The organism is Halomonas sp. M4R1S46 (assembly GCF_025725685.1).
Classification (GTDB): domain Bacteria; phylum Pseudomonadota; class Gammaproteobacteria; order Pseudomonadales; family Halomonadaceae; genus Halomonas.
Genome location: NZ_CP107008.1, coordinates 899,900 through 1,349,218, shown reverse-complemented (window position 1 = coordinate 1,349,218; position 449,319 = coordinate 899,900). Strand labels below are relative to the sequence as shown.

Below are 449,319 nucleotides of genomic sequence, written 5' to 3'. Positions count from 1 at the left end.
GGCCGGCCTCGGCGGGGGCATGGCGCGAGTCAACGGCTTCGGCGCCCGGCTGCGCATGAACCGGGTGATCAGTCAGTTGGAATACGAGAGCTTCGATGATCCGATGCTCTCGCACCTCAACCTGATCACCGCCTCCGTCCATCTGCCCTTCTGAGCGATAAGCTGGAAGCTGGAAGCTGGAAGCTGGAAGCTGGAAGCTGGAGGGCAGCTTGAATGCAACCGCCTCCGTGGCAAGGCCACGGAGGCGGTTTTTCTTCCAGCTTCAAGCTCCCGGGCGAGGCCCGGGCCTAGCCGGTGTTGCGCAGGCCGGCGGCGATCCCCGCCATGGTCACCATCAGGGCCCGGGAGAGATCGGCGCTGATCGCCCCGTCGGCGTCCCGGTTACGCTGCAGGAGCTCGGCCTGGAGGCCGTGCAGGGGATCGATGTAGGGGTTGCGTACCTCCACCGCCTGGCGGATCAGCGGCGTGCTCTCGAGAAGCTCCCCCTGGTCGAGGATCTGCAGCACCCCCTCATGGAGTCGAGCGAAGCGCTCCCTCAGCCGGGCCCCCAGGGCCTCGAGGGCCGGCTCGTCCACCAGGCGGTTCTCGTAGTAGGTGGCGATGCCCACGTCGGCCTTGGCCAGCAGCATCTCCAGCATGTCCAGGTAGGTGCCGAAGAAGGGCCAGTGGTTGCGCATCTCGCGCAGCACCTCGAGACCGCCCTCCTCTTCCAGCCGCGTGGCGAAGGCCTCGCCACTGCCCAGCCAGGCCGGCAGCATCAGGCGGGTCTGGGTCCAGGCGAAGATCCAGGGGATGGCGCGCAGGGTCTCCACGCCACCGTCCTGGCGCCGCTTGGCCGGCCGCGACCCCAGGGGCAACCGCCCCAGGGCGCCTTCCGGGGTCACCGAGCGGAAATAGGGCACGAAATCGGGATCCTCGCGCACCACCCCGACATAGGCCCGATGGGCGATCTCGGCCAGCCGATCCATCTCCTCGCGCCAGGCCGGCTCGGGAGTCGGCGGCGGCAGCAGCGAGGCCTCGAGTACCGCACAGGTATAGATCTCCATGGAGCGCAGGGCGATGTCGGGCTGACCGAACTTGAAGCGGATCATCTCCCCCTGCTCGGTCACCCGCAGGCTGCCGTTCACCGAGCCCGGCGGCTGGGAGAGGATGGCCGCGTGGGCGGGCCCCCCGCCACGGCCCACGGTGCCCCCGCGGCCGTGGAAGAGCGTCAGGTCGGCGCCATGCTGGCGGCACACCTCGACCAGCGCCTCCTGGGCCCGGTACTGGGCCCAGGCCGCGGCCAGCTGGCCGGCGTCCTTGGCGGAGTCCGAGTAGCCGATCATCACCTCCTGGCGGTCGCCGGCCAGGGCGCGATAGCCGGGCAGGGCCAGCAGGCGGTCGATGACGTCGCCGGCACGGTTGAGGTCGTCGAGGGTCTCGAACAGCGGTGCGATGGGCAGGGTGACGTTGCCGCCGACCTCCTTCATCAGCAGCGCCACGGCCAGCACGTCGGAGGGCTGGGCGGCCATCGAGATGATGTAGGTGCCGAGCGCCTCGGCGTGCTCGGAGGCGATGACCCGGAAGGTATCCAGGACCTCGCGGGTCTCCGCCGAGCACTCCCAGCGACGCGGGATCAGGGGACGCCGCGAGTCCAGTTCGGCGAGCAGGAAGGCCTGGCGCTGCTCCTCGCTCCAGTCGCGATAGTGGCCGAGGCCGAGACTCTCGGTGAGCTCCTCCAGGGCCTGCTCGTGACGGCTGGCCTCCTGGCGCAGGTCGAGCTTGGTCAGGGTGACGCCGAACACCGCCACCCGACGCAGGGTGTCGAGCAGCACCCCATTGGCGATGGTGTCGAGGCCCACGTCGCACAGCGAGCGGTAGCAGGCCAGCAGCGGGGCATAGAGCTGGTCGCGGGTCTCGATGATCGGACCGCCATCGTGGTTCCTGCCGTCGAGCTGGGCCTTGGCCCAGTCCCGGGTGGCCTCGACCTTGGCGAGCAGCCGCTTGAGCAGCTCCCGGTAGGGCTCGGCGACATCCCCGACCTCGGCCTTCAGGGCGCTGTTGGCCTTCCACATCGACAGTTCGATCTTGAGCTGCTCGAGATCCCGCTGGTAGAGATCCGCCGCCATCCAGCGGCCCAGCAGCAGCACTTCCCGGGTCACCTTGGCGGTGACATTGGGGTTGCCGTCACGGTCCCCGCCCATCCAGGAGGCGAAGCGCAGCGGGGCGGCATCCAGCGGCAGCCGCTCGCCGGCCGTCTCCAGCAGCAGGTTGTCCAGGTCGCGGTGGAAGTCGGGCACCGCCTGCCACAGGGAGTTCTCGATCACCGCGAAGCCCCACTTGGCCTCGTCCACCGGGGTCGGGCGCTCGTGGCGGATCTCGTCGGTGTGCCAGGCCTGGCTGATCAGTTCCTCGAGGCGCCCCTGGGCGCGGGCGCCGCGCTCGGGGTAGTCGGTGGAAGACTCGATGGCGGTCAGGCAGTCATCGATGGCGTCGTACTTCTGGATCAGGGTGCGGCGGATGACCTCGGTGGGATGCGCGGTCAGCACCAGCTCGACCCGCATGTTGGCCAGGGTCTCGACCAGCTTGCGCGGCGAATGGCCCTCGCCCTGGGCGCGCGTCAGCAACTCCCCGAGCACCGGCTGGGCCCCGGGCTTGTAGTCCTCGACCCGGCGGAAGCGAGCCCGGTAGTGCTGCTCGGCGATATTGGCCAAGTTGAGGAACTGGTTGAAGGCCCGGGTCACCGGCAGCAGGTCGCTGTCGGGCAGACCGCGCAGGTAGTCGATCAGCTGGCGGCGACTGTCGGCCTCGCCCTGGCGACCCTGCTTGGCCAGCCCGCGGATGGTCTCGATGCGGTCGACGAAGCCCTCGCCCAGGTCATCGGCGATGGTGCGCCCCAGGCTGTCGCCCAGAATGCGGACGTTGTCGCGTAGCGACTCGTGCAGGTCGTGACTCATTTCCGGGATTCTCCTTCCGAGCGTGTAGTGGACGTGGCTTCCCGACGCTTGGCCGCCTGCCAGTGCTGCTCCATGCGCGCGAGTCCGGCCTCGGCGAGGGACGTGCCCTCCCCGGCCAGGGCGGCTTCCACCTGCCGGAAGCGACGTTCGAACTTGCCGTTGGTGGCGCGCAGGCAGCGCTCGGGATCGGCCTCGAGGGTGCGGGCCAGGTTGACGGTGGCGAACAACAGGTCACCGACCTCCTCCGCGGCATGCTCCCGCTCCCCCGCGGCCAGCGCCGCCTCGACCTCGTCGAGTTCCTCGCGCAGCTTGGCGATGACGCCGCGGGTGTCCGGCCAGTCGAAGCCCTCCCGGGCGGCCCGCTTGGACAGCTTGGCGGCGCGGGACAGGGCCGGCAGGGTGCGCGGGACATCATCCAGTACCGAGGCGGCATCGCTGGCTCGGGCGTCGCGCTCCTCGGCCTTGAGCGCCTCCCAACGGGAATGGACCTGGCGGGTTTCCACCTCGGCGGCGCTCACCCCCTCGCGTCGCGAGGCCAGGGTGCCGTCGGGAAAGACATGGGGATGGCGGTGCAGCATCTTGGCGGTGAGGGTGTGCACCACGTCATGGAAGTCGAAGCGCTGCTCCTCGGCGGCGAACTGGCTGTAGTAGACCACCTGGAAGAGCAGGTCGCCGAGCTCGCCGGGCAGCTCCTCGAAGGCCCGCCGCTCGATGGCATCCGCCACCTCGTAGGCCTCCTCAAGGGTGTGGGGAACGATGGTGTCCCAGTCCTGCCTGACGTCCCAGGGACACCCCCGCTCGGGGTCGCGCAGCACCGCCATCAGGGTCAGCAGGTCGTCGAGGCCATAGCGTCGCTCACTCATGCACGCTTGCTCCCGCGTTTCTTCTTGCCCTTGGCGCCGGCCCGCAGGCGACGCACCTCGATGACGTTGGGGAGCTGCTGGATGCGCGAGAACAGGCGCCCCAGGGTTTCCAGGCCATCCACTTCCAGGGTGATCGCCATGCGGGCGATGCCGTCGTCGGTGTCGGTCAGGGTGTTCACCGACAGCACGTTGACCTTCTCGTGGCTGAGCACGCCGGTGACATCGCGCAGCAGGCCCGAGCGGTCCCAGGCCTGGATCTCGATATCCACCGGGTACTGGGTGCGGGCCCGCTCCCCCCACTCCACCTCGATCACCCGCTGGGGCTCGTCGAGGCGCAGCTGCAGGATGTTGGGGCAGTCCTCGCGATGCACGGTGACCCCGCGGCCCTGGGTGATGAAGCCGACGATGGCCTCGCCGGGCACCGGGTGGCAACAGTTGGCCATGCTGGTCTTGAGGTTGCCGACCCCGAGCACGGTGATGTCACCGCTGCGGCCCTTGTCGGCGGACTTGCGCGGCTTGGCCAGCAGCTTGTCGAGCTGCTCCTGGTCGTCGGATTCGCCGAACAGCTGCTGGGCCTGGTGCAGCACCTGGCCGATGCGCAGGTCGCCGGCCCCGAGCGCCGCGTACATGTCGTCGGGGCCGGTGTAGTTGACCTTGTTGGCGAGCCGGGTGAGATCCATGTCCTCGACGTCGAGGCGCTTCATCTCGCGCTCGAACAGGGCCCGCCCCTCCTCGAGGTTGCGGTCCCGGGCCTGGTGCTTGAACCAGGCCTGGATCTTGGCCCGGGCTCGCGAGGTGCAGACGTAGCCGAGGTTCGGGTTGAGCCAGTCGCGGCTCGGCCCGCCCTTGCTGGCGGTGAGGATCTCCACCTGCTGCCCGGTCTTGAGCCGATAGGTCAGCGGCACGATGCGCCCGTTGACCTTGGCACCCCGGCAGCGGTGGCCCACCTCGGTGTGCACCCGGTAGGCGAAGTCGATGGGCGTGGCCACCCGCGGCAGGTCGATGACGTGACCGTCCGGGGTGAACACGTAGATGCGGTCGGGGGCCACGTCGCTGGACAGCCCCTCGCGGATGTTGCCGAAGTCGCCGACCTCTTCCTGCCATTCCAGTACCTGACGCAGCCAGGCGATCTTCTCCTCGTAGCTGGCGCTGCGAGCACTGGTGTCGTGGCCCTTGTAGCGCCAGTGGGCGCAGACCCCGAGCTCGGCCTCCTCGTGCATGGCGAAGGTGCGGATCTGGATCTCCAGCACCTTGCTCTCCGGGCCGAAGACCGCGGTGTGCAGCGACTGGTAGCCGTTCTTCTTGGGGTTGGCGATGTAGTCGTCGAACTCGTTGGGCACGTGATGCCAGCGCGAGTGCACGATGCCGAGCACCGTGTAGCAGTCGCTGACCTCGGGGACCAGGATCCGCACCGCCCGGATGTCGTGGACCTGGGAGAAGTCGATGCGCTTGCGCTTCATCTTCCGCCAGATCGAGTAGATATGCTTGGCCCGGCCGTCCACCTGGTAGCGACGGATGCCCTGGGCGTCCATCAGTGACTTCAGGGTCTCCACCACGTCGTGGATGTAGCGGTCGCGGTCGAGGCGCTTCTCGGCCAGCTGGCGGGCGATGGCCTTGTAGTCGTCCTCGTGGAGATAGCGGAAGGACAGGTCCTCCAGCTCCCACTTGAGATGGCCGATGCCCAGCCGGTGGGCCAGCGGGGCGTAGATGTCGAACACCTCGCGGGCCACCTGGAGGCGCTTCTCGCGGGGGGCGTCGCGGACCTGGCGCAGCGCGCAGGTCCGCTCGGCGATCTTGATCAGGGCCACCCGCACGTCGTCGATCATGTTGACCAGCATCTTGCGCAGGTTGTCCTGCTGGTCGTGCTGGATCAGGCCCTGACTCGGCGTCTGGGAGGTGCTGATGGCGGCCATCTGCAGCACCCCGTCGATCAGGCCGGCGACCTCGGCGCCGAAGCGTTTGCCGACCTCCTCCAGGTCGATCAGCCCCTCGCGCACCGCGCGATACAGCACGGCGGCCTCGAGGGCCGGCTGGTCGAGGCGCAGCTCGCCGAGAATGTCCGCCATCTCCAGGCCCATGCGAAAGCTCGAGCCGTCCTTGAGCCAGGCCTTGTGGGGCCGTTCGGATTCCCGTTCCAGGCGCTGGGCCAGCTCGCAGGCGGTGCGCATCTCGTCCGCGGCGGGCAGCTTGACGTCTTCCTGCAGGCGCTCGACCCACTGCGCGATATCGACCCGGCCATCCTCGGCCAACGGCTGGTCTTCCCGCACTTTAACCATCGGTTGACGCTCCTTGGCGCGGCTGCCCGGCATGGGGACTCTCGAGCAGCAGCATGGATTCCAGGTGGGCGGTATGGGCGAACATGTCGGCCACCGCCCACCGGCTGACGACATAGCCGGCCCGCACGAGATGCGCCGCATCCCGGGCCAGGGTGGCCGGATCGCAGGAGACGTAGAGCACCCGAGGCGCCGGATGCCGTGCCAGCAGGCGGCAGGCCATCTCGGCCCCGTCCCGGGGCGGATCGAGGACGACCGTGCCGGGCGCCGGATCCTCCAGCAACGGCAGGCAGGCGGCGGCATCGTTGAGGTCCGCCTGGCGCGCCTCCACCGCGAGGCCGTTGCGCCGGGCGTTGTCGGCCAGGCGCTCGACCATGGCCGGGCTGCCTTCCACGGCCCGCACCCGCGCCCCCTGCGCGGCCAGCGGCAGGCTGAAGTTGCCCACCCCGGCGAACAGGTCCAGCACCCGCTCCCCGGCGGCGAGGGGCGCCAGCCAGGCCAGGGCGGCGGCCACCATGCGCTGGTTGACGGCCTCGTTGGCCTGCAGGAAGTCCCCCGGTGAGAACGACAGGGTGACCTCTTGCGAGGCGACCCGCAAGCGACTGGCGAGCGTCGGGCGCGGGGTCAGCCACTCGAAGACCGGCGCCTCGCGCCCGACCCAGCGCGCCAGGTGCAGGCCGCGCGCCTCGGCGAAGGCTCGCCAGCGGGCGGTATCGGCGGCGTGGTCGCGCAGCTGGCGCACCACCAGGGTCACGCCGGCATCGCTGGCCGACAGCTCCAGGTGCCCCACCTGGCGCGGGGCCTCCAGTCCCTCGACGAGCCGGCGAAGCGGTCCCGGCAGGACCGACAGCGACGGCACCAGCACCGGGCAGCTCTCGACATCCACCAGCCGATGGCTGTGCCGGGCCCGGAAGCCCAGATGCACGCCGCCGTCGGCATCGACCTTGACGCCGAGACGGGCGCGACGCCGATAGCCCTCCCCGGCCCCGGCCAGCAGCTCGGGCTCCCCCGCCGGGGTGATGCCCTGCCGCGCCAGCAGCTCGCGCAGCACCGCCTGCTTGTGGCGCCGCTGGCCGTCGATGCTCAGGTGCTGGAGGTCACAGCCGCCGCATCGGGCGAAATGGGCGCAGGGCGGCGTGACCCGCTCCGGCGAGGCCTCGACCAGGGTCCGCACATGGGCCTCGTCGTAGCGCTGGCGGGTGCGGTGCACCGCGACCTCGACCCGCTCGCCGGGCAGTGCGCCCTCGACGAAGACGGTCTTGCCGGCCGCGTTCCGCGCCACGCCGCGGCCGTCATGGGCGAGGCCCTGGATGGTCAGGACCGTCTCCTCGTCGCTCGCCGGGGGGGACGCGGGGGCCTCGCGGCGCCGTTCCTGGAGGCCGGACACGCCGGAGCGTGGCCGCGGGGGCCGTCGCTTGCCGAGAGCCGCCACCTCAGGACTCCGGGGCGAACAGGCCGGTGGACAGGTAACGGTCACCCCGGTCGCAGACGATGAAGACGATCACCGCGTTCTCGACCTCCTCGGCCACGCGCAGGGCGCCCGCCAGGGCACCGCCGGACGAGACCCCGGCGAGGATGCCCTCCTCCCGGGCCAGGCGCCGCATGTGGCCCTCGGCCTCCTCCTGGCCGATATCCAGCACCCGGTCGACCCGGGCCGGCTCGAAGATACGCGGCAGGTAGGCCTCGGGCCAGCGGCGGATCCCGGCGATACTGGCACCGTCCTCGGGCTGCAGGCCGATGATCTGCACCGCGGGATCGCGCTCCTTGAGGTAACGGGAGACCCCCATGATGGTCCCGGTGGTGCCCATCGAGCTGATGAAGTGGGTGATGGTGCCGCCCGTCTGCTCCCACAGCTCGGGCCCCGTGCCCCGGTAATGGGCCAGGGGGTTGTCGGGGTTGGCGAACTGGTCGAGCGGCTTGCCCTCGCCGCGCGCGATCATGGTCTCGGCCAGGTCCCGCGCCGCCTCCATGCCGCCCTCCTTGCTGACGCCGATGAGCTCCGCACCATAGGCGGCCATGGCCTGCTTGCGTTCGTCGGAGGCGCTCTCGGGCATGATCAGCACCAGGCGATAGCCCTTGATGGCGGCCGCCATGGCCAGGGCGATGCCGGTGTTGCCGGACGTGGCCTCGATGAGGGTGTCGCCCGGGGCGATGGTACCGCGGCGCTCGGCCTCCTGGAGCATGGACAGCGCCGGGCGGTCCTTCACCGAGCCGGCCGGGTTGTGGCCTTCGAGCTTGGCCAGCAGGGTGTTGTTGCGCCCGGCGGAGATGCGCTTGAGGCGAACCAGCGGCGTATGGCCGATGGTTTCCTCCAGGGTGGGGAAATGCATGCAACCTTCCTAGTGGAAACGTCTTTTCGCCATTATATCCTTGGCCGACCGCACTGGACAGGCATGCCCCCCGGCTGTGGCATACTGGCCCCGACGCCGCCACCCGACGAGCTTCGCCGATGTCACTGAAGACCCGCCTGATGCTGGCCACCCTCGCCCTGCCGCTGATCCTGCTGACCCTGGCGGCGGCCGTGGTGACGGAGCTGGAGGACCGCCGCCATCGCCAGTTGATGCGCGATCACCTGACCCGGGCGGCGGAGCTGCTGGCTCCGACCCTGGGCGAGGCCCTGGCCGACGGTGATCGACAGGCCCTCGCGGCCACGGCCGGCCGGCTGCTCGACCTCGAGGAGGTGCGCGCCCTCGGCGTGCAGGGCACCGACGGGGCACTGCGCCTGGAACTCGGGCGTCTGCGCCTCCTCGACGCCGCGCCAGGGGCCACGGAGGGTCCCCGACTGGCCACCCGGGGGCGACAGTGGCTGCTGGCCGTTCCGCTGCCGGGAACGCCCGGGGCCCGGCTGCTGCTGGACATCGACGCCTCCGCCCTCCCGCTGGCCTACTATCGCCAGCTCGCGACCGGCGGCCTGGTGCTGCTGATGGCCGGCCTGCTGCTGTTCCTGGTCGCCCATTCCACCACCCGCCGGGTGACCCAGCCCCTCGACGAGGCCAGCCAGACCCTCGAGCAGTTGATGGCCGGCCACGCCCCGCCCCCCCTGTCGGCCCCGTCCGACGCCGAGATGGCCCGGCTGGCCCGACGCCTCAACGAGCTCAACGCGCACCTGGCCTCGGCCCGGGACGACCTCCAGATCCAGATCGAACAGGCCACCGGCGAGTTGCAGGAATCCATGGAGACCATCGAGGTCCAGAACATCGAGCTGGACCTGGCCCACCGCGAAGCCCTGGAGGCCAACCGCGCCAAGTCGGAGTTCCTGGCCAACATGAGCCACGAGATCCGCACGCCCCTCAACGGCATCATCGGCTTCTGCCGCCTGTTGCACCGCACGGAGCTGGCGCCTCGCCAGCGCGAGTGGCTCGACCATGTCCAGCGGGCCTGCGACAACCTGCTGATGCTGGTCAACGACGTGCTCGACTTCTCGAAGATCGAGGCCGGCTGCCTCGAGCTCGAGCACACGGCCCTGGACATGGTGGCCCTGGTCGACGAGGTCCTCGTCCTGCAGGCGCCCCAGGCCCAGCAGAAGGGCCTCCAATTGCTCGGCCTGGTCTACGATGACGTCCCCGAGGCCCTCAGCGGCGACCCCCTGCGCATCCGCCAGGTGCTGACCAACCTGGTGAGCAATGCCGTCAAGTTCACCGACGCGGGCGAGGTCATCGTCCGGGTGATGGTGGAGCAGCAGGCGCCCGGTCACACCCTGCTGCGCGTGCTGGTCACCGACACCGGCATCGGCCTGTCCGAGGAGGCCCAGCATCGACTGTTCCGGGCCTTCCACCAGGCCGACGCCAGCCATCAGCGGGAGTTCGGCGGCACCGGACTGGGCCTGACCATCAGCCGCCAGCTGGTCGAGCAGATGGGTGGCGAGATCAGCGTCGACAGCACGCCCGGGGAAGGCTCGACCTTCGCCTTCACCCTGCCCCTGACCTGCCAGGCCGAGACGGAGCGTCCCCCGGAGCTGCACCTCGACGATACCCTGATCGTCCTCGATGAGCCCCACCTGCCCACCCGGCGCGCCCTGCAGCACCTGATGACCCGCTGGGGCGCCCGGGTCAGCGGCCTGACGGGACGCCCCGCGGCTGGCCCGGCGCTGGCCGTGATCGGCCTGGCCGCCGCAGACCTCGCCCCCGCGGGCCTGGCGGGCTGGCAGCAACGGCTCGACGCCCTGGGCTGCCCGGCCCTGCTGCTGGTCAATGCCAGCCCGCCCGACCTGCCCGACCTGCCGCTTCCCCATGGCGGGGAGGTCCTCAGCAAGCCGTTGTCGCGCAAGGGGCTGGCCGCCACGGTGAGACGCACCCTCGGCAGCGCCCGGCGAGAAGGCGCCGCCCTTCGCCCCGCCCGACCGCCGAGCCCCCTGCGCCAGCTGCTGGTGGTCGACGACACCGAGTCCAACCGGCTGCTGCTCAAGGAGCTCGTCCAGGGCCCGACCCTCGAGGTGACCCTCGCCGCCAGCGGCGAGGAGGCCCTCGCCATGGCCCAGAAGACGCCCTTCGATGTGGTGCTGATGGACATCCGCATGCAGGGCATGGATGGGGTCGAGACCACCCGGGCCCTGCGTGCCCTGGGTGGCCGCTGGCGGGGGCTGCCGATCATCGCCGTCACGGCCCATATCCAGAACGATCAGCGCCGCCAGCTGCTCGAGAGCGGACTGGACGGTGTCCTGGAGAAACCCCTGGACGTCACCGAACTGTCGGGCCTGCTGCGCCACCATCTGGGCATGGGGCTGGCCATGGAGGGGGCGCCACCCGCCGACGAGCCGATTGGCAATGACGCGGAACTGGCGGAGGTGGACCTGGCCCTCGGCACCCGGCTGGCCGGTGGACGCGAGGCGCAGGCGCGCCAGTTGCTGGACCAGCTGATCGCCTCCCTGGACGACAGCGAGGCCGCCATCCGCCGGGCCAGCGGGCGGGGCGACGGGGAAGCGCTGCTCGATGCCCTGCATGCGCTCAACGGTGCCTGCCGCTATTGCGGAGTCCCCCGCCTGGGGCTGCTGGCGGAGACCCTGGAGACCCGCCTGCGTTCCCGGGGCCTCGACGCGGTCACCGCGCTACTGCCGGATCTGTACGCCGCCATGGCGGGCCTGAGAACCTGGCAGGCGGCTCAGCCCTCCAGCACCACGAAGGCCACGGCGAACGCTTCCTCGTCCGACAGCGAGAGATGAAGGGCCTTGACGCCGGCCGCTTCGGCCAGGTCATGGGCCTGGCCGGACAGCAGCAGGGAGGGACGCCCCATGGCATCGTTGACCACCTGGATCTCGGTCCAGCGCATGCCCCGTCGCAGGCCGGTACCCAGCGCCTTGACGAAGGCCTCCTTGGCGGCGAACCGCTTGGCCAGGTAGGCCACCGGCCGACCCCGCGCCTGGAACAGGGTCAGCTCGTCGTCGCCGAGCAAGCGCTGGGCGAAGCGCTCGCCATGGCGCACCACGGCACGCTCGAAGCGTGCCACCCTGGCGATGTCGGTCCCCACCCCGATGATCATCGGCAGCAATCACCCTCGTCGTCGTGTGCGTGATCATGCTCGTCGAGCGCCGCCAGCAGGCCCGCCTCCTGGCCGGCGATCGCCAGGCGCTTCATCTCGGCCACGGCCTCCTTGAGGCCGACGAACAGCGCCCTGGCGATGATCGCGTGGCCGATGTTGAGCTCGTGCAGCCCGGGAATCGCGGCGATGGCCTCGACATTATGATAGTGCAGGCCATGGCCCGCATTGACGGTCAGGCCCAGCTCTCCGGCCATCTCCGCGGCGGCCACCAGGCGCGCATGCTCCCGGGCGGCCTGCCGTCCGCTCGCCTCGGCATAGGCCCCGGTATGCAGCTCGATCACCGGCGCACCGGCCCGGGCCGCCGCCTCGACCTGGGCAGGCTCGGGGTCGATGAACAGCGAGACCTCACAGCCCGCCTCGGCCAGCCGGCGGCAAGCCGAGGCCACGGCCTCGAAGCCACCGGCCACGTCCAGGCCTCCCTCGGTGGTCAGCTCCTCGCGTTTCTCGGGCACCAGGCACACATGGGCCGGGCGAAGCTCCTCGGCGAGCGCCAGCATCGCCTCGGTGACCGCCATCTCGAGGTTCATGCGGGTGTTCAGCACCTCGGCCAGCAGGCGCACGTCGCGTTCCTGGATATGCCGACGGTCCTCGCGCAGGTGCACGGTGATGCCGTCGGCGCCGGCCTCCTCGGCCAGCAGGGCGGCCTGGACGGGATCGGGATAGCGGGTGCCGCGGGCCTGGCGCAGGGTGGCGATATGGTCGATGTTGACGCCGAGCAGGATGCGGGGGGGATGCATGGGTTCTCCTTAAGCTGGAAGCTGGAAGCTGGAAGCTGGAAGCTGGAAGCTGGAAGCTGGAAGCTGGAAGCTGGAAGCTGGAAGCTGGAAGCTGGAAAACAGCATGTTACCACCCACCTGTGCCGCAAGCCTTTCTTCAAGCTTCCAGGCGCGACGCGCCGCTCTTCAAGCTTGGGGGGCCCGCCGCCGCGCGGCAAGTTGGTGCATCCATTCGCGCGAACGCAGGGGGCGGCTGCCCAGCAGCGGCGCCATGGCCGCCCGGGTGACGGCCTTGGCCGGACCGGCGAGGCCCGGGGTCCGCCAATCCCCCGCGGCGAGCAGCTTGAGGGTGCGGCCGTCGATGCCGCGCTCGCCGGGTACGAAGGCCCGGGAGGCCGGCTCGAAGACATAGCGACCCTGGGGATCCAGGGCCTGCCCCTCGGGGCCGCAGAAGCGCGGCTCGGCATCCAGCGCCTCGAGCAGCGAAAGCTCCAGGCGACGCAGCACACCGGCCCGGGCCGCGGGGCGTGGCAGGGCCTCGAGGGTCGCGGTATAGAAGGCGAAGACCTCGGTCACCGGCAGCTCCACCGGCAACAGCCGAGTGAGCAGCTCGTTGGCGTAGAGGCCGCAGAGCAGGCCCTCGCCGGCCAGCATCTCCGCCGGACCACGGGATTCGATCAGGCTCAGGCGCTTGAGCTCGCCGCTCCCGCTCCAGGTGACATGCAGGGGGGCGAAGGGCTGCAGCGCGGCCCGCGCCCGGCTCCTGGGACGCTGCACGCCACGCGCCACGGCCCTCACCCGGCCGTGATCCAGGGTCAGCAGCTCGACCAGGGCACTGGTCTCGCGGTAGGGCCGCTTGTGCAGCAGATAGGCCGGCTGGGGCGTCATGGGATGAAGCTCGAGGTGCGAGGTGCGAGGACATCAAGAGTGGGGGTAAGGTGTGAGGGCCTCCTTCACGCCTCACTCCAGGCGCCTCACTCCTCGCCTCCATCAATCCAGGTCGTAGCCCAGGCTCTTGAGGGCCCGCTCGTCGTCGGACCAGCCGCGCTTGACCTTGACCCAGAGGTTGAGCATGACCTTGGCGCCGAGCGCCCGCTCCATGTCGAGCCGCGCCTCGCGGCCGATCTTCTTGATCCGCTCGCCGCTGTCGCCGATCAGGATCTTCTTCTGGCCCTGGCGCTCGACCATGATCAGGGCGCTGATGTGGATCACCCGGCCCTCGTCGCGAAACTCCTCGATCTCGACGGTCATCTGGTAGGGCAGCTCGTCGCCGAGCTGGCGCATGACCTTCTCGCGCACCAGCTCGGCGGCCAGGAAGCGCTGGCTCTTGTCGGTGACCTGGTCCTCGGGAAAGTAGTGAACACTCTCCGGCAGGTGCTTGGCGACCTCGGCCTCGAGCTCCGGCACGTTGGTACCGTGCTTGGCGGCGATCGGCACGATGGCGGCGAAGTCACGCCGGGCGCCCAGCGACTCCAGCCAGGGCAGCAGTTCCGCCTTGTCCTGGAGGCGATCGACCTTGTTGACCGCCAGGATCACCGGCGCCTCGACGTTGGCCAGTCGCTCCAGCACCACCTGGTCCTCGGGGGTCCAGCGGGTACGGTCGATGATGAAGACCGCGCAGTCCACGTCACGCAGCGCCTGGGTGGCGGCCTGGTTCATGAAGCGATTGATGGCCTTGTTGCGGTCCTTCTCGAGGATGTGGATCCCCGGGGTATCGACATAGATGAACTGGCTGTCGCCCTCGGTCTTGATGCCCATCACCTGGTGGCGCGTGGTCTGCGGCCGCCGGGAGGTGATGGAGATCTTCTGGCCGAGGATACGGTTCATCAGCGTCGACTTGCCGACGTTGGGGCGACCGACGATGGCCACGAAGCCACAGGTCTGGGTCATGAGCGGGCTCCCTGGGATTCGAGCCGCGCCAGCGCCTGCTGGGCGGCCTGCTGCTCGGCATGTCGGCGACTGGCGCCGATGCCGAGGGTATGCTCCTCGAGCATCTCGACATGGCACTCGACGGTGAAGGTCTGGGCATGGGCCTCCCCCTCCACCGAGACCACCTCGTAGCGCGGCAGTGCCACCTGGCGCGACTGCAGGAACTCCTGCAGGCGCGTCTTGGGGTCCTTCTGGGTATCCTGCAGGTTGATGGCCTCCAGGCGCTCGGCGTACCAGGCCAGCACTCGGGACCGGGCGGTATCCATGCCGGCGTCCAGGTAGATGGCGCCGATCACCGCCTCGACCGCATCGGCGAGGATCGAGTCGCGGCGATGGCCGCCGCTCTTCATCTCGCCCGAGCCCAGGCGCAGGCACTCGCCGAAGGCCATCTCCCGGGCCAGCTCGGCCAGGGTCTGCCCCTTGACCAGGCGGGCGCGCAGGCGCGACAGCTGGCCCTCCCGGGCCTGGGGGAAACGCTGGAAGAGGTCCTCGGCGATGACGAAGTTGACGATGGAGTCACCGAGGAACTCGAGGCGCTCGTTGTTGCGGCCGCCGTAACTGCGGTGGGTCATGGCCAGCTCGAGCAGCTCGGGCTGCGCGAAGTCATGGCCGATGCGGCGGCTGAATAGTGTCAGGGAATTGCTCACGAAGCTCCTGCTATGTCATGACAGACACTGCCGTTCCTGGCAGTCATTGGATACGACGCACGCTGGTGAAGCTCGGCAGTCCACCATCCCAGTGCATCCAGACGGCGAAGGCCTTGCCCACGATGTTCTCCTCCGGCACGAAGCCCCAGTAGCGGCTGTCGTTGGAGTGGTCGCGGTTGTCGCCCATGGTGAAGTAATGCCCCTCGGGCACCACCAGCTCCCGCATCTGCGGGCCGGGGTCGCGAGGGTTAGTGTAGATAGCGTGGGCGACCTCGCCCAGTTGCTCTTCCAGCAGCAGTTCGTCGGGCTCGGCCGACGGGCCCGCCTCGACCAGGCGCTTGGGTACCGGCTCGCCGTTGACATAGAGCTGCTTGTCCGCGTAGCGGATACGGTCACCGGGCAGCCCGATCACCCGCTTGATGAAGTTCACCGACGGCTCGCTGGGGAAGCGGAACACCATCACGTCGCCACGCTCGGGCTCACCCAGCTCGACGACCTTGTGGTTGACCACCGGCAGGCGCAGCCCGTAGGCGAACTTGTTGACCAGGATGAAGTCGCCCACTTGCAGGGTCGGACGCATCGAGCCGGAGGGAATCTGGAAGGGCTCCACCACGAAGCTGCGCAGCACCAGCACCACCAGCAGCACCGGGAAGAAGGAGCGCGCATAGTCCACCGGCCAGGGGTCCTTGAGGGCCTTCTCCCGGGCCACCGGATCGAGCCCCTCGGTGGTGCCCACCTCGGTGTTGGCCAGCAGCCGGGCCCGCCGGGCGGGGCGCCACCAGACGAGATCCAGCAGCCAGACCGCCCCGGTGACGCCGACCGCCACCACCAAGAGGAGTGCAAAATCCATTGTCGTCGTCCTTCCCTAATCGTTCACCTTGAGCACGGCGAGGAAGGCATCCTGGGGAATCTCCACCCGGCCGACCTGCTTCATGCGCTTCTTGCCCGCCTTCTGCTTCTCCAGCAGCTTCTTCTTGCGGGTCATGTCACCGCCGTAACACTTGGCGGTGACGTTCTTGCGCAGCGCCTTGACGGTGGAACGGGCCACCACCTGGCCGCCGATCGCCGCCTGGATGGCCACGTCGAACATCTGCCGCGGGATCAGCTCCTTCATCTTCTCGACCAGCAAGCGGCCGCGGGAGTGGGCATGGTCGCGGTGGATGATCACGGCCAGGGCATCGACCCGGTCGCCGTTGATCAGCACGTCGAGCCGGACCAGCCTGGCCGCCTCGAAGCGCTCGAAGTTGTATTCCAGGGAGGCATAGCCCTTGGAGATCGACTTCAGGCGGTCGAAGAAGTCCATCACCACCTCGCTCATGGGCAGCTCGTAGGTGAGCTGGATCTGGCTGCCCAGGAACAGCATGTCGAGCTGGGTCCCGCGGCGCTGCTCGCACTCGGCGATGACGTTGCCGACGAAGTCCTGGGGCACCAGGATGCTGGCGCGCACCACCGGCTCGCGCATCTCCTCCACATCGGCCATGTCCGGCAGCTTGGAGGGATTGGAGACGTAGCGCAGCTCGCCATCCTTCATCAGCAGCTCGTAGACCACCGTGGGGGCCGTGGTCAGCAGGTCCAGGTCGTACTCGCGCTCGAGGCGTTCCTGGACGATCTCCATGTGCAGGGTGCCGAGGAAACCGACCCGGAAGCCGAAGCCCAGGGCGTCGGAGTTCTCGGGCTCGTAGTCCAGGGAGGCGTCGTTGAGCGCCAGCTTCTCGAGGGCGTCGCGGAAATCCTCGTAGTCGTCGGCGCTGACCGGGAACATGCCCGCGTAGACCTGGGGCTTGACCTTCTGGAAGCCCGGCAGCCGCTTGACGTCCGGGGTCTTGGCATGGGTGATGGTGTCGCCCACCGGCGCGCCGTGGATGTCCTTGATGCCGGCCACCACGAAGCCCACCTCGCCGGCGCGCAGGATATCGGTCTGGCGGCGCTGCGGGGTGAAGATGCCCACCTCGTTGGCCTGCCAGTCGCGGCCGGTGGAGGTGATGCGAATCTTGTCGCCCTTCTTGAGGGTGCCGTCGAAGATCCGCACCAGCGAGACCACGCCCAGGTAGTTGTCGAACCAGGAGTCGATGATCAGCGCCTGGAGCGGCGCCTCGCGGTCGCCCTTGGGCGGCGGGATGTCGCGCACCAGGCGCTCGAGCAGCGCATCGATGCCCAGGCCGCTCTTGGCCGAGACCTGGCAGGCATCGGTGGCGTCCAGGCCGATGATCTCCTCGACCTCGTGGGCCACCTTGTCGGGGTCCGCCTGGGGCAGGTCCATCTTGTTGAGCACCGGCAGCACCTCGAGGCCCTGCTCGATGGCGGTGTAGCAGTTGGCCACCGACTGGGCCTCGACGCCCTGAGCGGCGTCCACCACCAGCAGGGCCCCCTCGCAGGCATACAGCGAGCGGGAGACCTCGTAGGAGAAGTCGACGTGCCCCGGGGTGTCGATGAAGTTGAGCTGATAGACGTTGCCGTCCTGCGCGTGGTAATCCAGCGTCACCGACTGGGCCTTGATGGTGATGCCGCGCTCGCGCTCGAGGTCCATGGAGTCGAGGACCTGCTCCTTCAGTTCGCGCTCGGTGAGGCCGCCACAGGTCTGGATCAGGCGATCGGCCAGGGTCGACTTGCCGTGATCGATGTGGGCGATGATCGAGAAGTTCCGTATCCCGTTGATTACTTTACGGTTGTCGCTTTCTGCCATGCGGGGTAATCCGTTTCATGATCGCGCCGGAGACCCGTGATCGATGGACTGTCCGGACCGGGGCGTCGTGTGAGATGGCGGCATTGTAGCGAGATGCGCCGGCCAGATACAGCGACCCGACGGCCGGAACCGTCGGGTCGCGGATCACGGCGCTTCCGACGAGGGCCTCAGTCGGAGGCGAGCCGCAGCGCCACATAGTAGGAGCGGCCATCGCGATAGAGCCGTACCGGCACCACGCTGCCCTCCGGGAACTCGGCGACCAGCTCGCCGAGCTGGGCCGGGCTCTCCACCGCCCGCTGGCCGATGCTGACCAGGATATCGCCGGGGCGGATCCCCGCGGAGGCGGCGATGCCGTCGGGGGCGAGCTCGGTGACCCGCACGCCGTGCTCGAGCCCCAGCTTGCGACGCTCGTCCTCCTCCAGCGACTGGACGACGACCCCCAGCCGCGCCGGCGCGGCATTGTCGCCGTTGCCGCCGGCCAGGGCGGGCGTATCGGGCCAGGCCCCCACGTCCAGGCGGATCGTCCGGCGCTCGCCGTCGCGCAGCACGCCGAGCTCCACCTCGCCACCCGGCGGCACGTGGCCGATCAGCCGCGGCAGGGTACTGGAGCGATCCACGTCCTCACCGTTGACCGCGAGGATGATGTCGCCGGCCTGCAGGCCGCCCTCGGCCGCCGGCCCCTCGGGATCGAGATCGGCGATCAGCGCCCCGCGGGGGTTGTCCATGCCGAAGGATTCCGCCAGTTCCCGGGACACCGGCTGGATCATCACGCCGAGCCAGCCGCGGCTGACCGAGCCGTCGGCACGCAGCTGGTCCGCGACGTCCATGGCCACGTTGATGGGAATCGCGAACGACAGCCCCATGAAGCCGCCGCTGCGGGTGAAGATCTGGGAATTGATGCCGACCACCTCACCATCCAGGTTGAACAGCGGACCGCCGGAGTTGCCCGGGTTGATGGCCACGTCGGTCTGGATGAAGGGCACGTAGACATCCCGCGGCAGAGTGCGGTTGATGGCGCTGACGATGCCGGCGGTCACCGAGTGGTCGAAGCCGAAGGGCGAGCCGATGGCCGCCACCCATTCGCCGACCTCGAGCCGGTCGGAATCCCCCAGGGCCAGGGTCGGCAGGTCGTCGGCATCGACCTTGAGCACCGCCACGTCGGTCTTCTCGTCGGCTCCCACCAGCTCGGCCTCGAGCTCGCGACGGTCGTTGAGGCGCACCAGGATCTGGTCGGCTCCGTCGACCACATGGGCGTTGGTCATGATGTAGCCGTCCTCGTCGATGATGAAGCCCGAGCCCAGCGACTGGCGCTCCTCGCTGCGCCCCCCGCCTCCCGGGGGCATCGGCATGCGATCACCGAAGAAGTGGCGGAAGATCTCGGGGATCTCCTGGCCACCGAACTCGCCGAAGGGCGAGCCGGGCCGCTCGACCACCCGGGACGTGGAGATGTTGACCACCCCGGGCGCCGCGTCCTTGACCAGCCCGGTGAAGTCCGGCAGTTCGCGGGCCAGGGCGGACTGGCTGGCGAGGACCGCCAGGGTCAGGAGCATCCACAGGGAAAACTGTCGCGTCATGCGTGTCATGAAAGACTCCTGTGACTTGGGAATGATGAGAGGTGATGCTTTCTTGTTATCGCGCTAACGGTCAAGGGTTCAGCCCGAGGATCGACTGACCGCGAGCAGTCGCGGCCGGTAGCGTCGGGCATGATGCTGAAGGTGCCGGCGAAGCAGGCCGCCGCCGGCGACCAGCCCGCCGGCGAAGGCGAGCGCCACCAGGGGTTCGGACAGGGCCAGGTGGTCGGCGAGCAGGGCGCCGGCGAGCGCCAGGCCGAGCGGCAGGCCGTAGGTCCAGAGGCTGGCCCGGGCCACGGCATGGGCCGGCAGTCCGAGGGACACGACATCGCCGACGGCCAGCGGCTGCCCCGCCTGGATGGCCACCCGCAAGGGACGCGACGCCTGCCAGCGGGCCATGGCACGGGTACCGCACCCCTGGCGGGCCTGGCAGGCGCCACAGGCCGACTGGCGACTGACCTCGACCCAGGCGCCCCCCGCGAAGGGCTCGACGACGCGGCCCTGCTCGACGAGCAGCGCGGCATGGTCGGCGGCGGAGGCGATCATTGGGCCTCCGCCGTGGCCGAGACGCCCTCGACGGCGTCGGCCCGCCATTCCACGGCCTCGACCACCCGGCGCAGCACTCGCGGCGGCAGCTCGCCCATGGCCACCACCTGGCGGGGCTGCCCGCCCAGCTCGCGATGCAGCACCGCCGCATGGGAAACGCCCAGGCGATGCACGCCGGGGATCAGCAGGTCCTGGCCCTCGAGGGGCTCGACGAAGACACTGAGCGTGGCCAGGCCGTCACCATAGACACGATGACTGACCCCCGGGGGTCGCGTGCCGTGGGTCTTCACCGGCTGAGCCACGAAGCCTTCCGGCAGCCAGCCCGGGCGCCAGCGCTCCTCGCCAGGCGCCTGCCCGGGCGCGAGGCCGACCCGGCCGTCGTGGAGCCGGGGGTCGCGAAGCTCGGTGACCTGGAAGGTTTCCACCACCCGCCCCTGCTCGTCGAGCAGCATCTGCTTGAGCGGAAGGGCGGTGCGGGCATCCAGCCAGAGGCGATGGCCATAGCGCATCTCGTCCAGCGGCTCGATCTCGAGGCGCAGGGTCCGGCGACCGGCGATGCGATCCTCCCCGGAGAGCTGCAGGCGATAGAGGCCGTCGAGATGTCGGGCGATGGCGGCCGGCGAGGCCAGGGACGGGCCGGCGGCCATGCCATGCAGCCGGGCGATGCGCCCCTGCCGCTCGAAGACCACCGGCGGCCCGTCGAGGAAGCGGGCGACCTCGCGCTCGACGCCGTCGCGAATCTCGTGGGACAGCGCCAGGGTGCGCACGCCATCCACCCCGATGCGTACCGCACGGGCCTGGAAGACATAGCAATGGCCGGCCCACAGGCTGCGTTCGAACCAGGCCCTGGCCGACTCGGGATCGGGCTCGTCGGCCAGGGTGGTGCAATCGAACTGCTCGTCGCTCGGCGCCAGCGAGGCGTCATCGGCCGCGGCGACCGATGTCACCACGGCGCCGGCCAGCACCAGCGCCATCAGGTGGCGAGACCGTCTCCGCCAGACCCCCATCAACGCTGACCCAGCGGCTCGCTTCCGGAGGCCCGCAGCAACGGCATCCAGACATCCCCGCCACTGGCGGCGGCGCCTTCGGCGTGGCGGTCGAGATAGGACTGCAGCAACAGCGCCTGCTGGCGGTCCATGCGCAGGGACTGGCGCTGGGTCGGCGACATGAACATCGGTGTCCCGTTCCCGGCGCCCACGGTCATCAGGCCCTGCTGACTGCCGGCGGGCTGGGCGGGCTGAGACTGGAACATCGGCAGGTCGACCAGCGACGGCGCCTGGACGCTCGAGCCGGTCGCCTGGCCGGCACCGTCAGCGGTGGTCGCCACGGGCGCGGTGCCGGTTGGCGTCCCCAGCGGCGAGGCGCCGTTGTAGAACTGCACCCCGGTGATCACCATCAGCGAGACCGCCGCGGCGATACCGGCGCTGCGCATCAGCGGCAGGGAACGGCGGGTCGCGGGTGCCTCCCCTGCGGCCATCGGGGCCGGCTCGTCCTGCAGCCGGGCCATCACGCCCGCGGACAGGTCGGTGGCCACATCGACCTCCGTCTCGCGACGCAGCAGGGATCTCATCAGATGGTAGCGACGCCAGGCTTCCGCCGCATCGGGCTCGTCGTCCAGCGACTTCAGCAGGCGTCGCAACTCGAGCTCGTCACCTTCGTTGTCCATTAGCGCAGAAAGCGATTCCCGTGCGTTCTGACTCATTCTTCACACCCTCACACTCGTCAAGACTCGTCCGCCTTGCATCCATTGGAAGCCCGGTATCCCGACCTCGATGCCCACCCTCTCGGCGACGTCGGCACGCTGTCGGCTCGCGACTGGCGAGCCGGTCACCGCATATGACGTCAGCGGCGTCCGACAGTTCAGCCAATCGACAAAAACGATGAAAATTCGGTTCATTCGGTCAGCGCTTCCTGGTTGCGCGACGTGGTCACCAGGGGGCGAATATGCTGATCCACCGCCTCCCGGGCGCGGAAGATGCGCGAGCGCACCGTGCCCACCGGGCAGTCCATGATGTTGGCGATGTCCTCGTAGGAGAGCCCATCGAGTTCGCGCAGGGTGATGGCCGTCCGCAGGTCGTCGGGAAGGGCCTCGATGGCCGCGAAGACGGCCTCCTGCAGCTGGTCGCGGGCGATGGCGGCCTCGGGGGACTCGATGTCGGCCAGCCGGCCGCTGTGGTCGACGATCTCGGCATCGACGATATCCAGGTCGCTGCCCGGCGGGCGGCGCCCCTTGGACACCAGGTGGTTCTTGGCGGTGTTGATGGCGATGCGGTACATCCAGGTATAGAAGGCGCTCTCGGCGCGGAACTTGCCCAGCGCCCGATAGGCCTTGATGAACGCCTCCTGGGCCACGTCCTGCACCTCGGCGTGATCGTGCACGTAGCGGCCGATCAGGCCGATGATCTTGTGCTGGTACTTCTTGACCAGCAGGTCGAAGGCGCGGGTATCCCCTTGCTGGGCGCGCTCGACGAGTTGCTGGTCGGTCTCCCGAGTGCCCATTCAACGCCTCCCCGCGGCGCGAGCTGGACGCGACGCCCCGGTGGAACGTCGCGATGAGACTGGTGTCGCTTCCATATGTATCAACCTAGACCCTGGGGTGAGCGTGCGCCGATGTCGGCAGGTGCCCAAGTGTTCCTGTTTCTCGGGCAGGCATCAAGCGGCTGGATGGCCTGGGCGCGCCCTCACAGGCGTGCCTCGGGCACACGCCGTCAACGCCGGCGCTGTGACAAGCGTGACCGCCCGGGGGTTCCGTCTGCGATTGAATTTGCCAGGCACGCGGGCGATAGTAGACGTCTCACGCCGACTCAGCGCTGACACGACACAGGTAGCAAAGCAAAATGTCCGAGCATCAGGTCAACAACCTCAACGTCCTCTCCGAGGACGTCCTCGTCACCCCGGCGGCCCTCAAGCGGGAGATTCCCCTCTCCGACGAGGCCGAGCGGACGGTGATCGAGGGGCGCAACACCATCCAGGCCATTCTCGACGGTCGCGACCCCCGCCTGCTGATGGTGGTCGGCCCCTGCTCGATCCACGACGTGGACGCCGCCCTGGACTATGCCCGCAAGCTGCGGCGCCTGGCGGATGAGGTGAAGGATAGCCTGTATATCGTGATGCGGGTCTATTTCGAGAAGCCGCGCACCACGGTGGGCTGGAAGGGCCTGATCAACGATCCCCACCTGAACGGCTCCTTCGAGATCGAGGAAGGCCTGCACATCGCTCGCCACCTGCTCGTCGAGCTGACCGAGATGGGCCTGCCGCTCGCCACCGAGGCGCTGGACCCGATCTCGCCGCAATACCTGCAGGACTGCATCAGCTGGTCGGCCATCGGCGCCCGGACCACCGAGTCCCAGACCCACCGCGAGATGGCCTCCGGCCTGTCCTGCCCGGTGGGCTTCAAGAACGGCACCGACGGCAGCCTCGACGTGGCCGTCAACGCCCTACAGTCGGTGGCCCATCCGCACAACTTCCTGGGCATCGACCAGGCCGGCAAGGTGGCGATCATCCGCACCCGCGGCAACGCCTATGGCCACGTGGTGCTGCGCGGCGGCAACGGCAAGCCGAACTACGACAGCGTCAGCGTGGCGCTCGCCGAGCAGGAGCTGAACAAGGCCGGCGTCACCCCGAACATCATGATCGACTGCTCGCATGCCAACTCCAACAAGGACCCCGGCCTGCAGCCGCTGGTGCTGGAGAACGTCAGCAACCAGATCCTCGAGGGCAACCACTCGATCATCGGGCTGATGGTCGAGTCCAACCTCGGCTGGGGCAACCAGAAGATCCCCGAGGATCACAGCCAGCTGGTCTACGGCGTCTCCGTCACCGACGCCTGCATCGACTGGGACACCACCGAGACCGCCTTCAAGGCCATGAACGAGAAGCTCGCCCCGGTGCTGGCCAAGCGCCGCCAGGCCGCCTGAGCCCCACCTCGATTCATGACGCGACACGGGCCCGCCGATCGGCGGGCCCGTTGCGTTTGGCAGCCAGGGCGGGTGCCCCTTGCCGAGGCCAGCCTGCCGGGTCAGCGATCGGCCCCGCGAATCAGCTCGCCGGCCCAGGCCGACGCCTCGGGATAGGCCTCGCCGTCCAGCACGAATTCCTGCCCGCGGGCGACGGCCTGCAGCTCGACGCGGTCGGCATGCCGCCGCCAGCGCCGCGGGTCGGCGTGATAGGAGAGCGGCGGGCGCCCCTCCCCCGGATGGAACCAGCGCGGCAGCTCCCAGGCGGAGACCCTGTCGGCAGCCGCCGCCGTCAGCCGCCGCGCCGCGGCATACCGGGGAAAGACACCCGCCCCCGGCAGCGAATCGGCCGGCCCGTGCAGCTGCAGGTGGCGACGGGCGAGGTAGAGGACGTTGTTCGGCGCGTCGGGCCGCTGGCAGTGGGGATGATCGCGTGCCCACTCGACGCCCTCGGGCCCGGCATCGCCCAGCGTCAGCCTCCCGGCCACCTGCATCCAGCCCCACAGCACATGGCAGGGCCGCGACTCGCGCACGAAGCGCCATCCCGCCGTCACTCGCTCGACACGGCGAAAGAGCCCGAAGAACAGGAACAGGTCCCCCGCCCCGACGCCCCGGTTGCGCAGGTGGCTCTGCGCCTGGCCCATCTGCCCGAACACCGGCCGCCAGCCCGGTCGGCGCGGCAGGCTATCGCCCAGCAGGTCGGGATCGAGGTGCGCCCCGGTGTCCGGGGCGATCCTGCCCCGAGTGAGATCGGCCACCAGGGGCCCCAGGGGCTCGCCCCGATGGCGGATCGCCTCGAAGGGAATCACCGAGCGCGCGTCGGGAATCGGCAGCACCACCAGCCGGCCATCGGGCAGGATCGGGCTGGGCACGCCCCCGGCGGAGGTATCGAAGCCCTTGCGGCTGAGGATCAGTTTCATGTCGATTCCTGCCATCCACGGGGCGCGATTGCCGGGCCGCGCCCCCCATGACTCACTCGCCCTGCACCACCCCGTCGATCTCGCGGGCGAAGGGCGGCAAGGCGTCGAGCAGCGCGCGACCATAGCGGCGCGTCAGCACCCGGCGATCGAGCAGGGTGATGCGACCCCGGTCGGCCTCCTTGCGGATCAGCCGCCCGCAGGCCTGCACCAGCTTGATGGAGGCATCGGGAACGCTGATGCGCATGAAGGGGTTGCCGCCCTGGCTCTCGATCCACTCGGCCAGCGTCGCCCCCACCGGGTCGTCGGGCACGGCGAAGGGCAGCCGGGTGATCACCACATGGGTCAGGTAGTCGCCGGGCAGGTCGATGCCCTCGGCGAAGCTCGCCAGGCCGAACAGGATGCTGCCCTCGCCCTGATCGACCCGGGCGCGGTGACGCTCCACCAGCTCGCGCTTGGGGAGCCGATCCTGGGCCAGCACCCGCTCGCGCCGCGCCGGCGAGAGCCCCTTCTCCACGGCACGCAGCTGGGCGCGCGAGGAGAACAGCATCAGCACCGCCTCGTCATCGCCCAGGGCCTCGACGAAGTCGACGATGGCCCGCTCGTGGCCCTCGCGGTCGGCGGGGTCCACCGCCTCCCGGGGCACGCTGAGCACCGCCCGGGAATAGTCGAAGGGACTCGGCAGGCGCTGGTAGCGATAACGGTTGGCCAGCCCGGCGCGCTCCTGCAGGCGCTCGAAGCGGCCCAGGGCCGTCAGGGTCGCCGAGGTCACCACCGCCCCGAAGCAGCGCCCCCACAGCGACCTGGCCAGGGTATGGGCGGCGGAGACCGGGCTCGCCGAGAAACTCAGCTCCGGCTCGCCGCCGAAGCGCTCGAGGGTCAGCCAGCGGGCCCGGGGCGGCTCGCCCTGGGGGTCGGGCTCGGCGAAGGCCTGCCAGAGGGCGTGGGCCTCCAGGGCGCGGCCGTGGAGCAGCGCCACCAGCGGCAGCCAGGGCTCGGCCTGCTCCCGGGGCAGCCCGGTGGACTTCTCGGGGTCGAGACTCTCGCGCAGGATATCGCCCATCGCCTCCAGGGTGCGCGACAGCTCGGCGAACGGCGTCACCAGGCCGTCGGCCTGCTCGCGCAGGGCCCCCGGCACCCGCCCCATCTCGAAGCGATGCTGGGCGCCCTCCTCGCCATCGCCCAGCCCCTCGGGTCGCCCGGCGAGCTGGTGGCCGAGGGCGAAGGCCTCGCCGAGGCGCGGCTCCAGCGCCTCGATCGCCTGGGGCAACCCGGCCAGCAGCCGGGCCAGGGTCGGCTGCACGGCCAGGGCCTGGTTCAGCTCGGTGAGCGACTTCTTCAGGGAGCGCAGCCAGCGCAGGGCGCCGCCCACGGCGAAGCGGTGGGTGAAATGGTTGAGGGCCTTGTCGGGCAGGTGGTGCCCCTCGTCGAAGATGTACAGGCAATCGGCCGGGTCCGGCAGCACCACCCCGCCCCCCAGGGCCAGGTCGGCCAGCACCAGGTCGTGGTTGGCGACGATGACGTCGGCGCTGTCGAGATCGCGACGGGCACGGAAGAAGGCACAGGCCCCGAAGTGGCCGCAGCGACGATTGGTGCACTGGCGGTGGTCGACGGTGAGGCGGCGCCAGTGGGGATCACTGATGGCCTCCGGCCAGCTGTCGCGATCGCCGGCCCAGCGGCCGTTGCCGTAGGCCTCGCCGAGGGACTGGACCAGGGTCTGGAAGTCGTCGCCGCCGCTGTCCAGCGCCTGCTCGAACAGCGACAGGGTGGGGTTGTCCTCACCGCCGTCCATGGCCTGGTCGAGGCGCGCCACGCACACGTAGCGGCCGCGCCCCTTGGCCAGGGCATAGTCGAAGGCCAGCCCGCTGTGGGCCTTGAGGGCCGGCAGGTCCTGGTGCAGCACCTGCTCCTGCAGGGCCACGGTGGCGGTGGCCACCACCAGGCGCTTGCCGCGGGCCTTGGCCACCGGCAGCGCGGCCAGCAGGTAGGCCAGGGTCTTGCCGGTCCCGGTGCCGGCCTCGAGCACGCAGACGTGCTCGTCGCCGACGCGGCGACCGGCGTCGTCGACCTCGATGCCCGCCAGGGTACGGGCGATCTCGGCGATCATCAGCCGCTGGCCGTAGCGCGGCGTCAGCTCGAGCCCGTCGAGCACCCGCCGATAGGCGTTCTGGATCTCGCCCTTCAGGGCCTCGTCAAGCATGGTCTGCCCTGCATCTTTTGGAGGAAACCGCGGCTTTCCCGGCGACAGGCCGATGCGGAGGCGCTGCGACCCCTTCCCCGGGCGCCACCCCTGCCCTCCATGGCAGAGGACCTCCGCTATGGCCTGTCCCCGGCGCCGCGCACTCGGGTGGTGCTCGGGCACAGCCCAAGCGGCCTTTCGTCAAGCGGCGCCGCCGCGTCTTCCCGCTTCCAGGCGCAAGACGCCGCTCTTGTAGCTTACAGCAGGCCCTCGGGCGGATGCTCGCAGGGCAGCTTGTCGTTGATGAAGCGCTCGATCTCCGGCAGGGAGAAGGCGTCCTCCTCGCCGACGAAGCTGATCGACACGCCCTTGGCGCCGGCGCGGCCGGTGCGGCCGATCCGGTGGACGTAGTCCTCGGGATCTTCCGGCAGGGTATAGTTGATCACGTGGCTGACATCCTCGATATGGATGCCGCGGCCGGCCACGTCGGTGGCTACCAGCACCTGGATCTCGCCCTCGCGGAACTGCTCGAGGGTGCGGATCCGCTGGTTCTGGGGCACGTCGCCGGAGAGCATGGCGGCGTTGATGCCGGCCTGCTCGAGCAGCTCATCGAGCTTGCGCACCAGGTCGCGGCGGTTGCCGAAGACCATCACCCGGTCGAAGCTCTCCTGCTGCAGCAGCTTGACCAGCAGGCGCTGCTTGTCCTCGTCGCCGACCAGGTAGACCCGCTGGTCGATGTCGGCGGCATTGTCGACGGTGACCGCGATCTCCACGTGGGTCGGCTCATGGGTCCACTGGCTGGCCAGGTTGAGGATGTCCTCGGTGAAGGTCGCCGAGAACAGGAAGGTCTGGCGCTCTTCCTTCTTCGGCGTATGGCGGATGATGCGCTTGACGTCGGGGATGAAACCCATGGACAGCATGCGGTCCGCCTCGTCGAGCACCAGCACCTCGACCTGGGTCAGGTCGACGTCGCGCTTCTGGTGGAAGTCCAGCAGCCGTCCCGGGGTGGCGACCAGGATATCCAGCCGCTTGCCCAGCCCCTCCAGCTGCTTCTGATAATCCATGCCCCCCACCACGCTGGCGACATTGAGATGGGTGAAGCGCGCCAGCGCCTTGGCGTCCTTCTCGATCTGCAGCGCCAGCTCGCGGGTCGGCGCCACGATCAGCGCCCGGGGGGCGCCGGGCTTCTGGCCGTCCGGCGCCTCCTCCTCGAGGAAGTAGGCGAGGATCGAGATCAGGAAGGCGGCGGTCTTGCCGGTCCCGGTCTGGGCCTTGCCGACCACGTCGCCGCCGAGCAGCGTGTGGCGCAGCGCCTCGGCCTGGATCGGCGTGCAGTACTCGAAGCCCTGGGCATGGATGGCGCGCATCAGCGGCAGCGGCAGATCGAAGTCATGGAAGCGCCACTTGCCCGCGACGGCGGGAACCTGGAACTGGCGCAGGTCCCAGTTCGACTGGCGGCGGCGCGGCTTGCGACGGCGACGCTTGGGCTTGCGGTTCTCGGTCTTGGCCGGTGCTGTGGTCTGTTCCGACTCGCTCATAGGCTGTGCTGTCTCGTCCATGTAGTGGATGAAAGCGTCTCGGGAGGTTGCGTGACGCAAACGGCCATTGTACCAGCCTCCGGCGGCGAGGGCCCGCCCGCTGTCGAAGCGGTGGCTGCGACTGGTAGAATGGCGGCCAGTATCCAAGGAGCATGCGTCATGACACGCAGAAAGAAGACCCGATCGCTGGCCGACAAGGTGACGATTCGCACCGGCCGGCGCAAGGACTACAAGCAGTGGCGCCACGAGAACCCCGACGAGATCACCTCGTCGCGCCGCTTCACCCAGAAGAAGCGTCAGCAGCGCAAGCTGCAGGCGGCGCGCAAGCTGGCCCGTCAGGAAGAGGGCCAGTCCATCGAGATCCACCCCGACACGCCCGAGAACAAGGACGACTGACCGATGCGCCTGGTGTCATTCAACATCAATGGCATTCGTGCCCGCCTCCACCAGCTCGAGGCGCTGATCGAGGCGCACCGCCCGGCGGTGATCGGCCTGCAGGAAACCAAGGTCCAGGACAGCGAGTTCCCGGTGGCCGCCGTCGAGGCCATGGGATACCACGTCTATTTCCACGGCCAGAAGGGCCACTACGGGGTGGCCCTGCTGTGCCGGGACGAGCCCGAGGCGGTCTACCGGGGCTTCCCCGACGACGGCGAGGATGCCCAGCGCCGACTGATCGGCGCGCGCCTGCGCGGCGAGGACGGGGAACCGCTGACCGTCTGGAACGGCTACTTCCCCCAGGGCGAGAACGTCGACCATCCGGTGAAGTTTCCCCACAAGCGCGCCTTCTACGCCCAGCTGAGCCGCCTGCTCGCCGAACGGCACTCCCCCGAGGAGCGCCTGGCGATCATGGGCGACTTCAATATCTCGCCCGAGGACATCGACATCGGCATCGGCGAGGCCAACCGCAAGCGCTGGCTGCGCGAGGGCAAGACCAGCTTCCAGCCGGTGGAGCGGGAGTGGCTCGAGGGGATCAAGGCCTGGGGGCTCACCGACAGCTACCGGCTCTGCCACCCCGGGGTGGACGACCGCTTCAGCTGGTTCGACTACCGCTCCAGGGGCTTCGACCGCGACCCCAAGCGCGGCCTGCGCATCGACTACATCCTGGTGACCGAACCGCTGGCCGGGAAGGTCCAGGAGGCCGGGATCGACTACGCGCTGCGGGGCATGGAGAAGCCCTCGGATCACGCTCCGGTGTGGGCCGAGCTGGGCTGCTGAGACGCGGCGGCGGCCCCGTCGCCGTCCCCCCGCCCTTCCGGCAGGCTGGCTAGCCAGGCCTCGGCCTCCTGCTCGCCGAGGGACAGGGCCCGCTCCAGGGCCCGTTCCGCGAGCGACCACTCGCCCCAACCATGGGCCAGACGCCCCAGTTGCAGCCAATCTCCGCCGGCCTCGCTACGCTCGGCGAGCGCCTCCCAGGCGGCCAGGGCCCGGTCGCGGTCCCGTGCCGCCTGCCAGGCCCGGGCCAGCAGGCGACGGTTGGCGAGATCGTCGGCCAGATCCCCTTCCACCAGACTCTCGGCGAGCAGCTCGGCGGCCCGGGCCGGGGTGCCGCCGGCCAGGTGCAGGCGGATGCGCTGAAGGAGGTCCTCGCGGCCGGCCAGCACGCCGCGTCGCCAGCCCGCCTCCCAGAGTGCCGCCGCCCGGCCGGGGTCGCCCAGCCGCTGGGCCAGGGCCACCGCCCGGCGCCAGGCCTCGGGGTTGCCCTCGGCGCCTTCCAGCCGGCGCTCCAGCACGGCGAGGGCGGCAGCGTCATCGCCGGCGCGCTGCAGCACGCTGGCGGCCAGCGTCGCCCGCGCCCCGGCCGGCTCCCCGCCGCTTTCCAGGGCCCGCCTGACCCAGCGCGCCGCGGCCTCCCAGTTCGCCTCGGCGGCCAGCAACCGGGCCATCCGCCAGTGGTCGTCGACCGTCCCGCCATGGCGGGACAGCCAGTCGGCGAGCAGCACCCGGGCCCGCCCGGCCTGGTCGGCCTCGAGGCGCAACCCGACCTCCTGGCGCAGCCAGCGGTCGGCCTGCGCCGCCTCGACGCCCTCGATGGCGCGGGCGCTGGCCAGGTGATCGGCGGCGGCCCGGGCGTTGCCGAGGCGTGCCTCCGCGCCGGCGGCGAGCTGCAGGTAGAGCGCCCTCGCCCAGCGGTCCGCGGCATTGCCTCCGGCCAGGCGCTCGGCCTGGGCCAGGGCCCGCCCGCGCACCTCGCCGGCGGCGTCGGCCTGGAGGCGCTGCTCCAGGCCATGCAGGTCGCGGATGATACCGCCCGGCAACGACGGGGCGGCCAGCACGGGAGTCACCAGTCCCAGCCAGGCGCCCGCCAGCAGGCCGGCCAGGGAAAGCGTTCGCGTCATGTGCTCACCTCAACTGGAATTCCAGGCGCTGGCGCGCCCGACGCCGCCCCTCGGCCTCGGCGAAGCGCCAGTCGGCGATGGCCCGGCGGGCGGCACGCTCGAAGGCCCGCGCCGGCTCGGCCTCCAGCACCTCGATGCTGCCGGCCTCGACGCGACCATCGGGACGAATGATGAACTGCACCACCACATGGCCCTCGAGGCCCCGGCGCTGGGCTCGGGACGGATACTCCGGCGGCACCCGGTGGGTCGCCCGGGCCGAGGTGCCCACATCCACCGGCTCGCGAGACGCGGGCTCGGCGGCCGCCGGCGTCGCGGGAGCGGATGTCGCCGGCGCGGGACTCGGCGCCGGGTCGGTTTGCGGCGCCGGCTCGGGGCTGGGTTCGGGGACCGGCTGCGGGTCGGGTTCCGGCCGTGGCTCGGGCTGCGGTGGCGTCTCGGTGAGCTCCGGCAGCGACTCGTCCAGTGGCTCCGCCGGCGTCTCCAGGGGCGGCAGTTCCGGTTCGGGCAGGGCGATGGCGCTGTCCACCTGCGGCGCCGGGGCCGGCTCGGGCGGCGGCGTCGGCGCGCTGGGCGGCGGGGGCGGCGGAGGCGACGCCGCCGTGGTTGCCGGCTCGGGCATCGGCTCGGCGGTGACCTCGGCCATCGACAGCGTCATCGCCTCCCGGGGCTCCGGCTCGGCCTGGGGCGGCACCACCAGCAGCGCCAGCAGGGCGAACAGCGCCAGGGTCAGGGCGGCCCCGGCGAGCAGCGAGACCGGCACGCGCATCACTGGCCGCTCCGCTGCGCGGCCACCGCGACCTGGTCCACATCGGCCTCGCGCAGGCGGTCCATGACCTCGATCAGCACGCCGGTGGTGGCCTGGCGGTCGGCCTGGATGACCACCGAGCCGTCATCGCTGACCAGGCCCGCCACCCGGGGACCGACCCGGTGCAGGTCCACCGGCTCGCCGTCGACCCAGACGGCCCCCTCGGGGGTGATGGCCACCAGCACCTGGACATCCGGACGCGGCGTCGCCGCCTTGGCCTCGGGACGCTCGATCTCCACCCCGCTCTCCTTGATGAAGCTGGTGGTGACGATGAAGAAGATCAACATGATGAAGACCACGTCCAGCATCGGGGTCAGGTTGACCTCGCTGGCCTCCTCTCCCCGGTCGGCGAGTCGACGTCTACGCATGGGCGTCCTCCGCGGCGCGGGCCAGGCGGTCGTGAAGTCGCTGGTCCTCGCGCCGGATGATGTGTTCGAGGCGGGCAATGAACAGCAGGCCCACCACCGAGACCGCCATGCCGCTCAGGGTGGGCAGGGTGGCCCGGGCCACGCCGTCGGCCATGGCCCGGGCCTGGTTGACCTCGCTGACGGCCAGGCTGTCGAAGACCGTGATCATGCCGGTCACGGTGCCCAGCAGGCCCAGCAGCGGACAGATGACCACCAGCAGCTTCAACCAGGGCAAGGGGCCGCGCAGCCGGGCAACCAGTTCCCGGGCCCAGACCTCGCGCAGGGTCAGGGCACTCCAGCTGACCCGGTCGTGGCGCGCCACCCAGCGCGCCACCAGGGCGTGGCGCGCCGGGCGATAGTGGAAGCGGAAGTACCACCAGCGCTCGAGGGCCAGCGAGAACAGCAGCACCGCCACCGCCACGATGACCACCAGCACGGGGCCGCCGGCCTCGACCAGCCGGGCCAGGGGCTCAAGCCAGGGCATCGGCATGGCGCGGCGCGGCGGTCCGGGGGGCGCGGCGGCCCGCCTCGAGGGTATCGGCCAGCACCGCGCTGGCCCGGCCTTCCAGGGTACCGATCAGCGAGCGGCTGCGACTGGACAGGGCGGTGTGGGCGAACAGCAACGGCACCGCGGTGATCAGGCCCAGCACGGTCGTGACCAGCGCCTGGCTGATGCCGCCGGCCATGAGCTGGGGGTCGCCGGTACCGAACACGGTGATCGACTGGAAGGTCACGATCATGCCGGTCACGGTGCCCAGCAGGCCCAGTAGCGGCGCCACGGCGGCGAGCATCTTGACCAGGGCCTGGCCGCGCTCGAGCCGCGGCTGTTCGGCGAGCAGGGCCTCGTCCAGGCGCGCCTCCAGGGCCTCGGGGGCGTGGCCCGCGCCGAAGGCGTGGAAGCGGGCGAGGACGCGGCCCAGGGGATTGTCGCTGCGCAGCCGCTCGAGGTCGCCCAGCTGGCGGCGCAGGGTAACGGTGACCCGCATCAGGTAGAGGTACTGGCCGAGGGCCACCAGCAGGCCGCCGATGCCCAGGGCGACCACCACGTAGCCCACGGCCCCGCCCTGCCGGAAGCGCTCCCAGAGCGTCGGCTGCTGGCCGAGGGCCTCGAGGACGCGCCCCTCGGCGGGATCCACCGGGACCACCTCCCCGTCGCCGGCCTGGAAGGCCCGCAGGCGCTCGGCGACCCGGTGCGGGGTCTGGCCGAGCTCGGCCAGGCGACCCGCCTCGTCGCCGCGCTCGAGGAGGTGCCCCTGGCTGGCGGCCAGCAGGTCGCCGAGACGCACCACGGGGCGCTCGGCCACCTGGCCGTCGGCCCCGGCCACCGGCGCCTCGAGGGCGACGATCCGGGCGGTTTCCCGGGTCAGCCCCATCAGGCTGTCGGCCAGGGTCGCGAGCTGGCCGGTGGCCAGGATGGCATCCGGATCGAGGCGCGGCGGCAGGGCCGTCTCGGCGCCCAGGGTCAGCCAGCTGCCGGCCAGATCGTCGCGCAACTCGCCGCTGACGCCGGCCACCGCGTCGAACACCGCCTCGAGGTCGCCGCCCTGTTCCCGGCGCCGGACATTCAGGGCCTCGAGCTCGTCGCGCCGGGCCTGCTGTCGGGTCTCCAGCGCCTCGCGCCGTTCCCTTGCCTCGGCGAGGTCGGCACGGGCCCGCTCCAGGGCCGCGTCGAGGGCCTGCTCGTCGTCGACCAGTTCGGCGAGCCGTGCCCGGTCCCGGGCCTCGGCGGCCTCGCGCTCGGCGCGCAGGGTCTCGAGCGGCGAGTCGCTCGCCGAGGGCGTATCCTGGGCCAGCACCGGCGTGCCGGCCACCGGGGTGCCGACCAGCAGCATCACGCCGAGCGCGCGCCGCAGTCGTGGGATCGTGATCATGAGGCATTCTCCACCGCTCGGGAGACGGGCAGGTCGAGCAACTCGGGGGCGCGCTGCTCGCGGACGATGCGCAGGCCCTTGCGGACCTCGCCGAGGGCGTCTTCGCCGAGGGGGCGCCAGTCGCCGGTGGCCGCCTGCCAGACCCCGCCCCGACGCCCGTCCGGGGTCAGGTAGTACCAGCCCACCCGGCCCAGGCGCAGGAAGTCCACCTCCCGCGGGGTGTCACCGGGCAGCTCGCCCCGCCAGGCGTCGAGCCCGCGGCCATAGTCGAGCTCGGCACGCCAGGCGGCCAGCACCCGCTCCAGTTTCTCGGCGGTATCGAGCCCGGGGTCGGCCAGCAGGGTCTCGAGGCTGTCCACCCGGGCCAGGCGCTCGTCGCGCAGGAAGGGCATGTCGCCTTCCACCCAGGTGCGCAGGCGGTCGACCATGCCGCGCATCAGCCCCGGAAGGGCCTCGCGGGTCCGGGACAGGGTGTCGAGGGCCTCGCGGCGTTCGGCCAGGGTCGCGGCCTGGCGCTCGACCAGGGGCGCCAGCTCGGCGTTGTAGCGGCTCAGTCGCCGGCTCTCCTCGCGAGCCTGGCGCAGGGCCTGGAGCTTGTCGCGCACCGCCTCGTCGGCGCCGTCGATGCGCGCCTGCAGCTCGGCCTGGGTGCGCTGGGCCGCGATCGCCTCCTCACGCAACTCCGTGGCGGAGGCACTCGCGGCCGCCGTCAAGGCGAGGCCGGCCAGGCTCCAGCGAATCCATGATGCTCTGTTCTGCACTCTCGTCTCCCGGAAGGTGCGCGGAATGCCAGGCACGCTACCTCAAACAAGAATTGTTATCAATATACGTGGGGCCTGGCGTCATTTGACGGGAGGAGCCGCAAACAACAATAATGAGAATTCTTATCATTCCCTGCAGGGCGTCTCATGGCTATCGACCGATCCCGGCTGTACTACACCTGCATCTTCCTTCACGTCTCCTTCCGGGCCATCCGGCAGTCCGTCGACGAGGGCCCGGGCGGCGACGCCCCGCCGTGCTGGCTGGACACGGGATCGATCAGGATGTTGCTGGGCGAGATGCATCGCTGCCGGGTCGAGGCCACCTCCCAGGCGGACCTCTGCCGTGCCCTGGACGGCGCCATTTCCCACGTCGGCCTGCTGCTGCTCCAGTGCCCGGGCGGGCTCGACCGAGGACATTGCCGCCGGCACCTCGACGCCATCATCACCCCCTTGGGGCACGCCTCCCGTCTGGCCATGCCGCGGCCGGCCACCCGCAGCCACTGGCAAGGCCCGGCGCGTCGCCTGTTCCGCCGCCTGGGGCTCGGCTGACGGCCCGCCAACGGCACGAAGGGCCGGCCTCCCCTTGCGGGAGACCGGCCCTTCGACGTCGGCCGCACGCGATAGCGCGTTACCGCTGGCGTTCCCGTTCCGGCAGGATCTCGCACCGGTCGTCGACGAGACCGGCACTCCTGGAGAGCGCCACCGGGAAGATCCCGATCTTCCCTCGGCCTTAGAGCTTCTGCTCGAGCTCGGGCAACGCCTCGAAGAGATCGGCGACCAGGCCACCGACCGTCGAGAGCGCCACCGGGAAGATCCCGATCTTCCCCTCGGCCTTAGAGCTTCTTCTCGAGCTCGGGCAATGCCTCGAAGAGATCGGCGACCAGGCCACCGACCGTCGAGAGCGCGACCGGGAAGATCCCGATCTTCCTCTCGGCCTTAGAGCTTCTGCTCGGGCTCGGGCAACGCCTCGAAGAGATCGGCGACCAGGCCACCGACCGTCGAGAGCGCGACCGGGAAGATCCCGATCTTCCCTCGGCCTTAGAGCTTCTTCTCGAGCTCGGGCAACACTTCGAAGAGATCGGCGACCAGGCCACCGACCGTCGAGAGCGCGACCGGGAAGATCCCGATCTTCCCTCGGCCTTAGAGCTTCTTCTCGAGCTCGGGCAACACTTCGAACAGGTCGCCGACCAGGCCACCGACCGTCGAGAGCGCGACCGGGAAGATCCCGATCTTCCCTCGGCCTTAGAGCTTCTGCTCGAGCTCGGGCAACACTTCGAACAGATCGCCGACCAGGCCACCGACCGTCGAGAGCGCGACCGGGAAGATCCCGATCTTCCCTCGGCCTTAGAGCTTCTTCTCGAGCTCGGGCAACACTTCGAACAGATCGCCGACCAGGCCATAATCCGCGACCTGGAAGATCGGCGCCTCCTCGTCCTTGTTGATCGCCACGATCACCTTGGAGTCCTTCATGCCCGCCAGGTGCTGGATGGCGCCGCTGATGCCCACGGCGATGTAGAGCTCCGGGGCGACGATCTTGCCGGTCTGGCCGACCTGCATGTCGTTGGGCACGAAGCCCGCGTCCACCGCGGCCCGCGAGGCGCCGATGGCCGCGCCCAGCTTGTCGGCGATGCCGTCGAGCAGCTTGAAGTTGTCGCCGCTGCCCATGCCGCGGCCGCCGGAGATCACCACCTTGGCCGCGCCCAGCTCGGGACGGTCGCTCGCGGCCAGCTCCTCGCCGACGAAGGACGACAAGGCATTGTCGACCACGGTATCCACCGCCTCGACAGTGGCGGAGCCCGTCTCGGCGACGGCATCGAAGGCGGTGGCGCGCACGGTGATCACCTTCAGGGCATCGTCGCTCTGCACGGTGGCGATGGCGTTGCCGGCATAGATCGGGCGCTTGAAGGTGTCGGCGCTCTCGACCGCGATGATCTCGGAGAGCTGGGCGACGTCCTTCAGCGCCGCCAGCCGCGGCATGACGTTCTTGCCGGTGGTGGAGGCTGCGGCCAGCACGTGGCCGTAGTCGTCGGCCAGCGCCACCAGCAGCTCGCCCATCGGCTCGGCCAGCTGGTGCGCGTAGACGGCGGCGTCGGCGACGCGCACCCGGCTCACGCCGTCGAGCCTGGCGGCCGCCTCGGTGATGGCGCCGACGTTCTCGCCCGCCACCAGGACATCGATGTCGCCGCCACTCGCCTTGACAATCTGCTGCGCCGCGGCGACCACGTGGGCGGTGGCGCCGGCCAGTTGGCCGTCGTGATGTTCGGCAAGGACCAGAATGCTCATGAGATCACCTTCGCTTCGTTCTTCAGCTTGTCGACCAGCTCGTCCACGGAGCCCACCTTGACGCCGCCCTGGCGCTCGGCCGGCGGCTCGACCTTGACCAACTTGAGCCGTGAGGCCACCTCGACGCCCAGCTCCTCCGGGGTCTTGACGTCCAGCGGCTTCTTCTTGGCCTTCATGATGTCGGGCAGCTTGGCGTAGCGCGGCTCGTTGAGGCGCAGGTCGGTGGTGACGATGGCCGGCAGCGCCAGCGACAGGGTCTGCAGGCCGCCGTCGATCTCGCGGGTCACCTTGAGGGTGTCGCCCTCGCCCTCGACCTCGACCGCGGAAGCGAAGGTGCCCTGGGGGCGGCCGGTCAGCGCGGCGAGCATCTGGCCGGTCTGGTTGTTGTCGCTGTCGATGGCCTGCTTGCCGAGGATCACCAGGCCCGGCTGCTCTTCCTCGACCACCTTGGCCAGCGCCTTGGCGGCGCCCAGGGACTCGACGCGCTCGTCGGTCTGGACATGGATGGCCCGGTCGGCACCCAGCGCCAGGGCGGTGCGCAGCTGCTCCTGGGCGGCCTTGGGGCCCACGGTGACCGCGACCACCTCGGTCGCCACGCCCTTCTCCTTGAGGCGCACCGCTTCCTCCACGGCGATCTCGCAGAAGGGGTTCATGGCCATCTTGACGTTGGTGAGGTCGACGTCGGAGTTGTCCGGCTTGACCCGGATCTTGACGTTGTAGTCGATGACGCGTTTGACCGCGACGAGTACCTTCATGTTGTCCTCGCTTGGTTCAGTTTCGGAACCTTGGGTAACGGGAGCGGACATCGCGACACCGCCTCGCGATGTCCGGCCCTCTTAGAACCGACCGGCATGCCCTTATAATAAGTTTCATGCAAGCGTTCGATAGGCGCCGCAGGAAAAAACCCTCCTAATGTGCCACAGCCCGGGCGACCACAACAATCCTCGCCATGCCGGGGAACGGCACTCGCGGCGCCTCCCCCATCGTAAGGGGTGCCCCTTTGACGGTATTATGCCTATCATGGGTCAGACCTAGAAGCAAACGACCGTTTTAAAACCTATCGACGTTAGTGGTACCCCCGGGACCCGGGCGTCGTCGCCGTGGGAGGAGACACATCCGATGACTGAACAAGTAGAGCGCGACTCCATGGACTTCGACGTGGTCATCGTCGGCGCCGGCCCCTCCGGCCTGGCCGCGGCCTGCCGGCTGATGCAGCAGGCCAATGAGGCGGAGCGGGAGCTGACCGTGTGCGTGGTCGAGAAGGGCTCCGAGGTGGGCGCCCATATCCTCTCCGGGGCGATCTTCGAGCCCCGCGCCCTCCAGGAGCTGTTCCCCGACTGGGAGACGCGCGGGGCGCCCCTGACCACCCCGGCGGTGCGCGACGAGCTCTACCTGCTCAAGGATGCCGAGAAGGCCCAGAAGCTGCCCAATGCCCTGGTGCCCAGGACCATGCATAACACCGGCGGCGACCTCACGAGTGGCGACTCCCGCCGCTACGTGATCAGCGCCGGCAACCTGTGCCGCTGGCTGGCCGAGAAGGCCGAGGAGCTCGGCGTCGAGGTCTTCCCCGGCTTCGCCGCCCAGGAAGCGATCGTCGAGGACGAGGTGGTCAAGGGCATCCTGGTCGGCGATATGGGCGTGGGCGCCGATGGCCAGCCCAAGGACGGCTATATGCCGGGCATGGAGCTGCGCGCCAGGTACACCCTGTTCGCCGAGGGCGCCCGCGGCCACATCGGCAAGCGGCTGATCGAGCGCTTCCGGCTCGATGAGGGCAAGGACCCGCAGCACTACGGCATCGGCCTCAAGGAGCTGTGGGACATCCCCGCCGACAAGCACGAACCCGGCCTGGTGCTGCACGGCGCCGGCTGGCCCCTGGACAAGCACACCCACGGCGGCTGGTTCCTGTATCACGCCGAGAATGCCCAGGTGGTGGTCGGCCTGATCATGGACCTGTCCTACCGGAACCCTTACCTGTCGCCCTTCGACGAGTTCCAGCGCATGAAGCACCACCCGGTGCTGGCCCGGCACCTGGAGGGCGGCTCGCGGGTCGCCTACGGCGCCCGGGCCATCGCCAAGGGCGGCCTCAACTGCCTGCCGAAGATGACCTTCCCCGGCGGGCTGTTGATCGGCTGCGACGCCGGCACCCTCAACTTCGCCAAGATCAAGGGCCTGCACACCGCCATGAAGTCCGGCATGGTGGCCGCCGAGGCGGTCTTCGAGGCCCTCGCCGCCGGCGACGAGGGCGGCGCGGAGCTCACCGCCTTCGAGGGCAAGTGGCAGGCCAGCTGGGCCTACCAGGAACTCGACGAGAGCCGCAGCTTCGGCCCGGCGATCCACAAGTACGGCACCCTGGGCGGCGGCGCCTACAACTTCCTCGACCAACTGCTCGGCGGCAAGCTGCCGACCCTGCACGATACCGTGCCGGATCACGCCACCCTCAAGAAGGCGGCCGAGAGCGAGAAGATCGACTACCCCAAGCCGGACGGCAAGCTGTCCTTCGACAAGCCCTCCTCGGTGTTCCTCTCCAACACCAACCACGAGGAGGACCAGCCCTGCCACCTCAAGCTCAGCGACCCGGAGCTGCCGATCCGTGACAACCTGCCCGAGTATGCCGAGCCGGCCCAGCGCTACTGCCCGGTGGGCGTCTACGAGGTGGTCGAGGACGAGGCGGGCCAGCCCAGGTTCCAGATCAACTTCCAGAACTGCATCCACTGCAAGACCTGCGACATCAAGGACCCGGCCCAGAACATCACCTGGGTGGCGCCGGAGGGCGGCGGCGGGCCGAACTATCCCAATATGTAAACGCCCCGGCTGCGCCGGGAGCTGGAAGCTGGAAGGCTTCATGATGTTGCCCTCTGAAGCCGGGTCAAAGGTTTTCTTCCAGCTTCAAGCTTCCAGGCGCGAAGCGCCGCTCTTCAAACTCCAGGCGAAGCCTGGCGCAGCGCCTCCACCACCCGCTCCTGCTGCGCGGCCTCCAGGTAGGGATGCATAGGCAGGCTGAGGATGCGCTGGCATACCGCCTCACAGGCCGGCAGCCGAGACCGGGGGTCGGCCAGCGCCGGCTGTCGATACAGCGGAATCGGGTAGTGGATGGCGGTGGGAATGCCCGCCTCGTCCATGCGCGCCTGAACCCGGTCCCGCTCGGCTACCTGGATGCCGTACTGGGCATGGACACTGACGTTGCCGGGCGCGACCACCGGGCGTCCGACCGGCAGCTCGGCGAGCAGACGGTCGTAGCGTGCGGCCACTCGCCGGCGACGGCGTAGTTCCTCGTCGAACGCGTCGAGCTTCACCAGCAGGATCGCCGCCTGGAGGGTATCCAGGCGGCTGTTCATCCCCAGTCGCACATGGTGGTAGCGGCCCGCCTCGCCATGGCGGGCGATGCTGCGCAGGGTCTCGGCCAGGTCGGCATCGTCGGTGAACAGGGCCCCGCCGTCGCCGTAGGCGCCCAGCGGCTTGCTGGGAAAGAAGCTGGTGGCCGCGACCCGGCTCAGGCCGCAGGAGGAACGGCCATACCGGCTGGCCCCGAAGCTCTGGGCGGCGTCCTCGAGCACCGCCAGCCCGTGGCGCCGGGCGACGACCGCCAATGCCGCCATGTCGGCGCACTGGCCGAACAGCGAGACCGGCATGATGGCCCTGGTACGCGGGGTGATCGCCGCCTCCAGATAGGCCGGGTCGAGCAGATAGGTGTGCGGATCGATGTCCACGTAGACCGGCCGGGCGCCGACCAGGGCCACGCTCTCCGCCGTGGCGACGAAACTGAACCCGGGCACGATCACCTCGTCACCGGCGCCGACACCGAGCCCCCGCAGGGCGATCTGCAGGGCGTCGGTGCCGCTGGCGCAGGTGATGCAGTGGGCGACCCCGACCCGCCGGGCCAGGCGCCGCTCCAGTACCTCCACCTCCGGGCCGAGCACGTAGCGGCCATGGGCCAGGACCGCCCGGATGGCGGCCTCGAGCCGCAACCCGAGGCGCGCCTGCTGGGCCCCCAGATCGACGAACGGCATCATGATCCTACGCCCGGGTTGTTGCACGCCAGGGCCAGGAGCCGGGGATGTCCCTCACCCTTCCGGGGGGCCTCGGGGTGCGTCCCGCGGATGGCATGGACGGTCTGCAGGCAGTGACGCACGGCGTCGATGCCGAAGCCGCGCCCGGCCAGCACTTCCCGGTAGCTGACCGTATGCAGGTCCTCGAAGCCGCTGGAGAACTCGAAGGCCTCGCCGTCGCAGAGGATGGCGCGATGGGTGGATCGATACCCGCGCACCTCCTCCGGCAGGTCCTCGGCATCGATGGAGAGGAACCAGCGCACCCTGGCCTGCTCGTACTCCAGGTAGCCGGCGGCCTTGCGATCGTCGCTATAGTGCAGCACCAGGCGCTCCAGCTCGCCGAACACCAGATGCAGCATGTCGAAGAAGTGCACGCCGATATCGGCCACCACGCCGAACGACTTGCGCGGGTCGCCCTTCCAGCTCGCCAGGTACCAGGGCCCCCGGGAGGTGATGTAGGTGAGCTCCACCTCGTGCTTGGCGCCACTCGCCTCCGCGACCACCTTGTCGCGCAGCGCATGGATCGCGGGATGGTGGCGCAACTGCATGATGCTATAGACGCGTCGTCCGGTCTCCGTCTCTCCGCAGCGCAGCTCGTCGAGCTGGTCCGGGGTGGGCACCAGGGGCTTCTCGCAGATCACGTCGCACCCCAGCTGCAGGCCGGCCATCACATGGGCACCGTGGAGATGATTGGGGGAACAGACGACGACGTAGTCCAGGGCGCCCTCCCCCCGGCGCCTGAGACGCCAGGCATGCTCGAGGAAGGACTCGAATTCGGTGAAGAAGGCGCAGTCGGGGGACACCGAGTCGATGATGCCCACCGAGTCGTTGATGTCGTAGGCCGCCACCAGGGCGTTGCCGGTGGCCTTGATGGCCTGCATATGACGCGGCGCGATATAGCCGGCGGCGCCAATCAACGCAAAGTTCTTGCTCGCCACGTTATCGCCACTCCCTCCGCTGCCCATCTCCGCACGCTGCGGGAAGCACCGAGGTCAGGGTAGACGCTGGCCAGCGGCGGCTCAACGCGTCTCATCGCGGCGACACTAGCGATCTCCGCGGGCGATGGGGCGCCTGGGGTCGCGGATCCATTCGCTCCAGGAGCCGGCGTAGAGGCGCGGCAGTGGCCGGCCGGCGACGGCATAGGCGAGGATGTCGTGACAGGCGGTGACGCCGGAGCCGCAATAGGCGATGACCGTCTCGCCTTCGGGGAGCTCCGCGTCCAGCACCTCGGGGACCTTGAAGCGGCCGCTCTCGTCGAGGTTCTCGGCACTCGGCCGGCACACCGCCCCGGGGATGTGCCCCGCCACCGGGTCCACGGGCTCGGCCTCACCGCGGAAGCGCTCCCGGGTGCGGGCGTCCACCTTGAGGGCGCGACCGGAGAACACCTCGTCGGCGCCGACCCGGGCGTCGTCGCGATAGCGCGGGGTCCAGTCGCTGGGCTCGGGGGCGGACTCGCGGCCCAGCGGCAGCTCGCCGCCGGCGTCCTGCCAGGCCCGCAGGCCGCCATCGAGCGCGCGCACCTCGGGATGGCCCGCCCAGCAGGCCAGCATCCACCAGGCGCGGGCCGCGGCCAGCTGGCCACCCTGGTCGTCGTAGACCACCACCGGTCGCCCGGGGGTGATGCCCAGCCGCTGGATCACCGCGGTGAAGGCCGCCGGCGCGGGCAACGGATGGCGCCCGCCCGCGCCGGCGGGCGCGGCCAGGTCCCGGTCGAGATCCAGGTGCTGGCTGCCGGGCACATGGCCCTCGCGCCACAGCCGGTCGCCGGCCTCGGGGTCGCCCAGCCGCGCCCGGCAGTCCAGCACCAGCGGCGGGGTCTCCCCCTCGAGGGCCCGGGCCAGCTCGCCGGCCTCGATCAACACCCTGCTCATGCACGTTCTCCTTCCAGCAGTTCGATGGGCGCCCGGCGGGCGATCAACCGGCGTCGGCCGGCCTGGCGGAAGCGCACCTCGATCACGGGGTTGTCCGGATCCCCTTCCACCACGCTGATCTCGCCCTCGCCGAACACGGCATGGGTGAGGCGCTGGCCGACCCGGAAATCGCCGGCGGCCGGGGGCATCCCCGTCGGCACGGCGGCTGCCTCGATGGACAGCGAACGGCCCAGCGCCCCGACGTAGCGGCGTACCAGGCCCGGATGCGCGACCGCCAGCGGGGCCTCGCCCTCGCCTTCCCCTGCTAGGTGCTCGGCGACTCGCAGACCATCCTGCCAGGCGGTCTCGTCCAGGAAGCGACTGGGCCGGTGGTCGCCGCCGTCATGCAACATGACCAGCTGCTCCCGGGCCCGGGTGATGGCCACGTAGAACAGCCGACGCTCTTCCTCGAGGCGCGAGGGGGTCAAGGGGTTGTCCCGGGTGTAGTGGGGGAAGTCCTCCTCGTTGAGGCCCGCCAGCACCACCAGCGGCCACTCCAGGCCCTTGGCGCCGTGCACCGTGGTGATCAGCACCCCGTCATCGCGATTCTGCACCGGCCGGCGCAGCAACTCGATGAAGGCCGCCAGGTCCGACGCCTCGCCGGCCTGCTCGACCAGCACATCGAGCAGCCGCACGTCCTCCTCGCCCTTGTCGCGCCGCGCGGCGGCGCGCTTGAGCACCTTCTCCGCCTCCACGCTCTCGATCACGTGCTCGAGCAAGCGGGCCGGCGTCCAGCCGGCATGCCGGGGCAGCTCGCAGAGCAGCGCCCAGCGACGCTTCAGGGTCCGCCGCTGGTGGGGCCTGAGGCCGGTCAGGAGGGGGTCGTGACGCTCCGGCCAGCGCTGGGTCTCGGCCAGGCGGGTGGCCAGCGCCGTCAGGCGTTCCCGGGCGACGAAGGGAGTGGGCTGGGCGAGCAGGGTCAGCAGGTGGCCAGGATCCTGCAGCAGGCCGGCATCCTGCGTCAGCATCAAATAGCCGGCCAGGGCCTCCACCAGGGGCAGGCGAAACACGAAGCGATCCTCCCGGGACAGCCGGAAGGGCACTCCCTCGCGCAGCAGGGCCAGCTGCAGGGGCACCGACAGGGCCCAGCTGCGCACCAGCAGGCAGGCCTCGCCGAGCGCCCGGCTCCGGCGCTGCCAGCCGGCAAGCTCGGCGAGCAGCCCCTGGGTCCCCTGCCCCACCGCCAGTCGGGTGGCCGGGGTGCCGGGCGCGGCCAGGCAGAGCTGGTCGGGGCGGCGCCGGTTGGCGGCGATGGCGTGATTGGCGGCCAGCGCCAGGGCATGACCGTGGCGGAAGGTGGTGGACAGCGGGTAGTCCTGCGCCTCGCCGAAGGTGGCGGTGAAGTTCTCGAGCATGGTGTCGGGGTGCGCCCCGCGCCACTCGTAGATGCACTGGTTGGCGTCGCCCACCGCCATCACCGCCGCCTGGTGGCCGGCCAGCACGGCCAGCAGGCGCTGCTGGGCCTGGTTGATGTCCTGGTACTCGTCGATGATGACGTGATCCAGGAAGCCCTGGACCCGGCCGCACAGGGCCGGGTCAGCCTCCAGCGCCCGCAGGGGGCGGTACAGCAGATCCGAATAGGTCATCAGGCCCTGCTCGGCCAGCAGGGTCTCGGCGTGCTCGAAGGCGGCGACGAAGTGCTCGCTGTCCTCGCCGACGTCGAGCCGGGCATAGAGCTCGGCGGGACTCGCCATCTCCGCCTTCACCAAGCCGCAGAAGTGGGCCAGGGCCTCGAGCTTCTCGGCCTCCAGTGCCGCCTCGCCGGGCTCGGGCAGCTCCTGCAGGGCCTGCTGGGTGGCATGGCGCAGCAGCCGCTCCAGTTGCCAGTCGGCGGTGAGCAGCTGCCGGGGGGCGAGCGCGCCCCAGCGGGTCAGGCTCCGGGAGAGGCGATGCCCGAGGGAATGGAAGGTGCGCACGTCGGGCAGCGGCTGGCCGGCCGGCGCCATGGCCGCCAGCCGAGCCTGGAAGTCCTCCCGGGCCGAGCGGTTGAACATCAGCACCAGGATCCGCCCCGGCGCCACGCCCCGTTCGAGCAGGTGCAGGACCCGGGCCACCATGGTGGTGGTCTTGCCCGCCCCGGCCACGGCCGCCACCCGGGCGTGGCCGCCCGGATGGCCGACCACGGCCCGCTGCTCCGGCGTCAGCCTCATGGTGCCTCGTCGTCCAGCCGCCCCAGCGGCTGCCAGATGCCGCCGCTGGTCAGGCCGAGCGTCTCGCCGCGCCGTTCGGCGAGCTCCGCCAGGCGGTAGAAGACGTTGCGTCCCAGGCGTGCGGCGAGGCCGAAGCGGACCGGCACCTCGGGCACCGCCTCGCCCCGCGGCGTGGTCGTGACGACCAGGCGATGGGCGTCGTCGAGGCGCAGCCGGTCGCCGACATTGGTGGTGAGCCACCAGTCGCCGGCCGCATCCGGCTCGGCATCGACGATGACGAAGGGACGGTCCTCGACCCGGATGCGCTGCTTCTCCACGGGGGTCACCAGGTAGTAGTCACCATCGGTCTCGCGACGCAGGATGGTGGACAGCAGGCGTACCAGCCGCGGCCGGGAGATCACGCCGCCCTCGTGGATCCAGCGGCCGTCGGCGGCGATGGTGAGGTCCATCTCGCCGACCCGCTCCGGCGCCCAGCGCTCCAGCGGGGGAATCTCGCCCTCCGGCTCGATGCCGACCAGCAGGGTCTCCAGGTTCATGCTGCCCTCCTCGCTTGCAGCGCCGGCCGCTAGCCCACCAGGCCGGCCTGGGCCAGGGTCTCGCGAATCTCGGCCGGCGCCTCGGGGACGGCCGCCCGGAACAGGCGATAGAAGTTGGCGGTGGTCTGCATGGCCACCTCCTCGACGCTGATGCCCCGTTCGGCGGCGATGCACTCGGCCACCTCCACGACCCAGGCCGGCTCGTTGGGCTTGCCACGATGGGGCACCGGGGCCAGGTAGGGGCTGTCGGTCTCGATCAGCAGGCGGTCCAGCGGCAGGCGCCGGGCCAGCTCGCGGATCGCATGGGCGTTGCGGAAGGTGACGATGCCCGACAGCGAGATGTAGAAGCCGTTGGCGACCGCCTCCCGGGCCATGTCCAGGTCCTCGGTGAAGCAGTGCAGCACGCCCCCCACCCGGGGGTCCACGTGTTCGCGGATCAGCGCCAGGGTGTCTTCCCGGGCCTCCCGGGTGTGGATGATCACCGGCAGTTCGAGCTCGGTGGCCGCGACCAGGTGGCGACGGAAGCGCTCGTGCTGGACCTCGCGGGGCACGCCCTCGTAGTGGTAGTCGAGGCCGGTCTCGCCGATGGCCACCGCCTCGAAGCGCTCGGCGCAGTCCTTGATGGCGGCCACGCTGGGCTCCTCGGGCACCTGGTGGAGGGGGTGGACCCCGGCGGAGATCACCACGTCGTCATGCGCCCGGGCCAGGGCGGCGATCCCCGGCACCTCCTCCAGGGTGACGGCGATGGCCAGGAACTGGCGCACGTCGCGGGCCCGGGCGGCGTCCAGGGCCGCGGCGACATCGCCGTCGTGGCTGCGGGGATCGAGGCGGTCGAGATGGCAGTGGGAATCGATGAACATGCGGTAATTTCGGCTAGCTGTTAAATGGGTGCTTCAGCGAAGCTCGAAGCTCGAAGCTCGAAGCTCGAAGCTCGAAGCTCGAAGCTCGAAGCTCGAAGCTCGAAGCTCGAAGCTCGAAGCTCGTCAGAGCGTGTAGGTCGGGGCGCCCTTGTCCAGCTGGCCGGCCAGCAGGTTCTCGATATGGTCGCGCACCCCCTGGTCCTCGGCGCTGAAGTGGATGCCGATGCCCGGCACCCGGCGCCCGGAGACGCCCTCCGGGGAGACCCACACGACCCGACCGGTCACCGGCACCCGTTCGGTCTCGTCGGGCAGGGTCAGCAGCAGGAAGACCTCCTGGCCGAGCTCGTAGCGCTCCCGGGTGGGCACGAAGATGCCGCCTCGCTCCAACGCCGGCATGTAGGCCGAGAGCAGGGTCGGGATATCCTGGATGGTCAGGGACAGGGCTTTTTGTGCGGCCATCGAGCGAGCCTCCTCGGGCAGTCTATCGTCAAGAGCGCAGCAGCGCGGACCAGCGGACCAGCCAGGCCTCGAGCACCAGCTGAGGGTTGGGATTGCCGCCCTCGGCCAGCAGGCGCCGTTGTTCGCGAGCATAGTCCAGGAGGCGGAACCAGTCGCGGACCCGGCCATTCTTGACCGCCTGGCGATACAGCGGCAGCAGGTCGGGATTGCGCAACGCCGCGGTGGCCCCGGACAGGCCCAGGCGAATCAGGTCCTCGAGCCAGGCGATACCGTACCACAGGATGGCGTCGATGGACTGGCGATCCAGGCGGGCGGCCTCGGCCACCGGCTCGGCGCCCCGCACCAGGGCGTCGAAGGTCTCGTGCAGCTGCTGGCGCAGCCCCCGGGCGTCCGGCTCGGCGAGCTCCAGGGCGCGCAGCGGCAGGCCGCCGGCGGCCTGCCACCAGAAACGGGCCTCCTCCTCGCCGCCGAGGCGCTCGGCGAGCCAGGCCAGGCAGTCGGCCTCGGCCGGGGGGGCCAGGCTCCAGTGCTGGCAGCGGGAGCGGATGGTCGGCAGCAGGTGCGAGGGAATGTCCGAGAGCAGCAGGAAGAGGGTCCGCCCGCCGGGCTCCTCCAGGCTCTTGAGCAGGGCGTTGGAGGCGGCCACGTTCATGGCCTCCGCGGGGCTGATGACGATCACCCGATAGCCGCCCTGCTGGGCGGTCTGGGCGACGAAGCCGTTGACCTCGCGGATCGGGGCGATGCGGATCTGGCGCTTGCCCTCCTCCGGCGCGACGCGCAGCAGGTCGGGGTGGTAGCCGGCGGCCAGCATCTGGCAGGCATGGCAGCGTCCACAGGCAAACTCGCCGGGAGCGGCACACAGGGTGCGGGCGATCAACGCCTCGGCCAGGGAGGGCTTGCCGACCCCATGGGGGCCGGAGAACAGCAGGGCATGGGGCAGACGGCCGCTGTCGGCGAGGCGCACGAGCTCGCGCCAGCGCGACGCCAGCCAGGGCAGCGGACGCACGGGAGCGACGTCGCTCATCGCCAGGCCTCCAGGCGGCGGTCGAGGACCGCGCCCAGGTCGGCCTGGACCGCCGCCAGGGACCGGTCGGCATCGACCACCACCATGCGTTCCGGGGCGGCGGCGGCCCGCGCCAGGTAGGCCTGGCGGACCGCCTCGAAGAACGCGGCCCGTTCGCGCTCGAAGCGGTCCCGCTCGCCGCCGTCGCGGTCGAGCCGGCCCTCCAGGCGACGCTGGGCGGCGTCCATGGGCATGTCCAGCAGCAGGGTCAGGTCCGGCTGCAGGCCCTGCTGGACGAAGGCCTCGAGCTCGGCGATGCGCTCGGCCGCGATGCCGCGACCGCCCCCCTGGTAGGCGAAGGTGGCGTCGGTGAAGCGGTCGCAGACCACCCAGGCGCCGCGCGCCAGGGCCGGGCGCACCAGCCGGGCCAGGTGCTGGGCGCGCGCGGCGAAGACCAGCAGCAGCTCGGCGTCGTCGTCCAGGGGCTCGTCCGTGGCCGGGTCCAGCAACAGGCCGCGGATGGCCTCGGCGCGGGGCGTGCCGCCGGGCTCCCGGGTGCGCACCACCTCGAGGCCCCGGGCCTCGAGGTGCTCGGCGACCCAGGCCAGGTTGGTGGACTTGCCCACCCCCTCGCCGCCTTCCAGGGTGATGAAACGTCCGCGACTCGACATAGGGCCTTCCCGGTTGGGGTGAATGGATCAGCGGTTGCGGATATACCGGTTGACGGCATTGTTGTGCTCGCGCAGCGACCGCGAGAAGTGATGGGAACCGTCGCCCCGGGCCACGAAATAGAGCGCCTCGCCCTCGGCCGGCGACACCGCCGCCTCCAGGGCGGCCCGCCCCGGCAGGGCGATGGGCGTGGGCGGCAGCCCATCGATCACGTAGGTGTTGTAGGGCGTGGCCGCGCGCAGGTCGGCCCGGGTGATGTTGCCGTCGTAGTCGTCCCCCATGCCGTAGATCACGGTGGGGTCGGTCTGCAGCCGCATGCCCCGCTCGAGGCGCCGCACGAAGACCCCGGCGATGCGCCGGCGCTCCTCGGGCACCCCGGTCTCGCGCTCCACCAGGGACGCCAGGATCAACGCCTCGTAGGGAGTCTCGACGGGCAACCCCTCGTCGCGACCGGCCCAGGCCTCCTCGAGCACGGCGTCCATGCGCGTCATCGCCTGGCGCAGGATCTCGAGGTCGCTGACGCCCTTGTGGTAGCGGTAGGTATCCGGGAAGAAGCGCCCCTCGGGATGCTTGCCCTCGCGACCCAGCATCGCCATCAGCTCGGCGTCGCTGCGCCCGCGGGTGCGGTGCTCGAGCTTCTCCGCCTCGTCGAGTGCCGCGCGCATCTGGGCGAAGGTCCAGCCCTCGGGGACGGTCAGCGGGTAGGTGACCACCTCGTGGCGGTCCAGCAGCCCGAGCATCTCCCGGCCGGTCATCTCCGGGGTCAGGCGATACTCGCCCGGGCGCAGGTCGGGCACCGCCTCGGGCTCGAGCCGCGTCAACAGGCGATAGGCCCAGGCGTCGGCGATGACGCCCTGTTCGGCGAGCTCGGCGACCACCCGGTGGAAGCCCGCCCCGGCCGGCACCTCGTAGAGGGTCGGCGAGGCGATATCCAGCGGTGCCTCGAGCCGGGCCTGCCAGTAGCGGTACCCCCCGCCCAGGGCCAGGGCCAGCAGGATCACCAGCAGCGGCAGGAGCTTGATCACACGGGGCATGCGTTGTCCTCGTTCACTCGGTTGAATCGCCCGGACGGCGCGGGTAGCCCAGCAGCCCGTGGGCCTCGGCCTGGAGGGCCCGGTGGCGGACGCCCGGCGACCAGCGGGCCAGCGGGCGCCCCTCGGCATCGTCGAGGCGGATCAGCGGCCAGACGCCCTGTACGGAGTTGCCCAGGCACACGGCCTCGCTGCTCGCCAGCACCTCGGGGAAGGCGTCCACCTCGCGGAGGTCCAGGCGGGCCAGCAGTGCCTCGCGCAGGGTGCCGGCCACGCCACAGCGGTGCAGGCGGGGGGTCTCCCAGCGCCCCTCGCGCCACCAGAACAGGTTCATGCAGGTGGCCTCCACCAGCCGCCCCTCGGCGTCGCTGAGCAGGCCCTCGGCGATCTCGGGATCGGACCACTCGGCCCGGGCCAGCACGTTCTCCAGCCGGTTGAGGTGCTTGAGGCCGGCGAGGCGCGGCTGGATCGCCAGGGCGAGATGGCAGTGGCGGACCCGCACGCCTCCCCAGCGCGACGGCGAGGGCGAAAACGGCGCGGCCTGCCAGCGCAGGCGAGGCGTCGGGACGTCGGGGGGCAGATAGCCGCGCCCGCCACTGCCGCGGGTCAGCACCAGCTTGAGCACCCGCAGGCCCTCGCCGACGCGGGCCGGGAGGGCGTCGAGGGTCGCCCGGGCCGGCAACGCGATGCCCAGCGCCTCGCCGCCCCGGGCCAGCCGCGCCAGGTGCTGCTCCCACAGCAGCGGCACGCCATCGCGCACCAGCACGGTCTCGAAGAGGCCGTCGCCATAGGCCAGCCCCCGGTCGTCGAGGGGGACGCCCTCGCCGGGAACGGGCTGTACCGGCATCCCGCTCACACCCTGGAGAAGACCAGGGTGCCGTTGGTGCCACCGAAGCCGAAGGAGTTCGACAGGCTGACGTCGATCTGCATCTCCCGGGCGGCATGGGGTACGTAGTCCAGCACGCAGCCTTCCTGGGGGTTGTCGAGATTGATGGTCGGCGGCGCCACCTGGTCGCGGATGGCCAGCACGCTGAAGACCGCCTCGACGGCCCCGGCGGCCCCGAGCAGGTGGCCGATCATCGACTTGGTGGAACTCACCGCCACGTCCCGGGCCGCATCGCCCAGGACCCGCTCGACCGCCCGGCTCTCGGCCAGGTCACCGGCCGGCGTGGAGGTGCCATGGGCATTGATGTAGTCCACGGCCGCCGGATCGAGGCCGGCATCGCGGATGGCATTGCTCATGGACATGGCGGCACCCCGGCCATCTTCCGGCGGCGCGGTCATGTGATAGGCGTCGTCGCTCATGCCGAAGCCGGTGAGCTCGGCGTAGATGGTCGCGCCCCGGGCCTGGGCATGCTCGAGTTCCTCGAGCACCATGACGCCGGCACCGTCGGAGAGCACGAAGCCGTCGCGGTCTCGATCCCAGGGGCGGCTGGCCGCCGCGGGATCGTCGTTGCGCGTGGACAGCGCCCGCGCCGCGGAGAAGCCGCCCAGCCCCAGCGGCGTGGTGGCCATCTCGGCGCCACCGCAGACCATCACGTCGGCGTCACCGTAGGCGATGGTGCGGGCACTGTAGCCGATGTTGTGGGTACCCGTGGTGCAGGCCGTGGTGATGGCGATGTTGGGCCCGCAAAAGCCGTGCTGGATGGCCAGGTTGCCCGAGATCATGTTGATGATCGAGCCCGGCACGAAGAACGGCGAGATGCGCCGCGCGCCGCCCCTCTGCAGGGCGCTGTGGTTGTGCTCGATCATCGGCAGGCCGCCGATGCCGGAGCCGATGGCCACGCCGATGCGGTGGGCGTTGTCCTCGGTGCACTCGATGCCGGCATCGCTGATCGCCTGGGCACCGGCGGCCACCCCGTACTGGATGAACAGGTCCATCTTCCTGGCATCCTTGGGGTTCAGGTAGGGGCTGATGTCGAAATCCTTCACCGAGCCACCGAAACGGGTATTGAAGCCACTGGCATCGAAGTGCTCGATGGGGGCGATACCGCTCTTGCCGGCCAGAATGTTGCTCCAGCTCTCATCGACGGTGTTCCCCACTGGCGTGACCAGGCCCAGCCCGGTCACTACAACCCTTCTACGAGCCATCAGCTTTCCTCCAGACATCCGTAGTGACACGACCCTCGACGGGCCTTCGTTGCGCGCATTATACCCGAGTCCACCCTCGCTGTGACCGACGAAGGACAGCCCCATAGCACGAGAGCCGCCCTGCGCGGCAGGACGGCTCTCACCGGGGCTCGCTGCCCCGGATACACCTCAGCAAGCGGTGTCGAGCACCCTTACTGGTGGGTGTTGACGTAATCGATGGCTTCCTGAACGGTGGTGATCTTCTCGGCTTCCTCGTCGGGGATTTCGGTGTCGAATTCCTCTTCGAGCGCCATCACCAGCTCGACGGTATCCAGGGAATCGGCGCCGAGGTCTTCGGTGAATGAAGAAGAGTTCTGGATGTCTTCTTCCTTGACGTTCAGGCGCTCGGCCACAACCTTCTTCACGCGCTCTTCGATGGTGCTCATTATGACGTACTCCAGTCGTTCACGTTAGCCGTTCTGATCCAGCCGTTTCAAATCCGCGAGCCATAAGCTGCGGGGTAGTTTATAGACCGCTCTGGGTCGACGCAACCGCCGCATGACGCGGCATTACCGCATGTTCATGCCGCCATTGACGTGCAATGTTTCGCCGGTGATGTAGCCGGCCGCCTCGCTCGTCAGGAAGCCCACCGCGGCGGCGATCTCCTCGGGCTGGCCGAGACGCGACAGCGGGATCTGGCCGAGCAGGGCCTGGCGCTGCTCCTCCGGCAGGGACTCGGTCATGTCGGTGGCGATGAACCCCGGGGCCACGGCATTGACGGTGATGGCGCGGGATGCCACCTCGCGGGCCAGGGCCCGGCTGAAGCCTTCCATACCGGCCTTGGCCGCCGCATAATTGGCCTGGCCCAGGTTGCCCATGGTCGCCACCACCGAGCTGATCGACACGATACGGCCGAAACGGGCCCGGGTCATGCCGCGCAGGCAGGCCTTGCTGACCCGGTAGACCGATTTCAGGTTGGCATCCATGACCGCGTCCCACTCGTCTTCCTTCATGCGCATGAGCAGGTTGTCGCGGGTGATGCCGGCGTTGTTGACCAGGATGGTCGGCGCGCCGAACTCCTCGCCGACGGCCTTGACCAGGGCATCCACGCTGGCCTGGTCGGTGACGTCCAGGCGGCGCCCCGCCCCCTCGAAGCCCTGGGCCTTGAGGTCGGCATCGATACGCTCGGCCCCGGCATCGCTGGTGGCGGTGCCGATCACGATGCGTCCCTGGCGACCCAGTTCATGGGCGATGGCGCGGCCGATGCCGCGACTGGCCCCGGTGATCAGGGCGACTCTACGCTCGGTTGTCATGCTCTCTTCCGTTCCGTTCTCGTCCAGGAGATGGGTCAGCCGTTGGCCGACGGTGACAGGCCGGCCGCTTCATGGGCCAGCTCCAGAGCCGCCAAGAGGCTGTCGGGATCGTTGACCGACAGCCCCCGGCTGCCCCGGGCGATACGCTTGTTGAGCCCGGTGAGCACCTTGCCCGGCCCGCACTCGATGAACACCTCGGCGCCCTGGGCGGACATTGCCTCGATGCACGAGGTCCAGCGCACCGGCTGGTAGAGCTGCTCGATCAGGCGCGTGCGCAGCGTCTCGACGTCGGCATGGGCCTCGGCGTCGACATTCTGGACCACGGTATAGCGCGGCGGCCGCAGCTCGATGCGGTCCATGGCCTCGGCCAGACGCTCGGCGGCCGGCCGCATCAGGTCGCAATGCGACGGCACCGACACCGGCAGGGGCATGGCGCGCTTGGCCCCGGCCGCCTGGCAGGCGGCGATGGCGCGCTCCACGGCGGCCTTGCTGCCGGCGATGACCACCTGCCCGGGGGCATTGTAGTTGACCGCCGCCACCACGTCGCCTTCGGCGGCCTGGGCACAGGCCTGCTCCACGGCGGCGTCGTCGAGGCCGAGGATGGCGGCCATGGCGCCCTCGCCCATGGGCACGGCCGCCTGCATCGCCTCGCCACGCAGCTTGACCAGCCGCACCCCGTCGGCGAAGGGCAAGGCACCGGCGCAGACCATGGCGCTGTATTCGCCCAGGCTGTGCCCGGCCATGGCCCCGGGGCGCGGCCCCTCGAGCTCCTGCCAGACGCGCCAGATCGCCACGCTGGCCGTCAGCAGCGCCGGCTGGGTACAGGCCGTGGCATTGAGCGCCTCGGCGGGGCCTTCCTGGACCACCTGCCAGAGGTCATAGCCCAGCGCATCGGCGGCCTCCTCGAAGGTCGCGCCCACCACGCTGTAGCGTTCCGCCAGCTCGCGCAGCATGCCGATCTGCTGGGAGCCCTGCCCGGGGAAGATGAGGGCAAGGGGTTGTGTCATGTCGATCACCTTTGCTCTTGTTGGCTTGCATCGTCCCCGGCCGCGTCCGTGACGCTCGGGGCAATGATCCTGGATCCGCTGTCGACTCGACCGTCGACGACGGCCGAGTCGACGGCGGACCGCCGGTGGTCGAGCTCCATGGCGAGCCGGCCCGGCAGGCCATGGCGAACCTCCTGCACCGCCCGCGCCACCGCGAAGTGGAACCCCGCGGCATCGGCGCTGCCGTGACTCTTGACGACGATGCCCGCCAGCCCCAGCAGGCTGGCGCCGTTATAGCGCACCGGGTCCAGCTCCCGGCGCAGGCGAGCCAGGGCAGGCCTGGCCAGCAGGCCGACCAGCCGGCTGGACCAGTGGGCCTCGAAGGTCGCCTGCACCCGGCGCACCAGCATCCGCGCCAGGCCCTCGCTGGCCTTGAGCACGGCATTGCCGACGAAGCCGTCGCAGACCACGACATCGACCTCGCCGGAGAAGATGCCGTCGCCCTCGATGAAGCCGAGATAGTTCAGCCCCTCGAGCCGCCGCAAGGCCTCGTCCGCGCGCTGCACGCTGGCGGTCCCCTTGGTGCCCTCCACCCCGATGTTGAGCAGGGCGACGCGCGGATGCGCGAGACCGTCGACATGGCGCGCCATGACTTCGCCCATCAGGGCGAAGTCGACCAGGCGGGCCGCCTCGACATCGACGTTGGCGCCGAGGTCGAGCAGGTAGCAGCGCCCCTCCTCGCGGGTCGGGATGGCCGTGCTGATCGCCGGACGCGGCACGCCGCCGACCGTCCCCAGCGCCCGCCGGGCCAGGGCCATGAGGGCACCGGTGTTGCCGGCACTGACACCGGCCTCTGCCCCGCCCGCGGCGAGGCAGTCGAGCATGGCGGCCATGCTGGTGTCGCGGCCGTGGCGCAGGACCTGGGCGGGACGCTGGTCCTCGCGCACCACGGCCGGCGCGTCCTCGACCCACAGATGCGACGACGCCGCGGCCAGTGGCCGCGGCAGCCGGGAGATCTCCTCGTCCAACTGACGGGCAGGGCCGAACAGCCGGATCTCGAGATCGGGGTCGGCCATGACGGCACTGGCGGCGCCTACCACGGTGGCGCGGGGACCCAGATCCCCGCCCATGGCATCCACGGCTATCCGCATGTCAGCGGCCAGGCGTCACGGCAAAGGGGTCGTCGTCGCCTCAGGCGTCGACGACCTTGCGACCGCGATAGAAGCCGTCCGGGGAGACATGGTGACGCAGGTGAGTGGTACCGGTCTCCTTGTCCTGGGACAGCGCCTGGCCGGTCAGGGCGTCGTGGCTGCGACGCATGCCGCGCTTGGAACGGGTCTTGCGGTTCTGTTGAACTGCCATGAGATATCACTCCAGGTGAATCGATGAGTATCAGGTTTTGCCCTTGAGGTGCTTGAGCACATCGAAGGGACTCTTGGAGGGCGCGCCCGACGCGTCGGAGCCCGCCCCGCTGCTCAGCTGGTCGCGCGAGACCGCGCAATCGGCCTCGTCGTGGTAAACCACCTGGGGCAGGCTGAGGATGAGCTCATCCTCGACCACTCCCAGCAGGTTCAGCTGTTCGTTCTCCACCAGCACCGGCTCGTGGGTGCTCGGCAGGTCGGCCGCCAAGGCGTCGCTGGTGACCATGCCCAGCAGGAAGTCGCTGGCGACGTCCTGGGCCATGGGCGACAGGCAGCGGCGACAGGGCAGCTGCAGCTCGGCCTCGAGATGACCGCTGATCACTCGACGCCCCTGGGCATCGATGGTGAAGTCCAGCCACACCCGGGCGTCACCCTGCTGCGCCCCGACTTCCTCGGCAAGCCGCGGCAGGTCGGCCAGCGCAATCAGGCCTTCGAGATGTTCGGCATGCGCGGCGAGCTTGTAAGGCTCGACCCTGCCTGGGAGTCGTGAGGTCAACATAGGCGCGCAATGATAGGCACTCCCCCTGCCCCTGTCAAAGCCACCGTGATTCGCGGTTACAATGCCCGCGGGGCGCAGGGTTGCGCCCTCGCCACAGCGGCGTTCGACCACCTTTGGAGGACCTCCCATGCCACGCCTGGTGCTCGCCTCGGGCTCCCGCTTCCGCCGCCAACTGCTCGACCGGCTGGAGATTCCCTACGCCTGGGACAGTCCCGCCATCGACGAGGCGCCCCGCCCCGGGGAATCCCCCCGGGCGCTGGTGCACCGCCTGTCCCTGGCCAAGGCCGAACGGCTGGCCGCCGACTGGCCGGACCACCTGATCATCGGCTCCGACCAGGTCGCGGTCTTCGACGGCGAGGCGCTGGGCAAGCCTGCCGACGAGGCCGCCGCCCGCGCCCAGCTGGCCCGCTTCTCGGGGCGCCGGGTCAGCTTTTTGACCGGACTGGCGCTGATCGACACGCGCCACGCCAGCCACCGGGTCTGCCACGAGCGCTACGACGTGATCTTCCGACCGCTGAGCGAGGCCGAGATTGCCCGCTACGTGGCCCGGGAGCGCCCCCTGGACGCCGCCGGCAGCTTCCATATGGAAGGGCTCGGCATCAGCCTGTTCGAGCGCCTCGAGGGCGACGACCCCAACACCCTGATCGGCCTGCCGCTGATCCGGCTGTGCCAGCTGCTGCGCGAGGCCGGGCTGGACCCGCTCGGACCACGCTGAGCTGCGGGCCGCGGGCCAACCATCAACTGCCCGACGCTCGTGGCCCGTGGCCCGTGGCCCGTGGCCCGTGGCTAATAGAGCTGATAGCGCAGCGGCGAGTCGGCCCGCGGCACGCCGACCCATTCGGCGACGACGCGCCCGAAGCGCCGTGTCAGCCGCTCGAAGGGATCGAGCCGCGGTGTGTAGTCCTTGACCCGCGGCGTCTCGAGGCGCGCCCGGGCGATACCGTCGAGGCTGTCGAGGTCATCCACCAGCCCCAGCGCACGGGCCTGTTCACCGGTCCAGATCAGGCCACTGAACAGCCGCTCGTCATCGACCAGCCGCTGGCCCCGGCCGGCCTTGACGTCCTCGATGAACTGGCGATGGGTGGTAGCCAGCACCTCCTGCCAGAACGCCCGCTGATCGGCCGAGATGTCCGAGAAGGGGTCGAGGAAGGCCTTGTTGTCGCCGGCCGTGAAGACCCGTCGCTCCACGCCGAGCCGGTCGATGGCCTCCTCGAGGCCGAAACCGGCGTGGATCACCCCGATGGAACCGACCAGGCTGGCCGGGGCGGCGACGATCTCGTCCGCCGCCGCGGCGATATAGTAGGCACCACTGGCACCGATATCCTCGATCACCGCGATGATCGGCTTGTCGCCCTGCTCGCGCAGGCGCATCAGCTCGTCATGGATGCGCTGGGACTGGACCGGACTGCCGCCGGGACTGTCGATATGCAGCACCACCGCCTCGGCCCCGGGCGCCTTCCAGGCCCGCTCGACCCCGTCGAGGATCCGCTCGGCGTTGGCCGGGGATTCGCGGTCGATGACGCCCTCCACGCGCACCACCCCCAGGTGCGGCCCCTCCGCCGCCACCGGCCCCGGCACCAGGAAGAGCCCATAGAGGGTGGTGGCCAGCGAGGCCAGGATCAGCAGGATGAAGAAGAAGCGGAAGAACAGCTTCCAGCGCCGCGAGCGCCGCTGCTCGGTGAGCACCCCGTCGATCCAGCGGTCGAGCATCGCCTGCTGGGCGAGGCGCCGGCGCTCGCGCAGCGTCTCGGCATCCTCCGCCGCCCCGTCCGGCGCCGGCTGACCGCCCCTTGCCTGGCGCGCCTGCTCGGCGGTGAGCTCGGGGCCCCGGGTCCACTTGTCGTCGTGTCGATCGTCGGCCATGAAATGCTTGCCTCCCTGCCGCCGCTCAGGCGTGCAGCCAGTCGATGAGTTCGGGAAAGGCCTCGGCGGTGAACACCGGTCGGCTCGCCGCCAGGCGCTTCGGGACATGCACGCCGTAGGTCACGGCCACGCGATCCATCCCCAGGGCCCGGGCCATCTCCAGGTCGTATTCGGTGTCGCCGATCATCACCGCCTCCTCCACCGCCACGCCGAGCTCCTCCAGCAGCTCCTGCAGCATCTGGGGGTGGGGCTTGGAGCGGGTCTCGTCGGCGGTGCGGCTGGCATGGAACCAGTGGCCACAACTGCGTTCATGAAAGACTCGGTCGAGCCCCCGCCGGCTCTTGCCGGTGGCCACCGCCAGGCGGGTCGTATCATGGGCACGCAGCCGATCCAGACCTTCGGCGACCCCGGGATAGAAGGGCATCGGGGTGACGTCCCCCTCGACGAAGTGGTAGGCGTAGCGGCCTCGCAGCGCCTCGGCACGCTCGGGGTCGATACCCGGGCAGAGCCGCGCGATGGCCTCGGGCAGGCCCAGGCCGATGATATCTCGCACCTCGTCCTCGCCGAACTCCCCCCAGCCGATGTCGCGCCCCGCGGCCTGCATGCAGGCGACGATGCGGGCCACGGAATCCATCAGGGTGCCGTCCCAGTCGAAGATCATCAAACGATAGCGCATGGGCATCCCCTCAGCGGTCCTGGCGGGCACGGCCGAGCACCGCGTCGAGTTCCTCGCCCAAGGGGGCGCGGATTTTCACGGGCCTGCCGCTGGTCGGCTCGGGAAAGGTCAGCGCGGCGGCATGCAGGAAGAGCCGCGACAGCCGCAGCCGGGCGGCGAGACGCCCGCCCTCCCGGGTGCCGTACTTGTCGTCGCCGAGCAGCGGATGGCCGGCATGGGCGGCATGCACGCGGATCTGGTGGGTACGGCCGGTGATCGGCTCCGCCTCGACCAGGGTCGCGCCGGCGAAGGCCTCGCGCACCGCGAAGCGGGTCCGGGCCACCTTGCCGGCCGGATCCACCCGCACCCGCCGCTCGCCGTTGCCGGCGTCGAAGCGATCCAGCCGCGCGCTGACGAAGTCGCGCCGCGCCGGCCAGCGTCCGGCCACCAGCGCCAGGTACTGCTTGGTCATCTCGTGACGCTTGAGGGCATTGTTCAGGGTCAGCAGGGCGGAACGCGACTTCGCCAGCAGCAGGCAGCCCGAGGTATCACGATCGAGACGATGCACCAGCTCGAGGAAGTCCAGATCCTCGCGAACCTGGCGCAGGGCCTCGATCAGGCCGATCTTGACCCCGCTGCCGCCGTGCACGGCGAGCCCCGAGGGCTTGTTGATCACCAGCCAGTCGCGGCCTTCCAGCAGCACGCTGCCGGCCAGCAGGTTGCGCAGGTTGTCGCTGACCTCGCGCACCGCCTCCCGGGGAGCCAGCCGCAGCGGCGGGATACGCACCACATCCCCCAGCGCCAGCCGGGTGTCGGCCTTGACGCGTTTCTTGTTCACGCGCACCTCGCCCTTGCGCACGATGCGGTAGATCAGCGCCCGGGGCGCTCCCTTCATGCGCGTCATCAGGAAGTTGTCGACCCGCTGACCCACCTGGCCCTCGGTCACTTCCACCCACTGTACTTCGCGGCCCTCGGCCATGCCGACACTCCACTGGCAACCTGCGGAAAAGCCGCATTCTATCGCAGTGCGCGCCATCCTGCCGCCCAATTGCCGGTCACCCCCTTTACTGTTATATTGCCAACTCGCTCCAGTGGGTCGACTCTGGCCCGTTAGAGCGCCTGCACGACAGACACGCAGGCCGGAGCGAAAAGATCAGGCCGCGACGACACTCGCCGATTCGAGGTCCCGCCGCCGACAAGCAAGCGATACAACGCCACGCCCGCCCCGCCCCGATGAACGGGCGGCGATCACGGGATACGTACAACATCGTGCCGGAGGCCGGCGTTGGCGAATCGATGAATGCCAGGTGTTGGCGGTGACCGCAGGGCCGGATGGGCGAAGACCCGCCGAGACATGTCCTGCCTCCGCCCCGTACTCAACATGATCATGCCGTGCCGGGCGGCCTCCACCGGAGCCCCGACACGGCCGGGCGCAGTTCCGCATCCGCGACATGCGCTGAGCACAAGCACGCAGCACCCAGCGGTTCGCCTTCGCCGACGCACGGAAGCCTCTCGGGCTTGACCGATCGCCGTGAGAGGCCTGGATTTCGAGACAAGTTTGGCGATCCCGGAGACGAATAGCACGCTATTGAACAGCCGGAATCGCACGACATTGGCCGGAAACCGGGCCTCGCCACCGGTCGGCATCAGGTGAGAGAGGCTCCCTGGGCGCCCACCGGCGCGTCCATTTTGCGAGACGACATGAAACGGATGCTCATCAACGCGACCCAGCCCGAAGAGCTGCGCGTCGCCCTGGTCGATGGACAACGCCTCTACGACCTGGACATCGAATCCGGTGCCCGGGAGCAGAAGAAAGCCAACATCTATCGCGGCAAGATCACCCGCGTGGAACCCTCCCTCGAAGCCGCCTTCGTCGACTTCGGCGCCGACCGCCACGGCTTCCTCCCCCTCAAGGAAATCTCCCGCGAGTACTTCGTCAAGGAGCCCTCGGGCCGCCCCAGCATCAAGGAAGTGCTCAAGGAAGGCCAGGAAGTCATCGTCCAGGTCGACAAGGAGGAGCGTGGCAACAAGGGCGCGGCCCTGACCACCTTCATCAGCCTGGCCGGCCGTTTCCTGGTGCTGATGCCGAACAACGCCCGCGCCGGCGGCATCTCCCGGCGCATCGAGGGCGAGGAACGCAGCCAGCTCAAGGAAGCCATGAGCCAGCTGACCGTGCCCGACAAGATGGGCCTGATCGTGCGCACCGCCGGCATCGGCCGCTCCACCGAGGAACTGCAGTGGGACCTCGACTACCTGGTGCAGGTCTGGGAGTCGATCACCGAGGAGGCCGGCAAGCACCCCGCTCCCTTCCTGATCTACCGGGAATCCAACGTCATCATCCGCGCCATGCGCGACTACCTGCGCCAGGACATCGGCGAGGTACTGATCGACAGCGAGCAGGTGCATCAGGAGGCCCTGGCCTTCATCCGCCAGGTGATGCCCTCCTACCAGCAGAAGATCAAGCGCTACGCCGATGAGGTGCCGCTGTTTTCGCGCTTCCAGATCGAATCCCAGATCGAGACCGCCTACGAGCGCGAGGTCAAGCTGCCGTCCGGCGGGTCCATCGTCATCGACCACACCGAGGCGCTGGTCTCCATCGACATCAACTCGGCCCGGGCCACCCGCGGCAGCGATATCGAGGAGACCGCGCTGCAGACCAACAGCGAGGCCGCCGACGAGATCGCCCGCCAACTGCGCCTGCGCGATATCGGCGGCCTGGTGGTCATCGACTTCATCGACATGAGCCCGGCGCGCAACCAGCGCGAGGTCGAGAACCGCATGCGCGATGCCCTCAAGCTCGATCGCGCCCGGGTGCAGATCGGCCGCATCTCGCGCTTCGGCCTGATGGAGATGTCCCGCCAGCGTCTGCGCCCCTCCCTGGGCGAGACCAGCGGCGTGGTCTGCCCGCGCTGCGACGGCCAGGGCACCATCCGCGACGTGCGCTCCCTCTCACTGTCGGTCATGCGCCTCCTCGAGGAGGAGGCCATGAAGGAGCGCAGCGCCCAGATCCGCGCCATCCTGCCGGTGCCGGTGGCCACCTACCTGCTCAACGAGAAGCGCAGCGTGCTGGCCGAGATCGAGCGCCGTCAGGGCGTGCGGGTGGTGCTGTTGCCCAACCCGGACATGGACACCCCCCACTACGACGTGCAGCGCCTGCGTGACGACCATGTCGACGAGGAAGGCACGGCCAGCCTGTCCAGCTTCGAGCTGCCCACCGAGACCGAGATCGGCAAGGAGCCCGAGGCGGCCTTCGGCAAGCCGGTCAAGCGGGACGAGGCGGCGGTCAAGACCGTGGTCCACCACGAGCCGGCGCCCGCCTCGCTGCAGCAGGAGGCCCCCGCCAAGGTGGCCGACGAGACACCCGCCGCGGCCGTGAAACCGGCCCCGGCGGCGCCCCCCGCCCCGGCCACCCGGGAAGGCGTGCTGGGTCGCCTGGTGAAGGGCTTCACCCGCCTGCTCGGCGGCGAGGAAGCCAGCGGACCGTCGGCGGCCCAGCCGACCACGCCGCGCCAGAGCGAGGAGCGCACGGCTCGCGATTCCCGCCCGTCCGGCGCTGCCCGGGAGCGTGACGACAAGGCCTCCGGCGGCAACGGCCGCCAGCGGCAGCGTCGTGGCCAGCGCGGCGAGGGTGGCCGCGACGACAGCCGGGCACCCAAGGGGCGTCAGGCCACCGAGGACCGGCCGGACCAGGCGGAGAGCCAGGGCCGCGGCAACCGCGGTGGCCGCGGCCGTCGCCAGGATGACGGCCGCAAGCCCCAGGAGGCTCGCAAGGGTCAGGATGGTCGCGGCAAGTCCCAGGATACCCGCAAGCCCCAGGACACCGCCGGGGAGCGCGGCAAGGCCGACACCGCGGCCACCTCGACGTCCCAGAAGACCGAGGCACCGGTAGAGGCCTCCGCCGCGGATGCCAAGCCCAAGCGCACGCGTAACAACCCGCGTCAGCGCAGCCGCCAGCATGCGCTGAACCCCCAGGCCGAGGCCGAGCAACAGCGCCTGCAGGCCGAGGCTGCCCAGGCCGCGACCGGCGAGGCCGAGGCCCAGGCCGAAGCTCAGGCCAAGTCACAGCCCCAGGCGGACGCCAAGGCCGAGCCCAAGGCAGAGGCCCAGCCGGAAGCTCAGGCCAAGGCGCAGCCCCAGGCGGACGTCAAGGCCGAGCCCGAGGCAGGGGCCCAGCCGGAGGCTCAGGCCAAGCCGCAGCCCCAGGCGGACGCCAAGGCCGAGCCCAAGGCAGGGGCCCAGCCGGAGGCTCAGGCCAAGCCGCAGCCCCGGACGGACGCCAAGGCCGAGAAGCCCAAGGCAGGGGCCCAGCCGGAGACTCAGGCCAAGGCGCAGCCCCAGGCGGACGCCAAGGCCGAGCCCAAGGCAGGGGCCCAGCCGGAGGCTCAGGCCAAGCCGCAGCCCCGGACGGACGCCGAAGGCGAGACCAAGCCCAAGGCAGAAGCCCAGCCGGAGGCTCAGGCCAAGCCGCAGCCCAGGACGGACGCCAAGGCCGAGAAGCCCAAGGCAGAGGCCCAGCCGGAGACTCAGGCCAAGCCGCAGCCCCGGACGGAAGCCGAAGGCGAGACCAAGCCCAAGGCAGAAGCCCAGCCGGAGGCTCAGGCCAAGCCGCAGCCCCAGGCGGACGCCGAAGGCGAGACCAAGCCCAAGGCAGAGGCCCAACCGGAGGCTCAGGCCAAGCCGCAGCCCCAGGCGGACGCCAAAGGCGAGACCAAGCCCAAGGCAGAGGCCCAGCCGGAGGCTCAGGCCAAGCCGCAGCCCCGGACGGACGCCAAAGGCGAGACCAAGCCCAAGGCAGAAGCCCAGCCGGAGGCTCAGGCCAAGCCGCAGCCCCAGGCGGACGCCAAGGCCGAGAAGCCCGAGCCCAAGACAGAGGCCAAGGCGCAGCCCCGGACGGACGCCAAAGGCGAGCCCAAGGCAGAGGCCCAACCGGAAGCCCAGACCGAGTCAAAGGCCAGGCAAGAGCCCAAGCCGGAAGCCAAGCCCGAGCCCAAGGCAGAAGCCAAGGCCGAGAAACCCGAGCCCCAGGCCGAGTCCCAGCCGAAACCTCAGGCCGAGGCCAAGAGCGAGGAAACGCCGACCACGCGTCGCCGCCGTCGCCGCGCCCATAACGACCCGCGGGAGATCCGCCGGCGCGAGCAGGAGGCGAAACGCCAGGAGGGCAACAAGGGCTGAGCGCGGCCCTGTCCGACGATGAAAACGCCCGTGGCCAAGGCCACGGGCGTTTGTCGTTCCAGGGCGGCGTTGTCGCCTCGCGTCGTCGACGCGGCCGCCGTGGCTAGCCGGCGAGAGCCTCGGCCCGGCGCGGCTCGCGCTCGAGCGCGATACCGAAGCGCCCCTGCACCTCGGCGGCCACGGCGCCGGCAAAGCGCAGCAGTTCCTCGGCACTGCCCCCGCCGTGATGCACCAGGACCAGTGCCTGACGGTCGTGGACCCCGAAGTGTCCCCGGCGCCAGCCCTTGAGGCCGCAGCGGTCGATCAGCCAGCCGGCGGCGAGCTTGACCCCGCCCCCCGGCTGGGGAAAGTGCGGCAGGTCGGGGTGGGCCTGCAGCAGGCGCTCGGCCGCGGCCGGCGACACCACCGGGTTCTTGAAGAAGCTGCCGGCATTGCCCAGCGTGGCGGGATCGGGCAGTTTCTCGCGACGCACGGCGCAGACCGCCTCGGCCACGCCGAGGGGCGTCGGCGCGGCACCGACCCGGCTCGCCAGATCGCCGTATGCCAGGCGGGGAGCCGCTCGACGCGACAGGCGCATGACCAGCCGGGTGATCACTACCCGCCCCGCCAGGGCCCCCTTGAAGACGCTGTCACGATAGCCGAACGCACAGTCCTCGGGGGCCAGGACGGCCTCGCCGCCCTCGTCGAGATGGACCAGGTGCACGGCCTCGAGCACGTCGCAGAGCTCCACGCCATAGGCGCCGATGTTCTGGATCGGTGCCGCGCCGCAATGCCCCGGGATCAGCGCCAGGTTCTCCAGGCCCCAGAGGCCGCGTCGGGCCAGGGCCATGACCAGCTCGTGCCAGACCACGCCGGCCTCGGCATGCACCCTGACCTCGTCGCCGCCGTCGTCCTCGAGCCACCACTCGGCCATGGCGGGACGCAGCACCAGGCCGGGGAGGCGTGCGGGAAGGATCAGGTTACTGCCGCCGCCGAGCAGCAGGGTCGGCCAGGCGCGGGCCCGGGCCGTGCCCAGCGCCTCGCGCAGTTGGGGCAGGGTCCGCGGCGCCGCGACACGCTCGGCGACACAGGGCAGCCCCAGGGTATTGGCCCCGGCGAGATCGACCTCGTGCTGCAGCACGAGGCTCAAGAGTCGCCCTCCAGGCGCCGGCGCAGCGCCGCCACCAGTCCCAGGGATGCCGCCTCCACCAGGTCCAGCACCTCCTCGAAGCCCTGGTCACCGCCATAGTAGGGGTCGGGGACCGCACGGTCCCGAAGGCCGGCGAAGTCCAGGAAAAGCCCCACATGGGCCTCGCTTTCGGCGGGTCGTTGCGCCTTCAGGGCCGCGAGGTTGTCCTGGTCCATGGCCAGCAGATAGTCGAAGCGTGCGAAGTCGTCCGCCGCCAGCTGGCGGGCTCGCAGGGCGGAGAGGTCGAGGCCGCGTTCGGCGGCCGCCAGCTGGGCGCGGGGATCCGGTGCCTTGCCCACGTGCCAGGGACCGATGCCGCAGGAATCGACCTCGACGCGCGCAGAGAGGCCCGCCTCGTCGAGGTGGCGCCGGAACATGCCCTCGGCGGTGGGCGACCGACAGATGTTGCCGAGACAGACGAAGAGCACGCGCATCACCGACCTCCCCCGGCGGTCCGTACCGCCTCGCGAACCCGCTCCAGGTCCTCGGCGGTATCGACGCCGGCCGGATGCGGCTGGCTCGCCAGGGCGACCTGGATGGCATGGCCATGGTGCAGGGCACGCAGCTGCTCGAGCTGCTCGAGCCGCTCGAGAGGGGATGGCGACCAGTCCCGGTACTCGGCGAGGAAGCCGACGCGATAGGCGTAGAGGCCGATATGGCGCAGCCAGGCATCGGTCTCGAGCCACTCGGGCCGGGAGGCGAAGGCGTCGCGGTCCCAGGGGATGGGCGCCCGGGAGAAGTACAGCGCGCGTCCCGACAGGGCCCGGACCACCTTCACCGCATTGGCGTTGAAGAGCGTCTCGACGTCGCCGATGGGCTCCGCCAGGGTGGCGATCGAGGCACCGGGATCGGCGAACAGGCGACTCGCCACCTGGTCGATCAACGCCGGCGGCAGCAGCGGCTCGTCGCCCTGCACGTTGACCACCACCGCCTCGTCCGCCAGGCCCAGCCGCTCGGCCACCTCGGCCAGGCGGTCGGTGCCCGAGGGGTGGTCGTCGCGCGTCATCACCACCTCGGCACCATAGCCGGCCATCGCCCCGCGGATGCGCTCGTCGTCGGTGGCCACCACCACCCGGCCGGCGGCACTGGCCAGCGCCTGACGCCAGACATGGGCAACCATCGGCTCACCGGCGATCTCGAGCAGCGGCTTGCCCGGCAGCCGCGTGGAGGCGAAGCGTGCCGGGATCACGGCGATGAAATCCTGCATGGGTCCTCCTCAGGCCTCGCCGTCGCGACCGGCCGACGGCGGCAGTTTCTCGTCCACGTCCAGCGCCCGGGCCTCTTCCGGCAGCATCACCGGGATGCCGTCGCGCACCGGGTAGGCCAGGCCGTCGAAGCGACAGATCAGCTCCTGGGCCTCGCGGTCGTACTTCAACTTGCCCTTGCACAGCGGGCAGACCAGCATCGCCAGCAGTTCCTTGTCCATGTGTCACGCCTCCGTGATCAGAGTCGGCGCCGCCGGTACGGCGGGCGCCCGGATGTTCATAGCGCCGCCAGGCGCGTGTCGAGCCAGTCGACGAAGCCCGGCTCGGGGGCCGCCTCGACCTCGAGGACCCAGGTGTCGGGACCGGCCAGGTCGCGGCACTTGACCGCATCCTTGGCGGTCATCACCACCGGCAGGTCATCGCCGAACGCCAGGTCCGCGGCCGTGAAGCGGTGGTGGTCGCCGAAGGGATGGGGACGCACCGCGAGTCCCAGCCCGCGCAGGGTGGCGAAGAAGCGCGCCGGTCGGCCGATGCCCGCCACGGCATGCACCTCGCCGGCGAAGGGCGGCGGCGCGACCGGTCGCCGCTCGCCGCCGGCCAGCGGCCGCCAGGCGGTCGGCGCCAGGCGCATGCCATGGTGCTCGATGGACAGGGCGCGGCGTGGCTCGCCGTTGACCACCACCGCATCCACCGAGGCGAGTCGCCCCGCCGGCTCGCGGAGCGGCCCGGCCGGCAGGCAGCGCCCGTTGCCGAGCCCCCAATGGCCGTCCACCACCAGGATCTCCAGGTCGCGCCCCAGCCCGAGATGCTGCAGGCCATCGTCGCTGAGCAGGATATCGCAGCCCTCCTCCAGCAGTCGCCGCGCCCCCCGGGGGCGATCCGGATCCACCACCACCGGCACGCCGGTCTGGTCGGCCAGCATGCGCGGCTCGTCGCCACAGGCCGCGGCCGGGGTCTCGTCGGCCAGGCACAGTGGATAGTGCGCCGAGTGACCGCCATAGCCGCGCGACAGGATGCCGGGCGACCAGCCCCGCTCCTGCAGGTGACGGGCCAGCCAGGCCACCAGCGGCGACTTGCCGGTGCCGCCGAGGGTGATGTTGCCGACCACCACTACCGGCACCGGGGCCCGCCAGACGTCCCGCCGCCCCTCGGCATAGGCCCGGGCCCGACGCTCGACGACCAGGCGATAGAGCGCCTCCAGCGGTCGCAGGGCCCGAAGCCAGGGCGAGCCGGCATAGGCCGCCTGGAGCCAGCGCCCGCCGAACCCCGCGCTCATGCCGGCTGGGGATCCTGGAACTGCAGGCGATGCAGGGCCGCATAGGCGCCGTCACGGGCCAGCAGCTCGGCATGGGGGCCCTGCTCGACGATCTCGCCCTGCTCCATCACCAGGATGCGGTCGGCCCGCTCGATGGTGGAGAGCCGGTGCGCGATGACGAAGGTGGTGCGGTCCCGGCAGACTTCCTCCAGGGCCGCCTGGATATGCCGCTCGGACTCGGTGTCCAGGGCCGAGGTGGCCTCGTCGAGGACCAGCAGGGGCGCATCCTTGAAGATCGCCCGGGCGATGGCCAGTCGCTGGCGCTGGCCGCCGGAGAGCATCACGCCGTTCTCCCCCACCACGGTGTCGTAGCCCCCGGACAGCCGTTCGATGAACTCGTGGGCGTGGGCGGCCCGCGCCGCGGCCTCGATGGCTTCCGGCGAGGCGTCATCCACCCCGTAGGCGATGTTGGCGGCGATGCTGGCGTTGAACAGGGTCACCTGCTGGGACACCAGGGCGATCCGCCGGCGCAGCGGATGCAGGCGATAGTCCTCGAGGGGCACGCCATCGACCAGGATCCGGCCGGCGGTCGGCCGATAGAACCGCGGCAGCAGGCCCATCAGGGTCGACTTGCCGCTGCCCGAGCGACCGACGATGGCGACCATCTCGCCGGGCGCCACCTCCAGGTCGATGCCCTTGAGCACCTCCGGCTGGTCCTCGCCGTAGGCGAAGCGCACGCCCTCGAAGCGCACCCGGCCCTCGAGACGCCCCGGCTCCACGGTGCCCCGATCCTCCTCGGGCGGCTGCTCCAGCAGCCCGAACAGCTCGCCGGCGGCGGCGATGCCCTTCTGGATGGTGGCGTTGATCTCGGTGAGCTGGCGGACCGGCTTGGCCATCAGCGCTGCGGCGGTGATGAAGGCGACGAACTCCCCGGGGGTCATGTCCGCCATCAGCGCCGGCGACATGGCCAGCCACACCAGGACCGCCAGCGACAACGCCACCAGCAGCTGGATCACCGGCGTGCTGGTGGCCTTGGTCAGGGCCTCCTTCATGCTCTGGCGCCGGTTGATCTCGCTGGCCCGGGCGAAGCGGGCCTTCTCGAAGGCCTCGGCGCCGTGGGTACGCACCACCCGATAGCCGGACAGCGCTTCGGAGGCCACATGGGTGACCTCGCCCATGGAGCGCTGGATGCGCCGCGAGATGCGCCGGAAGCGCTTGCTGGCGTAGCTGACCACGCCGCCGATCAGCGGGGTCACGGTCAGGAACAGCAGGGTCAGCATCCAATTGGTCCACAGCAGGTAGGCGACCAGGCCGACCACGAAGAGCCCCTCCCGCAGGAGAATGGTGATGGCCTTGGTGGCGGCGCCGGTGACCTGCTCCACGTGGTAGGTGACCCGGGAGATCAAATGGCCCGAGGAGTGCGCGTCGAAGAAGCGCCCCGGCAGGTGCAGCATGTGGTTGAAGACGTCGCAGCGCAGGGCGTGGACCAGGTTGCGGGCCACGTTGCTCATGAAGTAGGTGCCGAGGAAGGTGCCGAGGCCCCGGGCGGCGAACATGCCCACCACGAACAGCGGCAGCATCATCCGGAAGCTCGCGTCGGGGTTCTGGATGCCGTCGATCAGGCGCTTCATCATCTCGGCCAGGGCCGTGCTCGAGGCGGCGTAGATGACGTAGCCGAGGATGGCCAGGGCGAACGCCTTCCAGTGGGGCCTGACATAGCCCATCAGACGCTTGTAGAGGGTCCAGCCGGAGTGTTCGATCACGGTGTCTCCGCTTCAGTGGGTGTCGCCTCGGCGGTGGCGATGCGGACCTGCCGGATGCCCAGGGCACCGGCCCGGTCGAGGACGCGCACCACCGCGGCATGGGCGGCACGGCCATCGGCTTCCACCACCAGGCCCTGCTCCCGGGCGCGTTCGGCCTCGGCGCCCAGCGCCGAGGCCAGCTCGCCAGGCGCCAGGTCACGCTCGCCCAGCCGGTAGTCGCCGCGGGCGGTGACCACCACGGTGACCGGCGAGACCTCCGCGGCCACCCCGGTCGCGCTCTCGGGCAGCTCGAGCTCCAGCGCCTGGCGGGTCTCGAAGGTGGTCGAGACCATGAAGAAGATCAGCAGCAGGAAGACCACGTCGATCAGCGGGGTGAGGTTCACCTCCACCGGCTCGCGTCGCGTGCGGGGCACCCTCATGAGGGCTTCACCCGCGGCGCACGGCGCCCGTCGGCTTCCTGGCGCTCGTCCTCCTGGGGCTCATGGCGCTCCGCCAGGGTCAGGTCCCCCGGGTAATGCGCCAGGAACTCCACCACCTGCCCGGCCTGCTCCTCGAGGCGCACGGTGATGTCCTCCACGCGGCGCTGGAAGTAGCGATGGAACATCAGGGCGGGAATCGCCACGGTCAGGCCGGCGGCGGTGGTCACCAGGGCCCGGGAGATACCGCCGGCCAGGTCGGCGGTGCGCTCGACGCCGTCGCTGGCGACGATCACCGCGAACACCTCGATCATGCCCACCACCGTGCCCAGCAGGCCGATCAGCGGAGTGATCGAGGCGATGGTGCCGAGCGGGCTCAGGAAGCGCTCCATGTCGTGCACCACCGCGGTGGCCGCCTCCTGGAAGCGCGCCCTCACCTGCTCGTGGCCCAGGCGGGCATTGCGCAGGCCGGCCGCCAGCACCCCACCCAGGGGCGAATGGCTCTCCAGCCAGTAGAGGTTGACCTGGCCCCGGTCCACCAACGCGCAGACTTCCTGGCCGAGCCCCTGCGGGGCGATCCGCGACGCCCTCAGGGTCCACAGGCGCTCGATGACGATCACCACCGCCACGACCGAACACCCCAGCAACGGCACCATCAGCCAGCCCCCGGCGATCAGGGCCTCCATCATGTTCATATGGCGGTCACCTCCCTCGAGCCCTCACCGGTGAATATCCGGCATCGATGGGGGCGATTCTACCGCAAGGCAGCCGCCTCCGACACCGCCGCGGCGCCCGGCGGGCGGCCTTTCGGCCTCCACCACCAGGCCCTCCCGGCGACCCAGGCGCAGGGTCACCGCTCCGTCCCGGGCCGTGTTCCACAGGCAGCTGCCCGCTCCCCGGAAACGGCGGACCACCACCGGGTCGGGGTGGCCGAAGGGGTTGTCCCGGGCGGCACTGAAGATCACCTGGCGCGGCGACACCCGGCGCACGAAGCCGGCCCCGGAGCTGGTGCGGCTGCCATGGTGGCCGGCCACCAGCACCGTCACGGGGCCGTCCAGGGCGGGCAGCAGGCTGCGCTCCACCCGTCGCCCGGCATCGCCGGTGATCAGCAGGCGGTGGGGGCCGGCCGTGACCAGCAGCACGCAGGACCGGTCATTGTCCGACAGGCCCGCGACCGCCTCGGGGGGCCAGAGCACCCGGAACTCCACGCCGTCGCGTCGCCAGCGGCGCCCCGCGGAGCAAGGGGCCGTGGCGACCGGATGGGAATCCCCGACCGGCGCCAGGTAGCGGTCGACCCGGTGGTCGGCGACCAGGCCGGGGAGGCCGCCGGCATGATCCCGGTCGGCATGGCCGATGATGACGTCGTCGAAGTGCTGGCCCGGCGGCCACAGCGAGGACAGCGGCATGAAGCCGGAGCCGAAGCGCGGCCCGGTGTCGACCAGCGCGCGATAGCCGGCGGTGCGCAGGCTCACCAACTGCCCCTGGCCGACATCGTGGATGCGCACCCACAGCGTGCCGGGCGCCGGAAGCGGCGTCGCCAGCCACAGCGGCAGGGTCGCCAGCAGGCCGCTGCCGACCAGGCGCAGGCGCCGGTCCAGCCCGGGCAGGGCCCACAACAGGCTGAGCAGCCCCAGGCCGAGGGCCAGGGGCAGGATCCAGGCGGCCGGCGGATGCCACAGGGGCAGGAGCTCGACGGCCCATGACAGGGCCATGGCCAGGCCCGCCGCCAGCCTCGCGAACAGCCACCAGCAGGCGTCGCCCAGAAGCGGCACCCAGGCCAGCAGCCAGCCGGCGAGCCCCAGCGGCACCATCAGGCTGCCGACCAGCGGCACGGCGAACAGGTTGACCAGGGGGCCGGCCGGGGCGAGACGACCGAAGGCCAGCAGCACCGCCGCCGCCATCAGCGGCGCCAGCAGCAGCTGGGTGCGTCCCAGCGCCCACAGCCAGCCCCGCCAGCCGCGGGGACGCGCTCGCCCCTGCCAGACCAGGATCAGCAGTGCCACCGCGACGAACGACAGCCAGAGCCCGGGCCGCCAGATCGACAGCGGATCGACCACCACCACCAGGCCGAGCGCCAGCCACCAGGCCTGCCAGGGTCCCGGCGCATGGCGACCGCTGGCCACCCAGAGCCCCAGCAGGGTCATGATCATGGCCCGCAGCGCGGGGGGCTCGAGACCGGCGAGCCCGGCGTAGCCCACCGCCATGGCCGCGGCGAGCCACCAGGGCCATACGGCCATGCGCCAGCCCGCCGGTGCCAGGCACCAGGCCAGGGCGCGGCCCAGCCACAGCGTGAAGCCGGCCACGAGTCCCACGTGGAGCCCCGAGATCACCATCAGGTGGGTGGTGCCGCTGGCATTGAGCAGGTCCCAGTCCGCCGCCTCCAGGCGCTGGCTGGCGCCCAGCGTCAGGGCCGCCAGCCAGCGGGCCGGGCGCGGTGGCAGGTCGCGGTCGTCGAGCCATGCCAGGGCCCGCTGCCGCCAGGAGGGGGACGCCGGTACGAGTCGTCGGGGCGGCGGGGCCTGGCGCACATAGCCGGTGGCCTGGATGCCTTCCCGCCACAGCCAGGCCCGGTAGTCGAAGGCGCCCGGGTTGGCGAAGCCGCTCGGCGGTCGCAGGCGCACGACCAGCCGCCAGGTTGCGCCCGCCCGGAATGCACTGCCCGGTGGCAGGGTCCCCGCGAAGGCGCTGAGCCGGACCCGCGACAGTCCGCTGCAGGCCGGCAAGCCGGTCGCCAGGGGACGGCAGTCGCTGACCGCCATGTCCAGGCGCCACTGGCGGCCCTCCCGGGAGGCGGCCAGCAGCCGCCCCTCGAGCCGCAGGTCCTGACGGCTCAGCCCCGGGGCCAACTCACCGCCACGCACCACCAGGAGCTGGGCGGCCACCGCCAGCATGACCAGCACCAGCAGCGCCTCCCGGACGCGCCGGCCGGCCGCCAGGCCCAGCAACGCCAGGCCCAGCGCCTGGAGCAGCGCCGTCGAGGCAAGGTGGCCCGTGAGGCCGCCCCCCAGGGCGGCGAAGGCCAGGGGCATGGCCAGTCCGCAGCGCATCACATCGTCCCTGATCGGCACCATGGCACGTCCTCGTTGACGCACGGCATGGCGAGGCAGTCGGCTTGTATGGATAATAGCCCGGGTATCGAAGTCGCGAGCCCGACCCCATGCCGCGCCGAGTCCTGCAGCGCTACCTGCCCCACCCCGAGACCCTCAGGCGCCAGCGCTCCCTGCGCTTCCTGCGGCACCTGATCGGCAACCCGTCGCTATGGATGCTGTCCCGGCGCAGCGTGGCCAATGCCTTCTTCGTGGGCCTGTTCAGCGCCCTGCTGCCGATCCCCTTCCAGATGGCGGTGGCCGCCCTGGGCGCCTGGGGCCTGCGCTGCAACCTGCCGCTGTCGGTGGGCCTGGTGTGGATCACCAACCCCCTGACCATGCCACTGATCTTCTACGGCAATTACCGCCTCGGCGCCTGGGTGCTGGACCTCCCCGTCCGCGAGGTCCCCGACCGCCTGTCCACCCACTGGATCGCCGATCAGATGCTCGACATCCTCCCGGCCCTGGCGCTGGGATCGCTGATGGCCGCGGTGCTGGCGGGGCTGACGGGAAGCCTGGTGATCCGGCTGATCTGGCGCTGGCAGGTGGCGCGCAGCTGGAAGCGCCGCGCCATGCGCCGCCGTCGCTGCCAGGCCGACGAACGCGCCTGAGCGCCGGGCCCGCCGACAGCGGGCCCGGCCTGGATCAGCCCGGGTCGGACTGGGGGGAGAGGCGACCGCCGTCCAGGCGCATCACGCGGTCCTGGTGGGCGGCCAGGGCGGGGTCGTGGGTGACGATGACGAAGGCACAGGCGGCGCTGTCGGCCAGTTCGTCCATCAGCGCCAGGATGCTGGCGGCGGTGGCCTGGTCGAGGTTGCCGGTGGGCTCGTCCATCAGCACCAGGCTGGGGTCGGTGACCAGCGCCCGGGCGATGGCCACCCGCTGGCGCTCGCCGCCGGAGAGCTCGCCGGGCTTGTGATCGGCCCGGCCTTCCATGCCCACCCGGGCCAGCAGTTCCAGGGCCCGGGCCTCGGCGACCTTCTTGCGCTGCCCGCGCACGATCAGTGGCAGGGCCGCATTCTCCAGGGCAGTGAACTCCGCCAGCAGGTGGTGGAACTGGTAGACGAAGCCGATATGGCGGTTGCGGAAGCGCCCCAGCTCGGCATCGCCCATGGCCAGCAGCGACTGGTCGGCGATGCGCACCTCACCATGGGTGGGCCGGTCGAGACCGCCCAGCAGGTTGAGCAGGGTGGTCTTGCCGGAACCGGAGCTGCCGACCACGGCCACGCGCTCGCCGGCCCGTACCTGCAGCTCGAGCTCGTCGAGCACGGTGAGATCCTGGGGCCCTTCCCGGTAGATGCGGGTCAGGCCGCGACACTCCAGCATCACCTCGCCCTGCACCGGCTGCCGGTCGAGGGTCCGGGTCATGGCGGTATCATTCATAGCGCAGCACCTCGGCAGGCTGGACCCGGGCCGCACGCCAGGCCGGATAGAGGGTCGACAGGAAGGTCAGCACGAAGGCCGCGGCGATGATGTTGCCCACATCCGACCACAGCAGCTGGGAAGGCAGCTCGCTGATGAAGTAGACCCCGGCATCGAGGAAGCTGATGCCCAGCGTCGACTCGAGGAAGCCGATGAGGTCGGCGACGGTCAGTGCCAGCAGCACACCGAGGCCCACGCCCATCAGGATGCCGATCACGCCGATGGCCAATCCCTGGACCATGAAGATCCCCATGATCGAGCGGGGCGTGGCACCGATGGTGCGCAGGATGGCGATGTCGGCGTGCTTGTCGGTGACCACCATCACCAGGGTCGAGACGATGTTGAAGGCCGCCACGGCGATGATCACGGTGAGCAGCAGCGCGATCATGCGCTTCTCCATCTGGATGGCCTGGAAGAGGTTACCCCGGGTGTAGGTCCAGTCCAGGCCCCGGTACCCCGGGCCCAGGTCGTCGATGATCGCCCGGGTCACGCCACCGGCCTGGAAGAGATCGTCCAACTCCAGGCGCAGGCCACCCACGGCGTCGCCCATGCGCGCCAGGGTCTGCATGTCCTCGATGTTGGCGTAGGCCAGGCTGGCATCCAGGTCCGCACCGACGCTGAAGATGCCACTCACGGTGAAGCGCTTGAGACGGGGAAAGACGCCGGCGGGGGTGATCGAGGCCTCGGGCACCAGCAGGGTCACGCGGTCGCCCACGCCGACCCCGAGCTGGCGCGCCAGCAGCGAGCCGAGCACGATGTTCCACTCGCCCGGCGCCAAGTCCTCGAGGCTGCCCCGGCGCATGTGCTCGTCGACGATCGACACCCGGCTCTCCCACTCGGGCTCGATGCCGTTGACCAGGGCCCCCTGGTTGCGACCGCCCACCGAGAACATGCCCTGCTGCTGGATGTAGGGAGCGGCGCCGATGACATGCTCGCGCTGCGTCAGCCGCTCGGCCAGGGGTTGCCAGTCGGTCAGCCCGGACGGCACCTCGATGCGGGTGTGGGGGACCATGCCCAGCACCCGGGTGCGCAGCTCGCGGTCGAAGCCGTTCATCACGGACAGCACCAGGATCAGCACGGCCACGCCCAGGGTCAGCCCCAGCATGGAGGTCAGGGAGATGAAGGAGATGAAGTGGTTGCGACGCTTGGCGCGCACGTAGCGCAACCCGATCAGGAAAGGCAGACGGTCCAGCATATGAGCGTTCCTTGTCGGCGGGCGCTCATGGTACGGTTTTTTGCCAGGCACTGCATCGCCGTCGGGGCAGATTTGCGCGATCCTTGCATCATCCGCCCCGCCGGCCTAAATTCGCGCCTTTCATGACACGCGACGAGACCCCGCCGATGGCCAATCGCCTGCTGCCCGAATGGGCCCCCCAGGATGCCGTGCAACTCACCTGGCCCGGCCCCGCCAGCGACTGGGCGCCCCTGATGGAGCGTATCGAGGCCACCCTCGAGAGCCTGGTGATGGCCATCGGCCGCTACCAGACGGTACTGATCGCCGTGCCCGACGCGGCGACCCGCGCGCGGCTGGGCGAGGGGTTCGCCCGACGCGGCCTGCCCGCCGGGCGCCTGCGGCTGGTGGTCGCCGAGGCCGACGACACCTGGGCCCGGGACCATGGCCCGATCACCGTGATGCGGGACGGCGCCCCCCGGCTGCTGGACTATGTCTTCACCGGCTGGGGCGGCAAGTTCGCCGCCGGACGCGACGACAGCCTGACCCGCCGCCTGGCCGAGGCCGGTGCCTTCGCCTGCCCCCGGGTCTCCCGCGACCTGGTGCTGGAAGGCGGGGCCATCGACACCGACGGCGAGGGCACCCTGCTCACCACCGAGGCCTGCCTGCTCAACGACAACCGCAACCCCGGCCTCGACCGTGCCGCCATCGAGGCCCGGCTCGCGGCGGACCTCGGCGTCTCCCGAGTGCTGTGGCTCGCCCACGGCCACCTGGAGGGCGACGACACCGACAGCCATGTGGATACCCTGGCCCGCTTCTGCGACCCGACCACCATCGCCTACGTGCGCTGCGACGACCCCACCGACCCCCACTACCCGGCGCTGGCCGCCATGGAGGCCGAGCTGCAGTCCCTGCGCCGCGCGGACGGCACGCCCTACCGGCTGGTGCCGCTGCCCTGGCCACGCCCCTGCCGCGATCCCGAGGATGGCCACCGGCTGCCGGCCACCTACGCCAACTTCCTGATCATCAACGGGGCCGTGCTGGTGCCGGTCTACGGCGACCCCGCCGACCACCGGGCCCTCGAGGCCCTGGCCGGCGCCTTCCCGGACCGCGACGTCGTGCCCATCGACTGCACGACCGTCATCCGCCAGCACGGCAGCCTGCACTGCCTGACCATGCAGCTGCCCCGGGGCACCCTGGCCCCGGCCCCCGTTCCCGCCGAAGGAGAGAGCCCATGACCCGCACCCTCAAGGTCGGACTGGTCCAGCAGTCGGCCTGGCCCGACAAGGCCCGGAGCCTGGCCGAGAGCGAAGCCGGCATCCGCGAGCTCGCCGCCGCCGGCGCCGAGCTGGTGGTGCTGCAGGAGTTGCACGCCACCCACTACTTCTGCCAGCACGAGGCCGTCGAGGTCTTCGACCTGGCCGAGCCCCTGGACGGCCCCACCGGCCGCCACCTGGCAGGCCTGGCGGCGGAACTCGGCATCGTGCTGATGGGCTCGCTGTTCGAGCGACGCGCCGCCGGTGTCTATCACAACACCGCCGTGGTCTACGATCGCGAGCGGGCCCGGGTCGGCCACTACCGCAAGATGCACATCCCCGACGACCCGGGCTTCTTCGAAAAGTTCTACTTCACGCCCGGCGACCACGACGACGCCCGCGGCCAGGGCTTCCAGCCCATCGACACCTCGGTGGGACGGCTCGGCGTGCTGGTGTGCTGGGACCAGTGGTACCCGGAGGCCGCGCGGCTGATGGCCATGGCCGGCGCGGAACTGCTGCTCTACCCTACCGCCATCGGCTGGCATCCGCCCGACGACGACGACGAGAAGGCCCGCCAGAAGGAGGCCTGGACGCTGATCCAGCGCAGCCACGCGGTGGCCAACGGCCTGCCGGTGGTGGTGGCCAACCGGGTCGGCCATGAGCCCGACCCTTCCGGGGTCAGCCCCGGCATCGACTTCTGGGGCGGCAGCTTCATCTGCGGCCCGCAGGGCGAGCTGCTGGCCCATGCCGGCGGCGAGGCCGAGCGCCTGCTGGTGACCCTGGACCTGGACCGTGGCGAGGACGTGCGGCGCATCTGGCCCTACCTCAGGGATCGTCGCATCGATGCCTATGGCGACCTGACCCGGCGCTATCGCGACTGAGCACACTCGAAGCTCGAAGCTCGAAGCTCGAAGCTCGAAGCTCGAAGTCAGGATAATGACCACATGAAAACCAAGACCCCCACGGGCTCGGCCCGCGGGGGTCTTACTTCCAGCCTCCAGCCGCGAAGCGGCGCTCTTCCAGACTAAAGCTTCATTTCCAGAAGTCGCGGATCGAGGCGATCCCCTGGGCCCCCACGGCCCGGGCATGGTTGGCGTCGAAGCGGGTCATGCCGCCCAGCGCGAAGACCGGCATCCCGGCATGCTCGACCAGTTGCTGGAAGTCGTGCCAGCCGATCGGCGCCACTTCCGGGTGCGAGGGCGTGGTGCGCAGCGGCGAGAGGGTGACGAAGTCACAGCCGATGCGATGGGCCTGGACCAGCTGGGCGCGGTCATGGGTGGAGGCGGACAGCCACTTGCCCTCGGGCACGGGACGCCGATCGAGGCTCATCAGCCGCTCACTGGTCAGGTGGATGCCGTCGGCGTCCAGGCCATCCAGCAGCTCCGGCTCGCCGTTCAGCACCAGCCGCGCCTCGTGGCGGCGGCACAGCGCCAGGGCCTGTTCGGCACGGGCCAGGTAGTCGCCCCGCGACAGCCCCTTGGCACGCAGTTGCACCAGGCGGACGCCATCCTCGGTCAGGGCCCGCTCCAGGCGCCCCTGGAAGCCGGCCTCATCGCCCTCCTCCCCGGTAATCAGGTACTCGGTGGGGAGCATCACCGCCCGCAGGATCGGCAGGTTGGCCGCCGGGAACGGGTAGTTGACCAGCTCGTCCATGGGCACCCAGCGCACCGCCTGCCCCTCGCGGCCGAAGGGCTCGCCGGCGAAGTCATGCACCTGCCAGACATCGAGCAGGATGTGCTTGTCGGAGTACTCGTGATGGATGCGGATGAGCGGCTGGGCGCGCCGGATCTCCACGCCCAGCTCCTCGTGGAGTTCGCGCTTCAGGGCCTCGAGCCCCGTCTCGTAGGGTGCCAGCTTGCCGCCGGGGAATTCCCACAGGCCGCCGTGATCCACGCTGGACGGACGCCGGGCGAGCAGCACCTCACGACCGTCGGCACTGATGATGGCGGCAGCCGCCACGTGCACCCTTCTCTTCACCATTGCGTTCATTCACCTTTCCAACTTGTCCACGCACTCGGCGGTGCGGGGGATTGCTCTACTGACTCCGACCGGCCTGGCGCCACCCCTCGGTGGGGTCAGCTGCGATAGTCGGCATTGATGGCGACGTATTCCCGGGTCAGGTCCGTGGTCCACACGGTGGCGTGCTCCTCGCCGCGCCCCAGGCCGATGCGAATGGCGATCTCGTCCCGGGCCATCACCGTGCTGCCGGCCTCCTCCGTGTAGCCGGCGGCTCGCCCACCCTGCTCGACCAGGCGCACGTCACCGAGATCGATGGTCACCCGGGACACGTCGAAGCCTTCCAGCGGGGCGCGGCCGACGGCGGCGAGAATGCGTCCCCAGTTGGCATCGCTGGCGGCCAGGGCGGTCTTGACCAGCGGCGAATGCGCCACGGTGAAGGCCACATCCAGGGCCTCCCGCCGGGTCACCGCCCCGTCCACCTGCAGGCTGACGAACTTGGTGGCGCCCTCGCCGTCGCGGACGATGGCCTGGGCCAGCTCGGTCATCACCCGCTGCAGGGCGTCGCGGAACACCGCCAGGCGTTCCTCGTCGGCCACCGCGGCCCCGCGCCCGGTGCTGATCAGCATGCAGGCATCATTGGTGGAGGTGTCGCCATCCACCGTGATGCAATTGAAGGAGCGCGCCACGCTCTCCTGCAGCAGGGTCTCCAGCACCCTCGGCTCGATGGCCGCATCGGTGGCCACGAAGGCCAGCATGGTGGCCATGTTGGGCTTGATCATGCCCGAGCCCTTGCTGATGCCGTTGATGGTCACCGTCTCGTCGCCCAGCGGCACGGTCACGCTGGCCCCCTTGGGGCGGGTATCAGTGGTGAGGATGCCTTCACCGGCCGCGGCCCAGCCGGCAGCCCCCTCGTCCAGGGACCTCAGCGCCTCGGGCAACCCGCCGAGCAGCCGTGCCATGGGCAGGGTCTCCCCGATCACCCCGGTGGAGAACGGCAGCACCGCATTCTCGGGCACGCCGGCGAGACGCGCCAGTTCGGTGCAGGTGGCCCGGGCATCGCGCAGGCCGGTCTCGCCGGTGCCGGCATTGGCATTGCCGGTGTTGATCACCAGGTAGCGGGGAGCCTGGCCACGGGTGGTGCAGGCGTCCAGGTGCTCGCGCGCCACCGTCACCGGGGCCGCACAGAAGGCGTTGCGGGTGAAGCTGCCCGCCACGGCGGCCCCCTCGGGCACCTCGATCACCACCAGGTCCCGGCGATCGGCGGTCTTGATGCCGGCACGGGCCGTGCCCAGGCGCAGCCCCTCGATCCTCGGCATGTCCGGAAAGCTTGCTTGACCCACTGCCATCGTCTGTCTCCTGTCTGAAATCGGTTCGAGCTTCGAGCTTCGAGCTTCGAGCGTCGAGCGTCGAGCGTCGAGCGTCGAGCAGCAGGGTGTCCTGCTACTCACGGCTCGCAACATCTGACCCGTCGCCCGTAGTCCGTCGTCAGCTGAGCTTGCCGCAGCACTGCTTGAACTTCTTGCCCGAGCCGCAGGGGCAGGGATCGTTGCGTCCCACCTTGGGTCCCTCACGGCGCAGGGGCCGACCATCGCTGCCCGGCGCCGGGGCGGCTGCCGCGGGTTGCCCCTCCTCCTCGGCGGCGGCCGCCGGCGCGTCGTGACGGCTGGCGGCCGCCGCCTTCTCGCGCTCCAGCGACTCGCGGCGCTGCCGCTCCAGGGCCTCGACCTCCTCGGGGCGACGGACCTTCACGTGGCTGAGGATGCGGGTCACGTCGGCCTTGATATTGGTGAGCAGCATCTGGAACAGCTCGAAGGACTCGCGCTTGTACTCCTGCTTGGGGTTCTTCTGGGCATAGCCGCGCAGGTGGATGCCCCGGCGCAGGTGATCCATGGACTGCAGGTGCTCCTTCCAGCGGGTATCCAGCACCTGCAGCATGACCTGCTTCTCGAAGCGGCGCATCAGCTCGGGACCGGCGACCTCGGCCTTCTCCTCGTAGACTCGGCGATGCATCTCCTGCAGGCGCTCGCGCAGCTGCTCCTCATGGAAGCGCTCATCCTGCTCGGACCATTCCACCACCGGCGCCTCGAGGTTGAACTCGGCCTTGAGGTGGGCCTCCAGGCCGGCCAGGTCCCACTGCTCCGGCAGGCTCTGGGGCGGCACGAACTCGCTGATCGCCTCGTCCAGGACCTCCTCGCGGATGCCGGCGACGTTCTCGGAGACATCGTCGGCGGCAAGGATATCGTTGCGCTGCTCGTAGATGACCCGGCGCTGGTCGTTGGCCACGTCATCGTACTCGAGCAGCTGCTTGCGGATATCGAAGTTGCGGCCCTCGACCTTCTTCTGGGCCCGCTCCACGGCGTTGGAGACCATCTTGTGCTCGATGGCCTCGCCACGCTCCAGCCCCAGCGCCTGCATCAGGCGCTGCACCCGGTCGGAGCCGAACAGGCGCATCAGGTTGTCTTCCAGCGACAGGAAGAAGCGGGTCGAGCCCGGGTCGCCCTGGCGGCCGGCCCGGCCACGCAGCTGGTTGTCGATGCGCCGGGACTCGTGGCGCTCGGAGCCGACCACATGGAGGCCGCCGGCCTCGAGCACGGCATCGTGACGCTGCTGCCACTCGGCCTTGAGCCGCGCGACCTGGGTCTCGTCGGGGGCCTCGAGCTTGGCGGCCTCGGCCTCCCAGTTGCCGCCCAGCACGATATCGGTACCCCGGCCGGCCATGTTGGTGGCGATGGTGATGGCCCCGGGCCGCCCGGCCTGGGCAATGATCTCGGCCTCGCTCTGGTGCTGCTTGGCATTGAGCACGTTGAAGGCCAGGCCGGCGCCCTTCATCAGGTTGGCCAGGTACTCCGAGGTCTCGATGGAGGCCGTGCCCACCAGCACGGGACGCCCGGCCTCGGTCTGTGCCTTGACGTCCTCGATGATGGCCTCGAACTTCTCCTCGGCGGTGAGGTAGACGAGGTCGTTGAGGTCGGCACGGATCAGCGGCTTGTTGGTGGGGATCACCACCACGTCGAGCCCGTAGATCTGGCGGAACTCGAAGGCCTCGGTATCGGCCGTGCCGGTCATCCCGGACAGCTTCTCGTAGAGGCGGAAGTAGTTCTGGAAGGTCGTGGACGCCAGCGTCTGGCTCTCGCGCTGGACGGTCACGCCTTCCTTGGCCTCCACCGCCTGGTGCAACCCCTCGGACCAGCGGCGGCCCGGCATGGTACGGCCGGTATGCTCGTCGACGATCACCACCTGGCCATCGCTGACGATGTAGTCCACGTCGCGATGGTAGAGGTGCCGGGCACGCAGTGCCGAGTGCATGTGCTGCAGCAGGTTGAGGTTCTGGGCCGCGTACAGGGAGTCCTCCTCGCCCAGCTGGCCCTCGGCGCGCAGCAGCTCCTCGACCCGGTGGTGGCCGCCCTCGGTGAGTTCCACCTGCTTCTGCTTCTCGTCGAGGGTGAAGTCGCCGCTCTCCGGGTCCTCCTCGTCGGTGCACTGGGTCAGGTGCACCGCCAGGCGGTCGATGATCCGGTAGAGCTCGGTGTTCTCGTCCACCGCCCCGGAGATGACCAGCGGCGTGCGCGCCTCGTCGATGAGGATGGAGTCCACCTCGTCGACGATGGCGAAGTGCAGCCCGCGCTGGACCTTCTCCTCCAGCGAGAAGGCCATGTTGTCGCGCAGGTAGTCGAAACCGAACTCGTTGTTGGTCCCGTAGGTGATGTCGCAGCCGTAGGCCGCGCGCTTCTCCTCGGGCGTCTGGCCGGCATAGATGGTGCCGACCGAGAGGCCGAGGAACTCGTAGAGGGGGCGCATCCACTCGGCGTCACGGCAGGCCAGGTAATCGTTGACCGTGACCACGTGCACCCCCTTGCCCGGCAGGGCATTGAGGTAGACCGCCAGGGTCGCCACGAGGGTCTTGCCCTCGCCGGTCTTCATCTCGGCGATGCGGCCGTCGTGAAGGGTGATGCCGCCGATCATCTGCACATCGAAATGGCGCATGCCCATGACCCGCCTGCCGGCCTCGCGGACCGTGGCGAAGGCCTCCGGCAGCAGGGCATCGAGGGGCTCGCCGCCGTCGAGACGCTCGCGGAAGGCCGCGGTGCGGGCCTTGAGGGTGGCATCGTCGAGGCTCTCGAGCTCGCCTTCCAGGGCGGTGATACGGCCCACGGAGCGGCCCATGCGTTTGACTTCGCGGTCGTTCTTGGAGCCGACGACCTTGCGCAACAGATTATTGATCATGAAGGGTCCCGAAGTTGCGGGTGGCATCCTGCCGGGGATTCCCCGGCCTCTCGTCGTTCAACCTCGACGAGCGGATGGCGGACCACGCCGTGACAGGACATCGTGGGCGGCCACGGCCCGTCGCGGCACGCAGCGGCCGAGGACGGGCCGCCCCGGGCGTGCCGCCATCACGGGCAGGCGAGGCCCGGGCCAGCGGCGATGCGCCCGACGCCGGGCCTGCAGACGGGAGCTGGCTCGGATCAGCGCGGGGGCCAGGATGCAGATCTGGATGACACGCTCGACGGGGCGCGACGACTCCAGCTGGGCGAGCCCCGCCGGCAACAGGCAGCCCACCAGCAGGCCCGCCAACCACCAGCGGGTCGGGCGGCGCTCCATCGGGCGACGCGCCGTGGCGCGAATGTCCGCGGTGAGGGTGGCCATGCTGTCGAGGGACTCCCTTGCGTGTGCTAGGCTCTTGCGTTCAGGGGCCGCGGGCGCGAGCGGCCGACGGCCAACGTCAGGGGTTCGCCCCCGAGAATCAAGCTGATGAGTATAAAGGTTAAGCGGTTCCGAGCACAGCCCATGTCCCGGCTACTGGAAGGCCGTGGGGAGCTGGGGACCCTGATGCGCATGGCCCGACTCATCGAGCGGGCCCAGCAGCACCTGCGCGACCACCTTCCCGCCGAGCTCGCTGAGCACCTCTTCGTGGGGGGCTTTCACGACGGGCGCCTGACGGTGATCACCGACCGGGCGGTGTGGCTGACCCGCTTGCGCTACGAGCAGGCACAGCTGCTGTCGCGGCTCCACGAGCTGCCCGGCTTCGAGGCCGTGAGCGGTTTCGACTTCAAGGTCCGGCCGGTCCGCCCCCCCAAGGCGCCGGTGCGCCAGACTCGACGCCTGCCCGCTCGGGCCGCCGACGAGCTCTCCAGCTGCGCCGCCGACGTGGACGACCCCCGGCTCAGGCGAGCCCTCGAACGCCTCGCCTCCCACGCCGAGCAAGAGCCGTAAGCTCGAAGCTCGAAGCTCGAAGCTCGAAGCTCGAAGCTCGAAGCTCGAAGCTCGAAGCTCGAAGCTCGAAGCTCGAAGCTCGAAGCTCGAAGCTCGAAGCTCGAAGCTCGAAGCTCGAAGCTCGAAGCTCGAAGCTCGAAGCCAGCATGCCCCCGACCAGATAGCAAACAACCCCGCCGGTAGCCCGGGCGGGGTTGTTGTTTCTTCCAGCTTCAAGCTCGAGGCTTACAACTCCCGGCGAAGCCGGGCGGGCAACGCCGGGATCAGGCCATGGCCGGGGCCGCGTAGGAAATGGGCGCCTTCTGGGTGTCGTCCTCGAAGGTGACAATCTCCCAGCACTCCGGCTGTTCCAACAGCGCACGACACAGCTGGTTGTTGAGGGCATGGCCGGACTTCACGCCACGGAACTCGCCGATCAGACTGTGGCCCAGCTGATAGAGGTCGCCGATGGCGTCCAGCACCTTGTGCTTGACGAACTCGTCGTCGTAGCGCAGTCCGCCCTCGTTCACGATGCGATAGTCATCGACCACGATGGCGTTGTCGAGGCTGCCGCCGAGCGCCAGGTTGTTCGAGCGCAGGTGCTCGAGATCGCGCATGAAGCCGAAGGTCCGGGCCCGGGACACCTCCTTGACGAAGGAGGTGGTGGAGAAGTCGACCACCGCGGTCTGCTTCTGGTCCTCGAACACGGGGTGGTCGAAGTCGATGGCGAAGGACACCTTGAAGCCCTGATGGGGCAGGAAGATGGCTTCCTTGTCATCCTCGCGCACCACCACCTCCCGCTTGATGCGGATGAACTTCTTGGCGGCACTCTGCTCGGCGATGCCCGCGGACTGGATCAGGAACACGAAGGGCCCGGCGCTGCCATCCATGATCGGCACCTCGGGGGCGCTCACGTCGACGTAGGCGTTGTCGATGCCCAGGCCGGCCAGGGCCGACATCAGGTGCTCGACGGTGGCCACCTTGACGCCATCCTGGGAGAGGGCCGTGCACAGGGTGGTGTCGGCGACATTGTCGGCGCGGGCCGGGATCTGCACCTCGGGATCCAGGTCGGTGCGCACGAAGATGATACCGGTGTCGACCGGGGCCGGCCGCAGGGTCAGGTAGACCTTCTTGCCGGAATGCAGGCCGACGCCGGTGGCGCGAATGACGTTCTTGAGGGTGCGTTGTCTGATCATGGGCAGTCGCCAGGCAGTCGTTGATTATCAAACACCGTTCACTATAACACCGAACGAGTGTTTCAACAAAACTTCCATCTCCTCGGGCTGCCTAACCTCTCGATAGCGCCACTCAATCGGCCTGACGCCGCAGAAAGGCCGGAATATCCAGGTAGTCGTCCAGTTCCTGGGACTTGCGCGGCTCCGCCTGAGGACGCGGAGCGTCCTGGGACTCCGCCTTGGGCGCGGCCGCCGCGGCGCGATTGGCCGAGGCCTGAGGCCGGCCGGCAGCGGCGGACTGACGCTGGCGATAGTCCCCGCCGGCATCGGCACGACGCGTGGTCTGGCTTGCCGCCTTGGCCTGACGCTGCCCCTCGAGGCCGGCAGCCACCACGGTGACCCGCAGCTCGTCGGTCATTTCCATGTCGATGGAGGTCCCGACGACGATGGTGGCGTCCTGGGAGGCGAACTCCTGGACCGTGGCGCCCACGTCGTTGAACTCCCCGATGGACAGGTCGGGGCCGGCCGTGATGTTGACCAGGATGCCGCGCGCACCGTGCAGGTCGATATCCTCGAGCAACGGACTCCTGATCGCCTTCTCGGCGGCCTCGCGGGCGCGATTCTCGCCGGTGGCGCCGCCGGTGCCCATCATCGCCATGCCCATCTCGGACATCACGGTGCGTACGTCGGCGAAGTCGACGTTGATGATGCCGGGGCTGGTGATCAGCTCGGCGATCCCCTGGACGGCGCCCAGCAGCACGTCGTTGGCGGCGCTGAAGGCCGTCAGCAGGCTGGCGCTCTTGCCCAGCACCGACAACAGCTTCTCGTTGGGGATGGTGATCAGGGAGTCGACATGCTCGGAGAGCTCCTTCATGCCCTCTTCGGCGGCCCGCATCCGCTTGGGTCCCTCGAAGGGGAAGGGACGCGTGACCACCGCCACGGTCAGGATGCCGAGTTCCTTGGCGACCTGGGCGACCACCGGGGCACCCCCGGTGCCGGTTCCCCCGCCCATCCCGGCGGTGATGAATACCATGTCGGCACCGCCGAGCAGTTCGGCGATGCGCTCGCGGTCCTCCATGGCCGCCTGGCGCCCCACGTCGGGGTTGGCACCGGCGCCGAGCCCCTTGGTGATCTCGCTACCGAGCTGGAGAACGGTCTTGGCCGCCACCCGCTTCAGCGCCTGGGCATCGGTGTTGGCGCAGATGAATTCCACGCCCTCGATGCTGCTCTCGACCATGTGATTGACGGCATTCCCGCCACCACCACCGACACCGATGACCTTGATGACCGCACTGCTAGAGGGTGCGCTATCTACAAGTTCGAACATTAGCCCCGTCTCCTGGACCGCGTGCGCGGCCCTGTCAGAAATTTCCTTTGAACCAGCCTTTAAGCCTTACCAGCGCCGGAATCCCTTCCTCTGGTCTGCGCCGGGAGACGTCACCACGCCTCGGTTGCGCCGAGATGCTGCTACCCTGCCCCTGTGTGCCCTGATGGCCATGCCCCTGACGGGCCTCCCGTAGAGCGTAATGTAGCAAACCGACTCCCGTCGAATAAATCGGGTTGCGCACCACATCGGCGAGCCCCCGCACGTTCTGTGGACAAGCGATGCGCACCGGCATGTGAAAGATCTCTTCGGCCAGCTCGACGACGCCTTCCATGCGTGCCGTGCCACCGGTCAGCACTACGCCGGCCGCCACCAGATCCTCGTAGCCGCTGCGCCGCAGTTCGTCACGCACCAGGGTAAAAAGTTCCTCGTAGCGTGGCTCGACCACCTCGGCCAGCGACTGGCGGGACAGGTCCCGGGCCGGCCGGTCACCGACGCTCGGCACCTTGATCATCTCGTCGCTGGAAGCCAGCTGGGTCAGCGCACAGGCGTACTTGACCTTGATCTCCTCGGCATGCTGCGTGGGCGTGCGCAGCGCCATGGCGATGTCGTTGGTGACCTGGTCACCGGCGATGGGAATCACCGCGGTGTGGCGAATGGCGCCCTCGGTGAAGACCGCAATATCGGTGGTACCGCCGCCGATGTCGACCATGCACACGCCGAGCTCGCGCTCGTCCTCGGTGAGCACGGCATGACTGGAGGCCAGCTGCTCGAGGATGATGGCATCCACCTCGAGACCACAGCGCCGCACGCACTTCTCGATGTTCTGCACCGCATTGAGGGCGGCCGTCACCAGGTGGACCCTGGCCTCCAGGCGCACCCCGGACATGCCCAGCGGCTCGCGGATGCCGCCCTGGGTGTCGATGGCAAACTCCTGGGGCAGCACGTGCAGGACCCGCTGTCCCTCGGAAATGGCCCGCGCACGGGCGGAATCGATGACTCGGTCGATATCGGAGGGAGCGACCTCGCGCTCCTTGATGGCGACTACGCCATCGGAATTCATCGAGCTGATATGGCTGCCGGCGATGCCCACATAGACGGAGTGGATATCGCAGCCCGCCATGAGTTCCGCTTCCTCCACGGCACGCTGGATCGATTGCACCGTGGACTCGATGTTGATCACCACCCCTTTCTTCATCCCGCGGGAGGGATGGGAGCCGATACCGGCAATTTCAATGCCGCCATCGTCGGTGGGTTGCCCCACGATCGCCACGACCTTGGATGTTCCGATATCCAGCCCGACTACCATATTGGACGCATTGGATGGACCTGACATGAGCCGGGAAATCTCCTCGAGCCTGACCCGCTAGGGGAAATGCATGTTTGAAACGAATAAAACCTGGGCCAATTATAGGAACAACTCACCGTGATCCACCAGCCCATGGGAAGAAACCCCCGTCACGATACGGCGATTTTCTTCCGAAAGGAACACCCCGGTGCCCCGGGAACCGGGCAATTCACCATGCGGTGCCGTTCAGCCTTGATCGGTGGTGGCATCGTCCACGGGTTCGGTTTGTCCATGCCAGGCCACGGCCACGCCATTGGGATAACGCAGATCGATGTAACGGATATGCGACGCCGTGTCGGCGAGTTCCCGTTCCCAGGCCGCCAGGAAACGCGCCAGCCGCTCCTCCCGGTGATTGCGGCCGAGCATCACCCAGAGCCCGCCCTCCAGCTGGAACCGCCAGGCGCCGCGGGCCTCGAGGCGCACCTGGCGCAGGGCCAGCCCCTGGGGCGCGAACCGCGCCGCCAGGGTGTCGTGATAGGCCAGCACCTCGGCGCCGCTGTCCGCCGGCCCGGAGAGCTCGGGCAACCCGTCGGGCACCTCGAGGGGCGCGTAGTCGAAGGGCTCACCGGCGGGGTTGAGCAGCCGGTCGTCGTTCCAGCGCGCCACGGGCACCTGCTCGACCAGTTCGAAGACCAGCGCATCGGGCCATTCGCGGCGGATGCGGACCTCGCTCAGCCAGCCGATGTCCCGCGCCCGCTCGCGCAGCTCGCCCAGGTCCACCGACAGCCAGGTTCGGCCCTGGACGAGGGGCGCGAGCCGGCTGCGCAGGTAGTCGGCCCCGGCATGGTGCAGCTCGCCGCGGATCGACACCCGCTCGATGGGGCGATCCAGCCACAGCCACAGGGCCCGGCCACCGGCACCGATCAGCAGCGCCAGCAGCAGCACACCGAGCAGGGTTCCGCGACGCGCCATGGACTAGTCCCGCCCGGCGGTGTCGAGGATACGCATCACCAGCGCATCGAAATCGAGGCCGGCGTGGGCCGCCGCCTGGGGCACCAGGCTATGGTCGGTCATGCCGGGCACGGTGTTGACCTCGAGCAGCCAGAAACGCCCCTGGGCGTCGCGCATGACATCGACCCGCCCCCAGCCGCTGCAGCCGATGGCCTCGAAGGCCTCCCGGCACAGCGATGCCAGGCGATGCTCCTCCTCCTCGGCCAGCCCGCAGGGCAGGTGGTAGAGGGTCTCGTCGGAGAGGTACTTGGCCTCGTAGTCATAGAAGCCGCCGGGCACTTCCACGCGAATCGCCGGCAGCACCCCATCGCCGAGCAGCGACACCGTGTATTCCTCGCCGCGAATGAAGCGCTCGGCCATCACCCGGGCATCGAAGCGCACGGCGTCGCGGTAGGCGGCCGCCAGGGCCTCGGGACTGTCGACGATGGTGATGCCGAGCGTCGAGCCCTCGTGGACCGGCTTGACGATCAACGGCAGGCCGAGGCGTTCGGCCACCGCCGCCCAGTCGGCATCGGGGCCGAGCATCACGCTCTCCGGGGTGGGCAGGCCCAGGGCCTGCCAGACCAGCTTGGTGCGCTGCTTGTCCATGCCCAGCGCCGAGGCCAGCACGCCGCTGCCGGTATAGGGGATGCCCAGCAGTTCCAGCGCCCCCTGGAGGGTACCGTCCTCGCCGCCCCGGCCATGCAGGGCGATGAAGACCCTGTCCGGCTTGAGGGCTTCCAGGCCGGCCAGACCGCCCTGCTCGGCCGGGTCGAAGCCGATCGGGGCCACCCCGGCACGCTCCAGGGCGGCGAGGACCGCGGCCCCGCTCTTCAGGGAGACCTCCCGCTCGGCGGACTCGCCGCCGTAGAGCACCACCACCCGGCCCTGGCCGATCCTGTCCGCCGTCATAGCGCCACCTCGTCGAGATCCAGTCGGGCATCGGCCAGTCGCTGGGCGATGCCCCCCACATCGCCGGCCCCCTGGGTGATCAGGATATCACCGGGGCGCAGCACCTTGGCCAGCAGCCCCGGCAACTCGGCCTTGTCCTGGACGAAGATCGGGTCGACCTCGCCGCGCTGGCGGATCGAGCCGGCCAGGGTCCGGCCGTCGGCCCCGGGCACCGGCGCCTCGCCGGCGCTATAGACATCCAGCAGCAGCAGGGTGTCGACCCCCGCCAGCACCCGCACGAAGTCCTCGTAGAGGTCTCGGGTGCGCGAGTAGCGATGGGGCTGGTAGACCATCACCAGGCGTCGGTCGGGCCAGCCGTCGCGGACGGCCTTGATCACCATCTCGACTTCCCGGGGATGGTGGCCGTAGTCGTCGACCAGCATGACCTCGCCCGCCTCGGCCGGGGCCGGGAAGCGGCCATGCACCTGGAAGCGGCGACCGACCCCGGCGAAGCCGGCCAGGCCGCGCAGGATGGCCTGGTCGTCGACACCGGCGTCGCTGGCCACGGCGATGGCGGCCAGGGCATTGAGGGCGTTGTGGCGCCCCGGCATCGCCAGGCGCACCGCGAGCGGCGCCAGGCCATCGGGACGCCGGACGGTGAAGCGCACCTCACCGGCCTGCTGGACGAAGTCCTCGAGCCGGTAGTCGGCATCGGCGCTGAAGCCGTAGGTGACGAACTGGCGGTTGACCCGCTCGATCAGCCCGCGGACATTGGCGTCATCGATGCACAGCACCGCCAGACCATAGAACGGCAGGTTGTGCAGGAACTCGATGAAGGTGCCCTTCAGGCGTTCGAAGTCGCCGCCATAGGTGGCCATGTGATCGGCATCGATGTTGGTGACGATGGCCACCATCGGCTGCAGGTGCAGGAAGGAGGCATCCGACTCGTCGGCCTCGGCCACCAGGTAGTCCCCCTCCCCCAGGCGGGCGTTGGTGCCGGCGCTGGTCAGCCGGCCACCGATCACGAAGGTAGGATCCAGCCCGCCCTCGCCGAGCAACGTGGCGGTCAGGCTGGTGGTGGTGGTCTTGCCATGGGTGCCGGCCACGGCGATGCCGTGGCGGAAGCGCATCAACTCGGCGAGCATCTCGGCGCGACGCACCACCGGCACGCGATGCTCGTGGGCCCAGCGGATCTCGGGGTTGGTCTCGTCCACGGCGGTGGAGACCACCACCACATCGGCGTCGCGGGCATTCTCCGCCGCATGACCGATGGCCACGCCGATGCCGCACCGCTCCAGCCGGGCCACCACCGGCGAGGCCTTCAGGTCGCTGCCGCTGACGGTGTAGCCCTGGTTGGCCAGCACCTCGGCGATGCCGCACATGCCGGCGCCGCCGATGCCGACGAAGTGGATGCGCCGGATGCGGCGCATGCCCAGCCCGAGGCCGGGACGCGGGGGCGTGGCTTGGCCGGGAACCGGCCCGAGGGTCTCGTCACTCAAAAGCTGTCTCCATGCAACCGGCCACCAGGCGCTCGACGGCGTCGAGATGCGCACAGCGTCGTGCCTGCGCCGCCATGGTGGCAAGGGCTTCGGGGTCGAGCAGCGTCGCCAGGCGATCGGCCAGCGCCGCTGCGCTCATCTCGTTCTGCGGCATCAGGGCGGCGGCGCCCTCCGCCACCAGGGCCGCGGCATTGGCGGTCTGGTGGTCATCCACCGCATGGGGGAAGGGCACGAAGAGCGCCGGCTTGGCCGCCGCCGCCAGCTCGGCCACGGTCAGCGCCCCGGCGCGGCATACCACCAGGTCGGCCCAGTCGTAGGCCGCCGCCATGTCGTCGATGAAGGCCGTGACGTCCGCTTCGACGCCGTGTCGCTCATAGGCCTCGCGGGTCGCCGCGTCCTTGTCGCGGCCGGCCTGGTGGTGCACCTCGGGACGGCTCGGCGCCGGCAGTCGCGCCAACGCCTCGGGCAGCCGCTGGTTCAGGGCCAGGGCGCCGAGGGAGCCCCCCACCACCAGCAGGCGCAGGGGGCGCCCGCGCATGGCATCGGCCGGGCGCGGCGCCTCGCCCAGGGCGGCGATCTCGCCGCGCACCGGGTTGCCGACCACCTCGGCCCGGCCCGGGAAGGCCTGGGGGAAGGCCGCATAGACGCGACGCGCCAGGCGTGCCAGGGCGCGGTTGGTCAGGCCGGCCACGGCGTTCTGCTCGTGGATCACCAGCGGTCGCCGCGCGAGCCAGGCGGCCAGGCCGCCAGGGCCGCTGGCGAAGCCGCCCAGCCCCACCACCAGTTGCGGGTCGACGTCGCGGATCACTTGGGCGGCCTGCCCCACGGCCCGGGCCAGCCGCCAGGGCGCCAGCAGCCAGCCGACCAGGCCGTTGCCGCGCAGGCCGCTCACCGCGATATGGTGCAGGGGGATGCCGGCGGCCGGCACCAGGCGATTCTCGATGCCCCGGGGGCTGCCCAGCCACGCCACCTCGACCCCGGCCGCCGTCAGCGAACGGGCCAGCGACAGGGCGGGGATGACGTGGCCGCCGGTGCCGCCGGCCATGATCAGGGCACGGCGTCCCTCGCGTCGACTCATGATCCGCTTCCTTGTGTCTTGCCGGGCGGTGCCGCCCGGTCGGCCGTGGGCCGAGCACGACGCACCGCCTGGCGGGCCTCGATATCCGCCCGCAGCAGGATCGCCATCATCACGCAGCTGACCACCAGGCTCGAGCCGCCGTAACTGAGCAGCGGCAGGGTCAGCCCCTTGGTGGGCAGCATGCCGGTGCTGACCGCGATATTGATGAAGGCCTGGGCGCCGATCACCAGGGCGATGCCGTAGCTGACATAGGCGGCAAACGGCAGCTTGGCCAGCTCGGCCCGCCGCCCCACCGCCATGGCCCGCCACACCAGCAGCGCGAACAGCCCCACCACGGCGACGGCGCCGACCAGGCCCAACTCCTCGGCGAGCACGGCGAACACGAAGTCGGTGTGGGCCTCGGGCAGGTAGAACAGCTTCTGCACGCTGTTGCCGAGCCCCATCCCCAGCCAGTGCCCCCGGCCGAAGGCGATCAGGGCCTGGGTGAGCTGATAGCCGCTGGCGAACTGGTCGGCCCAGGGGTCGGCGAAGCTGGTCAGGCGCGCCATGCGATAGGGCTCGGCAATGGCGGCGATGGCGCCGAGGGCCGCCACCAGCAGCATCAGCAGCAGGAAGCGCCCCCAGGGCGCCCCCGCCATCAGCAGCATGCCCATCACGCAGCCGGTCATCACCACCACCGCCCCGTAGTCCGGCTCCAGGATCAGCAACCCGCCCATCACCGCCATCACCGCCAGCGGCCGGAGGAAGGCGCCCCACTCCCGGCGCACCTGCGGGAGGAAGCGCTCGAGGTAGCCGGCCAGGTAGGTGATCAGGCACAGCTTGGCGACTTCCGAGGCCTGCAGGTTGAAGGGCACGCCGGGCAGCGACAGCCAACGGCGGCTGCCGTTGACCTCGCGGCCGACCACCAGCACCAGCGCCAGCAGCAGCATGCCCACCAGCAGCAACAGGGGCCCGTTGGCCCTCCACCAACCCAGGGGCACCCGCAGCGCCAGGGCCGCCACGACCAGCGACACCAGCAGGAAGGCGCCGTGGCGCAGGCTGAAGTACCAGGCGTTGCCGGTGAGGCTGGAGGCCACCTCGGTGGAGGCCGAGGTGACCATCACCCAGCCGATCAGCAGCAGCGCCAGCGCCGCGAGCACCAGCCAGCCGTCGAAGGGCTGCTCGGCGGTGGACAGGCGTTGCCTCAGGCGAGATAGCCGGCTCATGAGGCCACCTCCCGGCGGCGCTGCTCGACGGCCTGGCGGAAGGCCTCGCCACGCGCCTGATAGTCGCGGAACTGGTCGAGACTGGCACAGGCCGGCGAGAGCAGCACGCAATCCCCCGGCGCGGCGATCTCGGCGGCCCGGGCCATGGCCGCCGCCAGGTCGTCGACCCGGCTCAGCGGCACCGACCCGTCGAGCGCGGTCGCCAGGCGCTCGGCATCCTGGCCGAAGAGGATCGCCTCGCGGCCATAGCGGGCCAGCGGCGCGGCCAAGGGGGTGAAGTCCGCGCCCTTGCCGACCCCGCCGGCGAGCAGGATCAGGCGGCCCGCCAGGGTCGGCCCCAGGCCGGCGATGGCGGCGAGGGTGGCCCCCACGTTGGTGCCCTTGGAGTCGTTGATCCAGCGCACCCCGCGGATCTCGGCCACCAGCTCGCCGCGATGGGGCAGGCCCGGAAAGCGTTCCAGCACCCGGCGCATGGCGGCTAGCCCAAGCCCCAGGCGATGCCCCATGGCCAGGGCCGCCAGGGCATTGGCCTGGTTGTGCCGACCGGGCAGGCGCACCGCCTCGGCAGGCATCAGGGGCATGACGCCATGCATCAGCCAGGGCCCGGGCCCCGCGCCGTCGTCATGCTCGCCGATGCCCCACTCCCCCGCCTCGGGCGGGCGGGTGGTGAAGCGGTCCAGCGCCGGCAGCGGCGCGACCGGCCAGGTGTCGGGCTCCTCGGCGTTGACCACGCCATGGCGAGCCCCCCGGAAGATCCCGAGCTTGGCCTCCCGGTAGCCGGCCAGGTCGCCGTGGCGATCGAGGTGGTCCTCGGAGAGATTGAGGAAGGCGGCGGTCTCGGCGCCGAGACAGGGCGTGGTCTCGAGCTGGAAGCTCGACAGCTCGAGCACGTACAACTCGGCGTCGGGCCGCTCGGCGAGCAGGTCCAGCGCCGGGGTGCCGAGGTTGCCGCCCACCGCCACCCGACGGCCGGCCTCGACCGCCATCTCGCCGAGCAGGGTGGTCACCGTGGACTTGGCGTTGGCCCCGGTGATGGCGGCGATGGGGGCCCGGCAGGCCCGCACAAACAGCGCCATCTCCCCCACCACCAGGGGCTCGCCCTGCGGCCCGCGGCGGCCGGCCAGGTCGGCGAGGCCCGGCGAGCGGGGATCGACGCCGGGACTCACCACCACCTCCCGGGCCGCGCCCATGTCGAGGTCGGTGAGCGACCCGCAGTGCACCTCGACCGCCGGATGGGCGTCGCGGAAGGCCTCGAGGCCGGGCGGCTCGGCCCGGGTGTCGACGACCATGAAGGGACGCCCCAGGCGTTGCAGGTGGCGACAGATGGCCCGGCCGGACACGCCGAGCCCGACCACCAGCGTCATTCCCTTGGGCACCTTGACCATCAGCGGCTCCTCGCGTGGACGGCGAATGTCGGGCTCCTCGGGAGCGTCAACGGATCTTGAGGGTGGCGAGTCCCAGCAGCACCAGTACCACGGTGATGATCCAGAAGCGCACGATGACCCGCGGTTCCGGCCAGCCCTTGAGCTCGTAGTGGTGATGCAGCGGGGCCATGCGGAAGATGCGCCGCCCGGTGAGCTTGTAGGAACCCACCTGGAGGATCACCGAGACGGTCTCCATGACGAAGATGCCGCCCATGATGAACAGCACGATCTCCTGGCGCACGATCACCGCCACCACGCCGAGGGCGGCGCCCAGCGCCAGCGCCCCCACGTCGCCCATGAAGACCTGGGCCGGATAGGTGTTGAACCACAGGAAGCCGAGCCCGGCCCCGGCGATCGTCGCGCAGAACACGGCCAGCTCGCCGGCACCCGGGATCATCGGGATCTGCAGGTAGTCGGCGAAGACCGCGTTGCCGCTCGCGTAGGCGAACACCGCCAGGCCCATGGCCACCAGCACGGTGGGCATGATCGCCAGGCCGTCGAGGCCGTCGGTGAGGTTCACGGCGTTGGAGCTGCCGACGATCACCAGGTAGGTGAGCACGATGTAGAACACCCCGAGCGGCAGCACGAACTCCTTGAACAGCGGCACGATCAGGCTGGTCTCCACCGGCGAGGCGGCGGTGACGTAGAGGATGACCGCGGCGACCAGGCCGATCACCGACTGCCAGAAGTACTTCCAGCGGGCCGGCAGCCCCCGGGGATTCTTCTCCACCACCTTGCGGTAGTCGTCGACCCAGCCGATGGCGCCGAAGCCCAGGGTCACGGCCAGCACCACCCAGACGTAATGGTTGCGCAGATCCCCCCACAACAGGGTGCTGACGGCGATGGCCATCAGGATCATGGCGCCGCCCATGGTCGGGGTGCCGGCCTTGGAGAGGTGCGATTGGGGACCGTCGTCGCGCACCGCCTGGCCGATCTGGCGTTCCACCAGCCGGCGGATCACCACCGGGCCGAGCCACAGGCACAGCACCAGGGCCGTCAGGGTACCCAGGATCATGCGCAGGGTCAGATAGTTGAAGACGTTGAAGGCGCTCTGGAATTGCGCCAGCAGTTCAGCCAGAAAAAGCAGCATGTAGTGCGTTACCTTGATGCATCCGGACACAGCGCCGACACCACGGCTTCCATGCCGGCACTGCGCGACCCCTTGACCAGCACGCTGGCCCCCGGCGGCAGATGATGGAGGACGTGGCGCGTCAGCGCCTCCCGATCGTCGAAATGGCAACCCGCCTCGCCGAAGGCGCGGCTGGCCGGCCGCGCCGCCTCGCCGAGGGTGCCGAGAAAGTCGATTCCCTGTTCTCTTGCATACCGCCCGACCTCGCCATGCAGCCGGTCGGAGGCCTCGCCCAGCTCGCCCATGGCCCCCAGCAGGCACCAGCGCGGTCCCGGCAGCGTCACCAGCAGGTCGAGGGCGGCCTTCACCGCCCCGGGGTTGGCGTTATAGGTATCGTCCAGCAGCCTCGAAGACTTGATGCCGGCCACCACGCTGAGCCGCCCCGGCATCGGCGTGACGGCCTCGAGGCCGGCCAGCACGTCCGCCTCGTCCAGGCCCATGGCCAGCGCCGCGCCGGCGGCGGCCAGGGCGTTGGCGACGTTGTGACGACCGAGCAGGGCCAGCTGGACCCGGCCGAGCTCACGGCCATCGAAAGACAGCGTGAAAGCATAGCGTCCGAGGGCATCACAGACCAGTGTCTCGGCACGCAGACGCGCCGGCCCCTCCACCGAGAAGTCCAGCACCTCCCGCGGAGCGGCGAGACTCGCCCAGCTGGCGAAGTAGCGGTCGTCGCGGTTGAGCACCGCCACCCCGTCGCCGGGCAGCGATACCAGGATCTCCGCCTTGGCCTGGGCGATCAGGCCGGGGCTTCCGAACTCACCGACATGGGCGCCGGTGACGTTGGTGATGACCGCCACCCGGGGCTCGGCCAGGCTCGCCGTCCAGGCGATCTCGCCCAGATGGTTGGCGCCGAGCTCGACCACCGCCTGACGATGCTCGCGAGACAGCTCGAGCAGCGTCAGGGGCGCACCGATATCGTTGTTGAGGTTGCCGCGGGTGGCCAGGGTCTCGCCGCGACGGGCGAGCAGCGTGGCCAGCATCTGCTTCACCGTGGTCTTGCCACTGTTGCCGGTGACGGCCACCAGGGGACCGCCCCAGGCACGGCGTCGTGCGCGCCCCAGCAGGCCCAGCGCCAGCCGGGTGTCGGCCACCTCGAGCTGCGGCAGGGGATCGTCGACGCGCCGCTCGACCAGCGCCGCCACGGCGCCGGCCTCGCGCGCCTGGGCGAGGAAGTCATGGGCGTCGAAGCGCTCGCCGGCGAGTGCCACGAACAGCGCCCCCGGGGCCAGGCGGCGGGTATCGGTGACGATCCCGGTCAGCGGGATGTCCTCGGCGGGCGGCGCCAGGCCGAGGGCCCGCGCAACCTCGGCCAGCGAGGCCGGACCGACGCCGCTCATGGGGTGCTCCCCGTGATCCGCGCCGCCAGGGCGGCCTCGGCCTCGGCGAGGTCCGAGAAGGCATGGCGCACCCCGGCGACCTCCTGGTAGGTCTCGTGCCCCTTGCCGGCGATCAGGATGACGTCCTCGTCGGAGGCCTCGCGGATCGCCTCGCGAATCGCCGCCGCGCGCCCGTCGCGCACCCAGGCGGCAGCGCGCGCCCCGACCGAGAGGCCGTCGAGGATCTCTCCGCGAATCGCCGCCGGCGACTCGCCGCGGGGATTGTCGTCGGTGACCACCAGGCGGTCGGCATGGCGCTCGGCGGCGGCGGCCATCAGCGGCCGCTTGCCACGGTCGCGATCCCCGCCGCAGCCGAACAGGCACCACAGGCGTCCGCTGTCGGGCAGGTGGGCGCGCAGCGCCACCAGGGCATTCTCCAGGGCGTCGGGGGTGTGGGCATAGTCGAGGACCACCCTGGGCCCCACCCCGGCGCCCAGCGCCTGCATGCGACCGGGCACCGGCCCGAGCTCGGCGGCGGCGGCGAACAGGGCCTCGAGATCGGCGCCGAGGCCGTAGAGGGTGGCCATGGCCAGCAGCACATTGGTGAGGGTGAAGCGCCCCATCAAGGGCAGCGTCAGCACCCGTTCGCCCTCGGGGGTGGCAATCAATGCGCGCTGGCCTTCGGCATGCGGGATCCAGTCCATCACTCTCAGGGTGACGGCTTCATCCTCGCCCACCGCCAGCACGCGCACGTCCTCGGGCAGGCCGGCCAGCATCAGCCGTGCCAGGGGGTCATCGGCGTTGACCACCGCCAGGGCCAGCTCCGGGCGGCGGAAGAGCCGCGCCTTGGCCGCCGCATAGGCGGCCATGCTGCCGTGGTAGTCGAGATGGTCGCGGGTCAGGTTGGTGAAGACGGCGGCCTGGAGTCGGCAGCCGTCGAGACGCCCCTGCTCCAGGGCATGGGACGAGACCTCCATGGCCACCCGGGTGATGCCTTCGCCGGCCAGCTCGCCGAGGGCGGCCTGCAGCGCCAGGGAGCCCGGCGTGGTCAGCGCCCCCGGATGCAGTGCCCCCGGGCGACCGTGCCCGAGGGTGCCGATCATGCCGGCATCGCGGCCCAGGGCCCGGCTGAGGGCGGCGATATAGTGGGTCACCGAGCTCTTGCCGTTGGTGCCGGTGACGCCGATCAGCTCCAGGGCCTCGGGGACGGCGAAGAGGGCGCCGCCGAGCTCGCCGAGCCGCTGACGCAGGTGCGGAAGCCACAGCACCCGGGGATCGTCGGTCGCCGTGCCGGCGTCGGTCCCATCGTCATGAGCCAGCACCAGGGCGGCCCCCGCCGCCAGGGCGGCGGGCACGAAGTCACGCCCATCGGCCGCCACGCCGGGCACCGCCAGGAAGACATCGCCCGGGGCCAGGGCCCGGCTATCCAGGCACAGCGACAGCCGCGCGGGCAGCTCGAGGTCGGCCAGGACCGCCCGATGGTCCGGCCACAATCGGGTCAGCTCGGCGATCAGGCGGGAGGCAGTCAGGTCCATGGGCGTCTCTCGTCACGGGGGGAATGGCAGGGGTCAAGTCGCATCGTCGGCCGACTCCCGGTCGCCCGCCACCCGGTCGGGCGGCACGTCGAGGATCCGCAGGGCGTTGCCGGCCACCCGGGAGAACACCGGCGCCGCCACGGCCCCGCCGTAATAGGAATCGCCCCGGGGGTGATCGATCATCACCACGGCGATCAGACGCGGGTCGGACACCGGCGCGATGCCCACGAACAGCGAGCGGTAGGCATCTTCCTCGTAGCCCGTGCCGCCGGTCTTGCGCACCGTCCCGGTCTTGCCGGCCACGCTGTAGCCGGGCACCAGGCCGCGCCGGGCGCCGGTCCCCGGCGCCACCACCTGGTCCATCATGCCCAGCACGCGGTCGGCGACCGCCGGCTCGATCACCGGCTGCCCGGCCGGCGGCTCGTCGAGCCGCAGCAGCGACGGTGGCAGGCGCTCGCCATGGTTGGCGATGGCGGTATAGGCACTGGCCAGCTGCAGCGCCGAGACCGACAGGCCATAGCCGTAGGACAGCGCCGCCCACTGGCTGCTTGACCAGACCCGCGGCGACGGCACGCTGCCACTGGCCTCGCCCGGGAAGCCGGTGCCCGGCGCACTGGCGAGGCCCAGCGCCCGGTAGCGCTCGGGCACCACCGGGTCGTCGAGCTGCAGGGTCAGCTTGGACATGCCGAGGTTGGACGAGTGCTCGAGGATCCCGGCCAGGCTCAGCTCGCCGTAGTTGCGGATATCCTTGATGGTGTAGCGGTCGATGACCATCCAGCCCGGCGAGGTGTCCACCACGGTGTCGGGCGGGAACTTGCCGGTCTCCAGCAGCGCCGACATGGCCAGCGGCTTGATCACCGACCCGGGCTCGTAGACATCCACGATGGCGCGGTTGCGCAGGCCCTTGGGGTCGAGGCCGGCGCGGTTGTTGGGGTTATAGGACGGCTGGTTGGCCATGGCCAGCACCTCACCGGTGTGGGCATCGAGCATCACCAGCACCCCGCCGTCGGCGTCGTGCTCGCCCACCGCCGCCTTGAGCTCGCGGTAGGCCATGTACTGCAGGCGCTGATCGATGGACAGCGTCAGGTCGCCGCCGGGTTCGGCCTCGCGCAGCACCTCGAGGTCCCGGACCAGCCGCCCCCGGCGGTCCTTGATCACGCGCCGCCGGCCGGGCACCCCGGCCAGGTAGGGCTGATAGGCCAGCTCGAGGCCCTCCTGGCCCTGGTCGTCGATGTTGGTCACCCCGATCAACTGGGCGATCACCTCGCCGGCCGGGTAGTAGCGCTTGTACTCGGCGCGCTTGTGCACGCCGGGGACGCGCAGGTCGAGCACCCGCTGGGCGGCCTCGGGGGTCATGCGACGGCGCAGGTACATGAATTCGCGATCGGCATAGCGTTCGATGCGTGCGTTCAGGGCGTCAAGGTCCTGGCCCAGGGCGCGGGCCAGCTGCAGGCGCTGGATGCCGTCCTCGGGCAGGTCCTGCGGATTCGCCCAGAGGGTCACCACCGGCGTGGAAATCGCCAGCGGCTCGCCGTGACGGTCGGTGATCATGCCGCGGTGGGCGGGGATCGCATCGACGCGAAGGGTGCGGGCATCGCCCTGCCCCTGCAGGAAGGAGCGGTCGAAGACCTGCAGGTCGACGATGCGCCCGGCCAGCAGCGCCAGGCCGACCAGCACCAGGGTCATCATCACCCGGTAGCGGGCCTTGCCCATGGGCGCCATGGGCGGCGGCTTGCGCGGGGACACGGCCGGGCGCGGGGACTGGCTCATGGCCGGATCACCTCCACTTCGTCGATCTCCGGCAGACGCATCTCCAGGCGCTGGGTGGCCAGGCGCTCGATGCGGGCCGGCGATGACCAGGCCCCCTCCTCGAGCAGCAGCTGGCCCCATTCGGTCTGCAGTTGCTGGTGCTCGCGTTCGAGTTGCTGCAGGCGAGCATACTGGTCGCGGGTGAGATGGCTGGTGGCGATCACCGCCAGCGCCGAGCCCAGGCACAGCACCAGCAGCACGCCGTTGCCGATCAGCGCGAGGCTGGGTCGCAGGCGCACCGGCCAGGCGAAGGCGGAGGTGGAGGCGTGTCGTCCCTGAGCCATGTCGAGCCTCAGTAGCGTTTGCGCGCCGCGCGCATCACCGCGCTGCGGGCGCGGGGGTTGGCCTCGACCTCCGCCGCGCCGGGCCGGCGCGCCTTGCCCAGGGCCTCGAGGCGGCGCTGGATCTGGTCGTCGCGCAGCGGCACGCCGCGTGGCAGGTGGGTATCGCCGCGCACGTGGTCGCGGATGAAGCGCTTGACGCGACGATCCTCCAGGGAATGGAAGCTGATCACCACCAGGTGGCCGCCCGGGGACAGGGCCTCCAGGGCCGCCGCCAGGGCGGCGTCGAGCTGCTCCAGCTCGCCGTTGACCTGGATGCGCAGCGCCTGGAAGGCCCGGGTCGCCGGGTGCTTGCCCTTCTCCCAGGCGGGATGGGCGGCCTTGATCACTTCGGCGAGATCCGCGGTGCGGGTGAAGGGCCGCTCGCCGCGGCGCGCGACGATGGCTCGCGCCAGTCGGCGGGCGAAGCGCTCCTCGCCATAGGCCTTGAAGACCCGGGCGATCTCGCCCTCGTCGGCCCGGGCGAGCCAGGCCGCGGCGCTCTCGCCCCGGGTCGGGTCCATGCGCATGTCGAGCGGGCCATCGCGCAGGAAGCTGAACCCGCGCTCCGGATCATCCAACTGAGGCGAGGAGACCCCGACATCGAGCAGCACCCCGGCGAGCCGGCCGTGAAGCTCGTGATGGCGGGCAAAGTCCCCCAGGCGAGCGAAGTCGCCCCGCTCGATGGCGAAGCGGGGATCGCTGATGGCCGCCGCCTCGGCGATGGCCTGGGGATCGCGATCGATGGCCAGCAGGCGTCCCTCGGGCGCCAGGCGTTCGAGGATCGCCCGGGAGTGGCCACCGCGGCCGAAGGTGCCATCGAGATAGGCACCGGCCGGATCATGGATCAAGGCGTCGACCGCGCCATCGAGCAGCACGCTGGCATGGCGAAAACCGCGGACGGGTTGTTCGGGAGCGGATGACGACATGCACTTCTCGTTGGCGGCTGGTAGGGACCGTGCGCGACGGCGAAACAGGCAGAAGATGGGGGAGTCGGCCGATAAGCCGGGTTCTGTCGAGGACAGTCATTCCTCTAGGGACGACGTCACCGTCGTCCTCAAGCAACCTACCCGAACCCAACGCGGGCCACGCCATGGGGTTCCTATTTGGTCTTGCTCCGAGTGGGGTTTACCGTGCCACGCACTGTTGCCAGGCGCGCGGTGCGCTCTTACCGCACCCTTTCACCCTTACCGGCCTCCCGGGGGAGACGTAGGCGGTCTGCTCTCTGCTGCACTTTCCGTCGGCTCGCGCCGCCCAGGCGTTACCTGGCACTCTGCCCTGTGGAGCCCGGACTTTCCTCCCCTGCCCCGATCCGAGAATCGGGTGCAGCGGCGACTGCCTGGCCAACTCCCGCGGCAAGCATACCAGCGCCCCGCCCCCCTCTCAATCCCCGTCCTTGAGCGCCTGGGCCCTGGCGTACCAGGCCTTCTTGGCGCCGCCCAGGGTGCGGGCCGCCACCGCGGCGGCCTGCTTGACCCCGACGCCCTCGGCCAGCAGGGCCGCGAGCAGTGCGTCGGCCTCGATGGCCGCGGCCTCGCCGGCCTGGCGCGGCGCGGCCCCGGCCACCATGACCACGAACTCGCCGCGGGCCTGGTCCGGGTCCTCCGCGAGGCGCTCCAGCAGCGCCTGGGCGCTGCCCTCCAGAAAGGTCTCGAAGGTCTTGGTCAGTTCCCGGGCCAGCACCACCCGACGTGCCCCGAGGGTGGCGGCCAGATCGGCCAGGGTGTCGCGGATGCGGTGCGGGGACTCGTAGAACACCAGGGTCTCGTCGCGCTCGGCCAGGGCCTCGAGGCGCGCCCGTCGCGCGCCGCCCCTGGCGGGCAGGAAGCCGCTGAACAGGAAGCGGTCGGTGGGCAGCCCGGCCGCGGACAGCGCCGCCACCAGGGCGCAGGCCCCGGGCACCGGCACGACGCGTCGCCCCCGGGCCCTCAGCTCGCGCACCAGCACGAAGCCGGGGTCGCTGATCAGCGGGGTGCCGGCGTCACTGACCAGGGCCACGGCCTCGCCGGCGACCAGCCGGGCATCGAGCCGGTCGACCCGGGCGGCCTCATTGTGCTCATGCAGCGAGAGCATGGCCGGCGCGATGCCCAGGTGACGCAGCAGGCGGGCCGTATGACGAGTGTCCTCGGCAGCCACCAAGGCAACCTCGCCGAGCACCCGGGCGGCCCGGGGGCTCAGGTCATCCAGATTCCCAATCGGCGTGGCGACCACGTACAATACCCCTTCATCGGCGTCTGACATTTCGGCTCCCTGGGATGCATTCCGGACATGAGGACAAGGAAGGATTCATGAAGATCTCGTCTCGCGGCCCCCTGGCCGCCGCACTCCTGGCGCTGCTTGTCGCCGGCTGCACCCTGCAGCCCGGCATCACCCAGCGCGCGCCCGCCGGCGATCCGGACCAGCTGCTTCAGCAGGCCGAGCAGCAGGCCCCCGAGCAGGCCGCCCTGTCCCGGCTCGAGGCGGCGGACATCCTAGCACGCCAGGGACGCCGCCCCCAGGCGCTGGAGGTCGCCAAGGACCTCGACGACGCGCGCCTGCCGGCCGAGGCCCGCCGCCGCTGGGCCCTGCTGCTTTCCGACCTCGGCGAGACCGAGGGCGACCCCTGGGCGGTGATCCAGGCCGCCCAGCTCCTCGACGAGGCCGAGCTGCCCCGGGAGGCGGCCAACCTGCTGCGCGAGCGCCAGGGCCGCGCCCTCGGCCAGGTCGACGAGCCCCAGGCCGCGGCGCGGGTGCTGATGCGCCTGCAGGCGGCCACCGACCGCCGGGACCTCAACGACCCGATCTGGGAGCAACTCTCGCGGCTCTCCCCCGGCGACGTCGCCGAGCTGCGCGAAGGTGCCGACGAGGCGACCCTCGCCTGGCTGGAGCTGGCCGACCTGGTGCGCAGCAGCAGCGGCGACATCGAGCGCCTCTTCACCCGCCTCGACGACTGGCGGGGCCGCTACCCCGAGCACCCGGCCGCGCGCCGCCTGCCCGCGGACATCCTCGCCCTGCGTGAGCTGCGCGGGCGCGACGTCAGCCATATCGCGGTCTTCCTGCCCGAGTCCGGCCCCCTGGCCGGCGTCGCCGACGCCATCGAGGAGGGCCTGCGCGCCCACCACCTGAGTGCCGTGAACGGCGGCGCCAGCGGCACCCGGCTGACGTTCTTCGACTCCGCCCGGGGGGACCTCGACGCCCTCTACCGGGAGGCCCGGAACCGCGGCGCCCAGGTGGTGGTGGGACCGCTGGACAAGGATGCCGTCAGCGCCCTCGAGCGCCGCGACCGGGTGCCCATGCCGACGCTCGCGCTCAACTACGGCGAGGCCGAACGCAATGGCGCCGAGGGGCTCTTCCAGTACGGCCTCTCCGCCGAGGACGAGGCCCGCCAGGTGGCCGCCCGCGCCCGTCTCGACGGGCACCGCACGGCCTCGCTGCTGGTGCCGGACAATGCCTGGGGCCGGCGGGTCGGCGAAGCCTTCGCGACGGCCTGGCAGGACCGCGACGGCGACATCGCCAACGCCGTGCGCTACAACCCCGGCATGCCGGCCACCGAGAGCACGCGCCGCGCCCTGGGCGCGAACCGGGCCGACCTGCTCTTCCTGCTCGCCCTGCCCGACTACGCCCGCCAGGTACCGCCGACCATCGACTACTACGCCTATGAGCAGGGCCTGCCGGTGTACGCCACCTCGCACCTCTACGAGGGACGCCCGCAGCCGCGTCTGGACCAGGACCTCAATGGCGTGATGTTCGTCGACATCCCCTGGCAGATCCCGGACGCCGCCGCGGGCGGGGAAGACGCCCTGCCCTTCCTGGCGAGCTACCGCCAGCTGCGCGAGGAATCGGATCCGACGATGTTCCGGCTGATGGCCATGGGCGTGGACGCCTACGAGCTGGCCCGACGCCTGCCGCAGTTCCAGGCCATCCCGGGCAGCGAGCTGTTCGGCGCCACCGGCACCCTGAGCGCCGCGGACGACGGCCGCATCCACCGCAGCCTGCCCTGGGCCCGCTTCGTCGATGGCGTCCCCCAGCCGGTGCTCGGCTCACGACTGCTGGACGATGACCGGCCCCGCTGACGCCCGCGCCCGCGGGGCGCAGGTCGAGCGTCTCGCTGCCGACTGGCTGATGGCCCGCGGCCTCACCCTCGAGGCCAGCAACCAGCACGCCAAGGGCGGAGAACTCGACCTGGTGATGCGCGACGGCGAGACCCTGGTCTTCGTCGAGGTCCGCCACCGCGCCGACTGCCGCCATGGCCATCCCCTCGAGACCATCACGACGACCAAGCAGCGCCGCCTGATCCGGGCGGCGCGTTTTTATCTCCAGCGCAACCGGCTATCATGTGCCTGCCGCTTCGATGTGCTGGCCGTCACCGGCACGCCGCCCCGCCTCGAGTTCGACTGGGTGGCGGGCGCCTTCGAAGCGTTCTGACCGCCCAAGGACCAGGAAGCCAAGATGGATTTCCAGACCCGCATTCTCGGACACTTCAACGCCAGCATCGATACCAAGACCTACGCCAGCGAGGTGCTGCCGCCCTTCATCGAGGTGGCCAGCCAGATGATGGTGCAGAGCCTGGTCAACGAGGGGAAGATCCTGGCCTGCGGCAACGGCGGCAGCGCCGGCGACAGCCAGCACTTCTCGTCCGAGCTGCTCAATCGCTTCGAACGCGAACGCCCCAGTCTGCCGGCCCTGGCGCTGACCACCGATACCTCGACGCTGACCTCGATCGCCAACGACTACAGCTACAACGAGGTCTATTCGAAGCAGGTGCGCGCCCTGGGCCAGCCCGGTGACGTCCTGCTGGCGATCTCCACCAGCGGCAATTCCGGCAACGTCATCCAGGCCATCCAGGCCGCCCATGACCGCGAAATGACGGTGGTCGCCCTGACCGGCCGCGACGGCGGCAACATGGCCTCGCTACTGGGCCAGGATGACTGCGAGATCCGCGTGCCGGCGACCTCCACCGCCCGCATCCAGGAGGTGCACCTGCTGGTGATCCACTGCCTGTGCGACCTGATCGACGAACAACTCTTCGGCGCAAGCGAGTGATGTCATGTCCTACAAGTCCCTGTTGTTTACCCTGTCCCTCGGCCTGATGCTGGCCGTATCCGGCTGCACCTCCATGACCGCGGCCACGACCCCCGGCACCATTGAGGAGAACTATGGCGAGCGCACCCTGGGCACCCGGGTCGAGGACCAGAGCATCGAGACCAAGATCGGTCACAACCTCGGCCGCACCGATGCCCGGCTGAGCGACGCCCGCATCAACGTCGACAGCTTCAATGGCGTGGTGCTGCTGACCGGCCAGGTCCCCAGCCAGGAGCTCAAGAGCATGGCCGAACAGGTGGCGGGCCAGGTGCGCAACGTGCGCCGGGTCCACAACGAGCTGACCGTCGCCGCCAACCTGCCCGCCAGCCAGCGGCTCAGCGACACCTGGATCACCACCAAGATCCGCACCACGCTGGCCGCCAACGAGGCCATCGACGCCAGCCGGCTGCACATCGTGACGGAGAACGCCAGCGTCTACCTGATGGGGATCGTCAGCCGCGCGGAGGCCGACCGCATCGTCTCGGCGGTGTCCAACGCCGGCGGCATGCAGCGCATCGTCAAGGTCTTCGACTACCTGGACTGAGCCATGGCGACCGCGGTCGCCGACGCAAAGCAAACGGCAGGCCGGATGGCCTGCCGTTTCTCCTGGTACGAGGTGCGAGGCAGCGGACGCCGCGGGCGCCCGGCCTCGAGGCCTTCAAGAAGAAGGTCGGCAACCCGGCGAGGGCGGACGCCGCGGGCGCCCGGCCTCGAGGGTCACTTGACGACGCGCAGCGAGGGACGCCCCTTCCTGGCGGCCTCGCTGCGCTCGCCCTCCTCGGCATCACCGCCGGCCCCCTCGACGCCGGACAGCGCCGGACCGGTTTCCGCCTCGGGCGCGTCGGGCTCGGCCGCGGCCGGCATGACCGGCTCGTGACCGAAGACCATGCCCACACCGTTCTCGCGGGCATAGATCGCGATCAGCGCCTCCATGGGCACCATCACCTGCATCGGCTGCCCGCCGAAACGGGCGGAGAAGACGATGGCATCGTTCTCCAGGGACAGGTCGCGTACCGCGGTCACGCCGAGGTTGAGCACGATCTGGCCGTTCTGCACGAACTGCCGCGGCACCTCGACGCCCTCCTGCTCGGCGTCGACCACGATGTAGGGCGTCAGCTCGTTGTCCAGCAACCACTGGTACAGGGCCCGAGCGATATAGGGACGGCTCGACTGCATCGATTGACCCTCCTGGGTTGGGGCCCCGACGACGCCGGGGCTTGGCATTAAGGGATGATCAGGGGCGCATCTCGCGCTCGCCCTCGCTCAGCGCGGCCTTGAAGCCCTCGCGATCGAAGACCCGCTCCATGTAGCCCATCAGCGGCTTGACCTGCTTTTCCGGCAACTCGATGCCCAGCACCGGCATGCGCCAGAGGATCGGCGCCAGGCAGCAGTCGACCAGGGTGAACTCCTCGCTCATGAAGAACGGCATGTCCTCGAAGATCGGCGAGATGCCGATCAGGCTCTCGCGGAGCTCCTTGCGCGCCTTGTCGGCTTCCTTCTTGGGCCCCTGCTGGATCTGCTCGACCAGCGGGCACCACTCGCGCTCGATGCGATGCATCCACAGCCGGCTCTGGGCACGGGCCACGGGATACACCGGCAACAGCGGGGGATGCGGGAACCGCTCGTCCAGGTATTCCATCATCACCTTGGACTCGTAGAGCACCAGGTCGCGATCCAGCAGCGTGGGCACGCTGTTGTAGGGGTTGAGATCGGCGAGCTCCTCGGGGTGGCTCTCCTCGGTGACCTCGACGATGTCTACGGCCACGCCCTTCTCGGCGAGCACGATACGCACCCGATGACTGTAATGATCATCGCCCCCGGAGTAGAAGATCATCGACGACCGCTTGGCCACTACACCCATGAAACAATCCTCGCATCAATTCGTGCCGAGATGATAACACGACACCCCCCTCCCGGGGGCGCCGCGACCTTGCCCGTGACCGGGCACAGACCACAGGGGGCGCATGGCTCGCACCATGCGCCCCCGCACTCTCCGTCGAGGACGGATCAGTGGATATCGCGCCAGTACTCGCGCTTGAGCAGGTAGGCGATGACCCCGAAGATGAAGATGAAGATCAGCACCTTGGGACCCAGCGCCTGGGCCTGTAACTTGGAGGGTTCACCGACATAGGCGAGGAAGTTGGTCAGGTCGTAGACCGCCTCCTCGAACTCCTCGGGCTCCATCTGCCCCGGCTGGGTGACCTGCAGGGTCTCGCAGGACTGGTACTTGCCGGTCAGCGGGTCGAGTTCGGCGCCCTCGATCGGCTGATCGGAAGCCGCGCAGACCTTCTCCTGCACGCCCTGCAGCGGCTCCAGCACGTTGGGCATGGCCACCAGCGGGAAGACCTGGTTGTTCACGCCGGTGGGGCGCGACGGGTCCCGGTAGAAGCTGAGCAGGTAGGAGTAGACCCAGTCGGTCCCGCGCAGGCGGGCCTCGAGGGTCAGGTCGGGCGGCGGTGCGCCGAACCAGTTCTCGCCATCCTCGCTGCGCATGGCGTTGTGCATCTGGTCGTTGAAGCCGAGCTCTTCGGCGAAGATCAGGTTGTCCTCGACCAGGTCCTGGGGCATGCCCAGGTCCTCGGCGGCCCGCGAGAAGCGCTGATGCTCGAGGGAATGACAGCCCATGCAGTAGTTGACGAAGAGCTTCATGCCGTTCTGCAGCGACGCCTTGTCATGGAGATCCGGGTTCATCTCCTGCAGGTGCACGCCACCGCCGCCGGCGGCAAACCCGGCCATCGGCACCAGCGCGAAGAGCAGTGCGAACAGTTGCTTTTTCATTAGCCAGTCACCCTTTCCGGAACGGGTTTGGTCTTCTCCAGCCGGGTATAGAACGGCATCAGCAGGAAGAAGGCGAAATAGATGACGGTACACACCTGGGACAGCAGCGTGCGACCCTCGGTGACCGGCAGCACGCCCAGCACGCCGAGGATGACGAAGCTCACGGCGAACAGGGCCAGCATCACCCTGGAGAACCAGCCCTTGTAGCGCATGGAGCGCACCGGGCTGCGATCGAGCCAGGGCAGCACGAAGAGCACCGCGATGGCCGCGCCCATGCACACCACGCCGAGGAACTTGGCGTCGAGGCCGAACAGCGAGAAGGTGATCGCCCGGAGGATGGCGTAGAAGGGCGTGAAGTACCACACCGGCGCGATGTGATCCGGCGTCTTCAGCGGGTTGGCCGGCTCGAAGTTGGGCTTCTCGATGAAGTAGCCGCCGCCCTCGGGGAAGTAGAAGATCACCACGCTGAACACGAACAGGAAGACGGCGACGCCGAACAGATCCTTGACCGAGTAGTAGGGATGGAAGGGAATGCCGTCCAGCGGCTTGCCGGTCTCGTCCTTCTTCTTCTTGATGTCGATGCCGTCGGGGTTGTTGGAGCCGACCTCGTGCAGGGCGATGATGTGCAGCACCACCAGCGCCAGGATCACGATGGGCAGCGCCACCACGTGCAGGGCGAAGAAGCGGTTCAGGGTGATGCCGGAGATCAGGAAGTCGCCGCGCACCCATTGGGCCAGGTCCGGGCCGATGGCCGGGATGGCGGAGAACAGCGAGATGATCACCTGGGCGCCCCAGTAGGACATCTGGCCCCAGGGCAGCAGGTAGCCCATGAAGGCCTCGGCCATCAGCGCCAGGTAGATGGCCATGCCGAAGATCCACACCAGCTCGCGGGGCGCCTTGTAGGAGCCGTAGAGCAGGCCGCGGAACATGTGCAGGTACACCACCACGAAGAAGGCCGACGCGCCGGTGGTGTGCATGTAGCGGATCAGCCAGCCCCACTCCACGTCGCGCATGATGTACTCGACCGAGGCGAAGGCACCTTCCGCGGAGGGGTTGAAGCTCATGGTCAGCCAGACGCCGGTGAGGATCTGGTTGACCAGCACCAGCAGGGCCAGCGATCCGAAGAAGTACCAGAAGTTGAAGTTCTTCGGGGCGTAGTACTTGGACAGGTGCTCCTGCCACATCTGGGTGGCGGGGAAACGGTCGTCGACCCAGCGCATGAAGCCGCGCTCCGCCTTGGCCTTGTTCGGATTACCCATCAGGCAGTCTCCTCATCTTCGCCGACGACGATGACGCCATCGCTCTCGAAGCGATAGGGCGGCACCTCGAGGTTGATCGGGGCGGGCACGTTGCGGAACACCCGGCCCGCCAGGTCGAACCGCGACCCGTGGCAAGGGCAGAAGAAGCCGCCCGGCCAGTCGTCGACCCCGACACCCTCGGCATTGGGTTCCGGCTTGAACAGCGGCGAGCAGCCAAGATGGGTACAGATGCCGATGATCACGCCGATCTCGGGCTTGATGGAACGCAGGGGGCCGTCGGCGTAGCTCGGCTGCTGCGGCTCGGTGGACTCGGGATCGGCCAGCCGGTCGGCGCCGAGGGCCTCGGTGCGCTCGATCATCTCCGGCGTACGATTGAGGATCCAGATGGGTCGCCCGCGCCACTCGACGGTCATGCGCTGCCCGGGTTCGAGCTTGGACACGTCCGCCTTGACGGGGGCACCCGCCGCCCTTGCCCTGGCACTGGGCTGCCAGGAAGCCACAAAGGGGACCGCTACCCCGACAGCGCCCGCCGCACCTACGACGGTGGTCGCGCCCACGAGGAAACGGCGCCGCCCTTTGTTCACGCCGTTATCTGCCATCTTCAGGTTTCTCCCATCAGCTTACCCGCTGTTCCATCACGAGCTCCGGATGACCCGCGACCACGGATTTTGAAATGCGTTATATGGTAAAAAAACGGATCGTCCCGCACAAGGACAAGCCCCGGGCCCGGGGGCGAAACTTGGCGGCAAATACTTGACCCAGAACAAAAAAACGCCCAGGTCTGGGACCCGGGCGTTTTTTCGTCGTATAGACGTCCGTCTTAACGCTTGGAGAACTGCGGACGGCGACGTGCCTTGCGCAGGCCGATCTTCTTGCGCTCGACCTCACGGGCATCACGGGTGACGTACCCGGCTTCACGCAGCGGCTTGCGGAAGTCCTCGTTGTACTCCATCAGGGCACGGGTGATGCCGTGACGGATGGCGCCGGCCTGGGCACTGCCGCCGCCGCCCTTGACGGTGACGTAGACGTCGAACTGGCCGAGGGTCTCTGTCAGCTCGAGAGGCTGACGGACCACCATGCGACCGGTGACGCGACCGAAATACTCGTTGAGATCACGGCTGTTGACGGTGATCTTGCCGGTGCCCGGCTTCAGAAAGACGCGCGCGGTAGAGGTCTTGCGGCGCCCGGTTCCGTAATACTGCTGTGTCATGGCGAAGACTCCCTCAGATGTTCAGTTCTTGCGGCTGCTGGGCGGCGTGCGGATGCTCGGTGCCGGCGTAGACCTTGAGCTTGGAGTACATGGCACGACCCAGCGGGCCCTTCGGGAGCATGCCCTTGACCGCGGACTCGATGACGCGCTCGGGGGCGTGAGCGATCATCTTCTCGAAGTTCATGGAACGCAGGCCACCCGGATAGCCGGTGTGGCGATAGTAGTTCTTGGCGCTGGCCTTGTTGCCGGTGACCTTCACCTTCTCGGCATTGATCACGACGATGTAGTCGCCGGTATCGACATGCGGGGTGTATTCCGGCTTGTGCTTGCCACGCAGGCGGCGAGCGATCTCGGTGGCCAGACGGCCGAGCGTCTTGTCCGCAGCGTCGACGACGTACCAGTCGCGCTGGACGGACTGCGGTTTGGCAGTGAACGTCTTCATGGGTGAATCACCAAATCGATGTGTTGGGTCCTGCCGCCGGCGAGGACCATCCCTATTCTTCTTGGTTGCCGCCACGCGGGCGACAACGGTCGAGCGAGCGCGCATTCTACACGACCCGCCACCGGCAAGGCAATGCCGGCACGCGCAAGCTGGAAGCTGGAAGCTGGAAGCTGGAAGCTGGAAGCTGGAAGCTGGAAGCTGGAAGCTGGAAGCTGGAAGCTGGAAGGCAGGCTGAATCCGCCACCAAAGGCATCAAGGGTTTTCTTCCAGCTTAAAGCTTACGGCTTACAGCTCCCGGACGCAGTCCGGGTCAGGGCTTGTGCGGCAGCGCCAGATACTCGCGGGACTGCATCTCCTGCAGCCGCGACAGGGTGCGCTCGAATTCGAACCCCAGCCGCCCGTCCCGGTACAGCGACTCGGCCGGCGTCTCGGCGGACATCAGCAGCTTGACGCCGCGATCGTAGAACTCGTCGACCATGTTGATGAAGCGTCGCGCCTGGTCGTCGGTGGCCCCCCCCATGCGGGTGACGTTGGACACCAGCACGCTGTGATACTCCCGGGCCAGCTCGATGTAGTCGTTCTGGCTGCGCGGCCCATCGCAGAGCTCGGTGAACTCGAACCACACCACGTCGTCGTGGAGCCGGCGGGTATGCAGCACCCGGTGGTTGATCTCGATGGGCGCCCCCTCCTCGCCCTCGCTGCCGGCGATCTCGCGGAAGCTGCGCGCCAGTTCGGCCTCGGCCTCGGCGTCCAGGGGCGAATGGAAGATCTCGGCTCGCTCCAGGGCGCGCAGCCGGTAGTCGATGCCCGAATCCACGTTGACCACCTCGCAGTGACGCTCGAGCAGGTCGATGGCCGGCAGGAAACGCGCCCGCTGCAGGCCGTCCCTGTAGAGCTCGCCGGGCACGATGTTGGAGGTCGCCACCAGCACCACGCCGCGGGCGAAGAGCGCCTCGAGGAGGTTGGCCAGGATCATCGCGTCGGTGATGTCCTTGACGAAGAACTCGTCGAAGCAGATCACCCGGGCCTCGTCGGCGAACTTGTCGGCGACCAGCGTCAGGGGATTGCGCTCGCCCTTGTAGTGCTCGAGCTCGTTGTGCACCCGCTGCATGAAGCGGTGGAAGTGGGTGCGCATCTTCTCGGAAAAGGGCAGGGCCTCGAAGAAGGTGTCGACCAGGTAGGTCTTGCCGCGGCCGACCCCGCCCCAGAAGTAGAGCCCGGCCACTGGCGGCAGCGCCGGCTCGGCCGGGATCTCGCGCCGGCCGAACAGCCCGGCCACCCGCGACTTCAGCCCCCTGCCCTGGCTCGCGGCCCGCGGCCGCTCGCGGGGCATGGCCACCAGCTCGTCGAAGAGCCGCTGGAGATGCTCCACGGCCCGCTCCTGGGCCGGGTCATACTGGAAGTCGTCGCGCTCGAGGTCGGCGCGGTAGCGCGCCAGCGGCGAGGCCGGCCGGCGTTCATCGGGGGCATTCGGCGTCCTGTGGCGTTCGGTCTTCGGCATACCTGGCGACCTGTCCTCGGGTGGCATCGAAACCGGCATTATACGCGCCGCGAGGCCGCTTGGCATCGCCGGCCGGCCGTTGACCGCGCCGACGGCCTCGGCCCTATAATGGGCCGCCGGCCTCGCCCGGCCACCGGCACCGGACCGACGGCCGGGCCGTCCGACAGCTCAGGGAGACAGACGTGGAAGAAAGCAATATCAACTGGGTGCTGGCCATCGCCTGCCTGCTGGCCGGCGTGGGCATCGGCGCCCTGGGCTATCGCCTGCTCGACGCCGGCGCCGGCAATGTCCAGCGGCTCCGCCAGCGCCTCGCCGAACGCGACCGCCAGCTCGCCGAGCTGCGTGATGGCCTCGGCGAGCACCTCGAGCGCGTCGGCGCGCTCACCGAGGCGCTGAACCGTGACGGCCAGGCGCTGCACCGCGAGATGGCGGAAGCCAGCGCGACCCTGGGCGCGACCCCGCCACGCAAGCCGGACCTCACGCCGAGCGCCCCCCCGGACACGGGGGACGGCGAGGACAGCCCGGCGGCCCCCCGCGACTATGCCGATGGCAATCGCGGCACCCTCTCCGAAGACTTCGGCCTGAAACCCGGGGAGGCCAGCACGCCCCAGCCGCCCCGCTACTGAACGCCGACGGCGCCCCGGGGCGCCGTCTTGCGCGTCGCCCTCAGGCCGGGTTGTCGATATCCACGAAGCGATGCTCGACGGCGAAGGTCTCGGCCAGCCAGGCGCCCAGCGCCTGGACCCCGTAGCGTTCGGTGGCATGATGTCCCGCGGCGAGGTAATGAATCCCCATCTCGCGCGCCAGGTGGGTGGTCCGCTCGGAGATCTCGCCGGAGATGAAGGCGTCGGCGCCGGCCTCGGCGGCCTGCAGGATCATGTCCTGGGCGCCGCCGGTGCACCAGGCGACGCGACGCACCGCGCCGCCACCGGGGGCCTCCACCAGCAGCGGCGCCCGCGCCAGGCGCGCGCCGACATGGGCGGCCAGCTCGCCGGCGCTCATCGGTGCCGGCGGCGCGCCCCGCCAGAGCAGCCCCTCGCCCAGCTCGCCATCGACGCAGCCCTCGACCTCGAAGTCCAGCCGGCGCGCCAGGGCGGCATTGTTGCCCAGGGTCGCGTGGGCATCCAGCGGCAGATGATAGGCCAGCAGGCCGATGTCATGGGTCAGCAGGGTGGCTAGCCGGCGCCGCTTCATGCCGGTGATGTTGACCGGTTCGTTCTTCCAGAAATAGCCGTGGTGGACCAGCAGCAGGTCCGCCTGCCAGGCCACCGCCTCGTCGAGCAGGGCCTGGCAGGCCGTGACGCCGGTCATCACCCGACCGATGCGCTCGCGACCGCCAACCTGGAGGCCGTTGGCGGTGTAATCCTTGAAGCGTTCGGGGACCAGCAGCCGGTCACAGGCCGCCAGCAGTTCGTCGCAAGTCGTCATGTCGCCTCCGGGCGTGCTCGGGGATGCAATGTTACAATTCGCTCATTCTACCCGGCACCCTCCCGCCCTGCGACAACGCACCACCGAGAAGGAACCCCGCCGCATGCGACGCGCCCTCCCCTACCTCTGGCCCGCTCTGATCGGCCTGCTGGTGGCCATCGTGCTGCTTAATGCCTTTCCGCAGCTGCTGGGGCGCCGGGCCGTCCAGCCGAGCCCGCCCACCCCGGTCCCCGAGCAGCAGCCCCAAACCCCGGCACCGGAGCCGGTATCGCGGCCCTCCCCCGAGTTGCGCGAGGCCGCCCCGATGTCCCGCGACCAGGGACCGGTGAGCTATGCCGAGGCGGTGGAGCGGGCCGCCCCGGCGGTGGTCAACATCTACTCGTCGCGGGTCGTCGAGCAGGAGGGCCATCCGCTGATGTCGGACCCCTTCTTCCGCCAGTTCTATGGCGACGACATGCCCCGCCGGCAGCGGATGCTGTCGAGCCTCGGCTCCGGGGTCATCGTCAGCGATGACGGCTATGTCCTGACCAACCATCACGTGATCAGCGGCGCCGACCAGATCCGGGTGGCCCTGCGTGACGGGCGCGAGACCCTCGCCGAGGTGATCGGCACCGACCCGGAGAGCGACCTGGCGGTGCTGCGTATCGACCTCGACGACCTGCCGATCATCGAACTCACCGACTCCACCCGGGTGGCGGTGGGCGATGTCTCCCTGGCCATCGGCAATCCCTTCGGCGTGGGGCAGACCGTGACCATGGGCATCATCAGCGCCACCGGGCGCAGCCACCTGGGACTCAACGCCTACGAGGACTTCATCCAGACCGATGCGGCCATCAACCCGGGCAACTCCGGCGGCGCCCTGATCAACCCCGAGGGCGCCCTGGTCGGCATCAACACCGCCATCTTTTCCCGCTCCGGCGGCTCCCAGGGCATCGGCTTCGCCATCCCTACCAACCTGGCCCGCAACATCCTCGAGGAGATCGTCACCCAGGGGCGGGTGATCCGCGGCTGGCTGGGCATCGAGGCCCAGGAGCTCAATCCCGAGCTCGCCGCCTCCTTCGGCCTCGAGGCCCCCACCGGAGTGATCATCGCCGGGGTGGTGCCGAAGGGCCCCGCCGACCAGGCCGGCCTGCAGGCCGGAGACGTGCTGCTCGAGGTCAACGGCCAGCCCATCCTCGACCCCCGCCAGACCATGAGCGAGATCGCCGCGGTGACACCGGGCAGCCAGCTGCCGGTGACGGTGGTGCGCGGCGGCGAGACCATGCGGGTGACCCTGGAGGTCGCCGAGCGCCCCACCCCGCGGCGACCCGCCACCACCGACACGCCCTGAGCCCCACCCCGTCCACAACGACCCCGGCCCCGTCACTGACGGGGCCGGGGGCATGGCGTTGCGGTCCGGTGCTCAGTCGCGGATACGGTACTCGGCGCTGCGCGCATGGGCGGTCAACGACTCGCCCCGGGCCAGCACCGAAGCGGTGGCCCCCAGAGTGGAGGCGCCCTCGGCCGAGCACTGGATCAGCGAGGAGCGCTTCTGGAAGTCGTAGACGCCGAGCGGCGAGGAGAAGCGGGCCGTGCCGGAGGTCGGCAGCACATGGTTGGGGCCGGCACAGTAGTCGCCCAGGGCCTCGGCGGTATAGCGGCCCATGAAGACGGCCCCGGCATGGCGCACCTCGGGCAGCCAGGCCTCGGGATCGGCCACCGAGAGCTCCAGGTGCTCCGGGGCGATGCGGTTGAGCAGCTCGACCGCCTCGCCACGGTCGCGGCAGTGGATCAGCGCGCCCCGGGCGGCCAGGGAGGCGCGAATCATGCCCTCGCGCTCCATGGTCGGCAACTGGCAGGCCATCGCCTCGGCGACCGCCTCCAGGTGCTCGGCGTCCCAGCTCACCAGGATCGCCTGGGCGTCCTCGTCATGCTCGGCCTGGGAGAACAGGTCCATGGCCAGCCAGTCCGGATCGGTGCCGCCGTCGGAGATGACCAGGATCTCCGAGGGACCAGCGATCATGTCGATCCCCACCTGGCCGAACACCGCCCGCTTGGCGGTGGCCACATAGATATTGCCGGGCCCGACGATCTTGTCGACCCGCGGCACCGTCTCGGTGCCGTAGGCCAGGGCGGCCACCGCCTGGGCCCCGCCGATGGTGAAGACATGATCGACGCCGGCCAGGTGGGCGGCGGCCAGCACCAGCTCATTGAGCACGCCATCGGGGGTCGGCACCACCATGACGATCTCGCGCACCCCGGCCACGTGGGCCGGCAGGGCGTTCATCAGCACCGAGGACGGATAGGCGGCCTTGCCGCCGGGCACATAGATACCGGCCCGGTCCAGCGGGGTAACCTGCTGGCCGAGCACGGTGCCGTCGGCCTCGGTGTACTGCCAGGATGCGGGCTTCTGGTGTTCGTGGTAGCGGCGCACCCGCTCGGCGGCGGTGGACAATGCCTGGCGCTGGGCCTCGGGCAGGCCCTCGAAGGCCTCGCGCAGGCGCGCCGGCCCCAGGGTCAACTCCGCCATGCTCGACGCCGAGAGGCGGTCGAAGCGGTTGCTGTATTCGATCAGGGCGGCATCGCCGCGGGCCTTCACCGCGGTCAGGATCTCGTCGACGCGACCCTGGACCTCGCCGCTGGAGACGCCCTCCCAGGCTAGCAGGGCATCGAGGCGAGCGACGAAGTCATCATCCGCGGTGGAGAGCCTGGCGAGCTCGAGGCCGGCGGCGGAAGAGTCAGTCATGGCCATAGGATCCTCTCGCAAGGAATGGAATCGGGGCGGGCCCGCCCGCCACTAGGCGGTGGCCTCGCTGCGGCGGCCTTCCACGGCCTCGCGCAGGCGATGGATAAGGGGCTTCAGCCGCGCGTGCTTCATGGTCATCGCGGCCTTGTTGACCACCAGCCGGGTGCTGATCGGAGCAATCAGCTCGCGGGGCTCCATGCCGTTGGCCCGCAGGGTGTTGCCGGTGTCGACGATATCGACGATCTCGTCGGCTAGGTTCATCAACGGGGCCAGCTCCATGGCGCCGTAAAGCTTGATCACCTCGGCCTGGATGCCCTGCTCGGCATAGTAGCGCTTGGCCACGTTGACGAACTTGGTGGCCACCCGGCGCCGCGCCCGGGCCGGCTCGGCGCCGGTGATGCCCGCGGTCATCAGCTTGCAGCGGGCGATCTCCAGGTCCAGCGGCTCGTAGAGCCCCTCCGCGCCGTGCTCCAGCAGCACGTCCTTGCCGGCCACGCCCACGTCGGCGGCGCCGAGCTGGACATAGGTGGGCACATCCGTGGCGCGGATGACCACCAGCTTGACGTCCGGCAGGTTGGTGTCGAACAGCAGCTTGCGGCTGGCGCCCAGGTCCTCGGCGGGGGCGATCCCCGCCTCGGCCAGCAGCGGCAGGGTCTCGTCGAGAATACGGCCCTTGGAGAGGGCCAGAATCAGTTGCTTGCTCATGATCTCGCCTGTTGTCGGCTCAGCCCGGAATACGCCGTATCCTGGCGCCCAGCAGCTGCAGCTTTTCCTCGATGCACTCGTAGCCACGGTCGATGTGGTAGATGCGGTCGACCAGCGTCTCGCCCTCGGCCATCATCGCCGCGATCACCAGCGAGGCCGAGGCCCGCAGGTCGGTGGCCATCACCGGGGCACCGGAGAGGCTCTCGACCCCGGTGACGACGGCGGTATTGCCTTCCAGGGCGATACTCGCCCCCATGCGGTTGAGCTCCTGGACATGCATGAAGCGGTTCTCGAAGATCGTCTCGACCACCCGGGCGGTCCCCTCGGCGACCGCGTTCAGCGCCACGAACTGGGCCTGCATGTCGGTGGGAAAGGCCGGATAGGGGGCGGTGCGCACGTTGACCGCCTTGGGCCGCCGGCCCTGCATGTCCAGGGCGATCCAGCCGTCGCCGGTGGTCACGGTGGCCCCGGCCTCCTCCAGCTTGGCCAGCACCGCCTCGAGGATGTCGGCCCGGGTGTTGCGCACCCGGACCCGGCCCCGGGACAGGGCCGCGGCCACCAGGAAGGTGCCGGTCTCGATGCGGTCGGGCATGACGTCGTGCTCGGCGCCGTGCAGCCGCTCGACGCCCTCGACGACGATGGTGTCGCTGCCATGCCCGCGGATCCTGGCGCCCATCTTGATCAGGCACTCGGCCAGGTCGACCACCTCCGGCTCCCGGGCGGCGTTCTCGAGCACCGTGGTGCCCTCGGCCAGAGCCGCGGCCATCAGCAGGTTCTCGGTGCCGGTGACGGTGACGGTGTCGAAGAAGATGGTGGCGCCCTTGAGCCGCCCGTCGACCCGGGCGCGGATGTAGCCGCCCTCGACGCGGATCTCCGCCCCCATGGTCTCGAGGCCGCGGATATGCAGATCGACCGGGCGCGAGCCGATGGCACAACCGCCGGGCAGGGACACATCGGCATGGCCGAAATGCGCCAGCAGCGGGCCCAGCACCAGGATGGAGGCACGCATCTTCTTGACCAGCTCGTAGGGCGCGTGACAGTCGCTCACCTGGGAGCCGTCGAGCTGGATGCTCATGCGCTCGCCCATCACCGGCTGCACGCCCATGTGGCCGAGCAGCTCGAGGGTGGTGGTGATGTCCTGCAGGTGCGGCAGGTTCCCGATGGTCACCGGCTCGTCGGCCAGCAGGGTGGCGCAGAGAATGGGCAGGGCGGCATTCTTGGCGCCGCTGGCCCAGACCTCGCCGTCGACGGGGCCGTTGCCGGTTATGATCAGCTTGTCCATGATCGCTCGAGCCTCAGGCCCCCTTGTTCTCGGCGGCGGACTGCCACTGCTCGGGGGTGTAGGTGCGGATGGTCACGGCATGCAGGGCGCCGGAGGCGATCTCCTCGGACAGCGCCCCGTAGATCAGCTGCTGGCGCTTGACCCGGGACAGTCCCTCGAACACCTCGCCCACGGCGACCACCTGGAAGTCGCAGCCCTCGCCCTGGATATGAAATTCGCAGCCGTCGAGTCGGCTCTCGAGCAGCGCCTTGACCTCACTGGGATGCATCGAACCCTCGCTTGTGTGTTGGATCGGTGGATACGCCAGCGGCGGCAGGCGCCGCCCGGCGGGATAACGGGAGACGTCATGGTAAAGAAAAGCGGCGCGCTTGGCGACGGGCGCGTGGGAGAGGAGCAAGGGGTAAGGGGCGAGGAACCCCTCGAACCTCGTCCCTCAGGCCTCCACCGCGTCGGCGGGGACCTCCACGGGCAGCAGGGTGTCCAGCCCCGCCACCTGGGTGAGTCGGGCCAGGGGCCGTGACAGGCGCACCACCTCGAGCTCGAGCCCCCGGGCGCGGACCTGGCGGGTCCATTCCAGCAGCACGCTGATCGCCGCGCTGCTGACCCGGTCGACACCGCACAGGTCGAAGGTCACCGGGGTGCCCCCGGGCCGCTCGGCGAGCCAGGCGCGACCGGCCGCGGCCAGGGCCGCCGCCCCGTCGAAGTCCACCTCACCGGTCACCGCCAGGGTGGCCGCGTTCGCCTCGAGACGGTTGTCGCCATTCTCGAGCAGCAGGCTCATCCCTGGCCGCCCTGCTCCAGCTCCTCGACCTCCAGCTCCGGGGCCCAGCCCTGGATCACCGCATCGTAGTCGCGGTTCTGCGCGCGCATGGCCTCGTCGAACTGGTTGCGGAAGGTCAGGCCGAGGTTGATGCCGTTGACGATCACGTTGACCACCTGCCACCGGTCGTCGTCCAGGCGCAGGGTGTAGCTGACGGGATAGACGGTGCCATCCTTGGCGACGACCTCCATGGCCACGCTGGCCTGGTCCTCGTAGCGGCTGGCGTCCTGGTTGTCGAGGACCCGCACCTCGCGGTAGTCGAAGGTCACCAGGCCCTTGGCGTAGGTGTCGATGAGCGTCTGGCGGAAGGTCTCGGCGAAGCGCGAGCGCTGCTCGGGGGTGGCATTGCGGAAGTAGCGCCCCATGACGCTGGCCCCGATATAGCGGAAGTCGGCGATGCCGGCGAGGCTGTCGTCGACGATGGTCTCGAGCTCCTCGGTGTGCTCGGCGAAATAGCTCTCGCGCCCCTCGATGCGCGACATCAACTCGTCGACGCTGTCACGGATCAACTGCTCCGGCGAGGTCGCCCCCTGGGCCAGCGCCGGAAGCGCGGCCAGCATCAGCACCAGGACGAGAAGCCCGGTACGGCACCGGGCGAACGGGGAAGGCAGGGGCATCGTCATCACTCCTCGATCATGTTGGACACGAACTGCTGGATGAGTTCTTCCAGCACCAGGGCCGACTGGGTATCGCGGATGCGGTCCCCGTCGCCCAGCGTTTCGGGGGCCCCGCCGACGGAGAGGCCCACGTACTGCTCGCCGAGCAGCCCCGACGTCAGGATCGCCGCCGTGCTGTCCTCGGGAAGCGCGCCCTCGAGCTCGGCGTCGAGTTTCATGACCACCCGGGCGTCATACCACTCGGTATCGAGCTCGATGGTCTCGACCCGGCCCACGGTGACGCCGGCCATGGTCACCCGGGCCCGCGGCTTGAGGCCGCCGACATTGGCGAAATTGGCCTCCAGCCGGAAGCTGTCACCGGGCGCTTCCAGGCTCAGGCCGCTGACGCGCAGGCCGAGGAATATCAGGCCGAGGATCCCGGCCAGCATGAACAGGCCGACCCCCAGCTCCATCGTCTTGCTGCGTTTCATTCCATGTCTCCAAAAAGTCGCAACGCACCCGACGCCCCCGCCCCGCCGGAGGGACGCGTCGGGGTGGCCTGCCTCGGGCCCTGCCGGCAGGCCGCCATCAGGACAGTTCCCCGAACATCAGCGCGGTCAGCAGGAAATCCAGCCCCAGCACCGCCAGGGAGGCGTAGACCACCGTGCGGGTGGTGGCCCGCGAGATGCCTTCCGAGGTAGGGATCAGCGCATACCCCTGATACACCGCGATCCAGGTCACCACCAGGGCGAACACCAGGCTCTTGATCAGGCCGTTGGCCACGTCATCGAGGAAGTCGACGCTGGCCTGCATGTTGCCCCAGTAGGAGCCCTCGAACACCCCCAGCCACTGCACCCCGACGAGCTGACCGCCCCAGATGCCGATCACGCTGAAGCCGATGGTCAGCAGCGGCAGGGCCACGAAGCCGGCCCACAGCCGGGGCGCCACGACACGCCGCAGGGGGTCGACGCCGATCATCTCCATGCTGGTGAGCTGCTCGGTGGCCTTCATCAGGCCGATCTCGGCGGTCAGGGCCGACCCCGCCCGCCCGGCGAACAGCAGCGCGGCGACCACCGGCGCGAGCTCACGCAACAGCGACAGGGCGACCATCTGGCCCAGGGCATCCTCGGCCCCGAAGTCCACCAGGATGGTGTAACCCTGCAGGGCCAGCACCATGCCGATGAACAGTCCCGAGACCAGGATGATGGCCAGCGACATCACCCCGACGAAGTGCATCTGGCGCAGCCACAGCCGGAGGCCCTCGGCCGAGGGCAGGCCGACGACCGACAGGCCCAGGAAGATCGCGGCCCGGCCGAGGCCCTCGAGCACCTCGCAGCCCAGCCGGCCGAGATGGCGGATGCGCTCGATCATCGCGGCCCTCCCGTGCCCAGCAGGTCGGCATGGAAGTCCACGGCCGGGTAGTGGAAGGGCACCGGACCGTCGGGCTCACCGTGAATGAACTGGCTGACCCGCGGGTCGCGGTTCACGTCGAGGCTCTCCGGGGTGCCATGGGCCATGACCTGGCCGTCGGAGATCACATACACATAGTCGGCGATGGACAGGGTCTCCTTGATGTCGTGGGAAACCACCACCGCGGTCAGCCCCAGGGCGTCGTTGAGGCGCCGGATCAGTTGGACCAGCACGCCCATGGAGATGGGGTCCTGGCCGACGAAGGGCTCGTCGTAGAGGATCAGCTCGGGATCCAGGGCGATGGCACGGGCCAGCGCCACGCGCCGCGCCATCCCCCCGGACAGCTCCGCGGGCATCAGCTCCCGGGCGCCGCGCAGCCCGACCGCCTGGAGCTTCATCAGCACCAGGTCACGGATCATCGCCTCGGGCAGGTCGGTATGCACGCGCAGGGGGAAGGCCACGTTCTCGAAGACATCGAGATCCGAGAACAGGGCCCCGCTCTGGAACAGCATGCCCATGCGCCGACGCAGCCGGAACAGCGCCTTGCGCGACAGGGCGTGCACCTCCTGGCCATCGATGTGCACCCGCCCGGCATCGGGCGTCAACTGGCCGCCGATCAGCTTGAGCAGGGTGGTCTTGCCGGTGCCGCTGGGGCCCATGATCGCCGTGATCTTGCCCTTGGGCACGGCCATGTCGATGCCACGGAAGATCTCCGTCTCTCCGCGGGAGAAGTGCAGGCCCTCCACTTCGACGAGAGGGGAATCGGTCATCCACTAGCCTTCCCTGTAAAATTATCGAACATCGTATCCTAACGGGGTCCCGGGGCGCCAGCGCCGGGGTGTCGCGGCTTGCGCCGGCGGGACGCAACAGGTTCAATGGGCGCCCTTTCAGCCACCGGACGCCCGCCCTCGCCATGCTGGTTCCCTCGCTCACCGTACTCCTCGGCTTCATCGGCCGGCTGTGGAGCCCCGACCGCTTCGTCGGCGCCGCTGCCTGACCACTTGAGACAATCCCCGCAACGGGCAACAATCACCGCCATGACTGACGACACTTCGACTCCCGCCGCCGGCCTTCTCGACAGCGCCGTGCGCACCCTGACCCTGGAACAGCAGGCCATCGCCGCCCTCATCGAGCGGCTGGATGGCGACTTCGAACGGGCGTGCGAGCTGATCCTGGCCTGTCGCGGCCGTGTCGTGGTCACCGGCATGGGCAAGTCCGGACACATCGCCGGCAAGATCGCCGCCACCCTGGCCAGCACCGGTACGCCGGCCTTCTTCGTGCATCCCGGCGAGGCCAGCCATGGCGACCTGGGCATGATCACCCCCGGCGACGTGGTCCTGGCGCTGTCCAATTCCGGCGAGACCGCCGAGGTCACCGCCCTGCTGCCCCTGCTCAAGCGCCTCGGCACGCCCCTGATCAGCATGACCGGCCGCCCCGGCTCGACCCTCGCCCGCCATGCCGACGCCCACCTGGACGCCGGCGTCGAGCGCGAGGCCTGCCCGCTGGACCTGGCGCCCACCTCCTCGACCACCGCCTCCCTGGCGCTGGGCGACGCCCTGGCCGTGGCGCTGCTCGAGTGCCGGGGCTTCACGGCCGAGGACTTCGCCCTCTCCCACCCGGGCGGCAGCCTCGGCAAGCGGCTGCTGCTCAGGGTCGCGGACCTGATGCACCAGGGCAGCCGCCTGCCCCGGGTGGCACTCGGCAGCCCGCTGCGCGATGCGCTGCTGGAGATCACCCGCCAGGGCCTGGGCTTCACCTGCGTGGTCGACGACGACGGCCGGCTGGCCGGCGTCTACACCGACGGCGACCTGCGCCGCACCCTCGACCAGCACAGCGACCTCACCGGGCTTCGGGTGGATGCGGTGATGACCGTGCCCGGCAAGCGGGTGGCCCCCGACATGCTGGCCGCCGAGGCGGTACGCATCATGGATGACAACCGCATCACGGCCCTGGCCGTGGTGGACAACGAGGGACGCCCGGTCGGCGCCCTGCACATGCACGACCTGCTCGCCAGTGGCGTGATCTGACCCCAAGGAGCTCCCATGACCCTCGATGCCCCCCTGATGGACCCCGGTCTCGTCGACCGCCTGCGTCGTATCCGCCTGCTGGCCATGGACGTGGACGGCGTGCTGACCGATGGCCGCCTCTACTTCCAGTCCGACGGCGGCGAGACCAAGGCCTTCCATACCTTGGACGGCCATGGGATCAAGCTGCTGCACCGCGCCGGCATCGAGGTGGCCCTGATCACCGGGCGTGACTCGCCCATGGTCAGCCGCCGCGCCGCCGCCCTGGGCATCCAGCACCTCTACCAGGGCATCGAGAAGAAGCTGCCGACGCTGCGCCAGCTGTGCACCCGACTGGGCATCGGCCTCGAGCAGGTGGCCTACTGCGGCGACGACATGCCCGACGTGGCCGCCATCCGCCAGGCCGGCGTCGGCATCAGCGTGCCCGGCGCGCCGAGCTATATCCGCCAGCACGCCGACTGGGTGACCGAGCGCGAGGGCGGCCACGGCGCGGTGCGCGAGATCTGCGACACCCTGCTGCAGGCCCAGGGACACTGGGACGCCGTACTCGACACCTACCTGCACGGCAAGGCCTGACGCCATGCGCCTGCCGCGCCCCGGGTTCCGGACCTGGCTGTTGCTGGTGCTGCTCGCCCTGGGCGGCGGCCTGGCGCTGCTCGACCAGCGCGAGGCCTCGCGCCCGGGCGCGGTGCCCCGGGATGCCGCCGGCGAGCCGGACTACTTCCTCGAGGACGCGCGCCTGACCCGCTTCGATGCCCAGGGCCGTCCCCACCAGCGCCTCGAGACCCCGCGCCTGGTGCACACCCCCGACGATGACGTCACCCGCCTCGAGACGCCCGACGTCCGACTGCGCGACGACAGCGGGCGACGCTGGCTGGCCACCGCCGCCCGCGGGCGCCTGGGCGCCGGCGGCAACCCCCTGCTGCTGGAGGGGGACGCCCGGCTCACGGCCCCCCGGGAGCGCTGGCACCTGGAAACCGAGGCCCTTCACTACGACGCCGATACCGGGCATGCCTGGAGCGAGACACCGGCCCTGCTCCGCCAGCCCCCGCAGCGGATGCGGGGCGAGCGGTTCGATGCCTGGATCCATGACAATCGTGCCCGGCTGGCCGACAATGTGCGCGGCCATCACCCGCCGACCACCCCAGAGGACCCCGAGCCATGATGCGACCGCCCCCCGCGACCCTGCTGGCCCTGAGCCTCGCCGCCCTGTCCCTGGCCGCCGGCCCGGCGCTGGCGCTGGAGGGCGATGCCAGCGCCCCCATCCAGGTCGAGGCCGATCGTCTCGACCTGGACGATCGCGCCGGCACGGCCGTCTATCGCGGCGACGTGACGATCACCCAGGGCAGCATGCAACTGACCGGCGAGCGCGTCGAGATCCAGCGCAATGCGGCCGGTCGGCTGACCCGGGCCACCGCCACCGGGGAGCGGGCCTACCTCGAGCAGAAGCCCGCCCCCGACGAGCCGCTGGTGCGCGGCTGGGGACGTACCGTGGTCTACCATGTGGCCGAGCGCCGCATCGAGCTGATCGACCAGGCCGAGCTGCACCAGGGGGGTGACACCTTCGACGGGGGCTACCTGGAGTACTTCCTCGACCGCCGCGTGGTCCAGGCCCGTTCCGCGGCCGAGGGGGTCGACGAGCGCCAGCGGGTCCGCATGACCCTGGAGCCGGAGCAGCAGGACGCCCCATGAAGACCCTCAGCGCCCGCCACCTCGCCAAGAGCTACAAGCGTCGCCGTGTCGTGCACGACATCAGCCTGGAGATCGAGCAGGGACGCATCGTCGGCCTGCTCGGCCCCAACGGCGCCGGCAAGACCACCTCCTTCTACATGATCGTCGGCCTGGTGCGGGCCGATGCGGGCTCGGTGGCCATCGACGACCGGGACCTCTCCGGCACCGCCATGCACGAGCGCGCCCGGGCCGGCATCGGCTACCTGCCCCAGGAGGCCTCGATCTTCCGCAAGCTCTCCGTGGCCGACAACATCATGGCCATCCTCGAGACCCGCCGGGACCTCGACCGCGCCGGCCGCCAGGCCCGCCTGGAGCAGCTGCTGGAGGACTTCCACGTCACCCATATCCGCGACAACCCGGGCATGAGCCTGTCCGGCGGCGAGCGTCGGCGAGTCGAGATCGCCCGCGCCCTGGCCACCGAACCTGACTTCATCCTGCTCGACGAGCCCTTCGCCGGGGTCGACCCGATCTCGGTGGGCGAGATCAAGGGCATCATTCGCCAGCTCAAGGCCCGCGAGATCGGCGTGCTGATCACCGATCACAACGTGCGCGAGACCCTCGACATCTGCGACGGGGCCTACATCGTCGGCGACGGCCAGATCATCGCCGAGGGCGATGCCGAGGCAATCCTCGCCAACCAGAAGGTCCGCGACGTCTATCTGGGCCAGGACTTCCGCCTGTGAGCCGACCCTTATTGGTAAGTTACTGATATAATGTCGCCAAGCGACGACAGGCACGCTGTTTGCCATTGGCACGCTAATTGCTAGCCTCGGGGCTTGCATGCCTCCCTCCGGCGCACTAGGGTGGTGGCTTCATCGCCAGTCGAATGGATCCCCCCATGGCCATGAAGGCTTCCCTGCAACTCCGCGTCGGCACCCAGCTGACCATGACCCCCCAGCTGCAGCAGGCCATCGCCCTGCTGCAGCTCTCCACCCTGGACCTGCGCCAGGAGATCCAGCAGGCCCTGGAGGCCAACCCGATGCTGGAAATGGAGGATGAGTTCGGCGAACAGGCCGTCAGCGAGGCCGCGGACGACGACTGGGCCAGCGAGATCCCCGACGAGCTGGCCGTGGACAGCGACTGGGCCGACACCTTCCAGGACGCCGGCCTGGGCAGTGGCGGCGAGGCCCCGGACTTCGAACGCCAGGCCGCCGGCCAGAGCCTGCAGGGCCACCTGACCTGGCAGCTGGCCATGAGCGGCCTGGGCGAGCGGGAGACGCACATCGCCGAGAGCCTGATCGACGCCGTGAACGGCGATGGCTACCTGGAGCAGTCCCTCGACGAGCTGCGCGAGGGGCTGCGCCCCCAGGGCCTGGAGGGGCTCGCCACCCGCGAGGTCGAGGGCGTGCTGCTGCGCCTTCAGCAGTTCGAGCCCACCGGGGTCTTCGCCCGGGACCTGCGCGAGTGCCTGCTGCTGCAGCTCGCCGCCCTGCCCCAGGACACCCCCCTGCTCCCCCAGGCCCGGCGGCTGGTCCGCCAGTTCCTCGAGGCCCTGGCCGGCAACGACCGGCGCCTGCTCAAGCGCCGGCTGGGGCTGGAAGATGCCGTGCTCGACGAGGTGATCGCGCTGATACGCGGCCTCGATCCGCGCCCGGGCAGTGCCTTCGCCGCCGGCGACAGCGACTACGTGATCCCCGACCTGATCGCCCGCCCCAGCGAGCAGGGCTGGCGGATCGAGCTCAACCCGGAGGCGCTGCCGCGGCTGCGTATCCAGCCCGACTATGCGGCACTGATCAAGCGTGCCGACAAGAGCCAGGACAACCAGTTCCTCAAGGACCACCTCCAGGAGGCGCGCTGGCTGCTCAAGAGCCTGACCAGCCGCAACGACACCCTGCTGCGCGTCGGTCGCGAGGTCATGGCCCGCCAGCTGGACTTCCTGGAACGCGGCGAGGAGGCCATGAGGCCGCTGATCCTCGCCGATATCGCCCAGGCCGTGGAGATGCACGAGTCGACCATCTCCCGGGTCACCACCCAGAAGTTCATCCACACCCCGCGGGGCGTGTTCGAGCTCAAGTACTTCTTCTCCAGCCAGGTGGGCGGTGGTGACGAGGCCCATTCCAGCACCGCGATCCGCGCCCGCATCCGCAAGCTGATCCAGGAGGAGCCGCCGCGCAAGCCGCTGTCGGACAGCAAGCTCGTCGACCTGCTCGCCGAGGAAGGCATCGAGGTGGCCAGGCGCACCGTGGCCAAGTACCGCGAGGCCATGCACATCCCCTCGTCGAGCCAGCGCAAGCGCCTCGCCTGATGCCGTCCGGCGGCGCCGTCGACAGCGTGGAAGGGCCCCTGGCACGGGGGGTTTGCACGGCACCAAAAAGGGTTACAATCGAGGCACCACCCAAGGAGCAAGGAGCGTGTCATGCAAGTCAATCTCACCGGCCACCACGTGGAACTGACCGACCCCCTGCGTGACTATGTGCAGGAAAAGCTCACGCGCCTGGAACGCCACTACGACAACATCACGACCGTGCAGGTCACGCTCTCCGTCGAGAAGGAACGCCAGCAGGCCGCTTGCACCCTGCATGCCGCCGGTGCCGATCTTCATGCCGAAGCCATGGACGGTGACATGTACGCCGCCATCGATGCCCTCGCCGACAAGCTGGATCGCCAGCTGGTCAAGCACAAGGAAAAGACCCAGGCTCGCGCTCAGGGCGCCGCCGGCGTCCGTTGAGCCGCCCCATGTCACTGGAAACCATCCTGCCCCCCGAGCGCACGCTCTTCGCGGTGCCGGGGGGAAGCAAGAAGCGGGTCCTGGAATTCTTCAGCACCTTCATCGCCCAGAACACCCCGAGCCTCGACAGCCAGGAGGTCTTCAGCCGGCTGATCGGCCGCGAGCGCCTCGGCAGCACCGGCATCGGCCACGGGGTGGCCATCCCGCATGCCCGCAACCCCCACTGCAAGGCACCCATCGCCGGCTTCCTCCGGCTCGCCGAGCCGGTGGACTTCGACGCCGTGGACGGTGATCCCGTCGACCTGGTGTTCGTGCTGCTGGTGCCCGAGGAGGCGGACGATGCCCACCTCGCCCTGCTCGGCCAGGTGGCCGGGGTGATGAACGACGCCGAAACCCGCAGCGCCCTGCGCCACGCCGAGAGCCAGCAGGAGCTCCACGACCGCCTCACCGAGGCCATCCGACGACAGACACCGGCCGACGGCAACGGCTAGCCGGCCCGGGCCGGCCGGCCCCGACCAGGAGATCCCCCATGCAGCTCGTGATCATCAGCGGCCGCTCCGGCTCGGGCAAGTCGATCGCACTGCAGGCCCTGGAGGACCTCGGCTACTACGCCATCGACAATCTTCCGGCCATGCTGCTCGGCCCCCTGGTGGACGAGCTGCGCAGCGGCCAGTCGCTGCGCAGCTCCATCGCCGTGAGCATCGATGCCCGCAACCTGCCCCACGCCCTGGAACGCTTCCCTGCCCTGCTCGAGGACGTGCGGGCCCGCAACATCCACTGCCAGGTGGTCTACCTGACCACCGATGCCCGTATCCTGCTGGAGCGCTACTCGGCGACCCGTCGCCGCCACCCCCTGACCCGGGACAGCCAGATGACCCTGGCGGAGGCGATCGACTGCGAGGAGGCCGCCCTGGCGGAGATCCGCGACCTCGCCGACCTGGTGATCGACACCTCGCGTCTCTCGGTGCACGACCTCCGGGGCCGCATCACCGACCAGGTGGCCGGTCATCGCCGCGAGGGGCTGACCCTCACCGTGGAGTCCTTCGGCTTCAAGCGGGGCGTGCCCCTGGATGCCGATATCGTCTTCGATGCCCGCTGCCTGCCGAACCCCTACTGGGATCCCCAGCTGCGTGACGCCACCGGCCGCGATGACAGCGTGATCGCCTTCCTCGACAGCTACCCGATGGTCGCCGAGATGGCCGCCGATATCCTGGCCTGGGTCGAGCGCTGGCTGCCCCGTTACCAGGCCAGCCAGCGTAGCTATCTCACCGTCGCCATCGGCTGCACCGGCGGCCAGCACCGCTCGGTGTACCTCGCCGAAGGGCTGGCCCATCGCCTGGCCGCGGCCTCCCCCGGGGTCCGACTCCGCCATCGAGAGCTCGGCCTGCAGCGCAACCTGCCCGCCCCCGATACCGACGAGGACCGCTGAGACGTGCCAAGACGCAAGCTCACCCTGACCAACAAGCGCGGCCTGCACGCCCGCGCGGCCACCCGCCTGGTACAGTGCTGCCAGCCCTATGCCTCGCGGGTCACCGTCTACCATGGGGAGCAGCAGGCCGACGCGGCCAATATCATGGCACTGTTGATGCTGGCCGCGCCCTGCGGCACCGAGCTCACCCTGGAAGCCGAGGGCGAGGATGGCGAGGCGGTCCTGGATGCCCTCGAGGCGCTCTTCCACGCCCGCTTCGACGAGGACGTTTGAAAGCTGGAAGCTGGAAGCTGGAAGCTGGAAGCTGGAAGCTGGAAGCTGGAAGCTGGAAGCTGGAAGCTGGAAGCTGGAAGCTGGAAGCTGGAAGCTGGAAGCTGGAAGCTGGAAGGCAGCCTGAATTCGCCACCCGAGGCGTCAAGCGTTTTCTTCCAGCTTCAAGCTTATGGCTTATCGCTCCGGGCGAAGCCCGGTTTAGCCGCCGGCCACCGTCATCTCGTCGATCAGCCAGCTGCCGGAGTGGATGCTGCCGCGGGTGTCGATGTCGTCACCGACGCCGACCAGCCCCTTGAACATCGCCTCCAGGTTGCCGGCGATGGTGAACTCCTCCACCGGGTGCTGGATCTCGCCGTCCTCGACCCAGAAGCCCGCCGCCCCCCGCGAATAGTCGCCGGTGACGCCGTTGACCCCCTGGCCCATCAGCTCGGTGACCAGTACCCCACGCCCCATGCGCGCGAGCAGGGCGTCCCGGGAGGCGAGCGGCGCGTCGAGGCGCAGGTTGCGGGCCCCGCCGGCATTGCCGGTGGTCGCCATGCCCAGGCGCCGGGCGCTGTAGGCGGAGAGCATGTAGCTGGCCAGCCGGCCACGCTCGATGAAGACGTTGTCGCGGGTCTGGACGCCGTCGTTGTCGAAGGGGCTGCTGGCCATGGCGCCGACCTCCATGGGTCGCTCGTACAGCGAGAACCAGTCCGGGAAGAGGGTCTCGCCGAGCCGCTCGCAGAGGAAGGAGGACTGGCGGTACAGGGCCCCGCCGGCGATCGCCCCCATCAGGTGGCCGACCAGGCCCGCGGCCAGGGTCGGATCGAAGAGCACCGGCAGGCGACCGGTGGCCGGGCGCCGCGCCCCCAGCCGCCGCAGGGTCCGCCGCGCCGCACTCTCGCCCACCGCCTCCGGGGCGAGCAGGTCGCGGGGGTCACGCGCGCTGGTGTAGTCGTAGTCGCGCTGCATGCCCCCCTCGTCCTCGGCGATCAGCATGCAGGACAGCGAATGACGACTGCCGCGCTGGCTGCCCAGGAAGCCGTGGCTGTTGGCGTAGACCCGCACGCCCTCGCCGCTGGAGAGCCCGGCGCCGTCGGAACTCTTGATCCCCGCCATGCCGCGACCGGCGCCCTCGCAGGCCAGGGCCAGGTCGATGGCCTGCTCGGTGGTCAGCGGCCAGGGATGGTGGACGTCGAGGTCCGGCAGGTGGCGGGCCATCAGCGCCGCATCGGCCAGCCCCGCGGCCGGATCCTCGCCGGTGTGGCGGGCGATGGCCAGGGCCTTCTCCACCACGTCGCGGATCGAGGCCTCACCGGCATCCGTGGACGAGGCACTGCCCTTGCGTTGCCCCACATAGACGGTCACCGCGATGCCCTGGTCCCGGGACAGCTCGACGGTCTCCACCTCGCCCTCGCGCACGTTGACGCCGACCCCCTGGTCGACGCTGGCCCCCACCTCGCAGGCGTCGGCGCCCAGCCGGCGTGCCAGCGCCAGGGCCGCCTCGGCGCGGGTTTCCAGCAGCGACTGCTGGGCGGCGGCATCGAAAGCCTGTGTCATGGTCTCTCTCCTTAACTCGACCGGCCCGCGGGCCGATGCTCCAGAATATGGCATTCGTCCAGCCCGCCGCGACGGGCTGGTATACTGGACCGATGCCCCACGCCCCGAATCTTCACGACCCAGGACGCCGCATGACCCAGGATGATCTCTCTCCGGCCGACGAACGGCCCAGCAAGTCCCAGCTCAAGCGCGAGATGCACGCGCTGCAGTCCCTCGGCGAACGGCTGATCGCCATGAGCGCGGCCGAGCGGGCCCGCTTTCCCCTCTCCGACGACCTGCTCGCGGCCATCGAGGAGACCGGGCGGATTCGCGCCCGGGAAGCCCGCCGACGCCATATGCAGTACGTCGGCAAGCTGATGCGCCGCGAGGACCTCACCGGCATCCAGGCGGTGTTCGACGAGATCGACCAGGAGCAGCTGCGCCGCGACCATGCCTTCCACCGCCTGGAGAAGTGGCGCGACCGGCTGGTCGACGAGGGCGACGACGCCGTCGAGGCCTTCATCGCCGAGTTCCCCGACGTCGACCGCCAGGCGCTGCGCCAGCTGATCCGCAACGCCCGCCGCGAGCGCGACCAGGGCAAGCCGCCCACCAACGCCCGCCGGCTGTTCCGGCTGATCCGCGACACCGCCAGTCTCTGAACCTCGTCTCCTGTCTTCCCATGGCTCGAGAAGCCAGCGAGCGAAGACGAGGCCAGGCGGCGGCGAACGAGCCAGCGGAGTTTAGTCACTTCTAAATGAGCATGGCGAGTTCGCCGCCAACGCCGCCTCGTCGAGCGCAGCGGCTTCCCCTCAGGATTGCGTTCCGCCCACGGTCAGCTCGTCCAGCTTCAGGGTGGGCTGGCCCACGCCCACCGGCACGCCCTGGCCTTCCTTGCCGCACACGCCGATCCCGGTATCCAGTTCCAGGTCGTGGCCGATCATCGAGACCCGCCCCATGGCCTCGGGACCGTTGCCGATCAGGGTCGCGCCCTTCACCGGCGCGGTGATCCGGCCGTCCTCGATCAGGTAGGCCTCGCTCGCCGAGAACACGAACTTGCCCGAGGTGATATCCACCTGGCCGCCGCCGAAGCTGACCGCATAGAGCCCCCGCGAGACGCTCTTGATGATGTCGGCGGGGTCGTCCTGGCCGGCTCGCATGTAGGTGTTGGTCATGCGCGGCATGGGCAGGTGGGCGAAGGACTCGCGACGGGCGTTGCCGGTGGGCGCCATGCCCATCAGCCGGGCGTTGAGCTTGTCCTGCATGTAGCCGGTGAGGATGCCGTCCTCGATCAGGGTCGTGCTCTGCCCCGGCGTGCCCTCGTCGTCGACGGTCATCGAGCCGCGTCGGTCGGCCAGGGTCGCGTCGTCGACCACGGTGACACCGGGAGCGGCCACGCGCTGGCCCATGCGGCCGGCGAAGGCCGAACTGCCTTTGCGGTTGAAGTCCCCTTCCAGGCCGTGGCCGACGGCCTCGTGGAGCAGGATGCCCGGCCAGCCGGCGCCCAGCACCACCGGCATCTGGCCGGCCGGGGCGTCCACGGCATCGAGGTTGACCAGGGCCTGGCGCACCGCCTCCCGGGCATAGCGCTCGGCGACGTTCTCGTCGCGCAGGCGCGCCATGGGATAGCGGCCGCCGCCACCGGCGCTGCCGCGTTCCCGGCGGCCGTCGCGCACCGCGATGACGCTGACATTGAGGCGCACCAGCGGGCGGATGTCCGCGGCCAGGGTGCCGTCACTGGCGCGTACCAGCACCACCTCGTGGACCCCGGTGAGAGAGGCGCTGACCTGGCTCACCGCCGGGTCCGCCGAACGGGCCACCCGATCGGCCAGCTTGAGCATGGCGATCTTGTCGTCGGCGGACAGCCCCGACAGCGGGTCGATGCCGGCATAGCGGCCCGCCGGCGCGGCCAGCACCCGGGGGGCCGCCGCCAGCCGGGCGCCGCTCCTGACGATACCGGCGGCGGTGCGCCCGGTCTCGGCCAGCGCATCGGCGGTGATCTGGTTGGAATAGGCGAAGCCGGTCTTCTCGCCGGCCATGGCCCGCACCCCGACGCCGCCGTCGATGTTGTAGCTGGCCTCCTTGACCTCGCCGTCCTCCAGCACCCAGCCCTCGTGCCAGCTGCGCTGGAAGTAGAGATCGGCGTAGTCGATGCCGGGCCCCAGGGCATGGCCGAGGCCGGCCTCCATGGCCGCGAGGTCGAGCCCACCGGGGGCGAGCAGCACCTCGGCGGCCGGGTCGAGCAGGGAGTGGGTCTGTGATGTCATTCGGCACTTTCCAGAGAGATGCGCGGCGAGGTCCAGGGCCCCCGCACGCGATAGTGAATTCGGGTCACGCGGTCGATGGCCTCGCCGAAGATCTTGTCGGCGATGAACAGCGCGCCGCCCACCACGGGGGCGCCGGCGATCACCGCCGCCAGTGGCAGGTTGTTGCTCACCGGGACTGTGACGCCGAGCCGCTGGTCGAGTTCCCGACGGGCCAGGTCGACACTGCCCTCCAGGGTGAAGGTGGTCGCCGGCCCGTCGATGGTCACCGGGCCACGGGTCTCCAGCACGCCACCATACAGGGTCGCCGCGCCGCTGACACGATCGAAGGCCGTGCCCCGGCCGGAGATGTCGGAAAAGTCCAGGGTCAGCCGGCGCAGCAGGTTGTCGACGTTGAGCAGGCCGACCACCCGGGCGGAGGGTGACTCGAGGTTGACGAAGCGGCCGTCGCGCAGCTCGACCTCGAGGCTGCCCCGCGACCGGGCCAGGGCGAACTGCCAGGGGGCGCCGGGCCAGGCCAGCTGGCTGTCGACCCGGGTCTCCTCGCTGCGCACCGCCACCGGCTGGCCCAGCACCTCCAGGGCCGAGCCCAGGTCGCGGCCGTCCAGCGACAGCCGTGCCCGGGTCAGGCTGGCCGCGGGGCCGGTGGCCTCCCAGGTCAGGTTGCCGTGGGCCGCGATCTCCCCCAGGGTCAGGCCCACCGGGTCCACCACCAGTTGCTCGGGGGTGGCCCGCCAGTAGGCGGTAACGGGGCCGAGGCGCCGGGCCCGCCAGTGGATGTCGGCCACCCGCAGGCGCCCCGACGGCAGCTCCCCGAGCCACGCCGGCATGGGCGCCGGCTCCGTCGCCGCCTCCAGCTCGTCGAAGAGTTCGCCGCTGCCCCCGGCCTCGCCGGGCAGCCAGCCGTCCAGCGACAGGCTGCTCAACGACACGTCCAGCGGCATGGCCTGGCCCTTGCGATAGGCGACCCGGCCGGCCAGCAGGGTGCCGTCGAGGGCCAGGTCCCAGCCCCCGGACACGGGCCGGCCATCGATGATCAGCGAGCCGAGACAGCGCTCCCGGACGCTCAGGCAGTCGGTGTCCAGGGTCACCCGCGACAGCCCCTGGCCGCCGCCCGGCGCCCCGAGGTCACCGGCCAGGGGCGAGAGCCGCCGCGCCCAGTCGCCGGGCGCCAGCCGCGGCAGGTAGGCCTGCACCGACCAGCCGGGCTCGGCCGGCCAGGTCGAGGGCCCGCCCCCGCCCAGCCACACCTGGCCCTGGCCGCCGCCCTGGTCCCGCCAGCGCAGTCCGAGTTGTGCGCCAAGACGGCCGGACACGCGCAGCGTCTCGGCCAGCTCCACGGACAGCCGCAGCGGCCGGATCTCGTCGGCCGCCTTGCCGAGGGGGGCCGGCAGGTCGATGGCGGTGCCCTGAAGGGTACTCTCCAGGGCCAGGCCGGGCGGCCCCTCGCCGATCGACAGGCGTCCCTGCCAGGGCAGCCGCCCCGAGACGATCTGCTTCGCCCCGGCCGGCGCGCCCAGGTCGAGCAGCGCCTCGACGGCGGCGGTCCCGGACATCGCGACGCCCTCCCCGCCGGTGTCGATATCGGCCTCCAGGGGCCCGCCCAGCAGGCGCCCGGCGAGCCGTCCCTCCAGGGTCCCGGTCTCGCCCCGCTGGTGCCAGGCCAGGGGGCCCGCCAGGGACTCGATGACCAGGCCGGTGGGCGCATGCACCAGCCGCGGCAGCGTCGCCTCGCCGCTGATATCCAGCGACAGGGCCTCGGGGTCGGCCAGCGGCAGGGTCAGGTCGAGGCGTCCGGCCACCCGGCCGTCGCCCTGCCAGTCGGCGGCCAGCGCGGTGCCATCGACGGGCATGGTGGCGAGATAGCGGGTCAATGCCGGGACGTCGGCGGTCAGGGGGGCGTCGACCTCGAGGGTCTCGTCGGCCATCCGCACCACGGCGTCCCGGGCCTCGACCCCGAGGCTCTCGGCGCGCGCCACCCGGGCGGTGAGTCGCTGCCCCTCGAGCTCGAGGCGACCCTCGACGCCGTCCACGGCCGGCCAGCCGGGGGCGAAGGGCAGGTGTCCGTCGCGGACCTCGAGCGCCAGGCGCAGCGTCGGGTCGATCGGCGCGGCCTCGCTGCGGGACTCGCGGGACACGGGCACATGCAGGCGCAGTGCGCCCGCCGGCACCCGGCCGGCCAGGCCCCCGGCGAGCCAGTCGGCGAGGTCGGCGTCGACCCGCTCGCGCAGCAGCGCCATGGGCAGCCAGTCGGTCAGGGACCGCGACACGGCGTCCACGTCCCGGAAGTCCAGCTGCAGGCCGAAGCCGCCGCGTCCGGGAGCGCCGATGGATAGGCCGAAGCCCCCCTCGACCTCGGCGCCCTGCCAGCCGACCGCCAGCTGGCGGCCGCTGACGAAGCTGCGGGGCCCGTCATACACCCAGTCGACCCGGCCGCTGGCGTGGTCGAGGGCCAGCGGCGCGGTGAAGATCTCGGGGAACACCAGCTCGGCATCGCCGCTGTCGACGAAGCGCACCCGCCCGCGGCTGCCGTCGGCCTCGAGCCAGATATCCAGGGGCCCGCCCCCCGGGGCCTGCTGCCAGGGGGCGACGGCGACGTCGGTGGCGCTGACCCGGGCCCGCCACTGGTCGTCGCGCCAGCCGAGGCCCAGCGCCGAGATCCGCCCCCGGGGGGCCAGGCTGGCGATGACCCGCGACAGCCCCTCGGGCAATGGCAGCCGCTCCCGCCAGGCGGCCAGCGCCCCCAGGTCGAAGGCGCTGGCATTGAGCCACCAGCCGTCCGGCCGGCTCTGCAAGTGCCAGTAGCGAGGCACGGGGGGGCCGGCCGCCGGGTCGACGCCGACGGTGGCATTGCGGGCGTCGCCCTCGAACCAGGCCTGCCAGCCCTCGCCGGCCTCGTCACGCAGCCACTGGCCCTTGAGCATCGCCTCCTCGAGCACGATCCCGCTCTCGGGGGCGCCGTCGGGCGGCGGCGTCTGCTGGTTGAGGGCCAGCCGCGAGGCCTCGATATCCAGGCGGACATCGGCGAGGCGACCGCGGGTCCAGCGCCCCCAGAGCCGCGCCTCGCCCTCCGCCGCGTCGACACTCAGCAGGTCCTCGTAGCCCAGCCGCTCGGACAGCCCGATCAGGCTCGCAAGCGGCATGTCGGCCTGCAGGGCGGCGCCGAAGTCGTCCAGCCCCCGCTCTCCCGGCACCACCTCCATCACCACCTGGAAGGCCTGACCCGGCCGGTCGCGGCGGTGCACCTCGCCTTCCAGGTGGGCGCTGCGCGCGTCGCCGACCATCAGCAGGCGCGGCGCCTCGAATACCGCCTCGCCCTTGCGGCCGTGCAGCACCACCCGGACCTCCTCGGCCCAGGCACGCTGGCGCAGCAGCACGCCGACCCAGAAGTCCAGGCGCGACAGGTTGAACTCGGTCTCGGGAATCAGTTCGGGGGGCAGTTCGGCGGGGGCCGGCCACTGCCAGCTCCGGTCCGCGGCCTGGTAGAGGTGCAGGGTGAGCCCGGTGAGCCGCGCATCCGCCACCACCGGCATGCCCTGGCGCAGGCTCGCCGCGGTGTCCAGGCGCAGGCGCGCGGTGTCTATCTCCAGCAGCGGCACGTCGCCCAGCCCCGGCCGGGCCGTGATCTCCAGGTCGGCCATCTCGAGCCGGGGATCGAGGCCGGCCATGCCGCCCTCGATGCCGCCCAGGGAGACCGCCGCCTCGAAGCGGCTGGCGAGCAGCGCCTCGAGACGCGGCGTCAGCCGATCGGCCTGGCCGAGCAGCAGCTGCACCAGGATCACCAGCATCGCCGCCAGCGTCAGTAGCAGGGCCAGCAGCGTCAGTGACCAGCGGATGACCAGACGGGTCGGCGACATGGCTCACATCAGCACGATGTCGTACTGCTCCTGGGAATAGTGGGACTCCACCTGGAAGCGGATGGTCTTGCCGATGAATTCCTCCAGGTCCGCCACGGCCGCCGATTCCTCGTCGAGCAGCCGGTCGACCACCGACTGCGAGGCCAGCACCGTATAGGTCTCGGCGCTGTAGGCCCGTTCCTCGCGCAGGATCTCGCGGAAGATCTCGTAGCACACCGACTCGGGGGTCTTGAGCGTGCCGCGGCCATGGCAGGAGGGACAGGCCTCGCAGAGCGTCTGCTCCAGGCTCTCCCGGGTGCGCTTGCGGGTCACCTGGACCAGGCCGAGCTCGGTGACGCCGGTGCACTTGGTCTTGGCGTGGTCGCGCTCCAGCGACTTCTCCAGCACCCGCAGCACCTGGCGCTGGTGCTCCGGGTCCTCCATGTCGATGAAGTCGATGATGATGATGCCGCCCAGATTGCGCAGCCGCAGCTGACGGGCGATGGCGGTGGCGGCCTCGAGGTTGGTCTTGAAGATCGTCTCCTCGAGGTTGCGGTGTCCCACATAGCCGCCGGTGTTGACGTCGATGGTGGTCATCGCCTCGGTGGGATCGATGACCAGGTAGCCCCCCGACTTGAGCTGCACCTTGCGGCCCAGCGCCTTCTGGATCTCGTCCTCGACGCTGAACAGGTCGAAGATCGGGCGCTCGCCGGCGTAGTGCTCGATGCGCTCCACCGCCGCGGGCATGAACTCCTCGGCGAACTCCAGCAGCTTGACGTGGTTCTCCCGGGAGTCGATGCGCACCTTCTCGATATCGTCGCGCATCACGTCGCGCAGGGTGCGCATGAACAGCGGCAGGTCATCGTAGATGGCGCTGGGGGCCGAGGCGGTGACCTTGCGCTCGCTGACCTTGCGCCACAGCCGCAGCAGGAAGTGCATGTCGCCGGCGAGCTCCTCGAGGCTGACCCCCTCGGCGGCGGTCCGCACGATGAAGCCCCCGGTGACCTCGAGGCTCTGTTCCCCGGTGGCCGCCTCGACCAGCGCCCGCAGCCGCTCTCGCTCGCCGTCGTCCTCGATGCGCTGGGAAACGCCATGGTGGGGCGAGTCGGGCATGTAGACCAGGTAACGGGACGGCACCGAGAGGTGGGTGGTCAGCCGGGCGCCCTTGGAGCCGATGGGGTCCTTGGTGACCTGGACCACCAGGGCCTGACCCTCGTGGAGCAGCTGAGCGATGGAGACCTGCTCGTCGGCGGGGGTGCCCGGCGGCATCACCTCATGGGCATGGATGAAGGCGGCGCGGTCGAGGCCGATATCGACGAAGGCAGCCTGCATGCCCGGCAGGACGCGCACGACCCGGCCCTTGTAGATGTTGCCGACGATGCCCCGGCGGCGAGCGCGCTCGATGAAGGCCTCCTGCAGCACGCCGTTCTCCACCACGGCGACGCGGGTCTCCATCGGCGTCAGGTTGATGAGTACTTCACCGCTCATGCGGAAATCCTTGTCCAGAGGAAACTCGGGCCATTATGACATAGCCGGCGCCGGCCGCGACCGGTTCCACAGGGGCACGCCCTGGCGCGACAGCAGCGCGGCCGTCTCGAACAGCGGCAGCCCCACCACCGCCGAGTGACTGCCCTCCAGGCGCGCGACGAACACCGCGCCCCGCCCCTGGATGGCATAGCCGCCGGCCTTGTCGGCGGGCTCGCCGGTGGCCCAGTAGGCGGCGATCTCCTCCTCGGCGATCTCACGCATCGTCACCCGCGTGACCACGCGGGTCGAGAGCAGCCCTGCCGGGCCGGTCACCGCCACGGCGGTCAGCACCTCGTGGCTACGGCCCGACAGCGCGCGCAGCATGGCGGCGGCGTGCTCATGGTCCCGGGGCTTGCCGAGGATCGTCTCGTCGCACACCACGGCGGTGTCGGCGCCCAGGGTCGGCAAGGCACCCAGGGCGGCGCCCGCCCGGGCCTTCTCCTCGGCCAGGCGCAGCACGTAGGCCTCGGCGGCCTCGCCGGGCCGCGGCCTCTCGTCGATGTCCACCGGGCGCACCTCGACGGGCACGTCGATGGATGCCAGCAGCTCGCGTCGCCTCGGCGAGGCCGAGGCCAGACAGATCAGCGGGGAAGCGGCGGGCATGGCGTCTCCGGGGTCAATCGCCGGCGGGACGGCGACGGAAGGCCCGGAACAGCGTGGTCAGCCAGGGCCAAAGCACCGCCCCGATCAGCGAGGGCAAGAGGAAGGAAAGGTGGATCGAGAAGGGCCCGAGCAGGGTCCGCAGCCATTGCTCGACGAGCTGTACCGTGCCCAGCAGCACCAGGATCAGCACCGCCTGCTGGAGCAGGGAATAGGCCCGGAAGCGGGGATAGACCAGGGCACAGAGGAAGGCCAGCAGGGACAGCAGCAAGGCGTTCTGGCCGAGCGGCGCCCCTTCGATCAGGTCGAGCAGGATCCCCAGCACGAAGCCATGGAAGACCCCCACCCGCTGCGGCGCCTTCATGCACCAGTAGATCAGCATCAGCCCCAGCCAGTCGGGCCGCCAGATCTGCCAGCCGTCGGCCAGGGGCATCACCTGCAGGCACAGCGCCAACAGTAGCGTCAACCAGATCCACGGCAGGCTGGCGGAAGACGGGGCGGCCATCAGGGCTCCTCCTCGAGGGGACCGGCGGCCTCCAGCGCGGCGCGGATGGCGACGGGATCGAGCCGTACGGTCCAGCCGCCCCGCCCGGGGGCCTCGGGGGGCTCCGGGGGAAACAGCAGCAGGAAGTGGCGCGAGCGCTGCAGCTGGGCCACGGGGCGTGCGTCGACCCGGGCGAAGGGCTCGCCGGGATCGTGTACTACCTGGGTGACCCGGGCGACCGGGTAGCCGGGCGGGAAACGCCCCGCCAGCCCCGAGGTCACCAGCAGGTCCCCCTCGCGGATATCGGCGGTGTCGGGGACATGCAGCACGCTCAGGGCCTCGTACCGGCCGGTACCCTGGATGATGAAGCGCAGGCCGTTGCGATTGACCTGGATCGGCAGCGCATGGCTGGCATCGGCCACCAGCAGCACCCGGCTGGAATAGGCCGACACGGCCGTGACCTGCCCCACCAGCCCCGCGGCATCCATGACCGGCTGACCGACGAAGACGCCGTCGCGGCGACCGCGATCGATCACCATGCGATGGCTGAAGGGGTCAGGGTCCAGCGACAGCAGCTCGGCGGTGAAGAAGGGGATATCATCCTCCCGGGTGGCGTCCAGCAGCTCGCGCAGGCGGACGTTCTCGGCGGTGAGGCTGGCCATGCGCTGCACCCGGTGGGACAGGGTCAGGATCTGCTCCCGCAGGCGCCGATTCTCCTCCACCAGCGCCCGCTGGTCGGACAGCGCCAGGGCGGCCCAGTTGAGCACGTCGCTGGGCAGGCTGACGGCCCACTGGATCGGCGCCACCAGGGTGGAGAGCTGGGCCCGCACGGGCTCCATGCGAGAGAAGCGCAGATCGACGAACATCAGTGCAGCGGCGAGGATCGCACACAGCAGCATGCGATAGCCCGGCACCGATCCGTGCGAGAACAGCGGCTTGATAGCGTTCTCCCCCTATCTCGTTCCGGCGCTCGAGGCCTGGCCGAGACGCCTGACAGCACAGCACCTCACGGGGCACCGCCCGCAATCACAGAGTTCCGAGTTCTCCAGGGGAGCGCTGATTCATGTCGCGAGCGACGAGAGACGGGGACGCCTGGTCTGGTCGCCGCCGGAGCGCAGCGCCCGCCGTGTCGCCTGCTACATGAGGCGGCGACCGGGCCGGCGCTCCGGCACCGCCGGCGGCCAGGATGGCCAGGTTCGTTCGCGACGAACCTGCGCACTTCCTTATTCCCTATGGGTCGTCGAGCGCAGCCATGAATCAGGATTTCCCTAGTCGCTGGAGAGCAGCTCGAAGGTATGCTGATCGATCATCTCGAGCGCCTTGCCGCCGCCGCGAGCCACGCAGGTCAGCGGGTCCTCGGCGACCACCACGGGCAGGCCGGTCTCCTCGGCGATCAGCTTGTCCAGGTCGCGCAGCAGGGCCCCGCCGCCGGTCAGCACCAGGCCGCGCTCGGCGATGTCGGAGGCCAGCTCGGGCGGCGACTGCTCCAGGGCACTCTTCACCGCGGCGACGATGGAGCCCAGGGTCTCCTGCAGGGCATCGAGGATCTCGTGGGAATTCAGGGTGAAACTGCGCGGGATGCCCTCGGCGAGGTTGCGGCCACGCACGTCGATCTCGCGCAGCTCGCCGCCGGGGTAGGCACAGCCGATCTCTTCCTTGATGCGCTCGGCGGTGGACTCGCCGATCAGGCTGCCGTAATGGCGGCGCACGTAGGCGATGATGGCCTCGTCGAAGCGGTCGCCGCCGACGCGGATGGACTCCGAGTAGACCACGCCGTTGAGCGAAATGATGGCGATCTCGCTGGTACCGCCGCCGATGTCGACGACCATGGACCCCTGGGCCTCCTCGACCGGCAGCCCGGCACCGATGGCCGCCGCCATGGGCTCCTCGATCAGGAAGACTTCGCGGGCGCCGGCGCCCTCGGCCGACTCCTTGATGGCCCGTCGCTCCACCTGGGTCGACATGCAGGGTACGCACACCAGGACCCGCGGGCTCGGCGTCAGGAAGGTGCTCTGATGGACCTTGCGGATGAAGTACTGGAGCATCTGCTCGGTAACGGTGAAGTCGGCGATGACGCCGTCCTTCATCGGCCGGATGGCGGTGATGTTGCCGGGCGTGCGTCCCAGCATGCGCTTGGCGTCGACGCCCACGGCAGCCACGCTACGCATGTTGCCGGACTGGCGGATCGCCACGACCGACGGCTCGTCGAGCACGATGCCGCGCCCGCGGACGTAGATCAGCGTATTGGCGGTCCCCAGGTCGATCGACAGATCGCTGGAGAACAGCCCCCTCAAACGTTTGAACATGAAGTCGTTACCTAGTGCAGACCGGGAACCCTGTGCGGGGGCAAACGGTATCACTGCACCCCCCGAGCGGCAAGCGAAACGCCCCGCGGCCGGATGCGACGGACCTGCCAGCGCGGGCGCGAATGTGGTACCTTTTGCGGTCTTTTCCCCACCCCTTCGAGGACACCCGATCATGGCGCTTGAACACGCAGACGTTCTCAGGGCCGCCCACCTGGCCCGACTCGGCCTGGACGAGAGTGAGGCCGCCCACTACCTCGACGACCTGGGGCGCATCCTGGAGATGGTCGACCAGTTGCAGGGGCTCGACACCGAGGGCGTCGCCCCGCTGGCCCACCCGCTCGACGCCACCCAGCGCCTGCGCGCCGACGAGGTCACCGAGACCGACCAGCGCGAGACCTTCCAGCGCTGCGCGCCGGCGGTGGAAAACGGTCTCTACCTGGTGCCACGGGTCGTCGAATGACCCCCTCGTCCCCCAACGTCAACGGCAAGTCTTCACGGAGCCACGGGCCCATGCACGACAAGACACTGACCGAGCTCGCCGCCGGCCTGGCCGCCGGCGAGTTCTCCAGCCGCGAGCTCACCCGGAGCCTGCTGGCACGCATCGAGCGCCTCGACGGATCGCTCAACAGCTTTATCACCGTGACGCCTGATGCCGCCCTCGAGGCCGCCGACCGGGCCGATGCCGCCCGCGCCAACGGCGAGGCCGGCCCGCTCACCGGCCTGCCGCTGGCCCTGAAGGACATCTTCTGCACCCGCGGGGTGAAGACCAGCTGCGGCTCGCGGATGCTCGACACCTTCACCGCCCCCTATGACGCTACCGTGGTCGAAAAACTCGCGGCCGCCGGCACCGTCAGCCTCGGCAAGACCAACATGGACGAGTTCGCCATGGGCTCGTCCAACGAGAACAGCTTCTATGGCCCGGTAAAGAACCCCTGGGACCTCGCGGCGGTCCCCGGCGGCTCCTCCGGCGGCAGCGCCGCCGCGGTCGCCGCGGGCCTGGTGCCGGCGGCCATGGGCACCGACACCGGTGGCTCGATCCGCCAGCCCGCCGCCTTCTGCGGCATCACCGGCCTCAAGCCCACCTATGGCCGGGTCTCCCGCTACGGCATGATCGCCTACGCCTCGAGCCTCGACCAGGCGGGGCCCATGGCGCGCTCGGCCGCGGACTGCGCCCACCTGCTCGGTGCCATCGCCGGCCACGACCTGCGCGACTCCACCTCGGTGGCCCGCGGCGTCCCGGACTACACCGAGGACCTCGACGCGCCGCTGTCCGGCCTCACGATCGGCCTGCCCCGGGAATACTTCGGCGACGGCCTGTCCCCCGAGGTGGAGGGCGCGGTGCGCGAGGCGGTCAAGGTCTACGAGTCGCTGGGCGCCACGGTCCGCGAGGTGAGCCTGCCGCACACCCACTACGCGATTCCGGCCTACTACGTGATCGCCCCGGCCGAGGCCTCCTCCAACCTGTCGCGCTATGACGGCGTGCGCTTCGGCCATCGCTGCGAGGCGCCCGAGGACCTGATCGACCTCTACAAGCGCTCCCGCGCCGAGGGCTTCGGCGAGGAAGTCAAGCGACGCATCCTGATCGGCACCCACACCCTCTCCGAGGGCTTCTTCGATGCCTACTACAAGCAGGCACAAAAGGTCCGCCGGCTGATCCGCCAGGACTTCCTCGACGCCTTCGACGAGGTCGACGTGCTGATGGGCCCGGCCTCGCCGACCCCGGCCTTCGACCTGGGCGCCAACAAGGACCCGGTATCGATGTACCTGCAGGACATCTACACCATCGCCGTGAACCTGGCCGGCATCCCCGGCATCAGCGTGCCGGCCGGCTTCGCGAACGGCCGCCCGGTGGGCCTGCAGATCCTCGGCACCCACTTCGCCGAGGCCCGGCTGCTCAACGTCGCCCACCAGTTCCAGCAGGCCACCGACTGGCACCTGCGCCGTCCCGCCCTCGCCGAGGAGACCGCCTGATGCAATGGGAAACCGTGATCGGCCTGGAAGTCCACGTCCAGCTCGCCACCCGTTCCAAGATCTTCTCCGGCGCCTCCACGGCCTTCGGCGCCGAGCCCAACACCCAGGCCTGCGCCGTGGACCTGGGGCTGCCCGGGGTGCTGCCGGTGCTCAACGAGGCCGCGGTGGCCATGGCCGTGCAGTTCGGCCTGGGCATCCACGCCCAGATCCCCGAGGTCTCGGTGTTCGACCGCAAGAACTACTTCTACCCGGACCTGCCCAAGGGCTACCAGACCAGTCAGATGTACCAGCCCATCGTCGGGCCCGGCGAGGTGGAAATCACCCTGGAGGACGGCAGCACCAAGCGCATCCGCGTGCACCACGCCCACCTGGAGGAGGACGCCGGCAAGTCGCTCCACGAGGACTTCCACGGCATGACCGGCATCGACCTCAACCGCGCCGGCACGCCGCTGCTGGAGATCGTCTCCGAGCCGGACATGCGCAGCGCCAAGGAGGCGGCGGCCTACCTCAAGGCGATCCATTCGATTGTCACTTATCTGGGGATTTCCGACGGCAATATGGCCGAGGGCTCGATGCGCTGCGACGTCAACGTCTCGGTGCGCCCCGCCGGCCAGGACACCTTCGGCACCCGCGCCGAGATCAAGAACGTCAACTCCTTCCGCTTCGTCGAGCGCGCCATCGCCTTCGAGGTCGAGCGCCAGATCGAGCTGATCGAGGATGGCGGCGAGGTGGTCCAGGAGACCCGCCTCTATGACCCCGAGGCCGACGAGACCCGCAGCATGCGGACCAAGGAGGAGGCCAACGACTACCGCTACTTCCCTTGTCCCGACCTGCTGCCGGTGGTGCTCGACCAGGCCTACGTCGATCACCTGCGCGACAACCTGCCGGAGCTGCCCGCCGAGAAGCGCGCCCGCTTCGAGGGCCAGCTGGGGCTCTCCGCCTACGACGCCGGCGTGCTCTCGGCGAACCGCGCCATGGCCGAGTACTTCGAGGGGGTCAAGGACGTCTGCGGCGATGCCAAGCTGGCCGCCAACTGGGTCCAGGGCGAGCTCTCCGGCGCCCTCAACCGGGAGGGCCTGGCCATCGACGACAGCCCCGTCTCGGCCACCCAACTGGGCGAGCTGGTCGCCCGGGTGAAGGACGAAACCATCAACGGCAAGGCCGCCAAGCAGGTCTTCCAGGCCCTGTGGCATCACGAAGGCGACTCCGCCGACGCCATCATCGAGGCCAAGGGCCTCAAGCAGGTCACCGACAGCGGCGCCATCGAGGCGATGATCGACCAGGTCATTGCCGACAGCCCCGCCCAGGTGGCCCAGTATCGCGATGCCGAACCCGACAAGCGCGGCAAGATGATCGGCTACTTCGTCGGCCAGGTGATGAAGGCCTCGCGGGGCACCGCCAACCCCCAGCAGGTCAACAAGCTACTCAAGGAAAAGCTCGACGCCCTGTGCTGAGCACCGGGAGCGGGCCTTGCCGGCCCGCCCCGTGGATTTCAGAGGACGACCCATGGCAGACGATGTCGGCGCGCGCCTGCGCGCCCTGCGTAACCTGAGGGGTATCTCCCAGCGCGAGCTGGCCAAGCGCTGCGGGGTGACCCACTCCAGCCTGTCGCTGATCGAGCAGGGCAAGGTCTCCCCGTCCGTCAGCTCGCTGAAGAAGATCCTCGATGCCATCCCCATGAGCGTCGGGGACTTCTTCACCATGGACCTGGAGAGCCGCGACCAGGTGTTCTACTCGGCCGATGAGCTGGCCGACGTGGGGACCGGTGACGTCATCTACAAGCTGGTCGGCGGCAACCGCGGCGACCGCGCCCTGAACTTCATGATCGAGACCTATCCCGCCGGCGCCGACACCGGCCGCGAGATGATCGCCCACCAGGGCGAGGAAGCCGGCGTGGTGCTGGAGGGCGAGATCGAGATCACCATCGGCGCCGAGACCCGGGTGCTCGGTGCCGGCGAGGCTTACTACTTCGACACCAACGTGCCCCACCGCTTCCGCAACGTCGGCAACGTCTCCTGCCGGCTGGTCAGCTGCGCCACCCCCGCCCGCAGCTTCTGAGCCATCCCTCCGAAGGGGGGCGGCTTCTCGAAACACCGCGTCATGCCCGGCGTCGTCGCCGGGCGACACTTTGTCAACGCTTCGTATTTGCACCAAGATGATGGCCACGGCACCAGGACAATTGCATCAGACCGGATGCAACTCCGATCATCCGAGCCCCGAGGAGACTGCCATGATCACGCGACTGATCCCCCTCGCCCTGGCTTCGAGCCTGTTGGCCCTGCCGGCCTTCGCCCAGGAGGGCGACACCGATGCGACGGAGCCCACCGTCGAGGCAAGCCAGGCCGTCGAGGCCGAAGCCGAAGCCGACATCGTGGCGGACACCGAGACCGACACCGGCGAGGACTCGATCGTCGTGGAGGAAAGCGAGGCCTCCACGACCCTGGAAGGCCTCCAGGAGGACGAGACCATGCCGGACGCTGCCCAGCCCGGGCTCGGCACCGCCTACGACGCGGTCACCACCGGCGGCGTCGGCGCCGATGGCCAGACCGTCAGCGCCGATGCCAGTGAAGGTCGCAGCCTCGAGACCGGCACGACCGCCGGCGAGCGCGGCGCCGCGGCCAGCGCGACGGGCGCCGGCAATGCCGGCGGCGGCGCCGGTGGTGCCGGTGGTAGTGCCGGTGGCGGCGCTGGCGGTGCCGGTGGCGGACGCCCCTGAGCCTCCCCTCTCGAAGGCCGGCGCTCGCCGGCCTTCCTGCGTCCGCCCCTTTGACAGCGCCCTCACCCGATGCAACTATATGGAAACTTTTTCCATTAAATGGAGTGACTCATGCCGATCGTCAACATCCAGCTGATCGAGGGGCGCAGCGACGCCCAGAAGGAAGCCCTGATCGAGAAGGTGACCGCCGCCTGCGTGGAGGCCGTGGACTGCACCCCGGAGAGCGTGCGGGTCGTGCTGGCCGACATTGCTCCCCAGGACTTCGGCGTCGCCGGTACCTCGGTCAGGAAGCGCCGCGAGACGACCAGCTGATCCCTCACCCCGCCCCCTCGCCGGGGCCTGCCGCGTCCCGGCTCCCTCATCGCCCGGCCCAGCGTCCCCTGGCGGGCCCCTCGCCCCGCCGCCCGGCCGGGCGCGCCGTCATCACACCCGCATCGCTACTTTTCCCCTAGGGAATTTGAGTCGCTGTGCCGGCCGCCGCCATCCAGACTGAGCAGGAGAGGCATCGCAACGACCCAGCGGGATCCCGCCGGGGCCGCGCCACTCCGGTGGTCCCCATGCAGATGAGGGAAAGCACCATGACAGCGCCCACCTATCGCACCCTGGACGGCGACCAGGCCACCCTGCCGGCCGAGGCCGTCGACGACTTCGCCGCCCGCCTGAGGGGGCACCTGATCCTCCCGACCGACGCGGATTACGCGCCGCTGCGACGCGTCTGGAACGGCATGGTCGACCGCCAACCGGCATTGATCGCCGGCTGCCAGGGCAATCAGGACATCGTGCAGGCCATCGACTTCGCCCGCTCCCGGCGCATGTGCCTGAGCGTGCGGGGCGGCGGCCACCATATCGCCGGCAACGCCATCGCCGAGGGCGGCCTGGTGATCGACCTCTCGGCCATGCGCTCGGTGCACGTGGATCCCCGGCAAGCCGCCGCCCGGGTGGCGCCGGGCGCCCTGCTCGGCGACGTCGATGCCGAGACCCAGGCCTTCGGCCTGGCCACCCCCCTGGGCATCAACTCCACCACCGGCGTGGCCGGCCTCACCCTGGGCGGCGGCTTCGGCTGGCTGACCCGCAAGTTCGGCATGACCGCCGACAACCTGCTCTCGGCCGATGTGATCACCGCCGACGGCCAGCGACACCGCGTCTCGGCCGAGCAGGAACCCGAGCTGTTCTGGGCCCTGCGCGGCGGCGGCGGCAACTTCGGGGTGGTGACCTCCTTCGAGTTCCGCCTTCACCCGGTGGGCCCGGAGATCCATGCCGGGCTGGTGGTCTACCCCTTTGAGCAGGCCCGCCAGGTGTTGCAGGCCTGGCGCGACTTCACCCGCCAGGCGCCGGAGGAGCTCAGCGTCTGGGCGATCCTGCGCGACGCCCCGCCCCTGCCCTTCCTTCCCGAGGCCGTTCATGGGCAGCGCGTGGTGGTCTTCGCCCTGTTGCATTGCGGCGATCCGGCCAGCGCCGAGCGCGACGTGGCCCCGGTGCTGGCGTTCGGCGACCCGGTCGGTCAGATGCTAGGCACCCAGCCGTATGCCGGCTTCCAGGCGGCCTTCGACCCCCTGCTCGCCCCGGGGGCCCGCAACTACTGGAAATCCCATGACTTCGCCGACCTCGCCGACGAGGCCCTGGAGCAGGCCATCACGGCGGCCGAGGCACTGCCGGGTCCGGAGTGCGAGATCTTCCTGGCCCAGCTGGGGGGCGCCATGTCGCGGGTCGAGCCGACCGCCACCGCCTATGCCGGCCGCGACGCCTACTACGTGATGAACGTGCATGCCCGCTGGCAGGAGCCCGCCGAGGATGACCGCTGCCGCGACTGGGCACGCGACGTCTTCCATGCGCTCGCCCCCTTCGCCACGGGCGGCGGCTATGTCAACTTCCTGACCGAGGACGAGGGCGATCGCGTCGCCAGCGCCTATGGCGTCAACTACGAACGCCTGCAGGCGGTGAAACGCCGCCATGATCCGGACAACCTGTTCCGGGTGAACCTCAACATCCCGCCCGCCGCCGCCGAGGACGCCGCCTGACGCGTCCACGAACGACGCCCGGCGCCCCTCGTGGGGGCGCCGGGCGTCAGGCCGGGGGACCGCATGGCGTGGCCCCGCGCGTGGCGAGGCTCAGGGCGCCAGCGTCATCCACACGCTCTTGAGGTCGGAGTACTCCTCCAGGGAGTGATGCGACTTGTCGCGGCCGTTGCCCGACTGCTTGACCCCGCCGAAGGGCACCGTCTGGTCCATGTCCGCCCAGTTGTTGACGAACACCTGGCCCGAGCGCAGCCGGCGCGTGACGCGCATGATGCGGTCGATGTCCTGGCTCCACAGCCCCGCCGCCAGGCCGTAGTCGCTGTCGTTGGCGAGCCGGATCGCCTCCTCCTCGCGATCGAAGCCGAACACCGACAGCACCGGGCCGAAGATCTCCTCGCGGCCGATGGCCATGGCCTCGGTGACGCCGTCGAACACCGTGGGTGGGATAAAGAGCCCCGGCCCGTCCAGGGCCTGCCCGCCGGCGCGCAGGGTCGCGCCCTCCTCCACGCCGCGGCGGATATAGTCCAGGATTCGGGCATGCTGGGTTTCATCCACGATCGCGCCCATAAAGCTCGCCGGGTCCAGCGGGTCGCCGGGCTGCATGGCCTCGGCGGCGGCCAGCACCTTCTCCACGAAAGGCTCGCGGATCGTGTTCTCGACCAGCAGCCGCGAGCCGGCGATGCACACCTCGCCCTGGTTGTGGAAGATCGCCGCGGCGGCGTGCTCGGCCACCCGGTCCAGGTCCCGGCAGTCGGCGAAGACGATATTCGGGCTCTTGCCGCCGCACTCCAGGAAGACCTTCTTGAGGTTCGACTGGCCGGCGTACTGCATCAGCTGCTTGCCGACCGCGGTGGAGCCGGTGAAGGCCAGGCAGTCGACGCCCATCGACAGCGCCAGCGCCTTGCCCACGCTGTGGCCGAAGCCCGGCAGCACCTGGAAGACCCCGCGCGGCAGGCCGGCCTCGCGGGCCAGGCTCGCCAGGCGCAGCGCCGAGAGCGGCGACTTCTCCGAGGGCTTCAGGATGACGCTGTTGCCGGCGGCCAGCGCCGGGGCGATCTTCCAGGCGGTCATCATCAGCGGGAAGTTCCACGGCACGATGGAGGCCACCACCCCCAGCGGCTCGCGCAGCACCAGGCCCAGGGCGTCATCGCCGGTGGGCGCGACCTCGCCGTAGAGCTTGTCGATGGACTCGGCGTGATGGCGAAGACAGCCGATGGCGCCGGCCATGTCGCCCAGCGAACTCGACACCGGCTTGCCCATGTCCAGGGTATCGAGCAGCGCCAGCTCGTACCGGTGCGCTTCCATCAAGTCGGCCAGGCGCAGCAGCACGGCCTTGCGGCTTCCCGGGGCCAGGTGCGACCAGGCGCCGCCGTCGAAGGCGCGCCGCGCGGCCGCCACCGCGGCCTCGGCATCGGCGGCGTCGCAGCTCGCCACCTCGGCGAGCACCTCGCCGGTGGCCGGGTTGATCGTGGTCAGGGTCGCGCCGCCCTGGGCGTCGACGAAGGCGTCGTCGATGTAGGCGCGGGTCTCGAGGGTCAGCGAGGCGGCCAGCGCCTGCCAGTCGTCGCGGGTCGTCGGATGGCGTGCGAGGCTCATGCGCGAATCTCCTCGGGTTGGGGAGCGGGGGACGCAGCCGGCGGGCGTTGCTCGGCCAGGCGGCGCGCGGTCTCGTCCAGGGCCTGGCGCGCCAGGCGCACCAGTTCGTCGATCTCGTCGCGGGTGATCACCAGCGGTGGGGCGATGATCATGGTATCGCCCACCGAGCGCATCACCAATCCGACGGAGAAGCAGATGTCCCGGCACAGGTTGCCGGCCGACAGGGCCTTGTCGAAGCGCTCACCGGTGGCCTTGTCGGCGACCAGTTCCAGCGCGCCCATCAGGCCCAGCGAGCGCGCCTCGCCGACGATGGGATGCTCGGCCAGCTCGGCCCAGCGGCGGGCCAGGTAGGGCCCCAGGTCGTCGCGGACTCGCTCGACGATGCCCTCGGCCTCGAGCAGCTCCAGGTTCCTGAGCGCCACGGCCGCACAGGTCGGATGCCCCGAGTAGGTGAAGCCGTGGAAGAACTCGCCGCCCTCCTCGATCAGCGTCTCGGCCACCCGGTCGCCGACCAGCACGCCGCCGATGGGCAGGTAGCCCGAGGACAAGCCCTTGGCGATCGGCATCAGGTCCGGTTCGAGGCCGTAATGCTGGCTGCCGAACCACTCGCCGAGGCGGCCGAAGCCACAGATCACCTCGTCGGCCACCAGCAGGATGTCGTACTTGGCCAGCACCGCCTTGACCGCCGGCCAGTAGCTCGCCGGCGGCATGATGGCGCCGCCGGCGCCCTGCACGGGTTCGGCGATGAAGGCGGCGACGTTCTCTTCGCCCAGTTCCAGGATCCTCTCCTCCAGGGCCGCGGCACACTCGCGCCCGAAGGCCTCCGGCGACCGGTCGCGGCCCTCGCCGAGCCGCCCTTCACCGAACCAGTAGGGCTGGCGCACATGGGTGATGCCCGGCACGCAGGGGCCGCCCTGGTCGTGCATGGGCGCCATGCCGCCCAGGCTCATGCCGGCCACGGTGGAGCCGTGGTAGCCGTTCTCGCGGCCGATGATCCACTGCTTCTCGGGCTTGCCCTCGAGGGACCAGTAGCGGCGCACCATGCGCAGCACGGTGTCGTTGGCCTCGGACCCGGAGCCGGTGAAGAACACATGGTTGATGTGCGCCGGCGCCAGGTCGCAGAGCTTCTCGGCCAGGCGGGCCACGGGCGGGTGGGTCGTCTTGAAGAAGGTGTTGTAGTAGGGCAGCTCGGCGAGCTGGGTGCTGGCCGCCTCGACCAGCTCGTGGCGCCCGTAGCCGAGGTTCACGCACCACAGCCCGGCCATGCCGTCGAGGATGCGGTGGCCGTCACTGTCATGGATATAGACGCCACGGGCATGGGTGATGACGCGACTGCCCTCCTCGCCCAGTGCCTTGAAGTCGGTGAAGGGGTGCAGGTGATGGGCCCGGTCCAGGGCCTGGCACTCTTGGGTCTGCATGATGGGTCTCCGTTGTCATGGGCCCTCAGGCCGGCAGGGACGAGGGGCTGGCCTGATGCTGGGCGCAGGCCTGGGCGAAGGCGGTGAACAGGGCGTCGTACAGCGGATGCTCCCGGGGGCGCCACTCGGGGTGCCACTGCACCGCCAGGGTGAAGGCCGGCGCATCGGTGACCGAGAGGGCCTCGATCAGGCCGTCGGGCGCCACTGCCTCGGCGGTGAGGCCCTCGCCGAGCCGCTCGATGCCCTGCTGGTGCAGGGAGTTCACCCGGGCCTGACGCTCGGGGTAGAGCCCCGCCAGCCGCCCGCCCCGCAGGATCTCCAGGTCATGGCTGGGCGCGTACTGGGCCTCCCGGTTGCCGGCCGGCTCCCGGTGGTCGAGCTTGCCCGGCTGGTTCTGCACCGCCTGGTAGAGGCTGCCGCCGAAGGCCACATTGAGTTCCTGGAAGCCCCGGCAGATGCCCAGCAGCGGCACCCCCAGGTCCAGGGCCACCGGCACCCAGGCCATGGCCGCGGCATCGCGGTCCCGGTCGTCCCGGGTGTTCTCGGGGGCGCGCTCGGCCCCGTAGCGCTGTGGCGCCACATTGGTGTAGCTGCCGGTCAGCACCAGGCCGTCCAGGCGGGCCAGCAGGGGCTTGATGGCCGCCTCCTCGACAGGCTCCCAGACCGGCAGCACCACCGGTTCGAGGCCATACTCCCGCAGGGCGCTCAGGTACTTGTCGGTGACCATATGGGCGGGATGGCCCTCCACCTCTCGGCGGCAGGCGATCACCCCCACCAGGGGTCGGGTCTGCATGGCAGCCTCCTCGATAAAGCGTGACAGCGTGGTTGTTATGCTTTGCTCAACATAGCGCGGTTGATTAATCTTGCCAACCCGGACAGCGTCATCAACGGGCCATTCGACTTCATATAGCTGTTTTTAAAAGATCTTTTAAAAAGAATGCCCGACAGTCACCGCCAAAGCCCTCGCCAATAACGTAAAGTATTTGACAACAAGCACCGCTTTCACCAAAGATGACCACAACGCCAATGTCCCAAGGAAACAGGTGTCATCATGCCGCCCCTCCCCGTCGACGAAGCTCGTGACTTCCTGGAACGTCACCCCGAAATTGCCAGCATCGACCTGCTGATCAGCGACCTCAACGGCGTGCTGCGCGGCAAGCGCATCCCCCGCGAGAACCTGGAGAAGGCCTACCGCGACGGCGTCAACCTGCCGGCCTCGGTGTTCGCCCTGGACATCCTCGGCAACACCGTCGAGGAGACCGGGCTGGGACTGTCGAGCGGCGACGGCGACCGGGTCTGCCGCCCCGTGCCGGGCACGCTGATGCCGAGCCCCTGGCTGCGCAATGGCCGCCAGGCCCAGCTGTTGATGACCATGCACGATGTCGACGAGACCCCCTACTTCGCCGACCCGCGCCAGGTGCTGTCCCGGGTCCTCGAGCGCTTCCGCCTGGCGGGCCTGACGCCGGTGGTCGCCGTGGAGATGGAGTTCTACCTGGTCGACCGCCAGCGTGACGCCCTGGGCATGATCCAGCCGCCCTGCTCGCCGGCCAGTGGCGAGCGCGCCAGTCACAGCCAGCTCTACTCGATCAGCGAGCTCGACGAGTACGCCGATTTCCTCGAGGACATCCATGCGGCGGCGCGCACCCAGGGCCTGCCGCTGGACACCGCCCTCAAGGAGTGCGCCCCCGGCCAGTTCGAGATCAACCTGATCCACTGCGACGATGCGCTGGCGGCCTGCGACAGCGCCGTGCTGCTCAAGCGGCTGATCAAGGGCGTGGCGCTCCAGCACGGCTTCGAGGCCACCTTCATGGCCAAGCCCTACGGCGACGAGGCCGGCAACGGCACCCATGTGCATATCAGCCTGCTCGACGAGGCGAGTCGCAATGTCTTCGCGGCCGAGGACGGCGCCCCCCTGGGCACGCCCCGGCTCCAGCAGGCCGTGGCCGGGCTGCTGGAGCTGATGCCGGCCTCCATGGCGCTGTTCGCGCCCAACCTCAATTCGTTCCGCCGCTTCCAGCCGGGACTCTACGTGCCCATGGCTCCGACCTGGGGCTACGACAACCGCTCGGTGGCGGTGCGCATCCCCTCGGGGCCCAATGAGGCCCGGCGCATCGAGCACCGGGTCGCCGGCGCCGACGCCAACCCCTACCTGCTGATGGCGGCGCTGCTGGCGGCCATCGACCACGGCCTGCAGCGCCGCCCCACGCCGCCCCCCGCGATCACCGGCAATGCCTACGACCAGGTGGCGCCCAGCCTGACCAACAGCTGGCGCCAGTCACTTGACCTGCTGGAAGACAGTGAGGCCCTCTGCGAGGCCCTCGGCCGGGACTTCATCGGCGTCTTCCTGGCCAACCGCCGCGCCGAGCGCGACCAGGCCATGCAGGCGGTCAGCAAGCTGGAATACGACTGGTACCTGCGCCACGTCTGAGCCGCCGACGACGCCGGGTCGGCCGGCATCCCACCCGCGTCCCCGATGCCCCGGCCCGCCTCGCCGGCGGTGGTGCGGGCCGCCCCGTGCCGGCCCGGTCACCCCGTTCATCCATCCGCCACCAAGGGAGCCACGAAATGACAACCACAATCCCCCTTGCCCCGGCTCTTGCCGCCCGACCCACGACAGTGCACAACGGAGGTCGCCCATGAGCCAGTCCACCCATCCCTTCGCCCCCTCCCTGCCGGCCCGACGCGGCACGGGCCGCACCCTGCTGCTGGTGCTGGCCGTGCTGGGCTCGGTCGTCGGGCTGACGCTGGCCCATCGCCCGGGCACGGACTACGGCTGGATCAGCCTGGTGCCGTCGCTGATCGTGCTGGTGGTGGCCATCGCCACCCACCGCACCCTCGAGGCCCTGGCGGTCGGGGTGCTCGCCGGGCTGATCCTGCTCCAGCCCGACGACTTCGTCGGTGAACTCGCCGATATCTCGCTGTCGGTGATGATGAACGAGACCATCGCCTGGCTGATCCTGGTCTGCGGCCTGATGGGCGGCTTCATCGCCATGCTCGAGAAGTCGGGCTGCACCCTGAGCTTCAGCCACTTCATGACGCGGATGGTGAAGACCCGCCGCCAGTCGCTGCTCAGCACCGCCGCGCTGGGCGTGCTGATCTTCATCGACGACTACCTCAATGCCCTGGCCACCTCGGCGGCCATGAAGCGACTCACCGACCGCTTCGGCGTCTCCCGGGAGAAGCTGGCCTACATCGTCGACTCCACCGCGGCGCCGATCTGCATCCTGGTGCCCCTGTCCACCTGGGCGGTGTACTTCGCCGAACTGCTGGAGACCAACGCGGCCACCGACGGCCCCGGCATGTGGCTATACATCCAGTCGATCCCCTTCATGCTCTACGGCTGGGTGGCCATGGGCCTGGTGCTGCTGGTCGCCATCGGCAAGCTGCCCGACCTGGGGCCGATGAAGGCCGCCGAAGCCCGCGCCCGCGCCGGCCAGCCGATCCCCGACGGCGCCCCGGACCAGCCCCTCGGCGACGACGACGCCCCGGCCATGCGCCCCTGGCTCGGCGTGGTCAACTTCCTGGCCCCCATGGCCGTGCTGATCGGCGCCAGCGCCTGGTTCGAGATCGACCTGCTCAAGGGCGTGATCGTCGCCACCCTGTTCACCCTGGTGCTCTACCTGATCCAGCGCCTGGCCACCTTCAACACCCTGATGGACGCCATCATGGACGGCTTTCGCACCATGATGCTGCCACTGGCCATCGTCGCCGTGGGCTTCGTGCTGCGCGAGGTCAACGACCAGCTGGGCATGACCGCCTTCATGATCGACGCCCTCTCGCCCTACCTGACGGTGGCCCTGCTGCCGGCCCTGGTATTCGTCTCCATGGCCGTGGTGGTGTTCGCCACCGGCTCGTCCTGGGGCGTGTTCGTGATCTCGATTCCCATCGTGGTGCCCATGGCCCAGCACATGGGCGCGCCGATGCCGCTGGTGGTGGGGGCGCTGCTCTCCGCGTCGAGCTTCGGCAGCCACGCCTGCTTCTTCTCCGATTCCTCGGTGCTCTCCTCCCAAGGCAGCGGCTGCCTGCCGATGCAGCACGGCCTGACCCAGTTCCCCTATGCGCTGCTCGGGGCCCTGCTGACCGCCAGCGGCTTCGTGGTGCTGGGCTATGCGATGACCTGACCCACCCTCTGCTCTCTCTCGCCCCCCGCTTCGCGGCGCCCTCGGGCGCCGTTTTTTTCGACCGGCTTCCCCTACCCCTGCAGCAGTGACTCGATGCTCTCTACCGTGCCGCAACCGTCCGGTGAATACCCCGGCAACGCCGCCACCGCGTCCTGGAAGGCCCGGCCGGCGAGGACCTCGCGCAGCGCCGACAGCTTCGACTCGGCCAGGGTGCGGCGATGACAGACCAGCAGGTAGTCCTCCAGCGCCAGCGGCACGAAATCGAGGCCGAAACGCCGCGCCGCCGCCTCCACCCCGAAGCCCACGTCCGCCATGCCGGCGGCGACATAGGCCGCCACCGCCGAGTGGGTGTATTCCTCGAGCTCGTAGCCGGGAATCTGCCGCGACGCCACGCCCGCCTCGGCCAGCAGGCCGTCCAGTAGCGCCCGGGTACCCGAAGCCGCCTGGCGATTGATAAAGCGGGTCTCACCCATGGCCAGATCGGCGAGCCCCTCGATGCCTCGCGGATTGCCCGACGCCACCATCAGGCCCTGGCAGCGGCTGATGAAGCGCAGGACGCGATGACTCCTGGGCTTGAGCAGGTCGCGATAGTCGCGGCTCACCCTGGCACCGAGCGCCCCCCGGGGCAGGTGGAAACCGGCCAGGTCACAGGCGCCACGCCGGAGCGCGGCCAGCGCCTCCCGGGGGCTGCAGTACTGCAGGTCGAGGCGCAGGTCGTGGAGATACTCCGGCAGCAGCTCGACGGCATAGCCATGGCTGGCATGCAGGCGCAGCACCGGCTTCACCCCTTCCAGGGTCTGCTGGATGGCCAGGTTGAGCTCCGAGCCCAGGCTCTCGAGCTGGGGCCCCAGGCGGGCGATCACCCGCTGTTCGGCCCACAGCAGCTTCTCGCCCAGGGCCGACAGCCGGGCCCCCCGCCCCCGCTCGAGCTCGACCAGCACGATACCGAAGAACTCCCCCCACTTGTTGAGCAGGTTCCAGGCATGGCGGTAGGAGATACCGACCGTCTCGGCGGCCCGGGTGAGCTTGCCGTGCCGATGCACCGCCTCGAGCAGGGCAAACAGCTTGGGATCGAGTTGATTGCCGGTCTCGTCGCTGAAGTACCAGGCGGGGGTGATCCGGATTCGCCTCATGTGAACAAAGCTTCATATTTTGCAATGGAGACACCAATGCTAGCTTTGTCGCGACCGTGGTGCATGCCAAATTCTTAAATATGTACTGTCATGCATATCTAAACGACAAGAGCCAGGTGGCCCCGATGAGCGATTCCCGTGAGTGGACGCCGCAGTCGATCCAGGCCGAGATCGACGCCCTCAAGCACAAACCCGGCGCGCTGCTGCCGATCCTCCATGCCCTCCAGGACCGCTTCGGCTTCGTCCCCGAGGGGGCGGTCCCCCTCATCGCCGAATCGCTGGGCCAGACCCGCGCCGAAGTGCATGGAGTGATCAGCTTCTACCACCACTTCCGCACCACGCCCCCCGGCACCCACGTGGTCCAGATCTGCCGCGCCGAGGCCTGCCAGGCGGTAGGCGCCCGGCGGCTCGAGGCCCACGCCAGGGCCCGCCTGGGCGTCGACTACCACCAGACCACGCCCGATCGGGAGATCACCCTCGAGGCGGTCTACTGCCTGGGCAACTGCGCCTGCGGCCCCTCGCTGCGCGTCGACGACCGGGTGCTGGGCCGTGTCACCGCCGACCGCTTCGACGCCCTGGTCGACGAGCTGCGCACCCAGTTGCTGGAGGTAGTCTGATGTCTGTACGCGTCTTCGTGCCCCGTGACACCACGTCGCTGTCCCTCGACGCCGACGCCGTCGCCGACCGCCTCCAGCGCGAGGCCAGCGTCCGTGGCCTCGCCCTCACCCTGGTGCGCAACGGCTCCCGGGGACTGGCCTGGCTCGAACCCCTGGTGGAGGTCGAGACCGCCACCGGCCGGGTCGCCTACGGCCCGGTGGCGCCCGGCGACGTGCCGGCGCTGCTCGACACCGGCCTGCTCGAGGGCCGCGACACCCACCCGCTGGCCCTGGGACCGACCGAGGCGATTCCCTACCTGGAACGTCAGCAGCGTCTGACCTTCGCCCGCATCGGCGTCACCGACCCGCTGTCGATCGCCGACTACCTGGCCCTCGACGGTTTCCGCGGCCTCGAGACGGCGCTCACCCGCGAGCCCCAGGACATCGTCGAGGAGGTCAAGGCCTCCGGCCTGCGCGGCCGCGGCGGCGCGGCCTTCCCCACCGGCATCAAGTGGCAGACGGTGCTCGATACCCCGGCGGACCAGAAGTACATCGTCTGCAACGCCGACGAGGGCGACTCCGGCACCTTCGCCGATCGCCTGGTGATGGAATGCGATCCCTACATGCTGATCGAGGGCATGGCCATCGCCGGGCTCGCCGTGGGCGCCACCCAGGGCTACATCTACCTGCGCTCGGAATACCCGCTGGCCAAGGAGATCCTCGACGCCGCCATCGCCCGGGCCGAGGCCGCCGGCTACCTGGGCGAGGATATCCGCGACAGCGGCCGCGCCTTCCACCTGGAGGTGCGCCTGGGCGCCGGCGCCTACATCTGTGGCGAGGAGACCTCGCTGCTGGAGAGCCTCGAGGGCAAGCGCGGCCTGGTCCGCTTCAAGCCGCCGCTGCCGGCCATCGAGGGGCTGTTCGGCCGGCCCACCGTGGTCAACAACGTGCTGTCGCTGGCCGCCGTGCCCTTCATCCTCGCCGAGGGCGCGCTGGCCTACGCCGATCACGGCATGGGCCGCTCCCGCGGCACCCTGGCGCTGCAGCTGGCCGGCAACGTCAAGCGCGGCGGCCTGGTGGAGCTGGCCTTCGGCACCACCCTGCGCACGCTGATGGAAGACTTCGGCGGCGGCACCGCCAGCGGTCGTCCGCTGCGCGCCGTCCAGGTCGGCGGACCGCTGTGTGCCTACCTGCCCGAGAGCCAGTGGGACATGCCACTGGACTACGAAACCTTCGCCGAAGTCGGTGCGGGGGTCGGTCACGGCGGCGTGGTGATGTTCGACGACAGCGTGGACATGGCCGCCCAGGCCCGCTTCTCGATGGAATTCTGCAAGGTCGAATCCTGCGGCAAGTGCACCCCCTGCCGCATCGGCTCGACCCGCGGCGTGGAGGTGATCGAGCGAGTCCTCGCCGGCGACAACCGCGACGCCAACCTCGAGCTCCTCGGCGAGCTCTGCGACACCATGGAAGACGGTTCGCTGTGCGCCATGGGTGGCATGACGCCCTTCCCGGTGCGCAGCGCCCTGACCCACTTCCCCGACGACTTTCGGCGAGCGCCGGAAGGAGACCGCTCATGATTCAGCATTTCGACCCCCGCCAGCACGACAGGGATCTCGGCACGCCGGCGCCCGCCGCCGACGCGGCCCCGGTGCGCCTCGAGGTCGACGGCGTGGCGATCAGCGTGCCCGAGGGCACCTCGGTGCTGCGCGCCGCGGCGCTCGCCGATATCAACATTCCCAAGCTGTGCGCCACCGACAGCCTGGAGGCCTTCGGCTCCTGCCGGCTGTGCGCCGTCCAGGTGGAGGGCAAGCGCGGCACCCCGGCGGCCTGCACCACCCCGGTCGCCGAGGGCATGAGGGTCACCACCCAGAACGACCGCCTGGCCCGGCTGCGCCGCAACATCATGGAGCTCTACATCTCCGACCACCCGCTGGACTGCCTGACCTGCCCGGCCAACGGCGACTGCGAGCTGCAGGACATGGCCGGTGCCGTGGGCCTGCGCGAGGTGCGCTACGGCTTCGAGGGCGAGAACCACCTGGCCGCCGAGCAGGATCACTCCAACCCCTACTTCAGCTTCGACCCCAGCAAGTGCATCGTCTGCTCGCGCTGCGTGCGGGCCTGCGAGGAGGTCCAGGGGACCTTCGCGCTGACCATCGACGGCCGCGGCTTCGACTCGAAGGTCGCCGCGGGGCAGGCCGAGGCGTTCATGGACTCCGAGTGCGTGTCCTGCGGCGCCTGCGTCCAGGCCTGCCCGACCTCGACGCTGATGGAGAAGAGCGTCATCGACGCCGGCCAGCCCGAGCACAGCGTGATCACCACCTGTGCCTACTGCGGCGTGGGCTGCTCCTTCGAGGCGCAGATGAAGGGCGACCAGCTGGTACGCATGGTCCCCTACAAGGGCGGCGACGCGAACCACGGCCACTCCTGCGTCAAGGGTCGCTTCGCCTTCGGCTATGCCACCCACCCGGACCGCATCACCACGCCGATGGTCCGCGCGTCCCTCGACCAGCCCTGGCGCCAGGTCGGCTGGGAGGAGGCCATCGCCTTCGCCGCCGAGCGCCTCCAGGCGATCCAGGCCGAGCACGGCCGCGAGAGCATCGGTGGCATCACCTCCTCGCGCTGCACCAACGAGGAGACCTACCTGGTGCAGAAGCTGATCCGCGCGGCCTTCGGCAACAACAACACCGACACCTGCGCACGGGTCTGCCACTCGCCCACCGGCTACGGGCTCAAGACCACCCTGGGCGAGTCCGCCGGCACCCAGACCTTCGACTCGGTGATGGAGGCCGACGCCATCATCGTCATCGGCGCCAACCCCACCGACGCCCACCCGGTGTTCGGTTCGCTGATGCGCAAGCGGCTGCGCCAGGGCGCCTCGCTGATCGTCGCCGACCCGCGGCGCATCGACCTGCTCAAGACGCCCCACCTCGAGGACGCCCAGCACCTGCCGCTGCGCCCGGGCACCAACGTGGCACTGGTCAACGCCCTGGCCCATGTGGTGGTCGCGGAAGGCCTGGAGGACCACGACTTCATCGCCGAGCGCTGCGACACCGAGGCGTATCGTGCCTGGCGCGAGTTCATCCGTGACGAGCGCCACGCCCCCGAGGCCAGCGAGGCGATCACCGGCGTGCCCGCCGAGGCCGTGCGCCGCGCCGCGCGCACCTACGCCACCGCCGGCAACGGTGCCATCTACTACGGCCTGGGCGTCACCGAGCACAGCCAGGGCTCGACCATGGTGATGGGCATCGCCAACCTGGCACTCGCCACCGGCAACATCGGCCGCGAGGGCGTGGGCGTGAACCCGCTGCGCGGCCAGAACAACGTGCAGGGCTCCTGCGACATGGGCTCCTTCCCCCATGAATTGCCGGGCTACCAGCATGTCGCCGATGCCGAGGCCCGCGGGCGGTTCGAGGCGGCCTGGGGCGTCGAGCTCGACGACGAGCCGGGGCTGCGCATCCCCAACATGTTCGACGCCGCCATCGAGGGCAGCTTCAAGGCGCTCTACGTCCAGGGCGAGGACATCGCCCAGTCCGACCCCGACACCCAGCACGTGGAGGCGGCGCTGTCCTCGCTGGAGTGCCTGATCGTCCAGGACATCTTCCTCAACGAGACCGCCAAGTACGCCCATGTGCTGCTGCCGGGCTCGAGCTTCCTGGAGAAGGATGGCACCTTCACCAACGCCGAGCGGCGCATCAACCGCGTCCGCAAGGTGATGCCGCCGCTGGCCGGCAAGGCCGACTGGGAGGTCACCCTCGAGCTGGCCCGGGCCCTGGGTTACCCCATGGACTACGCCCACCCGTCCGAGATCATGGACGAGATCGCCCGGCTCACCCCGACCTTCGCCGGGGTCAGCTACGCCCGGCTCGAGACGCAGGGCAGCCTGCAGTGGCCCTGCAACGCCGAGCATCCGCTGGGCACCCCGACCATGCACGAGGTTGACTTCCCGATCGGCAAGGCCCGCTTCGCGATCACCGAGTACGTGGCCACCGAGGAGCGCGCCAGCCGCCGCTTCCCGCTGCTGCTGACCACCGGGCGGATCCTCTCCCAGTACAATGTCGGCGCCCAGACCCGGCGCACCGACAACCAGGTGTGGCACGACGAGGACGTGCTCGAGCTGCATCCGTCCGACGCCGAGGTGCGCGGCATCCGCGACGGCGACTGGCTGGGCATCACCAGCCGCGCCGGCCAGACGGTGCTGCGGGCACGGCTCAGCGAGCGCATGCAACCCGGGGTGGTCTACACCACCTTCCACCACCCGGGCAGCGGCGCCAACGTGATCACCACCGACAGCTCCGACTGGGCCACCAACTGTCCCGAGTACAAGGTCACCGCGGTCCAGGTGGAGAAGGTCAGCCGGCCCTCCGCCTGGCAGCGCCGCTTCGACGACTTCGACCGGGTGCAGCGCGAGTACCTGGACACGGCCCGGGATACCACGGCGCCCCACCCGGAAGCGACGCCATGACCGCGAACGCGGAGGCAAGGGGGCGTGTGGCCGGCGAGCCAGGAGCGGACGCGGCCTCCGCGGTGGCGCGCCACCCCGTGGAGGTCCACCGTGGCCCCACGGGCTGGTACGCCGAGGCGCTCGAGGATGCCCTGGCCCGGGAGGTGCCGGTGGCGCTGGTCTACAACGGCATCTCCCACGCGGTGATGATGGCCACGCCCGAGGACCTCGAGGACTTCGCCCTGGGCTTCAGCCTCTCCGAGGGGCTCCTGGCGCACCCTCACGAGTGCTATGACCTGACGGTCCGCGAGGAAACGCGGGGACTGGCCGTGCACCTGACGATCGCCAGCCAGCGACTGGCGGAACTCAAGGCCCGCCGGCGCAACCTGGCCGGGCGCACCGGCTGCGGCCTGTGCGGCACCGAGGCGCTGGAGCAGGCGATCCGGCCCATTCCGGTGGTGCAGGCGCCGGCACTGGCCGACGCGGCCATCCAGCGTGCCCTGGCCGGACTGGCCGATCACCAGGCACTGCAGGCGGCCACCGGTGCCACGCACGGCGCGGCCTGGTGCGACGGGCTCGGGCGCATCCGGCTGGTCCGCGAGGACGTGGGCCGCCACAACGCCCTGGACAAGCTGATCGGCGCCCTGTCGCGGCAGGGAGGCCCCGACGCCGACGGCTTCGCCCTGGTCTCGAGCCGCGCCAGCTACGAGATGGTCCACAAGAGCGCCAGCGCCGGCATCGGCGCCCTGGTGGCCGTCTCGGCGGCCACCGCCCTGGCGGTGGAGCAGGCCCGGGCGGCCGACCTGCTGCTGGTCGGCTTCGCCCGCCCCGGCCGCCACCTGGTCTATCATCGCCCCGCCGCCGCACCTCCGGCGGCCCGGGCCCATGGCTGAGGAGTCGAGGATGTCACGAGATCACGTCACCACCCTGGTACAGATGGTCAACCAGATCGCCATCAACCTGGGCGCCGGTCGCGAAGCGACACAGGCCGCCCAGGCGGTCTGCACCCACCTGGAAACCTTCTGGGCCCGTCCCATGAAGCAGCGCCTGATCGCCTGCCTGGGCGAGGCCGACCACGGCCTGTCCCCCCTGGCCCGGGAGGCCGTGGCGCGACTGGCCGACCGCCAGTCCGCCAAGGCCGGCTGATACCAGGCACACCGATGCACGCAGAAGGGCCGACCCGCCGGGGTCGGCCCTTCTCGTTGTCGAGGACGCGTCGTTGGCTCGACGGGCCTAGGCCTGGGGCTCCCGCCACTGCGGCTCACCGTTGACCACCCGGACCCGCTCGCCCTCGGGGCGCCGATCCAGCTGGGTGGTGTGTTGCTGGCCGTCGTAGTGCCAGCTGACCTCGTAGCCCACCGTTTCCTGGTGGGAATCGGTCACCGTCTGGCACTGGCGCTGGGTGGTGGCGACCGTCTGGCCGGACTCGATGCGCTTCTGCACCTCGCGACCGGCCAGGCCGCCGCCGACGGCCCCCGCCACGGTGGCGATCTTCTTGCCGCTGCCACCGCCGACCTGGTTGCCCAGCAGGCCGCCGACGATGGCGCCGGCGGCGGTGCCGACCACGCTATGCGGGTCGCGGGTCGGCGCCTGCTGCTGGACCACCACGTCCTCGCAGACTTCCCGCGGCGTCTCCACGGTGCGGGTCAGGGGCTCCACGCCGGTGATATCGGCGAACTGCGGCTGACGGCTTTCCTGGATCTGCCAGGCACCGAAGGCCATGCCCCCCAGCCCCAGCACGGCCAGGGTGCTCCCCACCACGATCGACTTGCTCATCTGTTGTCACCTCCTCCAATGGCTCGACCTCGGCTCCGCGAGAGGCGTGATGCTGGCGAGCGACGAGAGCGGGACGACGCCTCCTGCGCCGCCCGTGTAACGACAGCATAATGCCTCGACGCGCCGGCGATGGCATGCTGATCGATGTTCCATAATTGCTGACCGGGCGTCGGCGGAAAGCGACAGTCCTGCTCGCCCCGCGATGTCGCGCCTCTGGCGACATCGAGGCACGCCACCTGTCGCCAAGGCGCATGCCGGGGTCGCCGTCGAGCAGCCCAGGGCGACGAGGTGCATTACGTTGACAGAGGAGCCACACTTTCCGGGCGGGTGAGCGAAGGAGAACGACCATGGCGACACTCCCCAAGCAGGCGGATGCGGTGATCATCGGCCAGGGCGGCATCGTCGGAGCTTCCGTGGCCCACCATCTGATCGAGCTGGGCTGGGACAACCTGGTGGGGCTCGACAAGTCCGCCATCCCCTCGGACATCGGCTCCACGGCTCACGCCTCGGACTTCTGCTACATGACCGCCCACGACAAGATGTCGTGCTACACCACCACCTACAGCCAGCGGTTCTACGAGAACCTGGGCCACTATGCGCGGATCGGCGGCCTGGAGGTGGCCCGGGTCGGCGACGACGCGCGCATGGCGGAACTCGCCCGCAAGGTCGACTCGGGCAAGGCCTTCGGCACCCGGGCGCGCCTGATCGGCCCGGACGAGGCCGCCGAACGCTTCCCTCTGCTGGACAAGACGCTCATCCAGGGGGCCCTCTGGGACCCGGACGCCGGCCTGGTGGTGCCGCGCTCCCAGCAGGTCGCCGGCGAGCTGATCGAACGGGCGAAGGCCTCCGGCAGGCTCACCACCTTCACCGACACCCCGGCGCTGGACATCGACGTCCGCGACGGCCGGGTCTGCGGGGTCGAGACCCCCAAGGGCTACATCGCCACCTCGGTGGTCATCGTCACCTCCGGCATCTGGGGCCCGATTCCGGCGGCGCTGGGTGGCGCCGCCCTGCCGCTGATGCCCGTCGAGCACCCACTGCTGTTCTTCGGCCCCTTCGACACCTTCGCCGGCACCGGCAAGGAGATCGGCTACCCGCTGCTGCGCGATCAGGGCACCTCGGCCTACCTGCGCGACACGGGCGACCCCGTCACCACCGAGGGCGGGCAGATCGAGTGGGGCTACTACGAGACCACCAGCCCCAGGCTGGTCCGCCCCCACGAGATCCTGGAGCGCCACCAGGCGCGGCTCTCGCCCTCCATGCGCGACCTGGAGCTCGACCAGGTCGTGACCGCCTTCGAGCGGGCGATCGAGCTCACCCCCGTGCTCGGCGACCTGGGCTGGGACGAGAAGCACTCCTTCAACGGCCTGCTCTCGGTCACCGTCGATGGCGGGGCGCTGGTCGGCGAGTCCCCCGAGACCCGCGGCCTGTGGCTCTGCGAGGCGGTGTGGGTCAAGGACGGCCCGGGAATGGGCAAGGTACTGGCCGACTGGCTGACCACCGGGCGACCGGCGCTCGACCCCCACGGCATCGACATCGCCCGCTTCTACCCGGTGCAGACGACGCCGGACTATGTCTATGGCCGCTGCGAGGAGATCGCCCGCAAGATCTACGACCCGGCGGTGCATCCCCGCGAGCCCTTCGCATCCGGCCGCAACCTGCGCCGCGGCCCCTTCTGGCCTCGCGAGGTGGAACTCGGCGGGCACTTCATGGAGACGGCGGGCTGGGAGCGCGCCCACGGCTATGCCGCCAACGACCACCTGCTGGAGCGCTATGGCGATCGGGTGCCGGAGCGCCCGGCCGAGTGGGACGCGCGCCACTTCTGGCGGGTCTCCAACGCCGAACACCTGGCGATGAGCGACGACGTGGGCATGATCAACCTGTCCCACTTCGCCATCTACGACCTGATCGGGCCCGATGCCGAGGCCCTGCTGGAGTACCTGTCGGTGGCCCGGGTGGGCGGGGCGACGCCCGCCGGCAAGGGCGTCTACACCCATTTCCTCGACGAGGCCGGCGGCGTGCACTCCGACCTGACCATCGTGCGCCTGGCCGCCGACGCCTTCCGGGTGATCTGCGGCGGCGACACCGGTCCCCGCGATCGGGTGTGGATCACCCGCCTGGCCGAGGCCCGCGACCTGACCCGCTGGCGCCTGGAGGATCGCACCGACGGTCTGGCCACCCTGGGGGTCTGGGGGCCTAATGCGCGCCGCACCCTGCAACGGGTGGCCGATGACCCCGGCGCGCTCGACGAGGAGGCCTTCCCCTTCGCCACGGCCCGGGAGATCCGGCTGCGCGGCCTGCCGGTGTGGGCCTTCCGCATCTCCTACGTGGGCGAGCAGGGCTGGGAGCTCTACGTGCCGTTCAGCTACGGCCTGGCCCTGTGGGACCTGCTGTTCGCGCAGGGCGTCACCCCGGTGGGGATCGAGACCTACGCCAACAGCCGGCGCCTGGAGAAGAGCCTGCGGCTGCAGAACGCCGACCTGCTGACCGAGTACAACCTCTATGAGGCCGGACTCGCCCGGCCCAAGGTCAAGCCCGAGGACTTCCACGGCAAGGCGGCCTACCTGGAGCAGCGCGGCCGCGAGCGCCAGCCGGCCTACCTCTGCACCCTGACCCTGGAGGACCATCACGACGCCAGGGGTGTACCCCGCTATCCGGTGGGCCATGCGCCGCTCCTCGACCCCGGGAGCGGCGAGGTGCTGGTGGATGCCCTGGGCCGGCGGTCCTACGTGACCAGCTTCGCCTTCGGCCCTTCGCTGGGCAAGACCATCGCCCTGGGCTACCTGCCGGCGGAGGTCGCCCGGGAAGGCGACACCCTGCTGATGGAGTACTTCGGCGAACGCTACCCGCTGCACATCGAGGCGGTGGGCTACCAGCCGCTGTACGATCCCGAGAACCGGCGACCCAAGAGCTGAAAGGCCTTTCGGAGATCATCTTGACGTCAGGCGAGATGAGCGTCGGGGACAAGCCGGCGCGAGGGTCTTTTGACCAGGGACGGCAAAAGTAGCGCCCATGGATGGGTCTACAGCGCCCTCGCGATGGTCCGGCACTCCGGGGCTTGGCGCCGAAACAGCTCATCTTTTTATCCAGGGTGAGGAAGGATTATTCAGATCCCCAGGCGGTCGCGGGTCTCGTAGTACCAGGCGCCCATGGCCGAGAGCGGCACCCGCAGCATCCGCCCGCCCGGGAACGGCAGGTGCGGCAGATCGGCAAAGGCGTCGAAACGCTCCTCGCGGCCGGTCATGGCCTCGGCGATCAGACGGCCGGCCAGGTGGGTACAGGTCACGCCGTGACCGGAATAGCCCTGGGCGTAGTAGACGTTGTCGTTGAGCACCCCGAACTGCGGCAGCCGGTTGAGCGTCATCAGGAAGGTGCCGCTCCAGGCGTAGTCGACCCGCACGTCCGCGAGGCCCGGGAAGGTCTTCTCCATCTTGGGCCGGATGACCGCCTCGATGTCGGCGGGATCCTGGCCGCCGTAGTTGACGCCGCCGCCATAGATCAGGCGGTTGTCGGCGGTCAGCCGGAAGTAGTCCAGCAGGTAGTTGCAGTCCTCGACGGCGAGGTTGTTGGGCAGCAGCGCCCGGGCCCGGGCCTCGCCCAACGGCTCGGTGGTGATGATCTGGGTGCCGCAGGGCATGGACTTGCCCTCCAGCGCCGGCATGATGCCCTGGTGGTAGGCGTTGCCGGCCATCACCACCCGCTCGGCCCGCACCTCGCCACGCGGCGTGGCGAGGCGCACCGGCTGGCCGTGCTCGACGGCCGTCACCGGCGTGCGTTCATGGATCACGCCCCCCAGGGACTCGACCGCTGCGGCCTGGCCCAGCACCAGGTTGAGTGGATGGAGGTGGCCGCCGGAATGGTCCACCAGGGCCCCCACGTAGCGCTCGGAGGTCACCTCGCGCTTGACCGCCTCCCCCTCCAGCAGTTCGAGCTCGCGGTGGCCGTAGCGCTCCCAGAGCGCCTTGTGCTCGACCAGCCCCTGCATCTGCCTGGCGTTGCAGGCGGCGAAGAGGTTGCCGTCGCGCAGGTCACAGTCGATGCCATAGCGGGCGATGCGCTCGCGGATGATACGGTTGCCCTCGAAGGCCATGTCGCCCAGCGCCCGGGCCGTGTCGGCGCCGTACTTGGCCTCGATGACATCCATGTCGCGGCTGTAGCTGTTGACGATCTGGCCGCCGTTGCGCCCGGAGGCCCCGAAGCCCACCCGGGCGGCCTCCAGGACCACCACCCTGTGGCCCTGCTCGGCGAGGTGAAGGGCCGCGGAGAGGCCGGTGAAGCCGGCCCCCACCACGCAGACGTCGCAGCTCACCTCGCCTTCCAGGGCGGGCCGCTCGGGGGACGCCTTGGCGGTGGCGGCGTACCAGGATGCGACGTGTTCGGTATCGTTCGAGACGCTCATGAGGCCTCCTTGATGGTTATTTTATTCAACACATGACGCCCCATGATACGGCGCACACCCCGAAAAAACCAAGCCTATAGACATGCTTTTCTTTCCACCCGATTGACACCCCATACGCAACGGGGCGCCGGCATGGCCGGCGCCCCGTATCCCTGTCAGCGGAGAGCTGGGTGTCCTATACCCGGAGCAGCAGGTGCTCGCGCTCCCAGGAGCTGATCACCTGGAAGTACTCGCGGTGCTCCGCCCGCTTCACCGCCAGGTAGCTGTTGGTGAAGCGCTCGCCGAGAATGTCGGCCAGCGGCTTGCACTCGTGCAGCAGGTCCAGGGCCGGGCCGATGTCGTCGGGCAGCTTGCTGCCGCTGGACCAGGCCGAGCCGACCATCGGCGGGCGCGGCTCGAGCTGGCCGAGCATGCCCAGGTAGCCGCAGGCGAGCGATGCCGCCATGACCAGGTAGGGGTTGGCGTCGGCGCCGGCCAGGCGGTTCTCGACCCGGGTCGCCTCGGCGGACGAGACCGGCACCCGCAGGCCCACGGTGCGGTTGTCGGTGCCCCACTCGACGTTGATCGGCGCCGAGCCGCTGGTCTCGGTGCGCATCAGGCGCCGATAGGAGTTGACGTTGGGCGCCAGCAGCGGCATGGCGGCCGGCAGGTAGCGCTGCAGGCCACCGATGAAGTGGTGGAAGAGCTTGCTGGGCGTGCCGTCCTCGCCGGCGAAGACGTTGCGGCCGCTCTCCACGTCCACCAGGCTCTGGTGGATATGCATCGAGCTGCCCGGCTCGCCCGCCATGGGCTTGGCCATGAAGGTGGCGTACATGCCGTGGCGCAGCGCCGTCTCGCGCAGGGTGCGCTTGAACATCACCACCTGGTCGGCCAGCTGCAGCGGATCGCCATGCTGGAAGTTGACCTCCATCTGGCCGGCGCCTTCCTCGTGGATCAGGGTGTCCAGGTCCAGGTTCATGGCCTCGCAGTAGTCGTACATCTCCTCGAACAGCGGATCGAACTCGTTGACCGCGTCGATGGAGAACGACTGTCGGCTGCTCTCCTGACGGCCGGTGCGGCCGATCGGTGGCTCCAGGGGATAGTCCGAGTCGGTGTTGGTCTTGACCAGGAAGAACTCGACCTCGGGGGCCACCACCGGCTTCCAGCCGCGCGCCTCGTAGAGCGCCAGCACTCGCTTGAGCACGTAGCGCGGGGCCAGCTCGACCGGCTCGCCGGTCAGGTAGTGGCAGTCGTGGATGATCTGGGCGGTGGGATCCTCCGCCCAGGGCACCAGGTAGATGGCCCCCGGGTCCGGCACCAGTTCCATGTCGCGCTCGGCGGGGTTCCAGAAGTGGATGTCCTCGTCGTCGGGATAGCCACCGGTGACGGTCTGGATGAAGATCGAGTCCGGCAGCCGGGGACGCCCGCCGCCGAGGTACTTGCTCGCGGGCATGATCTTGCCCTTGAGGATGCCGGTGAGATCGGTGACCAGGCACTCGACCTCGGTGATGCCGCGTGTCTGGAACCAGTCGTTGAAGAGCGGCTGCTCCTGGCGGTTACTCATGAAATATTCCTTCGCTCTGGGGATGGGGCCCCGGCACGGACCGGGGCCCGTCGTCTCACCGCGCCTGGACCTCGGCCCACAGCTGCTGGAAGGTCTGCAGCTGCTGGCCTTCCAGGCTGGGCGTGAAGCGCAGTCGCTCCATGTCGGCATCACTGGGCTGCACCGGCGGTTGGGTCAGCACCTCGTCGAGATGCGGCACGGCCGCGGCATTGGGACTGGCGTAGTAGTTGTAGTTGGAGAGCTGGGCGCCGATCTCGGCATCCAGGATGAAGTCGATGAACTTGTGGGCCAGGTCGGGATTGGGCGCCTCGGCGGGGATCATCATGGCATCCACCCACTTCTCGGCCCCCTCGTCGGGAATCATGAACGCCAGGTTGGCGAAGGAATCCGGGTTCTCCTCCTTGAAGTAGAGGAAGTCGCCGTTGTAGGACAGGCCGGCATGGGTCACGCCGCGGGCCAGTTGCTGCAGCGCCGGGGTGCCGTCGGAGAAGCCGCTGAAGGTGTCGCGGTTCTTGGTCTCGATCAACAGCCGGGCGGCCTCCTTCCAGGCGTCCATGCCGGTGCAGTCGTAGCCGTGGCCGAGGAAGGCGCAGGCCCCGCCCATGGTCACCTGGCCATCGCCCATCAGCGCGAAGGGATGCTGCGGGTTGACCTCGGGGTCGAACAGCAGGGACCAGCTCTTGGGCGCGTCGGGGAAGGTCTCGGCATTGTAGATGATGCCCGTGGTACCCCACTGGTAGGGCGCACTGTACTGGCCGCCGGGGTCGTAGCTCGGGTCCTGGAACTGCTCCATGACGTTGCCGAGGTTGTCGAGCCTGGACTTGTCGAGGGGCTGGACCAGGCCGGTCTCGATCAGCCGCGGGATGTAGTAGTTGGACGGCACGATGATGTCGTACTGGGAGACGCCCCCGGCGTTGAGCTTGGCGAACATCTCGGGCAGCGAATTGAAGTAGTTCTGCACCACCTCGACGTCGTACTCCGCCTCGAAGGCCTCGATGATGGCGGGGTCCATGTACTCGGTCCAGTTGAACAGGTAGAGCTTGCCCTCCTGGGCCTGGGCCTGGCCGGCCAGGGCCAGCCCGCCCAGCGACAGGGCCAGTGCGATCTTGTTGATTTTCATGGTGCTCTCCTCGTTTCCCTTGGGGATGATGATGCCGGTCAGGCCTGCCGGCGACGACTGAAGGTGAGACTCAGGATGGCGGCGACGGCCACGGCGCCGATCATCAGCGCGGCGATGGCGTTGATCTCCGGGGAGACCCCCTTCTTGATGGCGCCCCAGATATAGATCGGCAGGGTCGCGCTCTCCGGTCCCGAGGTGAAGAAGCTGATGACGAAGTCATCCACCGACAGGGTAAAGGAGAGGAAGAACGCCGAAATCAACGCGGGCTTGATGGTCGGCAGCATGAAGTGCACCACCCGCTTGACCGGCGTCGCATATAGGTCCTTGGCGGCCTCGAACAGCGTCGGGTCCAGGCCCACGAAGCGCGAGTAGACGATCAGCGCCACGAAGGGGATCTGGAAAGTCACGTGGGCGATGATCATGGTGCCGAGCCCCGGCTGCAGCAGACCGGTCCAGTCGTGGATCTGCACGAAGAAGGCCATCTCGGAGATGCCGAAGACGATGTCGGGCAGCACGATCGGCAGGTAGATCAACACGATCAGCCAGCCGAGCTTGCGATGCCGGTGCCGGTACATGCCATAGCCGATCAGGCAGCCGATGGCCAGTGCGATCACCGAGGAGGTGATGGCCAGCACCATGCTGTTGGCGAAGGCCGAGAGGATCTCCTCGTTGCCCATCAGCCGCCGGTACCAGCGGAAGGAGAGGCCGGAGAAACTGGCCGCGCTGTTGGAGGCGTTGAAGGAGAACAGCACCACCACCGCCAGCGGCAGGTAGAGGAAGGCGACGGTCAGCCACCAGAAGCCGGTCAGGCCGCGTTGCAGGGTCCGCTTTCTCATATCACCACCTCCTCGCCGCCACCCAGGCGCTTGCCGATGCGACGCATGGCGAACAGCCCCACGAAGGTGGCGATCAGCATCAGGATCGCGCCGGCCGCGCCCAGCGGCCAGTTGGCGCCGCCGGAAAACTGCGTGGCCACCAGGTTGCCGAGCATCATGCCCTTGCCGCCGCCGAGCAGTTCCGGGATCACGTACATGCCGAAGGCCGGAATGGCCACCAGCACGATGCCCGCCAGCAGGCCCGGCAGGGTCTGGGGAAAGACCGCGTGCCAGAAGGCCCGGACCGGCGAGGCATAGAGGTCCTGGGCGGCCTCCACCTGGGCGGTGTCGAGCTTCTCGAAGGCCGCATACAGCGGCAGCACCATGAACGGCAGGAAGTTGTAGACCAGCCCCAGGGTGACCGCGAAGTTGGAGGGATAGAGGCCCATGTTGGGGGCGATCAGCCCGAGGCTCTCGGCAAGGCCGGACAGCGGCGTGCCCGGGGCCAGCAGGTTCATCCAGCCGAAGGTGCGGATGACCTGGTTGGTCCAGGACGGCACCACCACCAGCAGCAGCATGATCGGCCGCCACCTCTCGCGGCAGGTGGTGATGTAGTAGGCGATCGGATAGGCCACCAGCACCACCAGCCCGGTGGAGACCAGGGTCTGCCACAGCGAGCGGATCAGGGTATAGAGGTTGCCCGGGCTCCAGCCCAGGAAGCCGAAGCCGGCCAGGCGCTTGAAGGACTCCAGCGACAGCGGCATCTCCGGCAGCCCGTAGGGCCCGTTGCTCATGAAGGCCACGCCCATCAGGTAGGCGCTGGGCAGCACCAGGAAGACCACGATCCAGGTGGCGCCGGGAGCCACGGTGAACAGCAGGTGCCGGGCCTCGCGGACCATGGCACGACTGCGCGCGGTAGGCGTTACGCCGGTATAGGACATGTCCGCCTCCTCACTCGCTCAGGGTGACCAGGTCTTCCGGCGCCACCACCACCGTGACCCGGTCGCCCATGTCGGGCAGGTGCCGGCCGCGGTTGTTCACCGTGGCCTGCAGGGTGGTCTCGCCGATCTCCAGGCGGAACTCGGCGTGGCTGCCGCGATAGAGCCGCTCGGCCACCCGGGCCTGCAGGTGATTGCGTCCCTCGACCTCGCCCGGCAGCACATCCAGGGTCTCCGGGCGGATCAACAGCAGCTCGCCGTCGCCGGCGTCCTCGGCGGTCAGCTCGCCCAGCGCGGTGGTCAGGCGATCGCCCTGGCGGGCGTTGATCGCATAGAGGTTGTCGTGCCCCATGAAGCGCGCCACGAAGGCGTTGACCGGTCGCTCGTAGACCTCCCGCGGCGCCCCGACCTGCTGGATGTTGCCGCCGTTGAGCACGGCGATGCGGTCGGACATGACCATGGCTTCCTGCTGGTCGTGGGTGACGAAGACGAAGGTCATGCCGAGGCGCTTCTGCACCCGCAGCAGCTCCACCTGCAGCTGGCTGCGCAGGCCGGCATCCAGCGCCGAGAGCGGCTCGTCGAGCAGCAGCACGTCGGGCTCGCAGACCAGCGCCCGGGCCAGGGCGATGCGCTGGCGCTGGCCGCCGGAGAGCTGGTCGACGCGGCGCTCGACCAGGTCGCCGAGCTTGATGAAGCCGGCGATCTCGTCGACCTTGGCGTTGCGTTCCGCGGCCGGCACCCCGCGCATCTTCAGGCCGAAGGCCAGGTTCTCGCGCACCGAGAGGTGCGGGAAGAGCGCGTAGGACTGGAAGACGGTGTTGACGCTACGCCGGTGCGGCGGCACCTCGGTGACGTTCTTGCCGCCCACCACCAGGGAGCCGGCATCCGGCTCCTCGAGGCCGGCGAGGATGCGCAACAGGGTGGTCTTGCCGCAGCCGGACGGCCCCAGCAGGGTGAAGAACTCGCCGGCCCGGATGTCCAGGTCGACGCCGTCGAGCGCCACGGTATCGCGGCCGAAGCGCTTGTGCAGTCCCTGCATCTCGATGGAGGACGCCTTGCGGCGTGCCGCCTCCTGCGGCGTCTCCTCGGCGGCCGGGATCGTACCCGGCTGGTCGGCAATATCCGCCGTGATGGTCTCGCTCATGGGGGTGCCTCTTCGGTTATCCGCGGCCTCTCTCAGAGCCGGTCGCGCAGTTTGTAGAAATGGGTGGCCAGGACCAGCAGCGGCTTGCGCAGGGCGCGGCCGCCGGGGAACTGGCGATGCGGCATGGCGGCGAAGACATCGAAACGCTCGCTCTGCCCGGCGATGGCCTCGGCCAGCAGCTTGCCGGCGAGCCCCGCCAGGGCCATGCCATGGCCGGAATAGCCCTGGGCATAGAAGAGGTTGTCGCCCAGGCGGCCGAAGTCGGGGGCCCGATTCAGGGTGATCGCCACGTCACCGCCCCAGCGGTAGTCGATGGGCACACCCGCGAGCACCGGGAAGAGCCGGGCGATCTTGGCGTCCATGCGTTCCTGGAGCCGCGGCGGCTCTCGTCCATCGTAGCTGACCTCGCCCCCGTAGATGAGGCGGCGATCCGCCGAAAGGCGGTAGTAGTCGAGCACGAAGTTGGCGTCGGACAGGGCATCGTTCCGGGGCAGTACCCGGGCCGCCTGCGCCGGGGAGAGCGGCGCGGTGGCGATCATGTAGTTGGCGGCGCGCATCACCCGACCCGACAGCTCCGGCACCAGGCCGCCGTGATAGGCGTTGGTCGCCAGCACCAGGAAGTCGGCGGTCACCCGACCGCCGTCGGTGGTCACGGTGGCCGGCGTGCCGCGCTGGATGTCCCGGGCGGCGCTGCGGGAGTGCAGCCGCACCCCGGCGCGCTGGGCGGCCCGGGCCAGGCCCAGGGTATAGTTGAGGGGATGCAGGTGGCCGCCTTCGCGGTCGTAGAGCGCGGCCGGGTAGGCATCGGTGGCCACGTGTTCGCGCAGGGCGTCGCCCTCCAGCCACTCCAGGGCCGGGTAGTCGTAGTCCCGCGCCAGCTGTTCGCGGAAGGCCTCGAGCTCTCGGACATGGCGCGGCTTCACGGCGGCGTGGAGGTAGCCCCAGGCCAGTTCGCAGGGAATGGCGTGGCGCTCGATCAGCTCGGCGGTGAGGCGTACCGCCTCGCGGCTCATCTCCCAGATCTCCCGGGCGCGAGATCGGCCCAGGGCCTGCTCGACGGTGGTGATATCGGTGCCCAGACCCGGCAGGATCTGGCCCCCGCTGCGACCCGAGGCACCATGGCCAACCTCGCCGGCTTCCAGCAGGATCACCGAGTAACCGCGCTCGGCGAGATGCAGGGCCGCCGAGCAGCCGGTGACCCCGCCGCCGATCACGCAGACATCGGCGTGCTCCTCCCCTTCGAGGGGGGCACAGGGCTCGAGGTCGACGGCGATGGAGGCGCGGTACCAGGAAGCCGGCTGGTCCGTGGCGGAACTGACCATAGGTCGCGTCCTGTTATTGTTGTTGAATACTTTGACCGCAAATCGTCTGCACGGGGAGCCGCTTCCGGCAACGATCCGCTCCCCCCTAGTCTGACACCACCTGCCGGCTTGATGTCAAGTATTCAACACCTATCCGAGCATAGAAAAGATATAATCTTTTATTATCAGATATTTGTTAATCTTAGAAAGAACATGTCGTCAAGAAAAAGCTGTCGCGGCGTCGCCTGAGAAGCGCTCATCCAGCGCCCGGGGAAGGCACTACCACGGCTCGGCAATTCCGTTGAATATACGATAACCCATCACGACTTGACCCGGACCGACCGCGACCGGGAAGACGCAGGCAGTTGATTATATTCGCTGAATCGCGACAGGCCGATTCGCGTGGCAGGCGAGACAGCACCAGCGAGGCGGGAGGAGAGGAGTCGCCGGGGAAGAGAAAACCCGGCGCCACGCCGGGCCCGGCGTGGCACGATCAGGAGGGGCGCCGGACCGTCGGCGCCCCGAGGGGGGAGCATCGCGATCCCCCGCTAGACCGCATGGCTTGCACTGCAAGCCATGCGGTCTAGGCGTTGCCAGCCAGTCCCAGGCGTTCCTTGACACGGCCGAAGGCTGCCAGGGCCGCCTCCAGGTCCTCGCGGGTCAGGGCCGCCGAGACCTGGGTGCGGATGCGAGCCTTGCCCTTGGGCACCACCGGGTAGGAGAAGGCGATCACGTAGACGCCCTCCGCCAGCATTGCCTCGGCGAAGCGTGCCGCCAGGGCGGCGTCGTGGAGCATCACCGGCACGATGGGGTGCTCGCCGGGCAGCAGCTCGAAGCCCAGATCCTCGAGTCCCTGGCGGAAGAAGGCAGTGTTCGCCTTCAGTCGGTCGCGCAGTTCGCTGGACTCGCCGGCCAACTCGAGGGCCTTGAGGGCACCGGCGACCACCGGCGGCGCCACGGTGTTGGAGAACAGGTAGGGTCGCGAGCGCTGGCGCAACAGCTCGACGATTTCCTTGCGGGCACTGGTGTACCCCCCGCTGGCACCGCCCAGGGCCTTGCCCAGGGTGCCGGTGAGGATATCCACCCGATCCAGGCAGCCCCGGTACTCGTGGGTGCCGCGCCCCCCCTCCCCCATGAAGCCGGTGGCGTGGCAGTCGTCGACGTGCACCAGGGCCTGGTAGCGCTCGGCCAGATCACAGATCTCGTCCAGCCTGGCGATATAGCCGTCCATCGAGAAGACGCCATCGGTGGTGATCAGCTTGAAGCGCGCGCCCGCGGCGTCGGCGGCCTGCAACTGGGCCTCCAGGTCGGCCATGTCACTGTTGCGATAGCGGTAGCGGCTTGCCTTGCACAGCCGCACCCCGTCGATGATGCTCGCGTGATTGAGCTCGTCGGAGATCACCGCGTCCTCGGGCCCCAGCAGGGTCTCGAACAGGCCGCCGTTGGCGTCGAAGCAGGACGGGTAGAGGATGGTGTCCTCGCTGCCGAGGAACTCGCTCAGCCTGGCCTCGAGGGTCTTGTGCAGGGTCTGGGTGCCGCAGATGAAGCGCACCGAGGCCAGCCCGTAGCCCCACTCCTCCAGGCCGGCCATGGCGGCCGCCTTGACCTCGGGGTGCTGGGCGAGCCCCAGGTAGTTGTTGGCGCAGAGGTTGAGCACCTCGCCGTCGCGCGCCACGCCCACATGGGCCCCCTGGGGGGTGGCCAGTTCGCGCTCGCGCTTGGTGAGGCCGGCCTCGTCGATGGCCGCGAGCTCGTCGCGCAGGTGCCGTTGAAAGTCGCCGTACATGGTGTCGTATCCTTCTCGTTCCGTTGTCCTGTCCAGTCTTGAGGCTTCGCTGACATCCCGAAAACGCGCGGTTCCGGCGTCAAGCTCCGGCGTGCCGGACCATCGCGAGGCCGCTGTGAACCCATCCCTGGGCGCTTCTGACGCCCTGCGACGCTCTCGCATCCTGCTCCGCTTGCAAGTCCGGTGCTGGCCATCCATGGCCAGCCCGTTCGGAGGAATCCTCCTCACCCATGGAGCAGGACCCTCGCGACACCTTGCCCTCGGCACTCCTCGCTTCCGGGCGCTACGCGGATACCGATCAATCCCAGTTCAGAATCACCTTGCTGGCCTCCCCGGCCAGCATGGCCTGGAAGCCCTGCTCGAAGTCGGTGTAGGGCAGGCGGTGGGTGATCACCGGCGAGATATCCATTCCCGACTCCACCAGCACCGACATCTTGTACCAGGTCTCGTACATCTCCCGGCCATACACGCCCTTGATGGTCAGCATGTTGAAGATCACGGTGTTCCAGTTGATGGCCAGTTCCTCGGTGGGAATGCCGAGCATCGCCACCCTGCCGCCGTGACACATGTTGGCGAGCATGTCCTGGAAGGCCGCGGGACTGCCGGACATCTCCAGGCCCACGTCGAAGCCCTCGACCATGCCCAGCGAGCGCTGCACCTCGGCCAGACTCTCCTCGGCGACATTGACGGTGCGCGTCGCCCCCAGGGTCTCGGCCAGGGCCAGGCGCCGGGGATTGAGATCGGTGATCACCACGTGACGCGCCCCGGCGTGTCGGCACACGGCCGCGGCCATGGCACCGATGGGGCCGGCCCCGGTGATCAACACGTCCTCGCCGAGCACGTCGAACTGCAGGGCGGTGTGCACGGCGTTCCCCAGGGGGTCGAACAGCGCCGCCACGTCCAGGTCGATGCCGGGGCGGTGCTCCCAGACGTTGGACATGGGCAGGACCACGTACTCGGCGAAGGCGCCTGGCCGGTTGACGCCGATCCCCCGGGTATGGGCGCACAGGTGGCGGCGACCCGCCAGGCAGTTGCGGCAGCGCCCGCAGACCACATGCCCCTCTCCCGAGACGATCTGGCCGGGATGGAAGTCGTTGACGTTGGCCCCCACCTCGACGATCTCGCCGACGAACTCGTGGCCCACGACCATGGGCACCGGGATGGTCTGCTCCGCCCAGTGATCCCAGTTGTAGATATGCAGGTCGGTGCCGCAGATGGCCGTGCGCTTGACCCGTACCAGCACGTCGTTGATGCCGGCCCCCGGGGCGGGCACGTCCTCGAGCCACAGCCCCGGCGCCGCCTCTCGCTTGACCAGTGCCTTCATGTCGCCTCCTCGACGCTGGGAATGAGTCTCCTCCCTGGCAATCCTTGCCCGAATGCTTACCATGAAGGAATCAATTCCAGCATAGTGGATAAAATCCACTATGCAAGAATTTATTCCTCGATAGTGGATGGCGGGAGGGCCGACGAACCCATGAAGGAACCGACAACGCCTGACGACGGCGGCCAGCTGCTCGGCGACCGCGTCAGCGAGCTGCGCAAGAAGCGCGGCCTGACCCTGGACCAGCTGGCCTCCGCCTGCGGGGTCAGCCGCTCGATGCTCAGCCAGATCGAGCGCGGCCGCGCCAACCCGACCCTGGCGGTGACCCTGCGCATCGCCCAGGCCTTCGGCCTGAGCATCGGCGACCTGGTCGACCAGCCCTGGACGGCCTCCCGCATCGAGGTGGTGCGCGGCGACGACGCCACCCACCTGTTTCGCGACGACCGCGAATGCCGCATCCGCACCCTGTCGCCGCTGCACCTCGAGAAGCATGTCGAGTTCTACGAGCTGCGCATCGCCCCCCGTGCCTGCCTGCGCAGCACCTCCCACTTCGAGGGGACACGGGAATTATTGACCATTACCCGGGGCAGCGCCCGGGTGATCGCCGGGGACAACGAGTGCCGACTCGCCACGGGGGATTCGGCGCACTACCAGGCCGATCAGGAACACGTCATCGAGAACGTCAGCGACGAGGAGCTGCTGGCCTTCCTGGTGGTGACCTACGAGTAGGGCACTTCGGCCGCGAGGCCCCGCAGCGAGGGGGCGAGGAGACGATGACGCGGCCCGGGCGCCGCGCCGGGCGCGACCGGGGAGCTCAGCCGCCGCACACCGGGCAGGCCGGGTCCCGCGGCACGCGGAAATGCCGCCACTGGCCGGTGAGGCCGTCGAAGGTGGAAAGGCCCTGATGCACCCGACCGGCGCCGCTGACCAGCTTGAGCGCCTCGAGCGCCTGGAAGCAGCCGACCAGCCCGACCAGCGGTGCCACCACGCCGTTCTCGGCGCAGCGCAGCTCCTCGTCACCGCCCTCCCCCGGGGGGTACAGGCAGGCATAGCAGGGCCCGTCCGGGTCACGCGGGTCGAAGACCGCCAGCTGGCCGGAGAAGCGGATGGCCGCCCCCGAGACCAGCGGCACGCCGGCCTCGCGGCAGGCGGCGTTGATGGCATAGCGGCTCTCGAAGCGGTCGGTGCAGTCGAGGACCACGTCGGCCTCGGCGACCGCGGCCGCCAGGGCCTCGGCCGCGAGGCGCTCGGTCACGGCCCTGACGTCGCAGTCCGGGTTGACCGCCAGGGCCGCCTCCCGGGCCGACTCCGCCTTGGGACGGCCGAGGTCGGCCGTGCCGTGGGCGATCTGGCGCTGCAGGTTGGACAGCTCCACCGCATCGTCGTCGGCCAGGGTCAACCGGCCGAGGCCCGCCGCGGCGAGATACAGGGCCACCGGCGAGCCGAGCCCGCCGGCGCCCACCACCAGGGCATGGCCGGCCAGCAGGCGTTCCTGGCCGTCGATGTCGATCTGCTCGAGCATGATCTGACGGCTGTAGCGCAACAGCGCCTCATCGTTCATGGGGCTCACTTCTCGTCGAACTCCTCGATGTCCGGGACATGCAGCGTGAAGTCCTCCTTGACCTCCTCCATGACCACATAGCTCTTCGACTCCTTGACCCCGGGAAGGGTCAGGACCACGTCGCCGAGCAGCTGGCGATAGGCCGACATCTCGGGGATGCGGCACTTGAGGATATAGTCGAACTGCCCCGACACCAGGTGGCACTCCTGGATCTGGGGCAGCTTGGCCACCGCGCGACGGAACTCGTCGAACACCGCCGGGGACTGGGTCTCCAGGCTGATCTCGACGAACACCAGCAGGTTGGCCCGGAGGGCGCGGGGGTCGAGCAGCGCCTTGTAGCCGCGGATCACCCCGGAGCGCTCCAGGCGCTTGACGCGCTCCAGGCAAGGCGTGGTGGAGAGCCCCACCTGGGAGGCGAGGTCCACATAGGAAATGCGGGCATTCTCCTGCAGGCAACGCAGGATCTTGAGGTCGATACGGTCGAGCGAGCGGGTCTTGGTTTTCATTGTCATCCTGGCTGGCGCGCCGGAAAGCAGTGAGTATCCGGCCGCCGCGGCGGAGTCATCGCCTGAAAATCACCGTGAAACGGATGATTGATGGTATTCACTCACGAAAAGGCGGCGGCCAATGGCGTTTTTTACTGTTATCAGGTGTAACACAGCCACCGGTCCGGCTCCAGCCCCGCCTCAACGACGTCCCAGGCTGACCCGCTCGTGGCCGGCGAGGTCGGTTCGGCTGGTCACGGCCGCATAGCCGGCGGCGCACAGCGCCTCGCGCACCGCCGGGCCCTGGGTCGCGCCATGCTCCAGCAGCAGCCAGCCCCCGGGGGCGAGGTGCGCGCGGGCCGCCTCGACCAGGTGATACAGGTCGGCCAAGCCCTCGTCGGCCGCCACCAGGGCGCTGCGCGGCTCGAAGCGCACATCGCCCTGCTCCAGGTGGGGGTCGTCATCGGCCAGGTAGGGCGGGTTGGCGACGATCAGCGCGAAGTGCTCACCGGCCAGGGCCGCGAACCAGTCGCTGGCCCGGAAATCGGCGTTGCCGATACCCAGTCGCGTGGCGTTGTGCCGGGCCAGGGCCACCGCCTCGGGGCGCAGGTCGACGCCGGTCACCGCCCAGGACGGGCGCTCGGAGGCGAAGGCCAGGGCCACCGCGCCGGTGCCGGTGCCCAGGTCGAGCAGCCGGCCCGGGGCCTCGGCCGCCAGGCCCAGCGCGGCCGCCACCAGGGTCTCGGTATCCGGACGGGGGATCAGCGTGCTCGGCGAGGTGGCCAGGGCCAGCCCCCAGAACTCCCGCTCCCCGGTGAGATGCGCCACCGGCCGCCCGTCCTCCCGCGCCGCGACCAGGGCCTCGAAGCGCGCCACGGCGTCGGGCTCGGCGTCGCGGTCCCCCCAGGTATACAGCCAGGTCCGGTCGACTCCCAGCACGTGGCACAGCAGCACCTCGGCGTCGAGCCGGGCACTGGGCGAGCCGGCGGCCGCGAACCGGCGGCTGGCGTCCCGCAGGAGGTCGTCCAGGCGCATCAGGCCTCCTGCTGGAGAGCGGCCAGCTGCTCGGCCTGGTACTCGTGGATGAGCGGCTCGATGACCTCGTCGAGCTGCTCGCCGCCGATCACCTCGCCCAGCTTGTAGAGGGTCAGGTTGATGCGGTGGTCGGTGACCCGGCCCTGGGGAAAGTTGTAGGTGCGGATGCGCTCGCTGCGATCGCCGGAGCCGACCAGCGAGCGCCGCTCGTCGGCCTGCTGCCGGCGCTGGCTGTCCTGGGCCGCCTGCTTGAGGCGGGCGGCGAGCAGCGACATGGCCTTGGCGCGGTTCTTGTGCTGGCTGCGCTCCTCCTGGCACTCCACCACCACCCCGGTGGGCAGGTGGGTGATGCGGATGGCCGAGTCGGTGGTGTTGACGTGCTGGCCGCCGGCCCCGCTGGACCGGTAGGTGTCGACGCGCAGGTCGCCGGCGTCGATGTCGACCTCGCCGACCTCGGCGGCCTCGGGCATCACCGCCACGGTGCAGGCCGAGGTATGGATGCGCCCCTGGGACTCGGTGGCCGGAACCCGCTGCACCCGGTGGGCCCCCGATTCGAACTTGAGTCGGGCGTAGACGCCCTCGCCCTTGACCCGCGAGATGATCTCCTTGTAGCCGCCCTGGTCGCCGTGGCTGGCACTGATGACCTCGACCTTCCAGCCGTGCTGCTCGGCGTAGCGCGAATACATGCGGAAGAGGTCGCCGGCGAACAGGGCCGCCTCGTCGCCGCCGGTGCCGGCACGGATCTCCAGGAAGACGTTGCCGGCATCGTCCGGGTCGCGGGGCACCAGCAGCTGCTTGAGCCGCCCCTCCAGCGCCTCGAGGCGCTCGCGGCCCTCGTCGCGCTCCATCTCGGCCAGCTCGCGCATCTCGGCATCCGCATCGTCGGCCAGGGCCTCGGCGGCCTCGATGTCGCCCTCCACGCGCCGATACTCGCGCCAGGCCTCCACCAGGGCGTCGAGCTCGGCGTACTCGCGGGAATAGTCGCGAAAGCGAGACTGGTCGGTGATCACCTCGGGATCGGCCAGCAGGGCGGCGAGCTCCTCGAAGCGCTCGGCGAAGGCGTCGAGACGCTGACGCAGGGATGCTTTCATCAACGGAGTCCTATCGGAAAGTGTCGGAATCGAAAGACGCGCCCGGCGGGAGCACGGGAGCACCGGGCACGGGCGTCGCGACGCTGACGCAGGGCAGCCTTCATCGTCGGGGGCCCTAGTGGGAAGCCCTGGCGGCGTCGTCCAGCAGCAGCTCGGTGGCGGCGTCCAGCAACTCCTGACGCTCGTCGCTGGCGGCCTCCCGCAGCGCCACCGTGGGCCGGTGCAGCAGCCGGTTGGTCAGCTGGTGGGCCAGGCGCTCCACCACCGCCGCGGGATCCTCGCCCCGGGCCAGGCGTGCCAGCGCCTGGTCACGGGCCTGGTCGCGCAGCGCCTCGCCCCGGGCGCGGACGTCGCGGATCAGCTCGCCGCCACTGCGCAGGCGGCGCTCGTACAGCCAGCGGCCGACGCCATGCTCGATCAGCGACTCGGCGTGGTCCGCGGCGACCTGACGGTGACGGCGGTTTTCCTCGATGACCTCCTCGAGGTCATCGACGGTATAGAGGAAGACGTCGGAGAGCTCACCCACCTCGGGCTCGATGTCCCGGGGGACGGCGATATCGACCATGAACACCGGCCGATGGCGCCGGCGCTTGAGGGCCCGCTCCACCATCCCCTTGCCGAGGATCGGCAGCGGCGCCGCCGTGGAGGCGATCACGATGTCGGCCCGGACCAGCGCCTCGGGAATCTCGTCCAGGGTGATGGCCTCGCCGCCCAGGGGGCCGGCCAGCTGCTTGGCGCGCTCCCGGGTGCGGTTGGCCACCGTCAGTTGCTTCACCCGGGCCTCGTGGAGATGCCGCGCGACCAGTTCGATGGTCTCGCCGGCGCCGATCAGCAGCGCCCGGGAGCGCGAGAAGTCGTCGAAGATCCGGCTGGCCAGGCTGACCGCGGCATAGGCCACCGAAACGGGGTTGCGCCCGATGCCGGTCTCGGTGCGGACCTGCTTGGCCACGGCGAAGGTCTGCTGGAAGAGGCACTCCAGCTCGCCGCCCATCCCCTTGGCGCGCCGCGCCACCTGGTAGGCCTCCTTGAGCTGGCCAAGGATCTGCGGTTCGCCCAGCACCATGGAATCCAGGCCCACGGCCACCCGCATCAGGTGGCGGGCGGCATCGTTGTCCAGGAAGTGGTAGGCACAGGACGTCAGGGCCTCGACCTCGAGACCGTGGAAGCGGCCCAGCCACTCGAGGATCGCCCGCTCGCCGGCCTCTCCGGTGACGCAATACAGCTCGGTGCGGTTGCAGGTGGAGAGCACGGCGGCCTCCTGCACCCCGGGGAGGATGCGCAGTTCGGCCAGCGCCGACTCCAGCTGCGTCGGCGTGAAGGCGACCTGTTCGCGCACCTCGACGGTCGCGGTCCGATGGTTGATTCCCAGGGCAAGCAGCGTCATGCGTGTCGGCGTCTTCGGGTAGTGGTCCGGCATCTTCGGGATAGAGGTGGAGAATTCCCGGGCGGACATCCGCCTCGTCTCCACGGCGCAACATTCTACCATAGGCCGACCCCGCGAGGCGCCCCGCCGAGGGCGTTGTCCTTTGCCCAACGGAACCAAGCCGTTATGCTGGCGGCTCGGCCTTCACCTCGAGACTCGCATGCCCCGCCGATCCCCCATGACACTCGCTCGCCGTCCGCTCGTCGCCCTCGGCCTGACCCTGTTGCTCGGCGGCTGCCAGAGCCTGGCGCCCCAGCCGGTGACCGCGGACCCCATGGCCGGGGCACCGCCCATCACCCAGGGCCTGGATGCCGAGGGCCTCTCCTCGCTGCTGGTGGCGGAACTCGCCGGGCAGCGTGGCGACTATCGACGCGCCACCCGCGGCTACCTCGAGACCGCCGAACGCTACGGGGACGCCTCCCTGGCCGAGCGCGCCGCCCTGGCCGCCCGCTTCGACGAGGACCCGCAACTGCTCGAGGAAGCGGCCCGCCGCTGGCAGGCCCTGGCACCCGAGAGCGACGCCCCGGCCCGGCTGCTGGCCAGCCTCGCCCTGCAGCGTGGCGACTGGTCCACGGCGCTGGACCAACGGCTCGCCGTGATCGACCGCGGCGGCGAGGGCGAGCTGCTGGACTTCGTCGAGGGGGCCCTCGAGACCGGCGCCGACCCGCTTCCGCTGCTGGCCCGCCTGCGACGCCACCTGGCCGATACCGCCACCGCCCCGCCGGATGCCGAGCTCGCCACCGCCCTGCTCGAGGCCGCGGCGGGCGAGTATCGGGCGGCGCGCCAGCGACTGGAGCGGCTGGCGGCTCGCGCCCCGGAGCTGCCGGCGCTGTGGCGCATCCGTGCCGTGGTGGCCCTGGACAGCGAGTCCCCGCAGCGCGCCAAGGCGGCGGCCCGGCGCGGACTCACGCTGGCCCCCGGCGACCCGCGGCTGATGCTGCTGACGGCCCAGGCGGAGATCCGGCTCGGCAACCTCGCCGCCGCCGAGGCCAATACCGACGCCCTGCTCGAGGACCATGGCGACACCCCCGAGCTGCGCCTGGCCCTGGCCCGGCTCTACCTGGAGGAGGGGCACCCGCGACCGGCGCGCCGCCTGCTGCTGCCGCTGATCGGCGACGGCGACACGCCGCCCCTGGCCTTCCTGCTGCTGGGCAGCATCGCCGAGGAGGAAGGCGAAGTGGACAACGCCCTCCTCTATTATCGCCAGGTCCCGGAGGGCGAACGCTTCCTGATCTCCCGGATCCGGGCGGCCCGCATGCTGGTGGAGCACGACCGCCTGCTCGACGCCCGGACCTTCCTGCGCATCGAGCGGCTGCGCCATGAGGAAGCCGCCCCCGAGCTGGTGTCCCTGGAGGTGGAGCTGCTCGACGAGGCCGGCGCCCGCGCCCAGGCCGATGCCCTGCTCGTGCGCAGCATCGACCAGTACCCGGACGCCACCCGGCTGCGCTACCAGCGCGCCATGCGCGCCTACGAGGGCGGCGACCTGGCCGCCATGGAGACCCACCTGCGCGCCATCATCGAACGGGAGCCCGACAACGCCAATGCCCTCAACGCCCTGGGCTATACCCTGGCCGACGAGAACCTGGCCGGCCGGCTGGACGAGGCCCAGCGCCTGATCGAGCGCGCCCACCGACTGGCGCCGGACAACCCGGCCATCCTCGACAGCCTCGGCTGGGTGTATTATCGCCAGGGGGAACCCGAGACCGCCCTGCCCTGGCTGGAGCGGGCCTGGGCCGCCATGCCCGACCAGGAAGTGGCCGCCCACCTGATCGAGGTCCTCTGGCAGCTGGGCGAGCGCGAGCGCGCCCGGGCGCTGCTCGAGACGGCGCAAGAGCGCTTCGCCCCCCGCCCGGCCATCGAGGCACTGCGCGACCGCCTCCCCGAGCTCACCCCCTGAACCACCCGCGAAGGGAATCGACCATGCGACGCCATCGACCGAGACACCTGTTATGGCTGGCCCTGGGCCTGGCCCTGCTGGCCGGCTGCGCCACCCGCCCCCCCACGGGGGAGATGGAGCGCAGCGCCGGCCAGTGGGAGGCCCAGCGCGAACGACTGGCGGCGCTCCAGGCCTGGGAGCTGACCGGCAAGGCCGGGCTGCGTACGCCCGAGGACTCGACCAGCGCCAACCTGGACTGGCGCCAGACCCCCTATCATTACCGCATCCTGCTCAGCGGCCCTTTCGGCAGCGGGCGCAGCGTGCTCGAGGGACGCCAGGGGCGGGTGTCGCTGACCACCGGGGAAGGCCGCTTCGAGGCCGACAACCCCGAGGCGCTGATGCAACAGCAACTGGGCTGGTCACTGCCGGTCTCGGCACTGACCGACTGGATCCGCGGCCTCCCCGCCGCGGAACGCCCCCACCGCCTGGAACGCGACGCCCGCGGCTTTCCCCAGGCGCTCCATCAGGACGGCTGGCGCATCGACTACCGGGCCTGGACCCGAGCCGCGGACCTGTGGCTGCCGCGCCGGATGACCATGACCTACGACGAGCTCCGGGTCACCCTGGTGGTGACCCGCTGGCAGCCGGAGCCCGGCGATGCCTGAGTCGCGCCTGGTGCTGCCGGCCCCGGCCAAGCTCAATCGGCTGCTGCATATCACCGGACGCCGCGCCGACGGCTACCACGAGCTGCAGACGCTGTTCCAGTTCCTCGATCACGGCGATACCCTGACGCTTGGCCGCCGCGACGACGATACCCTGCGCCTGCGCCCGGCGCTGGCCGGCGTCGCCGCCGACGACAACCTGATCCTGCGGGCGGCCCGGCTGCTGCGGGAGGCCACGGGCACCCGCCAGGGCGCCGACCTGCACCTGGACAAGCGCCTGCCGCTGGGCGGCGGGCTGGGCGGAGGCAGCAGCGATGCCGCCACCACCCTGCTGGGGCTGGACCGCCTCTGGGGGCTCGGCCTGTCCCTCGACGCCCTGGCCGAGCTGGGCCTGACCCTCGGCGCCGACGTGCCGGTCTTCGTCCGCGGCCACGCCGCCTGGGCCGAAGGGGTCGGCGAACGGCTGACCCCCGTGACGCTGGACACCCCCTGGTTCGTGGTCGTCCATCCCGGCGTCACGGTCTCCACCCCGGCGGTGTTCCAGGCCCCGGAATTGACACGGGATACCCCCCCGATTACCATGGCGCGCGCACTGCAGGGGGGAGCGGCGAGCTGGCGCAACGACTGCGAGCCCACGGTCCGGACACTGTATCCCGAGGTCGCCCGCGTTCTCGACTGGCTGCGTGACCGGGCACCGTCGATGTTGACGGGCACCGGGGCCTGTGTCTTTGCCAGCCTGGATCGCGAGGTCGACGCCGATGCGCTGCTGGCCGAGATGCCGGCGGGCTGGCACGCCTTCGAGGCGCGCGGCCTGAACCGTTCTCCTCTTCATGATGCCCTGGATCGATGACCGCCCCCTCCCCCTGGGCACGGCGGCACATGGGTCGATCCGGCACGGTTAAGGTTGCTGGGGTATAGCCAAGCGGTAAGGCAGCGGTTTTTGGTATCGCCATGCGCAGGTTCGAATCCTGCTACCCCAGCCATTTCCACCCCGGAACGGCACCGATCCGACTCCTGAAGACCCAACACTGCAAAGGTGGCTGCGCGTGTCAAAATTGATGGTTTTCGCCGGGAACGCCAATCCCGAACTCGCCCAGAAAGTGGCCGAGAGCCTGGACAACCGGTTGGGCAACGCCACGGTCGGCCAGTTCAGTGACGGCGAAGTCGCGGTCGAGATCAACGAGAACGTGCGCGGCAAGGATGTATTCATCCTGCAACCCACCTGTGCACCGACCAACGACAACCTGATGGAAATGATCCTGATGGTGGACGCCCTGCGCCGGGCCTCCGCCAGCCGGGTCACGGCGGTGGTCCCCTACTTCGGCTACGCCCGTCAGGACCGTCGCGTCCGCTCCGCCCGAGTGCCGATCTCCGCCAAGATCGTTGCCGACATGATGGTCAAGGCCGGCGTCGACCGGGTGATGACCATGGATCTGCACGCCGACCAGATCCAGGGCTTCTTCGACGTGCCGGTGGACAACGTCTACGGCTCGCCGATCCTGCTCGACGACATCGAACGCCAGAACTACGACGACCTGGTCGTGGTCTCGCCGGACGTCGGCGGCGTGGTGCGGGCCCGAGCCATCGCCAAGCAGCTCAACGCCGACCTGGCGATCATCGACAAGCGCCGCCCCCAGGCCAACCAGGCCCAGGTGATGCACATCATCGGCGAGATCCAGGACCGTACCTGCGTGGTGGTGGACGACATGATCGATACCGCCGGCACTCTGTGCAAGGCCGGCGAGGCGCTCAAGGAGCACGGCGCCCGCCGCGTGGTGGCCTATGCCACCCACCCGATCCTGTCCGGCCCCGCCGTCGACAACATCACCGGCTCGGTGCTGGACGAGGTGGTCGTCACCGATACCATCCCGCTTTCCGACACCGCCCGTCGCAGCGGGCGTATCCGTCAGCTCAGCGTGGCCGGCCTGATCGCCGAGGCGATCCGGCGGGTCAGCAACGAGGAATCCGTCAGCGCCATGTTCCACTGAGGCCGACTCAGCGGGACGGGGCGCCGGAACGTGCCCTTCGGGGCGTCCGGAAACGTCGAGAGACTGTTCAAGATTTCGCGAGCCAGGGGCAGACAAGGCGAAATCGGGTGAAGAAGCGCAGTTTACGTGTTGTAAATGAGCATTCTGAACACGATTTCAACGCCGTATGCCCGACGCGCAGCAGATCTTGGGCAGGCTCGAAGGGCCTGGTCGCGGACCCCGATGTCTTCCTTACTTCTAGCAAGAGGCAATACCATGTCCGATTTCAACCTCAACGCCAGCGTTCGCAACGACCTGGGGAAAGGTGCGAGCCGCCGCCTGCGTCGTGCGAACGAGCAAGTGCCGGCCATCATCTATGGTGGTGAGCAGGCCCCCCAGGCCATCGCCGTCGACAAGACCGCCTTCTACAAGGCGATCGAGGACGAGGCCTTCTTCTCGTCCGTGATCAACCTGACGGTGGACGGCAAGGCCCAGCAGGTGGTGGTGCGTGACCTGCAGCGTCACCCCTACAAGGCGCTGCTGACCCACGCCGACTTCATGCGCGTCGATGCCACTCACGAACTGACCCTGAGCGTGCCGCTGCACGTGATCGGCGAAGACAGCAGCAAGGCCATCAAGGATCAGGACGGCGAGCTGCACATCCTGGCCTCCGAGGTCGAGATCAGCTGCCTGCCGAAGGATCTGCCGGAGTACCTGGAAGTCGACATCAGCAACATCGAGCTGGGCACCACCCTGCACCTGTCCGACCTCACGGTACCGGCCGGCGTGACCCTGGTCGCGCTGACCCACGGTGAAGACCACGACAACGCCCTGGTGAGCGTCACCAAGGCCAAGGTCCGCGCCGAGGCAGCGGAAGAAGGCGAAGAGGCCGCCGGTGAGGAAGCCAAGGGCGAAGAGCCCAAGGGCGAAGGCGACACCGAGTAATCGGCCGTTGCCGGCGGGCATGCCGATCCCTCGGCATGCCCGCCCCGTCTCCACGGATCAAGCGCCTCGGCGCTTGATTTTTTTTGGCCATCACGCCGCACGCGAGGACACCGGCATGAGCCAGTTGAAAGCGATCATCGGCCTGGGCAACCCCGGCGCCGAGTACGACGCCACCCGCCACAACGCCGGCGCCTGGCTGCTCCACGCCCTGGCCCGGGACGCCGGCGGCGAGTTGCGCCCGGACAGGAAGTTCCTGGGACGCCATGCCCGCGTCCGTGTCGCCGACAGGGACCTGCACCTGCTCGAACCCACCACCTTCATGAACCGCAGCGGCGGCGCCGTGGCCGCGCTGGTGCAGTTCTACAAGCTCGCTCCCGACGAGTTGCTGGTGGCCCACGACGAGCTGGACATGCCCCCCGGCACGGCCCGCTACAAGCAGGGCGGCGGGCATGGCGGACACAACGGCCTGCGCGACATCATTCGCGCGCTGGGCAACGACAAGTCCTTTCACCGCCTGCGCATCGGCATCGGCCACCCCGGCGAGGCCCGCCAGGTGACCAACTATGTACTGGGCCGCCCGGGCAAGGCCGAGCGCGCCGCCATCGACGCCGCCATCGACGAGTGCCTGGCCACCCTGCCCCTGGCCATCGCCGGCGACTGGCCGCGCGCCATGCAGCGGCTGCACAGCTTTTCCGCCTGAGGCGGAAAAGCTGGCGGTAAGCGTGCAGCCATAAGCGGTACGTCACCCCTTACTGGCCGGGACGGGCTTTCTTACGGCTTACCGCTTAAGGCTGACGGCTCGGTCGAGTAGAATACCGGCCAATCGCCACCATCGAACTCTCTTTCCAGGAAGATCCCATGGGTTTCAACTGCGGTATCGTCGGCCTGCCCAACGTCGGCAAGTCCACCCTCTTCAATGCCCTGACCAAGTCGGGCATCGACGCCGAGAACTTCCCCTTCTGCACCATCGAGCCCAACGTCGGCATCGTGCCGATGCCGGACCCGCGCCTCGACCGGCTGGCCGAGATCGTCAAGCCGCAGAAGGTGCTGCCCACCACCATGGAGTTCGTCGACATCGCCGGCCTGGTGGCCGGCGCCTCCAAGGGCGAGGGACTCGGCAACCAGTTCCTGGCCAACATCCGCGAGACCCAGGCCATCGCCCACGTGGTGCGCTGCTTCGACAACGACAACGTCATCCACGTGGCCAACGAGATCGATCCGCGCACCGACATCGAGACCATCAACCTCGAACTGGCGCTGGCCGACCTCGATACCGTCGATCGCGCCATCCAGCGCCTGACCCGGGTGGTCAAGGGCGGCGACAAGGAGGCCATCGCCACCAAGGCGATCCTCGACCGCATCCAGCCCCACCTGGCCGAGGGCCAGCCGCTGAGAAGCTTCGGCCTCGACGACGACGAGAAGCGCCAGCTCAAGAGCTTCGGCTTCCTGACCCTCAAGCCGACCATGTACATCGCCAACGTCAACGAGGACGGCTTCGAGAACAATCCCTACCTCGAGGTGGTCAGGGAGATCGCCGCCGCCGAGGAGGCCGTGGTGGTGCCGGTGTGCAACCAGATCGAGGCCGAGATTGCCGAACTCGACGACGAGGAACGCGCCATGTTCCTCGACGAGATGGGCATGGCGGAGCCGGGGCTGGACCGGGTGATCCGCGCCGGCTATGCCCTGCTCGGCCTGCAGACCTACTTCACCGCCGGGGTGAAGGAGGTCCGCGCCTGGACCGTCAGGGTCGGCGCCACCGCGCCGGAGGCCGCCGGGGTGATCCATACCGACTTCCAGAAGGGCTTCATCCGCGCCGAGGTCGTGGCCTACGACGATTTCGTGGCGCTGGGCGGCGAGCAGGGTGCCAAGGATGCCGGCAAGTGGCGCCTGGAAGGCAAGGACTACGTCGTCCAGGATGGCGACGTCATCCACTTCCGCTTTAACGTCTAAGGACGCGACGCTTGACGCAACGGGGTCGCCCGGGTAGTATTCGCCCCCGTTGCACGGCTACGTAGCTCAGCTGGTTAGAGCACATCACTCATAATGATGGGGTCCCCTGTTCGAATCAGGGCGTAGCCACCAGATACCGAAAAGCCCGCCCGGTTCGCCAGGCGGGCTTTCTTGATTCCGAGGGTCGAGGGTCGAGGGTCGAGGGTCGAGGGTCGAGGGTCGAGGGTCGAGGGTCGAGGGTCGAGGGTCGAGGGTCGAGGGTCGAGGGTCGAGGGTCGGGCAGCATGATGACTCACACCCAACGCCTCACACCCCCCTATCTCACCTCATTCGCATCCTGCACCATCCTCCTCGCGCTTTTACCCCTCACCCCTTACTCCTCGCGCCTTTCGCCTCGCACCTCAAAGCCCAGCGTCAGGGCAGCTCGGCGCGGTCGAAGAAGGCGGTGAGCACCCGGGTCAGGTGGGCCACGTCCCGGCTGCCCGCCGTCTCGCGGATCGAGTGCATGGCCCACTGAGGCACCCCCACATCGAGGGTCGGCACCCCGAGTTCGGTGGCGGTGATCGGCCCGATGGTACTGCCGCAGCCCATGTCGGCCCGGGTGACGAAGGTCTGCACCGGCACCTCGGCCTCGCGACACAGCTCCCGGAACAGCGCCGCGGTGGCACTGTTGGTGGCATAGCGCTGGCTGGCGTTGACCTTGATCACCGGCCCGGCGTTGAGCGCCGGCCCGTGGGCGGCGTCGTGCTTGTCCCGGAAGTTGGGATGCTGGGCATGGGCGTTGTCGCAGGAGATCATCCTCGAGGCCTGGATCAGGCGGATCAGGCCCTCCTCGTCGCCCTCCCCCAGTTGGGCGTTCACCCGCCGCAGCACGTCACCCAGGAAGGGGCCCTGGGCGCCGCAGGCACTGGCGCTGCCGACCTCCTCGTGATCGTTGGCCACCAGCAGCGCGCCTTGCGTCCCATCGGACGCCAGGAGGGCTTCGAGGCCGATAAAGCAGGACAGCAGGTTGTCGAGCCGGGCGCCGGCGATCAGCTCGCCCTCGACGCCCACCCGGGCCGGCGGCTGCATGTCGTAGAGGGCCAGCTCGAAGTCGAGCACCTCGTGCCCCTCGACACCGTGCTGCTCGGCCAGCCAGTCGCGCAGCAGCCGCTCGAAGTCGGCGTGCCCGCCGCCCTGCAGCAGCACGGGCAGCATCTCGGTCTGGGCGTTCATGGCGCGGCCGTCGTTGGCCTCGCGGTCGAGGTGGATCGCCAGGCTGGGGATGATCGCCACCGGACGGTCGACATCCAGCAGGAAGCCTTCCAGGCGGCCATCGCGATGACGCACATGGAGACGTCCCGCCAGTCCCAGGTCGCGATCGAACCAGGGCGCCAGCAGGGCGGCGCCGTAGACCTCGACGCCGAGCTGCAGCCAGCCGGCGGCGGTCTGGGCGGCATTGGGCTTGAGGCGCAGGCCCGGGCTGTCGGTGTGGGCACCGATCATGCGCAGGGCCACCAGGGGCGAGGTGGGCAGCTGCAGGGCGATGATCGAGGAGTCGTTGCGGGTCACGTAGACCTTGTCGCCCGGCGAGAGGCGCCAGGCCTCGGTCTCCTCGAGGCGCCGATAGCCGGCCTCCTCGAGACGCTCGGCCATGTTGGCAGTGGCGTGCCAGGGAGTGGGTGAGCGGCGCAGGAAATCGAGCAGCCGCTCGAGTCGGGCTTCCTGGGGCATGGGATTCCTCTGTATCGCGGGACGTTCGGGGGTCATGGGATCTCGACCGAGCTGCTACAATGGCCGCTCGGTCCATGCAACTCGCGAGCCGAATCGCAGTCTGGACTGGAGAGTGTACATGAATCCGGGAGTGCTTCATCGATGAGCCTGTTTGTCACCCTGGGGCGCGCGGCGGCCCTGGCCCTGCTGGTGGTCGCCGGTCCCGCCCTGGCGGAGCTCGTCCCCAGCGATGCCCAACGCCAGGCGGCCGTGGAAGTGGCCGAATCCCTCCGCTACGGCCACTATGCGGATGTCAGCCTCGACGACGAGTGGTCGCGCCAGGCCTTCGATCGCTACCTGGACATCCTCGACGGCCAGCGCGCCTACCTGCTGCGCCGCGACGTCGAGGCCTTCGACGACCTGGCCACCACCCTGGACGACGCCGTCCTGGACGGTGACCTGTCGCGGCCCTTCGCCCTCTACCGCCGCTATCACGAACGCGCCGAGGCCCGCCTGACCTGGCTGCTGGCGCGCCTCGACGAGGGCCTGGACTTCGGTTTCGACGGCGACCAGCGCATGCTCCTGGACCGCGAGGACACGCCCTGGCTCGGCAATGAGGCGGCCCTCGACGCGCTGTGGACCAAGCGCCTCCAGAACGCCGCCCTGACCCTGTCGATCAGCGACCAGTCCCCCGAGCAGGTGGAAGACACCCTGCGCCAGCGTTACGAGGGCCAACTGACCCGCCTGCGGCAGACCAACGAGGAGGACGTCTTCGGGCTCTTCATGGCCGCGGTCACCGGCAGCATCGATCCCCACAGCGAGTACCTGTCGCCGCGCCAGAGCGAGTCCTTCGACATCCAGATGCGGCTGTCCCTGGAAGGCATCGGCGCCCTGCTCCAGGCCGACGGCGAGTACGTCAAGGTGGCCAGCCTGGTGCCCGGCGGCCCGGCGGAGCGCGCCGGGGTGCTCCAGCCCGCCGACCGCATCGTCGGCGTCGGCCAGGAGGGCGAGGAGATCGTCAACGTGGTGGGCATGCGCCTGGACGACGTGGTCGACATGATCCGTGGCCCCAAGGGCTCGGTGGTGCGCCTCGACGTGGTGCCCGCCCAGGCCGTGGACATGACCCGCTCCAAGGTGGTCGAGATCACCCGCGACACCGTCAACCTCGAGGACCAGGCCGCCCGGAGCGAGGTCATCGAGGTGGAACGCAACGGCGAGGTACACCGGCTGGGCATGATCGAGGTGCCGACCTTCTACGTCGACTTCGATGCCTGGCAGGCCGGCGAGGAGGACTACCGCAGCACCACCCGGGACGTGGCCAAGGAGATCGAGCGCCTCAAGGCCGAGGGGGTCGAGGGCATCGTGCTCGACCTGCGCGACAACGGCGGCGGCGCCCTGCAGGAAGCCAACTCGCTGATCGGCCTGTTCATCGACCGCGGCCCCACCGTCCAGGTGCGCGACGCCCGGGGACGCATCAGCCTGTATGGCGACACCGACAGCGGCACCCTCTATGACGGTCCCCTGGTAGTGCTGGTCAACCGGCTCTCGGCCTCGGCCTCGGAGATCTTCGCCGGCGCCGTCCAGGACTACGGCCGCGGCCTGGTAGTGGGCAGCGACACCTTCGGCAAGGGCACGGTGCAGACCCTCGACGAGCTGAGCCATGGCCAGATCAAGCTGACCCGCGCCAAGTTCTACCGCATCTCCGGCGACAGCACCCAGCACCGTGGCGTGACCCCGGACATCCAGTTCCCGAGCCTGATCGACCCCGAGCTCATCGGCGAGAGCAGCCTCGACAACGCCCTGGCCTGGGACACCGTGCGCCAGGTCCAGTACCGCCAATACGGCGAGCCGCAGCGCTACCTCGAGACGCTGCGCGAGCGTCACCGCCGGCGGGCCGACGACCATCCCAACTTCCACTACCTGGAGCGCCAGGCCAAGCTGGCCGAGCGCCTGCGCGAGCAGCACACCAGTGTCAGTCTCAACCGCGAGCAGCGCCGCCGGGAAGTGGAGGCCCAGGAGGCCGAGCAGCTGGCGCTGGAGAACCAACGCCGCGAGGCGCTGGGCCTGGAACCCCTCGAGGAGTGGATCGACGCCCGCGGCACGCCCCAGGGCGAGGGTGAGGTCGGTGGCGAGACCGACACCTTGGCCGGCGCCGAGACCCGAGCGGAGCCGGTCGACCGCGCCCAGGTGGTGGAGGCCGCCGAGATCCTGCTCGACTTCGCCCGCCTCGACAGCGGCCTGCGCCTCGCCGAGTACGACTGACCCCTCCCCTTCGCCACCCCATGACGCCGGGCCCCAGTGGCCCGGCGTTGTGTTTGGGGCGTTGTCACGCCGGCGGCCCGACCCCGCCGCGGCTCATCGCCGACCGTTCGCAGTCGGCCGGCCCGCGGAAGTCGCAGATCGTGCAGTGGTATCGCCGGCCGCGTGCCGCCTTGATTCCCACACCGCCGCGAAATTCCTCGAGGTGATGCCTCTCGTCCGCCACTTTCTCCTGTTCCCGGCATACCGGGCATGTGAGGACGATGACGCCGTCCACCCGCTCGATGTGGAACATGTCGTCTCCTGATAGAAACCACCTGACATGCCAGCATAGACGCTGTTGCCGGCGTCGTGGCAGGTTCGCCGCTCCCCGCTGCTCGAGGGGGACAGGGGCGATGAGACCGTCGGCGGGACATCGGGGAGCCACGAGTACGACGGCCGGCCACGCGGCACCGGACGACTAACTGCCAGCCGTCTCCTCTTGCTTCAGGCCCGGGAGGGCATCCTCGCCCGACGGGAGGTCCTCCCGAGCAAGCCCCGCCTCCAAGCCACTGGTCCGTCACTACCTTCATATCCGACCGCCTCGCCGACAGAGGGCTGATAAGGCGTCGGCCCCTCGAGACCAATCAGCGGCTCGCCGGCCGGCTCGGCCTGCCGTAGCAGGCATCTGGGATCGCGCCAGAAGGCCTGGCTCGTCTGCCTCAAGGCCAGCCGCCGCCGGCCCAGCCTTCCCACCGCATCCTTGCCCTGCCGCCCGACTCCATCGACGACGGCCAGCCGATCTTCACTGCTAGCTGGGGCTCCTCGCCGGGATGGTCCGCTCCGGGTAGCGCTTCAGGCGGGGGGACGCGATGCACGAGCCGGTGACACCAACGACGAGCGGCTCGCGCCCCGGGACTTGGCGGGTGCTGTCCAGGCACCGATCGGACCCGCTTCCGCGGCATGCCGGGCCACGGCCATCATTCGGTTGAAACCGGCTAGTGGCATGGGGTGGCTGTGACGCTTGCTCCGGGCAGGGTTCTTCGACATGTCCCGGGGCGGACAACACGCGAAGCGAGCAACACCACATCACGAGACACTTGACCATGTAACAAAAGAAACCTAACGTTACAAATATTAACATTATGAGCGACGGCTAAGCCGAATGGCGTATCGGATCCGCCCTTTGGCGCTAGATGACAACGAAGCATGCATGAGACATGCATTACCACCGCCTCGAATGCCTCCACAGCAGAGGACGTCGCCTCGGGGCTCATCGCGACACACTCGAGACCGATCGGAAACAAGAAAACCGGGATACCATGGAGTGCCAAGCGTGCTGAATACACACACCTCTCAACGAAAGAATGCCCCGGGCCTGCGCTGGGGGCTGGCCATCACCCTCTCGGGGCTCCTGCTGGCCGTCACTCCGTTGGCAACCGCCAGTACCTCTCCCCACGCGGGAGACGAGGAAGACACGCAGCGGGCGTCATTGATGCACAACGTCGAGGCTTTCGTGATCCCCGACCAGGTGGGGCCTGAGGATGCCTGGCTGCATATCGACCTGGTCAGTCGGCAGCTGGTGTTGTTGCGGGGAGCACGCCGCTTGACGACGATCCCGTACGTGGCCTACGGCTCACAAGGCTATCGGCGGGTTCGCGTACAGGGCAGCAGACAGACACCCGTCGGCCAGTTCACCATCCAGCGCATCAATCCTCACAGCAAGTTCCGCACCTTCATGGAGTTCGACTACCCCACGCCGAGTACCGCCTGGGACGCACGGGCGACGGGGCTGCTGAGTGATGCCGAGTACCGGTATTACCGCTACTATCGATCGGAGCATGGCATGTCTCCCCCGAACACGCGTCTGGGAGGCCATATTGGTCTCCATGGCCTCGGCAGTTCCGATGAGTGGATCCATAAGCGTCGAGACTGGACGCAAGGCTGTATCGCCGTGACCAATGAGGAAATCGACCAGATCACGGGCTGGATCGACATCGGCTCCAGGGTGGTGATCCGGGGATGAGCCGGTTGCCACCTCGGCTCGCCATCTCCTGCCCCCGAGGCGCTGCCCCCGGCACCACTCGCGAGGCGTCTCGACCAGCGACGACCGGTCAGTACGGTCAGGCCTTTCTCATCGACGTCCATCTCGTTCACGCGACCGAAGATAGTCACACCTTTGTCCTTGCGCTGCGCCTCGCCGAGTACGACTGCCCCCTCCCCTTCGCCACCCCATGACGCCGGACCCCAGTGGCCCGGCGTTGTGGTTGGGGCGTTGTCACGCCGGCGGCCCGGCCCCGCTCTCCGGAGCACCAGCAGCACGCCAGAGTACCGCAACAGGCGGCAGGACCGAGACCGATGCACGGACACACAGGCAACCCGAGGCGACACGGGCCAGCAGGAACGAAAGAATCAGGACGGTGAAGGAATCATCACATCAGCGGCACTGGCTCCCCGAGCAGGACTCGAACCTGCGACCCAGTGATTAACAGTCACTTGCTCTACCAACTGAGCTATCGGGGAATGGCGTGCTGGCCCGGAACGGGCAAGAAACATCTGGCAGGAAAGGTGGCTCCCCGAGCAGGACTCGAACCTGCGACCCAATGATTAACAGTCATTTGCTCTACCAACTGAGCTATCGGGGAATGACCTGGTTACCTCTGTGCTCGATACTCTGGGACGAAGCTGGCTCCCCGAGCAGGACTCGAACCTGCGACCCAATGATTAACAGTCATTTGCTCTACCAACTGAGCTATCGGGGAATGGCCTCGAGCACGGGGCGTAGTATACGGATCGGCTTGTAAACGTCAAGTCTCCCCGCCTTCCGCCTTGACCCGTCCCACAACGCGAGACGCCCACTCGACCAAGGGCCAAGCGGGCGTCTCGTGCTGTCCTGGTGGCTACGCCCTGATTCGAACAGGGGACCCCATCATTATGAGTGATGTGCTCTAACCAGCTGAGCTACGTAGCCATTTTCGCCTCACGGGACTCGGCCCGAGCGACGGGTGGGGATTATGCACGGCGGCCCGCCCCTTGGCAAGCCCACCGTGCCCGGACCTCATCCGTCGATGGACAGCGCCTCCTTGACGGCCGGCAGACCCGGCTCGCCGTCCCGGGTGGTGACACCCTCGAGCCAGCCCTCGAGCACCTGCGGATGGGCCTGGAGATAGTCGCGGGCGGCGTCGCGGGGATCGGCGCCCTGATCCATAATCTCTCCCATCAGCTGGTTTTCCATTTCCAGGGTGAAGGAGAGGTTGCCCAGCAGCTCACCGACATTGGCGCACTCCTCGGCGAAGCCGGCGCGGGTATTGGTATAGACGGTGGCCCCGCCGAGGTCGGGGCCGAAGTAGTCGTCGGCGCCCTCGAGGTAGGCGATGTCGAAGTTGGTGTTCATGGGGTGCGGCTCCCAGCCGAGGAACACCATCCACGTCTCGTCCGGCGTGCGGGCGCGCAGTTCGGCGAGCATGCCGGCCTCGCTGGAGTCGACCAGCCGCCAGTCGCCGAGGCCGAAGGCGTCGTCGTCGATCATGTCCTGGATCAGCTGGTTGCCGTCGTTGCCGGCCTCGATGCCGTGCAGCGTGGCATCGAACTTCTCGGCATGCTCGTCCAGGTCGGCCACCGAGGTCACCCCGGCATCATAGACGTACTGCGGCACCGCCAGGGTGTACTTGGCCCCCTCCAGGTTGGCCCCCAGGCGATCCACCTGGCCCTGATCCACGTAGGGATCGCTGATCGAGGCCATGGACGGCATCCAGTTGCCGAGGAAGACATCGAAGTCGCAGTTCTTCATGCCCGAATAGGCGATCGGCACCGAGACGGTATCGATCCGGGTCTCGTAGCCCAGCGCCTCGAGTACCTCGGTGGTCAGGGCGGTGGTCGCGGTGATGTCCGTCCAGCCGACCTCGGCGAAGTGCACGCTCTGGCAGCTCTGGTCCTCGGCGGCCATCAACAGCGGCGAAGCGGTCAGCGAAAGCGCGGCGGTTGCCAGGCCCATGGTCATCTTGTGCATCGACATGTCTCCCTTGGGTTGGACGTTGAGTATAGGCAGGGGGAGGGCCCTGCCGGCTGCCGATTATCTTTATTGATTGAACGTTCAATAAAAAAATGGCAAGCTGTAGCTATGGTAACCATGCTTCCGGGCATGGAAGCAAGACGAACGCCGAGAGAGGAGTCCGCAAGGTGCCCAAGGTCGGAATGGAACCCATCCGTCGCCAGCAGCTGATCAAAGCCACCATGGCGGCCATCGACGAGGTCGGCCTGGCCGATGCCACCGTGATGCGCATCGCCCGTCATGCCGGCGTCTCCGCCGGCATCATCAGCCACTACTTCGGCGGCAAGGATGGCCTGCTGGAGGCCACGATGCGCCAGATCCTCAGCGACCTGGGCGAGGCCGTCACCGCACGCCGCCGGGCCCTGGCGACAAACGCCCCCGAGGCGCACCTGGCGGCGATCATCGATGGCAACTTCGATCGCTCCCAGGTCACCGGCCCGGTAGCCAAGACCTGGCTGGCCTTCTGGGCCAGCAGCATGCACCAGCCGCAGCTGCAGCGCCTGCAGCAGGTCAACGACCGGCGCCTCTACGCCAATCTTTGCCACCAGTTGCGTCGCCTGCTGCCCCAGGAGGAGGCCCGGGATGCCGCCCGGGCACTGGCCGCGATGATCGACGGCCTGTGGTTGCGCGGCGCCCTCACCCCCGAAGGGCTGGACACCGACCGTGCCCGGCGCCTGGCCCGGGAATACCTCGACCAGCTGCTCCACGCCCACGGCGTGGCCGCGGCAGCGACAACGCCCCACCCCGTTTCCACCGAGTCCTGATTGGAGGTCCCATGACCCACCACGCTACCGAAACCCTCTACATCGACGGCCGTCGGGTGGACGCCACCTCCGGCGAGACCTTCCCGGTCGTCAACCCCTATGACGGCAGCACCCTGGCCGAGGTCCAGCAGGCCAGCGAGGCGGACGTGGACGCCGCCGTCGACGCGGCGCGCCGTGGCCAGCAGGCCTGGGCGGCCATGACCGGCATGGAGCGCGGGCGCATCCTGCAGCGCGCCGTGGCACTGCTCCGGGAGCGCAACGATGCCATCGCCGAGCTGGAGAGCCGCAACACCGGCAAGCCGATCAGCGAGACCGCCGCGGTGGACATCGTCACCGGCGCCGACGTGCTCGAGTACTACGCCGGCCTGGCCGCGGCCATCGAAGGCAGCCAGATCCCGCTGCGCGAGTCCTCCTTCGTCTACACCCGCCGCGAGCCGCTGGGCGTGATCGGCGCCATCGGCGCCTGGAACTACCCGATCCAGATCGCCTGCTGGAAGTCGGCCCCGGCGCTGGCCGCCGGCAACGCCGTGGTCTTCAAGCCCAGCGAGGTCACCCCGCTGACCGTGATGGCGCTGGCCGAGATCTTCACCGAGGCCGGGCTGCCCGATGGCGTCTTCAACGTGGTGCACGGCGACGGCCGCGTCGGCCAGTTGCTCACCGGCCACGGCGGCATCGACAAGGTGACCTTCACCGGCGAGGTGGGCACCGGCAAGAAGGTGATGTCCGCCTCCGCGGCCTCCTCCCTGAAGGACGTGACCATGGAACTCGGCGGCAAGTCGCCGTTGATCGTCTTCGACGATGCCGACCTGGACCGTGCCGCGGACGCCGCCATGATGGCCAACTTCTACTCCAGCGGGCAGATCTGCACCAACGGCACCCGGGTCTTCGTGGCCCGCGGCATCAAGGAGGCCTTCGAGGCCAGGATCGCCGAGCGGGTGGCCCGCATCAAGGCCGGCGACCCGCTGGATCCGGCGGTCAACTTCGGCCCCCTGGTCAGCTTCGAGCACCAGGAGAAGGTGCTGTCCTACATCGCCGTGGGCAAGCAGGAAGGCGCCCGGGTGCTGGCCGGCGGCGAGGCCTGGGACCAGGGCGACTACGCCGCCGGGGCCTGGGCCGCGCCCACGGTCTTCACCGACTGCAGCGACGAGATGCGCATCGTGCGCGAGGAGATCTTCGGCCCGGTGATGTCGATCCTCACCTTCGACGACGAGGAGGAGGTGATCCGTCGCGCCAACGACACCGTCTACGGCCTGGCCGCCGGCGTCTTCACCGAGGGGCTCAACCGCGCCCACCGGGTCATCCAGCGCCTGGAGGCCGGCATCTGCTGGATCAACACCTGGGGCGAGTCCCCCGCCGAGATGCCGGTGGGCGGCTACAAGCAGTCCGGGGTGGGCCGCGAGAACGGCGTCGAGACCCTGGCCCACTACACCCAGACCAAGTCGGTGCAGGTCGAGATGGGGCCCTTCGAATCCGTGTTCTGACCGCTCGAGGACAACATCCGCCTGATGAGCGCCGGGGACAAGCCATAGCGAGGGTCTTTTGCCAGGGATGGCAAAAGTAGCGCCCATGGAGGGGTTCACAGCGCCCTCGCGAGGCTTGTCGCCGGGAAAGCTCATCGCTCCGGATGGTGAACGAAGCGCCTGATGCCCTTCCACGACCACCACCCGGACGCGGAGACCGTCCTCCGCGCCCCCATCGGCGAGCGCCCCGTCAGGTGTCTCGCCTTCGAGACCCTTTTGACTCTTTCAGGGAGGCTCCATGTCGCAGTCCCGTGAATTCGATTACATCATCATCGGCGCCGGCTCCGCCGGCAACGTCCTGGCCACCCGCCTCACCGAGGACCCGGACGTCAGCGTGCTGCTGCTCGAGGCCGGCGGCCCGGACCATCGCTTCGACTTCCGCACCCAGATGCCGGCGGCCCTGGCCTATCCGCTGCAGGGCAAGCGCTACAACTGGGCCTTCGAGACCGACCCGGAGCCGCACATGGACGGCCGTCGCATGGAGTGCGGCCGCGGCAAGGGCCTGGGCGGCTCCTCGCTGATCAACGGCATGTGCTACATCCGCGGCAACGCCCTGGACTACGACGGCTGGGCCAAGCGAGCCGGCCTCGAGGACTGGACCTACACCGACTGCCTGCCCTACTTCCGCAAGGCCGAGACCCGCGACATTGGCCCCAACGCCTACCACGGCGGCGACGGCCCGGTCAGCGTGACCACGCCGAAGGAGGGCAACAACCCGCTCTACCATGCCTTCATCGAGGCGGGGCAGCAGGCCGGCTACCCGGCCACCGAGGACGTCAACGGCTACCAGCAGGAAGGCTTCGGCCCCATGGACCGCTTCGTCACCCCGAACGGGCGGCGCGCCTCCACGGCCCGCGGTTACCTCGACCAGGCCAAGGGGCGGCCGAACCTGACCATCGAGACCCGCGCCACCACCGATGTCATCACCTTCGCGGGCAAGCGGGCCACCGGCGTGCGCTACGCGCGTCGCGGCGAGCCCCGGCAAGTCCACGCCCGCCGCGAGGTGCTGCTGTGCGCCGGCGCCATCGCCTCGCCGCAGATCCTGCAGCGCTCCGGCGTCGGCCCGAAGGACGTGCTCGACGAGCTCGGCATCGAGGCCGTGCAGGTCAACGAGAATGTCGGCGCCCACCTCCAGGATCACCTGGAAATGTACATCCAGTACGAGTGCAAGCAGCCGATCTCGCTGTATCCGGCACTGAAGTGGTACAACCAGCCTAAGATCGGCGCCGAGTGGCTGTTCCTGGGCAGCGGCGTGGGGGCCAGCAACCAGTTCGAGGCCGCGGGCTTCATCCGCTCGAGCGACGACGAGGAATGGCCCAACCTGCAGTACCACTTCCTGCCCATCGCCATCAGCTACAATGGCAAGAGCGCGGTGCAGGCCCACGGCTTCCAGGCCCACGTCGGCTCCATGCGCTCCGAGAGCGAGGGCCGGGTGCGCCTGACCTCCCGGGACCCCAAGGCCGCACCTTCGATCCTGTTCAACTACATGTCCACCGAGAAGGACTGGCAGGAGTTCCGCGACGCCATCCGCCTGACCCGAGAGATCATCGCCCAGCCGGCCTTCGACGAGTACCGCGGCCGGGAGATCTCGCCGGGGCCGGACGTGCAGTCCGACGCCGAGCTCGACGCCTTCGTCCGCGAGCACGCCGAGACCGCCTATCACCCCTGCGGCAGTTGCCGCATGGGCGAGGGGGACGACGCTGTGGTCGACGGCGCCGGCCGGGTCCATGGTGTGGAGGCCGTGCGGGTGGTCGATGCCTCGCTGTTTCCGGTCATCCCCACCGGCAACCTCAATGCGCCGACGATCATGCTGGCGGAGAAGATGGCCGACAAGATCCGCGGCCGGGAGCCGCTGCCGAGAAGCGACGCCCCCTACTACGTGGCGGGTGACGCCCCCGCCCAGCGCGAGCCGATGCGCCGCCTGAGCTGATCCACCCGGCTCCCTCCCTACGCCCCGCCTCGCGCGGGGCGTTTTCGTTGGCGGCATCCCAGGCTTCGATGGTGGCCAGGCGGCGTTTCTTGCGCTAGGCTGAAGACATTCAAACAAGTGTTCGAATCCGACGGAGCCCTCCATGCTGACCCTGATCCTGCTCGCGCTGGCCGTCACCGGCCTGCTCATCGTGACGCGCCGAGAGGCGGGCGCCCTGCCCGCGCTGGCCGTGACCGCGGGGCTCGGCCTCGTCGGCCTGGTCGCCGGCGCGCCGATCCTCGGCGCGCTGCTGCTGATCGCCGCCGTGGCCATCGCCGCCTGCGGCCTGCCCGCCCTGCGCCGACGGTGGCTGAGCCCCCGGTTGTTCGCGCTGTTCAAGCGGGTCGCTCCGAAGGTCTCGGATACCGAACGCACCGCGCTGGAGGCCGGCAGCGTGGCCTGGGACCGCGAGCTGTTCACCGGCCGGCCCGACTGGGATCGCCTGCTGGCGTTCGGCGACGACGGCCTCACCGACGAGGAGCGCGCCTTCGTCGTTCACCAGTGCGGCGTGGCCGCGGGCATGTGCAACGCCTGGGACATCGCCCGGGAGCGCGCCGACCTGCCCCAGGAGCTGTGGGATTACCTCAAGCGGGAACGCTTCTTCGGGATGATCATCCCCAGGGAATACGGCGGCCTGGGCTTCTCGGCCAAGGCCCAGTCCACGGTGCTGCAGAAGCTGTCAATCAGCGAGATGCTGATGGTCACCGTGGGCGTGCCCAACTCCCTGGGACCGGGGGAGCTGCTGCTCAAGTACGGCACCCAGGCACAGAAGGACCACTACCTGCCGCGCCTGGCCGACGGCCGCGAGATCCCCTGCTTCGGCCTGACCGGCCCCCGGGCCGGGTCCGACGCCACCGCCCTGCCGGACACCGGCGTGGTGTGCAAGCAGGTCGTCGACGGCGAGGAGGTGCTCGGGCTCAAGCTGAACTTCGAGAAGCGCTGGATCACCCTGGCGCCCATCGCCACCGTGGTGGGCCTGGCCTTCCGGCTGTTCGACCCGGAGCACCTGCTCGGCGACGAGGCCGACCGCGGCATCACCCTGGCGCTGATCCCCCGGGACACCACGGGCATGGAGATTGGCCGCCGTCACCATCCCATCGGCAGTCCCTTCCTCAACGGCCCGATCAAGGGCCGGGACGTCTTCGTGCCGCTGTCCACCATCATCGGCGGCCAGGAGATGATCGGCCAGGGCTGGCGGATGCTGGTGGAGTGCCTGTCCATCGGCCGCTGCATCACCCTGCCCTCCGGCGCCACCGGCACCGCCCGCTACGCCCTGGGCTGGACCGGCGGCTTCGCCCGGATCCGCCGCCAGTTCAACGTGCCGGTAGCCGAGATGGAGGGCGTCCAGGAGCCCCTGGCACGGATGACCGCCCTGACCTATATCGCCCAGGCCGCCGTCTACCAGACCGCCAACACCATCGACCATGGCGAGAAGCCGGCAGTGCCCTCGGCGATCCTCAAGAGCCAGCTCACCGAGTTCCAGCGGGTGATCCTGGCCGACGCCATGGACATCCACGGCGGCAAGGCGGTCACCCTGGGGCCGCGCAACTACCTCGGCATCGGCTACAGCGCCACCCCGGTGGCGATCACCGTCGAGGGTGCCAACATCATGACCCGCAACCTGATGATCTTCGGCCAGGGGGCCATCCGCTGCCATCCCTATGTGCTGGAGGAGCTGGCCGCCAAGGATAGCGACGACCTCGCGGCCTTCGACGCCGCCGTCTTCGGCCATGCCGGGTTGATCTTCGGCAACGCCGCCCGGGCCCTGACCCAGGGACTGGGCCTCGGCCGGCCGAACGTGCCCTTCGACGACGTCGCCGCCCCCTACGCCCGCGAGATCGCCCGGCTCTCCGCCGGCTTCGGACTCGCCGCCGACGCCGCCATGGCGAGCCTGGGCTCGCAGCTCAAGCAGCGCGAGATGCTCTCGGCACGGCTCGGCGACGTGCTCTCCAACCTCTACCTGGCCAGCATGCTGCTCAAGCAGTGGCAGGAAGGCGACCAGGTCGAGGGCGAGGCCGCCGTGCTGGACTATGCCGCCTGCTTCCTGCTGCAGCGCACCGAGCAGGCCTTCGACGAGCTCTTCGACAACCTGCCGAACCGCGCCCTGGGCCGGGGACTGCGCTTGCTGGTGATGCCGCGCGGCCGCCGCTGGTCGCGCCCCCACGATGACCTGACCCGCCGCATTGCCCAGGCCATGTCCCGGGACACCGCCCTGCGCCACAAGCTGCTGGCCAACACCTGGGACGTCGACGACGGGCCCCAGGACAATCCGCTGGCCCGCTACAACGCCCTGCTGGCCACCCAGGACCGCGCCGAGGTCCTCTACCGCACGGTCAACAAGGCCTATGCCAGGGGCGAGCTGCCGCCGGAGGCCCTGCACCCCGAGCAGCGCGTGGAGGCGGCCCTGGAGGCGGGCGTGATCGACGAGGACGACGCCACCTTCATGCGCCAGCGGGAGTCCGAGGTGCTGGACATGCTGACCGTGGACGACTTCGAGTATGACGCCTTCGTCATCGACAAGGCCAAGGTGCTGCGCCACCATCCAGCATAGGGAGTAAGGGGTGAGGCGTTATGGGTGAGGAGTGAAGGCTGGCTGGAATCACGCCGGACTCCTCACTCCTTACACCTTGCCCCTCACACCTACAACGGCCAGACGATCAGGATCATCGGTACCGCCACCGCCATCACCACCAGGGACAGCGGCAACCCCAGCTTCCAGAAATCGCCGAAGCGGTAGCCCCCGGGGCCCATCACCAGGGTGTTGGACTGGTGGCCGATGGGGGTGAGGAAGGCGCAGGAGGCGCTGATCGCCACCACCATCAGGAAGGGGTCCAGGGAGGCCCCGAAGCCTTCGGCGAGGCTCGCCGCGATGGGCGCCATCAGCAGCGCCGCCGCGGCGTTGTTGACCACGTTGGAGAGCACCATGCAGATCAGGAACAGCCCCACCAGGGTGGCCACTATCGGCCACTCACTGCCCAGGGCCAGCAGCGCCTCGGCGATCAAGCCGGCCCCGCCACTGGTCTCCAGCGCCTGGCCCACCGGGATCATGGCCCCCAGCAGGACAATCACCGGGCCATCGATGGCCTGGTAGGCCTCGCGCAGCGACACCACGCCCACCATCATCGACACCAGGGCGGCTCCGGTAAGGGCCACCGCCGAGGGCAGCAGGTCCAGCACCATGGCGATGACCGCCACGGCGAAGATGGCCACCGAGACCATCAGCATCCGGGGCTGGCCCAGGGTCAGGTTGCGGCTGGCCAGCGGCAGGCAGCCCAGGGTAGCGAGGCTCTCGCCGATCTCACCCTCGCCGCCCTGCAGCAGCAGGACATCCCCGGCCCGGAAACGGATATCGCGCAGGCGCTGGTTGAGGCGACCGCCGTCCCGGGCCACCGCCACCAGATGCAGGCCGAACTGGTTGTGCAGGCGAAGCTGGGTGACGGTGCGATGGATCATCATGGAATCGTTGCGCACCACCGCCTCCACCAGTTGCAGGCCCTCGGTGTCCACCGGCGGGGGCCGGTCCGCGTCCGCGGTGCCGCCCTGCCCCGCCTCGGCCTCGCGAGGCGACGCCGCTTCCTCGCTCGCCTCCGCCTCGTCGTCCGGCGGCGGTTCGGGGCCGACCACCAGCCCCGCCTTGTCCTCGATCAGCTTCATCTCCTCGGGCCCGGCTTCCACCAGCAGGATATCGTCCTCGCGCAGCGTGCCGTGGAAGGCATGGCCGGCCTGGCGCTTGTCGCCGCGCACCACCGCCAGCACCGGGATGGTCTCCTCCAGGGCCTGGTGCAGGTCACGCAGCGACCAGCCCACCGCCTTGCCGTCCTCGGGGACCCGCAGCTCCACCAGGTAGTGGGCGGTGTCGAACATCGCATCGAGGGAGGCCTTGCCGGCCCGCTGGGGCACCAGGCGCCAGCCCACCAGCACGATGAACACCAGGCCGGCCACGGCCACCGTGGCCCCCACCGGGAAGAACGAGAACATGCCGAAGGACTCGCCACCGACGCTGCCGCGATAGCTGGAGATGATGATATTGGGCGGGGTGCCGATCAGGGTCGTCAGCCCGCCGAGCAGCGACCCGAAGGCCAGCGGCATCAGCAGCAGCGAGGGCGGGCTATCGTGCTCCCGGGCCATGCGGATCGCCACCGGCAACATCAGCGCCAGGGCACCGACGTTGTTCATCACCCCGGACAGCACCAGCACGGTGCCGGCGAGCACCAGCACCTGCAGGATCAGCCGGTCGCCGACCTTGAGGGCCTGCTCGGCGATCAGGTCGACGAGCCCCGAGCGCTCGAAGCCGCGGCTGAGCACCAGCACCGCGGCCACGGTGATCACGGCGGGATGACCGAAGCCGAGGAAGGCCTCGTCGGTGGGGACCAGGCCCAGCAGCACCGAGGTCAGCAGCGCGGCCAGCGCCACCAGGTCGTAGCGGAAGCGCCCCCAGACGAAGGCCGCGAGCGTCGCTCCGAGAACCAGGAACAACTGGGTGCTGTCGGCCATGTGGCGCACTCCCTGTACCGGCACGATGCCTCCAGCACACCAGCCGCGGGCCGGAAAATCCAGTCCTTTCCTGCCCTCCGGACACGCGACACCCGGCGCATGGCCGGGTGTCGCGGAGTGATCCTACCCGAGGACTCACTTCTTCGCCATCTTCTCCAGCATGGCGTTGACGGCATCCAGGTGCTCCGGCTCGTTGTGGCACATGCCCTGGAAGATCGCGCAGAGGTCGAGGAAGTCGCGCAGTTCCATGCGGTCGCCCATCTTCATCAGCCGCTTGGTCAGGCGGGTCGCCTTGGGCGGCTGGGCGGCGATATGCCCGGCCAGCTCGCCGACGCGCACCATCAGGGCCTCGGGCTCGGTCACCTCGAGCACGATGCCGTACTCGCGGGCCTGCTCGGCGTCGATCACCCGCCCGGAGAGCGTCAGCTCGAAGGCACGCTGGTAGCCGATCAGGCGCTGCAGGAACCAGGCGCCGCCGTCCCCGGGGATGATCCCCAGGTTGAGGAAGGTCTCGCCGAACTTCGCCTTGCGCGAGGCAATGCGGATGTCCGCCATGTTGGCCAGGTCGAAGCCGGCGCCGATGGCAGGCCCGTTGACCGCGGCGATGATCGGCACCTCCACGCCCTGCAGGGCCAGCGGGATGCGCTGGATGCCACGGCGGTAGCGGCCGGCCACCTCGGCGACGTCACCGGCGAAGTCGCCGCCGCGCTGGGCCATGTCCTTGACGTTGCCGCCGGCGGAGAAGGCCGAGCCCTCGCCGGTGATCACCAGCACCGAGACCTCGTCACAGGCATTCACCCAGTCGGCCACGGCGACGATGTCGTCGACCAGGGCGGTCCCGGTCAGGGCATTGCGGACGTCATGGCGGTCCAGGGTCAGGGTCGCCACCCGCCCCTCCAGCGAGAGACGCGCATCGGTCAGTTGCGGTTGGGTCACGCTCATCGGTGGGCTTCCTTGTCGGACGGATCGGTATCGCGGTCGACAATGACACGGGCATCGACCACCGCATAGCCGTCGGCATTGACGATCACCGGGTTGAGGTCCAGCTCGGCGAGTTCCGGATAGGCCTCCACCAGTTCCGAGACCCTGAGCAGCAACTTCACCAGGGCCGCCTTGTTGACGGCCTTCTCGCCGCGCACCCCGCCGAGAATCCGGCGGGCCTTGATCTGCTCGACCATGGACTCGGCGTCGTGGCGGGAGAGCGGGATGGCACGGAAGGCCACGTCCTCGAGGATCTCGACGAAGACCCCGCCCAGGCCGAACATCAGCACCGGCCCGAAGATGGGGTCGCGGATCACCCCGACGATCACCTCCACGCCCTTGCTGGCCATGGGCGTGACCAGCACCCCCTCGATCTCGGCCTGCGGGTCATAGGCCCGGCAGGAGGCGAGGATCGCCTCACGCGCCTGGTGCAGCGTCGCTTCGCCGGCCAGGTTCAGCTTGACGCCGCCGGCGTCGGACTTGTGCAGGATATCCTTCGACACCACCTTCATGGCCAGCGGCGCCTCGCCGAAGGCCGCGGCGGCTGCCTCGAGCTCCGCCTCGTCGCGCACCAGCCGCTCCTCGGGCACCTCGACGCCGTGGGCGCGCAGCAGCGCCTTGGCCTCCGGCTCCAGCAGATCGCGCCCCTGGGCGCGGGCCCGATCGAAACACTCGAGCTGCTCGGGTCGAGGCTCGACGACCGGCGGCGCTTCCCTCGCCTCGCGGCACTGCGCCAGGTACTGGCCGCGCTCGCCCAGGGCGGCGAGCAGGCGCACCGCATGCTCGATGGAGGCGTAGATGGGTAGCCCCGCCTCGTGCAGACGGCGCAGCGCCGGTGGCTTGATCGGCGTATACAGGCTGTAGATCACCAGTGGCTTCTCGGTGGCGTTGGACAGGTCCACCATCGCCTCGGCGCCGCGCATCTCGTCACCCAGCAGCGACTCGGCGAAGCGGATGCTGTAGCCGCCGAACATGCCCACCAGGAAGACGCTGTCGACAGCGTCGTCGGCGGCGACGATCTCCATGCAGGTGGCGAGCAGCGAAGGGTTGGCGTCGGTGGAGCCGGCCACGTCCACCGGATTGACGGTGGAGGCCTGGGGGAGGAGCACGTCACGCAGCTTCGCCCGGGTCTCCTCGGCAAGTTCGGCCAGTTCCAGTCCCGCCTCGGCCAGGCGGTCGGCGGCGATGGTGGCCTGACCGCCGCCATCGGAGATCACCGCCACCCGCTTGCCGCGAGCCTTCTGCAGCAGGCCCAGCCCCTCGGCCACCGGCAGGATCTCGTCGGAGTACTGCACCACGCTGACCCCGGCCTGGCGCAGCAGGTCCACGGTCATGGCATAGCTGCCGGCCAGGGCGCCGGTGTGGGAGCTGGCCGACTTCTGGCCGGCCTCGGTGGCACCGGACTTGTAGACCACCACCGGCTTCATGGCGGTGACCTCCCGGGCCACGTCGAGAAAGCGGCGCCCGTCGCGAAAGCCCTCCACGTAGAGGGTGGCCACCCGGGTGTGCTGGTCCTCGCCCAGGTAGCGCAGGTAGTCGTCGAAGCCGATGTCACTCTGGTTGCCCGGCCCCACGTAGGTGGAGAAGCCCACATGGCCGTTGTGCTGGGCCTCCAGCGCCAGCGACAGCAGCATGTTGCCCGACTGGGAGATGATGCCCACGCCCCCCGGCCTGACGTTGTCCAGGGCCAGGAGATTGACCCGGTGGTGCAGGTTGAACACCCCCGAGGTGTTGGGGCCGATGATGCGCACCCCATGGGCCTCGGCCTTGGCCATCATCTCACGCTCGAGCGCGGCTCCCGCGCCGCCGACCTCGGCGAAGCCGCTGGCCAGGATCACCGCCCCCTTGATGCCGCGCCGGCCGCACTCGGCGACCAGCCCCGGCACCGTGGCCGCCGGGGTGCAGATCAGCGCCAGCTGCGGGTTGCCGGGGATCGCCGTGACCGAGGGCCAGGCCTTGACCCCGAGGATCATGTCGGCCTTGGGGTTCACGGGGTAGATGTCGCCGCGGTAGCCGTCCTTGATCAGGCCGACCATCGCCTTGTAGCCGCGCTTGGTGGGGTCCGAGGAGGCGCCGATCACGGCGATGCCGGTGGGGGCCAGGATGTCATGCAGCGGGCTGCGAATGGGCAGGTGTCCTTCGATGGGGTTCATGGAGCTGACCTTGACCTCTGGGTGGTCGTTGACGGGGACAATCCGGAACGGGAGGGACTCAGTGGCCCTGGAACTGCGGCGCGCGCTTCTCGGCGAAGGCGTCGACGCCCTCCTGCCAATCGGCGGTGGTGGAGCAGGTGAAGACGGCATCCAGCTCTTGCTGCAGCTGGCTGTCCAGGCCGGTGTCGCTGCCCTGGTTGACCAGCCGCTTGAGCATGGCGATCGACACCGGCGCCTGCTTGGCCAGCTGCTCGGCCAGGCAATGCGCCTCGCCGAGCAGGGCGTCGTCGGTCCAGTGGGAGGTCGCCAGGCCGATGCGGGTGGCCTCCTCGCCGTCGATGCGCCGGCCGGTGAACAGCAGCTGGCGGGCCATGTTGAGACCGACCAACTGGGGCAGGAGCTTGGAGACGCCGCCCCCCACGCAGGTGCCGATGCTGGTCTCGGGGAAGCCGATCTGAGCGTCCTGGGCCATCAGGATGAAGTCGCAGGAGACCGCCATCTCGGCCCCGGCGCCCAGGGCATAGCCGTTGACCGCGGCGATCACCGGCAGCGGGAGGCGAAGGATCGCCTCGCAGACGTCATTGCCCAGCTGCAGGTACTGGCGGCGCTGGTAGAGGGAGCGCTTGGCGCCGCCATGCTCCTTCATGTCGGCCCCGACGCAGAAGGCCCGGCCCTCGCCGGTGAGGATGACGGCCCTCACGCCCTCGTCGGCCTCGGCCTCGGACAACGCCTGGAGCAGCTCGGTGTAGAGCGCCTCGACCACGGCATTGAGCCGGTGGGGACGGTTGAAGCGAATCTCCATCAGCTGGCCGTGGCGTTCGGTGATCAGGGTCTCGTAGCGGGGGGGCTTGGCGGCGTGGCTCATGGAGTCGAGGGTTCCTGGCGGGAGGGTGGACGAAGCTATCGCAACAAACGTGTCGACCAACCAATCATATGACACGTATGTATTGTTGGCGCCATGCTAGGGGACAGCCTGGCCGGCCGTCAACACGATCGTGCCGCATATTTTGCAATAAGGACACGTTCGTTTCACCCTCGACGGCCGAGCCTGGGGTACAATGCGCCCGTCGTTCACGGGGAACCCGATAAGGAGAACAGCGTGCCGGAGCAGGACACTCTGAACCCGGCGGGCGCACAGCCGGCGCCCGAGGGCCTGGATGCAGTGAACCAGCAACTGGCGGCGATCTATCCGGAGCTGAGTCCCCAGCTGAAGGTGGCCGCCGGCTATGTGCTGGAACACTCGGTGGAGATCGCCCTGCAGTCGATCCGCAAGACCGCCGCCGCCGCCGAGGTGACGCCGTCCACGCTGATGCGGCTGGCCAAGCGCCTGGGCTTCGAGAGCTACGAGCAGTTCCGCGAGGTGTTCCAGGCCGCCGTCCAGGCCGGGCCGGTGGAGCTCTCCGGGCGGGCCAGCCAGCTGCGCACCCTGGCCAGCCAGACCGACGACCAGGTGTTCCTCGATGTCGGCGATGCCGCCTTCGACAACATCGGCCGGCTGTTCACCGCCGACAACCAGGCCCGGGTGCGGGATGCCGCCCGGCGCATCCTGGCCGCCGAGAAGGTCGCGGTGGTGGGCTTTCGCGACACCTTCGCCTGCGCCTACCACTTCGCCTATGTGGGCCGCATCGCCATGCCCAATGTCCACCTGGTGCGCGGGCTGGAAGGCGGCCTGCTCACCGAGCTGGCGCCCTTCGGCGAGGGCGACGCGGTGGTGGTCTTCGGCTTCGAGCCCTACTGTGCGGAGACCATGCGGGCCCTGGAGATCACCCGGGCCGCCGGAGTCTCGCCCATCGTCATCACCGACACCATGCGCTCGCCCCTGGTGCCCGGCGCGGACATCACCTTCACCGTGGCCAATGCCACGCCGCACTTCTTCCCCTCGATCCTCTCGGCGATCACCCTGATCGAGGCCATCCTCGCGGAGTGCGTGGCCTTCGGCCCCGACGACCTGGTCGACAACGTCGCCCGCTTCGAGTCGCGCATGCGCAAGATGGGCGCCTATGTCGATATCGACTGAGAGGTGAGACGGAAGAACAGCAACGGGCCACGGGCATCGAGCCACGAGCGCCCGTAGCCCGTAGCCCGTAGCCCGTAGCCCGTAGCCCGTCGCTAGGGTATCAGGATGGTCGACCCGGTAGTCCGACGCCCTGCCAGGGCCTCCTGGGCCTTGCCGGCCTCGGCCAGCGGGTAGCGTTGGGCGATGTCGATGGTGATCTGGCCGCTCTGGAGCATGTCGAAGAGGTCGATGGCCATCGACTCGAGCCGCTCGCGGGTGTCGGCGTAGCCATTGAGGCTCGGCCGGGTGACATAGAGCGAGCCCTTCTGGTTGAGGATGCCGATGTTGACCCCCTCCACCGGTCCCGAGGCATTGCCGAAGCTGACCATCAGGCCGCGCTTCTTGAGGCAGTCCAGGGACAGCTCCCAGGTGTCCTTGCCCACCGAGTCGTAGACCACGTCGCACATCTCGCCGCCGGTCAGCTCGCGGACCCGCTCGACCACGTCATCGCGGGTGTAGTCGATGGTCGCCCAGGCGCCGTTCTTCTCGGCCAGGGCCGCCTTGTCGGGCGAGCTCACGGTCCCGATCAGCCTGACGCCCAGCGCCCTGGCCCACTGGCAGGCGATGGAGCCGACGCCGCCGGCGGCGGCGTGGAAGAGGATGGTCTCGCCGCCCTGCAGGGGGTAGGTCTGGCGCAGCAGGTACTGGACCGTCAGGCCCTTGAGCATCGCGGCCGCCGCGGTCTCGCAGTCGACGTCGTCGGGCAGGGTCACCACCTTCTCCGCCGGCAGGGTGTGCAGCTCGGCATAGGCCCCCAGGGGGCCCTGGGCGTAGGCGACGCGATCGCCCACCGCCAGGTGCTCGACGCCCTCGCCCACGGCCTCGACGGTCCCCGCCGCCTCGGTACCGAGCCCGGAGGGCAGGCCTGGCGCCGGGTAGAGGCCGGTGCGGAAGTAGATGTCGATGAAGTTCAGGCCCACCGCCTGGTTCTTCACCGTTACCTCGCCGGGCCCGGGCTCGGCGGGCGCGGCCTCGATGAACTCGAGGACCTCGGGCCCGCCGGTACGGGCGAACTGGATACGCTTGGCCATGCTTGCCTTCCTTATGCCGCTGACGGAGTGGATGCCCAGTCAAGCGCCGCCAGGCCGACGGGTCAAGTCACGCCCCCTCACAGGGTGGCAGGGAAGCTCTCGAGGCCACGCACGAAGCGCTGCTTGTAGTCGTCGAACTGGGCCCGGTCCTGCTTGAAGGACTGCACGATGGAGCCCTCGTCCACCGTCAGGGTCCGCGGCAGGTCGTCGAGGCCGGTGGCCGGGTGCTTGGCCGAGAGGCCGATCCGCACGCCCTGCCTGCCCTGGAACCAGCGCGTGATGCCCGCCCGGCGGAAGCGGGCCTCCTGGGTCTCGCTGACCGCGTCGACCCGCAGCGGGGCGCGCAGGGCGAGCTCGCCGACCAGGCGCTGGGCCGGAGCCTCCACGGTGTCGCTGGCAAGCTCGGCCAGCTGCATGACGGTCATGCCCACGCCCGCCTCGTCCAGCACCAGCAGCGCCAGGGCGACCGGCCGTGACTGGCCATCGACCAGCGCCACCATCCGCGCCGCCTCCTGCTGGACCAGCACCCCCAGCACCCCGGCGAAGGTCGCCAGCGGCGCGATGCCGGCCTGGTGACCATAGACCTCGGCGCACAGCCGCGCCAGGCAGGCCTCGCGCTGTGCCTCGTTCTTGATATTCACGACTCGCATCGACGGATCCTCTGTAGCGCCTGACTCCCGGCCCACGGCACCGGGAACGAAATCGCGCAGCCTAGCATATTCACTCGCCGGACTCCCGAGGATGGCCGGTGTTCGACACGCCGCCATGGCGCTAGGCTATGCCGATGGCGCCAAGCCTTTCCCGGCCATGACGACAAGGACGCCCATGCCTCATCCCGACCTCGCCCTGCCCCGCCTGATCGCCCACCGCGGGCTCTCCGCGCGGGCCCCGGAGAACACCCTGGCCGCGGTGCGCGCGGCCCATGACGCCGGCATCGCCTGGGTGGAACTGGACGTCCAGCTGCTCGGCGACGATACCCCGGTGATCTGGCATGACCGGGACCTCAAGCGCTGCAGCGACGGCCGCGGCCGGCTGGCCGACCTGACCCTCGCTCAGGTCCAGCACCTCGATGCCGGCGGCTGGTTCGACCCGGCCTTCGCCGGCGAGCCCATGGCCACCCTGGAGGAGATGCTGGTGCTGCTGGCCTCGCTCGGCATGGGCGCCAACCTCGAGCTCAAGGTGAACCGGGGCCATGCCCCCCAGGCCCTGGCCGAGGTGGTGGTGCCGCGGGTCCTGGACGCCCTGCCCCCGGAACGGCGCCTGCTGTCCTCCTTCGACGCCGCGGCCCTCGCCCACAGCCGTCGCCTCGCCCCGGCCGAGGCGCTGGCCCTGGGCCTGCTGTTCGACCGGGTGCCCCGGGACTGGGAGCGCCGCTGCCGGGCCATCGAGGCGCTCAGCGTCCACGCCAAGTGGCAGCGCCTGAGCGCGGCCCACGCCCGGGCCATCAAGGGGGCGGGCCTCGCGCTGGTCTGCTATACGGCCAACGACCCGGCGAGCTTCGCCCCGCGCTGGGACTGGGGCGTGGACGCGGTGATCAGCGACGACCCGCGGGCCTTCGACGGGGCCGGTGTCGGCCCCTGACCCGCGCCTCGACGGTGCCGGAGGGCTGCACGATCATCACATCACGGCACCTGGCGCAACATCCGGGCTGACTAGGTGTGATCTCTCGGTAGGTTGTTCATCCGGAACCTACCCGGACAATTGGAGGTGCGACCCAAACCAACCTCCAGGAGGCCCGGATGAACACCCATAAGAATGCCCGTCTCACACCGCATGGTCGAGCCCTGCTGGTCCGCCGAGTCGTTGACGAAGGGCTCCGGCCCGAGGAGGTCGCCCAGGCTCAGGGCGTCAGTGTGAGGACGGTCTACAAGTGGGTGCGCCGCTACCGGCAAGAGGGTGAGGCCGGGCTGCAGAACCGCTCTTCTCGTCCCCGTCGCTGCCCTCATGCGGTCCCTGCCGAGGTTCGCGAGCAGGTCCTCGAGCGTCGCCAGCAGCGCCAGACCTACCGTCAGATCGCCGAGCGGTTAGGGATCGGACACAGCACGGTCGCACGGCTCCTCGAACGCGAGGGGCTGAATCGTCTCTCGGCCTTGACACCTGCCCGTCCCGTGAATCGTTACGAGCATGACGCGCCGGGAGATCTACTGCACCTGGACATCAAGAAACTCGGCCGCTTCGAACGCCCAGGGCATCGTGTCACCGGCGATCGCCAGCAGAACACGCGGGGCGCCGGCTGGGAGTATGTTCACATCGCCATCGACGATCACTCGCGGGTCGCTTTCGGCACCCGCTATCCTGATGAAACCGGTTGGAGTGCGTGCTATGCCCTATTGGAGGCCGTGCGTTACTACAGGAACCTGGGAATTCGCTTCACGCGCGTGCTGACCGACAATGGTGGATGCTACAAATCCAAGCCGTTCCGCCGCCTGTGCCGGCGTCTGGGACTGAAGCGCAAACGCACTCGACCCTATACGCCCCGCACCAATGGCAAGGCAGAGCGGTTCATTCAGACCGCGCTGCGGGAATGGGCCTACGCCCGGTCATACATCAGCTCGGAGGAGCGAGGCAGGCATCTGCCTGCCTGGCTTCATCAGTACAACTGGCATCGGCCACATGCCAGTCTGGATTATCGGCCTCCGGTTAGCCGGCTGAGGCTTTCCGTGAACAACCTGGTGGGTTTACACAACTAGGGGCGCCTCGTGCCGTGATAACGCCGCTCGCGCGACCATGCCTTGCCGCTCCTGGTGTCAAGAAGGTGCTTCAACTCGGCGAAGTCGGCGCTGTCCAGGTTCTCCCCGGCGATCTGCCGCTGCTCCTCGATGAGCTCGCGCAGCACCTGGTCGGTGGTCAGGGGATTGGCCAGCACGACCCGGAAGACCGTGATGGCCTGACCAGCGTAGTGCCCCGGCGTCAGTCGGGTTCGCGACACGAAAGCCTTGCCCCGCTCACGCTGGATCTTCTGGATGGACTGCGTCATGCGGTTCAGGAGGTCGTTGATACGCTGGCGCAGCGCGTCGTCGGCTTCGCCCAGCAGCGCCTGAACGTCGGCGGGAGCCCAGCGATAGGTGAGGATATTGAGTTCCGGTTCGCTAATCAGCTCGAAGTCATCGAGCGTCGCGATCCGGTCGGCGAAGCGTCGCGCCAGCTGGATGCCATTGTCGATCAGCATCGCATAGCCCTGACGACCGATGATCTTCAGCGCCGACTGCACCAGCATCGCCATGCCGGGACGAGAGCCTTCCAGGGTGGTGCTACCCAGATCCTTCGACCCCTGCCGAATGATGTACTGGGCATGATGCTCGATGCTGCCGAGCGCGGACGGCTCGCGGAACAGCACCATTCCCGCCCCCATCGGCACATAGAGCTGCTTGTGCGCGTCGATGGTGACGGAGTCGGCCCGCTCGATGCCGGCGAGACGCGGGCGGTAGCGTTCGGAAAACAGCGTCGGACCGCCCCAGGCGGCATCCACGTGGAAATGAATCCCCCGCTCCGCGGCGATGTCGGCCAGGCAGTCCAGCGGGTCGATGTTGCCGGTCTCGGTCGTGCCGGCGATACCGACCAGCGCGAAGGGCCGTATCCTCTGCCGCTCGAGCCGTTTCAGCGTGGCGACCAGGGCATCGGGCCGGACACGGTTATGACCGTCCGTCTCGACGGCGATCATCTGATCGCGTCCGATCCCCAGCACATCGGCCGCCTTGGATAGCGAGTAGTGGCCGCGCTCGGAGACCAACACCGCGGCGCCGTCACAGTCATAGTGACGCATGGCGCTGAACACGCCGCTGCGGCCGATGCCCGGAAACTCGCCGTCGGGACCGAAGGCCCGGTTTCGGGCGGCCCAGAGCGCGGTGATATTGGCGACGGTACCGCCGGAGCAGAAGGCGCCGAGGCGCTTGTCACTGTGGTGCAGCCAACTGTCGTAAAAATCACCGGGCTGCTCGTAGATCTGGCGATGCAGCATGCCCAGCACCTGACGCTCCAGCGGCGTGAAGGCCTTGGAGGTTTCGGTCTTCACCAGGTTCTGGTTCAGCGCGATCATGATCTTCGACAGCGGGATCATGAAGTATGGCAGCGCCGATGTCATGTGGCCGACGAAGCTGGGCGACGCGGTATGCACCGATTGCGCGACCACCTTGTCGAGCAGGAACCGGGTCTGTTCGGAGACGAATACGGGCGCCTCGGGGATCTCGGTATCGTCGAAGTCTCGCTCGATCCTGACCAGATCGTGCTCTTCCGCGACGATGTGGTCCTGCAGGAAGCCGGCAAGATTCGCCGAAATATCGCTGTCCAGACGGTTCAGCGTCGACCCTGGTGCCTCAGGGACGGTGAAGATCCTCAGCAGATTTTCCCAGCTGCTTTCGGCGACCTTTGATTGCTTACCCATGGAACCCTGTTGCCTCTGGAGGACGAAAGCGCGGAGCACCGAAGGGCTGCAAAACCGTCCGGTACATCGCCGAGCACGCCATGTTATCCAACGACCATGCCCACCTCCAGCGCATTGCTCCAAACATAGACGGCCGTGGTGGTGATCATGCATCAGGGGCAGGGGTAGCCACAATCCCAGCGGCCTCTCCACGCCCCCACTATGACCGCCACTCGGGACCTCCTTGACCGGGCAGCGAGGCCCCGGGGCGATTCCCCGTTTCCCGATCCTTTCGCCCAAGACCGCCGGGACGCCGGCATCAGCCTTCCAGCAGGCGCCGGATGGCGACCATGTCCAGGCTCGTCTCCAGGCCATCGGCCAGGCGGTCGAGCTCGCGCTCGCGGTGGGCGGCATGGTCCACGGCGGCGTCATCGTCCGCGAGCCCGAGCCGGGCGAGCAGCGCCGAGCAGGCCCCCGCCTCGTCGAAGAGGCCATGCAGATAGGTACCCATCACCTGGCCGTCCTCGCTGACCGCCCCATCGGGCCGACCGGCGAGGTTCATCAGCGGTCGGTCCAGCGCCGGGCCCTCGCTGACCCCGTTATGGATCTCGTAGCCGCTCACGGGCGTGCCCCCCGGACGCAGGGTGCCGCTCACGTTGCGCAGTTGCTTGCCCGGCACCAGCCGGGTGCGCAGGGGCAACAGCCCCAGCCCCGCGGTGGTGCCGGCCGCCCCCTCCAGGCCGTCCGGGTCGTCGATGGCCTCGCCGAGCATCTGGAAGCCGCCGCAGATCCCGAGCACCTTTCCGCCGTAGCGCAGGTGCCGGCGGATCGCCGACTCCCAGCCCTGGCGGCGCAACCAGCCCAGGTCGCTGGCCGTCGCCTTGCTGCCGGGCAGCAGGATGACATCGGCCGGCGGAATGGGGCGGTCCGGTCCCACCAGGGTCAGCGAGACACGAGGATGCAGGCGCAGCGGGTCCAGGTCGGTGTGATTGCTGATGCGCGGCAGGGCCGGCACCACGATGCGCAGCGCCGGCTCGCCCACCTGATGGCCGGCGAGCCCCAGGCCATCCTCGGCGTCCAGCAGCAGGCCCTGGAGATAGGGCAGCACCCCCAGCACCGACTTGCCGGTGTGCGACGCCAGCCAGTCGAGCCCCGGCTCGAGCAGGCCGATGTCGCCGCGGAAGCGGTTGATGACAACGCCCCGGGTACGCGAGCGTTCGCTCTCGCTGAGCAGCGCCAGGGTACCCACCAGCTGGGCGAAGACGCCGCCGCGGTCGATGTCGCCGACCAGCAGCACCGGGCAGTCGATGGCCTCGGCGAAGCCCATATTGGCGATATCGTTGGCCCTGAGATTGATCTCGGCGGGGCTGCCCGCCCCCTCGGCGAGGATCACGTCGAAGCGACGCGATAGCCGCTCCCAGGCCGCCAGCACCGTCTCGCGCGCCTGGCGCTTGAAGGCGTGGTAGTCCAGTGCCCCCATGCGGCCATACACCTGGCCGTCGAGGATCACCTGGGCGCCCTGGTCGGTCTCGGGCTTGAGCAGCACCGGGTTCATGTCGGTGTGCGGGGCGATCCCTGCGGCCCGTGCCTGCAGGGCCGTGGAGCGGCCGATCTCGCCGCCCTCCGGGGTCACGGCGCTGTTGAGCGCCATGTTCTGGGGCTTGAAGGGCGCCACCGACACCCCGCGCCGGGCCAGCGCCCGGCACAGCCCCGCCACCACCGTGCTCTTGCCCGCATCCGAGGTGGTGCCCTGGATCATCAGTGTCGCCATGCCATACGCCTCGCCCTAGCCGGTTCGCCCTTCGAGATGGCGAGACTCTACCTAGCCGCCCCACGAGCCGCAATCAGTCGCCGCCGAGTGTCCCTATGGAGAGTCAGCCAAGACATGCCATCATTCGTCAGTCGCTATTCATTGGAAATGACATGGAACCCGTCATCCAGGAAGAACTATCGGGTTGCGGAATCGCCGCGAGTGCTGCCCTCGCGGGCGTGTCCTACCCGGAAGCCAAGCGAGTGGCCAACAGCCTGGGGATTCATGCCGAGGACAAGACGTTGTGGTCTGATACTCGGCATGTCCGAACCCTTCTCTCGGCCTTCCAGATACCTACATCGCCCGCGGAGACGCCATTCGAGTCCTGGGAAGCACTGCCGGACAAGGCCCTGCTTTCCATCAAGTGGCATCTGGAAGGCGACAGGCCATTCTGGCATTGGGTGGTTTTTGCCAGGAGAGGCGAACATTGCTTCGTGCTGGATTCCAAGCAGAATCTGAGGTCGCATGTCCGACGGGATTTCTGGCGAATGAAACCCAAGTGGTATATCGAGGTGCATGATGACTACGGCACAGCATAGGGATGGGCCTGCCATACAGATCAACCTTCTCGTCCTGCGCTGCAAGGAGCTGGAAGCAAGCAAGCGGTTCTATGAGCTCCTGGGCTTTCGCTTCGTGAAGGAGCGGCATGGAGACGGACCGATCCATTACGCCTCGCAGGAGGCAGGGATGGTGTTCGAGCTATATCCGTTGCTCGAGGATGATGCCACGGACCATACACGGCTTGGCTTTAGCGTACCGAACCTCGAGAAGATCGTGCCGCACCTTGAGACGGCGAACCGGCATACCATCGCCGACAGGGAGGTCCACATTGCCCAGGATCCCGACGGCAGAAAAATCGAGCTGATGGAGCGGACGACCTGACTCCGCTTCGCGGCGAGCGGCTTCAGCGGGTTTGAGGCGGTTCAGGTGTCGGACGCAAGTCCTGATCATTCATTCGAGGTGAGCATGCAAGGAAGCTGCCTGTGTGGTGTCGTCACCTATGAGGTCGATCGGCTCGATATGCCGATCGGGCACTGCCATTGTCGGACCTGCCGGAAGGCGCATGCCGCGGCCTTTGCGACCACCGCCGGTGTCGAGCGCCGGCACTTTCGCTGGATAGCGGGTGAACGACATCTCTCTCACTACGAATCGTCACCGGGGAAGCGACGCTGGTTCTGTTCGGTATGCGCTACTCACCTGATGGCGGAGCGGGCGGGACAGCACCACGTCGTGCTTCGGGTTCCGACACTGGACGACGACCCAGGAATGCGCCCGACCGCTCATATCTGGCGATCACATGACGTGCCCTGGTTGGCGCATGATGACGGGCTTCCGTCATATGATGAATGGCCGCCAGGACGCTAAGCTTTGTCTGAAAAGTCGGCGAGCGATGGCCAGGGCTAGGCCCGCTCCCGGCGGGCCAACGCATTTCCCACATCCATGTGGGTCACAAGGCAAAAATCGGCGATATGACGGACCGGGCTCGCGTGCGAGTTTACGCAGTGTAAATGAGTACTTTGACCGGGCTCGCGCACGAGCCGATTTTTAACGCCGGATGGGCGAGCGCAGGCAGTTTTCAGACAAAGCGTAGACACCGGGCCGGGCGCACCTCCCAGGCCGCCTGCTTGCGCCCCGTGCCGCCTTCGTCCTGGTGACCAACCACGCCCCTGCCAAGCCCCTGCGCTTGCCGGTCCGAGGTGGTGCCCTGGATCATCAGGGGCTCATCGGCGTGACTCCAGTGTCTCGAGCGCCGCACTCAGGGTCGGCGAGTCCAGGCTCTGCCCCCAGCCATTGCCATGCACCCGCTCGGCCAGCGGCAGGCGCTGGCGCCAGCCGGCTCGGGCCAGCTCGGGCCGGTCGAGGAAGTCGTCGACATAGCCCAGGCACAGATAGGCGAGCGGGTAGACGTCCTGCGGCAGGCCCAGCACCTCGGCCAGCTCGTCCGGGTCGAGGATGCTGACCCAGCCCACGCCGATGCCCTCGGCGCGGGCCGCCAGCCACAGGTTCTGGACCGCCAGGCAGGTGCTGAACAGGTCCGTCTCGACGATGCTGTGGCGCCCCAGCACGTGCTCGCCGCCGCGGCTGCGGTCGCAGGTGATGCACAGGTTGAGCGGGCTCTCGAGGATGCCTTCCAGCTTGAGGCGGCGATAGAGCGCGCCGCGCTCGCCGGTGTGGCATTCGGCCGCCCGGGCGTTCTCGCGCGCGAAGATGCCGTGCACCCGCTCGCGCACCTCGCGGCCGTCGATCACCAGGAAGTCCCAGGGCTGCATGAAGCCCACCGAGGGCGCGTGGTGGGCGGCCTGGAGCAGGCGCGCCAGCACCTCGGACGGAATCGGGTCCGGGCGGAACTGGGCGCGCACGTCGCGGCGCTCGAAGATGGCCCGGTAGAGGCCCTCGCGCTGCGCCTCGGGGAAGGCGTGGTCGGGTCGCCCGTTCGGATCTGCCATGCGGCGGTCTCCTGGAAACCTTGATGGTGGAGTGGCGCTGACCTAGCGTGATGATGAGCTTTTCCGGCGCCAAGCTGTCGCGAGGGCGCTGTGACCCCTTCCATGGGCGCTACCGACGCCCTGCGGCGCTCTCGCGTCCCGCTCCGCTTGCAGGTCCGGTGCTGGCCATCCATGGCCAGCCCGTTCAGAGCCGTGCACCTCACCCCTGGCGTAGGACCCTCGCGCCGTCTTGTCCCCGGTGCTCATCTCGCAGCTTCAGCATCAGGCCTACTAGAGTTCCACCCCTTTTTGCGCCTTGATGCCCTGCTCCTTGAAGGCATGCTTGACCACCTTCATCTCGGTCACGGTGTCGGCCAGCTCGATCAGCGCCTCGGGCGCGTGGCGGCCGGTGACCACCGCGTGCTGCATGGGCGGACGGGCCTGGAGGTCGTCGAGCACCCGGTCGAGTTCCAGGTAGCCGTGCCGAAGGGCGATGTTGAGCTCGTCGAACAGCACCAGCGCATAGTCCGGGTCGGCCAGCATGCGACTGGCCTCGGCCCAGGCCGCTTCGGCGGCGCGCACGTCACGCTCGCGGTCCTGAGTGTCCCAGGTGTAGCCCTCGCCCATGACGTGGTAGTCCACGCCCGGCAGGTCGCGGAAGAAGGCCTCTTCCCCGGTCTGGAACTTGCCCTTGATGAACTGCACCACGCCGACCTTCATGCCGTGGCCCATTGCCCGGGCGACCATGCCGAAACCGGAGCTGCTCTTGCCCTTGCCGGGGCCGGTGAGCACCAGCAGCACGCCCCGTTCCTTGTCGGCGGCCTTGATGCGCTCGTTCATGATGCTCTGCTTGTGGGCCATGCGCGCCGCATGGCGCTCGGGGTCGACGTGCTTCATCGGGGGTCTCCATCGATTGAGAGAATAGCGTTGTGGCTCAGCGGCACTCGCCGGACGATGCGCGCGACAGCAGCGGCGTCCGCGACAAGAGATAGACGTCCATGATCCAGCCGTGCCGCTCGCGCAGCGCGGCGCGGCGCTCGACGATGGCCGGGCCCACCTCGGCCAGCGGGCCGTCGATCAGGCACTGCTTGTCCATGCCCAGATAGGCGCCCCACCAGATATGCAGCCCCTCCGGGGCCAGGGCCTGGAAGGCGCCGCCGGCGTCGAGCATCACGGCGACGCTCGAGGCGTCCTCGGGCCAGCCGCGCTCGCGCAGGCGCCGCCCGGTGGTGATCTGCACCGGCTCGGCCAGGGCGTTCAAGGGGATGCGGTGCTCGGCGGTCAGCACCTGCAGGCTGGTGATGCCCGGCACGACCTCGACCGCCAGCGCCATGGCATCGTCCTGCCCCACCCCCTTCAGGCGCTCGGCGATGCGCAGGCTGCTGTCGTAGAGCGAGGGATCGCCCCAGATCAACATGGCGACCCGCCCGCCCTGGGGCAGGTGGCGCGTCATCCGTTCGCGCCACACCTCGGCGATCGCCGCGTGCCAGTCGTCCACCGCGCCCAGGTAGTCGTCGCGGCCGTCGCGGCGCGGCAGGTCGAACTCCACGACCCGCGAGCGCGCGGCCTCGTCCAGCAGGTTGCGGCACAGCAGCCGGCGCAGATCGACCAGGTCCGAGCGGGCCTCGCCCTTGCGCGGCAGCAGGATCAGCTCCGCCGCCCGGAGCGCGCGCACGCCCGCCAGGGTGACGTGGTCGGGATTGCCGGTGCCGATCCCGATCAGTGAAAGGTGGATCATGCGTTGCCCTCTTGTGCCGAAGCCCCGCCCTCGGCGAAGGGCGAGTCCGCCGACTGCGGCCGGAAGCGGCGGTCATAGCCGATGGCGTAGAGGCGGCTGTCGTCGAAGTCCTCGCTGGAAAGCGCCGGGCCGACCAGGATCAGCGCGGTGCGGTTCATGGCCGGATCGAGCCGCGCGGCGATGGTGTCCAGCCGCCCGCGGATCACCTGCTGGTCGGGCCAGCTGGCCCGCCAGACGATGGCCACCGGGCAGTCCTCGCCATAGCAGGGCGCGAGCTCCGCCACCACGTGCTCGAGGTTGTGGATGGACAGGTGGATCGCCAGGGTCGCGCCGGTGCGCGCGAAGTTGGTAAGCGTCTCGCCGTCCGGCATGGCGCTGGCCCGCCCCGGCGTGCGCGTCAACACCACGGACTGCGCCACGCCCGGCAGCGTCAGCTCCTGGCCGAGGGTGGCGGCCGCCGCGGCGAAGGCGGGCACCCCGGGCGTGATGGCGTAGGGAATGCCCCGCTCGCGCAGCCGGCGCAGCTGCTCGCCCATGGCCGACCACACCGACAGATCCCCGGAGTGCAGCCGGGCCACGTCCTGGCCCGCCGCGTGGGCCGCCGCCATCTCGTCGACGATCTCGTCGAGGGACAGCGGCGCGGTGTTGACGATCCGGGCGCCCGCCGGGCAGTGCGCGAGGATCGCCTCCGGCACCAGCGACCCCGCGTAGAGGCACACCGGGCAGGACGCGATCAGGTCTCGCCCCCGCAGCGTCAAGAGGTCCGGCGCGCCGGGGCCGGCGCCGATAAAGTGGATGGTCATGTCGTGTCTCCTGTTGCCACCGCGGCGGTCGCGCGTCGATCCGTGGACATCAGTCGGGGGCCGAGCAGCGTTGCACCCGGACCCGCCGCCAGCAGCGCCACGGCCTCGGCGACGCTGCCCGTGCCGCGGGCCTCCCGGCTGTGCCGGGACTGCGTCAGGGTGTCGGCCTTGGCCAGCGAGGCGTCGGGCACGCCCAGGGTCGCGAGCCCCCGCGCGTCGCCCAGCGCCTGCACCAGCGGCCGCATGCTCTCGACCGCCGCCAGCCGGTCGACCGGGCCGTGTCGCGTCTCGATCCGCTCCAGCGCCTCGGCAAGCGTGGCGAGCGTCGCCGAGCGGCGAAAGCCGAACCCCACGACTCTCATCGCGCCACCCGCCACTGCACGATGGGATAGGCGGCCTTCCAGCCGCGCCGGGTGCCGAGGGCGGCGGCCGACGACAGCTCCAGGCGCACCAGCTCGCCACCGGCCTGGCGCTGCCAGTGGGCCAGCAGCGCCTCGGACTCCAGGGTGACGGCGTTGGCCACCAGGCGCGTGCCCGTAGGCAGGCGCCGCCACAGCGCGACCAGCAGCGCCTCCGAGAGCCCGCCGCCGATAAAGACCGCATCGGGCGGCGGCGTCTCTCTCGGCCCCTTCTCTGCCAAAGCACCCTCTTCGAGCAGCGCCACGGCATCACCCTCTACCACCTCGAGCCAGTCGACGCCGAGCTCGCGGGCGTTGCGGCGTGCCCGGTCCGCCCGCTCGGCATCGCGCTCGACGCCCAGGGCACGGTTGTCCGGGTGGGCCAGCAGCCACTCGATGGCGACCGAGCCCGAGCCGGTGCCGATGTCCCACAGCCGCTCGCCCGGTGCCGGCGCCAGGGCGGAAAGCGTCGCGGCGCGCACCGCCTGCCTGGTGATCTGGCCGTCGTGGTCGAACCAGGCGTCCGGCCGCCCGGGGGTCAGCGGCAGCGCCGGCCCGTCGCCGTCGACCTCGAGCCCCACCGCCACCGGATGGGCGATGTCGTCGGGCGGCTCGGCGTCGGCGCGCACGCGGCGCACGCGCTCCTCGATGCCGCCCAGCGCCTCCAGTACGTGAAGCCGGCTGGCGCCGAAGCCGACGCGGACAAGCCAGCCGGCCAGCTCCGTTACCGTGGCGCCGTCGCGCAGCAGCACCAGCAGGCGACGCCCGCGGTGCAGATGCGGGCGCAGGCGCGTCAGCGGCCGGGCATGCAGGCCCAGGCAGGTCACGCCCTCCAGCGACCAGCCGAGCCGTGAGGCCGCCAGGCTGAAGGTCGAGGGCGACGGCAGCGCCCGCCACTCGTGAGCCGGCAGATGTCGCGCCAGGGTCGCGCCGGCGCCGAACCAGAAAGGATCGCCGGAGGCCAGCATCACCACGCGGCGGCCGCGTTCGGCCAACAGTTGGGGGACGCCGTCGGCGAAGGGCACCGGCCACTCGCGCACCTCGGCGGAGAGCGCCGGCAGCAGGCGCAGGTGGCGCCGGGCGCCGAACACCACCTCGGCGGCCTCCAGCGCCTCGCGGCTTGCCGGCGTGAGCCCCGCCGTGCCACTCTCGCCCCAGCCCAACACCGTCAGCCAGGGAGCGTCGTCCGCGTCACTCATCATGTGGGTCCTGGTAAAGCGTCTCGATAAGAGATTCTTTCGCAACTCAATGAAAGAACTGAGCTTTTCCGGCGCCAAGACGCCGCGAGGGCGCTGTGAACCCATCCTTGGACGCTACCGACGCCCTGCGGCGCTCTCGCATCCTGCGCCGCTTGCAGGGCCGGTGCTGGCCATCCATGGCCAGCCCGTTCGGAGGAATCCTCCTCACCCCCGGCGTAGGACCCTCGCTTCGCCTTGTCCCCGTCGCTCATCTCGCCAATTGTTTGAAGGAGCTCAAAGCGCCCCGATGAAAGTCCTGATTCTGGGAGGCACCACCGAGGCCAGCGCCCTGGCCCGCACCCTGGCCGAGCGCGAGATTCCCGCGCTGTTCAGCTACGCCGGTCGCGTCACCGCGCCGAAGCCGCAGCCGCTGCCCACCCGCGTCGGCGGCTTCGGCGGCGTGGCGGGCCTGGCCAATTTCCTGGCGGAAGAGCGCATCACCCATCTGGTCGACGCCACCCATCCCTTCGCCGAGCGCATGAGCCGCAACGCCGTGGCCGCGGCCGAGCGGCTCGGCACTGAACTGCTCGCCCTGACCCGGCCGCCCTGGGCGCCGGAGCATGGCGACCGCTGGCAGCGGGTCGATGGCATCGCGGCGGCGGTGGACGCCCTCGCCGGCCCGCCCCAGCGGGTGCTGCTGGCGATCGGCCGCATGCACCTGGCCACCTTCTCGGCCCAACCGCAACATCATTACGTGCTGCGGCTGGTCGACCATCCCGACGCGCCGCCGCCGCTGCCGCTGCCGCGTCACACCGTGATCGTCGACCGCGGCCCCTTCACCCGGGAGGGCGACCTGGCCCTGCTGCGCGAGCACGGCGTCGAGCTCCTGGTGTGCAAGAACGCCGGCGGCGCGGGGGCGGCGGCCAAGCTGGTCGCCGCCCGCGAGCTGGGGCTGCCGGTGGTGATGATCGACCGCCCGGCGCTGCCACCCCGCCGCGAGGCGCACAGCATCGACGAGGTCCTGGCCTGGCTGGCTCATTGATCAACACCCTCTAATGACACCGACCTCGGCGTATAGACCCACTCGCGCTGTGCCCCCGCGATGCGCCGCGTCAGGCTCGAGCCCACCATCACCAGGGTGCGCATGTCGGCCATCGCAGGCTCAGCCTCGCCCAGGGAGGTGACGCGAAGGCACTCCTCCGGCGTGGAGACCGCGCGCGCGAACATGATCGGGCGCGCGTCGCCGCAGGCCTCGCGCAGCACCGTCAGGGCGCGGGCGAAGCCTTCCGGTCGCGAACGGGAGCGCGGGTTGTAGAGGGCCATGGCGAAGTCGGCCTCGGCGGCCAGGCGCAGGCGCTTCTCGATCAGCGCCCAGGGCTTGAGGTTGTCCGAGAGGTTGAGGCAGCAGAAGTCGTGACCCAGCGGCGCGCCGAGCCGCGCGCTGGCGGCCAGCATCGCGGAGACCCCCGGCAGCACCTGAATATCCAGCGCCCGCCAGGCCGGCTCGCCCGCCTCCAGCGCCTCGAACACCGCCGCGCCCATGGCGAACACGCCGGGGTCGCCCGAGGAGACGACCACCACCCGACGGCCCTCGGCGGCCATCTCGAGCGCCTGCTCGGCGCGGCGGATCTCCTCGCGGTTGTCCGAGCCGTGGCGGGTCAGCCCCGGCCGCGGCGCCACCCGCTCGACATAAGGCACGTAGCCTACGGCGTCGGTGGCCTCGCCCAGCGCGGCCGACGCCTCCGGAGTGATCAGCGAATCGCTGCCCGGCCCTAGCCCAACGATCCTGACCCAGCCCCCTTGTCTCTCTTCGCTCATGGCCGCCTCCCGTTGCCGTGGATCACCAGGATCGAGAAATAGGGCACGCGCTCGCCGACCTCGGCCAGCGGCACCACCCGCTGCTGGGCCATGGAGGCGTACTCGATCAGCCAGGCCTCGTCCTCGCGGCCGGCGCTGGCCAGCGCACGGCGCAGCTTGTCGAGGTGGCGGCCGATCTTCATCACCACCAGGGCGTCGGTGCGCGCGATGCGCTTGGCCAGCCTTTCCTCCGGCTGCGTCGCCGTCAGCACGGTCAGCACGTCGTCGCCCCAGGTGATGGGCTTACCCGTCGCCGTCCAGGCGGCGGACATGCCGGTGATGCCGGGCACCACTTCAACGGCCACCCTTCCCTGCAATCGGGTATAGAGATGCATAAAGGAGCCGTAGAAGAAGGGATCGCCCTCGCAGAGCACCGCCACGTCGTGACCGGCCCCGGCGACCTCGGCGAGCTGGGCCACCTGGCGCTCGTAGAAGGCCGCCAGCCAGGCGTTGTAGCGCGGATCGTCGAAGGGGATCTCGGTGGTGACCGGATACTCCATGGGCAGCTCGACGACGTCACGCGCCAGCATGCCCTCGACGATGGTGCGGGCGTGCCCGGTGCGCCCCTTCTTGCGGAAATAGGCAACGTGAGAGGCGCCGCGGATCAGCCGGTCGGCGCGCACGCTCATCAGGTCCTGGCTGCCGGGGCCGAGGCCGACGCCGACAATGGTGCCCCGGCTCATTCGCTGCGATCCGCCATGGCGTTGACGGCGGCCACGGTCACGGCGCTGCCGCCGAGGCGGCCCTCGACGATGGCGCAGGGCGCCGCGGCGCTCTCCCACAGCGCCTGCTTGGATTCGGCCGCGCCCACGAAGCCCACCGGGCAGCCGATGATCGCCGCCGGGCGCGGGCAGTCCGGGGCCTCCAGCATGTTCAGCAGGTGGAACAGCGCGGTCGGCGCGTTGCCGATCGCCACCACCGCGCCGTCCAGGTGGGGCCGCCACAGCTCCAGCGCCGCCGCCGAGCGGGTGTTGGCCATCTCCCGGGCCAGGCCGGGCACCCGCTCGTCGTGCAGGGTGCAGAGTATGGCGTTGTCCGCCGGCAGACGCTTGCGGGTGATGCCCTCGGCGACCATGCGCGCGTCGCACAGGATCGGCGCACCGGCCTCCAGCGCCCGGCGCGCCCGGTTCACCGCGTCATCGCGGAAATGAATGTACGGCGCCAGCGCCACCAGGCCGGCGGCATGGATCATGCGCACGGCCACCGGCTCCTCCTCCGGCGAGAAACGTGCCAGCTCGGCCTCGCGCCGTATGATGGCGAAGGACTCCCGGTAGATCGCCGGTCCGTCGGTTTCATAGACGTAAGGCATTTGTTTCCTCTCAATAAATCCTTCCCGGCAACAAGGCGTCGCGAGGGCGCTATGAACCCTTCCCTGGGCGCTACCGACGCCCTGCGGCGCTCTCGCGTCCCGCTCCGCTTGCAGGGCCGGTGCTGGCCATCCCTGGCCAGCCCGTTCGGAGCCGTGCTCCTCACCCCTGGCGTAGGACCCTCGCTCTGCCTTGTCCCCGGGGCTCGTCCTTTCTGACGCCAGGGTCGTGAGTGCAATAGCGTCGGATTCGCCAAGGCCGGTCACGACCGGCGTGTCGTCGGCGCGCCCGTCCAGGATCAGGTCGAAGCGGCCGTCGCGCCCCGTCAGGCAGACCTCGGCCGGCCGGCCGCGGGCGCAGCCCTTGGCACAGCCGGACACGTGCACCCGGCCCACGACCCGGCCGCTCTGCCGCTCGGCGAGCGCCTGCGCCAGGCCCAGGGTCGCCACGCTGGCTTGTGCGCAGTGGGGCGCGCCCGGGCAGGCGTCCATGGCCAGCCGCGGGTCGCGCTCGTCGTGCACAAGGCCCGCGATCGGTTCGCCGCCATTTCCTGGCCCTTCCACCAGCAGGCGCCGCCAGGGCGTCACTCCCACGGCGGTGATGTCCTCGGACGCGAGCGCGTCGCGCAGCGCCGAAGCCGGCGCGCGGCCGAAGGGCAGCCCGACCAGCCGGCCCCGGGGATGGTCGCCCAGGGCGAGGGGCACGCCGGGCCCGGCGGGCGCCGTGGTGGCCGGCGCCCAGGCGGGCAGCGGCGCCTCGAAGCGACGCATGCGCCCGGCCTCCGCGCCGCCGCTGTCGACGAACCAGTGCGCCAGGCGCGCCAGCAGCGCGACGGCGTCCTCGACCGAGCCCACCGGGGTGCCCCGCTCGCGGCCGTCGGCGCGCACCAGCAGCCCGCCCTCGGCGGAACGCTCGAGGCGAAGGTCCGCGGGGGCCTCGCCGAGCAGCGGCGCCGGGCCGGCGTCGACGGCCAGGCCCCACTTGGCCGGCAGCGTCGGCCACGCGTCACTCTGTCCCTCGAGACGCCCTTCGTGGCTGGCCAGCAGGCGACGGGCCGCCTCATGGGTGGCATCGCCCTCCTCCCAGCCCGGGGCCACCAGCAGTGCCGGGCGGCGCTCGGCCTGAGGGTCCGGGGCCACCAGTTCATGCTCCACGAGGCGCTCCATCAGCGCGGGCCAGCCGGCATCGGTCACGCCACGCAGCTGCAGGTTGGCGCGGCGGGTGAGCTCGATCAGCCCGCTGCCGAAGGTCTCGGCGGCGTCGCACAGCGTCAACATCTGCCCTCGCGTGAGCCGCCCCAGCGGAGGACGCACGCGCACCAGCAGGCCATCGCCGGTGGCCATCGGCCGCCAGGCCCCGGGGCACCAGCCCTTGACGCGGGGCACAGCCGGCCTAGCCCCCATGGGGCGCGGCCTCCCGGCGTTCGTCGAACTCGAGCAGCAGGTCCCGCAGGGCCTCGCCCCGCTCGCCGGCGTCCTCCCACAGGCCGCGCTGGACCGCCTCCAGCAACCGCTCGGCCATCTCCTCCAGCGCCGCGCCGTTGTGCTCGCGCAGGAAGCGCTGGTTGGCCTCGTCCAGCACCAGGGCATCGGTCACCTGGGCGTACTGGTAGTCGGCCACCAGGTCGGTGGTGGCATCGTAGGCGAACAGGTAGTCCACGGTGGCGGCCATCTCGAAGGCACCCTTGTAGCCGTGCTCGCGCATGGCCTCGATCCACTTGGGATTGAGCACCCGGGAGCGTACCACCCGGGCCAGCTCCTCCTTCAAGGTGCGGATGCGCGGGCGGGCCGGGTTGGCGTGGTCGGCGTGATAGATCGCCGGCGCCTCGCCGCCCAGGGCGCGGCCGGCGTTGGCCATGCCGCCCTGGAAGGCGTAGTAGGTGCTGGAGTCGAGGATGTCGTGCTCGCGGTTGTCCTGGTTGTGCATCACCGCCTGCAGGCCCTGGAGCTGGCGCTCGAAGGCGCGGCGCGCCCCGGCGCCGGACTCCGGGAACTGGCCGTAGGCGTAGGCGCCGGCGGCGAGGTAGGCCTCGGCCAGGTCGTCGGCGTCGTCCCAGGCGCGGCCGTCGATCCGCCGCTCCAGGCCGGTGCCGTACTCGCCGGGCTTGCTGCCGAACACCCGGTAGCCGGCCTCCTGATCGGCCGCCTCGGGCGAGAGCCCGGCGGCCTCGAGCTCGTCGCGGCGCGCCTCGACCGCCGCGCGGATGGTGTTGCCGTTACCCGGCTCGTGGTAGTCGGCCACCGCCCGCACCGCGGCGTCGAACAGCCGGATGACGTGGGGGAAGGCATCGCGGAAGAAGCCGGAGACCCGCAGGGTGACGTCCACCCGGGGCCGGCCCAGCAGCATGCTGGGAATCACCTCCACGTCGACCACCCGCTGCGAGCCGAGCGACCAGATCGGCCGCACACCCATCAGCGCCAGGGCCTGGGCGATGTCGTCGCCGCCGGTGCGCATGGTGGCGGTGCCCCAGATCGACAGTCCCAGCCGGCGCGGGTAGTCGCCGTGGTCCTGCAGGTAGCGCGCGACGAACGCCTGGGCCGAGGCCTCGCCCAGCGACCAGGCGGCGGGCGAGGGAATCGCGCGGTTGTCGACGCTGAAGAAGTTGCGCCCGGTGGGCAGCACGTCGAGCCGCCCGCGGCTGGGCGCCCCACTCGGCCCCGGCGGCACGAAACGGCCGTCGAGCCCGTCGAGCAGCGCGCCGATCTCCCGCTCGGCGCCGTGGCGCATGGCGGCCCAGAGGCCGTCGCGGGCGTGGCGGCAGAGCGCCGCGGTGGCCGGATAGTCCCGGGCCAGCCCCTCGAGGTCGCCGGATGCCAGCACATGGTCTTCGACCAGCCGCTCGGCGAGCCACTCGAGACGCTCGCGGGTGTCGGCGCCGCTGCGCCAGGGGGCGTCGCTCAGCGCTCTCAGCGCCGCCGGCCGCGGGCCCTGCCAGCGCTCGGCGCCGGCCGCCAGCGGATCGAAGTGCCGGTCGGGATCCTCCGGATCACGCAGCCCCAGGTCGTCGGCCAGGGCGTGCAGCAGGCCTTGGCGCTCGGGGCCCTCGCCCCTCGGCAGGCGCAGGATGGCGACCAGGGTCGCCGCCCGCTTGTCCGCCGGCGGCAGGGTGCCGAGCACATGCAGGCCGTGGCGGATCTGGGCTTCCTTGATGTCGCAGAGAAAGGTGTCGAGCTCGTTGAGCAGGCGCTCGTCGTCGCTTCGGCAGGCGTCTTCCGGATTGCTCGCGGCCTGGGTGAGCTCGGCGTCGATGCCGGTGCGCTTCAGATGGTCGAGGATGCGCTCACGCAGCAGGGCCTCGCGGCGCGGGTCCATGCCCAACGCCTGGTAGTACTCATCGGTCAGCGCCTCCAGCTCGGCCATGTCGCCGTAGAGCTCGGCCCGGGCCAGCGGCGGCATCAGGTGGTCGATGATCACCGCCTGGCTGCGGCGCTTGGCCTGGGCGCCCTCGCCCGGATCGTTGACGATGAAGGGGTAGAAGTGTGGCAGCGGCCCCAGGGCGACGTCCGGCCAGCACTCGGCGGAGAGCGCCGTGCTCTTGCCGGGCAGCCACTCCAGGTTGCCGTGCTTGCCGACGTGAATCACCGCGTCCACGCAGTAGTGCTCGCGCAGCCAGAGGTAGAACGCCAGGTAGCCGTGGGGTGGGACCAGCTCGGTGTCGTGGTAGCTCTTGGTCGGGTCGGCGTCCGGGCCGTCGTCGATGTCCCGCGCCGGCTGGATGCCGACGAAGGTCTCGCCGAGGCGGATGCCGGCGATCAGCAGACGGCCCTGGCGGTGCTTGGGATCGTCCTCGGGGGCACCCCAGCGCCGCCAGACCGCCTCCTGCAGCGCGGCCGGCAGGGTGCGGAACCAGGCCAGATAGTCGTCGACGCCGAGGCTCTGCCAGCTGCCGCGCCAGGCCAGCGACTGCGGGTCGTTGGTCACGCTGCCCTGCAGCCGGCGGATCAGGTCGTCGCCGTCCTCGGGCCGGTCCGCCAGCGGATAGCCGGCTTCCCCCAGCGCGCGCAGCAGGTGGACCGTCGAGGCCGGGGTGTCGAGGCCGACGCCGTTGCCGATGCGGCCGTCACGGGCCGGATAGTTGGCCAGCACCAGCGCCAGGCGCTTGTCGGCGTTGGCCGTGTGGCGCAGCCGCGCGTAGCGTCGGGCCAGCTCGGCGACGAAGGCGGCGCGCTCGGGATGCAGCCGATGGCGGGTCACCGACAGCTGGCAGCGCTCGCTGTAGTGGGACTCGGCCTTGAAGCCCACCGCCCGGGCGATGACGCGTCCGTCCATCTCCGGCAGCACCACCTGCATGGCCAGGTCGCGGCTGTGCAGGCCGGCGGCCTTGTCGCGCCAGTCCTCCTCCGGGCTGCTGGCGAGGATCGCCTGCAGCACCACCGGTCGGCCGGCGAACAGGCTTTCCGTCTCGCCACCGAGCGCGCCGCCGGCGACCTCGCCCTCGTCGGGCTCGCGATTGACCGAGAAGCCGGTGGTGTTGACCACCAGGCCGGCGCCGGTCTGCTCGATCAGGTGATCGACGAAGGCGACGCAGGCCGCCTCCTTCAGCGAGGCCACCGCCACCGCCAGGGGCGCGAGCCCCTGAGCCTCGAGCGCCGCGATCAGGCCGTCCAGCACCGCGGTGTTCGCGCCCTGCAGGTGGCTGCGATAGAACAGCAGCAGGCAGACGGGACGTGAGGGATCCCTCTTCTCCTGCCAATCCGCCAGGGTTGCTTCCTGGCCGTCCTTTGGCGCGGCGTCGGGCGCCTGAAAAAGCGCCGCATCCGGCGCGTAGAGCAGCGCCGCGGGAATCGCCCGGGGCTCGCGCCAGTCGAGCGGCGTCGCCAGGCACTCGGCGGCGACGAAGCGCAGCAGCTGCTCGGCGTTGTCGGCGCCGCCCTCGCGCAGGTAGCGCCACACCCGGCGGGCGGCGTCGAACGACACGCTGGAGGCCTCCAGCAGGGCGTCGTCCGGGGCGTCGCAGCCCGGCACCAGGATCAGCTGCCGTTTCGGGTCCGCCGCCGCCCAGGCCAGCAGGCGCTCGTGCCCGTACTGCCAGTAGGCACTGCCGCCGAGCAGCGAGACGATCACCAGGCGCGCCTGCTCCAGCACCCGGTCCTCGTAGAGGTCGTAGGCGGCGGGCTTGACCAGGTTCATCCAGTTGGCGAGGCGCACCGAGGGATAGTCGTCCCCCAGCCGCTCGACCGCCTGGGCCAGTGCCGACAGGCTGCTGTCGGCGGCCGACAGGATCACGACCTCGGCGGGCGCCTGCTGCAGGTCGACGATGCCTTCGTCGTCGACGAAGCCTCCGGGCTTGGCGGCGAACAGGTGCATCAGGCGGGCGTCGCGCTCTCGGCGTCGGCCAGGGCGGCCTGCAGCGCCTCGCAGTCGAGCCCCCGGCCGATGACGACCAGCTCGGTATGGCGCGGCTCGTCCTGGGCCCACAGCCGGTCGTAGTAGCCGTCCAGCCGCTCGCCGACCGCCTGGATCACCCGGCGCATGGGCTTGCCGGGAATCGCCGCGAAGCCCTTGGCGCGATAGATCTCGTGGGCCTTCAGCAGCTCGCCCAGGCGCGCCTCCAGCGCCTCGGCGTCGACCTCGCCCAGGCGGATCACCACGCCGTCGAAGTGATCGTGGGCGTGATCGTGATGGGCGCCCTCGGCGTGGTGCCGATCATGGTGGTTGTCGATGCGGTCGATGCCCTCCTCGCTGGCCGCGCCGATGCCCATCAGCGCCTCCAGGCGGGCCGAATCGTCGGCCAGGCCCGGATCGATAAAGAGCGTGCGGACCGCTTCCGGCACCCGCGCCTCGATCAGCGCCTCGACCCGCTGCCGCTCGTCCGCCGAGAGCAGGTCGCTCTTGCTGACCAGCACCAGGTCGGCGGCGCTCAACTGGTCGTCCAGCAGCTCGCGCAGGCTGGGATCGTGGTCGAGGCTATCGTCGGCGCGGCGCTGGGCCTCCACCTGCTCGACGTCGCTGGCGTAGCGGCCGGCGGCCACCGCGGGGCCGTCGACCACGGTGATGATGGCGTCGACGGTGCAGTGCTGGCGCACCTCCGGCCAGTTGAAGGCCTGCACCAGCGGCTTGGGCAGCGCCAGGCCGCTGGTCTCGATCAGGATATGGTCGATGTCGTCGCGGCGGGCCACCAGCTTCTTCATCACCGGCAGGAATTCCTCTTCGACCGTGCAGCAGATGCAGCCGTTGGCCAGCTCGAAGATGCCGCCGTCCTCGTCGAGGGCGCGCGCGCCCTCCTCTTCACAGCCGATGGCGCAGCCGCGCAGCAGGCTGGAGTCGATGTCCTGCTCGCCGAACTCGTTGACGATGACGGCGATGCGCTTGCCGGTGATCCGGCGCAGGATGCCGGCCAGCAGGGTGGTCTTGCCGCTGCCCAGAAAACCGGTCACCACCGTGGCGGGAATCTTGTTCAGTTGCATGCTTGGCATTCCTTTGTCGAGTCGGCCCGGGAGGCCTCGGCCGTGTCCGCGCCGAACAGGCGGGCCACGGCGGCGGGGTTGTCGGGGAAGAACAGGTGCAGGTAGGACGCCGTCAGACGCCGCGAGCGGTAGATCGCCTCGCCCGGCGCGGGATGGCGCTGGCGGCGGCCATGGGCGACAGGCTCGGGCGTGCCGCTGGCCTGGGAACGGTGATGGGCGTGGCCGCGCACCGGCCCCTCGGGCAGTTCGGCGGTCTGCATGCCCTGGCAACCGCGCCGCCCGCGCATGGCGCCCTGGCCCGGCAGCAGGCCCAGCATGGCGTGGGTATGCTCGTCGGCGTCCGTCAGGCTCTCCAGGCAATAGAGCAGGCCGCCGCACTCAGCCAGGATCGGCAGGTCCGCGGCGAAGGCAAGGCGGATGTCGTCGCGCAGGGCGGCGTTGGCCGCCAGGCCGGCGGCGTGAAGCTCGGGGTAGCCCCCCGGCAGCCAGAGGGCGTCGCACGCCGGCAGGGCGCGATCCGCGAGCGGCGAGAAGAAACGCAGGCTCGCCCCCATGCGCTCGAGCAGGTCCAGGTTGGCCTGATAGACGAAGCTGAAGGCGGCGTCCCGGGCCACGGCGATGGTGCGGCCGGCCAGCCACGGCGGCGCCGCGGCCGCCTCGGTGGGCGCCGCGGAGAAGGCCACCGGCGGCAGGTCCAGCAGGGCCTCGGCCAGGCCCTCGGCGGCGAGCGCCTCGGCGCCGGCCTCGAAGCGCGCTTCCAGGTCGTCGCGGATCTCCTCGGCCTGGACCAACCCCAGGTGGCGCTCGGGCAGGGCCAGGGCCGCGTCGCGGGGCACCGCGGCCAGCAGCGGCACGCGCGCCGGCAGCGCCGCCTCGATCAGCTCACGATGGCGCGCCGAGCCGCAGGCGTTGGCGATCAGCCCGACGATGCGGATGTCATCGCGGAAGCCTGCCAGGCCGGCCACCAGCGCCGCCGCGGTCTGGGCCATGCCCTTGACGTCCATGACGACGACCATCGGCAGGCCGAAGCGCGCCGCCAGATCGGCGCTGGAGGGCTCGCCATCGAACAGCCCCATGGCTCCCTCCACCAGGATGAGATCGGCCTCCCGGGCGGCCTCGAACAGTCGCTGACGACAGTAGGCCTCGCCGGCCATCCACAGGTCGAGCGGGTCGACCGGCTGGCCGGAGGCCTGGGCCAGCACCCGGGGGTCGAGGTAATCCGGGCCGGTCTTGAAGACCCGCACCACCCTGCCCCGGTTGCGCAGCATCCGCGCCAGGGCGGCGGTCACCGTGGTCTTGCCCTGCCCCGAGGCCGGCGCGGCGATAAAGACCGCCGGGCATCTGGCCATCATGTCACCTTCGCTCATCAGGCCTCCAGGCCGGCCAGCGGCCGGTAACGTGCGCCCAGTTGGCGGGCGAGGTCGCGGCCCCGCCCGCGCTTCACGGCGGCGCGCTCGGTATCCACCACCACGCAGTCGCCGAGCGATGGCAGCCCGCTCAGCGGCTGGCGGGTGCGGCCGTCGGTGATCAGGTAGGTGCGCACCTGCAGGCCGGCGTCCTGGCGCCGCCACTGGCGGATCAGGCGCGCCGCCCGCTGCACGGCTTCGCGCAGCGGCGTGCCGCCGCCGCCGGGCGCGGCGTCGAGCCGCTCGAGCAGGTCCTTGGGCGCGCGGCGGCGGGGCTGGATCGGCGTGATACCGTCGTTGCCGAAGCCCAGCACCGCGATCTGCTCCCGGGCGGCATAGGCCTGGCGGGCCAGGCGGTCGACCACGCCCTTGGCCCGGCCCAGCAGGCGTTGGCCGAGGGTGGAGGCGGAAGTATCCAGCAACACCAGATGCAGCACCGGCTGCCCGCTGCGAGGGCGGCGATAGCACAGGCGTCGCCAGGGCCACTGTCCGCGGTTCTCGACCAGAGTAGCGAACCAGTCCGGGCGCGCCTCGTCGCGGGCATCGCAGCGGTCACGGCGCGTGCGGCGCTGGCCCGCCTGGCGGCCGGGGCGGCGACGTGAAGCGGCCGTCGGGGAGGCACCGGCCACGGGGGCCACTGCATCGATCACCGGCAGGTCCGGCGGCGGCGTGGCGATGCTCGGCTGCGCCACCGGCGGCATGGCGCCCCACTGCCCCTGGGCCGTGTCGCCGGCATCCTGCCCCGGGGCCGCGGACCCGGCGGCGTCCGCCCCGCGCCATTTCCCACCCCGGGCCTCGCCGCCCGGCCCGTCGCCGGGCGGCGGCGTACCGTCCCGGTCGGGCGGCGGCGTACCGTCCCGGTCGGGCGGCGTCTCGGGGGCGACGGTGCGGCGGTGGGCCAGCACCCAGGGCTCGACGGCGTCCAGGTCCTCCCGGCTCACCCGGTCCTCGCCCCGCCAGGCGGCGTGGGCCCGGGCGGCGCGGTGCCAGGTCACGTCCGCGCGCATCCCCTCGACGCCGGCGGCCTCGCTGCGCATGGCGATATGCTCGTAGACCCAGGGCTCGACCATGATCTCGCCGCGCCGCTCACGGGCCTCGGCCAGGCGCCGGGTCAGTGCCGCCTGCTCGGCCCGATGCTCGGCGACGAAGGCGTGCGGGTCATGATCGAAGGCCTCGCGCTGGCGCATGATCGCCACCCGCTCCGCCACGCCGGGCGTGGCCGGCTGCTCGACGCACAGGCCGAAGCGGTCCAGCAGTTGGGGGCGCAGCTCGCCCTCGTCGGGATTCATGGTGCCGATCAGGCCGAAGCGCGCGGGGTGGGAATGGCTGATGCCGTCGCGCTCGACGCGGTTGACGCCGCTGGCCGCCACGTCGAGCAGCAGGTCCACCAGCGAATCCGCCAGCAGGTTGACCTCGTCGACGTACAGCAGGCCGCCGTGGGCCCTGGCCAGCAGGCCCTCCTGGAAGCTCGCCTCGCGCTCGGCGAGCACCCGCTGCAGGTCCAGGCTACCGGTCAGGCGCTCCTCGCTGGCGCCCAACGGCAGGGAGACCAGCGGCGGGCGCCGGCCCTCGGCGTCGTCCGGCAGGATCGCCGCCAGCGCCCTGGCCAGGGTCGACTTGGCGCTGCCCCTGGGGCCGCTGATCAGCACGCCACCGATGCGGGGATCGATGACGTTGAGCAGCAGCGCGGTCTTGAGCGTCTGCTGGCCGACGACGGCGACGAAGGGAAACTCGGGCACGACGGTCATGGCGTCACGACCGGCCGGTGGCGGGCAGACGCGAAGCGTGCACGGCGGCGGACACTCCGCCAGGAGGGGGAATCGGAAATCGCAGGCATGCTGATCCTCTCGGTGCCCACCGCACCGCACTGGGATGACACGAAACGACAGGCCGGTCTCCGGGCTCGAAGGCGACATGTGCCGAGGCCTCATGCCGTGACCTGCACCTTCCCGGCGGGACGCCAGTGGTCGTCGCAGATCGCGCTTCATTACCGTTGCGGGGGCAGCGATGGAATCGGCCGAGGCCTCACCATACTTCCCGATTATCCCCTGACCATCAGGGGCACCCGTCTTCGAACGGGTATCGTAAGGTACCGGCCGTGCCCCGCGCAATCGGCGCGGCAAGTGCCTCGGCGACCTTGTCAGCTAAATTGGATATGTTATAACATAACATAAATATCGTGCCGAAAGCCTCGCGACTACCTGGTGGAAATCGAGGAACAGGGAGTGGAAAATGCATCGAAACTCGTGGCAACCTCCAGACCCCGGTCGGCCACCTCACCTCCCCCACCTGGACACAGGCGCATGACTCTCGCTCGCAAGGTACTGGCTATGCTCTCGCTTATCCCGGCCTCATCCGCCGTGGCCGATGCGACCCATTATCCGCTGACGGTGATGAATTGCGGCCGGGAAATTCACCTCTCTTCGGCGCCGGATCGCACCGTCACCGTCGGCCAGTCGGCGACCGAAATCCTCTATGCTCTCGGGCTGGAAGATCGGGTCGTGGGCACCTCGGTCTGGTTCAATCCGGTGCTGCCGAAGTTCCGCGATATCAATGCCGATATCGAGCGCATCGCCGACAATGACCCGAGCTTCGAGGGCGTAGTGAATCGCAAGCCGGACCTCGTCGCCGCCCAGTACGAGTGGCACGTTGGCCCCACCGGCAGCGTGGCGACCCGCGACCAGTTCCATGACCTGGGCATCGCCACCTACATCATGCCCGCCGACTGCGATAGCAAGGACAATGCCACCGGCGGCGACGGCACCCGTACCGCCGCCTTTTCGACCGATTCGATCTACAAGGGCATCCACGAGCTGGCCACGATCTTCGACATTCAAGAGGCCGGCGACGCCCTGTCAGCCGACCTGGAAGCCCGGGAGGAATACGCCATTGCCAAGGCCAGGGACCTGGATCTTCCGGACGATCTATCGGCGGTCTTCTGGTTCTCTTCCCCCGACGGATCGGCGGATCCCTATGTCGCCGGAAGGCTCGGCGCGCCAGGCTACATGATGGACAAGCTCGGCCTCCACAACGTTGTCCAGTCCGACGAGGAATGGCCGACCGTCGGCTGGGAATCGATCGCCCGCTCCGATCCCGATATCATCGTGGTGGCCCGCATGGATCGCCGCCGCTACGCGGCGGACAGCGTCGAAGCCAAGCTCGATTTCCTGCAACATGATCCCGTGGCGCGCCAGATGTCAGCGGTGAAGAACGGCCACATCATCGAGATGGATGCCCACGCCATGAGCGCCACGATGCGCACGATCTTCGGCCTCGAGACGCTGGTCGATGCCCTGTCGACCCAGTCCTTCGATCGATGACCGGCGCCCTTCGATCCATGACCCCGACCACGGCAGCCGCTGCCCCGACGCGCTCGACTCGCTCGGCTCACTCTGCCCGCTCGGCGTGGCACTGGTGCTGGCTGACGCCGCTGCTGCTGTTCCTCGCGGTGATGGCGGGCACCGCGATCGGCGAGACCTCGATTCCGCTGGACACCATCCTCAAGGTGCTGGCCAACCGGCTGTGGGGAGCGGAGTATGCCGTCGATCGAATCGATGCCGGCATCATCTGGAGCTACCGGCTCAGTCGGGCCATCCTGGCGGCCTGCTGCGGCGCCGGGCTGGCCCTGGCCGGCGTCGTGCTCCAGGCGCTGCTGCGCAATCCCCTGGCCGATCCCTTCCTGATGGGCATCTCCGCCGGCGCCTCGACCGGCGCCGTGTCGGTCGCCATCCTCGGGCTCGGCGCCGGCACCCTGACGCTGTCGCTCGGCGCCTTCGCCGGGGCGGGCCTGGCCTTCGGCCTGGTGGTGGTGCTCGCCCACGCCGCCGGCAGCGGCACCGGGGGCGGCCGCGCGACCCAGGCCGCGGGCGCCATCATCCTCGCCGGCATCGCCGGCTCGCAGCTGTTCAACGCTCTCACCGCGCTGATCATCGCCAAGTCGGCGAGCGCCGAGCAGGCCCGCGGCATCATGTTCTGGCTGATGGGCAACCTCTCCGGGGGGCGCTGGGACGACGTTGCCCTGGGGTTGCCCGCCGCCCTGGCCGGCCTGGCGATCTGCCTGTGGTATCGGCGCGCGCTGGATGCCTTCACCTTCGGCGCCGACAGCGCCGCCTCGCTGGGCATCCCGGTGCGTCGCGTGCGGGGCGTGCTGATCGCCGGCGTGGCGCTGGTGACCGCCGCCATGGTCTCCATGGTCGGCGCCATCGGCTTCGTGGGGCTGGTGATTCCCCATGCCATGCGCTTTCTCGTCGGCAGCCGCCACACCCGCCTGGTGCCGGCCTCGGCGCTGGCCGGCGCCGTCTTCCTGATCGGCGCGGACGTCCTCTCGCGCATCCTGGTGCCGGGCCAGGTGCTGCCGATCGGGGTGGTCACGGCGCTGATCGGGGCGCCGGCCTTCGCCCTGATCCTGATACGCGGCGCGAGGACGCGATGAGACTGGCCGCCGAGCATGTCGACTGGCGAGTCCACGGACACAGGCTGCTGGACGACGTCAGCCTGACGGTGATGCCCGGCGAGACCTTCGGCCTGGTCGGCCCCAACGGCTCGGGCAAGACCACCCTGCTGCGCGTGCTGGCCGGGCTGCGCCGGCCGAAGACAGGGCGCGTGCTGGCGGACGGACGGCCGATGCGCGACATGCGGCGCCACGAGATCGCCCGCGCCATCGCCTTCGTCGAGCAGCAGGCGGACACCCTCGACCGTCTCGTGGTGCGCCAGGCGGTGGCGCTGGGGCGGACGCCCTTCCTGTCGCCGCTGCGCCCCTGGTCGGAGCGGGACGACGCCATCGTCAGCCGCGCCCTTGCCGACGTCGGCCTGCAGCCCCTGGCGGATCGCCTCTGGCATACGCTCTCCGGCGGCGAGCGCCAGCGCGTGCACATCGCCCGCGCCCTGGCCCAGCAGCCGAGCGCCCTGCTGCTCGACGAGCCCACCAACCACCTGGACATTCGCCACCAGCTGTCGATCCTGAGGCTGGTCAGGCGGCTGCCGGTGACGGTGATCATCGCCCTGCACGACCTCGACCAGGCCATGGACTGCGACCGCATCGGCGTGATGGACGGCGGACGCCTGGTCGACATCGGCCCGCCTCGGGAAGTGCTGACCCTCGAGCGGCTGCGGCGTACCTTCGGCGTGCACGCCGACCTCCTCGACGACCCCGAGGATGGCCGCCCTATCCTGCGCTTTCGCCACGCCCTGTAGCGCCAGGCACGCGACTTCCTCATCACGAGGCAACCTACCAGAGACGAGAACGCCTCATGCTCGACAAGACAGCACGCAGCCGGATGGAACGCCGCCTGACGAGAGCCCTGACCGATGCCTGCGAGGCGGCCAAGCCGGTACTGCCCGGGTTCTGCTGGCTGACCCATCTGGTGGACTACCGGCGCTTCCCCGACAGCCTGAGGGTGATCTGGGTGTTCGACACCCAGGACGACCTGGCCCGGGCCCTCAAGGACGACGGCCGCCGGCGCATGCTCGACCTCACCGCCAACGCCTTCGTCGACATCGGCCTCGAGGTCACGGATATCGGTCGTCATGTGGACGTCGACAGCGAAGCGGAATGCCGCCGCGTGCACGGCGGCGACTGGCAGCGACGGCTGGCCGCGGCGGCGGCGCGCCACTGAATGGCCAAGCGCATCGAAAGCTCCTGCGTCTCGATCTGCCGGCGGGAGGGCGGGCTGTGGATCGGCTGCGGCCGCACCACCGAGGAGATCACCCGCTGGCGCTCGATGAAGCGGCCGGAGCGCATGGCGACGAACCGACGCGCAAGACAGCGACTCAAGAAGCGCGGCGACTGAGGCCGCGACGCGTCAGCGGGTCGGCACGAAGACGGGGGCGCCGTCCACCTCGACGCGGGTCAGCGGCTGATCGTAGAGCCGCTCCAGGGCGGCGAGGGTCAGCATTGCCTCGGCCGGGCCCCAGCAGGCCTGGCCATCGGGGTAGAGCAGCAGCAGGTGGCTGCACCAGCGGGCCGCCAGGTTGAGGTCATGCAGGCACATCATCACGCCCCTGCCCTGGTCGGCCTGCTCGGCGAGCAGTGCCATGGCCGCCACCTGATGGTGGAGATCGAGGTGATTGGTGGGCTCGTCGGCGAGCCAGAAGCACGGCGCCTGGGTCAGCACCGTGGCCAGGCTGACCCGCTGGCGCTCGCCGCCGGAGAGGGTCGACAGCTCCCGCTCGGCGAGATGGCCCAAATCGAGCCGGGCCAGCGCCGCGTCCGCGCGGGCGAGATCCTCGGGGCCCTCCTGCCGCCAGGGCGAGAGGAAGGGGTGGCGGCCGATCAGCGCCGTCTCGCGCACCGTGGCCGGAAAGTCGTCGTGGCGCTCCTGGAAGACCACCCCCAGCCGCCGGGCCAGCTCGCGACGGCGCCAGCGCGCCAGCGCTCGCCCGTCGAGACGCACCTCCCCCGCCCGCGGCGGCCGTAACCCGGCCAGGGTATGCAACAGCGTGGTCTTGCCCGCGCCATTGGGTCCCAGCACCCCCCAGCGCTGCCCGGGGGCGAGACACAGGTCCAGCGGCCGCCCGTCCGGGCGGCCCGGCACGTCGATGACCAGCCCCTGCGCCGCCAGGCCACTCATCGCTGGCTCCGCTGCAGCAGGTAGAGGAAGGTCGGCACCCCGAGCAGCGCCGTGATCACGCCTACCGGCAGCTGCTGCGGCGCGATCAGGGTGCGCGCCAGGGTATCGGCCAGGGTCAGCAGGGTGCCGCCGGCCAGCAGGCTGGCCGGCAGGATCCGTCGCTGGTCGTTGCCCAGCCGCAGGCGCAGCATGTGGGGCACCATCAGGCCGACGAAGCCGACGCTGCCGGCGGTGGTCACCGCCACCGCGGTGACCAGGCTGGCCAGCAGGTAGAGGGTCCATTCCAGCGGCCGGACCGCCACGCCAAGGGCGGCGGCCTGCAGCCCGCCCCGGGCCAGCACGTTGAGCGTGCGCCCCAGCGGCAGCACGACGGCCAGGCCGAGCGCGGCTACCGTCAGCACCGGCCAGGGGCTGCCCGAGTAGGCCAGGTCGCCCATCAGCCAGTAGAGCATGCCGGGCAGCCGTTCCACCGGGCTCACCGCCAGCAGGAAGGTGATCAGGGCTCCCCACCCCGCCGCCATCACCACCCCGGTGAGCAGCAGCCGGGTCGGCGTCCAGCTGCCGCCGCCATGGGCCAGGCCGAAGACGATCAGCGTCGAGGCCAGCGCCCCGGCGAAGGCCGCCCCGGAGACCAGCGCCATCCCCCAGCCGGCGAGCATGGCGGCCAGCGCCGCCACCGAGGCGCCGCCGGAGAGCCCCAGCACATAGGGGTCGGCCAGGGGGTTCCTGAGCAACACCTGCATCAGCGCGCCCGCCAGGGCCAGCAGGGCGCCGGTGCCGAAGGCCGCGAGCGCCCTCGGCAGGCGCAGTTCCAGCAGCAGGGTGCGGTGCAGGGCCTCGCCGTCGCCGGCCAGCACCGCGGCCAGCTCGCCGGGGCTCAGGGAGACGCTGCCGAGCGCCAGGGCGACCAACTGCGCCAGCAGCGCCGCCAGCGCCAGCCAGGCCAGCGGTCCCGGGCGCCGCCCCCGGAGGGAACGAGACGCCCTAGCGCCGTTCACGGGCCGTCTCCAGATGGGCGCAGAGCGCCCGGGTGCCCTGCACCAGCCGCGGCGTGGCCCGCTGGACCAGGTCCGGGTCGACGAAGAAGAGGTTGTCTCGGCGCACCGCGGTCAGCTCCGGAAACTCGCGCCAGGCCATCAGCCAGGTGGAGTCGGCCTTGCCCATGCCGCCGGTGACGATGACCTCGGGGTCCCGGGCCAGCACCGCCTCGACGCCGATCCGCGGTACCAGCGGCGCCTCCCCGGCGAACAGGTTCTCGCCGCCGCACAGCGCCAACGCCCGGCTGATCCAGTGTTCACCGTTGACCGTCATCAGCGGCCGCTCCCAGACCTGGTAGAAGACCGGTACCGGGGCGGCATCGGCGTAGCGTGCGCGCAACTCGGCCACTTGCCCACGCAGCCGCGTCGCCGCGGCCCGTCCCGCCGCCTCGCTGCCGGCCAGGGCGCCGAGGCGCTCCAGGCTGGCGGCGATGGCGGCGAAGTCGCCGGCGTCGGAGAAGAATACCGGCAGGCCGAGCGCCGACAGCCGGTCGACCTGCTCGCGGGGATTGCCGCCGGCCCAGGCCACCACCAGGTCGGGCGCCAGGGCCAGCAGGGCCTCGAGGTCGAGGCGATCGTAGCTGCCCACCCGGGGCAGCGCCCGGGCCGCGGGCGGATAGTCGCTGAAGCTGACCGCCCCCACCAGCCGCTCGCCGGCGCCGGCGGCGAACAGCAACTCGGTGACGCCGGGCGAGAGCGCGACGATGCGCCGCGCCGGGGCGTCCAGGCAGACCTCGCGGGCGGCGGCGTCGCTGACGCAGACCTCGGCCCTGACCGCACCGGACAGGGCGGCCCCGAGCCACAGGGCCAGGGCCGCCATCCAGAGGCAGCGACAGCGCCGGCTCATCACTCGCCGAAGCGCACGCTGAGGAAGGCCGCGCGGCCGGCATTCAGGTAGTCGCGCCCGCTGAAGTCACGGGCGGTGACCACGTCCCGATCGAAGACGTTCTCCAGGGTCAGGCGCGTCGACCACAGCGGTGCGAACTGCCAGCCGGCCCGCAGGTTGACGATACCGAAGCCGGGCAACCGCTCGTCGTTGGCGGCGTCGTTGTAGCGGTGGCCCTGGGCGATCAGGGAGCCGCCGAGGGTCCAGTCGCCCAGCGCTCGGTCGGCGTCCAGCCGCAGGCTGCGGGAGGCCCGGCGCACCAGGCGGTTGCCGGTCTCGCGGTCCTCCGGGTCGACATAGGTCAGCGCCGCGCGCAGGGTCCAGTCCAGCACCTCGGCGCCGGTGGCGAGCTCCACCCCGCGGATGCGGGCCTCATCGACATTGAAGGGGGCGAAGCGGCCGTCGACCAGGGTATTGGCGATCAGGTCGTCCACCTCGGTGCGGTAGACCGCCAGGTCCCAGAACCCCTTGCCGAACTGGCCACGCAGGCCCAGCTCGACGGTCCCGGAACGCTCGGGGTCGAGGTCGGGGTTGCCGAAGCCGGGCCAGTAGAGCTCGTTGAAGGTGGGCGCCCGGAAGGCCGTGCCATAGCTGGCCCGCAGGGTGTGATGGGCGTCGAGATCGTAGCCCAGCGCCAGGCTGCCGGTGACTTCCTCGCCGAAGGCCTCGTTGTCGTCGTGGCGCAGGCCGGCCTGCACGGAGAGCGGCGAGAAATCCATCAGCGCCTGGGCGAAGCCGGCGACGTTGTCGCGGCTGTCCTCGGTGAAGGCGGTGGTCCCGGAAACCTCGTCGCGGCTGGCCTCGACGCCGGCCACCAGTTCGTGGGGGCCGACCTCGAGGCTGTTCTCCCAGCGGGCGGTGTGGGTGAGCGTATCGATCACGGAGTCGCCGAAGGCATCGGTGTTGTCGCTCTCGTCGCGGGCCTCGCTGAGCGTCAGGCGGCTGGTCCAGGCCTCGGTCACCGGCAGCTCGCCGTAGACGCCGGCCACCTGCTGGACGAAATCGGTGTCGCCGCCGACGAACTCGGTGTTGCCCCGGGCGCGCAGCGCGAGCACGCCGACCTCGCCACCGCCCGCGAAGGTGTGCGAGAGCCGCGCGAAGCCGGTGGTGTTGTCATAGCCCTTGTCGCCCTCTCCCTCGACGACCTCGGTGCCCTCGGTGTCGAAGTGGCTCGCCGAGAAGGCGTAGCGGGTGCCCCCCTCGGCGCCGGAGAGGCTGGCCCCGAGGTGCCGGGTGTCGAAGGAGCCGCCGCCCAGGGTGATGCTCGGCGAGGGCCCGTCCTCGCCCTCGGGGGTGAACAGCTGCACCACCCCGCCCACGGCGTCGGCGCCGTAGAGGCTGCCCCGGGGGCCGCGCACCACCTCGATGCGCTCGAACATGCGCGGGTCGAGGAACTGCCAGGCCGGGCCGCCGGTGGTGGCGGAGCGCAGCCGAATGCCGTCGATCATCAGCAGCGTCGACTCGCTGCCGGTGCCGCGCAGGAAGACGCTGCTGGTCTTGCCGAAGCTGCCGTTGGTCGTGACATCCACCCCGGGCTGGGCACGCAGGATGTCGGTGATGGCCTTGGGGTCCTGGCGGCGCAGCGCCGCCTCGTCGAGGACGGTGACCGAGGCCAGCGACTCGCTGGTGGTCCGCGGGGAAAGGGTCGCCGAGACCACCAGCGGGTCGAGGCGCAGCGCGGTCTCGCTGACGCTGTCGTCGGTCTCGGCGGCGCCGGCCAGCGGCGCCACGCCCAGGCACAGGACGGCCAGCGCCCGGCGGCGGAAGAACGGTGTGATCATGATCGTTTTCCCAGGGCCGCACGCACCCGCGCGGCATGAACCCTCGAAGGCCAGGCGGGAAGGGGCTCCGGGGCGGGATCCGCGGCGTGTCGCCCTGCCCTCGGATCGCCCTCCGCGTCCCGGCATGCGCTCACAGGCCGGTCTCCGGGCTGACGAGGGAGGCGCTGGCGCCTCGGGACCGCCGCCTTCCCGTGTCGAAGCACAGTGGCGAATAGCGGTCCGTGACTCGATCACCGTTGCGGGGGCAGCGTCGGGCTGGCGTTGCCGCGTCACCGACTTCCCGTTTCAACCTGGCCCGTCTGCGCGGGCCTGGAGCCTGTCGGGCATGACCGATCGTCGCGAGAAGTCGATCAGTGTCGTGTCCGGCAGGCTCCCTGGTCACCTGAGAGTGGGCGTAAGCTAGCAACCGGCCGGGGGGGCGTCAACGCACATCCGCCACCGGCTTGACCTGGCTCAGCCGCCGCACCAGCCCGTGACGCACGTACCAGACCGCCTCGGCCCGGGCCGCGGCGTCCTGGGCCAGCCAGCCGGCCAGGTCGCGCAGGCGACGATCCTCCGGCGCCAGGGGCACGATCCCGCGGCCCATCTCCGGCAGGATCAGCACGACCTCGCCGCCCGTCTGCCGCTCGGCCTCGCCCATCGCCGCCAGCTCGTCGACCAGCCACCCTCGCAGCCGGTCGTCGTCGGGCTCGCCGCTCAGGGCCCCGACGAGCCAGTCGCCCCAGCCGGTGATCACCAGGGCGCGTCCCGAGGCGAGCCGGTCGCGCCAACCGGAAAGCGCGCCGCCTTCCCCCGCCCTCAGCCAGACGGCCGCGGGGAAACGCGCCGCTACGGTGTCGCGCTTGCCGGCACAGGCACCGCCGATGAACAGCTGCATTGCCAGTCGCTCCCCTGTCGAACGAAGACGAAACGGCGGCCCTGGGCCTGGCCGACCACCCCGTCCCAGAAATCCACCGCCTCCAGGCGCCGTCGCAGCTCGCGGATGGCGCCCCCATGACTCACCGCCAGCACGCGGCGGTGCCGAGACTCGCGGGCCTCGGCCAGCACGCCCTCCAGCCAGGCCGAGAGCCGGGCCCAGAGATCCTCCGCCGACTCGCCGCCCGGCGTGGCCCGCCTGCCGTGGCTATCCACCCAGGCCCGATAGCCCGGGTCGTCCTTCAACGCCTCCCAGGTGCGGCCCTCGTAGTCGCCGAAGTCCAGCTCGCGTAGCCGGGCATCGAAGCGCGGCGTCGCCCCGCGCCCCTCCAGCAGATGGGCCAGCGTCTGGCGACAGCGGATCAGGTCGCTGCAGTGGATGGCGTCGAAGGCGACGTCCGCCAGCGCGTCGCGCAGCCGGTCCATGTCCGCCAGCGCCTCGGGCAGCAGCAGCGGGATGTCGCGCTGTCCCTGGTAGCGACGCTCGCGGTTCCAGGCCGTGAGGCCATGGCGCACCACGACCAGCTCGAGTCGGGCAATATCGCTCATGAGTGATCCTCGCCCTGCCATGGGCCAGCCCTCAGGCCGGGGCGAACGACCACCAGCTCCAGGCGATCAGCAGCAAGCATAGTTCTCCTCCCTCGATGGCGGCCCCGACGATATCGCCGTTGATGCCGCCGAAGGCCCGGCGCACCGCCAGGCCGTAGATGATGATGAAGGCCGCCAGGCCCAGGGCCAGCCAGGCCGCACCGGGCACGACGACGAGCCCGGCCAGCGGCAGCAGCGCCGCCAGGGCGAGATCCCGGGCGCCGAGGCTCTGCTGCCAGGCGTGGGCCAGGCCCTCCCGCCGCGCCGCCGACACGCCCACCAGCAGGCCGAGGCCGCCGAGCCGCGCCAGGGTGGCGATCGGTACCAGCCACCAGGGGCTCGCGCCGGCCTCGAGCAGGGCCCACAGCAGGGCGGCCTTCCACGCCAGGTGGAAGACCAGCGCCAGCACGGCGAAGCTGCCCACCTGGGCATCCTTCATGATCGCCCAGCGGCGGTCCAGCGGGGCGTTGCTGCCCAGGGCATCGGCCAGGTCCATCAGGCCATCCAGGTGCAGGCCGCCGGAGAGCGCCACCCACAGACTGAGCAGCAGCAGGGCCAGCAGCGGCGTGGGCAACAGCGGCTGCAGCAGCGTGCCGACGCCCCCCGCCAGGGCCCCGAGCAGCGCGCCCACCAGCGGATAGGCCCGCGCCGCCCAGCGTCGGGTGGCCGGGGTCCAGGGACAGGCCACCGGCACCGGCAACCGGGTCAGGAACTGGATCGCCAGCAGCGTGCCGAAGGCGGCGTCCTTCATGGGCTCTCTCCCTTCCAGTCGATGGGCTGGCCGGCCACCACCTCGATTACCCGATCCGCCCGCCGGGCCAGCTCGCGGTGCAGGCCCTGCAGGAAGGCCAGGTAGCGCCAGACCAGGGGGTCCCGGGGGGGCAGGTCCTCGTTGAGATCATTGGAGACCACCACCAGGGCGATGTCGCGACGACGGGCCGTCGCGACCAGTTGCTGGAGCCTCGCCGCCCCCTCCGCCTCCGCCAGGCGGGCCTCGAACAGCGCCTGGCTGGCCCACAGGGTCAGGCAGTCCAGCAGCACGCTGCTGCCCGCCTCGACTCCAACCAGGGCACCGGCCAGATCCAGGGGCGCCTCGAGGGTCACCCAGTCCTCGCCGCGCTCGCGTCGGTGGCGGGCGACCCTTGCTGCCATCTCGTCGTCGGCGACCCGGGCCGTGGCCAGGTAGACGAGGCCGCCGGGGCGCGGCGATCGCCACGCCCGGGCCAGGGCCTCGGCCACCGCGCTCTTGCCCGAGCGCGCCCCGCCGGAGACGAAGGCGATCATGGGCGCCGCCACTCGGCCAGGGCCGCCAGCAGGCGCGCGTTGTCCGGGCCGTCGCGCAGGGCCAGGCGCAGCCAGCGGCCATCGAGGCCGGGAAAGGAGTGGGTATGCCGGGCCAGCAGGCCCCGGCGCAGCAAGAAGGCGAAGAGCGCCTCCGCCTCCTGCGCCTGCCACCTTCCGCCCAGCAGGAAGTAGTTGGCCTGGGTGGGCGGCACGTCGTAGCCCAGCTCGCGAACCGCCTCGGGCATGGCCGGACGCTGCCCGGCCAGCCAGTCCCGGGTGCGCGCCAGGTAGTCGGCGTCGGCCAGCAGCGGGGCCACCAGCCCCAGCGCCAGGGCATTGACGCTCCAGGGCATCTGCCGGGCGCGGGCCCCTCGCACCAGCGCGGGGGCGCCGAGCAGGTAGCCGAGGCGCAGGCCCGGCAGGTCGAAGAGCTTGGTCAAGGAGCGCAGCAGCAGCAGGTTCGGCGCCCCCGCCAGCAGCGGGGTGAGGCGCTCGTCGCCGTCGGTGAAGTCGACGAAGGCCTCGTCCACCACCAGGGTCGTGCCGGTCTCGCGCCCCCGGGCGAGCAGGCGCTCGATGGCCTGCCGGGGCACCAGGGTGCCGGTGGGATTGTTGGGCCGGCACAGGAAGGCGACGTCCACCTCGGCCAGGGCCCGCTCGGTGGCGGCGACGTCGAGCCGGAAGGCCTCGCCGCACAGCGCCAGCGACGCCACCGCCAGGCCATAATGGTCACAGGCCCGACGGTACTCGCCGAAGGTCGGCTCGATTACCAGTGCCCGACCGCCGGCGTGCAGGGCCGCCGCCAGGTAAATCGCCTCGGCGCCGCCGTTGGTGGGCAGCACCTGCTCGGGGGTCAGCCCTTCGCGGGCGGCGATGGCCCGGCGGGCCCGGTCGTCGTCCGGGTCCGGGTAGTCGGCGAGCCGACCCGCGGCCTCGCCCAGCCAGTCGCCCAGCCAGGCCGGGGGGCCCAGCGGATTGAGGTTGGCGCTGAAGTCGATCAGCGGATGGTCCTGCGGTAGGCCGAAGCGCGCCAGCAGGGGCGCACGGCGGCCCCCATGGCGGGGCCAGTCGGGTGGGGAGAGGCGATTCATGTCAGCCACTCCTGCACCAGCACCAGGGGCGTGGCCAGCAGCAGGAAGGCCAGCCAGCCGCCATGCATGTGACGGATGGCACGCTCGATATGGCCGGCGGTGAGGACCTCATGGGGCGTGCCCAGGGTGGCACGCGGCGAGGGGCGCCCGGCGTAGTGGTTGAGGCCGCCGAGCCGGACCCCCATCAGGTTGGCCACCATGGCCTCCGGCCAGCCGGCATTGGGGCTGGGATGGCGGGACGCCTCGCGGCGCGTGGCCGCCAGTGCCCCGGCGCGGCGACTGCCGGGGATGGCCCGGGCGGCCAGCCACAGCGACAGGGCGGTCAGGCGGGCCGGCAGCCAGTTGACGGCATCGTCGAGCCGCGCCGAGGCGCGGCCGAAGTCCATGAAGCGCGGGCTGCGGTAGCCGACCATGGAGTCCAGGGTATTGGCCGCCTTGTAGGCCAGCGCCAGGGGCGCGCCGCCGAGCAGTGCCCAGAACAGGGGCGCGGTGATGCCGTCCACGGTGTTCTCGGCCACGGTTTCCACCGCCCCCCGGGCCAGTTCGGCCTCGTCGAGGTCGGCGGTGTCACGGCCGACGATCCGGGCAAGCTGCTGCCGGGCCTCGGGCAAGGCCCCACGGATCAGGGGCTCGGCCACCGCCCGGGCGGCCTCGGCGAGCCCCCGGGCGGCCAGGGCCGTGGCCAGCAGGCCGAGCTCCGCGGCCACCGCCAGCCAGGGGCTGAGCCAGGCGAGGCATGCCAGCAGGCCCCAACTGAGCGCCCAGGTCCCGCCCACCACCAGCACCGCCAGCCATATGCCGCGCCGCCGGCGGGCGGCGGCCGGTCCCTGGTTCCAGGCGCGCTCCAGCCGGGCGATCACCCGGCCGATGCCCACCACGGGATGCGGCAGCCAGGGCGGGTCGCCCAGCAGCAGGTCGATGGCGAGGGCCGCGCCGATCAGCGCCAGTAGCTCCCAGGACAGCGGGGCCAGCGTCATGACACGACCTCCCCCGCGGCCAGGGAGGCCCGGATGGCCCGGAACACGGCGCCCCCGAAGGCCAGGCATCGCACGGGCGGGCGCCGCGAGACCGCCACCGGCTCAGCGCGCCCGGCGGTCATCGACACCGGCATCGCCGAAGGTCGCCATCTCCGCCAGCATGGCCGTGGCCGCCTCGAGCAGCGGGAAGGCCAGGGCGGCGCCGCTGCCCTCGCCCAGACGCAACGCCATGGCCAGCAGCGGCTCGCCGTCGAGCGCCGCCAGGGCCCGGCCGTGGCCGGGCTCATCGGAGCGATGGCCGAAGATCAGGTAGGGACGCAGGGCCGGGTCGAGGCGGCAGGCGGTGAGCGCGGCCACGGTGGCGATGAAGCCATCGACGAGGATCGGCAAGCGGCGGGCGGCCGCGCCCAGGTAGGCGCCCACCATGGCGGCGATCTCCAGGCCGCCCAGCCGGGCGAGCACCTCCAGGGGATCGGCGGGGTCCGGCGCCCGGGCGACGAGGGCCGCCTCGATGACCGCTCGCTTGTGGGCCAGGGCGTCACCGGCCACCCCGGTGCCCGGGCCCACCAGCTCGGCCACCGGCGCCCCGGTCAGGACCGCCAGCATGGCGCTGCTGGCGGTGGTGTTGGCGATGCCCATCTCGCCGACGATCAGGCAGCGACAGCCGGCCGCGGCGGCGCGCTCGGCGGCGCGTCGGCCAACCTCGATGGCCGAGCCGGCCTCGTCGCGGGACATGGCATCCTGCCGGGCCAGGTTGGCGGTGCCGGGGCGTACCCTGTCGTGCACGACCCCGCTCGCCGGCAACTCGCCGGCCACCCCCACGTCGACCACTTCCAGCCGCGCGTCGAGGCGCCGCGAGAAGACATTGATGGCCGCCCCGCCGGCGACGAAGTTGGCCACCATCTGGGCCGTCACCGCCTGGGGGAAGGCCGAGACGCCCTCCTCGGCCACCCCGTGGTCGGCGGCGAAGACGACCACGCCGGGCGGCGTGACGCGCGGGAAGTCCTCGCCGGTGATGCCGGCCAGGGTCACCGCCAGCGCCTCCAGGCGACCCAGGCTGCCGGGGGGCTTGGTGAGGGTATCGAGATAGCGACGGACCCGCTCGGCGCAGGCCGCGTCCGGCGCGGCGATGGGTGGCAGAAGATCGTTCACGGGGCGTCTCCGGGCATCCTTGTCGAGCCGGACATCCTACCAGAGGGGAGCCGGCGAGGCCTGCCTGCGGATCGTCGATCCGCTGCTAAGCTGATTCAGGCAACACCATCACAACGATGCCCCGGCGGGAGACACGCCAGCCGCCCAGCCGGGCGAGCCAGGAGTCAGCACCATGACCCAGACACCGCCACGCACCCGCGGGCTTCATGAGCTCTACGCCGAGGACCCCGAGGCCGCCGACAAGCTGCTGTGGGATCGTGAAGTGGACCCGGTGACCCGCCGCGGCTTCCTCAAGCGCTCCAGCCTGCTGGCCATGGCCGCGGCGGTGGGGGGCAGCATTCCCTTCGCCCACCAGATGCCCGGCGGCCTGATCCCCGCCGCCCTGGCCCAGAGCGAGGAACCCTTCCGCCTGACCGGCAAGGAAGGCCTGACCGTCCTCAACGACCGTCCCATCAATGCCGAGACGCCCCCCCACCTGCTCGACGACGACGTGACACCCGGCCGGTTCATGTTCGTGCGCAACAACGGCATCCCGCCGGCGGTGGAGGCCATCGACGTCGATGCCTGGCAACTCGAGATCGCCGGGGAGTCCTGCGTGAATCCGCAGACCTTCTCCATCGCCGAGCTCAAGCAGCAGTTCGAACACCATACCTACCAGCTGCAGGTGGAATGCGGCGGCAACGGACGCAGCGAGTACGTGCCCTCGGCGAGCGGCAACCAGTGGACCACCGGGGCGGTGGCCTGTCCCTCCTTCACCGGGGCGCGGCTGCGCGACGTGCTGGAGGCCTGCGGCATCGCCGAGGACGCCGTCTATATCGGCTACTACGGCGCCGACAGCCATGTCAGCGGCGACCCCGAGCGGGAGCCCATTTCCCGGGGGGTGCCCATGGCGAAGGCGCTGGAGGACGAGTCGCTGATCGCCTGGGCGATGAACGGCGAGGATATCCCCTACCTCAACGGCCACCCGCTGCGCGTGGTCTGTGGCGGCTGGCCGGGGTCGGTATCGGGCAAGTGGCTGAACCGCATCGTGATCCGCAACCAGAAGCACGACGGCACCAAGATGGGGGCGCCCTCCTACAGCGTGCCCAAGCATCCGGTCGCGCCCGGCACCGAGGTGCCGCTGGAGGACTTCGAGACCATCCACTCCATGCCGGTGAAGTCGCTGGTGACCTTTCCGAAATCGGGCGTCACGCATGCCCTGGACGAACCGCTGGCGGTGCGCGGCCATGCCTGGGCCGGGGATCTCGCGGTCGAGGCCGTGCATGTCTCCATCGATTTCGGCGCCACCTGGCAGCAGACCGAGCTCAAGGCGGCGCCCAACCGGCTCGCCTGGCAGCGCTGGACGAGCGCGGTGGAATTTCCCGAACCCGGTTACTACGAGGTCTGGGCCAGGGCCACCGACAGTCAGGGACGCGCCCAGCCGATGGTGGTACCGGGCTGGAATCCCAAGGGCTATCTCAACAACGCCTGCCACCGCATCGCCGTCCAGGTGGCATAGGGGGTCCCATGACGATCACGCTACCCGTGCGGCCGTTGCTGCTGGCCCTGACCTTGCTCGTCCCCCCGGGCGCGGCCGCCCAGGAGACCGACCCCGAGACCGGCCTGGTCAAGGCCGAGGGATGGCAGGTGGTCAAGGCCAACTGCACGGTCTGCCATTCCGCCAAGCTGGTCACCCAGAACAGTGGCTCGCGCAACCATTGGGAGCACCTGATCCGCTGGATGCAGGATACCCAGGGACTCTGGCAGTTCCGCCCCGAGATGGAGGCCACCATCCTCGACTACCTGGCCGAGCACTACGGGCCCAAGGCCGGCGCCCGCCGTGCTCCCCTGCCCCGTCAACTGATGCCGGACACCCCCTACGCGTCAGGCGATGATGCCGGCTGATCCAGCCGGCGTGCCGCCGGCCGCTCGGCCGATGGATCCCTGGGCGACGGATCCGGAACCTCAGCGCACTAGCGTCTGTCGCTGACGTCGCCTGTCACGGAACCGGCCAGCCGGCGGTAGCGCTCTGGGAGATGTTTATCCCCAGAGCCATGTCGGATCGTCGGCGGCGGGTAACCATGGTGCCACGATCCCAGGGACGACAACGATGAATCGACGCGACTTCCTGAAGGCCAGCACCATCCTCGGCGGCGCCTTCCTGCCCCTCTCGCCTCTGCTCGCCGCTCCCTCACGGCGAATCCCCACCACCGGTCCCCGCGAGCCCTTCGATCATGCCTGGCTCAAGGGCCTGGCCCGTCACCTCGCCGAGCAGCCTCCACGGGAGGCCCCTCCCGAGTTGCCGGCGACACTCGAGGACCTGAGCTGGGACCAGTACCAGGCCATCAGCTTTCGTCCCGATCACGCCCTCTGGGCCCAGGACGAGGTCCCCTTTCGGGCCCAGCTCTTTCACCTGGGCCGAAATTTCAGGCGGCCGGTCAGGATCTACACCCTTCGCGACGGCCAGGCTCAGGAGGTCGCCTACGATCCGGCGATGTTCGACTTCGGCGCCTCCGGCGTCGAGGGCGAGACCCTCGACGAGCACCTGGGCTTCGCCGGCTTCCGTCTCCACCACCGGGACGACTGGCAACGGGATATCGCCGCCTTCCTCGGAGCCAGCTACTTCCGCGCGGTCAGTGACTCCCTGCAATACGGCCTGTCGGCGCGCGGCCTGGCCATCGACACCGCCATGAACCGCCCCGAGGAATTTCCCGACTTCACCCGCTTCTGGCTGGAGCGACCCGGCGACGGAGAGGCCGTCAATGTCTATGCCCTGCTCGAGTCGCCCAGCGTCACCGGCGCCTATCGGTTCCGGATCAGCACCCCGGAAGACGGCGTGGTCATGGACGTGGACGCCACCCTCTACCCGCGCCAGGGCATCGAGCGCCTGGGCATCGCCCCGCTGACCAGCATGTACCTGGTCGGCGAGAACGACCGCGACGCCGGCTGGGACTGGCGTCCCGAGATCCACGACTCCGACGGCCTGGCGATGCACACCGGCGATGGCGAATGGCTGTGGCGCCCGCTCACCAACCCGCGCCAGTTGCGCTTCAATGCCTACGCCGACACCAACCCCCGCGGCTTCGGCCTGGTCCAGCGTGACCATGACTTCGACCACTACCAGGACGACGGCGTCTTCTACGACCGCCGGCCCAGCCTGTGGGTCGAGCCCAAGGGCGACTGGGGCGCCGGCTCGGTGCAGTTGACCGAGATCCCGACCCTCGACGAGACCTTCGACAACATCGTCGCCTTCTGGCACCCCGAGGCCCCCATCGAACCCGGCCAGGAGATGCGGTTCGGCTACCGCCTGTACTGGCACGCCTACCCGCCACATCAGCCGCCCCGAGCGCGCTGCGTCGCCACCCGCACCGGCCTGGGCGGGGTCGTCGGCCAGCCTCGTGAGTACTTCAGCCGGCGCTTCGTGGTCGACTTCCAGGGCGGCCCTTTCCCCCTCGATGACCAGGCAGACTTCGAGGTCAAGCCGGTCATCGTGACCTCGGCGGGCCGCGTCGAGATCACCTCGGCCCGCGCCCTGGAGGCGATCCAGGGCTATCGGGCGATGTTCGATGTCGTTCCCCCGGACGATGGCACCGAGCCGATCAATCTGCGCCTCTATCTGGAGGGCGACGGCCAACCGCTGACCGAGACCTGGATCTACCAGTGGACGCCGCCGCCCGCCGAGGAGCGGAAGCTTCACAACCCCGCCCACCTGTGAGCGCCACGCTTGCCCGACCGGCCTCTGCGGGGGACTCGTGACCGGGCACTGGGCGCTGGCCGTTGGCCCCGGCCGGGCCTTCGGCTTGCAGACGGAAGCGCCGCTTTTATACTGTATATAAACACACGTACCGAGCGACGCCGCCATGACCCTTCGTCATCCCTCGCTGCCGCACAAGGGGCGCGGCGCCACCTTCGACCCGCCCAATCGATTCGCGCCGTCTCACAGCGAGGCGATCGACGACGGCTGGTGGCAGGAGGCCGTGCCCGAACGCCTGGCCACCGAGGTGGTGGAGGAACGCGCGCGCAGCGCCCTGGCGTGGAACACCTCGCCGGACCTGCCCTTCGACCGTTCGCTGAATCCGTACCGGGGCTGCGAACACGGCTGCATCTACTGTTACGCCCGGCCGAGCCACGCCTACTGGGATCTCTCCCCCGGGCTGGACTTCGAGACCCGCCTGATCGCCCGCACCGGCCTGGTCGAACGGCTCGAGGAGGAACTGGCCCGGCCGGGCTACGTCTGCCGGTCGATCAACCTCGCCGGCAACACCGATGCCTACCAGCCGCTGGAGGCCGAGCGTGGTACCACCCGCCGGGTGCTGGCCTTCCTGCTGGAGTGCCGCCACCCGGTCACCCTGGTCACCAAGAGCGCGCTGATCCTGCGTGACCTCGATCTGTTGTCGGCGCTCGCCGAGCGCCGGCTGGTGCGGGTGATGGTCAGCCTGACCAGCCTCGATCGCGACCTCAAACGCGCCCTGGAGCCGCGGGCGGCGGCGCCCGAGGCGCGCCTCAAGGTCATCTCGCGGCTGGCCGGCGCCGGCGTGCCGGTGGGGACCCTGGTCGCCCCGGTGATTCCGGGGCTCACCGACCATGAGCTGGAGCGGCTGATGACGGCCGCCCGGGAGGCCGGCGCCGTCAGCGCCGGCTGGATGCTGCTGCGCCTGCCCCGGGAGGTCGCCCCGCTGTTCGAGGCCTGGCTGGCCGAGCATTATCCCGAGCGGGCGACCAAGGTGATGAGCCTGATCCGCCAGTGCCGGGGCGGACAGGCCTACGACGGACGCTTCGGGCACCGCCTGCGCGGCCAGGGCGTGTTCGCCGAGTTGCTCGAGCAGCGCTTTCGCAAGACCTACCGTCGGCTCGGCTTCCCCGGCGATGTGCCACTGGATACCACGGCCTTCCGGCCGCCGCGGCGGCAGGCGGATCTCTTCGACTAGGCCGGCGCCGTCAGGGCACCAGCACCGCGGCGCCGGAGAAGCGGCCGGCGCGCAGGTCGTCCAGCGCCCGGCTGGCCTCCTCCAGCGGATAGGCACGCGTCTCGGTACGAATCGGCACCTGCGGGGCCAGGGCGAGGAACTCCTCGCCGTCACGCCGGGTGAGGTTGGCCACCGAGGTCAGGTGGCGTTCCTTCCACAGCAGGCGGTAGGGAAAGGACGGGATATCGGACATGTGGATGCCGCCGGAGACCACCCTGCCCCCGGGACGCACCTGGGCCAGGGCGGCGGGCACGAGATCGCCCACCGGCGCGAACAGCAGGGCGGCATCCAGCGGTGCCGGCGGCGCCTCGTCGCTGCCCCCGGCCCAGGCCGCGCCGAGGCGCCGGGCGAAGGCCTGGGCCTCGCTGTCGCCGGGCCGGGTGAAGGCATAGACGGTCTGGCCGCGGGCCCGGGCGAGCTGGACGAGGATATGGGCCGCAGCGCCGAAGCCGTAGATGCCCAGCCGTCGCGGCGTGTCGCCGCCAGCGAGTCGCCAGGTGCGATAGCCGATCAGCCCGGCACATAGCAGGGGCGCGGCGGCCTGGGCCTCCTCGGCCGGCAGGGGGAAGCAGTAGCGGGCGTCGGCGACGCAGTACTCGGCATAGCCGCCGTCCCGGGTGTAGCCCGTGAACTCGGCCCGCTCGCAGAGGTTCTCGCGCCCGGCCCGGCAGGCATCGCATTCGCCGCAGGTCCAGCCCAGCCAGGGCACGCCGACCCGCTCGCCGGCCACCAGCCTCGAGACGCCGTCGCCCAGGGCGTCGACCTCGCCGACGATCTCGTGACCGGGAATCAACGGCAAGCGGGGCCGGTCGAGCTCGCCGTCCACCACGTGGAGGTCGGTACGGCAGACGCCGCAGGCCAGCACCCGGACCCGCACCTCGCCGGGGCCCGGCTCGGGGATAGGAATATGCTCGAAACGTAGCGGCTGGTTCGGGGCGTGCAGTCGCATGGCACGCATCTCGCTCATGGGACGCTCTTCCTCTGGAGGATCACGTCCCGAGCATAGCGCACTCTCTCACCCCTCGACCGCCACCTCATAGCCGGTAAACTTGCGCAGGTTGATCACGCCGCTGTCGAGGATCAGGTACTGGCCCTTGATGCCCAGCAGGGTGCCGGCCACCTCGGGCTGCTTGTCGAAGTTGTGGGAGACCACCTTGCGGGGGTACTCGAGCACCGGGTATTCGAAGGTGCGCGGACTGGCGTCGAGCGGGCGGATGGCATCATCGCCGAAGCGCTCGCGCAGGTTGGCGAGGCCACCGGCCAGGGCGTCGAGCAGGCGGTCGCGCTCGGCGGCCAGGTCCAGCGCCTCGGCCTCGCCCTTGAGCATGGCCCGCCAGTTGGTGCGATCCGAGACCTGCTCCTTGAACAGCACCTCGACGAAGCCTGACTGCTGGCGGGAGTCCACCTCGAGGATGGGCAGCGCCTGCACCGCACCCTGGTCGAGCCAGCGGGTCGGCACCTGGGTACCGCGGGTGATGCCGACCTTCAGCCCCGAGGCATTGGCCAGGTAGACCACATGGGGCTGGAAGCAGTGCCGCTCCCCCCAGTCGGGCTCGCGACAGGTGCCCTGGTAGAAGTGGCAGAGTTCCGGCTTCATGATGCAGGTATCGCACTGGGCCAGCTTCTTGAAACAGGGATAGCAGTGCCCCTGGCCGAAGCTCTTGCGGGTCGCCCGGCCACAGTGGGTACAGGCGATGGCGCCGGTCCAGGTCAGGCGCAGGGGCTGACCGAGGCGGGCATTGAGGTCCAGGCGGGCCTCGCCGGCTCGCAGGGTGTAACGGGCCGGCGAGCCCGGCGCCACGGCCATCTTGGTCAGGCAGCCCTGCAGCGTGGTCGCCTCAATCACGGCTGGCATCCCGGGCCAGGCCGGCCAGCGCCGGCGAGACGTTGGCGCCGCGGCTGTCCGCGCCGCAGGTGCGGCGTTCGAGATAGCCGATCCGGGCCGGCTCGGGCACGCCGTTCTCCACCTCGTAGCGCATCACCGCCTCGAGGCACAGCTCGGTCTGCTCGGCCGTCAGGAAGCGGCCGTCCGGCCACTTGCGCAGCGACACCGCCTGCTTGAGGCGCTCGTAGATGGCGGGGGTCATCTGCTGGATCATGCGCTCGAAGGTCATATCGCTCATGGCGGACTCCGGGGATTCGGGCTCAACGGGGGGAACGGACACGGCGGGAATGATACCAGCCCAGGACGAGCCCCACGACCAGCCCCCCCACATGGGCCTCGTTGGCCACGTTGCCGAAGCCGACCACGGCGGCCACGTCTGTCATGGTGAAGACCATCCAGCCGAGCATGAACACCACCAGCATCTGCGGCACGAAGAAGCCGTCGGCGGGACGGCGGCGCGACATCAACCAGACATAGCCGAGCAGCGCGAAGTCGACGCCGGACATGCCGCCGAACAGCACGGTGCCGGTGGCGTACTGGGCCAGGTTGCCGCCGATGCCGGCCGCCAGCAGCAGGGTGAGCATGCGCCCGCGGCCATGCAGCGCCTCCACCTGGCGACCGAAGAACCACAGCCATAGCATGTTGAAGATCAGGTGCATCCAGCCGAAGTGCAGGAAGGCCGGTGACAGCAGCCGCCAGACCTGGCCCGAGGCCAGGGTCTCCGCCAGGCTGCCGAAGGCCAGCTGGCCCTTGACCACGCCCACGGGCACGATGGTCAGGGCGGCGATCACCAGGTCCCCGAGCACGCCCATCACGGCGAACACGGCGAGGCACAGCGCCAGGGCCGTGGCGGTCACCGGCGCCTGGCGAAAGGGGATCCGCCACGCCGGCAGGGACCGGCGGGTCCCATCCCGCGCCTCGGGCATCAGGGACTCGCCGCGCTGCCAGCGCTCCACCAGGCGCTGCATGGCCGCCTGCTGGGCGGGGTCGATCAGCCATAGCACCTGGCCCTCGGCCTCCTCGGTGAACAGGTGGCCGATGCGGTGGGCCCAGAGGGCCTGGCGCAGGTCATGGATATCGACGTCATGGGGCAGCAGGATCACCCGGTACATGGTCTCTCCAGCGGTGGACGAAGCGGCTGCGCCGGGCACAAAGAAAAAGTCCGGCGGAGGGGGCCGCCGGACAGAGCAAGGGATCATTCAAGGGAACACCTACTCAGATACGGACGACGGCGGGAAGTTCTGGCCCTGGCGCGATATTTTCGTAAAGAAATGTATCAATCGAAATCGATCTCCCAGGGCTGGGGGCGGGCCTGCTCCTCCCGCGGCACGCGGATCCACACGAAGTGGTTGGCGTCGAGGCGCGACTCGCCGCTCCAGCGATAGGCCACCAGGCGGCCGAACTTCACCGCACTGTAGTCCAGGCAGGCGATATTGGGCGCCGGCAGGGCCGGGATGCCCTCGCACCAGTAGTGGCCGATGAACAGCGGCGGCTCGTCCGGCCCGTAGAAGCTCAGCCGGGCGCGCTCGGCCTCGGTCAGCTCGCGCCTTTCCAGCTCCCCGGGCAGGTTGTCCGGCTGGAACACCACATCCCCCCAGGTCCGGGGGGTGCGCGCCCAGAAATGCGCCCGGAAGCTGCGCCGCGTGAAGCCGTCGCCGGACTGGATCTGGATGCCCTCGGGCAGCGGGATATGGCTGCCCCGCGTCAGCCGGTCGAGGATGCGGAACGCCCGGGTGCCCGGCTGCACGGCGGCGGTCAGGAAGTCGATGTCGATCCGGGCATCGGGGCGCTCGCGGCGCAACTCGTCGATCAGCGCCTGATCCCAGCAGGCATGCACCACCCGCAACCCGTCATGCTCCAGGCACAGTGGGATGTCCATGAACCAGTCCAGGGCGTCCTCCCACTCCTGGGGATGGTCGCGGTACTGATCGAGGGTCTCCTGGATGATGCGATTGTGGCGCGGCGTATGCTCGCGCAGCCATTCCCGGCCGAGGTCCGGCGGAGCCCGGTGGCTGTAGGCCAGGGCATTGACCTCGTGGTTGCCCATGACGATCAGCGCCTCGCCCTCCTCCACCATGCGCCGGGCGATGGTGACCGCCAGTCGGATCCGCGGCCCGCGGTCGATCAGGTCACCGAGGAAGATCACCTTGCGCCGGGGGTGGCGATAGACGCCGCCACGCTGGTGATAGCCAAGGCGCTCGAGCAGCGACGCCAGGGTCGCGCCACAGCCGTGGACGTCGCCGATCAGATCATAGCCTTCGGGGGCGGCTTTGCTCACCTCAGTCTCCCAGGCGGTTGCTCCAGCCCAGCTTGCTGCGCAGGACCTCGTAGAAATTGTGCCCCAGCGGATGCACCAGTTGCACGCGCTGGGGCTTGCGACGGATGACCAGCACATCGTCGGGCTTGGCCACGGCCCGGGTCTGGCCGTCGCAGCTGATATGGGGGTAGGTCTGGTTGGTCTCGCCGATATGGATACGGATCTCGCTGGCCGCATCGATGGCGATGGGCCGGCTCGAAAGGGTATGCGGGAACATCGGCACCAGGGTGATCACCTCGAGCCTGGGGTGCATGATCGGCCCGCCGCCGGAGAGCGCATAGGCCGTGGAGCCGGTCGGCGTGGCGATGATCAGGCCGTCGCTGCGCTGGCTGTGGACGAACTGGCCGTCGATGAACAGCTCGAACTCGATCATGCGCACGGCCTTGCCCGGGTGCAGCACCACCTCGTTGAGGGCGTCGCCGTTGCCCACCAGGGTATCGTCCCGGTAGAGTTCGGCGTCGAGCAGGAACCGTTCCTCGAGTTCGAAGCGCCCCTTGAGCACCTCCCCGACCCGTTCCTCGAGCTCGTCGGGGGAAATGTCGGTGAGAAACCCCAGTCGTCCGCGATTCACCCCAAGCACCAGGGTGCCGCTGTGGCAGAGGGTGCGGGCGGCGCCCAGCAGGCTGCCATCGCCGCCGACCACGATCACCAGGTCACATAGCTCGCCGATCAGGCGTCGACTGGCCTCGGGATGGCCATGGCCCAGCAGCACGGTGGCCGTGCGGTCCTCGATGATCACGTGGTAGCCGGCGCCATCGAGGAAGCGGCAGAGCCGCTTGAGGGTCTCGACCACCTTGGCACTGCCCAGGCGGCCGATCAGGCCGATGTTCTTGAAGGGTTGCATGTGCGGGTCCTTCGCTTCACGACGGCTCATTATGGCGATACGCCGTGAGCCGGGCAAACCGCCCTCAGGCGGCCAGCGGCGCCCGGCGCCGTTGCCACCACTCGTTGAGCGCCAGTGACCCGAGGATGATCGCCCCGCCCAGGGCCAGGCGCGGCAGGTCGGCGTCGCGGTTCCAGATCAGCAGGTTGACCAGCAGGCCGGCCGGCACCAGGGCATTGTTCATGATGGCCAGCGCACCGGCATCGACCCGGGTCGCGCCCAGGTTCCACAGGAAGTAGCCGAGGCCCGAGGCCACCAGGCCGAGCCAGGCCAGCACTCCCCACTGCACGCCGCCGGTGGGCAGGGCCGCGGCGTTGCCCAGCAGCAGGAAGGCCGGGGCGGCCACCGCCAGGGCGCCGAGATAGAACCAGCCGAAGATCGCGAGCCGCGGCAGCGCTGCGGGCAGGCCGGCGGAGAGGCGCCGGTAGCCGACCTGGCCCAGGGCGAAGCACAGGTTCGCCCCCTGCACCACCAGGAAACCCAGCCAGTAGCCGTCGTCGAGCCCGCGGTAGCGGATCACCGCGGCCCCGAGCACCGCCAGCGCGGCGGTGACGAGGTGGAAGGGGGTGAAGCGCCGGAACAGGGCGTCGTCGAGCAGGGTGATATAGAGGGGCGTCAGGATGGTGAAGAGCAGCACCTCCGGCACCGACAGCAGCAGGAAGGACTGGTAGAAGAAGATGTACATCAGGCCGAGCTGCACGGCGCCCAGCCCCAGCAGTGCCAGCCGCTGGCGCCCCCGCAGCAGCGCCGGCCGCAGGAAGGGCAGGAAGACCAGCGCCGCCAGGGCGATGCGGGTCATCACGGCGAAGTAGCTGTCTACCTGGCCGGCCAGGTAGACGCCGATCAGCGAGAACGAGAAGGCCCAGAGGACGGTGATGCCGACGAGGTAGCCCAAGGTCAACTCCAGAGAAAATAAGGGGTTGACGGCGATTATACCCGTGACGTTCGCCCTGCCAAGGATCAGGCCCGGCGCAACCAGTGGATCACGTAGACGACGCCGGGCACCCACCCGAGCAGGGTCAGGCCCAGCGCGATGGCCAGGCGACGGGGCCCGCCACCGGCCAGGCCCATGGCCAGCGGCGGCAACAGGACCGCCAGGGCGAGCAGGGCCGCGTAGGGCTCGGGCCGCGCCGGGGCCTCGGCGGACGGTGCGGCCTCGCTCGGCGCTTTGGACTCGGCGGGTGTGATGCGGTCCCGGTCGCCCGCCCGGGGGGTGAAGTGCTCCACGCCGCCCTCGTGCTCCAGGGCTCGGCGGTGGGCCTCCTGGTCGATCTTCTGCTCCAGACTCTCGGCGCCTTCGGCGAGGACATCGTGGTAGCGCTCCCAGTCTTCCCAGTCATGGGGCGTGCCGGCCCGTGGCCGGTGATCGCTGGCCTCGCGGGCACGGGACCAGGCCTTCTCCTCCAGGGTATTGGGGCGCTCCCGGTCGCGCTCTCCGTCCAGCCCCTTGCGGGCCAGGTATTCGCGGGCATCCATGAGGCGTCTCCATCGTTCGGGGATGCGGCATTGTGGCATATTGGAGTGGCCCGTCCGGCGCGGGTTCCTGGCTGTAGCACCGTTGGCAGGCAGGCGAGGGTCATGGAGATGGCAACGCTGCCGGTCGGCTATGCTGAACATGAGACACGTCCGGTCCGGCCCCGCGTCGCGCGCCACCGGGACCACGCGTCACGAGGCGACGGGCAACGGGCGAGTCAGGTACCAGCGTTGGCACAAGGAGAACCGCCATGCCCAGCAAGGCCCCCACCATCGTGCGCGAGATCATGTCCCGCGACTGCTACCGGGTCACCGGCAAGACCTCGGTATCCACCCTGGCCAAAGGCCTGGCGCTGCACCGCCTGCCCGGCGCCCCGGTGGTCGACGAACACGACAGGCTGATCGGGTTCATCTCCGAGCAGGACGTGCTCGGCAAGGTGCTGGAAAGCTCCTATCTCAACGAGGAGCCTCCGCTGGTGCGGGAGCTGATGCGCAACGAAGTGCTCGCCGTCTCCCCCACCAAGAGCATCACCGACCTCGCCCAGGAGATGCTGGGCGCCAAGCCCAAGGTCTACCCGGTCACCGAACAGGGCCACCTGGTCGGCATCGTGACCCGCCGCGATGTGCTCAGCGCCATCCTGCGCATGCGCCATTCCTGATCGCTCGTCCCGTTTTCAACGCTGACCCGCCCCCGGCCCCCGGCCCTCGCCGGGGGCGGTGTCGGTCATGCACGGGAGTCACGCAAAGAAAAGAAAAGCCGCCTCAGCGGGGCTGAGGCGGCAAAGGATCGAATATGCAAGCCAGAACAACAGTGTTAGCGACTGCCATCGCGCTGTTGCCTGCACCTGTTCTGACAGTGTCGGCGGGGAAAGTTCGTCATGCCGAGGAAATTTTTTCACGTTGTACGTCCGATGCCCCGGCACGATCGGGGTTGTAATCATTAACCCACTGGATATACTGGGAAACCTCGCGGGTGTAGCTCAATGGTAGAGCAGAAGCTTCCCAAGCTTAAGACGAGGGTTCGATTCCCTTCACCCGCTCCAGCTCTCCCCTCGCCCTCGGCGTATCCGGCCAGCCCACCGCCCCACTCCCGAGCGCTCCATGGCCCTGTTCCTGACCGTCTTTCTCGTCTGCCTGATCATCTTCGGCGGCATGGTCGCCATCCTGATGCTCTCGCGCACGCCCCGCTACCGCACCGAGCCGGAGCACCTCCTCGAGGTGTTCGACAAGGCCCTGGACAGCCGGGTCGGCGAGACCGAGTGGAACACCATCGTCGGCTACCCGGTGCGCCACGACGACTACCTGGAGGGCATACGGCGACGTGCCCAGCGGCTGATGGACGAACACGGCCGGCACGGCCGGGTCGCCCGCGGCAAGCCGCTGCTGGATGCCGAGGGCCGGGCCGAGCTGGCCGCGCTGCGCGATCACCTGGCGGCCCGCACCCGACTCAGGCGCCGACAAGCCGACCAGTGAGCGATGACGCCGTTTCCGGTAGAATGCGGCGTCACGACCCGCCACTGCATGCCGGAGGCCGATAATGACCAGCGCCATCCGCCAGATCCCCCTCGACACCGCCATCCACCACCATGCCCACGATTTCCACCAGATCGTGATCGGCCTGCGTGGTCAGGCCGAGTTCGAGATCGAGGGGCTGGGTGGCTCCATCTCGGCGCTCTCCGGCTGCATCGTGCCGGCCAACCACATGCACTACTATGCCGGCACCGGCGACAACCGCCAGCTGATCCTCGACCTGCCCCACGACGCCCTGTCGCTCACCGGCCACCACCATGAGCTGGCGCGGCTGTTCGACGCGCCGCGCTTCTTCGCCCTGGACGATCCCCTGGAGCGCTACCTGGACTTCCTGCTCCACGAGCTGCGCCTGATGTCGCAGCAGGGTCCCCTCCCCGTCATCCAGCAGGAGCGACTGGCCTCGACCCTGCTGGGCTCGCTGCATGCCCGGCTGGCCGGGGAGCCGCCCTGCCGGGGACGGAGTCTCGACCTGGCGGCGCTGGACCGGTTCATCGATCACCACCTCGGCGGCCAGCTGCGGGTCGCCGACCTGGCCGCGGAGGCCTGCCTGAGCGAGGCGCACTTCACCGAGCGCTTCCGCGCCCAGACCGGCCTGCCGCCCTGGCAGTACGTGATGCGGCGTCGCCTCGAGGCCTCGCGTCGCCTGCTGCACGAGAGCCACCTGCCGCTCTCCGAGATCGCGGCCCTGACCGGCTTCACCAACCAGAGTGCCCTGTCCCGTGCCTTCCGCCGCGCCTTCGGCCAGCCGCCCAGCCAGGTGCGGCGACGCGGCAGCCAGCGGCTCGCCTCTCCCGCCTCCCGCCACTAGACCAAGGTCGCAGAAAGGTTCCCCCGCAGGGCCAAGATCCGCGAAATCGACAAATCCCTCCGGGAAATCGACAAGCAGAACCTAATGATCGGCCCTAACCTCATAGGATGCCCTCGGTCCGCGGGCGGCCATGCGCCAGCGGCCGGGACTTTACCCTGTGACGACGGGCTTTTAGCGGGGATTTTCATGCTCAACGCCAACAACATGCTGGATGACGCCACCTGGCGTCAGGATCTCGACACCCTCTTCGCACGGATCAGCGATCACTATGCCATCGACGAGAACGCCTTCGTCGAGGAACTGATCAAGAGCCTCGATGCCGATCGGCAGGACTTCACGCGGATCGCCGACAAGACCGCCGAGCTGGTACGCGAGATCCGCGAGATGGACACGGCGGTGGACACCATCGACGAGCTCCTCCAGCAGTACAGCCTGGATACCCATGAGGGCCTGATGCTGATGTGCCTGGCCGAGGCCATGCTGCGCATCCCCGACAAGGCCACCGCCGACGCCCTGATCGAGGACAAGCTGGGCCCGGCCGACTGGCAGGCCCACGTCGGCCGGAGCGAGTCCTGGATGGTCAACGCCTCCACCTGGGGCCTGCTGATGACCGGCCGCGTGGTGACCCTCGACAAGCCCCGGGAGGGCAGGCCCTCGAGCTTCATCAACAAGATGGTCAATCGCATGGGCGAGCCGGTGATCCGCCGCGCCATGGTCGAGGCCATGAAGGTCATGGGCAAGCAGTTCGTGCTGGGCCGTGACATCGACGAGGCCCTCAAGCGCTCCAGGCCCCTGTTCGACAAGGGCTACACCTATTCCTACGACATGCTCGGCGAGGCGGCGCGCACCCGCACCGACGCCCAGCGCTATTTCGACGCCTATGCTCGCGCCATCGAGCGGGTCGGCAAGACCAGCCGCTCGCTGTCCGACAGGACGCCCGCCCCGTCGATCTCCATCAAGCTCTCCGCGCTGCACCCGCGCTACGAGTTCGGCCGCCGCGAGCAAGTCCTCGAGGAGCTGGTCGGCAGTGTGCGCGAGCTGGCCGGCCTGGCGCGCCGGCTGGGCGTCGCGGTGACCATCGACGCCGAGGAGGTCGACCGCCTGGAGCTGTCGCTGGAGGTGTTCCGCGCCGTCTACGAGAGCGACACCTGCCGCGGCTGGGGCCAGTTCGGCCTGGTGGTCCAGGCCTATGCCAAGCGTGCCCTGCCGGTGCTGCACTACCTCAACCGCCTGGCCGAGCGCCAGGGCGACGTGATCCCGATGCGCCTGGTCAAGGGGGCCTACTGGGATACCGAGATCAAGGAGTCGCAGCAGCTCGGCGTCGACGGCTATCCGGTGTATACCCGCAAGGCCTCCACCGACGTGGCCTACCTGGTCTGCGCGCGCTTTCTGCTGTCCGAGGCCACCCGCGGACGGATCTTCCCGCAGTTCGCCACCCACAACGCCCACACCATCAGCACCATCCTGGAGCAGGCCAACGCGGTCCAGCGCCCGTTCGAGTTCCAGCGCCTGCACGGCATGGGCGAAGCCCTCTATGACGCGGCCCTGAAGCGCGCCCCCGAGGGCACCTACTGCCGCATCTATGCCCCGGTTGGCGCCCACAAGGACCTGCTGCCCTACCTGGTCCGCCGGCTGCTGGAGAACGGCGCCAACTCCTCCTTCGTCCACCAGCTGGTGGATCCCAAGGTGCCGGTGGAATCGCTTTGCGTGCATCCGGTGGAGACGCTGCGCCAGTACGCGACCCTGGCCAACAACCGGATCCCCCTGCCGCGGGACATCTTCGGGCCGAAGCGCAAGAACTCCCGGGGCGTGAACCTGAACATCCGCAGCCAGTACCAGCCGCTGATGGACGCCATGGCCCAGCACATGGGCAAGCGGTACGAGGCCCGGCCGCTACTGGCCTTCGACGTGGCCACCGACCCGGCCCTGATCCACGACGTCACCAGCCCCTACGACCGGCGCCAGTCGGTCGGCACGGTGCGGTGGACCAGCAAGGAGCAGGCCGAGAAGGCCGTGGACGCCGCCTGGGCGGCCTTCCCGCGCTGGGATGCCACCCCCGTGGTCGAGCGCGCCGCCATCCTGCGCCGCTTCGGCGACCTGATGGAAGAGCACATGGCGGAACTGATGACACTGTGCTCCCGCGAGGGCGGCAAGCTGCTCACCGACGGCGTCGACGAGATCAAGGAGGCGGTGGACTTCTGCCGCTACTACGCGATGCGCGCCGAGGAGCTGTTCGCCGAGTCGACCCGCCTGCCCGGGCCCACCGGCGAGTCCAACGAGCTGATGCTGGGCGGCAAGGGCGTGTTTGCCGCGATCAGCCCCTGGAACTTCCCGGTGGCGATCTTCTGCGGCCAGATGGTGGCCACCGCGGTGGCCGGCAACACCGTGTTGGCCAAGCCGGCCGAGCAGACCTCGATCGTCGCGCACCGCGTCGTCGAGCTGCTCCATGAGGCCGGCATGCCGCGGGACGTGGTCCAGCTGCTGCCCGGCGACGGCCCCACCGTGGGCAGCGTGCTGACCAGCGACCCGCGCATCACCGGCGTGGTCTTCACCGGGGGCACCGATACCGCCCAGATCATCAACCGCGCCCTGGCCGGCCGCGAGAATGCGCCCCTGCCGACCCTGGTGGCCGAGACCGGCGGCATGAACGCCATGATCGTCGACTCCACCGCCCTGCCCGAGCAGGTGGTGGCCGACGTCATCCAGTCGGCCTTCCAGAGTGCCGGCCAGCGCTGCTCGGCGCTGCGCGTGCTCTACCTCCAGGACGACGTGGCCGACCGGGTCATCGAGATCCTCGAGGGCGCCATGGCCGAGCTGCACGTCGGCGATCCTCGCGACCTGGGCACCGACGTGGGTCCGGTCATCGACGAGGATGCCCGCAAGAACCTCCAGGCACATATCGACAGGCTCAAGGGCGAGGGCCGCCTGCTGGCCGAGACCAAGCTCGACCCGGCCCATACCGGCAACGGCACCTTCATCGCCCCGACGGCGTTCCAGATCGAGGGCATCGATGCCCTGGAGCGGGAGCAGTTCGGCCCGATCCTGCATATCGTGCGCTACCAGGCCAGCGAGATCGACAAGGTGATCGCATCGATCAACGGCCGCGGCTACGGGCTGACCTTCGGCGTGCACAGCCGCAACGAATCCTTCGCCGATGAAATAGCGAAGAAAGTCCGGGTTGGTAACGTCTACGTGAACCGCAATATCATCGGGGCAGTCGTCGGGGTCCAGCCGTTCGGGGGGCAGGGCCTCTCCGGCACAGGTCCCAAGGCGGGTGGTCCACACTACCTGCTGCGGTTTGCCACGGAAAAGACGGTGACCGTCAACACCGCCGCCCTGGGTGGCAACGCGTCACTGCTCGCGCTGGGAGACGAGTGAGCATCAATCATCAACACAACAACACCGGAGGCCCCTATGGTTAATAACAATACCACCATCAGCTTCAAGCTCTCGCTCGACCTGATGGTGATGCTCGCCATCGGCGTTCTGGCCTGCATGGCGTACTAACAACCTGTCGGAGCTTCGTCCGGACTAATAAACTGGAGATGTTTTCATGGCTATTGGGGTTTGGATCAGTCTTTTTGCTTACTTTGCGCTCATGATCGCCATCGGCTTTTATGCCATGCGCAAATCCACGTCTACGTCTGAAGATTACATGCTGGGTGGCCGGGCCCTCAGTCCACAAGTGGCGGCCCTGTCGGCCGGTGCTTCGGACATGAGCGGCTGGTTGCTGCTGGGTTTGCCCGGGGCAATGTTCGTATCTGGCTTGGGTTCGGCCTGGATCGGTATCGGTCTGCTCGTGGGTGCGTTCTTCAACTGGACTCTGGTCGCACCACGCCTTCGCGAACAGACGGTTCACTATGGTAATGCGATAACCATTCCAGAATTCCTGGCAAACCGGTTCCCGACTCGGGCAATGTCGCTGAGAACGGTATCCGCAATCGTCATCGTGGTCTTTTTCGCGGTTTACACGGCGTCAGGCCTGGTGGCGGGCGGCAAGTTGTTCGAGAGCGCGTTTTCCGGAGTTATCAACATCGGTGGCCTGAGCGACTACGCTGCGGGCGTCGTCATCACACTGGGCGTGGTACTTGCCTATACGGTTGTCGGCGGCTTCCTGGCCGTGAGCATGACGGACTTCGTGCAAGGCTGCATCATGATGCTGGCACTGGTGATCATGCCGGCGGTTGTGCTCTTTGGCGAAGGTGGCGGCGGTTTCGCCCAGGCGTCACAGACCCTGAATGAAGTCGATCCCACGCTACTATCGTGGACGGAGGGACTGACCTTTATCGGCTGGCTGTCTGCGGTGACCTGGGGACTGGGTTATTTCGGGCAGCCGCACATCATCGTACGCTTCATGGCCATCCGGACTCTGAAGGATGTTCCTGTTGCCCGTAACATCGGCATGAGCTGGATGCTCATCTCCCTGATCGGTGCGATCTCTCTGGGGGTGTTCGGCCGGGCCTATGCGGTCCGCAATGGTATGGATGTCCAGGATCCGGAAACGATCTTTATCATCCTGGCGGATCTGCTGTTCCATCCGCTGATCACCGGTTTCCTCTATGCGGCACTGCTGGCTGCGATCATGAGCACCATTTCCAGCCAGCTTCTGGTGTCATCTTCATCACTGACCGAGGACTTCTACCGCCTGTTCCTGCGTAAAGAGGCTACGGAAAAGGAAACCGTCGGCGTAGGCCGGATCAGTGTCGTACTGGTTGGCCTGGTTGCAGCCGTCATTGCGTCTGATCCGGACTCTCAGGTTCTGGGGCTGGTCAGTAACGCCTGGGCAGGCTTTGGTTCGGCGTTCGGCCCGCTCATCATCCTGTCACTGATGTGGTCGCGCACGAACGGCGCTGGCGCCATCGCGGGCATGGTGGTGGGGGCCGCCACCGTCATGATCTGGATTTTACTGGGCTGGAACGGAGAGTTCATGGGAGGACCCGGTGTGTACGAGATCATTCCTGGCTTCATCGCTTCCTTCATTGCCATCCTGGTGGTGAGCAGCGTTACTGCCGATGCTGGCGAATATCAGCAAATCCAGCGCTGAAAGCGCGCGCATGACGCACTCAACGTAGTGAAAGGGCTCCTGCGGGAGCCCTTTTTGATGTTTGCTGATACACGGACAACCGAACCAGTATGGCCCCACCCGAACCAGCGTACTGCCCACGCCAGTCACACTCCGCAGCGTGATCGCCACCCGGCTTGTGCCGTTGGCAACTTGTGAGTCGGCTGGGTACCGTCCAGGTTGGAAGCCCCAAGCAAGCCTGATCATCCGCAGACCGGATCTCGACGAGAAAAGCCGCCTTCGGGCGGCTTTTCTGTGTCCGGCCTCAGCCCCGGACGCCGAGCCCCGCCACCACCAGCGCGAATCCCCACAGGGCCAGGCGGCTCCAGCGTGCCCCGGCCTGCCGCCACAGCCAGCCCTCACCGGTCTCGAGCGTCAGCGGGCGCACGAAGGCCGCCCCCAAGGCCCAGGCCCCGACGCCGACCAGCGGCCAGCGCCAGGCCAGCGGCAGGGCCTGGAGGGTCTCGGGCCGCAACAGCAGCCACACCGCCACCCCTGCCGCCAGCAGCAGTTGGGTCAGGGGGCGTTCCAGCAGGCCGGGACGCGGCCCGGCGAAGAGAGTCCTGCCACTCATGAGAGGCTCCGCTCGCGTCGTTATCCCTAAGTGAAGCCGAAACCCGGCCAGCCGGCGAGGATCGTGCAGGAAATGTGAAAGAATTATACAATTCTTGTAATTCCTGTCTGGACTGCCGGCACATCCTCATGAACCATGCGCATCCTACCCTATCTCGGCCATAGAAAAATTCTACAAGACGTTTAGAAACACTGTTCGTTATACTTCCTGTCACTGGTGCGGCGACGCCGAATGACTCGGCGTCGGCACCCTGGATGACACAGGGAGGATTCCCATGAAAACGACGCGAATCATCACCGCTGCCGCCCTCGCCACGGCCGGCATCATCGCCACCCAGTCCGCCATGGCCTACCAGGCCGGCGACCTCTATGTGCGCGGCGGCGTCGCCAAGAGCGAGGTCAAGGGTGACAATGGCCAGGCCGCCGGTGGCGACCTGGACATCTCCGACGAGCGCGGCTTCACGTACGGGCTGGGCTACCAGTTCCACGACCAGCTGGGCGTCGAGCTCAACGGCTCCCAGGACATCGAGCACGACCTCACCGTGAGCGGTATGGACGCCGGCTCGGTCGACCGTCGCCCGGTCAACCTGATGCTCAACTACTACCCGCTGGGTGGCACCAACTCCCGGGTACAGCCCTACGCCGGGGCCGGGCTGAACTATACCTACTTCAACGACGAGACCGCCTCGGGTCTCGATATCGAGGAGTCCTACGGTGCCGCCGCCCAGGTGGGCCTGGACTTCGCGGTCACCGACTATCTGCTGGTCGGTGCCTTCGCCAACTACGCCGACGTTGACGCCGACGTGGAGGTCAACGGCAACGATGCCGGCGAGGCCGAGATCGATCCGGTGACCGTGGGCGGTGGCGTGACCTTCCGCTTCTGAGCGAACGCCAGCCCTCGTCAGACAGAAGGCCCGCCGATCGGCGGGCCTTCCGTCGTGAGGGGCATGCCTAACGAGGCGTGTGGCGGGACAGCCCCAGCGCGGCCAGGGTGGCGTCATCCAGGCCGTGCACCGCCTCCATCTCGGCCAGGCGGGCATGGTAGGCCGAACTCAGGAAGGCCTCGCCGGCCAGCAGGTGCTCGAGGTATTCCCGGGCCGGCCTGAGCGCCTCGGCCGTGGTGCCCGGGGCGGCGATGTAGACCCAGGCCTCGATGGCCCCGTGCTCGGTATGGATCGGCAGGCGATGCCGGTCGTAGTCGTGAGGGTAGCCCTCGAAGGGATCCATCAGGTGGATCTGCTCAGGCGCGACCAGCTCGAAGAGCGCGCCTTCCACCCGGCCGCCGGGAGCGGGCACCACATTGGCATGGCTGATGCCCGCCACCCGGGAGGCCTTGTCGAAGCGCAGCCCGTGATCGGCCAGCATCCCGGGCAGCGCGCGACGGGTCGTGCCGATCCGCGCCTCCACCCGGGCCGGGTTCATGTTGCTGCCGTAGGCGAAATAATAGGGCATCGGCGCCTCAATTCTCGGTGACCAACTGGTCGATGCGCTCGACCACCTTGCACATCAGCACGCGCTCGCTGGTCCGGGCGCCTTCCTGGATCAGGTAGGCGTCCACCGCAGGGGCCACGTCGCAGGTCGACGGCAGCGGTGCGCGAGCCTCCACCAGCGCCTCCAGCCGGGCGATGAACACGAAACGCAGCCACTGAGGCAGCGCCATGGTGTCGATGCAGAACGGCTGGAGGCTGTCGAAGGCCTCGGGCTCGGGACGCTCCATGCGCCACATGTCGGCCGCCTTCATGGTGGATTCGAGTTCGCGCAGGGCCTGGTCGAGTTCCTCGTGTACGCTCATGGGATGTCGCTCCGGTCGGTCTGTATTCCCATTATCCCGCCTCGACGCGCCGAGGGCCAACCCCGGTTCAGGAGGGCTGGATGGCGGGCTGGGCAGCCAGGACCTTGCGCAGGAAGTCACGGGTGCGTGGATCCCGGGGCGCATTGAACAGCTGCGAGGGCGGCCCCTGCTCGACGATGCGGCCGCCCTCCATGAACACCACCCGGTCGGCCACATCCCGGGCGAAGCCCATCTCGTGGGTCACCACCAGCATGGTCTGACGCTCTCGCGCCAGCTGCTTCATCAGCGCCAGCACCTCCTCGACCCACTCCGGGTCCAGCGACGACGTCGGCTCGTCGAACAGGATCACCTCGGCCTGAGCCGCCATGGCGCGGCCGATCCCGACCCGCTGCTGCTGGCCGCCGGACAGCGAGGCCGGATAGGCATCGGCCTTGTCGGCCAGGCCGATGCGCTGAAGGATCTCCCGGGCCCGGGCATGCGCCTTGGCCTTGGGCCAGCGGTTGACCACGATCAGCCCCTCGGCGATGTTCTCCAGCGCCGTCTTGTTGGCGAACAGCGCATAGTTCTGGAACACGAAGGCCGTGCGCCGCCGGGCCGCGAGGATGTCGGCACGGGTCGCGCGGGTGACATCGACGTCCAGGTCACCGAGGATCAGGTGCCCGGCATCCGGTCGCTCGAGGAAGTTCAGGCAGCGCAGCAGGGTCGACTTGCCCGTTCCCGAGGGCCCGATCACCACGATGATCTCGCCCTGGTCGATGGCCAGATCGATGCCATCGAGGACGGTGGCGTCGCCGAAGCGCTTGACGAGATTGGCTACCTGGATCATCTGCGATACGCCTCGTTGAGCCGGGTCTCCAGCCGGCGCTGACACCAGGCCAGCAGCTCGACGATGACCCAGTAGAACACCGCCACCGTGATGAAGGCCTCGAAGTACAGGAAGCTGCCGGCCGCCTCCTTCTGGGTCGCCCCCATCAGTTCGGTCACGCCCAGCGTGAAGGCCAGGGAGGTGGCCTTGATCATGTCGATGAAGTAGTTCATCAGGGTGGGCACGGCCACCCGGGTGGCCTGGGGCAGCACGATGCGCCGCATCAGCTGGCCGTTGGTCATGCCGATCGACAGCGCCGCCTCGGTCTGGCTGCGATCCACGCCGACGATGGCGGCGCGGATCGATTCCGCCATGTAGGCGGCGAAGTGCAGGGTCAGTCCCATGATGGTGGCGGTGATGCCGTCGATCTGGGTGAGGAAGGCCAGGACCTGGGGCAACCCGTAGTAGAAGAGGAACAGCTGGACCAGCAACGGCGTGCCGCGGAAGAAGGAGATGAACAGCAGGGTCACGCCGTTCAGCCCCGGGATTCCCAGCACCCGGATCACCGCCAGGCCGCAGGCCAGTACCAGGGCCAGCGCCATCCCCGCCGCGGCCATGGCCAGCGTCAGCGGCAGATAGCGCAGCAGGATGGGCACCAGCCCCACCATGTAGTCGAAGTCGAGAACGCTCATGTCGGCCGTGGCAGCGGATCAGGGACGGGTGATGTCGTTGCCGAACCAGCGCTCGGAGATCTCGCTCAGGGTACCCTCCTCGCGCAGCGCGGTGAGGGCCGCATCGACCCGGTCACGCAGGGCCCGGTCCGCTTCGGTGTCGCGGAACGGCAGGGCGTTGCGGATCTCGGAGAACGGCTGGCCGGCAAGCGCCAGGGGTAGCGGCTTCTCCTGGATGACCTGGCTGGCGCTGACCCGGTCCATGACGAAGGCATCGACGCGACCCAGCGCGGTGTCCTGCTCGATGTTGCTCTCGTAGGTGCGGATATCGATCTCGTCGGCATAGGGCAGCTCGCGCAGCAACTGCTCGTAGTTGGAGCCCAGGTTCACCGCCACGGTCTTGCCGCGCAGGTCCTCGACCCCCGTGATGCCCTCATTGCCTTCCTTGACCACCACCTGGGCGCCGTCGTAGACGTAGGGCTGGGTGAAGACGTATTTCGCCTGGCGCTCCTCGGTGATGGTGATCTGGTTGGCGATGGTATCGATGCGACCGGACTCGAGCATGCCGAACAGGCCGGAGAAGTTGGCGGTCACGAACTCGACCTCGGCGTCCATTTCCTCGGCCACCGCCTCCATGACGTCGACCTCGAAGCCCTTGAGGGTGTCCTGCTCGACGAAGGTGAACGGGAAGTAGCCGCCGGACATGCCGACCTTGAGGGTCTCTTCCTGGGCCTGGGCGCCGCCGGCGATGGCGATGACGCCGGCGGACAGCACGGTCAGGGCAAGGGAACGTAACATGAGGGTACCTCCAGCGATAGTAAGAGTCGGATGGAATAAGTAATCGATTTCATATTCCATTTTGACACGTAAGGTAGGAAAAATCCCGGCCCACGGCCAATAGGCATCGATTATGCCTGCTATAGCCGGAGCCCGCAGGACGTTCATTCACAGATACACTGAACGTCCCTGTGGATAAGCCCTGGAAAGATACCCCATCCGCCGTCGCCACGGGCCCCGCCGGGGACTGGTCAGGAATTGACCAGTCCCCGGCGGACGCCGCCCTCCCGCGGGCTGACAGGACGCGGGTGCCGCGGTAGAGTGCACGGTCCGAGAGTGGGGAGACAGCATGCAGCCGATCGACAGCCTTCACGACTTCTTCGTTCGCACCGGTGCCGAGGTGAGGCTCTATCACCTGGGCCGGCGCGTCGAACCCTGCCCCCTCGAGGACCTGGCGGCCCTCGAGGCCGGCCAGCGGCCCTGGCCGCAACCCTGGCAGGGCAAGGCCCGCCTGGCCATGGTGTTTCGCATCGGCGAGCTCGAGGACCCGCTGATCTGGTTCCTGGCCCTGCCGCTGGACGAACAGGGCCAGCTCGACCCGGCCCCGCGGGACGCCTTCCTGCAGCGGCTGCTCGAGACCCTGGGGCGCAACGTCCGGGGCCTGGGCCGCGGGGACGGCGAACAGATCGACAATCTGATGAAGGCCAACCCCCTGGCCTTCACGCCCTCGATGCCCTTCCAGGCCCTGCTGCACGCCCGGGCGAGCCTCGACCTGGGCCGCCCGGCGAGCCAGCACCTGGAGCCGGCAGAGGCCTACCTGGAGGGGCAGCAGGCGCTGGACTGGCGCGCCCTGGGGCTGCAGGGCCTGGCCGACTTCGCGGTGCGCATGGACGCCGACCAGGCCAGCCGCCTGGCGGCACGCCTGCCGACCCTGCCCGACGAGGTCCTCACCTCGCTATGCTACTGTCTGGAACATGTGGCGATCCCCGAAGGCCTGGCCGCGGCCCTGCGCGCTCGGGGCGAGGCGGCCGCCGAAGCCGGCGATGTCGAGGCCTTCTGCGCCTGCGTGCGGGCCATCGCCGGTGCCGAGACCCGCGTGGCCGGCGCCTGGTTCGACGCCCTGCTCGACGACGCCGAGGCCTGCGGTCCCGACCTGCTGGCCGCCATGGCGGGACGCGGCTGGCGCCACCTGGAGGACGGCGAGCGGCTGCCGCGCTTCCTGACCCGGCTCGCCGAGGCGCCCCAGGCGGACTTCACCACCGTGGCCCGGGACCTGGCGCTGATCCCGCGCCTGCGCCTGCCGGTGCTGATGACGCTGCGCGAGGCCGCGCCGGATTCCTCCATCGGCCGCCGCCTGGCCGGCCTGTCCCGTTGAGTCGGCGCCACGAGGAGTGATGCCATGAAGGAACTGCCCTACCAGGCCAAGGCGGTGATCGGCCGCCGCGAGATGGTCACCCTGCCGGAACTGCACCTGACGCTGTGCGCCAAGGCCGATACCGGCGCCCGCACCTCGTCGCTGCATGCCGAGGACATCGAGTCCTACGAACAGGACGGCCACCTCTGGGTCAGCTTCACCACCCGGGGCGGCGGCCCCGGCAGCCCGGCCCACGTCCATCATATGCACCTGCATGACCGCCGCCGGGTGACCAGCTCCAACGGCCAGGCCGAGTGGCGCTACGTGATCCGCACGCTCATGCAGCTCGGCGAACTGGAGTTCCCGGTCGAGCTGACGCTGACCGACCGACGCAACATGCGCCACCCCATGCTGCTGGGACGCCGCGCCCTGCGCCGCCTGCTGGTGGCCCCGGGTGCCGGCTTCCTGCACGGCGAGCCCTGACGGCGAGCCCGGCTCCCTTTCCCTTTTCAGCCCACGCCACCGGAGACCCCGCCATGCACTTCGCGCTGCTGTCTCGCAATCGCAACCTCTATTCCACGCGTCGGCTGATCGAGGCCGCCGAGGCCCGGGGGCATACCGCACGGGTGGTCGACACCCTGCGCTGCTACATGAGCATCGCCTCGCACCATCCCTCGATGCACTACAAGGGCGAGGAGCTCGAGCACTTCGACGCGGTGATCCCGCGCATCGGCGCCTCCATCACCTTCTATGGCTGTGCGGTGCTGCGTCAGTTCGAGATGATGGGCACCTACGTGCTCAACGACAACGTCTCCATCACCCGCTCGCGGGACAAGCTGCGCTCCCTGCAGCTGCTCTCCCGCAAGGGCATCGGCCTGCCGGTGACGGGCTTCGCCCATTCCCCCGACGATATCCCCGACCTGATCACCATGGTCCGCGGGGCCCCGCTGGTGATCAAGCTGCTGGAGGGCACCCAGGGCATCGGCGTGGTGCTGGCCGAGACCAACCAGGCCGCCGAGTCGGTGATCCAGGCCTTCATGGGCATGAAGGCCAACATCATGGTCCAGGAGTACATCAAGGAAGCCAGGGGCGCCGACATCCGCTGCCTGGTGATCGGCGACAAGGTGGTGGCCTCGATGAAGCGCCAGGCCGCCGAGGGCGAGTTCCGCTCCAACCTGCATCGCGGCGGCAGCGCCAGCGTGATCCGCATCACCCCGGAGGAGCGCTCCACGGCGATCCGCGCCGCCAAGGCCATGGGACTGCGGGTCGCGGGGGTCGACCTGCTGCGTTCGAACCATGGCCCGGTGATCATGGAGGTCAACTCCTCGCCGGGCCTGCAGGGCATCGAGACGGCCACCGGCAAGGACATCGCCGGGCTGATCATCGAGCACCTGGAAAAGAACGCCGTGCCGCGTCGCAAGACGCCGCCCAAGCCTAAAGGCTAAGCAAATAATTCCCCGGCGGGGGTGGCAAAAGGCCGTCGACACCCCCACAATCTGCGTCACCGGAGGAGGTGACCGCCCATGTTTCTCGACAATCGCCAGGTGGCGATGGACAGCGTCCTCGAGGCGCTGGCCGACAGCATCGACTATTTTCAGGACAACCACGAGCGCCTGAAGCCGACCCTGCGCAAGGCCCTGACCCCCTACTTCGAGGCCAGGGACGAGTCGATGCGCGAGTTGCAGGAACTGGCCCGCAAGCACCTCGACCTCCTCCCGCGCGACGCCGATGTGGAGCGCGACGACTACATGTGGCTGTGGAGCCGCCTGAAGAGCTTCGTCGGCGACGACAGCCAGGTGCTGATCAACGAGCTGCTGGAACAGGAACGGGTGCTGATGCAGGCCCTCTCGACCCTGCTCACCCACCCGCTGCCCGAGCCCATCGAGGCGGTCATCGAGGACTGCTGGAAGAACTGTCGCTCGCTGATTCGCGAACTGTATCGGCAACAGAAGCCGCGCCAGCGGCGCTGACCCCCTCCCCCGGCACGACGTCCCGCGCCTCCTCCCCGGGCACGATGTCCAACGGTTCCCGGGGCCCCAGGAAGTGCGGCTCGCGTCCCCAGAGATAGAGATCCCCCAGGGTCGCCACCCGCGCGACCCATTCCCGTGCCCGCAACTGCAGGGTGCCGTCCGACGGACGCTCCGGGGCCGCGCAGCCGCGTGCCTCGAGCCCCAGGGCCCGGGCGATGAACAGGGCCCGCGGCAGGTGCCATGACTGGGTGATGAGCAGCGCCCGGCGCACGCCGAAGACGTCCCGGGCCCGGGACAGGGTGTCGAAGGTGCTGAAGCCGGCGTAATCCAGGGTCATGGCCGTATTCGGCACCTGGCGGCCGCGCAGGTCCCGCCACATGGTCACCGGCTCGTTGTAGTAGCGGGTGCTGTTGTCTCCCGAGAGCAGCAGGTGGGTGACCCGGCCGTCCTCGACCAGCCGCGAGGCGGCGAGCATGCGTCCCTCGAAGTGGGGATTGCGGGCGCCGCTGCGCGTCCAGTGGGAGGTGCCGAAGACGATGCCCACCCGCTCGGGCCGGCACTGGGCCAGCGTCGGGTCGATGGCACCGCGAGTCTCGGCGAGTACCCACAGGTTGGCGCCCACGAACAGCAATGTCGCCAGGAGCGTGAGGGCCCCCAGCGACATCAGCAATCCCCTGAAGCTTTTCCACGGCGTCGTGGACATCGACCTCCCCGGTCAGAACATCCCCAGTTCCAGCTTGGCCTCGTCGCTCATCATCTCACGACTCCACGGCGGGTCGAAGACGATCTCGGTGTGCACCTGGCGGATCTGGGGCGCGCCGAGGATCTTGTTGCGGGCATCCGCGGCGATGACGTCGCCCATGCCGCAGCCGGGGGCGGTCAGCGTCATGCGGATGGTGACGATACGCTCGCCGGTGATCAGCCGCTCGATGCGGCAGCCGTAGACCAGGCCCAGATCGACGATATTGACCGGGATCTCGGGATCGAAGCAGGTGCGCAGCTGATCCCAGACGAACTGCTCGATCTGCGCCTCGGAGGCGTCCTCGGCCAGCGTCGGCCGCGGCAGGGCCTCGAGGCCCAGTGCATCCAGGTTGCTGCCCTCGATGAGGTACAGCCGTCCCTCGTGGCCCACGCTGACCGAGCTGCCCTTGGCCTGCATCACGCTGACCTCACTGTCCTCGGCGAGCGTCACGGTCTTGCCGAAGGGGATGGAGATCGCCTCGACGTCGCGTTGCAGCGGCAGGAGCTGGCCCTTGTACAGGCTGGCCAACGGGTCGAAATCGCTCATGTGACTCCTTGGTTTCCCTCAGCGCAGCATGCCCACGACCCGCTCGAGGCCCTCGACGAAGATATCGACCTCCTCGGGGGTGTTGTAGGCGGCGAAGGAGGCGCGGCAGGTGGCGTCGACGCCGAACCAGGACAGCAGCGGCTGGGCACAGTGGTGGCCGGTGCGGATGGCCACGCCGAGCTGGTCGATCAGCAGGCCGATGTCCTGGGAATGGGCGCCGTCGACCACGAAGGACAGCACGCCGGCCTTGTCCGGGGCGGTGCCCAGGATGCGCAGGCCGTCGATGCCGGCCACGCCCTCGGTGGCATGGGCCAGCAGCCGGGCCTCCCAGGCGGTGATCAGCTCGAGCCCGATCTCGCCGACCCACTCCAGCGCCCGCCCCAGCGCGATGACCTCGGCGATGGCCGGCGTCCCCGCCTCGAACTTGTGGGGGATGTCGGCGAAGGTGGTGGGCGTCTCGAAGGATACCGTCTTGATCATCTCGCCGCCGCCCTGCCAGGGCGGCATGGCCTCGAGCAACTCGGCCTTGCCGTACAGCACCCCGACGCCGGTGGGCCCGTAGACCTTGTGGCCGGAGAAGGCATAGAAGTCGGCATCGATCTCGCGGACATCGAGGGTCTGGTGCGGCGCGGCCTGGGCCCCGTCGACGAGGATCAGGGCGCCATGCTCATGGGCCACACGCGCCATCTCGGCCACCGGGTTGATGGTCCCGAAGGCGTTGGACACGTGGTTGACCGCCACCAGCCTGGTGCGCTCGCCGATCAGGTCGCGATAGGCCACCTGGTCGAGCACGCCCCGCTCGTCCACCGGGATCACCTTGATCACGAGCCCCAATTCGCTCGCCAGCAGCTGCCAGGGGACGATATTGGAGTGGTGCTCGAGGCGCGATATCAGCACCTCGTCGCCGGGCCCCAGGTTGGCCCGTCCCCAGCTACCCGCCACCAGGTTGATGGCCTCGGTGGTGCCGCGGGTGAAGACGATCTCGCGGCTGTCGGCGGCGCCCAGGAAGGCGCGCACCGTCTCACGGGTGCCTTCGTAGGCCGCAGTAGCCTCGTCGGCCAGGGTGTGCAGCCCACGGTGGATGTTGGCGTTGTAGCGCCGGTAGTAGTCATCGAGGGTCTCGATCACCTGCCGCGGGGTCTGGCTGGTGGCCGCGTTGTCGAGATAGACCAGTGGCTTGCCATGGACCTCCCGATCGAGGATCGGGAAGTCCCGGCGGACCCGCACCACGTCCAGCAGCAGATCGCTGAAGTCGGCCATGGACTTATTCCTCGTTCAGGGCCGCGGCGGTCTCCACCAGCCCGGCCAGGTTGAAGCGCTCCGGCAGCTTGCCGGCCACCGTCAGTTCGACCCGCTCGGCGACGGCGTCGAGGTCGACCCGTTCCATGACCTCGCCGGCGAAGGCCAGGGTCAGCAGGCCCCGGGCGGTCTGGGCATCGATGCCGCGGGTACGCAGGGCATAGATGGCCTCCTCGTCGAGTTGGCCGGTGGTCGCGCCGTGGGCGCACTTGACGTCGTCGGCGTAGATCTCGAGCTCGGGCTTGGTGTCGATCTCGGCGCGATCGGAGAGCAGCAGGTTGGCGTTGCTCTGCTCGGCCTCGATCTTCTGGCTATCGCGCTTGACGATCACCTTGCCGTTGAACACGCCATGGGCCCGGTCGTCGAGGATGCCCTTGTAGTTCTCCCGCGAGGTGGTGTGGGGCGCGTTGTGGTTGACCAGGGTGTGGTTGTCCACGTGCTGGCGGCCCTGGCCATAGAAGAGCCCCCGGAAGGCGGCCTCCGCCCCCTGGCCGTTGAGGTCGCTGACCAGGTCGTTGCGCACCAGGCCGCCACCGAGGTTCAGGTTGAACGAGGTGTAGCGGCTATCGCGGGCCTGCTCCACCTGGATGCTGGCCACGTGGCGGTCCTGGATCGGCGCCTCCTGGAGCTTGTAGTGGGTCAGCATCGCCCCGCGCTCGAGGATGATCTCCTCCACCAGGTTGGTGAAGTTGGCGGCGCCCTCCTCGCCCACGTGGTGTTCGACGACGGTGGCCTGGCTGCGCCCTCCCGCCTCGATGAGGATACGCGGGTGGCTCATCACCGCCTGCTCCCCGGCCCGGGACAGGAACTGCAGCACGATGGGCTTGTTCACCACGGTACGCGGCGCCAGACGGACCACGGCGCCCTCCTCCATGAAGGCGGTGTTGAGGGCGGCGAAGGGCGAGAACTCGACCCCGGTCAGCCGGCCCAGCGGTCCGCCGACGGCCTCGTGGTTGTCCTCCAGCGCCTGCGAGAGCGGCATCAGCTGGACGCCGTCGGGCAGATCGCCGAGATCCGACAGGGCCGGGGCGAAGACGCCATCGACGAAGGTCAGGCGGTGGCCGTCGAGCGGCAGGGTCAGGGCCGCCGCCGCGGCCGGCGAGAAGTCGGCATCGCTGGCCAGCGCGAAGTCGTGGCGGGCGATCGCGCGAACGTCGGTGTACTTCCAGTTCTCGATGCGGCGATGCGGAAAGCCCAGGGCCTCGAAGCGAGCCGCGCCGGCCTGGCGGCGGGCGGCGATCCAGGTCGGTTCGGGGCCGCGGGTGGCATTGCGCTCGGTCAGGCGATCGAGGAAGCGCTGCACATCTTCATTCATGCGGCGGAGCCCTCCAGCAGCCAGTCGTAGCCACGGTCCTCGAGTTCGCGGGCCAGATCGGCGTCACCGCTCTTGACGATGCGCCCGTCGACCAGCACATGGACCCGGTCCGGCACGATGTAGTCGAGCAACCGCTGATAGTGGGTCACCAGCAGGATGCCGCGGTCCTCGGCGCGCAGCGAGTTGACGCCCTTGGCCACCACCTTCATGGCGTCGATGTCGAGGCCGGAGTCGATCTCGTCGAGCATCGCCAGGCGCGGCTGGAGCACCAGCATCTGCAGGATCTCGTTGCGTTTCTTCTCGCCACCGGAGAAGCCCTCGTTGACGGCGCGCTGCAGGAAGCTGGCGTCCATCTGCATGAAGGCGATCTTCTCCTTGATCAGCTTCATGAACTCCGGCGCCGGGATCTCGCCCAGCCCCTCGGCCTCGCGCTTGGCGTTGAGGGCCGCCTTGAGCAGGTAGATGTTCTTCACCCCGGGGATCTCCACGGGGTACTGGAAGCCGAGCAACAGGCCGGCCCGGGCCCGCTCCTCGATCTCCATCTCGAGCACGTCGCGGCCCTCGTAGGTGATCGTGCCCTGGGTGACCTCATAGCCGTCCTTGCCGGCGATGACCGCCGAGAGGGTCGACTTGCCGGCCCCGTTGGGGCCCATGATGGCGTGGACTTCGCCGGCACCGATGGTCAGGTTGAGGCCCTTGAGGATCTCGGAACCCTCGACCGTGACGTGCAGATCCTTGACTTCGAGCATGTTGACTACCCTTGATTCGTAATGAGCCGCCGGCGCGACTCCTTGAATGTTTTGACCTTTTCGCGAATCCGGAGAAACGCGCGAGCGGCACCTGAACCAGGCGGAAGCAGGTGAGAGAAGCGGAGTTTACGACCGTAAATGAGCATTCTCGATCCTGCTTCCAACGCCGTACAGGCGTCGCGCAGCCGTTTCCTCAACCAACAGCGCCTTCGAGGGTGACGTTAAGCAGCGCCTCGGCCTCCACGGCGAATTCCATCGGCAACTCCTTGAAGACGTCCTTGCAGAAGCCGTTGACGATCATGTTCACCGCATCCTCCTCGGCGATGCCGCGGCTCTGGCAGTAGAACAGCTGGTCCTCGCCGATCTTGGAGGTGGTCGCCTCGTGCTCCACCGTGGCGGTGCTGTTGCCGATCTCCTGGTAGGGGAAGGTGTGGGCCCCGCAGGTGTCGCCGATCAGCAGCGAGTCGCACTGGGTGTAGTTGCGCGCGCCCTTGGCCCGCGGGCCCACCTTGACCAGGCCGCGATAGGACTGGTCGGAGCGACCCGCGGAGATGCCCTTGGAGACGATGGTGGAGCGGGTGCCCTCGCCGATATGGATCATCTTGGTGCCGGTATCGGCCTGCTGGCGACCATTGGTCACCGCCACGGAGTAGAACTCGCCGATGCTGTCGCGGCCGCGCAGCACGCAGGACGGGTACTTCCAGGTGATGGCCGAGCCGGTCTCCACCTGGGTCCAGCTGATGTGGGAGCGGTCCCCGCGGCAGTCGCCGCGCTTGGTGACGAAGTTGTAGATGCCGCCCTTGCCGTCCTCGTCACCCGGGTACCAGTTCTGCACCGTGGAGTACTTGATCGAGGCGTCTTCCAGGGCCACCAGCTCGACCACCGCCGCGTGCAGCTGGTTCTCGTCGCGCTGGGGGGCCGTGCAGCCCTCCAGGTAGGAGACCTGAGCCCGGCTCTCGCAGACGATCAGGGTCCGCTCGAACTGCCCGGTGTTGGCGGCATTGATGCGGAAGTAGGTGGACAGCTCCATGGGGCAGGTCACGCCCTCCGGCACGAACACGAAGGAGCCGTCGGTGAAGACCGCCGAGTTGAGCGCCGCGAAGTAGTTGTCGCCCTGGGGCACCACGCTGCCCAGGTACTGCTTGACCAGCTCCGGGTAGTCGCGGATCGCCTCGGAGATGGAACAGAAGATCACCCCGGCCTCGTGGAGCTTCTCCTTGAAGGTGGTGGTCACCGACACCGAGTCGAAGACCGCGTCCACCGCCACGCCGGCCAGCGCTGCCCGCTCGTGCAGCGGGATGCCCAGCTTCTCGTAGGTCTCGAGCAGCTTGGGATCGACCTCGTCGAGGCTCTGGGGACGGTCCTCGGGGCGCTTGGGCGCGCTGTAGTAGGAGATCGCCTGGTAGTCGATCGGCGGATAGTCGAGGTGCGCCCAGGAGGGCGGCGTCATCTTCAGCCACTGGTGATAGGCCTTGAGACGCCACTCCAGCATCCACTCCGGCTCGCCCTTCTTGTTGGAGATGAAGGCGATGGTGTTCTCGTCCAGACCCGGCGGTACCGTATCGCTCTCGATGTCCGTCACGAAGCCTTCCTTGTATTCGCGACGGACAAGCTGTTCCATTTCCTGACTTGCCATGATGTGTCCCCTCCCGGGCGGTTGGGTCGGCGAGCGGGGCTCGCCTCGGGTGGTGATTCCGATGGTGATCAGGCCTCGACGGCCAGGCTCACGCTCTGTATGGGCAGCTGCACCGGCAGCTTGATCGGGGTGGTATCGGCCAGGTGGGCCAGGGTCACGCTGTCGAGCAGGGTACGCACCGCCAGCGAGACGCGCTGCCAGTTGTCGGACACCCCACAGGTCGCGACCAGCTCACAGTCGCCCTCGGCCTGGCTGCACTCGGTCATCGCCACGGGCCCCTCGATGGCCGAGATGATGTCGCTGGCGGTGATCCGTGAAGCCGGCCGGGCCAGGGAGTAGCCCCCCTGAGCACCACGGCGCGACTCCAGCAGGCCCGCCTTGACCAGCATCTTCAGGGTCTTGCTGACCGTGGGATGCGGCAGCTGCACCGCCTCGGCGAGCTCTGCCGCGGCATGCGGCTGCTCGGGATGGCGGGCGATCTGCGCCATCACCACGGCCGCGTAGTCGGTCAGTCGGGACAACTTGAGCAATGCCTGACTCCCCGGGGACAGCCCCCTCAAGATCGATTGCGGACCATTTTAGTCCTGTATGATTTCGATGTGAAGCCTTCTGGCCCTTTCCCGCCCGGTCCCCGGGGGTTCGCGACACGTTCAGCGCCGATGCCATCAATAACGCTAATCGTTCTCATCCATCACCCTGTTCGGGATCATGATCCCGGTGCTCTCGCTGATGGACAGGGTATCGGCTACCTGCCGGCGGTAATCGCGGTGCTGCTCTACTCACTGCTGCCGATCGTCCGCAACACCTACCCCGCCATCCACAACGTCGATCCCGCCCTGCGCGAGGCGGCCCGCGACATCGTCAGCGACGACTCCTCCAACGAGCCGAACTGGCTGCCGAGCGTACGCTGCTACGCCATGACCTACGGTCCCCGGTGATCATGGCCAACCGCTACGGCTCCGAGGGCGACAGCCATTTCTGGGGCGGCTCGCGAATCCGCGATGCCGTTACCCCCCTGGTGCGCGAGCTGATGGCCGGCTACCGCTGAGCGACGACGCCTGCCCATGCGGCAGGCGTGGCTTTTCGCCCAGGAGCCTCTCTCCCTTTGCTGGAAAAATGCTAGAATCACTGGCACCCAATGGACGCCAAAATAAAGAAGATTCTCGCATGAACACCGACGCAAAAAGCATTCTCGTCATGGGGGTTTCCGGATCGGGAAAGTCTCATATAGGACGCCAGGTTGCCGCGACCATCGACGCCACCTTCATCGACGGGGATGACCATCACAGCGCCGCCAGCATCGCCAAGATGGCCCGGGGCGAACCCCTCACCGACGACGACCGTGCCGCCTGGCTACAGACCCTGGCCGACCTCTACCGGCGCTACCGCACCGAGGGCAAGTCGCTGGTCATCGGTTGCTCGGCCCTCAAGCGCCGCTACCGGGACCGCCTTCGCCAGGGCGCTCCCGACCTGAAGATCCTCTATCTTCACGGCAGCCGCGAGCTGCTGCTGACGCGGCTCGATGCCCGGGACGATCACTTCTTCGCCGGCGCGCACATGCTCGACAGCCAGCTCGCGACCCTCGAGGTCCCCGACGAGACGGAGGCCTTTCGCTGCAACATCCGCTCGACACCCCGGGACATCGTCGATGCCTTCACGACACGACTCCGCTCCACCTGAGCCGATTGACCGGCCATGAAAAGACAGAAAGCGGCGCCAAGGCGCCGCTTTCTTTATGGCTACTTCATGGCCATTTTGACCATGGCCTATCGTGAAAAATTCCTCCCGCCATCACGATGGATTCACCGCCGAATAGCGATCATGGAGCCTCCTTGATCCTGTCAGCATTCCCTCGGCATCGTGCGATGCTCGCGGGCTCGCCGTCCAGGGGAATGGCCGCGCTCCCGGCAGGGCCACGCCCCGGCCGCAGCCGGCGCGAGATCACACCAGCCACATGGCCAGGTTGGGCCAGAACAGCAGCGCGAACAGCACGCAGAGCTGCAGGGCGATGAACGGCAGCAGCGAGACGAAGATGTCCTTGAGGCTGACCTCGGGCGGCGCCACGCCCTTGAGGTAGAAGGCCGCCGGGCCGAAGGGTGGCGACAGGAAGGACACCTGCATGTTCACGGCGAACAGGATGCCGAACCAGATCGGGCTGTAGCCCAGCTGCTCGACGATCGGCACGAAGATCGGCAGGGTCAGCATGGCCACGCCGATCCAGTCGAGGAACATGCCCAGCACCAGCAGGATCGCCATCATCACCAGGATGATCATGATCGGCGCCACGTCCAGGCCCATGATCATGCCCGAGATGAAGCGGTTGCCGCCCATCAGGTTGTAGACCCCGACCAGCGCCGCGGCGCCGATGCCGATCCAGATGATCATGCCGCAGGTGATCAGCGTCTGGCCCAGGCTCTCGTGCATGGTCTTCAGCGAGAACTCGCCGCGGGCGACCACCGCCAGCAGCACGCCGAACACGCCCATGGCCGCCGCCTCGGTCACCGAGGCCACGCCGCCGTAGATCGAGCCCAGCACCAGCACCGCGATCAGCCCCGGGACGACGATCGCCTTGAGGGCCTGCCAACGGTTGGCGAAGCCTTCCTCGCGGTCGGCATCGCTCATCGGCGGGCCCATGGCGGGATTCTTCAGGCAGCGCACCAGCACGTAGCCGATGTAGGAGAGCATCAGGATCACCGCCGGGGTGATCGCCGCGGTGAACAGGTCGGCGATCGACTCCGAGGCGATCAGGCCGTAGATGATCAGCACGATGGACGGCGGCATCATGGTGCCCAGCGCCCCGCCGGCGCAGACCACGCCGATGGACAGGTGCTTGTCGTAGCCCAGGCGCAGCATCTGCGGCAGGGCCAGGATGCCGAGCAGCACGATCTCGCCGCCGATGATCCCCGACAGCGCGGCCAGGAAGAAGGCCACCACGATGGTCTGCACCGCCACGCCACCGGGCAGGCGGCCGGCGAACACGCGCATGGCGTTGAACAGGTCCTTGGCGATCCCCGAGCGGTCGAGCAGCGAGGCCATCAGCACGAACATCGGCACTGCCACCAGCGAGTACTCGGTGACGAAGCCGTAGACCCGGCTGGTGACCAGCGGCAGGGCATCGGGGCCGAACCAGCCGAAGGTGAAGGCGAGCGCCACCAGGCCGGTGATGAAGGCCAGCGGCAGGCCGGTGACCAGCAGCGCGAAGATCAGGCCTACCAGCAGGAGGGTTCCGTTGGCGATATCCATCAGGCGGTGCCCTCCATGTCATCGGGGTCGGGGGCCGGCTTGCCGCGCAGCGACTGCCCCAGGTGCAGCAGCGCCTGCACGCACATGATCGCCAGGGCCAGCAGGATCATGCCCTTCACCAGGGCCGGGATGGGCGGGTTCCAGGCGGTGCCGGAGCGCTCCAGCTGCCACTCGCCCAGCGGATTGTGAGAGGCGTTCCAGAACATCACCGTGGCCGCGTAGGTCATGCCCAGGCAGAACAGGAAGGTCACCAGGTCATTGAAGCGGTCGAGCCACAGCTTGGCCTTGGGCCCGACGCTGTCGTAGAGCACCCGCACCCGGATATGCCGATTGCAGGCCAGGGCCGCGGGGCCGCCGAGGGCGAAGCTCACCCCCACCAGCATGACCACGCTTTCATGCACCCAGGAGGTCGGCGAGCCGAAGGCGTAGCGCATGACGACCTCGAAGACACTGATGACCATGGCGACGAACACCAGCCAGGCCGCCAGGCGGCCACAGGCCATGACGCCGCGATCGAAGACGTTGCGCACCGGGTCGACAGGGACAACCTCGTCAGAGGCCGAGCCGCCCTCCGGGCGACGAGACTCTCGAGTCATGAGACTTCCTCAACGAAAGGGGCGGGCCATCCGCGCGGATGGCCCGGGACGTGACAGCCGGCCGGCGGCGTCCGCCGGCCGGAAGGCTTACAGCAGGTTGTGGTTTTCCAGGTAGGCCACCACCGACTCGTAGAACTCGCCGGTGATCTCGTTCTTCTCGGCCCAGGTCGCCCACTCTTCCTTGGCGATGTTGCGGAACTTGGTGCGCTCCTCCGCCGGCAGGTCGATGATCTCGATGTCCGGGTTCTGGCGCGCCTCACGCACGGCTTCCAGGTCGCGGGTCTTGAGCTCGGCGACCATCTCGTAGGCCAGGTCGTCCACGGAGGTCTCGAGGATCGCCTTGAGGTCCGCCGGCAGGCTGTCCCAGATCTCCTTGTTCAGCGACACCGAAACCATCGGCAGGGAGTGGAAGCCGGGATACAGCGGATAGGGCGCGAACTCGTGCAGACCCTGGGACTGGTTGGTGGCGAACACCGTATAGTCGGCGGCGTCGATCACCCCCTTCTCCAGGCCGGTGTAGACCTCGGAGCCCGGCAGGTTGACCGGGGTGGCGCCGGCGGCCTCGAAGATGTTGTAGACCATGCCTTCCGGGGCGCGCAACTTGAGGCCCTGCATGTCCTCGACCGAACGGATCGGCTTGGTGGACGGCAGCGACTCCAGGCCGGTGGCGGCGGCGCCGATCAGGTGCAGGCCATAGGGCTCGACCAGCTTGTTGTAGAGCTCCTCGCCCCCGGCGTTGTTCATGTAGTCGAGGAAGTCGTAGGGGTCGCTCCAGGCGCCGACCAGGTTGCCGATCATGCCGAAGGCCGGATCGCGCCCGGTGAAGTAGCTGGGATCGGTCATGTGGCCCTGCAGGATGCCGGACTCGACGGCCTGCAGGGTCTGGTTGGCCTGGACCACGGCGCCCACCGGCAGGATCTCGATGGCAATGCGGCCGTCGGACATCTGCTCGACGTTGTCCGCCCAGGCCTTCTTCATCTCGAACTGCGGCTCCCCCGCGGTCTCGGAGGTCTGGAAGGTCCACTCGTACTCGGCGGCCTGGGCATTGAAGGCCATGGCGCCGAGGACGGCGACGGTCAGGGTCTTGAGAGGCGTGTTGAACATCATGAGGCTTCCTTTTCGCTTCTTGTTGGGACTTCGAGGGTGGCAAGAGAGGGCATCAGGCCTTCCAGGCCCAGATCCCGGCCGGTACGTTCCAGCACCGTGAGTGCCGCCGCGGCGGCCTGCTCCGGCTGACGCAGGCGAATCGCCTCCATCACCCGGCGATGGCGTTCCATGCTGTCGTTGAGCTCGTCGGCACTGTGGTTGGAGCGCTCCACCAGCAGCGCGATGGCGGGCTTGAGCACATGGCTGATCTGTGCCCAGACCAGGTTGTGCGACGCCGCGAAGATGGCCTCGTGGAAGGCCACGTCGTGCTCGTCGTGGGACAGGCCCTGCCAGCGCAGGTCATCCTGCTCCAGGGCCCGGATCATGCCGTCGTAGGCCGACTCGATGGCCAGCAGATCCGCCGCGGTGGCGTGCTCGGCCGCCAGGCGGGCGACGAAGGGCTCCACGGCGACCCGGAAGGCGAAGATCTCCCGCTGGATCCGCGGATTGGGCTGGGCGAAGCGCGCCATCCAGGCACTGACCCGCGGATCGAGCAGGTGCCACTCCTGCAAGGGGCGAACCCGCGTGCCCTGCCCCGAGATCCGGGTCAGCAGCCCCGCCGCCACCAGGGTCTGCAGGGCGCTGCGTACCGTGCTGCGGCTGACGCCGAAGCGCTCGCAGAGATCCAGTTCCTTGGGCACGAACTCACCCGGTGCGTATTCCCCGCTGAAGATGGCCTCGGCGAGGAAGTCGGCAATATCGGGTCGCGTCGAGCGACGGGAACTGTCGGGAGCTTGGGACATGGGGTGCCTTTCGTGGATCGCGGCCCTTGTCGGACCCTATGCTTTCTATGTCGGACATAGGGTCGAACAAATTCGGACTTAGTGCCTTTAGACTTTGGTCCCCCTCTCGCGCCTTTCGCTAGACGGCCATGGCCTGCTCCGCCCCGGCATCGAGGCGATGCATCGCCCGGAGAGAGCGGCGGGTTCGGAATCCACCAGGCACTCGCGCCAGGGTCGCAGGGGCCGGCGACACGTCCGCCCCGCTGCCCGAGGAGGGACAGGACAACCGTCCTGACCCTCCGACTGGGCTATGATCTTCTTGAGAGCATGAGAAATCTCATGACACTCGGTGCTGGTCTCAGCATAGAAAAGGAGTCGGCTCGTGGCAGGGACAACGCGGCAGGACGGCCGCCTGGTGCTGGATGCCAAGTGTCTCAAGCAGTTGCGCAAGCGCCTGGGGTTGAGCCAGGAAGCCCTTGCCCAGCGTTGTTTCGAGCAGCGGCTGTGCGTGTCCATCGCCTCGATCAAGCGTGCCGAGAGCGGCAAGCCGGTGCTTTACCGCACCGCCCGGCACCTCGCGACCGTCCACGGCACCGAGGTCGAACGACTCGCCGCCTGCACGGTCGCTTCCCCAACGACACCCTCCAGCGACGTGGCGACGTTGCCGGACGACGACGAGAGCCGTACGGTCATCCGCCTGAGCGTCTGGGCGGAGGCGTTTCCCGACGGGGTCGCGACGACGATCGCCAACCTCATCGACCAGTTCGGGGGCACCCCCCAGCCCGGGGATGGCAGGTGCCTGGAGGCCAGCTTCGGGTTGCCGCGCGCCTACCGCAGTGACGCCCTGCGCTGCCTGCAATGCGCCATCGCCGTGGCCCAGCGGGTCGCCGCCGCCGGGATCCGAAGGGGACGCCTGTGCTGCGACACTCGACAGTGGCCGGCGTCCCGGGCGTCCGCAACCGACGGCGATGCCCTGCCCCCCGCGACCGACACCGAGCTGCCGTCGATCTGGGTCGAGCGGGGGCTGGCGGTGCAGCTTGGCGAGCGCTTCGCCTTCAGCGATGCGGCCTCGCGAGACTGGTGGCGCTTCCTCTATCCCCGGGACGCTCAGCAGGTCAGTCACTTCGATCTGATCGGCCGCCACCTCGAAATCAGCCAACTCAAGGCGGTACTCGAGACCACGCGGGACTACCAGGTGGGGCACGTGCTCTACGTACGCGGCGTGGCGGGCATCGGCAAGACCCGGCTGGTCGACGAATTCACCGACATGGCGCAGCAGCTGGACGCCGACCGGCACGGAGCCGCCGTGCTCGACTTCGGCAGCCGCAGCAACGAGGGCCCCCTCGCCCAACTGGTGCGCTCGCTGCTCGCACTGCCCGATGCCCCCGATGCCGCGGAACGCCAGCTCCAGGAACAGCTGCGCCGGCTGCGGCTGGCCGGCGATCACGCCATGCTCTTTCGCCCCCTGCTGGGACTATCGCAGCCCACGGCGGACGAGCGGCTCTTCGCGGCCATGACCCACGAAACACGCCTGTCGCGGCAGGGCGAGGCGTTACGTAAGCTGATCCGCCGCCGCTCCATCGAGCGGCTCCAGGTCCTGGTGATCGAGGATCTGCACTGGGCCGACGATACGCTCTTCGCCCTCCTCGCCACGCTGCTGCAGGAGGTCCGCGACGCCCCGGTGATCTGGATGCTGACGTCACGCCTCGAGCAGGATCCCCTGGACACCCGACTACGGCCACGCCTGGCCGACCTGCCCCTGACCCTGATCGACCTCGCCCCCTTGCGCCAGCCCGAGACCGAAGCGCTGGCCGCATGTGTCAGCAACGCCGATCCCGCCTTCGTCGCGCAGTGCGTGACGCGAGCCCAGGGCAATCCGCTGTTCCTGACCCAGCTGCTGCTGTTCCGCAAGGGGGGCGACCTGCCCGCCAGCCTCAAGCACCTGGTGCAGACCAAACTCGACCAGTTGGCCACGGTGGACCGCCAGGCGCTGCGGGCGGCCGCCACCATCGGCCAGCGGTTCGGCCTCGAGGAGCTGCAGGCGCTGCTGCCGTCGCGGGACTATCGTCCCAGCCTGCCACAGCGCCACTACCTGGTGCGCGAACTGCCCGACGGCAGCTACCTGTTCGTGCATGACCTGATCATGCAGGGCATCTACGAGGCCATCCCCAGGGAGCAGCGCGACCGGATGCACCTGCGCCTGGCCCAGCACTACGCCGGCCGCGACCCCACCCTGCGGGCCCGTCACCTGCACAAGGCCCGGGCCCTGGCGGCCCCGGGGGCCTTCCTCGAGGCCATCGAGTCACAGCTTCGCCAGCACCTTCACGCCCCGGCGCTGGGGCTGGTGCAACAATGTCAGGCCATCGACTATGCACCGCGCGACGACTATCGCCTGGCGATGCTGCAGGCCCGGATCAGCAGCGCCATGGGGCTCACCCAGGAGGCCCACACCCATTTCGTGCGTGCCCAGGAGCTGGCCGCCGACGACGACGCCTGGGTCGATGCCAGCATCGGCCTGGCGCGGACCCTCAACCTGCTGGACGAACTGGATGCCGAGGCGCACCTGCTCGACCGGGTACTGGCGGTGGCCGAGCCCCGCGAGGCCCATGCCGCCCTCGCCGACATCCATTACCTCAGGGGCAACATCCATTTTCCGCGTGGCGACTTCGCTGGCTGCCGGGCCTGCCAGGAGCTCGCGCTGGCCGAGGCACGAACCTGCGGCCTGGCGACGACCGAGATACAGGCCCTCAGCGGCCTGGGAGACACCCATTACGCCCAGGGGCATATGCTCAGCGCACACCGGGTGTTCGAGCGCTGCGTGCGTCTCTGCCGCGAACATGGTCACGCCGACCTGGAAGCCTCGAACCTGTTCATGCTGGGCACGGCACGCATCTACACCAACGCGACCCAGGCCGCCCTGGAGGACACCCTGGCGGCCACCGAGCTGGGCGAGCGGGTCGGCAATCGCCGCGCCGAGATCGTCGCCCGCCTGACGGCGAGCTGGATCCTGCTGTCACAAGGCAACCCGCAGCCGGCATTGGCGCATGTCGAGACCGGCCTGGCCCTGGCCAGGGGCATGGGAGCGGGGCGCTTCGAGGCCTTCCTGCTCGAGAGCGAGGCTCGACTCAGGCTCGTCGGCGGGGAGCCTGAGCTGGCGCGCAACCTGATTCGCACCGCCTGGCGGATGGTCGAACGCCATCGCCTGGAACACTTCATCGGCCCCTGGGTACTGGGCACCCTGGCACTGCTCGAGGAAGACGGCGAGGCACGACGCGGCGCCCTCGACAAGGGGATGGCGCTGCTCGAGCGTGGCTGTGTCGGACACAACGCCTACCGCTTCCTGGTCGCCGCGGCCGAGACCTGCCTGCTGCATGGCGAGGCCGCGGCCGCTCGACGCTATGCCGGACAACTGCGCGCCTTCGTCGCCGACGAGCCCTGTGCCTGGGCAGGGCATCATATCGAGCTGATCGAGCGCCATGCCGCCTGGCTGGACGACGGCTCGGAGGCCGCCCATTGCCGCCTGCTCGAGCACTGGCGACGAGGCGTCGACCAGGGACTGACCCTGGTGATGCCGCGCCTGGCGCTGCGCGACTACCCGGGCGCGAGCCCCGGCTGACCGCGGCGTCTCATTCGCTCCCCAGCAGCCAGCCGACCAGCCGCCCGGACTGTTCCAGGCACTGCTCCTGCAGGCCGGCGCCACGCGTCCACCCCCCCGCGAACAGCAGCGGACAGGACGCCTGCCCCCTCCGCCAGGCCTTTGCCGTCTCGGCGTTGTAGGCGTCGATGTCACGCTGCGCCTGGAGGCAGGCGGCATCGAGCACATTGTGCTTGAAATAGGTCCAGGCCTTGCGCTGCAGCGCCTCGTCGGGCGTCGGCAACTCGTGCTTGTAGCCCGAGTCGTGGAGGCCCTCCGCCATCTGCGTGCGGGTCGCGTCGGGCAGCCGCACCTGCATCGCCTCGGGGATGCATTCGGGATCCAGCACCTTGTCGAGCATCTCCTGGCGCGGGATACGGTTGAGGTCGTCGACCAGCGACACGAAGTACTGGGGCAGCCCGGCCTCGTCATAGTCCGGATTGGCGGGATCGTTCTGGTGGAGATTGGTCAGGTAGTCGATGCGGTAGGGAAAGCGCGTGTCGCCGGGATCGCGGATCTCGATGTTGTAGGTGCGCCAGACGTTCTTGTTGGGCGGCAGGCGATCGGAGGCGGTGTGGCAGACGGCATAGCTGCGCGTGTAGCGCACCGACCCGAGGATGGCGTCGAGCCGCTCGCGGGTCGGCGCCAGCCGGTCGCTGAGCGACACCAGGCGACGCGCATCGTCGGCGTGGGTGGCGACGATGGCCAGGTCGAAGGCCTCCGACCAGCCATGATCGTCATGCACCACCGCCCGCTCGGGCTCGAGGCGTACGCCGACCTCGGCATGGCGGCGGATGGTGACTCGCGGCCCCGACCTCTCCGGCGCCACCAAGTACGCCGCCAGGGCATCGAGCCAGCGTTGGGCCCCATAGTCGAAATAGCGCCGCCGGGGCTCCCCGCCCCCCTCCTGTACCCGGTAGTACTCGAAGGGCGCGGCCAGCGGCATCTCGCCCGGGCCCCGATCGTCGGTGAAATACATCGCCGCGATCCGCGGATAGTAGATCAGCGTGCGGACCGAGGCGACCCGGCGCGGCAGATCGGGATCCTGCCAGTCGATGTCGATGTCCAGCTCATGGGCCGCCGTCTGGAGCATCTCGCGTGGGCGGGCTTCGCAGTCGTCGAAATAGGCGGCGACGGTATAGGCGGGCGTGATGCTGTCGAGCAGATCCAGGGCCGCACGATGCACGACGCGGATCAGGGGAGCCAGGCGGCCGTGGTCGGCGGCATCCAGCGCGAAGGCCGGATCGGAGACCCCGCGGCTGAGGTAGGTGTCATCGGTCAGCGAGAGGCGTCCATCGCGGGTGAAATAGCTCTCGGTGTCCTGCAATGGCTTGAGGTGGTCGAGGTAGTCGATCTCGCCCATGATCGCCTCGAGCCGCTTGTAGGTCGCCAGGTTGACGTCATTGACCCCCAGGTCCGCCCAGCGCAGGTAGCGCCGGTCTTCCCCCGATGCGAATCGCCGGGTCCCCAGGTCGACGACCACGGTCTCGGCATTGCCCCCCAGTGACGCCTTGCGCTCGAACAGCGTGATATCCAGTGCCGCTCCCGGTTCCGAGGCCTGCGCGACCTGGCGCTGCAGGTAATAGGCCAGCGACAGCCCCGAGACGCCGCCACCGATGATGGCGAGTTTCACGATCGCATTGCTCATGGTCATTCTCCTTGTGATTGAGACGTCATACACAAGGATGAGCGTTTGCCAATGCTACCCGCCCCGCAAGGAATGGCCGACAACTGATCCCGAACTGATCCTGATCTCACCGAGCGTGCCTGCATTCCGTCGCCGAAGCGCGCCCCCGCGGCATCGGAGGGGGCCTGGACGGCGTGGTGCCACCCGATCTGATACGGCAAGGGACGGGGTCAGCTGATCCTCGCATGATGCGGAAGTCCTGGGTGACTGATGCTGAAGTATGAATGCCGGACGGAAAATCCGACGGCGAATCTCAACCGCTCCCGAGGGGGCGACCGATCAGGAGACGTTCATCATGGCCACGCAATACCAAGTCAGCATTTCCATGGACAGCGACACCATCGAGAAGCTCAAGAACGGCGGCTTCGCCCTCTACGGCTTCAAGGCGGTCAAGACCGCGAACCAGGGCGGGGCCCCGCTGGTGTGGTTCCAGTCCACGTCCTTTCTCGACAACACCGTGATCACTTGGGACGAGCAGTACCAGGCCTACATCTCGACCGACGAGATCATCGCCAACGGCAAGATCCATGCAAGCTCCAGCGCCGATATCGACCTGGAACAGACCATGATGGTCAGCCAGCAAGGCACCGTCGAGGTGATGCAGGAGGGGACACCGAGCGCCATCTCGATCAGCAACCTGGGCACCAGCCAGTGGACCTGCGGGATCTCCCAGCAGACCGGTGGCAGCACCAAGCCGATGTGTGCCTTCCCGCTATACGGCAAGAACCTGGACGTAATCGCACCGATCGAGAAGGTGCTGCTGATGTTCGCCAGCAACACCGTCAACACCGGCACGGTGATCTACAAGGCCTACAGCTCCGGGGTACTACTCGACCTGACCTCAGAGCAGACACGCTCGGTGTCCTACGACATCAACCAAGGCTGGGACTGGGGCGGCCAGTCCTGGGGCCAGTCCGTGAAAGCCCAGGAATCCCTGGTACCGCTGCTGATCACCTCATAGGCCATCCACGCCGGATCGGCACTGCCGACCGACCCATCACAGAGGAGGACACTTGATGTCGGAAATTCGCATCGCCCCGGGAGCGCAGCACGTCTTCCCCGAGGGCCAGCTGGCCGAGAGCCTGGAGCTCGAGAATCGCCACAACGTCGGCGGGCCGGTGCGCTACCAGATCGCCGCCCGCCCCCGGGTGAGCATCGACATGACGCCCGACCAGGCATATCGGGTCGAGGGCATCAACGGCCAGCAGCTGACCGTCACCAACGGCCTGCCCAACAGCCTCTACTGCCGCTGGGGCTGAACCTGGCAGACGCCTCGCCACCACGGGCGCCCTCCGGGGCGCCCGCCGCATCGCCGGGAGCCCCCCATGTCGGAGACCTGCCTGGAAATCCAGCTGTCGAACGCGACTCTCGAATCCCTCAGGACCGGGGACTATGCGCTGTTCGCCCTGTTGCCGGTCGTGAGTTCCAACCGTAGCGGCGTGCCCCTGGTCTGGCAGTGCCGCGAGGATTACCTGGCCAATATCCGGGTGGTGATTCCCGAGACGGATCTCGGCTATATCGCCACCACGTCCATTGCCCCCGACCGGACCATCGCCATCGGCAGCCAGACGCCGGTCGCCTGCCACCAGCGGGTCGACGTCAGTGCCTCGGGGACGCTCTCGACCACCTCCAGCGAGTTGCCGGGCATCTACTTCAACAGCCCCTCGGGGGCCCCGCGCTATACCTGCGGGCTGGCCAGGCGGGGCGAGGGGGAGCCGGCCCCCTACTGCGCCTTCGACCTCTCCCCCACCCTCACGGTCGCGCTCGCCCCTTCCCCGGCCATTCTCGTCTTCTTCGCCACCTCCCGCTACCGCCCGGGCACCTACCTCGAGGCGTCACTCGGTGCGGGGATCTACCTGCCCCTTCCATCGGGGACCACCAGGCGAGTCGGCTACGACACCGACGACGGCTGGCAGGCCGACGCCGTGGCCAAGGCGACCCCGGTGCCAAGCGGCACGCCCCTGGCGGAACGGCTGATCGAGCGCCCTCCCCCCGACGTCCCGCTGTTCCGAGCCCGCCGAGGCGAGTGACCCCGCGCACTTTCTGGCCGCTACTCGAGCCAGGGCATCAGCGCCTTGCCACACGCCAGCCGGCGATGCAGGTACTGCCGGGTATCGTGCTGGCCGGGCGTGTCATCCCGGGCCCAGTGGCGCAGGGTCGCGAGGAACAGCGCGGTCAGGGCAAGTTCCTCGAGCCGCGCGCGGCGACTGCCGTAGGGCGCCGCCAGATGGGCGGCCTGGCGCCACCACTGGATGGTCCGCGACAGGTCGAAGACCATCGGCACCCAGGTGTGGGGATGCGGCAGATGCGCCTTGGTGCGCAGCATCTGGATCGTGACCCGACGGTGCTCGGCCAGGGCATCGAGCCAGGCCAGCAGGCAGTGCTCGAGACGCTCGCGGGGCGGCCAGTCGGCGAAGCCGCCGGGCGTGTCGGCGAGCATCGCCCGCCAGCCCCGCAGGAACCAGGCATTGGCCACGTCATCCAGGTCGCGGTAGTGATCGAGGACGCGGGCGGCGGGAATCCCCAGCCGGGCGGCCACCTCGGTCAGGGTCACGGCCGGCCAGCCCACCTCCTCGGCGACCTGCAACGCGGTGTACAGCAGGCTGTCGGCCAGCTGGCGGTCCGGGGCATCGTCCCGCCGGGCATGCACGGGTGTCATGGTCATGGCCATCCCTCCGCTGGCGCATTCGGACTTGTCTGGTTACTACCATAGGCGCTAATCGCCGAGGGCGGCGACGGGAGGCCCGTCGCCCAGGCGTGCCGGTGGGCAGGGCCACCGACACGGGGTATCCTCGGGGACGTTTCGCCAGGTGTCGGCGACCGCATGGCGACGCCCGGCGTGGCGACGCTCGACCCAACCACGTCCAGTCCGGCGGGAGATCTTCATGCCCGACAAGCCGATCACGGTGTTCGGTGGCACCGGCTTTCTCGGCGCCACCCTGGTGCGCGAGCTGGTGGAGCTCGGCCGGCCGGTGCGCCTGGTCGCCCGGCGACCGGTGAGGCCGGACGGGGTCGAGCCCGGCGACCCCCTGGAGATCGTCGCCGCCGATATCCGTGACGACGTGGAGGTGGCCGCGGCGGTGGCGGGCGCCGGCGCGGTGGTCAATGCGGTCAGCCTCTACGTCGAGACCCGCCGGCTGCGCTTCGAGACCATCCATGTGGAGGGGGCCGGGCGCCTGGCGCGACTGGCTCGGGAGGCCGGCGTGGCCCGGCTGGTGCAGCTCTCGGGCATCGGCGCCGACAGCCGCTCGCCCTCGGCCTATGTGCGGGCCCGGGCACGGGGTGAGGCCGCGGTGCTCGACGCCATGCCCAAGGCCATCATCCTGCGGCCCAGCGTGCTGTATGGCCCCGAGGACGCCTTCCTCGCCACCCTGGCCCGGCTCACGCGACTGCCGGCGATTCCGCTGTTCGGCCGTGGCGAGACGCGCCTGCAACCGGTGCACGTGGTGGACGCGGCACGGGCCATCGCCCACCTGACCGGCGCCGACGCGCCGCGGCGGCGGCTGTTCGAACTGGGCGGGGCCGATGTGCTGAGCTACCGCGAGATCCTGGCACTGGTGATGAGCCACCTGCATCGGGAGCGGCCGCTGGTCCCGGTGCCCTTCCTGGCCTGGCGGGCGCTGGCGATGCTGGCCTCGCCGCTGCCGAGCCCACCGCTGACCCGCGACCAGGTCCTGCTCATGCAGCGCGACAACGTGGTCGGCGACGGCGTGGGCACCTTCGCCGACCTGGGCCTCGACGCCCGGTCCCTGCGCGAGGCCCTGCCGGCCTGCCTGCCGACGGACTGAGTCTCAGGCCTTCTTGACGAACGCCGACTTCAGCTTCATGGCACCGATGCCATCGATCCTGCAATCGATATCATGGTCACCGTCGACCAGCCGGATGTTCTTGACCTTGGTGCCGACCTTCACCACCGAGGAGGAACCCTTGATCTTGAGGTCCTTGATGACGGTGACGGTGTCACCGTCATCAAGGACATTGCCGTTGGCGTCGCGGATCGTCGCCTCGTCCTCCGCCAACGCCTGGGCGACATCCTGGGACCACTCGTGGCCGCATTCCGGGCACACGTACTGGAGGCCGTCGTCGTAGGTGAAGCTGGAGGCACAGGCGGGGCACTGGGGCATCTCGCTCATCGGGCGGGTCCTGTGGGAGCTGAGGAAAGCCGGCAAGCCTACACCCTGGAACGCGACGGCACCACCGCCGGCCCGGGCAAGCCGACGGTCGCCCGCACGGCTACGCCAGGCTATGCTCCAAGGCCGGACGCCCAACAGCAGCAGAGAGGATGCCGATGAGATTCGCAATCATGGGAAGCGGCGGCGTGGGGGGCTACTTCGGTGCCCGCTTGGCCGAGGCCGGCGAGGATGTCACCTTCATCGCCCGCGGCGAGCACCTGGCGGCGATCCGCCGTGACGGCCTGCGGGTCGTCAGCATCAAGGGGGATGTCGCCATCGCCCCGGCCAGCGCCACCGACGACCCGGCCGAGATCGGCGTGGTCGACGTGGTGCTCCTGGCGGTCAAGGCCTGGCAGGTGCCGACCGCCGCCGAGGCCATCCGCCCGCTGGTCGGTCCGGATACCCTGGTGCTGCCCCTGGAGAACGGCGTGGAGGCCGCCGATATCCTGAGCGAGGTGCTCGGCGAGACGGCGGTCCTGGACGGCCTGTGCGGCATCCTCGCCTGGCGGGAGGCACCGGGGCTGATCCGCCATGCCGGGGTCGACCCCTTCGTGCGCTTCGGGACACGCCTGCCCGCGCAACGGGCCGGCGCCGAGCGCCTCAAGGCCAGCTTCGACCGCGCCATCGGCGTCCACGCCGAGATGCCCGAGGACATCGAGGTGGCGGTATGGAGCAAGTTCCTGTTCATCTGTGCCATGAGCGGCATCGGCGCCATCACCCGCGCCCCGCTGGGGGTGACCCGCCAGCTGCCGGAGACTCGCGAGCTGATCGAGCGGATCCTCGCCGAGATCGAGACGGTGGCCCGGGCCCGTGGCGTGGCCCTGCCGGCGGATGCCGTCGAGCGGGCCCTGACCTTCATCGACGAGTTGCCGGCCCAGAGCACCGCCTCCATGCAGCGCGACATCATGGAGGGGCGCCCCTCGGAGCTGGAAGCCCAGAACGGTGCCGTGGTGCGCCTGGGTCGGGCCGCCGGGGTGGCGACCCCGGTCAATGCCATGATCCATGCCGCCCTGCTGCCCCAGGAGAACTCCGCCCGCGGCGCCAAGGCCGAGACCTGGTAGCGTCATCGACGGCGGGCCGCCAGCGCCCCGGCAAGGCCCGGGGCCCACTACCGTCTGGCGCGGCCCGCCACTCGCCGCTTGTGCGAGTCAGGCGCCTCGCTCGCCCCTCACTCGCCGCTCCCCGGCCAGTCCAGCACCAGTCGCTCCCGCTTGTCGAGCCGAACCCGGGCGCCCAGGGGACGGCTTTCCCGGTCGAGCACCCGGCACAGCCAGCGCGTCGCCTCCTCGTCGGCCCGCTCGAGGCGGAAGCGGTGCAGCCGCATGGGCACCATGGTCAGCGATTGCAGTCGGCCATCGGCATGACACAGCACGGGGAAATACAGCAGCACCAGATCGCCCCGGTAGCTCTCGTGCCCGCCGATGCCCTCATAGTCGTTGATCAGGTCACCGCAGCCGTAGAGGATGAGCTTGCCATGGTGGACCTCGATGCCCAGTGGATGGTGGGAGGAGTGCCCCCACATCAGGTCGACGCCGGCGTCGTCGATCAGCCGCTGGGCGAAGGCGCGGTGCTGGGCCGGGAGGGCATAGCCCCAGTTGCCGCCCCAGTGCAGGGAAACGATGGCCAGTTCCCCCGGCGGACGCCGCCGGATCCGGCGAGCCACCTCGCGAACGCCGGCATCGCCCGGACGCCGCAGCAGGTTGATCCCGGGCCGAGAGGAGGTGGCCTCCCAGCGCTCCGGCACGCCACTGTTCGGCAGGCCCAGGGACAGCAGGCGCACCCGCCCAGCTGGCGTCGACAGGCAGAGTGGCGCCGTGGCCTCGTCGCGCTCCCGCCCGGCACCGACATGCCGCAGGCCCGCCGCCTCCAGGGCCTCGAGGGTCTCCAGCAGGCCGGCCTCTCCCCAGTCCAGCACGTGGTTGTTGGCCAGGGCGCAGGCATCCACGCCCGCCGCCGCCAGTACCGGCAGGTTATCGGGGTGCATGCGGTAGTTGATGCCCTTGGGCTCGGCGGCCTCGCTGGTGGTGACCGCGGTCTCCAGGTTGATCAACCGCAGGTCCGGGGCCTGTTCGGCCAATGCCGCCAGGGCATCGCCCCACACATAGGCGAAGTCGACCGGATAGGGGATGGGCCCATGGGCCGTCTCGGCCAGGCGCACATAGCCCTCGGCCGAATCCATGTAGCCTTCGTACAGTCGGGGATCCCCGGGGTGGGGCAGGATCTGATCGATGCCGCGCCCGGTCATCACATCACCGGTCAGCCACAGGCTGAGGTCGGACGAGGTCGCCATTCCTTCGTCTCCTACTCGCCGATATCCTCGTGCCACAGCTCGGGGGAGGTGGCGATGAAGCGCTCCATCAACGCGATGCACTCCGGATCCTGCAGCACCTCGACCTCGACGCCGCGCTCCCGCAGCAGGGCCTCCTCGCCCAGGAAGGTGCGGTTCTCGCCGATCACCACCCGGGGAATGCCGTAGAGCAGGATGGCGCCCGTGCACATCGCGCAGGGCGAGAGCGTGGTGTAGAGGGTCGAATCGCGATAGATCGCCGCCGGCTGCCGGCCGGCGTTGTCCAGGGCATCCATCTCGCCGTGCAGCACCGCACTGCCCAGTTGCACGCGGCGGTTGTGGCCTCTGCCGAGGATCACTCCCTGGTGCACCAGGACGGAGCCGATCGGAATGCCCCCCTCCGCGAGGCCATCGCGCGCCTCGTTCAGGGCGGCCTTCATGAAGTGTTCCATGTCACGCTCTCCGTTGCGTTGGCTTGCGCATCAGCCTACGCCGGCCATCCCGGGGCGACCAGTCCCGTCCGACCTCACCCCGCGACGACGAGCGCCAGCGCACGACCGAGCGTCCCCCCATCAGCAACGCCACGGCCCCCTCCGTGGCGTTGCCGGTTGCGAGGCTCCCCATCGATAGCGACTATGCTAAAGGCTGGATGACACCATGCCCCCAGGAGCTTGACCGTGGCCGACCAGACCAAAGTAATCGCCTTCTACGATGAACGAATGCTGTTGCATCAGCCGAATATCGATGTTCCTTTTCTGCCCAACCGCATGGATCGCCGTATCCGCCAGCTGCTCGCCGGGCTCTCCATCCCCTGGAAATACCCGGAGCACCCCGCACGCCTCACGGCGATCCGCGAGCTGCTCGAGAGGGAGCCAATACCCGGCCTGGTCTTCGAGGCGGGCCGGGAGGCATCCCATGAGCAACTCGCCAGGGTGCACACGACCTCCTTCCTGAGCGATATCTTCAGCCTGGAGGGGGCCAATACCTGGCTTGACGTGGACACCACCGCGGTCTCGCCGGGCAGCATAGAGGCGGCTCGAGTGGCGGCGGGCACAGCCATCGCCGCCGTCGAAGCGGTGGTCGAAGGTCGCGCCGAGAGCGCCTTCGCCCTGGTGCGGCCACCCGGTCACCATGCCGAGCCGGTGCGCGCCCGGGGCTTCTGCCTGTTCAACAACGTGGCGGTAGCGGCCGCCCACGCCCAGTCGGAACTGGGATGTGAGCGGGTGTTGATCGTCGACTGGGATGCCCATCACGGCAACGGCACCCAGGAGATCTTCTGGGCCTCCCCGGACGTGATGCTGTTCGATATCCACCGGGCCGCGCCCTTCTATCCGGGGTCGGGCCGGCTCGAGGAGATCGGTGCCGGCATCGGCGAGGGCACCACCGTGAACGTGCCGGTACCCGGCGGTACCGGTGACGAAGCCTACCTGACGGCGTTCCGAGAGATCCTGGCACCGGCGGCGGACTGGTTCCAACCCGACCTGATCCTGGTCTCGGCAGGGTTCGACGCCCATTGGCAGGACCTGGCCCTCAATGTTTCCTACGACGGTTTCGGGGCCATGACCGGCCTCCTCCAGGCTCTGGCACGCCGCCACTGCAAGGGGCGCCTGGCCTTCGTGCTGGAAGGAGGCTACAACCTTGAATCGGTGGCACGGGGAGCCCATAGCGTGCTCTCCGTGCTCGCCGGAACGCCTCCCCCCGAACCCGGCAGCCGAGGCCTCTCCGAGGTGCAGGCCGCAGCGGCCTTCCATCGCGACGCCTTCATCATCGACAGCGATGCCGGTGGCGGTGCTCCCCAATGAGGCAGGGCGGCATCAGCCGCCCGCTCAGAGCGCCACGCCGAACCAGGCCTGTGCCAGATAGCCGGTGAGGAACGCCAGGCCCGCCGCCGCGCCCCCCATGAGCAGCGTGCGCAGCCCCGACTGCCACACCGGCCGCTGGTAGACCAGGCTCTTGAGCATGCCGATCAGCAGGAACATGAAGGCGGCGACCGCCAGGCTGGCGAGGAAGCGGTGCAGGGGCAGGATACCGGGCAATGCATAGGGCACCAGGGGCATCGCCCCCACCACCAGGAAGGCCAGGAAGGTCACCAGCGCCGAGCGCCACGGGCTCAGCGCGACGCGCTGCAGGCCATGCTCCTCGGTGAGCATGGTCTCCACCCATACCTCCCGGTCGCGGCTGATGGTCTCCACCACCTGCTGCAGGACCTCCCCCTCGAAGCCCTTGCGGGCATAGATCTGGCGGATCTCCTCCCGCTCGCCCTCGGGCACCAGGTCGATATGCTCGCGCTCGCGCTCCCGGGCGCGCTCCACGCCCTCGCGCTGCGCCTGGACCGCCTCGTAGTTGCTGATCGCCATGCTGAAGCCGTCGGCCAGCAGGTTGGCGAAGCCCAGCACCAGCGCCACGCGGGCCGAGAAGCCGGCGCCGAAGGCTCCCGAGACCACCGCGAAGGTGGTCACGCAACCGTCGATGGCCCCCAGGATGGCATCCGGCGTGCTCTGGGCACGGGACGGTGCCTCGAGTCGACGGCGGATCGCCTCGGGGTCGTGGTGCTCCTTCAGCGCCTGCTGCTTGCTGCGCTTCATGATATCTTCCTCCGCCACGCGGGACCCTGCCCCGCTCATTGCAGCGTCGTCAGGGGCGTTTCGCCTGTCCAGCCGGTCGACAGGGGACAGCTCCGGCGAAAGCCTTGCGCGCTCCCCTGAGCATAGGCCCCGCGCAGACGACCCTCGACGGTTGAGCCGGGGCGCCGAAACCCGGAAGATCGAGACCACCCAAGGGCAAGCGAGGAGTGCCATCCATGACCGAGCGACCATCCCCCCGTATCCTGGTCTTCGCCGGCAGCAGCCGGGAGGCCTCGTTCAACAAGCGCCTGGCGCGGCTCGCCGCCGAGCGCATCGAGGCTCACGGCGGCAGGCCGACCTTCATCGACCTGAACGACTACCCCATGCCGCTGTACAACGGCGACCTGGAGACCGCCGAGGGCCTGCCCGAGAGGGCCGTGACCCTGCGCGGGGTGCTCGCCGAACACCAGGGGCTGATGATCGCCTCACCGGAATACAACGGCTTCATCACCCCGCTGCTCAAGAACACCATCGACTGGCTCACCCGCCCCCATGAGGGCGAGAGCGGCCTGGCGCTGTTCCAGGGACGCCTCGCCGCGGTGGTCTCCGCCTCGCCGGGCGGTCTCGGCGGCATCCGCAGCCTGGCGCTGATTCGCCAGCTGCTCGGCAATATCGGTGTCACGGTGCTGCCGGACCAGCTGGCCGTGGCCCGGGCGGGAGATGCCTTCGGCGAAAATGGCCAGCTGGCAAGCGATGCCCATCGCGACAAGCTGGACGCCATCTGCCGACGGCTGGTGGAGGACCTGCAGCGCCTGCAGAGACACTGAGCCCCGACTGTCCCGCGGGGCGTGAGCATCGCGGGCCGCCGCGGGACAAGGCCCTCGCCGAGTCTGATTAACGGTCCCGCTCCTCGGCGATCGTCCAGGCCACCAGTCGGCTCACCAGCGGCCTGACCATCAGCACCCCGGCGAAGGCCACCGGCATGGCCCGCACATAGGCCCGGGCCACGGCCGCCAGATAGTCGGGGCCCACGCCCCCGTTCACCGCCGTGATCACCAGGCTCATCAACAGCGTCATCAGCGCCGACATGTAGAAGGCAAAGACCAGCGGGGCGAGACGCCGCGGCAGCCCAGCGCGACGTTTGCCCGAGTCGCGTGACGCCGTCCCCTGGCGCCGGGTCGTCGTTGTCATGGCATGACTCCTCGTTGTGTGTCCGGTTTCGAGACAGCCACAGCCTAGCGCCCGCTCAGGATCTCCTGTAGACAGCGGCGGCTTGCTTCACTATCAATGTTTATTTACGAATCCGCCGCAAGATTGTTCGAGATCACCAATGGATACCCTGCGCGCCATCGAAAGCTTCGTGAAGGCCGTGGAGGCCGGCAGCATCGCCGCCGGCGCCAAGCGGCTGGGCATCAGCCCCGCCGCGGCCAGCCAGGGCATCGCCCGCCTGGAGGCCTCGCTGGGGGTGCGGCTGCTGACGCGCACCACGCGGAGCATGTCGCTGACCGACAGCGGGGCGCTCTACTACCAGCGCGTCAGGCATATCGCCCGGGACATCGAACGGGCCCATGACGCCATCTCCTCGCTGCAGGCGGAACCGCGCGGCCGCCTGCGGGTCGCCTCCACCGCCGCCTTCGGCCGCCATGTCCTGGCACCGCTGATGCCGGGGTTCAACGCTCGCTTCCCGCACCTTTCCCTGGAGATCGTCACCACCGACCGCAGCGTCGACCATATCCGCGAGCACCTCGACGTCAGCATCCGCTTCACGCCCCAGCTGGAGGAAGGCCTGGTGGCCCGGCGCATCGCCTCCCTGCCCTTCCTGTTCTGCGCCTCGCCGGCCTACCTGGCGAAGGCGGGGCATCCCCGGGCACCGGAGGAACTCCGCCAGCACGACTGCCTGGCCTTCCGCTTCCCGCGGGATGGCCGCTTCATGAGCTGGGGCTTCATTCGCGACGGGGTGCGCTTCGAGCCGGACGTCAAGGCCGCCATGATCAGCGACGACATCGACGTGCTGACCCAGATGGCCCTCGCCGGGGGCGGCATCACCCGCCTGGCCGACTTCATCGCCCGGCCCCATATCGACCAGGGGCGCCTGGTGCCGCTGTTCGAGGACCCCGGCAGCGACGGGGTCCACGCCGTGTCGGAACCCATGGATATCTACCTGTGCGTCAGGGATCGCCACGAGTTCACCCCCAAGGTGAAGGCCTTCATGGACTACCTGGTCGAGCAAATGCCGCCTCGCTGGCGACCACGCTAGGCGCCTACCCCAGGAGGACGACCGTGCTGCCCGTGCCCTGGCTCGCCGCCCGCCAGACGATGTAGAGGCAGGCGGCCATGCCGGCCGCATAGACACCGGAGCGCCACCAGGCGAGGTTGGCCGCATAGAGCAACGGATGCAGCAGTCGACAAGCCAGGAACAGCCACGCCGCCCCGTCGAGGCCCTCGAGGTCCAGCCCGCTGCCGACGGCGATGACGCAGACCGCGGCAAACACCGCCAGCGACTCCCAGGCGTTGGCCTGGGCGGCATTCACCCGGGCGCCCACGCCCGTGAGGCGCGCCTGCTGGGCCCGCGGATGGTGGTTGTCGAGCCGCCCGAGTTGGCGCACACGATACAGGGCGCCGATCCAGGCCAGCAGGATCGGCAGCAGCGAGACGACGAACAGGACCTGCAGGATAAGGGGCATGGCGCCTTCCCGGGTGTGAGTTCTCGAAACCAGGCGGGGGATGGGTGGCACCAGCCGTCCGGCGGCTGGGTCCCGGTCCGGCGGCCTGGCCACGGCCGGACGAGCCTCAGTCCAGCCGGCCCTCCCGGGCCAGGCGACGCCGGACCCAGTGGCGATAGCCCCGGGCCAGCAGGGGCTTGAGGCCCGGCAGGCCGATCAGCCAGGCCAGGGGCCTGAGCACGGGCACGCGGCGCATCAGCAGGATATAGGCATCCAGGCCGTCACACAGCCGTCCCTGCTCATCCTCGACATACAGCGAATGCAGGGCGTCGCGCGGGTCGATGCCCCGCTCGCGCAGGTGGGCCTCGTGGCTCGTGACGTCGACCCACTCCACGTCGGGTGACCCGCCGGCCAGCCGCTCGTAGCGGCGCCGCTCGCGCCGGCAGATGGGGCAGACGGCGTCGTAGTAGACCTTCACGGTGGACTGGTCGGTCATGGTCTCCTCACGGTAAGGGGCTCACGGGCGGTCCAGGTGGTGGTGGGTGGCAGGCGGCCACCGCTCCCCCGTCCCTCGCCGCCCGGACGAGACAGCGGGGCCGTCTCGCCCGGGTGGCCTCAGTGGTGCCCGGCCTCGATCGGCACGCCGGGATCGAACAGGACCATGTGCGGCCCCGCCGGCCCGGTAGCGCCCTCCCGGGACACCTGGGTGAAGTCCGCCCAGGCGCTGCCGTCCTCCGTGACATGCGACAGCCCGCCCTGGCCATCCACCTCGAGCAGGTAGATGCCGTAGGCGTCGTTGCGCGGGCCGAACTCGGGGTCGGCGTCCAGGGTGCTGAGCACCGAGTTGGTGACATAGAGCCGCTCGTCATCCGGGCTCAGGCGCATCATGCAGGGATGCGGTACCGCGGCCTCGCCCACCAGGGCGGGCGCATAGGGATCGCGGATATCGTACTGCTGGATGCTGTCGCTGAACCAGTTGGCGATGAACAGGTAACGATCGTCGGAGGAGATCGTCATGTCGCAGGGCAATCCCAGGCCGCTCAGCACCTGGTGAAAGTCCAGGCGCCCGTTGCCATCCTCGTCTTCCCACAGCCAGGCGCCGCCGCCGGTGCCGATGGTATAGCCGTAGCGGGACTCCGGCGCATGCAGCCAGTCGGCCTCCGTGGCGCCCGCCCCCTCGCCCAGGCTCACCACCTGGATGACCGTCTCCTCGTCCAGGTCCCAGACGGCCACGCTGTCGCCGTTGGGGGCATAGGGATGCGTCAGCACGTCGTCCGGGTAGCCCCAGGTGGTGGTCACAAGGCGGTCGAGGGCCGGCTTCATGGCGATATCGTACATGTACTCCGGGCCGCCCTCGTTGGGCGCCCGCTCGGGGCCCGGCCCGAAGTGCCGCTGGAATGCCGCGGTCTCGTCGTCGATCAGCACCAGGCCCCCGGGTCCGCTGCTGGGGGTGTCGGCGCCAAGCATCGATACCAGGGCCACCCCTCCCTCGAGGGGGGTGACCGTATGTGGGGCCATATAGCCGCTCTCCCGGCGCAGCCCATCCTCCTGGCGAACCAGGGTGGGATCGCGGGGATCCTCGGCCACGTCGAAGACATGGAAGCGATCGGAGAACAGCCCCGGGATCAGCAGCCGTTCCTGGTCCAGCGAGTAGCCCCAATGGTGGACGTTGTCCCCCACCTCGGGCAGCGAGCGGACCTCGAAGATCTTCCCGTAGGTCGCCGGCTGTTGCGGATCGGCGCCCACCAGGGCGAGCATGTCCGGATGCTCGCCCTCGCTGGCGTCGATGGCGACCACATAGAGGAAGGTTTCTCGCGGGACGCTCGCCTCCCCCGCATCGGCCAGCGCCGCGCCGCTCGCCAGGACGCTCAGGGCCAGTGTGGCGGCCCAGCCGGTGATGGGCGGGCGGACCCGACCCTGGTACACCCGCTTGGACAGCGTCTCGCGATTCGGGCCATTTGCGGTGTCGGGTTCCATGTGAACCTCACTTGCTACCGGGGCCCATGCGTCCAGGCTCGGGTCGCGTGCTGGCGGCCGACAAGGCGATCGTGAGGCGCAAAGGCACCCAGTCTGCGTGTCGATGGAATGATGCCATGCTCACCTCGGCCACCCGGGCAGACCGCACCGCGGTCACCGTGGCGAGCCCCCGGCACTTCCCCGTCGGGAGAAGTCCCTCGCTTTCACCCTAGGCACCAGCCGCCGCCCTGACCAGTGCACCGACCGGTACCTGGGGGGCGATGACCGCGGGATGGCCGGAGACCTGGCCAGACGAGCCAGCCGCAACAGCCCCGTGGGCAGGCATCGCCCGCGCAACGGGCAACGCCACAGCGCTGCCTCGCCGCCGTCAAGGCGAGGGGACCCGGGTGGCCAGCAACTCGCCCTTGCCCACCGGGACCAGGCTGGAGACGAAGGCCGGGTCGTCCTCCACCAGCGCGACGAAGGGCGCGACCTGCTCGGCATGGGAGGTGGCGTTGTCCATCACCAGCAGCCCCCCCGGGCACAACACGCGCCGCAGCATCGGCCACCACCCCGGATAGCGGGCACGGTCGGCGTCGAGGAAGATCAGGTCCAGCGAGGCCTCGTCCTGGCGTTCGAGCACCTTCTCGGCATCGGCATGCAGGGACTCGATCACCCCGTCCACGCCGGCGGCCGCGAAGTTCTCCCCGGCCTTCACCCACTTGTCGGTGGCCCACTCCACGGTGGTGACCCGACCGCCGGTGGCCAGTGCCGCCTCGGCGAGCCATAGGGTGGAGTAGCCGTTGGAGGTGCCGACCTCGAGGATCTGCCGGGCGCCAGTGGCCCGGACCAGCACACCGAGGAATTCGCCGGTGGCCGGCGTGATGTTGAGCATTCGCTCGTGACCCTCGCCGACGGCCTGGTCGTTGGCCGCGCCGAAGGCCTCCAGCTCGGCCTTCACGGCCGACAGGGTTCCGGGTTCGTGCATCGCCTGCTCCCTTGGCAAACCGGATGGTGGTCGTACATGGCGTCTTCCATGTCGAGACAACCGAATCCGGCGCCATGTTCCCATGGATGCCGCCCGGCCCCGGCGGAGCGCCACGCTCGGGGCGGCGATTCGCTCGTCACGAGCCAGGCCAGCGATGCGCCGCCGACGAGCGCGATTTCTCCCCCGTCGCCGGCTTGGCGCATACTCAGGTAAGCATTCACTCACCGAGGTCCCGGCATGCCCCAGCCTCACCAGGATGGCCGTTTTCGCCATGAGTACCTGAGCCACAAGGCACTCGGCCGCCAGCTCGAGGCCTGGGCCGAGGCTCACCCCGAGCTCGCCCACCTTCGCAGCATCGGCACGACACCACAGGGCCGCGAGATCTGGGTGCTGACCATCGGCCCGGAGCCCGACCGCCGGCGCCCCGGCGTCTGGGTGGATGGCAACATGCACGGCACCGAGCTGGCCGGCTCCAGCGTCGCCCTGGCCATCGCCGAGGCCGTCCTCGCCCTGCACCTCGACTCCGAGGCGCTGGCCGACGACTGGCCCGAGCCGCAGCGCGAGGCCCTGCGCGAGGTGCTGTTCTACATCTGCCCCCGGGTCTCGCCCGACGGGGCCGAGCAGGTGCTGACCCAAGGCGGCTTCGTGCGCTCGGTACCGCGCCGCCATTCCGACAGCCCCGAGCGGCCCCGCTGGTATGCCCAGGACCTCGACGGCGACGGCCGCTGCCGCTACCTGCGCCAGGCCGATCCGGCCGGCGACTTCGTGGCCTCGGCCTGCTACCCCGGGCTGATGCTGCCGCGCCGGGTGGACGATCCGCCGCCCTACTGGCGACTCTACCCGGAGGGCGCCATCGAACACTGGGATGGCCAGACGATCCCCGAGCCGGACTGGCTGGCCGATACCCCCGACTTCAACCGCCAGTTTCCCTGGGGCTGGCAGCCGGAGCCCGAACAGCTCGGCGCCGGCCAGCGGCCCGGCGCCGAGCCGGAGACCCACGCCGTCATCGACTTCGCCCTGCACCACCCCAACCTCTACGCCTGGCTGAACCTGCACACCTTCGGCGGGGTCTTCATCCGCCCCCTCTCCCACGGCCCGGACAGCCGGATGGCCCCGGCCGACCTGGCGCTCTATCGCCAGCTCGCCGACTGGGGCGAGGCCCGAGTCGGCTACCCCACGGTGAGCAGCTTCGAGGAGTTCTGCTACGAGCCCGAGACCCCGCTGCACGGCGACCTGATCGATTTCGCCTACCACCAGCGGGGCTGCGTGGCGATCGTCTGCGAGCTCTGGGACCTGTTCCGCCGGCTCGGACGGCCCGCTCCCGCGCGCTTCATCGACCACTACACGAGCTTCGACCGCGAGGCGCTGGAGGGGCTGGCCCGCTGGGACCTCAGCGAGAACCGGCGGCGGCTGTTCGGCGACTGGCGGCCGCTGGTGCACCCCCAGTTGGGGCAGGTGGAGGTCGGCGGCCTGGACCCGGTCTGCGGGCTCTGGAATCCGCCCCCCGAGGCGCTGCCCGGGCTCTGCGACGCCCTGGTCGCCTACTGGCTGCGGGTGGCCGCCATGCTGCCGCGGCTGGTGATCGAGCACCTGAACCTGACCCCGCTGGGGCCCCGTCAGCACCTGCTGGAGCTGACGGCCGCCAATCACGGCTACCTGCCGACGCATGGCGTGCAGGCGGCGCGCAAGCGGCCCTGGAACGGCGGCGTGGTGGCCTGGGCGAGCCCGCTGGGCTGCCGCCTGCACGTCTCCAGCCAGGCCCGCCAGGAACTGGGCCACCTCGACGGCTGGGGGCGCGGCCAGGGCGATGCCGCGCATATGCCCTGGTTCCAGCGCTCCCGGGGCAACAGCCATCAGGCCCGGGCGCGCTGGCTGATCGAGGGGGAAGGCGAGGTGACGGTGCGCGTCGAGAGCCCGCGGCTGGGCGGCATCACGCGCCGGCTTCCGGTCGAAGACATCCGCTAGCCGGCCGGCCCCCAAGGCTAGATGCCGATGTCCTCGTCGTACTCCTTGTCGGCATGTTCCATGAGCGGCGAGTCCTCGTCGCACTCGGGCGAGTGCGTGAAGGTCCGGGTGACGTCGAGCAGCCCCAGGTCCTGGATGACACGCCGTCCCAGCAGCACCGGATAGTTCATGTCATCACGATTCTCGAGGCTGAACTGCTCCTGGTAGCGGGTATCCCCCATGCAGATCGTCAACAGTACCGCCGGGCGACGGTCCTTGCCGCCGGCGCCGGTGAGGATCAGCCGGCGATAGACCTCTCGCTCGAACTGCTTGGCCACCACCTCGCCGGTGGCCTCGTCCTCGACCTCGATCTCGAAGCGCACCCACTCCTCGCCATCGCGCTCGAACTCCTCGATGTGCTCGGCCTGCATGGAGGACGTCAGCGCGCCGCTGTCGAGCTTGGCCTTCAGCTCCACGCCCCAGGGTTCGATGGTGGTCTTCTCGACCCAGCCATACACCTCGGGCTCGTCGTCGGCGGCGGCGGTGCCGTTCAGCAGGCAGGCCCCCAGCAGGGGGATCAGGGCGTGTCGCAGGGCGGTTCTCATTCCGGCTCCTCGGAAAACGCTGATGGATGGACGCGTGGTGAACAGGGCCCCCGCATGGGTGCACCGCCTGCATGGACAGCCGGCGGGCAGGTGGGTTCCCCGTGACCGCGTGGCGTCAGATGTTGTCCCGGGGGATGGCTTCGTTCCACGTGCGCGAGAATACCCGCTCGCCCCCTTCGTAGGCATCCAGGGTGGCGTTGAGGTGGAAGTGCGTGGCCGTGGTGGACAACAGCGTACGGGTGACCGTCTCCACGCGCCAGTCGCCCCGCTCGAAGTGGCGGCTGTTGACCACCTCGCCGCTGACCGTGGCGTAGTCGTCGTTGGCCTGGGAGTATCGCTCGGTCACGTCGTAGCCGAGCGTCAGGCCCAGGTCGTCGAGGCGCCAGCAACCGTCGTTGTCGATGACCCTCAGGGTGGCCTCGTTGGTGGCCAGGTTGAACAGCACCGTCCACTCGCGATGGGCCGGCACCAGCAGGGTGGTGGCCGGCCCCGGCGCCATGCGCGGCGCCCCGAGGTCGGGCAGGGAGGCATCCTGCGTCCGCGCCGGACGCGACGGCAGCAGCAGCCGGCAGCCCGGGGGATGGAGGGTGAGGGTCGCCGGCAGCGGCGAGGGCCAGGCCAGCGGCCAGTACGAGGACGACACCGCCACACGGATACGGTTGCCCGCCGGGAAGGCCTGGGCGACATGGTTGAGGCGCACGCGGACGCGGCAGGTCTCGCCGGGGGTCAGCGGCTCGGGGCGGTCGTGCCCATGGCGATGGCTGAGGTTGAGCAGGCCGTAGCTGACCAGGGTGACGGTGCCGTCGGGACCGATATCGGAGAGTCGCACGGCGACCATCGCCTGGGGCCGATTCGCCGAGAGCTCGAGCTCGACGACAGGCTGGCCGAGGATCTCCACGGCCTCCGTCAGCGGGGCGGTGTCGAAGCACAGCGAACCGCCATCCTCCAGGCGCTGGTCGGTGGGCAGGTCGGTGCTCTCCGAATAGCTGCACCACTTGCCGGCGAAGAGCCCCACGCTCAGCGGGCTGCGGATCGACAGCGGCGCGGCATCGGGCCGGCCCGCGCCCTCGCTCACCAGGCCCGAGGCCGACAGGCCATACGCCAGGGGGTGCAGGCGATCGCTCGGCCACCGGGTCTCGGCCACCCAGCGACCGGGACGGTCGTCGCTGATCGGCGAGACGCTGTCCTGCATCCAGGCCCGTAGCAGCGGTTCCCGGTCCACGCCGTTGTCGACCCCCTTCAGCCAGCGATCCCACCAGCGCAGGCATTCGCCGAGGAAGTCGATGGACGGGCCCGGCCCGCCCAGATGGGGGTACTTGTGTCCCCAGGGGCCCACCAGCCCCTTGCGCGGGACCACCAGGTGCTGCAACAGCCGGAACACGGTGTTGCAGTAGCCGTCGGCCCAGCCGCTGACCGCGAACACCGGGCAACGGATCGCCGAGAAGTCCTCGCAGACCGAGGCGTGGCGCCAGAAGGCATCGCGACGCTGGTGGTCCAGCCAGTTCTTGAGCCAGAGCCCGCTGCCCTCGAGGCGCTGGATCCACAGCTCGCGCCAGCGATCGCCGACGATGGCCGGGTCCGGGGGACAGGCATTGTAGGAGAGCATCACCGAGGCCCAGGACAGGTTGTCGGTCAGCAGGCAGCCGCCCATGTAGTGCACGTCGTCGGTATAGCGATCATCGGAGGAGCACACCGAGATCACCGCCTTCAGCTCGGGGGGCTGCAGGGCGGCGATCTGCAGGCCGTTGAAGCCGCCCCAGGAGATGCCGAGCATCCCCACCTCACCGCTGCACCAGGGTTGAGCGGCGATCCAGCGGATCACCTCGACCCCATCGTCGAGTTCCTGGGGCAGGTACTCGTCGAGAAGCACGCCATCGGAGTCGCCGCTGCCGCGCAGGTCGACGCGTACGCCGGCATAGCCGTGCCGGGCGAAGTAGCCGTGGACCTGACTGTCGCGACTGGCCCGGAAATCCCGCTTGCGGTAGGGAATGTATTCGAGGATCGCCGGCACCGGCGCCTGCTCGGCCCCCTCGGGCAACCACAGCTTGGCGGCCAGCCGGCAGCCGTCCGACATCAGAATCCAGGTATTCTCGATGACCGTCACCCCGACCTCGTGATCGTCCGCCATCTCGCCGTCCTCCCGACCCGATGCCCGCCGCCGGGTCCCGCCTCGAAGGCGGCCCGGCATCGTATATGCTTCAGGATACACCGCCGCCAGCGGTGCTTGCCCGAGAGGTGAGTGCCATGAAGATCGTCGAGCAGTTCCCCCGCGACATCCGGGTCATCGAGAACGTCTGGATCCCCATGAGCGACGGGGCCCGCCTGGCGGCCCGGATCTGGCGGCCCACCGACGCGGAGCAGGCCCCCGTGCCGGCCATCCTCGAATACATGCCCTACCGCAAGCGCGACTTCACCCGCCTGCGGGACGAGCCGTTGCACCGCTACTTCGCCGGCCATGGCTACGCCTGTATCCGCCTCGACCTGCGCGGCAGCGGCGACTCCGATGGCGTGCTCCTCGACGAGTACCTGCCCCAGGAACTCGACGACGCCGTCGAGGCCATCGACTGGCTGGTCGCCCAGCCCTGGTGCAACGGCCGCGTCGGCATGATGGGCATCTCCTGGGGCGGCTTCAACGCCCTCCAGGTGGCGGCCCTGCGCCCCGCGCCGCTCAAGGCGATCATCACCATGTGCTCCACCGACGACCGCTACCGGGACGACGTGCACTATCAGGGCGGCTGCCTGCTCAACGAGAACCTCGGCTGGGGATCGGTGCTGCTGTCCTGCGCCACCACGCCCCCGGACCCGGACATCGTGGGGGCCGACTGGCGGTCGAAGTGGCGGCAGCGCATCGAACAGGCGCCCTTCTATCCCTTGGTGTGGATGCGTCATCCCCATCGCGACGCCTACTGGCAGCACGGTTCGGTGTGCGAGGACTTCGCGGCCGTGACCTGCCCGGTGTTCGCCGTGGGCGGCTGGGCCGACGGCTACGTTAACGCCATCCCGCGGCTGATGGCCGGGCTGACGGTGCCGCGCAAGGGCCTGATCGGCCCCTGGTCCCATGCCTTTCCCCACGCCGCCCTGCCCGGGCCGGCCATCGGCTTCTTCCAGGAGGCCCTGCGCTGGTGGGATCACTGGTTGAAGGGGCTGGAGACCGGCGTCATGGACGAGCCCATGCTGCGGGTGTGGATGGAGGAATACGTGCCCCCCGCGCCGATGCATGCCGAGCGTCCCGGGCGCTGGGTGGCGGAGGAGACCTGGCCCTCGCCGCGGCTGGGGGAGAAGACGCTCTACCTGAACGTGCTGTCGCTGGGCGAACACCCCGACGGCGAGGACCGGATGCGCCTGGCCTCGCCGCAGACCACCGGGCTGACCGCCGGCGACTGGTACGGCTTCGGCTCGGAGGGCGAGGCGCCGATCGACCAGCGGGAGGACGACGGCAAGTCCCTGGTGTTCGACGCCGACCCCCTCGAGGAGCGCCTGGAGGTCCTCGGCGCCCCCAGCGTCTCGCTGGCCCTGGCGGTCGACCGTCCCGTCGCCTTCGTCATCGTGCGCCTCAACGATGTGGCCCCCGATGGGGCCTCCGCCCGGGTCAGCTACGGCATCCTCAACCTGGCCCAGCGCGACAGTCCCGCGACCCCGAGCCCCATGACGCCGGGCCGACGCTACCAGGTCACGCTCCAGCTCAACGACATCGCCCATGCCTTCGCCCCCGGCCACACCCTTCGGCTGGCGATCTCGACCAGCTACTGGCCGGTGATCTGGCCGGCCCCGGAGCCCGTCAACCTGACCCTCTACACCGGCGCCAGCCGGCTGTCGCTCCCGGTACGCCCGCCGCGTGACGAGGATAGCCGGCTGCGGCCCTTCGAGCCGCCGGAACGCGCCCCCATGCCCGAGATGACCACCCTGACGGTGGCCCCCTTCCGCCGGCTGGTGGAGCGTGACCTGACGACCGGCATGTCGACCTACCGCATCTCGACCACCGGGGGAGACTTCGGCGACGCCGCCGTGGCCCGGATCGAGGACATCGACCTGACGGTCGGCTATACCATCACCAAGACCTACCGGATCCATGACTACGACCCGGGATCGGCCGAGGCGACGGTCGAGCAGATCACCACCCATCGCCGCGGCCCCTGGTCCACCCGCCTGGAGTGCCGCACCCAGTTGACCGCGACGCCCCACAGCTTTCGCATTCGCGGCCTGCTGAAGGCCTACGAGGGGGGCGATCTCCTCGCCCGCCGGGACTGGGACGAGGAGATCAGCCGTGACCTGCTGTGACGTCAGGCGCCGACGTCGAGGCCCTGGCGCGAGACCGCGGCCTCGAGGATCAGCCGCAGCAGTTCGTGGTAGGGATAGCCCGCCCACTCGGCCATCAGCGCCAGCTTGCCGTCCCAGTACCAGGTGGGATTGGTGTTGACGTCGAGCAGCCGCGGCTGGCCATCCTCGCCTTCGCGGAAGTCGAAGCGCGCGTAGTCGCGCAGGCCCAAGCGCCGGAACAGGGTCACCGAGTAGTCCACCAGCTGGCTCCGCTTGACGTCATCGATCCGGGCCCGACGGAAGCGGAGCTTGTCCCAATAGGGCGAGTCCGGGTCCGCCTTGGAGCCGTAGGTGAGGATCGGCGGCAGCCGCGAGTCCAGTGCCGTGTAGTCGATCTCCAGGGGTGGCAGCACCGTGAAGCCGGTCGCGGGGTTGCCGACCAGCCCGACCGTGTACTCCGGGCCGGTGAGGAAGTCCTGCATGAGGGCATCAGCGACGCCGGGCTGCGCGGCCAGCCAGCGCAGGTAGGTCTCCGCCTCCCCGGCCTCCTGCACCACGCAATCCCGGGTGATACCGAAGCTGCCGCCACTGCTGTTGGGCTTGATCAGGCAGGGATAGATGCTCGGCAGGACCAGCGGGGCGGCGGCCAGGTCCACGTAGGTCTCGTTGGGCACGGGGATGCCCTGCCCCGCCGCCAGGGCCCGGACCAGGGCCTTGTCGGTGGTCAGGCTGATGCTCATGGGATCGGCCCCGGTATAGGGAATGCCCAGGATTTCCAGCAGGGCCGGAATATCTCGCTCCAGCTCCCAGTGGTTGCGAAAGCCGGTATCACAGAGATTCAGCGCCAGGTCGTAGGGGACGCTGCGCAGGTCGTCGATCAGCGTGGCATGGTGGTCGAGGTAGCTGAAGTGATAGCCCTCGAGCTGCGAGAGCGCCGTGTGCAGGTGCTCGACCGCCCCTCGTTCCTCGTCGCCGAAGCGACCGCCGACGGCATAGGCATACGGCAGCCGGGGATCGCCCAGCACCACGGCCACTGTCAGGTCTCCCATGGCTCCTCCATCGCGGCGCATCGGCCAGTCACCGTCCGACAGATCATGCGATAGCCGACGTGAAGTATAGCTCGCCTGGTGTTGGGGGGCAGGGAGCGTTTCCGTGACTATTCGGTCAACGTCCCTGGGAGCTAGGGTGAGAAAGCGAGCCACGACGAGGCACACCATGACACTGCGACGCGACCGACTATGGCGCAACCGGCTGACCAACGCCGTGCAGACCCTGCTGATCATGGGCGGCCTGGCGCTGTCGCTCTCCGTGCCCGGCTACCTGCTCGCCGGCCCCGGGGGCGTGCTGATCTCGCTGACCGCGGTGGTGTTCTCCAGCCTGCTGAGCAGCTGGATGCCCGTGCGGGTGATCCTGACCAATGCCGGGGCCGGCATGCTACGCCGCCACCAGGCCCCCGAGCTCTACGAGGTGCTCGCTCACCTCTACGCCCGCGCCGACCTGCCCATCGCCCCCCAGCTCTTCTACGTGCCCTCGCCCGATCTCAATGCCTTCGCCGTCGGCACCTGGCGGGATGGCGGCATCGCCGTCACCGAGGGGCTGCTGCACTCGCTGTCGATGCGCGAGCTGGCCGGCGTGCTGGCCCACGAGACGAGCCACCTGCGCCACGGCGACACCCGGGTGATGTCCATGGCGGCGGCCATGACCCGGCTCACCCTGTGGCTGACCCTGGTAGTGCAGGTGGCCCTGCTCGCGAGCCTGCCGCTGGTGGCCGCCGGCGAACTGGCCTTTCCCTGGCTGCCCCTGCTGCTGGTGGCCGTGGCGCCCACCCTGAGCACCCTGCTGTCGCTGGCGCTCTCCCGCAACCGCGAGTACAAGGCCGACCTGGAGGCGGTGGCCCTCACCGGCGACCCCGAGGGCCTGGCCTCGGCGCTGGCCGAGCTGGAGCGCTACCACAGCCGCTGGCTATCGACGATCTTCGGCCGACAGCAGCCCGCCGGGCTCGACTGGCTGCGCACCCACCCGCCCACCGAGGAGCGCATCCAGCGACTGTTCGACATCGACGGCGAGCGCCACGGGCTCGCCCCGCATCCCGGGCTGCAACGCCACCACGGCCGGCGACCGAGGATCCACCAGCGGCCCGGCGCGCTGGGCGGCCATCACTGGTTCCTGCGTCGGCACCGCTGAGCCGCGCCGGCCTGGTCAAGCCACACCGGGGCTGCGGGGAGGCGCTCAGCTTCCCCGCTCCTCCTTCTCGAGTTCTTGCACATCGCCCATCGAGGCCAGCTTGATGTCGCGACAGATACGGATGGTGGGCTTGAAGGCGAACAGGGCCGAGCCGACGATGAAGCACCAGGTCGCACTGGTCTGCAGGCTCTCGTAGAGGAACAGCACCGAGCCGACGAGGAAGGCCGCGGCCGCGCCGAAGTCGACGAGGGTGTAGACCAGTTCCCAGGCAGCATAGAGCCGCCGAGTGTGGGGGTTCTCCTCGCGGCGGTCCCTGTCGAATAGCCTCATGCTCTCCTCCCTTGGCAGTGGTGGTCTCCGGGACATCACGCTCATCGGCACGCGGCGTCGCCGTCCCGATGGTCGGGGTCCAGCGGTGGGCAGGGTCATGGCTACCACTTCATCGCCCGGGTCACCCAGGCGCGCTCCGGGAGGGTCAGAGCCGCTGGATGTCGACCACGTAGCCGATGATGGGATACCCGGCCTGGCGAGCCGCCTTCTCGGCCTCCATCTGGGCCTCGAGCCGGGAGATGCTGGAGGAGTGATGCTCGAAGACGGTGTCCATCTCCAGTTGCTTGGTGCGTACGGCGAGCTTGACGACATGGCCCGTCTTCATCGCCTTGGCCGACTGGCCGGGGTCCTGCGGCCGGGATGGGGCTCTCCTGGCCTGGGTGGGCCTGGCGCCGGGCGGGTCGGCATCCAGGAAGGCATTGATCTCCCGGGACATCTGCTCTTCAAAATCAGCGAGTTCTTCGCTCATATCGCTCCTGCTGATGGGATCGTTGGAATCAAGGGGGAGTGTGCCATAAGCCATATCCAGTAGCCATCGGCCGCGAACGGACTTACAGCGTAAACTGATATAGCGCCTGTGGTAACTGACGCCGGAGCGCAGTGGAGGAAACTCAAGACAGCACCCTGTCGACGACCGGTTGACCGTCCCGTCACACCTCGACCGAGTACTTGAGATCACGCACCTCGTCTCCGGTCATGCCGCGAAAGCCCCAGCAGTGGGCTGGCTGTTCCTTGATAGTCACTTCCACATCTACCGATGCAATGCCAACGTCCGATTCAATTTCTTTGAACAACTCTTTAATCAGGGCCTTTTGGGTATCCGCAGAGCGCCCCTGCATCATATTGATTTCGATGACCGTGTAGGCGGAACTTCTGCCGCCAGGATAGTAGAAATCCTCGGCCTCCAAGGGAACAAAGCGATGAGCCTTCTTGTCTTCCGGCATCCCCAGCACTGATTGCATGCAACCGTGGATGACGTCAGAGAGCTGTGCCTTGACCGGATTCAGGTGTTCCTTGATGCCATAAATGACAATCACGATGCCTCCTGCAATGTGTGTGTTACTGCGAGCAAACTGCACGCTTCATAATTGGGTTATTCTTCCCGGAAATCGGGGGCTTTCCCCGATCACGAGGTACGATCGGTCGTCGAGAAGCCGTATGCTCGACCGAGGAAACGGCTCGGCTATCGGACACCGCCCCAGGTGTTCCTGTCGGGATACTCAGGAGCCCTGAACACTGCAGATACTGCACTTATTGGTTGAACTCAGGACTCAGCGACAGGCAATCCGCGTAGCGGTTTGGCTGCCCGTCTGCAGTGCCTTGATTATGCGCCGCCGTGGTGATGAGTTCAATCCACAGCGAAGGCAGCCAGCGTTTCGACGCAGACTACTAACCCTCCCGCTGCATTTTATCACGCCGTGCAACTTCCGCCTGCGTGGGAGGATCCATGGCATAGTCGCCGGTTTTCACCGCGCCGGCGCGCACATACTGCGCGATCACAATTCCGTTAGGCGACACTCGACTGGCGTTCAGTCTGAACGCCGCTGTCTTCGCGCCATCGTCAAACAATTTCTTGCCTTCCCCGAGAACGATCGGGAATGTGAACATATTGATCTCGTCGACGATGTCGCTCGCAAGCCAGCCGCCGTAGCTGAATCCGCCGGTCGGATCTTCCTGGGGTCCGCCTGGCGCCTGCATGACGCCGTCCAGTGAAACCATGGCGCCGACAATCACTTTCCGCATGAGCTCATCCTCATTGGTTTTTCCTGGTAGTGCCCCTGGGAGAAGGTCCCCAATGTGCATAACGCTGAGCACAGCGACACCCTTGGAATGGAGGCGAAGCCGCGATGGAAAGGGTGTCCGGCGGTCACCGGCCGCGTACTGCTGCGCCTTGTGATAACTCAGTGAGTTTGGTGCTCATGAGAGCACTGTTTCCAGAGCAGTCACACTTCTCATACAACCCTGAGCATCCCGTATTTGCAACACCCTTGGAGTACCTCGATGTCTGGATGCGCAACCAAGAACTCCATCATCCACGTCCCTAGGCCTGCATCTCGATACTCTAGCTCAATCACAGTGTCGACTATCCGAGTAAACGTAGCACTGTCGGTGACTGCACGCCCAACACCCATTCGCTTGGCTCCACGGCAAAGACTGAAACAAACGGCTCCAGCCACCATGCGCTCTACAATTTCCTTGGGACGATGGTCTCCCCAAAATATTGCAGCAAGTACGCGGTGGACAGCATCCAGTTTAACCTTGGATTTGTCGCCCGTTATTAGCTTACCCATCCTATGATTGGATGAACGCGCCTGCGCGTCCATTCGGGCTTACCGCATACCGATCACAGTCCAACCCGCTGACATTCATTACAATCGAGTATGATTCGACAGCATAACATCGATGGTCGTGCCGACTGCATTTGCCGGGCGTCCCGCCTTAAATCGAATCAGACAGGCTTCGCCAGAAAAATGGCCGTACGATTTCGGTTTCGCATGGAGCTGAAATGAGTCGTGTATGCCAACGGGTCGTTAGTGAGGCCCTCAGGAGGATCGATCGGTCAATATCTTTTTGACATTTCCGGTAAATGCCGCTGCGCGCACGCCAGTGGGTTTAAAGCCCAATGTTTTCCAGGTCGCTTTGGCCTCTTGATTGGCGAGCGAATATTCCAGAACCAGCTCCTGCGCGCCCTGGTGCTCGGCAAAGGCCACCAACTCCCAGAGGATGGCAGTAAAAATACCACGTTTCCTGTATTCCGGTTCCACCCATACATCATCGATAAACCCGGATTTTTCGACCTCTGCGCTCGCCTGCTCCCAAATGCCCTCGTTTCGCCATACGGCCACATCCCCCATGCCCACGAGGCCGTAACCCGGCACCTCTGCCACGATAATCAGCTTGTCCGTATCCGCCAGTGCACTGGCAAGTGCCTCCACCAACCGTTGACGTTCCTTGGTTTTCAATCGCTGCGTCTGCGACCCCGCCACATGCTGGGCCAGCTTGGAAAGAAACTCGACCAGGGTAGGAATATCAGCGTCATCGGCCTTGCGTAGCAGAAAGTCACTGTCGTGCTGCTTGGGTTTGGCCATGCAGGGACTCCTCGCCGCCCACCGCGACAAGCGGTATACATCCGGCGATCAGATCGTGAGTGATATAGAGAGTATAGATGAGGGGGTGGGATTGGTGGGAGCGGCTTCGACAATCGCCATGTGACTGCATTTTACCGGTGCAATCGGAGAGCAGGAAGGCTTCATTGTTGGCAACTCGACACCCCAGGCTTGAGCCGAGGCGCGCTGATTCAGCGCATCGTTTTCCGGAAACCTGTTATGCGCTTGATTCTTGTTACTTCTTGAAATCTACAGAACCAGTCATTTTATGGTAGAGCCAAGAAAACATGGCACCTCCTATCAAGCCATCGAAAGCTGCCCATATCAAGCCTATTACCCTTCCGATAGGTAAGATCGCACAACCACGGTAGAGCCTGTCGATGAGGGAGGGTTCCCCTGTCGCCCCATCAAGTGTGATGGTCCACCAAGTAAGGCAGAACAGCCTTAACCCAACATCATGCCGCAAGCCAGCGAAAACAACTGAATGTCGAGCTTCATATGAGTTTTCTCTTTTGTCTGCTTCAGGAAAAGCAGTGATCAAACTTCACATGAACTTTAAGTATAGCTTGGCGGCATGACAGGGATCATGGTGTCAGCAGCCTTTCCCGCACGGGCCGCTTTGGAACACCACATGGCCACCCGGTTTCCTCACCGTTTCACTCACCTGGAACGTCCTTCAGGATAATTCGGTCAATACCCGATCAAGGGCCTTGGCCAGCACCGGGGCCATGGGGATGGCGTTGCTCGCGTGGGCGATGCAGTCGGTGCTCCACACCTCCCCCACCCCGGCGGCCTCGATCACGTCCATGGCATTGCCGGCGAAGAGCGCATGGGTCAGCGCCACGTCCACCGTGGCCGCCCCGGCGGCGAGCAGGGCCTCGGCAGCGCGGGCGACGGTATGGCCGGAGCTCGCCACGTCGTCCATCAGTACCACTTGCCGGCCTGCCACCTCCAGCTCGGGCAGCGTGATCGCCACGTCGTGGTCGCCGTTGCGGGTCTTGTGGCACACGCCGAAGGCGAAGCCGGTCACCGCGGCCGCGCTCTGCACCCATTGGCGCGACTCGGCGTCGGGGCCGACCAGCAGCGGATTATCACGCTTCTCGGCGATCAGCTCGGCGAGCCGCGGGGCGCCGGAGAGCGCGATGGCATGCCTGAGGGGAATCGCCTGGTCGAGGCGGTCGATGCGGTGCAGGTGCGGGTCGATGGTGATCACGGCATCGAACATCTCGGCGAGGAAGTGGCCGATCAGCGGCTGGCTGACCACCTCGCCGGGATGGAAGGCGATGTCCTGGCGCATGTAGGCGAGATAGGGCGACACCAGCACCAGGTGGCGCACGCCCTGCTCGCGGGCATGGCGGGCGATCAGCAGCAGCTCGATGAGCTTGTCGTTGGGGCGGTCGAGGCTGCGGTAGACCACCAGGGTCTCGGGAAAGGCATGGGCGTCGGGGAAGGGCAGCGTCAGGCGCAGCTCGTCGTCGGGAAAGCGGTGACGTGCCACTGCCTTAGCCTGGAGCCCGGCGGACTCGGCCAGGCCATTGGCGGCGGCCGCCTCGTCGTCGCAATGCAGCAGCACGGGAGTCATCAGCATTCCACATTGAGTCGGGTGATCTGGTCAGGCTGGCCGATGGCGTAGCCGTCGTCGCGCTCGCTGGCCTGACGGGAGAAGGTCAGTTCGTTGGGATAGGCGGCGTAGACCCGGTACAGCGGCTGGCCGGTTTCCACCGCATCGCCGATCCGCGCCAGCACGTCGACGCCGGCGCCGATGGCCCGGGGCGCCCCGGCGAGCCGGGCGATGCGCGCCAGCTGCAGGTTGTCGATGGCGGTCACCACCCCGCTGGAGCGAGCGGTCACTTCCACGCGGTGCGGCGCCAATGGCGGATGCTCGGGATCGAAGGGCCTGGCACCCTGGGCCGTGATGATGGCCTGCATCTTCTCCAGGGCGCGACCGGCATCGAGGATGTCCCGGGCCAGCCCGAAGCCGTCGCCGCCACGCACGTCGGGATCGAACTCCAGCATCCGCCCGGCCAGGCGCAGGGCCTTCTGGCGCAGGTCCATGGGCGCATCCGGGTGGTTGGTGAGCACTCGCATCACGTCCCTGGCCTCGAGCACCGGGCCGATGCCCCGCCCCACCGGCTGGCTGCCGTCGGTGATCACCACGTCGAGGGTCAGGCCCATGCGGCCGGCCACGAACTCGAAGAGCTTGCGCAGCCGGCGGGCCTCGGGCATGGAGCGCACCTTCGCGTGGGGGCCGATGGGGATGTCGAGCAGCAGATGGCTGGAGCCGGCGGCGACCTTCTTGGAGAGGATCGAGGCCACCATCTGCCCCGGGGAATCCACCGAGAGCGGGCGCTCCACCGAGATCAGCACATCGTCGGCGGGCGAGAGCTGGCTGGTACCGCCCCAGGCCAGGCAGCCCCGGTGAGTACGCACCAACTTACCCAACTCCTCGAAGGGCAGGTCGACCCTGGCCAGCACCTCCATGGTGTCGGCGGTCCCCGAGGGCGAGGTGATGGCCCGGGAAGAGGTCTTGGGGCACAGCAGGCCGTGGGCGGCGACGATCGGCACCACCAGCATGGAGGTGCGGTTGCCAGGGATGCCGCCGATGCAGTGCTTGTCGACCACCGGGTGCTCGTGCCAGTCGAGCCGGCGCCCCACCCGGCTCATGGCGTCGCTGAGATAGAACACCTCCTCGCGGTCGAGCTCGTTGCGGTCGCAGGCCACCACGAAGGCGGTCAGCTCGATCTTCGAGTAGCGCCGCTCGGCGATGTCCTGGATGATCCGGCGGAAGTCGTCACGGGTCAGGCGCTCGCCGGCGATCTTGCGGTGCAGGGCGGGAATCGAGGGCGGCGGCTCGGCCTGCAGGATGCTGACCGGATGGCCCTCGGCCACCCCCAGGGTGGCGAAGGCATCCTCGGAGAGCCCCAGCTCCCCACAGGCGACGATCGCGGCGTCGTCCACCACGTTGAGGGTGGCGAGGATACGCTGGCCGTTGGCGCGCACCTCCACCTTGGCGAGCGCCTGGAAGCCCTCGGCCCGGTAGCGGTCGCACTCCCGGTGCATGTAGGCCACGTTCTCCCGGTAGGTATCGATGCCGACGCGTTTCAGCTTGAGCGGCGACAGGCGGTCCTCGGTGGACGCGGCCTCGTCGGCGGGGGTTCGGATCATGGTGCCGTCCCTGCGAGGCGCCCCGGTAACACGGGCGTGTCACCCGGATGACGGATGGCTTCATCCTAGCAGCGCCCCGGGGGAGCGTCATTTGACGGGGAACAAGCGAGGGGGCGGGAGGCCGCCCCGCGAGGCGCCCGCCCCGCAGGGCGGGACGGGCGGGCTGTCGGATCGTCGGCGAGGCAGAGGGGCTACCGCCCCTGGGGCAGATGGAGATCGAGCTGCATCGCCGCCCGGGGCACACCAGCGAGGCGCTGGACGCCTTCTGCGAGGAGCTCGAGCGCAGCGTCACCCACAACGAGGACGTGGCCGCCCCGGCGCCGGGTGAGGTGCGCGCGACCTGCCCCCGCTCCAGCGGCGCGGGGTCAGGGCATCCACTCAGTCGCGGCGGTAGGTGCCGATCAAGCGATTCATGCCGATCAAGTGGGGCTCGACCTGCTTGAGCAGTTCGATCATCGAGATCCCCTCGGGCAGTGCCGTGGCCTTGTCCAATGCCAGCACCCAGAAGTAGTAGTGGTGCAGACCATGACCCTCGGGCGGCATGGGGCCCCCGTAGCCGTTGCGGTTGAAGTCGTTGCGCCCGCGGGTGCCCGCCGAGGTGGCCTCCTTCAGCGAGGCATTGGCGGTCGGCAGGTTATAGAGCACCCAGTGCACGAAGCCATAGCTGCCGTGCTGCACGAGGGGCGCATCGGGGTCATGGCAGATCACCGCGAAGCTCCTGGTCTCCTCCGGCGGGTTCGACCAGCTCAGCGGCGGCGAGAGATCGTCCCCTTCGCCGGTGTACTTGATGGGGATCTCGCCCCTGTCCCGGAAAGCGGGGCTTTCCACCTGCATTTTCGAGAAGGCGAAGGCCATGGGTTGGGTCCTCCCTGAAGGAACGGGTTGGCGATTTCAGCGTCGGCAACCGGTCGACGCCTGTCAACGACGCCATGCCATGGCATGATGGCGACGAGCCGAGTCTTCAAGCGGAGGAAGAGGATGAAGCGACTGCTGATCGTGGCCCATGCGCCCTCTGCCAATACGCGGCGACTGCGCGAGGCCGCCCGACGCGGGGCCGGCCACCCGGACATCGAGGACGTCGAGGTGGTGGTCAAGGCGCCGCTGGAGGCCGGGCCCGAAGACGTGCTGGCCTGCGATGCCATCCTGCTCGGCACCACTGAAAACCTGGGCTACATGAGCGGCGCTCTCAAGGACTTCTTCGACCGCAGCTACTACCCGGTGCTGGAGGAGTCCCAGGGCCTGCCCTGCGCGCTCTACATCCGCGCCGGGCACGACGGCACCGGCACCCGCCGCGCCGTGGAGGGCATCGTCACCGGCCTGCGCTGGAAGTGGGTGCAGGAACCGCTGACCCTGCGTGGCGAGTGGCGGGACGACTTCGTCGACCGGGTGGAGGAACTGGGGCTCTATCTCGCCGCGGGACTCGACGGCGGCATCCTGTAGGGGTCGCGGCTATGCTGAGGCTATCGACGAGCGGAGGGCCGTCGACCACACAGGAGGTGCGCCATGCAATTCCACCGGACGGCGTCGCCGCGCGCCATGCCCCCTTCACGCCCCAGGCTGCGCCCTGCCCTGCTGCTACTGGCCGCCCTGGCCAGCCCCCCCGCGCTCGCCCAGGACGACGCCGCGACCACCGTCATCGCTACCGCGAGCCCCGCCGGCGTCTACCACGCCACGGGGCGCACCCTGTGCCGACTGCTCGAGGCCCCCTGCGAGGCGCGCACCAGCGATGGCTCCGCCGCCAACCTCGAGGCGGTGCGCGCCGGCGAGGTGACCGTCGCCCTGGCCCAGTCGGACCTCCAGCACTACGCCGTCACCGGCACCCAGGGCTTCGCGGACGTGGGACCGGACCCCACGCTGCGGGCCGTGATGTCGCTGCACGGCGAACCCTTCACCCTGGTGGTGCGCCGCGACAGCGGCATCGACGGTTTCGCGGACCTCGCCGGCCACGCGGTGAACGTGGGCAATCCCGGCTCCGGCCAGCGGGGCACCATGATGACGCTGCTCGAGGCCTGGGGCTGGACCCTCGACGCCTTCCGGCCCGCCTATGAGCTGCCCGCCGACCAGCAGTCGCTGGAACTCTGCCACGGCAACATCGACGCCATGGTCTACACCGTGGGCCACCCCAACCCCTCCATCGAGCAGGCCGTGCGGCTGTGCGATGCGCGCCTGGTCGACGTGACCGGGCCGGCGGTCGACCGCCTGCTGGCCGAGACCCCCTTCCTGGCCCGGGCCACCATCCCCGCCGGTCTCTACGGCGACGACCAGCCGGCGGTCGACACCTTCGGGGTACGCGCCACCCTGGTGGCCTCGGCCGACACCGACCCGGACGCCGTCTATGCCCTCGTCGCCGCGGTCTTCGACGACCTCGAGGCCTTCAAGTCCCGGCATCCCGCCTATTCCGACCTGACCCCGGAACGCATGATCACTGAGGGCCTCTCGGCACCGCTCCACGAAGGGGCCAAGCGCTACTACCGGGAACAGGGCTGGCTCGCGGACGCCCCGGTGGACGACGCGGCGGAGACCGGGGAGCCCGACGAGCCGGATGAGCCGCCCGACGCGCCCCAAGAGCCGAATGAGCCCTCCGCCGACCTCGACTAGCTGAGGCCGCCAACGACAACGGCACCCCGTGGGGTGCCGTTGTCGTGCTGCGCGGCGGTCGGTCTGCGGCCGCGAGGCTCGCCTATTTCAGGCGCTCGAACACCGTGGCCACGCCCTGCCCCATGCCGATGCACATGGTCGCCAGGCCCAGGGTGGTGTCCTGCTCGCGCATCACGTTGAGCAGGGTGGTGCAGATGCGCGCCCCGGAGCAGCCCAGCGGGTGGCCCAGGGCGATGGCCCCGCCATGCAGGTTGACCGCCTCGTCCATGCGATCGCGCAGGCCGAGGTCCTTGAGCACCGGCAGCGACTGGGCAGCGAAGGCCTCGTTGAGCTCGACGGTCTGGATATCGTCGATGGTCAGCCCCGCCATCTTCAGCGCCTTCTTGCTGGCCGGTACCGGCCCGTAGCCCATGATCGAGGCATCGCAGCCCGCCACCCCGGTGGACAACACCCGGGCGATGGGCGCGAGGCCCAGGGCCTGGGCACGCTCGGCGCTCATCACCACCATGCCGCTGGCGCCCACCGACAGCGCCGAGGAGGTGCCGGCGGTCACGGTGCCGCCCCGCGGGTCGAATGCCGGCTTGAGCGCGGCCATGCTCTCCAGGCTGGCATCCGCGCGGATCACCTCGTCGCGATCCACGCGGACCCGGAAGCCGCGGGCGTCATGGCCCTCGACGCCGATGATCTCGTTGTCGAAGCCGCCGTTGTCCAGGGCCGCCTGGGCGCGCCGGTGGGAGCGCACGCCGAAGGCGTCCTGGTCTTCCCGGGAGACGCCGTGCATCTTGCCCAGCAGCTCGGCGGTCAGGCCCATCATCATGGCCGCCTTGGCGACGTGCTTGCTGGCCGCCGGGTTGACGTCGACGCCGTGGGTCATGGGCACGTGCTCCATGTGCTCGACGCCACCGATCACGTAGAACTCCCCCATGCCGGCGCGGATATTGGCCGCGGCGATATGCAGCGCGCTCATCGAGGAGCCGCACAGGCGATTGACCGTCTGGGCCGGCACGGTGCGCGGGATGCCGGTCAGGATCGCCGCGTTACGGGCGATGTTCATGGCCTGCTCGAGGGTCTGGTTGACGCAGCCCCAGATGACGTCGTCGACCTCCCTGGGGTCGAGGCCCGGATTGCGGTCGAACAGCGCCTGCATCACCGCGGCGGACAGGTTCTCGGCACGCACGTGGCGGAAGGCGCCGTGCTTGGCCTTGGCCATGGCGGTACGCACGCCGTCGACCACCACGATGTCTCTCGGATTCAAACTCATCGAACTCTCTCTCCTGTAACGCGGTGAATCAGGCGTAGAAGCGCTCGCCCTGGCGGGCCATCTCGCGCAGCTTGTCGGTGGGCGCATAGAGCGGCCCCAACTCCTCGGCCAGTGACTCGGCCTGGGCGACGAAGGCGTCCACGCCCATGGCGTCGATATAGCGCAGGGCGCCGCCGCGGAACGGCGGGAAGCCGATGCCGTAGATCAGCGCCATATCGGCTTCCGCCGCACTCCCCACGATGCCGTCCTCGAGGCAGCGCACGGTCTCCAGGCACAGCGGGACCATCATGCGCGCGATGATCGCCTCGTCGCTGAATTCACGCTCACCCTCGGCCAGCCCCTCGACCAGGGCGATGGCGTCCTCGTCGACGACCTTCTTCGGCTTGCCCTTCTTGTCTTCCTCGTAGGCATAGAAGCCCCTGGCGTTCTTCTGGCCCAGGCGGTCGTGGTCGACCATCCGCCGGATCGCGCTCTTGCCGCCGTCGCTGGCCATGCCGCCCATGCGGTCCGGGTAGCCCTCGGCCATCACCTCGCCGGCGTGCACCGCGGTGTCCATGCCCACCACGTCGAGCAGGTAGGCCGGGCCCATGGGCCAGCCGAACTTCTCCATCACCTTGTCGACCCGCCGGAAGTCGGCGCCCTGCGCCACCAGTTGGCTGAAGCCGCCGAAGTAGGGGAAGAGCACGCGGTTGACCAGAAAACCCGGGCAGTCGTTGACCACGATGGGCGTCTTGCCCATCTGGCGGGCGTAGGCCACGGTCGCCGCCACCGCGGCATCGCCGGTCTTCTCGCCGCGGATGACCTCGACGAGCGGCATGCGGTGCACCGGGTTGAAGAAGTGCATGCCACAGAAGTTCTCGGGGCGCGTCAGGTTCTCGGCCAGCCGGGTGATCGAGATGGTCGAGGTGTTGGAGGTGAGGACGGTGTCCTCGCCGACGCACTCTTCCACCTCGGCGAGGACCGCCCCCTTGACCTTGGGGTTCTCGACCACGGCCTCGACCACCAGGTCGACGTGCGTGAAGTCGCCGTAGGACAGGGTCGGACGGATGTTGCTGAGCCTCTCGGCCATCTGCTCGACGGAGAGCTTGCCGCGCTCCACCTGCTTGCCGAACAGCTTGCGGGACTCCTTGAGCCCGAGCGCGATGGCCTCCTCCTTGATGTCCTTCATCAGGATGGGCGTGCCCTTGGAGGCGCTCTGGTAGGCGATGCCGCCGCCCATGATGCCGGCGCCCAACACCGCGGCCTGGTCGATGGCGCTAGCCTGCTTCGCGTAGGCGGCGCCCTTCTTCTTGACCACCTGGTCGTTGAGGAACAGGCCGACCAGGTTGTAGCAGACATCGGTGAGCGCCAGCTTGCCGAAGGCCTTGGCCTCGATGGCCTGGGCGCGGGCGCGCTCCTCCCCGGCGCCCTTCTGGATGACCTTGATGGCCTCCACCGGGGCCGGGTAGTGCGGCCCGGCCTTGCCGGCCACATAGCCCTTGGCGGTCTCGAAGGCCATCATCTGCTCGATGGCGTCGAGCTTGAGCGGCCCGGTCTTCTCGACCCGGCGGGCCCGGTGGTCCAGCTCGCCGGCGTTGGCCCGAGCCAGGATGTCGCGGGCGGCCGCCTCGAGGGCCTCGCCGGGCACCACCGCGTCCACCGCCCCGACCTTGAGGCAGGCGTCGGCCTCGTTCTCGGTGCCACCGGCGATCCACTCGATGGCGTTGTCGGCACCGATCAGCCGCGGCAGGCGCACGCAGCCGCCCCAGCCGGGGAGGATGCCGAGCTTGGTCTCGGGCAGGCCGATCCTGGCGGTCTCGGCCATGACCCGGAAATCGGTGGTCAGCGTGACCTCGCAGCCACCGCCCAGGGCCAGGCCGTTGATGGCACTGACGGAGGGGAACGGCAGGTCCTCCAGGGCATTGAAGATGCCATGCACCCGCTCGAGCATGGCCTGGATCTCGCCCTCGCCCTTCTCGAACATGCCGTGGAACTCGGTGATGTCGGCCCCGACGATGAAGGCCTCCTTGGCGCTGGCCAGGATCAGCCCCTGGAGGCCGGCCTCGGCGCCCAGGGCCTTCACCGCCTGGTCGAGTTGCTGGACCACCGCGGTGGAGAGCTTGTTGACCGATTCACCCTCGAGGTCGAAGGTCAGGGTGGCGATGTCGTCGTCACCACGAGCCACCGTGATGGCGTTGCCTTGATAGATCATCCACGAATCTCCGTGCAAGAATTCATACGGCCGTTTGATTTCGACAGCTTGGTCCAGTCCGGCGACGGCGTCAAGCCCCGCGTCGGCGATCGCTCGGCCGTCGCGGCGCGGCGACTCCCGACTTCGGAGGCGAGCTGGTAGGATGCGGGGATGCCTACCGATCACCGCGTTTCCGACCCCGCCGCACTGCCCCCTCAGAGAGCGCGTCTCGATATCTGGCAGCAGCGCCTGGAGCGGCTGGCCGCACGCGCCCGACCCTGGAGCTGGCTGTGGCCGCCGGCGGCCTTCGCCGCGGGGGTCGGCAGCTTCTTCCTGGTGGAGCGCCAGCAGTGGCTCGGCGCCATGCTGGCGCTGGCCATGCTGCTGGCCTGGGTGCTGCTGCTCTCGGAGAGCCTGATCGGTCGTCTGCTGTCGCGGCGGGGCTATCCGACCCTCCCTCGCGGTGTGACCACCTTCATCGCCCAGATGATCCACCAGGAGACGCTGTTCTTTACCCTGCCCTTCCTGCTGGCGACCACGGTGTGGACCAGCGGCCAGGCGGTGTTCACGCTGCTGATGGTGGGCCTGGCGATCCTGTCGATCCTCGACCCGCTCTACTACCGCCTGGCCGATCGCCACCGCTGGCTGTACTTCGCCTTCCATGCCCAGTGCGTCTTCCTGGTGGTGCTGGTGACGCTGCCGACCCTGCTCCACCTGACCACCACCCAGAGCCTGCTGCTGGCCCTGGCGGCCATGGTCATCTTCAGCCTGCCGAGCCTGATGCACCTGCTGCGCCCCATGACCCGGGGACGCTGGCTGGCCATGCTGGCCCTGCTGCCGCTGCTCGCCGGCGCCGGCTGGGCCGGTCGCCTGTGGGTGCCGCCCGCCAGCCTGTGGCTGTCCGGCCGCGCCCTGTCACCGAGCTTCGATGAGCAGGCCAGGGCCCCGGAGGGCGGCATGCGCCTGACCCCCGAGACGCTGGTCGACCATGGGCTCTATGCCTATACGGCCATTCATGCGCCGCGGGGGCTGCGTGAGGAAGTCGTCCACGAATGGCGCCACGAGGGCAAGCTGGTCGACCGCATTCCCCTGGTGATCAAGGGCGGTCGCGAGGCGGGATACCGGGCCTGGACCCACAAGCAGAACTTCCCCGAGGCGGTGCTGGGGAACTGGCGGGTCGACGTGATGACCGCCGGCGGCCAGCGCATCGGCGTGCTGCGCTTCCGGGTCAGCGAGACGGCGGAGCGGGCGACCCTGGCCGACGGACGGATCCAGGCCCCGCCGGGGCTTCCCGGTCTCGACCTGCGCCGGCTGATCGCCCGCCCCGCCGAGTCGCCGGCACCCGACCGCGGGAAGGATACCCCGCCGCCGGCCACGCCGCGCGAGGACGGCGGCGGCACGCCCTGAGGGTGTCGCTTGCATTACACGCTAACGCTCCGGACAATCCAGCCAGGCTTTCCCGCAATGCAGAGTCCCATGCATCAGAACATCGGCTTCCAGCTTGCCCGCGTGCCACGCCTGTGGCGCGCCATCATCGATCGGCGCCTGGCCCCGGAAGGGCTGACCCAGACCCGCTGGGTCACCCTCTACCACCTGTGGCGACTGGGCGACGACCAGCCCCAGTGCGACCTCGCCCGGGCCATCGGTGTGGAGGCCCCCTCCCTGGTGCGTACCCTCGACCAGCTCGCCGAGCAGGGGCTCATCGAGCGGCGCCCCTGCGACCAGGATCGGCGCACCAAGCGCATCTTCCTGACCCAGGCGGCCATGCCGTTGCTCGAGCGCATCGATGCCGTGGTCAGCCAGGCGCGCCGGGAGATGCTCGCCGGCCTCGCCGACGAGGAGGTCGGGCAGCTCAGCGAGCTGCTGTCACGGATCGAGGCCAACGGCATGGCGATCCAGGCCCGCGAAGAGCCCTGAGCCCCACCGGCTCGCCCGTCAGGATCAGGCCTTGGGCGAGCGCAGGCGGCGGTGGGCCTCGGGGCGGTCCGGCCGCCCGGCCAGGCTGTCGCGCAGCTCGGCGAAGCCCGTCGCCAGCGCCTCCAGGGCCTCGATGTCCAGCGACTCCTCCCACCACAGGGTCAGCGTCGCCGCGCCCGACTCCACCACCAGCGCATCCTCCGGCAGCCGCGCCAGGAGCGCCGCCAGCCGTTGCTGCGCGGCGCTCGGCAGGGGCCGCAGGGGTTCCAGCCGCCAGCGCCAGCCGGCCTGGTAGGGCTTCAGCGCCTGGCTGGCGACGGCATCCCGCACCAGCACGAAATCGGGCCCCGGCTGCTGGGCCGGATAGGGCCAGCGATAGGCGGGCAGCAGCTCGCCGCCGTCGTGCAGCGGCGAGTTCTCGAGGCGCACGGTGATCCCGGCGCGCCTGGCGGCCTCGCGCAGGCGGATCAGCCGCTGTTGACGCGGACTCGGGCGCAGCCACATGGCCGGGGCGAACACCAGCCCCACGACCCCCAGGATGATCAACCAGACCATAACCGTTTCCTGTTCGAAGTTTGATGCAAGTCGTTGTCGTGGCTCGCCAAGCGTCCTAGAGTGGAAGGCATTCCACCACCCGATGGACCCCTGCCGGAGGCAATGCCATGAGCAACGAGTATCGTCACGTCCTGGTCGCGGTCGACCTGACCAAGGACTCCCACAAGGTTCTGGAGCGCGCGATGCAGATCGCCGACCGCAACCAGGCCAGGCTCTCCATCATGCATACCCTCGAACCCCTCGGCTTCGCCTACGGCGGCGATATCCCCATGGACCTGACCAGCATCCAGGATCAGCTCGACGAGCACGCCAAGCAGCGTCTCGCGGAGATCGCCGATCCCCACGTGGCCAAGGAGAACCAGCACGTGGTCGTGGGCATGCCCGATACCGAGATCCATCGCTTCGCCGAGGAGCAGGACGTCGACCTGATCGTGGTCGGCTCCCACGGCCGTCACGGCTTCGCCCTGCTGCTGGGCTCCACCTCCACCGGAGTGCTGCACGGCGCCAAGTGCGATGTCCTGGCGGTGCGTGTCGGCAAGGAAGGCGAGGCCGAGGAATAGGCCCTCGCCTCTCCCGCACAAGGCGCCCCGGGGGCGCCTTTTTCATGTCAGGCCTCGCCGGCCGCCATCGCCTCCAGCTCCATCCACCGCTCCATGGCGGTTTCCAGCTCGGCCTGCTTGTCGTTCAGGGCCTGGAGGGTCGCGGTGACGGTCTCGCTGTCCTGCTGATAGAAGGCCGGGTCGCCCACCCGGTGCTCGAAGTCGGCCACCTCGCCCTCGAGGCGCTCGATCGCCGCCGGCAGGGTATCGAGCTCGCGCTGTAGCTTGTAGGAGAGCTTGACCCGCTTGGCCGCCGCCGGCGACGGGGTCGACTCGGTCGCCGGCCTGGTGGGCTCGGCCGTGGCCGGCGCCGCCTCGGCGCTGGGCTCGGCCCCCTGGCGGGCCGCGCCCTCCCAGGGGGCCGGCGGCAGCTTGCCGCCCTGGCGCACCCAGTCACTGTAGCCGCCCACGTACTCGCGGACCCGACCCTCGCCCTCGAAGGCCAGCACGCTGGTCACCACGTTGTCCATGAAGGCCCGGTCGTGGGAGACCAGCAGCAGGGTGCCGTCGAAGTCGAGCAGCAGCTCCTCGAGCAATTCCAGGGTCTCGACGTCCAGGTCGTTGGTGGGCTCGTCGAGCACCAGCACATTGGCCGGCTGGGTGAACAGCTTGGCCAGCAGCAGGCGGTTGGACTCGCCGCCCGAGAGCGCCTTGACCGGCTGGCGAACCCGGTCCGGGGCAAAGAGGAAGTCCTGCAGGTAGCTCATCACGTGACGGTCACGCCCCCCCACGCTGATGCGGTCACTGCCCTGGGCGACGTTGTCGTACACGGTCTTCTCGGGCTCCAGGCCGGCGCGCAGCTGGTCGAAGTAGGCCACCTCCAGCTTGGTCCCCAGCAGCACCTTGCCCTCGGTGGGCTGAAGCTCCCCCAGCAGGATCTTGAGCAGGGTGGTCTTGCCGGCGCCGTTGCGGCCGATGAAGCCGATGCGATCGCCGCGCTGGATCTCCAGGCTGAGGTCGTCGATCACCACCTCGTCGTCGAAGCGGTGGGTGACGTGATCGAGCTCCACCACCCGCTTGCCGCTGCGTGCGCCGCTATCCACGGACAGCGAGGCCTTGCCCTGGCGCTCGCGGCGCTCGCTGCGCTCCTGGCGCAACTGCTGCAGGGCCCTCACCCGGCCTTCGTTGCGGGTGCGCCGGGCCTTGATGCCCTGGCGGATCCACGCCTCCTCGCGGGCGAGCTTCTTGTCGAACTCGGCATTCTCCCGAGCCTCGACCTCCAGCTCGTGGGTCTTCTGCTCCTGGTAGCGGGCATAGTCGCCCGGATAGCGGCCGAGGCGCCCGCGGTCGAGCTCGAGGATCGCCGTCGCCAGCTTCGAGAGGAAGGCACGGTCGTGGGTGATGAACAGCACGGCGCCATTGAAGTCGGCGAGCTGCTCCTCCAGCCAGGCGATGGTGTCCAGATCCAGGTGGTTGGTGGGCTCGTCGAGCAGCAGCAGGTCGGGCTCGGCGACCAGCGCCCGGGCCAGCGCCACTCGACGTCGCCAGCCACCGGAGAGGTCGGCCATCTCGGCATCCTCGGGCAGGCCCAACCGAGTCAGGACGACGTCGATGCGCTGGTGGAAGGACCAGCCGTCGATGGCCTCGATGCGGGTCTGCAGCCTGGCCATGCGTGCCATGTCCGGATCATCCTCGTGGATCAGATGATGATACTCGGACAGCAGCTCACCGGCCTCGGGGAGGCCCTGGGCCACCACGTCGAAGATCGTCTGGCCGGAAGCATCGGGCAGGTCCTGGGCGAGCACGCCGATCTTCAGCCCCGGCGCACGCCAGATGCTTCCGCCATCGGCCTGGACCTCCCCCGCCACGATCTTCAGCAGGGTCGACTTGCCGGTCCCGTTGCGGCCCACCAGCGCCAGGCGCTCGCCCTTCTCCAGCACCAGATCGGCGCCGTCGAGGAGCACCTGGGGACCGTAGGCCAGTTGCAGCTGTTCCAGACGTAGCAGGGTCACGCGTTCACCTCTTCATTCATCAAGGTCGCCAGTGTAACGCATGGCCGGGCCGGCGTGGCCCCACCCCGCCTCTCCCGGGTACAATGCGCGCCCGCTTCCACAGGAGTGTTTCGCCGTGGCCGACGCAACGCCCCCCTTCGATGATGTGCTGCCCGAGGCGCTGAGGTTCCGTTCACCGGCCCCGCTGGTCGACATCGGCGCCAACCTGACCCACGACAGCTTCGCCCGCGACCTCGAGGCGACGATCACCCGCGCCCGGGCCGCCGGCGTGACGACCCTGATCCTCACCGGCACCGACCGCGAGCATGCCGAGCAGGCCGTGAAGCTGGCGCGCCGCCATCCGGGCCTGTACGCCACCGCCGGCGTGCATCCCCACGATGCCAGCCAGTGGTCGCCGAGCCTCGCGGCCGCCATGTGCGAGCTGCACCGCGAACCGGAGGTGGTCGCGGTGGGCGAATGCGGCCTGGACTTCAATCGCAACTTCTCGGCCCCCGCCGAGCAGGAACGCGCCTTCGAGGCCCAGCTCGGCCTGGCCGCGGAGAGCGGCCTGCCGCTGTTCCTGCACGAGCGCGATGCCGGCCGCCGCATGCGCGAGATGCTGCATGCCTGGCGCGACGACATCTCCCGGGCGGTGATCCACTGCTTCACCGCCGACCGCGAGACCCTCTACGGCTACCGGGACCTCGACCTGCATATCGGCCTGACCGGCTGGCTGTGCGACGAGCGTCGCGGCCACCACCTGCGCGCGCTGGTCGGCGAGATTCCCCTGGAGCGGATGATGGTGGAAACCGACTGCCCCTACCTGTTGCCGCGCAATTTACCTGCCAAACTCAAGGGCAGGCGCCACGAGCCGGCCCTGCTGCCCTGGATCGTGCGCGAGATCGCCCACTGGCGCGGACTGACGGAGGCCGAGCTGGCCCAGGCCACCACCGCCACCGCCCTCGCCTTCTTCGGGCTCGACACGAACCACGATGCACATCACGCCCTCGAGGAGGGGCCCCGACATGGATGAGCTGCCCGCCTTCATTGCGGTCGAGACCGGCGACGACGGCGACCTGCCGCTTTCCATCGCCTGGACGCTGCCCGACGGCCGCGTCAAGCACACCCTGATCCAGCCGGACGAGGACTGGCTCGATGACGAGCTGATCTCGCTGGGCGCCTACAGCCTGGAGGAGCTGACCAGCCTGGGCGTGAGCCCGCTGGACGTGATCCGCGAGCTGGAGACCGACCACTTCAACGCCACCCTCTATACCGCCGGGGTCGGCGACGACGAGGCGGCGCTCTCCCGGCTGTTCGAGACCTACGGGCTGGATCCCTTCGTCGAGCTCGCCCCCGCCGAGAGCCTCTACGGCGATCTCCCCCCGGGTGACTGGGCCCGGGCCCGGGGGGAACTGTTCGGTGAACTCGGCCTCGAGCCGCTGCGCCCCGAGGAGGAGATCCAGGTGATGCTGACCCTGCACCAGCGGCTGCAGGATCCCGACTAGCTGTGTAAACCCACCAGGTTGTTCACGGAAAGCCTCAGCCGGCTAACCGGAGGCCGATAATCCAGACTGGCATGTGGCCGATGCCAGTTGTACTGATGAAGCCAGGCAGGCAGATGCCTGCCTCGCTCCTCCGAGCTGATGTATGACCGGGCGTAGGCCCATTCCCGCAGCGCGGTCTGAATGAACCGCTCTGCCTTGCCATTGGTGCGGGGCGTATAGGGTCGAGTGCGTTTGCGCTTCAGTCCCAGACGCCGGCACAGGCGGCGGAACGGCTTGGATTTGTAGCATCCACCATTGTCGGTCAGCACGCGCGAGAAGCGAATGCCCAGGTTCCTGTAGTAACGCACGGCCTCCAATAGGGCATAGCACGCACTCCAACCGGTTTCATCGGGATAGCGGGTGCCGAAAGCGACCCGCGAGTGATCGTCGATGGCGATGTGAACATACTCCCAGCCGGCGCCCCGCGTGTTCTGCTGGCGATCGCCGGTGACACGATGCCCTGGGCGTTCGAAGCGGCCGAGTTTCTTGATGTCCAGGTGCAGTAGATCTCCCGGCGCGTCATGCTCGTAACGATTCACGGGACGGGCAGGTGCCAAGGCCGAGAGACGATTCAGCCCCTCGCGTTCGAGGAGCCGTGCGACCGTGCTGTGTCCGATCCCTAACCGCTCGGCGATCTGGCGGTAGGTCTGGCGCTGCTGGCGACGCTCGAGGACCTGCTCGCGAACCTCGGCAGGGACCGCATGAGGGCAGCGACGGGGACGAGAAGAGCGGTCCTGCAGCCCGGCCTCACCCTCTTGCCGGTAGCGGCGCACCCACTTGTAGACCGTCCTCACACTGACACCTTGCGCCTTGGCGACCTCCACTGGCCGAAGCCCTTCGTCAACGACTCGGCGGACCAGCAGGGCTCGACCATGCAGGGTAAGACGGGCATTCTTATGGGTGTTCATCCGGGCCTCCTGGAGGTTGGTTTGGGTCGCACCTCCAATTGTCCGGGTAGGTTCCGGATGAACAACCTACCGAGAGATCACAACTAGCCCCCCGCCGCCGGGGCCGTTGGTGGTGGCGTCTCGCCTTCCTCACCCGAGCCGATGCTGCCCAGCAGCCGGCGAGCCTCGCCGACGATGGCCTCCGCCGACGGCAGGGTCACCGTGGCCGCCGGGCCCAGCGGGATGAAGCTGTCCTCGGCGGTCAGGCGATGCAGGCGGTCGGAGCCCAGGCCGCGCTCCACCAGGGCGGTGATGATCTCCTCACTGAGCGAGCCCGTGCGCCGGCACTCGTCGACGCACAGGATCCCGTCACAGTCGGCGACCTCCCGGTGGACGGCATCGTGGTCGATGCCGGTCAGCCAGCGCAGGTCGATGATGCGCACGCCCTCGCCCGTCGCCCCCAGCCGGGCCCGGGCCTGGTGCGAGAGGTAGACGCCGTTGCCGTAGGTGATGATCGCCAGCCGCCGCCCCTCGCCGTCGCGGCCCGGACGGCCGGCCGGCAGCCGGTGCTCCGGGCCGGGATCGGCGCAGCACCAGCGCAGGTCGCCCTCTTCCAGCAGGTCCCGGCTGTGGTAGCGGGCGATCGGCTCGAGCACCACCACCACGCGCTGCTCCTCGTCGGCGAGCCGCACCGCTTCCTGCAGCAGCCCCACCGCGTCGGCCCCGTTGGACGGACAGGCCAGCAGCAGGCCGGGGATATCGCGCAGCACCGCGATGGCGTTGTCGTTGTGGAAGTGACCGCCGAACCCCTTCTGGTAGCCGAGGCCGGCGATGCGCACCACCATGGGGTTGGTGTACTGCCCCCGCGAGAAGAAGCTCAGGGTGGCCGCCTCCCCGCGCAGCTGATCCTCGGCGTTGTGCAGGTAGGCGAGGAACTGGATCTCCAGCATCGGCAGCAGGTCGTTGTGGGCCAGGCCGATACCCAGTCCCAGGATGCTCTGCTCGTCGAGCAGGGTGTCGATGACTCGACTGGCCCCGAAGCGCGCCTGCAGCCGTTGTGTCACGCCATACACGCCCCCCTTGCGGCCGATGTCCTGCCCCGCCATCACCAGGTGCGGATACTCCGCCATCAGGCGAGCCATGGCCTGGTTGAGCAGTCGGGCCATGGGCGCCGGGGCGTCGTCCGCCACGGCCGGCGCGGCGACCGCCCGGCGTCGCGAGGGACGCGCCGGGGGCACGATGCTGGCCATGACCTCGGCGGCAGAGGCCAGACGCGGGCATCCCACGAGCGTCTCGGCCACCCGCGCCACCCGCTCGCCGACGTCCCGGTACAGTGCCCCCAACTCGGCGACGGAGAGCAGGCCATGCCGGCGCAGCAGCCCCGCACCGATCAGCAGCGGGTCGCGGGCCTCGTCGGCCTGGATACGCGCAGGGTCGAGGTAGACCTGCTGGGCATCGGAGCCGGCATGGCCCATCAGGCGCACGCAGTGCATGTGCAGGAACACCGGCTGTCGCCGCTGTCGGGCGAGGCGTTCCGCCTCCCGGGCAACGCGACAGGTGTCGAGGGGGTCCAGGCCGTCGCAGCTCAGGTAGTGCAGCCCCGGGCGGGCGCGCACGCTGGCCTCGATCCAGCCCCGGGGCGTCGGCGTGGAGATGCCGATGGCGTTGTCCTCGCAGACCAGCACCAGCGGCATGGGTACGCCCTGGTAGGCGGCCCAGCCGGCGGCGTTGAGGGCGCCCTGGGCGGTCGAGTGGTTGAAGGAGGCGTCGCCGAAGCTGCACAGCACCACGCCGTCGGCCGGCCAGCGGCCGCCCCCACCCAGTTGACGCCACAGGCCCAGGCTGTAGGCGGCCCCCACCGCCTTGGGCAGGTGCGAGGCGATGGTGCTGGTCTGGGGCGGCACCGTGAGGCTCACCGAGCCCAGCACCTTGTGGCGCCCGCCGGATACCGGATCGTCCGCCGCGGCACAGAAGCTCAGCAGCATGTCGTGCAGTGGGGTCTGGCCGGGCAGCGACTTGCTGCGCTGGATCAGGAAGGCGGCATCCCGGTAGTGCAGGAAGGCCGGATCGGTAGGACGGAAGGCCGCGGCGATGGCGGCATTGCCCTCATGGCCGGCACTGCCGATGGTGTAGAAGGCCTCGCCCCGGGCCTGCAGGCGGCGCGCCTGGTAGTCGAGGTGGCGGCTGAGCAGCTGCGACTCGAACAGCTCGACCAGTCGGGGGCCATCCAGCCCGGCCGCCTCCAGCCCCCAGGGGCGGTTCGGCGGCGGCCAGTCGTCGCGTTCCAGGGCGGCGAAGAAGGCATCTTCCAGGGGAAAGGCGGTGGCCACGGCCGGACTCCTTGTGGATGAGGCACTGCCTTGAAGCCTAATCCATCGGCCCGCCAAGGCGGGAATATCGTTCTCCTGGACGATCGCGAGTGCGTCGTGGGCAGCCGCCGCTCAGGCCGGCAGCGGGGTCAGTGTCTCGCGCCCGCGCGCCACGGCCGCGTCGAGGGGCAGCCCCTGGCGATAGAAGCCCGCGAGGGCGCACCGGAAGGCCGCCGCCCGGCGCGGCAGGCCCTCGACCTCGTAGCGCACCGCCCGGGCGGCGACGCGGGCCTGGAAGGCCTCCCGGTCGACCGCCACCTCGCCCAGGTTGTCGACGCTGACGTTGAAGTGCCGCCCGCAGGCGGCGGCGAACAGGCTCTCCAGCGCCTGGGGGGCCACCTCCACCGACTCGAAGGCGCGCTGCTGCTCGGCATCGCGGCCGTCGGGCAGGTACCAGTAGCCGTAGTCCTCGAGCGCGCGGCGCCGGGCCCCGGCGATGCACCAGTGGCTGATCTCGTGCAGGGCGCTGGCGTAGAAGCCCCGTGCGAAGATCACCCGGTGCCAGGGCGTGTCGGCGTCGGCGGGCAGGTAGAGCGGCTCGTCGCCGCCGCGCACCAGCCGGGTCCGGTAGGTGGGCAGGAAGAGGCCGTCGAACAGCGCGATGACATCCTCGAGGCGATGGCTCACTCGGGCACCTGGGTCTGGGACATGGGCGGCGTAGTATAGCGAGCCGGGCACGGCGGCGAAAACCGCCACCGTGCCCCCGACGCCCGTACTGGCGCTCCTGGTCGCTAGGTGTGATCTCTCGGTAGGTTGTTCATCCGGAACCTACCCGGACAATTGGAGGTGCGACCCAAACCAACCTCCAGGAGGCCCGGATGAACACCCATAAGAATGCCCGTCTTACCCTGCATGGTCGAGCCCTGCTGGTCCGCCGAGTCGTTGACGAAGGGCTTCGGCCAGTGGAGGTCGCCAAGGCGCAAGGTGTCAGTGTGAGGACGGTCTACAAGTGGGTGCGCCGCTACCGGCAAGAGGGTGAGGCCGGGCTGCAGGACCGCTCTTCTCGTCCCCGTCGCTGCCCTCATGCGGTCCCTGCCGAGGTTCGCGAGCAGGTCCTCGAGCGTCGCCAGCAGCGCCAGACCTACCGCCAGATCGCCGAGCGGTTAGGGATCGGACACAGCACGGTCGCACGGCTCCTCGAACGCGAGGGGCTGAATCGTCTCTCGGCCTTGGCACCTGCCCGTCCCGTGAATCGTTACGAGCATGACGCGCCGGGAGATCTACTGCACCTGGACATCAAGAAACTCGGCCGCTTCGAACGCCCAGGGCATCGTGTCACCGGCGATCGCCAGCAGAACACGCGGGGCGCCGGCTGGGAGTATGTTCACATCGCCATCGACGATCACTCGCGGGTCGCTTTCGGCACCCGCTATCCCGATGAAACCGGTTGGAGTGCGTGCTATGCCCTATTGGAGGCCGTGCGTTACTACAGGAACCTGGGCATTCGCTTCTCGCGCGTGCTGACCGACAATGGTGGATGCTACAAATCCAAGCCGTTCCGCCGCCTGTGCCGGCGTCTGGGACTGAAGCGCAAACGCACTCGACCCTATACGCCCCGCACCAATGGCAAGGCAGAGCGGTTCATTCAGACCGCGCTGCGGGAATGGGCCTACGCCCGGTCATACATCAGCTCGGAGGAGCGAGGCAGGCATCTGCCTGCCTGGCTTCATCAGTACAACTGGCATCGGCCACATGCCAGTCTGGATTATCGGCCTCCGGTTAGCCGGCTGAGGCTTTCCGTGAACAACCTGGTGGGTTTACACAGCTAGGCCGGGAGCGCCGGCGGGATGTTCTGGTTGAGCCGGAAGAGGTTGCCGGGATCGTAGTGCGCCTTGATCCGCGCCAGCCGGTCATAGTTCTGGCGGTAGTTGTCCGGGACGCGGTCGCCGTCGTCGGCGGACATGAAGTTGACGTAGCCCCCCGGTTCGGCATGCGGCTGCAGGGCCCGATAGTAGGCCCGCCCCCAGGCGAGGTGGTGCTCGTCGTCGGCCGGGTCGCGCCAGCTGGGGCCCAGTACCGTGGCGAAGGCCGCCTCCCGGTAGGCGAAGGCGGTGGCCTCGGGGGCGACGCGCCGGCAGGCACCATCGAGGGGAAACAGCAGGGTCGCGGTCTCGAGGCAGGGAATCCGCGCGCCATGGTCCAGGTGCACGGCGATCGCCTCCTCGCCGAGGGGGCCGGAGAAGCCGCCCTTCCAGTAGTGGCGCAGGCCCGCCGGCAGCAGTTCGTCGAAGAGGGTGTTGATCACCGGATACGGCATGCGCTGCAGCGCCTGGCCGATCACGGGACCGAGGCCGTCGAGTTGCGCGCGGATGCCGTCGTCCTCGGCCGTCGGGCCGCTCCAGCAGGTCAGCACGACGATCACCGGCTGCCCCTGCCAGCGCTCGGGCACGAAGGGCAAGGGCGGCCCCAGGGTGATGCCGAGGATCGCCCCCAGCGCCTCCGGCGCCCGGGCGATCAGGGCCTGGTAGCCACGGATGACCCCGCCGTCGAGGGGGTAGAAGGTCGGCCCGCCGAGGATGTCGGGCACCTCGTGCAGCCGGTACTCGAAGGAGGTGACCACGCCGAAGTTGCCGCCCCCGCCGCGCAGCGCCCAGAAGAGGTCGGGATGCGCCTCCTCGCTGCAGGTCAGGAAGCTCCCGTCGGCGGTGACCACATCCGCCGAGAGCAAGTTGTCGCAGCTCAGCCCGCAGCGGCGATTGAGGTAGCCGAGTCCCCCGCCGAGGGTCAGCCCGGCGATGCCGGTGGTGGAGACGATACCGCCGGGGGTCGCCAGGCCGAAGGCCGCCGCGGCGTGGTTGAGATCAGCCCAGGTGCAGCCGGCCTCGGCGCGTACCCGCTGCTGCGCCGGATCGACGCGGATCCCCCGCAGGCGGCCGAGGTCCAGGACCAGGCCATCGTCGCAGGTCCCGAACCCGGGCACGCTGTGGCCGCCCCCCCGCACCGCCAGGGGCAGCGCATGCCGAGCGGCAAAGGTCACCGCGGCCATCACGTCGGCGACCCCCGCGGCCTGGACGATCAGCCGCGGATGGCGGTCGTGCATGGCGTTGTAGACTCGGCGTGCCCGCTCGTAGTCCTCGTCGCCGGGCGCAACCAGCGCCCCGTGCAGGCCTTCCGCGAAGGCAAGGATCGCCTCGGCGGCCGGCTCCCGGGGGCCGGCCTGTCGTGTGTCAACGGCTGTCGTCACCATGGTCCACCTCCTGGCTCATCGAGGCATGCCGCATCGCGCGGCGTTGGCCCCGGACGGTCCTGCCCCGGGGGCTGTGTTCTGGTTATAGCCGCAAGGCGCTCCCGGAACGTGACAAGGCCGTGACCGGGCTTAGCGCCGCCCCGGGCCAGCGCATAGACTGAGGAGAAGGAGGCACGCCGCCATGACCCTTCACCTCTCGCTGCTCGGGGAGTTCGCCTGTCACTCGCCGCAGGTTTCGCCGATCGTCTTTCCGACCCGCAAGGTGGAGGCCCTGCTCGCCTACCTCGCCGCCACGCCCGGACGCCGCCATTCCCGGGACCGGCTGGCGGGACTGCTGTGGGGGGAGATGCCCGATGCCCAGGCCCGCAGCAACCTGCGCAAGGCCCTGTCACGCCTGCACCAGGCGCTGCCGGCGACGGCCCGCAATGCCCTCGCCGTCGACCGACGCGAGCTGGGGCTGGCGGCGGCCGAGGTCCGGGTCGACCTCGAGGCCTTCGATCGCCTGCAGGCCGACGGCACCCCGGAGACCCTGGAGCGGGCCCTGGCGCTGTATCGCGGCCCCTTCCTGCAGGGCATGGCCGACTGCGGCGAGGCGTTCGAGGACTGGCTGATGGCGCAACGCCTCGCCCTCGAGGAACGGCGCCAGCAACTGATGCACCGCCTGCTCGAGCACTATGTGGTCACCGGCGCCATCGACCCGGGCATCCAGCTGGCCCAGCGGCTGCTGGCCGACGATCCCCTGGATGAGGGGGTGCACCGCACCCTGATCCGCCTCTACCTCTACCAGGACCGTATCGGTGCCGCCCTGGCACAATATCAGCGCTGCCGGGAGCGACTCCTCGACGAGACCGGTCGCCCGCCCGGCCCCCAGACCGAGCGCCTCCGGGAGACGCTGCTGGCCCTGCAGCCGGGCAGCCCGGCGTCGGCGACTCCCCCGCCGAACGAGCCGGATGACCTGCCGGAGCGTGCCGGCGTCATCGCCACGGCCGCCCGGGAGCGGGCCCGGCGACGGGCCGCCCAGGAGGGCTGTCCGTCCCTGGCCGTGCTGGCCCTGGCGACGGACGACGCCGCGGATCGCCACCTCGGCGACGGCCTGGCGGAGGATATCGCCACCGAGCTCGGCCGCTTCCGCGAGCTCGAGGTCATCGCCCCGACCAGCGCGCTGGCCTACCGCGACAGCGACGCCGCGCCGCAGCGCATCGGCAACGAGCTCGGCGTGGACTACCTGCTCGAGGGGCGCCTGCAGCGGCGTGGCGAGCGCCTGAGGCTGACCGCTCGCCTGCTGTCCACCGACGATGCCCACCAGATCTGGGCGGAGCAGTACGACTGCCAGGGCGAGGCCTGCTTCGAGGTCCAGGACGAGATCGTCGGGCAGATCGTCGGTCGCCTGGTCGGCGGGCTCGAGGCCGAGCGGCTGCGCCAGGCGCGTCGCCGGCCTCCCCGGGACTGGCAGGCCTATGACCTCTGGCTGAGGGGCTGGCACGCCCTGCGGCGCCCCGAACTCGCGGCCATCCAGCAGGCCCGAGGCTTCTTCCGCCAGGCCCTGGCCCAGGACCCGCAGCTCGCCCGAGCCTACGTGGGCCTGGCCCTGGCCCACCTCAACGAGTGGGCCTGCTATGCCTGGGGCCACTGGGTCTTCCTGCAGCAGGAGGCCCTGGAGCTCGGCCGCAAGGCGGTCGGCCTCGACGAGCACGACCATCGCGCCCACTGCATGCTCGGCCTGGCCGAGCTCTATGCCCGGCACTACGACGTCGCCCACCGGGAGCTCACCCTGGCGCTGGAGCTCAACCCCAACGATGCGGATGTCCTGGCCCATGCCTCCTTCGCCCTGGCCCTGGCCGGCGACCCTCAGCAAGGGGTGGCGGCGGCCCGCCGGGCCCTGCGCCTGGCGCCCTACCGGCCCGAGTGGTACGCCGGCATGGCGGGCATCGCCTTCTTCAGCGCCCACCTCTACGAGGAGGCCATCGCCACCATGGCCACGGCCCCCGAGGCCTTCTGCAATACGCCTGCCTTCCTCGCCGCGGCCCATGCCCACCTCGGCCAGCCGCAGCGGGCGGCCGGCCACCGGGACACCGTCTATCGCCACTACCGCTACCAGCTCTCCCGGGGCACCTTCCCCTCCGGCATCAGCTGCTTGGATTGGCTGACCGCGCTCGACCCCTATCGGCGCGAGGCCGATGCGGCCCACTATCTCGAGGGCCTGCGGCGGGCGGGCTTCGAGTAGCCCGCCGTCCCGTGGCCCCTGATAGACTATCCGCTCCGCCCCGACGGCATGAGGCCCGGGGCCGTTTAGACCTCGCATGGAGCATGCCGCTTGGCCCCGTTCACCGCTGACCTGCTCGCCGTCACGCGCCAGGAAACCCGCCCCCTGATCCGCCTGGCCCTGCCCATCTGCGGCGCCCAGCTCGCCCAGGCGGGCATGAGCGTGGTGGACGTGATGATGACCGGCCGCCTGAGCGCCACCGACCTGGCGGCGGTGTCGGTGGGCTCGAGCCTGTGGCTGCCGCTGATGCTGTTCATGACCGGCACCCTGATGGGCCTGACGCCGGTGGTGGCCCACCTGCTGGGCGGCGGTCGGGGAGGCATCCGCGAGAACGTGCACCAGGCGCTGTGGATCGGCATGGCCCTGGGTATCGTCGCCGCCGTCCTGCTGTGGCTGGCGGTGATGCCGGTATTCCGGCTGATGGCGGTGCCCGAGGAGGTGGCGCGCCGCGCCGCCGGCTACCTGGCCGCGGTGGGCCTGGGCATGCCCGGCGTGGCGATCTTCCAGGCGCTGCGCGCCTTCTCGGACGGCATGAACCACACCCGCCCGGCGCTGTGGATCAGCCTGGTGGGGCTGGCGGTGAACATTCCCAGCAACTACCTGCTGATCTATGGCGGCGCGGGCCTCACCGCGCTGTTCGGCGAGGGGCTGCCGGCGCCGCTGCAGGCCCTGCCCGCCCTGGGGGCGGTGGGCTGCGGCATCGCCACGGCGCTGTCGATGTGGGTGATGAGCCTGACCATGGTCGCCTATACCCGGCGCAGCCGGGCCTACGGCGACGTCGCGCTGTGGCGCTCGCCCACCCCGCCGCACTGGCGGATGATCGGTGAGCTGCTCTACGTGGGGGTGCCGATCGGGGTGGCAATCTTCGTCGAGGTGACGCTGTTCACCCTGATCGCGCTGTTCATCGCCAGTCTCGGCGAGGTGACGGTGGCGGCCCACCAAGTGGCCCTGAACTACACCTCCCTGCTGTTCATGCTGCCGCTGTCGCTGGGCATGGCCCTGACCGTCCGGGTGGGCCACACCCTCGGCCAGGCCCGCCCCGAAACGGCCCGCCTGGTGGCCTGGAACGGCATCCTGATCGCCGTGGCCGTGGCCCTGCTCAACAGCCTGCTGCTGTGGCTGACGGCCGAGCCGGTCATCGCCCTCTACACCCACGACCCCGCCGTGTTCGAGCTGACCCTGTCGCTGGTCGGGCTCGCCATGCTCTACCAGGTCTCCGACTCCCTGCAGGTCAACCTGGCCGGCGCCCTGCGCGGCTACAAGGATACCCGGGTGATCATGTGGATCACCCTGCTCGCCTACTGGCTGGTGGGCCTCGGCGGTGGCCACTGGCTGGGCGAGTATGGCCTGTTCGGCCGGCTCCCCCCGCTCGGGGTGTACGGCTACTGGATCGGGCTGATCGCCGGCCTGACCGTGGCGGCGATGCTGCTCGGCGAGCGCTTGAGACGACGAAGCAAGGCGGTGGCGCATGGCGACTTGGAACTTCCCGACCTCCGGGACTGACGGCCGCCGGCGGGCGGGCTGGTGGGGCACGCTACTGCTGGGCCTGCTGCTCGCCGGCTGCAGCGACGGGCCCGCCGAGACGCTGCTGGTGGACTACCAGCGGCGCCTGGCGGACGCCCTGGGCCTGGCACCTCCCTCCCCCGGCCACCCGCCCAACATCGGGGCCTTCCCCGAGCCGGAGGCACGCCTCTTTCCCGTCGGCGAGACCCGGGAGGGCATGCTGGCGGTCTTCGCCCTGCGCGACTGCCATATCGCCAACCTGGTCGCCGGCCGCAACAACCAGCTGGGCCGGGTGGCCGCCCCGAGCCAGCGCTGGCTCTACGAACTCGCCCTGTGGCGCCGCCTGAGTGGCTGCTGGAACACCGAGGTGCCGGAACGCCTCGGCGAGACCGACCGAGTGCGCCTGGCGCGGCTGACCCGGACCAAGACCGAGCAGCTGCCCCGGGCGAGCTGGAATGCCCTGTTCGACTCCAGCGAATGGGTCGGCAGCTTCTCCCGGGCCAGCGCGCCCTTGGCGCCGGACGCTCTGGCGGCGGTCGAGGCACAGCTGCCCGCACTGCACTACTTGCGCGAGGCAACTCTCCACCAGTTCGACCGCCGCTGGCCCCCGGACTCCGCCACCCTCGAGGGCCACCTCAAGACCCTGCAGACGCGTCCGCTGACCGCCGAGCTACTGCGTGCCCTGCTGCTGGCCGAGCGGCGCCTCGAGGAGGCCTCGGCGCTGCTCGAGACGGCCCTGGCCGACGGGACAGGCTGCACCGACCTGACCGCCACCGCCGGGCATGACCGGCTGACCCGTTGGCTGGACGGGCTCCAGCAGCAATCCCGGCGCTGGCTGCAGGGCCTCGACCAACTGATCGAGGCACAGCTCGTCGACCCGCCTCCGACCGTCGCCGCCTACCGCCAGCGCTGGCTCTCCCTGGAGGCCGAGCAGGCGCCCTGGCCCGCGCTGGCGGCGGCCCGGGAGCGTCATCGTGACCTGCGTGAGGCCATGATTCGTCACTGCGGTTGACGCCAGAGGCTTAACCTCGGTCACCACTCTGTGCTATTGATGGGAAGACAGTGACGTTGTGCGCTGCCGACAGGCCCAACCGCCAATGCCGTGACCACGCAGCAGCAGGAGGGACTTCATGGGTATCCCGCTGTCACACCGCCCCGCCCGGGTCATCGACCTGGACACCATGCGCCAACGCCAACAGGCCAGGAAACGCCTGGTCCGTCTCGCTCCCGAGCTCGACGGCCTGGAGATGGTCTATCGGCTGCCTTCCGAATCCGAAGCCTACTACGGCATGCCCCTGCTGGCCTGGGGGCTACGGGATGACGGCGAAGTGGTCGGCCTGGTGCCATGGATGGAAAGCCTGACACCCTGCCAGAGGCTCGATGACCCCGAGCATGGCCACTTCGTCGGTTACCGGGACCCGGAGACCGAGGAGCTGTTCGAGGAGCCACCGGAGCACAAGGTGCTGGAGCTCGAGCAGGCCGCCGCCTACTTCGAGTACGAGGAGACCGAGGAGACGACCCTGATCCAGCAGTTGCCCGAGACCCAGGGCACCCATGCACTGTGCATGGACGAGAGCGGTGCGCCCTGGCAGCTAAAGCAGGTGTTCGGCTGGCGCCTCTACAGCGACGGGGCGATCGAGGCCTTGCTCGCCGACGAGCGGCTGGTCGAGTCCACCCCGATCCTGCCCGGGGATGCCTGCCTCTATCCCGGCCACAGTCGCCACCGGGTGGTCTACTTCTTCCAGCGGCAGATCGCCAACCGCATCCGCCGCGAGGACCCCGCCACCCTGGAAGCCCTGGCCCTGATGGTCATGCCCGATGCCGACCAGCCGGAATGAGGCCGGCCTACACCTTGTCTGAAAAGTCGGCGAGCGATGGCCAGACAAGGCAAAAATCGGCGAAAAGACGGAGTTTACGCGGTGTAAATGAGTACTTTGAGCCGATTTTTAACGCCGGATGGGCAAGCGCAGGCAGTTTCAGACAAAGCGTAGGGCCACGCCTTAGCCCAGCCGGATGAAGTAGAAGTAGCGGCCGCCGTCCTCGTGCTGCTGCAGCAACTCATGGCCCAGGAAGCTGCAGAACTTGGGCACGTCCCGGGTGGTGGCCGGATCGCTGGCGATCACCTTGAGGACCTCCCCCGGCTGCATGTCGCGCACCTTGTTGTGCATCAACATGATCGGCTCGGGGCAGTAGAGACCCGTGGTGTCCAGTTCGGCATGGCAAGCGGGCAGGGAATCCGCGGAATCAACCATCGATGACCTCGCCTAAGGAATTGAGAGAATAGCGTCTAGGGAGCTAGTGGATGATCAAGATCATTATCGAACGTCGTATCATGCCCGGGCTGGAGGAAGAATACGAGGAGGCGGCCCGCGAGGCCATGCGCCAGGTGCTCAGCGCCCCGGGCTTCGGGGGTGGCGAGACCCTCGTCGAGAAGGGGCACCGCGATCGGCGCCTGATGATCACCAAGTGGCGTGACCTGCGGGCCTGGAAGGAGTGGCGTGACAGCGAGCAGCGCAGCCGCGTGATGCAGCGGATGCTGCCCCTGCTGACCGAGGACGAGCACGTCCGCATCTACGAACCGAGCTACTGAGCCCCTCCCCCGCCGTCAGTTCAGCAGTCGAACATGCACCGTCACCTCTTCACGGTCGTGATAGAGGTGACGGCAGGCGATTTCCGCCTTGACGCCGGCCTCGCCGAGGGCGGCGTCCAGCCGCGCCAGGCCTTCCGAGACGGCTTCCCAGCGCCGCTTCATCGGCAACTTGAGATTGAACACCGCTTCCCGACACCAGCGCCGCGTCAGCCAGCGTTCGACCATGTCGATGACCCGGGCCGGCTTGTCCACGATATCGCAGACCAGCCAGTCCAGCCGCGACGGCGGCGCCCAGACGAAGCCATCCTCACGCAGGTGATCCACCAGGCCGGTCGCCATCAGCTTGCGATCCATGGGGCCGTTATCGATGGCAAAGACCTGCATCCCCCGATGGACCAGCTGCCAGGTCCAGCCGCCCGGCGCCGCTCCCAGGTCCGCCGCCTGCATGCCCTCGCCCAGTCGGTCCTCCCATTGATCCCGCGGCACGAACTCGTGCCAGGCCTCCTCGAGCTTGAGGGTGGAGCGGCTCGGCGCATCATGGGGGAACCGGAGCCGACGGATGCCACCGGGAAGCTCGCTGCGATTGCCCGGGAAACTCATCCCCAACTGGACCCGGTCGCCATCGGTCCACAGCAGATGCAGGCGCCGGCCGCCAGCCTTGCGCCTCAGGGCCCCGCGCTTCCTGAGCGTCGACTCGAGGGGCCGCTTGAGGGCCTTGATCAGCCCGGCCAGCGCCTTGGCCTCGTTGGTGTCCGGGGTCTCCTGCCACAGCGACTCGAAGCTCCAGCCACTCGCCACGACCTGCTCGACGATGGGCGAGAGACGGTCCTCCCGTGACAATGCTTCCAGGGGCTCCAGGGCCACGAGGCTCTGGCGAGCGAAGACCAGCGAAGCCAAGGGCAGGGCCCGATGCAGCGCGTTGACGGAGCGTTCGTCGGTGACCACGAAGCGGACATGGCCGGCGTGAGGCTCGGCGCGGGGATAGCCCTGCCAGCCCAGCAAGGCCGCCTTGGTAGCGACTTCGCTGGCCAGATCGTTCTCGAATCCGGGTCGGCAATAGAACAGCAACTGCTGGGGGGTCATGTGGCCTCCTGTGAAGGCCCGCCAGTCTAGCCGGGGGACACACGGCTCACAAGCCGTGCATGCCCTCCTCCTCCTCGTCGACTGCCTTGCCGGCGGCCCGGTTTCGGCTCCAGTTCTCGATATCCTGCAGCTGGACATTCAGGGCGTTGGTCGAGATCTTCACCTCCCAGAGGGAGAACACCAGCGACACCGACAGGCTGATCAGGCTGACGCCGAACAGCAGCATGCCGAGGAGCTTGAGGGACAGGAAGAGCGCAAACATCGATAGCGTGCAGAGCAGGAAGCTCAACACGCCCGCCATCTGCATGCGCTTGGTCAGGGTGATCCGCTTGCGCAGCAGCAGGATCTGGCGCATCGCTACCTCGTGATGGTGGGCGTCGTGCTCCTCATCGGCCAACTTGCGAATCAGCTGCGCCAGGGTCAGGAAGCGATTGGTATAGGCCAGCAGCAACAGGGAAATGGCCGGAAACAGCAGGGCCGGTGTGGTCAGGGTCAAGGCAACCTCCGTTATTAGACTTTAGTCGCATTATACGCGATTCTCCGCCCAAGGCCGAGTGACACGCAAAAACCCCCGGCAGCTGTCGCTACCGGGGGCCTCGGAATAAGTGCCTGACGATGTGCGCGCCGGGTTTCCGACGGCCAGCGCTCCGGGACTCGACTCGTCTCATTCCTGAGACTCGCATTGCGGGCCCACCGAGGCGGTTCCCCTTCGTTTCCGACGAACGGGTCGGTAAGCGTTCGGGCATCACCGCCGGCACATGATCAGGCGGTTTTTTGCCAGTTCTGCGGCAGGAGTTCGTGGACCTGGCTGGCCTTTTGCGTCGGCAGCCGTTCCAGCACGTCCTTCAGGTAGGCGTAGGGTTCGTGGCCGTTCAGCTTGGCGCACTGAATCAGGCTCATGATGTTGGCGGCACGCTGGCCGCTGCGCAGTGACCCGGCGAATAGCCAGTTGCTGCGTCCCAATGCCCAGGGGCGAATCAGGTTCTCGACCCGGTTGTTGTCGATCGGCAGCCCGCCGTCATCCAGGTAGCGTGTCAGCGCCGCCCAGCGTTTCAGGCTGTAGTCCAGCGCTTTGGCCGTCGCCGAGCCGTTCGGCACTTTCTCCCGGTGAGCCAGCATCCAGCGGTGTAGCGCGTCGGCAATCGGTCTCGCCCCTGTATCGCGTAACTGCTGGCGTTCTTCCGTGGTCAGTGACTGGGCCTCGCGCTCCACCTGGTAGAGCTGGCCGATGAGTTCGATGGCCTGTTCGGCGATCTGGCTCTTGCCGGCCACGTGCAGGTCGATGAACTTGCGTCTTGCATGTGCCATGCAGCCGATCTCGGTGACGCCGTTGGCGAAGCTCTGCTTGTAGCCGCTGTAGTCGTCGCAGATCAGCTTGCCCCGCCACTCGCCGAGGAAGTCGCGGGCATGCTGGCCGCCGCGACCGGCGGCGAAGTCGTAGATGACCGCCTTCAGCCCGGCGTAAGGCGTGGTGGCGTAGGCCCAGAGGTAGGCCCTGTGGGTCTTCTTCTTGCCCGGGGCCAGCATCGGCACCGGCGTCTCGTCGGCATGCAGTACCGGCTCACTGAGCAGCAGGTCACGTAAGGCATCGATCAGCGGCTGAAGCCGCACGCCACAGATGCCGACCCACTCGGCCAGGGTCGAGCGCGGAATCGGTACGCCGGCTCGCGCAAAGATCTGCTCCTGGCGATAGAGCGGCAGATGATCGGCGTATTTGGCGATCAGCACCTGGGCCAGCAGGCCGGCGGTGGGGATGCCCTTGTCGATGATCTGCGCCGGCATCGGCGCCTGGGTCAGCGTCTCGCACTGATCGCAGACCCACTTGCCGCGGATATGGCGCTCGACGTGGAACACGCCCGGCGTGTAGTCGAGCTTCTCGCTGATCTCCTCGCCGATCCGTCGCAGCTGGCAGCCGCACGGGCAGTGCTCGCTCTCCAGGTCGTGGCGGATCTCGATGCGCAGCAGATCCTTGGGTAGCGGGGCGCGCTTGGGGGTCTTCTTCACCGCCGGCGCGGCGGGGGTGAGGTTCAGCGCCTCCAGCTCGGCCTCGATGGCGGCGATGTCGGCATCCACCACCTCGTCCAGCAGGCTGATCTGCAGGACGTTGAGCTGTTCGCTGCGCTTGCCGAAGGCGTGACGCTTGAGCAACGCCAGTTCATAGGTCAGCTTCTGGTTGACCTGCTCGGTGTGTCGCAGCGTTTTCTGACTCTGCGCCAGAACCTGCTCTTGCTGCTCGACCTGCGTCATCAGCGTTGCCGCCAAGTGGCGGAGCTGATCGGGAGAGAGCTGGGACAGATCGGGCGGCGTCTTCATCCGCTGAGTATGCCAGCCCTCGGGCGGGAGCGGGATTAGCGCATCCGCGAATAGCCTGGCCATCGCGTCTGTGCCGCTCCTCACACGACCGAGATCACGCCGCCGGCGCCGAGGCGTTGCCAGGGCAATCCCTGCACCAGGGCGCTGACCTGCTCGGCAGAGAGCTCGACCCGATCGCCGTGCCAGTTTCCGGCCCAGTGGAACTTGCCCTGGTTCAGACGCCGGGCGCACAGCCAGACCCCCAGGCCATCGTGAACCAGCACCTTCATGCGGTTGCCGCGCCGGTTGGCGAACAGATAGGCGCAGTGAGGCCGGGCGGCACCGAATACCTTGACCACCCTGGCCAGCGCCGTATCGGGGCCGGCGCGCATATCCAGCGGCTCGGTGGCCAGCCAGATCTCGTCGATGCGGATCATCACAGCAGTCCCTTCAACCACTGCACGCACTGGGCCGCCTCGGTGATCGGCCAATGCACGGTGATCGTGCCTCGCGCCGAGGGCAGCTCGATGCGGATCTCCCCGGCGATGGTGGTCGGCGCTGGCAGGTCACCCGCTGCTGGCGGCACCGGGAGTGGCACGAAGTCCGGCACGGCCGGCAACTGGCTCTGGCGCTTGGCCTTGCGGATCCAGGTCTGGACGAGGTTGGTGTTGAGCCCGTGCTGCAGGGCGACTTGGGCAATCGAGGCATCGCCCTGCAGGCAGGCCGCGACGATCTTGGCCTTGAATGAAGGGGCGTAGCGACGACGGCGGCGGATCTCACGCTCGGTGCTTGGCGTAGTCATGAATAGGTACCCACGTAACAATAGATGGGCACCTAATGTCGCCGGCCATGGCCTTCCGCGTAAGGTGTGTTCACCGGGCGGTTACACGGGTCGCATGCTAAGGACAGGTCATTGTCCCGGCCCCAAACATGAAAAAGCCCCGACCTCTTTCGAGGCCGGGGCTTTTCCGGAATAAGTGCCTGACGATGACCTACTCTCGCATGGGGAGACCCCACACTACCATCGGCGCTGAGCGGTTTCACTGCTGAGTTCGGCAAGGGATCAGGTGGTTCCCGCACGCTATGGTCGTCAGGCGAAAAAGGCTGCGAATCATGCTGACGCGAGTCGTCTCGTCGTACCCGGCCCTTGTCGGCTGTCATCGACAGACCGCTTGGGTGTTATATGGTCAAGCCTCACGGACAATTAGTATCGGTTAGCTCAACGCCTTGCAGCGCTTCCACATCCGACCTATCAACCAGCTGGTCTTGCTGGGTCCTTCAGGAGGCTCGAGGCCTCGGGGAGATCTCATCTTGAAGGGGGCTTCCCGCTTAGATGCTTTCAGCGGTTATCCCGTCCGTACTTAGCTACCCGGCAGTGCCATTGGCATGACAACCGGAACACCAGAGGTACGTCCACTCCGGTCCTCTCGTACTAGGAGCAGCGCTTCTCAAATCTCCAACGCCCACGGCAGATAGGGACCGAACTGTCTCACGACGTTCTAAACCCAGCTCGCGTACCACTTTAAATGGCGAACAGCCATACCCTTGGGACCGACTTCAGCCCCAGGATGTGATGAGCCGACATCGAGGTGCCAAACACCGCCGTCGATGTGAACTCTTGGGCGGTATCAGCCTGTTATCCCCGGAGTACCTTTTATCCGTTGAGCGATGGCCCTTCCATACAGAACCACCGGATCACTAGAACCTACTTTCGTACCTGCTCGACGTGTCTGTCTCGCAGTTAAGCACCCTTATGCTCTTGCACTCATTGCACGATTTCCAACCGTGCTGAGGGTACCTTCGTGCTCCTCCGTTACGCTTTGGGAGGAGACCGCCCCAGTCAAACTACCCACCACACACGGTCCTCGATCCGGATCACGGACCTGAGTTAGAACGCCAATGATGCCAGGCTGGTATTTCAAGGTCGGCTCCACCCGAACTGGCGTCCGGGTTTCCAAGCCTCCCAGCTATCCTACACAAGCAACATCAGCGTCCAGTGTGAAGCTGTAGTAAAGGTTCACGGGGTCTTTCCGTCTAGCCGCGGGTACACAGCATCTTCACTGCGATTTCAATTTCACTGAGTCTCGGGTGGAGACAGCGTGGCCATCATTACGCCATTCGTGCAGGTCGGAACTTACCCGACAAGGAATTTCGCTACCTTAGGACCGTTATAGTTACGGCCGCCGTTTACCGGGGCTTCGATCAGGAGCTTCGCCGAAGCTAACACCATCAATTAACCTTCCGGCACCGGGCAGGCGTCATACCCTATACGTCCGCTTACGCGTTTGCAGAGTACTGTGTTTTTAATAAACAGTTGCAGCCACCTGGTATCTTCGACCGCGTCGGGCTCCGGTCGCGAGGACCCTCACCCTAATGCGGCGTGCCTTCTCCCGAAGTTACGGCACCATTTTGCCTAGTTCCTTCACCCGAGTTCTCTCAAGCGCCTTGGTATTCTCTACCTGACCACCTGTGTCGGTTTGGGGTACGGTCCCACAGTATCTGAAGCTTAGAGGCTTTTCCTGGAAGCGTGGCATCGATGACTTCCAGACCGTAGTCTGTTCGTCTCGTCTCTCGGCCTTAGGGATCCGGATTTGCCTGAATCCCCAGCCTACTGACTTTCACCAGGACAACCAACGCCTGGCTCACCTAGCCTTCTTCGTCCCCCCATCGCAATACTGTGAGGTACGGGAATATTGACCCGTTTCCCATCGGCTACGCCTTTCGGCCTCACCTTAGGGGCCGACTCACTCTGCTCCGATTAGCGTCGAACAGAAACCCTTGGTCTTCCGGCGGGGGAGTTTTTCACTCCCCTTGTCGTTACTCATGTCAGCATTCGCACTCGTGATACCTCCAGCCTGCCTCTCGACAGACCTTCGTCGGCGTACACGACGCTCCTCTACCGCGCGTCATTCGACGCACCCGTAGCTTCGGCACCTGGTTTGAGCCCCGTTACATCTTCCGCGCAGGCCGACTCGACTAGTGAGCTATTACGCTTTCTTTAAAGGATGGCTGCTTCTAAGCCAACCTCCTAGCTGTCTGAGCCTTCCCACATCGTTTCCCACTTAACCAGGATTTCGGGACCTTAGCTGACGGTCTGGGTTGTTTCCCTTTTCACAACGGACGTTAGCACCCGCTGTGTGTCTCCCACGCTGCCACTCACCGGTATTCGGAGTTTGCCTCGGGTTGGTAAGTCGGGATGACCCCCTAGCCGAAACAGTGCTCTACCCCCGGCGGTGATACGTGAGGCGCTACCTAAATAGCTTTCGAGGAGAACCAGCTATCTCCGGGCTTGATTAGCCTTTCACTCCGATCCACAAGTCATCCAAATCTTTTTCAACAGATCCTGGTTCGGTCCTCCAGTTGATGTTACTCAACCTTCAACCTGCTCATGGATAGATCGCCCGGTTTCGGGTCTATTTCCAGCGACTGGTCGCCCAGTTAAGACTCGGTTTCCCTACGCCTCCCCTATACGGTTAAGCTCGCCACTGAAAATAAGTCGCTGACCCATTATACAAAAGGTACGCGGTCACCGAACGAATCGGCTCCCACTGCTTGTACGCATACGGTTTCAGGATCTATTTCACTCCCCTCTCCGGGGTTCTTTTCGCCTTTCCCTCACGGTACTGGTTCACTATCGGTCAGCCAGGAGTATTTAGCCTTGGAGGATGGTCCCCCCGTCTTCAGTCAAGGTTTCACGTGCCCCGACCTACTCGATTTCACAGGATCAGATTTTCGGCTACGGGACTATCACCCGGTATCGTTGAGCTTCCCAGCTCATTCGCCTAATCAGTCACCTGCTTAAGGGCTGGTCCCCGTTCGCTCGCCGCTACTGGGGGAATCTCGGTTGATTTCTTTTCCTCGGGGTACTTAGATGTTTCAGTTCCCCCGGTTCGCCTCCCACACCTATGGATTCAGTGTGGGATACCCAGGTTACCCTGGGTGGGTTTCCCCATTCGGAAATGTCCGGGTCACAGGTTGTTTGCCACCTCGCCGAACCTTATCGCAGGCTTCCACGTCCTTCATCGCCTCTGGCTGCCTAGGCATCCACCGTATGCGCTTCATCGCTTGACCATATAACCCCAAGGGGTCTGATCCGCGATGACAACACGACAATTGCCGGATACGCTTGAGACGTATCTCGCGTCCTTTCTTTCGAAAGAACGTTTGTCAGCATGATTCACATTGTTAAAGAGCATTTAAAGCTGGAAGCTTTAAGCTGGAAGCTGTAAGTGAACACCCGTCATCGAGGCGACACATTCAGCGTCTAGCTTAAAACTTCAAGGACTGTCGGGGGTTGAGAGTGGTGGAGCCTAGCGGGATCGAACCGCTGACCTCCTGCGTGCAAGGCAGGCGCTCTCCCAGCTGAGCTAAGGCCCCTCTGACTTCCCGTTGTCTATAGGGAAATTTGTGCAAGACGAGGCGCTTTTCGCCGACGTGTAGCCTGCTACACGAGGTGGAAAGCAACGACGTATTGCGCAAATTTGGTGGGTCTGGGCAGACTTGAACTGCCGACCTCACCCTTATCAGGGGTGCGCTCTAACCAACTGAGCTACAGACCCGGCGACTAACCACTGGGTCCGCGACCCAAACAGTCTTTGCTCTGGCCGATCAGGTAATTCATTGTGGGCACTTGCCGAGTGCCGGCGACGTCGTCGATTAAGGAGGTGATCCAGCCGCAGGTTCCCCTACGGCTACCTTGTTACGACTTCACCCCAGTCATGAACCACACCGTGGTGATCGCCCTCCGAAGTTAGGCTAACCACTTCTGGTGCAGTCCACTCCCATGGTGTGACGGGCGGTGTGTACAAGGCCCGGGAACGTATTCACCGTGACATTCTGATTCACGATTACTAGCGATTCCGACTTCACGGAGTCGAGTTGCAGACTCCGATCCGGACTGAGACCGGCTTTATGGGATTAGCTCCACCTCGCGGCTTTGCAACCCATTGTACCGGCCATTGTAGCACGTGTGTAGCCCTACCCGTAAGGGCCATGATGACTTGACGTCGTCCCCACCTTCCTCCGGTTTGTCACCGGCAGTCTCCCTAGAGTTCCCGACCGAATCGCTGGCAAATAGGGACAAGGGTTGCGCTCGTTACGGGACTTAACCCAACATTTCACAACACGAGCTGACGACAGCCATGCAGCACCTGTCTGTGCGCTCCCGAAGGCACCAAGGTATCTCTACCAAGTTCGCACGATGTCAAGGGTAGGTAAGGTTCTTCGCGTTGCATCGAATTAAACCACATGCTCCACCGCTTGTGCGGGCCCCCGTCAATTCATTTGAGTTTTAACCTTGCGGCCGTACTCCCCAGGCGGTCGACTTATCGCGTTAACTGCGCCACAAAGGTCTCAAGGACCCCAACGGCTAGTCGACATCGTTTACGGCGTGGACTACCAGGGTATCTAATCCTGTTTGCTACCCACGCTTTCGCACCTCAGCGTCAGTGTCAGTCCAGAAGGCCGCCTTCGCCACTGGTATTCCTCCCGATCTCTACGCATTTCACCGCTACACCGGGAATTCTACCTTCCTCTCCTGCACTCTAGCCTGACAGTTCCGGATGCCGTTCCCAGGTTGAGCCCGGGGCTTTCACAACCGGCTTATCACGCCGCCTACGCGCGCTTTACGCCCAGTAATTCCGATTAACGCTCGCACCCTCCGTATTACCGCGGCTGCTGGCACGGAGTTAGCCGGTGCTTCTTCTGTGAGTGATGTCCTTCCTCCGGGGTATTAACCCGAAGGCGTTCTTCCTCACTGAAAGTGCTTTACAACCCGAGGGCCTTCTTCACACACGCGGCATGGCTGGATCAGGCTTTCGCCCATTGTCCAATATTCCCCACTGCTGCCTCCCGTAGGAGTTCGGGCCGTGTCTCAGTCCCGATGTGGCTGATCATCCTCTCAGACCAGCTACGGATCGTCGCCTTGGTGAGCCATTACCTCACCAACCAGCTAATCCGACATAGGCTCATCCGATAGCGCAAGGTCCGAAGAGCCCCTGCTTTCCCCCGTAGGGCGTATGCGGTATTAGCCTGAGTTTCCTCAGGTTATCCCCCACTACCGGGCAGATTCCTATGCATTACTCACCCGTCCGCCGCTCGACGCCTGGAAGCAAGCTTCCATCGTTTCCGCTCGACTTGCATGTGTTAGGCCTGCCGCCAGCGTTCAATCTGAGCCATGATCAAACTCTTCAGTTTCAAAGCTTGATAGTGCATTGAGTGCACCAAACTTGGCTCAAGGTTCAAACGTCTCATTTGACGAGTCGCTTGCCTTGATATTCAGTGACTGGTCACCGACATCTCGACAAGCGCCCACATGAATTACCTGATCGATTGTTAAAGAGCATCTTGCGTTGCCGTGCCGTCTGGCCCGGCGCCCTGCAAGGAAGGCGTATTCTACGTGATCGGCGTTTCGCGTCAAGCCCTTTTCGACGGCTTCCGAGGAAGCGATCCGGGCGACCGAAGCGTCATTCCGTCGTGGAGTGACTGCCGATCGAGTGGTGTGCATTCTACCGTTTCCGGCGAACCTGTCAACCGAGTCTTTTCAAAAACCCTTGAAGAAACAAGCACTTCTGCCACTCATCACCGCCTGCAACGTTGCCCGTCGCCAGCAGCGGATGCGTACTTTACGGATTCTCCGTGGGCGGCGCAAGCCCCTCGCATCAAAAAACTATAGACCAGTCCCTCGCCCCCGACCAAGACCCGTTGGTTATGAGATGAGTAATGTCGAAACGCTTTGGGCATAGTCCGCTCGCCCGGCCACCAAGCGCCCCGCCAGTAGGGCCTCGGGGTTTCAGATAACGAAGAGATCGACGAACCGGTGCACTGCGGTTGCCTCCAGGCGCGCCTGGTCCTTGCACAGCGCGAAGATGGTCTCGCAGCGCGCGCGCGGAAAGCGGGTGGCCAGGTTGTGCCGGAACTTCTCCTCGAGCACCGGGATCCCCTCGTCCCGCCGTCGGCGATGGCCGATCGGGTATTCGACCGCCACCCGGTCGGTGGCGCTGCCGTCCTGGAAGAACACCTGGATGGCGTTGGCGATCGAGCGCTTGTCGGGATCATGGTAGTCCCGGGAATAGCGCTCATCCTCGACGACCTCCATCTTGCCGCGCAGGGCGTCGATCCGCGGATGGGCCGCATGGAAGGCATCCTCGTAATGCTCGGCGGTCAGGCTGCCGAAGATCAGCGGCACTGCGGTCATGTACTGCAGGCAGTGGTCACGGTCGGCCGGATTGGCCAGATCCCCCTCCTTGGAGATGATGCGGATCGCGGACTCGTGGGTGGTCAGCACGATGCGATCGACCTCGTCGAGGCGATCCTTCACCTGCGGGTGCAGGGTCACGGCCGCCTCGCAGGCGGTCTGGGCGTGGAACTCGGCGGGAAAGGAGAGCTTGAACAGCACGTTCTCCATCACGTAGCTGCCGAACGCCCGCTGGAAGGTGAACCGTCGCTCCTCTTCCGGCTTGGTGGCCAGGTCCTTGTTGGTGTGGCTGAAGAGCACATCGTAGAAGCCCCACTGGGGCGCCGATAGCGCGCCGGGGATGCCCATCTCGCCGCGCAGGGCGATGTCGGCCAGTCGCACGCCGCGAGACGTCGCGTCCCCCGCCGCCCAGCTCTTGCGGGAGCCGGCATTGGGCGCGTGGCGATAGGTGCGCAGGCTCTGGCCATCGACCCAGGCATGAGACAGGGCGGAGAGCAGCTGCTCGCGGCCGGCGCCCATCAGCCTGGCGGCCACGGCGGTGGAGGCCACCTTGACCAGCACCACGTGATCGAGACCGACCCGGTTGAAGGAGTTCTCGAGCGCCAGCACACCCTGGATCTCGTGGGCCATGATCATGGCCTCGAGCACCTCGCGCATGGTCAGCGGTACCTCGCCCCGGGCGACACGCTGCTGGGAGAGATGGTCGGCCACGGCGAGGATGGCGCCGAGATTGTCGGAGGGATGCCCCCACTCGGCGGCCAGCCAGGTGTCGTTGTAGTCGAGCCAGCGGACGATGGCCCCGATATCCCAGGCCGCCTTGACCGGGTCCAGGCGGAAGGAGGTGCCCGGCACCCGCGCCCCATGGGGCACGACGGTGCCCTCCACCAGGGGTCCCAGGTGCTTGGTGCACTCGGGGAAGCGCAGCGCCAGCAGGCCACAGCCCAGGGTATCCATCAGGCAGTGGCGAGCGGTGTCCAGGGCCTCGCCGCTGTCGGTCGTGAAGCCGAGAACATAGTCGGCGATCTCCTGTAGCTCGCTGTCGTAGTCCGGTCGCACATTGCGTTCGACAGTTGCACTCATCCACTGGCCTCCTCTCGCGCTGCATCACCCGCGGGAGCCGGACCGCCCGGGGCGATCCCGTCACGGCCTCCCGCCTGCCCTACCGGCAGTATCGGCGCCGGGCGCCCCTGCCGCCAGGCCATGCGCCTCAGCCTGCCACCACCTCCCCGGGCACGCGCACCCAGCCTTCCATCAGCACCCGGGCGCTGCGGCTCATGATCGCCTTGGTGGCGGTCCATTGGCCATCGACCTGGCGGGCCTCGGCACCGACCCGCAGGGTGCCGGAGGGATGACCGAAGCGTACCGCCGTACGCTCGCCACCGCCGGCGGCCAGGTTGACCAGGGTCCCCGGCACGGCCGCGGCCGCACTGATGGCGACGGCCGCCGTACCCATCATGGCGTGGTGCAGCTTGCCCATGGACAGGGCCCGCACCAGCAGGTCCACCTCATCGGCCGCGATCGTCCTGCCGCTGGAGGCCAGGTAGTCGGTCGGCGGGGCGACGAAGGCGACCTTCGGGGTGTGCTGGCGACTGGCGGCCTCGTCGACATGGCCGATCAGCCCCATGCGCACCGCGCCGTGGGCGCGGATCGCCTCGAAGCGGGCCAGCGCCGCGGCGTCGCCGTTGATGGCCTCCTGCAGTTCGGTGCCCGTGTAGCCGATGTCCGCGGCATTGACGAAGATGGTCGGGATGCCGGCGCTGATCAGGGTCGCCGGCAGGGTCCCTATGCCCGGCACCTCGAGCTCGTCGACGATGCGGCCGGTGGGGAACATCGCCCCCTCGCCGTCGGCCGGGTCCATGAACGCGACCGACACCTCCGCCGCGGGGAAGGTCACGCCGTCGAGCTCGAAGTCCCCGGTCTCCTGGACGGCCCCCTCGGTGATGGGCACCCGGCCGATGATGGTCTTGCCGATGTTGGCCTGCCAGATACGCACCTCGGCGATGCCGTTGCGCGGGATGCGCGCGTCATCGACCAGGCCGTTGCTGATGGCGAAGGGCCCCACCGCCGCCGAGAGGTTGCCGCAGTTGCCGCTCCAGTCGACGAAGGGCGTGTCGATGGACACCTGGCCGAACAGGTAATCGACATCGTGGTCGGGGCTGTCGCTTTTCGACAGGATCACCGTCTTGCTGGTGCTCGAGGTGGCCCCGCCCATGCCGTCGATCTGCTTCTGATAGGGATCGGGGCTGCCGATCACCCGCAGCAGCAGGGCATCGCGAACCGGCCCCGGCACGCGGGCGGCCTCGGGCAGGTCCTCCAGGCGAAAGAACACGCCCTTGCTGGTCCCGCCGCGCATGTAGGTGGCCGGCACCTGGATCTGGGGTTGATGGGTCATGTGGCCTCCTCAGGCGACCTCGCTGGATTCGAGAAAGTCCTGGGCGAAGCGCTGCAGCACGCCGCCTGCGGAGTAGATGGAGACCTCCTCGGCGGTATCCAGGCGGCAGATCACCGGCACGCGCTGGGTGTCACCGCTCTTGCGGTGGATCACCAGGGTCAGCGTGGCGCCGGGGTCGGGCGTGCCTACCACGTCATAGGTCTCGGTGCCGTCCAGCTCCAGGGTGTGGCGGGTGGTGCCCGCCTGGAACTGAATGGGCATCACGCCCATGCCGATCAGGTTGGTGCGGTGGATGCGCTCGAAGCCCTCGGCGACGATGGCCTCCACGCCCGCCAGCGCCACGCCCTTGGCTGCCCAGTCCCGCGACGAGCCCTGGCCGTAGTCGGCCCCGGCGATGACGATCAAGGGCTGGCCGCGCTCCATGTAGGTCTCGATGGCCTCCCACATGCGGGTCACTGTGCCTTCCGGCTCGATGCGCGCCAGCGAGCCCTGGATCACCTCGCCCGCCTCGTCCCGCACCATCTCGTTGAACAGCTTGGGGTTGGCCAGGGTGGCCCGCAGGGCGGTGAGATGGTCGCCGCGGTGGGTGGCGTAGGAGTTGAAGTCCTCCTCCGGCAGGCCCATCTTCGCCAGGTACTCGCCGGCGGCGCTGTCGGCCATGATGGCGTTGGACGGTGACAGGTGGTCGGTGGTGATGTTGTCCGGCAGGATCGCCAGCGGTCGCATGCCCTTCAGCGCGCGCTCGGCCGACATGTTGCCTTCCCAGTAGGGCGGGCGACGGATATAGGTGCTCTGCGGGCGCCAGTCGTAGAGCGGACTCTCGGCCCGTTCCGCCGCATCCAGGTCGAACATCGGGATATACACCTGCTGGAACTGCTCCGGCTTGACGTGCTCGGCGACGATGGCATCGATCTCCTCGTCGGAGGGCCACAGGTCCTTGAGCGTCACCGGGTGGCCGTCAGGGTCGGTACCCAGCACGTCCTTCTCGATATCGAAGCGCACGGTACCGGCAATAGCATAGGCCACCACCAGCGGCGGCGAGGCCAGGAAGGCCTGCTTGGCATGGGGATGGATGCGGCCGTCGAAGTTGCGGTTGCCGGAGAGCACCGCGGTGGAATAGAGGTCGCGGTCGATGATCTCCTGCTGGATCGTCGGATCCAGGGCACCGGACATGCCGTTGCAGGTGGTGCAGGCATAGGCCACGATGCCGAAGCCGAGCGCCTCCAGTTCGGGCAGCAAGCCGGCCTCCTCCAGGTAGAGACGCGCCACCTTGGAGCCCGGGGCGAAGGAGGACTTCACCCAGGGCTTGCGCACGAGCCCCAGTGCGTTGGCCTTCTTGGCCAGCAGGCCCGCAGCCACCACGTTGCGCGGGTTGGAGGTGTTGGTGCAGCTGGTGATGGCGGCGATGATCACCGCGCCGTCGGGCATCTTGCCCGCTTGCTCTTCCGCCTGGGCCTTGTCGTAGTCGACGGCGATGCCGCGATCGTGCAGGGCACTGGTGGGCAGGCGGCGGTGCGGGTTGGAGGGACCGGCCAGGTTGCGCTCCACGGTGGAGAGATCGAACTCCAGTACCCGCTCGTACTGGGCGCCGGCCAGGTCGTCGGCCCACAGGCCGGCTTGCTTGGCATAGGTCTCGACCAGTTCCACCTGCTCCGGCTCGCGGCCGGTGATCTTCAGGTAGTCGAGGGTCTGGTCATCAATGTAGAACATCGCCGCCGTCGCCCCGTACTCCGGGGTCATGTTGGAGATGGTGGCCCGGTCACCGATGGTCAGGCTCGCGGCCCCCTCGCCGAAGAACTCGAGATAGGCCCCCACCACCCGCTCGCGACGCAGGAACTCGGTGATCGCCAGCACGATATCGGTGGCGGTGATGCCGGGCCGGCGCTGGCCGCTCAGCCTGACGCCGACGATGTCGGGCAGGCGCATCATCGAGGGGCGCCCCAGCATCACGGTCTCCGCCTCGAGGCCGCCCACGCCGATGGCGATCACTCCCAGGCAGTCGATATGCGGAGTATGGCTGTCGGTGCCCACACAGGTATCCGGGAAGGCCACGCGCTTTCCCGCCTCATCGGGGCGGGCCTGCACCACCGGCGACATCTTCTCCAGGTTGATCTGGTGCATGATGCCGTTGCCGGCGGGGATGACGTCGACATTCTCGAACGCCGTCTTCGTCCACTCGATGAAGTGGAAGCGATCCTCGTTGCGGCGATCCTCCACCGCCCGGTTCTTCTCGAAGGCGTCCTTCTCGAAGCCGGAGTACTCGACCGACAGGGAGTGGTCGACGATCAGTTGGGTCGGCACCACCGGGTTGACCTTGGCCGGGTCGCCGCCGCGCTCGGCGATGGCGTCACGCAGGCCGGCCAGGTCGACCAGCGCCGTCTGGCCGAGGATGTCGTGGCAGACCACTCGGGCCGGATACCAGGGGAAGTCCAGGTCACGCTTGCCGTCGATGATCTGCCTGAGGGCGGCGTCGCGCAGGCCCGGCTCGCAGCGGCGCACCAGTTGTTCGGCCAGCACGCGGGCGGTGTAGGTCAGGGTGTCGTAGGCGCCGGGGCGGAGCGCCTCGACCGCCTCGCGGGTATCGAAGTAGTCCAGCCCGGTGCCGGGCAGGGGCTTGCGGTATTCGGTATTCATGGCGTGGCAACCATCGGGTGGTGAGCGGAGGGAAGTGAAGCGAGGGGCAGCAGGAGCTCCTTTCAGGACTCGGCTGATGAAGCGCGACAAGCCTTCGCGAGGGCGCTGTGGCCCCTTCCCTGGGCGCGACCCTTGCCCTGCGGCGCTTTTGCATCCCGCGCCGCTTGCAGGTCACGGGTTGGCCATCCATGGCCAACCCGTTCGGCGGGAAGAACATTCACTGGATGTTCTTCGTTTTCCGCCTCCCCCCCTGGCAAAGGACCCTCGCTTCGCCTTGTCCCCGGCCCGTCGCGGGCGGAAACGTCAGTCGCGTTGCTCGAGCGGCACCCATTCGCTGTGCTCCGGACCGACGTAGTCGGCGCTCGGACGAATGATGCGGTTGTTCTCGCGCTGCTCGAAGACATGGGCACACCAGCCGGTGACACGCGAGCAGACGAAGATCGGCGTGAACAGCTTGGTGGGAATGTCCATGAAGTGGTAGGCGCTGGCATGGAAGAAGTCGGCGTTGCTGAACAGTTTCTTCTCGCGCCACATCACCGCCTCGACGCGCTCGGAGACCGGATAGAGCACGCTATCGCCGACGTCCTCGGCGAGCCGCTTCGACCAGTGCTTGATGATGGCATTGCGCGGGTCGGAGTCGCGGTAGATGGCGTGCCCGAAGCCCATGATCTTCTCGCGGCGGGAGAGCATGCCGAGGATCTCGCGCTCGGCCTCGTCGGGCGACTGCCAGTTCTCGATCATCGCCATGGCCGCCTCGTTGGCGCCGCCGTGCAGCGGACCGCGCAGGGAACCAATGGCGCCGGTCACGCAGGAGTGCATGTCGGAGAGGGTCGAGGCGCAGACGCGGGCGGTGAAGGTCGAGGCGTTGAACTCGTGCTCGGCATAGAGGATCAGCGAGACGTTCATCACCCGGGCATGCAGCTCGGAGGCCGGCGCATCCCGCAGCAGGTGCAGGAAGTGGCCGCCCACCGAGTCGTCGTCGGTCTCGGTCTCGATACGCACGCCGTCGTGGGTGAAGCGATACCAGTAGCAGATGATCGAGGGCAGCACCGCCAGCAGCCGGTCGGAGACGTCCTGCTGCTCCTCGAAGCTCTGCTCGGTCTCCAGGTTGCCGAGCATGGAGGCACCGGTGCGCATCACGTCCATGGGGTGGGCATCGGCCGGGATCTGCTCGAGCACACTCTTGAGTGCCGGCGGCAGGCCGCGCAGGCCCTTGAGCTTGGTGACATAGGCATCCAGCTCGGCCTGATTGGGCAGCTTGCCCTTGAGCAGCAGGTAGGCCACTTCCTCGAAGCGTGCCTTCTCGGCCAGCTCCTTGATGTCATAGCCGCGGTAGGTCAGGCCGGCGCCGGTCTTGCCCACGGTGCACAGGGCCGTGGAGCCGGCGCTCTGGCCGCGCAGGCCGGTGCTGCTGACGGGGTTATCTGTCATGGTGTGTCTCCTGTTATGTGCTTGTTATGGGTGAGCGCTTACCGGTCGTCACCCTGCTCGGCGAACAGGGCATCGAGCTTGCGCTCGAAGTCGTGGTAGTTGAGGAAGTCGTAGAGCTCGTCGCGGGTCTGCATCAGTTCCACCACGTCGCGCTGGTGACCCTGCTCCTGGATGCTCTGGTAGACCTTCAGTGCCGCCGCGTTCATGGCGCGGAAGGCAGACAGCGGATAGAGCACCATGCGGCAGCCCACCTCGGCCAGTTCGTCCTGGCTGAATAGCGGCGTGGCGCCGAACTCGGTGATGTTGGCCAGGATCGGCGCCTCGAGGCGCTCGCAGAAGGCCCGGTAGTCATCCAGGGTGTGGACGGCCTCGGCGAAGATGGCGTCGGCGCCGGCCTCGAGGCAGGCGTTGGCGCGTTCGATGGCGGCCTCCAGCCCTTCCTTCTGGAAGGCGTCGGTGCGGGCGATCAGGTAGAAGTCCGGGTCGAGGCGCGCATCGGCGGCGGCCTTGACGCGGTCCACCATCTCGCCCTGGGAGACGATCGCCTTGTTGGGGCGATGCCCGCAGCGCTTCTGGGCGACCTGATCCTCCAGGTGCACCGCGGCCACGCCGGCCCGCTGCATCTCCTTGACGGTGCGGGCAATGTTGAAGGCGCCGCCCCAGCCGGTGTCGATGTCCACCAGCAGCGGCACCTCGGTGGCCCCGCAGATGCGGTGGGCGTCCTCGACCACATCGTTCATGGTGGTCATGCCCAGGTCGGGCAGGCCGAAGGAGGCATTGGCCACGCCGCCGCCGGACAGGTAGATGGCCCGATGGCCGACCCGCTCGGCCATCATGGCGGTGTAGGCGTTGATGGTGCCGACGATGGGCAGCGGCCGGTTGGCCTCGAGGGCGGCACGGAAACGGGCGCCGGGCGTGAGTCGGGTCATGGGGTCTCTCCGGTGGGTCGGCGGGGCGTCCTCAGGTGGACGCCTCCTGGTCCTGTTTGAGGGAGGCGGCGTAGCGTTCGACGACATTCTCCCGGGAGGCGCTGACATGGCGACGCATCAGCAGTTCGGCGAGTTCGGCGTCCCCGGCCTCGATGGCATCGACGATGCGATGGTGCTCGACGAAGGCGCGCTGGGGACGGGTACCGCTGGCGCTGAACTGGGTGCGATACAGCCTCACCAGGTAGTAAAGGTCGTCACACAGCATGCCCATCAGCATCTTGTTGTGACTGCCCTGGACGATGCGGTAATGGAAGTCCAGGTCACCCTCGCGCTGGTAATACGCCTCGCCGCGGCACAGGTCGGCCTGACGCTCGTGGACCGCCAGTACCTCCCGCAGACCGTCGATCTCCTCGGCACTCATGTGCTCGGCGGCCAGTCGCGCGGCCATGCTCTCCAGCGCCTCACGCACATCGAACAGTTCGAGCAGTTCCTTCATCGACAGCTTGACCACCCGGGCCCCCACATGGGGCACGCGCTCGATCAGCCGGTGCGCCTCCAGGCGACGCATCGCCTCGCGAAGCGGCCCGCGTGAGATGCCGTAGCTCCGGGACAGGCCCGGTTCGGTGATCTTGCTGCCCGGTGCCAGCTCGCCCCGGACAATGGCATCCTGGAGCTGCTGGAAGACCCGTTCCGCCAGGGTGCGGACCTCGGGGGGGGTGGCAGATTCGGTCAGGGCGTTCGTCATGGCAATTGTCGACAATTAGTGGATTGAGGAAACTGTAGACAGTGCCATCCCTCGGGTCAATATGCCATCCGGCCCGACCCTCTCCCCCTTTGGTTGTAAACAACCAAGCAGTTGCTAGGCAGGCTGTCGACAATAGTCGGACTGCGTTGACCCGGCGTCGGGCCCGCTACCCTGCCACCGGCGACAAACCCCGCCGCGGCGCCTAGAATGTGGCGCCTGTTGAGGGAAGGCGCCATTGATGACATCACCACTCGAGATCACCCCCCTGAGCTATCGGGAAGACCCCCTGGACCTGTTCGCGGCCCTGCGCCATCGCCCGGCGGCCGTGCTGCTCGACAGTGGCCGGCCGGTCGCCCCCGGCGGCCGCTACGACATCCTCTCCAGCGACCCCTTGAGCGTGCTGGACATCGATGGCCGGGGACGGGTCCACGGGGATGCCGCCCTGCCGGACGGCCTCACGCCCTTCGCCGCCCAGCAGGCCCTGCTCGACCGCCTGGGCGGCGAGGTGCCGGACAGCGACCTGCCCTTCCTCGGCGGCCTGATCGGGTTCTGGAGCTATGATCTCGGCCGCTGCCTGGAGCCGGTGCCCGGCCGGGCGACACCGGTCGCCGACCTCCCGGCCAGCCGCGTCGGCCTCTACGACTGGGCCGTGATCCTGGATCACCAGCGCCGCGAGGCCTGGCTGGTGGCGACCGCCGAGCGCCGCGACCAGGTGCTTGGCTGGCTGGCGGCACCGCCCCCGGCGAGCGGGAGCTTCCGCCTGACCGGCGACTTCCTTCCCGAGCTGTCCCGGGAGGACTATCTGGCGCGCTTCGACGCCGTCCAGCGCTATATCCGCGAGGGCGACTGCTATCAGATCAATCTCGCCCAACGCTTCAGCGCTCCCTACCGGGGCGATCTCTGGTCGGCCTACCGTCGCCTGCGCCGGGCCACCCCGACGCCCTTCTCGGGCTTCATCGCCTGGGACGATCACGCCATCCTGTCGCTGTCTCCCGAGCGCTTCCTGCATTGCGCGCGGGGACGGGTCGAGACCCGGCCGATCAAGGGCACCCGCCCCCGCGGCCAATCCCCGGCGGAGGATCGCCGGCTCGCCGAGGCGCTCGCCGCCAGCGTCAAGGATCGCGCCGAGAACGTGATGATCGTCGACCTGCTGCGCAACGACCTGGGCCGGGTGTGCCGCCCCGGCAGCGTGCGGGTCCCGCAGCTGTGCGGCCTGGAGAGCTACGCCAACGTGCATCACCTGGTCAGCGTGGTGACCGGCGAGCTGGACGAGCGCCACTCCCCCCTGGACCTGCTGGCCGCCGCCTTTCCCGGCGGCTCGATCACCGGCGCGCCCAAGGTGCGCGCCATGCAGATCATCGACGAGCTCGAGCCCTCGGCCCGCAGCGCCTACTGCGGCAGCCTCGGCTATGTGGACGTGAGAGGCCACATGGACACCTCCATCGCCATTCGCACCGCCGTGGCCGACCGGGGCCGTCTGCACCTGTGGGGCGGCGGCGGCCTGGTCGCCGATTCCCGGGGGGAGGACGAGTATGCCGAGACCCTGGACAAGATCCGTCACCTGATGGCGGCACTTGGCGACCCGGCCTGACGATCGACCCAGCGGTCGAGGAGAGCGTCGCCCACACGGCACGCCCCCGCAGCGTGATGGATCCGGCATGACAGCTTGCCGGGGGATAAGCCTTCATGGAATAACGAAAGCTGCCTGTTAATACTTAGCGGCATAAACATCCAATCAATCGGTATTGGGGCCGCTCACTCGGGCTCTGCTAGTGTAGCGCCACCGAAACACCTTTCTGGGAGGCGCTCATGGAGCCGCAACTCGACGCCATCAACCGTGACCTGGGCCAGGATCCCGAGGCCCTGATTCGCTGGGCCCTGGAACAGGGCAGCCGGCCGATCTGCACCACCAACTTCCGCCCCTTCGAGGCGGTCATCCTGCACATGGTGGCGCGGCAACGGCCGGACATTCCCATCGTGTGGATGGACCACGGCTACAACACCGAGGCCACCTACCGCTATGCCGACGACCTGGTGAAGCGCCTCGACCTCAACCTGATCAGTTACATCCCGCGCCGCACCCGGGCCCATCGCGAGGCGGTCGACGGTCCCATGCCGGGCATCGACGACCCGCGCCACGCGGCCTTCACCGAGGAAGTGAAGCTCGAGCCCTTCGGCCGGGCGCTGCGCGAAATGGCACCGGACGTCTGGTTCACCGCCCTGCGCGCCGAAGACACCCCGGAACGGGCCCGCATGGACGCCGTCTCTCGCAACGCCGACGGCCTGCTCAAGGTCGCGCCGCTACTGCACTGGAACGCACGCGACCTCTACCAGTACCTGCAGGCCCACGACCTGCCGAACGAGTTCGACTACTTCGATCCCACCAAGGTGGAAGCGAAGCGGGAATGCGGGCTGCATCTCCAGCACTGAGACGCCCCGGAACGCCATCGCCCGTCCTGCTCGGACGGGCGATGGCGTTTTTCGTTGAGGCCAAGGCCGGAGGCGTCTCAGCGGACGGGCAGCTCGATACCCTGGAACAGGCCCTGTTCGTGGCGCGGGCCGGCCGCCAGGGCGGCATCCACCAGGTCCCGCTCCAGGTGATCGGCGAAGCCCTGCAGGAAGTCGTACATGTAGCCGCGCATGAAGGTCCCGCGACGGATGCCGATCTTGGTGGTGGAACTCTCGAAGAGATGGCTGGCGTCCAGGGCCACCAGATCGGTGTCCAGCTCGGGGTCCACGGCCATGTGGGCGACGATCCCCACCCCCATGCCGAGGCGCACATAGGTCTTGATGACATCGGCATCCGCCGCCGTCAGCACCACATTGGGGCTGAAACCGTGGGCCCGGAAGGCGTCGTCGAGCTGGGAGCGACCGGTGAAGCCGAAGACATAGGTCACCAGCGGATACCCGGCCAGGGCCTCCAGGGTGAGGATCGGCATCTCGGCCAGGGGATGCCCCTGGGGGACCAGCACGCAGCGATTCCAGCGATAGCAGGGCAGCAGCACCAGGTCGGTGAACAGCTCCAGGGACTCGGTGGCGATGGCAAAGTCGGCCTGCCCCTCGCTGACCATCTGGGCGATCTGCCGCGGCGTGCCCTGCTGCATGTGCAGCGCCACGTCGGGGTACTTGCGGGTGAACTCGCGAATCACCGGTGGCAGCGCATAGCGCGCCTGGGTATGGGTGGTGGCGATGGACAGGCTGCCGCGCCGCTCGTCACTGTGCTCCTGGGCGACGTGCTTGATGTTCTCGGTGAGCCGCAGTACCTGGCCGGCGAGATCGATGATCGCCTGCCCCGCCGGCGTGACCCGGGTCAGGTGCTTTCCGCTGCGTGCGAAGATCTCGACCCCTAGTTCATCCTCCAGCAGACGAATCTGCTTGGAGATGCCGGGCTGGGAGGTAAAGAGGCTCTGGGCGGTGGCCGAAACATTGAGATTGTGACGCGAGACTTCCCAGATATACCTCAGCTGCTGGAGCTTCATGACCGCTCCCTCCCCCTGGCTGTGGCGGGATTAAAAGACCATTGGGCAATAAGAATATGTTCCATGATTACTTTATAGCATATCATGGACGCTCCCACACACCTCCCGGGCCGGCCGTCGAGGCCGCACGGGGATTTGCCAGCAAGTGGGTCGCCCGCTAACATCGGGCGACCAAGCATGCATTCATGCCTGACCATCCGCGCGATGCAGCGCAACGTAGTAACTGGAGAATCCCATGGCCAATAACGTCGATGTCACCAATGCCAACTTCGAGCAGGAAGTCCTCAACGCCGACACTCCGGTCCTGCTGAAGTTCTGGGCCCCCTGGTGCGGCCCCTGCAAGGTCATGGCACCGGTGGTCGACGAGGTCGCCGAGGAACGCGAAGGCAACCTCAAGATCGTCAGCATCAACGTGGATGACGCCCCGGAAATCGCCGCCGAACAGGGGGTGCGCGGCGTGCCCACCGTGATGCTGTTCAAGTCCGGCGCCAAGGTCGCTTCCCTGGTCGGCGCCCAGTCCAAGTCCCAACTGAGCCAGTTCATCGACCAGAACGCCTGAGTCGACGGAGGCCGATCACGCCCGTCACGCCCCGACCATTGGTCGGGGCGTCGTCGCTGGTGGGCCGGCTCACTCCTCGTTCTCGCGTTCCAGAGGCGGCCTGTCGGCCTTTTCCAGGGGGGCAGTGCCCGGCCCCAGCAGGTGGGCGATCCAGCGCGTCTGGGGATGGCTATCCAGGGCGATCTTGAGCGTCATGGTCAACACCACCGAGAGCAGCATCCCCACCGCGCCGAAGATCCAGCCCCAGACGACCAGCGAGAGAAACGCCACGAAGGTGGACAGGCCCAGGGCCCGTCCCATCACCCGCGGCTCGAGCAGGTTGCCCAGCACGAAGTTGACCCCAAGGTAGGCCCCGGAGAGCACCAGCGCCTTGAACAGGCCGCCATCCGGCGAGACCAGCAGTAGCAGCACCGGGGGAATCGCGGCGATGGCCGAACCGATGTTGGGGATATAGTTCAGGGCGAAGGCCAGCACCGCCCAGAGCAGCGGGAACTCCACCCCGACCAGCTTGCAGGACAGCCAGATCAGGGCCCCGGTGGCCAGGCTGATCAGTGTCTTCACCGCCAGGTAGCGCTTCAGCGTCAGGCTGAACTCGCTGAAGCGGCGCAGGCTGGGGGCGGGATTGGCCAGCGCCCGGGAGACCTTTTCGCGGAAGTTTAGCGTCTCGAACAGCAGGAACATGACCAGCAGGGCCACCACCACGCTCTGCATCATCAGGTTGCCGACCTGGCCGATCAGGGTGGGAATCCAGTTACCGAACTGCTCGGACTGCAGCAGCTCGCCCAGTCGATCGGTATCGATGGCCAGCCCCAGGCCGGCCAGGCTGTCGAGCACGCCGAGGTAGTACTCGTAGAGCTTCTGCTCGATGCCCGGCAGGGCATCGATGAAGGTGCCGAAGCTGTTGACCAGCAGCAGCCCGAGCAGCGACAGCAGGCCGCCGATCACGATCAGGGTCAGCCACACCGACAGGCGCAGGCCCACGCCCAGGCGATGCAGCCAGTGGACCGGGGCGGTGCAGACCACCGCGATGAACAGCGACAGCAGCAGGGGCACCAGCAGGCTGGCGCCGGCTCGCATCCCCGCGACGATGATCACCAGAGCAGCGAGTGCCAGGGTCAGGTTCAAGGGGATGCTGCTCTGGGAATCGTCCTCGGGTCTCGCCATGCCCGCCTGCTCCGCCGGTTCAGGGTGTTATCATGATGCCGCCTGACGGCTCAGGGTACAACGCGACGCCCCTCGGCGGCGGGATGGATCGTGCAACCATTGCACAAGCATCGCTCGCCGTGGCCGGCCGGGGAACCCTGCCGGGCCGCGTCGCTCCAAGCCGACACCTCCATCGCGAAAAGGAAAGCGCCATGCCCCTGTCACGCCTCCGTACCCGCCTGCCCGGCAGCCTGCTCGCCGCCCTGCTCCTCACCGCCCCACCGATGGCGGCCGCCGCCGACGCCCCGCCCCCACCTCGCCTGGACGTCCAGGCCCAGGCCGAGCTCCAGGTGGTGCCGGACCAGGCGACCCTGAGCGCACGACTGTGGGAGCGCACCCCATCCATTGCCCAGCGCGACGATACCCGCACCGACCCCGAGGCCCTGACCGAGGCGCGCCGCCGGCTCGAGGAACGGGCCGCCACCCTGATCCGCACCCTCGAGGCGGCCGGGCTCGAGCGCGAGGCCATCCAGGCCGGCTCGCTGCGGGTCCAGCCCGAGGTCCTGCATGACCGGACCGGCAAGGAGGGCGAACCGACGCCGCTGGTCCGGACCCGCCTCGAGCGCCCCTTCGAGGTCGAGGTCAATGACCTCGAACGCCTGCCGACGATCCTCGACGCCCTCACCGAGGCCGGCGTCAACGCCCTGGATGGCGTGACCTATGACCTCGCCGACCGCGAGGCGGCCACCGACGAGGCCCTGACCAAGGCCCTGCAGCGTGCCCGTCACAAGGCCGGGCTGATGGCCGAGACCCTGGGCGTCGCACTGGGGCCGGTGCGCACGGTGAGCGAGCAGCAGGCCCCGGTGTTCCAGCCACGCATGATGGCCATGAGCGCCGATGCCCGGGAGAGCGGCGGCGCGGCCGAGTACCGTCCCGGCACCCTGACCATCGACGCCGCGGTCAATGTCAGCTGGGAGATCGAAGACGAGAAGAGTGAAGAGTGAAGAGTGAAGAGTGAAGAGTGAAGAGTGAGCCAGCATTTCACTGGCCCTCAACGACACAACCCCACCGGGAGTCCCGGCGGGGTTGTTTTTTCTTTCAGCTTCCAGGCGAAGCGCCGCTCTTTGCTCTTCGAGCGACGCAGCCGCGTCCTTCCGGGCGAAGCCGGGTCAGACGTTAACGGTGTCGACCCCACCCATATAGGGCCGCAGCGCCTCGGGCACGCGGATCGAGCCGTCGGCGTTCTGGTGGTTCTCCATCACCGCGATCAGGCAGCGCCCCACCGCCAGGCCGGAACCGTTCAGCGTGTGCAGCAGTTGGGGCTTCTTCTGCTCCGGATGGCGGAAACGCGCCTGCATGCGCCGCGCCTGGAAGTCCTCGCAGTTGGAGATCGAGGAGATCTCCCGATAGGTCTCCTGGCTCGGCAGCCAGACCTCCAGGTCGTAGGTCTTGGCCGCCCCGAAGCCCATGTCACCGGTACACAGGGTCACCACCCGATAGGGCAGGTCCAGGGCCTGCAGGATCGCCTCGGCGTGGCCGCGCATCTCCTCCAGGGTATCGTAGCTGGTCGCCGGATCGACCAGCTGGACCATCTCGACCTTGTCGAACTGGTGCTGACGGATCATGCCTCGGGTATCCCGGCCATGGGAGCCAGCCTCGCTGCGAAAGCAGGGCGTATGGGCGGTCAGGCGCATCGGCAACGCCTTGAAGTCGAGGATCTCGTCCCGGACGAAGTTGGTCAGCGGCACCTCGGCGGTGGGGATCAGGCGATAGCCGCGCTCGTCCTCCAGCCGGAACAGGTCCTCGCCGAACTTCGGCAACTGACCGGTACCGTACAGCGAGTCGTCGTTCACCATGTAGGGGACGTAGCACTCCTCGTAGCCATGCTCGAGGGTCTGCTTGTCGAGCATGAACTGGGTCAGCGCCCGGTGCAGCCGAGCGACGCTACCGCGCATCACCGCAAAGCGAGCACCGGTCAGCTTGGCGGCCAGATCGAAGTCGAGCTGCCCGGTGAGCGCGCCCAGGTCCACGTGATCCCGGACCGCGAAGTCCGGCCGACGGGGCGTGCCCCAGCGATGCAGCTCGACGTTGTCGTCCTCGCTGTCGCCCTGGGGAACGCTCTCGTGCGGCAGGTTGGGCAGGCCGCTGACCTGCTCGTCCCACTCCGCCTGCACCTCGGCGAGGCGCGCCTTGGCGGCGTCCAGCCGCTCGCCCAGGTCGCTGACCTCGTCGAGCAGGGGCTGGATGTCCTCGCCCGCGGCCTTGGCCTTGCCGATGGCCCTGGAGCGGGTATTGCGCTCGTTCTGCAGGCGTTCGGTCTCGGCCTGTAGCTCCCGGCGCCGGGACTCCAGGGCGGCCAGACGCTCGATATCGAGCACGAAGCCTCGCTTGGCCAGTCGTTGGGCGACCCCGTCGAGGTCGCTGCGCAGCAGTTTGGGATCGAGCATGGAATCCTGTCCGTCGGTATCGGTGAAAGCAGGGCGCTCATTGTAGGCAAAAGCCCGCCCCGGTGCTATGCGTGCCGGCGGCGCCGGGATGCGCCTCATGGCCGTCTCGGGGTACAGTAGGGGCCTCCTTCTCCCCCTGCCCGCCCCACGGCAGCGACAGCGACCGACCCGATACCATGATCGCACGACTGGACACCGCACACGCGCCCCCCCACGGACAAGCCGACGCCCCCTATCTGCGCTTCCTCGAGGCCCTGGCGGACGCCGGCTTCGAGGGCGAGATCGCCCCGGACTACGCCAACCGCACGGTCCTGGCCACCGACAACTCCCTCTACCAGCGCCTGCCCCAGGCGGTGCTCTATCCCCGGGGCGTGGCCGACCTGGAACGGATCGCCCGGCTGGCCGGCCGCGAGGCCTTCCGCCGGGTGGTGCTGGCGCCACGCGGCGGCGGCACCGGCACCAACGGCCAGTCGCTCACCGATGGCCTGGTGGTCGATGTCTCCCGGCACATGACCGCCATCCTCGACATCGACGTCGAGGCGCGTCGGGTGCGCGTCCAGGCCGGGGTGGTCAAGGACCAGCTCAACGCCGCGCTCGAGCCCCACGGGCTGTTCTTCGCCCCGGAGCTCTCCACCTCCAACCGCGCGACCCTCGGCGGCATGATCGCCACCGATGCCAGCGGCCAGGGCAGCTGCGAGTACGGCAAGACCCGCGATCACGTCCTCGAGCTCGACAGCGTGCTGCTCGGCGGCGAGCGCCTGACCACCCGGCCGGTGGACGAGGCCGAGCTCGACGCCCTGTGTGTGCGCGACGACGCCGTGGGCCGGGTGCACCGGGTGGCCCGCGAGATCATCGACCGCGAGCGCGAGCGCATCCGCGAGACCTTCCCGCCGCTCAACCGCTGCCTGACCGGCTACGACCTCGCCCACCTGCGCACCGCGGACGGCAGGTTCGACCTCAACAGCGTGCTGTGCGGCGCCGAGGGGTCGCTGGCCTTGACCAGCGAGGCGGTGCTCAACGTGCTGCCGATCCCGAAACACTCGACCCTGGTCAACGTGCGCTACGCCGGCTTCATGGACGCCCTGCGCGACGCCAAGGCGCTGATGGCGAGCCGTGCGGCGCCGACCTCCATCGAGACGGTGGACGACACGGTGCTGGGCCTGGCCCAGCGGGACTTCGTCTGGGACAGCGTCGCCGAGTTCTTCCCGGAGACCGGCGAGACCCCGACCCACGGCATCAACCTGGTCGAGTTCAACGACGACGACCCCGCGCGCCTGGCCGAGCGGGTCGCCGCCTTCTGCCGTCACCTGGAAGACGACGCCAGCGTCGAACGCCTGGGCGCTACCCAGGCCGTGGGCCGCGAGGCGATCGCCCGGGTCTACGGCATGCGCAAGCGCGCCGTGGGCCTGCTCGGCAACGTCCAGGGCGAGAAGCGCCCGCTGCCCTTCGTCGAGGACACCGCGGTACCGCCGGAACACCTGGCCGACTACATCGCCGAGTTCCGCGCCCTGCTCGACGCCCGCGGCCTGGCCTACGGCATGTTCGGCCACGTCGACGCCGGGGTGCTCCACGTGCGACCGGCGCTGGACATGAAGGACCCGGCCGACGAGCGGATGATCCGCGAGATCTCCGACGCGGTCGCCGCGCTGACGCAGAAGTACGGCGGCCTGCTGTGGGGCGAGCACGGCAAGGGCGTGCGCTCCGAGTACGCCCCGGCCTTCTTCGGCCCGCTCTACCCCAGCCTGCAGCGGCTCAAGGCCGCCTTCGACCCGCATAACCAGCTCAATCCGGGCAAGATCGCGACGCCCTATAGCGCGCCTATCCAGACCCTCTCCGACGAGGGGGCATCGAGGGCAGGTCGCAGCGAAGGTCATTTGCCAGGGATGGCAAATGTAGCGCCCAGGGAGGGGTTCACAGCGCCTTCGCGGAGGCCTGCCCCCGATATAGCCCCATCCACCAGGGTCGGCGCCCTTGGCCCGCCCGACGCCGCCACGGAACAGGCCACCGAGGAACAGCCGGTCAAGTGGGTCGATCCGGGGCTGCTGACCATCGATGGCGTGCCGACCCGCGGCCAGCTCGACCGCCAGATCGACGAGCGGGTCTGGCAGGCCCACGGCGACGCCGTCTACTGCAACGGCAACGGCGCCTGCTACAACTACGACCCGAATGACGCCATGTGCCCGTCCTGGAAGGCCACCCGCGAGCGCGTCCACTCGCCCAAGGGCCGCGCCAGCCTGATGCGCGAATGGCTGCGCCTGCAGGGCCATGCCGGCGTCGACGTGGTCGAGGCGGCCAGGCAGCAGCGGGCCGAGGGCGCCTGGGGGGCCGTCAAGGCCTTCCCCGGGAAACTGAAGAACACCCTGGCCCGGCGCCGCGGCGCGGCCGACTTCTCCCACGAGGTCTACGACGCCATGGCCGGCTGCCTGGCCTGCAAGTCCTGCGCCGGCCAGTGCCCGGTGAAGGTCAACGTGCCGACCTTCCGCTCGCAGTTCCTGGAGGTCTACCACGGCCGCTACCTGCGTCCCGTGCGCGACTACCTGATCGGCGGGCTGGAGTTCATGGTGCCGTATCTCGCTCCCGTGGCGCCGCTCTACAACGCCGCCCTGGGCAGCCGCCTGGTGGATCGCCTGCTGGCCGGGCCCATCGGCATGGTCGACAGCCCCCGGCTGTCCCGGGCCCGCCTCGACAAGCAGCTCGCCGCCTGGGGCGTGGCCCCGGCCACGCCGACCACGCTCGGCCGGCTCAGCGAGGCCCAGAAGGCACGCAGCGTGGTGCTGGTGCAGGACGCCTTCACCAGCTACTTCGAGTCCAAGCTGGTGATGGACGTCGTCGAGCTGCTCGAGCGCCTCGAGGTGCGAGTGTTCGTCGCGCCCTTCGCCCCCAACGGCAAGCCGCTGCACGTCCAGGGCTTCCTCGGCGCCTTCGAGCGCACCGCGGCGAAGCAGGCGAAGCGGCTCGAGACCCTGGCCGCCTTCGGGGTGCCGCTGGTCGGCATCGACCCGGCGATGACCCTGACCTACCGCCAGGAATACGTGAAGGCACTGGGCGAGACGGCCGTGCCCGAGGTCCAACTGCTGCCGGAGTGGCTGGTCGAGCGGGCGCCGGCCCTGGCACCGGCGGGCCTCGACCTCGACGACCCGGGCTATCGGCTGCTCGCCCACTGCACCGAGACGACCAACGCCCCGGGCACGCCCAAGGCCTGGCAGCAAGTATTCGCCGCCTTCGGCCTCGAGCTCGAGGTGCTGGCCACGGGCTGCTGCGGGATGTCCGGCACCTATGGCCACGAGGCGCGCAACCGCGACACCTCGGCGACCATCTACGCCCAGTCCTGGCAGCCGCGGGTGGAGGACCCGAGCAATGCCGACCGCCTGCTGGCCAGCGGCTATTCCTGCCGCAGCCAGGCCCGGCGGCTCTCGGATACCGCCCTGCCCCATCCGCTGCAGGGCCTGCTGGAGGCGATGCGCCGGGCCGGCTGAACAGTTAGACACGGCACACCACAGGGGCGCAGGCGACTGTTCACAGAGGAGGTCCTACGCCAGGGGTGAGGAGCACGGCTCCGAACGGGCTGGCCAGGGATGGCCAGCACCGGCCCTGCAAGCGGAGCCGGACGCGAGAGCGCCGCAGGGCGTCGGTAGCGCCCAGGGAAGGGTTCACAGCGCCTCCTCGATGGTCCGGCATCCCGGGAACGGTCGCCTGAACAGCCCCGGCAAGAAGGAGGCGAGATGTCGAAGCCCCTGATCCTTATCGGCCTGCTGCTGGTCGCCGCCGGAGTCCTCTGGCCCTGGCTCGGCAGGCTGCCCCTCGGGCACCTGCCGGGCGACATCCTGATCCGCCGCGGCAACACCACCATCCACTTCCCCCTCACCACCATGCTGCTGATCAGTGCGGTGCTCTCGCTGATCCTGTGGTGGTGGCAGCGCTGAAATCGGCATGGACATCCTTCATCGCGCCCATGGATTGCATGTGACGGCCGGCGGCGCTAGGCTTCGCGCCCTTTCATCCAACGGAGCGCGACGACGATGGAGCATGCCGGCCTCGACCTGGCGGCGATCGGCCTGCTGGCGCTGATCTGCCAATGGCTCGCCTGGCAGCTGAAGCTGCCGGCGATCCTGATGTTGCTGGTGGCCGGCATCGCCGCGGGGCCGGTCACCGGGCTGCTCGACCCCGATGCGCTGTTCGGCGACCTGCTGTTCCCGCTGGTCTCCCTGGCGGTGGCGGTGATCCTCTTCGAGGGCAGCCTGACGTTGAACTTCCGGGAACTGGGCGGGCATGGCCAGACCGTGCGCCGCCTGGTGACGGGGGGCGCCCTGATCACCGGGGTGATCGCCACCGTCTCGGCACACTACCTGCTGGCGCTGTCCTGGGAGATGGCCAGCGTGCTGGGGGCGCTGCTGGTGGTCACCGGTCCCACGGTGATCCTGCCGATGCTGCAGACCCTGCGCGCCCGGGAGCATCTCACCCAGATCCTGCGCTGGGAGGGCATCCTGATCGACCCGGTGGGCGCGATCGGCGCGGTGCTGGTCTACGAGTTCGTGGCCCTGGGCTCGGGCAGCGAGGCCGCCACCCAGACCCTGCTGCTGTTCGGCAAGACCGCGCTGATCGGCTTCGGGCTGGGCATCGCCGGCGGCCACCTGTGGGGCCAGGTACTGCGCCGCTACTGGCTGCCCCGCCAGTTGCACAGCTTCGGCACCCTGATGATGATGCTGGCGCTGTTTTCGCTGTCCAACCTGCTGTTCCACGAGTCGGGGCTGCTGACCGTGACGGTGATGGGCGCCTGGCTGGCCAACATGCGGGGCGTGCCGACCCGGCCGATCATCGAGTTCAAGGAAACCCTGTCGGTGCTGCTGATCTCGGGGCTGTTCATCCTGCTCGCCGCGCGGCTGACGGTGGAGCAGCTGGCGCTGCTGGGCTGGCCGGCCTGGGCCTTCCTCGCCGTGCTGGTGGGGGTCGCCCGCCCGCTGGCGGTGTGGCTGTGCACCCTGGGAAGTCGCCTGGAGCTACGCGAGAAGGCGCTGCTGGCCTTCATCTCGCCCCGGGGAATCGTCGCGGCGGCCACGGCCTCGCTGTTCGCCCTGCGCCTCGAGGAGATCGGCGTGGCCGGTGCCGAGATGCTGGTGCCGGTCACCTTCCTGGTGATCATCAGCACCGTGGTGAGTCAGAGCCTGCTGTCGCGGCCCCTGGCCCACTGGCTGGGGGTACAGCGCCCCTCCCCCGACGGCGTGCTGATCATCGGCGCCAACCAAGTGGCACGCGAGGTAGGCTGCCAGCTGCAGGCGGCCGGGGTCAGCGTGGTGCTGGCCGACAGCAGCTGGGACGCCATCCAGCTCGCCCAGCGGGCGGGCCTGACCACCTACTACGGCGACCCGCTCTCGGAGCATGCCGCCCAGCACCTGGAGCTCAGCGGCATCGGCTACCTGCTGCCGCTCTCCCCCTACCGCGAACTCAACGACCTGGCGGCGCTGCACTTCGAGCACCTGCTGGGCCGCGACCGGGTCTTCCGGCTGGCCGTCGATGAGGGACGCCGCGCCAACCGTCCCCACGGCCAGGCCCTGGACCACCTGCCGCTGCTGTTCGGTCGCGACGTGACCTTCGCCAAGCTGTCCCGGCTGGTCGCCGAGGGGGGCGAAGTACAGCGCCTGCGCTTCAGCGAGAAGACACGGCTTGAGGAGCAGCGCAACGCCCACGGCAATCGCTGGCTGCCGCTGCTGTGCATCGGTCCATCCGGCCGGGTGCGCCTGGCCACCGCCGAGGGCGGCCTGACCCCGAGGCGGGGGGACACCCTGGTCAGCCTGATCTTCGCCGACTCCCCCGCGCGCCAGGCCCCGCCGGCAAGCTGACCCCCGGCCCGGAACGGGCTCGCCCCGGCTGCGTGAGCGGCCGGGGCGAGCGGAGGCGGACGGAAGGCAGCCGCCTAGAAGAACAGCTCGCGCAGGGCCTCGCCGGGGTCCTCGCGACGCATGAAGGCCTCACCCACCAGGAAGCCGTGGACATCGTGCTCGCGCATGCGCAGCACGTCGCCACGGGTGTGGATGCCGGATTCGGTGATCACGGTGACCTCGGGGGGAATGCGCTCGAGCAGCTCCAGGGTGGTCTCGAGCCGGGTGTCGAAGGTGTGCAGGTCGCGGTTGTTGATGCCCACCAGGCGCAGGTCCAGCACCAGGGCGCGTTCGAGTTCCCGGGCATCGTGGACCTCGACCAGCACGTCCATGCCGAGCTCGGTCGCCTGGCGGTGAAGCTCCGCCAGGCGCTCATCGTCCAGGGCGGCGACGATCAGCAGGATACAGTCGGCGCCGATCGCCCGGGCCTCGCTGACCTGGTAGCCGTGGGTGATGAAGTCCTTGCGGATCACCGGCAGCGCGCAGGCCTCTCGGGCCTCGATCAGGAAGTCCTCGTGGCCCTGGAAGAAGTCGGCGTCGGTGAGCACCGACAGGCAGGCCGCCCCGCCGGCGGCGTAGCGCTCGGCGATCTCGCCGGGATGGAAATCCTCGCGGATCACTCCCCTGGATGGCGACGCCTTCTTGATCTCGGCGATGACACCGGGATCGCCGTCGCGGATGCGCTCATCCAGGGCCGCCACGAACCCCCGCGGGGCGGATTGCTCGGCGGCCAGGCGCAACAGTTCGGCCTCCGGCACGGCCCGTTGGCGCTCGGCGACCTCCTCGTCCTTGCGCGCCAGGATGCGGGTCAGGATGGTCGGGGTCTCGGGGGATACGGTCATGTCGGTGTCCTGAGTAGCGGCCTACTGGGCGAAGACGCGGGTGAAATGGGTCAGTTCCTTGAGCTTTTCCAGGGCCAGCTTGGCGTCCTGGGCATCCTGGGCCATGGCGACACCCTCCTTGAGGGTGTCGGCGACCCCGGCAGCATAGAGCGCCGCCCCGGCGTTGAGCGCCACGATGTCCGCCGCCGGCCCCTCGCCCACCAGGGCCTGCTCCACCAGGCGCAGGCTGTCCTCGGCGGTCTGCACCCGCAGGGCGTCGAGGTCGTGGCGGGCGATGCCGAAGTCCTCGGGGGCGATGGTGTACTCGCGAATCTCGCCGTCCTTGAGCTCCGCCACCCGGGTCGGCGCCGCCAGCGAGATCTCGTCCAGGCCATCCTCGGCGCAAACCACCAGCACGTGCTCGCTTCCCAGGCGACGCAGCACCTCGGCCATCAGCGGCAACAGCGAGACCGAGTAGACGCCCAGCAGCTGGTTGGGGGCACCGGCCGGGTTGGTCAGCGGCCCGAGGATGTTGAACAGGGTCCGCACGCCCATCTCGCGGCGCGCCGTGATGGCATGGCGCATGGCCGGATGGTGGTTGGGCGCGAACATGAAGCCGACACCGACCTCCTCGATGCAGCGCTCCACCTGTCCCGGGTCCAGGTCCAGGTCGATGCCGGCCACGGCGAACAGGTCGGCGCTGCCCGAGGACGAGGACACCCCGCGGTTGCCGTGCTTGGCCACATGGGCCCCGCCGGCGGCGGCGACGAAGCTCGCCGCGGTGGAGACATTGAACAGGTTGGCGCCGTCACCGCCGGTGCCGACGATGTCCACCACGTTCTCGGCGTTCAGCGTCACCGGTGTCATCAGCTCGCGCATCACCTGGGCGGCGGCGCTGATCTCCTCGGCGGACTCGCCCTTCATCGCCATGCCCATCAGGAAGGCGGCGACCTGGGCGTCGGTGGCCTCCCCGGTCATGATGGTCATCATCACCCGGTGGGTCTGGTCGAAGCTAAGGTCCTCGCGGCGCATCACCGCGCCGAGGGCTTCGCGCATCTGCATGGCCGTCTTCTCCTTTGGCAATGGCACGTGTCAGCGACGCTCAAGAAAGTTCGCCAGCAGCTCGTGGCCCTGGCGGGTGAGGATCGATTCGGGATGGAACTGGACCCCCTCGATGTCCAGCTCGCGATGGCGCATGCCCATGACCAGCCCGGGGGTGACGTCATCGGCGTCGGTCCAGGCGGTGACCTCCAGGCATTCCGGCAGGCTCTCGCGTTCCACCACCAGCGAATGGTAGCGGGTGACTTCCAGGGGATCCTCGAGGCCGGCGAAGACCCCTGCCCCGAGGTGGCGGATCCGCGAGGTCTTGCCATGCATCACCTGGGGGGCCCGCAGTACCTTGCCGCCGTAGACCTGGCCGATGGCCTGGTGGCCCAGGCAGATGCCGAGGATCGGCAGGCGGCCGGCGAAGTGGCGGATCGCCGCCATGGAGATCCCCGCCTCGTTGGGGGTGCAGGGGCCCGGCGAGATCACCAGGTGGCTGGGGGCCAGGGCCTCGATCTGCTCCAGGGTGAGGGCGTCGTTGCGGTAGGTGACCACCTCGGCCCCCAGCTCGCCGAGGTACTGCACCACGTTGAAGGTGAAACTGTCGTAGTTGTCGATCATCAGCACGGACATGGCAATAGCGTCCTGTTATCCATCATCATCATTCGAAAGCGGTATGGTCGATTCCCCGGTCGGCGTCCGGGGGCCTGGGGGTCGATGCCAGCCGTGCAGGGATGCGCAGACACAAAAATGCCGCCCTGACGGCGGCATTTCCTTCGGTCGCAAGCGTGCCGCCCCTCGCTCAGGAGCGCCACCACTGGTTCGGACCGACTGTGCGTTGCGATGCGTTCATGAGGCAATAGTGCTGTCCTGCGGCGATCCCTGTCAAGGTGACTCCAGGTTGTCCAGGCCGTGCTCGGCCATGGCCACGGCGCGGAAGAGCGCACGCCCCTTGTTGAGGGTTTCCTGCCACTCGAGCTCGGGCACCGAATCGGCGACCACGCCGGCGCCGGCCTGGACATGCAGCTCGCCGTCCTTGATCACCGCGGTGCGGATGGCGATGGCGGTATCCATGTTGCCGTGCCAGGAGAGATAGCCCACGGCCCCCGAGTAGACCCCGCGCTTGACCGGCTCCAGCTCGTCGATGATCTCCATGGCGCGGATCTTCGGCGCCCCGGAGAGGGTCCCCGCCGGGAAGGTGGCGCGCAGGGCATCCATGGCAGTGAGCCCCGGCTTGAGACGGCCGGTGACGTTGGAGACGATGTGCATCACGTGGGAATAGCGCTCCACCACCATCTGGTCGGAGACCTTCACCGAGCCGGTCTCGCTGATGCGGCCGACGTCGTTGCGGCCCAGGTCGATCAGCATCAGGTGCTCGGCGACTTCCTTGGGGTCGGCCAGCAGATCGGCCTCCAGGGCGCGATCCTCCTCCTCGTTGCGGCCGCGCACCCGGGTGCCGGCGATCGGCCGCACGGTGACCTCGCCATCCTCCAGGCGGGTGAGGATCTCCGGTGAGGAGCCCACCACCTGGTGGTCACCCAGGTTGAAGTAGAACATGTAGGGCGAGGGATTCAGGCTGCGCAGCGCCCGGTAGAGGTCCAGCGGGGGGGCCTGGTAGGGGATCGACATGCGCTGGGAGGGCACGCACTGCATGATGTCGCCGGCCAGCACGTATTCCTTGATGGTCTCCACCGCGGCCTTGAAGCCCTCCTCGGTGAACCCCGAGGTGAAGTGGCCTTCCTCCACCGCGGCCCGCCCGGTGCCGGGGCTGCCGGCCCGGATGATCGTCTCGCGCAGCGACGCCTCGAGCCGCCCCAGCCTGGCCACCGCCTGGCGGTAGGCCTCCGGCTCGGCGGGATCGGCATGGGTCCACAGGGTCAGGCGGCCGGAGAGGTTGTCGAACACCACCAGGTCATCGCACACCAGCAGCAGGATGTCCGGCACGCCCAGCGGGTCCGGCTTCTCCACGCCGCGCAGGCGCGGCTCGATGTAGCGGATGGTATCGTAGCCGAAGTAGCCGACCAGGCCGCCGTCGAAGCGGGGCTGGTCGTCGAGGCGGGGCACCCGGAAGCGCGCCTGGAAGTCCTCGATCCAGGCCAGCGGGTCGGCGACCTCCACCGCCCCCTGCTCATGGCCGTCGACGATATGGCTGACGGTGAACCCGCGCACCTCGATGCGCTCGTGGCTGGGGAGGCCGATGATCGAGTAGCGCCCCCACTTCTCGCCGCCCTGCACGGACTCCAGCAGGAAGGTCCAGGGTGCGTCGGCGAGCTTGAGGTAGGTGGACAGCGGCGTGTCGAGATCGGCCAGCACCTCGCGGGTGACCGGGATGCGGTTATAGCCGGCCTCGGCCAGCTCGCGGAAGCGTTCGGGAGTCATCATGGGCCCGGGTCCTCGCAATGGGAAAGACGATGGTCAGTCGAGCGACGCCCCAGGGGAGCGTCCGGTCAGGCGAGCGTCACCATCGCCAGCCGCCGATCAGGCCAGGGCATGCGGGGGAGCGGGTGGCGGTGCGGCGGGAAAAGGCATCCAGCGTCATGCGAGTGTCCATCGGCGGAGATCGCGAGATCCGTTATAACGAAAAACTATTGAGATCGCGCCCCATTATAGCGCAACCCGAATCACCCTAAACGAGTTCCGCCAGCGATTCAACTGTGCCATCCGGCCGGCTCAGGCTCACCGGTTCGCCGTGGTTGTAGCCGTAGGGAACCGCCAGGGTGCGAAAGCCTGCCGCCTTGCCGGCGGCGATATCGTGCCGGGAGTCGCCGACCATCAGGCAGTGACGCGACACCACCGCCAGCCGGTCGGCGGCATGGGTCAGCGGCAGGGGGTCGGGCTTGCGGCGTGGCAGGCTGTCGCCGCCCAGGCAGAGGGCGAAATGCGACGCCAGGCCGAAGCGCTCGAGGATCGGCGCGATGAAGGCCTCGGGCTTGTTGGTCACCAGTACCAGCGCAAGCCCTGCTTCGCGCAGGCCGTCCAGTGCCGGCCGCACGCCGGGATAGAGCCGGGTGCGCTCGCAGGGCGCGCGGCCATAGTGGGCCAGGAAGCCCGCGTGGGCCGCCTCGAGCCGCGCGGCCGAGGGCGTCTGGCCGCAGGCATCGTGCAGGACCCGCTCCATCAGCACCCGGGAGCCGTTGCCGACCCAGTCGCGCACCCGGGCCTCGCCCGGCGCGGCCAGCCCCTCGTCGCGCAGGGCGGCAGCCACCGCGGCGGCCAGGTCGGGCACGGAATCCACCAGGGTCCCGTCGAGGTCGAAGGCGACCAGTCGAATATCGGCCAGGAGTGGGTGCATATCGGTTTCCTCGGGACAGCGGGTGACGGGCAGCAGGCGGCGGTTTCGACGCCGCACATATGTAATATTACGAAAAAAAATACCCCTCTACCCTAATGAGGGCATAGGCAGGGGCGCGCAAGAGGCATATTCTAGGGTCAGCCGTCGCCGCTACCCGGCCGGAGCCCTCACGATGCCATGGCTGCCTCGCCTCCGCAGGCCCGTGACACCGTACGAGACCCCCGGCCTGACCCAGGCGACCCACTTAGCGCTCTTCCCATCTTGTTTCAGGAGTCTCGCATGACCCTACCGCGTATCGTGGTGGTCGGCGGTGGCGCGGGCGGACTCGAGCTGGTGACCCGGCTCGGCCGCAAGTTCGGCAAGCGCAAGCGTGCCGAGATCGTGCTCGTCGACCGCAATTCCACCCACATCTGGAAACCCCTGCTGCACGAGGTCGCCACCGGCGCCCTGGACTCCGGTCTCGACGAGATCTCCTACCAGGGCCACGCCCGGGCCCATGGCTACCGCTTCCAGCTCGGCACCCTGTGCGATCTGGATCGGGAGGCCCGCACCCTGACCCTGGCCCCGGTGCGCGACGATGACGGCGTGGAGGTGCTGCCCTCGCGCACCCTGGCCTACGACGAGCTGGTGATGGCCGTCGGCAGCGTCAGCAACGACTTCGGTACCCCGGGGGTCAGCGAGCACTGCCACTTCCTCGACAGCCCCCAGCAGGCCGAGGCGTTCCGCAAGGCCATGCTCAATGCCTTCCTGCGCTACAACGCTCCCCGGGAGACGCCCTCGCGCATGGTGGTCGGCATCGTCGGGGCCGGCGCCACCGGCGTGGAACTCGCCGCCGAGCTGCACGGCGCCTCCCAGATGCTCAACAGCTACGGCTTGACCACCCTGGACAGCGAGCATCTCGAGGTGCACCTGATCGAGGCGGCCCCCAAGGTGCTGCCGGCCCTGCCGGACCGCATCAGCCGGGCGGTACACGCCGAGCTGGGGCGGCTGGGGGTGGGCGTCCATGTGGGCACCCGGGTCACCGAGGTCGAGCCCCACGCCATCGTCACCGCCGACGGCGAGCGCATCGAGACCGACCTCAGCGTCTGGGCCGCCGGCATCAAGGCCCCGGCCTTCCTCTCGACGCTGGGCCTGTCCACCGAGCCCAACCATCGCCTCAAGGTGACGGAGACCCTGCAGAGCGTCGACGACGAGCACATCTTCGCCTTCGGCGACTGCGCCAGCTGCCCCCAGCAGGACGGTTCGATCGTCCCGCCCCGGGCCCAGGCCGCCCACCAGCAGGCCACCCGGCTCTACCGCAACCTGGCGGCCCGGCTCGAGGGCCGGTCGCTCAAGCCGTTCGTCTTCCGCGACCGCGGCTCGCTGATCTCGCTGGCCCACTTCGACGCCATCGGCAGCCTGATGCGCGGGGCCTCGGCGCGCAGCCTGTTCGTCGAGGGGCATCTCGCCAAGTTCTTCTATGCCTCGCTCTATCGCATGCACCAACGGGCCATCCACGGCGCCCTCAAGACAGGCCTGATGGTGGTGGTCGACGGCCTCAACCGCTTCATCAAGCCGCGCCTCAAGCTGCACTGAGCCCCGCCCGCCCCTGCACGAGAAGGGGCCGCCGGACATCCGGCGGCCCCGTTTCGCATTGGCGGGACGGCTCAACGCTCGAGGAGCGCCGCGCCGCGCGCCTCCCCCGCCTCGGCGTGGTGGTAGACGTGCACGTCGCGCTGGGGAAAGGGAATGCTGATGCCCTCGACGTCGAAGCGACGCTTGATCTCCTCGGTCATCTCCCAGTGGACGTCCCAGTAGTCCTCCGCCTTGACCCAGGGCCGCACGATCCAGCTCACGCTGGAGTCGCCCATGGCGCTCATGCGGATAGTCGGCGCCGGATCCTCCAGCACCCGGGGATCCTCGGCCACCACGCCCTGCAGCACCCGGCGCACGGTGTCGATGTCGTCGTCATAGCCGACGCCCACCACCAGATCCACCCGCCGGGTGGCATGGCTGGAGTAGTTGGTGATGGCGCCGTTCATCATCTGGCCGTTGGGCACGATGATCTTGCGGTTGTCGGCGGTCTTGAGCTCGGTGGTGAAGATCTGGACGTCATCAATCACCCCGGCCACGCCGCCGGCCTCGACATAGTCACCGATCTTGTAGGGGCGGAAGATGATCACCAGCACCCCGGCGGCGAAGTTGGCCAGCGAGCCCTGCAGGGCGAGGCCGATGGCCAGGCCGGCGGCACCGATCACCGCGATCAGCGAGGTGGTCTGGATGCCCACCTGGCTGATCGCCGCCAGCACGACGAAGATCATCAGCAGGGCATAGAGGATGTTGCCCAGGAACTTCACCAACAGCGGGTCGAGCTTGCCGCGTTGCATGGCCTTGAGCGAGAGCCGGTGCACGAGCTTCACCGCCCAGCGCCCGACCACGAAGATGGCGGCCGCCGCCACCAGGTTGATGACGAAGTTCATGCCCTGCATCTGGACGAAATCGGTGAGCCATTGGCTATCCATGGGTGCTCCCTGTGCCGGCGAGGCCAGGCCCCGCCTCCGTTGTGGTCATTCGCCGGCCCGTCGACGGGCCAGCCACTGCCGCTTCGCCGTGGCGGAGAGACGCTTGACGGCGGCTTCCCGTCGCAACGCCTCGCCGCGCTCGCCGACGCGTTCGTGATATAGCAGAACCAGCGGTCCCTTGCCACGCAGGGCCTTGGCCCCCCGCCCGGCACGATGCTCGGCCAGGCGCCGGGTGACGTCGGTGGTGATGCCGGTATAGAGCGCGCCGCCGGCCGTCTCGATCACGTAGAGATGCCAGTCCGCTGGCGCCGTCCCGGCCATCCTCAGACCTCGGCCAGAGCCCGACGGAAGTCGCGGATGACGCTGTCGTAGCGGTGCGGGTCGACGGGATTGCGCGCCTTGAACACCGCCGAGCCGGCCACGAAGGTGTCCGCCCCGGCCCGGGCGATCTCGGCGATGTTGTCCACCTTGACGCCACCGTCGATCTCCAGGCGGATATCGCGGCCCGAGGCATCGATGCGGCGGCGCGCCTCGCGCAGCTTGTCCAGGGTCCCGGGAATGAACGACTGTCCCCCGAAGCCGGGGTTGACGCTCATCAGCAGCACCATGTCGACCTTGTCCATCACGTGGTCGAGGAAGGACAGCGGCGTGGCCGGGTTGAACACCAGCCCCGCCTTGCAACCGCCGTCGCGGATCAGCTGCAGGGAGCGGTCGATGTGCTCGGAGGCCTCGGGATGGAAGGTGATGTAGGTGGCGCCGGCATGGATGAAGTCGCCGATCAGCCGATCCACCGGCCTGACCATCAGGTGGGCGTCGATGGGCGCGGTCACGCCATGCTTGCGCAGGGCCTCGCAGACCATGGGGCCGATGGTCAGGTTGGGGACATAGTGGTTGTCCATCACGTCGAAGTGGACGATGTCCGCGCCGGAGGCGAGCACGTCGTCGACCTCCTCACCGAGACGGGCGAAGTCGGCGGAGAGGATCGAGGGGGCGATCTGGAAATCGGGTCGGGAGTCGGTCATGGCGACGATCGGGTCCTGTAAGAGTCGATGGGCACGATGGGCGGCATTCTAACAGCATTCGGGGGCCCCTCGTGTGCCTTGCGGGATCGCCGTTCCCGGTCGATAGTGATCAGTCGTGCCCCATCCGCGACAAGGAGATGTCCTGATGTCCCACCGTCTTACCCGCCCCCTGGGCGCCGCCCTGCTCGCCGGTAGCCTGCTCTGCGCCCCGCCCCTGCTCGCCCAGCCGGCGATCCTCGAGGGGGAGCGCTTCCACCCCGAGGAAGGGTCCCGGGGCATGGTGGCCACCAGCCACTTCCTGGCCTCCCAGGTCGCCCGCGAGGTCCTCGCCGCGGGCGGCAACGCCGTGGACGCCGCCGTGACCGCCGGCTTCGCCCTGGCGGTCACCCAGCCCCGCTCGGGCAACATCGGCGGCGGCGGCTTCATGCTGATCTCCGACGAGGAGAGCGGCGAGGTCATCGCCATCGACTACCGGGAGACCGCCCCGGCCGCCGCCACCGAGACCATGTTCCAGGACGAGGACGGCAACGCCGTCTCCGAGTGGTCGCGCTTCACCCACCGGGCGGCCGGGGTGCCCGGCACCGTGGCCGGCCTGTCGCTGGCCCTGGAGAAGTACGGCACCCTGAGCCTGGCCGAGGCACTGGCCCCGGCGATCCGCCTGGCCGAGGACGGTTTCGCGGTCCCGCAGCGCTTCGTCGATGGCGTGAGCGAGGCCAGCGAGCGACTGACCAAGTGGGACTCGACCCGGGCGATGTTCTTCAAGGAGGACGGCAGCCCCTACGACGTGGGGGACACCTTCCGCCAGCCGGACCTCGCGGCGACCCTCAGGCGCATCGCCGAACAGGGCCCCCGGGAGTTCTACGAGGGCGAGACCGCCGAGCTGATCGCCGCCGAGATGGAACGCCACGACGGCCTGATCACCCTCGAGGACCTGGCCGGCTACCAGCCGGTGATCCGCGAGCCGAGTCACGGCAACTACCGCGGCTACGACGTCTACGCCATGAGCCCGCCCTCCTCCGGCGGGGCCCATATCGTGCAGATGCTCAACATCCTCGAGGCCTATGACATCGGCCAGATGGGCTTCGGCGCGGCCAACACCATCCACGTGATGGCCGAGGCGATGAAGCGTGCCTATGCCGACCGCTCGGAGTACCTGGGCGACACCGACTTCGTCGAGGTTCCCCTCGCGGGCATCACCTCCGAGGGCTATGCCGACGAGCTGCGCGCCCAGATCGCCATGGACCGGGCCACCCCGAGCGAGGAGATCGCGCCGGGCAACCCGCTGCCCTACGAGTCCAACGAGACCACCCACTTCTCCATCGCCGACGACGACGGCCTGGCGGTCTCCAACACCTACACCATCAACTTCAGCTATGGCTCGGGCATCGCCGTGGCAGGGGCCGGCTTTCTGCTCAACAACGAGATGGACGACTTCTCCGCCAAGCCCGGCGTCCCCAACGCCTATGGCCTGATCGGCGGCGAGGCCAACAAGATCGAGCCGGGCAAGCGCATGCTGTCGTCGATGACGCCGACCATCGTCAAGCGCGACGGGGAGAACTTCCTGATCACCGGTAGCCCCGGCGGCTCGCGGATCATCACCACCACCCTGCAGGTGCTGATGAACGTCATCGACCACGACATGAACATCCAGTCGGCGGTCAGTGCCCCGCGCATCCACCACCAGTGGCTGCCCGACGAGCTGCGCATCGAGGCCGGCTACAGCCCCGACACCCTCGCGCTGCTGGAGGGCAAGGGCCACACCATCAGCCGGCAAGCGGCGATGGGCGCCGCCCAGTCGATCGTGATCGAGAATGGCCGCTTCTACGGCGGGGCGGATCCGCGCCGCTCCACCTCCTCGGCCATGGGACTCTAGCCGGAACGGCTCCTCTCCTGGTCGGGGCGGGGCTCAGGCGCGGCCGCGGCAGCTCCGGCGACGGGTCCAGACCATCAGGGTCTCGGGCTCGCCGCTGGCCGGATCCTCGGTTTCCAGGTAGGCATGGAACCCCAGCCGACGGTAGAAGGAGACCGCGCGTACGTTGCGCGAGAAGACCCGCAGGGTGATGCGCTCGCTGAGCGCCATGACGTGGGCCATCAGCTCCGAGCCATGCCCGTAGCCCTGGGCCTTGGGATCCACGAACAGCGCCTCGAGGTGCTCGCTGCGCATGGCCGCGAAGCCGACCACCCGACCACCGGCGTCCAGCACCTGGATCCGGCAGTCGGGCAGGCACTCTCGGGTCATCTCTTCGGCACGGGCGGCCCGGATCTCCTCGTCCAGGAAGGGATGGGCCAGGCGGGAGGCACGCTGCCAGATGTCGACGATGGCCGGCATATCCTCCGGTGTGGCGGCTCGGATCATGACGACTTTCCTGTGATGATGCTTGCAGTGTAAGCCGGCCTGCCCAATGCTGCAGGCCGCGGCACGGGGACGATATACTCGAGGCTCATCCGCTTCTAGGGGTCTGCCCATGCCACGCCACCTCCTGCTCGCCTCGATGATCCTGCTGGCTACCGGCTGGCTCGCCGGCTGCGCCGGCCCCCACTACCTGCAGCCCGCCCCCAAGCGCACCGTCGCCGTACCCGTCACCGGCCAGGGCCAGGCCGTGACGGTGACCGCCGAGGACAGCCGCGACGAGGCGGTGATCGGCACCCGCAGCGGCAGCGCCATGTCCACCGCGGTGATCATCGTCGACCCGGCGACCCTGGAACCCCGCCTGCAGGCCGAGGCCGAGCGGGCCGTGCAGGAGATGGGCTTCTCCCCGACCCGGGAGACCGCACCGAACCGCCCCAGCCTGACCCTGACCCTGGCCCACCTGGGCTACGAGCGCGGCGACAGCCCACCGCTGGTCGGCAGCGCGCGGCTGGAGGCCGTGCTGGTGGCCGAGGCCCGCAACGACGGCACCACCTATACCGGCACCTACACCTCGCGACGCACCCAGAGCTATGCCGTGCGTCCGGACCAGGAGACCAACCTCGAGATGATCCAGGGGCTGCTCTCCGACGGCCTCGACCGAGCCTTCAAGGACCCCGAGCTCGGCCGACTACTGGCCCGCTGAGCCCCCGCGCAGACGCCGAGGGCGCCCCATGGGGCGCCCTCGGCGATGCGGACCCGGCAGCGGCGCGCGTCACTCGACCTTGGGCCCTCGACGGGTCAGACTCCAGACGCTCTCCCGGAAACCGCTGCCGGGCTCGGGCGCCCCATCCTCGAGGTGGCGAAGCTGGAAGTTAGGCGAGAAGAGCGCTTCCACCTCGTCACCATGGACGCTGTAGGGCGGCCCCCCCTCGTCTCCCGGCGCTCGGGTCAGGCTGATCAACAGCCCCCGGGCCCCGGGGGGGAGCAGCTGGGCCAGGTGGAAGGCGTAGCGCTGGCGGGTCGCCTCGGGCAGGGCGATCAGCGCCGCCCGATCATAGAAGGCCCCGACCTCCGCCGCCTGCTGGATATGGAAGTGGAAGAAGTCCCCGCACCACAGCTCCACGCTGCCCTGGCGGCATACCGCGAAGCTGTCGTGATGATACCGGGACACCTCGCCCACGCCCTCGGCCAGGAACTGCTCGATGGCCGGCTCGGCGAGCTCGATGCCGAGCACCGGATGGTCGTGGCTGGCCAGCCAGCGCATGTCGAGGCTCTTGCCGCATAGCGGCACCAGCACCTTGCTGCCGGCCGGGATGCCGAGGTCGGGCCAGTGCCGCATCAGCGCGGGGTGCACCGCCTCCCGGTGGAAGCCGATGCGCCCTTGCCGCCAGCGCTGCAGCCATTGGTTGTCCATGGGCGAGGCCCCTCAGAACCAGCGGTCACGCTTGCGACGCCGCCGCGGCAGGTGCGGCACGATCAGGCCCACCAGCAGGCCGGCACCGGCCACTCCGCCGCCATACATGAAGTAGCGCATCAGCAGGTCTTCCTCCTGGGTATCCAGGCGGGTCTGGAGCTCGCGAATGGTGGCACGGGACTGCTCGGTCTCCGCCTCGAGCTCGTGGTTGCGCGCCTCGAGCTGGGCGATGCGCTGTTCCCGCATGTCCAGGGTCTCGGTCATCGAGGCCATGCGGCTCTCCCAGGTCTCGTTGATGCCGGACAGCTCCTCAGACAGCGCCTGGACCCGCGCCTCGAGCGCCGGCAGGCGGACCTGGGCGCTGGGGCTGTCCTGCAGCTCGCTGCTCGGCACCCAGACCACGTCGCCGCTCTCGCTGCGCACCCGGGTATAGTCGCCGCTGGTCTCGAGGACCTCCACCGGCGCTCCGGCGGTCAGGGTGCCGACGATCCGGTAGCCGTCGGTGGGACCGCTGCGCACATAGGTGGTGAGTTCATCGGAGACCCAGCGGTCGGCGTCCCCGGCCTCGTTCTCCTGGGCCTGCAGCGGCAGGGCCAGGGCCCCGAGTAACACGCCCACGGTGAGTGTCTTGCATCGTTGCATCGTCATGCCATCTTCCTGGCTATCCAAGGCTCTGTTTGCGCTGCTCGTCGGCGCTGGCGGCAGTGGGTCGGCACTCCGTTCCGGCAACGACCGCGATGAAAGCGGGCCTGCCGCCAGTCGTCCACAGCTGCTGTGGACAAGTGTCGGGAAAACCGCTGGAAACCGTCGGCCAGGGGGCATGGCTGTCGCCGCCGCGACACTTCGGTCACTCGCTGACCAGCCGACCGCCCGTGCCGCGCCCCGAGCGGTGCCAAGGGTACCACAGTCGACCGCCGCCGGCGGCGGTCGACCCTGGCCCCTCCCGCCGGGGGTGCGTATAATGATCGCCCTCATCGGAAGGCCTGTCGGCCTCCCTCCTGCGAACGTCCATCCACCGGTGCACCCCGTCGGGCCAAGACGCCACGACCTATTCTTATGGCGAAGAAACTCTTCATCAAGACGCATGGCTGCCAGATGAACGAGTACGATTCCGCGCGCATGGCGGATCTGCTCGGCGAATCCCATCAGCTGGAGCTCACCGACGACGAGCGCGAAGCCGACGTCATCCTGCTCAATACCTGCTCGATCCGCGAGAAGGCCCAGGAAAAGGTCTTCCACCAGCTGGGCCGCTGGAAGAAGCTCAAGGCGGCCAAGCCCGAGCTGGTGATCGGGGTCGGCGGCTGCGTGGCCAGCCAGGAGGGCGAGGCGCTGCGCAAGCGTGCGCCCCACGTGGACATGGTGTTCGGTCCCCAGACCCTGCACCGGGTGCCGTCGATGCTCGACGCGCGCCAGGACGACCAGATCTCGGTGGTCGACGTCACCTTTCCCGAGGTCGAGAAGTTCGATCACCTGCCGCAGCCGAGTTCGGACGGCGCCACCGCCTTCGTCTCCATCATGGAGGGCTGCTCGAAGTACTGCACTTTCTGCGTGGTGCCCTATACCCGCGGCGAGGAGGTCTCGCGGCCCTTCGAGGCGGTGATGGACGAGGTCATCCATCTGGCCGACCAGGGGGTTCGCGAGATCAACCTGCTGGGCCAGAACGTCAACGCCTACCGCGGCGAGAACCGGCTCGGCGACGAGATCGACCTGGCCGAGCTGATCGCCTGCGTGGCCGCCGTGGAGGGCATCGACCGGATTCGCTTCACCACCTCCCATCCGGTGGAATTCTCCGACAGCCTGATCGAGGCCTACGACGAGGTGCCGGAACTGGTCAGCCACCTGCACCTGCCGGTGCAGGCCGGCTCCGACCGCGTCCTCGCCGCCATGAAGCGCGGCCACACCGTCGAGGAATACGTCGACAAGCTGGAGCGCATCCGCGAGCTGCGCCCCGATATCAGCTTCTCCTCGGACTTCATCATCGGCTTTCCCGGCGAGACCGAGGAAGACTTCGCGGCGACCATGGCGCTGATCGGGCGCATCGGCTTCGACGTCTCGTTCAGCTTCGTCTACTCGGCGCGTCCCGGGACCCCGGCGGCGAACCTGGCGGACGAGACCCCGGAGTCGGTCAAGAAGCAGCGCCTGGCGATCCTCCAGGAGCGCATCAACCAGCAGGCCATGCAGATCAGCCGGCGCATGGTGGGCAGCACCCAGCGCATCCTGGTCACCGGCTTCTCGCCCAAGGACCCCGGCCAACTGTCCGGGCGCACCGAGAACAACCGGGTGGTCAACTTCCGCGCCGCCAACCCCACCGAGCTGATCGGCTATTTCGTCGACGTGGAGATCACCGAGGCCCTGCCCAACTCGCTGCGCGGCGAGCTGGCTTCCCCGGAACGCTTCTGACCGCTGCATCTTGCATTGCCCCGGCGCCTGCCGGGGCAGTAAGCTGACCCCGACACTCATCAACGCACGGATCCGCCTGTCTTGAGCCAGCCATCCACTCCGGCCAACCGCATCATCACGCTGAACCTCGAGCCCAACGACCCGCGCCGCCTGGCCAACCTGTGCGGCCAGCGCGACGAAAACCTCAAGCTGATCGAGGCCCGGCTCGGCATCACCCTGCGCAACCGCGGCAACGCCTTCCAGCTGGCCGGCCCCGGCCACCGGGTCAAGGCCGCCGCCAACGTCGTCGAGCACCTGTACCGCGAGACCGAGGCCAGCGACCTGACGCCGGACACCGTGCACCTGTTCCTCCAGGAGTCCGGCCTCCAGGCGTTGGAGGAGGACGAGGGCCCGGGCGACGACGACGAGGTCCTGCTGCGCACCCCCAAGATGCTGATCAAGCCCCGGGGATTCAACCAGCAGAGCTACGTCTCGAGCATCCGCGCCCACGACATCAACTTCGGCATCGGTCCGGCCGGCACCGGCAAGACCTACCTGGCCGTGGCCGCCGCGGTGGAGGCGCTCAACCAGCAGGAGGTGCGACGCATCCTGCTGGTGCGCCCCGCGGTGGAGGCCGGCGAGAAGCTCGGCTTCCTGCCCGGCGACCTGGCCCAGAAGATCGATCCCTACCTGCGCCCGCTCTATGATGCGCTCTACGAGATGATCGGCTTCGAGCAGGTGGCCAAGCTGATCGAGCGCCAGGTGATCGAGATCGCCCCCCTGGCCTACATGCGCGGGCGCACCCTCAACAACGCCTTCATCATCCTCGACGAGAGCCAGAACACCACCCGCGAGCAGATGAAGATGTTCCTGACCCGCATCGGCTTCGGCTCGACGGCGGTGATCACCGGCGATATCACCCAGGTGGACCTGCCGCGGGGCCAGAGCTCCGGCCTGATCCAGGTGCTCGACGTGCTCAAGGACACCCCGGGGATCGGCGTCACCCACTTCGCGGCCAAGGACGTGGTGCGCCATCCCTTGGTCCAGCGCATCATCGAGGCCTACGACCTCTTCGAGGCCGAGCAGGAGGCCGAGGAACGCGCCCGGCGCGAGGCCCGAGAGCAGGAGCGCGAGGCCCTGCGTCAGGAAAGACAGCTGGGCCTGGAGCGCCGCGACCGCCAGAACGGCGGCGAGGAGAGCGCATGAACGAGATCTGCGTCGATCGCCAGGTGGCCCTGGAGGCCGAGGGCCTGCCCGGGCAGGCCGAGCTCGAGGCCTGGGTGGCGGCCGTGCTGGCACGTCACCCCGGGGAGGCGCACCGCGAGCTGACGGTGCGCTTCGTCGATGCCGAAGAGAGCCGGGGACTGAACCGGGACTACCGTGACCGTGACCGGCCCACCAATGTGCTGTCCTTCCCCTTCGAGTGCCCGCCCGGGGTGACGCTGCCGCTGCTCGGTGACCTGGCGATCTGCCATCCCGTGGTGCTGGCCGAGGCCAGGGATCAGGACAAGAGCCTCGCGGCTCACTACGCTCATATGGTGGTCCACGGCACCCTGCACCTGCTGGGCCATGACCATATCGAGGACGACGAGGCCGAGGCCATGGAAGCCCTCGAGCGTGACATCCTGGCGGGCCTGGGCATCGCCGATCCGTATCTCACCCCCAGCCCTCCGCACCGCGATTCCGATACCGAGGACGAGAGAGCCGACGCATGAGCGAAGACCGATCGACCGGCCAGGGCAACAAGTCCTGGCTCGAGAAGTTGTTCAGCGCCCTGTCCAGTGACAGCGACGAGCCCAGCTCCCGGGACGAGCTACTGGAATTCCTGCGCCAGGCGGCGACCCGGCTCAAGCTCGAGCAGGACGCCATGATGATCATCGAGGGCGCCCTGAACATCAGCGACCAGCAGGTCCGCGAGGTGCTCATCCCGCGCTCCCAGGTCAACGCCATCGCCCTCGACCAGCCCCTGGAGGAGTACCTGCCGGTGATCCTGGAAACCGGCCACTCCCGTTATCCGGTGATCGGCGAGAACCTCGACGAGGTGAAGGGCATCCTGCTGGTCAAGGACCTGCTTCCCCTGCTGCGCAACGGCAAGGACAACGGCCTGCCCTTCCAGCTCGAGGAGGTGCTGCGCCCGGCGATGTTCGTGCCCGAGTCCAAGCGCCTCAACAGCCTGCTCAAGGAGTTCCGCGATACCCACAACCACATGGCGGTGGTGGTGGACGAGTACGGTGGCACCGCCGGTATCGTGACCATCGAGGATATCCTCGAGGAGATCGTCGGTGACATCGAGGACGAGCACGACACCGACGAGGAAGAGGATATCCGCGAACTGGGCGACGAGCGCTACGCGATCCGCGCCCTGACCCCCATCGAGGACTTCAACGAGCGCTTCGGCACGCGCTTCTCCGACGAGGAGTTCGACACCCTGGGCGGGCTGGTGATGCAGCGCTTCGGCCACCTGCCCGGCCGCGGCGAGCATACCGAGATCGGCGGCTGGCGCTTCACGGTGCTCAACGCCGACAACCGCCGCATCCGCCTGCTGGAAGCCGAGCCCGACACCGAAAGCCTCGAGGACTGAGTCTCTCCCGACCATGGAAGGCCGCATGACGATCTCTCGCCCTCGCCGGGCCCTGGGCAACCTGGCCGCCGTGGCGGCCGGGGTCCTGACCACCCTGTCCGCCGACCCCTTCCAGCTCTGGTGGCTGGCCCCCGTGGCCGCCGGCCTGGTCTACGCGGGCCTGCCGTCCTTGACCGCCCGCCAGGCCGCCTGGCGGGGCTGGTGCTACGGACTGGGGCTGTTCGGCTCGGGGGCCTCCTGGGTCTACGTGTCGATCCACGACTACGGCTACACCGGCGTGCCGCTGGCCCTGGCCCTGACGATCCTGTTCGTGGCCAGCCTGGCGCTGTTCTTCGCCGTCACCCTGGGCCTCTACCGGCGCCTCGCCGGGCCGCGTCTGGCGCCGCTGAGCTTCGCCGGGGCCTGGGTGCTCGGCGAGGCCCTGCGCACCTGGCTGTTCACCGGTTTTCCCTGGCTGCTGCTGGGCAGCGGCCAGATCGATGCCCCCCTGGCCCCCTGGGCGCCGGTCGGCGGCGTCTACCTGCTGTCGCTGGTCGTCGCCCTCTCCGGCGCCCTGGGCGTGGTCTTCCTGCAGCGCCGCTGGTGGGCCGCCCTGCCGCTGGCCGCCCTGTGGCTGCTGCCGCTGGCCCTGCCGGGCCAGTGGACGCGACCCGCCGGCGAGCCCGTGCGGGTCGCCCTGCTGCAGGGCAACCTGCCCCAGCTGATCAAGTGGACCCCCGAGGGACAGCGCACCGCCATCGACACCTACCTGACGATGACCGCCGCGCTGGAGACGGACGTGGACCTGGTGATCTGGCCCGAGGCGGCGCTGCCGATGTTCGCAGACCAGGCCGCGCCGGTGCTCGAGCAGGCCCGCCGGCTGCTGCCGGGCACCAGCACCCTGGTCACCGGCATCCTGCAACGCGACGGCCAGGGGCACTACTACAACAGCGTGATCGTGGCGGACGCCTCGGCAGGCGAGTACCGCAAGCGCCACCTGGTGCCCTTCGGCGAGTACCTGCCGCTGGAGAGCCTGCTGCGGGGCGCCATCGCCTTCTTCGATCTGCCGATGCCGGCCATGACCCCGGGCCCCGACGCCCAGGCGCCGCTGGAGGTGGCCGGCACCCGTCTCGGCAACGCCATCTGCTACGAGATCATCTACGCCGACCTGGTGGCCGAACAGGCCAGGCACTCGGGGGTGATCCTGACGGTCTCCAACGATACCTGGTTCGGCGCCTCCATCGGCCCGCAGCAGCACCTGCAGATGGCCCGGCTGAGAGCCCTGGAGAACGGCCGGCCGGTGATCCGCGCCACCAGCAACGGCGTCACCGCGCTGATCGACGCCCAGGGCCGCATCCTCCAGCGGGCGCCCCAGTTCGAGAAGGCGACCCTCACCGGCGAGGTCACGCCCCGGGAGGGGCTCACGCCCTTCTCGCGTACCGGCAGCTGGCCGGTGTGGGCCCTGGCCGCGCTGCTGGTACTGCCCGGTCTGCAGCTTCGCCGTAAGCCGTAAGCCGTAAGCTGGAAGCTGGAAGCTGGAAGCTGGAACGCAGCGTAAAACGAACCGCCCCCATGGCCAGCGCCTGGGGGCGGTTTGTCTTCCAGCTTCAAGCTTACGTCCGCGAAGCGGACGCTCTTCCAGCTTCAGGCTCCCGACGACGTCGGGGGCTCGCCCAGCACCTCGGGGATGGTCATGCGGACATAGCGACCCGGGGCCGGCTCGAGGATATCCAGCTCCCCATCGCCCGGCTGGCGGGCCGGCACCATCTTCTCGGCGTCGGCATAGCCATTGTCGGTCATCCAGGCCTGCCAGTGGGGCCACCAGGAGCCCTCGTGGCCCTCGGCGCCTTCCAGCCACTGCTCCGGGGTCGCCGGCAGCTCGTCATTGGTCCAGAAGCCGTACTTGTTCTTGTGGGGGGGATTGACGATGCCGGCGATATGGCCGGAGCCCCCCAGCACGAACTTGACCGGCCCCTTGGGCAGCAGCGCACCGTAGTAGGTGCTGTTCCACTTGGCGATATGGTCCTCACGGGTGGAGATGAAGTAGCTGGGCGTCGAGATCTTGCGCAGGTCGATCTTCACGCCGTCCAGCTCGATCCCGCCGGGCTCGACCAGGCGATTCTCCAGGTACATGTGACGCAGGTACCAGCCATGGGTCCCGGCCGGCAGGTTGGTACCGTCGGTGTTCCAGTAGAGCAGGTCGAAGGGCGCCGGGCGCTCGCCCTTGAGGTAGTTGTTGATGTAGAAGGACCAGAAGAGGTCGTTCTCCCGCAGCAGGTTGAAGGAGTAGGCCATGACCCGTCCATCCAGATAGCCGTCCTGCTCCAGCTTGGCTTCGATGCCCTCGAGCACCGGCTCGCTCAGGAAGACGCCGAGCTCGCCGGGGTCGCGGAAGTCGAGCAGGCTGGTCATGAAGGTCGCCGACTTGACCTTGCGCCCGCGCCGGGTGCTGGTGAGGTAGGCCAGCGTGGAGCCGGCCAGGGTGCCGCCGATGCAGTAGCTCAGCAGGTTCACGGACTTCTCGCCGGTGGCCTGCTCGATGGCCTCCATGGCGGCGATGGGACCGAGCTGCATGTAGTCGGCCCAGGTCAGGTCGCGCTGCTCGGGGCCCGGGTTGCGCCAGGAGATGAGGAAGACGCTGTGGCCCTGGTCCACCAGCCACTTGACCAGGGAGTTGTCCTCGCGCAGGTCGAGGATGTAGTACTTGTTGATCCAGGGGGGGACCACCAACAGCGGCGTCTTGTAGACCTGCTCGGTGCTGGGGGCATACTGGATCAGCTGCATCAGCTCGTTCTCGAAGACCACCGAGCCCGGCGTGACGGCGATGTTCTCGCCGACCGCGAAGGCGCTGCGGTCGGTCATGGTGACGTTGAGCCCCTCGGCGGAATTGGCCAGGTCGCGGCGCAGCCGGGCCAGGCCCTCCACCAGGTTCTCGCCCTTGGTCTCGATGGTGCGTCGCATGACCTCCGGGTTGGTGGTCACGAAGTTGGTCGGCGACATCGCATTGACCAGCTGGCGGGCGTAGAAGGCCAGGTTGCGCTTCTGGTCGGCGGTGAGGCCCTGCAGGCGGTCGATCAGGTCCTCGACCAGGCGCGAGAACAGCAGGTACTGCTGCATGATCGCCAGGTAATAGGGATCGTTGGTCCAGGCCTCGTCCCTGAAGCGCCGATCGCCCTTCGCGGGCGTCACCAGGGGTTCCACCGACTCGCCGGCCATGGCCTTGAGGCCGTTCTGCCAGAGCTGGTACTGGTCCTCGAGCAGGCGGGCCTGGGTCTGCCACAGCAGGGACGGATCCTGCATCAGCGACTCGGCCCCGGCCCGGAAGGCCTCGCGCATGTCCGCGTAGACGGTTTCCGCGGCATCATCCGGCACCATGCGGGGGAGCAGGTCCTCCATCAGGGCCTTGTACTCCTCGCCGATCGCCTTGAACTGCTCGTTCCAGACCTCGAGCTCGGCCTGAGACGGTGCTTGAAACCCTGGCTGCATTGACCCCTCCTGTAACGTTGCCATCGACACGCGACCACCGCCGTCTCGCGTGGCGAGGCGGCGGCGGCCAGATTTGAGAATCCGAGTGATCAGGAACGCTTGCGCGCCGCCTGGCTGGAGGCCTTGGCCGTGCCCTGTGACTTGGTCGCGGTCTGCTGGGGCTTGGGCTCTTCCTGGGCAGTACCGGTGGCGCTCTCAGTGGCCTGCTGGGCCTGCTGGGCCTGCTCGGCCAGCTGCTGGCCGGACTCGGCGTAGAGCTTCTCCAGCTCGGCCCTGAACTGCAGGCTCATCTCGCCGAGGGCCCGGGCATCCTCCAGCATCTGCTTGGAGAGCTCGTTCATCATCTCGGCCTGGCGGGTGCCGAAGTCACGCAGGTCCTCGGCGTCCTTGACCTCGGTGGCGTCGCGCATGCGCTCGGTGCCCATCTGGCTGTAACGCTTCATGGACTCCATCTGGTACTCGGTCATGCGCTCCATGCTGTCCAGCATCAACGAGTTGAGCTTGCGCATCGGCTCGAAGAACTGGCGGGTCTGTTCGTTGAAGTTCTCGATCATCTTGTCTTGCATGGCCAAATCCTCCCGGAGGAATAGGTGACAACAGTCGTGCTGCGCTGCACAAATCGTAGTCTCGCACGACGCTTGTTGCAAGAACGTGACGAGGGGCTAAGCCAAAGGTCGCATGGCAGCCTCAACCGTCCCTCTTCCGGCGTGAACGCGCGCTCGCCGCCCCCGCCTTGGCGGTGCCCGCCTGGCCCTTGCCGCCCTCCTCGGCCGAGGCCGTGGAATCGCCCGCCTTGGCGCCGGCGGAAGAGGCGGCACGGGTGAGCATGTCCAGCATCATCTGCTGGTAGTTGCCGAAGCTGGACAGGCCCTGGGACAACCCCTGCTGCAGCATGGGCTGCTGCAGGAAGGGTTGCATCAGGCTCATGGGATCATAGCCCTCGACGCCGGACTCCATCTGCTGCTGGATCCGCCCCAGCAGGTCCTGCTGGAAGGCCTCCACGTTCGGCAGGCCCAGCGCCTGGCGGAACTCGTCGGGGGTCAGGTCGAATTCGACGTTGATCTTCATGGGAGGACCGCCTTGTCAAAGAGAAATGAGAGGATGCCGGTCAGTGTAGCAGCCATGGCGCTCACGGCAGCCGCGGGGTCGTCACGCTGACGTCCTGGTTCTGTCCCCGGTGGCGCAGCAGGTGATCCATCAGGGTCAACGCCATCATCGCCTCGGCGATGGGCGTGGCGCGGATGCCCACGCAGGGGTCGTGGCGCCCCTTGGTCACGACCTCTACCGGCTGGCCCTCGACATCGATGGAGCGTCCCGGGGTGGTGATGCTGGAGGTCGGCTTGAGCGCCAGGTGGGCGATGATCGCCTGGCCGCTGGAGATGCCGCCCAGCACACCGCCGGCGTGGTTGGAGAGAAAGCCCTCGGGCGTCATCTCGTCGCGGTGCTCGCTGCCACGCTGGGCCACCGAGGCGAAGCCGTCGCCGATCTCCACGCCCTTGACCGCATTGATGCTCATCAGGCCATGGGCCAGCTCGGCATCCAGCCGGTCGAAGACCGGCTCGCCGAGTCCCGGCGGCACGCCCTCGGCCACCACCGAGATCCTGGCACCCACGGAGTCCTGGTCGCGACGCAGCTGGTCCATGTAGGCCTCCAGCTCCGGCACCCGCTCGGGGTCGGGGCAGAAGAAGGGATTGGCCGCCACGGCCTCCCAGTCGCGGAACTCGATGGTGATGGGCCCGAGCTGACTCATATAGCCGCGAACCCGGATGCCCCGGGTGGCCAGGTACTGCTTGGCGATGGCCCCGGCGGCCACGCGCATGGCGGTCTCCCGGGCGCTGGAGCGGCCCCCGCCACGGTAGTCGCGGACGCCATACTTGTGGTGGTAGGTGTAGTCGGCATGGGCCGGCCGGAAGCGGTCCTTGATCTTCGAGTAGTCCTTGGAGCGCTGGTCGGTGTTCTCGATCACAAGGCCGATGGCGGTGCCGGTCGTCACGCCCTCGAAGACCCCGGAGAGGATACGCACCCGGTCCGCTTCCTGGCGCTGGGTGGTATGACGCGACGAGCCGGGGCGGCGACGGTCCAGGTCGTGCTGCAGGTCCTCCTCGCAGAGCGGCAGGCCCGGCGGGCAGCCGTCGACGATGGCGCCGAGCGCGGGGCCATGGCTCTCGCCGAAGGTGGTGACGGTGAACAACTTGCCGAAGGTATTGCCGGACATGGGCGTTCCTCTATGACTGCTCAGCTGAAGGACGCCGCATGGGCGTCGAGTTCCGCGGCGGTGAGGGCGAACACGCCCTGGCCGCCGCGCTCGAATTCCAGCCACAGGAAGGGCACCTCGGGGAAGGCGGCCTCCAGGTGGTGGTCGGAGTTGCCCACCTCGACGATCAGCACGCCGTCGTCGCTGAGATGCGCCCGAGCCTCGCGCAGGATACGCCGCACGATATCCAGGCCGTCACGGCCGGCACCCAGGGCCAGGCCCGGCTCATGGCGGAACTCGGCCGGCATGGTGGTCAGGTCCCGGGCATCCACGTAGGGCGGGTTGGAGACGATCAGCTCGTAGCGCCGGCCGGCCAGGCCGTCGAAGACGTCCGACTCGACGGCCCGGACCCGGTCGCCGACGTCGTGCCGGGTGATGTTGATGCGTGCCACCTCCAGCGCCTCGGGGCTGACATCGGCCAGGTCGACCTCGCAGGTGGACAGGTGCAGGGCCGTGGCGATGCCGATGCAGCCCGAGCCGGTGCACAGGTCGAGGACCCGCGCCGGGGGCTCGACCGGGAACCAGGCGCCGAAGCCATGCTCGATGAGCTCGGCGATGGGCGAGCGCGGGATCAGTACCCGCTCGTCAACGCTGAAGGGGGCCCCGGCGAAGAAGGCCTCGCCGAGCAGGTAGGGCAGCGGCCGTCGCGTGGCGATGCGCTCGCGCACCAGGCCGACGATCCGCGCCCGCTCCATGGGCAGCAGCCGCGCGTCCTGCACCCCGGGGTCGACATCCCAGGGCAGGTGGAGGGCGCCGAGGGTCAGCGCCACGGCCTCGTCCCAGGCGGAGTCGGTGCCGTGCCCGTAGTGCAGGCCGGCCAGGTGGAACTCGCTGGCGGTCCAGCGCAGGCAGTCCCTCAGGGTGACCAGGCCCTCGACGAGGGCGTCATCGGTGAGCGCCAGGGTGGAGGAAGACGGTGAAGCGGGAGATTCGGCCACGGGACATCCTGTGGTTGACGGTTGCGAGGAGCGACGTGAGGCCACCGATTGTACCCTCGGCGGCGGTTCACAGCCACGCCAGGGTCGGTATACTGGCCGCTTCCCGCCACCCCACGAGAGAGCCATGAGCCGACGCCGACAACGCCCGGACGCCGACGAGATCAGTGCCTTTCGTCAGGCCCTGAGCGAGGCCGGCGTGCGCCCGATCCACAGTAACCGAGCCGATCCCGGACGCCCCAGGCGGACGGACGAGGCGAGCCGGGAACGCCGTGCCGCGGCCACCGCCGCCCGCGAGGGCGTCGCCGGCGGCCGCACCTCCGATGGCCGCGTCGAGGCGGTGCGCCCGTCCGAGTATCTCGACTTCGCCCTGCCCGACCTGCCCTACCGCACCCGCAGCCAGCTCAAGCGCGGCCAGATTCCCTGGGCGGCCGGCCTCGACCTGCACGGCCACACCCTGGAGGAGGCGCGCAGCGAGCTCGAGGCCTTCCTGGCCGACGCCCTGGCGGCCCAGGCACGCTGCGTGCTGGTGGTCCACGGCAAGGCCTGGGGCAGCACCGCCGACTACCCGGTGATCAAGAGTCACGTGAATGCCTGGCTGCGCGAGTGGCCCAGCGTGCTGGCCTTCTGCTCGGCCAGCGAGGTCGACGGCGGCACCGGTGCGGTCTATGTGCTGCTGCGCCGTCGCCGCGGCGAGGGCTGAAGGCTAGGGCGCGTTAACAATCGTCCGCCGATGGCGTTGCTGTCTCACCAGGCGTCAGGCCAGGCGACGGCCGCCACCAGGCCGTCAACGCCGCATGACGCCTGGTGAGGCGCAACCCGAAGGGCCGGGCCGGTGGCTGCGCAGCTCTTTGTTGTTCACGACTCACTTGGCACTACCAAGCCACGTCGTTCACGCCGCGATCTGCACAACCACCGGCTCCGGCGCAACGTGCGTGCGATTGTTAACGCGCCCTAGTTGTGTAAACCCACCAGGTTGTTCACGGAAAGCCTCAGCCGGCTAACCGGAGGCCGATAATCCAGACTGGCATGTGGCCGATGCCAGTTGTACTGATGAAGCCAGGCAGGCAGATGCCTGCCTCGCTCCTCCGAGCTGATGTATGACCGGGCGTAGGCCCATTCCCGCAGCGCGGTCTGAATGAACCGCTCTGCCTTGCCATTGGTGCGGGGCGTATAGGGTCGAGTGCGTTTGCGCTTCAGTCCCAGACGCCGGCACAGGCGGCGGAACGGCTTGGATTTGTAGCATCCACCATTGTCGGTCAGCACGCGCGTGAAGCGAATTCCCAGGTTCCTGTAGTAACGCACGGCCTCCAATAGGGCATAGCACGCACTCCAACCGGTTTCATCAGGATAGCGGGTGCCGAAAGCGACCCGCGAGTGATCGTCGATGGCGATGTGAACATACTCCCAGCCGGCGCCCCGCGTGTTCTGCTGGCGATCGCCGGTGACACGATGCCCTGGGCGTTCGAAGCGGCCGAGTTTCTTGATGTCCAGGTGCAGTAGATCTCCCGGCGCGTCATGCTCGTAACGATTCACGGGACGGGCAGGTGTCAAGGCCGAGAGACGATTCAGCCCCTCGCGTTCGAGGAGCCGTGCGACCGTGCTGTGTCCGATCCCTAACCGCTCGGCGATCTGACGGTAGGTCTGGCGCTGCTGGCGACGCTCGAGGACCTGCTCGCGAACCTCGGCAGGGACCGCATGAGGGCAGCGACGGGGACGAGAAGAGCGGTTCTGCAGCCCGGCCTCACCCTCTTGCCGGTAGCGGCGCACCCACTTGTAGACCGTCCTCACACTGACGCCCTGAGCCTGGGCGACCTCCTCGGGCCGGAGCCCTTCGTCAACGACTCGGCGGACCAGCAGGGCTCGACCATGCGGTGTGAGACGGGCATTCTTATGGGTGTTCATCCGGGCCTCCTGGAGGTTGGTTTGGGTCGCACCTCCAATTGTCCGGGTAGGTTCCGGATGAACAACCTACCGAGAGATCACACCTAGTCCCGATCGTCCGGTGCCACCGGTTCGGTACTCGGCTCCTCGAGCCGCGGCGGCTCTTCGCCTGAGGTCTCGGCGCTCGGCTCCACCACCAGGCTGCTGCCGGCGAGACCAACCCCCTTCTCGCGTCGGTCCAGCGCCTCCTTGGCCAGGTGGCGGCCCAGCAGGATCAGCGCCTCGGCACGATGGAACTCGTAGGCGCCGCAGACCGTCTTGGGCACCTCGATCAGCACGTCCGGGGGGTAGCCCGCCAGCTTGTACTTGGCCAGCGCCGCCTGGGTGATGTCGAAGGAGGCCAGCATCATGTCCAGCCGCCCCCAGGCGCGGCGGCCGCGGGCCAGGCTGTCGTCCTCGTCGCCCTCGGCGCCCTCGGCGCTGCCGCCGAAGCCCTCGAAGAGACGCCGGGTGGCGCCTCTCACCCCTTCCATCCAGCCGCCGAAGTCCACCGCACCGCCCTTGTCGCGGGCCTCTTCCCTGGCCTGCTCCTTGGCGGCCTCGTCCGGGGACAGCAGCGACTCCAGGCTCACCGGCTCGGGGCTGTGGGCGGTCACGTTGACCGCCATGACGAAGTCCGCCCGGGTCGACAGCGTCGGCGTGATGGGCAGGGGGTTGAGCAGCCCACCGTCCACCAGCACCTGCTCGCCATGGTGGACCGGCGTGATCACGCCTGGCACGGCGATGGAGGCACGGATCGCCTCGAGCAGGGACCCACTCTGGAACCACACCTCACGCTGGCGCACCAGGTCGGTCGACACGGTGGTGACCGGGATCGGCAGGTCCTCGATGCGGATGTCCCCGACCAGCTCGTCGAGCTTGCTCATCACCTTGCTGGCCCTCATGGCTCCCATGGGACTCCAGGTCACATCCACCAGGCGCAGGACGTCGAAGTAGTCCAGCTGGCACACCCAGTCGCGATAGCGGTCGAGCTGCCCCGCCGCATGCACGCCGGCCACCAGGGCACCCATGGAGCACCCGGACATGGCCACGATCTCGTAGCCGCGGGCCTCCAGCTCCTCGATCACCCCGATATGGGCATACCCTCGGGCTCCGCCGCTACCCAGCACCAGCGAGACCCGCTTGCCCTTGCGGTTCGAGTTGCGCATGTCGCCTCTCCTGTCAGTCGCGGTACCCAGCCACGATCGCCTCGGCCACCGCCCCCACCGCGCCCGGCTCCAGATGCAGGTGGTGCCCCCCCGGCAGGACCCGACGTCGCAGCCCGGCAATGGCCCGCCGGGCGGACGCGGCGCCGGGGCGGCCGGCGAGGATGCCGCCCTCGCCCTCCACCAGCAGCACCGGGCAGCGAATCGCCTCCAGCATCGCCATCGCCTGCTCCGGCGTGAAGCGCACCGGCGAGGGCCTCAGCAACCGCGGATCCGATCTCAGGCGGAGGTGGCCATCCGGCTCCACGACGAGGTTGCGCCGCACCAGCGGGCGCGCCGTCTCGCTGTCGATGGGCGTGGCCCCGCCGGCCACCCGGGACGCCACGGCACTCCTCTCGTCAGGATAGCGCGGTGCCGCCGAGAGGGAACGACGATGGGCACGCAGCCCCTTGCGCAATTGCCCGGGGGCGGCGGCGGCCTCGGTGGTCAGCGCCCCCAGGCCATCGATCAGCGTCAGCGAGGCGACCCGCTCGGGCAACGCGGCGGCGAGCAGGCAGGCCACACCGGCGCCCATCGAGTGCGCCAGCAGCGGCGTGCGCTCGAGGCCAAGGTCGTCCAGGGCGTCGAGGACATCGTGGCAATAGTCCCAGAGCGCATAGTCGCCGGCGAGATGCCGAGACTGGCCGTGGCCGGCGAAGTCCAGCGCCACGATCCGGATGTCCAGCGCCTCGACCAGGCGTGGCGCCAGCCGCGAGAAGCTGGCGGCATTGTCGAGCCAGCCATGCAACGCCAGCCAGGTGGGGGCGCCCACCTCGCCCCAGGCCAGGCCGGCCAGACGCCCTTCGGCGAGGCCCAGCGGGCGGGGGGCGGTCACGGCACCTCCAGCAGCGTATCGAGCATCGAGAGCAGCGCCTGGCGGGTCGCCTCGGGCTGCTCCATGGGAAACATGTGCCCCCCGGGGACCTTGGCGAGGCGTACCCCGCGTCGCCGCAGCCGGCGCTGGCGACGCGGGGTAAGCACGTCGGACTCGCTGCCCGCGAGCACTCCCAGGGGGACATGCACCCGGTCGGGCAGGTCGTCCAGGTGGTCGGGCAGGTGGCGGAAGACCGCCACCTCGATGTCGGGGTCGTAGAGCAGGACCACCCGCCCATCGTCGAGCTCACGGGTACCGCCATCCACGTAGTCGTCGAGGGCCTGGTCGGTGAAGCGCCGGAACAGCCCCCGGCGTCGCAGGTAGTTGCGCATGGCCTGGCGGTCCGGCCAGGTGTCTCGCCGCCCCAGGGTACGCCCCGCCGGGGTGAGCTGGTCGACGAAGCCCAGCCGCTTGGCGGCCTTCATCGCTAGGGCATCGAACCCCAGCATCAGCGGCGGGTCGAGCATCACCACGCAGTGGAAGCGTGCCGGTGCCCGCTCCGCGGCCATGGCCATCAGCACCCCGCCCATGGAGTGGCCGACGCCGATCACCGGGGTGTCGAAGCGGTCCAGGTGCTCGAGCAGTTCGTCGCGCAGCGCCAGCCAGTTATGGCCCACCGGGAAGTCGGGATGATGACCGAGACGGTCCAGCGGCTGGAGATCGAACCGCGCGGCCAGCGGCGACAGGAAATTGCGGTAGCTCTGACCCGGAAAGCCGTTGGCATGGGCGAAGACCAATGGAAGGGGGGCGGGGGTGTCGGTTCGGCGCATGGCATCATCCGGTTGAGGCAGAAGGCCGCGAGTGGCGGTAGCAGGCTAACGGGAATACCATGGGCCGCCAAGTCGTCTTTCCGCCACCCGCTCAACGGAGTCCCGCGTGTCCCCCCACAAGTCGCCCCGCGATACCCGCGCCCGCAACCGGATCTTCATTCTCACCGTGATCGCCGCCGTCGCCGTCGGCCTGTGGATCGCCCGCTGAGGCGCCCTGCCCCACGCGCTCAGGCGTCCCGATAGCGGGCGTACATATCGCGGGATCGCTCGAGATGCTGCTGCATCGCCGCCCGGGCCGCCGGGCCGTCCCGTTCGAGGATGGCCTCCAGGATCCGGGTGTGCTCCTCATGCACCAGCTCGAGATAGCGCGCCGTGGCGCGGGGGTCGATGTCGATGCTGAGCAGTTTGGCACGGGGGATCATGCTGTCGCTCAACGGCTCGTAGAGGCGATCGAAGCAGACGTTGTGGGTGGCCTTGATGATCGCATGATGGAAGGCGAAATCCTCTCGGCGCGCCTGGGATTTCGCCGCCTGGGCCTGGACGAACTCGGCATGCCGGGCTTCCAGGCGCTTGCGGTCCTCGTCATCGTGACGCAGGGCGGCCAGCTCGGCCGCCGCGGGCTCCAGGGTCAGGCGCAGCTCCAGGACCTCCAGGATATCCTCCACGGTCCGGGGGCTGATGTGCACGGCCGGTCGCGGCTCGGCCGCGTCGTTGCGCAGCACCGTCGTGCCGACGCCGCGCCGGGTCTCGACCAGCCCCAGCGACTTGAGGTGGGTGATGGCCTCGCGCACCACCGTGCGGCTGACCCCGAAGGCCTCGCACAGCTCACTCTCGGTGGGCAGCTTGCTACCCACCGGCGCCTCCCCGGAGGTGATGTGGCGCTCGAGCTGCTCCACGACGGCCTGGGACAGACTGCCCTCGCGGGTAACGCGCTGGACATCCCATGAACCCGATATCGCCATTTCCGCCCCCTTTGCCATCCATTCCCGTGAATACTGCCATGATATCGACAGCAGACAGGCATATCGACAGCTATTAATAATACATCATACTAACATTCATCGCATGCGACTGGCCGTTACCCGGTCCGGAGGGCGCCCCCATGCTCGCCACGGCTGGGGCACGGCGACAATGCCGCGATGAGCGTGTGGAGGCTAGCTAGGCCTTACGCAACCCGTCCAGTTCATGATACAGCGCCCCGGGGAGCGTCAAACCATGCTCGAGACTGCGCTGGCGAGCCTCGTGTCGCCGTTGTGACGGGAGACGCGCCCCCTGCCTCAACACACCATCGAACAGGGCTTCGGCATGCTGCAAGTACCTGTCCACCTCGTCACCGAGCAAGGTCCGAGGATCGATCGCCAGGATCAGCTCCCCGTGCCAGGGCCGCCCTGCACCGTCGTCGCTGGCCGGCCGGGTCTCATGCCCCAGCAGGTCGCCAATCAGTGGCCCCGCCAGTAGCTCGATCATGATCGAGAGTGCCGACCCCTTGTAGCCCCCGAACGTCAGCATCGCACCCTCCAATGCCCTCCCGGGATCCGTGGTGGGTCGCCCGTCCGGATCGATCGCCCAGCCTTCGGGGATGACCTCCCCGGCGCGTCGATGCAGTTCGATCTCGCCACGCGCCACCACGCTGGTGGCAAAATCGAAGGTATATGGCACCTCTCCCTTGTCCATGCAGCGTGACGGGTATCGAGCCCGCTCGATACCCGCGGCCGTTCCAGGCACCCCGCCGCCCGGCCCGGGCGGCGGGCGTCAACGTTCAGTCGTCGGGGTGCCCGAGGGCCACGAACTTGCCCCCCTGATACACGACGGCAGGGTCGTTCGGGTCGATGGAGCCCGCCTCGGCCTCGACCTCGGCACGCCACGGCTCGGAGCTGTCGCAGGGCACCCAGCCGAGAAACGCCGCCTGGCTGTTGTCCCACCAGCTCTCGGCATTGGCCGAGGCCCCGTAGACCACGGTGTAGGTCAGCTTGGGCACGGTGAAGGCGCGCTCGAGCAGGGCGACGAAGTCCTCGACGCTCAGCCAGGTCGCCAGCATTCGGGTATCCGCCGGCTTGGGAAAGCACGAACCGATGCGCACGCTCAGTGTCTCGACGCCGAACTTATCGTGATAGAGGCTGGCCAGGTCCTCGCCGAAGCACTTCGAGACCCCGTAGAGGGAATCGGGACGGTGCACCACCCGAGTGTCGATTCGGGTGGTGCGCGGATAGAAGCCGATGGTGTGGTTCGAGCTGGCGAACACGATGCGTGGCTTGCCCAGGTTGCGCGCCGCCTCATAGAGGTTGTAGGCGCCGATGATGTTCGACTGGAGAATGCCCTCCCAGGGCTTCTCCACCGACACGCCGCCCAGGTGGACGACCCCGTCGCAGTCGGCCACCAGGGCGTTGACCGCCTGGGCATCGGCCAGGTCGCAGGGCACGATCTCCTCGTGCTCGACCGCCTCGCCCAGTTCGGCGACATCCGATAGCCGCACCCGATGGGCGAGACGCGCGAGATGCGGACGAATGGCCTTGCCGACACCACCGGCTGCACCGGTGACCAGAATCCGATTCAGCATCACGTTTCTCCTTTGACATCGACGAACGATCCATTCGATCAAGAACCGTTCGCGACATTGATGAAAGATGGTCCCTGACACTCCGAAGCGATGTCAGGATGCCCCGAACTCGTACAAAGCGGCCGGGTTATCGACCAGAATCTTGTGCCGCACTTCCGAACTGGCCCACTCGAGCAGTACATCGAGCTGCTCGGCATCATCCGGGTATTGAGAACGCGGAACGCCGACGTGTGGCCAGTTGCTGCCCCACAGGATGCGCTCCGGGGCATGCGCGATGACGCGCCGGGCGATGGCGCCGACATCGGCATTGTACGGTCCGCCCTCCAGGCTGGCCTCGTACCCCGCGCAGACCTTGAACCAGGCATTGCCGCGGTCCAGCAGGTGCAGGAGCTCGTCGACGCGTCGGTCGTCCGGCGGCACCGGGTCCATGAACTTGCCAATATGGTCGATGATGTAGTCGCCCTCGATGCGGCGAAGCTCGTCCCGGTACGCATCGAGATGGCGGCCGTTGAACTGCACCATCAGGTGCCAGCCCAGCGGCCGGATCCGCCGCTCGACGTCGCGCAGCTTGTCGATCTTCACGGCGCCGCCCGGCAACTGCATGATGCGCGCGCCACGCACGCCCCGCGCGTGCCAGGCCTCGAGCTCGTGGCTCGGCGTGTCCGGCGTCACCACCGCCACGCCGCGGGCGTGGGCCAGGGCCTCGAGCAAGGCCGCGTTGTCGCCCTGGTAGGCATTGGGTTGGGTGACCACCACCCGCTCCAGCGACAGGCGCCGCTGCACGCGACGGTAGTCCTCGACGGTGGCGAGCTCCGGAATCGCCGGGCCACCGGGCCGGGCTTCATGGCCCGGCAGGTAGAGGTGGATATGGCAATCGGTCGCCCCCGGCGGCGCCTGCAGCCGGGGCGCCGGTCCATCGAGTGGCCGGGTGTTGACGGGCACCTCGGACACGATCACTCCTCCTTGAGGGCAAAGTGTTGCAGGGCATCACGGTCGATGGTGATCCCCAGCCCCGGCCCAGCGGGGATACGCATGACACCCTTCCGGTGCTCGATAGGCGTCTCGACGACGGCCTGGCGGAAGGGGTTACGGGTGCGATCGAACTCCATGATCGGCTCGATCGGACGCCGTCGCGGCGGATTGGGCGGCAGGGCCGCCATGAACTGCAGGCTGGCGGCGATGCACACCGCCGTGCCCCACACATGCGGGACCAGGCGCACGCCGAACATCGCCGCCAAGTCGGCGACGCGGCGGATCTCGCTGAAGCCGCCCACACCGCAGACGTCGGGCTGGGCGATGTCCACCGCGCGCGTCGACAGCGGCTCGAGCATCGCGTAACGACCGTGCCAGTTCTCGCCGCTGGCGACGGGGATCGGCTGCCCCTGGCGCACGGCGCGATAGGTATCGATCTGCTCGGGCAGCACCGGCTCCTCGAACCAGTCGACCCCGTACGCCGCGGCCCGCTTGCCGACCTCGACCGCTTCCAGCAGGTCATAGCCATGGTTGGCGTCGATCATCAGCCGCCGCTCGGGACCGATCGCCTCGCGGGCGGCGGCGATGGCACGCAGATCCTCCTCGACGTCGAAGCCGATCTTGATCTTGACGCCATGGAAGCCCTCCCGGGCATAGCCGGCCACTTCCTCGGCGACGTCCTGGACCCGGTCGACCCCGTCGCGGCGGAACGAGCCGGTGGCATAGGCCCGGACTTCGTCACGGAAGCGTCCGCCCAGCAGCTCACTGACCGGCGCGCCATAATGCTTGCCCTTGATGTCCCACAGCGCGATATCGATGCCGCTCAGGGCCGTCATGGTCAGACCGCGCTGTCCCTGATCGCGCAGCCGGTTGTAGAGCTCGAGCCAGAGCTTCTCGGTCTCGAGCGGGTTGGCCCCGATCAGGGCACCAGCATAGAGCCCCACGATCGTGGCATTGGCCTTGGCCGGGCCCAGGCACTCTCCCCAGCCCACGGTGCCGTCGTCACAGACGATCTCGACCAGGCAGTGCTGACGCCGCTCGAAGCGCATCGAGGCACTCTCGAAGGCCTGGTCGAGCCGGTAGTCCAGAATATGCGTATGCACGCTTGCGATCTTCATCGTTGAGTCCTGTCCCATCGAGTGCGTGGAGCGTTACTGGAAGAAGGACGGCAGCAGCAGCGACACCGCCGGCACATAGGTCACCAGCATGAGCACCGCGAACAGCGCCAGATAGAAGGGCCAGATGGTGCGTACCGCCTGCTCGATCCGGATCTTGCCGATCACGCTCCCGACGAACAGGCAGGAGCCGACCGGCGGCGTGCACAGCCCCAGCCCCAGGTTGATCATCAGGATGATGCCGAACTGGATCGGGTCCATGCCGAACTGGGTGGCGACCGGCAGGAAGATCGGCGTGCAGATCAGGATCAGCGCCGCCATGTCCATGATCATGCCCAGCCCGAGCAGCAGCAGGTTGAGCATCAGCAGGATCACGTAGGGGTTGTCGGAGATCGCCAGCAAGGCGTTGCTCAGCAGCTCCGGTACGCTGTAGAGCGCCAGCAGGTAGGAAAAAGCCGAGGCACAGCCCACCAGGATCATCACCAGCGAGGTCGTGCGCACCGACTGGTAGACGGCCTGCTTGAACGACTCCCAGCGCAACTCGCGATACACCAGGCCGGTGACCACGATGGCGTAGATGGCCCCGAAGGCGCCGGATTCGGTCACCGTCAGGATTCCGGACAGCACACCGCCGACAATGATCACCGCCGTCAGCAGCCCGGGCAGCGCCGCGGCGAAACTGATGGCCAGCGCCTGCCAGCCCGGAAACGTCTCGCCGGCATAGCCCCGCTTGACGGCCACCACGTAGGCCGCAACGGCCAGGGCCAGACACATCAGGAGGCCGGGCACGATGCCCGCGATGAACAGCTGCGTCACCGAGATGCCGCCACCGGCGGCCACGGCGTAGAGAATCATGTTGTGGCTGGGCGGAATCACCACCCCGGCGACCGACGAGGTCACGGTCACATTGACCGCGTAGTCGGCGTCATAGCCCTTTTCCTTCATCACCGGCACCAGGATCGAGCCGAGCGCCGAGGTATCGGCGACCGCCGACCCGGAGATGCCGCCGAACAGCATCGAAGAGGAGACATTGACCAGCCCGAGCCCGCCGCGTACCCGCCCCACGGCGGCGGAGGCCAGGCGCACCAGGCGATTGGAAATCCCCCCGTGGAGCATCAGCTCGCCGGCGAAGATGAAGAAGGGAATCGCCAACAGCGAGAACACCGAGATGCCGGATAGAATCCGTTGGAAACCGACGAACAGCGGCAGCCCCTCGTAGAGGAAGGTGACGACCGACGCCAGGCCCACGGCGAAGGCCACCGGCGCACCGACGATCAGACCCAGGAAGAAGACGCCGAAAAGAATCAACAGGCCCATGAGGTTACCTCTCCGGGTGCGTCACGAGACGCTGGACGATATTGACGAACGAGAACAGCACCATCAGCAGACCACTGATGACCAGGGGCAACGCACGCCAGCTTTCGGAAAGCCCGATCATGGGGATGGGACGCCCGAGGTTGTCCAGCACCATGATCCCCCCCTGCCAGGCCATGCAGGCACCGAACAGGACCACGAAGACATCGGCGACATGACGCATCGCCTCTCGCGGCACCACCGGCAACCCCTCGCGGATGAATTCGATGCTGAGGTGGGTCTTGTTGCGCACCCCGGCGGCCGCTCCCAGGCAGGTCACATACACCACGATCAGCAGCGATGATTGTTCCACCCAGGTCGGCGTGTCATTGAGGACGTAACGTCCGAAGACCAGCCAGCCAAAAGAGGCAATCAGGAAGACCAGCAGAATACCCGACACGACAATGCAGGCCTGGGCGATGCCATCCAGCACATGATCGGCGGCGGATGGCGCCCCGGCGACTTCCTTCGTGTTACGCGCTTGATCAGAGTAAAAACTCACGATACTCGGTCCTTTCAAGGAGCCCCGAGCCGGTGCCAGCGCCGGGGCCCTGAGTGGGATTGACGGGATCATTTCTGCGTGGTCTGAATATCCTCGACCAGCGTTTCGAGATCCGGATGTTCCTGGACGAAATCGTCATAGATCGGCTGCATCTTTTCCTGGAAAGCCGCCTTGTCATTCACGTCGTTGATTGCCACGCCGGCATCGAGAGCCATCTGACGACTACTCTGGGCGCGCTCTTCCCAGAGCTGGCGCTGCTCTTCGGCCGCGTTTTCCGCCGCCTCGCGCACGATGCCCCGGTCTTCCTCGGAGAGCGCCTCCCAGGTCGACTTGGCCACGCATAGGCATTCCGGCAGGATCAGGTGCTCGGTGAGTGAATAGTATTTCGCCACTTCATAGGGACCGCTGGATTCGTAGGACGGGTAATTGTTCTCGGCACCGTCGATGACGCCGGTCTTGAGAGACTGATAGACCTCGCTGTAGGCCATCGGCGTGGCATTGCCACCCAACTCATCGATCATCTGCACGTAGAGGTCGTTGTTCATGACGCGGACCTTGAGCCCGTCCACGTCCTCCGGCGTCTGGACCGGGTGATCGGTGTTGTAGAGGCTGCGGGCGCCCGAGCCAAACCAGGACAGCGCGACGAGATCCTTCTCGGCCAGCGCATCGGCGAAGCGATCCCCGATCTCGCCGTCCATGACGCGATACATGTCGTCGGCGCTGTTGAAGATGAACGGCAACGACAGGATATTGGTCGCCGGCACGATCGGCCCCATCGGCCCCATGTTGAAGTTGGCGAAATCCAGGGCACCGTTTCGTGTCTGTTCGATGGCATCCGGCTGATCACCCAGCACGGCATTATGGTAGACCTTGGGTTCGATTCTTCCCTCGGTCTTTTCGGCCACTTCGTCGGCGAAGTTCTCCAAGGCAATGCTGTTCGGATAGGAAGGCGGATGGATGTTCCAGCCTCGCCACTGCTCGGCCTGAGCCGGGATCGAGATGGCCGATACGATCCCGGCCAGGGCGGTCACTTTCAGGATGTTGCTGTGATTGGCGGTCTTGTTGGTCAGCATGGCAAACTCCTCGGGTTCCGGGTGTTATGGCTTGTTATGCGTCTTGCAGTCGTCTAGCGACTCCCATCGGCTTTCCGGCTGATGTCTTGCTTCCTGACTGGGCATCTCGAACGGCGCGCGAACGCTGCCGGTCGCCACGCTGAAACCAGCGCTCGCGATCACCGGCAGCCGCACGACCTCGCGGAAATCGTCCTGGGACAGGTTGAAGAACTCGCCGATGCCTCCGGCGACGCACACCGCCGAGGCCTCGTGGCTGATGAACCACTCCGGCCGCTGGCGATAGCTATCGGCATCGAAGCGCCCCCGTGCGTCGCAATCGGTGATCGGGAAGGACAGCAGCCCGGCACTGATCGCTTGCTTGACCTCGTCGTGTGTGACGCTCACCTAGTCGCCCTTTTTCTTGTTCATCCAACACGACCTGAAGGGGAAAGCCTTCAAATAATACATCATATGAATGACAAGCTAGTCGGCCGATATATGACTGACAAGAGGTCTCGGTCGGGTTTTATACCAAAGTGTTACCCGCCAGAATCGCTCCTTCGTGGGACGAGCCGACTGGGCAAGATCCCATGATCGGCATAACGATCATCGGGTTACGGGATCACCACGCGGCAGAAGCCACCCTAGCTGCCGTCGTCCATGCCGTAGGGGCAATCGGAGTAGAGCGACGTCCAGGCGGCTTGCTAGTGACGGTCTTGCATCTGAGCCTCCATTCCCCTACTTCCTCCTGGCATGGAGCTCGGATGGACAGGCACTCACGTCGACATTTATCATACATCATACCAACTACCTCCATATGACAGGGGCCAGAGCCAAGCCACTGCCGCTCATGATCAGTCTTATCCTTGAGCCGCTGCCGTTGCGCTCGCTGTCAGCACAAAGGGACGACACCGTTATGGCCGATGTCTTGCTGGGGACGCTCGAGGTCAGCCTCCCCGTCTTCGCCATGGTCTTCGTCGGGGCGCTGCTGAAGCGGTTGGGGTGGATCGACCAGGCCTTCGTCAACACGGCGTCCAGCCTGGTATTCAAGGCCACCATGCCGACGCTGCTGTTCCTGAGCATTCTGCGCGCCGACCCGGACATGGCCCTCAACCTCGGCCTGGTGGGCTTCTATCTCGGCGTCTCTACCCTGGCTTTCGGGCTGATCTGGCTGTGGGCGCTGCCACGCTGCCCTCACGACGACCGCGGCGTCTTCGTACAGGGCGCCTTCCGGGGCAACTGCGGCATCGTCGGCCTGGCGCTGTCGGCCAGCATGTACGGCGATCTCGGCCTGTCCCTCGGCGGCATCATGGCCGGGGCCATCATCGTCCTCAACCTCGTGCTCTCGGCGATCGTACTGGCGGTCTACAGCCCCACGGTCAGCTCTCATCCACTCGCCATTCTCCGGGACGTCGCCGCGAACCCCCTGATCCTGGGTATCGTCGCGGCCCTGCCTCTCAACTACCTGGGCGTACAGCTACCGGCCTGGCTGATGACCTCGGGCGACTACCTGGCCTCGCTGTCGCTGCCCCTAGCGTTGATCTGCATCGGCGGCGGCCTCAGCGTGTCGGCGGCCAGGCAGAGCAGCGCGCTCTCCCTGGAAGCGAGCCTGTGGAAGGTCGTGCTGATGCCCGCCCTCGGCATCCTGCTGGCCCTGCCGCTGGGCTTCCGCGGCGCCGAGCTGGGCATCCTCTTCCTGTTCCTGGGCAGCCCCAGCGCGGCCGTGGCCTACGTGATGGCCCGCGGCGCCGGCGCCAACGCGACCCTGGCCGCCAGCATCATCGTGATCAGCACCCTGCTCAGCCTGCTCACCATCAGTGCAGGCCTCTTCACCCTGACGACATTCGGGCTGATCTAGTGTCTTGTATCAGGGGCTGGCGGTAGACTTCCGGCGGCCAGCTCGGAAGCGCCCTCCCCCATCGCTCCTTGCGATATACAAAAGGCGGCCCGAGGGCCGCCAAAAACTTACTGCTTGGCAATCCGAATGTCTTGCCTCAGGCCTCGCGCTGGCCGTCGACCAGGCGGCTGACGCCGGCCGGGTTGCCGTCACGCAGCGCCTCGGGCAGCAGGCCCTGGGGCAGGTTCTGGTAGCACACCGGGCGCAGGAAGCGGTGGATCGCCGCGCTGCCCACCGAGGTGGTGCGCGAGTCCGAGGTGGCAGGATAGGGCCCGCCGTGGACCATGGCGTGGCACACCTCGACGCCGGTGGGCCAGCCGTTGGCCATCACCCGGCCGGCGCGACGCTCCAGCGTCGGCAGCAGGTCGCGGGCGGCCTCCAGGTCGCCGTCGTCCATCTGCAGGGTGGCGGTCAGCTGGCCTTCCAGATGCTCGGCCACGCGCTTGACCTCGTCGAGGTCCGCGCACTCGACCACCAGCGCGCTGGCGCCGAACACCTCGGCCTGCAGGGCCTCCTCACGCAGGAAATCGGCGGCCGAGGCCACGAACAGCCCGGCCTGGCCGGCGTTGGGACCCTCGCCGGCCGGGCCGCGGGCCACCTCGCGGGCCTTGCGGCTTTGAAGGAGGCCATCGACGCCCTGCACATAGGCGTCATGGATGCCCGGGGTCAGCATGGTCTGGGCCGCGGCGCCCGTCACCGCCTCGCCGGCGGCGGCCACGAAGGCGTCGAGGCCCTCGCCCTTGACGCCGATCACCAGCCCCGGGTTGGTGCAGAACTGGCCGGCGCCCAGGGTCAGCGAGCCGACGAAGGCCTCGCCCAGCTCGGCAGCACGGGATTCCAGGGCCGCCGGCAGCAGGAACACCGGGTTGATCGAGCTCATCTCGGCATAGACCGGGATCGGCTCGGGACGCGCCTGGGCGGCCTGCATCAGCGCGGTGCCGCCGGAGCGCGAGCCGGTGAAGCCCACCGCCTTGATGCGCGCATCGCGCACCAGCGCCTGGCCCACCTCGCGGCCGGAGCCGTAGAGCAGCGAGAACACGCCCTCGGGCAGCTCGCACTGGGCCACGGCGCGCTGCACGGCGCGGCCGACCAGCTCGGAGGTGCCGGGGTGGGCGGAGTGCGCCTTGACCACCACCGGGCAGCCGGCGGCCAGGGCCGAGGCGGTGTCGCCACCGGCCACCGAGAAGGCCAGCGGGAAGTTGGAGGCGCCGAACACGGCCACCGGGCCCAGGGCGATATGGCGCTGGCGCAGGTCGACGCGCGGCATCGGCGCCCGCTCCGGCAGCGCCGGGTCGAGGCGCAGGTCGAGCCACTCGCCGGCGCGCACCACCTGGGCGAACAGGCGCAGCTGGCCGCAGGTGCGGCCGCGCTCGCCCTCGAGGCGGGCCCGGGGCAGGCCGGACTCGGCCATGGCGCGCTCGATCAGCGCATCGCCGATGGCCTCGATCTCGTCGGCCACGGCCTCGAGGAAACGGGCGCGTTCCTCGAGGCCGGTCTCGCGGTAGGTCGCGAAGGCCGCCCAGGCCAGGTCGCAGGCTTTCTCGACTTCCGCCTTGCCGCCCGCGGCATAGGCCGGGGACAGGGTCTCGCCGGTGGCCGGGTTGACCGCGTGGATGGGGCTGCCCTGAGCCGCAACGGCCTGGGCACCGATCAATTGCTTGCCTTCCAAAGTCATCAGGCGTCTCCTCATTGGCGCGACGCGAGTGTCGGCGTCGCTTGGGGGTAGTGAGGGGGGATTCAGGCCGCGAGTCGGAGAATGTCGCGGCCGAGAAGCCTCAACGAACCAGGGCAGGACGCTTGGGATCGAACTCCCAGCCCTGGATCAGGTACTGCATGGCCATGGCGTCGTCGCGCTGGGTCACGTCGAGGCGCTTGTACGTCTCGTGCGCCTCCATGAGCTTGTCGTCGTCGAGCTCGACGCCGAGTCCCGGAGCGGTCGGGACCTTCAGCTTGCCGCCCCGGATCTTGAACGGGTCCTTGGTGATGCGCTGGCCGTCCTGCCAGATCCAGTGGGTGTCGATGGCGGTGATCTCACCCGGGCAGGCCGCGGCCACATGGGTCATCATCGCCAGCGAGATATCGAAGTGATTGTTGCTGTGCGAGCCCCAGGTCATGCCCCACTCGTGGCACAGCTCGCCCACGGCCACGGCGCCCTGCATGGTCCAGAAGTGGCAGTCGGCCAGCGGGATATCCACCGAGTTGAGCTGTACGGCCAGCTGCAACTGCTTGTAGTCGGTGGCGATCATGTTGGTGGCGGTGGGCAGCCCGGTGCGCTTCTTGAATTCCGCCATGGTCTCGCGGCCGGAGAACCCGCCCTCCTGGCCACAGGGATCCTCGGCGTAGCTGAGCAGGTGCTTGATCGGCTCCAGCACGCGCACCGCCTCGTCCAGCTTCCAGGCGCCGTTGGGGTCGAGGGTCAGACGCGCCTCGGGGAAGGCCTCGTGCAGCGCGCGGATGCAGTCGGCTTCCTCCTCGCCGCGCAGTACACCGCCCTTGAGCTTGAAATCCTTGAAGCCGTAGCGGCCATAGGCGGCCTTGGCCAGGTTGGCGACGGCGTCCGGGGTCATGGCCTCGCGGTAGCGCACCTCGTCCCAGGCATCGACCGGGTCGGTCACGCGGGGATACGGCAGGTCGGTCTTGTCGGGATCGCCGAGCAGGAAGAGATAGCCCAGGGCCTCGACCTCGTCGCGCTGGCGACCGTACTGGCCCAGCAGGTCGGCCACCGGCATGCCCAGTGCCTGGCCGAAGAGATCGAACAGCGCCGACTCGATGGCGGTGATGACGTGGACCGCCACCCGCAGGTCGAAGGTCTGGCGCCCGCGTTCCTCGGGACCGCCCTGGGCCAGCAGGCCCCGGGCCTGGCTCAGCACCTGCTTGACCTCGTTGACCCGGGCGCCCTCCACCAGCCCCCGGCACTTCTCGAGCCCCTTCAGGATGCCTTCGCTGGAGGGGATCTCGCCGACCCCGCGGTTGCCGGACTCGTCTTCCAGCACCAGCACGCAGCGGATGAACCAGGGCGCATGGCCGCCGCTGAGGTTGAGCAGGAAGCCGTCCTCGCCGGCGACCGGCACGATGCTCATCTTGGTGATCTTGGGAAACATGGCATTGCCTCTTGTAACGGTCGAAAGAACAATCGAAGGGCGTTCAGGTCACCGGCGCGGGGTTGAACAGCACCAGATCGTTGTGCAGGCCCAGCCGGTCGGCGGCGACGCGGCGACGGCCGCTGGCCACATCGAGGATCAGCCGGAACAGCTCCCAGCCCAGCTCCTCGATGGACGCCTCGCCGGTAGCGATGCGCCCGGCGTCGAGGTCGATCAGGTCGTGCCAGCGCCGTCCCAGAGCGGAGTTGCTCGAGACCTTGATCACCGGGGTCATCGGCAGGTTGTAGGGGGTGCCGCGCCCGGTGGTGAAGACCTGCAGGTTCATGCCCGCGGCGGCCTGGAGGGTGCCGCAGATGAAGTCGCTGGCCGGGGTCGCGGCGAAGGTCAAGCCACGCTTGCGCAGTCGCTCCCCCGGGCCGATGACATCGACGATCGGCGAGTTGCCGGACTTGATCACCGACCCCAGCGCCTTCTCGACGATGTTGGAGAGCCCGCCTTGCTTGTTGCCGGGCGAGGTGTTCGCGCTGCGGTCCGCCTGGCCCTGGGACAGGTAGTCGTCGTACCAGGCCATCTGGTCGATCAGCGCCTGGCCGACCTCAGGGTCCACGGCGCGCGGCGTCAGCAGATGGATGGCATCGCGCACCTCGGTGACCTCGGAGAACATCACGCTGCCCCCGGCGCGCACGATCAGGTCGGTGGCGAAGCCCACCGCCGGATTGGCGGTCAGCCCGGAGAAGGCATCGCTGCCGCCGCACTGCATACCCACCGCCAGGTCGGACACCGGGCAGGTCTCGCGGCGACGGCGATCGAGGCGCTCCAGATGGCGCTCGGCCATGGCCATGATGCCCTCGACCATCTCGCCGAAGCCCGCGAAGGACTCGTCCTGCAGGCTCAGCACGTTGGCCTCGGGGTCGGCGGCCTCGGTGTTCTCGTAGATCCTCACCGGCTGATCCTCGACCAGGGTCGAGGGCTGCAGCTTCTCGCAGCCGAGCCCGATGACCATCACCTCGTTGCCGAAGTTGGGGTTCAGGGCCAGGTGCTTGAGGGTGCGAATCGGCACCACCGCGGCCGGCGCATTGATGGCCACGCCACAGCCGTAGCTGTGGTTGAGCCCCACCACGTCATCGACATTGGGGAAGCGCGGCAGCAGCTCGCGCTTGATGCGCTGCACTACGTGATCCACGGTACCGGCCACGCACTGCACGCTGGTGGTGATGCCGAGCACGTTCTTGGTGCCGACGCTGCCGTCGGCATTGCGGAAGCCCTCGAAGGTGTAGCCCTCCAGCGGCTCCGCCGGCGGCGCCGGGCGCGTCGCCAGCGGCAGGTCCTCCAGGGCCGGCGGGGTCGGCATGTGCAGATTGGTCTCGTTCACATGGCCGCCCCGGGGGATGGGCGTGGCGGCCGTGCCGATGACCTCGCCATAGCGGATCACCTCATCGCCTTCCGCCAGCGCTACCAGCGCCACCTTGTGCCCCTGGGGAATGCTCGCCTGGAGCACGATCCCGTCATCGAGGCGCTCACCGACGGCCAGGCCTCCCTGGCCGACGACGACGGCGACGTTGTCCCGGGGGTGGATGCGGATCACCCGAGGGGCCGGCTGCGATTGCGTCATGATCGGGCCTCGCGGTTGTGCGGATTAAGGGAGCTCATGAGGAGGTCTCCAGGCGACGCTTGGCATGGCTCTTCAGCCCCATGACCGCGGAGAAGGCCACCGAGGCGGCGATCAACAGCCAGAGCACCACGGCGATGGGGCTCTTGGTGAAGAAGATCGAGTAGGTGCCGAAGGACTCCAGGCTCTTGACGAAATACACCTCCGCCTGGCCGCCGAGGATGAAGCCGATGATCAGCGGCGCCACCTCGAGGCCGACCTTCTGGATCAGATAGCCCAGCACGCCGAAGATCAGCAGGGTCCAGACGTCGAACATGATGCCGTAGTTGATGGCATAGGCGCCGACCACACACATCATCACGATGATCGGGTAGAGGATGTACTTGGGCACCAGCACCACCTTGGCGATGTGCTTGATGGCATAGAACATCAGGAAGAACATCACGACATTGGCAAACACCAGGGCGGTCATCATCACGTACCAGGTGTCGGCATTCTCCGGGATGAACAGGGGACCGACCTGGATGCCCTGCAGCGTGAAGGCACCGATCAGCACCGCGGTGGTGGAGTCCCCCGGGATGCCGAGCGACAGCAGCGGGATCAGCGCGCCACCGGTCAGCGCATTGTTGGCCGACTCGGACGCGATCAGCCCCTGGGGCGCGCCCTTGCCCATCTCGCTGGAGTCCCGAGACAGGTTCTTCTCCTGGGTGTAGGCCAGCACCGAGGCCGCACTCCCCCCGACCCCCGGCAGCATGCCGACGAAGGTGCCGATGAAGGAGGAACGCACCAGGTTGGTCAGCCGTCCCTTGAAGATGCCGAAGGAGAAGCCGCCGCCCTTGCCGATCTTGATCGTCTTGCCGGACAGGCCGCTCTTCACGCCGTCTTCGGCCTCCAGCAGGATGGTGGCGATGCCGAAGATGCCGATCAGCACCGGCAGCAGGGAGAAGCCCTCGAACAGGTACGGCTCGAGGAAATCGAACATCAGTCGCGTCTTGCCGTTGCCACCGTCCGAGATGCTGTAGGTGCCGATCAGGCTCAGCCAGATGCCGATCACGCCGCTGAAGATACCCACCAGCATGTTACGCGACATGGAGGCGATGACGGTCAGCGCCAGCAGGATGATCAGGAACTTCTCCACATAGGAGAACTTGATCGAGAACTCGGCCAGCAGCGGCGCAAAGAGAAAGAGAATGGCAGCACTGACCAGACCTCCGACCACGGAAGCCACCACGCTGACGCGCAGGGCGCGCTCGCCCTCGCCCCGCTGGGCCATGGGGTAGCCGTCGAAGGTGGTGGTGATCGAGGATGGTGTGCCGGGAATGTTGAGCAGCACGGCCGGCACCATGCCACCGGAGATCCCCCCCACGTAGAGCCCCAGCAGGAGCGCCAGACCATGGTGGAGTCCCAGGGCGTAGGTGAGCGGCAGACACACCGCCACGGCCATGGTTGCGGTCATCCCGGGGATCGCCCCGAAGATGATGCCGATCAGGGCACCCAGGGCCGCCAGCAGGAAGAAGGTGATATCGAGTAACGACAGTATATCCAGCATCGGGAACGACTCCGCTACGGCAGGGTGATTTGGAACAGCTTGGCGAGGATGAACCACGCCAGGCTCGGCGCCACGATGGCATTGATGGCGGCAGTCACGACCTTACGCTTGGTCCTGGTGTGCATGTACATCAGCGACATCAGGAACACGAAGGCGATCGAAACGAACAGGAAGCCGTAGCCCGTGTAGGGAAAGAAGTTGCCGACCACCGCCATCAGGTAGAAGTAGACGGCGATCAACGCCAGGGAGCCGAAGAAACGGAATTTGTCCATGGACTCGCCCAGGATCGGCAGCGTCCTTTCCCCTCGGCTGACGGCGGCGAAGAAGGGCAACACTCTAAACACCAGAACCAGTGCGAATAGCCCCCCCATCAGCCAATGAATAATGCGAGGAAAGAACAAGTGAGAGGTCTCGAAATCAATCGAGACACTGAGCATGGATGTCAGTCCTGATTCCATAGCGGCTCCGATGAAGGCTTTCGTTCAAGCGAGCCTTTCGACGTTATAGGGGTTGAACAACGGCGGATAACGCCGGCGGGAGTTTCCCGCCGGCGACCACCTCTTACTGGATATTCTCGATGATGTCCTCGTAGACAGACATCTTGTTCTCCAGGTACTCCGCCGCTTCGTCGGACGGCTTGAAGTTGGGGATGAAGAAGGAGTTCTTCTGAACCTCCTGGATCTCGCCCTCGGCATAGATCTCGGTCAGCGCTGCGTCGATCTGGTCAACGATCGCCGGATCCATGTCCTTGTTGTAGAGGAAGAAGAATTCCTTATCGAAGGTGAAGTTCTCGTCGCCCATGGTGACGGTCACCTTGGGCTCCACATACTCCAGCAGCTGCTCGCGGGAGGTCTGGCCCAGCCCCTCTTCCGGCGCCTGCGCGATGGTGCTCTGGCGGGCGGTCAGCCACACGAAGCGCATGGCCTTCTGGTCGTCCTCCGGCAGGCGGGTATACTGCTCGTTGGCCTGCACGGTGCCGTTGATCAGGTCCGCCTGGTCATCGAAGAGCTGCTGGTTCTTGTCCGCCTGGGAGCCGGTGTTGACGGCCACCAGGTTGTCTTCCATTCCCGGGTGTTCGATGGCGACGGCATTCTTCAGGGCACTGAAGCCGATCTCGGAGACACCGCCCGGCTGGATCGCCACGCGCACCTCTTCACCTTCACCCACCGCCGCGATGATCTGATCGAGGTTCTCGTAGGGAGAGTCCTTGGGCACCAGATAGGCGTTGCCGGGGTTGATGGCGACGGTCGGGCCGATGGTGTACTTGTCGAAGATATTGTCATACCCCTCGACGCCGTACAGGTAGCCGAGGTAGGACTGATCGTGGAAGATCATCAGGGTATTGCCGCGCGGATCGCGATCCAGGAAACGGAAAGCCGAGCTGGCGCCAACGGCATCCACCTTCATGTTGAGGTCGAGCTTTTCGGCCAGGGCGTCGACGACGATGCTGGAGTTCTGGTAGGTATCTCCCCCGGTGGACGTCGAGCCGATCACCACGCGCACGTTGCCGCGCAGGGGGCCGTCTGCGGCCATGGCGGCGGCGCTGCCGAAGGCCATGCCGGCCATCAGGACGGAGGCTCCAAGGGTCTTGGGAACGTTGGGCATGCTCATGGGTTCACCTCTTCGCTGTCGTTGTTGAGGATGGGTGAAGGACAGGCTTAGAAGCCTTGGGCGGTTCCGACCAGGGCTTCCAGTCGAGCCCGCTCATCGGCACTGGGCATCTCGAGCGGCGCGCGAACGCTGCCGGCGGGACGTCCAATGATCTCGGTACCGGTCTTGATCAGGCTGACCGCATAGCCGGCCTTGTTGTCGCGCAGCTCGACGAAGGGCAGGAAGAACTCGCGGGTGATGCGGCGCACGGTGTCGGTATCGCCACCACGCAGGGCCTTGTAGAAGGTCACCGCCATGTCCGGCACGAAGTTGAACACCGCGCTGGAGTAGGTGTTCACCCCCATCGCGAGATAGGCCTCGGCGATGATCTCGGCGGTGGGCACGCCGCCCACATAGGCCAGGCGGTCGCCGACGGTCTTGATGATCCGGTTCAGGGCCTGCATGTCGCCCTTGCCGTCCTTGAGACCGATCAGGTTGGGACAGGCATCGGCCAGGCGCTGCACCGCCGCCGGCTGCAGGATGCCATTGCCACGGTTGTAGTAGATGACGCTGATGGAAGTGGAATCGCAGATCCGGCGCGCATACTCCACCAGGCCGTCCTGGGGACACTCGGTCAGATAGGGCGGCATCAGCAGGATGCCATCGGCCCCCTCCTCCTCGGCGATACGCGCGAAGGCACTGCCGGCGGCCACGCTGAGGCCCGCGCTGGCGATCACCGGCAGCTTGCCGTCGACGGTCTTGACCGCCAGCCGCACGATCTCGCGGAACTCGTCCTGGGAGAGGTTGAAGAACTCCCCGGTCCCCCCGGCGACGAACACCGCCGAGATCTCGTGGCTGATGAACCACTCCAGCCGCTGGCGATAGCTCTCGGCATCGAAGCGCCCCTGAGCGTCGAAATCGGTCACCGGGAAGGACAGCAGCCCGTCACTGATCGCCTTCTTGACATCGTCGCGTGTAAAGCTCACCTGATCGTCCTCTTGTTCGTCTAGGGCAACGCGAGGAGCTTACGGCCCCTCATGTCATACATCATACAAATGACAACCTAGCCGCTCATCACCAGACTGACAAGAGTCGCTATGGTAGATTCAGACTAAAGTTGCACTGCCCCGAGGCAATGCCATCACCGGACCCGCCGAATGCCGTTCGGCCCGCCGGCGTCATGGCGATGTCCGGCCGGCCTCTCAGGACGCACTCATGTCATTGATCGACATCTTCCTCTCGACGCTGAACATCACCCTGCCGGTATTCGCCATGGTCTTCATCGGCATCGGCCTTAAGCGCCTGCGCTGGATCGACCAGGCCTTCGTCAACACGGCATCGAAGCTGGTCTTTCGCGCCACCCTGCCGACCATGCTGTTCTTCGCCCTGGCCGACGCCGACCTGGAATCGACCCTCGATCCCTGGATGCTGGGCTTCTTCGCCCTGGCGACCCTGGCGAGCTTCGCCGCGGCCTGGGGCTGGGCCATCCTGCGCGTGCGACGCCCGCTGCGCGGTGTCTATGTCCAGGGCGCGTTTCGCGGTAATTGCGGCATCGTGGGCCTGGCCCTGGCCGCCGGCATGTATGGCGATGCGGGATTGTCGCTGGGTGGCCTGCTGCTCGGTGTGGTGATCCTGAGCTACAACGTGCTCTCGGTGATCATACTGGCGGCCTACCAGCCCCGCGATGATGGTGCGTCGAAGGGCATCGACTGGCGCAGTATCTTCCGGCACATCCTGACCAACCCGCTGATCCTGGCGGTGGTCGTGGCCACGCCCTTCGCCGTGTATGAAGTGTCACTGCCGCCCTGGCTCACCACCACCGGCGACTACTTCGCCTCGCTCACCCTGCCCCTGGCGCTGCTCTGCATCGGCGCCACCCTCTCCACGCGCGCCCTCAAGCAGGGCTATCGCACTGCCCTGAGCGCCAGTCTGGCCAAGATGGTGGTCGTGCCCTCGCTAGCGACGCTGCTGGCCCTGGCGGCGGGCTTCACGGGGCCGGTACTGGGCGTGATGTTCCTGTTCTTCGCCAGCCCCACGGCGGCGGCGGCCTTCGTCATGGCCAAGGCCATGGGCGGCGACGAGACCCTCACCGCCAACATCATCGCCCTGACCACGCTGATGGCCAGCATCACCGTGACCCTGGGGGTCTTCGTGCTGCGCGTCGCGGGGCTGATGTAGGCCATAGCCGACAGCAGCGCCCCAAGGGGCGCTGCACATAAGCGGTCGTGACATTTTGTCGGGAAGACCTAGCGCGGCGCCCCGGCGACGGTCCCCTCGACCACCTCGAACTGCTCGAGCCCGCCGCCCTCGGCGGTGGCCTCCGCCGGCAGCGGATTGGCGTGGGCACGCTTGAAGTCGTCGCTGCCCACCCAGGCGCGGAAGGCGCCCTGGCTTTCCCATTCCGTCTCCACCACGTAGGGCGCCTGGTTGCCCTGGGGCCGCAGCACCCGCATGGCGACGAAGCCGGGCTGCTTGTCGATCTCCCCGGCGCGCGCCCGGAAGCGAGCCTCGAACTCGTCCTCATAGCCCGGGTTCACATGGATGCGGTTATTGACGATGTAGCTCACGGCGATTCCTCGATCAGGTGATATCGGCGGGGGTGGTGACGCGGATCAGCCGGGCGCAGCCGGCGGCCCGCACCTCGGCGGCAAGCTCGGCGATGGCGGCGGTGGGAAAGCCGAGGCCGCGGTCGGCCCGTCCATCCACCAGCAGCCCGGTCAGCGCGCCCACCAGCGGCATATGGCTGACCAGCAGCAGCGGCCGGTCGTCCGCCTGGCCGAGCAGCCAGTCGACGACCGCCTGGGGCGGATCGTCCGGGGTGATCAGCGGCAGCGTCTCCACCGTGACGCCCAGGGCCTCGGCCACCCACTCGGCGGTCTGGCGCGCCCGCCGATAGGGACTCGAGAGCAGGCGCAGCCGGCTCAGGTCCAGGTCATGACGGGCCGCCAGCCAGGCGCCCATGCGGGCTGCCTCGCGCTCGCCGCGCTCGGTGAGCCGGCGATCCGGGTCGGGGCTGCCGGCTCCGGCCTCTCCGTGGCGCATGATCAGCAGTGGCTCAGCCATCGGGGCCTCCCGTTTCCCGGTGATCCTGCTGGACGTCCTCCCGGGAGAGCACGAACTCCACGTCGCTGCTCTGCTCGCCCTGCATCAGCAGTCGCGCCATCTGGCGGGCCGGCACGCCCTCGAAGAGGACCTGGTAGAGCCCCTCGGCAAGCGGCATGTAGACGCCCTCCTGGCGCGCCTTGTCGCGCACCAGGCGCACGGTGTTGACGCCCTCGGCCACCTGGCCCAGCGCCTCGACGGCCTCGTCCAGGGTACGACCCTCACCCAGGGCGAAGCCGACCCGGTAGTTGCGCGAGAGCTGCGAGGAACAGGTAACGATCAGGTCTCCCACTCCCGCCAGGCCGAGGAAGGTCATGGGATTGGCGCCCTGGGAGACGGCGAAGCGGCTCATCTCGGCGAGCGCCCGGGTCATCAGCATGCTGCGGGTGTTCTCGCCCATGCCTAGCGACGCAGCCATGCCGGCGGCGATGGCATAGAGGTTCTTCAGCGCGCCGCCCAGCTCGACGCCGTAGCGGTCGTTGCTGGCATAGACCCGGAAGTAGTCGCAGCCCAGCGCGGTCTGCACTCGGGTACGGGTCAGCGGATCGTGGCTGGCGATCACGGTGGCGGTGAGCTGACGCTCGGCGACCTCAGAGGCCAGATTGGGCCCGGACAGCACGCCAATGTGGGGAAAGCCGGTCTCCTCCTCGAGGATCTGGCTCATCAGCTTGAAGCCCTCCTCCTGGATGCCCTTGGTGGTGCTGACCAGGATCTGCTCGGCGTCGAGCCAGGGGCGTGCCTGGCGCACCACCTCGCGGAACGCCGCGGAGGGGATCGCCACCAGCACCAGGCCCGCGCCCGGGAGCACCTCGCCGAGGTCCGTGGAGGCCTCGACGGCGGGGTTGATGGCGTAGGTCGGCAGGTAACGGCCGTTGCGGTGTTCGCGGTTGATCTGCGCCGCCAGCGCGGGGTCGCGCAGCCACTGGCGTACTGCGAAGCCGTTGTCGGCGGCGATGCTGGCAAGCGCGGTGCCGAAGCTGCCGCCGCCGAGCACCGCCACCCTGTTGCGATCATCGGACATGGTCGCCCCGGAAAGTGGAATGGTTCGTGGAGTGTAACGAAAAACGCCCCGATTCGGGGCGTTGGGTGTGGCGGGATCCGGGCCGGCGGGGCCGGCCCGGTAGCGCTCAGTCGATCATCGGCACCAGGGCATCGATGCTGTTGCGGGCATCACCGTAAAGCATCCGGGTGTTCTCCTTGAAGAACAGCGGGTTCTCGATACCCGAGTAGCCGGTGCCCTGGCCGCGCTTGCAGACGAACACCTGCTTGGCTTCCCAGACCTTCAGCACCGGCATGCCGGCGATCGGGCTGTTGGGATCTTCCTGGGCGGCCGGGTTGACGATGTCGTTGGAGCCGATGACGATCACCACGTCGGTGTCGGCGAAGTCGTCGTTGATCTCGTCCATCTCCAGCACGATGTCGTAGGGCACCCTGGCCTCGGCGAGCAGCACGTTCATGTGGCCCGGCAGGCGGCCGGCCACCGGGTGGATGCCGAAGCGCACGTTCTTGCCGGCGCTGCGCAGCTTGCGGGTCAGCTCGCTGACCGCGTTCTGGGCCTGGGCCACCGCCATGCCGTAGCCCGGCACGATGATCACGCTGTCGGCGTCGTTGAGCGCGCTGGCCACCCCATTGGTGTCGATGGCCACCTGCTCGCCCTCGATCTCCGCGGCCGGGCCCTGGCTGCCGCCGAAGCCCCCCAGGATCACGTTGACGAAGTTGCGGTTCATCGCCTTGCACATGATGTAGGAGAGGATGGCACCGGAGGAGCCCACCAGGGCGCCGGTGACGATCAGCAGGTCATTGGACAGGGTGAAGCCGATGGCCGCCGCCGCCCAGCCGGAGTAGCTGTTGAGCATCGACACCACCACCGGCATGTCGGCGCCGCCGATGCCCATGATCAGGTGATAGCCGATGAAGAACGCCAGGGCCGCCAGCAGCAACAGGGTCCAGAAGCCGGCGCCGTTGAGGTAGAGCATCGCCAGCACCACGGACAGGCCTGCGGCGGCGGCGTTGAGCAGATGGCCGCCGGGCAGCTGACGGGGCTTGCCGTCCACCTTGCCGGCGAGCTTGCCGAAGGCGATCACCGAGCCGGTGAAGGTCACCGCGCCGATGAACACGCCCAGCACCACCTCGATCTGCAGGAAGGTCAGCTCGGCCGGGGTCTTGTGCGCCACCAGGGCGGCGAAGGCGGAGAAGCCCTCGGCGCCCTGCTCGGCGAGCTGGCTGGCCAGCACCCGGCGACGCTCGAGGTCGGCGTTGAAGCCGACGAACACCGCCGCCAGGCCGACGAAGCTGTGCAGCGCCGCCACCAGCTGCGGCATCTCGGTCATCTCGACCTTCTTGGCCACGTAGACGCCGATGATCGCGCCGATGATCATCATCGGCAGCATCCACCAGTAGCCGCCGATGCCCGGCCCCAAGGCGGTGAAGAAGACGGCCACGGCCATGCCGATGATGCCGTACCACACCGCCCGCTTGGCCTTCTCCTGGTTGCTCAGCCCCCCCAGTGAGAGGATGAACAGTACACTCGCCGCGATCGAGGCGGCAGATACGAATCCTTGACTCAACATCTCTTGGTCTCCGCCGCTCAGGATTTCTGGAACATGGCGAGCATCCGGCGTGTCACCTGGAAGCCGCCCACGATATTGATGGTGGCGATCAGCACCGAGATCGCCGACAGCAGCCCCACCAGGAGGCTGCCCGAACCGATCTGCAGCACCGCCCCCAGCACGATGATCCCGGAGATGGCGTTGGTCACCGCCATCAGCGGGGTATGCAGCGAGTGGCTGACGCCCCAGATCACCTGGAAGCCGACGAAGCAGGCCAGGGCGAAGACGATGAAGTGCTGCATGAAGGAGGCCGGCGCCACCTGGCCGAGCAGCAGCATCAGGGCGCCGCCCACGCCGAGCAGGGTGGCCTGACGCTTGGTCTGGGCCAGGAAGGCGGCATGCTCGGCGGCCTTCTTCTCCTCCGGCGTGGGCTCCTTCTCCTTGGGCTTGGGCTTGGCCGCGGCGATGGCCTGCACCTTGGGCGGCGGCGGCGGGAAGGTGATCTCGCCCTCGTGGGTCACCGTGGCGCCGCGGATGACGTCGTCATCCATGTCGTAGTCGAGGACACCATCCTTCTCGGGCGTCAGGTCGGTCAGCATGTGCCGGATGTTGGTGGCATACAGCAGCGAGGCCTGGGTCGCCATGCGCGACGGGAAGTCGGTGTAGCCGACCACGATCACGCCGTTGTCGGTGACGATGCGCTGGTCCGGCACCGTCAGGTCGCAGTTGCCGCCCTTCTCGGCGGCCAGGTCGACGATCACCGAGCCCGGCTTCATGGCCTTGACCATGTCCTCGAGCCACAGCTTGGGCGCCGGCCGACCGGGGATCAACGCCGTGGTGATGACGATGTCGATGTCCGGGGCCTGCTCGCGGAACAGCGCCAGTTGCTTCTCGCGGAACTCGGGGCTCGACGGCGCCGCATAGCCGCCGCTCCCGGAGCCGTCCTGGCTGTCCTCGAAGTCGAGGAACAGGAACTCGGCGCCCATGGACTCGATCTGCTCGGCCACCTCGGGGCGCACGTCGAAGGCCCGCACCACGGCGCCGAGGCTGGCCGCGGTGCCGATGGCGGAGAGACCCGCCACGCCGGCGCCGACGATCAGCACCTTGGCCGGCGGCACCTTGCCGGCGGCGGTGACCTGGCCGGTGAAGAAGCGCCCGAACTGGTTGCCGGCCTCGATGACCGCCCGGTAGCCGGCGATGTTGGCGGTGGAGGACAGGGCATCCATCTTCTGGGCCCGCGAGATCCGCGGCACCATGTCCATGGCGATGACGCTGGCGCCCTTGTCGCGGCACTGCTCGAGCAGCGCCTCGTTCTGGGCCGGCCAGAAGAAGGAAATCAGGGTCTGTCCCTTGCGCAGGTAGCCGGCCTCCTCCTCGGAGGGCTCGCGGACCTTGATGACGACGTCGGCCGCCTCCCAGAGGGCCTCGGTACCGTCGATGACGGTAACGTCGGCCTCCCGGTAGGCGGCGTCGTCGAAGCCCGCGGCCTCACCGGCCCCGGCCTCGACCAGGCATTCGTGTCCCAGCTTCCGGATCTGCTGCGCGCTCTCCGGGGTCAACGCGACACGCGCCTCCCCGGATGCACGCTCCTTGGGTGCACCAATCTTCACGATGGATCTCCCGCTATAGTATTTAGATTTTGCATAAACCAGGCCGGACAGTGATACCTGAGATGCTAAGGATTCTCAAGCCATATGACGGTGGTGATAGCGTCCGGTGACGGCGTCGTTATCGTCTTGAAAAACAACGCCCAGGTTGACGTAGACGTCAAGGGGAACGATCGGGCACAGCCGGAATTCGCCACTCCCGGAGCCCTCTCCGAGGCAGGTGGCCTGGCCAACGGGGGACTGCAGGGCGATGCGCTGGAATACCGGGTCTCGCGCTGCGAGACCCGGTATCATGGCGACTGGAACGCACCCTGAACGCGCGCCGGCCGCCCCTGGGGGCGGCCGGCGGCTGGCGGGGGACGCCATCGGTGGATGGCGTCGTCGGCGGGGTCGTCAGGCGCTCAACAGGGCGTTGAGGCGCCGCACGTAGGCGGCCGGGTCGTCGAGATGCCCACCTTCGGCGATGATCGCCTGGTCGAGCAGGATCCGCGCCAGGTCACCGAAGCCGTCGCCCTCGACGCTCTCCAGGCGCGCCACCAGGGCGTGCTCGGGGTTGAGCTCGAGGATCGGCTTGACCTCCGGCAGCGGCTGGCCGGCGGCCTCCATGATGCGGCGCATCTGGTAGCCCATCTCGTGCTCGGGCAGCACCACGCAGGCCGGGGAATCGGTCAGGCGATGGGTCACCTTGACCTCCTGGACCTCGTCGCCGAGCGCTTCCTTGACGCGCTTGACCAGGTCCTGCTTGGCCTTGGCGGTCTCCTCCTGGGCCTGCTTCTCGTCCTCGTCCTCGATCTCGCCGAGGTCCAGGTCGCCCTTGGCCACGTCGACGAACGCCTTGCCCTCGAACTCGGTGAGGTGGCTCATCAGCCACTCGTCGATGCGGTCGTGGAGCAGCAGCACCTCGATGCCCTTCTTGCGGAAGATCTCCAGATGCGGGCTCGACTTGGCGGCGTTGAAGCCGTCGGCGACGATGTAGTAGATCTTCTCCTGGCCGTCCTTCATGCGCGAGACATAGTCGGCCAGCGACTGGTCCTGGGTGGCGCTGTCGGTGTGGGTACTGGAGAAGCGCAGCAGGCCGGCGACCTTCTCGCGGTTGGCGTAGTCCTCCGCCGGCCCCTCCTTGAGCACGCTGCCGAAGGTGTTCCAGAAGGTCTGGTAGGCCTCGCCGTCCTTGGCCAGCTTCTTGAGCATGTCCAGGGAGCGCTTGGTCAACGCCGACTTGATCTTCTCGACCTGCGGGTCCTGCTGCAGCAGCTCGCGGGAGACGTTCAGCGACAGGTCACGGGTGTCCAGCACGCCCTTGATGAAGCGCAGGTAGAGCGGCAGGAACTGCTCGGCGTCGTCCATGATGAAGACGCGCTGCACGTAGAGCTTCACGCCCCGGGCGCCGTCGCGCTCGTAGAGGTCGAAGGGGGCGCGGCCCGGCACGTAGAGCAGGCTGGTGTACTCGAGCTTGCCCTCGACCTTGTTGTGGCTCCAGGTCAGCGGGTCCGAGAAGTCGTGGGCCACGTGCTTGTAGAAGGCCTTGTACTCGTCGTCGGTGAGCTCGCTCTTGGGGCGCACCCACAGCGCGGTGGCCTCGTTGACGGTCTCCCAGGAGACGGTCTCGCTGCCCTCGATCTCGTTGCCGTCCTCGTCGCGGGCCTTCTCGACCTTCGGCATGCGCACCGGCACCTCGATGTGGTCGGAGTACTTGCGCACCAGGCTCTGCAGGCGGAAGTCGTCGGCGAACTCACGGGCATCCTCCTTGAGGTGCAGGACGATCTCGGTGCCGTGAGCCTCGCGGTCGAGGTCGGCCACGGTGAACTCGCCCTCGCCCCTGGAGTGCCATTCGACGCCCTCGCCCAGGTCGGCGCCCGCCTTGCGGGTGCGCACCGTGATGTCGTCGGCGACGATGAAGCCGGAATAGAAGCCGACGCCGAACTGGCCGATCAGCCGGGCATCCTTCTGCTGCTCGCCGGAGAGCTGCTTGAGGAACTCGGCGGTGCCGCTGCGGGCGATGGTGCCGAGGTTCTCGATCACCTCGTCGCGGCTCATGCCGATGCCGTTGTCGCGCACGGTGACGGTGCCGGCCTCGGCGTCGTGCTCGATCTCGATGCGCAGCTCGCTGTCACCCTCGTAGATGGCATCGTTGTCCAGGGCCTGGTAGCGCAGCTTGTCGCAGGCGTCCGCGGCATTGGAGATCAGCTCGCGCAGGAAGATCTCCCTGTTGGAATACAGGGAGTGGATCATCAGGTGGAGCAGTTGCTTGACCTCGGTCTGGAAGCCGAGGGTCTCTTCATGGGTGGCAGTGGTCATGTGTCTCGGACCCCTTGTCGACGAAACGGCGGTGGCGTTGCCACCGGTTAGTGGCTTTCGTCGATATGGGGACCGCCGCGGGATTTTCAAGCATCGCCCGCGACCGGATCGCCGAGCACGAAGTGCAGCCGCGCCGTGGCCACCGGCGCGGCCTCGTCGTCCTGCCAGGCCCACACCCGGACATTGGCCAGGCGCCGCCCCTCGCGCAGCAGCTCGCAGCGTGCCAGGGTCGGCACCACCCGGGCGGTGCGCAGGTAGTCGATGGACAGCCTCAGGGCAGTGCCGCGTCGTCGTCGCCCTCCTTCCAGACGCGATAGTCGGCCAGGCTCCGGTCGACGCGGGTCAGCAGCCAGCCGACCACCACCACGTCGTCCGCCAGGCCCAACAGCAGCAGGACATCGGGAATCAGGTCCAGCGGCGAGAGCAGATAGGCCAGGGCCGCGAGCATCCACAGCAGCGCCGACCAGGGCACCGGCCGGTAGCGGCCGCGGACCACGTCGGCCAGCATCGGGCCGAACAGGCGCAGGGCGCGGCGCATCTGTCCCAGCGCCCGGGAGCGGTGCTTGAGGCGCTGGAGCAGCGCCAGACCATTGAAACCAGCCATCTCGTTCTCCTTGCCGGCAACGGGGATTGCCGCTAAACGATAAGAGAGTCGTGGGGCGTCGGCCAGCGACGACACTACTCAAGCCTCCCGCCATGGGCGACCATGGTGGCCCTGTCCACCGGACCACGCCAGCACAACCCACGAGGCGACACGATGCCAAGGTTACCCCTTGTTCCCTGGAAGCCCCTGCTGACCGCCGCCCTGCTCTGCCTGCCAGCGGCCGTCCACGCCGAGCCCGGCGACAGCGCCATGCGCGATGCGCTCCAGGCGGCGCGCCAACACCGCTGGGCGGCCATCGACCGGGCCGCCATCGATGACCATGTCCTGGCCGGCTATGTCGACTACCACCGCCTCAAGGCGCGCCTGCCCGCCGCCGAGCCCGGCGAGGTGGAGGCCTTCCTCGAACGCCATGCCGACTCGCCGCTGGCCGGCTGGATGCGCGGCCAGGCCATCTCGGCCTATGGCGAGGCCGGCCGCTACCGGCGCCTGCTCGCCGTGGCCGACGGCGAGCCCTCGGGCACCGTACGCCAGTGCCATTACTATACCGCCCTGCTGGACGAGGCGCCCCAGGTGGCCGCCGAGGGCGGCCGCCGACTGTGGGCGGTCGGTCACTCCCAGCCGGATGCCTGCGACCCCCTCTTCGCCAGCCTGCGGGCAAGGGGCGAGATCGGCCCGGAGGACATCTGGGAGCGCCTGACCCTGGCCTGGCAGGATGGCGAGACGGGCATGGTGACCTACCTCGGGGGCCTGCTCGGCGATGGCTGGGACGGCGCCCGGGCCGCCCTGGATCGCCTGCAGGGCGACTTCTCGGCGATCACCCGGGTGCCCGCCTGCATCGGCCCCGAGTGCCGGGGCAGCGGGGCGCTGTTCGCCGCCACCATGCATGGCTTCACCCGCGCGGACACCGAAGCGGCCCTGGAGGCCTGGCGCAAGGTGGCGCCGAGCCTGACCATCGACGAGGCGTACCGCGAGGCCATCGAGCATGACCTGGCCTTCTATTCCCTGGTCCGCGATATCGACCAGAACCGCGGCTGGGTCGACGGCGTCCTGCCGCGGCTGGCCGACAGCGACCTGTTCGAGCTGCGCACCCGGGTGGCGCTGACCGACCGCGACTGGACGGGCGTGATCGACTGGATCGCACGGCTCCCCGAGGCGGCGCGCGGCGAGGCCCGCTGGCAGTACTGGCTGGCCCGCGCCCACGAGCAGCGCGGCGACGATGCCACCGCCCAGGCGGCCTATCGGCGGGCCGCCGGGGAGCGCGACTTCTACGGCTTCGCCGCCGCCGACCGGCTCGGCCAGCCGTATGCCCTCAACCTGGAGCGCAACCACTTCGACGAGGCCCAGCGCCGCGCCATCGCCGACTGGCCGCCGGTCAGGCGCACCGAGGCCCTGCTGCGGATTGGCGAGCCGGGGCTGGCCGCCAGCGAATGGTACACCGCGGCGGCTCGGGCCACCCCCGAGGAGGCTCGGGCCATGGCCGACTATGCCCAACGGCAAGGCTGGAACGCGCGTCTGGTGCAGACCACCATCGCCGCGAAGCTGTGGGATGCCCTGGAGTGGCGCTTCCCCGAGGCCTACCGCGACCACTTCCTGCGCTGGGGCGAGGTCACCGGGGTCGACCCCTACCTGCTGATGGGGATCGCCCGCCGCGAGAGCGCCTACAATCCCGAGGCGCTCTCCCCGGCCGGCGCCCGGGGCCTGATGCAACTGATGCCGGCCACCGCCGCCGCGGTCAGCCGGCGGCTGGGCCTCGACGACCCGGGGCCCTATGGCGTGCTGGAGCCGGCCGTGAATATCCGCCTGGGCAGCACCTATATCGGCGAGATGCTCGACCGCTACCGGGACAATCGCCTGGCCGCCACCGCCGCCTACAATGCCGGCCCGCATCGGGTCGACCGCTGGCTCAAGGAAGCCCCCGAGGCCTTCGACCTGTTCGTCGAGAGCATTCCCTTCCGCGAGACGCGCCACTACGTGCAGGCGGTGCTGACCTACCGGGTGATCTTCGCCAGCCTGGCTCAGGGCGGCGCGACCCAGGGGATCTCCCTGCTGACGCCGGCGGAGCAGAGCATGCGCTACGACGGCTCCTTGCTGGCCAGGAATTAAGCTGGAAGCTGGAAGCTGGAAGCTGGAAGCTGGAAGCTGGAAGCTGGAAGCTGGAAGCTGGAAGCTGGAAGCTGGAAAACAGCATGAAACCGCCACCACCTGGGTCAAGGGGGTTCTTCCAGCTTCAAGCTTGAGCCCGCGAAGCGGGCGATCTTCAAGCTACTGGCCTCAGGCCGGTGAGCGGGTCAGTGCCAGCTTGACGCCGAAGGCCACCAGGACGCCACCGGTCACCGCATTGAGCCAGCGGGAGAAGGCCGCGCTCGCCAGCCAGCGTCCGGCGCGTCCCACCAGCACCGCCACGGCGACCTGCCACAGGTTGGCGACCAGGAAGTGGATCCCGGCCAGCCACAGCGACTTGGCCAGCGCCGGGTCCCCCGGGGCGATGAACTGGGGCAGGAAGGCCATGTAGAAGACCCCCGTCTTGGGGTTGAGCACGTTGGACAACAGCCCCTCGCGCAGCGATCGCCAGGCGGGCCCCCGGGCGGCCTCGCCGACGAGCGCCGCCACCGGCAGGCCCCGGCCGCGCCGCGCCGCGCGCAGGGCGCCAACCCCCAGCCAGATCAGGTAGCCGGCACCGGCGAGCTTCAGCATCCCGAAGGCCCAGGCCGACTGCAGCAGGATCAGCGAGATGCCCAGTGCCGAGACGGCGGCATGCACGAACAGGCCGCTGCAGATCCCCAGGCTGGTCAGCACGCCGTCCCCCAGCCCGCCCCGGGCGGTATTGCGGATCACCAGCAGGGTATCCACGCCCGGCGTGATGCTGAGCAGGGTGATGGCCACCAGGAATGGCCAGAACTGGGCGTCGAGGAGCATGGCCGGGGCCCTCAGTCGTTGAAGATGCCGCGCCTGGTATGGCGCATGGAGATCTGGTCGTTGAGGGTCCAGAAGTCATAGAGCACCCCCAGGCCGAACAGCCCCAGGGTGCACAGGTAGACGAGGCCGGTGAACCACTTGCCGAGGTAGAAGCGGTGAATGCCGAAGACCCCGAGGAAGGTCAACAGCAGCCAGGCCAGGGTGTAATTGGTCGGCCCGGCCTGGAAGCGCAGATCCGCCTGGCGGTCCATGGCGGGAATCAGCAACAGGTCGATCAGCCAGCCGATCCCGAGCAGCCCCAGGGTGAAGAACCAGAGGGTACCGGTGACCGGCTTGCCGTAGTAGAAACGGTGGGCGCCGAGGAAGCCGAAGAGCCACAGCAGGTAGCCGACCACCTTGCTGTGGGTGTCCTGGGAAGCGATGCGGGTGTAGGTCATGTCGAGTCTCGTCTTATGCCGTTCCGGTCTCCCCGGGTCGCTGGACGACCGAGGGCTTTCGATCTACAGTGACCTTGCGGGCGGAAGCACCAGTCTCCCTGCGGCACTCGGTTGACGCAACCCTGGCGCTGATGCACTATCCGCTGCGTTGGTCAGCAAGCAGAAAGTCGTCAGTTGTACTTCGATTCCTTCGATACACCCGGTGCGCACTTCTTCCTTGTCTTGCCCACGCACTACGGGCTCGCGCTGCGGTCCCCGACCGGGCCGGCCCAGCACCATCATTTAGTTAGTTAAGGAAATCGACAATGGCAACTGGCACTGTCAAGTGGTTCAACGACACCAAGGGCTATGGCTTCATCTCTCCGGACGACGGCGGTGATGACCTGTTCGCTCACTTCTCCGAGATTCAGGCTGAAGGTTTCAAGTCCCTGCAGGACGGTCAGAAGGTCACCTTCGAGGTCACCCAGGGCAAGAAGGGCCTTCAGGCCTCCAACATCCGGGTCACCGACTGAGGTCGTGAGACCGCGTTGACGCCCGGCGCCGATCTCCAGCATCGGCACCAGGAAAGGCCCGCCATCGGCGGGCCTTTTTCATGGGCGGTCGCTCAGGGTGCCGACTCCCCGGTCGCCGCCTCCCCGTCGTAGGCGGTCCCGTCGTCGTCCTGCGTCGCGGGTTCCTCGACGCCGGTGGCCTCGCGGAGCTCGCTGGGCACCTCCTGCTCGGCCCGCTCGAACTGCTCGTCGATCTTCTTGCTGGCTTCCTCGAAGCGTCGCTCGGTCTCCTCGAGGATCTTCTGTACCTCGGGATCCGAGGACCCCTCCAGCTCGTCGAAGTCCGACATCTCGGCATCGTCCGACAGCGCCTCGTCGAGCTCGGAACCCTCGGCCGGCTCGGAGGCCGCCTCGGGTGCCTGGCGCTCGGCCTGCTCGAATTGCTCGTCGATCTTCTTGCTGGCTTCCTCGAAGCGCCGATCGGTCTCCTCCAGGATCTTATCGACATCTTCGCTGCTGGCCTCGCCGGGCAGCGCGGCCTCCTCGCTCAGGGTATCGCTGGCCGGCGCGTCGTCCAGGGTGGTCCCGTCGGCCGCACCCGCCGCGTCCCTCCCGGCCTCGTCCGCCGTCTCGCCCTCGGTTCCGGACGACGTGGCGCTTGCCGCCTCGCCCTCGGTTTCGTCCGCCGTGGCGCTTGCCGCCTCGCCGTCGCCCGGGTCGGCCTCGATGGGCTGGGCGGGGGCAGCCGGGCTCTCACTCGACGCCTCGGCGGGGGGGCTCTCGTCATCACCGTCGCCACAAGCGGCGAGGCCGACTGCCAATGCCAGGACAAGCGGCATCCAGGGTTTCATGGCCATCCTTTCTCTCCCTTGAGTGGAGGGCTATTCCACCAAAGCGACACCGTCACCGCAAGGCGAGTTCACCGGGCGAACAGCTGCCCCTGGATATCCCGGAAGGCCTTGAACTCGAGGGCGTTGCCGCTGGGGTCACGGAAGAACATCGTGGCCTGCTCGCCGGGCTCGCCGCGAAAGCGGATGTACGGCTCGATCTCGAAGCGCACACCCGCCGCGGTCAGGCGGTCGACCAGCGCCTCCCAGGCGGGCATCTCCAGCACCACGCCGAAGTGCGGGACCGGCACCCCATGGCCATCGACGGGGTTGCGATGATCCGCCTGGGGCGCCTCGCCGAGGGCCGGGTCGAGGTGGCAGACGAACTGGTGGCCAAACAGGTCGAAGTCGACCCAGGTATCGCTCGCGCGCCCCTCGTCGCAGCCCAGCAGTTCGCCATAGAAGCGGCGGGCCTCGGCCAGGTCACGCACCGGCACGGCGAGATGAAAGGGAGTCAGCATGACACGACCTCCGGATGTCGATGGACGAAGGCTTCATGATGCCGCGGCGGCCCGCGGCTGGCCAGCCTTCCCTGAGGCCAGCAGCGGGCAGCCCTCCGGCACCACCAGGTCGAGGGCGCCGGCGTCGACCTCGACCCGGAAGCCCTGGCGCTGGCAGGGCTCACCATCCAGCGTCAGCGGCAGCGACTGCTCGCCCTCGAAGCTCAGCCAGGGGGTGCGGAAGGTCTCGACGAAGGCGCCCTCGGCGGGTCGCACCTGCAGTTCCTGGCGCATGCGCCACATGTCGTGCAGCGAACGGAAGTCGCGCAGCACCAGCACGTCCAGCAGGCCATCGTCGATCCGCGCCTCGGGAGTCAACCGCTGGCCACCGCCGGAACGGGTGCCGTTGCCCATGGCCAGCACGAACAGCGAAGCCTGGCGCTCGCCACCGGCCCAGCGCAACCGTCCCGGGTAGGGTTGATACTGCCAGGCCTTGAGCGCCCCGATCAGCGAGTAGGCACCGCCGCCCAGCAGACGCTTGAGACTCTTGGGGGTCGAGGAGGTGACCTCGGCGCCGAAGCCGCCGGTGGCCATGTTGAGGAAGTGGCGGCCGTCCAGGTGCGGCACGTCGATGGGCCGCGCCGCCTCCTGCAGGGCCACCCGCAGCGCCGCCTCGGCCTCCAGCGGCAGCCCCAGGGCGGTCGCCAGGTCGTTGGCGCTGCCCAGCGGCAGGATGCCCAGGGCCGGTCGCCGCTGCCGCGGCAGGCGCATCAGCCCGCTGGTGACCTCGTTGACGGTGCCGTCGCCGCCAGCGGCGATCACCCGGTCGACGCCCTCCTGACCGGCCCACTCGGCCAGGCGGGCGGCATCACCGGCTTCCCAGGTGACCCAGACCTCCAGGGCCAGTCCCGCGTCGCGACAGGCGAACACCGCCTCGCGTACCGCCGGCAGCTGGGCCGACTTGCCGTTGAGGATCAGCGTGGCCATTGCATTCCCGCTCCCTTGCTCTCTGCCGCGGTCATGCGCGCTTCACGCGAGGCCGGCAAGATGAAAAGATGAATGCCATTCACTTTATGACTTCCTTACACTATCCGTCTTCCCGGGACATCCGGCACAGGGAGACGTCATGATCGATCCGGCCTTCATACTCGCGGCCTTCCTCGGCGGCCTGACCGCCATGAGCCTTCGCCTGCCGCCCCTGGTGGGGTTCCTGGCCGGCGGCTTCGTGCTCAATGCCCTGGGATATGATGCCACGCCACTCCTCGACATCCTGGCCGATGTGGGGGTCACGCTGCTGCTGTTCAGCATCGGCCTCAAGCTGGACATCCGCACCCTGCTGCGCAACGACGTCTGGGGAGGCGCCTCACTGCACATGCTCGCCTCGACGCTGTCGATGGTGGGCCTGTTCTCGCTGCTCAAGTGGCTGGGCCTGCCGCTGCTGGCGGATACCGGCTGGCGGACCCTGGCCCTGCTGGGCTTCGCGCTGTCCTTCTCCAGCACGGTCTTCGTGGTCAAGGTACTGGAAAAGCGCAGCGAGACCCAGACCGCCTATGGCCGCCTGGCCATCGGCGTGCTGATCATGCAGGACATCTTCGCGGTGGTCTTCCTCACCGCCTCCACCGGCTCCCTGCCGAGCCCCTGGGCCCTGGCCCTGGTGCTGTTGATCCCCCTGGCGCCGGCCCTGCGCGCCCT

At 69.1% G+C, this 449,319-nt stretch carries 413 protein-coding genes, 9 tRNA genes, 3 rRNA genes, 1 other RNA gene, 2 pseudogenes and 2 riboswitches (2 of these 430 only partly in view); of the genes and pseudogenes, 138 read left to right on the top strand and 290 right to left on the bottom strand.

All coding sequences use genetic code 11. The annotated features are described in order from the left end of the window. A protein-coding gene (locus OCT48_RS06400) for a hypothetical protein (protein WP_263591872.1) crosses the window boundary here: on the top strand, positions 1-154 show its 3' end. The gene continues 422 nt to the left of window position 1, outside the view; the window shows 154 of its 576 coding nt (coding positions 423-576); its start codon lies beyond the left edge, outside the window; it ends in the stop codon at positions 152-154. Positions 155-287: 133 nt separating this feature from the next. On the opposite strand, the gene ppc is transcribed toward OCT48_RS06400, so the two are convergent. Genes ppc through cysM form a run of 5 tightly spaced genes read right to left on the bottom strand, consistent with a single transcriptional unit; the run spans position 288 to position 8,402 of the window. Continuing rightward, positions 288-2,936 (bottom strand): phosphoenolpyruvate carboxylase, encoded by a 2,649-nt coding sequence (ppc, locus tag OCT48_RS06395; protein ID WP_263591871.1) that lies wholly within the window; start codon positions 2,934-2,936, stop codon positions 288-290. After that, positions 2,933-3,799: a nucleoside triphosphate pyrophosphohydrolase gene (gene mazG, locus OCT48_RS06390; protein ID WP_263591870.1), complete on the bottom strand. Its 867-nt coding sequence runs from the start codon at positions 3,797-3,799 to the stop codon at positions 2,933-2,935. Before mazG ends, ppc begins: the two co-directional genes overlap by 4 nt. Further along, positions 3,796-6,075, bottom strand: coding sequence for a GTP diphosphokinase (relA, locus tag OCT48_RS06385; RefSeq protein WP_263591869.1), 2,280 nt, complete (start codon positions 6,073-6,075; stop codon positions 3,796-3,798). The genes mazG and relA overlap by 4 nt, the downstream gene beginning before the upstream one ends. After that, entirely contained in the window at positions 6,068-7,504 is a 1,437-nt protein-coding gene (locus tag OCT48_RS06380; RefSeq protein WP_263591868.1) for a TRAM domain-containing protein, read from the bottom strand. Before OCT48_RS06380 ends, relA begins: the two co-directional genes overlap by 8 nt. A 1-nt stretch (position 7,505) precedes the next feature. Beyond that, positions 7,506-8,402: a cysteine synthase CysM gene (gene cysM, locus OCT48_RS06375; protein WP_263591867.1), complete on the bottom strand. Its 897-nt coding sequence runs from the start codon at positions 8,400-8,402 to the stop codon at positions 7,506-7,508. Between the two features lie 119 nt (positions 8,403-8,521). Here cysM and OCT48_RS06370 point away from each other — a divergent pair, with 119 nt between their 5' ends. Next, complete coding sequence (locus OCT48_RS06370) at positions 8,522-11,230, top strand: ATP-binding protein (protein ID WP_263591866.1); 2,709 nt, start codon at positions 8,522-8,524, stop codon at positions 11,228-11,230. Here OCT48_RS06370 and acpS read toward each other — a convergent pair. The 12 genes from acpS to rpoE all read right to left on the bottom strand — a co-directional run bounded on the left by acpS (position 11,170) and on the right by rpoE (position 22,198). Then, positions 11,170-11,547 (bottom strand): holo-ACP synthase, encoded by a 378-nt coding sequence (acpS, locus tag OCT48_RS06365; protein ID WP_263592586.1) that lies wholly within the window; start codon positions 11,545-11,547, stop codon positions 11,170-11,172. The two genes, OCT48_RS06370 and acpS, sit on opposite strands and share 61 nt — an antisense overlap. Continuing rightward, complete coding sequence (pdxJ, locus tag OCT48_RS06360) at positions 11,544-12,344, bottom strand: pyridoxine 5'-phosphate synthase (protein WP_263591865.1); 801 nt, start codon at positions 12,342-12,344, stop codon at positions 11,544-11,546. Before pdxJ ends, acpS begins: the two co-directional genes overlap by 4 nt. Before the next feature lie 165 nt (positions 12,345-12,509). Beyond that, positions 12,510-13,211, bottom strand: coding sequence for a DNA repair protein RecO (recO, locus tag OCT48_RS06355; protein WP_263591864.1), 702 nt, complete (start codon positions 13,209-13,211; stop codon positions 12,510-12,512). 102 nt (positions 13,212-13,313) lie between these two features. After that, positions 13,314-14,213, bottom strand: coding sequence for a GTPase Era (gene era / locus OCT48_RS06350; protein ID WP_263591863.1), 900 nt, complete (start codon positions 14,211-14,213; stop codon positions 13,314-13,316). Then, complete coding sequence (gene rnc / locus OCT48_RS06345) at positions 14,210-14,899, bottom strand: ribonuclease III (protein WP_263591862.1); 690 nt, start codon at positions 14,897-14,899, stop codon at positions 14,210-14,212. The genes era and rnc overlap by 4 nt, the downstream gene beginning before the upstream one ends. 43 nt (positions 14,900-14,942) lie before the next feature. Continuing rightward, positions 14,943-15,749, bottom strand: a complete 807-nt coding sequence (gene lepB / locus OCT48_RS06340; protein WP_263591861.1) for a signal peptidase I — start codon at positions 15,747-15,749, stop codon at positions 14,943-14,945. A 15-nt stretch (positions 15,750-15,764) separates the two neighbouring features. Continuing rightward, positions 15,765-17,582 (bottom strand): translation elongation factor 4, encoded by a 1,818-nt coding sequence (gene lepA, locus OCT48_RS06335; protein WP_263591860.1) that lies wholly within the window; start codon positions 17,580-17,582, stop codon positions 15,765-15,767. Positions 17,583-17,749: 167 nt separating this feature from the next. Then, complete coding sequence (locus tag OCT48_RS06330) at positions 17,750-19,165, bottom strand: DegQ family serine endoprotease (protein WP_263591859.1); 1,416 nt, start codon at positions 19,163-19,165, stop codon at positions 17,750-17,752. Between the two features lie 69 nt (positions 19,166-19,234). Next, positions 19,235-19,699 carry a SoxR reducing system RseC family protein gene (locus tag OCT48_RS06325; protein ID WP_263591858.1) on the bottom strand — a complete coding sequence of 155 codons (465 nt, stop codon included), beginning with the start codon at positions 19,697-19,699 and terminating at the stop codon, positions 19,235-19,237. Then, complete coding sequence (locus OCT48_RS06320) at positions 19,696-20,673, bottom strand: MucB/RseB C-terminal domain-containing protein (protein ID WP_263591857.1); 978 nt, start codon at positions 20,671-20,673, stop codon at positions 19,696-19,698. The genes OCT48_RS06325 and OCT48_RS06320 overlap by 4 nt, the downstream gene beginning before the upstream one ends. Positions 20,674-20,705: 32 nt before the next feature. After that, entirely contained in the window at positions 20,706-21,401 is a 696-nt protein-coding gene (locus tag OCT48_RS06315; protein ID WP_263591856.1) for a sigma-E factor negative regulatory protein, read from the bottom strand. Between the two features lie 191 nt (positions 21,402-21,592). Beyond that, entirely contained in the window at positions 21,593-22,198 is a 606-nt protein-coding gene (gene rpoE, locus OCT48_RS06310) for an RNA polymerase sigma factor RpoE (RefSeq protein ID WP_263591855.1), read from the bottom strand. A gap of 338 nt (positions 22,199-22,536) precedes the next feature. On the opposite strand from rpoE, the gene OCT48_RS06305 reads away from it, so the two are divergent. Then, a complete protein-coding gene (locus OCT48_RS06305; protein WP_263591854.1) occupies positions 22,537-23,616 on the top strand; it encodes a 3-deoxy-7-phosphoheptulonate synthase in 1,080 nt (359 codons plus the stop codon). A 101-nt stretch (positions 23,617-23,717) separates the two neighbouring features. On the opposite strand, the gene OCT48_RS06300 is transcribed toward OCT48_RS06305, so the two are convergent. The 3 genes from OCT48_RS06300 to rhlB form a co-directional block, all read right to left on the bottom strand. Further along, positions 23,718-24,575 carry a hypothetical protein gene (locus OCT48_RS06300; protein ID WP_263591853.1) on the bottom strand — a complete coding sequence of 286 codons (858 nt, stop codon included), beginning with the start codon at positions 24,573-24,575 and terminating at the stop codon, positions 23,718-23,720. A gap of 52 nt (positions 24,576-24,627) precedes the next feature. Continuing rightward, positions 24,628-26,772 carry an ATP-dependent DNA helicase DinG gene (gene dinG, locus OCT48_RS06295; RefSeq protein ID WP_263591852.1) on the bottom strand — a complete coding sequence of 715 codons (2,145 nt, stop codon included), beginning with the start codon at positions 26,770-26,772 and terminating at the stop codon, positions 24,628-24,630. Between the two features lie 236 nt (positions 26,773-27,008). Then, positions 27,009-28,289, bottom strand: a complete 1,281-nt coding sequence (gene rhlB / locus OCT48_RS06290) for an ATP-dependent RNA helicase RhlB (RefSeq protein WP_263591851.1) — start codon at positions 28,287-28,289, stop codon at positions 27,009-27,011. 159 nt (positions 28,290-28,448) lie between these two features. Here rhlB and OCT48_RS06285 point away from each other — a divergent pair, with 159 nt between their 5' ends. Together OCT48_RS06285 and xthA are read left to right on the top strand one after the other, a co-directional pair. Beyond that, complete coding sequence (locus OCT48_RS06285; RefSeq protein WP_263591850.1) at positions 28,449-28,685, top strand: hypothetical protein; 237 nt, start codon at positions 28,449-28,451, stop codon at positions 28,683-28,685. A gap of 3 nt (positions 28,686-28,688) precedes the next feature. Further along, on the top strand, positions 28,689-29,504 hold the full coding sequence (gene xthA, locus OCT48_RS06280; RefSeq protein ID WP_263591849.1) for an exodeoxyribonuclease III: 816 nt from the start codon (positions 28,689-28,691) through the stop codon (positions 29,502-29,504). Here xthA and OCT48_RS06275 read toward each other — a convergent pair. From OCT48_RS06275 to OCT48_RS06250, 6 genes are read right to left on the bottom strand one after another with little or no spacing between them, the layout of a single operon-like run. Then, positions 29,471-30,625, bottom strand: a complete 1,155-nt coding sequence (locus tag OCT48_RS06275; protein ID WP_263591848.1) for a hypothetical protein — start codon at positions 30,623-30,625, stop codon at positions 29,471-29,473. The two genes, xthA and OCT48_RS06275, sit on opposite strands and share 34 nt — an antisense overlap. A gap of 4 nt (positions 30,626-30,629) precedes the next feature. Further along, positions 30,630-31,391: a TonB family protein gene (locus OCT48_RS06270; RefSeq protein ID WP_318152576.1), complete on the bottom strand. Its 762-nt coding sequence runs from the start codon at positions 31,389-31,391 to the stop codon at positions 30,630-30,632. Continuing rightward, positions 31,391-31,798, bottom strand: coding sequence for an ExbD/TolR family protein (locus OCT48_RS06265; RefSeq protein WP_263591846.1), 408 nt, complete (start codon positions 31,796-31,798; stop codon positions 31,391-31,393). Before OCT48_RS06265 ends, OCT48_RS06270 begins: the two co-directional genes overlap by 1 nt. After that, positions 31,791-32,327, bottom strand: a complete 537-nt coding sequence (locus OCT48_RS06260) for a MotA/TolQ/ExbB proton channel family protein (RefSeq protein WP_263591845.1) — start codon at positions 32,325-32,327, stop codon at positions 31,791-31,793. Before OCT48_RS06260 ends, OCT48_RS06265 begins: the two co-directional genes overlap by 8 nt. Further along, positions 32,308-33,708 (bottom strand): MotA/TolQ/ExbB proton channel family protein, encoded by a 1,401-nt coding sequence (locus OCT48_RS06255; RefSeq protein ID WP_263591844.1) that lies wholly within the window; start codon positions 33,706-33,708, stop codon positions 32,308-32,310. Before OCT48_RS06255 ends, OCT48_RS06260 begins: the two co-directional genes overlap by 20 nt. Further along, on the bottom strand, positions 33,705-34,469 hold the full coding sequence (locus OCT48_RS06250; protein WP_263591843.1) for a DUF3450 domain-containing protein: 765 nt from the start codon (positions 34,467-34,469) through the stop codon (positions 33,705-33,707). The genes OCT48_RS06255 and OCT48_RS06250 overlap by 4 nt, the downstream gene beginning before the upstream one ends. Positions 34,470-34,616: 147 nt before the next feature. On the opposite strand from OCT48_RS06250, the gene OCT48_RS06245 reads away from it, so the two are divergent. Continuing rightward, positions 34,617-35,018: a hypothetical protein gene (locus OCT48_RS06245; protein WP_263591842.1), complete on the top strand. Its 402-nt coding sequence runs from the start codon at positions 34,617-34,619 to the stop codon at positions 35,016-35,018. Between the two features lie 795 nt (positions 35,019-35,813). Here the strand turns inward: OCT48_RS06245 and OCT48_RS06240 are convergent. Together OCT48_RS06240 and OCT48_RS06235 are read right to left on the bottom strand one after the other, a co-directional pair. After that, on the bottom strand, positions 35,814-36,752 hold the full coding sequence (locus OCT48_RS06240; protein ID WP_263591841.1) for an electron transfer flavoprotein subunit alpha/FixB family protein: 939 nt from the start codon (positions 36,750-36,752) through the stop codon (positions 35,814-35,816). Further along, positions 36,749-37,507 carry an electron transfer flavoprotein subunit beta/FixA family protein gene (locus OCT48_RS06235; RefSeq protein ID WP_263591840.1) on the bottom strand — a complete coding sequence of 253 codons (759 nt, stop codon included), beginning with the start codon at positions 37,505-37,507 and terminating at the stop codon, positions 36,749-36,751. Before OCT48_RS06235 ends, OCT48_RS06240 begins: the two co-directional genes overlap by 4 nt. A gap of 364 nt (positions 37,508-37,871) precedes the next feature. On the opposite strand from OCT48_RS06235, the gene OCT48_RS06230 reads away from it, so the two are divergent. Beyond that, positions 37,872-39,554: an electron transfer flavoprotein-ubiquinone oxidoreductase gene (locus tag OCT48_RS06230; protein WP_263591839.1), complete on the top strand. Its 1,683-nt coding sequence runs from the start codon at positions 37,872-37,874 to the stop codon at positions 39,552-39,554. A gap of 113 nt (positions 39,555-39,667) precedes the next feature. Here OCT48_RS06230 and OCT48_RS06225 read toward each other — a convergent pair whose 3' ends face one another. From OCT48_RS06225 to OCT48_RS06140, 18 genes are all read right to left on the bottom strand, one after another. Then, the gene (locus OCT48_RS06225) at positions 39,668-40,762 is read right to left on the bottom strand and encodes a DegT/DnrJ/EryC1/StrS family aminotransferase (RefSeq protein ID WP_263591838.1); all 1,095 of its coding nucleotides are present in this window, start codon (positions 40,760-40,762) and stop codon (positions 39,668-39,670) included. Next, entirely contained in the window at positions 40,759-41,736 is a 978-nt protein-coding gene (locus tag OCT48_RS06220) for a Gfo/Idh/MocA family oxidoreductase (RefSeq protein ID WP_412031028.1), read from the bottom strand. The genes OCT48_RS06225 and OCT48_RS06220 overlap by 4 nt, the downstream gene beginning before the upstream one ends. Before the next feature lie 105 nt (positions 41,737-41,841). Further along, positions 41,842-42,669, bottom strand: a complete 828-nt coding sequence (locus OCT48_RS06215) for a sulfurtransferase (RefSeq protein ID WP_263591836.1) — start codon at positions 42,667-42,669, stop codon at positions 41,842-41,844. Continuing rightward, positions 42,666-44,858 (bottom strand): ATP-dependent helicase, encoded by a 2,193-nt coding sequence (locus OCT48_RS06210; protein WP_263591835.1) that lies wholly within the window; start codon positions 44,856-44,858, stop codon positions 42,666-42,668. The genes OCT48_RS06215 and OCT48_RS06210 overlap by 4 nt, the downstream gene beginning before the upstream one ends. Beyond that, positions 44,855-45,394: a DUF1285 domain-containing protein gene (locus OCT48_RS06205; RefSeq protein ID WP_263591834.1), complete on the bottom strand. Its 540-nt coding sequence runs from the start codon at positions 45,392-45,394 to the stop codon at positions 44,855-44,857. Before OCT48_RS06205 ends, OCT48_RS06210 begins: the two co-directional genes overlap by 4 nt. Positions 45,395-45,423: 29 nt before the next feature. Next, the gene (locus tag OCT48_RS06200; protein WP_263591833.1) at positions 45,424-46,254 is read right to left on the bottom strand and encodes a TatD family hydrolase; all 831 of its coding nucleotides are present in this window, start codon (positions 46,252-46,254) and stop codon (positions 45,424-45,426) included. A gap of 123 nt (positions 46,255-46,377) precedes the next feature. After that, positions 46,378-46,713: a PilZ domain-containing protein gene (locus tag OCT48_RS06195; protein WP_183384098.1), complete on the bottom strand. Its 336-nt coding sequence runs from the start codon at positions 46,711-46,713 to the stop codon at positions 46,378-46,380. A 28-nt stretch (positions 46,714-46,741) separates the two neighbouring features. After that, positions 46,742-47,737: a DNA polymerase III subunit delta' gene (locus OCT48_RS06190; RefSeq protein WP_263591832.1), complete on the bottom strand. Its 996-nt coding sequence runs from the start codon at positions 47,735-47,737 to the stop codon at positions 46,742-46,744. Continuing rightward, a complete protein-coding gene (tmk, locus tag OCT48_RS06185; RefSeq protein ID WP_263591831.1) occupies positions 47,734-48,387 on the bottom strand; it encodes a dTMP kinase in 654 nt (217 codons plus the stop codon). The genes OCT48_RS06190 and tmk overlap by 4 nt, the downstream gene beginning before the upstream one ends. 27 nt (positions 48,388-48,414) lie before the next feature. Next, positions 48,415-49,419 (bottom strand): endolytic transglycosylase MltG, encoded by a 1,005-nt coding sequence (mltG, locus tag OCT48_RS06180; protein WP_263591830.1) that lies wholly within the window; start codon positions 49,417-49,419, stop codon positions 48,415-48,417. Between the two features lie 13 nt (positions 49,420-49,432). Then, positions 49,433-50,263, bottom strand: coding sequence for an aminodeoxychorismate lyase (gene pabC / locus OCT48_RS06175; protein WP_263591829.1), 831 nt, complete (start codon positions 50,261-50,263; stop codon positions 49,433-49,435). Between the two features lie 5 nt (positions 50,264-50,268). Beyond that, positions 50,269-51,507, bottom strand: coding sequence for a beta-ketoacyl-ACP synthase II (gene fabF, locus OCT48_RS06170; protein ID WP_263591828.1), 1,239 nt, complete (start codon positions 51,505-51,507; stop codon positions 50,269-50,271). Positions 51,508-51,698: 191 nt separating this feature from the next. After that, positions 51,699-51,932: an acyl carrier protein gene (gene acpP, locus OCT48_RS06165; RefSeq protein WP_083005609.1), complete on the bottom strand. Its 234-nt coding sequence runs from the start codon at positions 51,930-51,932 to the stop codon at positions 51,699-51,701. A gap of 123 nt (positions 51,933-52,055) precedes the next feature. Then, complete coding sequence (gene fabG / locus OCT48_RS06160) at positions 52,056-52,799, bottom strand: 3-oxoacyl-ACP reductase FabG (protein ID WP_263591827.1); 744 nt, start codon at positions 52,797-52,799, stop codon at positions 52,056-52,058. A 35-nt stretch (positions 52,800-52,834) separates the two neighbouring features. Beyond that, on the bottom strand, positions 52,835-53,806 hold the full coding sequence (gene fabD, locus OCT48_RS06155; RefSeq protein ID WP_263591826.1) for an ACP S-malonyltransferase: 972 nt from the start codon (positions 53,804-53,806) through the stop codon (positions 52,835-52,837). Positions 53,807-53,811: 5 nt separating this feature from the next. Continuing rightward, positions 53,812-54,936, bottom strand: a complete 1,125-nt coding sequence (gene plsX / locus OCT48_RS06150; RefSeq protein ID WP_263591825.1) for a phosphate acyltransferase PlsX — start codon at positions 54,934-54,936, stop codon at positions 53,812-53,814. 40 nt (positions 54,937-54,976) lie between these two features. Further along, positions 54,977-55,147 (bottom strand): 50S ribosomal protein L32, encoded by a 171-nt coding sequence (rpmF, locus tag OCT48_RS06145; protein WP_097788703.1) that lies wholly within the window; start codon positions 55,145-55,147, stop codon positions 54,977-54,979. Between the two features lie 30 nt (positions 55,148-55,177). Continuing rightward, entirely contained in the window at positions 55,178-55,705 is a 528-nt protein-coding gene (locus OCT48_RS06140; RefSeq protein ID WP_263591824.1) for a YceD family protein, read from the bottom strand. 127 nt (positions 55,706-55,832) lie between these two features. Between OCT48_RS06140 and OCT48_RS06135 the strand changes: the two genes are divergently transcribed. Beyond that, a complete protein-coding gene (locus tag OCT48_RS06135; RefSeq protein WP_263591823.1) occupies positions 55,833-56,420 on the top strand; it encodes a Maf family protein in 588 nt (195 codons plus the stop codon). 71 nt (positions 56,421-56,491) lie between these two features. Here OCT48_RS06135 and sppA read toward each other — a convergent pair whose 3' ends face one another. From sppA to OCT48_RS06120, 3 genes are read right to left on the bottom strand one after another with little or no spacing between them, the layout of a single operon-like run. Then, a complete protein-coding gene (sppA, locus tag OCT48_RS06130) occupies positions 56,492-57,568 on the bottom strand; it encodes a signal peptide peptidase SppA (protein ID WP_263591822.1) in 1,077 nt (358 codons plus the stop codon). 25 nt (positions 57,569-57,593) lie between these two features. Then, positions 57,594-58,244, bottom strand: a complete 651-nt coding sequence (locus OCT48_RS06125) for an HAD family hydrolase (protein WP_263591821.1) — start codon at positions 58,242-58,244, stop codon at positions 57,594-57,596. A 10-nt stretch (positions 58,245-58,254) separates the two neighbouring features. Further along, positions 58,255-59,202, bottom strand: a complete 948-nt coding sequence (locus tag OCT48_RS06120) for an RluA family pseudouridine synthase (RefSeq protein ID WP_263591820.1) — start codon at positions 59,200-59,202, stop codon at positions 58,255-58,257. A gap of 722 nt (positions 59,203-59,924) precedes the next feature. Here OCT48_RS06120 and rne point away from each other — a divergent pair. Then, positions 59,925-63,395, top strand: a complete 3,471-nt coding sequence (rne, locus tag OCT48_RS06115; RefSeq protein ID WP_263591819.1) for a ribonuclease E — start codon at positions 59,925-59,927, stop codon at positions 63,393-63,395. A 103-nt stretch (positions 63,396-63,498) separates the two neighbouring features. Here the strand turns inward: rne and murB are convergent, their stop codons facing one another. From murB to OCT48_RS06070, 9 genes are read right to left on the bottom strand one after another with little or no spacing between them, the layout of a single operon-like run. Continuing rightward, the gene (gene murB / locus OCT48_RS06110) at positions 63,499-64,524 is read right to left on the bottom strand and encodes a UDP-N-acetylmuramate dehydrogenase (RefSeq protein WP_263591818.1); all 1,026 of its coding nucleotides are present in this window, start codon (positions 64,522-64,524) and stop codon (positions 63,499-63,501) included. Beyond that, on the bottom strand, positions 64,521-64,997 hold the full coding sequence (locus tag OCT48_RS06105; protein WP_263591817.1) for a low molecular weight protein-tyrosine-phosphatase: 477 nt from the start codon (positions 64,995-64,997) through the stop codon (positions 64,521-64,523). Before OCT48_RS06105 ends, murB begins: the two co-directional genes overlap by 4 nt. Beyond that, complete coding sequence (kdsB, locus tag OCT48_RS06100) at positions 64,997-65,770, bottom strand: 3-deoxy-manno-octulosonate cytidylyltransferase (RefSeq protein ID WP_263591816.1); 774 nt, start codon at positions 65,768-65,770, stop codon at positions 64,997-64,999. Before kdsB ends, OCT48_RS06105 begins: the two co-directional genes overlap by 1 nt. Before the next feature lie 9 nt (positions 65,771-65,779). After that, positions 65,780-65,989, bottom strand: a complete 210-nt coding sequence (locus tag OCT48_RS06095; protein ID WP_263591815.1) for a Trm112 family protein — start codon at positions 65,987-65,989, stop codon at positions 65,780-65,782. A gap of 56 nt (positions 65,990-66,045) precedes the next feature. After that, positions 66,046-67,044 (bottom strand): tetraacyldisaccharide 4'-kinase, encoded by a 999-nt coding sequence (gene lpxK / locus OCT48_RS06090; protein WP_263591814.1) that lies wholly within the window; start codon positions 67,042-67,044, stop codon positions 66,046-66,048. Then, a complete protein-coding gene (gene msbA / locus OCT48_RS06085; RefSeq protein WP_263592585.1) occupies positions 67,041-68,747 on the bottom strand; it encodes a lipid A export permease/ATP-binding protein MsbA in 1,707 nt (568 codons plus the stop codon). Before msbA ends, lpxK begins: the two co-directional genes overlap by 4 nt. 35 nt (positions 68,748-68,782) lie before the next feature. Further along, positions 68,783-69,205, bottom strand: coding sequence for an ExbD/TolR family protein (locus OCT48_RS06080; protein ID WP_263591813.1), 423 nt, complete (start codon positions 69,203-69,205; stop codon positions 68,783-68,785). Then, positions 69,202-69,897 carry a MotA/TolQ/ExbB proton channel family protein gene (locus tag OCT48_RS06075; protein WP_263591812.1) on the bottom strand — a complete coding sequence of 232 codons (696 nt, stop codon included), beginning with the start codon at positions 69,895-69,897 and terminating at the stop codon, positions 69,202-69,204. The genes OCT48_RS06080 and OCT48_RS06075 overlap by 4 nt, the downstream gene beginning before the upstream one ends. Positions 69,898-69,921: 24 nt before the next feature. Then, positions 69,922-72,273 carry a DNA internalization-related competence protein ComEC/Rec2 gene (locus OCT48_RS06070; protein ID WP_263591811.1) on the bottom strand — a complete coding sequence of 784 codons (2,352 nt, stop codon included), beginning with the start codon at positions 72,271-72,273 and terminating at the stop codon, positions 69,922-69,924. Between the two features lie 86 nt (positions 72,274-72,359). On the opposite strand from OCT48_RS06070, the gene OCT48_RS06065 reads away from it, so the two are divergent. Further along, on the top strand, positions 72,360-72,899 hold the full coding sequence (locus tag OCT48_RS06065) for a DUF2062 domain-containing protein (RefSeq protein WP_263591810.1): 540 nt from the start codon (positions 72,360-72,362) through the stop codon (positions 72,897-72,899). 34 nt (positions 72,900-72,933) lie between these two features. Here OCT48_RS06065 and OCT48_RS06060 read toward each other — a convergent pair whose 3' ends face one another. Continuing rightward, on the bottom strand, positions 72,934-73,671 hold the full coding sequence (locus OCT48_RS06060; protein ID WP_263591809.1) for an ABC transporter ATP-binding protein: 738 nt from the start codon (positions 73,669-73,671) through the stop codon (positions 72,934-72,936). Then, positions 73,664-74,905: a lipoprotein-releasing ABC transporter permease subunit gene (locus tag OCT48_RS06055; RefSeq protein WP_263591808.1), complete on the bottom strand. Its 1,242-nt coding sequence runs from the start codon at positions 74,903-74,905 to the stop codon at positions 73,664-73,666. Before OCT48_RS06055 ends, OCT48_RS06060 begins: the two co-directional genes overlap by 8 nt. A gap of 146 nt (positions 74,906-75,051) precedes the next feature. Here OCT48_RS06055 and OCT48_RS06050 point away from each other — a divergent pair, with 146 nt between their 5' ends. Both OCT48_RS06050 and OCT48_RS06045 read left to right on the top strand, forming a co-directional pair. Beyond that, positions 75,052-76,119: an agmatine/peptidylarginine deiminase gene (locus OCT48_RS06050; protein WP_263592584.1), complete on the top strand. Its 1,068-nt coding sequence runs from the start codon at positions 75,052-75,054 to the stop codon at positions 76,117-76,119. Continuing rightward, entirely contained in the window at positions 76,116-77,018 is a 903-nt protein-coding gene (locus OCT48_RS06045) for a carbon-nitrogen hydrolase (protein ID WP_263591807.1), read from the top strand. The genes OCT48_RS06050 and OCT48_RS06045 overlap by 4 nt, the downstream gene beginning before the upstream one ends. A 151-nt stretch (positions 77,019-77,169) precedes the next feature. Here the strand turns inward: OCT48_RS06045 and OCT48_RS06040 are convergent, their stop codons facing one another. The 4 genes from OCT48_RS06040 to OCT48_RS06025 all read right to left on the bottom strand — a co-directional run bounded on the left by OCT48_RS06040 (position 77,170) and on the right by OCT48_RS06025 (position 82,740). Continuing rightward, complete coding sequence (locus tag OCT48_RS06040; RefSeq protein ID WP_263592583.1) at positions 77,170-78,117, bottom strand: Nudix family hydrolase; 948 nt, start codon at positions 78,115-78,117, stop codon at positions 77,170-77,172. A 95-nt stretch (positions 78,118-78,212) separates the two neighbouring features. Continuing rightward, a complete protein-coding gene (gene argJ / locus OCT48_RS06035; RefSeq protein WP_263591806.1) occupies positions 78,213-79,442 on the bottom strand; it encodes a bifunctional glutamate N-acetyltransferase/amino-acid acetyltransferase ArgJ in 1,230 nt (409 codons plus the stop codon). A 139-nt stretch (positions 79,443-79,581) separates the two neighbouring features. Further along, the gene (gene secA, locus OCT48_RS06030) at positions 79,582-82,320 is read right to left on the bottom strand and encodes a preprotein translocase subunit SecA (RefSeq protein ID WP_263591805.1); all 2,739 of its coding nucleotides are present in this window, start codon (positions 82,318-82,320) and stop codon (positions 79,582-79,584) included. Positions 82,321-82,377: 57 nt separating this feature from the next. Continuing rightward, positions 82,378-82,740 carry a hypothetical protein gene (locus tag OCT48_RS06025; protein WP_263591804.1) on the bottom strand — a complete coding sequence of 121 codons (363 nt, stop codon included), beginning with the start codon at positions 82,738-82,740 and terminating at the stop codon, positions 82,378-82,380. Between the two features lie 141 nt (positions 82,741-82,881). Here OCT48_RS06025 and OCT48_RS06020 point away from each other — a divergent pair, with 141 nt between their 5' ends. Next, the gene (locus tag OCT48_RS06020) at positions 82,882-83,307 is read left to right on the top strand and encodes a DUF721 domain-containing protein (RefSeq protein ID WP_263591803.1); all 426 of its coding nucleotides are present in this window, start codon (positions 82,882-82,884) and stop codon (positions 83,305-83,307) included. 263 nt (positions 83,308-83,570) lie between these two features. Here OCT48_RS06020 and lpxC read toward each other — a convergent pair whose 3' ends face one another. From lpxC to rsmI, 17 genes are all read right to left on the bottom strand, one after another. Then, a complete protein-coding gene (lpxC, locus tag OCT48_RS06015; RefSeq protein WP_263591802.1) occupies positions 83,571-84,482 on the bottom strand; it encodes a UDP-3-O-acyl-N-acetylglucosamine deacetylase in 912 nt (303 codons plus the stop codon). Between the two features lie 112 nt (positions 84,483-84,594). Beyond that, positions 84,595-85,788 (bottom strand): cell division protein FtsZ, encoded by a 1,194-nt coding sequence (gene ftsZ, locus OCT48_RS06010; RefSeq protein WP_263591801.1) that lies wholly within the window; start codon positions 85,786-85,788, stop codon positions 84,595-84,597. A gap of 34 nt (positions 85,789-85,822) precedes the next feature. Then, positions 85,823-87,121 (bottom strand): cell division protein FtsA, encoded by a 1,299-nt coding sequence (gene ftsA, locus OCT48_RS06005; RefSeq protein ID WP_263591800.1) that lies wholly within the window; start codon positions 87,119-87,121, stop codon positions 85,823-85,825. A 198-nt stretch (positions 87,122-87,319) separates the two neighbouring features. Further along, positions 87,320-88,045 (bottom strand): cell division protein FtsQ/DivIB, encoded by a 726-nt coding sequence (locus tag OCT48_RS06000; RefSeq protein ID WP_263591799.1) that lies wholly within the window; start codon positions 88,043-88,045, stop codon positions 87,320-87,322. A gap of 3 nt (positions 88,046-88,048) precedes the next feature. Further along, on the bottom strand, positions 88,049-88,975 hold the full coding sequence (locus tag OCT48_RS05995; RefSeq protein ID WP_263591798.1) for a D-alanine--D-alanine ligase: 927 nt from the start codon (positions 88,973-88,975) through the stop codon (positions 88,049-88,051). Next, complete coding sequence (gene murC / locus OCT48_RS05990) at positions 88,972-90,384, bottom strand: UDP-N-acetylmuramate--L-alanine ligase (RefSeq protein WP_263592582.1); 1,413 nt, start codon at positions 90,382-90,384, stop codon at positions 88,972-88,974. The genes OCT48_RS05995 and murC overlap by 4 nt, the downstream gene beginning before the upstream one ends. A gap of 61 nt (positions 90,385-90,445) precedes the next feature. Then, the gene (murG, locus tag OCT48_RS05985) at positions 90,446-91,531 is read right to left on the bottom strand and encodes an undecaprenyldiphospho-muramoylpentapeptide beta-N-acetylglucosaminyltransferase (protein WP_263591797.1); all 1,086 of its coding nucleotides are present in this window, start codon (positions 91,529-91,531) and stop codon (positions 90,446-90,448) included. Beyond that, a complete protein-coding gene (ftsW, locus tag OCT48_RS05980) occupies positions 91,528-92,736 on the bottom strand; it encodes a putative lipid II flippase FtsW (RefSeq protein ID WP_263591796.1) in 1,209 nt (402 codons plus the stop codon). Before ftsW ends, murG begins: the two co-directional genes overlap by 4 nt. Further along, positions 92,733-94,121 carry a UDP-N-acetylmuramoyl-L-alanine--D-glutamate ligase gene (murD, locus tag OCT48_RS05975; RefSeq protein WP_263591795.1) on the bottom strand — a complete coding sequence of 463 codons (1,389 nt, stop codon included), beginning with the start codon at positions 94,119-94,121 and terminating at the stop codon, positions 92,733-92,735. Before murD ends, ftsW begins: the two co-directional genes overlap by 4 nt. A 46-nt stretch (positions 94,122-94,167) precedes the next feature. Further along, on the bottom strand, positions 94,168-95,250 hold the full coding sequence (gene mraY, locus OCT48_RS05970; RefSeq protein ID WP_263591794.1) for a phospho-N-acetylmuramoyl-pentapeptide-transferase: 1,083 nt from the start codon (positions 95,248-95,250) through the stop codon (positions 94,168-94,170). An 8-nt stretch (positions 95,251-95,258) separates the two neighbouring features. After that, positions 95,259-96,626 (bottom strand): UDP-N-acetylmuramoyl-tripeptide--D-alanyl-D-alanine ligase, encoded by a 1,368-nt coding sequence (locus OCT48_RS05965; protein ID WP_263591793.1) that lies wholly within the window; start codon positions 96,624-96,626, stop codon positions 95,259-95,261. Continuing rightward, positions 96,623-98,140 carry a UDP-N-acetylmuramoyl-L-alanyl-D-glutamate--2,6-diaminopimelate ligase gene (locus tag OCT48_RS05960; protein ID WP_263591792.1) on the bottom strand — a complete coding sequence of 506 codons (1,518 nt, stop codon included), beginning with the start codon at positions 98,138-98,140 and terminating at the stop codon, positions 96,623-96,625. Before OCT48_RS05960 ends, OCT48_RS05965 begins: the two co-directional genes overlap by 4 nt. Before the next feature lie 33 nt (positions 98,141-98,173). Continuing rightward, complete coding sequence (locus OCT48_RS05955) at positions 98,174-99,853, bottom strand: peptidoglycan D,D-transpeptidase FtsI family protein (protein WP_412031038.1); 1,680 nt, start codon at positions 99,851-99,853, stop codon at positions 98,174-98,176. Positions 99,854-99,906: 53 nt separating this feature from the next. Next, entirely contained in the window at positions 99,907-100,233 is a 327-nt protein-coding gene (ftsL, locus tag OCT48_RS05950) for a cell division protein FtsL (protein WP_263591791.1), read from the bottom strand. Between the two features lie 8 nt (positions 100,234-100,241). After that, a complete protein-coding gene (gene rsmH, locus OCT48_RS05945) occupies positions 100,242-101,198 on the bottom strand; it encodes a 16S rRNA (cytosine(1402)-N(4))-methyltransferase RsmH (protein ID WP_263591790.1) in 957 nt (318 codons plus the stop codon). 56 nt (positions 101,199-101,254) lie between these two features. Continuing rightward, positions 101,255-101,620, bottom strand: an RNA gene (gene rnpB, locus OCT48_RS05940) — RNase P RNA component class A. A gap of 32 nt (positions 101,621-101,652) precedes the next feature. Then, a complete protein-coding gene (gene rsmI, locus OCT48_RS05935) occupies positions 101,653-102,510 on the bottom strand; it encodes a 16S rRNA (cytidine(1402)-2'-O)-methyltransferase (protein ID WP_263591789.1) in 858 nt (285 codons plus the stop codon). A gap of 47 nt (positions 102,511-102,557) precedes the next feature. Between rsmI and OCT48_RS05930 the strand changes: the two genes are divergently transcribed. Genes OCT48_RS05930 through OCT48_RS05915 form a run of 4 tightly spaced genes read left to right on the top strand, consistent with a single transcriptional unit; the run spans position 102,558 to position 105,874 of the window. Next, entirely contained in the window at positions 102,558-104,321 is a 1,764-nt protein-coding gene (locus OCT48_RS05930; RefSeq protein ID WP_263591788.1) for a penicillin-binding protein activator, read from the top strand. Beyond that, the gene (locus OCT48_RS05925) at positions 104,305-104,673 is read left to right on the top strand and encodes a YraN family protein (protein WP_263591787.1); all 369 of its coding nucleotides are present in this window, start codon (positions 104,305-104,307) and stop codon (positions 104,671-104,673) included. The genes OCT48_RS05930 and OCT48_RS05925 overlap by 17 nt, the downstream gene beginning before the upstream one ends. Positions 104,674-104,697: 24 nt before the next feature. After that, on the top strand, positions 104,698-105,291 hold the full coding sequence (locus OCT48_RS05920) for a phosphoheptose isomerase (protein WP_126481554.1): 594 nt from the start codon (positions 104,698-104,700) through the stop codon (positions 105,289-105,291). A 4-nt stretch (positions 105,292-105,295) separates the two neighbouring features. Beyond that, positions 105,296-105,874 carry a BON domain-containing protein gene (locus OCT48_RS05915; RefSeq protein ID WP_263591786.1) on the top strand — a complete coding sequence of 193 codons (579 nt, stop codon included), beginning with the start codon at positions 105,296-105,298 and terminating at the stop codon, positions 105,872-105,874. A 173-nt stretch (positions 105,875-106,047) separates the two neighbouring features. Here the strand turns inward: OCT48_RS05915 and OCT48_RS05910 are convergent, their stop codons facing one another. From OCT48_RS05910 to rplM, 7 genes are all read right to left on the bottom strand, one after another. After that, positions 106,048-106,506, bottom strand: coding sequence for a ClpXP protease specificity-enhancing factor (locus tag OCT48_RS05910; protein ID WP_263591785.1), 459 nt, complete (start codon positions 106,504-106,506; stop codon positions 106,048-106,050). Positions 106,507-106,564: 58 nt separating this feature from the next. Beyond that, positions 106,565-107,191 (bottom strand): stringent starvation protein SspA, encoded by a 627-nt coding sequence (gene sspA / locus OCT48_RS05905; RefSeq protein WP_263591784.1) that lies wholly within the window; start codon positions 107,189-107,191, stop codon positions 106,565-106,567. 146 nt (positions 107,192-107,337) lie between these two features. Beyond that, positions 107,338-108,108 carry a cytochrome c1 gene (locus tag OCT48_RS05900; RefSeq protein WP_263591783.1) on the bottom strand — a complete coding sequence of 257 codons (771 nt, stop codon included), beginning with the start codon at positions 108,106-108,108 and terminating at the stop codon, positions 107,338-107,340. Continuing rightward, complete coding sequence (locus tag OCT48_RS05895; RefSeq protein WP_263591782.1) at positions 108,108-109,367, bottom strand: cytochrome b; 1,260 nt, start codon at positions 109,365-109,367, stop codon at positions 108,108-108,110. The genes OCT48_RS05900 and OCT48_RS05895 overlap by 1 nt, the downstream gene beginning before the upstream one ends. After that, entirely contained in the window at positions 109,367-109,966 is a 600-nt protein-coding gene (gene petA / locus OCT48_RS05890; protein ID WP_263591781.1) for a ubiquinol-cytochrome c reductase iron-sulfur subunit, read from the bottom strand. Before petA ends, OCT48_RS05895 begins: the two co-directional genes overlap by 1 nt. A 221-nt stretch (positions 109,967-110,187) precedes the next feature. Continuing rightward, positions 110,188-110,577 (bottom strand): 30S ribosomal protein S9, encoded by a 390-nt coding sequence (gene rpsI, locus OCT48_RS05885; RefSeq protein WP_126481568.1) that lies wholly within the window; start codon positions 110,575-110,577, stop codon positions 110,188-110,190. Between the two features lie 13 nt (positions 110,578-110,590). Then, positions 110,591-111,019, bottom strand: a complete 429-nt coding sequence (gene rplM / locus OCT48_RS05880; RefSeq protein WP_097788653.1) for a 50S ribosomal protein L13 — start codon at positions 111,017-111,019, stop codon at positions 110,591-110,593. 2 nt (positions 111,020-111,021) lie between these two features. Here rplM and OCT48_RS05875 point away from each other — a divergent pair, with 2 nt between their 5' ends. Further along, positions 111,022-111,294, top strand: coding sequence for a hypothetical protein (locus tag OCT48_RS05875; protein WP_263591780.1), 273 nt, complete (start codon positions 111,022-111,024; stop codon positions 111,292-111,294). Positions 111,295-111,329: 35 nt separating this feature from the next. Here OCT48_RS05875 and zapE read toward each other — a convergent pair whose 3' ends face one another. Then, positions 111,330-112,520, bottom strand: a complete 1,191-nt coding sequence (zapE, locus tag OCT48_RS05870) for a cell division protein ZapE (protein WP_263591779.1) — start codon at positions 112,518-112,520, stop codon at positions 111,330-111,332. A gap of 182 nt (positions 112,521-112,702) precedes the next feature. On the opposite strand from zapE, the gene OCT48_RS05865 reads away from it, so the two are divergent. Continuing rightward, positions 112,703-113,146 carry a YhcB family protein gene (locus OCT48_RS05865; protein ID WP_263591778.1) on the top strand — a complete coding sequence of 148 codons (444 nt, stop codon included), beginning with the start codon at positions 112,703-112,705 and terminating at the stop codon, positions 113,144-113,146. Between the two features lie 40 nt (positions 113,147-113,186). On the opposite strand, the gene OCT48_RS05860 is transcribed toward OCT48_RS05865, so the two are convergent. Then, positions 113,187-113,948, bottom strand: coding sequence for a Nif3-like dinuclear metal center hexameric protein (locus OCT48_RS05860; RefSeq protein WP_263591777.1), 762 nt, complete (start codon positions 113,946-113,948; stop codon positions 113,187-113,189). 103 nt (positions 113,949-114,051) lie between these two features. Here OCT48_RS05860 and OCT48_RS05855 point away from each other — a divergent pair, with 103 nt between their 5' ends. After that, positions 114,052-115,278 (top strand): Do family serine endopeptidase, encoded by a 1,227-nt coding sequence (locus tag OCT48_RS05855; protein WP_263591776.1) that lies wholly within the window; start codon positions 114,052-114,054, stop codon positions 115,276-115,278. Between the two features lie 72 nt (positions 115,279-115,350). On the opposite strand, the gene hisD is transcribed toward OCT48_RS05855, so the two are convergent. The 9 genes from hisD to OCT48_RS05810 form a co-directional block, all read right to left on the bottom strand. Continuing rightward, entirely contained in the window at positions 115,351-116,673 is a 1,323-nt protein-coding gene (gene hisD / locus OCT48_RS05850; RefSeq protein ID WP_263591775.1) for a histidinol dehydrogenase, read from the bottom strand. Between the two features lie 51 nt (positions 116,674-116,724). Further along, positions 116,725-117,378 carry an ATP phosphoribosyltransferase gene (gene hisG / locus OCT48_RS05845; RefSeq protein WP_263591774.1) on the bottom strand — a complete coding sequence of 218 codons (654 nt, stop codon included), beginning with the start codon at positions 117,376-117,378 and terminating at the stop codon, positions 116,725-116,727. Positions 117,379-117,397: 19 nt separating this feature from the next. After that, a complete protein-coding gene (gene murA, locus OCT48_RS05840) occupies positions 117,398-118,660 on the bottom strand; it encodes a UDP-N-acetylglucosamine 1-carboxyvinyltransferase (RefSeq protein WP_263591773.1) in 1,263 nt (420 codons plus the stop codon). Positions 118,661-118,673: 13 nt separating this feature from the next. Beyond that, positions 118,674-118,928: a BolA family protein gene (locus tag OCT48_RS05835; RefSeq protein WP_263591772.1), complete on the bottom strand. Its 255-nt coding sequence runs from the start codon at positions 118,926-118,928 to the stop codon at positions 118,674-118,676. A gap of 165 nt (positions 118,929-119,093) precedes the next feature. After that, positions 119,094-119,441: a lipid asymmetry maintenance protein MlaB gene (locus OCT48_RS05830; protein WP_263591771.1), complete on the bottom strand. Its 348-nt coding sequence runs from the start codon at positions 119,439-119,441 to the stop codon at positions 119,094-119,096. Next, positions 119,438-120,097, bottom strand: a complete 660-nt coding sequence (locus tag OCT48_RS05825; RefSeq protein ID WP_412031027.1) for a phospholipid-binding protein MlaC — start codon at positions 120,095-120,097, stop codon at positions 119,438-119,440. Before OCT48_RS05825 ends, OCT48_RS05830 begins: the two co-directional genes overlap by 4 nt. A gap of 5 nt (positions 120,098-120,102) precedes the next feature. Continuing rightward, positions 120,103-120,567, bottom strand: a complete 465-nt coding sequence (mlaD, locus tag OCT48_RS05820; RefSeq protein WP_263591769.1) for an outer membrane lipid asymmetry maintenance protein MlaD — start codon at positions 120,565-120,567, stop codon at positions 120,103-120,105. Between the two features lie 97 nt (positions 120,568-120,664). Then, entirely contained in the window at positions 120,665-121,447 is a 783-nt protein-coding gene (gene mlaE / locus OCT48_RS05815) for a lipid asymmetry maintenance ABC transporter permease subunit MlaE (RefSeq protein ID WP_263591768.1), read from the bottom strand. Then, positions 121,444-122,256, bottom strand: coding sequence for an ATP-binding cassette domain-containing protein (locus tag OCT48_RS05810; RefSeq protein WP_263591767.1), 813 nt, complete (start codon positions 122,254-122,256; stop codon positions 121,444-121,446). The genes mlaE and OCT48_RS05810 overlap by 4 nt, the downstream gene beginning before the upstream one ends. A gap of 267 nt (positions 122,257-122,523) precedes the next feature. On the opposite strand from OCT48_RS05810, the gene OCT48_RS05805 reads away from it, so the two are divergent. The 10 genes from OCT48_RS05805 to OCT48_RS05760 all read left to right on the top strand — a co-directional run bounded on the left by OCT48_RS05805 (position 122,524) and on the right by OCT48_RS05760 (position 129,611). Further along, a complete protein-coding gene (locus OCT48_RS05805; protein ID WP_263591766.1) occupies positions 122,524-123,513 on the top strand; it encodes a KpsF/GutQ family sugar-phosphate isomerase in 990 nt (329 codons plus the stop codon). A gap of 15 nt (positions 123,514-123,528) precedes the next feature. Next, a complete protein-coding gene (locus OCT48_RS05800; RefSeq protein ID WP_126481594.1) occupies positions 123,529-124,086 on the top strand; it encodes a KdsC family phosphatase in 558 nt (185 codons plus the stop codon). A gap of 4 nt (positions 124,087-124,090) precedes the next feature. Further along, on the top strand, positions 124,091-124,675 hold the full coding sequence (gene lptC, locus OCT48_RS05795; protein WP_263591765.1) for an LPS export ABC transporter periplasmic protein LptC: 585 nt from the start codon (positions 124,091-124,093) through the stop codon (positions 124,673-124,675). After that, on the top strand, positions 124,672-125,202 hold the full coding sequence (lptA, locus tag OCT48_RS05790) for a lipopolysaccharide transport periplasmic protein LptA (protein WP_263591764.1): 531 nt from the start codon (positions 124,672-124,674) through the stop codon (positions 125,200-125,202). The genes lptC and lptA overlap by 4 nt, the downstream gene beginning before the upstream one ends. Then, entirely contained in the window at positions 125,199-125,924 is a 726-nt protein-coding gene (gene lptB, locus OCT48_RS05785; RefSeq protein WP_126481600.1) for an LPS export ABC transporter ATP-binding protein, read from the top strand. The genes lptA and lptB overlap by 4 nt, the downstream gene beginning before the upstream one ends. 155 nt (positions 125,925-126,079) lie before the next feature. Continuing rightward, on the top strand, positions 126,080-127,486 hold the full coding sequence (locus OCT48_RS05780) for an RNA polymerase factor sigma-54 (protein ID WP_263591763.1): 1,407 nt from the start codon (positions 126,080-126,082) through the stop codon (positions 127,484-127,486). Between the two features lie 111 nt (positions 127,487-127,597). Further along, positions 127,598-127,909 (top strand): ribosome hibernation-promoting factor, HPF/YfiA family, encoded by a 312-nt coding sequence (gene hpf, locus OCT48_RS05775; RefSeq protein ID WP_126481604.1) that lies wholly within the window; start codon positions 127,598-127,600, stop codon positions 127,907-127,909. A gap of 8 nt (positions 127,910-127,917) precedes the next feature. After that, positions 127,918-128,400 (top strand): PTS IIA-like nitrogen regulatory protein PtsN, encoded by a 483-nt coding sequence (ptsN, locus tag OCT48_RS05770; protein WP_263591762.1) that lies wholly within the window; start codon positions 127,918-127,920, stop codon positions 128,398-128,400. A 38-nt stretch (positions 128,401-128,438) separates the two neighbouring features. After that, complete coding sequence (gene rapZ / locus OCT48_RS05765; RefSeq protein ID WP_263591761.1) at positions 128,439-129,338, top strand: RNase adapter RapZ; 900 nt, start codon at positions 128,439-128,441, stop codon at positions 129,336-129,338. Positions 129,339-129,341: 3 nt separating this feature from the next. Beyond that, positions 129,342-129,611 carry an HPr family phosphocarrier protein gene (locus tag OCT48_RS05760; protein ID WP_263591760.1) on the top strand — a complete coding sequence of 90 codons (270 nt, stop codon included), beginning with the start codon at positions 129,342-129,344 and terminating at the stop codon, positions 129,609-129,611. Positions 129,612-129,809: 198 nt separating this feature from the next. On the opposite strand, the gene pmbA is transcribed toward OCT48_RS05760, so the two are convergent. Further along, on the bottom strand, positions 129,810-131,150 hold the full coding sequence (pmbA, locus tag OCT48_RS05755; RefSeq protein WP_263591759.1) for a metalloprotease PmbA: 1,341 nt from the start codon (positions 131,148-131,150) through the stop codon (positions 129,810-129,812). Positions 131,151-131,281: 131 nt separating this feature from the next. Here pmbA and yjgA point away from each other — a divergent pair, with 131 nt between their 5' ends. Then, on the top strand, positions 131,282-131,788 hold the full coding sequence (yjgA, locus tag OCT48_RS05750) for a ribosome biogenesis factor YjgA (RefSeq protein ID WP_263591758.1): 507 nt from the start codon (positions 131,282-131,284) through the stop codon (positions 131,786-131,788). Positions 131,789-131,938: 150 nt separating this feature from the next. Here yjgA and tldD read toward each other — a convergent pair whose 3' ends face one another. From tldD to OCT48_RS05715, 7 genes are all read right to left on the bottom strand, one after another. Next, a complete protein-coding gene (gene tldD, locus OCT48_RS05745; protein ID WP_263591757.1) occupies positions 131,939-133,393 on the bottom strand; it encodes a metalloprotease TldD in 1,455 nt (484 codons plus the stop codon). Then, positions 133,390-137,247 carry a YhdP family protein gene (locus OCT48_RS05740; RefSeq protein ID WP_263591756.1) on the bottom strand — a complete coding sequence of 1,286 codons (3,858 nt, stop codon included), beginning with the start codon at positions 137,245-137,247 and terminating at the stop codon, positions 133,390-133,392. The genes tldD and OCT48_RS05740 overlap by 4 nt, the downstream gene beginning before the upstream one ends. Positions 137,248-137,250: 3 nt before the next feature. Further along, complete coding sequence (gene rng / locus OCT48_RS05735) at positions 137,251-138,714, bottom strand: ribonuclease G (protein ID WP_263591755.1); 1,464 nt, start codon at positions 138,712-138,714, stop codon at positions 137,251-137,253. A 33-nt stretch (positions 138,715-138,747) separates the two neighbouring features. After that, on the bottom strand, positions 138,748-139,356 hold the full coding sequence (locus OCT48_RS05730) for a Maf family protein (RefSeq protein ID WP_263591754.1): 609 nt from the start codon (positions 139,354-139,356) through the stop codon (positions 138,748-138,750). A 13-nt stretch (positions 139,357-139,369) separates the two neighbouring features. Then, positions 139,370-139,858, bottom strand: a complete 489-nt coding sequence (gene mreD / locus OCT48_RS05725) for a rod shape-determining protein MreD (protein ID WP_263591753.1) — start codon at positions 139,856-139,858, stop codon at positions 139,370-139,372. After that, entirely contained in the window at positions 139,858-140,736 is an 879-nt protein-coding gene (mreC, locus tag OCT48_RS05720; RefSeq protein ID WP_263591752.1) for a rod shape-determining protein MreC, read from the bottom strand. Before mreC ends, mreD begins: the two co-directional genes overlap by 1 nt. A 369-nt stretch (positions 140,737-141,105) precedes the next feature. After that, positions 141,106-142,143, bottom strand: coding sequence for a rod shape-determining protein (locus tag OCT48_RS05715; RefSeq protein WP_263591751.1), 1,038 nt, complete (start codon positions 142,141-142,143; stop codon positions 141,106-141,108). 172 nt (positions 142,144-142,315) lie between these two features. On the opposite strand from OCT48_RS05715, the gene gatC reads away from it, so the two are divergent. The 7 genes from gatC to OCT48_RS05680 all read left to right on the top strand — a co-directional run bounded on the left by gatC (position 142,316) and on the right by OCT48_RS05680 (position 148,848). Then, on the top strand, positions 142,316-142,603 hold the full coding sequence (gene gatC / locus OCT48_RS05710; RefSeq protein ID WP_183384014.1) for an Asp-tRNA(Asn)/Glu-tRNA(Gln) amidotransferase subunit GatC: 288 nt from the start codon (positions 142,316-142,318) through the stop codon (positions 142,601-142,603). 50 nt (positions 142,604-142,653) lie between these two features. Beyond that, on the top strand, positions 142,654-144,114 hold the full coding sequence (gatA, locus tag OCT48_RS05705; protein ID WP_263591750.1) for an Asp-tRNA(Asn)/Glu-tRNA(Gln) amidotransferase subunit GatA: 1,461 nt from the start codon (positions 142,654-142,656) through the stop codon (positions 144,112-144,114). Then, positions 144,114-145,568, top strand: coding sequence for an Asp-tRNA(Asn)/Glu-tRNA(Gln) amidotransferase subunit GatB (gatB, locus tag OCT48_RS05700; protein ID WP_263591749.1), 1,455 nt, complete (start codon positions 144,114-144,116; stop codon positions 145,566-145,568). Before gatA ends, gatB begins: the two co-directional genes overlap by 1 nt. 52 nt (positions 145,569-145,620) lie before the next feature. Then, complete coding sequence (locus OCT48_RS05695) at positions 145,621-146,172, top strand: cupin domain-containing protein (protein WP_263591748.1); 552 nt, start codon at positions 145,621-145,623, stop codon at positions 146,170-146,172. A gap of 172 nt (positions 146,173-146,344) precedes the next feature. Next, entirely contained in the window at positions 146,345-146,830 is a 486-nt protein-coding gene (locus OCT48_RS05690) for a hypothetical protein (RefSeq protein ID WP_263591747.1), read from the top strand. A gap of 111 nt (positions 146,831-146,941) precedes the next feature. Beyond that, positions 146,942-147,142: a 2-hydroxymuconate tautomerase gene (locus OCT48_RS05685; protein WP_263591746.1), complete on the top strand. Its 201-nt coding sequence runs from the start codon at positions 146,942-146,944 to the stop codon at positions 147,140-147,142. Between the two features lie 266 nt (positions 147,143-147,408). After that, positions 147,409-148,848, top strand: a complete 1,440-nt coding sequence (locus OCT48_RS05680; RefSeq protein ID WP_263591745.1) for an FAD-binding oxidoreductase — start codon at positions 147,409-147,411, stop codon at positions 148,846-148,848. 90 nt (positions 148,849-148,938) lie between these two features. Here the strand turns inward: OCT48_RS05680 and OCT48_RS05675 are convergent, their stop codons facing one another. Genes OCT48_RS05675 through OCT48_RS05665 form a run of 3 tightly spaced genes read right to left on the bottom strand, consistent with a single transcriptional unit; the run spans position 148,939 to position 152,652 of the window. Continuing rightward, positions 148,939-150,441 (bottom strand): aldehyde dehydrogenase, encoded by a 1,503-nt coding sequence (locus OCT48_RS05675; protein WP_263591744.1) that lies wholly within the window; start codon positions 150,439-150,441, stop codon positions 148,939-148,941. Then, positions 150,438-151,859 (bottom strand): aspartate aminotransferase family protein, encoded by a 1,422-nt coding sequence (locus tag OCT48_RS05670; RefSeq protein WP_263591743.1) that lies wholly within the window; start codon positions 151,857-151,859, stop codon positions 150,438-150,440. Before OCT48_RS05670 ends, OCT48_RS05675 begins: the two co-directional genes overlap by 4 nt. Positions 151,860-151,884: 25 nt before the next feature. After that, a complete protein-coding gene (locus OCT48_RS05665) occupies positions 151,885-152,652 on the bottom strand; it encodes a gamma-glutamyl-gamma-aminobutyrate hydrolase family protein (protein ID WP_263591742.1) in 768 nt (255 codons plus the stop codon). 258 nt (positions 152,653-152,910) lie between these two features. On the opposite strand from OCT48_RS05665, the gene OCT48_RS05660 reads away from it, so the two are divergent. Together OCT48_RS05660 and OCT48_RS05655 are read left to right on the top strand one after the other, a co-directional pair. Beyond that, complete coding sequence (locus tag OCT48_RS05660; RefSeq protein ID WP_263591741.1) at positions 152,911-154,287, top strand: glutamine synthetase family protein; 1,377 nt, start codon at positions 152,911-152,913, stop codon at positions 154,285-154,287. A 208-nt stretch (positions 154,288-154,495) separates the two neighbouring features. Then, positions 154,496-155,980: a Na+/H+ antiporter NhaC family protein gene (locus OCT48_RS05655; RefSeq protein WP_263591740.1), complete on the top strand. Its 1,485-nt coding sequence runs from the start codon at positions 154,496-154,498 to the stop codon at positions 155,978-155,980. A gap of 71 nt (positions 155,981-156,051) precedes the next feature. On the opposite strand, the gene OCT48_RS05650 is transcribed toward OCT48_RS05655, so the two are convergent. Continuing rightward, the gene (locus tag OCT48_RS05650; RefSeq protein ID WP_263591739.1) at positions 156,052-157,113 is read right to left on the bottom strand and encodes a helix-turn-helix transcriptional regulator; all 1,062 of its coding nucleotides are present in this window, start codon (positions 157,111-157,113) and stop codon (positions 156,052-156,054) included. 125 nt (positions 157,114-157,238) lie between these two features. Between OCT48_RS05650 and OCT48_RS05645 the strand changes: the two genes are divergently transcribed. The 5 genes from OCT48_RS05645 to OCT48_RS05625 are packed head-to-tail and all read left to right on the top strand — an operon-like array spanning position 157,239 to position 163,296. Further along, positions 157,239-157,730, top strand: coding sequence for a formate dehydrogenase subunit gamma (locus tag OCT48_RS05645; protein ID WP_263591738.1), 492 nt, complete (start codon positions 157,239-157,241; stop codon positions 157,728-157,730). Further along, positions 157,730-159,286 carry a formate dehydrogenase beta subunit gene (locus tag OCT48_RS05640; protein WP_263591737.1) on the top strand — a complete coding sequence of 519 codons (1,557 nt, stop codon included), beginning with the start codon at positions 157,730-157,732 and terminating at the stop codon, positions 159,284-159,286. Before OCT48_RS05645 ends, OCT48_RS05640 begins: the two co-directional genes overlap by 1 nt. Further along, complete coding sequence (gene fdhF / locus OCT48_RS05635) at positions 159,283-162,171, top strand: formate dehydrogenase subunit alpha (protein WP_263591736.1); 2,889 nt, start codon at positions 159,283-159,285, stop codon at positions 162,169-162,171. Before OCT48_RS05640 ends, fdhF begins: the two co-directional genes overlap by 4 nt. After that, a complete protein-coding gene (fdhD, locus tag OCT48_RS05630; RefSeq protein WP_263591735.1) occupies positions 162,168-163,043 on the top strand; it encodes a formate dehydrogenase accessory sulfurtransferase FdhD in 876 nt (291 codons plus the stop codon). Before fdhF ends, fdhD begins: the two co-directional genes overlap by 4 nt. A 10-nt stretch (positions 163,044-163,053) precedes the next feature. Beyond that, positions 163,054-163,296, top strand: a complete 243-nt coding sequence (locus OCT48_RS05625) for a formate dehydrogenase subunit delta (RefSeq protein ID WP_263591734.1) — start codon at positions 163,054-163,056, stop codon at positions 163,294-163,296. Between the two features lie 87 nt (positions 163,297-163,383). On the opposite strand, the gene OCT48_RS05620 is transcribed toward OCT48_RS05625, so the two are convergent. After that, the gene (locus OCT48_RS05620) at positions 163,384-163,926 is read right to left on the bottom strand and encodes a glycine zipper 2TM domain-containing protein (protein ID WP_263591733.1); all 543 of its coding nucleotides are present in this window, start codon (positions 163,924-163,926) and stop codon (positions 163,384-163,386) included. A 347-nt stretch (positions 163,927-164,273) separates the two neighbouring features. Here OCT48_RS05620 and OCT48_RS05615 point away from each other — a divergent pair, with 347 nt between their 5' ends. Beyond that, the gene (locus OCT48_RS05615) at positions 164,274-166,841 is read left to right on the top strand and encodes a GcvT family protein (RefSeq protein WP_263591732.1); all 2,568 of its coding nucleotides are present in this window, start codon (positions 164,274-164,276) and stop codon (positions 166,839-166,841) included. Between the two features lie 191 nt (positions 166,842-167,032). Here OCT48_RS05615 and OCT48_RS05610 read toward each other — a convergent pair whose 3' ends face one another. The 9 genes from OCT48_RS05610 to tdh form a co-directional block, all read right to left on the bottom strand. Further along, positions 167,033-168,325, bottom strand: a complete 1,293-nt coding sequence (locus OCT48_RS05610) for an NAD(P)/FAD-dependent oxidoreductase (RefSeq protein ID WP_263591731.1) — start codon at positions 168,323-168,325, stop codon at positions 167,033-167,035. 175 nt (positions 168,326-168,500) lie between these two features. Then, positions 168,501-169,868: a glutamine synthetase family protein gene (locus OCT48_RS05605; protein WP_263591730.1), complete on the bottom strand. Its 1,368-nt coding sequence runs from the start codon at positions 169,866-169,868 to the stop codon at positions 168,501-168,503. Positions 169,869-169,923: 55 nt separating this feature from the next. Then, complete coding sequence (locus OCT48_RS05600; RefSeq protein WP_263591729.1) at positions 169,924-170,988, bottom strand: ABC transporter substrate-binding protein; 1,065 nt, start codon at positions 170,986-170,988, stop codon at positions 169,924-169,926. Between the two features lie 38 nt (positions 170,989-171,026). Then, positions 171,027-171,824, bottom strand: coding sequence for an ABC transporter permease (locus OCT48_RS05595; protein ID WP_263591728.1), 798 nt, complete (start codon positions 171,822-171,824; stop codon positions 171,027-171,029). Then, complete coding sequence (locus tag OCT48_RS05590) at positions 171,821-172,744, bottom strand: ABC transporter permease (protein WP_263591727.1); 924 nt, start codon at positions 172,742-172,744, stop codon at positions 171,821-171,823. The genes OCT48_RS05595 and OCT48_RS05590 overlap by 4 nt, the downstream gene beginning before the upstream one ends. Before the next feature lie 10 nt (positions 172,745-172,754). Continuing rightward, a complete protein-coding gene (locus OCT48_RS05585) occupies positions 172,755-173,885 on the bottom strand; it encodes an ABC transporter ATP-binding protein (RefSeq protein WP_263591726.1) in 1,131 nt (376 codons plus the stop codon). 32 nt (positions 173,886-173,917) lie between these two features. Beyond that, positions 173,918-175,207: an NAD(P)/FAD-dependent oxidoreductase gene (locus OCT48_RS05580; RefSeq protein ID WP_263591725.1), complete on the bottom strand. Its 1,290-nt coding sequence runs from the start codon at positions 175,205-175,207 to the stop codon at positions 173,918-173,920. A 562-nt stretch (positions 175,208-175,769) separates the two neighbouring features. Then, positions 175,770-176,972 (bottom strand): glycine C-acetyltransferase, encoded by a 1,203-nt coding sequence (locus tag OCT48_RS05575; protein ID WP_263591724.1) that lies wholly within the window; start codon positions 176,970-176,972, stop codon positions 175,770-175,772. Between the two features lie 298 nt (positions 176,973-177,270). Then, the gene (gene tdh / locus OCT48_RS05570; RefSeq protein ID WP_263591723.1) at positions 177,271-178,296 is read right to left on the bottom strand and encodes an L-threonine 3-dehydrogenase; all 1,026 of its coding nucleotides are present in this window, start codon (positions 178,294-178,296) and stop codon (positions 177,271-177,273) included. A gap of 150 nt (positions 178,297-178,446) precedes the next feature. On the opposite strand from tdh, the gene OCT48_RS05565 reads away from it, so the two are divergent. Then, positions 178,447-179,022, top strand: coding sequence for a helix-turn-helix domain-containing protein (locus tag OCT48_RS05565; RefSeq protein WP_263591722.1), 576 nt, complete (start codon positions 178,447-178,449; stop codon positions 179,020-179,022). Positions 179,023-179,107: 85 nt separating this feature from the next. Here the strand turns inward: OCT48_RS05565 and OCT48_RS05560 are convergent, their stop codons facing one another. The 5 genes from OCT48_RS05560 to hemA form a co-directional block, all read right to left on the bottom strand. Beyond that, positions 179,108-179,854, bottom strand: coding sequence for a HesA/MoeB/ThiF family protein (locus OCT48_RS05560; RefSeq protein ID WP_263591721.1), 747 nt, complete (start codon positions 179,852-179,854; stop codon positions 179,108-179,110). A 5-nt stretch (positions 179,855-179,859) separates the two neighbouring features. Then, the gene (locus OCT48_RS05555) at positions 179,860-180,360 is read right to left on the bottom strand and encodes an Lrp/AsnC ligand binding domain-containing protein (RefSeq protein WP_263591720.1); all 501 of its coding nucleotides are present in this window, start codon (positions 180,358-180,360) and stop codon (positions 179,860-179,862) included. Between the two features lie 180 nt (positions 180,361-180,540). Continuing rightward, on the bottom strand, positions 180,541-181,374 hold the full coding sequence (gene prmC / locus OCT48_RS05550; RefSeq protein WP_263591719.1) for a peptide chain release factor N(5)-glutamine methyltransferase: 834 nt from the start codon (positions 181,372-181,374) through the stop codon (positions 180,541-180,543). Next, the gene (gene prfA, locus OCT48_RS05545; RefSeq protein ID WP_263591718.1) at positions 181,374-182,465 is read right to left on the bottom strand and encodes a peptide chain release factor 1; all 1,092 of its coding nucleotides are present in this window, start codon (positions 182,463-182,465) and stop codon (positions 181,374-181,376) included. The genes prmC and prfA overlap by 1 nt, the downstream gene beginning before the upstream one ends. A 115-nt stretch (positions 182,466-182,580) precedes the next feature. After that, positions 182,581-183,849 carry a glutamyl-tRNA reductase gene (hemA, locus tag OCT48_RS05540; protein ID WP_263592580.1) on the bottom strand — a complete coding sequence of 423 codons (1,269 nt, stop codon included), beginning with the start codon at positions 183,847-183,849 and terminating at the stop codon, positions 182,581-182,583. A 217-nt stretch (positions 183,850-184,066) separates the two neighbouring features. Here hemA and OCT48_RS05535 point away from each other — a divergent pair, with 217 nt between their 5' ends. The 9 genes from OCT48_RS05535 (at position 184,067) to OCT48_RS05495 (ending at position 191,420) form a co-directional block, all read left to right on the top strand. Next, the gene (locus OCT48_RS05535) at positions 184,067-185,785 is read left to right on the top strand and encodes a tetratricopeptide repeat protein (RefSeq protein ID WP_263591717.1); all 1,719 of its coding nucleotides are present in this window, start codon (positions 184,067-184,069) and stop codon (positions 185,783-185,785) included. A 23-nt stretch (positions 185,786-185,808) separates the two neighbouring features. Further along, on the top strand, positions 185,809-186,429 hold the full coding sequence (gene lolB / locus OCT48_RS05530) for a lipoprotein insertase outer membrane protein LolB (RefSeq protein ID WP_263591716.1): 621 nt from the start codon (positions 185,809-185,811) through the stop codon (positions 186,427-186,429). Continuing rightward, a complete protein-coding gene (gene ispE, locus OCT48_RS05525; RefSeq protein WP_263591715.1) occupies positions 186,422-187,276 on the top strand; it encodes a 4-(cytidine 5'-diphospho)-2-C-methyl-D-erythritol kinase in 855 nt (284 codons plus the stop codon). Before lolB ends, ispE begins: the two co-directional genes overlap by 8 nt. A gap of 58 nt (positions 187,277-187,334) precedes the next feature. Next, positions 187,335-187,409: transfer RNA gene (locus tag OCT48_RS05520), tRNA-Gln, on the top strand. 63 nt (positions 187,410-187,472) lie between these two features. After that, a complete protein-coding gene (locus OCT48_RS05515) occupies positions 187,473-188,414 on the top strand; it encodes a ribose-phosphate pyrophosphokinase (RefSeq protein ID WP_263591714.1) in 942 nt (313 codons plus the stop codon). A 255-nt stretch (positions 188,415-188,669) separates the two neighbouring features. Further along, positions 188,670-189,338: a 50S ribosomal protein L25/general stress protein Ctc gene (locus OCT48_RS05510; protein WP_263591713.1), complete on the top strand. Its 669-nt coding sequence runs from the start codon at positions 188,670-188,672 to the stop codon at positions 189,336-189,338. 115 nt (positions 189,339-189,453) lie between these two features. Beyond that, positions 189,454-190,038: an aminoacyl-tRNA hydrolase gene (gene pth, locus OCT48_RS05505; protein ID WP_263591712.1), complete on the top strand. Its 585-nt coding sequence runs from the start codon at positions 189,454-189,456 to the stop codon at positions 190,036-190,038. A gap of 158 nt (positions 190,039-190,196) precedes the next feature. Next, positions 190,197-191,288 (top strand): redox-regulated ATPase YchF, encoded by a 1,092-nt coding sequence (gene ychF / locus OCT48_RS05500; RefSeq protein ID WP_263591711.1) that lies wholly within the window; start codon positions 190,197-190,199, stop codon positions 191,286-191,288. A 55-nt stretch (positions 191,289-191,343) separates the two neighbouring features. Further along, a tRNA-Met gene (locus OCT48_RS05495) sits at positions 191,344-191,420 on the top strand. A 282-nt stretch (positions 191,421-191,702) separates the two neighbouring features. On the opposite strand, the gene OCT48_RS05490 is transcribed toward OCT48_RS05495, so the two are convergent. Next, positions 191,703-193,001, bottom strand: coding sequence for a M18 family aminopeptidase (locus OCT48_RS05490; protein ID WP_263591710.1), 1,299 nt, complete (start codon positions 192,999-193,001; stop codon positions 191,703-191,705). Between the two features lie 141 nt (positions 193,002-193,142). Here OCT48_RS05490 and OCT48_RS05485 point away from each other — a divergent pair, with 141 nt between their 5' ends. Beyond that, the gene (locus OCT48_RS05485; RefSeq protein ID WP_263591709.1) at positions 193,143-195,242 is read left to right on the top strand and encodes a carboxy terminal-processing peptidase; all 2,100 of its coding nucleotides are present in this window, start codon (positions 193,143-193,145) and stop codon (positions 195,240-195,242) included. Between the two features lie 64 nt (positions 195,243-195,306). On the opposite strand, the gene OCT48_RS05480 is transcribed toward OCT48_RS05485, so the two are convergent. After that, positions 195,307-195,534, bottom strand: a complete 228-nt coding sequence (locus OCT48_RS05480; RefSeq protein ID WP_263591708.1) for a hypothetical protein — start codon at positions 195,532-195,534, stop codon at positions 195,307-195,309. Positions 195,535-196,554: 1,020 nt separating this feature from the next. On the opposite strand from OCT48_RS05480, the gene OCT48_RS05475 reads away from it, so the two are divergent. Then, positions 196,555-197,244: a L,D-transpeptidase gene (locus OCT48_RS05475; protein WP_263591707.1), complete on the top strand. Its 690-nt coding sequence runs from the start codon at positions 196,555-196,557 to the stop codon at positions 197,242-197,244. A 421-nt stretch (positions 197,245-197,665) separates the two neighbouring features. Here the strand turns inward: OCT48_RS05475 and OCT48_RS05470 are convergent. The 5 genes from OCT48_RS05470 to OCT48_RS05450 all read right to left on the bottom strand — a co-directional run bounded on the left by OCT48_RS05470 (position 197,666) and on the right by OCT48_RS05450 (position 199,227). After that, a tRNA-Asn gene (locus OCT48_RS05470) sits at positions 197,666-197,741 on the bottom strand. A 46-nt stretch (positions 197,742-197,787) separates the two neighbouring features. Next, positions 197,788-197,863: transfer RNA gene (locus OCT48_RS05465), tRNA-Asn, on the bottom strand. A gap of 41 nt (positions 197,864-197,904) precedes the next feature. After that, positions 197,905-197,980 (bottom strand) — tRNA-Asn (locus tag OCT48_RS05460). A 132-nt stretch (positions 197,981-198,112) separates the two neighbouring features. Further along, a tRNA-Met gene (locus OCT48_RS05455) sits at positions 198,113-198,189 on the bottom strand. A gap of 87 nt (positions 198,190-198,276) precedes the next feature. Continuing rightward, a complete protein-coding gene (locus OCT48_RS05450) occupies positions 198,277-199,227 on the bottom strand; it encodes a choline ABC transporter substrate-binding protein (RefSeq protein WP_263591706.1) in 951 nt (316 codons plus the stop codon). Positions 199,228-199,397: 170 nt separating this feature from the next. Here OCT48_RS05450 and betI point away from each other — a divergent pair, with 170 nt between their 5' ends. From betI to OCT48_RS05430, 4 genes are all read left to right on the top strand, one after another. Then, positions 199,398-200,033: a transcriptional regulator BetI gene (gene betI / locus OCT48_RS05445; protein ID WP_263591705.1), complete on the top strand. Its 636-nt coding sequence runs from the start codon at positions 199,398-199,400 to the stop codon at positions 200,031-200,033. Between the two features lie 11 nt (positions 200,034-200,044). Then, positions 200,045-201,514, top strand: a complete 1,470-nt coding sequence (gene betB, locus OCT48_RS05440; RefSeq protein WP_263591704.1) for a betaine-aldehyde dehydrogenase — start codon at positions 200,045-200,047, stop codon at positions 201,512-201,514. A gap of 277 nt (positions 201,515-201,791) precedes the next feature. After that, positions 201,792-203,483, top strand: coding sequence for a choline dehydrogenase (betA, locus tag OCT48_RS05435; protein WP_263591703.1), 1,692 nt, complete (start codon positions 201,792-201,794; stop codon positions 203,481-203,483). A gap of 142 nt (positions 203,484-203,625) precedes the next feature. After that, the gene (locus OCT48_RS05430; protein ID WP_263591702.1) at positions 203,626-206,073 is read left to right on the top strand and encodes an acyl-CoA dehydrogenase; all 2,448 of its coding nucleotides are present in this window, start codon (positions 203,626-203,628) and stop codon (positions 206,071-206,073) included. Between the two features lie 89 nt (positions 206,074-206,162). On the opposite strand, the gene OCT48_RS05425 is transcribed toward OCT48_RS05430, so the two are convergent. The 4 genes from OCT48_RS05425 to OCT48_RS05410 form a co-directional block, all read right to left on the bottom strand. Beyond that, positions 206,163-208,016: an SLC13 family permease gene (locus OCT48_RS05425; RefSeq protein ID WP_263591701.1), complete on the bottom strand. Its 1,854-nt coding sequence runs from the start codon at positions 208,014-208,016 to the stop codon at positions 206,163-206,165. A gap of 135 nt (positions 208,017-208,151) precedes the next feature. After that, the gene (locus OCT48_RS05420; RefSeq protein ID WP_263591700.1) at positions 208,152-208,958 is read right to left on the bottom strand and encodes an enoyl-CoA hydratase-related protein; all 807 of its coding nucleotides are present in this window, start codon (positions 208,956-208,958) and stop codon (positions 208,152-208,154) included. Next, positions 208,955-211,150 carry an acetate--CoA ligase family protein gene (locus OCT48_RS05415; protein ID WP_263591699.1) on the bottom strand — a complete coding sequence of 732 codons (2,196 nt, stop codon included), beginning with the start codon at positions 211,148-211,150 and terminating at the stop codon, positions 208,955-208,957. Before OCT48_RS05415 ends, OCT48_RS05420 begins: the two co-directional genes overlap by 4 nt. A 58-nt stretch (positions 211,151-211,208) precedes the next feature. Further along, positions 211,209-212,015 carry an enoyl-CoA hydratase/isomerase family protein gene (locus tag OCT48_RS05410; RefSeq protein ID WP_263591698.1) on the bottom strand — a complete coding sequence of 269 codons (807 nt, stop codon included), beginning with the start codon at positions 212,013-212,015 and terminating at the stop codon, positions 211,209-211,211. Positions 212,016-212,249: 234 nt separating this feature from the next. Between OCT48_RS05410 and OCT48_RS05405 the strand changes: the two genes are divergently transcribed. Further along, entirely contained in the window at positions 212,250-213,167 is a 918-nt protein-coding gene (locus tag OCT48_RS05405; RefSeq protein ID WP_263591697.1) for a MurR/RpiR family transcriptional regulator, read from the top strand. Between the two features lie 92 nt (positions 213,168-213,259). Here OCT48_RS05405 and OCT48_RS05400 read toward each other — a convergent pair whose 3' ends face one another. Then, positions 213,260-214,237 carry an NADPH:quinone reductase gene (locus tag OCT48_RS05400; RefSeq protein ID WP_263591696.1) on the bottom strand — a complete coding sequence of 326 codons (978 nt, stop codon included), beginning with the start codon at positions 214,235-214,237 and terminating at the stop codon, positions 213,260-213,262. 77 nt (positions 214,238-214,314) lie between these two features. Beyond that, positions 214,315-214,887 carry a hypothetical protein gene (locus tag OCT48_RS05395; RefSeq protein ID WP_263591695.1) on the bottom strand — a complete coding sequence of 191 codons (573 nt, stop codon included), beginning with the start codon at positions 214,885-214,887 and terminating at the stop codon, positions 214,315-214,317. A 175-nt stretch (positions 214,888-215,062) separates the two neighbouring features. Between OCT48_RS05395 and OCT48_RS05390 the strand changes: the two genes are divergently transcribed. Continuing rightward, positions 215,063-215,818 carry a glycerophosphoryl diester phosphodiesterase gene (locus OCT48_RS05390; RefSeq protein WP_263591694.1) on the top strand — a complete coding sequence of 252 codons (756 nt, stop codon included), beginning with the start codon at positions 215,063-215,065 and terminating at the stop codon, positions 215,816-215,818. A gap of 158 nt (positions 215,819-215,976) precedes the next feature. After that, complete coding sequence (locus tag OCT48_RS05385; protein ID WP_263591525.1) at positions 215,977-216,927, top strand: IS481 family transposase; 951 nt, start codon at positions 215,977-215,979, stop codon at positions 216,925-216,927. On the opposite strand, the gene panP is transcribed toward OCT48_RS05385, so the two are convergent. Then, on the bottom strand, positions 216,924-218,618 hold the full coding sequence (panP, locus tag OCT48_RS05380; RefSeq protein WP_263591693.1) for a pyridoxal-dependent aspartate 1-decarboxylase PanP: 1,695 nt from the start codon (positions 218,616-218,618) through the stop codon (positions 216,924-216,926). The genes OCT48_RS05385 and panP overlap by 4 nt on opposite strands. Positions 218,619-218,916: 298 nt before the next feature. Then, positions 218,917-220,368 (bottom strand): cobyric acid synthase, encoded by a 1,452-nt coding sequence (locus OCT48_RS05375; protein ID WP_263591692.1) that lies wholly within the window; start codon positions 220,366-220,368, stop codon positions 218,917-218,919. 152 nt (positions 220,369-220,520) lie between these two features. On the opposite strand from OCT48_RS05375, the gene OCT48_RS05370 reads away from it, so the two are divergent. From OCT48_RS05370 to OCT48_RS05360, 3 genes are all read left to right on the top strand, one after another. Then, positions 220,521-220,946: a hypothetical protein gene (locus OCT48_RS05370; RefSeq protein WP_263591691.1), complete on the top strand. Its 426-nt coding sequence runs from the start codon at positions 220,521-220,523 to the stop codon at positions 220,944-220,946. Next, the gene (locus tag OCT48_RS05365) at positions 220,924-221,289 is read left to right on the top strand and encodes a VOC family protein (protein WP_263591690.1); all 366 of its coding nucleotides are present in this window, start codon (positions 220,924-220,926) and stop codon (positions 221,287-221,289) included. Before OCT48_RS05370 ends, OCT48_RS05365 begins: the two co-directional genes overlap by 23 nt. A gap of 84 nt (positions 221,290-221,373) precedes the next feature. After that, on the top strand, positions 221,374-221,772 hold the full coding sequence (locus OCT48_RS05360; protein WP_318152570.1) for a GFA family protein: 399 nt from the start codon (positions 221,374-221,376) through the stop codon (positions 221,770-221,772). 356 nt (positions 221,773-222,128) lie between these two features. On the opposite strand, the gene bluB is transcribed toward OCT48_RS05360, so the two are convergent. The 6 genes from bluB to cbiE form a co-directional block, all read right to left on the bottom strand. After that, positions 222,129-222,854 carry a 5,6-dimethylbenzimidazole synthase gene (gene bluB / locus OCT48_RS05355; protein ID WP_263591689.1) on the bottom strand — a complete coding sequence of 242 codons (726 nt, stop codon included), beginning with the start codon at positions 222,852-222,854 and terminating at the stop codon, positions 222,129-222,131. Between the two features lie 270 nt (positions 222,855-223,124). Continuing rightward, entirely contained in the window at positions 223,125-223,730 is a 606-nt protein-coding gene (cobO, locus tag OCT48_RS05350; RefSeq protein WP_263591688.1) for a cob(I)yrinic acid a,c-diamide adenosyltransferase, read from the bottom strand. A gap of 37 nt (positions 223,731-223,767) precedes the next feature. Next, positions 223,768-224,571, bottom strand: coding sequence for a precorrin-6A synthase (deacetylating) (cobF, locus tag OCT48_RS05345; RefSeq protein ID WP_263591687.1), 804 nt, complete (start codon positions 224,569-224,571; stop codon positions 223,768-223,770). After that, a complete protein-coding gene (gene cobM, locus OCT48_RS05340; protein ID WP_263591686.1) occupies positions 224,568-225,374 on the bottom strand; it encodes a precorrin-4 C(11)-methyltransferase in 807 nt (268 codons plus the stop codon). Before cobM ends, cobF begins: the two co-directional genes overlap by 4 nt. Next, complete coding sequence (locus OCT48_RS05335) at positions 225,371-225,736, bottom strand: cobalamin biosynthesis protein (protein WP_263591685.1); 366 nt, start codon at positions 225,734-225,736, stop codon at positions 225,371-225,373. The genes cobM and OCT48_RS05335 overlap by 4 nt, the downstream gene beginning before the upstream one ends. Next, complete coding sequence (cbiE, locus tag OCT48_RS05330) at positions 225,733-226,974, bottom strand: precorrin-6y C5,15-methyltransferase (decarboxylating) subunit CbiE (RefSeq protein ID WP_412031026.1); 1,242 nt, start codon at positions 226,972-226,974, stop codon at positions 225,733-225,735. The genes OCT48_RS05335 and cbiE overlap by 4 nt, the downstream gene beginning before the upstream one ends. Before the next feature lie 283 nt (positions 226,975-227,257). Between cbiE and OCT48_RS05325 the strand changes: the two genes are divergently transcribed. After that, entirely contained in the window at positions 227,258-227,992 is a 735-nt protein-coding gene (locus tag OCT48_RS05325) for a cobalt-precorrin-6A reductase (RefSeq protein ID WP_263591683.1), read from the top strand. Here the strand turns inward: OCT48_RS05325 and cobJ are convergent. The 8 genes and pseudogenes from cobJ to OCT48_RS05285 all read right to left on the bottom strand — a co-directional run bounded on the left by cobJ (position 227,986) and on the right by OCT48_RS05285 (position 239,675). Further along, positions 227,986-228,768 (bottom strand): precorrin-3B C(17)-methyltransferase, encoded by a 783-nt coding sequence (cobJ, locus tag OCT48_RS05320; RefSeq protein ID WP_263591682.1) that lies wholly within the window; start codon positions 228,766-228,768, stop codon positions 227,986-227,988. The two genes, OCT48_RS05325 and cobJ, sit on opposite strands and share 7 nt — an antisense overlap. Continuing rightward, positions 228,765-229,490: a precorrin-2 C(20)-methyltransferase gene (locus OCT48_RS05315; RefSeq protein WP_263591681.1), complete on the bottom strand. Its 726-nt coding sequence runs from the start codon at positions 229,488-229,490 to the stop codon at positions 228,765-228,767. The genes cobJ and OCT48_RS05315 overlap by 4 nt, the downstream gene beginning before the upstream one ends. Further along, entirely contained in the window at positions 229,487-230,116 is a 630-nt protein-coding gene (locus tag OCT48_RS05310; RefSeq protein ID WP_263592578.1) for a precorrin-8X methylmutase, read from the bottom strand. The genes OCT48_RS05315 and OCT48_RS05310 overlap by 4 nt, the downstream gene beginning before the upstream one ends. 1,158 nt (positions 230,117-231,274) lie before the next feature. Then, positions 231,275-231,457: pseudogene (locus OCT48_RS19490) on the bottom strand (cobalamin biosynthesis protein CobG); the annotation flags it as partial. Positions 231,458-231,506: 49 nt separating this feature from the next. Beyond that, a complete protein-coding gene (gene cobN, locus OCT48_RS05300; RefSeq protein ID WP_263591680.1) occupies positions 231,507-235,421 on the bottom strand; it encodes a cobaltochelatase subunit CobN in 3,915 nt (1,304 codons plus the stop codon). After that, on the bottom strand, positions 235,421-236,521 hold the full coding sequence (cobW, locus tag OCT48_RS05295) for a cobalamin biosynthesis protein CobW (protein ID WP_263591679.1): 1,101 nt from the start codon (positions 236,519-236,521) through the stop codon (positions 235,421-235,423). Before cobW ends, cobN begins: the two co-directional genes overlap by 1 nt. Next, positions 236,512-237,888: a cobyrinate a,c-diamide synthase gene (locus tag OCT48_RS05290; RefSeq protein WP_263591678.1), complete on the bottom strand. Its 1,377-nt coding sequence runs from the start codon at positions 237,886-237,888 to the stop codon at positions 236,512-236,514. Before OCT48_RS05290 ends, cobW begins: the two co-directional genes overlap by 10 nt. Beyond that, positions 237,888-239,675, bottom strand: a complete 1,788-nt coding sequence (locus tag OCT48_RS05285) for an AAA family ATPase (protein WP_263591677.1) — start codon at positions 239,673-239,675, stop codon at positions 237,888-237,890. Before OCT48_RS05285 ends, OCT48_RS05290 begins: the two co-directional genes overlap by 1 nt. 122 nt (positions 239,676-239,797) lie before the next feature. Then, positions 239,798-240,011: riboswitch (cobalamin riboswitch) on the bottom strand. A gap of 219 nt (positions 240,012-240,230) precedes the next feature. Between OCT48_RS05285 and OCT48_RS05280 the strand changes: the two genes are divergently transcribed. From OCT48_RS05280 to OCT48_RS05260, 5 genes are read left to right on the top strand one after another with little or no spacing between them, the layout of a single operon-like run. Then, a complete protein-coding gene (locus OCT48_RS05280; protein WP_263591676.1) occupies positions 240,231-241,247 on the top strand; it encodes an ABC transporter substrate-binding protein in 1,017 nt (338 codons plus the stop codon). A gap of 17 nt (positions 241,248-241,264) precedes the next feature. Beyond that, complete coding sequence (locus OCT48_RS05275) at positions 241,265-242,359, top strand: FecCD family ABC transporter permease (RefSeq protein ID WP_263591675.1); 1,095 nt, start codon at positions 241,265-241,267, stop codon at positions 242,357-242,359. Next, positions 242,356-243,120 carry an ABC transporter ATP-binding protein gene (locus OCT48_RS05270; protein WP_263591674.1) on the top strand — a complete coding sequence of 255 codons (765 nt, stop codon included), beginning with the start codon at positions 242,356-242,358 and terminating at the stop codon, positions 243,118-243,120. The genes OCT48_RS05275 and OCT48_RS05270 overlap by 4 nt, the downstream gene beginning before the upstream one ends. Before the next feature lie 56 nt (positions 243,121-243,176). Next, positions 243,177-243,542, top strand: a complete 366-nt coding sequence (locus tag OCT48_RS05265; RefSeq protein WP_263591673.1) for a hypothetical protein — start codon at positions 243,177-243,179, stop codon at positions 243,540-243,542. Next, positions 243,543-243,716, top strand: a complete 174-nt coding sequence (locus tag OCT48_RS05260; protein ID WP_263591672.1) for a DUF1289 domain-containing protein — start codon at positions 243,543-243,545, stop codon at positions 243,714-243,716. Positions 243,717-243,728: 12 nt separating this feature from the next. On the opposite strand, the gene OCT48_RS05255 is transcribed toward OCT48_RS05260, so the two are convergent. The 11 genes from OCT48_RS05255 to cobT all read right to left on the bottom strand — a co-directional run bounded on the left by OCT48_RS05255 (position 243,729) and on the right by cobT (position 254,207). Further along, on the bottom strand, positions 243,729-244,496 hold the full coding sequence (locus OCT48_RS05255) for an ABC transporter ATP-binding protein (protein ID WP_263591671.1): 768 nt from the start codon (positions 244,494-244,496) through the stop codon (positions 243,729-243,731). Next, positions 244,493-245,494, bottom strand: coding sequence for a FecCD family ABC transporter permease (locus OCT48_RS05250; RefSeq protein WP_263591670.1), 1,002 nt, complete (start codon positions 245,492-245,494; stop codon positions 244,493-244,495). The genes OCT48_RS05255 and OCT48_RS05250 overlap by 4 nt, the downstream gene beginning before the upstream one ends. Then, complete coding sequence (locus OCT48_RS05245) at positions 245,481-246,380, bottom strand: cobalamin-binding protein (RefSeq protein ID WP_263591669.1); 900 nt, start codon at positions 246,378-246,380, stop codon at positions 245,481-245,483. The genes OCT48_RS05250 and OCT48_RS05245 overlap by 14 nt, the downstream gene beginning before the upstream one ends. Beyond that, entirely contained in the window at positions 246,380-248,200 is a 1,821-nt protein-coding gene (locus OCT48_RS05240; protein WP_263591668.1) for a TonB-dependent receptor domain-containing protein, read from the bottom strand. Before OCT48_RS05240 ends, OCT48_RS05245 begins: the two co-directional genes overlap by 1 nt. Positions 248,201-248,317: 117 nt before the next feature. Beyond that, positions 248,318-248,535: riboswitch (cobalamin riboswitch) on the bottom strand. Between the two features lie 86 nt (positions 248,536-248,621). Then, a complete protein-coding gene (locus OCT48_RS05235; RefSeq protein WP_263591667.1) occupies positions 248,622-249,077 on the bottom strand; it encodes a bifunctional adenosylcobinamide kinase/adenosylcobinamide-phosphate guanylyltransferase in 456 nt (151 codons plus the stop codon). Beyond that, positions 249,029-249,664, bottom strand: a complete 636-nt coding sequence (locus OCT48_RS05230; RefSeq protein ID WP_263591666.1) for a histidine phosphatase family protein — start codon at positions 249,662-249,664, stop codon at positions 249,029-249,031. Before OCT48_RS05230 ends, OCT48_RS05235 begins: the two co-directional genes overlap by 49 nt. Positions 249,665-249,695: 31 nt before the next feature. After that, positions 249,696-250,454: an adenosylcobinamide-GDP ribazoletransferase gene (gene cobS, locus OCT48_RS05225; protein ID WP_263591665.1), complete on the bottom strand. Its 759-nt coding sequence runs from the start codon at positions 250,452-250,454 to the stop codon at positions 249,696-249,698. Next, positions 250,451-250,987 carry a bifunctional adenosylcobinamide kinase/adenosylcobinamide-phosphate guanylyltransferase gene (locus tag OCT48_RS05220; RefSeq protein WP_263591664.1) on the bottom strand — a complete coding sequence of 179 codons (537 nt, stop codon included), beginning with the start codon at positions 250,985-250,987 and terminating at the stop codon, positions 250,451-250,453. The genes cobS and OCT48_RS05220 overlap by 4 nt, the downstream gene beginning before the upstream one ends. Continuing rightward, complete coding sequence (cobD, locus tag OCT48_RS05215) at positions 250,984-252,078, bottom strand: threonine-phosphate decarboxylase CobD (protein ID WP_263591663.1); 1,095 nt, start codon at positions 252,076-252,078, stop codon at positions 250,984-250,986. The genes OCT48_RS05220 and cobD overlap by 4 nt, the downstream gene beginning before the upstream one ends. Next, positions 252,075-253,055 carry an adenosylcobinamide-phosphate synthase CbiB gene (cbiB, locus tag OCT48_RS05210; RefSeq protein ID WP_263591662.1) on the bottom strand — a complete coding sequence of 327 codons (981 nt, stop codon included), beginning with the start codon at positions 253,053-253,055 and terminating at the stop codon, positions 252,075-252,077. The genes cobD and cbiB overlap by 4 nt, the downstream gene beginning before the upstream one ends. Before the next feature lie 102 nt (positions 253,056-253,157). Beyond that, positions 253,158-254,207, bottom strand: a complete 1,050-nt coding sequence (gene cobT / locus OCT48_RS05205; RefSeq protein ID WP_263591661.1) for a nicotinate-nucleotide--dimethylbenzimidazole phosphoribosyltransferase — start codon at positions 254,205-254,207, stop codon at positions 253,158-253,160. 172 nt (positions 254,208-254,379) lie between these two features. On the opposite strand from cobT, the gene OCT48_RS05200 reads away from it, so the two are divergent. From OCT48_RS05200 to OCT48_RS05185, 4 genes are all read left to right on the top strand, one after another. Continuing rightward, a complete protein-coding gene (locus OCT48_RS05200) occupies positions 254,380-255,705 on the top strand; it encodes a sulfite oxidase (RefSeq protein WP_263591660.1) in 1,326 nt (441 codons plus the stop codon). A gap of 8 nt (positions 255,706-255,713) precedes the next feature. Next, a complete protein-coding gene (locus OCT48_RS05195; RefSeq protein WP_263591659.1) occupies positions 255,714-256,091 on the top strand; it encodes a hypothetical protein in 378 nt (125 codons plus the stop codon). A gap of 205 nt (positions 256,092-256,296) precedes the next feature. Beyond that, positions 256,297-257,901, top strand: coding sequence for a glucan biosynthesis protein (locus OCT48_RS05190; RefSeq protein WP_263591658.1), 1,605 nt, complete (start codon positions 256,297-256,299; stop codon positions 257,899-257,901). A gap of 145 nt (positions 257,902-258,046) precedes the next feature. Continuing rightward, a complete protein-coding gene (locus tag OCT48_RS05185) occupies positions 258,047-259,114 on the top strand; it encodes a PA0069 family radical SAM protein (protein WP_263591657.1) in 1,068 nt (355 codons plus the stop codon). 10 nt (positions 259,115-259,124) lie between these two features. Here OCT48_RS05185 and OCT48_RS05180 read toward each other — a convergent pair whose 3' ends face one another. The 8 genes from OCT48_RS05180 to OCT48_RS05145 form a co-directional block, all read right to left on the bottom strand. Further along, positions 259,125-260,120, bottom strand: a complete 996-nt coding sequence (locus OCT48_RS05180) for a zinc-dependent alcohol dehydrogenase family protein (RefSeq protein ID WP_263591656.1) — start codon at positions 260,118-260,120, stop codon at positions 259,125-259,127. Between the two features lie 48 nt (positions 260,121-260,168). Continuing rightward, entirely contained in the window at positions 260,169-261,008 is an 840-nt protein-coding gene (locus OCT48_RS05175; protein ID WP_263591655.1) for a DUF2797 domain-containing protein, read from the bottom strand. Continuing rightward, on the bottom strand, positions 260,992-261,276 hold the full coding sequence (locus OCT48_RS05170; RefSeq protein WP_263591654.1) for a YeaC family protein: 285 nt from the start codon (positions 261,274-261,276) through the stop codon (positions 260,992-260,994). Before OCT48_RS05170 ends, OCT48_RS05175 begins: the two co-directional genes overlap by 17 nt. Positions 261,277-261,298: 22 nt before the next feature. Next, entirely contained in the window at positions 261,299-262,150 is an 852-nt protein-coding gene (locus OCT48_RS05165) for a rhomboid family intramembrane serine protease (RefSeq protein WP_263591653.1), read from the bottom strand. Between the two features lie 164 nt (positions 262,151-262,314). After that, the gene (locus OCT48_RS05160) at positions 262,315-263,316 is read right to left on the bottom strand and encodes a metallophosphoesterase (RefSeq protein WP_263591652.1); all 1,002 of its coding nucleotides are present in this window, start codon (positions 263,314-263,316) and stop codon (positions 262,315-262,317) included. A 1-nt stretch (position 263,317) separates the two neighbouring features. Then, on the bottom strand, positions 263,318-264,199 hold the full coding sequence (locus tag OCT48_RS05155; RefSeq protein WP_263591651.1) for an NAD(+) kinase: 882 nt from the start codon (positions 264,197-264,199) through the stop codon (positions 263,318-263,320). 64 nt (positions 264,200-264,263) lie between these two features. After that, a complete protein-coding gene (locus tag OCT48_RS05150; protein ID WP_263591650.1) occupies positions 264,264-265,133 on the bottom strand; it encodes an EamA family transporter in 870 nt (289 codons plus the stop codon). A 65-nt stretch (positions 265,134-265,198) separates the two neighbouring features. Then, positions 265,199-265,714, bottom strand: coding sequence for a YqaE/Pmp3 family membrane protein (locus tag OCT48_RS05145; RefSeq protein ID WP_263591649.1), 516 nt, complete (start codon positions 265,712-265,714; stop codon positions 265,199-265,201). Between the two features lie 248 nt (positions 265,715-265,962). Here OCT48_RS05145 and OCT48_RS05140 point away from each other — a divergent pair, with 248 nt between their 5' ends. The 6 genes from OCT48_RS05140 to putP all read left to right on the top strand — a co-directional run bounded on the left by OCT48_RS05140 (position 265,963) and on the right by putP (position 273,093). After that, positions 265,963-266,370, top strand: a complete 408-nt coding sequence (locus OCT48_RS05140; RefSeq protein ID WP_263591648.1) for a CBS domain-containing protein — start codon at positions 265,963-265,965, stop codon at positions 266,368-266,370. A 310-nt stretch (positions 266,371-266,680) separates the two neighbouring features. After that, positions 266,681-266,754 (top strand) — tRNA-Gly (locus OCT48_RS05135). 58 nt (positions 266,755-266,812) lie between these two features. After that, a complete protein-coding gene (locus OCT48_RS05130) occupies positions 266,813-267,184 on the top strand; it encodes a hypothetical protein (protein ID WP_263591647.1) in 372 nt (123 codons plus the stop codon). 64 nt (positions 267,185-267,248) lie between these two features. Next, the gene (locus OCT48_RS05125; RefSeq protein WP_263591646.1) at positions 267,249-268,049 is read left to right on the top strand and encodes an AraC family transcriptional regulator; all 801 of its coding nucleotides are present in this window, start codon (positions 267,249-267,251) and stop codon (positions 268,047-268,049) included. A gap of 186 nt (positions 268,050-268,235) precedes the next feature. Then, positions 268,236-271,427: a bifunctional proline dehydrogenase/L-glutamate gamma-semialdehyde dehydrogenase PutA gene (gene putA / locus OCT48_RS05120; protein ID WP_263591645.1), complete on the top strand. Its 3,192-nt coding sequence runs from the start codon at positions 268,236-268,238 to the stop codon at positions 271,425-271,427. Between the two features lie 175 nt (positions 271,428-271,602). After that, on the top strand, positions 271,603-273,093 hold the full coding sequence (gene putP, locus OCT48_RS05115) for a sodium/proline symporter PutP (RefSeq protein WP_263591644.1): 1,491 nt from the start codon (positions 271,603-271,605) through the stop codon (positions 273,091-273,093). 283 nt (positions 273,094-273,376) lie between these two features. On the opposite strand, the gene OCT48_RS05110 is transcribed toward putP, so the two are convergent. Next, entirely contained in the window at positions 273,377-273,685 is a 309-nt protein-coding gene (locus tag OCT48_RS05110) for a hypothetical protein (RefSeq protein WP_263591643.1), read from the bottom strand. Between the two features lie 274 nt (positions 273,686-273,959). Here OCT48_RS05110 and OCT48_RS05105 point away from each other — a divergent pair, with 274 nt between their 5' ends. Beyond that, positions 273,960-274,568: an OmpW/AlkL family protein gene (locus OCT48_RS05105; protein ID WP_263591642.1), complete on the top strand. Its 609-nt coding sequence runs from the start codon at positions 273,960-273,962 to the stop codon at positions 274,566-274,568. Positions 274,569-274,635: 67 nt separating this feature from the next. Here the strand turns inward: OCT48_RS05105 and OCT48_RS05100 are convergent, their stop codons facing one another. The 5 genes from OCT48_RS05100 to OCT48_RS05080 all read right to left on the bottom strand — a co-directional run bounded on the left by OCT48_RS05100 (position 274,636) and on the right by OCT48_RS05080 (position 277,750). After that, complete coding sequence (locus OCT48_RS05100) at positions 274,636-275,136, bottom strand: gamma-glutamylcyclotransferase family protein (protein WP_263591641.1); 501 nt, start codon at positions 275,134-275,136, stop codon at positions 274,636-274,638. Between the two features lie 7 nt (positions 275,137-275,143). After that, the gene (locus OCT48_RS05095; protein WP_263591640.1) at positions 275,144-275,476 is read right to left on the bottom strand and encodes a YqcC family protein; all 333 of its coding nucleotides are present in this window, start codon (positions 275,474-275,476) and stop codon (positions 275,144-275,146) included. A gap of 67 nt (positions 275,477-275,543) precedes the next feature. Further along, the gene (locus OCT48_RS05090) at positions 275,544-276,302 is read right to left on the bottom strand and encodes an amino acid ABC transporter ATP-binding protein (RefSeq protein WP_263591639.1); all 759 of its coding nucleotides are present in this window, start codon (positions 276,300-276,302) and stop codon (positions 275,544-275,546) included. Beyond that, positions 276,299-276,973 carry an amino acid ABC transporter permease gene (locus OCT48_RS05085; RefSeq protein WP_183385115.1) on the bottom strand — a complete coding sequence of 225 codons (675 nt, stop codon included), beginning with the start codon at positions 276,971-276,973 and terminating at the stop codon, positions 276,299-276,301. Before OCT48_RS05085 ends, OCT48_RS05090 begins: the two co-directional genes overlap by 4 nt. Before the next feature lie 18 nt (positions 276,974-276,991). Then, a complete protein-coding gene (locus tag OCT48_RS05080; RefSeq protein WP_263591638.1) occupies positions 276,992-277,750 on the bottom strand; it encodes an amino acid ABC transporter substrate-binding protein in 759 nt (252 codons plus the stop codon). Positions 277,751-278,078: 328 nt separating this feature from the next. Between OCT48_RS05080 and OCT48_RS05075 the strand changes: the two genes are divergently transcribed. The 4 genes from OCT48_RS05075 (at position 278,079) to OCT48_RS05060 (ending at position 281,053) form a co-directional block, all read left to right on the top strand. Next, positions 278,079-279,104, top strand: coding sequence for a DUF3549 family protein (locus OCT48_RS05075; protein WP_263591637.1), 1,026 nt, complete (start codon positions 278,079-278,081; stop codon positions 279,102-279,104). Positions 279,105-279,128: 24 nt separating this feature from the next. Beyond that, complete coding sequence (locus tag OCT48_RS05070; protein ID WP_183385118.1) at positions 279,129-279,566, top strand: ATP-dependent zinc protease; 438 nt, start codon at positions 279,129-279,131, stop codon at positions 279,564-279,566. A 53-nt stretch (positions 279,567-279,619) separates the two neighbouring features. Further along, entirely contained in the window at positions 279,620-280,528 is a 909-nt protein-coding gene (gene rimK / locus OCT48_RS05065; RefSeq protein ID WP_263591636.1) for a 30S ribosomal protein S6--L-glutamate ligase, read from the top strand. Between the two features lie 78 nt (positions 280,529-280,606). After that, positions 280,607-281,053 (top strand): hypothetical protein, encoded by a 447-nt coding sequence (locus OCT48_RS05060; RefSeq protein WP_263591635.1) that lies wholly within the window; start codon positions 280,607-280,609, stop codon positions 281,051-281,053. Here OCT48_RS05060 and OCT48_RS05055 read toward each other — a convergent pair. The 7 genes from OCT48_RS05055 to OCT48_RS05025 all read right to left on the bottom strand — a co-directional run bounded on the left by OCT48_RS05055 (position 280,974) and on the right by OCT48_RS05025 (position 287,870). After that, entirely contained in the window at positions 280,974-281,756 is a 783-nt protein-coding gene (locus OCT48_RS05055; RefSeq protein WP_263591634.1) for a vancomycin high temperature exclusion protein, read from the bottom strand. The genes OCT48_RS05060 and OCT48_RS05055 overlap by 80 nt on opposite strands. Positions 281,757-281,768: 12 nt before the next feature. Then, the gene (gene sufT / locus OCT48_RS05050) at positions 281,769-282,341 is read right to left on the bottom strand and encodes a putative Fe-S cluster assembly protein SufT (protein ID WP_263591633.1); all 573 of its coding nucleotides are present in this window, start codon (positions 282,339-282,341) and stop codon (positions 281,769-281,771) included. Between the two features lie 18 nt (positions 282,342-282,359). Next, on the bottom strand, positions 282,360-283,601 hold the full coding sequence (locus OCT48_RS05045; protein ID WP_318152567.1) for a cysteine desulfurase: 1,242 nt from the start codon (positions 283,599-283,601) through the stop codon (positions 282,360-282,362). Between the two features lie 4 nt (positions 283,602-283,605). Then, a complete protein-coding gene (gene sufD, locus OCT48_RS05040; RefSeq protein WP_263591632.1) occupies positions 283,606-284,955 on the bottom strand; it encodes a Fe-S cluster assembly protein SufD in 1,350 nt (449 codons plus the stop codon). Further along, positions 284,952-285,704 carry a Fe-S cluster assembly ATPase SufC gene (gene sufC, locus OCT48_RS05035; RefSeq protein WP_263591631.1) on the bottom strand — a complete coding sequence of 251 codons (753 nt, stop codon included), beginning with the start codon at positions 285,702-285,704 and terminating at the stop codon, positions 284,952-284,954. Before sufC ends, sufD begins: the two co-directional genes overlap by 4 nt. A 193-nt stretch (positions 285,705-285,897) precedes the next feature. Beyond that, a complete protein-coding gene (gene sufB, locus OCT48_RS05030; protein ID WP_263591630.1) occupies positions 285,898-287,340 on the bottom strand; it encodes a Fe-S cluster assembly protein SufB in 1,443 nt (480 codons plus the stop codon). Between the two features lie 68 nt (positions 287,341-287,408). Next, positions 287,409-287,870, bottom strand: coding sequence for an SUF system Fe-S cluster assembly regulator (locus OCT48_RS05025; RefSeq protein WP_263591629.1), 462 nt, complete (start codon positions 287,868-287,870; stop codon positions 287,409-287,411). 157 nt (positions 287,871-288,027) lie between these two features. On the opposite strand from OCT48_RS05025, the pseudogene OCT48_RS05020 reads away from it, so the two are divergent. After that, positions 288,028-288,200 (top strand): annotated as a pseudogene (locus tag OCT48_RS05020) (choline ABC transporter permease); the annotation flags it as partial. Between the two features lie 307 nt (positions 288,201-288,507). After that, positions 288,508-289,020 carry a gluconokinase gene (locus OCT48_RS05015; RefSeq protein ID WP_263591628.1) on the top strand — a complete coding sequence of 171 codons (513 nt, stop codon included), beginning with the start codon at positions 288,508-288,510 and terminating at the stop codon, positions 289,018-289,020. A 261-nt stretch (positions 289,021-289,281) separates the two neighbouring features. Here OCT48_RS05015 and OCT48_RS05010 read toward each other — a convergent pair whose 3' ends face one another. The 4 genes from OCT48_RS05010 to OCT48_RS04995 form a co-directional block, all read right to left on the bottom strand. Then, positions 289,282-290,583, bottom strand: coding sequence for a TRAP transporter large permease (locus tag OCT48_RS05010; RefSeq protein WP_263591627.1), 1,302 nt, complete (start codon positions 290,581-290,583; stop codon positions 289,282-289,284). Next, positions 290,583-291,179, bottom strand: a complete 597-nt coding sequence (locus OCT48_RS05005) for a TRAP transporter small permease subunit (RefSeq protein WP_263591626.1) — start codon at positions 291,177-291,179, stop codon at positions 290,583-290,585. Before OCT48_RS05005 ends, OCT48_RS05010 begins: the two co-directional genes overlap by 1 nt. Positions 291,180-291,266: 87 nt before the next feature. Beyond that, a complete protein-coding gene (locus OCT48_RS05000) occupies positions 291,267-292,286 on the bottom strand; it encodes a TRAP transporter substrate-binding protein (RefSeq protein WP_263591625.1) in 1,020 nt (339 codons plus the stop codon). Next, positions 292,283-293,068, bottom strand: coding sequence for a FadR/GntR family transcriptional regulator (locus OCT48_RS04995; protein WP_263591624.1), 786 nt, complete (start codon positions 293,066-293,068; stop codon positions 292,283-292,285). Before OCT48_RS04995 ends, OCT48_RS05000 begins: the two co-directional genes overlap by 4 nt. Before the next feature lie 361 nt (positions 293,069-293,429). Here OCT48_RS04995 and OCT48_RS04990 point away from each other — a divergent pair, with 361 nt between their 5' ends. Then, positions 293,430-296,663: an ATP-binding protein gene (locus OCT48_RS04990; RefSeq protein WP_263591623.1), complete on the top strand. Its 3,234-nt coding sequence runs from the start codon at positions 293,430-293,432 to the stop codon at positions 296,661-296,663. Between the two features lie 10 nt (positions 296,664-296,673). Here OCT48_RS04990 and OCT48_RS04985 read toward each other — a convergent pair whose 3' ends face one another. Then, complete coding sequence (locus OCT48_RS04985; protein ID WP_263591622.1) at positions 296,674-298,329, bottom strand: FAD-dependent oxidoreductase; 1,656 nt, start codon at positions 298,327-298,329, stop codon at positions 296,674-296,676. Between the two features lie 334 nt (positions 298,330-298,663). Here OCT48_RS04985 and OCT48_RS04980 point away from each other — a divergent pair, with 334 nt between their 5' ends. The 3 genes from OCT48_RS04980 (at position 298,664) to OCT48_RS04970 (ending at position 300,398) form a co-directional block, all read left to right on the top strand. Beyond that, positions 298,664-299,329 (top strand): hypothetical protein, encoded by a 666-nt coding sequence (locus OCT48_RS04980; protein ID WP_263591621.1) that lies wholly within the window; start codon positions 298,664-298,666, stop codon positions 299,327-299,329. Between the two features lie 55 nt (positions 299,330-299,384). Further along, complete coding sequence (locus tag OCT48_RS04975; RefSeq protein ID WP_263591620.1) at positions 299,385-299,627, top strand: hypothetical protein; 243 nt, start codon at positions 299,385-299,387, stop codon at positions 299,625-299,627. 66 nt (positions 299,628-299,693) lie between these two features. Then, positions 299,694-300,398: a hypothetical protein gene (locus OCT48_RS04970; RefSeq protein WP_263591619.1), complete on the top strand. Its 705-nt coding sequence runs from the start codon at positions 299,694-299,696 to the stop codon at positions 300,396-300,398. Between the two features lie 20 nt (positions 300,399-300,418). Here OCT48_RS04970 and OCT48_RS04965 read toward each other — a convergent pair whose 3' ends face one another. Next, complete coding sequence (locus OCT48_RS04965; protein ID WP_263591618.1) at positions 300,419-301,033, bottom strand: TetR/AcrR family transcriptional regulator; 615 nt, start codon at positions 301,031-301,033, stop codon at positions 300,419-300,421. A gap of 220 nt (positions 301,034-301,253) precedes the next feature. Here OCT48_RS04965 and OCT48_RS04960 point away from each other — a divergent pair, with 220 nt between their 5' ends. Beyond that, on the top strand, positions 301,254-302,156 hold the full coding sequence (locus OCT48_RS04960; protein WP_263591617.1) for a complex I NDUFA9 subunit family protein: 903 nt from the start codon (positions 301,254-301,256) through the stop codon (positions 302,154-302,156). Positions 302,157-302,159: 3 nt separating this feature from the next. On the opposite strand, the gene OCT48_RS04955 is transcribed toward OCT48_RS04960, so the two are convergent. After that, entirely contained in the window at positions 302,160-302,501 is a 342-nt protein-coding gene (locus OCT48_RS04955) for a zinc ribbon domain-containing protein YjdM (RefSeq protein WP_263591616.1), read from the bottom strand. A gap of 155 nt (positions 302,502-302,656) precedes the next feature. Between OCT48_RS04955 and OCT48_RS04950 the strand changes: the two genes are divergently transcribed. Beyond that, entirely contained in the window at positions 302,657-303,601 is a 945-nt protein-coding gene (locus OCT48_RS04950; RefSeq protein ID WP_263591615.1) for a 2-dehydropantoate 2-reductase, read from the top strand. A gap of 107 nt (positions 303,602-303,708) precedes the next feature. Here the strand turns inward: OCT48_RS04950 and OCT48_RS04945 are convergent, their stop codons facing one another. Both OCT48_RS04945 and OCT48_RS04940 read right to left on the bottom strand, forming a co-directional pair. Continuing rightward, positions 303,709-304,830 carry a CapA family protein gene (locus OCT48_RS04945; protein WP_263591614.1) on the bottom strand — a complete coding sequence of 374 codons (1,122 nt, stop codon included), beginning with the start codon at positions 304,828-304,830 and terminating at the stop codon, positions 303,709-303,711. A gap of 11 nt (positions 304,831-304,841) precedes the next feature. Next, positions 304,842-305,279: a nucleoside deaminase gene (locus tag OCT48_RS04940; RefSeq protein ID WP_263591613.1), complete on the bottom strand. Its 438-nt coding sequence runs from the start codon at positions 305,277-305,279 to the stop codon at positions 304,842-304,844. 225 nt (positions 305,280-305,504) lie between these two features. Here OCT48_RS04940 and OCT48_RS04935 point away from each other — a divergent pair, with 225 nt between their 5' ends. After that, positions 305,505-306,629, top strand: coding sequence for a histone deacetylase (locus OCT48_RS04935; protein WP_263591612.1), 1,125 nt, complete (start codon positions 305,505-305,507; stop codon positions 306,627-306,629). 24 nt (positions 306,630-306,653) lie between these two features. Here OCT48_RS04935 and OCT48_RS04930 read toward each other — a convergent pair whose 3' ends face one another. Continuing rightward, a complete protein-coding gene (locus OCT48_RS04930) occupies positions 306,654-307,412 on the bottom strand; it encodes a VIT1/CCC1 transporter family protein (protein ID WP_263591611.1) in 759 nt (252 codons plus the stop codon). A 215-nt stretch (positions 307,413-307,627) separates the two neighbouring features. Here OCT48_RS04930 and OCT48_RS04925 point away from each other — a divergent pair, with 215 nt between their 5' ends. Then, positions 307,628-308,218, top strand: a complete 591-nt coding sequence (locus tag OCT48_RS04925) for an NADPH-dependent FMN reductase (protein WP_263591610.1) — start codon at positions 307,628-307,630, stop codon at positions 308,216-308,218. 67 nt (positions 308,219-308,285) lie between these two features. On the opposite strand, the gene OCT48_RS04920 is transcribed toward OCT48_RS04925, so the two are convergent. Further along, the gene (locus OCT48_RS04920) at positions 308,286-308,582 is read right to left on the bottom strand and encodes a DUF2798 domain-containing protein (RefSeq protein WP_263591609.1); all 297 of its coding nucleotides are present in this window, start codon (positions 308,580-308,582) and stop codon (positions 308,286-308,288) included. A 139-nt stretch (positions 308,583-308,721) separates the two neighbouring features. Here OCT48_RS04920 and OCT48_RS04915 point away from each other — a divergent pair, with 139 nt between their 5' ends. Beyond that, positions 308,722-309,648 carry a LysR family transcriptional regulator gene (locus OCT48_RS04915; protein ID WP_263591608.1) on the top strand — a complete coding sequence of 309 codons (927 nt, stop codon included), beginning with the start codon at positions 308,722-308,724 and terminating at the stop codon, positions 309,646-309,648. Between the two features lie 4 nt (positions 309,649-309,652). Here the strand turns inward: OCT48_RS04915 and OCT48_RS04910 are convergent, their stop codons facing one another. The 4 genes from OCT48_RS04910 to OCT48_RS04895 form a co-directional block, all read right to left on the bottom strand. After that, complete coding sequence (locus OCT48_RS04910) at positions 309,653-310,075, bottom strand: MAPEG family protein (RefSeq protein ID WP_263591607.1); 423 nt, start codon at positions 310,073-310,075, stop codon at positions 309,653-309,655. A 106-nt stretch (positions 310,076-310,181) separates the two neighbouring features. Further along, on the bottom strand, positions 310,182-310,550 hold the full coding sequence (locus tag OCT48_RS04905) for a thiol-disulfide oxidoreductase DCC family protein (RefSeq protein WP_263591606.1): 369 nt from the start codon (positions 310,548-310,550) through the stop codon (positions 310,182-310,184). A 119-nt stretch (positions 310,551-310,669) separates the two neighbouring features. Beyond that, positions 310,670-312,031, bottom strand: coding sequence for a selenium-binding family protein (locus OCT48_RS04900; protein WP_263591605.1), 1,362 nt, complete (start codon positions 312,029-312,031; stop codon positions 310,670-310,672). Positions 312,032-312,398: 367 nt separating this feature from the next. After that, positions 312,399-312,998, bottom strand: a complete 600-nt coding sequence (locus OCT48_RS04895; RefSeq protein ID WP_263591604.1) for an O-methyltransferase — start codon at positions 312,996-312,998, stop codon at positions 312,399-312,401. Between the two features lie 237 nt (positions 312,999-313,235). On the opposite strand from OCT48_RS04895, the gene OCT48_RS04890 reads away from it, so the two are divergent. Continuing rightward, positions 313,236-314,963 (top strand): M14 family metallopeptidase, encoded by a 1,728-nt coding sequence (locus OCT48_RS04890; protein WP_263591603.1) that lies wholly within the window; start codon positions 313,236-313,238, stop codon positions 314,961-314,963. A 17-nt stretch (positions 314,964-314,980) separates the two neighbouring features. On the opposite strand, the gene OCT48_RS04885 is transcribed toward OCT48_RS04890, so the two are convergent. After that, positions 314,981-315,547: an ATP-dependent zinc protease gene (locus OCT48_RS04885; protein WP_263591602.1), complete on the bottom strand. Its 567-nt coding sequence runs from the start codon at positions 315,545-315,547 to the stop codon at positions 314,981-314,983. 115 nt (positions 315,548-315,662) lie between these two features. Next, positions 315,663-317,675, bottom strand: a complete 2,013-nt coding sequence (locus OCT48_RS04880; RefSeq protein ID WP_263591601.1) for a CocE/NonD family hydrolase — start codon at positions 317,673-317,675, stop codon at positions 315,663-315,665. A gap of 116 nt (positions 317,676-317,791) precedes the next feature. Between OCT48_RS04880 and OCT48_RS04875 the strand changes: the two genes are divergently transcribed. Then, positions 317,792-319,825 (top strand): CocE/NonD family hydrolase, encoded by a 2,034-nt coding sequence (locus OCT48_RS04875; RefSeq protein ID WP_263591600.1) that lies wholly within the window; start codon positions 317,792-317,794, stop codon positions 319,823-319,825. Between the two features lie 2 nt (positions 319,826-319,827). Here the strand turns inward: OCT48_RS04875 and OCT48_RS04870 are convergent, their stop codons facing one another. Next, positions 319,828-320,853 (bottom strand): hypothetical protein, encoded by a 1,026-nt coding sequence (locus OCT48_RS04870; protein WP_263591599.1) that lies wholly within the window; start codon positions 320,851-320,853, stop codon positions 319,828-319,830. A 166-nt stretch (positions 320,854-321,019) separates the two neighbouring features. Here OCT48_RS04870 and OCT48_RS04865 point away from each other — a divergent pair, with 166 nt between their 5' ends. After that, positions 321,020-321,988 carry a zinc metalloprotease HtpX gene (locus OCT48_RS04865; protein WP_263591598.1) on the top strand — a complete coding sequence of 323 codons (969 nt, stop codon included), beginning with the start codon at positions 321,020-321,022 and terminating at the stop codon, positions 321,986-321,988. 45 nt (positions 321,989-322,033) lie between these two features. Here OCT48_RS04865 and OCT48_RS04860 read toward each other — a convergent pair whose 3' ends face one another. The 8 genes from OCT48_RS04860 to OCT48_RS04825 all read right to left on the bottom strand — a co-directional run bounded on the left by OCT48_RS04860 (position 322,034) and on the right by OCT48_RS04825 (position 329,445). Then, positions 322,034-322,318, bottom strand: a complete 285-nt coding sequence (locus OCT48_RS04860; RefSeq protein ID WP_263591597.1) for a YrhK family protein — start codon at positions 322,316-322,318, stop codon at positions 322,034-322,036. Positions 322,319-322,463: 145 nt separating this feature from the next. Then, positions 322,464-322,787, bottom strand: a complete 324-nt coding sequence (locus OCT48_RS04855; protein ID WP_263591596.1) for a hypothetical protein — start codon at positions 322,785-322,787, stop codon at positions 322,464-322,466. A 181-nt stretch (positions 322,788-322,968) separates the two neighbouring features. Then, positions 322,969-323,355 (bottom strand): tautomerase family protein, encoded by a 387-nt coding sequence (locus tag OCT48_RS04850; protein WP_263591595.1) that lies wholly within the window; start codon positions 323,353-323,355, stop codon positions 322,969-322,971. 352 nt (positions 323,356-323,707) lie between these two features. Then, positions 323,708-324,061, bottom strand: coding sequence for a dihydrofolate reductase family protein (locus OCT48_RS04845; protein WP_263591594.1), 354 nt, complete (start codon positions 324,059-324,061; stop codon positions 323,708-323,710). An 800-nt stretch (positions 324,062-324,861) separates the two neighbouring features. Continuing rightward, positions 324,862-325,407: a GNAT family N-acetyltransferase gene (locus OCT48_RS04840; RefSeq protein WP_263591593.1), complete on the bottom strand. Its 546-nt coding sequence runs from the start codon at positions 325,405-325,407 to the stop codon at positions 324,862-324,864. Positions 325,408-326,101: 694 nt separating this feature from the next. Next, complete coding sequence (locus tag OCT48_RS04835; RefSeq protein WP_263591592.1) at positions 326,102-327,007, bottom strand: ribose-phosphate diphosphokinase; 906 nt, start codon at positions 327,005-327,007, stop codon at positions 326,102-326,104. Continuing rightward, the gene (locus OCT48_RS04830; RefSeq protein ID WP_263591591.1) at positions 327,007-328,590 is read right to left on the bottom strand and encodes a thymidine phosphorylase family protein; all 1,584 of its coding nucleotides are present in this window, start codon (positions 328,588-328,590) and stop codon (positions 327,007-327,009) included. The genes OCT48_RS04835 and OCT48_RS04830 overlap by 1 nt, the downstream gene beginning before the upstream one ends. A gap of 378 nt (positions 328,591-328,968) precedes the next feature. Continuing rightward, the gene (locus OCT48_RS04825) at positions 328,969-329,445 is read right to left on the bottom strand and encodes a YbhB/YbcL family Raf kinase inhibitor-like protein (protein WP_263591590.1); all 477 of its coding nucleotides are present in this window, start codon (positions 329,443-329,445) and stop codon (positions 328,969-328,971) included. A 123-nt stretch (positions 329,446-329,568) separates the two neighbouring features. Here OCT48_RS04825 and OCT48_RS04820 point away from each other — a divergent pair, with 123 nt between their 5' ends. Then, positions 329,569-330,030: a flavodoxin family protein gene (locus tag OCT48_RS04820; protein WP_263591589.1), complete on the top strand. Its 462-nt coding sequence runs from the start codon at positions 329,569-329,571 to the stop codon at positions 330,028-330,030. A gap of 63 nt (positions 330,031-330,093) precedes the next feature. Next, positions 330,094-331,188, top strand: a complete 1,095-nt coding sequence (locus OCT48_RS04815; protein WP_263591588.1) for a TAXI family TRAP transporter solute-binding subunit — start codon at positions 330,094-330,096, stop codon at positions 331,186-331,188. A gap of 82 nt (positions 331,189-331,270) precedes the next feature. On the opposite strand, the gene fadA is transcribed toward OCT48_RS04815, so the two are convergent. Both fadA and fadB read right to left on the bottom strand, forming a co-directional pair. Further along, the gene (gene fadA / locus OCT48_RS04810; RefSeq protein WP_263591587.1) at positions 331,271-332,449 is read right to left on the bottom strand and encodes an acetyl-CoA C-acyltransferase FadA; all 1,179 of its coding nucleotides are present in this window, start codon (positions 332,447-332,449) and stop codon (positions 331,271-331,273) included. Positions 332,450-332,477: 28 nt separating this feature from the next. Further along, complete coding sequence (fadB, locus tag OCT48_RS04805) at positions 332,478-334,640, bottom strand: fatty acid oxidation complex subunit alpha FadB (RefSeq protein WP_263591586.1); 2,163 nt, start codon at positions 334,638-334,640, stop codon at positions 332,478-332,480. A gap of 150 nt (positions 334,641-334,790) precedes the next feature. Here fadB and OCT48_RS04800 point away from each other — a divergent pair, with 150 nt between their 5' ends. Both OCT48_RS04800 and slyA read left to right on the top strand, forming a co-directional pair. Beyond that, complete coding sequence (locus OCT48_RS04800) at positions 334,791-336,026, top strand: DUF2914 domain-containing protein (RefSeq protein ID WP_263591585.1); 1,236 nt, start codon at positions 334,791-334,793, stop codon at positions 336,024-336,026. A gap of 69 nt (positions 336,027-336,095) precedes the next feature. Next, the gene (gene slyA / locus OCT48_RS04795) at positions 336,096-336,536 is read left to right on the top strand and encodes a transcriptional regulator SlyA (protein WP_263591584.1); all 441 of its coding nucleotides are present in this window, start codon (positions 336,096-336,098) and stop codon (positions 336,534-336,536) included. 24 nt (positions 336,537-336,560) lie between these two features. Here the strand turns inward: slyA and OCT48_RS04790 are convergent, their stop codons facing one another. Further along, positions 336,561-337,091: a preprotein translocase subunit YajC gene (locus OCT48_RS04790; protein ID WP_263591583.1), complete on the bottom strand. Its 531-nt coding sequence runs from the start codon at positions 337,089-337,091 to the stop codon at positions 336,561-336,563. Between the two features lie 107 nt (positions 337,092-337,198). Here OCT48_RS04790 and OCT48_RS04785 point away from each other — a divergent pair, with 107 nt between their 5' ends. Beyond that, positions 337,199-337,651 carry a universal stress protein gene (locus OCT48_RS04785; protein ID WP_183385303.1) on the top strand — a complete coding sequence of 151 codons (453 nt, stop codon included), beginning with the start codon at positions 337,199-337,201 and terminating at the stop codon, positions 337,649-337,651. Positions 337,652-337,698: 47 nt separating this feature from the next. Here the strand turns inward: OCT48_RS04785 and OCT48_RS04780 are convergent, their stop codons facing one another. Further along, positions 337,699-339,642, bottom strand: a complete 1,944-nt coding sequence (locus tag OCT48_RS04780) for an ATP-binding cassette domain-containing protein (RefSeq protein ID WP_263591582.1) — start codon at positions 339,640-339,642, stop codon at positions 337,699-337,701. A gap of 115 nt (positions 339,643-339,757) precedes the next feature. Between OCT48_RS04780 and OCT48_RS04775 the strand changes: the two genes are divergently transcribed. Both OCT48_RS04775 and OCT48_RS04770 read left to right on the top strand, forming a co-directional pair. Further along, the gene (locus tag OCT48_RS04775) at positions 339,758-340,654 is read left to right on the top strand and encodes a TatD family hydrolase (protein WP_263591581.1); all 897 of its coding nucleotides are present in this window, start codon (positions 339,758-339,760) and stop codon (positions 340,652-340,654) included. Next, positions 340,647-341,126 carry a hypothetical protein gene (locus tag OCT48_RS04770; protein ID WP_263591580.1) on the top strand — a complete coding sequence of 160 codons (480 nt, stop codon included), beginning with the start codon at positions 340,647-340,649 and terminating at the stop codon, positions 341,124-341,126. The genes OCT48_RS04775 and OCT48_RS04770 overlap by 8 nt, the downstream gene beginning before the upstream one ends. Here the strand turns inward: OCT48_RS04770 and OCT48_RS04765 are convergent. From OCT48_RS04765 to OCT48_RS04755, 3 genes are all read right to left on the bottom strand, one after another. After that, the gene (locus OCT48_RS04765) at positions 341,123-342,073 is read right to left on the bottom strand and encodes an IS481 family transposase (protein WP_263591577.1); all 951 of its coding nucleotides are present in this window, start codon (positions 342,071-342,073) and stop codon (positions 341,123-341,125) included. The two genes, OCT48_RS04770 and OCT48_RS04765, sit on opposite strands and share 4 nt — an antisense overlap. Before the next feature lie 83 nt (positions 342,074-342,156). Next, positions 342,157-344,382 carry a dehydrogenase E1 component subunit alpha/beta gene (locus tag OCT48_RS04760; protein ID WP_263591579.1) on the bottom strand — a complete coding sequence of 742 codons (2,226 nt, stop codon included), beginning with the start codon at positions 344,380-344,382 and terminating at the stop codon, positions 342,157-342,159. A 111-nt stretch (positions 344,383-344,493) separates the two neighbouring features. Continuing rightward, positions 344,494-345,048 (bottom strand): elongation factor P hydroxylase, encoded by a 555-nt coding sequence (locus OCT48_RS04755; RefSeq protein ID WP_263591578.1) that lies wholly within the window; start codon positions 345,046-345,048, stop codon positions 344,494-344,496. Positions 345,049-345,239: 191 nt separating this feature from the next. Between OCT48_RS04755 and OCT48_RS04750 the strand changes: the two genes are divergently transcribed. After that, entirely contained in the window at positions 345,240-346,190 is a 951-nt protein-coding gene (locus OCT48_RS04750) for an IS481 family transposase (protein ID WP_263591577.1), read from the top strand. Here OCT48_RS04750 and OCT48_RS04745 read toward each other — a convergent pair. Further along, positions 346,187-347,608 (bottom strand): FAD-binding oxidoreductase, encoded by a 1,422-nt coding sequence (locus tag OCT48_RS04745; protein ID WP_263591576.1) that lies wholly within the window; start codon positions 347,606-347,608, stop codon positions 346,187-346,189. The two genes, OCT48_RS04750 and OCT48_RS04745, sit on opposite strands and share 4 nt — an antisense overlap. Positions 347,609-347,789: 181 nt before the next feature. Here OCT48_RS04745 and OCT48_RS04740 point away from each other — a divergent pair, with 181 nt between their 5' ends. From OCT48_RS04740 to OCT48_RS04725, 4 genes are all read left to right on the top strand, one after another. Beyond that, complete coding sequence (locus OCT48_RS04740) at positions 347,790-349,832, top strand: BTAD domain-containing putative transcriptional regulator (protein ID WP_263591575.1); 2,043 nt, start codon at positions 347,790-347,792, stop codon at positions 349,830-349,832. Between the two features lie 90 nt (positions 349,833-349,922). Continuing rightward, entirely contained in the window at positions 349,923-351,374 is a 1,452-nt protein-coding gene (locus OCT48_RS04735) for an MATE family efflux transporter (RefSeq protein ID WP_263591574.1), read from the top strand. After that, positions 351,340-352,386 carry a DUF3080 domain-containing protein gene (locus tag OCT48_RS04730; RefSeq protein WP_263591573.1) on the top strand — a complete coding sequence of 349 codons (1,047 nt, stop codon included), beginning with the start codon at positions 351,340-351,342 and terminating at the stop codon, positions 352,384-352,386. Before OCT48_RS04735 ends, OCT48_RS04730 begins: the two co-directional genes overlap by 35 nt. A 118-nt stretch (positions 352,387-352,504) precedes the next feature. Continuing rightward, on the top strand, positions 352,505-353,212 hold the full coding sequence (locus OCT48_RS04725; protein ID WP_263591572.1) for a hypothetical protein: 708 nt from the start codon (positions 352,505-352,507) through the stop codon (positions 353,210-353,212). Positions 353,213-353,374: 162 nt separating this feature from the next. On the opposite strand, the gene tusA is transcribed toward OCT48_RS04725, so the two are convergent. After that, positions 353,375-353,626 carry a sulfurtransferase TusA gene (gene tusA, locus OCT48_RS04720; RefSeq protein ID WP_263591571.1) on the bottom strand — a complete coding sequence of 84 codons (252 nt, stop codon included), beginning with the start codon at positions 353,624-353,626 and terminating at the stop codon, positions 353,375-353,377. 50 nt (positions 353,627-353,676) lie between these two features. Here tusA and OCT48_RS04715 point away from each other — a divergent pair, with 50 nt between their 5' ends. Further along, positions 353,677-353,964 (top strand): antibiotic biosynthesis monooxygenase family protein, encoded by a 288-nt coding sequence (locus tag OCT48_RS04715; protein ID WP_263591570.1) that lies wholly within the window; start codon positions 353,677-353,679, stop codon positions 353,962-353,964. A gap of 15 nt (positions 353,965-353,979) precedes the next feature. Here OCT48_RS04715 and rlmM read toward each other — a convergent pair whose 3' ends face one another. From rlmM to OCT48_RS04635, 16 genes are all read right to left on the bottom strand, one after another. Further along, the gene (rlmM, locus tag OCT48_RS04710; protein ID WP_263591569.1) at positions 353,980-355,047 is read right to left on the bottom strand and encodes a 23S rRNA (cytidine(2498)-2'-O)-methyltransferase RlmM; all 1,068 of its coding nucleotides are present in this window, start codon (positions 355,045-355,047) and stop codon (positions 353,980-353,982) included. Positions 355,048-355,093: 46 nt separating this feature from the next. Further along, positions 355,094-355,543 (bottom strand): DUF2721 domain-containing protein, encoded by a 450-nt coding sequence (locus OCT48_RS04705; RefSeq protein ID WP_263591568.1) that lies wholly within the window; start codon positions 355,541-355,543, stop codon positions 355,094-355,096. A 266-nt stretch (positions 355,544-355,809) separates the two neighbouring features. After that, positions 355,810-357,360, bottom strand: a complete 1,551-nt coding sequence (gene tnpC / locus OCT48_RS04700) for an IS66 family transposase (RefSeq protein ID WP_263591567.1) — start codon at positions 357,358-357,360, stop codon at positions 355,810-355,812. Positions 357,361-357,440: 80 nt separating this feature from the next. Continuing rightward, positions 357,441-357,776, bottom strand: a complete 336-nt coding sequence (tnpB, locus tag OCT48_RS04695) for an IS66 family insertion sequence element accessory protein TnpB (RefSeq protein WP_263591566.1) — start codon at positions 357,774-357,776, stop codon at positions 357,441-357,443. Then, on the bottom strand, positions 357,776-358,141 hold the full coding sequence (gene tnpA / locus OCT48_RS04690; protein WP_263590980.1) for an IS66-like element accessory protein TnpA: 366 nt from the start codon (positions 358,139-358,141) through the stop codon (positions 357,776-357,778). Before tnpA ends, tnpB begins: the two co-directional genes overlap by 1 nt. A 177-nt stretch (positions 358,142-358,318) precedes the next feature. After that, positions 358,319-358,434: ribosomal RNA gene (gene rrf / locus OCT48_RS04685) — 5S ribosomal RNA — on the bottom strand. Positions 358,435-358,522: 88 nt separating this feature from the next. Beyond that, positions 358,523-361,410: ribosomal RNA gene (locus OCT48_RS04680) — 23S ribosomal RNA — on the bottom strand. Positions 361,411-361,640: 230 nt separating this feature from the next. Next, a tRNA-Ala gene (locus OCT48_RS04675) sits at positions 361,641-361,716 on the bottom strand. Positions 361,717-361,821: 105 nt separating this feature from the next. Further along, positions 361,822-361,898, bottom strand: a tRNA-Ile gene (locus OCT48_RS04670). Between the two features lie 98 nt (positions 361,899-361,996). Further along, positions 361,997-363,534, bottom strand: a 16S ribosomal RNA gene (locus OCT48_RS04665). Together the 16S, 23S and 5S rRNA genes with 2 tRNA genes alongside form the textbook arrangement of a ribosomal RNA operon. Positions 363,535-364,129: 595 nt before the next feature. Beyond that, a complete protein-coding gene (gene prpD, locus OCT48_RS04660) occupies positions 364,130-365,614 on the bottom strand; it encodes a 2-methylcitrate dehydratase (RefSeq protein WP_263591565.1) in 1,485 nt (494 codons plus the stop codon). Between the two features lie 127 nt (positions 365,615-365,741). Next, positions 365,742-366,926, bottom strand: coding sequence for a 2-methylaconitate cis-trans isomerase PrpF (gene prpF / locus OCT48_RS04655; protein WP_263591564.1), 1,185 nt, complete (start codon positions 366,924-366,926; stop codon positions 365,742-365,744). Between the two features lie 9 nt (positions 366,927-366,935). Further along, the gene (acnD, locus tag OCT48_RS04650) at positions 366,936-369,560 is read right to left on the bottom strand and encodes a Fe/S-dependent 2-methylisocitrate dehydratase AcnD (protein ID WP_263591563.1); all 2,625 of its coding nucleotides are present in this window, start codon (positions 369,558-369,560) and stop codon (positions 366,936-366,938) included. 303 nt (positions 369,561-369,863) lie between these two features. Continuing rightward, positions 369,864-370,991 (bottom strand): 2-methylcitrate synthase, encoded by a 1,128-nt coding sequence (prpC, locus tag OCT48_RS04645; RefSeq protein ID WP_263591562.1) that lies wholly within the window; start codon positions 370,989-370,991, stop codon positions 369,864-369,866. Positions 370,992-371,029: 38 nt separating this feature from the next. Next, positions 371,030-371,920: a methylisocitrate lyase gene (gene prpB, locus OCT48_RS04640; protein WP_263591561.1), complete on the bottom strand. Its 891-nt coding sequence runs from the start codon at positions 371,918-371,920 to the stop codon at positions 371,030-371,032. 31 nt (positions 371,921-371,951) lie between these two features. Further along, positions 371,952-372,665: a GntR family transcriptional regulator gene (locus OCT48_RS04635; RefSeq protein ID WP_263591560.1), complete on the bottom strand. Its 714-nt coding sequence runs from the start codon at positions 372,663-372,665 to the stop codon at positions 371,952-371,954. A gap of 238 nt (positions 372,666-372,903) precedes the next feature. Between OCT48_RS04635 and pabB the strand changes: the two genes are divergently transcribed. Then, entirely contained in the window at positions 372,904-374,256 is a 1,353-nt protein-coding gene (gene pabB, locus OCT48_RS04630) for an aminodeoxychorismate synthase component I (protein WP_263591559.1), read from the top strand. A gap of 218 nt (positions 374,257-374,474) precedes the next feature. Beyond that, the gene (locus tag OCT48_RS04625; RefSeq protein ID WP_263591558.1) at positions 374,475-375,095 is read left to right on the top strand and encodes a phosphoadenosine phosphosulfate reductase family protein; all 621 of its coding nucleotides are present in this window, start codon (positions 374,475-374,477) and stop codon (positions 375,093-375,095) included. A gap of 77 nt (positions 375,096-375,172) precedes the next feature. Here OCT48_RS04625 and cysB read toward each other — a convergent pair whose 3' ends face one another. Continuing rightward, positions 375,173-376,144, bottom strand: coding sequence for an HTH-type transcriptional regulator CysB (gene cysB / locus OCT48_RS04620; protein WP_263591557.1), 972 nt, complete (start codon positions 376,142-376,144; stop codon positions 375,173-375,175). Between the two features lie 235 nt (positions 376,145-376,379). Between cysB and trxA the strand changes: the two genes are divergently transcribed. Continuing rightward, complete coding sequence (gene trxA / locus OCT48_RS04615; protein WP_263591556.1) at positions 376,380-376,703, top strand: thioredoxin; 324 nt, start codon at positions 376,380-376,382, stop codon at positions 376,701-376,703. A 69-nt stretch (positions 376,704-376,772) separates the two neighbouring features. Here trxA and OCT48_RS04610 read toward each other — a convergent pair whose 3' ends face one another. Then, a complete protein-coding gene (locus OCT48_RS04610; RefSeq protein ID WP_263591555.1) occupies positions 376,773-377,867 on the bottom strand; it encodes an AI-2E family transporter in 1,095 nt (364 codons plus the stop codon). A gap of 191 nt (positions 377,868-378,058) precedes the next feature. Between OCT48_RS04610 and OCT48_RS04605 the strand changes: the two genes are divergently transcribed. Next, positions 378,059-378,850, top strand: a complete 792-nt coding sequence (locus OCT48_RS04605; RefSeq protein ID WP_263591554.1) for an SIMPL domain-containing protein — start codon at positions 378,059-378,061, stop codon at positions 378,848-378,850. Between the two features lie 165 nt (positions 378,851-379,015). Here OCT48_RS04605 and serS read toward each other — a convergent pair whose 3' ends face one another. Next, positions 379,016-380,293, bottom strand: coding sequence for a serine--tRNA ligase (serS, locus tag OCT48_RS04600; protein WP_263591553.1), 1,278 nt, complete (start codon positions 380,291-380,293; stop codon positions 379,016-379,018). 176 nt (positions 380,294-380,469) lie between these two features. On the opposite strand from serS, the gene OCT48_RS04595 reads away from it, so the two are divergent. From OCT48_RS04595 to OCT48_RS04585, 3 genes are all read left to right on the top strand, one after another. After that, positions 380,470-383,769 carry an FAD-binding and (Fe-S)-binding domain-containing protein gene (locus tag OCT48_RS04595; RefSeq protein WP_263591552.1) on the top strand — a complete coding sequence of 1,100 codons (3,300 nt, stop codon included), beginning with the start codon at positions 380,470-380,472 and terminating at the stop codon, positions 383,767-383,769. A 246-nt stretch (positions 383,770-384,015) separates the two neighbouring features. After that, positions 384,016-384,216, top strand: a complete 201-nt coding sequence (locus tag OCT48_RS04590) for a DUF2905 domain-containing protein (protein ID WP_263591551.1) — start codon at positions 384,016-384,018, stop codon at positions 384,214-384,216. Positions 384,217-384,312: 96 nt separating this feature from the next. Beyond that, complete coding sequence (locus OCT48_RS04585) at positions 384,313-386,130, top strand: cation:proton antiporter (protein ID WP_263591550.1); 1,818 nt, start codon at positions 384,313-384,315, stop codon at positions 386,128-386,130. A 74-nt stretch (positions 386,131-386,204) separates the two neighbouring features. Here OCT48_RS04585 and trpC read toward each other — a convergent pair whose 3' ends face one another. From trpC to OCT48_RS04560, 5 genes are all read right to left on the bottom strand, one after another. Beyond that, positions 386,205-387,011 carry an indole-3-glycerol phosphate synthase TrpC gene (gene trpC / locus OCT48_RS04580; RefSeq protein WP_263591549.1) on the bottom strand — a complete coding sequence of 269 codons (807 nt, stop codon included), beginning with the start codon at positions 387,009-387,011 and terminating at the stop codon, positions 386,205-386,207. 21 nt (positions 387,012-387,032) lie between these two features. After that, entirely contained in the window at positions 387,033-388,052 is a 1,020-nt protein-coding gene (gene trpD, locus OCT48_RS04575; protein WP_263591548.1) for an anthranilate phosphoribosyltransferase, read from the bottom strand. A gap of 30 nt (positions 388,053-388,082) precedes the next feature. Next, positions 388,083-388,667 carry an anthranilate synthase component II gene (locus OCT48_RS04570; protein WP_263591547.1) on the bottom strand — a complete coding sequence of 195 codons (585 nt, stop codon included), beginning with the start codon at positions 388,665-388,667 and terminating at the stop codon, positions 388,083-388,085. Between the two features lie 252 nt (positions 388,668-388,919). After that, positions 388,920-390,413, bottom strand: coding sequence for an anthranilate synthase component I (gene trpE, locus OCT48_RS04565; RefSeq protein ID WP_263592576.1), 1,494 nt, complete (start codon positions 390,411-390,413; stop codon positions 388,920-388,922). A 247-nt stretch (positions 390,414-390,660) separates the two neighbouring features. Then, the gene (locus tag OCT48_RS04560) at positions 390,661-391,326 is read right to left on the bottom strand and encodes a phosphoglycolate phosphatase (RefSeq protein WP_263591546.1); all 666 of its coding nucleotides are present in this window, start codon (positions 391,324-391,326) and stop codon (positions 390,661-390,663) included. A 279-nt stretch (positions 391,327-391,605) separates the two neighbouring features. Between OCT48_RS04560 and OCT48_RS04555 the strand changes: the two genes are divergently transcribed. Then, entirely contained in the window at positions 391,606-392,901 is a 1,296-nt protein-coding gene (locus tag OCT48_RS04555) for an NAD(P)/FAD-dependent oxidoreductase (protein ID WP_263591545.1), read from the top strand. A gap of 71 nt (positions 392,902-392,972) precedes the next feature. On the opposite strand, the gene OCT48_RS04550 is transcribed toward OCT48_RS04555, so the two are convergent. The 3 genes from OCT48_RS04550 to rpe are packed head-to-tail and all read right to left on the bottom strand — an operon-like array spanning position 392,973 to position 394,849. Further along, complete coding sequence (locus OCT48_RS04550; RefSeq protein WP_263591544.1) at positions 392,973-393,827, bottom strand: mechanosensitive ion channel family protein; 855 nt, start codon at positions 393,825-393,827, stop codon at positions 392,973-392,975. 45 nt (positions 393,828-393,872) lie between these two features. Next, positions 393,873-394,148: a GIY-YIG nuclease family protein gene (locus OCT48_RS04545; RefSeq protein ID WP_263591543.1), complete on the bottom strand. Its 276-nt coding sequence runs from the start codon at positions 394,146-394,148 to the stop codon at positions 393,873-393,875. 2 nt (positions 394,149-394,150) lie between these two features. Continuing rightward, positions 394,151-394,849 (bottom strand): ribulose-phosphate 3-epimerase, encoded by a 699-nt coding sequence (gene rpe / locus OCT48_RS04540; RefSeq protein WP_263591542.1) that lies wholly within the window; start codon positions 394,847-394,849, stop codon positions 394,151-394,153. A gap of 145 nt (positions 394,850-394,994) precedes the next feature. Here rpe and ggt point away from each other — a divergent pair, with 145 nt between their 5' ends. Further along, positions 394,995-396,722 (top strand): gamma-glutamyltransferase, encoded by a 1,728-nt coding sequence (ggt, locus tag OCT48_RS04535; protein ID WP_263591541.1) that lies wholly within the window; start codon positions 394,995-394,997, stop codon positions 396,720-396,722. Between the two features lie 33 nt (positions 396,723-396,755). On the opposite strand, the gene OCT48_RS04530 is transcribed toward ggt, so the two are convergent. Continuing rightward, positions 396,756-397,205, bottom strand: coding sequence for a GNAT family N-acetyltransferase (locus OCT48_RS04530; RefSeq protein ID WP_263591540.1), 450 nt, complete (start codon positions 397,203-397,205; stop codon positions 396,756-396,758). 109 nt (positions 397,206-397,314) lie between these two features. Here OCT48_RS04530 and OCT48_RS04525 point away from each other — a divergent pair, with 109 nt between their 5' ends. After that, positions 397,315-397,902 (top strand): YajG family lipoprotein, encoded by a 588-nt coding sequence (locus OCT48_RS04525; RefSeq protein ID WP_263591539.1) that lies wholly within the window; start codon positions 397,315-397,317, stop codon positions 397,900-397,902. 69 nt (positions 397,903-397,971) lie between these two features. On the opposite strand, the gene OCT48_RS04520 is transcribed toward OCT48_RS04525, so the two are convergent. Together OCT48_RS04520 and OCT48_RS04515 are read right to left on the bottom strand one after the other, a co-directional pair. Continuing rightward, positions 397,972-398,613 carry a thiopurine S-methyltransferase gene (locus OCT48_RS04520; RefSeq protein WP_263591538.1) on the bottom strand — a complete coding sequence of 214 codons (642 nt, stop codon included), beginning with the start codon at positions 398,611-398,613 and terminating at the stop codon, positions 397,972-397,974. Positions 398,614-398,625: 12 nt separating this feature from the next. Then, the gene (locus OCT48_RS04515) at positions 398,626-399,261 is read right to left on the bottom strand and encodes a TIGR04211 family SH3 domain-containing protein (protein ID WP_263591537.1); all 636 of its coding nucleotides are present in this window, start codon (positions 399,259-399,261) and stop codon (positions 398,626-398,628) included. 408 nt (positions 399,262-399,669) lie between these two features. Between OCT48_RS04515 and miaB the strand changes: the two genes are divergently transcribed. From miaB to lnt, 5 genes are all read left to right on the top strand, one after another. Further along, complete coding sequence (gene miaB, locus OCT48_RS04510; RefSeq protein WP_263591536.1) at positions 399,670-401,013, top strand: tRNA (N6-isopentenyl adenosine(37)-C2)-methylthiotransferase MiaB; 1,344 nt, start codon at positions 399,670-399,672, stop codon at positions 401,011-401,013. An 81-nt stretch (positions 401,014-401,094) separates the two neighbouring features. Next, positions 401,095-402,198, top strand: coding sequence for a PhoH family protein (locus OCT48_RS04505; protein WP_263591535.1), 1,104 nt, complete (start codon positions 401,095-401,097; stop codon positions 402,196-402,198). After that, entirely contained in the window at positions 402,195-402,707 is a 513-nt protein-coding gene (ybeY, locus tag OCT48_RS04500; RefSeq protein WP_263591534.1) for an rRNA maturation RNase YbeY, read from the top strand. The genes OCT48_RS04505 and ybeY overlap by 4 nt, the downstream gene beginning before the upstream one ends. Beyond that, on the top strand, positions 402,704-403,573 hold the full coding sequence (locus OCT48_RS04495; RefSeq protein ID WP_263591533.1) for an HlyC/CorC family transporter: 870 nt from the start codon (positions 402,704-402,706) through the stop codon (positions 403,571-403,573). Before ybeY ends, OCT48_RS04495 begins: the two co-directional genes overlap by 4 nt. A gap of 25 nt (positions 403,574-403,598) precedes the next feature. Then, positions 403,599-405,065: an apolipoprotein N-acyltransferase gene (gene lnt / locus OCT48_RS04490; protein ID WP_263591532.1), complete on the top strand. Its 1,467-nt coding sequence runs from the start codon at positions 403,599-403,601 to the stop codon at positions 405,063-405,065. Positions 405,066-405,196: 131 nt separating this feature from the next. On the opposite strand, the gene phaC is transcribed toward lnt, so the two are convergent. From phaC to prmB, 5 genes are all read right to left on the bottom strand, one after another. Further along, positions 405,197-407,038, bottom strand: coding sequence for a class I poly(R)-hydroxyalkanoic acid synthase (gene phaC, locus OCT48_RS04485; protein ID WP_263591531.1), 1,842 nt, complete (start codon positions 407,036-407,038; stop codon positions 405,197-405,199). An 89-nt stretch (positions 407,039-407,127) separates the two neighbouring features. Next, positions 407,128-407,604 (bottom strand): phasin family protein, encoded by a 477-nt coding sequence (locus OCT48_RS04480; protein ID WP_263591530.1) that lies wholly within the window; start codon positions 407,602-407,604, stop codon positions 407,128-407,130. Between the two features lie 121 nt (positions 407,605-407,725). Further along, complete coding sequence (locus OCT48_RS04475) at positions 407,726-408,106, bottom strand: hypothetical protein (protein ID WP_263591529.1); 381 nt, start codon at positions 408,104-408,106, stop codon at positions 407,726-407,728. Positions 408,107-408,167: 61 nt separating this feature from the next. After that, on the bottom strand, positions 408,168-409,253 hold the full coding sequence (gene aroC / locus OCT48_RS04470; RefSeq protein WP_263591528.1) for a chorismate synthase: 1,086 nt from the start codon (positions 409,251-409,253) through the stop codon (positions 408,168-408,170). A gap of 20 nt (positions 409,254-409,273) precedes the next feature. Then, positions 409,274-410,230 (bottom strand): 50S ribosomal protein L3 N(5)-glutamine methyltransferase, encoded by a 957-nt coding sequence (gene prmB / locus OCT48_RS04465; protein ID WP_263591527.1) that lies wholly within the window; start codon positions 410,228-410,230, stop codon positions 409,274-409,276. Between the two features lie 124 nt (positions 410,231-410,354). Between prmB and OCT48_RS04460 the strand changes: the two genes are divergently transcribed. Further along, positions 410,355-410,930, top strand: a complete 576-nt coding sequence (locus tag OCT48_RS04460) for a Smr/MutS family protein (protein WP_263591526.1) — start codon at positions 410,355-410,357, stop codon at positions 410,928-410,930. Between the two features lie 251 nt (positions 410,931-411,181). On the opposite strand, the gene OCT48_RS04455 is transcribed toward OCT48_RS04460, so the two are convergent. The 13 genes from OCT48_RS04455 to OCT48_RS04395 form a co-directional block, all read right to left on the bottom strand. After that, on the bottom strand, positions 411,182-412,132 hold the full coding sequence (locus OCT48_RS04455; protein ID WP_263591525.1) for an IS481 family transposase: 951 nt from the start codon (positions 412,130-412,132) through the stop codon (positions 411,182-411,184). Between the two features lie 83 nt (positions 412,133-412,215). Beyond that, the gene (locus OCT48_RS04450) at positions 412,216-413,319 is read right to left on the bottom strand and encodes a patatin-like phospholipase family protein (RefSeq protein WP_263591524.1); all 1,104 of its coding nucleotides are present in this window, start codon (positions 413,317-413,319) and stop codon (positions 412,216-412,218) included. Between the two features lie 13 nt (positions 413,320-413,332). Next, positions 413,333-414,190: an alpha/beta fold hydrolase gene (locus OCT48_RS04445; RefSeq protein WP_263591523.1), complete on the bottom strand. Its 858-nt coding sequence runs from the start codon at positions 414,188-414,190 to the stop codon at positions 413,333-413,335. After that, positions 414,187-414,999: an alpha/beta fold hydrolase gene (locus tag OCT48_RS04440; protein WP_263591522.1), complete on the bottom strand. Its 813-nt coding sequence runs from the start codon at positions 414,997-414,999 to the stop codon at positions 414,187-414,189. The genes OCT48_RS04445 and OCT48_RS04440 overlap by 4 nt, the downstream gene beginning before the upstream one ends. Before the next feature lie 227 nt (positions 415,000-415,226). Beyond that, the gene (locus OCT48_RS04435; protein ID WP_263591521.1) at positions 415,227-415,961 is read right to left on the bottom strand and encodes a FadR/GntR family transcriptional regulator; all 735 of its coding nucleotides are present in this window, start codon (positions 415,959-415,961) and stop codon (positions 415,227-415,229) included. 196 nt (positions 415,962-416,157) lie between these two features. Then, positions 416,158-416,673, bottom strand: coding sequence for an Ldh family oxidoreductase (locus OCT48_RS04430; protein ID WP_263591520.1), 516 nt, complete (start codon positions 416,671-416,673; stop codon positions 416,158-416,160). An 85-nt stretch (positions 416,674-416,758) separates the two neighbouring features. Next, positions 416,759-417,556: an NAD-dependent epimerase/dehydratase family protein gene (locus OCT48_RS04425; RefSeq protein WP_263591519.1), complete on the bottom strand. Its 798-nt coding sequence runs from the start codon at positions 417,554-417,556 to the stop codon at positions 416,759-416,761. A 93-nt stretch (positions 417,557-417,649) separates the two neighbouring features. Then, entirely contained in the window at positions 417,650-418,507 is an 858-nt protein-coding gene (locus OCT48_RS04420) for an amidohydrolase family protein (RefSeq protein ID WP_263591518.1), read from the bottom strand. Positions 418,508-418,509: 2 nt separating this feature from the next. Continuing rightward, on the bottom strand, positions 418,510-419,646 hold the full coding sequence (locus OCT48_RS04415) for a mandelate racemase/muconate lactonizing enzyme family protein (RefSeq protein WP_263591517.1): 1,137 nt from the start codon (positions 419,644-419,646) through the stop codon (positions 418,510-418,512). A 33-nt stretch (positions 419,647-419,679) separates the two neighbouring features. After that, positions 419,680-420,960: a TRAP transporter large permease gene (locus tag OCT48_RS04410; RefSeq protein ID WP_263591516.1), complete on the bottom strand. Its 1,281-nt coding sequence runs from the start codon at positions 420,958-420,960 to the stop codon at positions 419,680-419,682. Between the two features lie 4 nt (positions 420,961-420,964). After that, positions 420,965-421,498, bottom strand: coding sequence for a TRAP transporter small permease (locus OCT48_RS04405; RefSeq protein WP_263591515.1), 534 nt, complete (start codon positions 421,496-421,498; stop codon positions 420,965-420,967). 68 nt (positions 421,499-421,566) lie between these two features. Further along, positions 421,567-422,571 carry a TRAP transporter substrate-binding protein gene (locus OCT48_RS04400; RefSeq protein WP_263591514.1) on the bottom strand — a complete coding sequence of 335 codons (1,005 nt, stop codon included), beginning with the start codon at positions 422,569-422,571 and terminating at the stop codon, positions 421,567-421,569. A gap of 24 nt (positions 422,572-422,595) precedes the next feature. After that, positions 422,596-422,955, bottom strand: coding sequence for a dihydrodipicolinate synthase family protein (locus OCT48_RS04395; RefSeq protein ID WP_318152563.1), 360 nt, complete (start codon positions 422,953-422,955; stop codon positions 422,596-422,598). A gap of 511 nt (positions 422,956-423,466) precedes the next feature. Here OCT48_RS04395 and OCT48_RS04390 point away from each other — a divergent pair. Continuing rightward, entirely contained in the window at positions 423,467-424,408 is a 942-nt protein-coding gene (locus tag OCT48_RS04390) for an AEC family transporter (RefSeq protein ID WP_263591513.1), read from the top strand. Positions 424,409-424,544: 136 nt separating this feature from the next. Here OCT48_RS04390 and OCT48_RS04385 read toward each other — a convergent pair whose 3' ends face one another. The 7 genes from OCT48_RS04385 to kdgD form a co-directional block, all read right to left on the bottom strand. Continuing rightward, positions 424,545-426,122, bottom strand: a complete 1,578-nt coding sequence (locus OCT48_RS04385) for an aldehyde dehydrogenase (NADP(+)) (RefSeq protein WP_263591512.1) — start codon at positions 426,120-426,122, stop codon at positions 424,545-424,547. A 100-nt stretch (positions 426,123-426,222) separates the two neighbouring features. Further along, positions 426,223-427,548: a glucarate dehydratase family protein gene (locus OCT48_RS04380; protein WP_263591511.1), complete on the bottom strand. Its 1,326-nt coding sequence runs from the start codon at positions 427,546-427,548 to the stop codon at positions 426,223-426,225. Between the two features lie 43 nt (positions 427,549-427,591). Continuing rightward, the gene (garD, locus tag OCT48_RS04375) at positions 427,592-429,160 is read right to left on the bottom strand and encodes a galactarate dehydratase (RefSeq protein WP_263591510.1); all 1,569 of its coding nucleotides are present in this window, start codon (positions 429,158-429,160) and stop codon (positions 427,592-427,594) included. A gap of 34 nt (positions 429,161-429,194) precedes the next feature. Next, entirely contained in the window at positions 429,195-430,706 is a 1,512-nt protein-coding gene (locus OCT48_RS04370) for a tripartite tricarboxylate transporter permease (protein WP_263591509.1), read from the bottom strand. Positions 430,707-430,720: 14 nt separating this feature from the next. Continuing rightward, entirely contained in the window at positions 430,721-431,164 is a 444-nt protein-coding gene (locus OCT48_RS04365) for a tripartite tricarboxylate transporter TctB family protein (protein WP_263591508.1), read from the bottom strand. A gap of 103 nt (positions 431,165-431,267) precedes the next feature. Beyond that, on the bottom strand, positions 431,268-432,317 hold the full coding sequence (locus OCT48_RS04360; protein ID WP_263591507.1) for an ABC transporter substrate-binding protein: 1,050 nt from the start codon (positions 432,315-432,317) through the stop codon (positions 431,268-431,270). A 47-nt stretch (positions 432,318-432,364) separates the two neighbouring features. After that, positions 432,365-433,282, bottom strand: coding sequence for a 5-dehydro-4-deoxyglucarate dehydratase (gene kdgD / locus OCT48_RS04355; protein WP_263591506.1), 918 nt, complete (start codon positions 433,280-433,282; stop codon positions 432,365-432,367). A 229-nt stretch (positions 433,283-433,511) separates the two neighbouring features. On the opposite strand from kdgD, the gene OCT48_RS04350 reads away from it, so the two are divergent. Further along, the gene (locus tag OCT48_RS04350; RefSeq protein WP_263591505.1) at positions 433,512-434,474 is read left to right on the top strand and encodes an AEC family transporter; all 963 of its coding nucleotides are present in this window, start codon (positions 433,512-433,514) and stop codon (positions 434,472-434,474) included. A 68-nt stretch (positions 434,475-434,542) separates the two neighbouring features. Here the strand turns inward: OCT48_RS04350 and OCT48_RS04345 are convergent, their stop codons facing one another. The 5 genes from OCT48_RS04345 to OCT48_RS04325 form a co-directional block, all read right to left on the bottom strand. Next, positions 434,543-434,863 (bottom strand): antibiotic biosynthesis monooxygenase family protein, encoded by a 321-nt coding sequence (locus tag OCT48_RS04345; protein WP_263591504.1) that lies wholly within the window; start codon positions 434,861-434,863, stop codon positions 434,543-434,545. Positions 434,864-434,876: 13 nt separating this feature from the next. Continuing rightward, the gene (gene sixA / locus OCT48_RS04340; RefSeq protein ID WP_263591503.1) at positions 434,877-435,359 is read right to left on the bottom strand and encodes a phosphohistidine phosphatase SixA; all 483 of its coding nucleotides are present in this window, start codon (positions 435,357-435,359) and stop codon (positions 434,877-434,879) included. After that, complete coding sequence (locus OCT48_RS04335) at positions 435,352-436,419, bottom strand: NAD(P)H-dependent glycerol-3-phosphate dehydrogenase (protein ID WP_263591502.1); 1,068 nt, start codon at positions 436,417-436,419, stop codon at positions 435,352-435,354. Before OCT48_RS04335 ends, sixA begins: the two co-directional genes overlap by 8 nt. 106 nt (positions 436,420-436,525) lie before the next feature. Beyond that, complete coding sequence (locus OCT48_RS04330; RefSeq protein ID WP_263591501.1) at positions 436,526-437,968, bottom strand: NAD(P)(+) transhydrogenase (Re/Si-specific) subunit beta; 1,443 nt, start codon at positions 437,966-437,968, stop codon at positions 436,526-436,528. 17 nt (positions 437,969-437,985) lie between these two features. Continuing rightward, the gene (locus tag OCT48_RS04325) at positions 437,986-439,557 is read right to left on the bottom strand and encodes a Re/Si-specific NAD(P)(+) transhydrogenase subunit alpha (protein ID WP_263591500.1); all 1,572 of its coding nucleotides are present in this window, start codon (positions 439,555-439,557) and stop codon (positions 437,986-437,988) included. Positions 439,558-439,641: 84 nt separating this feature from the next. Between OCT48_RS04325 and OCT48_RS04320 the strand changes: the two genes are divergently transcribed. Then, on the top strand, positions 439,642-439,869 hold the full coding sequence (locus OCT48_RS04320) for a hypothetical protein (protein ID WP_263591499.1): 228 nt from the start codon (positions 439,642-439,644) through the stop codon (positions 439,867-439,869). Between the two features lie 78 nt (positions 439,870-439,947). Here OCT48_RS04320 and htpG read toward each other — a convergent pair whose 3' ends face one another. The 3 genes from htpG to OCT48_RS04305 form a co-directional block, all read right to left on the bottom strand. After that, on the bottom strand, positions 439,948-441,852 hold the full coding sequence (gene htpG / locus OCT48_RS04315) for a molecular chaperone HtpG (RefSeq protein WP_263591498.1): 1,905 nt from the start codon (positions 441,850-441,852) through the stop codon (positions 439,948-439,950). 86 nt (positions 441,853-441,938) lie between these two features. Further along, a complete protein-coding gene (locus OCT48_RS04310) occupies positions 441,939-442,106 on the bottom strand; it encodes a hypothetical protein (protein WP_263592575.1) in 168 nt (55 codons plus the stop codon). Positions 442,107-442,123: 17 nt separating this feature from the next. Next, the gene (locus OCT48_RS04305) at positions 442,124-442,456 is read right to left on the bottom strand and encodes a YkvA family protein (protein WP_263591497.1); all 333 of its coding nucleotides are present in this window, start codon (positions 442,454-442,456) and stop codon (positions 442,124-442,126) included. 153 nt (positions 442,457-442,609) lie between these two features. On the opposite strand from OCT48_RS04305, the gene OCT48_RS04300 reads away from it, so the two are divergent. Beyond that, entirely contained in the window at positions 442,610-444,559 is a 1,950-nt protein-coding gene (locus tag OCT48_RS04300) for a transglycosylase SLT domain-containing protein (protein WP_263591496.1), read from the top strand. 168 nt (positions 444,560-444,727) lie between these two features. Here the strand turns inward: OCT48_RS04300 and OCT48_RS04295 are convergent, their stop codons facing one another. Together OCT48_RS04295 and OCT48_RS04290 are read right to left on the bottom strand one after the other, a co-directional pair. Beyond that, positions 444,728-445,372, bottom strand: a complete 645-nt coding sequence (locus OCT48_RS04295; protein WP_263591495.1) for a LysE family translocator — start codon at positions 445,370-445,372, stop codon at positions 444,728-444,730. Positions 445,373-445,383: 11 nt separating this feature from the next. Then, positions 445,384-445,809: an NINE protein gene (locus OCT48_RS04290; protein WP_263591494.1), complete on the bottom strand. Its 426-nt coding sequence runs from the start codon at positions 445,807-445,809 to the stop codon at positions 445,384-445,386. A 305-nt stretch (positions 445,810-446,114) separates the two neighbouring features. Here OCT48_RS04290 and OCT48_RS04285 point away from each other — a divergent pair, with 305 nt between their 5' ends. Further along, positions 446,115-446,321 (top strand): cold-shock protein, encoded by a 207-nt coding sequence (locus tag OCT48_RS04285; protein ID WP_126483679.1) that lies wholly within the window; start codon positions 446,115-446,117, stop codon positions 446,319-446,321. Between the two features lie 92 nt (positions 446,322-446,413). Here OCT48_RS04285 and OCT48_RS04280 read toward each other — a convergent pair whose 3' ends face one another. From OCT48_RS04280 to yegS, 3 genes are all read right to left on the bottom strand, one after another. After that, entirely contained in the window at positions 446,414-447,157 is a 744-nt protein-coding gene (locus tag OCT48_RS04280; RefSeq protein ID WP_263591493.1) for a hypothetical protein, read from the bottom strand. Positions 447,158-447,219: 62 nt separating this feature from the next. Further along, a complete protein-coding gene (locus tag OCT48_RS04275) occupies positions 447,220-447,648 on the bottom strand; it encodes a VOC family protein (protein WP_263591492.1) in 429 nt (142 codons plus the stop codon). A 33-nt stretch (positions 447,649-447,681) separates the two neighbouring features. Further along, positions 447,682-448,614, bottom strand: coding sequence for a lipid kinase YegS (yegS, locus tag OCT48_RS04270; protein WP_263591491.1), 933 nt, complete (start codon positions 448,612-448,614; stop codon positions 447,682-447,684). 139 nt (positions 448,615-448,753) lie between these two features. On the opposite strand from yegS, the gene OCT48_RS04265 reads away from it, so the two are divergent. Beyond that, positions 448,754-449,319, top strand: partial view of a cation:proton antiporter family protein gene (locus OCT48_RS04265; RefSeq protein ID WP_263591490.1) — the 5' portion only. Its footprint extends 1,033 nt past the window's final position; only the first 566 of its 1,599 coding nucleotides appear in the window; it begins with the start codon at positions 448,754-448,756; its stop codon lies off the right edge, out of view.

Excerpts from the sequence above, each read along its gene's own strand:
- lepB (WP_263591861.1), bottom strand. The coding sequence starts at position 15,749 with ATGGATTTTGCACTCCTCTTGGTGGTGGCGGTCGGCGTCACCGGGGCG.
- tnpB (WP_263591566.1), bottom strand. The coding sequence starts at position 357,776 with ATGATCCGCATCGACGAGATCTGGCTGGCCACCGAGCCGCTGGATATG.
- OCT48_RS05400 (WP_263591696.1), bottom strand. The coding sequence starts at position 214,237 with ATGGCCAAGCGTATCCAGTTCGCCCGTACCGGCGGGCCCGAGGTCCTC.
- OCT48_RS04590 (WP_263591551.1), top strand. The coding sequence starts at position 384,016 with ATGTCGAAGCCCCTGATCCTTATCGGCCTGCTGCTGGTCGCCGCCGGA.
- OCT48_RS05680 (WP_263591745.1), top strand. The coding sequence starts at position 147,409 with ATGACAGCGCCCACCTATCGCACCCTGGACGGCGACCAGGCCACCCTG.
- cobN (WP_263591680.1), bottom strand. The coding sequence starts at position 235,421 with ATGCACCTGTTCGCCGCCAAGCCCGGAGGCTTCGTCGACGACGAAGGC.
- OCT48_RS05555 (WP_263591720.1), bottom strand. The coding sequence starts at position 180,360 with ATGAAAACCAAGACCCGCTCGCTCGACCGTATCGACCTCAAGATCCTG.
- yjgA (WP_263591758.1), top strand. The coding sequence starts at position 131,282 with ATGACCCAGGATGATCTCTCTCCGGCCGACGAACGGCCCAGCAAGTCC.
- OCT48_RS05485 (WP_263591709.1), top strand. The coding sequence starts at position 193,143 with ATGAGCCTGTTTGTCACCCTGGGGCGCGCGGCGGCCCTGGCCCTGCTG.
- era (WP_263591863.1), bottom strand. The coding sequence starts at position 14,213 with ATGACCCAGACCTGTGGCTTCGTGGCCATCGTCGGTCGCCCCAACGTC.
- OCT48_RS04370 (WP_263591509.1), bottom strand. The coding sequence starts at position 430,706 with ATGCTGGATATACTGTCGTTACTCGATATCACCTTCTTCCTGCTGGCG.
- tnpA (WP_263590980.1), bottom strand. The coding sequence starts at position 358,141 with ATGACTACGCCAAGCACCGAGCGTGAGATCCGCCGCCGTCGTCGCTAC.
- pth (WP_263591712.1), top strand. The coding sequence starts at position 189,454 with ATGAGCCAGTTGAAAGCGATCATCGGCCTGGGCAACCCCGGCGCCGAG.
- OCT48_RS04845 (WP_263591594.1), bottom strand. The coding sequence starts at position 324,061 with ATGCGGAAAGTGATTGTCGGCGCCATGGTTTCACTGGACGGCGTCATG.
- OCT48_RS05230 (WP_263591666.1), bottom strand. The coding sequence starts at position 249,664 with ATGAGCGATATTGCCCGACTCGAGCTGGTCGTGGTGCGCCATGGCCTC.
- OCT48_RS06065 (WP_263591810.1), top strand. The coding sequence starts at position 72,360 with ATGCCGCGCCGAGTCCTGCAGCGCTACCTGCCCCACCCCGAGACCCTC.
- OCT48_RS05105 (WP_263591642.1), top strand. The coding sequence starts at position 273,960 with ATGAAAACGACGCGAATCATCACCGCTGCCGCCCTCGCCACGGCCGGC.
- OCT48_RS05265 (WP_263591673.1), top strand. The coding sequence starts at position 243,177 with ATGCTCGACAAGACAGCACGCAGCCGGATGGAACGCCGCCTGACGAGA.
- OCT48_RS06095 (WP_263591815.1), bottom strand. The coding sequence starts at position 65,989 with ATGGACAAGGAACTGCTGGCGATGCTGGTCTGCCCGCTGTGCAAGGGC.
- OCT48_RS05730 (WP_263591754.1), bottom strand. The coding sequence starts at position 139,356 with ATGCCCGCCGCTTCCCCGCTGATCTGTCTGGCCTCGGCCTCGCCGAGG.
- putA (WP_263591645.1), top strand. The coding sequence starts at position 268,236 with ATGCTCAACGCCAACAACATGCTGGATGACGCCACCTGGCGTCAGGAT.
- OCT48_RS04890 (WP_263591603.1), top strand. The coding sequence starts at position 313,236 with ATGCCCCAGCCTCACCAGGATGGCCGTTTTCGCCATGAGTACCTGAGC.
- OCT48_RS05430 (WP_263591702.1), top strand. The coding sequence starts at position 203,626 with ATGCTGACCCTGATCCTGCTCGCGCTGGCCGTCACCGGCCTGCTCATC.
- zapE (WP_263591779.1), bottom strand. The coding sequence starts at position 112,520 with ATGCCGAAGACCGAACGCCACAGGACGCCGAATGCCCCCGATGAACGC.
- OCT48_RS05930 (WP_263591788.1), top strand. The coding sequence starts at position 102,558 with ATGAAGATCTCGTCTCGCGGCCCCCTGGCCGCCGCACTCCTGGCGCTG.
- OCT48_RS05695 (WP_263591748.1), top strand. The coding sequence starts at position 145,621 with ATGGCAGACGATGTCGGCGCGCGCCTGCGCGCCCTGCGTAACCTGAGG.
- OCT48_RS05130 (WP_263591647.1), top strand. The coding sequence starts at position 266,813 with ATGGCCCTGTTCCTGACCGTCTTTCTCGTCTGCCTGATCATCTTCGGC.
- fabG (WP_263591827.1), bottom strand. The coding sequence starts at position 52,799 with ATGACAACCGAGCGTAGAGTCGCCCTGATCACCGGGGCCAGTCGCGGC.
- OCT48_RS05240 (WP_263591668.1), bottom strand. The coding sequence starts at position 248,200 with ATGATCACACCGTTCTTCCGCCGCCGGGCGCTGGCCGTCCTGTGCCTG.
- OCT48_RS05855 (WP_263591776.1), top strand. The coding sequence starts at position 114,052 with ATGCGACGCGCCCTCCCCTACCTCTGGCCCGCTCTGATCGGCCTGCTG.
- OCT48_RS05110 (WP_263591643.1), bottom strand. The coding sequence starts at position 273,685 with ATGAGTGGCAGGACTCTCTTCGCCGGGCCGCGTCCCGGCCTGCTGGAA.
- OCT48_RS05075 (WP_263591637.1), top strand. The coding sequence starts at position 278,079 with ATGCAGCCGATCGACAGCCTTCACGACTTCTTCGTTCGCACCGGTGCC.
- OCT48_RS05675 (WP_263591744.1), bottom strand. The coding sequence starts at position 150,441 with ATGAGCCTCGCACGCCATCCGACGACCCGCGACGACTGGCAGGCGCTG.
- OCT48_RS05685 (WP_263591746.1), top strand. The coding sequence starts at position 146,942 with ATGCCGATCGTCAACATCCAGCTGATCGAGGGGCGCAGCGACGCCCAG.
- OCT48_RS04360 (WP_263591507.1), bottom strand. The coding sequence starts at position 432,317 with ATGAGCATGCCCAACGTTCCCAAGACCCTTGGAGCCTCCGTCCTGATG.
- rsmI (WP_263591789.1), bottom strand. The coding sequence starts at position 102,510 with ATGTCAGACGCCGATGAAGGGGTATTGTACGTGGTCGCCACGCCGATT.
- OCT48_RS05780 (WP_263591763.1), top strand. The coding sequence starts at position 126,080 with ATGGCCATGAAGGCTTCCCTGCAACTCCGCGTCGGCACCCAGCTGACC.
- OCT48_RS05200 (WP_263591660.1), top strand. The coding sequence starts at position 254,380 with ATGACCCAGACACCGCCACGCACCCGCGGGCTTCATGAGCTCTACGCC.
- fadB (WP_263591586.1), bottom strand. The coding sequence starts at position 334,640 with ATGATCTATCAAGGCAACGCCATCACGGTGGCTCGTGGTGACGACGAC.
- OCT48_RS04560 (WP_263591546.1), bottom strand. The coding sequence starts at position 391,326 with ATGCACCCACTCCTGGCCGATATTCGACTGGTCGCCTTCGACCTCGAC.
- OCT48_RS05180 (WP_263591656.1), bottom strand. The coding sequence starts at position 260,120 with ATGAGCGAGATGCGTGCCATGCGACTGCACGCCCCGAACCAGCCGCTA.
- miaB (WP_263591536.1), top strand. The coding sequence starts at position 399,670 with ATGGCGAAGAAACTCTTCATCAAGACGCATGGCTGCCAGATGAACGAG.
- OCT48_RS04295 (WP_263591495.1), bottom strand. The coding sequence starts at position 445,372 with ATGCTCCTCGACGCCCAGTTCTGGCCATTCCTGGTGGCCATCACCCTG.
- relA (WP_263591869.1), bottom strand. The coding sequence starts at position 6,075 with ATGGTTAAAGTGCGGGAAGACCAGCCGTTGGCCGAGGATGGCCGGGTC.
- OCT48_RS06000 (WP_263591799.1), bottom strand. The coding sequence starts at position 88,045 with ATGGCGCGTCGCGGAACCCTGCTCGGTGTGCTGCTGCTGGCGCTGCTG.
- OCT48_RS04925 (WP_263591610.1), top strand. The coding sequence starts at position 307,628 with ATGACCGAGCGACCATCCCCCCGTATCCTGGTCTTCGCCGGCAGCAGC.
- prpC (WP_263591562.1), bottom strand. The coding sequence starts at position 370,991 with ATGACAGATAACCCCGTCAGCAGCACCGGCCTGCGCGGCCAGAGCGCC.
- OCT48_RS05420 (WP_263591700.1), bottom strand. The coding sequence starts at position 208,958 with ATGAGCGTGACCCAACCGCAACTGACCGATGCGCGTCTCTCGCTGGAG.
- OCT48_RS04870 (WP_263591599.1), bottom strand. The coding sequence starts at position 320,853 with ATGGGAGACCTGACAGTGGCCGTGGTGCTGGGCGATCCCCGGCTGCCG.
- OCT48_RS05965 (WP_263591793.1), bottom strand. The coding sequence starts at position 96,626 with ATGAGCGGCGTCGGTCCGGCCTCGCTGGCCGAGGTTGCGCGGGCCCTC.
- OCT48_RS04425 (WP_263591519.1), bottom strand. The coding sequence starts at position 417,556 with ATGCTGAATCGGATTCTGGTCACCGGTGCAGCCGGTGGTGTCGGCAAG.
- OCT48_RS04300 (WP_263591496.1), top strand. The coding sequence starts at position 442,610 with ATGCCAAGGTTACCCCTTGTTCCCTGGAAGCCCCTGCTGACCGCCGCC.
- trpC (WP_263591549.1), bottom strand. The coding sequence starts at position 387,011 with ATGACCGTATCCCCCGAGACCCCGACCATCCTGACCCGCATCCTGGCG.
- cobD (WP_263591663.1), bottom strand. The coding sequence starts at position 252,078 with ATGAATCGCCTCTCCCCACCCGACTGGCCCCGCCATGGGGGCCGCCGT.
- rplM (WP_097788653.1), bottom strand. The coding sequence starts at position 111,019 with ATGAAGACGTTCACTGCCAAACCGCAGTCCGTCCAGCGCGACTGGTAC.
- OCT48_RS05005 (WP_263591626.1), bottom strand. The coding sequence starts at position 291,179 with ATGACTCGAGAGTCTCGTCGCCCGGAGGGCGGCTCGGCCTCTGACGAG.
- cobW (WP_263591679.1), bottom strand. The coding sequence starts at position 236,521 with ATGCAACTGAACAAGATTCCCGCCACGGTGGTGACCGGTTTTCTGGGC.
- ftsL (WP_263591791.1), bottom strand. The coding sequence starts at position 100,233 with ATGGCTCAGGGACGACACGCCTCCACCTCCGCCTTCGCCTGGCCGGTG.
- OCT48_RS05365 (WP_263591690.1), top strand. The coding sequence starts at position 220,924 with ATGATGACTACGGCACAGCATAGGGATGGGCCTGCCATACAGATCAAC.
- mltG (WP_263591830.1), bottom strand. The coding sequence starts at position 49,419 with ATGCCCCGTGTGATCAAGCTCCTGCCGCTGCTGGTGATCCTGCTGGCC.
- OCT48_RS04285 (WP_126483679.1), top strand. The coding sequence starts at position 446,115 with ATGGCAACTGGCACTGTCAAGTGGTTCAACGACACCAAGGGCTATGGC.
- petA (WP_263591781.1), bottom strand. The coding sequence starts at position 109,966 with ATGGCAGATAACGGCGTGAACAAAGGGCGGCGCCGTTTCCTCGTGGGC.
- OCT48_RS06050 (WP_263592584.1), top strand. The coding sequence starts at position 75,052 with ATGGCCAATCGCCTGCTGCCCGAATGGGCCCCCCAGGATGCCGTGCAA.
- OCT48_RS05270 (WP_263591674.1), top strand. The coding sequence starts at position 242,356 with ATGAGACTGGCCGCCGAGCATGTCGACTGGCGAGTCCACGGACACAGG.
- OCT48_RS05640 (WP_263591737.1), top strand. The coding sequence starts at position 157,730 with ATGTCTGTACGCGTCTTCGTGCCCCGTGACACCACGTCGCTGTCCCTC.
- OCT48_RS05830 (WP_263591771.1), bottom strand. The coding sequence starts at position 119,441 with ATGAGCCTGCTGCTCGAGAATGGCGACAACCGTCTCGAGGCGAACGCG.
- OCT48_RS05085 (WP_183385115.1), bottom strand. The coding sequence starts at position 276,973 with ATGAGCGTTCTCGACTTCGACTACATGGTGGGGCTGGTGCCCATCCTG.
- tnpC (WP_263591567.1), bottom strand. The coding sequence starts at position 357,360 with ATGAAGACGCCGCCCGATCTGTCCCAGCTCTCTCCCGATCAGCTCCGC.
- tusA (WP_263591571.1), bottom strand. The coding sequence starts at position 353,626 with ATGGTTGATTCCGCGGATTCCCTGCCCGCTTGCCATGCCGAACTGGAC.
- OCT48_RS06210 (WP_263591835.1), bottom strand. The coding sequence starts at position 44,858 with ATGAGGCTGACGCCGGAGCAGCGGGCCGTGGTCGGCCATCCGGGCGGC.
- OCT48_RS04625 (WP_263591558.1), top strand. The coding sequence starts at position 374,475 with ATGGAGCCGCAACTCGACGCCATCAACCGTGACCTGGGCCAGGATCCC.
- OCT48_RS04460 (WP_263591526.1), top strand. The coding sequence starts at position 410,355 with ATGAGCCGACGCCGACAACGCCCGGACGCCGACGAGATCAGTGCCTTT.
- hisG (WP_263591774.1), bottom strand. The coding sequence starts at position 117,378 with ATGAGCAAGCAACTGATTCTGGCCCTCTCCAAGGGCCGTATTCTCGAC.
- lptA (WP_263591764.1), top strand. The coding sequence starts at position 124,672 with ATGATGCGACCGCCCCCCGCGACCCTGCTGGCCCTGAGCCTCGCCGCC.
- OCT48_RS05835 (WP_263591772.1), bottom strand. The coding sequence starts at position 118,928 with ATGCATCCCAGTGAGGTCAAGGCGCTGCTCGAGAGCCGACTCGACGGC.
- OCT48_RS05995 (WP_263591798.1), bottom strand. The coding sequence starts at position 88,975 with ATGACGGCGGACAGGATCGGCCAGGGCCGGGTGGTGGTGCTCTACGGC.
- OCT48_RS04790 (WP_263591583.1), bottom strand. The coding sequence starts at position 337,091 with ATGGTCTGGTTGATCATCCTGGGGGTCGTGGGGCTGGTGTTCGCCCCG.
- OCT48_RS05425 (WP_263591701.1), bottom strand. The coding sequence starts at position 208,016 with ATGGCCGACAGCACCCAGTTGTTCCTGGTTCTCGGAGCGACGCTCGCG.
- OCT48_RS05585 (WP_263591726.1), bottom strand. The coding sequence starts at position 173,885 with ATGAGCGAGACCATCACGGCGGATATTGCCGACCAGCCGGGTACGATC.
- OCT48_RS04945 (WP_263591614.1), bottom strand. The coding sequence starts at position 304,830 with ATGGCGACCTCGTCCGACCTCAGCCTGTGGCTGACCGGTGATGTGATG.
- OCT48_RS06330 (WP_263591859.1), bottom strand. The coding sequence starts at position 19,165 with ATGACACGCATGACGCGACAGTTTTCCCTGTGGATGCTCCTGACCCTG.
- OCT48_RS05595 (WP_263591728.1), bottom strand. The coding sequence starts at position 171,824 with ATGAGAAAGCGGACCCTGCAACGCGGCCTGACCGGCTTCTGGTGGCTG.
- fadA (WP_263591587.1), bottom strand. The coding sequence starts at position 332,449 with ATGAGTTTGAATCCGAGAGACATCGTGGTGGTCGACGGCGTGCGTACC.
- OCT48_RS05220 (WP_263591664.1), bottom strand. The coding sequence starts at position 250,987 with ATGATCGCCTTCGTCTCCGGCGGGGCGCGCTCGGGCAAGAGCGCGGTG.
- OCT48_RS05310 (WP_263592578.1), bottom strand. The coding sequence starts at position 230,116 with ATGCCTTACGTCTATGAAACCGACGGACCGGCGATCTACCGGGAGTCC.
- OCT48_RS05560 (WP_263591721.1), bottom strand. The coding sequence starts at position 179,854 with ATGAACGATGAGGCGCTGTTGCGCTACAGCCGTCAGATCATGCTCGAG.
- OCT48_RS04750 (WP_263591577.1), top strand. The coding sequence starts at position 345,240 with ATGAACACCCATAAGAATGCCCGTCTTACCCTGCATGGTCGAGCCCTG.
- OCT48_RS05620 (WP_263591733.1), bottom strand. The coding sequence starts at position 163,926 with ATGAGCAAGTCGATCGTGGTGGGGAGCACCCTGGCCGTGCTGGGGCTG.
- OCT48_RS04400 (WP_263591514.1), bottom strand. The coding sequence starts at position 422,571 with ATGCTGACCAACAAGACCGCCAATCACAGCAACATCCTGAAAGTGACC.
- OCT48_RS05715 (WP_263591751.1), bottom strand. The coding sequence starts at position 142,143 with ATGTTCAAACGTTTGAGGGGGCTGTTCTCCAGCGATCTGTCGATCGAC.
- OCT48_RS06320 (WP_263591857.1), bottom strand. The coding sequence starts at position 20,673 with ATGGCGCTGGTGCTGGCCGGCGCCGTGGTGACATCGGTCGCCGCGGCC.
- OCT48_RS06215 (WP_263591836.1), bottom strand. The coding sequence starts at position 42,669 with ATGAGCAGGGTGTTGATCGAGGCCGGCGAGCTGGCCCGGGCCCTCGAG.
- OCT48_RS05860 (WP_263591777.1), bottom strand. The coding sequence starts at position 113,948 with ATGACGACTTGCGACGAACTGCTGGCGGCCTGTGACCGGCTGCTGGTC.
- OCT48_RS04385 (WP_263591512.1), bottom strand. The coding sequence starts at position 426,122 with ATGACTTTGGAAGGCAAGCAATTGATCGGTGCCCAGGCCGTTGCGGCT.
- OCT48_RS05275 (WP_263591675.1), top strand. The coding sequence starts at position 241,265 with ATGACCCCGACCACGGCAGCCGCTGCCCCGACGCGCTCGACTCGCTCG.
- cobM (WP_263591686.1), bottom strand. The coding sequence starts at position 225,374 with ATGACCATCCACTTTATCGGCGCCGGCCCCGGCGCGCCGGACCTCTTG.
- OCT48_RS06325 (WP_263591858.1), bottom strand. The coding sequence starts at position 19,699 with ATGATCGCCTCCGCCGCCGACCATGCCGCGCTGCTCGTCGAGCAGGGC.
- hpf (WP_126481604.1), top strand. The coding sequence starts at position 127,598 with ATGCAAGTCAATCTCACCGGCCACCACGTGGAACTGACCGACCCCCTG.
- OCT48_RS06135 (WP_263591823.1), top strand. The coding sequence starts at position 55,833 with ATGCCACGCCTGGTGCTCGCCTCGGGCTCCCGCTTCCGCCGCCAACTG.
- OCT48_RS06240 (WP_263591841.1), bottom strand. The coding sequence starts at position 36,752 with ATGAGCATTCTGGTCCTTGCCGAACATCACGACGGCCAACTGGCCGGC.
- OCT48_RS05625 (WP_263591734.1), top strand. The coding sequence starts at position 163,054 with ATGTCACGAGATCACGTCACCACCCTGGTACAGATGGTCAACCAGATC.
- OCT48_RS05955 (WP_412031038.1), bottom strand. The coding sequence starts at position 99,853 with ATGGGCAAGGCCCGCTACCGGGTGATGATGACCCTGGTGCTGGTCGGC.
- ftsW (WP_263591796.1), bottom strand. The coding sequence starts at position 92,736 with ATGAGCCGGCTATCTCGCCTGAGGCAACGCCTGTCCACCGCCGAGCAG.
- garD (WP_263591510.1), bottom strand. The coding sequence starts at position 429,160 with ATGACGCAATCGCAGCCGGCCCCTCGGGTGATCCGCATCCACCCCCGG.
- rpmF (WP_097788703.1), bottom strand. The coding sequence starts at position 55,147 with ATGGCAGTTCAACAGAACCGCAAGACCCGTTCCAAGCGCGGCATGCGT.
- OCT48_RS04440 (WP_263591522.1), bottom strand. The coding sequence starts at position 414,999 with ATGCGCCGAACCGACACCCCCGCCCCCCTTCCATTGGTCTTCGCCCAT.
- OCT48_RS04330 (WP_263591501.1), bottom strand. The coding sequence starts at position 437,968 with ATGTTGAGTCAAGGATTCGTATCTGCCGCCTCGATCGCGGCGAGTGTA.
- tldD (WP_263591757.1), bottom strand. The coding sequence starts at position 133,393 with ATGACATCACAGACCCACTCCCTGCTCGACCCGGCCGCCGAGGTGCTG.
- OCT48_RS05000 (WP_263591625.1), bottom strand. The coding sequence starts at position 292,286 with ATGATGTTCAACACGCCTCTCAAGACCCTGACCGTCGCCGTCCTCGGC.
- sufD (WP_263591632.1), bottom strand. The coding sequence starts at position 284,955 with ATGAATGAAGATGTGCAGCGCTTCCTCGATCGCCTGACCGAGCGCAAT.
- OCT48_RS06060 (WP_263591809.1), bottom strand. The coding sequence starts at position 73,671 with ATGAATGATACCGCCATGACCCGGACCCTCGACCGGCAGCCGGTGCAG.
- OCT48_RS04410 (WP_263591516.1), bottom strand. The coding sequence starts at position 420,960 with ATGGGCCTGTTGATTCTTTTCGGCGTCTTCTTCCTGGGTCTGATCGTC.
- cobJ (WP_263591682.1), bottom strand. The coding sequence starts at position 228,768 with ATGAGCGAAGAGAGACAAGGGGGCTGGGTCAGGATCGTTGGGCTAGGG.
- OCT48_RS06305 (WP_263591854.1), top strand. The coding sequence starts at position 22,537 with ATGTCCGAGCATCAGGTCAACAACCTCAACGTCCTCTCCGAGGACGTC.
- OCT48_RS05370 (WP_263591691.1), top strand. The coding sequence starts at position 220,521 with ATGGAACCCGTCATCCAGGAAGAACTATCGGGTTGCGGAATCGCCGCG.
- OCT48_RS05925 (WP_263591787.1), top strand. The coding sequence starts at position 104,305 with ATGACCGGCCCCGCTGACGCCCGCGCCCGCGGGGCGCAGGTCGAGCGT.
- ftsA (WP_263591800.1), bottom strand. The coding sequence starts at position 87,121 with ATGTCAGGTCCATCCAATGCGTCCAATATGGTAGTCGGGCTGGATATC.
- lnt (WP_263591532.1), top strand. The coding sequence starts at position 403,599 with ATGACGATCTCTCGCCCTCGCCGGGCCCTGGGCAACCTGGCCGCCGTG.
- OCT48_RS06300 (WP_263591853.1), bottom strand. The coding sequence starts at position 24,575 with ATGAAACTGATCCTCAGCCGCAAGGGCTTCGATACCTCCGCCGGGGGC.
- ppc (WP_263591871.1), bottom strand. The coding sequence starts at position 2,936 with ATGAGTCACGACCTGCACGAGTCGCTACGCGACAACGTCCGCATTCTG.
- slyA (WP_263591584.1), top strand. The coding sequence starts at position 336,096 with ATGCATCAGAACATCGGCTTCCAGCTTGCCCGCGTGCCACGCCTGTGG.
- OCT48_RS04980 (WP_263591621.1), top strand. The coding sequence starts at position 298,664 with ATGGCCACGCAATACCAAGTCAGCATTTCCATGGACAGCGACACCATC.
- OCT48_RS05190 (WP_263591658.1), top strand. The coding sequence starts at position 256,297 with ATGAATCGACGCGACTTCCTGAAGGCCAGCACCATCCTCGGCGGCGCC.
- OCT48_RS05125 (WP_263591646.1), top strand. The coding sequence starts at position 267,249 with ATGACCAGCGCCATCCGCCAGATCCCCCTCGACACCGCCATCCACCAC.
- prmC (WP_263591719.1), bottom strand. The coding sequence starts at position 181,374 with ATGCGCCTGGACGACCTCCTGCGGGACGCCAGCCGCCGGTTCGCGGCC.
- lepA (WP_263591860.1), bottom strand. The coding sequence starts at position 17,582 with ATGGCAGAAAGCGACAACCGTAAAGTAATCAACGGGATACGGAACTTC.
- tmk (WP_263591831.1), bottom strand. The coding sequence starts at position 48,387 with ATGTCGAGTCGCGGACGTTTCATCACCCTGGAAGGCGGCGAGGGGGTG.
- OCT48_RS04475 (WP_263591529.1), bottom strand. The coding sequence starts at position 408,106 with ATGAAGATCAACGTCGAATTCGACCTGACCCCCGACGAGTTCCGCCAG.
- OCT48_RS04910 (WP_263591607.1), bottom strand. The coding sequence starts at position 310,075 with ATGCCCCTTATCCTGCAGGTCCTGTTCGTCGTCTCGCTGCTGCCGATC.
- pmbA (WP_263591759.1), bottom strand. The coding sequence starts at position 131,150 with ATGACACAGGCTTTCGATGCCGCCGCCCAGCAGTCGCTGCTGGAAACC.
- OCT48_RS04595 (WP_263591552.1), top strand. The coding sequence starts at position 380,470 with ATGATCGCACGACTGGACACCGCACACGCGCCCCCCCACGGACAAGCC.
- lptB (WP_126481600.1), top strand. The coding sequence starts at position 125,199 with ATGAAGACCCTCAGCGCCCGCCACCTCGCCAAGAGCTACAAGCGTCGC.
- OCT48_RS05260 (WP_263591672.1), top strand. The coding sequence starts at position 243,543 with ATGGCCAAGCGCATCGAAAGCTCCTGCGTCTCGATCTGCCGGCGGGAG.
- OCT48_RS05360 (WP_318152570.1), top strand. The coding sequence starts at position 221,374 with ATGCAAGGAAGCTGCCTGTGTGGTGTCGTCACCTATGAGGTCGATCGG.
- OCT48_RS06245 (WP_263591842.1), top strand. The coding sequence starts at position 34,617 with ATGGCTATCGACCGATCCCGGCTGTACTACACCTGCATCTTCCTTCAC.
- OCT48_RS05915 (WP_263591786.1), top strand. The coding sequence starts at position 105,296 with ATGTCCTACAAGTCCCTGTTGTTTACCCTGTCCCTCGGCCTGATGCTG.
- kdsB (WP_263591816.1), bottom strand. The coding sequence starts at position 65,770 with ATGCAGGATTTCATCGCCGTGATCCCGGCACGCTTCGCCTCCACGCGG.
- cobS (WP_263591665.1), bottom strand. The coding sequence starts at position 250,454 with ATGAAGGACGCCGCCTTCGGCACGCTGCTGGCGATCCAGTTCCTGACC.
- OCT48_RS05920 (WP_126481554.1), top strand. The coding sequence starts at position 104,698 with ATGGATTTCCAGACCCGCATTCTCGGACACTTCAACGCCAGCATCGAT.
- pdxJ (WP_263591865.1), bottom strand. The coding sequence starts at position 12,344 with ATGCATCCCCCCCGCATCCTGCTCGGCGTCAACATCGACCATATCGCC.
- OCT48_RS06265 (WP_263591846.1), bottom strand. The coding sequence starts at position 31,798 with ATGCGTAGACGTCGACTCGCCGACCGGGGAGAGGAGGCCAGCGAGGTC.
- rlmM (WP_263591569.1), bottom strand. The coding sequence starts at position 355,047 with ATGACCCCCCAGCAGTTGCTGTTCTATTGCCGACCCGGATTCGAGAAC.
- trpD (WP_263591548.1), bottom strand. The coding sequence starts at position 388,052 with ATGCAGATGCGCGAAGCCCTCGGCGCGGTGATGCGCCGCGAGGACCTT.
- OCT48_RS04335 (WP_263591502.1), bottom strand. The coding sequence starts at position 436,419 with ATGTCCGATGATCGCAACAGGGTGGCGGTGCTCGGCGGCGGCAGCTTC.
- OCT48_RS04635 (WP_263591560.1), bottom strand. The coding sequence starts at position 372,665 with ATGACGAACGCCCTGACCGAATCTGCCACCCCCCCCGAGGTCCGCACC.
- OCT48_RS04830 (WP_263591591.1), bottom strand. The coding sequence starts at position 328,590 with ATGATCCGAACCCCCGCCGACGAGGCCGCGTCCACCGAGGACCGCCTG.
- prpB (WP_263591561.1), bottom strand. The coding sequence starts at position 371,920 with ATGACCCGACTCACGCCCGGCGCCCGTTTCCGTGCCGCCCTCGAGGCC.
- OCT48_RS05335 (WP_263591685.1), bottom strand. The coding sequence starts at position 225,736 with ATGAGAGTCGTGGGGTTCGGCTTTCGCCGCTCGGCGACGCTCGCCACG.
- secA (WP_263591805.1), bottom strand. The coding sequence starts at position 82,320 with ATGATCAATAATCTGTTGCGCAAGGTCGTCGGCTCCAAGAACGACCGC.
- OCT48_RS04455 (WP_263591525.1), bottom strand. The coding sequence starts at position 412,132 with ATGAACACCCATAAGAATGCCCGTCTCACACCGCATGGTCGAGCCCTG.
- OCT48_RS05580 (WP_263591725.1), bottom strand. The coding sequence starts at position 175,207 with ATGGTCAGTTCCGCCACGGACCAGCCGGCTTCCTGGTACCGCGCCTCC.
- OCT48_RS06200 (WP_263591833.1), bottom strand. The coding sequence starts at position 46,254 with ATGTTCATCGATTCCCACTGCCATCTCGACCGCCTCGATCCCCGCAGC.
- lolB (WP_263591716.1), top strand. The coding sequence starts at position 185,809 with ATGCGACGCCATCGACCGAGACACCTGTTATGGCTGGCCCTGGGCCTG.
- ybeY (WP_263591534.1), top strand. The coding sequence starts at position 402,195 with ATGAACGAGATCTGCGTCGATCGCCAGGTGGCCCTGGAGGCCGAGGGC.
- prpD (WP_263591565.1), bottom strand. The coding sequence starts at position 365,614 with ATGAGTGCAACTGTCGAACGCAATGTGCGACCGGACTACGACAGCGAG.
- OCT48_RS04765 (WP_263591577.1), bottom strand. The coding sequence starts at position 342,073 with ATGAACACCCATAAGAATGCCCGTCTTACCCTGCATGGTCGAGCCCTG.
- cysM (WP_263591867.1), bottom strand. The coding sequence starts at position 8,402 with ATGCATTTCCCCACCCTGGAGGAAACCATCGGCCATACGCCGCTGGTT.
- cbiB (WP_263591662.1), bottom strand. The coding sequence starts at position 253,055 with ATGACGCTGGCCCCGCTGTCCTGGGAGCTACTGGCGCTGATCGGCGCG.
- OCT48_RS04525 (WP_263591539.1), top strand. The coding sequence starts at position 397,315 with ATGCCACGCCACCTCCTGCTCGCCTCGATGATCCTGCTGGCTACCGGC.
- OCT48_RS04390 (WP_263591513.1), top strand. The coding sequence starts at position 423,467 with ATGGCCGATGTCTTGCTGGGGACGCTCGAGGTCAGCCTCCCCGTCTTC.
- OCT48_RS05195 (WP_263591659.1), top strand. The coding sequence starts at position 255,714 with ATGACGATCACGCTACCCGTGCGGCCGTTGCTGCTGGCCCTGACCTTG.
- gatC (WP_183384014.1), top strand. The coding sequence starts at position 142,316 with ATGGCGCTTGAACACGCAGACGTTCTCAGGGCCGCCCACCTGGCCCGA.
- OCT48_RS04930 (WP_263591611.1), bottom strand. The coding sequence starts at position 307,412 with ATGAAGCGCAGCAAGCAGCAGGCGCTGAAGGAGCACCACGACCCCGAG.
- OCT48_RS04605 (WP_263591554.1), top strand. The coding sequence starts at position 378,059 with ATGCCCCTGTCACGCCTCCGTACCCGCCTGCCCGGCAGCCTGCTCGCC.
- trpE (WP_263592576.1), bottom strand. The coding sequence starts at position 390,413 with ATGACTCCCGAACGCTTCCGCGAGCTGGCCGAGGCCGGCTATAACCGC.
- ptsN (WP_263591762.1), top strand. The coding sequence starts at position 127,918 with ATGTCACTGGAAACCATCCTGCCCCCCGAGCGCACGCTCTTCGCGGTG.
- OCT48_RS04970 (WP_263591619.1), top strand. The coding sequence starts at position 299,694 with ATGTCGGAGACCTGCCTGGAAATCCAGCTGTCGAACGCGACTCTCGAA.
- OCT48_RS06055 (WP_263591808.1), bottom strand. The coding sequence starts at position 74,905 with ATGCTGGACCGTCTGCCTTTCCTGATCGGGTTGCGCTACGTGCGCGCC.
- OCT48_RS06190 (WP_263591832.1), bottom strand. The coding sequence starts at position 47,737 with ATGAGCGACGTCGCTCCCGTGCGTCCGCTGCCCTGGCTGGCGTCGCGC.
- sufT (WP_263591633.1), bottom strand. The coding sequence starts at position 282,341 with ATGAGCGATTTCGACCCGTTGGCCAGCCTGTACAAGGGCCAGCTCCTG.
- OCT48_RS05810 (WP_263591767.1), bottom strand. The coding sequence starts at position 122,256 with ATGACCGATTCCCCTCTCGTCGAAGTGGAGGGCCTGCACTTCTCCCGC.
- OCT48_RS04545 (WP_263591543.1), bottom strand. The coding sequence starts at position 394,148 with ATGGCCGGGACGGCGCCAGCGGACTGGCATCTCTACGTGATCGAGACG.
- OCT48_RS06235 (WP_263591840.1), bottom strand. The coding sequence starts at position 37,507 with ATGAAGGTACTCGTCGCGGTCAAACGCGTCATCGACTACAACGTCAAG.
- OCT48_RS04585 (WP_263591550.1), top strand. The coding sequence starts at position 384,313 with ATGGAGCATGCCGGCCTCGACCTGGCGGCGATCGGCCTGCTGGCGCTG.
- rsmH (WP_263591790.1), bottom strand. The coding sequence starts at position 101,198 with ATGTCGTCATCCGCTCCCGAACAACCCGTCCGCGGTTTTCGCCATGCC.
- OCT48_RS05665 (WP_263591742.1), bottom strand. The coding sequence starts at position 152,652 with ATGCAGACCCGACCCCTGGTGGGGGTGATCGCCTGCCGCCGAGAGGTG.
- argJ (WP_263591806.1), bottom strand. The coding sequence starts at position 79,442 with ATGGCAGTGGGTCAAGCAAGCTTTCCGGACATGCCGAGGATCGAGGGG.
- rpe (WP_263591542.1), bottom strand. The coding sequence starts at position 394,849 with ATGACCGACTCCCGACCCGATTTCCAGATCGCCCCCTCGATCCTCTCC.
- OCT48_RS06370 (WP_263591866.1), top strand. The coding sequence starts at position 8,522 with ATGTCACTGAAGACCCGCCTGATGCTGGCCACCCTCGCCCTGCCGCTG.
- OCT48_RS04815 (WP_263591588.1), top strand. The coding sequence starts at position 330,094 with ATGCAATTCCACCGGACGGCGTCGCCGCGCGCCATGCCCCCTTCACGC.
- gatB (WP_263591749.1), top strand. The coding sequence starts at position 144,114 with ATGCAATGGGAAACCGTGATCGGCCTGGAAGTCCACGTCCAGCTCGCC.
- murC (WP_263592582.1), bottom strand. The coding sequence starts at position 90,384 with ATGCGCCGCATCCGGCGCATCCACTTCGTCGGCATCGGCGGCGCCGGC.
- OCT48_RS05155 (WP_263591651.1), bottom strand. The coding sequence starts at position 264,199 with ATGCAACCCTTCAAGAACATCGGCCTGATCGGCCGCCTGGGCAGTGCC.
- pabC (WP_263591829.1), bottom strand. The coding sequence starts at position 50,263 with ATGCCGGTACAGCCCGTTCCCGGCGAGGGCGTCCCCCTCGACGACCGG.
- ispE (WP_263591715.1), top strand. The coding sequence starts at position 186,422 with ATGCCTGAGTCGCGCCTGGTGCTGCCGGCCCCGGCCAAGCTCAATCGG.
- OCT48_RS06020 (WP_263591803.1), top strand. The coding sequence starts at position 82,882 with ATGTCCCGGCTACTGGAAGGCCGTGGGGAGCTGGGGACCCTGATGCGC.
- OCT48_RS04770 (WP_263591580.1), top strand. The coding sequence starts at position 340,647 with ATGGATGAGCTGCCCGCCTTCATTGCGGTCGAGACCGGCGACGACGGC.
- panP (WP_263591693.1), bottom strand. The coding sequence starts at position 218,618 with ATGGGTAAGCAATCAAAGGTCGCCGAAAGCAGCTGGGAAAATCTGCTG.
- ggt (WP_263591541.1), top strand. The coding sequence starts at position 394,995 with ATGTCCCACCGTCTTACCCGCCCCCTGGGCGCCGCCCTGCTCGCCGGT.
- OCT48_RS05145 (WP_263591649.1), bottom strand. The coding sequence starts at position 265,714 with ATGGATGCCCGCGAATACCTGGCCCGCAAGGGGCTGGACGGAGAGCGC.
- OCT48_RS04450 (WP_263591524.1), bottom strand. The coding sequence starts at position 413,319 with ATGCGCAACTCGAACCGCAAGGGCAAGCGGGTCTCGCTGGTGCTGGGT.
- OCT48_RS04715 (WP_263591570.1), top strand. The coding sequence starts at position 353,677 with ATGATCAAGATCATTATCGAACGTCGTATCATGCCCGGGCTGGAGGAA.
- OCT48_RS05140 (WP_263591648.1), top strand. The coding sequence starts at position 265,963 with ATGCCCAGCAAGGCCCCCACCATCGTGCGCGAGATCATGTCCCGCGAC.
- OCT48_RS04740 (WP_263591575.1), top strand. The coding sequence starts at position 347,790 with ATGACCCTTCACCTCTCGCTGCTCGGGGAGTTCGCCTGTCACTCGCCG.
- OCT48_RS04950 (WP_263591615.1), top strand. The coding sequence starts at position 302,657 with ATGAGATTCGCAATCATGGGAAGCGGCGGCGTGGGGGGCTACTTCGGT.
- OCT48_RS04855 (WP_263591596.1), bottom strand. The coding sequence starts at position 322,787 with ATGAGCGAAGAACTCGCTGATTTTGAAGAGCAGATGTCCCGGGAGATC.
- rpoE (WP_263591855.1), bottom strand. The coding sequence starts at position 22,198 with ATGGGCACTCGGGAGACCGACCAGCAACTCGTCGAGCGCGCCCAGCAA.
- fdhD (WP_263591735.1), top strand. The coding sequence starts at position 162,168 with ATGACCGCGAACGCGGAGGCAAGGGGGCGTGTGGCCGGCGAGCCAGGA.
- OCT48_RS05045 (WP_318152567.1), bottom strand. The coding sequence starts at position 283,601 with ATGGCCGACTTCAGCGATCTGCTGCTGGACGTGGTGCGGGTCCGCCGG.
- OCT48_RS06045 (WP_263591807.1), top strand. The coding sequence starts at position 76,116 with ATGACCCGCACCCTCAAGGTCGGACTGGTCCAGCAGTCGGCCTGGCCC.
- OCT48_RS05095 (WP_263591640.1), bottom strand. The coding sequence starts at position 275,476 with ATGAGCGTACACGAGGAACTCGACCAGGCCCTGCGCGAACTCGAATCC.
- OCT48_RS04570 (WP_263591547.1), bottom strand. The coding sequence starts at position 388,667 with ATGTCCGTGCTGATGATCGACAACTACGACAGTTTCACCTTCAACGTG.
- rimK (WP_263591636.1), top strand. The coding sequence starts at position 279,620 with ATGCACTTCGCGCTGCTGTCTCGCAATCGCAACCTCTATTCCACGCGT.
- OCT48_RS04840 (WP_263591593.1), bottom strand. The coding sequence starts at position 325,407 with ATGGCCAAACCCAAGCAGCACGACAGTGACTTTCTGCTACGCAAGGCC.
- OCT48_RS06255 (WP_263591844.1), bottom strand. The coding sequence starts at position 33,708 with ATGATCACGATCCCACGACTGCGGCGCGCGCTCGGCGTGATGCTGCTG.
- rne (WP_263591819.1), top strand. The coding sequence starts at position 59,925 with ATGAAACGGATGCTCATCAACGCGACCCAGCCCGAAGAGCTGCGCGTC.
- cobF (WP_263591687.1), bottom strand. The coding sequence starts at position 224,571 with ATGATCCACCTTTCACTGATCGGGATCGGCACCGGCAATCCCGACCAC.
- murG (WP_263591797.1), bottom strand. The coding sequence starts at position 91,531 with ATGAGTCGACGCGAGGGACGCCGTGCCCTGATCATGGCCGGCGGCACC.
- dinG (WP_263591852.1), bottom strand. The coding sequence starts at position 26,772 with ATGCTTGACGAGGCCCTGAAGGGCGAGATCCAGAACGCCTATCGGCGG.
- OCT48_RS05185 (WP_263591657.1), top strand. The coding sequence starts at position 258,047 with ATGACCCTTCGTCATCCCTCGCTGCCGCACAAGGGGCGCGGCGCCACC.
- OCT48_RS05175 (WP_263591655.1), bottom strand. The coding sequence starts at position 261,008 with ATGCCAGCCGTGATTGAGGCGACCACGCTGCAGGGCTGCCTGACCAAG.
- OCT48_RS04745 (WP_263591576.1), bottom strand. The coding sequence starts at position 347,608 with ATGGTGACGACAGCCGTTGACACACGACAGGCCGGCCCCCGGGAGCCG.
- OCT48_RS05895 (WP_263591782.1), bottom strand. The coding sequence starts at position 109,367 with ATGGGTAATCCGAACAAGGCCAAGGCGGAGCGCGGCTTCATGCGCTGG.
- rpsI (WP_126481568.1), bottom strand. The coding sequence starts at position 110,577 with ATGACACAGCAGTATTACGGAACCGGGCGCCGCAAGACCTCTACCGCG.
- murA (WP_263591773.1), bottom strand. The coding sequence starts at position 118,660 with ATGGACAAGCTGATCATAACCGGCAACGGCCCCGTCGACGGCGAGGTC.
- OCT48_RS04725 (WP_263591572.1), top strand. The coding sequence starts at position 352,505 with ATGGGTATCCCGCTGTCACACCGCCCCGCCCGGGTCATCGACCTGGAC.
- sufB (WP_263591630.1), bottom strand. The coding sequence starts at position 287,340 with ATGGCAAGTCAGGAAATGGAACAGCTTGTCCGTCGCGAATACAAGGAA.
- OCT48_RS05605 (WP_263591730.1), bottom strand. The coding sequence starts at position 169,868 with ATGAGTAACCGCCAGGAGCAGCCGCTCTTCAACGACTGGTTCCAGACA.
- sixA (WP_263591503.1), bottom strand. The coding sequence starts at position 435,359 with ATGGCTGAGCCACTGCTGATCATGCGCCACGGAGAGGCCGGAGCCGGC.
- tdh (WP_263591723.1), bottom strand. The coding sequence starts at position 178,296 with ATGAAGGCACTGGTCAAGCGAGAGGCGGCGCCGGGGCTGTGGCTCGAG.
- OCT48_RS05805 (WP_263591766.1), top strand. The coding sequence starts at position 122,524 with ATGACTGACGACACTTCGACTCCCGCCGCCGGCCTTCTCGACAGCGCC.
- OCT48_RS05510 (WP_263591713.1), top strand. The coding sequence starts at position 188,670 with ATGTCCGATTTCAACCTCAACGCCAGCGTTCGCAACGACCTGGGGAAA.
- rapZ (WP_263591761.1), top strand. The coding sequence starts at position 128,439 with ATGCAGCTCGTGATCATCAGCGGCCGCTCCGGCTCGGGCAAGTCGATC.
- OCT48_RS04520 (WP_263591538.1), bottom strand. The coding sequence starts at position 398,613 with ATGGACAACCAATGGCTGCAGCGCTGGCGGCAAGGGCGCATCGGCTTC.
- OCT48_RS06140 (WP_263591824.1), bottom strand. The coding sequence starts at position 55,705 with ATGTTGACCTCACGACTCCCAGGCAGGGTCGAGCCTTACAAGCTCGCC.
- fabF (WP_263591828.1), bottom strand. The coding sequence starts at position 51,507 with ATGGCTCGTAGAAGGGTTGTAGTGACCGGGCTGGGCCTGGTCACGCCA.
- recO (WP_263591864.1), bottom strand. The coding sequence starts at position 13,211 with ATGACGCCCCAGCCGGCCTATCTGCTGCACAAGCGGCCCTACCGCGAG.
- OCT48_RS04800 (WP_263591585.1), top strand. The coding sequence starts at position 334,791 with ATGCCTACCGATCACCGCGTTTCCGACCCCGCCGCACTGCCCCCTCAG.
- OCT48_RS05655 (WP_263591740.1), top strand. The coding sequence starts at position 154,496 with ATGAGCCAGTCCACCCATCCCTTCGCCCCCTCCCTGCCGGCCCGACGC.
- OCT48_RS06205 (WP_263591834.1), bottom strand. The coding sequence starts at position 45,394 with ATGAACCTGGAGACCCTGCTGGTCGGCATCGAGCCGGAGGGCGAGATT.
- lptC (WP_263591765.1), top strand. The coding sequence starts at position 124,091 with ATGCGCCTGCCGCGCCCCGGGTTCCGGACCTGGCTGTTGCTGGTGCTG.
- OCT48_RS05900 (WP_263591783.1), bottom strand. The coding sequence starts at position 108,108 with ATGAAAAAGCAACTGTTCGCACTGCTCTTCGCGCTGGTGCCGATGGCC.
- OCT48_RS05480 (WP_263591708.1), bottom strand. The coding sequence starts at position 195,534 with ATGTTCCACATCGAGCGGGTGGACGGCGTCATCGTCCTCACATGCCCG.
- ychF (WP_263591711.1), top strand. The coding sequence starts at position 190,197 with ATGGGTTTCAACTGCGGTATCGTCGGCCTGCCCAACGTCGGCAAGTCC.
- cysB (WP_263591557.1), bottom strand. The coding sequence starts at position 376,144 with ATGAAGCTCCAGCAGCTGAGGTATATCTGGGAAGTCTCGCGTCACAAT.
- mazG (WP_263591870.1), bottom strand. The coding sequence starts at position 3,799 with ATGAGTGAGCGACGCTATGGCCTCGACGACCTGCTGACCCTGATGGCG.
- OCT48_RS05490 (WP_263591710.1), bottom strand. The coding sequence starts at position 193,001 with ATGCCCCAGGAAGCCCGACTCGAGCGGCTGCTCGATTTCCTGCGCCGC.
- OCT48_RS04825 (WP_263591590.1), bottom strand. The coding sequence starts at position 329,445 with ATGGCCTTCGCCTTCTCGAAAATGCAGGTGGAAAGCCCCGCTTTCCGG.
- bluB (WP_263591689.1), bottom strand. The coding sequence starts at position 222,854 with ATGGCAGATCCGAACGGGCGACCCGACCACGCCTTCCCCGAGGCGCAG.
- putP (WP_263591644.1), top strand. The coding sequence starts at position 271,603 with ATGGCTATTGGGGTTTGGATCAGTCTTTTTGCTTACTTTGCGCTCATG.
- OCT48_RS04305 (WP_263591497.1), bottom strand. The coding sequence starts at position 442,456 with ATGGCTGGTTTCAATGGTCTGGCGCTGCTCCAGCGCCTCAAGCACCGC.
- hisD (WP_263591775.1), bottom strand. The coding sequence starts at position 116,673 with ATGACTGACTCTTCCGCCGCCGGCCTCGAGCTCGCCAGGCTCTCCACC.
- OCT48_RS04960 (WP_263591617.1), top strand. The coding sequence starts at position 301,254 with ATGCCCGACAAGCCGATCACGGTGTTCGGTGGCACCGGCTTTCTCGGC.
- OCT48_RS05385 (WP_263591525.1), top strand. The coding sequence starts at position 215,977 with ATGAACACCCATAAGAATGCCCGTCTCACACCGCATGGTCGAGCCCTG.
- OCT48_RS05395 (WP_263591695.1), bottom strand. The coding sequence starts at position 214,887 with ATGCGAGTCGTGAATATCAAGAACGAGGCACAGCGCGAGGCCTGCCTG.
- OCT48_RS05235 (WP_263591667.1), bottom strand. The coding sequence starts at position 249,077 with ATGCAGCTGTTCATCGGCGGTGCCTGTGCCGGCAAGCGCGACACCGTA.
- ftsZ (WP_263591801.1), bottom strand. The coding sequence starts at position 85,788 with ATGTTCGAACTTGTAGATAGCGCACCCTCTAGCAGTGCGGTCATCAAG.
- OCT48_RS04860 (WP_263591597.1), bottom strand. The coding sequence starts at position 322,318 with ATGAGGCTATTCGACAGGGACCGCCGCGAGGAGAACCCCCACACTCGG.
- OCT48_RS05410 (WP_263591698.1), bottom strand. The coding sequence starts at position 212,015 with ATGAGCCACGCCGCCAAGCCCCCCCGCTACGAGACCCTGATCACCGAA.
- OCT48_RS05740 (WP_263591756.1), bottom strand. The coding sequence starts at position 137,247 with ATGTCGCCGACCCGTCTGGTCATCCGCTGGTCACTGACGCTGCTGGCC.
- acpS (WP_263592586.1), bottom strand. The coding sequence starts at position 11,547 with ATGATCATCGGGGTGGGGACCGACATCGCCAGGGTGGCACGCTTCGAG.
- rng (WP_263591755.1), bottom strand. The coding sequence starts at position 138,714 with ATGAGCGGTGAAGTACTCATCAACCTGACGCCGATGGAGACCCGCGTC.
- OCT48_RS04940 (WP_263591613.1), bottom strand. The coding sequence starts at position 305,279 with ATGGAACACTTCATGAAGGCCGCCCTGAACGAGGCGCGCGATGGCCTC.
- OCT48_RS04835 (WP_263591592.1), bottom strand. The coding sequence starts at position 327,007 with ATGACTCCCGTGCTGCTGCATTGCGACGACGAGGCGGCCGCCGCCAAT.
- OCT48_RS05390 (WP_263591694.1), top strand. The coding sequence starts at position 215,063 with ATGCCTCATCCCGACCTCGCCCTGCCCCGCCTGATCGCCCACCGCGGG.
- mreD (WP_263591753.1), bottom strand. The coding sequence starts at position 139,858 with ATGGCCGCCCCGTCTTCCGCCAGCCTGCCGTGGATCTGGTTGACGCTA.
- OCT48_RS05535 (WP_263591717.1), top strand. The coding sequence starts at position 184,067 with ATGACACTCGCTCGCCGTCCGCTCGTCGCCCTCGGCCTGACCCTGTTG.
- fdhF (WP_263591736.1), top strand. The coding sequence starts at position 159,283 with ATGATTCAGCATTTCGACCCCCGCCAGCACGACAGGGATCTCGGCACG.
- OCT48_RS05055 (WP_263591634.1), bottom strand. The coding sequence starts at position 281,756 with ATGTCCACGACGCCGTGGAAAAGCTTCAGGGGATTGCTGATGTCGCTG.
- OCT48_RS05450 (WP_263591706.1), bottom strand. The coding sequence starts at position 199,227 with ATGCACAAGATGACCATGGGCCTGGCAACCGCCGCGCTTTCGCTGACC.
- OCT48_RS05015 (WP_263591628.1), top strand. The coding sequence starts at position 288,508 with ATGAACACCGACGCAAAAAGCATTCTCGTCATGGGGGTTTCCGGATCG.
- trxA (WP_263591556.1), top strand. The coding sequence starts at position 376,380 with ATGGCCAATAACGTCGATGTCACCAATGCCAACTTCGAGCAGGAAGTC.
- mlaE (WP_263591768.1), bottom strand. The coding sequence starts at position 121,447 with ATGATCGAGCGCATCCGCCATCTCGGCCGGCTGGGCTGCGAGGTGCTC.
- OCT48_RS04995 (WP_263591624.1), bottom strand. The coding sequence starts at position 293,068 with ATGTCCCAAGCTCCCGACAGTTCCCGTCGCTCGACGCGACCCGATATT.
- betA (WP_263591703.1), top strand. The coding sequence starts at position 201,792 with ATGTCGCAGTCCCGTGAATTCGATTACATCATCATCGGCGCCGGCTCC.
- htpG (WP_263591498.1), bottom strand. The coding sequence starts at position 441,852 with ATGACCACTGCCACCCATGAAGAGACCCTCGGCTTCCAGACCGAGGTC.
- OCT48_RS05615 (WP_263591732.1), top strand. The coding sequence starts at position 164,274 with ATGGCGACACTCCCCAAGCAGGCGGATGCGGTGATCATCGGCCAGGGC.
- gatA (WP_263591750.1), top strand. The coding sequence starts at position 142,654 with ATGCACGACAAGACACTGACCGAGCTCGCCGCCGGCCTGGCCGCCGGC.
- OCT48_RS04415 (WP_263591517.1), bottom strand. The coding sequence starts at position 419,646 with ATGAAGATCGCAAGCGTGCATACGCATATTCTGGACTACCGGCTCGAC.
- OCT48_RS06125 (WP_263591821.1), bottom strand. The coding sequence starts at position 58,244 with ATGCGCTATCGTTTGATGATCTTCGACTGGGACGGCACCCTGATGGAT.
- OCT48_RS04900 (WP_263591605.1), bottom strand. The coding sequence starts at position 312,031 with ATGGAACCCGACACCGCAAATGGCCCGAATCGCGAGACGCTGTCCAAG.
- murD (WP_263591795.1), bottom strand. The coding sequence starts at position 94,121 with ATGGTCAAGGTGCCCAAGGGAATGACGCTGGTGGTCGGGCTCGGCGTG.
- OCT48_RS05660 (WP_263591741.1), top strand. The coding sequence starts at position 152,911 with ATGCCGCCCCTCCCCGTCGACGAAGCTCGTGACTTCCTGGAACGTCAC.
- OCT48_RS04495 (WP_263591533.1), top strand. The coding sequence starts at position 402,704 with ATGAGCGAAGACCGATCGACCGGCCAGGGCAACAAGTCCTGGCTCGAG.
- OCT48_RS06120 (WP_263591820.1), bottom strand. The coding sequence starts at position 59,202 with ATGGCCGAGGGCCGCGAAGTACAGTGGGTGGAAGTGACCGAGGGCCAG.
- OCT48_RS04350 (WP_263591505.1), top strand. The coding sequence starts at position 433,512 with ATGTCATTGATCGACATCTTCCTCTCGACGCTGAACATCACCCTGCCG.
- OCT48_RS05670 (WP_263591743.1), bottom strand. The coding sequence starts at position 151,859 with ATGCAGACCCAAGAGTGCCAGGCCCTGGACCGGGCCCATCACCTGCAC.
- aroC (WP_263591528.1), bottom strand. The coding sequence starts at position 409,253 with ATGTCCGGCAATACCTTCGGCAAGTTGTTCACCGTCACCACCTTCGGC.
- OCT48_RS04320 (WP_263591499.1), top strand. The coding sequence starts at position 439,642 with ATGACGGTGGTGATAGCGTCCGGTGACGGCGTCGTTATCGTCTTGAAA.
- OCT48_RS05645 (WP_263591738.1), top strand. The coding sequence starts at position 157,239 with ATGAGCGATTCCCGTGAGTGGACGCCGCAGTCGATCCAGGCCGAGATC.
- prpF (WP_263591564.1), bottom strand. The coding sequence starts at position 366,926 with ATGACCCATCAACCCCAGATCCAGGTGCCGGCCACCTACATGCGCGGC.
- sspA (WP_263591784.1), bottom strand. The coding sequence starts at position 107,191 with ATGGGTGTAGTGGCCAAGCGGTCGTCGATGATCTTCTACTCCGGGGGC.
- OCT48_RS05070 (WP_183385118.1), top strand. The coding sequence starts at position 279,129 with ATGAAGGAACTGCCCTACCAGGCCAAGGCGGTGATCGGCCGCCGCGAG.
- mlaD (WP_263591769.1), bottom strand. The coding sequence starts at position 120,567 with ATGAAACGCAGCAAGACGATGGAGCTGGGGGTCGGCCTGTTCATGCTG.
- OCT48_RS05690 (WP_263591747.1), top strand. The coding sequence starts at position 146,345 with ATGATCACGCGACTGATCCCCCTCGCCCTGGCTTCGAGCCTGTTGGCC.
- OCT48_RS05610 (WP_263591731.1), bottom strand. The coding sequence starts at position 168,325 with ATGAGCGTCTCGAACGATACCGAACACGTCGCATCCTGGTACGCCGCC.
- plsX (WP_263591825.1), bottom strand. The coding sequence starts at position 54,936 with ATGCGGATAGCCGTGGATGCCATGGGCGGGGATCTGGGTCCCCGCGCC.
- OCT48_RS04480 (WP_263591530.1), bottom strand. The coding sequence starts at position 407,604 with ATGCAAGACAAGATGATCGAGAACTTCAACGAACAGACCCGCCAGTTC.
- sufC (WP_263591631.1), bottom strand. The coding sequence starts at position 285,704 with ATGCTCGAAGTCAAGGATCTGCACGTCACGGTCGAGGGTTCCGAGATC.
- OCT48_RS05825 (WP_412031027.1), bottom strand. The coding sequence starts at position 120,097 with ATGCCCCTGCCTTCCCCGTTCGCCCGGTGCCGTACCGGGCTTCTCGTC.
- OCT48_RS04965 (WP_263591618.1), bottom strand. The coding sequence starts at position 301,033 with ATGACCATGACACCCGTGCATGCCCGGCGGGACGATGCCCCGGACCGC.
- OCT48_RS05315 (WP_263591681.1), bottom strand. The coding sequence starts at position 229,490 with ATGAGCCGGGGCACCATTGTCGGCGTCGGCCTCGGCCCCGGCAGCCAG.
- OCT48_RS06075 (WP_263591812.1), bottom strand. The coding sequence starts at position 69,897 with ATGAACATGATGGAGGCCCTGATCGCCGGGGGCTGGCTGATGGTGCCG.
- OCT48_RS05800 (WP_126481594.1), top strand. The coding sequence starts at position 123,529 with ATGACCCTCGATGCCCCCCTGATGGACCCCGGTCTCGTCGACCGCCTG.
- OCT48_RS05910 (WP_263591785.1), bottom strand. The coding sequence starts at position 106,506 with ATGCAGTCGAGCCGTCCCTATATCGCTCGGGCCCTGTACCAGTGGTTG.
- hemA (WP_263592580.1), bottom strand. The coding sequence starts at position 183,849 with ATGACGCTGCTTGCCCTGGGAATCAACCATCGGACCGCGACCGTCGAG.
- OCT48_RS04365 (WP_263591508.1), bottom strand. The coding sequence starts at position 431,164 with ATGGAATCAGGACTGACATCCATGCTCAGTGTCTCGATTGATTTCGAG.
- cbiE (WP_412031026.1), bottom strand. The coding sequence starts at position 226,974 with ATGATGAGTGACGCGGACGACGCTCCCTGGCTGACGGTGTTGGGCTGG.
- msbA (WP_263592585.1), bottom strand. The coding sequence starts at position 68,747 with ATGGGCTATGTCAGGCCCCACTGGAAGGCGTTCGCCCTGGCCATCCTC.
- lpxC (WP_263591802.1), bottom strand. The coding sequence starts at position 84,482 with ATGATCAGACAACGCACCCTCAAGAACGTCATTCGCGCCACCGGCGTC.
- OCT48_RS05280 (WP_263591676.1), top strand. The coding sequence starts at position 240,231 with ATGACTCTCGCTCGCAAGGTACTGGCTATGCTCTCGCTTATCCCGGCC.
- OCT48_RS04955 (WP_263591616.1), bottom strand. The coding sequence starts at position 302,501 with ATGAGCGAGATGCCCCAGTGCCCCGCCTGTGCCTCCAGCTTCACCTAC.
- OCT48_RS04280 (WP_263591493.1), bottom strand. The coding sequence starts at position 447,157 with ATGGCCATGAAACCCTGGATGCCGCTTGTCCTGGCATTGGCAGTCGGC.
- OCT48_RS04785 (WP_183385303.1), top strand. The coding sequence starts at position 337,199 with ATGAGCAACGAGTATCGTCACGTCCTGGTCGCGGTCGACCTGACCAAG.
- OCT48_RS05060 (WP_263591635.1), top strand. The coding sequence starts at position 280,607 with ATGTTTCTCGACAATCGCCAGGTGGCGATGGACAGCGTCCTCGAGGCG.
- OCT48_RS06270 (WP_318152576.1), bottom strand. The coding sequence starts at position 31,391 with ATGCGCGTGCCGGTCTCGCTGCTCGCCGGGGCCGCCCTGACCCTGGCG.
- OCT48_RS05575 (WP_263591724.1), bottom strand. The coding sequence starts at position 176,972 with ATGTACGGCGACTTTCAACGGCACCTGCGCGACGAGCTCGCGGCCATC.
- OCT48_RS05170 (WP_263591654.1), bottom strand. The coding sequence starts at position 261,276 with ATGAGCGATATGACCTTCGAGCGCATGATCCAGCAGATGACCCCCGCC.
- betB (WP_263591704.1), top strand. The coding sequence starts at position 200,045 with ATGACCCACCACGCTACCGAAACCCTCTACATCGACGGCCGTCGGGTG.
- OCT48_RS06025 (WP_263591804.1), bottom strand. The coding sequence starts at position 82,740 with ATGGCCACCCTCACCGCGGACATTCGCGCCACGGCGCGTCGCCCGATG.
- acnD (WP_263591563.1), bottom strand. The coding sequence starts at position 369,560 with ATGAATACCGAATACCGCAAGCCCCTGCCCGGCACCGGGCTGGACTAC.
- OCT48_RS06040 (WP_263592583.1), bottom strand. The coding sequence starts at position 78,117 with ATGGTGAAGAGAAGGGTGCACGTGGCGGCTGCCGCCATCATCAGTGCC.
- OCT48_RS04610 (WP_263591555.1), bottom strand. The coding sequence starts at position 377,867 with ATGGCGAGACCCGAGGACGATTCCCAGAGCAGCATCCCCTTGAACCTG.
- OCT48_RS04905 (WP_263591606.1), bottom strand. The coding sequence starts at position 310,550 with ATGACCGACCAGTCCACCGTGAAGGTCTACTACGACGCCGTCTGCCCC.
- OCT48_RS04915 (WP_263591608.1), top strand. The coding sequence starts at position 308,722 with ATGGATACCCTGCGCGCCATCGAAAGCTTCGTGAAGGCCGTGGAGGCC.
- OCT48_RS05960 (WP_263591792.1), bottom strand. The coding sequence starts at position 98,140 with ATGGACCTGACTGCCTCCCGCCTGATCGCCGAGCTGACCCGATTGTGG.
- OCT48_RS04820 (WP_263591589.1), top strand. The coding sequence starts at position 329,569 with ATGAAGCGACTGCTGATCGTGGCCCATGCGCCCTCTGCCAATACGCGG.
- OCT48_RS05100 (WP_263591641.1), bottom strand. The coding sequence starts at position 275,136 with ATGCCCTATTATTTCGCCTACGGCAGCAACATGAACCCGGCCCGGGTG.
- prfA (WP_263591718.1), bottom strand. The coding sequence starts at position 182,465 with ATGAAAGCATCCCTGCGTCAGCGTCTCGACGCCTTCGCCGAGCGCTTC.
- OCT48_RS04865 (WP_263591598.1), top strand. The coding sequence starts at position 321,020 with ATGACACTGCGACGCGACCGACTATGGCGCAACCGGCTGACCAACGCC.
- OCT48_RS06105 (WP_263591817.1), bottom strand. The coding sequence starts at position 64,997 with ATGCGCGTGCTCTTCGTCTGTCTCGGCAACATCTGTCGGTCGCCCACC.
- acpP (WP_083005609.1), bottom strand. The coding sequence starts at position 51,932 with ATGAGCACCATCGAAGAGCGCGTGAAGAAGGTTGTGGCCGAGCGCCTG.
- OCT48_RS04920 (WP_263591609.1), bottom strand. The coding sequence starts at position 308,582 with ATGACAACGACGACCCGGCGCCAGGGGACGGCGTCACGCGACTCGGGC.
- sppA (WP_263591822.1), bottom strand. The coding sequence starts at position 57,568 with ATGGCCGACGATCGACACGACGACAAGTGGACCCGGGGCCCCGAGCTC.
- OCT48_RS05255 (WP_263591671.1), bottom strand. The coding sequence starts at position 244,496 with ATGAGTGGCCTGGCGGCGCAGGGGCTGGTCATCGACGTGCCGGGCCGC.
- OCT48_RS05090 (WP_263591639.1), bottom strand. The coding sequence starts at position 276,302 with ATGATCCAGGTAGCCAATCTCGTCAAGCGCTTCGGCGACGCCACCGTC.
- OCT48_RS05285 (WP_263591677.1), bottom strand. The coding sequence starts at position 239,675 with ATGACCGTCGTGCCCGAGTTTCCCTTCGTCGCCGTCGTCGGCCAGCAG.
- xthA (WP_263591849.1), top strand. The coding sequence starts at position 28,689 with ATGCGCCTGGTGTCATTCAACATCAATGGCATTCGTGCCCGCCTCCAC.
- OCT48_RS05010 (WP_263591627.1), bottom strand. The coding sequence starts at position 290,583 with ATGGATATCGCCAACGGAACCCTCCTGCTGGTAGGCCTGATCTTCGCG.
- OCT48_RS04550 (WP_263591544.1), bottom strand. The coding sequence starts at position 393,827 with ATGGATAGCCAATGGCTCACCGATTTCGTCCAGATGCAGGGCATGAAC.
- OCT48_RS06070 (WP_263591811.1), bottom strand. The coding sequence starts at position 72,273 with ATGGTGCCGATCAGGGACGATGTGATGCGCTGCGGACTGGCCATGCCC.
- OCT48_RS05565 (WP_263591722.1), top strand. The coding sequence starts at position 178,447 with ATGAAGGAACCGACAACGCCTGACGACGGCGGCCAGCTGCTCGGCGAC.
- OCT48_RS06315 (WP_263591856.1), bottom strand. The coding sequence starts at position 21,401 with ATGAGTCAGAACGCACGGGAATCGCTTTCTGCGCTAATGGACAACGAA.
- OCT48_RS05325 (WP_263591683.1), top strand. The coding sequence starts at position 227,258 with ATGAAAGTCCTGATTCTGGGAGGCACCACCGAGGCCAGCGCCCTGGCC.
- OCT48_RS04290 (WP_263591494.1), bottom strand. The coding sequence starts at position 445,809 with ATGACCTACACCCGCATCGCTTCCCAGGACACCCACAGCAAGGTGGTC.
- phaC (WP_263591531.1), bottom strand. The coding sequence starts at position 407,038 with ATGCAGCCAGGGTTTCAAGCACCGTCTCAGGCCGAGCTCGAGGTCTGG.
- fabD (WP_263591826.1), bottom strand. The coding sequence starts at position 53,806 with ATGACACAACCCCTTGCCCTCATCTTCCCCGGGCAGGGCTCCCAGCAG.
- OCT48_RS04895 (WP_263591604.1), bottom strand. The coding sequence starts at position 312,998 with ATGCACGAACCCGGAACCCTGTCGGCCGTGAAGGCCGAGCTGGAGGCC.
- OCT48_RS04985 (WP_263591622.1), bottom strand. The coding sequence starts at position 298,329 with ATGAGCAATGCGATCGTGAAACTCGCCATCATCGGTGGCGGCGTCTCG.
- OCT48_RS06285 (WP_263591850.1), top strand. The coding sequence starts at position 28,449 with ATGACACGCAGAAAGAAGACCCGATCGCTGGCCGACAAGGTGACGATT.
- OCT48_RS05165 (WP_263591653.1), bottom strand. The coding sequence starts at position 262,150 with ATGTACCGGGTGATCCTGCTGCCCCATGACGTCGATATCCATGACCTG.
- OCT48_RS05590 (WP_263591727.1), bottom strand. The coding sequence starts at position 172,744 with ATGTCCTATACCGGCGTAACGCCTACCGCGCGCAGTCGTGCCATGGTC.
- OCT48_RS04875 (WP_263591600.1), top strand. The coding sequence starts at position 317,792 with ATGAAGATCGTCGAGCAGTTCCCCCGCGACATCCGGGTCATCGAGAAC.
- OCT48_RS04730 (WP_263591573.1), top strand. The coding sequence starts at position 351,340 with ATGGCGACTTGGAACTTCCCGACCTCCGGGACTGACGGCCGCCGGCGG.
- OCT48_RS05600 (WP_263591729.1), bottom strand. The coding sequence starts at position 170,988 with ATGAAAATCAACAAGATCGCACTGGCCCTGTCGCTGGGCGGGCTGGCC.
- OCT48_RS04380 (WP_263591511.1), bottom strand. The coding sequence starts at position 427,548 with ATGTTTCCCAAGATCACCAAGATGAGCATCGTGCCGGTCGCCGGCGAG.
- lpxK (WP_263591814.1), bottom strand. The coding sequence starts at position 67,044 with ATGAGCGCGGGGTTCGGCGGGCGCTGGCTCCAGGCGGCCTATGCCGGC.
- OCT48_RS05290 (WP_263591678.1), bottom strand. The coding sequence starts at position 237,888 with ATGAGCGAAGGTGACATGATGGCCAGATGCCCGGCGGTCTTTATCGCC.
- OCT48_RS04275 (WP_263591492.1), bottom strand. The coding sequence starts at position 447,648 with ATGCTGACTCCCTTTCATCTCGCCGTGCCGGTGCGTGACCTGGCCGAG.
- OCT48_RS05245 (WP_263591669.1), bottom strand. The coding sequence starts at position 246,380 with ATGAGCCGGCGCTGTCGCTGCCTCTGGATGGCGGCCCTGGCCCTGTGG.
- rhlB (WP_263591851.1), bottom strand. The coding sequence starts at position 28,289 with ATGAGCGAGTCGGAACAGACCACAGCACCGGCCAAGACCGAGAACCGC.
- OCT48_RS04430 (WP_263591520.1), bottom strand. The coding sequence starts at position 416,673 with ATGGACAAGGGAGAGGTGCCATATACCTTCGATTTTGCCACCAGCGTG.
- mreC (WP_263591752.1), bottom strand. The coding sequence starts at position 140,736 with ATGCTGCTGTGTGCGATCCTCGCCGCTGCACTGATGTTCGTCGATCTG.
- OCT48_RS05650 (WP_263591739.1), bottom strand. The coding sequence starts at position 157,113 with ATGAGGCGAATCCGGATCACCCCCGCCTGGTACTTCAGCGACGAGACC.
- OCT48_RS06230 (WP_263591839.1), top strand. The coding sequence starts at position 37,872 with ATGACTGAACAAGTAGAGCGCGACTCCATGGACTTCGACGTGGTCATC.
- OCT48_RS04880 (WP_263591601.1), bottom strand. The coding sequence starts at position 317,675 with ATGGCGGACGATCACGAGGTCGGGGTGACGGTCATCGAGAATACCTGG.
- OCT48_RS06260 (WP_263591845.1), bottom strand. The coding sequence starts at position 32,327 with ATGCCGATGCCCTGGCTTGAGCCCCTGGCCCGGCTGGTCGAGGCCGGC.
- yegS (WP_263591491.1), bottom strand. The coding sequence starts at position 448,614 with ATGGCCACGCTGATCCTCAACGGCAAGTCGGCCCAGCTGCCGGCGGTA.
- OCT48_RS05415 (WP_263591699.1), bottom strand. The coding sequence starts at position 211,150 with ATGAACCCCATCGAAGGACACCTGCCCATTCGCAGCCCGCTGCATGAC.
- OCT48_RS04435 (WP_263591521.1), bottom strand. The coding sequence starts at position 415,961 with ATGGCGATATCGGGTTCATGGGATGTCCAGCGCGTTACCCGCGAGGGC.
- OCT48_RS05080 (WP_263591638.1), bottom strand. The coding sequence starts at position 277,750 with ATGTTACGTTCCCTTGCCCTGACCGTGCTGTCCGCCGGCGTCATCGCC.
- OCT48_RS04885 (WP_263591602.1), bottom strand. The coding sequence starts at position 315,547 with ATGAGAACCGCCCTGCGACACGCCCTGATCCCCCTGCTGGGGGCCTGC.
- OCT48_RS04975 (WP_263591620.1), top strand. The coding sequence starts at position 299,385 with ATGTCGGAAATTCGCATCGCCCCGGGAGCGCAGCACGTCTTCCCCGAG.
- OCT48_RS04515 (WP_263591537.1), bottom strand. The coding sequence starts at position 399,261 with ATGACGATGCAACGATGCAAGACACTCACCGTGGGCGTGTTACTCGGG.
- OCT48_RS04530 (WP_263591540.1), bottom strand. The coding sequence starts at position 397,205 with ATGATCCGAGCCGCCACACCGGAGGATATGCCGGCCATCGTCGACATC.
- OCT48_RS06275 (WP_263591848.1), bottom strand. The coding sequence starts at position 30,625 with ATGACGCGAACGCTTTCCCTGGCCGGCCTGCTGGCGGGCGCCTGGCTG.
- cobO (WP_263591688.1), bottom strand. The coding sequence starts at position 223,730 with ATGAAGCACGTCGACCCCGAGCGCCATGCGGCGCGCATGGCCCACAAG.
- OCT48_RS04555 (WP_263591545.1), top strand. The coding sequence starts at position 391,606 with ATGACCCTACCGCGTATCGTGGTGGTCGGCGGTGGCGCGGGCGGACTC.
- OCT48_RS06080 (WP_263591813.1), bottom strand. The coding sequence starts at position 69,205 with ATGAGGGTGCCCCGCACGCGACGCGAGCCGGTGGAGGTGAACCTCACC.
- OCT48_RS06225 (WP_263591838.1), bottom strand. The coding sequence starts at position 40,762 with ATGATGCCGTTCGTCGATCTGGGGGCCCAGCAGGCGCGCCTCGGGTTG.
- serS (WP_263591553.1), bottom strand. The coding sequence starts at position 380,293 with ATGCTCGATCCCAAACTGCTGCGCAGCGACCTCGACGGGGTCGCCCAA.
- OCT48_RS06195 (WP_183384098.1), bottom strand. The coding sequence starts at position 46,713 with ATGGCCGCACAAAAAGCCCTGTCCCTGACCATCCAGGATATCCCGACC.
- OCT48_RS05375 (WP_263591692.1), bottom strand. The coding sequence starts at position 220,368 with ATGGCGACACTGATGATCCAGGGCACCACCTCGGATGCGGGCAAGAGC.
- pabB (WP_263591559.1), top strand. The coding sequence starts at position 372,904 with ATGACATCACCACTCGAGATCACCCCCCTGAGCTATCGGGAAGACCCC.
- mraY (WP_263591794.1), bottom strand. The coding sequence starts at position 95,250 with ATGCTGCTTTTTCTGGCTGAACTGCTGGCGCAATTCCAGAGCGCCTTC.